The 453,454-nt window shown below is 59.7% G+C and carries 406 protein-coding genes, 5 tRNA genes, 11 pseudogenes and 2 riboswitches (2 of these 424 cut by a window edge); of the genes and pseudogenes, 204 read left to right on the top strand and 218 right to left on the bottom strand.

Annotated elements, in window-relative coordinates; all coding sequences use genetic code 11:
- A protein-coding gene (locus AC07ZE_RS18045; RefSeq protein WP_207266033.1) for a carboxymuconolactone decarboxylase family protein crosses the window boundary here: on the bottom strand, positions 1-384 show its 5' portion. Its footprint begins 135 nt before the window's first position; only the first 384 of its 519 coding nucleotides appear in the window; the start codon lies at positions 382-384; its stop codon lies beyond the left edge, outside the window.
- Positions 385-518: 134 nt separating this feature from the next.
- Between AC07ZE_RS18045 and AC07ZE_RS18040 the strand changes: the two genes are divergently transcribed.
- Both AC07ZE_RS18040 and AC07ZE_RS18035 read left to right on the top strand, forming a co-directional pair.
- Complete coding sequence (locus tag AC07ZE_RS18040) at positions 519-1,331, top strand: AraC family transcriptional regulator (protein ID WP_207266032.1); 813 nt, start codon at positions 519-521, stop codon at positions 1,329-1,331.
- A 6-nt stretch (positions 1,332-1,337) separates the two neighbouring features.
- Complete coding sequence (locus AC07ZE_RS18035) at positions 1,338-1,739, top strand: DUF488 domain-containing protein (RefSeq protein WP_207266031.1); 402 nt, start codon at positions 1,338-1,340, stop codon at positions 1,737-1,739.
- A 70-nt stretch (positions 1,740-1,809) separates the two neighbouring features.
- On the opposite strand, the gene AC07ZE_RS18030 is transcribed toward AC07ZE_RS18035, so the two are convergent.
- Positions 1,810-1,959 (bottom strand): hypothetical protein, encoded by a 150-nt coding sequence (locus AC07ZE_RS18030; protein ID WP_259331972.1) that lies wholly within the window; start codon positions 1,957-1,959, stop codon positions 1,810-1,812.
- A gap of 14 nt (positions 1,960-1,973) precedes the next feature.
- Here AC07ZE_RS18030 and AC07ZE_RS18025 point away from each other — a divergent pair, with 14 nt between their 5' ends.
- From AC07ZE_RS18025 to AC07ZE_RS18000, 6 genes are all read left to right on the top strand, one after another.
- The gene (locus AC07ZE_RS18025; protein ID WP_259331971.1) at positions 1,974-2,231 is read left to right on the top strand and encodes an AEC family transporter; all 258 of its coding nucleotides are present in this window, start codon (positions 1,974-1,976) and stop codon (positions 2,229-2,231) included.
- 426 nt (positions 2,232-2,657) lie between these two features.
- Positions 2,658-4,118: an MFS transporter gene (locus tag AC07ZE_RS18020; RefSeq protein ID WP_207266030.1), complete on the top strand. Its 1,461-nt coding sequence runs from the start codon at positions 2,658-2,660 to the stop codon at positions 4,116-4,118.
- 177 nt (positions 4,119-4,295) lie between these two features.
- The gene (locus tag AC07ZE_RS18015; RefSeq protein ID WP_207267847.1) at positions 4,296-5,489 is read left to right on the top strand and encodes an IS4 family transposase; all 1,194 of its coding nucleotides are present in this window, start codon (positions 4,296-4,298) and stop codon (positions 5,487-5,489) included.
- Positions 5,490-5,770: 281 nt separating this feature from the next.
- Positions 5,771-6,175 carry a DUF6632 domain-containing protein gene (locus AC07ZE_RS18010; protein WP_207266029.1) on the top strand — a complete coding sequence of 135 codons (405 nt, stop codon included), beginning with the start codon at positions 5,771-5,773 and terminating at the stop codon, positions 6,173-6,175.
- A 53-nt stretch (positions 6,176-6,228) separates the two neighbouring features.
- The gene (locus AC07ZE_RS18005) at positions 6,229-6,927 is read left to right on the top strand and encodes an ion channel (RefSeq protein ID WP_207266028.1); all 699 of its coding nucleotides are present in this window, start codon (positions 6,229-6,231) and stop codon (positions 6,925-6,927) included.
- Positions 6,928-7,172: 245 nt separating this feature from the next.
- On the top strand, positions 7,173-7,325 hold the full coding sequence (locus tag AC07ZE_RS18000) for a YHYH domain-containing protein (protein WP_494990431.1): 153 nt from the start codon (positions 7,173-7,175) through the stop codon (positions 7,323-7,325).
- A gap of 212 nt (positions 7,326-7,537) precedes the next feature.
- On the opposite strand, the gene AC07ZE_RS17995 is transcribed toward AC07ZE_RS18000, so the two are convergent.
- On the bottom strand, positions 7,538-8,437 hold the full coding sequence (locus AC07ZE_RS17995; RefSeq protein WP_207267846.1) for an AraC family transcriptional regulator: 900 nt from the start codon (positions 8,435-8,437) through the stop codon (positions 7,538-7,540).
- A 186-nt stretch (positions 8,438-8,623) separates the two neighbouring features.
- Between AC07ZE_RS17995 and AC07ZE_RS17990 the strand changes: the two genes are divergently transcribed.
- The 3 genes from AC07ZE_RS17990 (at position 8,624) to AC07ZE_RS17980 (ending at position 10,761) form a co-directional block, all read left to right on the top strand.
- Complete coding sequence (locus AC07ZE_RS17990; RefSeq protein ID WP_207266026.1) at positions 8,624-9,025, top strand: VOC family protein; 402 nt, start codon at positions 8,624-8,626, stop codon at positions 9,023-9,025.
- On the top strand, positions 9,022-9,999 hold the full coding sequence (locus tag AC07ZE_RS17985) for a saccharopine dehydrogenase family protein (RefSeq protein ID WP_207266025.1): 978 nt from the start codon (positions 9,022-9,024) through the stop codon (positions 9,997-9,999). The genes AC07ZE_RS17990 and AC07ZE_RS17985 overlap by 4 nt, the downstream gene beginning before the upstream one ends.
- A 405-nt stretch (positions 10,000-10,404) precedes the next feature.
- Positions 10,405-10,761: a DUF6124 family protein gene (locus AC07ZE_RS17980; protein ID WP_207266024.1), complete on the top strand. Its 357-nt coding sequence runs from the start codon at positions 10,405-10,407 to the stop codon at positions 10,759-10,761.
- Positions 10,762-10,869: 108 nt separating this feature from the next.
- On the opposite strand, the gene AC07ZE_RS17975 is transcribed toward AC07ZE_RS17980, so the two are convergent.
- A complete protein-coding gene (locus AC07ZE_RS17975; protein WP_207266023.1) occupies positions 10,870-12,258 on the bottom strand; it encodes an alpha/beta hydrolase in 1,389 nt (462 codons plus the stop codon).
- A 407-nt stretch (positions 12,259-12,665) separates the two neighbouring features.
- On the opposite strand from AC07ZE_RS17975, the gene AC07ZE_RS17970 reads away from it, so the two are divergent.
- Positions 12,666-13,211 (top strand): hypothetical protein, encoded by a 546-nt coding sequence (locus tag AC07ZE_RS17970; RefSeq protein WP_207266022.1) that lies wholly within the window; start codon positions 12,666-12,668, stop codon positions 13,209-13,211.
- Positions 13,212-13,428: 217 nt separating this feature from the next.
- Here the strand turns inward: AC07ZE_RS17970 and katG are convergent, their stop codons facing one another.
- The 7 genes and pseudogenes from katG to AC07ZE_RS17935 form a co-directional block, all read right to left on the bottom strand.
- Positions 13,429-15,696, bottom strand: coding sequence for a catalase/peroxidase HPI (katG, locus tag AC07ZE_RS17965; protein WP_207266021.1), 2,268 nt, complete (start codon positions 15,694-15,696; stop codon positions 13,429-13,431).
- Positions 15,697-16,013: 317 nt separating this feature from the next.
- Positions 16,014-16,361 (bottom strand): annotated as a pseudogene (locus AC07ZE_RS17960) (helix-turn-helix domain-containing protein); the annotation flags it as partial.
- Positions 16,362-16,474: 113 nt separating this feature from the next.
- Positions 16,475-16,975, bottom strand: a complete 501-nt coding sequence (locus AC07ZE_RS17955; RefSeq protein WP_207266019.1) for an outer membrane beta-barrel protein — start codon at positions 16,973-16,975, stop codon at positions 16,475-16,477.
- Between the two features lie 96 nt (positions 16,976-17,071).
- The gene (locus AC07ZE_RS17950) at positions 17,072-17,488 is read right to left on the bottom strand and encodes an ANTAR domain-containing protein (RefSeq protein WP_207266018.1); all 417 of its coding nucleotides are present in this window, start codon (positions 17,486-17,488) and stop codon (positions 17,072-17,074) included.
- Between the two features lie 235 nt (positions 17,489-17,723).
- Positions 17,724-18,206 carry a hypothetical protein gene (locus AC07ZE_RS17945; RefSeq protein WP_207266017.1) on the bottom strand — a complete coding sequence of 161 codons (483 nt, stop codon included), beginning with the start codon at positions 18,204-18,206 and terminating at the stop codon, positions 17,724-17,726.
- Positions 18,203-19,030 (bottom strand): winged helix-turn-helix domain-containing protein, encoded by an 828-nt coding sequence (locus tag AC07ZE_RS17940; RefSeq protein ID WP_207266016.1) that lies wholly within the window; start codon positions 19,028-19,030, stop codon positions 18,203-18,205. Before AC07ZE_RS17940 ends, AC07ZE_RS17945 begins: the two co-directional genes overlap by 4 nt.
- Before the next feature lie 120 nt (positions 19,031-19,150).
- Positions 19,151-19,876: a DUF3313 domain-containing protein gene (locus tag AC07ZE_RS17935; RefSeq protein ID WP_207266015.1), complete on the bottom strand. Its 726-nt coding sequence runs from the start codon at positions 19,874-19,876 to the stop codon at positions 19,151-19,153.
- 200 nt (positions 19,877-20,076) lie between these two features.
- Here AC07ZE_RS17935 and AC07ZE_RS17930 point away from each other — a divergent pair, with 200 nt between their 5' ends.
- On the top strand, positions 20,077-21,204 hold the full coding sequence (locus tag AC07ZE_RS17930; RefSeq protein WP_207266014.1) for a GGDEF domain-containing protein: 1,128 nt from the start codon (positions 20,077-20,079) through the stop codon (positions 21,202-21,204).
- 98 nt (positions 21,205-21,302) lie between these two features.
- On the opposite strand, the gene AC07ZE_RS17925 is transcribed toward AC07ZE_RS17930, so the two are convergent.
- The gene (locus AC07ZE_RS17925) at positions 21,303-22,559 is read right to left on the bottom strand and encodes an epoxide hydrolase family protein (protein ID WP_207266013.1); all 1,257 of its coding nucleotides are present in this window, start codon (positions 22,557-22,559) and stop codon (positions 21,303-21,305) included.
- Between the two features lie 154 nt (positions 22,560-22,713).
- Between AC07ZE_RS17925 and AC07ZE_RS17920 the strand changes: the two genes are divergently transcribed.
- Positions 22,714-23,121, top strand: coding sequence for an antitoxin Xre-like helix-turn-helix domain-containing protein (locus AC07ZE_RS17920; protein ID WP_095196210.1), 408 nt, complete (start codon positions 22,714-22,716; stop codon positions 23,119-23,121).
- Positions 23,115-23,807, top strand: a complete 693-nt coding sequence (locus AC07ZE_RS17915; protein WP_207266012.1) for an RES family NAD+ phosphorylase — start codon at positions 23,115-23,117, stop codon at positions 23,805-23,807. Before AC07ZE_RS17920 ends, AC07ZE_RS17915 begins: the two co-directional genes overlap by 7 nt.
- A gap of 2 nt (positions 23,808-23,809) precedes the next feature.
- Here the strand turns inward: AC07ZE_RS17915 and phnE are convergent, their stop codons facing one another.
- The 6 genes from phnE to AC07ZE_RS17885 form a co-directional block, all read right to left on the bottom strand.
- Positions 23,810-24,577 (bottom strand): phosphonate ABC transporter, permease protein PhnE, encoded by a 768-nt coding sequence (phnE, locus tag AC07ZE_RS17910; protein WP_207266011.1) that lies wholly within the window; start codon positions 24,575-24,577, stop codon positions 23,810-23,812.
- A complete protein-coding gene (locus AC07ZE_RS17905; protein WP_207266010.1) occupies positions 24,574-25,401 on the bottom strand; it encodes a PhnE/PtxC family ABC transporter permease in 828 nt (275 codons plus the stop codon). The genes phnE and AC07ZE_RS17905 overlap by 4 nt, the downstream gene beginning before the upstream one ends.
- Positions 25,395-26,192 carry a phosphonate ABC transporter ATP-binding protein gene (locus tag AC07ZE_RS17900; protein WP_207266009.1) on the bottom strand — a complete coding sequence of 266 codons (798 nt, stop codon included), beginning with the start codon at positions 26,190-26,192 and terminating at the stop codon, positions 25,395-25,397. Before AC07ZE_RS17900 ends, AC07ZE_RS17905 begins: the two co-directional genes overlap by 7 nt.
- Complete coding sequence (locus AC07ZE_RS17895) at positions 26,189-27,040, bottom strand: putative selenate ABC transporter substrate-binding protein (protein ID WP_207266008.1); 852 nt, start codon at positions 27,038-27,040, stop codon at positions 26,189-26,191. The genes AC07ZE_RS17900 and AC07ZE_RS17895 overlap by 4 nt, the downstream gene beginning before the upstream one ends.
- A 203-nt stretch (positions 27,041-27,243) precedes the next feature.
- On the bottom strand, positions 27,244-27,738 hold the full coding sequence (locus tag AC07ZE_RS17890; protein WP_207266007.1) for a PaaI family thioesterase: 495 nt from the start codon (positions 27,736-27,738) through the stop codon (positions 27,244-27,246).
- Positions 27,739-27,845: 107 nt separating this feature from the next.
- Positions 27,846-28,763 (bottom strand): LysR family transcriptional regulator, encoded by a 918-nt coding sequence (locus AC07ZE_RS17885; RefSeq protein ID WP_207266006.1) that lies wholly within the window; start codon positions 28,761-28,763, stop codon positions 27,846-27,848.
- Between the two features lie 157 nt (positions 28,764-28,920).
- On the opposite strand from AC07ZE_RS17885, the gene AC07ZE_RS17880 reads away from it, so the two are divergent.
- The 6 genes from AC07ZE_RS17880 (at position 28,921) to AC07ZE_RS17855 (ending at position 34,681) form a co-directional block, all read left to right on the top strand.
- Positions 28,921-29,679 (top strand): 5-oxoprolinase subunit PxpA, encoded by a 759-nt coding sequence (locus AC07ZE_RS17880; RefSeq protein WP_207266005.1) that lies wholly within the window; start codon positions 28,921-28,923, stop codon positions 29,677-29,679.
- Between the two features lie 93 nt (positions 29,680-29,772).
- On the top strand, positions 29,773-30,018 hold the full coding sequence (locus tag AC07ZE_RS17875; protein WP_095196089.1) for an acetyl-CoA carboxylase: 246 nt from the start codon (positions 29,773-29,775) through the stop codon (positions 30,016-30,018).
- Positions 30,019-30,033: 15 nt separating this feature from the next.
- Complete coding sequence (locus tag AC07ZE_RS17870) at positions 30,034-31,407, top strand: acetyl-CoA carboxylase biotin carboxylase subunit (RefSeq protein WP_207266004.1); 1,374 nt, start codon at positions 30,034-30,036, stop codon at positions 31,405-31,407.
- Positions 31,404-32,276 (top strand): 5-oxoprolinase subunit B family protein, encoded by an 873-nt coding sequence (locus tag AC07ZE_RS17865; RefSeq protein WP_095196091.1) that lies wholly within the window; start codon positions 31,404-31,406, stop codon positions 32,274-32,276. Before AC07ZE_RS17870 ends, AC07ZE_RS17865 begins: the two co-directional genes overlap by 4 nt.
- Positions 32,273-33,247, top strand: coding sequence for a 5-oxoprolinase subunit C family protein (locus tag AC07ZE_RS17860; RefSeq protein WP_207266003.1), 975 nt, complete (start codon positions 32,273-32,275; stop codon positions 33,245-33,247). The genes AC07ZE_RS17865 and AC07ZE_RS17860 overlap by 4 nt, the downstream gene beginning before the upstream one ends.
- A 111-nt stretch (positions 33,248-33,358) precedes the next feature.
- Entirely contained in the window at positions 33,359-34,681 is a 1,323-nt protein-coding gene (locus AC07ZE_RS17855) for a purine-cytosine permease family protein (protein ID WP_207266002.1), read from the top strand.
- 46 nt (positions 34,682-34,727) lie between these two features.
- Here AC07ZE_RS17855 and AC07ZE_RS17850 read toward each other — a convergent pair whose 3' ends face one another.
- On the bottom strand, positions 34,728-35,642 hold the full coding sequence (locus AC07ZE_RS17850) for a LysR family transcriptional regulator (protein WP_207266001.1): 915 nt from the start codon (positions 35,640-35,642) through the stop codon (positions 34,728-34,730).
- Between the two features lie 136 nt (positions 35,643-35,778).
- On the opposite strand from AC07ZE_RS17850, the gene AC07ZE_RS17845 reads away from it, so the two are divergent.
- Positions 35,779-37,092, top strand: coding sequence for an MFS transporter (locus AC07ZE_RS17845; protein ID WP_207266000.1), 1,314 nt, complete (start codon positions 35,779-35,781; stop codon positions 37,090-37,092).
- A gap of 69 nt (positions 37,093-37,161) precedes the next feature.
- On the top strand, positions 37,162-37,911 hold the full coding sequence (locus AC07ZE_RS17840; protein ID WP_207265999.1) for a creatininase family protein: 750 nt from the start codon (positions 37,162-37,164) through the stop codon (positions 37,909-37,911).
- A gap of 104 nt (positions 37,912-38,015) precedes the next feature.
- Here AC07ZE_RS17840 and AC07ZE_RS17835 read toward each other — a convergent pair.
- Positions 38,016-38,257, bottom strand: a pseudogene (locus AC07ZE_RS17835) (L,D-transpeptidase family protein); the annotation flags it as partial.
- Positions 38,258-38,445: 188 nt separating this feature from the next.
- On the opposite strand from AC07ZE_RS17835, the gene AC07ZE_RS17830 reads away from it, so the two are divergent.
- Positions 38,446-38,904 (top strand): metallophosphoesterase family protein, encoded by a 459-nt coding sequence (locus tag AC07ZE_RS17830; protein WP_207265998.1) that lies wholly within the window; start codon positions 38,446-38,448, stop codon positions 38,902-38,904.
- A gap of 17 nt (positions 38,905-38,921) precedes the next feature.
- Here AC07ZE_RS17830 and AC07ZE_RS17825 read toward each other — a convergent pair whose 3' ends face one another.
- From AC07ZE_RS17825 to AC07ZE_RS17815, 3 genes are all read right to left on the bottom strand, one after another.
- On the bottom strand, positions 38,922-39,218 hold the full coding sequence (locus tag AC07ZE_RS17825; protein ID WP_207265997.1) for a hypothetical protein: 297 nt from the start codon (positions 39,216-39,218) through the stop codon (positions 38,922-38,924).
- A gap of 166 nt (positions 39,219-39,384) precedes the next feature.
- Positions 39,385-41,124 (bottom strand): dipeptidase, encoded by a 1,740-nt coding sequence (locus tag AC07ZE_RS17820; RefSeq protein ID WP_207265996.1) that lies wholly within the window; start codon positions 41,122-41,124, stop codon positions 39,385-39,387.
- 229 nt (positions 41,125-41,353) lie between these two features.
- Entirely contained in the window at positions 41,354-42,565 is a 1,212-nt protein-coding gene (locus AC07ZE_RS17815; protein ID WP_095196117.1) for an MFS transporter, read from the bottom strand.
- A 115-nt stretch (positions 42,566-42,680) separates the two neighbouring features.
- Between AC07ZE_RS17815 and AC07ZE_RS17810 the strand changes: the two genes are divergently transcribed.
- Positions 42,681-43,454 (top strand): AraC family transcriptional regulator, encoded by a 774-nt coding sequence (locus AC07ZE_RS17810; protein ID WP_207265995.1) that lies wholly within the window; start codon positions 42,681-42,683, stop codon positions 43,452-43,454.
- Here the strand turns inward: AC07ZE_RS17810 and AC07ZE_RS17805 are convergent.
- Positions 43,447-44,223, bottom strand: a complete 777-nt coding sequence (locus AC07ZE_RS17805) for a metallophosphoesterase (protein ID WP_207265994.1) — start codon at positions 44,221-44,223, stop codon at positions 43,447-43,449. The two genes, AC07ZE_RS17810 and AC07ZE_RS17805, sit on opposite strands and share 8 nt — an antisense overlap.
- A gap of 264 nt (positions 44,224-44,487) precedes the next feature.
- Here AC07ZE_RS17805 and AC07ZE_RS17800 point away from each other — a divergent pair, with 264 nt between their 5' ends.
- From AC07ZE_RS17800 to msrA (AC07ZE_RS17785), 4 genes are read left to right on the top strand one after another with little or no spacing between them, the layout of a single operon-like run.
- Positions 44,488-46,551, top strand: a complete 2,064-nt coding sequence (locus AC07ZE_RS17800) for an ATP-binding cassette domain-containing protein (RefSeq protein WP_404940895.1) — start codon at positions 44,488-44,490, stop codon at positions 46,549-46,551.
- Between the two features lie 8 nt (positions 46,552-46,559).
- Complete coding sequence (locus AC07ZE_RS17795; RefSeq protein WP_404940871.1) at positions 46,560-47,609, top strand: ABC transporter substrate-binding protein; 1,050 nt, start codon at positions 46,560-46,562, stop codon at positions 47,607-47,609.
- Positions 47,606-48,532 (top strand): homocysteine S-methyltransferase family protein, encoded by a 927-nt coding sequence (locus AC07ZE_RS17790; protein WP_207265991.1) that lies wholly within the window; start codon positions 47,606-47,608, stop codon positions 48,530-48,532. The genes AC07ZE_RS17795 and AC07ZE_RS17790 overlap by 4 nt, the downstream gene beginning before the upstream one ends.
- Positions 48,529-48,996, top strand: a complete 468-nt coding sequence (gene msrA / locus AC07ZE_RS17785; protein WP_207265990.1) for a peptide-methionine (S)-S-oxide reductase MsrA — start codon at positions 48,529-48,531, stop codon at positions 48,994-48,996. The genes AC07ZE_RS17790 and msrA (AC07ZE_RS17785) overlap by 4 nt, the downstream gene beginning before the upstream one ends.
- A gap of 62 nt (positions 48,997-49,058) precedes the next feature.
- On the opposite strand, the gene lldD is transcribed toward msrA (AC07ZE_RS17785), so the two are convergent.
- Complete coding sequence (gene lldD, locus AC07ZE_RS17780; protein ID WP_207265989.1) at positions 49,059-50,201, bottom strand: FMN-dependent L-lactate dehydrogenase LldD; 1,143 nt, start codon at positions 50,199-50,201, stop codon at positions 49,059-49,061.
- A 166-nt stretch (positions 50,202-50,367) separates the two neighbouring features.
- On the opposite strand from lldD, the gene AC07ZE_RS17775 reads away from it, so the two are divergent.
- Complete coding sequence (locus AC07ZE_RS17775) at positions 50,368-50,499, top strand: carboxymuconolactone decarboxylase family protein (protein ID WP_259331970.1); 132 nt, start codon at positions 50,368-50,370, stop codon at positions 50,497-50,499.
- Between the two features lie 145 nt (positions 50,500-50,644).
- Here AC07ZE_RS17775 and AC07ZE_RS17770 read toward each other — a convergent pair whose 3' ends face one another.
- Both AC07ZE_RS17770 and AC07ZE_RS17765 read right to left on the bottom strand, forming a co-directional pair.
- Complete coding sequence (locus tag AC07ZE_RS17770) at positions 50,645-52,585, bottom strand: acyltransferase family protein (protein WP_207265988.1); 1,941 nt, start codon at positions 52,583-52,585, stop codon at positions 50,645-50,647.
- Between the two features lie 394 nt (positions 52,586-52,979).
- Entirely contained in the window at positions 52,980-53,864 is an 885-nt protein-coding gene (locus tag AC07ZE_RS17765; RefSeq protein ID WP_207265987.1) for a LysR substrate-binding domain-containing protein, read from the bottom strand.
- 157 nt (positions 53,865-54,021) lie between these two features.
- On the opposite strand from AC07ZE_RS17765, the gene ydiJ reads away from it, so the two are divergent.
- The gene (gene ydiJ / locus AC07ZE_RS17760) at positions 54,022-57,045 is read left to right on the top strand and encodes a D-2-hydroxyglutarate dehydrogenase YdiJ (protein WP_207265986.1); all 3,024 of its coding nucleotides are present in this window, start codon (positions 54,022-54,024) and stop codon (positions 57,043-57,045) included.
- A 70-nt stretch (positions 57,046-57,115) separates the two neighbouring features.
- On the opposite strand, the gene AC07ZE_RS17755 is transcribed toward ydiJ, so the two are convergent.
- A complete protein-coding gene (locus tag AC07ZE_RS17755) occupies positions 57,116-57,322 on the bottom strand; it encodes a hypothetical protein (protein WP_404940894.1) in 207 nt (68 codons plus the stop codon).
- A 181-nt stretch (positions 57,323-57,503) separates the two neighbouring features.
- Here AC07ZE_RS17755 and AC07ZE_RS17750 point away from each other — a divergent pair, with 181 nt between their 5' ends.
- Together AC07ZE_RS17750 and AC07ZE_RS17745 are read left to right on the top strand one after the other, a co-directional pair.
- Entirely contained in the window at positions 57,504-57,902 is a 399-nt protein-coding gene (locus tag AC07ZE_RS17750) for a hypothetical protein (RefSeq protein ID WP_259331968.1), read from the top strand.
- A gap of 218 nt (positions 57,903-58,120) precedes the next feature.
- Entirely contained in the window at positions 58,121-59,239 is a 1,119-nt protein-coding gene (locus AC07ZE_RS17745) for a carboxylate-amine ligase (RefSeq protein ID WP_207265985.1), read from the top strand.
- Positions 59,240-59,278: 39 nt separating this feature from the next.
- Here AC07ZE_RS17745 and AC07ZE_RS17740 read toward each other — a convergent pair whose 3' ends face one another.
- The gene (locus AC07ZE_RS17740) at positions 59,279-59,836 is read right to left on the bottom strand and encodes an ATP-dependent Clp protease proteolytic subunit (RefSeq protein ID WP_207265984.1); all 558 of its coding nucleotides are present in this window, start codon (positions 59,834-59,836) and stop codon (positions 59,279-59,281) included.
- A 318-nt stretch (positions 59,837-60,154) separates the two neighbouring features.
- Here AC07ZE_RS17740 and AC07ZE_RS17735 point away from each other — a divergent pair.
- The 6 genes and pseudogenes from AC07ZE_RS17735 to AC07ZE_RS17710 form a co-directional block, all read left to right on the top strand.
- A pseudogene (locus tag AC07ZE_RS17735) lies at positions 60,155-60,259 on the top strand (con-10 family general stress protein); the annotation flags it as partial.
- 232 nt (positions 60,260-60,491) lie between these two features.
- The gene (locus AC07ZE_RS17730; RefSeq protein WP_207265982.1) at positions 60,492-61,409 is read left to right on the top strand and encodes a DUF72 domain-containing protein; all 918 of its coding nucleotides are present in this window, start codon (positions 60,492-60,494) and stop codon (positions 61,407-61,409) included.
- Positions 61,387-61,563 (top strand): hypothetical protein, encoded by a 177-nt coding sequence (locus tag AC07ZE_RS17725; protein WP_207265981.1) that lies wholly within the window; start codon positions 61,387-61,389, stop codon positions 61,561-61,563. The genes AC07ZE_RS17730 and AC07ZE_RS17725 overlap by 23 nt, the downstream gene beginning before the upstream one ends.
- A 152-nt stretch (positions 61,564-61,715) precedes the next feature.
- Positions 61,716-62,231: a CinA family protein gene (locus AC07ZE_RS17720; protein ID WP_207265980.1), complete on the top strand. Its 516-nt coding sequence runs from the start codon at positions 61,716-61,718 to the stop codon at positions 62,229-62,231.
- 203 nt (positions 62,232-62,434) lie between these two features.
- On the top strand, positions 62,435-62,773 hold the full coding sequence (locus tag AC07ZE_RS17715) for a hypothetical protein (RefSeq protein WP_259331967.1): 339 nt from the start codon (positions 62,435-62,437) through the stop codon (positions 62,771-62,773).
- Positions 62,734-63,489 (top strand): cytochrome ubiquinol oxidase subunit I, encoded by a 756-nt coding sequence (locus AC07ZE_RS17710; protein ID WP_310650378.1) that lies wholly within the window; start codon positions 62,734-62,736, stop codon positions 63,487-63,489. The genes AC07ZE_RS17715 and AC07ZE_RS17710 overlap by 40 nt, the downstream gene beginning before the upstream one ends.
- Here the strand turns inward: AC07ZE_RS17710 and AC07ZE_RS17705 are convergent.
- A complete protein-coding gene (locus tag AC07ZE_RS17705; RefSeq protein ID WP_207265979.1) occupies positions 63,449-65,470 on the bottom strand; it encodes an alkyl/aryl-sulfatase in 2,022 nt (673 codons plus the stop codon). The two genes, AC07ZE_RS17710 and AC07ZE_RS17705, sit on opposite strands and share 41 nt — an antisense overlap.
- A 146-nt stretch (positions 65,471-65,616) precedes the next feature.
- On the opposite strand from AC07ZE_RS17705, the gene AC07ZE_RS17700 reads away from it, so the two are divergent.
- Positions 65,617-66,621, top strand: coding sequence for a LysR family transcriptional regulator (locus AC07ZE_RS17700; RefSeq protein WP_207265978.1), 1,005 nt, complete (start codon positions 65,617-65,619; stop codon positions 66,619-66,621).
- Here the strand turns inward: AC07ZE_RS17700 and AC07ZE_RS17695 are convergent.
- The 7 genes from AC07ZE_RS17695 to AC07ZE_RS17665 all read right to left on the bottom strand — a co-directional run bounded on the left by AC07ZE_RS17695 (position 66,615) and on the right by AC07ZE_RS17665 (position 73,420).
- Positions 66,615-68,006: an aldehyde dehydrogenase family protein gene (locus AC07ZE_RS17695; RefSeq protein ID WP_207265977.1), complete on the bottom strand. Its 1,392-nt coding sequence runs from the start codon at positions 68,004-68,006 to the stop codon at positions 66,615-66,617. The genes AC07ZE_RS17700 and AC07ZE_RS17695 overlap by 7 nt on opposite strands.
- 52 nt (positions 68,007-68,058) lie before the next feature.
- Complete coding sequence (locus tag AC07ZE_RS17690) at positions 68,059-68,874, bottom strand: HpcH/HpaI aldolase/citrate lyase family protein (protein WP_207265976.1); 816 nt, start codon at positions 68,872-68,874, stop codon at positions 68,059-68,061.
- Positions 68,871-69,713 (bottom strand): HTD2 family dehydratase, encoded by an 843-nt coding sequence (locus tag AC07ZE_RS17685; RefSeq protein ID WP_207265975.1) that lies wholly within the window; start codon positions 69,711-69,713, stop codon positions 68,871-68,873. Before AC07ZE_RS17685 ends, AC07ZE_RS17690 begins: the two co-directional genes overlap by 4 nt.
- A 79-nt stretch (positions 69,714-69,792) precedes the next feature.
- Positions 69,793-70,995 carry a CaiB/BaiF CoA transferase family protein gene (locus tag AC07ZE_RS17680; protein WP_207265974.1) on the bottom strand — a complete coding sequence of 401 codons (1,203 nt, stop codon included), beginning with the start codon at positions 70,993-70,995 and terminating at the stop codon, positions 69,793-69,795.
- 73 nt (positions 70,996-71,068) lie between these two features.
- A complete protein-coding gene (locus AC07ZE_RS17675; RefSeq protein ID WP_207265973.1) occupies positions 71,069-72,232 on the bottom strand; it encodes an acyl-CoA dehydrogenase family protein in 1,164 nt (387 codons plus the stop codon).
- 64 nt (positions 72,233-72,296) lie between these two features.
- Positions 72,297-72,893: a thiamine pyrophosphate-dependent enzyme gene (locus AC07ZE_RS17670; RefSeq protein ID WP_207265972.1), complete on the bottom strand. Its 597-nt coding sequence runs from the start codon at positions 72,891-72,893 to the stop codon at positions 72,297-72,299.
- Positions 72,881-73,420 carry a thiamine pyrophosphate-binding protein gene (locus tag AC07ZE_RS17665; protein ID WP_207265971.1) on the bottom strand — a complete coding sequence of 180 codons (540 nt, stop codon included), beginning with the start codon at positions 73,418-73,420 and terminating at the stop codon, positions 72,881-72,883. Before AC07ZE_RS17665 ends, AC07ZE_RS17670 begins: the two co-directional genes overlap by 13 nt.
- A 324-nt stretch (positions 73,421-73,744) precedes the next feature.
- Between AC07ZE_RS17665 and AC07ZE_RS17660 the strand changes: the two genes are divergently transcribed.
- A complete protein-coding gene (locus tag AC07ZE_RS17660) occupies positions 73,745-75,871 on the top strand; it encodes a TonB-dependent siderophore receptor (protein ID WP_207265970.1) in 2,127 nt (708 codons plus the stop codon).
- A 61-nt stretch (positions 75,872-75,932) separates the two neighbouring features.
- On the opposite strand, the gene AC07ZE_RS17655 is transcribed toward AC07ZE_RS17660, so the two are convergent.
- Positions 75,933-77,309 (bottom strand): MFS family transporter, encoded by a 1,377-nt coding sequence (locus AC07ZE_RS17655; protein ID WP_207265969.1) that lies wholly within the window; start codon positions 77,307-77,309, stop codon positions 75,933-75,935.
- A 513-nt stretch (positions 77,310-77,822) separates the two neighbouring features.
- Between AC07ZE_RS17655 and AC07ZE_RS17650 the strand changes: the two genes are divergently transcribed.
- Positions 77,823-78,746 (top strand): LysR family transcriptional regulator, encoded by a 924-nt coding sequence (locus AC07ZE_RS17650; RefSeq protein WP_207267843.1) that lies wholly within the window; start codon positions 77,823-77,825, stop codon positions 78,744-78,746.
- An 11-nt stretch (positions 78,747-78,757) separates the two neighbouring features.
- The gene (locus AC07ZE_RS17645) at positions 78,758-79,408 is read left to right on the top strand and encodes a DUF2459 domain-containing protein (protein WP_207265968.1); all 651 of its coding nucleotides are present in this window, start codon (positions 78,758-78,760) and stop codon (positions 79,406-79,408) included.
- Positions 79,409-79,450: 42 nt separating this feature from the next.
- Here AC07ZE_RS17645 and AC07ZE_RS17640 read toward each other — a convergent pair whose 3' ends face one another.
- The 7 genes from AC07ZE_RS17640 to AC07ZE_RS17610 form a co-directional block, all read right to left on the bottom strand.
- Positions 79,451-79,711 carry a hypothetical protein gene (locus tag AC07ZE_RS17640; protein ID WP_207265967.1) on the bottom strand — a complete coding sequence of 87 codons (261 nt, stop codon included), beginning with the start codon at positions 79,709-79,711 and terminating at the stop codon, positions 79,451-79,453.
- A 122-nt stretch (positions 79,712-79,833) separates the two neighbouring features.
- Entirely contained in the window at positions 79,834-80,508 is a 675-nt protein-coding gene (locus AC07ZE_RS17635; protein WP_207265966.1) for an NADPH-dependent F420 reductase, read from the bottom strand.
- 142 nt (positions 80,509-80,650) lie between these two features.
- The gene (locus AC07ZE_RS17630) at positions 80,651-81,664 is read right to left on the bottom strand and encodes a proline racemase family protein (RefSeq protein ID WP_207265965.1); all 1,014 of its coding nucleotides are present in this window, start codon (positions 81,662-81,664) and stop codon (positions 80,651-80,653) included.
- A 37-nt stretch (positions 81,665-81,701) separates the two neighbouring features.
- Entirely contained in the window at positions 81,702-82,490 is a 789-nt protein-coding gene (locus tag AC07ZE_RS17625; RefSeq protein WP_207265964.1) for an ABC transporter permease, read from the bottom strand.
- Positions 82,487-83,329 (bottom strand): ABC transporter permease, encoded by an 843-nt coding sequence (locus AC07ZE_RS17620; protein WP_207265963.1) that lies wholly within the window; start codon positions 83,327-83,329, stop codon positions 82,487-82,489. The genes AC07ZE_RS17625 and AC07ZE_RS17620 overlap by 4 nt, the downstream gene beginning before the upstream one ends.
- Positions 83,326-84,393 carry an ABC transporter ATP-binding protein gene (locus AC07ZE_RS17615; RefSeq protein ID WP_207265962.1) on the bottom strand — a complete coding sequence of 356 codons (1,068 nt, stop codon included), beginning with the start codon at positions 84,391-84,393 and terminating at the stop codon, positions 83,326-83,328. Before AC07ZE_RS17615 ends, AC07ZE_RS17620 begins: the two co-directional genes overlap by 4 nt.
- Positions 84,394-84,408: 15 nt before the next feature.
- Positions 84,409-85,458: an ABC transporter substrate-binding protein gene (locus tag AC07ZE_RS17610; protein WP_207265961.1), complete on the bottom strand. Its 1,050-nt coding sequence runs from the start codon at positions 85,456-85,458 to the stop codon at positions 84,409-84,411.
- A gap of 117 nt (positions 85,459-85,575) precedes the next feature.
- Here AC07ZE_RS17610 and AC07ZE_RS17605 point away from each other — a divergent pair, with 117 nt between their 5' ends.
- Positions 85,576-86,607 carry a GlxA family transcriptional regulator gene (locus AC07ZE_RS17605; protein WP_207265960.1) on the top strand — a complete coding sequence of 344 codons (1,032 nt, stop codon included), beginning with the start codon at positions 85,576-85,578 and terminating at the stop codon, positions 86,605-86,607.
- 188 nt (positions 86,608-86,795) lie between these two features.
- On the opposite strand, the gene AC07ZE_RS17600 is transcribed toward AC07ZE_RS17605, so the two are convergent.
- The 3 genes from AC07ZE_RS17600 to AC07ZE_RS17590 all read right to left on the bottom strand — a co-directional run bounded on the left by AC07ZE_RS17600 (position 86,796) and on the right by AC07ZE_RS17590 (position 91,362).
- The gene (locus AC07ZE_RS17600) at positions 86,796-88,247 is read right to left on the bottom strand and encodes a sensor histidine kinase (protein ID WP_207265959.1); all 1,452 of its coding nucleotides are present in this window, start codon (positions 88,245-88,247) and stop codon (positions 86,796-86,798) included.
- 724 nt (positions 88,248-88,971) lie between these two features.
- Complete coding sequence (locus tag AC07ZE_RS17595) at positions 88,972-89,370, bottom strand: hypothetical protein (RefSeq protein ID WP_207265958.1); 399 nt, start codon at positions 89,368-89,370, stop codon at positions 88,972-88,974.
- A 207-nt stretch (positions 89,371-89,577) separates the two neighbouring features.
- The gene (locus AC07ZE_RS17590; RefSeq protein WP_207265957.1) at positions 89,578-91,362 is read right to left on the bottom strand and encodes an IlvD/Edd family dehydratase; all 1,785 of its coding nucleotides are present in this window, start codon (positions 91,360-91,362) and stop codon (positions 89,578-89,580) included.
- Between the two features lie 281 nt (positions 91,363-91,643).
- Between AC07ZE_RS17590 and AC07ZE_RS17585 the strand changes: the two genes are divergently transcribed.
- Positions 91,644-92,681, top strand: a complete 1,038-nt coding sequence (locus AC07ZE_RS17585) for a LacI family DNA-binding transcriptional regulator (protein ID WP_207265956.1) — start codon at positions 91,644-91,646, stop codon at positions 92,679-92,681.
- Positions 92,682-92,865: 184 nt separating this feature from the next.
- Positions 92,866-94,218, top strand: a complete 1,353-nt coding sequence (locus AC07ZE_RS17580) for an MFS transporter (RefSeq protein WP_207265955.1) — start codon at positions 92,866-92,868, stop codon at positions 94,216-94,218.
- An 84-nt stretch (positions 94,219-94,302) separates the two neighbouring features.
- Here AC07ZE_RS17580 and AC07ZE_RS17575 read toward each other — a convergent pair whose 3' ends face one another.
- Positions 94,303-94,593 (bottom strand): hypothetical protein, encoded by a 291-nt coding sequence (locus tag AC07ZE_RS17575; protein ID WP_207265954.1) that lies wholly within the window; start codon positions 94,591-94,593, stop codon positions 94,303-94,305.
- 275 nt (positions 94,594-94,868) lie between these two features.
- Between AC07ZE_RS17575 and AC07ZE_RS17570 the strand changes: the two genes are divergently transcribed.
- Positions 94,869-95,672: an alpha/beta fold hydrolase gene (locus AC07ZE_RS17570; protein WP_207265953.1), complete on the top strand. Its 804-nt coding sequence runs from the start codon at positions 94,869-94,871 to the stop codon at positions 95,670-95,672.
- A gap of 42 nt (positions 95,673-95,714) precedes the next feature.
- On the opposite strand, the gene AC07ZE_RS17565 is transcribed toward AC07ZE_RS17570, so the two are convergent.
- From AC07ZE_RS17565 to AC07ZE_RS17555, 3 genes are all read right to left on the bottom strand, one after another.
- Entirely contained in the window at positions 95,715-96,455 is a 741-nt protein-coding gene (locus AC07ZE_RS17565; RefSeq protein WP_137805270.1) for a Mut7-C RNAse domain-containing protein, read from the bottom strand.
- Between the two features lie 8 nt (positions 96,456-96,463).
- Positions 96,464-97,372, bottom strand: a complete 909-nt coding sequence (locus AC07ZE_RS17560; RefSeq protein WP_207265952.1) for a universal stress protein — start codon at positions 97,370-97,372, stop codon at positions 96,464-96,466.
- Positions 97,373-97,521: 149 nt separating this feature from the next.
- Positions 97,522-98,826, bottom strand: coding sequence for an MFS transporter (locus tag AC07ZE_RS17555; RefSeq protein ID WP_207265951.1), 1,305 nt, complete (start codon positions 98,824-98,826; stop codon positions 97,522-97,524).
- Between the two features lie 151 nt (positions 98,827-98,977).
- On the opposite strand from AC07ZE_RS17555, the gene AC07ZE_RS17550 reads away from it, so the two are divergent.
- Positions 98,978-101,815 carry an AMP-binding protein gene (locus AC07ZE_RS17550; RefSeq protein WP_259331966.1) on the top strand — a complete coding sequence of 946 codons (2,838 nt, stop codon included), beginning with the start codon at positions 98,978-98,980 and terminating at the stop codon, positions 101,813-101,815.
- Here AC07ZE_RS17550 and AC07ZE_RS17545 read toward each other — a convergent pair.
- Positions 101,812-103,134: an L-fuconate dehydratase gene (locus tag AC07ZE_RS17545; protein WP_207265950.1), complete on the bottom strand. Its 1,323-nt coding sequence runs from the start codon at positions 103,132-103,134 to the stop codon at positions 101,812-101,814. The two genes, AC07ZE_RS17550 and AC07ZE_RS17545, sit on opposite strands and share 4 nt — an antisense overlap.
- A gap of 98 nt (positions 103,135-103,232) precedes the next feature.
- Here AC07ZE_RS17545 and AC07ZE_RS17540 point away from each other — a divergent pair, with 98 nt between their 5' ends.
- From AC07ZE_RS17540 to AC07ZE_RS17510, 7 genes are all read left to right on the top strand, one after another.
- The gene (locus AC07ZE_RS17540) at positions 103,233-104,162 is read left to right on the top strand and encodes a LysR family transcriptional regulator (protein WP_207265949.1); all 930 of its coding nucleotides are present in this window, start codon (positions 103,233-103,235) and stop codon (positions 104,160-104,162) included.
- Positions 104,163-104,330: 168 nt separating this feature from the next.
- A complete protein-coding gene (locus AC07ZE_RS17535; protein WP_207267841.1) occupies positions 104,331-105,293 on the top strand; it encodes a LysR family transcriptional regulator in 963 nt (320 codons plus the stop codon).
- A gap of 164 nt (positions 105,294-105,457) precedes the next feature.
- Entirely contained in the window at positions 105,458-107,005 is a 1,548-nt protein-coding gene (locus tag AC07ZE_RS17530) for a UxaA family hydrolase (protein WP_207265948.1), read from the top strand.
- Positions 107,006-107,041: 36 nt separating this feature from the next.
- Entirely contained in the window at positions 107,042-108,622 is a 1,581-nt protein-coding gene (locus AC07ZE_RS17525) for an aldehyde dehydrogenase (NADP(+)) (RefSeq protein WP_207265947.1), read from the top strand.
- Between the two features lie 16 nt (positions 108,623-108,638).
- Positions 108,639-109,697, top strand: a complete 1,059-nt coding sequence (locus AC07ZE_RS17520; RefSeq protein WP_207265946.1) for an Ldh family oxidoreductase — start codon at positions 108,639-108,641, stop codon at positions 109,695-109,697.
- Positions 109,698-109,723: 26 nt separating this feature from the next.
- The gene (locus AC07ZE_RS17515; protein WP_207265945.1) at positions 109,724-110,941 is read left to right on the top strand and encodes a fumarylacetoacetate hydrolase family protein; all 1,218 of its coding nucleotides are present in this window, start codon (positions 109,724-109,726) and stop codon (positions 110,939-110,941) included.
- 91 nt (positions 110,942-111,032) lie between these two features.
- Complete coding sequence (locus tag AC07ZE_RS17510) at positions 111,033-112,343, top strand: MFS transporter (protein WP_207265944.1); 1,311 nt, start codon at positions 111,033-111,035, stop codon at positions 112,341-112,343.
- A gap of 319 nt (positions 112,344-112,662) precedes the next feature.
- Here the strand turns inward: AC07ZE_RS17510 and AC07ZE_RS17505 are convergent, their stop codons facing one another.
- From AC07ZE_RS17505 to AC07ZE_RS17470, 8 genes are all read right to left on the bottom strand, one after another.
- A complete protein-coding gene (locus tag AC07ZE_RS17505; protein ID WP_207265943.1) occupies positions 112,663-113,649 on the bottom strand; it encodes a DKNYY domain-containing protein in 987 nt (328 codons plus the stop codon).
- Entirely contained in the window at positions 113,639-114,931 is a 1,293-nt protein-coding gene (locus AC07ZE_RS17500) for an SEL1-like repeat protein (RefSeq protein ID WP_207265942.1), read from the bottom strand. The genes AC07ZE_RS17505 and AC07ZE_RS17500 overlap by 11 nt, the downstream gene beginning before the upstream one ends.
- Positions 114,931-116,832 carry a phospholipase D-like domain-containing protein gene (locus tag AC07ZE_RS17495; RefSeq protein ID WP_207265941.1) on the bottom strand — a complete coding sequence of 634 codons (1,902 nt, stop codon included), beginning with the start codon at positions 116,830-116,832 and terminating at the stop codon, positions 114,931-114,933. The genes AC07ZE_RS17500 and AC07ZE_RS17495 overlap by 1 nt, the downstream gene beginning before the upstream one ends.
- The gene (locus AC07ZE_RS17490) at positions 116,829-117,032 is read right to left on the bottom strand and encodes a hypothetical protein (protein ID WP_207265940.1); all 204 of its coding nucleotides are present in this window, start codon (positions 117,030-117,032) and stop codon (positions 116,829-116,831) included. The genes AC07ZE_RS17495 and AC07ZE_RS17490 overlap by 4 nt, the downstream gene beginning before the upstream one ends.
- A 379-nt stretch (positions 117,033-117,411) precedes the next feature.
- Complete coding sequence (locus AC07ZE_RS17485) at positions 117,412-118,968, bottom strand: amino acid permease (RefSeq protein ID WP_207265939.1); 1,557 nt, start codon at positions 118,966-118,968, stop codon at positions 117,412-117,414.
- A gap of 134 nt (positions 118,969-119,102) precedes the next feature.
- Positions 119,103-120,263, bottom strand: a complete 1,161-nt coding sequence (locus AC07ZE_RS17480) for an iron-containing alcohol dehydrogenase (protein ID WP_207265938.1) — start codon at positions 120,261-120,263, stop codon at positions 119,103-119,105.
- Between the two features lie 3 nt (positions 120,264-120,266).
- Entirely contained in the window at positions 120,267-121,658 is a 1,392-nt protein-coding gene (locus tag AC07ZE_RS17475) for an aldehyde dehydrogenase family protein (protein WP_207265937.1), read from the bottom strand.
- A gap of 7 nt (positions 121,659-121,665) precedes the next feature.
- Positions 121,666-123,039, bottom strand: coding sequence for a glutamine synthetase family protein (locus AC07ZE_RS17470; RefSeq protein ID WP_207265936.1), 1,374 nt, complete (start codon positions 123,037-123,039; stop codon positions 121,666-121,668).
- 233 nt (positions 123,040-123,272) lie between these two features.
- Between AC07ZE_RS17470 and AC07ZE_RS17465 the strand changes: the two genes are divergently transcribed.
- On the top strand, positions 123,273-123,596 hold the full coding sequence (locus AC07ZE_RS17465; RefSeq protein WP_207265935.1) for a carboxymuconolactone decarboxylase family protein: 324 nt from the start codon (positions 123,273-123,275) through the stop codon (positions 123,594-123,596).
- A 6-nt stretch (positions 123,597-123,602) separates the two neighbouring features.
- On the opposite strand, the gene AC07ZE_RS17460 is transcribed toward AC07ZE_RS17465, so the two are convergent.
- The 3 genes from AC07ZE_RS17460 to AC07ZE_RS17450 are packed head-to-tail and all read right to left on the bottom strand — an operon-like array spanning position 123,603 to position 126,080.
- On the bottom strand, positions 123,603-124,106 hold the full coding sequence (locus AC07ZE_RS17460) for an HIT family protein (protein ID WP_207265934.1): 504 nt from the start codon (positions 124,104-124,106) through the stop codon (positions 123,603-123,605).
- A complete protein-coding gene (locus AC07ZE_RS17455) occupies positions 124,097-125,221 on the bottom strand; it encodes a sensor histidine kinase (RefSeq protein WP_207265933.1) in 1,125 nt (374 codons plus the stop codon). Before AC07ZE_RS17455 ends, AC07ZE_RS17460 begins: the two co-directional genes overlap by 10 nt.
- 40 nt (positions 125,222-125,261) lie before the next feature.
- Positions 125,262-126,080: an alpha/beta fold hydrolase gene (locus AC07ZE_RS17450; RefSeq protein ID WP_259332033.1), complete on the bottom strand. Its 819-nt coding sequence runs from the start codon at positions 126,078-126,080 to the stop codon at positions 125,262-125,264.
- 444 nt (positions 126,081-126,524) lie between these two features.
- On the opposite strand from AC07ZE_RS17450, the gene AC07ZE_RS17445 reads away from it, so the two are divergent.
- Both AC07ZE_RS17445 and AC07ZE_RS17440 read left to right on the top strand, forming a co-directional pair.
- On the top strand, positions 126,525-127,382 hold the full coding sequence (locus AC07ZE_RS17445; protein WP_207265931.1) for a hypothetical protein: 858 nt from the start codon (positions 126,525-126,527) through the stop codon (positions 127,380-127,382).
- A gap of 352 nt (positions 127,383-127,734) precedes the next feature.
- On the top strand, positions 127,735-129,036 hold the full coding sequence (locus AC07ZE_RS17440) for an Nramp family divalent metal transporter (RefSeq protein WP_259331965.1): 1,302 nt from the start codon (positions 127,735-127,737) through the stop codon (positions 129,034-129,036).
- 48 nt (positions 129,037-129,084) lie between these two features.
- On the opposite strand, the gene AC07ZE_RS17435 is transcribed toward AC07ZE_RS17440, so the two are convergent.
- Both AC07ZE_RS17435 and AC07ZE_RS17430 read right to left on the bottom strand, forming a co-directional pair.
- Positions 129,085-130,491: an aldehyde dehydrogenase family protein gene (locus tag AC07ZE_RS17435; RefSeq protein ID WP_207265929.1), complete on the bottom strand. Its 1,407-nt coding sequence runs from the start codon at positions 130,489-130,491 to the stop codon at positions 129,085-129,087.
- A gap of 288 nt (positions 130,492-130,779) precedes the next feature.
- Positions 130,780-131,844, bottom strand: coding sequence for an alpha/beta fold hydrolase (locus AC07ZE_RS17430; RefSeq protein WP_207265928.1), 1,065 nt, complete (start codon positions 131,842-131,844; stop codon positions 130,780-130,782).
- Positions 131,845-132,214: 370 nt separating this feature from the next.
- Here AC07ZE_RS17430 and AC07ZE_RS17425 point away from each other — a divergent pair, with 370 nt between their 5' ends.
- From AC07ZE_RS17425 to AC07ZE_RS17400, 6 genes and pseudogenes are all read left to right on the top strand, one after another.
- A complete protein-coding gene (locus AC07ZE_RS17425; protein ID WP_207265927.1) occupies positions 132,215-133,213 on the top strand; it encodes a bile acid:sodium symporter family protein in 999 nt (332 codons plus the stop codon).
- Positions 133,214-133,400: 187 nt separating this feature from the next.
- Positions 133,401-134,336: a Ppx/GppA phosphatase family protein gene (locus tag AC07ZE_RS17420; RefSeq protein WP_207265926.1), complete on the top strand. Its 936-nt coding sequence runs from the start codon at positions 133,401-133,403 to the stop codon at positions 134,334-134,336.
- A 54-nt stretch (positions 134,337-134,390) separates the two neighbouring features.
- A pseudogene (locus AC07ZE_RS17415) lies at positions 134,391-134,629 on the top strand (agmatine deiminase family protein); the annotation flags it as partial.
- A 75-nt stretch (positions 134,630-134,704) separates the two neighbouring features.
- Positions 134,705-135,085: a RidA family protein gene (locus tag AC07ZE_RS17410; RefSeq protein WP_207265925.1), complete on the top strand. Its 381-nt coding sequence runs from the start codon at positions 134,705-134,707 to the stop codon at positions 135,083-135,085.
- Positions 135,086-135,315: 230 nt separating this feature from the next.
- Positions 135,316-137,313 (top strand): peptidase U32 family protein, encoded by a 1,998-nt coding sequence (locus AC07ZE_RS17405; RefSeq protein ID WP_207265924.1) that lies wholly within the window; start codon positions 135,316-135,318, stop codon positions 137,311-137,313.
- Positions 137,314-137,519: 206 nt separating this feature from the next.
- A complete protein-coding gene (locus AC07ZE_RS17400) occupies positions 137,520-138,392 on the top strand; it encodes a mechanosensitive ion channel family protein (protein WP_207265923.1) in 873 nt (290 codons plus the stop codon).
- Between the two features lie 7 nt (positions 138,393-138,399).
- On the opposite strand, the gene AC07ZE_RS17395 is transcribed toward AC07ZE_RS17400, so the two are convergent.
- The gene (locus tag AC07ZE_RS17395; protein ID WP_207265922.1) at positions 138,400-138,804 is read right to left on the bottom strand and encodes a RidA family protein; all 405 of its coding nucleotides are present in this window, start codon (positions 138,802-138,804) and stop codon (positions 138,400-138,402) included.
- A 141-nt stretch (positions 138,805-138,945) separates the two neighbouring features.
- Here AC07ZE_RS17395 and AC07ZE_RS17390 point away from each other — a divergent pair, with 141 nt between their 5' ends.
- Positions 138,946-139,872, top strand: a complete 927-nt coding sequence (locus AC07ZE_RS17390; RefSeq protein ID WP_207265921.1) for a LysR family transcriptional regulator — start codon at positions 138,946-138,948, stop codon at positions 139,870-139,872.
- Here the strand turns inward: AC07ZE_RS17390 and AC07ZE_RS17385 are convergent.
- Together AC07ZE_RS17385 and AC07ZE_RS17380 are read right to left on the bottom strand one after the other, a co-directional pair.
- The gene (locus tag AC07ZE_RS17385) at positions 139,867-140,325 is read right to left on the bottom strand and encodes a short chain dehydrogenase (RefSeq protein WP_207265920.1); all 459 of its coding nucleotides are present in this window, start codon (positions 140,323-140,325) and stop codon (positions 139,867-139,869) included. The genes AC07ZE_RS17390 and AC07ZE_RS17385 overlap by 6 nt on opposite strands.
- 107 nt (positions 140,326-140,432) lie before the next feature.
- Positions 140,433-140,909: a PA2171 family ribosome-binding persister protein gene (locus AC07ZE_RS17380; protein ID WP_207265919.1), complete on the bottom strand. Its 477-nt coding sequence runs from the start codon at positions 140,907-140,909 to the stop codon at positions 140,433-140,435.
- A 350-nt stretch (positions 140,910-141,259) separates the two neighbouring features.
- Here AC07ZE_RS17380 and AC07ZE_RS17375 point away from each other — a divergent pair, with 350 nt between their 5' ends.
- The 3 genes from AC07ZE_RS17375 to AC07ZE_RS17365 are packed head-to-tail and all read left to right on the top strand — an operon-like array spanning position 141,260 to position 143,851.
- Positions 141,260-141,499, top strand: a complete 240-nt coding sequence (locus AC07ZE_RS17375; RefSeq protein ID WP_259331964.1) for a hypothetical protein — start codon at positions 141,260-141,262, stop codon at positions 141,497-141,499.
- Between the two features lie 12 nt (positions 141,500-141,511).
- Positions 141,512-142,891: an iron-containing redox enzyme family protein gene (locus AC07ZE_RS17370; RefSeq protein WP_207265918.1), complete on the top strand. Its 1,380-nt coding sequence runs from the start codon at positions 141,512-141,514 to the stop codon at positions 142,889-142,891.
- Between the two features lie 15 nt (positions 142,892-142,906).
- The gene (locus tag AC07ZE_RS17365) at positions 142,907-143,851 is read left to right on the top strand and encodes a N5-glutamine methyltransferase family protein (RefSeq protein WP_207265917.1); all 945 of its coding nucleotides are present in this window, start codon (positions 142,907-142,909) and stop codon (positions 143,849-143,851) included.
- A 132-nt stretch (positions 143,852-143,983) separates the two neighbouring features.
- Here the strand turns inward: AC07ZE_RS17365 and AC07ZE_RS17360 are convergent, their stop codons facing one another.
- Both AC07ZE_RS17360 and AC07ZE_RS17355 read right to left on the bottom strand, forming a co-directional pair.
- Positions 143,984-144,139, bottom strand: coding sequence for a hypothetical protein (locus AC07ZE_RS17360; protein WP_207265916.1), 156 nt, complete (start codon positions 144,137-144,139; stop codon positions 143,984-143,986).
- A 178-nt stretch (positions 144,140-144,317) separates the two neighbouring features.
- Positions 144,318-144,896: a hypothetical protein gene (locus tag AC07ZE_RS17355; RefSeq protein WP_310650392.1), complete on the bottom strand. Its 579-nt coding sequence runs from the start codon at positions 144,894-144,896 to the stop codon at positions 144,318-144,320.
- 203 nt (positions 144,897-145,099) lie between these two features.
- Here AC07ZE_RS17355 and AC07ZE_RS17350 point away from each other — a divergent pair, with 203 nt between their 5' ends.
- Positions 145,100-145,696 carry a hypothetical protein gene (locus AC07ZE_RS17350; protein ID WP_207265914.1) on the top strand — a complete coding sequence of 199 codons (597 nt, stop codon included), beginning with the start codon at positions 145,100-145,102 and terminating at the stop codon, positions 145,694-145,696.
- Positions 145,677-146,081 (top strand): DUF1801 domain-containing protein, encoded by a 405-nt coding sequence (locus AC07ZE_RS17345; protein WP_207265913.1) that lies wholly within the window; start codon positions 145,677-145,679, stop codon positions 146,079-146,081. Before AC07ZE_RS17350 ends, AC07ZE_RS17345 begins: the two co-directional genes overlap by 20 nt.
- Positions 146,082-146,174: 93 nt before the next feature.
- Here AC07ZE_RS17345 and msrA (AC07ZE_RS17340) read toward each other — a convergent pair whose 3' ends face one another.
- From msrA (AC07ZE_RS17340) to AC07ZE_RS17330, 3 genes are read right to left on the bottom strand one after another with little or no spacing between them, the layout of a single operon-like run.
- The gene (gene msrA, locus AC07ZE_RS17340; protein WP_137806405.1) at positions 146,175-146,681 is read right to left on the bottom strand and encodes a peptide-methionine (S)-S-oxide reductase MsrA; all 507 of its coding nucleotides are present in this window, start codon (positions 146,679-146,681) and stop codon (positions 146,175-146,177) included.
- 52 nt (positions 146,682-146,733) lie between these two features.
- Positions 146,734-147,222, bottom strand: a complete 489-nt coding sequence (locus tag AC07ZE_RS17335; protein WP_207265912.1) for a copper chaperone PCu(A)C — start codon at positions 147,220-147,222, stop codon at positions 146,734-146,736.
- Positions 147,222-147,827 (bottom strand): SCO family protein, encoded by a 606-nt coding sequence (locus tag AC07ZE_RS17330; protein WP_207265911.1) that lies wholly within the window; start codon positions 147,825-147,827, stop codon positions 147,222-147,224. Before AC07ZE_RS17330 ends, AC07ZE_RS17335 begins: the two co-directional genes overlap by 1 nt.
- Positions 147,828-148,067: 240 nt before the next feature.
- Between AC07ZE_RS17330 and AC07ZE_RS17325 the strand changes: the two genes are divergently transcribed.
- From AC07ZE_RS17325 to nirD, 3 genes are all read left to right on the top strand, one after another.
- Positions 148,068-148,268: a YbdD/YjiX family protein gene (locus AC07ZE_RS17325; protein ID WP_207265910.1), complete on the top strand. Its 201-nt coding sequence runs from the start codon at positions 148,068-148,070 to the stop codon at positions 148,266-148,268.
- Between the two features lie 514 nt (positions 148,269-148,782).
- Complete coding sequence (gene nirB / locus AC07ZE_RS17320) at positions 148,783-151,344, top strand: nitrite reductase large subunit NirB (RefSeq protein WP_207265909.1); 2,562 nt, start codon at positions 148,783-148,785, stop codon at positions 151,342-151,344.
- Positions 151,344-151,718, top strand: a complete 375-nt coding sequence (gene nirD, locus AC07ZE_RS17315) for a nitrite reductase small subunit NirD (protein ID WP_207265908.1) — start codon at positions 151,344-151,346, stop codon at positions 151,716-151,718. Before nirB ends, nirD begins: the two co-directional genes overlap by 1 nt.
- Positions 151,719-151,840: 122 nt before the next feature.
- Here the strand turns inward: nirD and AC07ZE_RS17310 are convergent, their stop codons facing one another.
- Complete coding sequence (locus AC07ZE_RS17310) at positions 151,841-152,272, bottom strand: nuclear transport factor 2 family protein (RefSeq protein ID WP_207265907.1); 432 nt, start codon at positions 152,270-152,272, stop codon at positions 151,841-151,843.
- Between the two features lie 172 nt (positions 152,273-152,444).
- Here AC07ZE_RS17310 and AC07ZE_RS17305 point away from each other — a divergent pair.
- Together AC07ZE_RS17305 and AC07ZE_RS17300 are read left to right on the top strand one after the other, a co-directional pair.
- Positions 152,445-153,263 (top strand): annotated as a pseudogene (locus AC07ZE_RS17305) (MCP four helix bundle domain-containing protein); the annotation flags it as partial.
- Positions 153,258-154,121, top strand: coding sequence for a methyl-accepting chemotaxis protein (locus tag AC07ZE_RS17300; protein WP_404940893.1), 864 nt, complete (start codon positions 153,258-153,260; stop codon positions 154,119-154,121). The pseudogene AC07ZE_RS17305 and the gene AC07ZE_RS17300, both read left to right, overlap by 6 nt.
- A 139-nt stretch (positions 154,122-154,260) precedes the next feature.
- Here the strand turns inward: AC07ZE_RS17300 and ilvD are convergent, their stop codons facing one another.
- Positions 154,261-155,943, bottom strand: coding sequence for a dihydroxy-acid dehydratase (ilvD, locus tag AC07ZE_RS17295; RefSeq protein WP_207265905.1), 1,683 nt, complete (start codon positions 155,941-155,943; stop codon positions 154,261-154,263).
- Positions 155,944-156,324: 381 nt separating this feature from the next.
- Between ilvD and mqo the strand changes: the two genes are divergently transcribed.
- The gene (gene mqo / locus AC07ZE_RS17290; protein WP_207265904.1) at positions 156,325-157,968 is read left to right on the top strand and encodes a malate dehydrogenase (quinone); all 1,644 of its coding nucleotides are present in this window, start codon (positions 156,325-156,327) and stop codon (positions 157,966-157,968) included.
- Positions 157,969-159,400: 1,432 nt separating this feature from the next.
- Positions 159,401-159,814, top strand: coding sequence for a VOC family protein (locus AC07ZE_RS17285; RefSeq protein ID WP_259331963.1), 414 nt, complete (start codon positions 159,401-159,403; stop codon positions 159,812-159,814).
- Between the two features lie 37 nt (positions 159,815-159,851).
- Here the strand turns inward: AC07ZE_RS17285 and AC07ZE_RS17280 are convergent, their stop codons facing one another.
- The 3 genes from AC07ZE_RS17280 to AC07ZE_RS17270 form a co-directional block, all read right to left on the bottom strand.
- Positions 159,852-160,238 (bottom strand): VOC family protein, encoded by a 387-nt coding sequence (locus tag AC07ZE_RS17280; RefSeq protein WP_207265903.1) that lies wholly within the window; start codon positions 160,236-160,238, stop codon positions 159,852-159,854.
- A gap of 84 nt (positions 160,239-160,322) precedes the next feature.
- Complete coding sequence (locus AC07ZE_RS17275; protein WP_207265902.1) at positions 160,323-160,745, bottom strand: MAPEG family protein; 423 nt, start codon at positions 160,743-160,745, stop codon at positions 160,323-160,325.
- A gap of 15 nt (positions 160,746-160,760) precedes the next feature.
- Positions 160,761-161,711 (bottom strand): diiron oxygenase, encoded by a 951-nt coding sequence (locus tag AC07ZE_RS17270; RefSeq protein WP_207265901.1) that lies wholly within the window; start codon positions 161,709-161,711, stop codon positions 160,761-160,763.
- Positions 161,712-161,902: 191 nt separating this feature from the next.
- On the opposite strand from AC07ZE_RS17270, the gene AC07ZE_RS17265 reads away from it, so the two are divergent.
- A complete protein-coding gene (locus AC07ZE_RS17265; protein WP_207265900.1) occupies positions 161,903-162,859 on the top strand; it encodes an AraC family transcriptional regulator in 957 nt (318 codons plus the stop codon).
- Positions 162,860-163,312: 453 nt separating this feature from the next.
- On the opposite strand, the gene chrA is transcribed toward AC07ZE_RS17265, so the two are convergent.
- The gene (chrA, locus tag AC07ZE_RS17260; protein WP_207265899.1) at positions 163,313-164,518 is read right to left on the bottom strand and encodes a chromate efflux transporter; all 1,206 of its coding nucleotides are present in this window, start codon (positions 164,516-164,518) and stop codon (positions 163,313-163,315) included.
- 144 nt (positions 164,519-164,662) lie between these two features.
- On the opposite strand from chrA, the gene AC07ZE_RS17255 reads away from it, so the two are divergent.
- The 4 genes from AC07ZE_RS17255 to arsJ are packed head-to-tail and all read left to right on the top strand — an operon-like array spanning position 164,663 to position 168,078.
- Positions 164,663-165,019 (top strand): metalloregulator ArsR/SmtB family transcription factor, encoded by a 357-nt coding sequence (locus tag AC07ZE_RS17255; RefSeq protein WP_207267838.1) that lies wholly within the window; start codon positions 164,663-164,665, stop codon positions 165,017-165,019.
- Between the two features lie 59 nt (positions 165,020-165,078).
- On the top strand, positions 165,079-165,795 hold the full coding sequence (gene arsH, locus AC07ZE_RS17250) for an arsenical resistance protein ArsH (protein WP_207265898.1): 717 nt from the start codon (positions 165,079-165,081) through the stop codon (positions 165,793-165,795).
- A gap of 51 nt (positions 165,796-165,846) precedes the next feature.
- Positions 165,847-166,851 (top strand): ArsJ-associated glyceraldehyde-3-phosphate dehydrogenase, encoded by a 1,005-nt coding sequence (locus AC07ZE_RS17245; protein WP_207265897.1) that lies wholly within the window; start codon positions 165,847-165,849, stop codon positions 166,849-166,851.
- A gap of 9 nt (positions 166,852-166,860) precedes the next feature.
- On the top strand, positions 166,861-168,078 hold the full coding sequence (arsJ, locus tag AC07ZE_RS17240) for an organoarsenical effux MFS transporter ArsJ (protein WP_207265896.1): 1,218 nt from the start codon (positions 166,861-166,863) through the stop codon (positions 168,076-168,078).
- Between the two features lie 30 nt (positions 168,079-168,108).
- Here the strand turns inward: arsJ and AC07ZE_RS17235 are convergent, their stop codons facing one another.
- On the bottom strand, positions 168,109-168,471 hold the full coding sequence (locus AC07ZE_RS17235; protein WP_207265895.1) for a type 1 fimbrial protein: 363 nt from the start codon (positions 168,469-168,471) through the stop codon (positions 168,109-168,111).
- A gap of 190 nt (positions 168,472-168,661) precedes the next feature.
- On the opposite strand from AC07ZE_RS17235, the gene AC07ZE_RS17230 reads away from it, so the two are divergent.
- Together AC07ZE_RS17230 and AC07ZE_RS17225 are read left to right on the top strand one after the other, a co-directional pair.
- Positions 168,662-169,573: a LysR family transcriptional regulator gene (locus AC07ZE_RS17230; RefSeq protein WP_207265894.1), complete on the top strand. Its 912-nt coding sequence runs from the start codon at positions 168,662-168,664 to the stop codon at positions 169,571-169,573.
- A gap of 105 nt (positions 169,574-169,678) precedes the next feature.
- Positions 169,679-170,701 (top strand): LLM class oxidoreductase, encoded by a 1,023-nt coding sequence (locus AC07ZE_RS17225; protein WP_207265893.1) that lies wholly within the window; start codon positions 169,679-169,681, stop codon positions 170,699-170,701.
- A gap of 30 nt (positions 170,702-170,731) precedes the next feature.
- Here AC07ZE_RS17225 and AC07ZE_RS17220 read toward each other — a convergent pair whose 3' ends face one another.
- Positions 170,732-171,910 (bottom strand): GGDEF domain-containing protein, encoded by a 1,179-nt coding sequence (locus AC07ZE_RS17220; protein WP_207265892.1) that lies wholly within the window; start codon positions 171,908-171,910, stop codon positions 170,732-170,734.
- 181 nt (positions 171,911-172,091) lie between these two features.
- On the opposite strand from AC07ZE_RS17220, the gene AC07ZE_RS17215 reads away from it, so the two are divergent.
- Positions 172,092-174,296: an OsmC domain/YcaO domain-containing protein gene (locus tag AC07ZE_RS17215; RefSeq protein WP_207265891.1), complete on the top strand. Its 2,205-nt coding sequence runs from the start codon at positions 172,092-172,094 to the stop codon at positions 174,294-174,296.
- A 149-nt stretch (positions 174,297-174,445) separates the two neighbouring features.
- Here the strand turns inward: AC07ZE_RS17215 and AC07ZE_RS17210 are convergent, their stop codons facing one another.
- Positions 174,446-175,783 carry an MFS transporter gene (locus tag AC07ZE_RS17210; protein WP_207265883.1) on the bottom strand — a complete coding sequence of 446 codons (1,338 nt, stop codon included), beginning with the start codon at positions 175,781-175,783 and terminating at the stop codon, positions 174,446-174,448.
- Between the two features lie 254 nt (positions 175,784-176,037).
- Here AC07ZE_RS17210 and AC07ZE_RS17205 point away from each other — a divergent pair, with 254 nt between their 5' ends.
- On the top strand, positions 176,038-176,964 hold the full coding sequence (locus AC07ZE_RS17205; RefSeq protein ID WP_207265881.1) for a Gfo/Idh/MocA family protein: 927 nt from the start codon (positions 176,038-176,040) through the stop codon (positions 176,962-176,964).
- A 20-nt stretch (positions 176,965-176,984) separates the two neighbouring features.
- Here the strand turns inward: AC07ZE_RS17205 and AC07ZE_RS17200 are convergent, their stop codons facing one another.
- Both AC07ZE_RS17200 and AC07ZE_RS17195 read right to left on the bottom strand, forming a co-directional pair.
- Entirely contained in the window at positions 176,985-177,203 is a 219-nt protein-coding gene (locus AC07ZE_RS17200) for a DUF4287 domain-containing protein (protein WP_207265879.1), read from the bottom strand.
- A gap of 133 nt (positions 177,204-177,336) precedes the next feature.
- The gene (locus tag AC07ZE_RS17195) at positions 177,337-177,762 is read right to left on the bottom strand and encodes a DUF2871 family protein (protein ID WP_207265872.1); all 426 of its coding nucleotides are present in this window, start codon (positions 177,760-177,762) and stop codon (positions 177,337-177,339) included.
- 165 nt (positions 177,763-177,927) lie between these two features.
- Between AC07ZE_RS17195 and AC07ZE_RS17190 the strand changes: the two genes are divergently transcribed.
- Positions 177,928-178,587 carry a TetR/AcrR family transcriptional regulator gene (locus tag AC07ZE_RS17190; RefSeq protein ID WP_207265870.1) on the top strand — a complete coding sequence of 220 codons (660 nt, stop codon included), beginning with the start codon at positions 177,928-177,930 and terminating at the stop codon, positions 178,585-178,587.
- Positions 178,588-178,594: 7 nt separating this feature from the next.
- On the opposite strand, the gene AC07ZE_RS17185 is transcribed toward AC07ZE_RS17190, so the two are convergent.
- Positions 178,595-179,512, bottom strand: coding sequence for a LysR family transcriptional regulator (locus AC07ZE_RS17185; protein WP_207265863.1), 918 nt, complete (start codon positions 179,510-179,512; stop codon positions 178,595-178,597).
- 121 nt (positions 179,513-179,633) lie between these two features.
- Between AC07ZE_RS17185 and AC07ZE_RS17180 the strand changes: the two genes are divergently transcribed.
- Together AC07ZE_RS17180 and AC07ZE_RS17175 are read left to right on the top strand one after the other, a co-directional pair.
- Complete coding sequence (locus AC07ZE_RS17180) at positions 179,634-180,377, top strand: SDR family oxidoreductase (RefSeq protein WP_207265862.1); 744 nt, start codon at positions 179,634-179,636, stop codon at positions 180,375-180,377.
- Between the two features lie 258 nt (positions 180,378-180,635).
- Complete coding sequence (locus AC07ZE_RS17175) at positions 180,636-181,028, top strand: GFA family protein (protein WP_207265861.1); 393 nt, start codon at positions 180,636-180,638, stop codon at positions 181,026-181,028.
- Between the two features lie 57 nt (positions 181,029-181,085).
- Here AC07ZE_RS17175 and AC07ZE_RS17170 read toward each other — a convergent pair whose 3' ends face one another.
- From AC07ZE_RS17170 to AC07ZE_RS17160, 3 genes are all read right to left on the bottom strand, one after another.
- Entirely contained in the window at positions 181,086-182,264 is a 1,179-nt protein-coding gene (locus AC07ZE_RS17170; RefSeq protein WP_207265860.1) for a trans-sulfuration enzyme family protein, read from the bottom strand.
- The gene (locus AC07ZE_RS17165; RefSeq protein WP_207265858.1) at positions 182,261-183,637 is read right to left on the bottom strand and encodes a pyridoxal-phosphate dependent enzyme; all 1,377 of its coding nucleotides are present in this window, start codon (positions 183,635-183,637) and stop codon (positions 182,261-182,263) included. The genes AC07ZE_RS17170 and AC07ZE_RS17165 overlap by 4 nt, the downstream gene beginning before the upstream one ends.
- A 193-nt stretch (positions 183,638-183,830) precedes the next feature.
- A complete protein-coding gene (locus AC07ZE_RS17160; protein WP_207265855.1) occupies positions 183,831-184,529 on the bottom strand; it encodes a glutathione S-transferase family protein in 699 nt (232 codons plus the stop codon).
- A 544-nt stretch (positions 184,530-185,073) separates the two neighbouring features.
- Here AC07ZE_RS17160 and AC07ZE_RS17155 point away from each other — a divergent pair.
- Entirely contained in the window at positions 185,074-186,399 is a 1,326-nt protein-coding gene (locus AC07ZE_RS17155; protein WP_207265853.1) for an OprD family porin, read from the top strand.
- A gap of 71 nt (positions 186,400-186,470) precedes the next feature.
- On the opposite strand, the gene AC07ZE_RS17150 is transcribed toward AC07ZE_RS17155, so the two are convergent.
- Positions 186,471-188,153: a sigma-54-dependent Fis family transcriptional regulator gene (locus tag AC07ZE_RS17150; RefSeq protein ID WP_207265852.1), complete on the bottom strand. Its 1,683-nt coding sequence runs from the start codon at positions 188,151-188,153 to the stop codon at positions 186,471-186,473.
- Positions 188,154-188,225: 72 nt separating this feature from the next.
- A complete protein-coding gene (locus AC07ZE_RS17145) occupies positions 188,226-188,378 on the bottom strand; it encodes a hypothetical protein (protein ID WP_207265850.1) in 153 nt (50 codons plus the stop codon).
- A 156-nt stretch (positions 188,379-188,534) separates the two neighbouring features.
- Here AC07ZE_RS17145 and AC07ZE_RS17140 point away from each other — a divergent pair, with 156 nt between their 5' ends.
- The 7 genes from AC07ZE_RS17140 to AC07ZE_RS17110 all read left to right on the top strand — a co-directional run bounded on the left by AC07ZE_RS17140 (position 188,535) and on the right by AC07ZE_RS17110 (position 194,290).
- Positions 188,535-188,789 (top strand): phenol hydroxylase subunit, encoded by a 255-nt coding sequence (locus AC07ZE_RS17140; protein WP_207265849.1) that lies wholly within the window; start codon positions 188,535-188,537, stop codon positions 188,787-188,789.
- Between the two features lie 42 nt (positions 188,790-188,831).
- On the top strand, positions 188,832-189,827 hold the full coding sequence (locus AC07ZE_RS17135; protein WP_207265848.1) for an aromatic/alkene monooxygenase hydroxylase subunit beta: 996 nt from the start codon (positions 188,832-188,834) through the stop codon (positions 189,825-189,827).
- Entirely contained in the window at positions 189,824-190,096 is a 273-nt protein-coding gene (locus tag AC07ZE_RS17130) for an MmoB/DmpM family protein (RefSeq protein WP_095195199.1), read from the top strand. Before AC07ZE_RS17135 ends, AC07ZE_RS17130 begins: the two co-directional genes overlap by 4 nt.
- Positions 190,097-190,143: 47 nt before the next feature.
- On the top strand, positions 190,144-191,676 hold the full coding sequence (locus AC07ZE_RS17125; RefSeq protein WP_207265847.1) for an aromatic/alkene/methane monooxygenase hydroxylase/oxygenase subunit alpha: 1,533 nt from the start codon (positions 190,144-190,146) through the stop codon (positions 191,674-191,676).
- A 136-nt stretch (positions 191,677-191,812) separates the two neighbouring features.
- Entirely contained in the window at positions 191,813-192,172 is a 360-nt protein-coding gene (locus AC07ZE_RS17120) for a phenol hydroxylase subunit P4 (protein WP_207265846.1), read from the top strand.
- 10 nt (positions 192,173-192,182) lie between these two features.
- Positions 192,183-193,244, top strand: a complete 1,062-nt coding sequence (locus AC07ZE_RS17115) for an NADH:ubiquinone reductase (Na(+)-transporting) subunit F (RefSeq protein WP_207265845.1) — start codon at positions 192,183-192,185, stop codon at positions 193,242-193,244.
- A 155-nt stretch (positions 193,245-193,399) separates the two neighbouring features.
- A complete protein-coding gene (locus AC07ZE_RS17110; RefSeq protein WP_207265844.1) occupies positions 193,400-194,290 on the top strand; it encodes a SphA family protein in 891 nt (296 codons plus the stop codon).
- Between the two features lie 131 nt (positions 194,291-194,421).
- Here AC07ZE_RS17110 and AC07ZE_RS17105 read toward each other — a convergent pair whose 3' ends face one another.
- Positions 194,422-196,134 (bottom strand): amidase, encoded by a 1,713-nt coding sequence (locus AC07ZE_RS17105; RefSeq protein ID WP_207265843.1) that lies wholly within the window; start codon positions 196,132-196,134, stop codon positions 194,422-194,424.
- Positions 196,135-196,468: 334 nt separating this feature from the next.
- On the opposite strand from AC07ZE_RS17105, the gene AC07ZE_RS17100 reads away from it, so the two are divergent.
- Positions 196,469-196,543, top strand: a tRNA-Gln gene (locus AC07ZE_RS17100).
- Positions 196,544-196,837: 294 nt separating this feature from the next.
- Positions 196,838-197,938 (top strand): polyamine ABC transporter substrate-binding protein, encoded by a 1,101-nt coding sequence (locus tag AC07ZE_RS17095; RefSeq protein WP_207265842.1) that lies wholly within the window; start codon positions 196,838-196,840, stop codon positions 197,936-197,938.
- 62 nt (positions 197,939-198,000) lie between these two features.
- Here AC07ZE_RS17095 and AC07ZE_RS17090 read toward each other — a convergent pair whose 3' ends face one another.
- The 4 genes from AC07ZE_RS17090 to AC07ZE_RS17075 form a co-directional block, all read right to left on the bottom strand.
- The gene (locus AC07ZE_RS17090; protein ID WP_175388882.1) at positions 198,001-198,459 is read right to left on the bottom strand and encodes a MarR family winged helix-turn-helix transcriptional regulator; all 459 of its coding nucleotides are present in this window, start codon (positions 198,457-198,459) and stop codon (positions 198,001-198,003) included.
- A gap of 152 nt (positions 198,460-198,611) precedes the next feature.
- Positions 198,612-199,064, bottom strand: coding sequence for an Ohr family peroxiredoxin (locus AC07ZE_RS17085; RefSeq protein WP_207265841.1), 453 nt, complete (start codon positions 199,062-199,064; stop codon positions 198,612-198,614).
- Positions 199,065-199,144: 80 nt separating this feature from the next.
- On the bottom strand, positions 199,145-199,597 hold the full coding sequence (locus tag AC07ZE_RS17080) for an Ohr family peroxiredoxin (protein ID WP_095195211.1): 453 nt from the start codon (positions 199,595-199,597) through the stop codon (positions 199,145-199,147).
- 202 nt (positions 199,598-199,799) lie between these two features.
- On the bottom strand, positions 199,800-200,756 hold the full coding sequence (locus AC07ZE_RS17075; RefSeq protein ID WP_207265839.1) for a LysR family transcriptional regulator: 957 nt from the start codon (positions 200,754-200,756) through the stop codon (positions 199,800-199,802).
- A gap of 99 nt (positions 200,757-200,855) precedes the next feature.
- Between AC07ZE_RS17075 and AC07ZE_RS17070 the strand changes: the two genes are divergently transcribed.
- The gene (locus AC07ZE_RS17070) at positions 200,856-201,605 is read left to right on the top strand and encodes an SDR family oxidoreductase (RefSeq protein WP_207265838.1); all 750 of its coding nucleotides are present in this window, start codon (positions 200,856-200,858) and stop codon (positions 201,603-201,605) included.
- Between the two features lie 8 nt (positions 201,606-201,613).
- On the opposite strand, the gene AC07ZE_RS17065 is transcribed toward AC07ZE_RS17070, so the two are convergent.
- From AC07ZE_RS17065 to AC07ZE_RS17055, 3 genes are read right to left on the bottom strand one after another with little or no spacing between them, the layout of a single operon-like run.
- Complete coding sequence (locus tag AC07ZE_RS17065) at positions 201,614-201,892, bottom strand: Rho-binding antiterminator (RefSeq protein WP_137805181.1); 279 nt, start codon at positions 201,890-201,892, stop codon at positions 201,614-201,616.
- A 4-nt stretch (positions 201,893-201,896) separates the two neighbouring features.
- On the bottom strand, positions 201,897-202,157 hold the full coding sequence (locus AC07ZE_RS17060; protein WP_137805294.1) for a DUF2024 family protein: 261 nt from the start codon (positions 202,155-202,157) through the stop codon (positions 201,897-201,899).
- Complete coding sequence (locus tag AC07ZE_RS17055) at positions 202,157-202,897, bottom strand: hypothetical protein (RefSeq protein WP_207265837.1); 741 nt, start codon at positions 202,895-202,897, stop codon at positions 202,157-202,159. The genes AC07ZE_RS17060 and AC07ZE_RS17055 overlap by 1 nt, the downstream gene beginning before the upstream one ends.
- Before the next feature lie 134 nt (positions 202,898-203,031).
- Between AC07ZE_RS17055 and AC07ZE_RS17050 the strand changes: the two genes are divergently transcribed.
- From AC07ZE_RS17050 to AC07ZE_RS17010, 9 genes and pseudogenes are all read left to right on the top strand, one after another.
- Positions 203,032-203,586: a MarR family winged helix-turn-helix transcriptional regulator gene (locus AC07ZE_RS17050; protein WP_404940870.1), complete on the top strand. Its 555-nt coding sequence runs from the start codon at positions 203,032-203,034 to the stop codon at positions 203,584-203,586.
- A gap of 218 nt (positions 203,587-203,804) precedes the next feature.
- On the top strand, positions 203,805-205,025 hold the full coding sequence (locus tag AC07ZE_RS17045; protein ID WP_207265835.1) for a helix-turn-helix domain-containing protein: 1,221 nt from the start codon (positions 203,805-203,807) through the stop codon (positions 205,023-205,025).
- A gap of 36 nt (positions 205,026-205,061) precedes the next feature.
- The gene (locus AC07ZE_RS17040; protein ID WP_207265834.1) at positions 205,062-205,694 is read left to right on the top strand and encodes a Vgb family protein; all 633 of its coding nucleotides are present in this window, start codon (positions 205,062-205,064) and stop codon (positions 205,692-205,694) included.
- A gap of 15 nt (positions 205,695-205,709) precedes the next feature.
- The gene (locus AC07ZE_RS17035; protein WP_404940869.1) at positions 205,710-208,397 is read left to right on the top strand and encodes a DUF637 domain-containing protein; all 2,688 of its coding nucleotides are present in this window, start codon (positions 205,710-205,712) and stop codon (positions 208,395-208,397) included.
- Positions 208,394-208,684: an immunity protein CdiI family protein gene (locus AC07ZE_RS17030; RefSeq protein ID WP_207265833.1), complete on the top strand. Its 291-nt coding sequence runs from the start codon at positions 208,394-208,396 to the stop codon at positions 208,682-208,684. Before AC07ZE_RS17035 ends, AC07ZE_RS17030 begins: the two co-directional genes overlap by 4 nt.
- Before the next feature lie 101 nt (positions 208,685-208,785).
- Positions 208,786-209,486 (top strand): annotated as a pseudogene (locus AC07ZE_RS17025) (transposase).
- Positions 209,487-209,502: 16 nt separating this feature from the next.
- Positions 209,503-209,892, top strand: a pseudogene (locus AC07ZE_RS17020) (NHL repeat-containing protein); the annotation flags it as partial.
- Positions 209,893-209,931: 39 nt separating this feature from the next.
- Positions 209,932-210,591 (top strand): hemagglutinin repeat-containing protein, encoded by a 660-nt coding sequence (locus AC07ZE_RS17015; RefSeq protein WP_207265832.1) that lies wholly within the window; start codon positions 209,932-209,934, stop codon positions 210,589-210,591.
- Positions 210,592-210,646: 55 nt separating this feature from the next.
- Complete coding sequence (locus AC07ZE_RS17010; protein ID WP_207265831.1) at positions 210,647-211,657, top strand: GlxA family transcriptional regulator; 1,011 nt, start codon at positions 210,647-210,649, stop codon at positions 211,655-211,657.
- Positions 211,658-211,752: 95 nt separating this feature from the next.
- Here AC07ZE_RS17010 and AC07ZE_RS17005 read toward each other — a convergent pair whose 3' ends face one another.
- The 5 genes from AC07ZE_RS17005 to AC07ZE_RS16985 form a co-directional block, all read right to left on the bottom strand.
- The gene (locus AC07ZE_RS17005) at positions 211,753-212,613 is read right to left on the bottom strand and encodes a CAP domain-containing protein (protein ID WP_207265830.1); all 861 of its coding nucleotides are present in this window, start codon (positions 212,611-212,613) and stop codon (positions 211,753-211,755) included.
- A 151-nt stretch (positions 212,614-212,764) separates the two neighbouring features.
- Complete coding sequence (locus AC07ZE_RS17000; RefSeq protein WP_207265829.1) at positions 212,765-213,409, bottom strand: helix-turn-helix transcriptional regulator; 645 nt, start codon at positions 213,407-213,409, stop codon at positions 212,765-212,767.
- A 19-nt stretch (positions 213,410-213,428) separates the two neighbouring features.
- Positions 213,429-214,058, bottom strand: coding sequence for a hypothetical protein (locus AC07ZE_RS16995; RefSeq protein ID WP_207265828.1), 630 nt, complete (start codon positions 214,056-214,058; stop codon positions 213,429-213,431).
- 223 nt (positions 214,059-214,281) lie between these two features.
- Positions 214,282-218,379: a bifunctional nitrate reductase/sulfite reductase flavoprotein subunit alpha gene (locus tag AC07ZE_RS16990; protein ID WP_207265827.1), complete on the bottom strand. Its 4,098-nt coding sequence runs from the start codon at positions 218,377-218,379 to the stop codon at positions 214,282-214,284.
- A 306-nt stretch (positions 218,380-218,685) separates the two neighbouring features.
- The gene (locus tag AC07ZE_RS16985; protein WP_207265826.1) at positions 218,686-219,588 is read right to left on the bottom strand and encodes a LysR family transcriptional regulator; all 903 of its coding nucleotides are present in this window, start codon (positions 219,586-219,588) and stop codon (positions 218,686-218,688) included.
- Positions 219,589-219,727: 139 nt separating this feature from the next.
- Between AC07ZE_RS16985 and AC07ZE_RS16980 the strand changes: the two genes are divergently transcribed.
- Positions 219,728-221,113 carry an MFS transporter gene (locus tag AC07ZE_RS16980; protein WP_207265825.1) on the top strand — a complete coding sequence of 462 codons (1,386 nt, stop codon included), beginning with the start codon at positions 219,728-219,730 and terminating at the stop codon, positions 221,111-221,113.
- A complete protein-coding gene (locus tag AC07ZE_RS16975) occupies positions 221,110-222,384 on the top strand; it encodes a glucarate dehydratase family protein (protein WP_207265824.1) in 1,275 nt (424 codons plus the stop codon). Before AC07ZE_RS16980 ends, AC07ZE_RS16975 begins: the two co-directional genes overlap by 4 nt.
- 150 nt (positions 222,385-222,534) lie before the next feature.
- Here the strand turns inward: AC07ZE_RS16975 and AC07ZE_RS16970 are convergent, their stop codons facing one another.
- The gene (locus AC07ZE_RS16970) at positions 222,535-223,320 is read right to left on the bottom strand and encodes an alpha/beta hydrolase (protein WP_207265823.1); all 786 of its coding nucleotides are present in this window, start codon (positions 223,318-223,320) and stop codon (positions 222,535-222,537) included.
- Positions 223,321-223,372: 52 nt separating this feature from the next.
- Between AC07ZE_RS16970 and AC07ZE_RS16965 the strand changes: the two genes are divergently transcribed.
- The 3 genes from AC07ZE_RS16965 (at position 223,373) to AC07ZE_RS16955 (ending at position 226,409) form a co-directional block, all read left to right on the top strand.
- Entirely contained in the window at positions 223,373-224,650 is a 1,278-nt protein-coding gene (locus AC07ZE_RS16965; protein WP_207265822.1) for an NTP/NDP exchange transporter, read from the top strand.
- Positions 224,647-225,591: an aldo/keto reductase gene (locus AC07ZE_RS16960; protein ID WP_207265821.1), complete on the top strand. Its 945-nt coding sequence runs from the start codon at positions 224,647-224,649 to the stop codon at positions 225,589-225,591. Before AC07ZE_RS16965 ends, AC07ZE_RS16960 begins: the two co-directional genes overlap by 4 nt.
- A gap of 164 nt (positions 225,592-225,755) precedes the next feature.
- Complete coding sequence (locus AC07ZE_RS16955) at positions 225,756-226,409, top strand: peroxiredoxin (RefSeq protein ID WP_207265820.1); 654 nt, start codon at positions 225,756-225,758, stop codon at positions 226,407-226,409.
- Between the two features lie 124 nt (positions 226,410-226,533).
- Here AC07ZE_RS16955 and yghX read toward each other — a convergent pair whose 3' ends face one another.
- The 6 genes from yghX to AC07ZE_RS16925 all read right to left on the bottom strand — a co-directional run bounded on the left by yghX (position 226,534) and on the right by AC07ZE_RS16925 (position 233,708).
- Positions 226,534-227,421 (bottom strand): YghX family hydrolase, encoded by an 888-nt coding sequence (yghX, locus tag AC07ZE_RS16950; protein WP_207265819.1) that lies wholly within the window; start codon positions 227,419-227,421, stop codon positions 226,534-226,536.
- A 55-nt stretch (positions 227,422-227,476) separates the two neighbouring features.
- On the bottom strand, positions 227,477-227,878 hold the full coding sequence (locus AC07ZE_RS16945; protein WP_207265818.1) for a heme-binding protein: 402 nt from the start codon (positions 227,876-227,878) through the stop codon (positions 227,477-227,479).
- Positions 227,879-227,897: 19 nt separating this feature from the next.
- The gene (glcF, locus tag AC07ZE_RS16940) at positions 227,898-229,115 is read right to left on the bottom strand and encodes a glycolate oxidase subunit GlcF (protein WP_207265817.1); all 1,218 of its coding nucleotides are present in this window, start codon (positions 229,113-229,115) and stop codon (positions 227,898-227,900) included.
- Positions 229,116-229,118: 3 nt separating this feature from the next.
- Positions 229,119-230,183 (bottom strand): glycolate oxidase subunit GlcE, encoded by a 1,065-nt coding sequence (gene glcE / locus AC07ZE_RS16935; protein ID WP_207265816.1) that lies wholly within the window; start codon positions 230,181-230,183, stop codon positions 229,119-229,121.
- Positions 230,183-231,682 (bottom strand): glycolate oxidase subunit GlcD, encoded by a 1,500-nt coding sequence (glcD, locus tag AC07ZE_RS16930; RefSeq protein WP_207265815.1) that lies wholly within the window; start codon positions 231,680-231,682, stop codon positions 230,183-230,185. The genes glcE and glcD overlap by 1 nt, the downstream gene beginning before the upstream one ends.
- Positions 231,683-231,944: 262 nt before the next feature.
- Complete coding sequence (locus tag AC07ZE_RS16925; protein ID WP_207265814.1) at positions 231,945-233,708, bottom strand: L-lactate permease; 1,764 nt, start codon at positions 233,706-233,708, stop codon at positions 231,945-231,947.
- 178 nt (positions 233,709-233,886) lie between these two features.
- On the opposite strand from AC07ZE_RS16925, the gene AC07ZE_RS16920 reads away from it, so the two are divergent.
- Positions 233,887-234,123 carry a hypothetical protein gene (locus tag AC07ZE_RS16920; RefSeq protein WP_095195250.1) on the top strand — a complete coding sequence of 79 codons (237 nt, stop codon included), beginning with the start codon at positions 233,887-233,889 and terminating at the stop codon, positions 234,121-234,123.
- A gap of 73 nt (positions 234,124-234,196) precedes the next feature.
- Here the strand turns inward: AC07ZE_RS16920 and AC07ZE_RS16915 are convergent, their stop codons facing one another.
- The 7 genes from AC07ZE_RS16915 to AC07ZE_RS16885 form a co-directional block, all read right to left on the bottom strand.
- A complete protein-coding gene (locus AC07ZE_RS16915) occupies positions 234,197-235,735 on the bottom strand; it encodes an APC family permease (RefSeq protein WP_207265813.1) in 1,539 nt (512 codons plus the stop codon).
- 90 nt (positions 235,736-235,825) lie between these two features.
- Positions 235,826-236,866 (bottom strand): heme-dependent oxidative N-demethylase family protein, encoded by a 1,041-nt coding sequence (locus AC07ZE_RS16910; RefSeq protein WP_207265812.1) that lies wholly within the window; start codon positions 236,864-236,866, stop codon positions 235,826-235,828.
- 19 nt (positions 236,867-236,885) lie between these two features.
- Positions 236,886-237,854, bottom strand: coding sequence for a PDR/VanB family oxidoreductase (locus tag AC07ZE_RS16905; RefSeq protein WP_207265811.1), 969 nt, complete (start codon positions 237,852-237,854; stop codon positions 236,886-236,888).
- Complete coding sequence (locus tag AC07ZE_RS16900) at positions 237,851-238,456, bottom strand: dimethylamine monooxygenase subunit DmmA family protein (protein WP_207265810.1); 606 nt, start codon at positions 238,454-238,456, stop codon at positions 237,851-237,853. Before AC07ZE_RS16900 ends, AC07ZE_RS16905 begins: the two co-directional genes overlap by 4 nt.
- 318 nt (positions 238,457-238,774) lie before the next feature.
- Positions 238,775-240,202, bottom strand: a complete 1,428-nt coding sequence (locus AC07ZE_RS16895) for a sigma-54 interaction domain-containing protein (protein ID WP_207265809.1) — start codon at positions 240,200-240,202, stop codon at positions 238,775-238,777.
- Positions 240,199-241,329 (bottom strand): PAS domain-containing protein, encoded by a 1,131-nt coding sequence (locus AC07ZE_RS16890; protein ID WP_207265807.1) that lies wholly within the window; start codon positions 241,327-241,329, stop codon positions 240,199-240,201. Before AC07ZE_RS16890 ends, AC07ZE_RS16895 begins: the two co-directional genes overlap by 4 nt.
- 648 nt (positions 241,330-241,977) lie before the next feature.
- Positions 241,978-242,397: an organic hydroperoxide resistance protein gene (locus tag AC07ZE_RS16885; protein WP_207265806.1), complete on the bottom strand. Its 420-nt coding sequence runs from the start codon at positions 242,395-242,397 to the stop codon at positions 241,978-241,980.
- A gap of 254 nt (positions 242,398-242,651) precedes the next feature.
- Between AC07ZE_RS16885 and AC07ZE_RS16880 the strand changes: the two genes are divergently transcribed.
- On the top strand, positions 242,652-243,086 hold the full coding sequence (locus AC07ZE_RS16880) for a GNAT family N-acetyltransferase (RefSeq protein ID WP_207265805.1): 435 nt from the start codon (positions 242,652-242,654) through the stop codon (positions 243,084-243,086).
- Between the two features lie 40 nt (positions 243,087-243,126).
- Here AC07ZE_RS16880 and AC07ZE_RS16875 read toward each other — a convergent pair whose 3' ends face one another.
- The 3 genes from AC07ZE_RS16875 to AC07ZE_RS16865 form a co-directional block, all read right to left on the bottom strand.
- Positions 243,127-246,063: a KAP family P-loop NTPase fold protein gene (locus AC07ZE_RS16875; RefSeq protein WP_207265804.1), complete on the bottom strand. Its 2,937-nt coding sequence runs from the start codon at positions 246,061-246,063 to the stop codon at positions 243,127-243,129.
- A 35-nt stretch (positions 246,064-246,098) separates the two neighbouring features.
- Positions 246,099-247,352, bottom strand: a complete 1,254-nt coding sequence (locus AC07ZE_RS16870; protein WP_207265803.1) for a patatin-like phospholipase family protein — start codon at positions 247,350-247,352, stop codon at positions 246,099-246,101.
- A 289-nt stretch (positions 247,353-247,641) separates the two neighbouring features.
- Positions 247,642-248,403: an alpha/beta hydrolase gene (locus tag AC07ZE_RS16865; protein WP_207265802.1), complete on the bottom strand. Its 762-nt coding sequence runs from the start codon at positions 248,401-248,403 to the stop codon at positions 247,642-247,644.
- A gap of 113 nt (positions 248,404-248,516) precedes the next feature.
- On the opposite strand from AC07ZE_RS16865, the gene AC07ZE_RS16860 reads away from it, so the two are divergent.
- Entirely contained in the window at positions 248,517-249,956 is a 1,440-nt protein-coding gene (locus tag AC07ZE_RS16860; protein ID WP_207265801.1) for an HD domain-containing phosphohydrolase, read from the top strand.
- 3 nt (positions 249,957-249,959) lie between these two features.
- On the opposite strand, the gene AC07ZE_RS16855 is transcribed toward AC07ZE_RS16860, so the two are convergent.
- The gene (locus tag AC07ZE_RS16855) at positions 249,960-250,469 is read right to left on the bottom strand and encodes an Lrp/AsnC family transcriptional regulator (RefSeq protein ID WP_207265800.1); all 510 of its coding nucleotides are present in this window, start codon (positions 250,467-250,469) and stop codon (positions 249,960-249,962) included.
- 165 nt (positions 250,470-250,634) lie between these two features.
- Between AC07ZE_RS16855 and AC07ZE_RS16850 the strand changes: the two genes are divergently transcribed.
- The 5 genes from AC07ZE_RS16850 (at position 250,635) to AC07ZE_RS16830 (ending at position 256,612) form a co-directional block, all read left to right on the top strand.
- A complete protein-coding gene (locus tag AC07ZE_RS16850) occupies positions 250,635-251,651 on the top strand; it encodes a 1-aminocyclopropane-1-carboxylate deaminase (protein ID WP_095195256.1) in 1,017 nt (338 codons plus the stop codon).
- 149 nt (positions 251,652-251,800) lie between these two features.
- Positions 251,801-252,265 (top strand): transketolase, encoded by a 465-nt coding sequence (locus AC07ZE_RS16845; RefSeq protein ID WP_207265799.1) that lies wholly within the window; start codon positions 251,801-251,803, stop codon positions 252,263-252,265.
- A gap of 59 nt (positions 252,266-252,324) precedes the next feature.
- Positions 252,325-252,621 (top strand): hypothetical protein, encoded by a 297-nt coding sequence (locus tag AC07ZE_RS16840; RefSeq protein WP_207265798.1) that lies wholly within the window; start codon positions 252,325-252,327, stop codon positions 252,619-252,621.
- A complete protein-coding gene (gene mdeB, locus AC07ZE_RS16835; RefSeq protein WP_207265797.1) occupies positions 252,618-255,317 on the top strand; it encodes an alpha-ketoglutarate dehydrogenase in 2,700 nt (899 codons plus the stop codon). Before AC07ZE_RS16840 ends, mdeB begins: the two co-directional genes overlap by 4 nt.
- A gap of 41 nt (positions 255,318-255,358) precedes the next feature.
- Complete coding sequence (locus tag AC07ZE_RS16830; protein WP_207265796.1) at positions 255,359-256,612, top strand: dihydrolipoyllysine-residue acetyltransferase; 1,254 nt, start codon at positions 255,359-255,361, stop codon at positions 256,610-256,612.
- A gap of 138 nt (positions 256,613-256,750) precedes the next feature.
- On the opposite strand, the gene AC07ZE_RS16825 is transcribed toward AC07ZE_RS16830, so the two are convergent.
- Positions 256,751-257,581: an alpha/beta fold hydrolase gene (locus tag AC07ZE_RS16825; RefSeq protein WP_207265795.1), complete on the bottom strand. Its 831-nt coding sequence runs from the start codon at positions 257,579-257,581 to the stop codon at positions 256,751-256,753.
- A 273-nt stretch (positions 257,582-257,854) separates the two neighbouring features.
- Between AC07ZE_RS16825 and AC07ZE_RS16820 the strand changes: the two genes are divergently transcribed.
- On the top strand, positions 257,855-259,714 hold the full coding sequence (locus tag AC07ZE_RS16820) for an ABC transporter ATP-binding protein (protein ID WP_207265794.1): 1,860 nt from the start codon (positions 257,855-257,857) through the stop codon (positions 259,712-259,714).
- Positions 259,715-259,759: 45 nt separating this feature from the next.
- On the opposite strand, the gene AC07ZE_RS16815 is transcribed toward AC07ZE_RS16820, so the two are convergent.
- Entirely contained in the window at positions 259,760-260,566 is an 807-nt protein-coding gene (locus AC07ZE_RS16815; RefSeq protein WP_207265793.1) for a lytic transglycosylase domain-containing protein, read from the bottom strand.
- A 275-nt stretch (positions 260,567-260,841) separates the two neighbouring features.
- Between AC07ZE_RS16815 and AC07ZE_RS16810 the strand changes: the two genes are divergently transcribed.
- The 6 genes and pseudogenes from AC07ZE_RS16810 (at position 260,842) to AC07ZE_RS16785 (ending at position 269,221) form a co-directional block, all read left to right on the top strand.
- Positions 260,842-261,183, top strand: coding sequence for a hypothetical protein (locus AC07ZE_RS16810; RefSeq protein ID WP_207265792.1), 342 nt, complete (start codon positions 260,842-260,844; stop codon positions 261,181-261,183).
- A 99-nt stretch (positions 261,184-261,282) separates the two neighbouring features.
- Positions 261,283-262,539 (top strand): TolC family protein, encoded by a 1,257-nt coding sequence (locus AC07ZE_RS16805; RefSeq protein ID WP_207265791.1) that lies wholly within the window; start codon positions 261,283-261,285, stop codon positions 262,537-262,539.
- Positions 262,536-264,020 (top strand): efflux RND transporter periplasmic adaptor subunit, encoded by a 1,485-nt coding sequence (locus tag AC07ZE_RS16800; RefSeq protein ID WP_207265790.1) that lies wholly within the window; start codon positions 262,536-262,538, stop codon positions 264,018-264,020. The genes AC07ZE_RS16805 and AC07ZE_RS16800 overlap by 4 nt, the downstream gene beginning before the upstream one ends.
- Positions 264,017-267,175, top strand: a complete 3,159-nt coding sequence (locus AC07ZE_RS16795; protein ID WP_207265789.1) for an efflux RND transporter permease subunit — start codon at positions 264,017-264,019, stop codon at positions 267,173-267,175. The genes AC07ZE_RS16800 and AC07ZE_RS16795 overlap by 4 nt, the downstream gene beginning before the upstream one ends.
- A pseudogene (locus AC07ZE_RS16790) lies at positions 267,172-267,303 on the top strand (copper-binding protein); the annotation flags it as partial. The gene AC07ZE_RS16795 and the pseudogene AC07ZE_RS16790, both read left to right, overlap by 4 nt.
- A 472-nt stretch (positions 267,304-267,775) precedes the next feature.
- Positions 267,776-269,221 (top strand): mechanosensitive ion channel family protein, encoded by a 1,446-nt coding sequence (locus AC07ZE_RS16785; protein WP_207265788.1) that lies wholly within the window; start codon positions 267,776-267,778, stop codon positions 269,219-269,221.
- A gap of 116 nt (positions 269,222-269,337) precedes the next feature.
- Here the strand turns inward: AC07ZE_RS16785 and AC07ZE_RS16780 are convergent, their stop codons facing one another.
- The 9 genes and pseudogenes from AC07ZE_RS16780 to AC07ZE_RS16740 form a co-directional block, all read right to left on the bottom strand.
- A complete protein-coding gene (locus AC07ZE_RS16780; protein ID WP_207265787.1) occupies positions 269,338-270,237 on the bottom strand; it encodes a DUF2950 domain-containing protein in 900 nt (299 codons plus the stop codon).
- 26 nt (positions 270,238-270,263) lie between these two features.
- Positions 270,264-271,727, bottom strand: a complete 1,464-nt coding sequence (locus tag AC07ZE_RS16775) for a DUF3300 domain-containing protein (protein ID WP_207265786.1) — start codon at positions 271,725-271,727, stop codon at positions 270,264-270,266.
- Positions 271,728-271,859: 132 nt separating this feature from the next.
- A complete protein-coding gene (locus AC07ZE_RS16770) occupies positions 271,860-272,534 on the bottom strand; it encodes a MarC family NAAT transporter (protein WP_207265785.1) in 675 nt (224 codons plus the stop codon).
- Between the two features lie 50 nt (positions 272,535-272,584).
- The gene (locus AC07ZE_RS16765; protein WP_207267910.1) at positions 272,585-272,731 is read right to left on the bottom strand and encodes a hypothetical protein; all 147 of its coding nucleotides are present in this window, start codon (positions 272,729-272,731) and stop codon (positions 272,585-272,587) included.
- Between the two features lie 237 nt (positions 272,732-272,968).
- Positions 272,969-274,102: a pyridoxal-phosphate-dependent aminotransferase family protein gene (locus AC07ZE_RS16760; protein WP_207265784.1), complete on the bottom strand. Its 1,134-nt coding sequence runs from the start codon at positions 274,100-274,102 to the stop codon at positions 272,969-272,971.
- A gap of 191 nt (positions 274,103-274,293) precedes the next feature.
- Positions 274,294-274,752, bottom strand: a complete 459-nt coding sequence (locus AC07ZE_RS16755; protein ID WP_207265783.1) for a hemerythrin domain-containing protein — start codon at positions 274,750-274,752, stop codon at positions 274,294-274,296.
- 656 nt (positions 274,753-275,408) lie between these two features.
- Positions 275,409-276,341: a universal stress protein gene (locus AC07ZE_RS16750; protein ID WP_207265782.1), complete on the bottom strand. Its 933-nt coding sequence runs from the start codon at positions 276,339-276,341 to the stop codon at positions 275,409-275,411.
- A 775-nt stretch (positions 276,342-277,116) separates the two neighbouring features.
- Positions 277,117-277,661, bottom strand: a pseudogene (locus AC07ZE_RS16745) (type 2 periplasmic-binding domain-containing protein).
- Positions 277,662-277,709: 48 nt separating this feature from the next.
- Positions 277,710-278,630 carry a universal stress protein gene (locus tag AC07ZE_RS16740; RefSeq protein ID WP_207265781.1) on the bottom strand — a complete coding sequence of 307 codons (921 nt, stop codon included), beginning with the start codon at positions 278,628-278,630 and terminating at the stop codon, positions 277,710-277,712.
- Between the two features lie 271 nt (positions 278,631-278,901).
- Between AC07ZE_RS16740 and AC07ZE_RS16735 the strand changes: the two genes are divergently transcribed.
- The 4 genes from AC07ZE_RS16735 to AC07ZE_RS16720 all read left to right on the top strand — a co-directional run bounded on the left by AC07ZE_RS16735 (position 278,902) and on the right by AC07ZE_RS16720 (position 282,567).
- Entirely contained in the window at positions 278,902-279,975 is a 1,074-nt protein-coding gene (locus tag AC07ZE_RS16735) for an NAD(P)-dependent alcohol dehydrogenase (protein WP_207265780.1), read from the top strand.
- Between the two features lie 40 nt (positions 279,976-280,015).
- On the top strand, positions 280,016-280,258 hold the full coding sequence (locus AC07ZE_RS16730; protein WP_207265779.1) for a hypothetical protein: 243 nt from the start codon (positions 280,016-280,018) through the stop codon (positions 280,256-280,258).
- 45 nt (positions 280,259-280,303) lie between these two features.
- Positions 280,304-281,542, top strand: a complete 1,239-nt coding sequence (locus AC07ZE_RS16725) for an MgtC/SapB family protein (RefSeq protein ID WP_207265778.1) — start codon at positions 280,304-280,306, stop codon at positions 281,540-281,542.
- A gap of 101 nt (positions 281,543-281,643) precedes the next feature.
- On the top strand, positions 281,644-282,567 hold the full coding sequence (locus tag AC07ZE_RS16720; protein ID WP_207265777.1) for a universal stress protein: 924 nt from the start codon (positions 281,644-281,646) through the stop codon (positions 282,565-282,567).
- Positions 282,568-282,621: 54 nt separating this feature from the next.
- Here the strand turns inward: AC07ZE_RS16720 and AC07ZE_RS16715 are convergent, their stop codons facing one another.
- Positions 282,622-283,185: a GNAT family N-acetyltransferase gene (locus AC07ZE_RS16715; RefSeq protein WP_207265776.1), complete on the bottom strand. Its 564-nt coding sequence runs from the start codon at positions 283,183-283,185 to the stop codon at positions 282,622-282,624.
- 224 nt (positions 283,186-283,409) lie between these two features.
- Here AC07ZE_RS16715 and AC07ZE_RS16710 point away from each other — a divergent pair, with 224 nt between their 5' ends.
- Positions 283,410-284,321 (top strand): universal stress protein, encoded by a 912-nt coding sequence (locus AC07ZE_RS16710; RefSeq protein WP_207265775.1) that lies wholly within the window; start codon positions 283,410-283,412, stop codon positions 284,319-284,321.
- On the opposite strand, the gene AC07ZE_RS16705 is transcribed toward AC07ZE_RS16710, so the two are convergent.
- Positions 284,311-285,294: a zinc-dependent alcohol dehydrogenase family protein gene (locus tag AC07ZE_RS16705; RefSeq protein WP_207265774.1), complete on the bottom strand. Its 984-nt coding sequence runs from the start codon at positions 285,292-285,294 to the stop codon at positions 284,311-284,313. The two genes, AC07ZE_RS16710 and AC07ZE_RS16705, sit on opposite strands and share 11 nt — an antisense overlap.
- Before the next feature lie 23 nt (positions 285,295-285,317).
- Complete coding sequence (gene fnr, locus AC07ZE_RS16700) at positions 285,318-286,061, bottom strand: fumarate/nitrate reduction transcriptional regulator Fnr (RefSeq protein ID WP_207265773.1); 744 nt, start codon at positions 286,059-286,061, stop codon at positions 285,318-285,320.
- Positions 286,062-286,311: 250 nt separating this feature from the next.
- Here fnr and AC07ZE_RS16695 point away from each other — a divergent pair, with 250 nt between their 5' ends.
- Together AC07ZE_RS16695 and AC07ZE_RS16690 are read left to right on the top strand one after the other, a co-directional pair.
- Positions 286,312-288,687: a phosphoketolase family protein gene (locus AC07ZE_RS16695; protein ID WP_207265772.1), complete on the top strand. Its 2,376-nt coding sequence runs from the start codon at positions 286,312-286,314 to the stop codon at positions 288,685-288,687.
- A gap of 50 nt (positions 288,688-288,737) precedes the next feature.
- On the top strand, positions 288,738-289,619 hold the full coding sequence (locus AC07ZE_RS16690) for a universal stress protein (protein WP_207265771.1): 882 nt from the start codon (positions 288,738-288,740) through the stop codon (positions 289,617-289,619).
- A 23-nt stretch (positions 289,620-289,642) separates the two neighbouring features.
- Here AC07ZE_RS16690 and ftsH read toward each other — a convergent pair whose 3' ends face one another.
- The gene (gene ftsH / locus AC07ZE_RS16685; RefSeq protein ID WP_207265770.1) at positions 289,643-291,448 is read right to left on the bottom strand and encodes an ATP-dependent zinc metalloprotease FtsH; all 1,806 of its coding nucleotides are present in this window, start codon (positions 291,446-291,448) and stop codon (positions 289,643-289,645) included.
- A 227-nt stretch (positions 291,449-291,675) separates the two neighbouring features.
- Between ftsH and AC07ZE_RS16680 the strand changes: the two genes are divergently transcribed.
- From AC07ZE_RS16680 to AC07ZE_RS16670, 3 genes are all read left to right on the top strand, one after another.
- Positions 291,676-291,930, top strand: a complete 255-nt coding sequence (locus AC07ZE_RS16680) for an Lpp/OprI family alanine-zipper lipoprotein (protein ID WP_207265769.1) — start codon at positions 291,676-291,678, stop codon at positions 291,928-291,930.
- 78 nt (positions 291,931-292,008) lie between these two features.
- A complete protein-coding gene (locus tag AC07ZE_RS16675; RefSeq protein WP_207265768.1) occupies positions 292,009-292,929 on the top strand; it encodes a universal stress protein in 921 nt (306 codons plus the stop codon).
- Between the two features lie 96 nt (positions 292,930-293,025).
- On the top strand, positions 293,026-294,414 hold the full coding sequence (locus AC07ZE_RS16670; protein WP_259331962.1) for an MBL fold metallo-hydrolase RNA specificity domain-containing protein: 1,389 nt from the start codon (positions 293,026-293,028) through the stop codon (positions 294,412-294,414).
- A gap of 60 nt (positions 294,415-294,474) precedes the next feature.
- Here AC07ZE_RS16670 and AC07ZE_RS16665 read toward each other — a convergent pair whose 3' ends face one another.
- Positions 294,475-294,711 (bottom strand): hypothetical protein, encoded by a 237-nt coding sequence (locus AC07ZE_RS16665; protein ID WP_207265766.1) that lies wholly within the window; start codon positions 294,709-294,711, stop codon positions 294,475-294,477.
- Between the two features lie 449 nt (positions 294,712-295,160).
- On the opposite strand from AC07ZE_RS16665, the gene AC07ZE_RS16660 reads away from it, so the two are divergent.
- On the top strand, positions 295,161-296,048 hold the full coding sequence (locus tag AC07ZE_RS16660; protein WP_207265765.1) for a universal stress protein: 888 nt from the start codon (positions 295,161-295,163) through the stop codon (positions 296,046-296,048).
- Between the two features lie 34 nt (positions 296,049-296,082).
- Here AC07ZE_RS16660 and AC07ZE_RS16655 read toward each other — a convergent pair whose 3' ends face one another.
- Positions 296,083-297,048, bottom strand: coding sequence for a ribose-phosphate diphosphokinase (locus AC07ZE_RS16655; protein ID WP_207265764.1), 966 nt, complete (start codon positions 297,046-297,048; stop codon positions 296,083-296,085).
- Between the two features lie 123 nt (positions 297,049-297,171).
- Positions 297,172-297,738, bottom strand: a complete 567-nt coding sequence (locus tag AC07ZE_RS16650) for a phosphoribosyltransferase family protein (protein ID WP_207265763.1) — start codon at positions 297,736-297,738, stop codon at positions 297,172-297,174.
- A gap of 303 nt (positions 297,739-298,041) precedes the next feature.
- Between AC07ZE_RS16650 and AC07ZE_RS16645 the strand changes: the two genes are divergently transcribed.
- From AC07ZE_RS16645 to AC07ZE_RS16635, 3 genes and pseudogenes are all read left to right on the top strand, one after another.
- Complete coding sequence (locus tag AC07ZE_RS16645) at positions 298,042-298,932, top strand: universal stress protein (protein ID WP_207265762.1); 891 nt, start codon at positions 298,042-298,044, stop codon at positions 298,930-298,932.
- 59 nt (positions 298,933-298,991) lie between these two features.
- A complete protein-coding gene (locus tag AC07ZE_RS16640) occupies positions 298,992-299,693 on the top strand; it encodes a phosphoribosyltransferase (protein ID WP_207265761.1) in 702 nt (233 codons plus the stop codon).
- A 28-nt stretch (positions 299,694-299,721) separates the two neighbouring features.
- Positions 299,722-299,838 (top strand): annotated as a pseudogene (locus tag AC07ZE_RS16635) (alpha/beta hydrolase); the annotation flags it as partial.
- Between the two features lie 9 nt (positions 299,839-299,847).
- On the opposite strand, the gene AC07ZE_RS16630 reads toward AC07ZE_RS16635, so the two are convergent.
- Positions 299,848-301,212 carry an erythromycin esterase family protein gene (locus tag AC07ZE_RS16630; RefSeq protein ID WP_207265760.1) on the bottom strand — a complete coding sequence of 455 codons (1,365 nt, stop codon included), beginning with the start codon at positions 301,210-301,212 and terminating at the stop codon, positions 299,848-299,850.
- A 261-nt stretch (positions 301,213-301,473) separates the two neighbouring features.
- Here AC07ZE_RS16630 and AC07ZE_RS16625 point away from each other — a divergent pair, with 261 nt between their 5' ends.
- Positions 301,474-302,016, top strand: coding sequence for a c-type cytochrome (locus tag AC07ZE_RS16625; protein WP_259331961.1), 543 nt, complete (start codon positions 301,474-301,476; stop codon positions 302,014-302,016).
- A 37-nt stretch (positions 302,017-302,053) separates the two neighbouring features.
- Here the strand turns inward: AC07ZE_RS16625 and AC07ZE_RS16620 are convergent, their stop codons facing one another.
- The 3 genes from AC07ZE_RS16620 to AC07ZE_RS16610 all read right to left on the bottom strand — a co-directional run bounded on the left by AC07ZE_RS16620 (position 302,054) and on the right by AC07ZE_RS16610 (position 303,904).
- The gene (locus AC07ZE_RS16620; RefSeq protein WP_207265758.1) at positions 302,054-302,557 is read right to left on the bottom strand and encodes a GNAT family N-acetyltransferase; all 504 of its coding nucleotides are present in this window, start codon (positions 302,555-302,557) and stop codon (positions 302,054-302,056) included.
- Between the two features lie 53 nt (positions 302,558-302,610).
- Positions 302,611-303,258 (bottom strand): BON domain-containing protein, encoded by a 648-nt coding sequence (locus tag AC07ZE_RS16615; protein ID WP_207265757.1) that lies wholly within the window; start codon positions 303,256-303,258, stop codon positions 302,611-302,613.
- 103 nt (positions 303,259-303,361) lie between these two features.
- Complete coding sequence (locus AC07ZE_RS16610; protein WP_207265756.1) at positions 303,362-303,904, bottom strand: Hsp20/alpha crystallin family protein; 543 nt, start codon at positions 303,902-303,904, stop codon at positions 303,362-303,364.
- Between the two features lie 337 nt (positions 303,905-304,241).
- Between AC07ZE_RS16610 and AC07ZE_RS16605 the strand changes: the two genes are divergently transcribed.
- Both AC07ZE_RS16605 and AC07ZE_RS16600 read left to right on the top strand, forming a co-directional pair.
- Entirely contained in the window at positions 304,242-306,524 is a 2,283-nt protein-coding gene (locus tag AC07ZE_RS16605; RefSeq protein WP_207265755.1) for a heavy metal translocating P-type ATPase, read from the top strand.
- Positions 306,525-306,721: 197 nt separating this feature from the next.
- Entirely contained in the window at positions 306,722-307,183 is a 462-nt protein-coding gene (locus tag AC07ZE_RS16600; protein WP_207265754.1) for a hypothetical protein, read from the top strand.
- A 96-nt stretch (positions 307,184-307,279) separates the two neighbouring features.
- On the opposite strand, the gene AC07ZE_RS16595 is transcribed toward AC07ZE_RS16600, so the two are convergent.
- From AC07ZE_RS16595 to AC07ZE_RS16570, 6 genes are all read right to left on the bottom strand, one after another.
- Positions 307,280-307,426 (bottom strand): hypothetical protein, encoded by a 147-nt coding sequence (locus AC07ZE_RS16595; RefSeq protein WP_207265753.1) that lies wholly within the window; start codon positions 307,424-307,426, stop codon positions 307,280-307,282.
- Positions 307,427-307,429: 3 nt separating this feature from the next.
- On the bottom strand, positions 307,430-307,681 hold the full coding sequence (locus AC07ZE_RS16590; RefSeq protein ID WP_207265752.1) for a DUF2933 domain-containing protein: 252 nt from the start codon (positions 307,679-307,681) through the stop codon (positions 307,430-307,432).
- Between the two features lie 109 nt (positions 307,682-307,790).
- Complete coding sequence (locus AC07ZE_RS16585) at positions 307,791-308,222, bottom strand: hypothetical protein (protein ID WP_207265751.1); 432 nt, start codon at positions 308,220-308,222, stop codon at positions 307,791-307,793.
- Between the two features lie 101 nt (positions 308,223-308,323).
- Positions 308,324-308,719: a hypothetical protein gene (locus AC07ZE_RS16580; protein WP_207265750.1), complete on the bottom strand. Its 396-nt coding sequence runs from the start codon at positions 308,717-308,719 to the stop codon at positions 308,324-308,326.
- Positions 308,720-309,061: 342 nt separating this feature from the next.
- The gene (locus tag AC07ZE_RS16575) at positions 309,062-309,955 is read right to left on the bottom strand and encodes a polysaccharide deacetylase family protein (RefSeq protein WP_207265749.1); all 894 of its coding nucleotides are present in this window, start codon (positions 309,953-309,955) and stop codon (positions 309,062-309,064) included.
- Positions 309,955-310,827: a GNAT family N-acetyltransferase gene (locus AC07ZE_RS16570; RefSeq protein ID WP_207265748.1), complete on the bottom strand. Its 873-nt coding sequence runs from the start codon at positions 310,825-310,827 to the stop codon at positions 309,955-309,957. Before AC07ZE_RS16570 ends, AC07ZE_RS16575 begins: the two co-directional genes overlap by 1 nt.
- Before the next feature lie 183 nt (positions 310,828-311,010).
- Here AC07ZE_RS16570 and AC07ZE_RS16565 point away from each other — a divergent pair, with 183 nt between their 5' ends.
- The 3 genes from AC07ZE_RS16565 (at position 311,011) to AC07ZE_RS16555 (ending at position 312,759) form a co-directional block, all read left to right on the top strand.
- Positions 311,011-311,313: an ArsR/SmtB family transcription factor gene (locus AC07ZE_RS16565; protein WP_207265747.1), complete on the top strand. Its 303-nt coding sequence runs from the start codon at positions 311,011-311,013 to the stop codon at positions 311,311-311,313.
- A 62-nt stretch (positions 311,314-311,375) separates the two neighbouring features.
- Positions 311,376-312,350, top strand: a complete 975-nt coding sequence (locus AC07ZE_RS16560) for a zinc-dependent alcohol dehydrogenase family protein (protein WP_207265746.1) — start codon at positions 311,376-311,378, stop codon at positions 312,348-312,350.
- Between the two features lie 40 nt (positions 312,351-312,390).
- Positions 312,391-312,759: an antibiotic biosynthesis monooxygenase family protein gene (locus AC07ZE_RS16555; protein WP_207265745.1), complete on the top strand. Its 369-nt coding sequence runs from the start codon at positions 312,391-312,393 to the stop codon at positions 312,757-312,759.
- A gap of 194 nt (positions 312,760-312,953) precedes the next feature.
- Here the strand turns inward: AC07ZE_RS16555 and AC07ZE_RS16550 are convergent, their stop codons facing one another.
- Positions 312,954-314,747 (bottom strand): alpha/beta fold hydrolase, encoded by a 1,794-nt coding sequence (locus AC07ZE_RS16550; RefSeq protein ID WP_207265744.1) that lies wholly within the window; start codon positions 314,745-314,747, stop codon positions 312,954-312,956.
- A 615-nt stretch (positions 314,748-315,362) separates the two neighbouring features.
- Between AC07ZE_RS16550 and AC07ZE_RS16545 the strand changes: the two genes are divergently transcribed.
- The 5 genes from AC07ZE_RS16545 to AC07ZE_RS16525 all read left to right on the top strand — a co-directional run bounded on the left by AC07ZE_RS16545 (position 315,363) and on the right by AC07ZE_RS16525 (position 321,375).
- A complete protein-coding gene (locus tag AC07ZE_RS16545; protein WP_207265743.1) occupies positions 315,363-316,613 on the top strand; it encodes an OprD family outer membrane porin in 1,251 nt (416 codons plus the stop codon).
- 143 nt (positions 316,614-316,756) lie between these two features.
- Entirely contained in the window at positions 316,757-318,115 is a 1,359-nt protein-coding gene (locus AC07ZE_RS16540) for a spinster family MFS transporter (protein WP_207265742.1), read from the top strand.
- Positions 318,116-318,200: 85 nt separating this feature from the next.
- Entirely contained in the window at positions 318,201-319,175 is a 975-nt protein-coding gene (locus tag AC07ZE_RS16535; protein WP_207265741.1) for an AraC family transcriptional regulator, read from the top strand.
- A gap of 95 nt (positions 319,176-319,270) precedes the next feature.
- Positions 319,271-320,377, top strand: a complete 1,107-nt coding sequence (locus AC07ZE_RS16530; protein WP_207265740.1) for an NAD/NADP-dependent octopine/nopaline dehydrogenase family protein — start codon at positions 319,271-319,273, stop codon at positions 320,375-320,377.
- Positions 320,377-321,375 (top strand): 3-hydroxybutyryl-CoA dehydrogenase, encoded by a 999-nt coding sequence (locus AC07ZE_RS16525; RefSeq protein WP_207265739.1) that lies wholly within the window; start codon positions 320,377-320,379, stop codon positions 321,373-321,375. Before AC07ZE_RS16530 ends, AC07ZE_RS16525 begins: the two co-directional genes overlap by 1 nt.
- A gap of 168 nt (positions 321,376-321,543) precedes the next feature.
- Here the strand turns inward: AC07ZE_RS16525 and AC07ZE_RS16520 are convergent, their stop codons facing one another.
- Complete coding sequence (locus AC07ZE_RS16520) at positions 321,544-322,821, bottom strand: peptidase MATCAP family protein (RefSeq protein ID WP_207265738.1); 1,278 nt, start codon at positions 322,819-322,821, stop codon at positions 321,544-321,546.
- Between the two features lie 273 nt (positions 322,822-323,094).
- Here AC07ZE_RS16520 and AC07ZE_RS16515 point away from each other — a divergent pair, with 273 nt between their 5' ends.
- From AC07ZE_RS16515 to AC07ZE_RS16505, 3 genes are all read left to right on the top strand, one after another.
- Positions 323,095-323,760 carry an RHS repeat-associated core domain-containing protein gene (locus tag AC07ZE_RS16515; RefSeq protein WP_207265737.1) on the top strand — a complete coding sequence of 222 codons (666 nt, stop codon included), beginning with the start codon at positions 323,095-323,097 and terminating at the stop codon, positions 323,758-323,760.
- Positions 323,761-323,861: 101 nt separating this feature from the next.
- A complete protein-coding gene (locus AC07ZE_RS16510) occupies positions 323,862-324,185 on the top strand; it encodes a hypothetical protein (RefSeq protein ID WP_207265736.1) in 324 nt (107 codons plus the stop codon).
- 290 nt (positions 324,186-324,475) lie between these two features.
- Entirely contained in the window at positions 324,476-325,057 is a 582-nt protein-coding gene (locus tag AC07ZE_RS16505) for a hypothetical protein (protein WP_207265735.1), read from the top strand.
- A gap of 113 nt (positions 325,058-325,170) precedes the next feature.
- On the opposite strand, the gene AC07ZE_RS16500 is transcribed toward AC07ZE_RS16505, so the two are convergent.
- Entirely contained in the window at positions 325,171-325,992 is an 822-nt protein-coding gene (locus AC07ZE_RS16500; protein ID WP_207267836.1) for a helix-turn-helix transcriptional regulator, read from the bottom strand.
- Between the two features lie 95 nt (positions 325,993-326,087).
- On the opposite strand from AC07ZE_RS16500, the gene AC07ZE_RS16495 reads away from it, so the two are divergent.
- Positions 326,088-327,044, top strand: a complete 957-nt coding sequence (locus AC07ZE_RS16495; protein ID WP_207265734.1) for a threonine dehydratase — start codon at positions 326,088-326,090, stop codon at positions 327,042-327,044.
- 22 nt (positions 327,045-327,066) lie between these two features.
- On the opposite strand, the gene AC07ZE_RS16490 is transcribed toward AC07ZE_RS16495, so the two are convergent.
- From AC07ZE_RS16490 to AC07ZE_RS16465, 6 genes are all read right to left on the bottom strand, one after another.
- The gene (locus AC07ZE_RS16490; protein WP_207265733.1) at positions 327,067-329,187 is read right to left on the bottom strand and encodes a TonB-dependent receptor family protein; all 2,121 of its coding nucleotides are present in this window, start codon (positions 329,185-329,187) and stop codon (positions 327,067-327,069) included.
- 147 nt (positions 329,188-329,334) lie between these two features.
- Positions 329,335-329,805 carry an Lrp/AsnC family transcriptional regulator gene (locus AC07ZE_RS16485; RefSeq protein ID WP_095195310.1) on the bottom strand — a complete coding sequence of 157 codons (471 nt, stop codon included), beginning with the start codon at positions 329,803-329,805 and terminating at the stop codon, positions 329,335-329,337.
- Between the two features lie 27 nt (positions 329,806-329,832).
- The gene (locus AC07ZE_RS16480) at positions 329,833-331,140 is read right to left on the bottom strand and encodes an NAD(P)/FAD-dependent oxidoreductase (protein ID WP_207265732.1); all 1,308 of its coding nucleotides are present in this window, start codon (positions 331,138-331,140) and stop codon (positions 329,833-329,835) included.
- Between the two features lie 89 nt (positions 331,141-331,229).
- Positions 331,230-332,069, bottom strand: coding sequence for a transporter substrate-binding domain-containing protein (locus tag AC07ZE_RS16475; protein ID WP_207265731.1), 840 nt, complete (start codon positions 332,067-332,069; stop codon positions 331,230-331,232).
- Positions 332,070-332,146: 77 nt separating this feature from the next.
- A complete protein-coding gene (locus AC07ZE_RS16470; RefSeq protein WP_207265730.1) occupies positions 332,147-332,917 on the bottom strand; it encodes an amino acid ABC transporter ATP-binding protein in 771 nt (256 codons plus the stop codon).
- A 15-nt stretch (positions 332,918-332,932) separates the two neighbouring features.
- Complete coding sequence (locus AC07ZE_RS16465; RefSeq protein WP_207265729.1) at positions 332,933-333,898, bottom strand: amino acid ABC transporter permease; 966 nt, start codon at positions 333,896-333,898, stop codon at positions 332,933-332,935.
- Positions 333,899-334,277: 379 nt separating this feature from the next.
- Between AC07ZE_RS16465 and AC07ZE_RS16460 the strand changes: the two genes are divergently transcribed.
- Positions 334,278-334,508 (top strand): hypothetical protein, encoded by a 231-nt coding sequence (locus AC07ZE_RS16460; protein WP_259331960.1) that lies wholly within the window; start codon positions 334,278-334,280, stop codon positions 334,506-334,508.
- A gap of 238 nt (positions 334,509-334,746) precedes the next feature.
- On the opposite strand, the gene AC07ZE_RS16455 is transcribed toward AC07ZE_RS16460, so the two are convergent.
- The 3 genes from AC07ZE_RS16455 to AC07ZE_RS16445 all read right to left on the bottom strand — a co-directional run bounded on the left by AC07ZE_RS16455 (position 334,747) and on the right by AC07ZE_RS16445 (position 336,784).
- A complete protein-coding gene (locus tag AC07ZE_RS16455; RefSeq protein ID WP_310650377.1) occupies positions 334,747-335,577 on the bottom strand; it encodes a type 1 glutamine amidotransferase domain-containing protein in 831 nt (276 codons plus the stop codon).
- Positions 335,578-335,837: 260 nt separating this feature from the next.
- On the bottom strand, positions 335,838-336,284 hold the full coding sequence (locus tag AC07ZE_RS16450) for a GNAT family N-acetyltransferase (protein ID WP_207265727.1): 447 nt from the start codon (positions 336,282-336,284) through the stop codon (positions 335,838-335,840).
- Positions 336,285-336,382: 98 nt separating this feature from the next.
- Positions 336,383-336,784 (bottom strand): GFA family protein, encoded by a 402-nt coding sequence (locus AC07ZE_RS16445; RefSeq protein WP_207265726.1) that lies wholly within the window; start codon positions 336,782-336,784, stop codon positions 336,383-336,385.
- A 271-nt stretch (positions 336,785-337,055) separates the two neighbouring features.
- Between AC07ZE_RS16445 and AC07ZE_RS16440 the strand changes: the two genes are divergently transcribed.
- On the top strand, positions 337,056-337,604 hold the full coding sequence (locus tag AC07ZE_RS16440; RefSeq protein ID WP_207265725.1) for a cytochrome b: 549 nt from the start codon (positions 337,056-337,058) through the stop codon (positions 337,602-337,604).
- Between the two features lie 183 nt (positions 337,605-337,787).
- On the opposite strand, the gene AC07ZE_RS16435 is transcribed toward AC07ZE_RS16440, so the two are convergent.
- Positions 337,788-338,708, bottom strand: a complete 921-nt coding sequence (locus AC07ZE_RS16435) for a LysR family transcriptional regulator (protein ID WP_310650376.1) — start codon at positions 338,706-338,708, stop codon at positions 337,788-337,790.
- Between the two features lie 111 nt (positions 338,709-338,819).
- Between AC07ZE_RS16435 and AC07ZE_RS16430 the strand changes: the two genes are divergently transcribed.
- Together AC07ZE_RS16430 and AC07ZE_RS16425 are read left to right on the top strand one after the other, a co-directional pair.
- Positions 338,820-339,929, top strand: coding sequence for an alkene reductase (locus tag AC07ZE_RS16430; protein ID WP_207265723.1), 1,110 nt, complete (start codon positions 338,820-338,822; stop codon positions 339,927-339,929).
- Entirely contained in the window at positions 339,926-340,936 is a 1,011-nt protein-coding gene (locus tag AC07ZE_RS16425; RefSeq protein WP_207265722.1) for a zinc-dependent alcohol dehydrogenase family protein, read from the top strand. Before AC07ZE_RS16430 ends, AC07ZE_RS16425 begins: the two co-directional genes overlap by 4 nt.
- Positions 340,937-341,189: 253 nt before the next feature.
- Here the strand turns inward: AC07ZE_RS16425 and AC07ZE_RS16420 are convergent.
- A tRNA-Ser gene (locus tag AC07ZE_RS16420) sits at positions 341,190-341,277 on the bottom strand.
- A gap of 123 nt (positions 341,278-341,400) precedes the next feature.
- Here AC07ZE_RS16420 and AC07ZE_RS16415 point away from each other — a divergent pair.
- Positions 341,401-342,072, top strand: a complete 672-nt coding sequence (locus tag AC07ZE_RS16415) for a Bax inhibitor-1/YccA family protein (protein ID WP_137805121.1) — start codon at positions 341,401-341,403, stop codon at positions 342,070-342,072.
- A gap of 65 nt (positions 342,073-342,137) precedes the next feature.
- On the opposite strand, the gene AC07ZE_RS16410 is transcribed toward AC07ZE_RS16415, so the two are convergent.
- Positions 342,138-342,575, bottom strand: coding sequence for an Lrp/AsnC family transcriptional regulator (locus AC07ZE_RS16410; protein ID WP_207265721.1), 438 nt, complete (start codon positions 342,573-342,575; stop codon positions 342,138-342,140).
- A gap of 137 nt (positions 342,576-342,712) precedes the next feature.
- Here AC07ZE_RS16410 and AC07ZE_RS16405 point away from each other — a divergent pair, with 137 nt between their 5' ends.
- Positions 342,713-343,606, top strand: a complete 894-nt coding sequence (locus tag AC07ZE_RS16405) for a DMT family transporter (RefSeq protein WP_207265720.1) — start codon at positions 342,713-342,715, stop codon at positions 343,604-343,606.
- A gap of 114 nt (positions 343,607-343,720) precedes the next feature.
- On the opposite strand, the gene AC07ZE_RS16400 is transcribed toward AC07ZE_RS16405, so the two are convergent.
- Positions 343,721-345,346, bottom strand: a complete 1,626-nt coding sequence (locus tag AC07ZE_RS16400) for an NADP-dependent glyceraldehyde-3-phosphate dehydrogenase (RefSeq protein ID WP_207265719.1) — start codon at positions 345,344-345,346, stop codon at positions 343,721-343,723.
- 302 nt (positions 345,347-345,648) lie between these two features.
- Here AC07ZE_RS16400 and AC07ZE_RS16395 point away from each other — a divergent pair, with 302 nt between their 5' ends.
- Both AC07ZE_RS16395 and AC07ZE_RS16390 read left to right on the top strand, forming a co-directional pair.
- Complete coding sequence (locus tag AC07ZE_RS16395) at positions 345,649-346,536, top strand: Dyp-type peroxidase (RefSeq protein ID WP_207265718.1); 888 nt, start codon at positions 345,649-345,651, stop codon at positions 346,534-346,536.
- Positions 346,537-346,544: 8 nt separating this feature from the next.
- Entirely contained in the window at positions 346,545-347,513 is a 969-nt protein-coding gene (locus AC07ZE_RS16390) for a Gfo/Idh/MocA family protein (RefSeq protein WP_207265717.1), read from the top strand.
- Positions 347,514-347,619: 106 nt separating this feature from the next.
- Here the strand turns inward: AC07ZE_RS16390 and AC07ZE_RS16385 are convergent, their stop codons facing one another.
- Both AC07ZE_RS16385 and AC07ZE_RS16380 read right to left on the bottom strand, forming a co-directional pair.
- Positions 347,620-348,357, bottom strand: a complete 738-nt coding sequence (locus AC07ZE_RS16385; protein ID WP_207265716.1) for a TorF family putative porin — start codon at positions 348,355-348,357, stop codon at positions 347,620-347,622.
- 119 nt (positions 348,358-348,476) lie between these two features.
- A complete protein-coding gene (locus AC07ZE_RS16380) occupies positions 348,477-350,219 on the bottom strand; it encodes an amidohydrolase (protein WP_207265715.1) in 1,743 nt (580 codons plus the stop codon).
- Positions 350,220-350,322: 103 nt separating this feature from the next.
- Between AC07ZE_RS16380 and AC07ZE_RS16375 the strand changes: the two genes are divergently transcribed.
- The 5 genes from AC07ZE_RS16375 (at position 350,323) to AC07ZE_RS16355 (ending at position 357,096) form a co-directional block, all read left to right on the top strand.
- On the top strand, positions 350,323-351,267 hold the full coding sequence (locus tag AC07ZE_RS16375) for a LysR family transcriptional regulator (protein WP_207265714.1): 945 nt from the start codon (positions 350,323-350,325) through the stop codon (positions 351,265-351,267).
- A 97-nt stretch (positions 351,268-351,364) separates the two neighbouring features.
- Positions 351,365-351,982, top strand: coding sequence for a transcriptional repressor LexA (gene lexA, locus AC07ZE_RS16370; RefSeq protein ID WP_207265713.1), 618 nt, complete (start codon positions 351,365-351,367; stop codon positions 351,980-351,982).
- Positions 351,982-352,599 (top strand): translesion DNA synthesis-associated protein ImuA, encoded by a 618-nt coding sequence (gene imuA, locus AC07ZE_RS16365; protein ID WP_137805112.1) that lies wholly within the window; start codon positions 351,982-351,984, stop codon positions 352,597-352,599. The genes lexA and imuA overlap by 1 nt, the downstream gene beginning before the upstream one ends.
- Positions 352,600-352,606: 7 nt before the next feature.
- Positions 352,607-354,022: a Y-family DNA polymerase gene (locus AC07ZE_RS16360; protein WP_207265712.1), complete on the top strand. Its 1,416-nt coding sequence runs from the start codon at positions 352,607-352,609 to the stop codon at positions 354,020-354,022.
- The gene (locus AC07ZE_RS16355) at positions 353,998-357,096 is read left to right on the top strand and encodes an error-prone DNA polymerase (RefSeq protein ID WP_207265711.1); all 3,099 of its coding nucleotides are present in this window, start codon (positions 353,998-354,000) and stop codon (positions 357,094-357,096) included. Before AC07ZE_RS16360 ends, AC07ZE_RS16355 begins: the two co-directional genes overlap by 25 nt.
- A gap of 122 nt (positions 357,097-357,218) precedes the next feature.
- Here the strand turns inward: AC07ZE_RS16355 and AC07ZE_RS16350 are convergent, their stop codons facing one another.
- The 7 genes from AC07ZE_RS16350 to AC07ZE_RS16320 form a co-directional block, all read right to left on the bottom strand.
- Positions 357,219-357,881 carry a flavin reductase family protein gene (locus AC07ZE_RS16350; protein ID WP_207265710.1) on the bottom strand — a complete coding sequence of 221 codons (663 nt, stop codon included), beginning with the start codon at positions 357,879-357,881 and terminating at the stop codon, positions 357,219-357,221.
- 12 nt (positions 357,882-357,893) lie between these two features.
- Positions 357,894-359,381, bottom strand: a complete 1,488-nt coding sequence (locus AC07ZE_RS16345) for an amidohydrolase family protein (protein WP_207265709.1) — start codon at positions 359,379-359,381, stop codon at positions 357,894-357,896.
- On the bottom strand, positions 359,378-360,574 hold the full coding sequence (locus AC07ZE_RS16340) for an amidohydrolase family protein (RefSeq protein WP_207265708.1): 1,197 nt from the start codon (positions 360,572-360,574) through the stop codon (positions 359,378-359,380). The genes AC07ZE_RS16345 and AC07ZE_RS16340 overlap by 4 nt, the downstream gene beginning before the upstream one ends.
- Positions 360,575-360,696: 122 nt before the next feature.
- A complete protein-coding gene (locus AC07ZE_RS16335) occupies positions 360,697-361,755 on the bottom strand; it encodes an extracellular solute-binding protein (RefSeq protein ID WP_207265707.1) in 1,059 nt (352 codons plus the stop codon).
- An 18-nt stretch (positions 361,756-361,773) separates the two neighbouring features.
- Complete coding sequence (locus AC07ZE_RS16330; RefSeq protein WP_207265706.1) at positions 361,774-362,562, bottom strand: ABC transporter permease; 789 nt, start codon at positions 362,560-362,562, stop codon at positions 361,774-361,776.
- Positions 362,559-363,476, bottom strand: a complete 918-nt coding sequence (locus tag AC07ZE_RS16325; RefSeq protein WP_207265705.1) for an ABC transporter permease — start codon at positions 363,474-363,476, stop codon at positions 362,559-362,561. Before AC07ZE_RS16325 ends, AC07ZE_RS16330 begins: the two co-directional genes overlap by 4 nt.
- Before the next feature lies 1 nt (position 363,477).
- Positions 363,478-364,560, bottom strand: coding sequence for an ABC transporter ATP-binding protein (locus AC07ZE_RS16320; RefSeq protein WP_095194660.1), 1,083 nt, complete (start codon positions 364,558-364,560; stop codon positions 363,478-363,480).
- Between the two features lie 140 nt (positions 364,561-364,700).
- Between AC07ZE_RS16320 and AC07ZE_RS16315 the strand changes: the two genes are divergently transcribed.
- The 4 genes from AC07ZE_RS16315 to AC07ZE_RS16300 all read left to right on the top strand — a co-directional run bounded on the left by AC07ZE_RS16315 (position 364,701) and on the right by AC07ZE_RS16300 (position 370,821).
- Complete coding sequence (locus AC07ZE_RS16315) at positions 364,701-365,390, top strand: GntR family transcriptional regulator (RefSeq protein WP_207265704.1); 690 nt, start codon at positions 364,701-364,703, stop codon at positions 365,388-365,390.
- Between the two features lie 215 nt (positions 365,391-365,605).
- Complete coding sequence (locus AC07ZE_RS16310; protein WP_207267834.1) at positions 365,606-367,669, top strand: hybrid sensor histidine kinase/response regulator; 2,064 nt, start codon at positions 365,606-365,608, stop codon at positions 367,667-367,669.
- 141 nt (positions 367,670-367,810) lie between these two features.
- On the top strand, positions 367,811-370,447 hold the full coding sequence (locus AC07ZE_RS16305; RefSeq protein WP_207265703.1) for an excinuclease ABC subunit UvrA: 2,637 nt from the start codon (positions 367,811-367,813) through the stop codon (positions 370,445-370,447).
- 185 nt (positions 370,448-370,632) lie between these two features.
- A complete protein-coding gene (locus AC07ZE_RS16300; protein WP_095194664.1) occupies positions 370,633-370,821 on the top strand; it encodes a hypothetical protein in 189 nt (62 codons plus the stop codon).
- 175 nt (positions 370,822-370,996) lie between these two features.
- On the opposite strand, the gene AC07ZE_RS16295 is transcribed toward AC07ZE_RS16300, so the two are convergent.
- The gene (locus tag AC07ZE_RS16295) at positions 370,997-371,518 is read right to left on the bottom strand and encodes a DUF4142 domain-containing protein (protein ID WP_207265702.1); all 522 of its coding nucleotides are present in this window, start codon (positions 371,516-371,518) and stop codon (positions 370,997-370,999) included.
- 208 nt (positions 371,519-371,726) lie between these two features.
- Between AC07ZE_RS16295 and AC07ZE_RS16290 the strand changes: the two genes are divergently transcribed.
- Positions 371,727-371,960 carry a DUF465 domain-containing protein gene (locus tag AC07ZE_RS16290; protein WP_008059225.1) on the top strand — a complete coding sequence of 78 codons (234 nt, stop codon included), beginning with the start codon at positions 371,727-371,729 and terminating at the stop codon, positions 371,958-371,960.
- Positions 371,961-372,151: 191 nt separating this feature from the next.
- On the opposite strand, the pseudogene AC07ZE_RS16285 reads toward AC07ZE_RS16290, so the two are convergent.
- The 6 genes and pseudogenes from AC07ZE_RS16285 to AC07ZE_RS16260 all read right to left on the bottom strand — a co-directional run bounded on the left by AC07ZE_RS16285 (position 372,152) and on the right by AC07ZE_RS16260 (position 378,664).
- A pseudogene (locus AC07ZE_RS16285) lies at positions 372,152-373,242 on the bottom strand (SMP-30/gluconolactonase/LRE family protein).
- Positions 373,239-374,384 (bottom strand): sterol desaturase/SRPBCC family protein, encoded by a 1,146-nt coding sequence (locus tag AC07ZE_RS16280; protein WP_207265701.1) that lies wholly within the window; start codon positions 374,382-374,384, stop codon positions 373,239-373,241. Before AC07ZE_RS16280 ends, AC07ZE_RS16285 begins: the two are co-directional and overlap by 4 nt.
- A 106-nt stretch (positions 374,385-374,490) precedes the next feature.
- Entirely contained in the window at positions 374,491-375,354 is an 864-nt protein-coding gene (locus AC07ZE_RS16275; protein ID WP_207265700.1) for a LysR family transcriptional regulator, read from the bottom strand.
- Between the two features lie 81 nt (positions 375,355-375,435).
- On the bottom strand, positions 375,436-377,280 hold the full coding sequence (locus AC07ZE_RS16270; RefSeq protein ID WP_207267833.1) for an amidohydrolase: 1,845 nt from the start codon (positions 377,278-377,280) through the stop codon (positions 375,436-375,438).
- Between the two features lie 294 nt (positions 377,281-377,574).
- The gene (locus AC07ZE_RS16265; RefSeq protein WP_008154977.1) at positions 377,575-377,889 is read right to left on the bottom strand and encodes an SCP2 sterol-binding domain-containing protein; all 315 of its coding nucleotides are present in this window, start codon (positions 377,887-377,889) and stop codon (positions 377,575-377,577) included.
- Between the two features lie 64 nt (positions 377,890-377,953).
- Positions 377,954-378,664 (bottom strand): histidine phosphatase family protein, encoded by a 711-nt coding sequence (locus AC07ZE_RS16260; protein ID WP_207265699.1) that lies wholly within the window; start codon positions 378,662-378,664, stop codon positions 377,954-377,956.
- 201 nt (positions 378,665-378,865) lie between these two features.
- Between AC07ZE_RS16260 and sohB the strand changes: the two genes are divergently transcribed.
- Positions 378,866-379,888 carry a protease SohB gene (sohB, locus tag AC07ZE_RS16255; protein ID WP_207265698.1) on the top strand — a complete coding sequence of 341 codons (1,023 nt, stop codon included), beginning with the start codon at positions 378,866-378,868 and terminating at the stop codon, positions 379,886-379,888.
- A 184-nt stretch (positions 379,889-380,072) separates the two neighbouring features.
- Positions 380,073-383,975, top strand: coding sequence for a dermonecrotic toxin domain-containing protein (locus tag AC07ZE_RS16250; RefSeq protein WP_207265697.1), 3,903 nt, complete (start codon positions 380,073-380,075; stop codon positions 383,973-383,975).
- Between the two features lie 49 nt (positions 383,976-384,024).
- On the opposite strand, the gene AC07ZE_RS16245 is transcribed toward AC07ZE_RS16250, so the two are convergent.
- Together AC07ZE_RS16245 and AC07ZE_RS16240 are read right to left on the bottom strand one after the other, a co-directional pair.
- Positions 384,025-384,519, bottom strand: a complete 495-nt coding sequence (locus AC07ZE_RS16245) for a DUF934 domain-containing protein (protein ID WP_095194673.1) — start codon at positions 384,517-384,519, stop codon at positions 384,025-384,027.
- Complete coding sequence (locus AC07ZE_RS16240) at positions 384,503-386,161, bottom strand: nitrite/sulfite reductase (protein WP_095194674.1); 1,659 nt, start codon at positions 386,159-386,161, stop codon at positions 384,503-384,505. Before AC07ZE_RS16240 ends, AC07ZE_RS16245 begins: the two co-directional genes overlap by 17 nt.
- A 523-nt stretch (positions 386,162-386,684) precedes the next feature.
- On the opposite strand from AC07ZE_RS16240, the gene AC07ZE_RS16235 reads away from it, so the two are divergent.
- Positions 386,685-387,770 carry an ABC transporter substrate-binding protein gene (locus AC07ZE_RS16235; protein WP_207265696.1) on the top strand — a complete coding sequence of 362 codons (1,086 nt, stop codon included), beginning with the start codon at positions 386,685-386,687 and terminating at the stop codon, positions 387,768-387,770.
- Here AC07ZE_RS16235 and AC07ZE_RS16230 read toward each other — a convergent pair.
- Positions 387,767-387,985 carry a DUF2970 domain-containing protein gene (locus AC07ZE_RS16230; protein WP_095194675.1) on the bottom strand — a complete coding sequence of 73 codons (219 nt, stop codon included), beginning with the start codon at positions 387,983-387,985 and terminating at the stop codon, positions 387,767-387,769. The genes AC07ZE_RS16235 and AC07ZE_RS16230 overlap by 4 nt on opposite strands.
- Positions 387,986-388,182: 197 nt before the next feature.
- The gene (gene metH / locus AC07ZE_RS16225; RefSeq protein ID WP_207265695.1) at positions 388,183-391,893 is read right to left on the bottom strand and encodes a methionine synthase; all 3,711 of its coding nucleotides are present in this window, start codon (positions 391,891-391,893) and stop codon (positions 388,183-388,185) included.
- A 155-nt stretch (positions 391,894-392,048) separates the two neighbouring features.
- Here metH and AC07ZE_RS16220 point away from each other — a divergent pair, with 155 nt between their 5' ends.
- Together AC07ZE_RS16220 and nfuA are read left to right on the top strand one after the other, a co-directional pair.
- Positions 392,049-394,346 carry a fatty acid cis/trans isomerase gene (locus AC07ZE_RS16220; RefSeq protein ID WP_207265694.1) on the top strand — a complete coding sequence of 766 codons (2,298 nt, stop codon included), beginning with the start codon at positions 392,049-392,051 and terminating at the stop codon, positions 394,344-394,346.
- A 201-nt stretch (positions 394,347-394,547) separates the two neighbouring features.
- Positions 394,548-395,132: a Fe-S biogenesis protein NfuA gene (gene nfuA, locus AC07ZE_RS16215; RefSeq protein ID WP_008059275.1), complete on the top strand. Its 585-nt coding sequence runs from the start codon at positions 394,548-394,550 to the stop codon at positions 395,130-395,132.
- Between the two features lie 147 nt (positions 395,133-395,279).
- Here the strand turns inward: nfuA and cobM are convergent, their stop codons facing one another.
- From cobM to AC07ZE_RS16195, 4 genes are all read right to left on the bottom strand, one after another.
- Entirely contained in the window at positions 395,280-396,026 is a 747-nt protein-coding gene (cobM, locus tag AC07ZE_RS16210) for a precorrin-4 C(11)-methyltransferase (protein ID WP_207265693.1), read from the bottom strand.
- 81 nt (positions 396,027-396,107) lie between these two features.
- Positions 396,108-396,521 carry a cobalamin biosynthesis protein gene (locus tag AC07ZE_RS16205; protein WP_207265692.1) on the bottom strand — a complete coding sequence of 138 codons (414 nt, stop codon included), beginning with the start codon at positions 396,519-396,521 and terminating at the stop codon, positions 396,108-396,110.
- Complete coding sequence (locus tag AC07ZE_RS16200) at positions 396,518-397,222, bottom strand: CbtA family protein (protein ID WP_207265691.1); 705 nt, start codon at positions 397,220-397,222, stop codon at positions 396,518-396,520. Before AC07ZE_RS16200 ends, AC07ZE_RS16205 begins: the two co-directional genes overlap by 4 nt.
- Positions 397,223-397,233: 11 nt before the next feature.
- Positions 397,234-397,428, bottom strand: a complete 195-nt coding sequence (locus AC07ZE_RS16195) for a CbtB domain-containing protein (protein WP_207265690.1) — start codon at positions 397,426-397,428, stop codon at positions 397,234-397,236.
- A gap of 120 nt (positions 397,429-397,548) precedes the next feature.
- A riboswitch (cobalamin riboswitch) is annotated at positions 397,549-397,774 on the bottom strand.
- Between the two features lie 176 nt (positions 397,775-397,950).
- A riboswitch (cobalamin riboswitch) is annotated at positions 397,951-398,162 on the top strand.
- A gap of 99 nt (positions 398,163-398,261) precedes the next feature.
- Between AC07ZE_RS16195 and cobW the strand changes: the two genes are divergently transcribed.
- From cobW to AC07ZE_RS16175, 4 genes are all read left to right on the top strand, one after another.
- Entirely contained in the window at positions 398,262-399,326 is a 1,065-nt protein-coding gene (gene cobW / locus AC07ZE_RS16190; RefSeq protein WP_207265689.1) for a cobalamin biosynthesis protein CobW, read from the top strand.
- Positions 399,327-399,329: 3 nt separating this feature from the next.
- Positions 399,330-403,172: a cobaltochelatase subunit CobN gene (cobN, locus tag AC07ZE_RS16185; RefSeq protein WP_207265688.1), complete on the top strand. Its 3,843-nt coding sequence runs from the start codon at positions 399,330-399,332 to the stop codon at positions 403,170-403,172.
- A 67-nt stretch (positions 403,173-403,239) separates the two neighbouring features.
- The gene (locus AC07ZE_RS16180; RefSeq protein WP_207265687.1) at positions 403,240-404,253 is read left to right on the top strand and encodes a magnesium chelatase ATPase subunit I; all 1,014 of its coding nucleotides are present in this window, start codon (positions 403,240-403,242) and stop codon (positions 404,251-404,253) included.
- A 119-nt stretch (positions 404,254-404,372) separates the two neighbouring features.
- Positions 404,373-404,918 (top strand): vWA domain-containing protein, encoded by a 546-nt coding sequence (locus AC07ZE_RS16175; RefSeq protein ID WP_207265686.1) that lies wholly within the window; start codon positions 404,373-404,375, stop codon positions 404,916-404,918.
- A 155-nt stretch (positions 404,919-405,073) separates the two neighbouring features.
- On the opposite strand, the gene AC07ZE_RS16170 is transcribed toward AC07ZE_RS16175, so the two are convergent.
- Complete coding sequence (locus AC07ZE_RS16170; RefSeq protein ID WP_207265685.1) at positions 405,074-406,618, bottom strand: MFS transporter; 1,545 nt, start codon at positions 406,616-406,618, stop codon at positions 405,074-405,076.
- A 103-nt stretch (positions 406,619-406,721) separates the two neighbouring features.
- Here AC07ZE_RS16170 and AC07ZE_RS16165 point away from each other — a divergent pair, with 103 nt between their 5' ends.
- From AC07ZE_RS16165 to AC07ZE_RS16120, 10 genes are all read left to right on the top strand, one after another.
- Entirely contained in the window at positions 406,722-407,588 is an 867-nt protein-coding gene (locus AC07ZE_RS16165; RefSeq protein WP_207265684.1) for a LysR family transcriptional regulator, read from the top strand.
- Between the two features lie 383 nt (positions 407,589-407,971).
- On the top strand, positions 407,972-409,531 hold the full coding sequence (locus AC07ZE_RS16160; RefSeq protein WP_207265683.1) for a TerC family protein: 1,560 nt from the start codon (positions 407,972-407,974) through the stop codon (positions 409,529-409,531).
- Positions 409,532-409,886: 355 nt separating this feature from the next.
- Positions 409,887-410,732 carry a transporter substrate-binding protein gene (locus tag AC07ZE_RS16155; protein WP_207265682.1) on the top strand — a complete coding sequence of 282 codons (846 nt, stop codon included), beginning with the start codon at positions 409,887-409,889 and terminating at the stop codon, positions 410,730-410,732.
- A gap of 49 nt (positions 410,733-410,781) precedes the next feature.
- Complete coding sequence (locus AC07ZE_RS16150; RefSeq protein WP_007941741.1) at positions 410,782-411,444, top strand: amino acid ABC transporter permease; 663 nt, start codon at positions 410,782-410,784, stop codon at positions 411,442-411,444.
- A gap of 8 nt (positions 411,445-411,452) precedes the next feature.
- Positions 411,453-412,115, top strand: a complete 663-nt coding sequence (locus tag AC07ZE_RS16145) for an amino acid ABC transporter permease (protein WP_095194698.1) — start codon at positions 411,453-411,455, stop codon at positions 412,113-412,115.
- The gene (locus AC07ZE_RS16140) at positions 412,112-412,906 is read left to right on the top strand and encodes an amino acid ABC transporter ATP-binding protein (RefSeq protein ID WP_095194699.1); all 795 of its coding nucleotides are present in this window, start codon (positions 412,112-412,114) and stop codon (positions 412,904-412,906) included. Before AC07ZE_RS16145 ends, AC07ZE_RS16140 begins: the two co-directional genes overlap by 4 nt.
- Before the next feature lie 30 nt (positions 412,907-412,936).
- Positions 412,937-413,326, top strand: a complete 390-nt coding sequence (locus AC07ZE_RS16135) for a RidA family protein (RefSeq protein ID WP_207265681.1) — start codon at positions 412,937-412,939, stop codon at positions 413,324-413,326.
- Between the two features lie 145 nt (positions 413,327-413,471).
- The gene (locus AC07ZE_RS16130) at positions 413,472-414,236 is read left to right on the top strand and encodes an IclR family transcriptional regulator (protein WP_095194701.1); all 765 of its coding nucleotides are present in this window, start codon (positions 413,472-413,474) and stop codon (positions 414,234-414,236) included.
- A gap of 39 nt (positions 414,237-414,275) precedes the next feature.
- Entirely contained in the window at positions 414,276-415,493 is a 1,218-nt protein-coding gene (locus AC07ZE_RS16125) for an amino acid deaminase (RefSeq protein ID WP_207265680.1), read from the top strand.
- 128 nt (positions 415,494-415,621) lie between these two features.
- Positions 415,622-416,554: a sugar kinase gene (locus AC07ZE_RS16120; RefSeq protein ID WP_207265679.1), complete on the top strand. Its 933-nt coding sequence runs from the start codon at positions 415,622-415,624 to the stop codon at positions 416,552-416,554.
- Positions 416,555-416,616: 62 nt separating this feature from the next.
- Here AC07ZE_RS16120 and AC07ZE_RS16115 read toward each other — a convergent pair whose 3' ends face one another.
- Both AC07ZE_RS16115 and AC07ZE_RS16110 read right to left on the bottom strand, forming a co-directional pair.
- A complete protein-coding gene (locus tag AC07ZE_RS16115; RefSeq protein ID WP_007898282.1) occupies positions 416,617-416,892 on the bottom strand; it encodes a peptidylprolyl isomerase in 276 nt (91 codons plus the stop codon).
- Between the two features lie 66 nt (positions 416,893-416,958).
- A complete protein-coding gene (locus AC07ZE_RS16110) occupies positions 416,959-419,496 on the bottom strand; it encodes a PAS domain-containing hybrid sensor histidine kinase/response regulator (RefSeq protein ID WP_207265678.1) in 2,538 nt (845 codons plus the stop codon).
- A gap of 108 nt (positions 419,497-419,604) precedes the next feature.
- On the opposite strand from AC07ZE_RS16110, the gene AC07ZE_RS16105 reads away from it, so the two are divergent.
- On the top strand, positions 419,605-420,696 hold the full coding sequence (locus AC07ZE_RS16105) for a PilT/PilU family type 4a pilus ATPase (protein ID WP_207265677.1): 1,092 nt from the start codon (positions 419,605-419,607) through the stop codon (positions 420,694-420,696).
- A gap of 113 nt (positions 420,697-420,809) precedes the next feature.
- Here AC07ZE_RS16105 and AC07ZE_RS16100 read toward each other — a convergent pair whose 3' ends face one another.
- From AC07ZE_RS16100 to AC07ZE_RS16050, 11 genes are all read right to left on the bottom strand, one after another.
- Positions 420,810-422,765 (bottom strand): acetoacetate--CoA ligase, encoded by a 1,956-nt coding sequence (locus AC07ZE_RS16100; protein ID WP_207265676.1) that lies wholly within the window; start codon positions 422,763-422,765, stop codon positions 420,810-420,812.
- Positions 422,766-422,885: 120 nt separating this feature from the next.
- Positions 422,886-423,659: a 3-hydroxybutyrate dehydrogenase gene (gene hbdH, locus AC07ZE_RS16095; protein ID WP_207265675.1), complete on the bottom strand. Its 774-nt coding sequence runs from the start codon at positions 423,657-423,659 to the stop codon at positions 422,886-422,888.
- 7 nt (positions 423,660-423,666) lie between these two features.
- Positions 423,667-425,058: a GntP family permease gene (locus AC07ZE_RS16090; protein ID WP_207265674.1), complete on the bottom strand. Its 1,392-nt coding sequence runs from the start codon at positions 425,056-425,058 to the stop codon at positions 423,667-423,669.
- Between the two features lie 290 nt (positions 425,059-425,348).
- The gene (locus tag AC07ZE_RS16085) at positions 425,349-426,764 is read right to left on the bottom strand and encodes a sigma-54 interaction domain-containing protein (protein WP_207265673.1); all 1,416 of its coding nucleotides are present in this window, start codon (positions 426,762-426,764) and stop codon (positions 425,349-425,351) included.
- 145 nt (positions 426,765-426,909) lie between these two features.
- Positions 426,910-428,487 carry an ABC transporter ATP-binding protein gene (locus tag AC07ZE_RS16080; protein WP_207265672.1) on the bottom strand — a complete coding sequence of 526 codons (1,578 nt, stop codon included), beginning with the start codon at positions 428,485-428,487 and terminating at the stop codon, positions 426,910-426,912.
- 16 nt (positions 428,488-428,503) lie between these two features.
- Positions 428,504-429,526, bottom strand: a complete 1,023-nt coding sequence (locus tag AC07ZE_RS16075; RefSeq protein WP_207265671.1) for an ABC transporter permease — start codon at positions 429,524-429,526, stop codon at positions 428,504-428,506.
- Entirely contained in the window at positions 429,526-430,587 is a 1,062-nt protein-coding gene (locus AC07ZE_RS16070; protein ID WP_095194712.1) for a microcin C ABC transporter permease YejB, read from the bottom strand. Before AC07ZE_RS16070 ends, AC07ZE_RS16075 begins: the two co-directional genes overlap by 1 nt.
- Complete coding sequence (locus AC07ZE_RS16065; RefSeq protein ID WP_207265670.1) at positions 430,587-432,455, bottom strand: extracellular solute-binding protein; 1,869 nt, start codon at positions 432,453-432,455, stop codon at positions 430,587-430,589. Before AC07ZE_RS16065 ends, AC07ZE_RS16070 begins: the two co-directional genes overlap by 1 nt.
- A 135-nt stretch (positions 432,456-432,590) precedes the next feature.
- Positions 432,591-432,872, bottom strand: coding sequence for a peptidylprolyl isomerase (locus tag AC07ZE_RS16060; RefSeq protein ID WP_207265669.1), 282 nt, complete (start codon positions 432,870-432,872; stop codon positions 432,591-432,593).
- A 196-nt stretch (positions 432,873-433,068) separates the two neighbouring features.
- On the bottom strand, positions 433,069-433,950 hold the full coding sequence (locus AC07ZE_RS16055) for an esterase/lipase family protein (protein ID WP_207265668.1): 882 nt from the start codon (positions 433,948-433,950) through the stop codon (positions 433,069-433,071).
- Between the two features lie 188 nt (positions 433,951-434,138).
- Positions 434,139-435,212, bottom strand: coding sequence for a 3-deoxy-7-phosphoheptulonate synthase (locus AC07ZE_RS16050; protein ID WP_207265667.1), 1,074 nt, complete (start codon positions 435,210-435,212; stop codon positions 434,139-434,141).
- 621 nt (positions 435,213-435,833) lie between these two features.
- Between AC07ZE_RS16050 and AC07ZE_RS16045 the strand changes: the two genes are divergently transcribed.
- The 6 genes from AC07ZE_RS16045 (at position 435,834) to AC07ZE_RS16020 (ending at position 439,724) form a co-directional block, all read left to right on the top strand.
- Positions 435,834-436,277 (top strand): GNAT family N-acetyltransferase, encoded by a 444-nt coding sequence (locus AC07ZE_RS16045; RefSeq protein WP_207267832.1) that lies wholly within the window; start codon positions 435,834-435,836, stop codon positions 436,275-436,277.
- A 127-nt stretch (positions 436,278-436,404) separates the two neighbouring features.
- A complete protein-coding gene (gene gacA, locus AC07ZE_RS16040; protein WP_008015884.1) occupies positions 436,405-437,046 on the top strand; it encodes a response regulator transcription factor GacA in 642 nt (213 codons plus the stop codon).
- Between the two features lie 2 nt (positions 437,047-437,048).
- Positions 437,049-438,872 (top strand): excinuclease ABC subunit UvrC, encoded by a 1,824-nt coding sequence (gene uvrC, locus AC07ZE_RS16035; RefSeq protein WP_095194718.1) that lies wholly within the window; start codon positions 437,049-437,051, stop codon positions 438,870-438,872.
- A 32-nt stretch (positions 438,873-438,904) separates the two neighbouring features.
- Positions 438,905-439,465 carry a CDP-diacylglycerol--glycerol-3-phosphate 3-phosphatidyltransferase gene (gene pgsA / locus AC07ZE_RS16030; protein ID WP_095194719.1) on the top strand — a complete coding sequence of 187 codons (561 nt, stop codon included), beginning with the start codon at positions 438,905-438,907 and terminating at the stop codon, positions 439,463-439,465.
- Between the two features lie 63 nt (positions 439,466-439,528).
- Positions 439,529-439,604, top strand: a tRNA-Gly gene (locus AC07ZE_RS16025).
- A gap of 46 nt (positions 439,605-439,650) precedes the next feature.
- Positions 439,651-439,724: transfer RNA gene (locus tag AC07ZE_RS16020), tRNA-Cys, on the top strand.
- Positions 439,725-439,955: 231 nt separating this feature from the next.
- On the opposite strand, the gene AC07ZE_RS16015 is transcribed toward AC07ZE_RS16020, so the two are convergent.
- Positions 439,956-444,101, bottom strand: coding sequence for a CheR family methyltransferase (locus tag AC07ZE_RS16015; RefSeq protein WP_207265666.1), 4,146 nt, complete (start codon positions 444,099-444,101; stop codon positions 439,956-439,958).
- Positions 444,102-444,556: 455 nt separating this feature from the next.
- Here AC07ZE_RS16015 and AC07ZE_RS16010 point away from each other — a divergent pair.
- Positions 444,557-444,643 (top strand) — tRNA-Leu (locus AC07ZE_RS16010).
- A gap of 83 nt (positions 444,644-444,726) precedes the next feature.
- On the opposite strand, the gene AC07ZE_RS16005 is transcribed toward AC07ZE_RS16010, so the two are convergent.
- The 4 genes from AC07ZE_RS16005 to AC07ZE_RS15990 all read right to left on the bottom strand — a co-directional run bounded on the left by AC07ZE_RS16005 (position 444,727) and on the right by AC07ZE_RS15990 (position 446,928).
- Positions 444,727-445,170, bottom strand: coding sequence for a hypothetical protein (locus AC07ZE_RS16005; protein WP_310650375.1), 444 nt, complete (start codon positions 445,168-445,170; stop codon positions 444,727-444,729).
- Positions 445,171-445,370: 200 nt separating this feature from the next.
- Positions 445,371-445,649, bottom strand: coding sequence for a hypothetical protein (locus tag AC07ZE_RS16000; RefSeq protein WP_207267830.1), 279 nt, complete (start codon positions 445,647-445,649; stop codon positions 445,371-445,373).
- Between the two features lie 139 nt (positions 445,650-445,788).
- Positions 445,789-445,989: a hypothetical protein gene (locus tag AC07ZE_RS15995; protein ID WP_095194721.1), complete on the bottom strand. Its 201-nt coding sequence runs from the start codon at positions 445,987-445,989 to the stop codon at positions 445,789-445,791.
- A gap of 102 nt (positions 445,990-446,091) precedes the next feature.
- The gene (locus AC07ZE_RS15990; protein WP_207265665.1) at positions 446,092-446,928 is read right to left on the bottom strand and encodes an NAD(P)H-binding protein; all 837 of its coding nucleotides are present in this window, start codon (positions 446,926-446,928) and stop codon (positions 446,092-446,094) included.
- 153 nt (positions 446,929-447,081) lie between these two features.
- On the opposite strand from AC07ZE_RS15990, the gene AC07ZE_RS15985 reads away from it, so the two are divergent.
- Complete coding sequence (locus AC07ZE_RS15985) at positions 447,082-447,789, top strand: TetR/AcrR family transcriptional regulator (RefSeq protein ID WP_219739406.1); 708 nt, start codon at positions 447,082-447,084, stop codon at positions 447,787-447,789.
- Here AC07ZE_RS15985 and AC07ZE_RS15980 read toward each other — a convergent pair.
- From AC07ZE_RS15980 to AC07ZE_RS15940, 9 genes are all read right to left on the bottom strand, one after another.
- Positions 447,782-448,207 carry a hypothetical protein gene (locus AC07ZE_RS15980; RefSeq protein WP_207265664.1) on the bottom strand — a complete coding sequence of 142 codons (426 nt, stop codon included), beginning with the start codon at positions 448,205-448,207 and terminating at the stop codon, positions 447,782-447,784. The two genes, AC07ZE_RS15985 and AC07ZE_RS15980, sit on opposite strands and share 8 nt — an antisense overlap.
- Positions 448,208-448,357: 150 nt before the next feature.
- Positions 448,358-448,642 carry a hypothetical protein gene (locus tag AC07ZE_RS15975; RefSeq protein ID WP_207265663.1) on the bottom strand — a complete coding sequence of 95 codons (285 nt, stop codon included), beginning with the start codon at positions 448,640-448,642 and terminating at the stop codon, positions 448,358-448,360.
- 208 nt (positions 448,643-448,850) lie between these two features.
- The gene (locus AC07ZE_RS15970; protein WP_008055683.1) at positions 448,851-449,081 is read right to left on the bottom strand and encodes a hypothetical protein; all 231 of its coding nucleotides are present in this window, start codon (positions 449,079-449,081) and stop codon (positions 448,851-448,853) included.
- 127 nt (positions 449,082-449,208) lie between these two features.
- Positions 449,209-449,430 carry a hypothetical protein gene (locus tag AC07ZE_RS15965; RefSeq protein ID WP_207265662.1) on the bottom strand — a complete coding sequence of 74 codons (222 nt, stop codon included), beginning with the start codon at positions 449,428-449,430 and terminating at the stop codon, positions 449,209-449,211.
- 72 nt (positions 449,431-449,502) lie between these two features.
- The gene (locus AC07ZE_RS15960) at positions 449,503-450,522 is read right to left on the bottom strand and encodes a DNA topoisomerase IB (RefSeq protein WP_207265661.1); all 1,020 of its coding nucleotides are present in this window, start codon (positions 450,520-450,522) and stop codon (positions 449,503-449,505) included.
- A 93-nt stretch (positions 450,523-450,615) separates the two neighbouring features.
- A complete protein-coding gene (modC, locus tag AC07ZE_RS15955; RefSeq protein ID WP_207265660.1) occupies positions 450,616-451,695 on the bottom strand; it encodes a molybdenum ABC transporter ATP-binding protein in 1,080 nt (359 codons plus the stop codon).
- Positions 451,696-451,698: 3 nt separating this feature from the next.
- Positions 451,699-452,379 carry a molybdate ABC transporter permease subunit gene (gene modB, locus AC07ZE_RS15950; protein ID WP_207265659.1) on the bottom strand — a complete coding sequence of 227 codons (681 nt, stop codon included), beginning with the start codon at positions 452,377-452,379 and terminating at the stop codon, positions 451,699-451,701.
- Positions 452,380-453,147: a molybdate ABC transporter substrate-binding protein gene (gene modA / locus AC07ZE_RS15945; protein ID WP_207265658.1), complete on the bottom strand. Its 768-nt coding sequence runs from the start codon at positions 453,145-453,147 to the stop codon at positions 452,380-452,382.
- A 147-nt stretch (positions 453,148-453,294) separates the two neighbouring features.
- Positions 453,295-453,454 carry the 3' end of an NAD(P)H-dependent flavin oxidoreductase gene (locus AC07ZE_RS15940; RefSeq protein ID WP_207265657.1) on the bottom strand. 905 nt of this gene lie beyond the right edge of the window, so 160 of the gene's 1,065 nt are visible here — the last part of the coding sequence; its start codon lies off the right edge, out of view; its stop codon occupies positions 453,295-453,297.

Genomic DNA, 453,454 nt, shown 5'->3' with positions numbered 1-453,454 from the left:
TATCTGTTCGCTGCTCAGGTGGCCACGGCTTTCAGTGATCTGCCGGGCAAGCAGGGCATAGGCGTCGAGCCGGCCTTCACGGGCGCTGCGGATTTCCTGGCTGGACAGCCCGGCCTTGCCGGCAAACAGCGTGTGCGCCGCCAGGCAGTAATCGCAGCCGTTGACCTGCGAGGTGGCGAGGGAGATCGCTTCTTTTTCGGTGGCGCTCAGGGAGGTCTTGCCCAGGGCCGCCGAGTTTTGCAGGTACGAGGCCAGCACTGCAGGCGCGTGGGCCAGCACCCGGAATACGTTGGGCAGGAAACCGATTTTCTTCTGCACGCCTTCCAGCAAGGGGCGGGTGGCGTCGGTGGTGTGTTCAAGGCTGACAGGGGCAATGCGGGTCATGGTGAATCTCCGTGATGTGAAGCGCGACAGGCGCTGGGTACGGAGTTCATGCTAGTGATTCGTGCTGGTTTATTGGATGCGAATCGTCGACGATATGCGACAGATCGTCCAGAACTGCCCTCGGGAGTCCGCCCATGGATCGCTTGTCCACCTTGCTTGCGCATTTCGGCGTCAACGCCGGCACCTTTCACAGCGGGATGTTTTGCGGCACGACGGCCTTCGACGGCAGCCAGGCATGCGGCCATGTGCATTTGTTGCAAGCCGGCGAGGTCGTGCTGAAACTGGCTGATGAGCGCGAGCTGCGCCTTACCGAACCGACACTGATCTTTTTCCCGCGACCGTACCGTCATCGCTTGTTCGCCACCGAAGCTTGCGGCACGCAACTGGTGTGCGCGTCGCTGAATTTCGATGGCGGCTCGGGCAATGCCCTGGCGGCGGCGTTGCCGGAGTACCTGGTGCTCAAGCTCGATGAAATCCCGACCCTGGCCGCCACCCTGCAATGGTTGTTCGCCGAGGCGTTTGAAGGCACCTGTGGCCGTGAAGCAGTGATGGACCGTTTGTTCGAACTGCTGGTGATTCAGTTGCTGCGCTACATCCTCAGCACGCGCAATCAGCAGCCGGGCATGATGGCCGGGCTGGCTGACCCGCGTCTGGCGCGGCCCTTGAGCCAGATGCACGAAGCGCCGGGCAAAGCCTGGAGCGTGGCTGAGCTGTCGGCATTGGCCAACATGTCCCGGGCCAGCTTCGCCGAGCACTTCAAGCGCGTCGTCGGCCAGGCACCGGTGGATTACCTGGTGAGCTGGCGCATCAGCCTGGCGCAGAAGCGCTTGCGCGAAGGCAAGCCTATTGCGTTGATTGCCGAAGAAGTGGGCTACGAAAGCCCGTCGGCACTGGCCCGGGCGTTTCGCCGTAAAACCGGGGTCAGTCCGCGAGAGTGGAGGGGGTGAGTGATCATGATCCAGTGCAAGCGTACCTGCGACCCTGCCGAGCCTGAAGACGGGCGAAGGATTCTGGTGGACCGTCTATGGCCGCAAGATTGCCCCAAGGAGCCTATGCCGTTCGATGCCTGGCTCCCTGACGTCGCGCCCTCGGCGGATGTACAACAAGCGTTCATCGCTGGGCGGCTGGATTTTGCCGGGTTCACCGCCGCTTATCGCCAGGAACTGGCGGCCCAGCCGGCGCATTGGTGGGCGCTTTTGCAGTACGGGCTATCAGCGCGTTTGACGCTGGTGTTCACGGCGGATGATCCACTGCAAAACCCTGCCGTCGTGCTCGCCCAATGGCTGGAGGATGAGCTTGATCGCTTTCAGGGTTCCAGTTCGCCGGTGTGTTATCGGGATGAGTTTGCGCAGTAGCGAAGAGGGCGACCCATACCGCGAAGAATCTCACGTGTTCTTTACTTGTAGAACAACAAGACAGCTAAAGTCAGTAGAACTTGATCTCATAGCCGAATCGTGAAGCCGCGCTGACGATGTGCTGCCCCATGATCTGACGCGCCGCCGCATTCCGGTCAGCGAGCGCCTGCACAAGCTCTTCATGCTCGCCGCGCGCGGCATGGGGAATATTGCTGAACACCGGGCCTCGGCGCCATGTTCGGATCGGGCAGCATCTATTCGGTGCTCGTGCTGAACCTCGTCGCGAGCCTGGTGATGATCCCGCTGACAACCATGTTGCTCACCCTCGCCGATGGAAAGGGCAGTGGCACCCAGGCCTTTGTGTCGAGCCTGTCGGGGGCGGTGCGCCGCCCACTGATGTGGGCGCCGGCCCTGGGCATTATCCTCTCCCTGCTGCAGGTCAAATTGAAGCCGCCACCTCCATTCTGGTCAGTACCGTGCTTTCGATCGTGACGTTCTCTGCTGCGATCTACCTGATTGATGGTGGGCTGGCCGCCTGAACATCCAACTGTGCGAGCGGGTTTGCCCGCGAAGGCGGCCTGACAGTCGACGTGATTTTGTCGGATGTACCCGGTCCCTTGTGGGAGCGAGCCTGCTCGCGAAGGCTTTGTGTCAGGCGACATGGCTTTTGATGGTGTACATATCCATTGCTGCGGTAACGGCTGATTGCGCCGGCAAGGACCAGTTTGAATATCCGGCCGGTGGCGTCTGCTATGCGTCGGTAATGGCAATGGATACATCGATGTGAGGGCTTGGTACTCAAGTATGAGTGAGGCGTTGCGTTGTAGAGCGCGTGCAATCGGGCAGTGGAATATTGAACTCCCGATGCAGGGGCCAACTCCTAATTCTCAAGGCACTGCACATGACCATGATGTGGCGATGACCCACCAACAGCTGCACAGCCGCCAGTCCGGCGCGCTATTCGAAACCGATCTTCCAGCACGCCTGGACCGCTTGCCGTGGGGGCGTTTTCACACTCGGCTGGTGTTCGCGCTGGGCATCACCTGGTTGCTCGACGGCCTGGAAGTGACCCTGGCCGGATCGGTGTCCGGCGCCCTGAAAAACAGCCCCGACCTGCGCATGAGCAACTTCGATATCGGCCTGGCCGGCGGCATCTACATCGCCGGCGCCGTACTCGGTGCCCTGGTGTTCGGCTGGCTGACCGACCGCCTGGGGCGGCGCAAGCTGTTCTTCATCACGTTATGGCTGTACGTAGGCGCCACGGCGGCCACGGCATTCTCCTTCAACCTGGAAAGCTTCCTGCTGTTCCGCTTCCTGACGGGCATGGGCATCGGCGGCGAATACACGGCGATCAATTCGACCATTCAGGAGTTCACCCCGATCCGCTATCGCGGCTGGGTCGACCTGACCATCAACGGCACATTCTGGCTGGGCGCCGCGCTTGGCGCCGGCGGGGCCATCGTCCTGCTGGACCCGCACGTGGTTGGCGGCGACCTCGGCTGGCGCCTGTGCTTCGGGATCGGTGCCGCGCTGGGCCTGTTGATTCTGGTGATGCGTATGTGGCTACCGGAAAGTCCTCGCTGGCTGCTGGTCCATGGTCGGCACAATGAGGCGCGACGCATCGTTGAAGGCATCGAAACGCGCCTGCGCAAACAGGGCCATCAACTGCCAGCCATGACCAGCCAACCCCTTTGCCTGCACGCGCGGGACCATACGCCGCTGGCGGAGATCTTCCATACCCTGTTCATCAGATTCCGTCGCAGGGCACTGGTGGGGCTGACCCTGCTGACCGCGCAGGCGTTCTTTTACAACGCGATCTTCTTCACCTATGCGCTGGTGCTCACCGATTTTTACCAAGTACCTGCCGAGCATGTCGGCTGGTACGTATTGCCCCTGGCGCTGGGCAACTTCTGCGGGCCGTTGATGCTGGGGCGCCTGTTCGACGTGATTGGCCGACGCGTAATGATCAGCTTCACCTATGCCACCTCCGCAATCTTGCTGGCGCTCACGGGCTACGCCTTCCAGCAGCATTGGCTGGACGTCACCCAGCAAGCCGCAGCCTGGATGGTGATCTTCTTTTTCGCGTCGGCAGCGGCCAGCTCGGCCTACCTGACCGTGGCAGAAACCTTCCCCCTGGAAATCCGCGCCTTGGCCATCGCCGTGTTTTACGCGTTCGGCACCGGCCTGGGCGGCATCATCGGGCCGACGCTGTTTGGCCAACTCATCCAGACCCAGCAGCGCAGCAGTCTGTTGGTGGGCTACCTGATAGGCGCTGTGCTGATGTGTATGGCGGCGGTGGTGCAAGCGGTGTGGGGCGTGGCGGCGGAGCGTCGAGGGTTGGAGGAGGTGGCCAGGCCTTTGTCGCAGGCGAGGGATTAAGCAGGGGACCCCGCCTGCAAAAGACACGCGGATCGGGAAATGGGAAAAGCGGGAAAAGGGGACGGATCCTGAGGGATCCCCGTTTTTTCCTACGAGAAATCAAGAAGTTGGGAATTGAAGAGACCTGCACGGGTCGGCAACTTGTATTGCACCACACAAAAACAAGATACCGATCCCATGCAGGCCATCCGATTCTTACACAGCGCGTTCGCTCAAGCACTTCCCACTGTCCATTCTCGTCGTCTAAAAACACTGATGTGTTGTGTCAGTTCGTTACTGCGCGGCCGTCGTCTAACGCTGACAGGAATTGGTCGATTCATGCCGGGCAAGGCTTATCCCAAACACGCCATCAAACGAGTGGACCGACTGCTCGGTAATCGTCATCTGCAAACAGAGCGCTCGTTGTTTTATTGGGTCATGTTGCGAGCCTTGCTGGGATCGCTGAAACATCCTTTGATCCTGGTCGACTGGTCACCAATTGACGCGGCGGGTGAGTTCTTTTTATTGCGCGCTGCGATCCCGTTGGCTGGGCGCTCGTTTCCTATTTACGAAAGCGTTCACGAGCGTGAAGGATGTCCGAAATATCAAAAGCGATTGCTGCAAACGTTGGCCGAAATACTCCCCAAAGACTGCGTTCCGATCCTTGTAGCCGATGCGGGTTTTCGACGACCCTGGATCAAGGCTGTCGAGGCGCAAGGCTGGTATTACGTGGCTCGGGTGCGCAATCGCGACCTCTACCGCTGCGACTCGAACACTTGGTTGCCAGTGAAAAATCTCTATGCTTTGGCGTCTTCTTCACCAAAGTCGTTGGGCCATATCGAGATGACCCAAAGTGCTCCGCATTTTATTCATTTGTACTGCGTCAGGCATCGCGCCAAGGGGCGAAAACATCAACGCGTCACCGGCTCAATCGCCAAAAACAAACTCAGCAGGCAATCGGCTAATCGTGAACGAGAGCCGTGGTTACTGGCCAGTAACCTGCCAGAGGAGCAATGGAATCCGTCGAAAATCGTGGCAATTTACAAACAACGGATGCAGATAGAAGAAGGCTTCCGGGATGTAAAAAGCGAGCACTACGGTGTTGGCGTAACTCGCCATCGAAGCCACTGTCCGCGCCGAATTGAAGTGCTGTTGCTGATCTCGGCATTGGCTAACTACATCATCTGTTTAACCGGATTGCAGGCCCGCGAAGCAGGTCATGAACATCGTTTTCAAAGCAATAGCCTTAAACGTCGGCGAGTGTTGTCGCTATGGCGATTGGGGTTGGAATACTGGCGCAGCGGACGCGGCTCAAAGTCTCGAAAAACCTTGGAGAGACTTGAGCACGCGTTGCGAGACGAAGTACATCAACAAGCACAGGCGCTGGGATAGGTTTGTGGGGATCCCTCAGGGACGGATCTATTTTTCAGAAAAATAAATCCGTCCCCTTGTTTGCCGTGGACGGGGCGATAGCAAATGAGTAGCTATGCTTGGTCTACTAGCGGAACTGATTGAGCAGATTGGGCTTTGCGTCCATGGCGTATAAACCCCTTAAGCGGTCACCCGACTGTCACAAGGCCCGGCAGAACAAGGAATGTTATCTACCAAGCCCGTTAAGGCGTTATCACCCCACTCGAGGTTTATTTGGAGTTAGGCCCAAAGAGGAGTCTGCCATGACCGTAGTCGATCGCCTCAGGTATTTGCGCGTCGTTCTCGTTTTGGCTGGCCTCGCGTGCCTTGCTCTCTACCCACTTATGTTGTTCTGGCCGTCCGGCTGGGCCTGGCACGTCGGTCACTCGGACTACCCGATGATGATCGTTGGCATCTACGCCACACTTGGCGTGTTCTTGATCCTGGCCGCACGTGACCCATCAGCCAATCTGAGCCTGATTTGGTTCACCGTGTGGTCCAGCGCCGTACACGGAGGAATCATGGCCGTACAGGCGGTCACCCAGCCGGAGCAAATGGGGCACTTGGCAGGTGACGTACCGGCGCTCTTCATCGTGGCGGTTGCCTTGGCTATCTTGACGCCCCGCTCGCCATTGGCCGCTCGGCCACGGACACCCAATGGGGCCTAAGCGCAGGTTTGATTGTCAGGATCGAGCTTTATTTCAGCCTCTGGGAAACCGGTATGAAAAATCCGCAACATAAGACCGAATCCGACGAGGATTTAGCTCAGTTGATAATAGGTCGAGGACCCTGCACCTATCTATTGCTGCTTTTACTCGGGTTGATCCTCCTGTTTCCCTTTCTTGAGGACGGTATATTTGCTCGCACGTTGCTCGGCATTCTGTTTTCAATCGTGCTGCTCGTGGGCGCTTTCGCCACCAGGCAGACTCGGCGGGGGGGCATTCTCAGACTGGGTCTGGCGTTGTTTGGAGTTGGCCTTCAATGGTCGGCATTGTGGGCTGAAAGTATCGCGCTTCTTTTCTTTGCCGGGATATTTTATGCGGCGTCTCTTGCCGTCTCGTTTAGCGGAGTGCTTCGCTATATTCTCAAGCGCGGGCCAATTACAGCCGACAAACTGCATGGCGCGCTTGCGGGTTACATCATGCTGGCCTTCGTTTGGTCCTTCGTCTATGCCCTGGTCGAGATATCCGCCGCTGGCTCATTCGGCCCTGACTTCCTCGACTTCAGACAGCCCGGCACTTTCTTCAAACTGATCTATTTCAGCCTCACGACGCTCACGACCACCGGTTACGGTGAGATTATCCCATTGACCAACCACGCCCGCTCACTTGTGATGGTCGAAGAATTTTCGGGCGTCTTTTACGTGGGTGTTGTAATCGCGCGGCTTGCCGGTATTTATCCGTCAAATCAGACTAAATGACTCTCGACTTGGCTAAGTCGCTAAATACAAAACGCCCGATGCGATGCATCGGGCGTTGGGGTGAAACGGGTGTAAACCTATTTCAGGACTAGACAAATTAATAACTCCGTCCCCTTTTCGGCGGTAACTCAGGAAGTAGGCACTCAGCCGTTCATCTAATGTTGGGTAGACAGTCAGGAAGTCGCTTGCCCAATGAAGGCAATTGGCCATACGCTGCGAAGCGTGAGATATCTCACGGATAAAAAATGAGCATGGAGCAAACCCTGATGAAACTGTCCGCCATTTTGATCGCCGCTTTACTTTCGATTACGTCCGTTACCGTCTTCGCGCACAGTGGCGGTACTGATTCAAAAGGTTGCCATCGCAACCATAAAACGAACGACTACCACTGCCACTAAACAGCAAGAGCACAGCTTGCGGCTGGGTGGCAAGCTGGCTTTCTCACCTGTGTGGAGGCCAGTTAAAGAAAAGGCTTTTTTGATGCGTTTCAGACTTTAAAGTCAAGGGCCGCTTTTGGCCGATCGTGCCCAGCCACAAACGGTGTAATCCGACCAAACGGACGCTCTTCGCCCGTTTTAAGAACACACACACAAACGCCCTCCCAAGCAACTCAACCACCCCTGGCTCCACTCCGAATCTCCCCAAGTATCCGAGCCGCATCCCTCGAAGGCGGCAATCCAAACACCCGCGCATAGTCTCGACTAAATTGCGTAGCGCTTTCATAACCGACTTCAAACGCCGCGCCAGTGACGCTTTTGGCATTGGCCAGCATCAGTGTCCGTGCCTGTAGCAGGCGAACCCGTTTTTGATACTGCAATGGACTCAGCGCGGTGACGGCTTTGAAGTGGCGGTGGAAGGCTGACACGCTCATTGACGCCAGTTGTGCCAATGCGTCCACCCGGATGGGTTCGGCAAAGTCCTGGCGAATGTGCGCAATGGCCAGGTTGACGCGGGCCATGGCGCTGTCGGGTGTCGCGATGTCGCGCAGCATCCAGCCGTGGGGGCCTTGCAGGACGCGGTACAGAATTTCTCGCTCGTAGACCGGCGCGAGGGCTGCGATTTCTTCGGGCTTGTTCATCAAACGCAGCAGTCGCACCCAGGCATCCATCAATTGCGGCGTGACAGCGGCCACCGAAAAGCCGGCTTCCTGTTCATGCTGTCCGAGCGGTTTGGGCAAGTCGGCCAGTAGCGTCGTCAGGGCAACCGGATCAAGTGTCAGGCTAACCGCCAGGTAAGGTTCGCCGCCTGCAGAGGGGTGAACCTGGCCGACCGCTGGCAGGTCGATGGACATGACGAAGTAAGTCGCCGGGTCATATCGAAGCGTGCGGTCGGCGATGGTCATGGATTTGCTGCCTTGCAGAATCAGGTTGATCATCGGTTCGTAAACGGCGGCCAGCAGGTGTTCAGGGATTTCACCCTGGACCATGGCGACGCGCGGAATACCCGTGTCCGTGCGGCGGTTTTCGGCGCGACACGCCAGGGCGCGAAGTTCTGTCAGTTGGGTTTTCATGGCGTTCATCTGAACTCACGCGGCGGCGGGCACGCAAGCAAAAAGCAGAAACAGGCAGGTTTCGAGCAGGAACGGCTGCGCTCGCTACGAGGCAGGTGGCTACTGTGGTGACTCACCTCAGTGACAGTGGAGCAGCGTATGAGCGGCTGCTTCATTCGAATCACTACCTGAAAGCGAGGCTCCTTCATGCTTGATCACATTTTTCTGTCGGTCAGTGACATCGACCGTTCCGTTCGTTTCTACACCGCGGCACTGACCCCGCTGGGCATCACCGCACGGCTCGATTACGACGGCAAGGACGGGCCGCCAGGGCATCCCGATCTGAAAGGTTTCGGTGCCCATGGACGGATGTTTTTCTGGTTGCGCGAAGGCGTGGTGGAGGGGCGGGCGGTGCATGTCGGCTTCGTGGCGAGCAGTCAGGCCGACGTCGACGCGGCCTATGCGGCGGCGCTGCAAAGTGGAGCTGTCGACAACGGTGCCCCGGGCGCACGTCTGCATTACGACCCCAACTACTACGCCGCTAATGTCCTCGACCCCGACGGCTACAGTCTCGAATTCGTCTACAAAAACTGGCAGCACACCCCATGAGCACATTAATGATTTACGGGGCGACGGGGTACACCGGTCGCATGGCGGGCGAGCATGCCAAGGGGCAGGGGCTGGACGTTGTCATTGCCGGGCGCAATGCCGAAAAACTGCAATCGCTCGCCGCGCAGCTGGATGTTCCTTATCGCGTGTTCAACCCTGATGCCCAGGCAACGAATGCGCTGGAGGGCATCGCGGTGCTGTTGAACTTCGCAGGGCCGTTCGCCCAGACGGCGGCCGCGTTGATGCAAGCGTGTATCAAGGCTGGCGTCGACTACCTGGACATCACGGCGGAGATCAACGTCTATCGGCAGGCGGAGCAACGGGGCGCCCAGGCCGCCGGGGCGGGGGTCATGTTACTGCCCGGTGTCGGCTGGGATGTGGTGCCCACGGATTGCCTGGCAATGCAGGTCGCCAGACGTGTGCAGGAACCGCATTCACTCAGGATCGCACTGCAGGTTGCAGGTTCCATGTCACGGGGATCGGCCCTCAGTGTCAGCGAAATCATGGATGCAGGCCTTCTGGCGCGGGTCGATGGACTGCTGGTTGCAACCCCCGACGCGCCGCCGCGGCACTTCGATTTTGGTGACGGCCCGGTGCTGTGCGCGCCGCTGTCGTTCGGTGACCTGGTGACCGCCTGGCACTCCACCGGCATACCCGACATTGCCATGTATGTGCATGTCAGCGGCGATGCGTTCCCGCACGGCGATTTGTCGCAACTGCCGGACGGTCCAAGCGTTGAACAACGCGAAGCGCATCGTGCCCGAGCGGTGGTGGAAGTCTCAGGCGCCAATGGCCGCGTGGCGCGCTCGATGATTGAAACCGTCAACGGCTACGCCTACACACCATTGGTGGCTGTTGAAGCCGCGCGGCGAGTGTTGGAGGGCGATCGTCGTCCGGGGTTCGAAACGCCTGGCCGGATATTCGGCAGCGGATTCGCCGAGACCATCGACGGAACCACCATCAGCGATGACTAGAGCGCTACAGCGCGAGCCAGGGCGCTCACCCGCCTTTTAAACATCTTCGAAAGCCGCGTGTTTAACGGGTCTTACGCTCATTTCCTGAAAGCTACAAAGCCTTGCGTCGTTGCCTACGGTTACGCCAGAATCCGCCGGCTTGTGCGCCTGGGGGGCGGCTTCTATTGTTTGCCGGTCGCTGAAAAACAGCGATCGGGTTTGGTAGCCCGTTTTTCGCATCCAGACGCACAGCGCTACCTATGCAGTCATTTTTTGGGACTGTGCTTTATATGGTGGCCATGCGTGGGGCTCGCTTGCGGGCGCCGGGTTCTGGTGCGACCGGTCTACCAACCTGCGTATGGCCACCACCCTTCGTTTGGTAGCGAGGGTGATGGCTCCTCATAGTTCGCATCAGAGGCTTCATCCATGTTCAAAGTAACGCCAAACCCCCCAGACACCGATCCCACATCCCCCTACGAACCCGACTCAAAAAAGCTCAACGACGCCGCCGAGCGCGCCCTCGATTTCCACTTCCACTCGACCGCCGACATCAAGGCCACCCCGCGTACACCCAGCACGCTGTTTACCGTGAACCCGGAAACAACCACCGAAACCCTGATGGTGTACCTGGTCGAGACACTGGCTTCGGTGGATGTGATGGTGCATCAGTTGGTGGACCATCTGGACGGTGGATCGCGCAATGCGCTGCTGGGGATTTCCAACAGCATCATGCTGGCGGAGATCACGGCCAATCGGGTGCTGGATCAGATTGATCCTCTGTAGCAGCTGTCGGGTGACGCGAGGCTGCGATCGCTGATTTTCATAGTCCCGGGAATCAATAGATCGCAGCCTTCGACAGCTACAGGGGGCGTTTGTTGAGCTATCGCGGGATTAGCCTTTATTCTGTTCCTTCATTTTTTTTTCTGCCTTCTCTGCCGCTGTGAAGTGGTGGTTGTAACAAAGGCTGAAGCTGAACCGGAGCTTGGATTCATCCAGGCATTGATCGAAACGAGACTCTCCGTTCGTGCGTTCGTAGATGGCCTTGCTGACAGCCGTGGACATGAACGCGATCACCGCAGGGTTGAAGATGTCGTTGTGGTTATCGATGAAGGAGTCTGCTGTATAGATGAAGTTTACCGGCTCATTTCTATAGCAGGGCATGCGCGGTACGTTGGGGTCGCCATTGCTGCCATCAGGTGTGCAGTAGCTTACGAGCTCCCAGTCGCCGAACTTCGTGTCCTCGAGTACCTTGGGCGTGGCCATCGCCTTGTTGACGACTGTCGAGGAGTCCAGGGCAGTGGGTTGGGCAGATGCTTGCTTAAGGTCAGGATCTTTGATCAATGCGGTGTGAAACAGGGTGTAGTTGCCGATGGCTGTGGTGTCCATCTTTTCTTCCCTGATCGAATAGGCCTGGCCGTTGTAGTTTCTGTTGAGGTCGACCTGGCTCCACGTCAAATTGACCCCCAGCCATTGTCCCGCCGGAAAAGCATAATGGGTGGCTTCGTCCCCCTCCGAACTGATGATGTAAAGTAGCGGCCGTGCACGCACTCCTGAGGCGCCTACTTTCAGGCTGTTCTCCTTGAGCAGCAGTCCCATGTTGGCTTCAATCGCGGGGTTCAGCATGATCACAGCATCGCCGAAAGCTTTTACCGGATGTCCATCCTGTTGATTCTGGAGTCGTTCGAGTAGCTGATCATGCAAAGCACTCAAGGCGATTGCGCCACCGAAACTGTGGCCGACGATGACTAGATAATTCGTTTCCTGGTTACGGTCGATTTGTTCCAACTGCGTGAGCAATTCGGTGACACCACCGCGGCCGACTTCCTCCGCCACCGACTTGCGGTCCCAATAGGTAATGTTCTCGCTCCCGAGTCCGTGCAGGGACAAACCACGCCAGCCAACATAGATGCCGACCAACTTGCGATCACCCAGTACGCCGGATTCGGACAGGTTGGCGAGCGCTTTGGTGAAACTGGTGACGTTTGGATCATCCTGTTCAGCGTTGTGTTTCCAACCGTGGATAAAGACCACCATGGCGAGTTTGCCGCTGGCGGAATACTTCTTCAGGCGTTCGAGCAGCTGTTGTGTTCTCGCCGGGGCGAAATCGTTGCCCCGCTCGCTGTACTCGACGAAGCCAATCTCGTAGTTAGGATGCTGCTCGTAGTAGCTGTTGCTGCAAGACTTGATAGTGCTGCATGTCGTCACTTTGTCGTCGCGAATCGGGGTGTTGCCAGTACAGGCGGTCAACAGGCACACGCCAAGAATAAGCAGGATCTTCATGATCATTCACCGTGTCAGGTCTATCCGTCGCATGTGAGCGCTCGGATACGGCACGGAGCGGACTCGCGATTAGTGGGGAGCGGACGATGGAAGACTGTCACGGAGGATGGGTAGCGAAGCGGCGCGCGGTGGAGACATTGGTTGGCGTGAATGACGGCATGATGAATGTCACTCCAGTGTAGGGTTGCCCTATAGGTCGGAAGGGACGGATCTATTTTGACCCGAGGAGAAAATAAATCCCTTTTAATTGATGACAAGATAGATGACTGTTGATTGTTTCTTATATCACTCCGCAATTATATAAATAGGGCGAAGTAATATAGAAGGATTTTCAGGTCGGACTTCCTCTGGCTTGGGGCCTTTAGTGCCTTGTCTCACCGGCAAGACACCCCTGCGGGCTGGCGTTGGTGACTAGTAAAAGTGGTGGACTTTATTTTGCCGACTATATTGATGTAGAAGCGTTAAATGGTCGGATGAATGCTTGCCGTCAGACTGATCTGGCGCCAAGACTTAAATGGGGTCGTAATGGTTTGCTAATCAGGAATACGGGAGTGATCATGGAACTGGCTGATGCAATTTCGTATCTTCGAAATACCACGGATCAGACGCATAAATTCTGGGCTTATTATCAGGCTGTAACAGGAGCAGTGGTTACCTTTGCTTGGTCAGTCAAACATCCATCAGCCGGATTGCTGTTTGGTCTGGTGTTGGGTTACTTGATGTTTTCATTGTTTAATTGTCGATTGGTCGCCTCGTCGCAGGCGGCAGCCGTAATAATTTGGAATTCAATACAAAGCTACAAGGGGCAATTGGCACAGACAGTGCCCACTCAGTTCTCAGCACTTTTGGATCTGAACAAGCCAGATAATACAAAGTTAGTGGTTGGTATGCATGTTGTAATAAGTGTATCCGCAGCGCTGGCAATTTTAGCCAAGATAGCAATGTTGAAGTGAGGTTAAAGCGGCAGTCCCGCTTCTCAATACAGAGTCTGCTCCCGTATCAGATTGTTCTGCCTGTTTCAGAGCAACGATTTATCGCTACTTCTTTTCACTTGCCTTGAGGTGACTGAACGACTTTCGCGAGCGAGTTCCTTGGGGTCGTCAGGTCCGAAAAATAAAATGACCACCCCGGCATTCAATGCCGAGGTGGCCAAGGGTCTTGCCTGCTACGTCACTTCACATCAAAGCGATCCAGATTCATCACCTTGGTCCACGCCGCCACAAAGTCCTTCACGAATTTCTCGTTGTTGTCGGCGCTGGCATAAAACTCCGCCAGCGCCCGCAACTGTGCGTTGGCGCCGAACACCAGATCCACACGGGTTGCAGTCCATTTCGGTTGACCGGTCTTGCGGTCGCGGCCTTCGAATTCTTCATTGGCCTCTGAGGTGGGTTTCCATTCCACGCCCATGTCCAGCAGGTTGGTGAAGAAGTCGTTGGTCAACGCTCCCTTGCGGGTGGTGAAGACGCCGTGGGCGGTTTGGCCGACGTTGGTGTCGAGCACGCGCAGGCCGCCGATGAGCGCGGTCATTTCTGGCGCCGTCAGCGTCAGTAATTGCGCCTTGTCGATCAACAAGTGCTCGGCCGATACCTTGTAACGGGTTTTCAGGTAGTTGCGGAAGCCGTCGGCGATGGGTTCGAGGAAGCCGAAAGACTCGACATCCGTCTGTTCCTGGCTCGCGTCCGTCCGCCCTGGCGTGAATGGCACCGTGACGGTTTGCCCGGCATTTTTCGCGGCTTGCTCGACGCCGGCACACCCGGCCAGCACGATCAGGTCCGCCAGCGAGATTTTCTTGCCCCCGGCGTTGAACGCCTTCTGGATGCCTTCGAGTTTTGCCAGCACGTTGGCCAGTTGATCAGGCTGGTTGGCTGGCCAGGACTTCTGCGGTTCCAGGCGCAGGCGCCCACCGTTGGCACCGCCGCGTTTGTCGGAGCCCCGGAAGCTGGAAGCCGCCGCCCAGGCGGTCGACACAAGCTGCGAAACGCTCAGGCCCGAGGCAAGGATCTTGCTCTTGAGCGCGGCGACGTCACTGTCGTTGACCAGCGGATGATCAACCGCTGGGATCGGGTCTTGCCACAGCAGTTCTTCGTTGGGCATTTCCGGGCCGAGGTAACGCGAGAGCGGCCCCATGTCACGGTGGATCAGCTTGTACCAGGCGCGGGCAAAGGCGTCGGCCAGTTGGTCCGGGTTCTGCAGGAAGCGCCGGGCGATCGGCTCGTAAATCGGGTCGAAGCGCAGAGCCAGGTCCGAGGTGAGCATGGTCGGATCACGACGTTTGGAGGGATCGAATGCGTCCGGAATAATGCCGGCGCCAGCACCGTTCTTGGGTTTCCACTGGTGCGCGCCTGCCGGGCTCTTGGTCAGCTCCCATTCGAAGCCGAACAGGTTTTCCAGGTAGTTGTTGCTCCATTTGGTCGGTGTAGTGGTCCAGGTGACCTCCAGGCCACTGGTGATGGTGTCCGGACCCTTACCGGTGCCGAAGCTGTTTTTCCAGCCCAGGCCTTGTTGTTCCAGGCCGGCGGCTTCCGGTTCGGCCCCGACATTGTCGGCGGGCCCGGCGCCATGGGTTTTGCCAAAAGCGTGGCCACCGGCGATCAGCGCCACGGTTTCTTCGTCGTTCATCGCCATGCGGCCGAAGGTTTCGCGGATGTCCAAGGCCGACTTGATGGGGTCCGGTTCGCCTTCAGGGCCTTCCGGGTTGACATAGATAAGCCCCATTTGCACCGCAGCGAGCGGAGTTTCCAGGTTGCGGCCGTGTTCAGTACGGCTGTCCTCGTTTCGTCCCGGCTCGGCCACCAGCGGTACATCACCCGGTTCCTGCACGGTTTTGTTGTCATTGTCGCGGTCACTGGCGTAGCGGGTGTCACCGCCCAGCCATTTGCTTTCCGAGCCCCAGTACACGTCTTCGTCCGGTTCCCAGACGTCCGGACGGCCACCGGAGAAGCCAAAGGTCTTGAAGCCCATGGACTCCAGCGCGACGTTGCCGGTAAGTACGATCAGGTCGGCCCAGGAAATGTTGCGGCCGTACTTCTGCTTGATCGGCCACAGCAACCGGCGGGCCTTGTCGAGGCTGACGTTATCCGGCCAGCTGTTGAGCGGCGCGAAGCGTTGTTGGCCGGAGCCTGCGCCACCACGGCCGTCACCGGTACGGTAGGTGCCGGCGGCGTGCCAGGCCATGCGGATGAATAGTGGACCGTAGTGGCCGAAGTCGGCGGGCCACCATTCCTGCGAGTCGGTCATCAGTGCGGTCAGGTCTCTTTTGACCGCCGCGAAATCCAGCTTTTTATAGGCTTCGGCATAGTTGAAGTCCTTGCCCATGGGGTCGGACAGGGGCGAGTGCTGGTGCAGGATGTTCAGGTTGAGTTGGTTCGGCCACCAATCGCGGTTCCTTGTGCCACCACCGGCGGCGTGGTTGAACGGGCATTTCGATTCATTTGCCATGTGTGAGCTACCCTCGGTCGAGTTCATTCAGCTACCCGGCCCGATGCGGGCCTGGAATAGAAGCGAGCGAAATCAATGACTCAGGTTGCCGGACCCGCATTTCGATCCGTTGATCGTTGTGGTGACGACCCTCACTACGCCTGGTCAGTTTCCGACTCATTCTTATCTTCACATCAGGTCTGTGCCGGCCAGACTACGCCGACGCTAAATAAAGGTAGACCCGTAAAGGCAAGTCAGCTAATAGCGCGAGTATTAGTCGATGATAGGCGCAATCTCTTAGGGGGCTGCGAGGCAAATGGCGCGGTTGCTCAATATGCTTATGGCTTGGCAACATTGCGCCGAAACGTCTCCGACGGCGGTTCCCCGTAGGCTTGCTGGTAATCCTGGGAGAAACGACCCAGGTGCTGGAAATTCCAATGCATGGCAATTTCGGTGACGGTTGGCCAGGTTTTCTTGATCAGGTCTCGCCGGGCATTCGCCAGCCTCAGGTTCTTGGCGTAGGCCATCGGCGAAATGCCGAATGCCTCGAAAAAGCCCAGGTGCAAGGTGCGATTGGTAGTTTCAAGTTGTTCTACCAATGTGTTCATGTTGAGCGAAACATTCAGGTTTTCATGAATGTATTCGATGGCTTTAACCGCGATCTTTTGTCTTTCTGGTATGTGGCGGGCACCAAGGGTTTTAACCGATTTTACAAAGGTCATGAAATTCAACATTAAAGCGATTGAAAGATTGCCTGAGATTTAAGGAGCGATCGAGCGGACCGCTCCCGACAGATGATTTACCAGAGAAAATAGGCTGATGCGGATGTCTGGTTTAATTCGATCTTGCCCACTTCCAGTACCTCGTATTCGGCGCGCAGTCCGACATTACGGAATACATTCAGCTCGACCCCGGCCCCGTAAGTCAGATCAACCCCGGTATCATCATCTGTGGCATTTCCGTCAGCATCCCAGGCGTGAGCGCCGACGCTGCCAAACACACGAACACGTTGTCCGATGGGGAAGCCAATATGGGTCGCGATCTGCGCCGACTTGCCTTCGAACTTAATATTCTCGTTGTTGAAGTTCCCCAAATCGACGACTGCACCTTCGAAGGCAAAGTAGTCATTCATGCGATAACCCGTATAAACCTTATATCCCGTCTCTTCATCGCTCAGGGTCTTTTTATCGGTCTCGATGCTGGAAACGCCGGCACCCACATAGAGTCCTTTGTCATCCGCCATTGCCTTGAAAGAAAGCAAGGAGGCGAACGAGATGATTGCAATGTTTTTGAGCAGCATGGAGGTGCTTCCTTAAGCAGGTTTTCCAAATGGTCAGCGTGTGGATTTTTCAGCGGCGGTGACGTTAATCACAGTCAAAAATTGGTATTTTCAAGGTCACGCGGGCGCTTTGGCCGTGGTTTTCAAGCAGGCCGGTTTATCAATGAAATTCATGACCTGGTGGATGGAAGCTTTGTCCGGGGGGCCGGACAAGGTGAAATTCATCGCTGACATCGAGCAATCAACGAAGGGCGAGAAGTGCAAGCTCGCGTCCTGATAAATAAGTGAGTGCCTGATGTCCGGGTAGCCGCGAATACCCTGATCAAGTATTGGGCCAGCACGCTTTAATATCGCTTTATTGATGATCAGCAGATCAAATGTGCACAGAGCACTGTCGATGATGACCAACAGTTCATGTAGCGAGCTCAGCGGAGCGACGCGGTGATAGCCGAGACTGGCGAGATTCTTTTCGATATTCATCCGCGTGGAATGATCCTCATCGACCAGCAAGATGCGCAACCATGGGTTGGCCATGAATCACTGTTCCTTTTGTTTATCGAGTAATGGTTGCAGGCGCAATCAATAATCCAGTATCCATCCCAGTGCCAGTCCACTGGTGTATGCAAGAACGGCGAACACGATTTTATGCCTGAGTGGCAATTTGTTCAGCGGAAGGTTAAGCACGCTCGACTCCAGAAGTAACGGGTGCGAGGATTTTGAAGAGCGTTCGATTTAATACAAATCAATGATTATTATTTTTTGCTTGTGTCTAATGATTCAAACAGCGCAAGCGAGTGAGCTCATGAATATAAAAGCACACCGATTTGTCATTCGCAGAGGGTAGAAACTGATAGTTAAGAATGGCGCCTTCCTGAAAAACATACTGGCGCTTGAAGAAAAGATCCGGACTCTTGTCTATAGCGAACAACTCGTCATCCTGGCTGAGCTTGACGTTTGTGATTTTCACCTGGATACGGTCTTTGCTCGCCCGGGTCACTTCTGCGGAAAGTGTGGCATTGCGAATTTTTCCATTCATGCTTTCCAGTACCGAGTGGGTAAATCGGCCGTGCCCGAGGGTGAGGTATTCCTCTGTGTTGAGCTGGCTATGGTCGGCGAGCCACAGTCGGGTTGTGGTGTGGTAACTGGCATTTTCTTTATAGGGCGACGGCGACCAGGCCAGTGCAACCAGACAGAGCAGGTTGATGGCTCCCAGTGCTATCCACTGGATGATTGATGGCTTCGGCAACGTCATAGGGCCGCTTCCAGGCATTGGCGAATCAACGGTGCGAGTTCTTTTTGTTCACTGTCTGACTGCAGATTGGCTGTGCTGAGGTCGGCGCGGATGCAGGAAATGGAATAACTGGATTTGACGTGGTTGATCCAGACTTCACCGCTGAGGTGTGGTGGCAATGATTGAGCTTGCCGGGCGGAACTGTCCCTGAGCGATTGGGCAACAGCAACACTGTCGCCCAGTGCATGCAGGGTTATCTGGTTCTGCCGGGTGCTGGAGACCTCGATGCTCGGCGTGTCGAAAGAGAAGTCGAAGCGGGAGAGGGTGAACGTGCACATCAAGAAGGTCAGGGCATAACCCGCCAGCAAGATTTTTGCAGCATTGCTCAACGTGTCCGGTTTTGTCCCGGGCAGGGGATGCTCAGCCCGATGCGTTGGATCATGTTCTTCGGTGAAGGGTACAACGGGCGATTCTGGTTGATCCAAGGGCAAATGCGAGTCGGCTGTTTCACTGATCACATAGTGGCGATTGAAGCAATAGCCTCGTCGAGGAATGGTCATCAGGATCTCATGGTCCCGACTGTCATTGAGTATGTTTCTAAGGGAAAAAACCGCCTGATTCAGGCTACCTGATGCGACGATGCGATCATTCCAGGTGTATTCAATGATCTCGTCACGGGTTTTGGTGACACCGGGCTCCATCAGGAGCAATTCCAGCAATCGCGCCTCGGCTCGCGCCAGCGGGGAGTTCTGAACATCGCCATGGGGTGTCGTAATGGACAACGTTGCGCTCTGCGGATCGAACACAGCCGTCGCACCATTTTTCAACTTGAAGGCGTAGTTCATGGACATCCTCTGTTAAAGGGGCTCGCGCAGAGTATAGGAACGATTTTGATGGGCCACGGATCGGGTCTGGTTCAATCGCCGACTCAAGACAGTCCATCGTCTTGAAGTGGCGCCAGGGTCTCAGTTGGCGGCAAATGCCTGGTCCGCGCGTTCGCGCAATTGCCTGGCCCAGGCATCGAGGGCCGGGAAGGTGTCTTCGATTCTGGTTTTATCCGACGGCGAGATTTCATTGCCTGTGGTGGCGCTGACGGACTGCGCTAACAGCTCCTCGGTCTTGCCATCTCTGAGTTCGCTTTCAAAAAAGATCCGCAGGCTCTCATCCCGTGTGCCGGTCAGTTGCATGACGCCTGCGACAATGAATCCTACTGGCAGGTATTCGGGAATGGACAGATCCCGTGGGGTGCGCTCGGTGCCGGTGATCGCCGTGCGCAATCGAAGGGTATTGGGTTCGGGGCGGGCGATGACATCGTAGCCGCTGGTCAGTAGCTCAAGGAGGAGGGCCTGGTGCAGATACTTCAACATCGTGGCGGTATCGGTGGGCTGTTCCGTGACCAGTTCAATGTCTTTGCCCACGTAGTAAAAGCGCGGCGGTTCAAGGTAGATGCGCTTTTGGTAGTCCTTTTTTATATCCAGTGCCGGTTTGACCCAGTATTCGCTATCGGGCCATTTCGGATCCTTCGAAAGGTGGCTGTAGTCTTCGAGGAATCCGGTGTGTCGTGTCTCGGGAGCGGGCATTGTTGTGCAACCCGTCAAGGCAGTAAGAAACACTAGAGGAATCAGGAAGTTGGCGCGCATCTGCAAGTTACCGTTTGATTTTGACGCGGCGATGATGCTCAGTGGTGTCACGCTGCGCTATCCGATAACTGCAAGCCACGGGCAGGTAGACGCTTATTGCCGACGGTTTATGTAAGGGGATATAACCGGTCATCAAACGCTCTCCTGAGGGGGCGAGCCGCCCGGAGCCGACTCGCTCCCACAATTTGCCGTCGCCCCTGAGCGATGTGCCACAATGGTTAACGTTACCGCAGCATTATCAGGCGAACTCAATGGATGGCCTTGGATTTCGGCAAGAGCAGGAACGCTTCATCGCCCAGCAGGTGCGTACAGACCGATTGCAACAGCTGTTTCGGCAGTCGGTTTCAGCCGTTTTTGGTAGTTTCCTGGCAATGGCCATGCTCTGCTGGCTGTGCTGGGAGCGTTTTGATCATGTCGTCGTCGCCTGGTGGGTGGCCCTGCTGACGGCCTCGACGCTGGTGCGCATCACGATGTTCGTGGTGTATTTCCATAGCCCGGAAGCGGCGCGCACGCCGCAACGCTGGGAGCGCATTTATCTGGTCACCCTGGTGCTGTCCGCCAGTATCTGGGGCGGTGGTGCGCTGGCCGTGATGCCGGCCGACGACCTGTTGGCTCAGGCGCTGGTGATGTTGTTTACCGTCGGCATGTCGGTCAGTGCGGTGTCCTGTTATTCGGCCTATCGCTACATGACGGTGGTCTCCATCGCGCTGGTGTTGTTGCCCTGTACGTTTTGGCTGTTGTTGCAGTCGACGACCCTTCAGGTCGGCATGGGCCTGGCCGTTCTGGTGTTCGCCTCCTTTGTGTGCAGCGCGACGCGCAAGCTCTCCGATGCCCTGGAAACGGCCTTCCGGTTAACCCGGGAAATGGAGCTGGCGCACAGCATTTCCACCCGTGCCGCACAGACAGATGAGTTGACGGGCCTGAAGAACCGCCGGGCGTTCTTCGAGCATGCCCAGCGGCTCTATAACCATTGCCAGAACTACCAGTTGCCGCTGTGTGCGGTGATGCTGGACATGGATCACTTCAAACACATCAACGACACCTACGGGCATCAGGTCGGCGATCAGGTGCTGCGGCAGATGGGCGTGGTCATCTGCCGGTCATTTCGCGAAACCGATGTTTATGGCCGGTTGGGCGGGGAGGAGTTTGCCGTGTTGCTGCCGGACACGTCCCTTGAAGCCGCGCAGAACATCGCCGAGCAACTGGTGCATTCCATTGCCGGGCTGATGACCGGGCCGGTGCACTGCATCACGGCCAGCGTCGGGGTGGCGTCCATGGATTCCAGTGACAAGGACCTGCACAGTTTGATGAGCAACGCCGACAAGGCGCTGTATCGGGCCAAGGCTCGGGGGCGCAATCAGGTGGTGGTGTCCGAGTAGGAGCGAGCTTGCTCGCGAAGGCGGCCTGAGAGCCCAGGGTGTACTTCGACCCTGTGGGAGTGAGCAGGCTCGCTCCCACAGTGGATTTTTGCCGACTTTCAACGCAACGACCGAAATGCCGTGCGCAGTTCCTCGGTAAACAGCTGTGGCTGTTCCCAGGCTGCGAAATGGCCTCCCTTTTCTGCCTGGCGAAAGTAGATCAGGTTTTTGTAGGCGCGTCGGGCCCAGCTTTCCGGTGGGCAGTAAACATCGCCCGGGAATACCGTGATCGCCACCGGCAATGAGATTTCGCTGGTCTTCTGGGCGCTGGAGGACAGTGGGCTGCGGCCTTTGTTTTCCCAGTACAGCCGGGCGGACGAAGCGCCGCTGTTGGTCAGCCAGTAGAGGCTGATGTCGTCCAGCACCTGATCCCGGGATGGCGACTGTTGCGCGTCAGTGCCATAGGTCCATTGCGAGAAACCCGGATGCACCAGCAGAAACGCGGCGAGGGCGACCGGGGAGTCCGTCACGCCGTAGCCGATTGTCTGCGGTCGGGCCGCCATCATGGCGCTGTACGCCAGGTTGCCCTGTTTGATCAGGGTGGCCACGGCCTCGTAGGTCGCGCGTTCCTGCGGATCAAAACTCGCCGGTGCCGGACCCGCCACCGCCAGCGCGGCACCCGCTTCGGGCGGTATCGTCGCCGGCAAATTCAAATGAATGCCACGCAACCCCGCTGGCGCCTGGCGCGCCATGGCACCGGTGATGGGTCCGCCCCAGTCGCCGCCTTGAGCGACGTACTGCGGGTAACCGAGGCGTTGCATCAGCTGCGCCCAGACCTGCGCAATGCGATCCGGGTCCCAGCCGGTGCCGCCGGGTTTACCGGAAAAGCCGTAGCCGGGAATGGAGGGAATCACCAGGTCGAAGGCATCACTCGCCTTGCCGCCATGGGCGAGCGGGTTGGAGAGTGGACCGATGACCTGGATGAATTCGAACACCGAGCCCGGCCAGCCGTGGGTCATGATCATCGGCAGCGCGTTGGGCGTCGGCGAGCGCACCCAGATGAAATGGATGTCGACGCCATCAATGGTCGTGACGAATTGCGGTAAGGCGTTGAGTTGTGCTTCGGCCTTGCGCCAGTCGTAATCGGTGCCCCAATAGCGCATCAGGGGTTGCAACTGTGCCAGTGGCGCACCCTGGGATGCATCGCCGACGGTCTCCTTGTCCGGCCAGCGGGTGGCTGCGATGCGCTGGCGCAGGTCGACCAGGACCTTTTCTTCAATGCCGACCTTGAAAGGGCGGACGCTGTCATCGGCTGAAGCCATGTTGAAGAGGGCGCAAACGCAAAGGGCAAGGGCAGCCGCGAATTCGTGTTTCATCTTCATTACCTCAGCCGAGGGGCGCGAAGCGATCCTTGGTAGTGAGCATGGCATGGGGGCGAAATATGGCCTGTACCGCTGGTCGAAGCGTTGTTGATCTACAGATTCAAAATAACTATGTTTGAGTCTATGGATTAACAAGGAGATGTTGGACATGCCAGTTGCCCTTCAGGCGCAGCAGGGGTTTACCAAGAACCAATGTGTGACCGGGCTGCGCGCCGCTGTCGGCATCCTCGAAAAATGGGCGGCCTCCAGCGAGCAGGCCTGTCGCATCCTGCGCATTTCGCGCAGTACCTACACTCGCGCCAGGCAGCGCGATCCCGACTGGGCCGTGGCCCTGGACGCGGACCAGATGCAACGCATCAGTTTTGTGCTGAACATCCACGCCACCCTCCGCCTGATCTTCGATAACCCCGAAAACGTCTACGGTTTTGCGTCGATGGCCAATGACAATGAATTTTTCAACGGCCGGACACCGCTGGAGATCATGGCCCAAGGGGACATGATTTCGCTGTACGAGACGTTTCGACGGATCGACGCGCTACGGGGCGCGCAATGGTGAGGCTGAACCGGCTGCCGGTGTTCGCCGGTGAGTCGGTGCAAGCCTATCGACTGGTCAATTCGAAGTTTCCGCCGATTGCGATGTTTGATGACGTGGCCGATGCCGACGAGTTCGAGGTGTTGTACGAGATTCAGGCGCTGACCAATCCGCGGTTGAAAAACGAGGTCGGGCAACTTGAGCTGATCGCCCGCAGTGAGATTCCGTTCGGTATTCCCGGCTGTTCGTATGCCACCGCGCCCTTTACCCACGTCAACCCGGCGGGGTCGCGATTCAGCGATGGCAGCTTTGGCGTGTTGTACCTGGCCGACAGCATGGAAACGGCGCTGGCCGAGGTGCAGTATCATCAAACGCGGTACTGGTCCAACGTGCGCAACCTCAACTATGAGCGCTTTGTTTTTCGGGGGCTGTCCTGCGCTTTCGTGGACAAGGCGATGAAAGATGCAACGGCCATTTCGATCTCGGATCCGATCTACGATCCGGACGATTACACCGACTCCCATCACTTCGGCAAAGCCATCCGCAAGGACGGATGTCCCGGGCTGCGTTATCACTCCGTTCGCAGGCCAGGCAGCCATTGCTGGGCATTGATGACCCCAAGGGCGGTTCTGTCGATTGTCCAGAGCGCCCATTACGAGATGATCTGGAACCGGCAGATCACCAGCGTCAACCAGATCAGCGAAGCCTGAAGTCAGGCCTTGACCCAGCGCTGGCGACTCCAGCTGCTCAGCGAATCGACGGCGAGCACCAGCAACAGCATGGTCAGAATCACGGTGCTGGCCTGGGCTTCCTGGAACAGGCTGAGACTGACATACAGCATCTGCCCCAGGCCGCCGGCACCGACAAAGCCGAGCACACTGGCCATGCGGATATTGTTTTCCCAGCGGTACAGGATATAGGCCAGCAGCTGGGGCAACAGGTTGGGCAGGGTGCCGTAACAGAATGCCCACACGGCATTGCTGCCTTGCAGACGTATCGCTTCGGCAGGTTGCGGTGGGGTGTTCTCCAGCGCTTCGGCAAACAAGCGGCCAAGCACCCCGGTGGTGTGCAGGGCCAGTGCCAGGGTGCCGGCGTTCGGGCCCAGGCCGGCGGCCAGCACCATCAGCGCGGCCCAGACCAGTTCCGGAATCGCCCGCAGGGCGTTGAGTACCAGGCGCGATGCGCTCTTGAGCGGCCAGCCGAACCGACCCGCCGCCGGCAGCGCCAGGAACAGCCCGAACACCGCTGCGAGCAACGTGCCGAGGGCGGACATGGCGAGGGTTTCCAACACGCCACGACCAATGGCCTGCAGGTGGGCCGGGCTCAGGTCCGGGCTGAGAAAACGCTGCGCATAGGCGCCCATCTGCTTGATGTTGTCACTGCCACCCAGCGCACCGAGGTCGATGCCCAGATAGCTGAACGAGGTCACCACCGCGACGCCGATGCACAGCAGCAAGGTCAGATTGATCAGGCGATTCATTCCAGCCTCCAGCGCAACAGGCGGCTGAGTTGATCGGCCAGCAGCACCAGCACCAGGAAGGTCAGCAACAGACTGGCCACTTCACCGCCGGCGAACATGCGCAGCGACAGGTCCATTTGCTGGCCCAGGCCGCCGGCTCCGACGAAGCCCATCACCACAGAGGCGCGGATGGCGCATTCCCAGCGGTACACCGTGTACGACAGCAGCTCCGCCGCGACATTGGGCAGGATGCCGTAGCAAAACGAGGCGAGCCGACCGCTGCCCGCTTGCAGCAACGCGTGGGCCGGACGCTGGTCCACCGACTCGAAAATCTCCGCGTAGACCTTGCCCAGCATGCCGCTGTAGGTGATGGCGATGGCCAGGACCCCGGCGGTCGGACCCAGGCCGACGGCGCGCACGAACAGCAAGGTCCAGACGATTTCCGGCACGCTGCGCAGGAAGATCAGCAAGCCTCGCACCGGCCAGCGCAGCAAGTGGCCGAGTTCACTTGGGCGGCCGGCGCGGGAGGCCGCCGACAGCGACAGGGCACGACTGGCCAGCAGGCTGGCGGGCACTGCCAGCAGCAACGCCAGGGTCATGCCGGCCGTGGCGATGGCCAGGGTTTGCAAGGTGGCTTGCCACAATAGCTGGAGGAATTCTTCGCCATAGGCGGGGGGCCAGAAGGTCGAGACGAAACGCCCCATTTCGCTCTGGCTGTCAGTCGCCAGCAGCACCCCCAGATCCAGTTCGCTGAAGCGGATGCCGGGCCACAACAAGGCAAACGCCAGCAAGCTGAGCAGCAGGCGAGGGCGGGTAGCGGGGTCTCGGGAATCGCGCGTCAGCATCGGGGAATCTGCACGCTCAAGGGGGGCGGGGGCACCGGTGGCGATTGCAGTTGCTCGTTGGCGTAGAGCTTGTCGAGCAGCTCGTGGTCGACGGCGCTGGCCGGCAGGTCGAACAGGATTTGTCCGCAACGCAGGCCGATGATCCGTGGAAAGTGCGCCAGGGCCAGTTCCACCGCATGCAGGCTGGCGACCAAGGTGACGTGGTGCTCCCGGGCATGGCGACAGAGCACCGACAGCGTGTGCCCGGCCAGCACCGGGTCCATGGCCGACACCGGCTCATCGGCCAGCAACACCTCGGGGGCTTGATACAGCACGCGGGCAACGCCGACACGCTGGAGCTGGCCTCCGGACAGTTGCTGGCATTGCGCAAACAGCTTGTCACCGAGGTCCAGCCGGGCCAGTGCCGCCCGTGCGCCGGGAATGTCCACAGGGTGCAGCAGGTTCAGCAGGCTCCTGCCCAGGCCCCACTGCCCCAGCTTGCCGGCCAGCACCGCCGTGACGACGCGCTGGCGTGGAGGCAGGGGCGGTGATTGATGCACCAGGCCGATACGGGCGCGCAGGCGCTGGCGCTGGCGGGCCGACAGCTGCCACGCGTGTTCGCCCAGCACTTGCAACTCACCGCTGCCCGGAGGCAAAGCGGTGGCCAACAGATTGAGCAGGCTCGACTTGCCTGCGCCGGACGGGCCGATGATGGCCACCTGTTCGCCCGCACCGATGTGCAGGTCCACGCCACGCAGCGCCTGGACGCCGTTGGCGTGGGTCAGGGTGATCCCGGTCAATTGCATGGTCATTTGAGCAGGTCGGCGGCGCGTGCGGCTTCCTCGATGCCCTTGTAGTTCTCGGGGTTGGTTTCGATGAAGCGGCTGGCGGCTTGCAGGTCCAGGATCTCCTTGTCTGCAGGCTTCGCCGGATCGAGCGCCAGGAACGCAGCCTTGATCTTGCTGGCGAGCGCCGGGTCGAGGGTGCCACGCACGGTCCAGTTGTAGTCGAAGTAGGCCGGGGTGGTGGCAAACACCTTGACCTTGTCAGTGTCGACTTTGCCGGCGGCGACCAGTTTTTCCCACACGCTGGCGTTCAGGACCCCGGCGTCGACCTTGCCGGCCTGCACCCAGGCGACTGTCGCGTCATGGGCGCCGGAATAGCCCACGCGACTGAAGTAGGTTTCCGGCTTGATGCCGTCCTTGAGCATGAAGTAACGCGGCATCAGACTGCCCGACGTGGACGACACCGAACCGAAGGCGAAGGACTTGCCCTTGAGATCGGCCAGGGACTTGATGTTCGGGTCGGCGCTGATGAATTTGCTGGTGAACTTCGCGTCCTGTTCGCGCTGCACCAATGGAATCGCATTGCCGGTTTTCAGCCGCGCCTGTACGAAGGTGAAACCGCCGAGCCAGGCCAGGTCGATGCGGTCGGTGGCCAGCGCCTCGACCACGGCCGGGTAGTCGCTCACCGGCATGAACTCGACCTTCATACCCAGTTGCTGCTCCAGGTAGGCGCCCAACGGCTTGAATTTGCGCAGCAGTTCGGTCGGCGCCTCATCGGGAATGGCGCTGACTTTCAGGGTGTCCGCGGCTTGCGCGAGCACGCTGCAAACCGACAGGGTCAAGCCGATGGCCAATGCCAGGGTACGCTTGAGCATGGAAGATCTCCGTTTCTTTTACGCTGGGTTTTCGGTGCGCAGGGTACAGGGTTATTGAGGCGAAGGCGCATTGAGAGGTTAGCCGAAATGGATCGGGTGGATGGGGACCTCAAATTGAGAGGGGGGCGTACACCCCAACAACCAACGCGAGGCGGCCCGACAGCCGACCTGACTTTTGCAGATACACCACAATCCCTTGTGGGTTATCGACCATGTGCCGCATCCGCCAGTTGTTCGGTATCAACCCGGACAAACACCGAATCACCCACCGCCGTGAGCACGTCCCCGGCGTAGACCTCGCAGATGACACGGGTCTTGCGCCCGACATCACCTTCCACTTTTGCCTTCAGGGTCAGCGGCACGCCCATGGGTGTCGGTTTGATGAACTTGATGCCCAGGTTGCCGGTGACGCAGTTGATGCGGGGCAGGCTGGCGACTTCGCGTTGTTCCGCACGGTAGTGCCAGGCCATCGCCGTCCAGTTGGAATGACAGTCGACCAGCATCGCGATCAAGCCGCCGTACACCAGATCCGGCCAGCCGCAGTACATCGCATCCGGTACATGCTCGGCCACGACGTGCTCGCCGTCTTCATGCCAGTAGCTCTTGATGTGCAGTCCGTGGGGATTGCGGCCGCCGCAACCGTAGCAAACGCCATCCGGCGCGGCGGAGTCTTGCAGGGAGGTGTCGAGAGTGGACATGCCTTGATCATCCTTAAAAAATGGAAAGCCAATCGGCCGATGCATTGAACACTGAAACTCTTGTGGGAGCGAGCCTGCTCGCTCCCACAGTCTTTTTCCCCTTGCCTTCACCGCCGCGCCGAATGCTGCTGCGGTGCCAGAAACGCATCGTGGAAGTAATTGCGCAACGCCTGCATCGCCGGGCTGAATTCGTGCTCGCGATGCCAGGCCAGGCCGACGCTCATGGGGGTGACCTTGTCGGTGATGGTCACGGTTTCGATGCGTTTGCCTTCCAGCGACCAGGGGCGGTGCACCAGGTCCGAGAGGATCGCCACGCCGCTGCCGTTGGCGACCATGCTGCGCACCGCCTCCACGGAGCTGGTGCGGACCCTGACGTTGGGCTGCTGATGAGCGTGTTCCCAGTAGCGCATGGCGCTTTGTTCGGCTTCGTCGACGGTGAGCAGGATGTAGGGTTCCTTGGCCACATCGGCCAGGCTGACGGCCGAGCGTTCGCACAGCGGATGGTGGCTGGGCAGCCACAGCCGGCGTTCGGAGTTGAAAAGGGTTTCCGAGACGATGTCCGGGTGCGTGAGGTTCGCGGTGAGCACCACCGCCATGTCGAACCGACCTTCCAGCAGGCCTTGTTCGATGGCTTGGCGTTCCTGTTCGTGGACTTCGATCGCCACGTCAGGGTGCCAGTGCTCCAGTCGCTGCAGATGGTGCGGCAGGAAGTAACCGATCACCGTGTAGCTGGCGGCGAGGCGCAATAGCCCGCTGGCGCGAACGTCGGGCAGCGGGCTGTTCAGGGCATCGTCGACGCTGCGCAAGATCACGTAGGCCCGATTGAGAAAGTGCCGCCCGGCATCGGTCAGGCTCATGCCTTGGGCTGAGCGCTGGAACAGCAGGGTGCCAAGCATGCCTTCCAGCTCCTTGATCGCCGTGGTCACCGCCGATTGGGAAATGTTCAGATGGATCGCGGCTTGCGATATCTGCCCGATCTCGGCGGTGGCGACGAAATAGCGGACCTGGCGCAGGGTCAGTGACATGAACACTCCGGTTGACGGGCTTTTTGTCTTTCAGGGGTTTGTGTTTTTGAGCTATCTGTTTTTCAGAAGATGACCTATCTGATAATAGATCTTCCCAAGGGGTTGGCTGGAATTTAACGTGGTCTGCATGAAGTCACAAGCGTCAGGAGCAAGCGTCATGCAGGCAGTAGATTTCAACTCGGACATGGGTGAAGGTTTCGGCCCATGGACCATCGGCGATGGCGTCGACAATGAGCTGATGGGCTTTATCAGCACTGCCAACATCGCCACCGGTTTCCATGCCGGCGATCCCGGCACCATGCGGCGCACCGTCGAGCAGGCCAAGCGCATGGGCGTGGCCATCGGCGCGCATCCGGGATTTCGCGACCTGGTCGGCTTCGGCCGCCGGCACATCAACGCACCGGCCCAGGAGCTGGTGGACGACATGCTGTATCAGTTGGGGGCGCTGCGCGAACTCGCCCGGGTTCAAGGCGTCGCCCTGCAACACATCAAGCCCCATGGCGCGCTGTACATGCACCTGGCCCGGGACGAGGAAGCCGCGCGTTTACTGGTGGAAAACCTCCAGCGCCTGGAACCTGAACTGCTGTTGTATTGCATGCCCAATTCGGTGATCTGGCGCGTCGCCCGGGAACTTGGCCAGCCAGTGATCCGTGAATTCTACGCCGACCGCGAATACGACCTCAGCGGTTCCATCGTGTTTACCCGCAATGTGCGTGCGTACGATCCGACCCAGGTCGCGGCGCGGGTGCTGCGTGCCTGTCAGCAAGGCGTGGTGCGTACCGTCGAAGGCGAAGACCTGGCGATCGAATTCGATTCCATCTGTTTGCACAGTGATACACCGGGTGCCCTGGCGCTGGTCGAAGCCACGCGTAAAGCGCTCGACGACGCGGGAATCAAGGTTCGCGCACCGCGCTGATCAGAACGAAACACCCGGCGCAGAGATGCCAGGGTTTGTACACGATTCATCTTTTTTGCCTGCCTTTCTACAACTATTCCAAGAGGAACAGACATGGCCGAACACACCATCATTACCCCGTTGCCCGGGACCTTCTATCGCAAAGCCACACCGGAATCGGCGAACTACGTCGAGGAGGGCGCAGAGGTCAGCGCCGACACCGTGATCGGCCTGATCGAAGTCATGAAGCAGTTTTCCGAACTGACCGCCGGGACGGCCGGTCGCCTGAGTGCGTTTGTGGTGGAAGACGGTGATCCGGTGGAGCCGGGTCAGGTCATCGCAACACTCGACGGCCATTGAGAGTAGGGCGCGATCATGACTCAAGCTATTGGTAAATTGCTGATCGCCAACCGTGGCGAAATTGCCGTGCGGATCATCCGTGCCGCCAAAGCACTGGGAATCCCCACCGTTGCGGCATGCAGCGAGGCGGACGTCGACTCCCAGGCCGCGCGCCTGGCCGACGAGGTACACATCCTCGGCCCGGCCCGCGCGGATAAAAGCTATCTGAACGTCGAGGCATTGCTCGGCGCCTTGAAAACTACCGGTGCCAATGCGGTCCACCCCGGTTACGGCTTTCTGTCGGAGAACGCGGATTTTGCCGAAGCGGTCCTCGCCGCCGGCGCTATTTTCGTCGGGCCGAGCCCCGAGACGATCCGGCGCATGGGCGACAAAGCCGAAGCCCGGCGCACCGCGCAAGCGGCGGGTGTGCCAGTGGTGCCCGGTTCCCCCGGTGAGCTGTTCGACGTCGAGTCGGCGCTCAAGGCGGCCGAGTCCGTTGGCTTTCCGCTGCTGATCAAGGCTTCGGCCGGTGGCGGTGGACGTGGCATCCGCCTGGCGGAAAACGCGCAACAACTGAGTGAAGAGTTCCCCCGTTCCCAGCGCGAAGCCCAGGCGGCATTCGGCAATGGCGCGGTGTACCTGGAACGCTTCATCGGCAAGGCCCGGCACATCGAAGTGCAGGTGTTGGGCGACGGTAAGCACGCGGTGCATTTGTTTGAACGCGAGTGTTCGCTGCAACGTCGTCGGCAGAAAATCTTTGAAGAAGCGCCGTCGCCGGTTCTCAACCCGCAACAGCGCGAAACGCTGTGCGCCAGTGCCGTACGCTTGACCGCAGCCCTGGGCTACAAGGGCGCCGGCACTCTGGAATATCTGTACGACGATGCCACCGGCGAGTTTTTCTTTATCGAGATGAACACGCGGATTCAGGTGGAACATCCGGTCAGCGAACTGATCACCGGCATCGATCTGGTGCAGGCCATGCTGCGTATTGCCGGTGGCGAGCCGCTGGGGTTGCAGCAAAGCGATATCCAGCTCAATGGTGCCGCGCTGCAGATGCGCCTGAATGCCGAAGACCCGGCGCGGGATTTCTTCCCAAGCCCCGGTCTGGTCGAATCGCTGATCTGGCCGCAAGGCGAGGGCGTGCGGGTCGATACTCACCTGTATCAAGGCTACCGGGTGCCGCCTTACTATGACTCGTTGCTGGCCAAGCTGATTGTTCACGGTCGGGATCGCGACGAAGCCTTGGCCCGTGCGCGCCTTGCAGTGGAGCAGACCACGCTCACCGGCATGGCCAGCACCCTGTCGTTGCACGCTGAACTGCTGGAACAACCCTGGCTGCACAGCGCCGACTTCCACACCGGCACCCTGGAAACCTGGCTGGCCGCGCGCCGCAGCGGAGGTGAGGCATGAGCAATCCAATCCGCTACAGCTTTGGCGCCGATGAACATCTGTTTGCCGAAGTCAGCGACAGCATGTCCCTTGAAGCGTTCTTCAAGGGCATGGCCGTGACCCGTGCGGTGGAGCGACTGGCACTGGATGGCGTACTCGATGTGTGCCTGGCCAATGCCTCGTTCCAGATCCGTTTCGACCCGGACCGCATCGCGCCGTCCGACCTGCTCGAAGCGGTGAAAGGCGCAGAAGCCGAGGCGGTTGCCGAGCGCACCTTGCAGACCCGGATCATCGAAATTCCGGTGCTGTACAACGATCCCTGGACCCATGAAACCCTGATGCGTTTTCGTGACCGCCATCAGGATCCGAGCGCCACGGACCTGGAATACGCCGCACGGATCAACGGCCTGGCGGACGTCGAGGCGTTCATCGCCGCCCACAGTGGTGCGCCGTGGTTTGTCTCGATGGTCGGCTTTGTTGCCGGCCTGCCGTTCATGTTCCAGATGGTCGAGCGCGAGCGTCAGTTGCAGGTGCCCAAGTACCTGCGACCGCGCACTGACACGCCTAAATTGACCCTCGGTCATGGGGGTTGCTTCGGCTGCATCTACTCGGTGCGCGGTGCCGGTGGTTATCAGATGTTCGGCGTCACGCCGGCGCCGATCTACGACCCGCAGCAAAACCTGGCGTACCTGAAAGAGCACATGGTGTTCTTCCGTCCGGGTGACATCGTGCAGTTCAAGCCGATGGACCGGGAGGCCTATGACCAGGCCGTGGCCGAGGTCGAAGCCGGGCGCTTCGATCTGCGGATTCGTCCGGTGGAATTCTCGCTGGATGCGTTTCTCGCCGACCCGATCGGCTATCCCAAGTCGCTGCAGGAGGTGCTGGCATGATCAAGGTACTCAAACCCGGTCTCGCCACCTCGGTACAGGACCTGGGCCGTGAAGGGTATTACCACCTGGGCATTCCGCCTTCCGGCGCACTGGATCAATACGCCCTGAGCGCGGCCAACCAACTGGTGGGCAACCCGGCCAATTCGGCGGCGCTGGAATGCACTTTGTTGGGGCCGGAACTGGCGTTCCAGCAAGACGCGTTGGTGGCGGTGTGCGGTGCGCACATGACACCAAAGGTCGATGGTGTGGACATGCATCTCGACACCGCCTTCACAGTCAAGGCCGGGCAAGTGCTGCGCTTCGATTTTCCCAAGGCGGGTGCCCGCGCTTACCTGGCGGTGGCCGGCGGCATCGATGTGCCGATGGTGCTCGGCAGTCGTTCCACTTATGCCCTGGGCGCACTCGGTGGTTTTCAGGGGCGCCGCCTGATTGCCGGAGACGAATTGCCGGTGGGCATCGCCAGCGGCAAGGGCCGCGCCGGGGCCAGCCTGCCCATGGCGTTGCGCCAGTCCCTGGGGGGCGAAATCACCCTGCGCGTGGTGCCGGGGCTGTACTACGACCGTTTGACCCCAGCGGCGGCGGACAGCTTTTTCGCCGAGGCCTGGACCGTCGGCTCGGAGGCGGACCGCATCGGTTATCGCTTCAAGGGCGGCAGCCCGCTGAGCTTTCAGCCCCGTGAGCAGCCGTTCGGTGCCGGTTCCGATCCATCGAACATCGTCGACAGTTGCTACCCGATCGGCTCGATCCAGGTGCCCGCCGGGCTCGAACCCATCGTGCTGCACCGCGATGCGGTATCCGGTGGCGGCTACGCGATGATCGGCACAGTGATCAGCGCCGACCTCGACCTGATCGGCCAGATGCAACCCAACCAGAAGGCCCGCTTCGTCGCGGTGACCTTGGAACAAGCGCTGGAAGCACGACGTTCCTACAAGAAGAAACTCAGCTGCCTGAGCAAGCTGTTCCCTTCCTGATTCTGCCCGCCGCACTGCGCGGGTCATGCCAAACGGTGAGCCAACGCCGCACTTCGGTGCGGTGACGGCTGCCCGCGCTTCAACCTTTGACTGGTTCTGGAGTTCACGCACATGGCTGCTTTATCGCAATCGAGTCAAACCGGGCAAGACCCGGCCAATCATCCCGTCCCCACTGGCGCGCGCATGGGCCGACTGTCGCTGACCATGGCCTGGTGGGCGGTGTGCAGCGCGATGTTCTACATCGTGGTCGGCGCTTCCCTGGCGTTGTCCTATGGCGCGCGCAATGCGCTGATCGGGATGGTGCTGTCGGTGATCAGCTACGGGCTGGTCAACACCGTGCTCAGTCGCTTTGCGATCCGCAGCGGCTTGTCGGTGGCGTTGTTTTCACGGCTGTTGTTCGGCAGCACCGGCGCCTGCCTGGCGACCTTGATCTTCTTCTCGACGGCGATCTACTACGCCGTGTTCGAAGGCTCGGTGATCGCCGTGGCGCTCAATCACCTGTACCCGGAACTGGTCTATCCGCTGGCCGCATTGCTGGTGGTGCTCTACAGCGTGCCGATGATCCTGGGCAGCGTGCAGCACTGGCTGGACAAGCTCAACGGCGTGTTGCTGCCGGTGTATCTGGGTGGCTTGCTGGTGGCGGTGGGGTTGTCGATCAGCCGTTACGGCTACCAGCCGCAATGGCTGGATTTCGGCCCGGCTACCCCCAGCGCCTTCGGCTGGTGGGACTGCTTCGTCGCCTACATGGGCGTGTGGATTCTGATGCTGTTCACCTTCGACTACGCCCGTTTCGGCAAGGCCGAGGACGCTGAATATCACGGCCGCTGGAACTTCGGCATGCCGTTCTACGCGGTGACGTTTTTGCTCAACGGCGCGGCGGGCATCTACCTGGTCAGCAGCATTCCCCACGAAGGCGCGCTCAACGAAGTGTCGGTGGTGATGGCGATTCTGCAGTTGATGGGCCTGTGGGGATTGCTGTTCGTCTGGGCCACACAAACCCGGATCAACACCGCCAATTACTACCTGGCCACCTTGAACATGCAGGCGTTCTTCGCGCGCTTCGGCTTACGGGGTTCGTACCTGATGTGGGCGCTGGCGGTCGGTGTGATTGTCTACGGCCTGATGCTGGCGGATGTGTTTGCGTACTTGCTCAAGGCGTTGGCCTATCAGGGCATTTTCGTGGTGGCCTGGGTTGGCGTGGCCTTGGCGCAGATCGTTTACGGGCGCTATGACGCCGCGGCGCTGGAGCGGGTGGCCGCGTTCAATCCAGTGGGCCTGACAGCATGGTTTGGTGCGACGGCGCTGGGGCTGGCATTGATGTTTGCCGGCAGCGACCTGAGCAGTTTTTCCGCGCCGGCGACGGTGATTGTGGCGTTTGCCTTGCAGGCGGGCTTGTCCCGTCGTAGCCGCTTGCAAGTGGGGTTGGCGCAGTAAACAAGCGTGTTGGCACCTGATTCGTTCAGGTGCCGCATTGCGTTTGTCAAACAGGCGAGAACATCGGCAGGCGCTTGAGCATCCAGTTGAGCAACTCCTGAGCCGGGGCCGCCAGCGGTCGGCCGGATTTCACCAGCAGTTTCGCCTCAACCCCAAGAAACAGCGGATGGTCTACCGCAATGGCTGCCAGGCTGCCCTGGGCGATTTCTCTGTAGGCGGCGAACTCTCCAAGCAACGAGGCGAAGTCCCCGGCGGCAACCAGACGCTTGAGTGCTGCCAGGGAGTTGCTGACCAACACCGGGCGGATCTCGATCTTTTCCGCATACTCGAGCATTTCTATTGCCTGGCCGATGCCGAAGGTGGTGGGCGTCAACACCAACGGGCAGTCGAGAATGTCCGCGACCGTTGCCGGCCCCCCTCGCAATGCCAACGGGTGATCGGGGCGAACCAGCAGCATCACCGGCTGCGATGAAGTTGCGCGAAAGTCGATGTGCGCGTGCAGGGGCGGGTTGTAGGCAAGGCCGATGTGCGCACGGTTTTCGGCGACTTCGTGGAGTACGTCGACGACCGGCAGTGTGTCCAGCGTGACATTGAGTTTCGGGTACGCCTTGCAGAAGGGCGCGAGTACGTTGTCAACCAACGCATCGACATAACCCTCGCTGATGACCACCCGCACATGGCCTTGCTGCAGGCCCTTGATTGCTTGCAACTGGTCTTCGAGCTTCTCCTGATGGGATCGATAACCGCGCCAGAACTCCAGCAAGTGCGCGGCAGCTTCGGTCGGCTGCACACCCCGCGCCTGGCGTTCGAACAGTGTCGCCCCCAGTTCCTCTTCCAGCAGCTTGATCTGGCGCGTAATCACCGATGGCGACGTGTTGATGCTGTCTGCCGCACCACGAATCGAGCCGTGGACCAGCACTTCGTGAAAATACCTCAGGCGTTGTTGGTTTATTTCGCGCATGGCTGACGTCTCTCCGTTATTTCAGCGTTGCTCGTAGAGCAACGATACGCGAACTTAGTTGCTCTTGCTGGGTTTTGGCTGTGGGGGCAACATCCCTGGCACGACCGTAGATCAACAAGAAGAACCGGAGACGTGCATGTCAACCCTCGACACCTCGGCAAGAAGCAGGGCCCTGGCGGCCCTGTACCGCAAGCTCAATTGGCGGCTGCTGCCGCTGCTGTTCATCTGCTATGTGTTCGCGTATCTGGATCGGATTAATGTCGGCTTTGCCAAACTGCAGATGCAGAGTGATCTCGGGCTTTCCGACGCAGCTTATGGCGCGGGCGCGGGCATCTTCTTCCTGGGATATGTGTTGTTTGAACTGCCAAGCAACCTGATGCTGCCACGGGTGGGCGCGCGCAAGACCTTCAGCCGCATCCTGGTGTTGTGGGGCATCACCTCGGCTTGCATGCTCTTTGTACGCGACGTGCCGACCTTCTACATGATGCGATTTCTGCTGGGTGTGTTCGAAGCGGGTTTTGCCCCGGGCATGATCTATTACCTGTCGTGCTGGTACGGCCCGACTCGGATGGCCCGCGCCATCGCCATCGTATTTATCGCCGGCCCCGTAGGCGGCATTATCGGTGGCCCGCTGTCCGCGTGGCTGATCACCACGTTGGCCGGTGTGGGCGGCATGACCGGGTGGCAGTGGATGTTTCTGCTTGAAGGCCTTCCTTGCGTGTTCCTCGGCATCCTTGCGTACTTCGTGCTTGCCAATCGACCGTCGGAAGCCAGTTGGCTGAATGCCGAGGAAAAGCATCTGCTGGAGGCTGAACTGGGGACATCGACGAGCCAGGTCCATTCGTTCCGGGCCGTGCTGCGCGACCCGAAAACCTACATCCTGGCGTCGGCCTACTTCTGCATCATCTTTTCGATCTACGCCATGAGCTTCTGGCTGCCGGCCATTCTCAAGGCCCAAGGGGTCAATGACACCATGCAGTTGGGTTGGTACGCCGCCATTCCCTACATAGGCGCCGCCATTGGCATGTACCTGATTGGTCGCCGTTCCGACCGGCTCGGAGAGCGCCGCTACCACTGCGCGGTACCGGCGGGCATCGCCGCCTTGTGCCTGCTGATGTTCCCTTTTGCACAAGGGCATGTCCTGGTGTCGCTGGCGCTGCTGACCGGGGCGACAGCGACGATCTTCATGGCGTATACCGTGTTCTGGGCCATGCCCTCGGAACACATCAAGGGCGAGGCGGCGGCGGGAGGCATTGCCTTCATCAACACCATCGGCCTGTGCGGCGGCTTCTGGGGGCCGGCGGTCATTGGTTGGGCAAAAACCGCCACCGGAGACATGAACCTCGGCATCGTCGTCGTCGGCTGCGCCTCCCTGTGCGCGGTACTTATCATCACGCTGAACAGGTCACTATCGACTGCACGCATCGCGCCTCAATACAGCGCAGGCTGATCAGTCACCTTGAACCCTGAAATCGAACCGTCGAGTTCTGCAAGCAACCCCCCAAAGGAGAGCACTTCCATGCTTCTACATCTGTCGACCTGGGCCGAGATCGGCCAGTTTCTTGAACGCAGCCGCACCATCGTGATTCCCATCGGTTCGAATGAACAGCACGGCCCGACCGGCCTGTTGGGCACTGATTGGATGTGTCCGCAAATCATTGCCCACGAAGCTCAGAGCCAGGCCGATATCCTGATCGCGCCGACCTTCAACATCGGCATGGCGCAACACCATCTCGGCTTCCCGGGCACCATTTCATTGCGCCCTTCAACCTTCATCGCCGCCATTGGCGACTGGGTGCGATCGCTGGCCGCGCACGGCTTTGAAAAGATCCTGTTTCTCAATGGCCACGGCGGCAACGTTGCATCGATTGAAGCGGCATTCTCGGAGCTTTACGCCGAAGCGAGTTTCGCCCGACGCCCAGCGGGGTTCGCGCTGAAGCTGTGCAACTGGTGGGATCTGGAAGGGGTCAATGAGCTTGCCAAGCAACAGTTCCCGACGGGGCACGGTGTGCATGCAACGCCTTCGGAAATCGCCGTCACCCAGTGGGCCTATCCTGACTCGATCAAGTCGGCGGGCTATTCGCCGCAGATCGCTAACTGGGGGCCCATCCGCGAAGCCCAGGATTTCCGCGCACGCCATCCGGACGGGCGCATGGGCTCGGACCCGGCGCAGGCGACAGCGGAAAAAGGCCGGGCATTGGTGATGATGGCCGCTCAGGGCCTGGTGCAAGAGGTGGAGGCCTTCAGCCGGGAATCGATCCCGGGCTGAAGGCTTGATCAGATCATCCGGACCCATTGCGAGCGCCCGTCCCAGGGCGCTCTTTGTCAGTCGGTGGTCAAAGCATGATCTCAGTTACCGAGCCTTTGGCTTTAATTGATAATTCGCACAGTCGTACCTGCCGGTACGCTTGAAAAGAACTCTTCGATATCGTGGTTGTACATGCGAAAGCAACCATGACTGGTACGTGTGCCGATGCCGAATTTCTTGTTTGAACCATGGATAAGGTAGGTCGACTGCCCCAAACGTATTTTATAGGGGCCAAGGGGATTGTCTGGCCCGGGGGGACACGGCTCGGCAATGGATCCCCGTCCGCCGCATGCTGGGTTCGTGAAGAGCACGATACTCAGTGATCACTACTCAGAGGGCAAACGCATAATGTTCATGGTGTCTAGTTGAAAAACGAATCAATCCAGGGCGCTGAGCCTTCATTGCCATCGCCTAAGGGAGAGTCCCACGAAGGGGAAGAATTCGGCTGTTCATGTATTCTGAGATCACATTCTTGGGCAAGGTCTGGGGTTCTGCATGAAAGTCGGCGTGATCTCCGATACCCACGGTGTGCTCCGTGCCGAAGCCCTTGCCGCTCTGGCGGGTTGTGAACGGATCATCCACGCCGGCGACATCGGCAAACCGCAAATCCTCGATCAACTGGCCGCCATTGCCGCGCTGCATGTGGTGCGCGGGAACAATGATCTGCAGGCTGCATGGGCTGGGCATCTGGCCGACCACCAACGCTTCGACCTCAACGGATGGCCGACCCTGCTGGTTCATGACATGGCGGATGTCCCGGCGTTGCTGGAGACGGGCACCCGGCTGGTGATCACCGGTCATTCCCATAAGCCCTGCGTGGAATGGCGCGGCGAACGGCTCTACCTTAATCCGGGCAGCGCGGGTCCGCGGCGATTCAAATTGCCGGTGACACTGGCGTTGCTCGAAGTGCATGAACACACAATCGAGCCGCGCCTGCTTTCGCTGCTGGAATGAGCTTCTCCACGTCACTATCAGTTTCTGCACTCCGCCAATACCACTTGGCAGGTATCGGGCGTACCGCCGGATCGGCCGGCATAGCGTATGCAGTTGTTCAGGGACTTTTGCCGGGCGATGCTCAAGGTGACGCCCCACGCCAGGCCACCTTCGCCAACCGTGGGCAGGGCTTTTGCGTAGCAGTTGGAGCCTATGCTCGGGCTCGCATATTGAGGGGGAGGCTTGTCTGCGCATCCCGCTATCAGCGCCAGGTTGATCGCGAGCAGGGAAGGCAGGACCCATGACGAGCATTGACGCGCTGTTATTCCGGTCATCCCGTTTCCCCCGGAGCAAGAGGCTGGAGACGTATTGCTGATCGTGTTCTGTTCAGATTAGTCGCTGTTGCGTCTGTCCTTGGGTCGGTTTGGCGGAATCAAGTCCGTACTTATACCGTGACAGGCCCAAACCAGTGGACCCGCCAGTACGGCGGGTCCGAAGGGATCAGAGTTTCGGCAACTGCCCGATGCGTCCCATCATCTCGGTTACGATCTGCAGGTCCAGCAGGAACTGCTCTGTGGTCTTGAACTCGTTGTCGTTGTGGCCGGTGTATTTGACGTCGGGCATGGCCAGGCCGAATTGCACACCGTTGGGCAGTTCATGCACCGAGGTGGCCCCGGCGGAGGTGCCGAACTTGTGTTCCATGCCGAGGTTTTCGCTGGCCACGGCGAGCAGGGCCTTGACCCATTCGCCTTCGGGGTTGCGATACATCGGTTCGGCGATCGAGTAGTCGAAGGTCGGCGCGATGTGAGTTTTCTTGCTCCAGGCGTCCAGCTTTGTGGCGATTTGCGATTTGAGCGTTTCCGGCGACTTGCCCTTCGGCACGCGCAGGTTGACCGCGAGTTTGAAGGCTTTGTCATCCATCCCGACATAAGTCAGGGAGGTGGTCAGCGGGCCCATGAATTCATCGGAAAAACCGACGCCCAGTTTGCCTCCCAGGTAATCCAGCCCCCAGTTGTCGGCGGCGTAGCGGGCGGCGTCAGTGATCGCGTTCTGTTTGAGTGCGACCTTGCCGTCGAGGCCATTGATGAAGTCCAGCATCCTGGCCACCGGGTTGACGCCGGACTCGGGCTCGGAGGAGTGGGCGGAAACGCCGGTGACCGTCAGTTTGACGTCCTTGCCGTCGACCTTGGCGTCTACGGTGAAGTTGCCGCCATTGCGCCTGGCGTAATCGGCACCGGCCTTTTGCAGGCTGGCGGCGAGTTCGGCGGGCTTGTCAGTCACCAGGGTGACGACCGAAGTCGACGGAATCTGGTTGGTGGCCAAGCCGCCGGTCATCGAGGTGAGTTCTGCGCCCTGGCCTTGCGCAGTATGCCGGGCAAAGCTGGCCATGACGGTGCCGTAGCCTTTCTCGGCGATCACCACCGGGTAGCCGCCGTCCAGCGCCAGGTTGTAGTTGGGGGTCGGGTTGCGTTCGAAGTAGTACGGGATGGCATCGCCCGTGGTTTCCTCGGTGGTGTCGACCAGCAGTTTGAAGTTCCGGGCCAACGGCAGCTTTTCTTCCTTAATGATCTTCATGGCGTAGAGCGACACGACGATACCGTTCTTGTCATCCTCGGTGCCCCGGCCATACAGGCGGTCGCCGACCAGGGTGACTTTGAACGGATCAAGTTTGGTGCCGTCCTGCAGCACCCAGTTCTGCGGCGTTACAGGCACCACATCGGCATGGGCGTGAATGCCGACCACTTCATCGCCAGTGCCTTCGAGGGAAATTTCATAGACGCGGTTGTCGATGTTGCGAAAGTTCAGGTTAAACGCCTGGGCCAGGCCCTTGATCTTGTCGGCGATCTTGATGAACTCGGGGTTTTCGTGTTGGGCCACGCCGTCCACGCGGAACGTCGGGATGGCCACCAGCTCGCGCAGGGTCTCGGTGGCGGCGTTGCCGTATTTCACCCGCGCATAAAGCCCCAGCAGGCGATGGATTTCGTTTTGCTGCTCGGGGGAAAGCGTCTTGTTGTCGAGGAAGGCATTGATGGCCGGACCGATGTCGCTGGTTTTGGCAACGTCGCTCTTGGTCAGGCGCTGCAGGAACTGCCTGAAATCCGTGACCGATGCATCGCTGAAGGACTTTAGGATGATCGCGCTCTGTTGCGCGGTGATGTTGGCGTGCGCAGTGGTGGTGAACGACGACAGGCTGGCGAGCATCAGGGTGGCCGCAGCCAGGTGCTTGAGTGAAAAATCCATTGTTGGGGGCATTCCTTTGCAGGCGGGTTGTAGGAAATATCTGATCGATTAATCAGAAACATTTCGAAACTACCACCAAGAGTGTGTGAAGCGGGAGTCCTTGATGTTGGATCTGTCGCACAAAAATGCGAATGCGGCGCAGAAACGAAAAAACTGCGAGCAATGCGTTTATCCAGCAGGTACGCGTCATCGTTGACGACCATCGCGGGCAAGCTCGCTCCTACAGGTTTCAAACACCTTTGGTCGACGGCAACAAAATCGTCAAAACCCCCAACAACGGCAAATACGAACAAAGCGCATACACATACTCAATGCCGTGAATATCCGCCAAATGCCCCAGCAACGCAGCGCCAATACCGCCAAAGCCGAACATCAGTCCGAAGAAAACGCCGGCGATCATGCCGACGTTGCCCGGTACCAGTTCCTGGGCGAAGACCACGATGGCGGAGAATGCCGAGGCGAGGATGAAGCCGATGACCATGCTCAGCACGCCGGTCCAGAACAGGTCGACGTAGGGCAGGGCCAGGGTGAAGGGGGCGGCGCCGAGGATGGAAAACCAGATCACCTTCTTGCGTCCGATCCTGTCGCCGATGGGGCCGCCGAAGAACGTACCCGCAGCAACAGAACCGAGAAACAGGAACAGGTACAGCTGAGAGCTGGCGACTGACAGGTCGAATTTTTCGATCAGGTAGAAGGTGAAGTAGCTGGTGAAACTGGCCATGTAGAAGTACTTGGAGAACACCAGCAGCGCCAGCACCGCCAGGGCGAAGGTCACCCGTTGCTTCGAAAGGCCATGGGTGGCTTTGCTGCCTTGCTTGAGCTTGAACAGGTTCAGATGACTGCGATACCAGCGACTGAGGCCAAACAGGATCAGGATGGCAAACACTGCGAACAAGCCGAACCAGGCCACATTACCCTGACCGTAAGGAATGATGATCGCCGCCGCCAGCAAGGGGCCGAAGGCGCTGCCGGCGTTGCCACCGACCTGGAAGGTCGACTGTGCCAGGCCGAAGCGACCGCCCGAAGCCAGACGCGCCACCCGTGAGGTTTCCGGGTGAAAGGTCGAGGAACCAATGCCCACCAGCGCCGAGGCCACAAGAATCGCCGGGAAGCTGCCAACAAAGGCCAGCATCAGGATGCCGATCAGGGTGCAGACCATCCCGGCGGGCAGCAGCCAGGGTTTGGGGTGCCGGTCGGTGTGGTAACCGACCCAGGGTTGCAGCAGCGAAGCGGTGAGCTGGAAGGTCAATGTGATCAGGCCTACCTGGGTAAAGGTCAGGCCGTAGTTGGCCTTGAGCATCGGGTAGATCGAAGGCAACACGGCCTGAATCAGGTCATTGATCAGGTGCGCCAACGCGCAGGCACCGATCACGCGCATGACCAGGGGGCTGGTCTGGCCGGCCACCGAGGCGGTGGCGCAAGGGGTCGTCATTGAGGACATCGCACATCATCCAGGCTGGGAAAGAGGGGCATTGCGGAAACCTGGCGCTATGCTAGATTTCGCGAAATTGCCTGTCTCGCGCAATTCGGGCGGCTACTTTCGCAAAAGAGGCATCATGGTCAAATCGCTGGAAACATTTCTGGTCGAAATGGACGAAGTCGCCTGGGCGGTCTGCACCAGTGCGACCGATTACCCGGAAGACTGGATCATCGAACCTCACAGCCACGCCAAGCACCAGTTGATCTACGCCATCGAGGGCGTGATGGTCGTGCATTCGGGGCTGAGCCAATGGACGGTTCCACCGAGCCGAGGGATCTGGATGCCCAGCGGGCATGTGCACTCGATTCGCTGCGTCGGCCCATTGAAGATGCGCAGCGTCTTCGTGCGGCCGGATCAATTTCCCGAGCTGCCGGACGAAACCCGGGCCGTGAGCATTTCCGCGCTGCTGAGCGAGTTGATCAAGACCTCGGTGACCATCGCGGCACCCATGGACGAGGATTCGCGTGAAGCCAGGATCATGCGTTTGATCGTGGACGAACTCACCCTCCTGCCGACCTTGCCCCTGCACCTGCCGCAACCGGCGGATGAACGAATCCAGGCGATCTGTTCGGCCCTGCAACAGGACCCGGGGGATGGATCGACGCTGGCGGACTGGAGCGCTCGGCTGCGCCTGGATGCGAAGACCATCCAGCGCCTGTTTCACAAGGACACCGGCATGACCTTCGGCCAGTGGCGCCAACAGGCTCGCTTGTTGTTGGCGCTGGAGCGTATTGCGGTCGGCGAGAAGATCATCGACGTGGCGGGCGCCTTGGGCTACGACAGCCCCAGCGCGTTTACCACCATGTTCAAAAAGCAGTTCGGGACGACGCCGAGTCATTTTTTCAGGTGAGTGATGGGCCCAGCTCAATCACCAATGCATCGTCGAATGCGGGGTTCTCGTTCACACCATTTTTCGCATAGCCCCGGGGGTTGCACACCACGCGGGTATTGCCCACCCGATAGTCAAAACTGCCATGGGTATGCCCATGCAACCACAGCGCCGGCTGCCATTTTCTGATCCGTTCTTCGAGGTCCGAAACGAAACTCGGGTTGATCGGCGAACCGGCAAACATCGGGCTGATGCTCGACCGGGTCGGTGCGAAATGAGAGATCACCACCGTCGGCGTCGTACTGTCCCGGGCGAAGCAGTCGTCCAGCCAGGCGACGGTCTGCAGAAAAATAAGCTGGGAAACCGCCGGGGTGAACAGGTCCGGAAAGTCCGGCGAAATTTTGATATGGCTGAAGTCGCGAATGAGCTGCGTCGCCAGATCGATACTCTGGGTCCGAGCCTGCGCATCGTCGAACAGTCGGTAGTCCGACCACAGGGTGCAGCCCAGGAAACGCACGCCGTCCTGGACATATTCCGAGCGTTCCAGCACCTGTATCCCAGTGCCTTGGGACAAGCTGTTCAGCTGTTCGTAGGTCGAGATCAGGTCACTGCCATAGAACTCGTGATTGCCGGCCACGTACAGGATCGGAGCCGGGCAGGTTCTGGCCCACTCAATAGCCCTGGCCGGCCGGGCAATGTCCCCTGCCAGCACGACGATATCGGCATCCACGTCGGGAAACGGTATGGCGTTGACGGACAAGTGGATATCGGACAGCAAGGCGATGCGCATGGATCAATTCCCTCTGTGTTGAATGTCGGCCCCTCGGCCAACTGTATCTCGCCCATCGACGCAGGTCTGCATTCGATGCCCCCGGCATGACGCTTGCCAAGCCTAATCTAATTCCAAAAAGATATTTATTTACATTTTTTAAGATCGATTAGCTTTATACGTTCTTGAGAGCGCTACGTTTACCACCTGGTGCTTGACCGATTTTCTACCTTGGGCCGGGGAGCTCCTGTGACCACCATTCAAACGTCTTTGTCGACTGCACGCATTGAGTCCTTTCAAAGATTTTCGCCACCGTCCGACAGCCCCGCCGATGACAGTGATGTCGTACTCGAACTGCGCGACGTCACCAAGGCCTATCTGCGCAAAGGCGCGCCGGTCGCGCCCGCGGTCAGCAACGTCAGCCTGAAGGTGCGTCGCGGTGAAGTGCTGTGCCTGATGGGCACGTCCGGCAGCGGCAAGTCGACGTTACTGCGACACATCAACCGCTTGATCGAGCCCAGCAGTGGCGAGGTCTTGATCGACGGACAAGCCATCAGCGGCTTGAGCAACCAGGCCCTGCGTGCCCTCAGGTCGCGACGTATCGGCATGGTGTTTCAGCATTTCGGCCTGCTGCCCCATCGCACGGTTCTGGACAACGTGGCGCTGCCACTGGAGCTGCGCGGCGAACCCGAGTCCGTGCGCCATGCGGCGGCCATCGAACAGTTGCAGGCGGTAGGCCTGGACGGTTGGGGCGAGCATTACCCTCATGAACTGTCCGGTGGCATGCAGCAGCGTGTGGGGTTTGCCCGGGCGCTGGTGACCAAACCCGATATCCTGCTGATGGACGAGCCGTTCAGCGCGCTGGACCCGACCATCCGCCGCGATCTGCAAAGTCACTTTCTTGCCCTGGCCCGTGAGCGCGGAATCAGCACTTTGCTGGTCACGCACGATCCGGCGGAAGCCATACGCCTGGCCGACCGTATTGCCGTGCTGCGCCAAGGCCGGCTGGTGCAGTTGGGCACGCCCGAACAATTGCTCGAGCAACCCGCCGATGCCGAAGTCGCAGACTTTTTCCGCGACTGCACGCCAACGCCATCGGCGCTGCAACGTCCGGACAGCATTCGCACCCCGACGCCCCAACGCCAACCCCGTCAGTCATCTGCCAATCACGGATTTCTCCACTGGCAAGCGCTGTTGCTGGGGCCGGCAGCCCTGGCGGCGCGGGGTAGGGGCGGGTTGTTCTGGTTGACGTTCGTCGCCGAACTCGCCGCATTGGCGGTTGCGGGCCAAGGCCTGGCCAGCGCGTCATGGCTTGCAGTGCTTGCGGCCGTGTCCGTGTTCGGTGCCAGCCGCTTCAGCGCGATCTCGCTCAGCCGCCAAACTGCGCGGCAGACGACGGGCTGGGGGCTGCCTTTGGCATTGCTGCTGGTCAGTCAGGCCCTGGTGATCTGGCGCGTCATCACCCCCGATACCCCCCATGCATTGCTGCAGTTCCCGGAAAACCGCCAATGGCTGTTGCTGACGGCGGAGAGTATCGATCAATTCATCGGTTGGTCCCAGGTGACCTTCGAAGGCGCGTTCGTCGGCGTGATCGTTGCCGTGCGCACCGTCATCGAAGGCATTGAAAATCTGCTCGGCTGGCTGCCCTGGCCGGTGTCGGCGCTGGCCGTGGTGTTCCTCGCCTGGCGCTCGGCCGGCCTGGCACTGGCGCTGACCAGCGGCGTTGCATTGTTGTACATCGGCCTGTTCGGCTTCTGGGAACACACCATCGCTACCTTGGCGCTGGTAGGTTCTTCGGTGTTGATCGCCCTGGTCATCGGCGTGCCGACCGGCATCCTGCTGGCGAAGCGGCCGCTGGTGCGGCGCCTGTTCACACCCTTGCTGGATGTCATGCAGACATTGCCGACCTTCGTGTACCTGATTCCCGCCGTGGCGTTCTTCTCTGTCGGCAAGACCCCGGCCGTAATCGCCACGGTGATTTTCGCCCTGGCGCCGATGATCCGCCTGACTTCGCTGGGTCTCCAGGAAGTGCCCAAGGATGCGGTCGAGGCGGCGGTCGCCCACGGTGCCAGCCCTTGGCAAACCCTGGTCAAGGTGCAACTGCCACTGGCACGTCGCTCGCTGCTGCTGGGGATCAACCAGACCATCGTCATGAGCCTGTCGATGGTGGTGGTCGCTGCGCTGATCGGCGCCGGCGGCCTGGGGTATGACGTCATGACGGCGCTGCGCAATATCAAGGGCGGCGAGGGCATGCTTGCCGGCGTGGCCATCGTGCTGTGCGCGCTGATACCGGATCGAATCATTCAATCGAGCTTGCGCAAGCAAGATCACCTGCACAACCCACAGTGAGACTTATCGTGAACACACATTTTTCTCGTACGCTTGGTGCGGCCGCGTTGCTGGCCTCTTTAATTCTCCCGGCAACCGCCATGGCCAAGGACAAAATCGTCATCGGCGAGCAGAACTGGACGGGCGCCATCGCCATTCAACACATCTTGGGCGAGGTGATCAAAACCCGGCTCGATGGCGACGTCTCGTACCTGGCCGGGGATGTCCCGGTGCTGTTCAGTGCCGCCGCCAAAGGCGATGGCTCGGTCGACGTGCTGACCGATATCTGGCTGCCGAATCAGTCGGCGGCCTGGGCCAAATACGTCACGGGCGGCAGCACGTCGCTGGTTCCAAACGTTCAACCCTATGCCGGAGAGCAAGGGTTTTATATCCCGGGCTATCTGCAGGACAAGTACGGGGTCAAGTCCATCTATGACCTGAAGAAACCGGAAGTCGCCAAGCTTTTCGAACCCTTGGGTGGCGGCAAGGCGCAGTTACTGGTCGGGCCTGCGGGCTGGGAGTCGACCTACATCGGCCAGATCAAGGCCAAGGATTACGGTTTCGCCGATAAATTCGAGTCGGTGTCCACGGAAGCCTCGGTGACTTACGCCAAACTGGCCACGGCCTACAAGGCACAACGCGGCGTGGTGTTCTATGCCTACACCCCGGACTGGATCTTCTCGGCCTTTGACCTGCGTCGTCTGGAAGAACCGGCGTTCGATGGCTATGCCCAGGACAACAAAAAAGGCGATCCGCTGTACAAGGCCGACGGTTGCTGGAAATTCATCAGCCCGACAGTCGATCCGGACTGGTTGAACAAGAGCCGGATCACCTGCGCCTTCCCGGATGCCAAGGTGTATGTGCTGGCCTCTGCGGCCCTGCAAAAACGCGCGCCGAAGATCGCCGATTTCTTGCATAACTTTGCCATTGCACCGGCGCAGCTCAATGACCTGATCCTGAAGATCGAAAAGGAAAAACAACCGGCTGACGTCGCTGCCAAGGCGTGGGTCCAGGCGAACGGCGCCACCGTGGATCAATGGCTGGCCGCCTCGGCGCCGAAAGTGAGTGCAGCGCAATGAGTGACCTCTCCTTGCGCTTGCTCGACGGCGGCATGGGACGCGAATTGCAGCGCATCGGCGCGCCATTTCGACAGCCTGAATGGTCAGCGCTCGCGCTGATCGAGGCGCCGGAATTTGTGCTCCAGGCGCATCAGGCATTTGTGGATGCCGGTTCCCGAATCATTACAACAAACAGCTACGCGGTGGTGCCTTTCCACATCGGCGAAGAGCGCTTTGCCAAGCAGGGGCGAACGCTTGCCGACCGGGCAGGGCGTCTGGCCCGTCAGGCGGCGGCTGTCGGACGTGAACCGGTCACCGTGGCCGGTTCGCTGCCTCCGGCGCTAGGGTCGTATCGACCGGATCTCTTTGATCACCAACGCTCGGTGGCGATCCATCGCGAGCTTATTGCCGGGTTGCAGGCTCACGTGGATGCCTGGCTGGCGGAAACCCAAAGTTCCATCGCTGAAGTGCGGGCGGTGGTCGAGGCGCTCGATTTCGATATGGAAACCAAACCGCTGTGGGTGTCCTTCACGCTGCTGGATGAAACGGGCGAGCCGCCTCGGTTGCGTTCCGGCGAACCGGTTGCCGAGGCGGTGCGTGTGGCAGTCGAACTGGGGGCAACGGCGGTGCTGTTCAATTGCAGTCAGCCGGAAGTCATGGCGGCGGCACTTGCCGAGGCTCGCGAGGTTATTGAACGTCTCGGCCAAGCGATCGAGCTGGGGGTTTACGCCAATGCCTTCCCGCCGGTCAGCACCGAGGCCAAAGCCAATAGCACCTTGCTGGAGATTCGTCGTGACCTGGGTCCTGAAGCCTACCTGCACTGGTCGCGGTCGTGGGTCGCCGCCGGAGCCAGTATCGTTGGCGGATGCTGCGGCATCGGGCCTGAACATATCGCACAGTTGCACTTGCATCTGCTGCCACAACAGGAGGATGTCCGCGCATGACGGATTTTCAGCTGGACGCGGTTGTTGAACAGGCGACATTTGGCGCCGGTTGTTTCTGGGGCGCTGAAGCGTCATTTCGGGCATTGCCGGGGGTGCAGGATACGCGGGTCGGGTTCGCACGACCGGCCAGTGGCGAGCCGGTGTCGATCGAAGTGGTGCAGGTTGATTTCGATGCGCGGGTGATTGCTTACAGTCGCCTGATCGAGCATTTCTGGACGCTGCATGATCCGACTTCGGTTGATCGGCAGGGCGCTGATGTCGGGGTGAAATATCGGTCGGCATTGTTTTTCAGTTCTGCCGAGCAAGAGCAGTTGGCGTGGGCCGCCAGGCGGGCGCTGGAGGCTTCGGGGCGATTGGCCAAGCCGGTGGCCACGGTGATTGTGCCGCTGGGTGAGTTTGAACTGGCGGGTGAGGAGCAGCAGCGTTATCTGGAGAAGCATGGGGGGAGTGCCTGTTCGATCTGATTGTGCAGCGGGTCAAAAACCACCAATACCTGTAGGGGCGCTCACCTGACGCAACAGACCAGTCACCGAACCGACCGCACCAAAATCGATTCGTCGATCTGATCAATGGACGTCACCCCGGTCAGCGTCATCGCCACACGCATCTCCTTGGCAAAAATATCCAGCATGTTTTCCACCCCGCGCTGGCCATCGGCGGCCAGCGCGTAAGCCATCGAACGTCCCAGCAAAACCCCTTTCGCCCCCAGGGCCAACATGCGAACGACATCCAGCCCCGAGCGGATGCCCGAGTCGACGAGCACGCTCAGATCGTTGCCTATCGCCTGCATGATCGGTGGCAAGGCGTTGGCGGTGGAGAGCACGCCGTCGAGCTGGCGGCCGCCATGGTTCGAAACGACAATCCCGTCAGCACCGAAACTCACCGCATCACGGGCATCCTGGGGATCGAGAATGCCTTTGATGATCATCGGGCCTTTCCAGAATTCACGAATCCATTCCAGGTCGCTCCAGCTGATCGACGGGTCGAAATTGTTGGACAGCCAGCCTATGTAGTCCTCAAGCGTGACGGCTTTGCCCAGGTACCTGGAGATGTTCCCCAGGTCGTGTGGGCGCCCCATCACGCCGACGTTGAAGGCCCAGTCGGGGCGGGTCATGGCCTGGAGCATGCGACGCGACGAGGCGTAAGGACCGGACATGCCCGAGTGGGCATCCCTGTACCGGGCGCCGGGGGTGGGCATGTCGACGGTGAACACCAGGTTCTGCACCCCGGCGGCTTGCGCACGCTCCAGGGCGTTGCGCATGAAGCCGCGATCTTTGAGTACATACAGCTGAAACCAGATCGGCTGTTGAGCGTTTGCCGTGACTTCCTCGATCGAACACACCGACACGGTCGACAGGCACAGCGGGATGCCTTTGTTTTGCGCCGCCTTGACCGCCTGCACCTCGCCACGACGGGCAAACATCCCGGTCAGCCCTACCGGCGCCAGCACGATGGGCATCGCCAGTTTTTGGTTGAAGAGTGTGGTGTCCAGGCTCAGGCTTTCGACATTTTTCAGGATGCGCTGGCGCAGGCTGACGTCACTCAAGTCGGCGCTATTGGCCCTCAACGTATGCTCTGCATAAGCGCCTCCGTCGATGTAGTCGAACAAAAAACGGGGGAGTTTGCGGCGTGCCGCTTCGCGGTAGTCCGATGCAGAAGAGATGATCATAGTGTGCAAGGCCTTGATCTGATGAGTGAGGGCTGAGCCGTCGAGTCCAGGCGTCAGGTTAGCGTATGCGAGCTGTGTTGCGCTCGTTTCAAACCCGCTCCTTCGTACTCTTTTTGCTACCTCGATCACTGGGCCGGCAATATCGCTCGATGATCTCGAACAGTCGATGGGCTACACGGATGCGAATGTCATGGAGATTGTCGCGCTGGTGGCCATGTACTCCCTGACGAGCTTTTTCAATAACGTGTTCGATCCCGAGAAGGATTTCCCTGCCGTTACGCCGGCTGGTTCGATCTGATCTCTATCCGCTCGCATCGACCCTCTATGGGAGGGGGCTGTCATTGGAATATCACACCAAAGCCTGGATGCTCCCGCCAAGCGTGGCGGGAGCATCCAGGCTGTTGGCGTGGTCGAGAACTCCAGAAGAGCGAAATGTCCTGCCTCTAAAGGTGAACGGAGGCATCAAGCGTGGTGACGGCATTACCGGGAGTGGGCGCCGGGTCATGCAGCAACGAATAGCCTCGGTCCAGTAACGTGCGACCGATAAAGCGCGATCCCACTTCATTGAGGTGCGAATCATCCAGGTACAGCAATTGACCCCGGATAATCGGGCTGCAAACGCCTGCCGTACAGATCACTTGATTGGGGTCGATAAAGCGCACCTGCGGGAACTTCACCTTTATGTCGGCCCAATAGGGCGCTGCGGTACTTTGGGTGACTGTGCAACTGTGGTCGGTATCGAACATCAAATGGCGGATCGGGCAACTGGCGGCTTTTTCGATGTGTTGATTCCTCAAAATGACGATGACCTGGTCGCTGTGCTCCACCGCCCGTTTGATACTGGCTTCGACGATGTCCTTGGCGATCGCGTCCCTGGGCCAGATCGCCGCCAGTACCACATAGCGGTAATGGTTCTGCTCGATCAGGTTGAACGCCCGTTCGTTGCGTTTTGCACAATGCTCGGCATAGGTTGCGGACATGTCGACGGTGTAGCCGATGATCGGCGGACACGAGTCCATGGTGTAGTCCATGATCGAGAGGTTATCCGGCTTGGCCAGCAGATCGACCATGCCGGTGAAGTGATTGGCAAACGAATCACCGATCATGATCCCGTCCAGTTGTTCCTTTTCAGCTCCCAGGCGACAGCTGTCATCGGGTTCTGTTTTGTACAGCGCATTGGTCACGTGGCAGCCCTTGCGGATCTCGCTCGGCTTCTGCAGGGTCATGGCTTCCAGTCGCGAAACATCAGGGCTGAACCGATGCGTAAAGCCGTTGAATTGCACACTCAGCACCGCCAGCGTGGCCAGGCCCAATGCCGGAAGGGCGAATCGACGGTAGAAGACCCGGGAAAAATTCCAGGTGGCTCCGCTGCGGCGAAAGGGCACCTCGACATAACGCCAGGATAGCCACGCGAGGGTGATCGAGACCGCGATCAGCATCGCCCCCACAGGCAGATCGATGGGAATTTCCAGGTAACTCAGGTAGGCAATCAACGGCCAGTGCCACAAATACAGCGAATAGGAAATCAAGCCGATGAACACCATGGGCCGGCTGGTGAGCAAGCGCGAGCGCGTGTTGCCGCTTCCGGCCAGGATCAGCAACGCGGCACCCAGGCACGGGATCAGCGCGTTGATCCCGGGGAAGGTCGAGTTGGCGTTCAGGGCAAACAGTGAAAAACCGATCAGCAGCAAACCCGCCAGAGCCAGGCCATGGGCGGTCAGCTTTGCGATGACGCGCGGTTGATGCAGATAGATCGCCAGCGCCCCGCCCAGCATCAATTCGAAAAAGCGCGTAGGCAGCAGATAGTAGGCGGCCGTCGCAAAGACCCCGGTCGCGTATTCCGACGCGCCGACCGCTGCCACCACGCCTAGGGCCACGATCGGCAGCACGTAACGCGGCGCCAGACGATAGAGCACCACAATGAACAGCGGCCACAGCAAGTAAAACTGTTCTTCGATACCCAGCGACCAGGTATGCAGCAGGGGCGCTTCACTGGCGTCAGCGGCGAAGTAATTACCGTATTTGACCCAGATGTAGACGTTCGAAACGCCCAACAGAGAGAGCAGCGTGCTGATGTTGAGCCGGATCAGGTCGACCGGAGAAAGGATAAATGCCCCGACGATCGCCGTCGCCACCAACACCGTGACCAATGCAGGCACGATGCGATTGATTCGCCTCTGATAAAAACCCTTCACTGAGAAGGTGTTGCGCTTGACCTCGGAATACACCTGGGAAGTGATCAAGAACCCGGAGATGACAAAGAAGATGTCCACGCCGACGAAACCGCCTGGCAGCAGGTTGGTGTTGAGGTGGTGCAGCAGTACCGCTATCACCGCCACAGCCCGCAGTCCATCAATGTCAGAGCGGTACTTGCCTTGAGCCATGAGCCTGTCCATCCCAGAATTGTCCGTGTACGGATGTCCGCCCATGACCGCGATTGTCAATATTTGGACACTTTCCGCCTTATCTATCACTTGTAGTTGGGAAATTGACGGTTGGCAAAATTAATAGGAAATAACGGCGCCGGTTCACGGGGTGTCCCAAGCATTTGAAACACTGGCAGGTGTGTTGACGGCGACAACAGAATTTCGCCAAGCCACCACAACCCCCAGCATCGGTCAGATGATTCCCATGGTGGGGGCGCGAGTGGCCTTCAGACATTTTCCCCGCTTGTGAGAACTATGCTCTCTCTGCCAGTTGGTTTCCGGAACCATAGTCAGCGTGTTCCGGGTTGAAAGTGGTAGGCGGGCTCCCACAGATTCAGATCAGCGGCATCGATCAGATCTGTTCCAGCAACCAGGTACGGAATGCGATGAGTGATGGCAGCCTTTCGTTACGTGGCGGATACGTCAGGTAGTAACTGCGCTGACTGGCGAAGGGCTGGCCGAGGCTGATCAGTTCTGCGTTGGCCAGCTCGTCGGCGACCAGGATACGCGGTACCAGGCCGATGCCGATGCCGGCCCTCACGGCCTGGATCAAGTGCGAGGTGAGTTCGAAGCTCGGCCCCAGCCGCATCATTCGATGGGGCAGGCTGTGGTGGCTGAACCACTCGCCCCAGACGTTGGCGTTATTCGCGACGTTGAGCAGCGTCTGTGTGCCAATGCGCTCCGGTGTCCAGGTGTCATGGGCCGCCGCCGCTTGTGCAGACATGATCACCATCAATTCTTCGGTGTGCAGGCGATGGCTGATCAGGCCCGGCATGTCGGCGTTGCCGACGACAATCGCGGCATCGATGCCGCTGGTCTCGAAGTCGATGGCGTCGATCCGGGAATTGATGTGCACCAGCATCCCGGGATGGGTTTTGTAGAAGTCGTGAAGGCGTGGCAATAACCACTTCGAGCCGAACGTTGGCAAGGTGGCCAGGCGCAAGGTTCCGCTTCCCGACTGATAAGCCATCGCTTGTAACGTGGCGCTGCGGATGCGTCCGAGCGCTTCGCTCAGTTCCCGCTGATAAAGGCGGCCGACATCGGTCAACTGCACCTGCCGGCCTTCGCGGCGAAACAACGTCAGGCCCAGTTGCTGCTCCAGCGCCTGGACCTGTCGGCTGACCGCGCTTTGAGTCAGCGAGAGTTCCACCGCGGCGCGTGTGTAGCTTTCATGGCGAGCGGCGGCTTCAAACGCCAGCAGCAATGACATGGAAGGGGTGAGGTGGCGGTAATTCATTCGTAAAAGTCATCGATAGCGGCAAGATTATCCGTTTGTCCGGCGCCGGAGCCTGCAGGATCATTGGAACACTGACAACCTGAGGCTGACCGATTAATGCCCGGGCGACAAGTGTTTTGATTTTTCCGTGATTCGACCGACAAGAGACCATCCCGAGATGATCGCCCAGCTGCCCACCGCTGCACCCGCGCCACAATACCCGGAATTTCTTCAAGCCCTGCGGGCCAGCGGCTTTCGCGGTCAGCTCAGTACTGATTACGCCACCCGGACCGTGCTGGCGACCGACAACTCGATTTACCAGCGCCTGCCGCAAGCAGCGGTATTCCCCCAAGACGCAGACGACATCGTGCGCATCGCCACCTTGATGGCCGAGCAGCGCTTTCGCCAGATCAAACTGACCCCGCGGGGCGGCGGCACCGGCACCAATGGCCAGTCATTGACCGACGGCATCGTGGTCGACTTGTCGCGGCACATGAACGCCATTCTGGAAATCAACGTCGTCGAGCGTTGGGTGCGGGTGCAGGCGGGGGTGGTCAAGGACCAGCTCAATGCCGCGCTCAAGCCCCATGGGCTGTTCTTCGCCCCGGAACTGTCGACCTCCAACCGGGCCACCGTTGGCGGCATGATCAACACGGACGCCAGCGGGCAGGGCAGTTGCACCTATGGCAAGACTCGCGATCATGTGCTGGAACTGCACAGCGTATTGCTCGGTGGCGAGCGCCTGCACACCCAGCCGCTGACCGACGCTCAGCTTGATACGGCCTGCGCGCAACCCGGCCGCATCGGCGAGGTGTATCGCACAGCGCGGCAGATTCAGGAAACCCAGGCCAAATTGATCGAGTCCGTGTTCCCCAAGCTCAATCGCTGCCTGACCGGTTACGACCTGGCTCACCTGCGCGACGAGCAGGGGCGTTTCAACCTCAATAGCGTGTTGTGCGGTGCGGAGGGTTCGCTGGGCTACATCGTCGAGGCCAAGCTCAACGTACTGCCGATCCCCAAGTATTCGGTGTTGGTGAACGTGCGCTACAGCAGCTTCATGGATGCGCTGCGCGACGCCAACGCGTTGCTGGCGCACAAGCCGTTGTCCATCGAAACCGTGGACTCCAAAGTGCTGATGCTGGCGATGAAAGACATCGTCTGGCACAGCGTCGCCGAGTATTTTCCCGCTGACGCCGAGCGCCCGACACTGGGCATCAATCTGGTGGAGTTCAGCGGGGAAGACACCGCGCAAGTGAACGCACGTGTGGCCGAGTTCGTGGCGCATCTGCAGGCGGACACGAGCATCGAGCGGTTGGGCCATACGCTGGCGGAAGGTGCCGCAGCAGTGACCCGCGTCTACGCCATGCGTAAACGGTCAGTCGGGCTGCTGGGCAACGTCGAAGGCGAGATTCGCCCGCAGCCTTTCGTTGAAGACACCGCGGTGCCGCCGGAGCGGTTGGCCGACTACATCACCGAGTTCCGCGCACTGCTGGACAGCCACGGCCTGGCTTATGGCATGTTCGGTCATGTCGATGCCGGTGTGTTGCATGTGCGCCCGGCGCTGGACATGAAAGACCCGGCCCAGGCGGCGCTGGTCAAACCGATTTCCGATGCCGTGGCCGAACTGACACGGCGCTATGGCGGCTTGCTGTGGGGCGAACACGGCAAGGGTTTGCGCTCCGAATATGTCCCGGAATTTTTCGGTGAACTGTACCCGGCGTTGCAATCGCTCAAGGGCGCGTTTGATCCCCACAATCAGCTCAACCCCGGCAAAATCTGTGCCCCGCCGGATGCCCCCCAAGGCCTGCTCAAGGTCAACGAAGTGATGCTGCGCGGTGATCTGGATCGGCAAATCGATGAGCGCGTCTGGCAAAGCTTCGGCAGCGCCGTGCACTGCAACGGTAACGGTGCTTGCTACAACTACGACCCCGACGATGCGATGTGCCCGTCCTGGAAAGCCACCCGTGAACGCCAGCATTCGCCGAAGGGCAGGGCCTCCTTGATTCGCGAGTGGTTGCGCCTGCAAGGTGCGGCCAATATTGATGTGCTGGAAGCGGTCGCAGGCCAATGGTCGTGGCTGCGCGGGTTGCCGAAGCGATTGCGCAATAATCTTGCGCGTTCACGGGGGGAGGAGGATTTTTCCCATGAGGTCTACGACGCCATGGCGGGTTGCCTGGCGTGTAAATCCTGTGCGGGGCAGTGTCCGGTCAAGGTCAACGTGCCGGAATTCCGTTCGCGTTTTCTGCAGCTGTATCACGGTCGCTACCAGCGCCCGGTACGCGACTACCTGATCGGCTCGCTGGAATTCACCCTGCCGTACGTGGCGTACGCACCGAGGCTGTACAACGCGGTGATGGGCTCGAAATGGATAAGTCGCTTGCTCGAACGGCATGTCGGTATGCTCGACAGCCCACTGATCAGCCGCTACAACCTGCAAGCCACCTTGGCCGGATGCAAGGTGGGCATCGCCAGTGTCGCGGCGCTGCGTGAGTTGACCCCGCAACAACGTTCACGCAGCGTGGTGCTGGTGCAGGACGCGTTCACCCGCTACTTCGAGACCCCCTTGCTGGCGTCCTTCATCCAGTTGGCGCACCGGCTGGGCTACCGCGTATTCCTGGCGCCTTTCAGTGTCAATGGTAAACCCTTGCATGTGCACGGCTTCCTCGGTGCATTCGCCAAGGCGGCGATTCGCAACGCCCATCAGCTCAAGGCCCTGGCAGACTGCGGTGTGCCGCTGGTGGGCCTGGACCCGGCCATGACGCTGGTCTACCGTCAGGAATACCTGAAAGTACCGGGGCTCAATGATTGCCCGAAGGTCTTGCTGCCGCAGGAGTGGCTGTTTGATGTGCTGCCGGAAAAGCCGCAGCCTGTTGCGCAGACGTTTCGTTTGCTGGCGCACTGCACCGAAAAGACCAATGTCCCGGCCAGTACTTCACAGTGGGAAAAACTGTTTTCCCGGTGTGGACTCAAGCTGGTGACCGAGGCGACCGGCTGTTGTGGCATGTCGGGTACCTACGGCCACGAAGCGCGCAATCAGGACACCTCGCGAATCATCTTCGAGCAGTCATGGGCCGGCAAGCTGGATAAACAGGGGGAGGCGTTGGCGACCGGGTACTCTTGCCGCAGCCAGGTCAAGCGCATGGCTGACAGGCAACTGCGTCACCCACTGGACGTGCTGCTGGAACATGCGCTGTCGTTGTAAGGGCATGTTGTTTACTCAAGACTCGGGGGGGTATCCGTTTCACCCGCAACGGCTGCTTATGGTTGCCTTCCTACGTCTGGTCCTTCCGGTTTTTTTTGAATCCCCGAAGATTCATGACGCAGAGGCAGATCTGCAGGACGATCAGGGCATACGCTTGTGCGTAGGCCCCCCAAACCACCCACAAGATGTTGCTCAGGATGAAGCAGATGAATCCTGCCATTCTTCTGCGGGGGCGTTGTGACCCGATCAGCCACGCAGCGAGTACCGTTACCAGCATCGCAGGCCATTGAATCCAGTCAACGTAGGCCAAGGGGAGCACCTCTTGGAAATCGCGATCTTCAACAGCTGGACGTGAGATGCACTTTCCCCGGCGTGTCCGATCACAAGTGTGCGCGAAACAGAAATGTGTGCAGGCTGCCATAGCGGCAAGAATAGTCGACTGGCGCGGGATTTTTTCCATGTGGCAGATACGACCTGTTTGCACTGAAAGCGTCAGCGCCCCGAACTTTCTCTGGTTGATTCAGGTCGACAAATTTCCAGCCTCATCCGTGTGCCCCCTGCCTGACGTCGAGGCATCTCGACTGCCGAAGCGTGGCGGTTCAAAAACAAAAATGGTGATAGCGATGAATTGTCTTATCTGTGTCGGCGTGGCGGAGCGCATTAATTGTCACGGCCCGTGGGAGGAGAGGGATTGTCCCGATTGTGGTCGCTATCGGGTTTCCGACGAGCTCCTGTTGACCTTGATGGACCAGGGCCAGATCTTCGATGTCGGCAAAACCAGAGACTGGCTGCAAAGCCGACGCAAAGGCGGTGTTACCCCTTCAATTGAAATTCATGAGGCCTTGTTGCTGCCCTAGCACTTGCCCAGCTCGAGCGAGGTTCGCCAGCTCTGATGGGGGGAGCACCTCTGGTCGGCGGTCATGAACGTGTGTCGAGTTCTGCAGATCCATTCGAAAACACCTGGGAATTTGCGTGCAGGGCAGGCGAGTCCCATCAACCGGTTGATTCACGCAAGGCGCCATTTGAAGCGTCATTGCGCTCGATGGATCCGGATGCCGTTTAGGGAATGGAAACAATGAACCGCCAGCTGAAGTTTGGTATTGAAGAGGAATATTTCATTACCGATCGAGTCACTCGACAAATGCCTGGGACGCTTGCCCACGCGGTGAGTGCCAAATGCAAAACCGAACTGGGCCAAAGTTTCGCGTACGAGATGTTCCAGGCGCAGATCGAAGTGGCGTCGCCTGTTTTCACCGACTTGGCGCAGGCAGCGGATTTTCTCGCTAACGCTCGAGGTACATTGAAGCATGCTCTCCAGTCTTTTGACTTGGGGTTGCTGTGTGCCGGCAGTCATCCCTTGGCGGACTGGCGTATTCAGCACCCCACAGATCAGGATCACTTTCAGCAGCTGTTCAGCGATTTTCAACACGTAGCTCGACGCAGTCTGCTTTCGGGTCTGCACGTGCATGTGGAAATTGCGCATCACCTGGATCGAATTCAGGTCATGAACGAGGTGCTTGCGTGGACACCGATGCTATTGGCCTTGAGCAGCTCCTCTCCATTTTGGGACGGTTGCGATAGCGGATTTGCCAGTTATCGGCAGACAGCCTGTGATGAATGGCCCCGGATGGGCATTCCGGAATTCTTTGAAGATGAACTGGCGTATGAAGCCTACGTTGGTTTTTTGGTTTCAACCGGTTCGATGAGAACCCCAAGTGATTGCTGGTGGGGGGTACGGCCTTCGGCAAGGTTTCCGACACTGGAATTGCGAATGACGGACGCCTGTCCGCGTTTGGATGATGTTTTGACTATTGCCTGTTTTTTCCGATTGATGATTGCCTACGCTATCGAGCAACCTCATCCGGGAGCGACTTACTCGCAGCAATCGCGGTGGATACTGATGGAAAATCGCTGGAGAGCAAAAAGGTCCGGTATCCATGCATCGTTTCTCGTTGAGGGGTACGAGCGGCCTTTCACGATTGATCAATGGCTTTTCCTGGTAGAGCAAATCCTGGGAGAGACCGCTCGATCACTGGGCGTCGAGGACATTTTTTCCCGGGTTCGGCGAATGATCCACTCCGGTACCAGCGCAGACCGGCAACGTTCTGTCTATGAAAGTGCCACCGGTAGGGGCTTGAGTGCCCAGGCAGCACTCTCACAAGTGGTTGATCAGTTGTTGCTGGAAACAGCGTGAGTACCATACTGATCGCGGGGTTCCGAGCTTGTAGACGCGTCAACCGCCACTGACTTTCCAGTGTTTGACATCATCGGCAAATACCATCTGCTTCATCTCATGGGCAATGCCGTAGGCCAGGGATTCGTGTGCGGCGATGACTTTCTCCTCTGCGGACAGGCAATGGAAAATATCGAGCTTGGTCACGGCGTCAGCCGTTTCGAGCATGAAGATTTGCACATAGCGTGCAAGATCATTGTCGAGGCTGGACAGGTATTCCCGCAGTCGTTGATGGTCGACGGATTTCTGGCTGAAGTACCAGTTCATCGGGTGAATCAGAAACCTGGCATGGGGCGAAGTGATGCGTCGACCTGCCGCCAGAAACATGATGATCCCCATCGATTCGATATTGCCGGCGTTAATGGCGCAAAGCGGTACTGGCAAGGACTTGAGGAACGTGTAGAGCGTGAAGCCAAAATTAGTGCTCCCGCCACAGGTGGACAGATTCAGGAGCAGTGAGGTAGCGCCCTGGTCGATAGCTTCGAGGCAGCAATCCCTGAAGCGTTCAGTGGTTGCCTGATCGATCTGGCAGTGAAAATGCACGATGTGTTCTGTCATCGACTGACCTCCTGAGTGTGATGCCTGGAGGGCTTCCTGCAAGGTATTTCAGTTTAGTAAACATTGATCATTGAATCTGAAAATCCGGCATACGGTGCCTCTGTAGGAGGACTTGCCGTCAGTCGAATGAGTGGATTTTCGATGGAACCAATCCTCTGAATCCATTCGTCGCGAGCTTGCTGTTTGCGTTCAAACTTTCGATTTACGGCGTCCTCCGAATTAGACGAGCCCATGCTCGTGCTAACGATGTAGAGGTGAACGGAAATGGCCAATACAGGAAACAACAACCCAGGCGGCTTCTCCGACCGGGACAAAACTTCGCAAGCCGGCAAGAAAGGTGGAGAAGACACGGGCGGAAATTTTGCCAACGATCCACAACGAGCTTCCGAAGCGGGCCAAAAAGGCGGTCAGGCTTCGGGCGGTCAACAGTCGCGCGATACGGATCGCATGACCGGAGCCGGACAAGGTACCCATCGCGCAGGTGAGTTTTCCGACGATGACGAAAATATGTCCAAACCGGGCCAAAAAGGTGGTCAGGCTTCAGGCGCACGGCAACCCAATGATCCTGATCGTATGAGCAGCGGTGGACAAGGAGGTGGTCGTGGTACCCAAGTCACCGATGACCGTAACAAGACTTCTGACATGGGAAGCAAGGATGAGCAAGGCGGCGGCGGAGGACGCCGATCCTGAGGAAGTGACTCCAATCAAGCCCCGATTTCTTCTCGGGGCTCGATTTGAGGTTGCCAGGTGTACTCATGTCAAACGCCGGCAGGGTGATGGATTGAACCGTCAAGGAATCTTCGTTGGGTGCGCAGGTTGGAGCGTTGGGGGTGAACACGCAGCATCATTTCCCAACCAGGGTACCCATTTGCAGCGCTACGCCTCGCATTTCAATTGCGTCGAAATCAATAGCTCATTCTATCGCCCGCATCGTCGACAGACTTACACGCGTTGGGCCGAATCTGTGCCTGAAGCATTTCGCTTTAGCGTGAAAGTGCCCAAGCGGATCACCCACCAATTGCGATTGACGAACTGTGAACGTCCGTTGGAAGAGTTTATCGGTCAATGCACCGGGCTGGGCGAGCACTTGGGGTGCCTGCTCGTTCAACTACCCCCTTCGATGGCCTTTGATGTAACGGTTGCCGAAGGCTTTTTCAGAATCCTGAAAGAGCAATACAGCGGGCCGGTGATAGTGGAACCCCGGCACGAATCGTGGGCTGATGCCACGTCCTTGCTGATGACTCGGCAGGTGTCGCAGGCGGCAGTCGATCCGTCCCGATTGAGCACCGACGCGTCACCAGGCGGTGCACTGGGTGTGCAGTATTGGCGGCTGCATGGTTCCCCACGCATTTACTACAGCGCTTATGGCCGGTCATTCCTGGAAGGGTTCGCCAGTCAACTGCAAGCGGCGGCCGCTGAAGGTGCGACGGTGTGGTGCATTTTTGATAACACTGCCAGCGGCGCGGCATTGCGCAATGCGTTGGATCTGTCGGCCTTGCTTACTCAAAAGGCAGACCGGGTAGTGAGCCCTCCACCAGGGAGAATGAGCCATGAGCCGCTTGGCAATCGTTGAAAACCTGCTGAACGATTTTGCCGCCCGACCCGTGATTTCGGTTCCGCACAACGCGCCGCACCAGGTGATGCTGGACCTCATTCGCAGCGGATACACAACGCTGCCCTTGCCCGGGCAAGGCCGCACGCTTGATCGACCGAGTCGGCATCGGTGAATGCCCTTTGGATGTCGACCGGCGCGGGCAGTCTTTGGTTGCAACGACTGCATGGAAACATGCCTGTAGCAACGACAGGCGCCGTTGACGAAATTCACGGAATGAACCGGTACTGCAAGGGTCAATGCCTAAGACTCTTGCGGACAATCGCCATGTCTATCGCCGCCGACACTGTTCAGTACCTGCGCAAACATTCACTGCTGCTGACAACAGCGGAATCCTGCACGGCAGGAAAAATCATCACGCTGCTTTCTGAGGTGGAGGGCAGTGGAGAGCTGATCGAGAGCGGATACGTTGTGTATTCGCCCGAGGCAAAGCAGCGGCTGCTGAGAGTCAGTCCCGACACCATCGAAACCTTCAATCTGACCAGTTGTGAAGTCGCACAAGAAATGGCGTTGGGTGCTTTACACGACAGCGCCGCCAATGTCGCCCTGGCGACGACCGGCATCCTGGGACCCGAGGATGTCGACGGCATACCTGCCGGCACCATCTGTTTTGCCTGGGCCTATCAGACCGGGTCGGGGCTGAGTGTATTCAGCCGCAAGCATCGATTCTTGGGGTCGCGCTGTCAGGTGCAGCGTTCAGCGGCAGATCATTCATTGCAGTTGCTCCCGCACTTTCATCAACGTGCGCTGGCCGGCGAGCGGGGACAGGCGCGCCATGACTGACAATGCTCGCAAGTCCGATCTCCAAAGCCGCGATTACCCCATTCGTGAGGATATGGTGTATCAGGTCAAAGTCTGGCGATTCGAACGATGGGGCTGGTATGGATTGATACTGGTGATGTTGCTGGCATTGGCGGGTCTTTTTTCGCGCGGGCCTTTGAGCGTTCGCGAGGTCCATGGCAACGACGCAAAGATCAGTGTCGAATATGAAAGGTTCAACCAGCAATGGCTCCTCCAACGCCATGAAAATCAGCGTCGTGGGCTTCCCGGATTCCACGGCAGAGTTGGAGCTGTTCGGCGATCTCATGGACGGTTTCAGTATCGAGACAATGCTGCCTGAACCCGTACGTGCCAGCAGTGTCGGGCAAGGTCTCAAGCTGTGGCTGCAAACCGATGCCCAAGGTCGGGCCAGTGTTTATCTGACGTTGCGTGGTGACGGGCTGGGATTGTTCGGCACGCGTATGCCGCACGCGCGCAGTTTGCGATCACCATCAGTTTTCATATCGTGCTGGCCGCACTCACTATCGGGCTGGCCAATTTTCTGATGGTGCTTGAGGGTCTCTGGCTGTGGCAGGGCCGAAAAATCTACCTGGATGTTTACCTTTACTGGCTCAAGGTGTTCGCCCTGTTGCGCCAGCCGCAGAACCCGCGAGCACGCCTGCAATTCTCCATGGCGCTATGGATGATAGTCGTGCTGTCACCTCTGCAAATCCTGCTGGGTGACCTGCAGGGTCAACACAGCCTCAAGTTTCAGCCACAAAAGGTGGCCGCCATCGAAGGTTCGTGGACGCGTCCGGCTGACGGTGAGGGGGAACCGCTGCGCCTGTTTGCCATTCCCGATATGGCCGAGCGACGCAATCACCGGGAAGTGGCGATTCCGCGCATCGGTTCTTTGTACCTGCGGCACGACATGAGCGGCACCATCGCCGCGCTGGATGAGTTCCCTGCCGAGGACATCCCGCCAGTGCCGGCGGTGTTTTTCGCATTTCGTTTCATGGTCGGTTTGGGTCTGTTGATGCTGGGGCAGGGGCTCACCAGTCTGGTGTTGCGATGGCGACAGCGATTGCACTCAACGCGGTGGATGCTGCGCAGCTGTGTGCTGATGGCCCGGCTGGATTGCTCGCGATGCTCGCCGCTGCACGTGGGGATCGTTGGGCGCGTCCAAGCCGCAGACGCGCCAGGTTGCCGGTCCATTGGCAGAGTTAACCGCGCAATTGGCGTTACTGCTTCGTACCCGGCAGAAGTTCAAAGTCCGGGGTGAACGGGGTCATGGCGGCCATCAGCCGGGCGAACGGTTTGCGATCGCCTTCAAAGGTCGCCTTGCCTTGCGCGACGAGCTGATCGAGGCTGGTCTGCTTCGCCATCACGCCTTCAAGCGCCGAGCGATCAAGGGTGAGGGTCAGATCGGCGTTTTTTGCCTGCTGGCCCTTGAGACTGGTCAGCGTTGAATTGCTCAGCTCCACCACGAATTGTTCACCATTGTCTGGCGTCTTGAGGTTCAGGATGAAGTGCAAGTCCGCAACCTTGCTGCCGTCCAGGGCGATGCCGAGGTATTCGAGCCACAACTCTGTGCTCATGGCGCGGATCGTGTCGGGGCCGCCGGTTTTTGGCGGCAGGCCTTTGGGCATGCCGTGGCGCAACTCATAGGCAGCCGCAAGGAAGCTATTGCGTACGCCGGCACTTTCCTTCTGATAGCCCACCTGCTCATAGACATCCGCCAGCAGGTCCTTGGCCTGGCTGTTTTGCGGCTCGGCATACACCAGCTTATTGAGAATTTCATAAGCCTCGCGGTATTTGCCCTGATCGAACAAGGCTTTGCCCTTGGCCATGATCTTTGCTGCGCCGCCCATCATTTCGACGTACAGCGGCGCCGAATCCTTCGGTGACAGCGGCATCAGCGTGGCCGGGTTGGCATCCCAATAACCCAGGTATCGGTTGATCACCGCGCGGCTGTTGTGTTCTTCCGAACCGTGATAGCTATGCGTCGCCCAGTTCTTCTTCAAGCTCTCGGGCAACTTGTAGACATTCTGGATCTCATTGATGGTGACGCCCTGGTTCGCCGCGTGCAGGACGGCGTTATTCAGATTGGCATAGGCATCGCGCTGCGCGCGCATCACTTCCTGGATCCGTTCATTGCCCCAGCGCGGCCAATTGTGCGCGGCGAGCATCACATCAGCCTGCTGGCCGTAGCGATACAGGGCGTTGTTGATGTGCTTTGACCACACCAGCGGATCACGAACCAAAGCACCGCGCAGAGTGTAGATGTTGTGGATGGTGCCGGTGATGTTCTCGGCAGCCCAGAACGCTTTGAATTGCGGGAACCAGGTATTCATTTCCGACGGTGCTTCGGTGCCAGGTGTGTTCTGGAACTCCATTTGTACCCCGTCGATTGTCAGGCTTTCGAAATCCTTTTCGATGTAGCGATTGGGTTCGATCAGGCCCATGTTGCCGGCGGCGGCGTTTTTTCCGATAGCCATGTCGACATGACCGTAGGGACTGCGCGGCAAAAGCAGGCCGTATTGAAAGAACGCGCGTCGGGTCATGGCATTGCCGGCGTAAACGTTTTCAGCGACCGCATGCTCCATGAAACCCACGGGGGCGATCAGCGCGACCTGGCCGCTGCGCACGTCCGCTTCCTCGATGACGCCACGGACACCGCCAAAGTGGTCTGCGTGGGAGTGAGAAATCACCACGGCCACTACCGGGCGCTTGCCCAGTTTTTCATTGATGAACTCCAGCGCCGCCCGGGCGGTTTCCTTTGAGGTCAGGGTGTCGAAAACTATCCAGCCGGTTTCGCCCTTGATGAACGTGATATTGGCCAGGTCAAAGCCGCGTATCTGATAGATCCTGTCCGGGACCACCTCGTACAGACCATAGGCCATGTTGAGCAAGGCTTGGCGCTGCAGCGACGGATTGACCGTGTCGAAGTCCTTGCCGTCCAGCAGGAAGTTGTAGCTGCCCATATTCCAGGCGACGTTCCCCGCTTCGGCCATGATCTTGTTGTAGGGCGGTGCTGCGATGAAGCCTTTTTTGGCTTCTTCAAAATCGCGCTTGTCTGCAAAAGGAAGCGTTTCGCGCACACCTTTCTGATATTCAATGGTGTACGTCGACGGCGATTTTCCTTTGTGATCGAAATGCTCGATCGCGGCCGGCACGGCAGTTGTCTGAGTAGCAAAAAGGGTAGGGCTGAAGCCCGTAGACAGTGCGATGGCCAGGGCGCAACTGAGGGTCTTGTTATTCATGAAGTGGTCCTTTGCCAGGAGTGTCGATGCCGTTGATGGCACGGGCTTGTTCTTGCTTGTCTTGACCCGCCCGGCAAGGAATAGCATATTCATTTGATTACGAAAAATTCCGTTTTATTCGATTTCGATAACATAAAGGTTATGGCATGACCCCGCGCCGCTTACGCCAGTTTCTGGCATTGATTGAACATGCCCATTTTGGTCATGCAGCCAAAGCGTTGGGCGTTTCGCAACCAGCGCTCAGTAAAAGTATTCAGCTGCTGGAGCAGGAGCTCGGCGTCACGCTGTTCGATCGACGCACCGACGGCGTGACCCTGACGGCGTTTGGTCAAGTGCTGCAGAGAAAGAGCCAGCGCTTATTGATGGCCGAAGAGGACCTTCGGCGGGACATTGCTCTGCTGGCGGTGGGCGACATCGGCACACTCAAGGTGGCATTGGGGCCGTACCCCAGTGTCATCAGCGGCTATCCAGCCATTGCCCGGTTACACGCCCGACATCCGCACCTGAATGTGACGGCCCATGTCGCCGGATGGCGAGAGGTTGCGCACCAGGTCGCCAGTGGCGTGGTGGATCTGGGGATCGCTGAAATCAGCGCCTTGCAAGGTGTTGAAGAATTCAATTGTGAGCTATTGGGTGAACATCAGGGGCGACTGTTTTGCCGGCCCGGCCATCCGCTGCTTTCGCAACGCTCTTTGAATCGAGCGCAAACACTCGATTATCCTTGGGTGGCGTCGCGTATTCCGTTCCGCCTGGCCGGCGTTTTACTGCCCGCGACATTAGGCCGCGCCGGCGCCTATGACACAGTGACTGGGGATTTCGTACCTGCGATCGAGATTGACGTCCCCATGCAGATTGTTCAATTCGTGGCGAACAGCAATGCATTGGCGGTGGGTACTTTGTCGGCCTTCGAGCGGGAGCTGCTGGCGGGTGAAATCGTACCGCTGCCGCTCCACGATCAGGCGTCGTACACCCGTTACGGTTTTATCTCTCTCAAAGAGCGTTCACTGCCTCCCGCCGTGGAGGCTTTCATGCGCGAAGTGCGGGTGGTGGAAGAGGACGTTGCCCGGCGCGAACATGAGCTGGCCGACTTGATGATGAAGTCGCGCAAAGGGGGGCCGGTTTCTGCAAGGAACCAGCCTCTCTGTCAGTGACGGTCCAGCCAGACGGTCTGCGCATTGCAGAATTCGCGCACACCAAAATGCGATAGCTCTCGACCAAACCCGCTTTTTTTCACACCCCCGAAAGTCACACGTGGATCGGTAGCGCAGTAACCGTTGATGAATACACCGCCGGTTTCCAGTCTACCGGCCATTTGCTGGGCGAGTTCAACGTTGCCAGTGTAAATGGTGGAAGCCAGGCCGAATTCGCTGTCATTGGCCAGTTCCAGCGCATGGGTCGCATCGCGTGCGGTGATGATCGATGCGACCGGGCCAAACAGTTCCTGTTTGAACGAAGTCATTTGATCGGTGACGTTCGCCAGGATCGTGGGCTCGTAGAAATTGCCGCAACCTTCAGCCATCTTCCCGCCCAACAACAGCGTCGCGCCTTCTTCCAGCGTGTTGCGCACCTGTTGATCGAGTTCATCTCGCAAATCAAAGCGCGCCATCGGCCCAATGTACGTTTCGGGGGACAGCGGATCGCCGACGCTCAGTTGGCGCGTGGCTTCGACGAATTTGCGCGTGAATTGCTCTACAACGCCTTGCTCGACGATCAGGCGTTTGGCGGCGGCGCAGACTTGCCCGGTGTTCTGATATCGGCCGATCACCGCGGCCTTCACAGCGGCGTCGAGGTCTGCATCATCAAGGACAATGAACGGGTCTGAACCGCCCAGTTCCAGCACGCATTTTTTCAGTGCGGCACCCGCCTGTGCACCGATGGCCATACCGGCCCTGACGCTACCGGTGAGGGTGACCGCGGCGATGCGTGGATCTGCGATCGCCTTTGAAACGCCGTCTGGCGTGACATTGATGACTTCGAATGCACCTTCGGGAAAGCCGGCTTGCTTGAAGGCTTCGAGAAGCAAATACGCGCACCCCATCACATTGGGGGCATGTTTGAGCACGTAAGTGTTACCGGCGATCAACGCTGGAATGGCACCGCGCAGCACCTGCCAGATCGGGAAGTTCCACGGCATCACCGCGAGAATCGGCCCCAGTGGACGATATTCTATGCGCGCTTTGCCACCCTCAACCAAGGTCGGCTCGGCCGTCAGCATGGCCGGTCCGTGTTCGGCGTACCACTCGCAGAGTTGCGCGCATTTCTCCATTTCACCGCGTGCCTGGGTGATCGGCTTGCCCATTTCCAGAGTGATCCTGTTCGCCGTGACTGCGGCGTTTTCACGCAAGGTCCTGGCCAGAGCGATCAACAGTTGCGAACGTTGCGCAATGGGCACATGGCGCCAGACGTGGAACCCGGCTGCAGCTCGCGACAGTAACGCTTGCAGTGCCGAATCGGACTCGAACGGGTAGGAGGCGATCTGCTCACCGTTGGCGGGATTGATCGAGATGGCATGGGTGAGGCTGGATACGTGGGTCATGACACCGTCCTGCGTGATAGGGAAATATTGCTCGAAGCCAAAGAGCCGGAGTTCAGGTCGCGCGCGCCAGGAGGGTTTGAGCACGACCAATGACCGGTGCATCGACCATTTGCCCATCGAGGACGAAGACACCTTCACCCGTACTCGCGGCATCCATAATGCGTTGCGCCCAATGCAGCTCCTCAAGACTGGGCTTCAGTGCTTGATGGATGATGGCTACCTGGCTCGGGTGAATGCACAGCGCACCGCCAAAACCCATGTCGCGAGCAAATTGAATGGCGCAGTGCAAACCGGCACTGTCCTGTATGGAAGGAAACACACCGTCCAGCGCAGGCGCGAGGCCGGCAACCCGGGTCGCCAGCAGAACCGCATAGCGGGCATGGCTGAGGATCTCTTCGGCAGCCCGGCTGCCAGTGGTCAGGTTCAGATCCAGGCCCAGATCGAGGCTGCCGAACGACAAGCGCTCGACCCCCTTTGCCTGGGCAACGTCGCGGATCTGCGCCAGGCCCCTGGCACTCTCGATGATGGGCCAGACCGGTTTACCGGTATCGGCGGCAGTGAGCACTTGCGCCGCGCTTTCGGTTTTGGGCAGCAGCACGCCGATCACTCCGGCATGCCGTCGGCACAGCGCCAGATCCGCAGCCTGTGCCCGGTGTTCCGGGGCGTTCACGCGCACCAGCACCCGGGCATCCGGATGTTCACCCAAGAAGTGGTTGAGGTTATCCCTGGCCTGTTCCTTGAGGTTTTCCTGCACGGCATCTTCCAGGTCGACAATCACCCGGTCCGCACCCGTGGCGATGGCTTTGGGGATACGCTCCGGACGAGTCGCCGGTACGAACAGCGCAGAGCGAACGATGGTTGAATTCATGGTGTTTCTCCCTCACTGAACCGGACTTCGCCAAGCTGTGCAATACCGTCCTGATTGCCCGCCCAGACCTGCGCCTTGCCGCTGTCGATCAATCGTCCGCCCACCTCGAAAGGTTGAGGCGAAATCAAGGGACGGACACCACGAAAGGTGAAGTGCTCCAGGCGCGCTTTCGGATGTGCCTTGGTAAAAGCTCGCAAGTTGAGGGTCGCGATCAATGGACCATGCACCACCAGCCCCGGATAACCTTCGGCCTCGGTGACGTAGGGCCAGTCGTAGTGAATTCGATGGCCATTGAAGGTGACCGCGGAGTAGCGAAACAGCAGGGTCGGGGAGGGCTCGACCCGCGCCTGCCATTGGCTTTGCGGCGGCGCTTCGGTGCTGTTCAATTTAGGCGGGGTGGGCTCTCGATAGACGATGTCCTGTTCGTCTTGCAGAACGCGCTGGCCGTCCTGGAAGTACTCATGGCGAACCGTGACAAACAGCAAGGAGCCAGAACGACCGTGCTTTTCTTCGACGTTGAGAATGGTGGAGACACAGGTCACGTCAGCTTCCACCTTCAACGGTTGGTAAAAATCGATTCGGCTGCCCGCCCACATGCGATTGCGATTGTGGGCAGGAGGCAGGAATCCCCCGAGCGCCGGGTGACCGTCCGGACCCAATTCGTCGGCAGTGACCGATTCCTGAAAAAACGCCCAGTGCCACAAAGGCGGCAGCGGTTCTCCGGGTTGTGGTGCCGGCTCGCCCAACGTCGCGGCAATGCGTTTGACCAGGGTGAAACTGATCCGGTCCTGGCGTTCCTGGCGGCGTCCAATCCAGGCTGAAAAATCGGAATTGCTCATAGTCATCGCTCCCGTCGGTCAGTGATCAGGCCAGGGCGGCCATTTCTGGAATCCACTCTGAAGTCATTGATGGGTGCCGTCAGATAGCGCCCGCAGCACGCATTGCTTCGATGCGCCCTGCGGACAATCCCAGTTCTCTGAGTACCTGATCGGTGTGTTGGCCAAGGCCTGGCACGGCGTCCATTCGCGGCTCGAAAGCGCTGTTGCTGCCCGGTGGTATGAGGCTTGGCACGGTTCCGGTAGACGTCTCGACTTCCCGCCAGCGGTTACGAGCCTTGAGTTGCGGATGATTCCACACCCCTTGCATGTCGTTGACCCGGGCGTTGGCAATTTGCGCGTGATCCAATCGATCGATCACCGCATCGAAGTCCAGGGCAGCGAAGGACTCGACGATCAAGTCCCGCAGTGCATGACGGTTTTCGACGCGTTTGAAATTGGCAGAAAATCGCTCGTCCCTGGCCAGCTCAGGGGTCAACAGCACGTGCTCGCAGAACAGCTGCCATTCGCGTTCGTTCTGTAGGCCGAGCATCACGGTAGTGCCGTCGCCGATGGGGAAGGGGCCGTAAGGGTAAATCGTGGCATGGGCGGCGCCGGCACGAGGGGGGGGCGGCGCGCCCTCGTAGGCGTAGTACATCGGATAGTTCATCCACTCGACCAGGCTTTCGAGCATCGAAACATCGATGTGGCTGCCTTCGCCGGTGCGCCCGCGCAACAGCAGCGCGGACAGGATGCCGGTGTAGGCGTACATGCCGGCGGCTATGTCAGCGATCGAGCACCCGGCCTTGGCCATTTCTGATTCGCCCGAGCCACCGGTCACCGAGAGAAAACCGCCTTCGCTCTGAATCAACAGATCGTAGGCTTTCTTTTTTTCATAGGGACCGCCCATACCGTAGCCTGAAATGTCGCACACGATCAGCTGTGGAAAGCGCTGATGCAGCGCGTCGAACGACAGGCCCATCCGTGCAGCCGCACCGGGTGCCAGGTTTTGCACAAGCACATCGGCAGTGGCCAACAGACTGTCCAGGACGTCGGTGGCGGGCGCCTGTTTCAAGTCGAGGGTCAGGCTTTCTTTCGAACGATTGGTCCAGACGAAATGCGAGGCCAGGCCGTTGACGCGTTGATCGTAGCCTCGGGCAAAATCGCCGACACCCGGGCGTTCGACTTTGATCACCCGGGCGCCGAGATCGGCCAGCTGCCGAGTACAGAACGGGGCGGCGATGGCGTGCTCAAGACTGATCACGGTGATGCCGTCCAGGGGACGAATGTCATTGGGCTGGCTCATGATTGTGATCTCTTTTGTCATGGCTTCCCGGTGCGTCGACCGAAGCCGCCGCACCGGACTTTGCAGTGAACACTCAGAAGGAACGCGGCAGCTCGAGCAGGTGTTCGGCGACGTACGACAGGATCAGGTTGGTGGAGATGGGCGCCACCTGATACAGCCGGGTTTCGCGGAATTTGCGCTCAACGTCGTACTCACAGGCAAAACCAAATCCACCGTGTGTTTGCAAGCAGGCATTGGCCGCTTCCCAGGACGCTTTCGCCGCCAGGTACTTGGCCATGTTGGCGCTGGCGCCGGCGTTGATGCCGCTGTCGTACTCTTCGCAGGCACGCCAGCGCATCAGGTCAGCCGCTTCGATCTCGATGTGCGCTTCGGCAATCGGAAACTGCACACCCTGGTTCTGCCCGATGGGGCGGCCGAACACCACGCGATCACGGGCATAGGCGGCGGACTTTTCGATGAACCAGCGACCATCACCGATGCATTCGGCGGCGATCAGCGTGCGCTCGGCATTCAGGCCATCGAGGATGTAGCGAAAGCCTTTGCCTTCCTCGCCAATCAAGCTGTCCGCCGGAATTTCCAGGTTGTCGAAGAACAGCTCATTGGTCTCGTGATTGACCATGTTGGCGATCGGTTGCACGGTCAGGCCGTTGCCGATGGCTTCACGCAGATCCACCAGGAAAATCGACATGCCTTCGGATTTTTTCGTCACCTCGGCCAGTGGCGTGGTGCGAGCCAGCAGGATCATCAGGTCGGAATGCTGGATGCGCGAGATCCACACCTTTTGGCCGTTGATCACGTATTTGTCGCCGCGCTTGATGGCGGTGGTCTTGATCTTGGTGGTGTCGGTGCCGGTGGTGGGCTCGGTCACGCCCATCGATTGCAGGCGCAACTCACCGCTGGCCAGTTTCGGCAGGTAATAGCTTTTCTGCGCCTCGCTACCGTTACGCAACAGGGTGAACATGTTGTACATCTGCCCGTGCACGGTGCCTGAGTTTCCGCCGCAACGGTTGACCTCTTCGAGGATCACCGAGGCTTCAGCCAGCCCCAGGCCGGAGCCACCGTATTCGGTGGGGATCATCGCCGCCAGCCAGCCAGCGTCGGTCAGGGCTTTGACAAAGGTTTCCGGGAAGCCTTTTTCTTCGTCGATCCTGCGCCAGTAGGTGGCATCGAATTCAGCGCACAGGGCGCGTACGCCCTCGCGGATGGCATTGAGTTCTTCAGAATGGCGGTCAGTCATTATTATTTTCCTCGACGTGTCACGCACGGCATCGCCCTGCGTGACGACGTCCGGCCAGGGGTGATCAGATCGGGTTGAAACCCAATGCGGCGCGAAAGCGATTCTTGATGCAGTGGCCGTCACGTGGCGGCAGCACCCGTGGCGGGTTCTCGGCCTTGATCTTGATCGTCGCCAGCTTCACGCCGTCGCGAGTGGCGAAGCGCTCGCGCAGGTTGTGTACGCCGTCCATGTCACGGATTTCATCGGTCCAGCTGAAACCACAGGTCTTGGCGACCTGGTCCAGAGCAATGCCGAAGCCCGCGTGGCTGACTTGCATGCCGGTTTCACCGAAATGACCGTTATCGAGCACGGCTATGGTCAGGTTGGCGGGTTTTTGCAGTGCCACCGTGGCCAGCGCACCCAACCCCATCAGCAACTCGCCGTCACCCGTGACGACCACGACCGACTTGTCCGGTTGAGCATTGGCCAGGCCCAAACCAACAGTGATGGCACTGCCCATGGCGGCCCAGAGGTAGTAGTTCAAGTCATTGTCACCGGCGGCCATGACGTCATAGGACGCCGAGCCCAGCCCGGTCACGACCAGCACATCCTTGCGGTCGGCCAGCAAGGTCTTGACCACTTCACGGCGGCACAAGCTGTGGTTTGCGCTTACTTGACCCATTTCTTTTCTCCAATCAGGCGCTGACCGAGCAGCAGGGCAGTGGATGAGTCACCGTTGAACGCCATCGTGGCGGCACCGTGCAGCAGCGGCGCGACGTCTTCAGGGACGTCCGCGCGCCAGGTCATGACCTTCATCAGATTCAGCGAGGCTTCGGTGGCCTGGCCCATCGGGTTTTGCCAGGCGTTGAACTCGGCCCAATCACCGCGCATGGTGACCACCATCAACAGCGGAAAACCGGCACAGACTTGCAAGGCGAGGGTATTGATGCAGTTACCGACCCCGCTGGATTGCATCAACAGGGCGCCGCGTTCACCGCCCAACCAGGCACCTGCCAGGTAGCCGATGCCTTCTTCTTCGGTGGTGAGGACGACGGCCTTGATGTCGGGGTCGGCATACGACATGCGAATCGCTGCCGAATGGCCGGCATCCGGTACGAAGACCACGTGTTTGACGTTGTGGGCCTTGAGCACGCGGAACACGTCCTCTTGCCAATCCTGTCCCACGGGTTGTCCAGCTTCTGTTGACATGCCCATCTCCCAAGCAGTGCTGCTTTTGTGTTTTGACACATTCTGGGAGTGCTGGAGGTTTACGACGACTACCGTTTTTGTCTTTGAGATATGCCCATTTTGTATGGCTTGGCCGAGGTTTCGCCGGCAAACGGTCGGCTTCGATAGCCACGTTGTATGGGAACGGGCGGCTCAATTCAGATTGCAGCCGCCACCGGGGCGAGAGAAAAAAAGTTCAAAGACAAATGAGAATACGTATCAAAAACTAAGCGTGCGGTATACCATGCGGCACAAATTTCTGGCAGTTATGCCTCCCCATTTGGCTTATTCGTAAAGGTTTTACCCATGCGTCGAACTCTGCTTTCAATCTGTGTCGTGCAGGCTTTTTCCCCATTGTCATGGGCTGAACAAGCACCTGCGCACACGCAGAGTCTGGAGTTGCAAGCCACCGACATCGTCGGTACGTCGGAATATGAAACGGCTCAGGGACCCGTGAAGGGCTACCGGGCAACTCGCTCTGCCAGCGCCACGCGAACCGACACCTCGATTCATGAAACGCCGCAGTCCATCAGCGTAGTGACCAGGGATGTGGTCGAGGACATTGCCGCCACTCGCCTTCAGGACGCGCTCGACTATGCGGGTGGGGTAGGACGGGCCAACAACTTCGGCGGGCAGGGACTGACCACCTTCACGGTGCGTGGATTTACCACCGGCGAGTTTTACCGCAATGGTTTTCCGATCAATCGCGGTTATCCGAACATGCCCGACGCAAACACCATCGAGCGGCTGGAAGTGCTGCGCGGCCCCGCGACGACACTGTATGGCCGGGGTGATCCTGGTGGCACGTTCAATGTCGTCTCCAAGCAGCCGCTGACGCAGCGCACGGTCACGGTGGGCAGTCAGTTCAATGACCAGGGCATGAAACGCGGCACGCTGGATGCCTCCGGCCCGCTCGACGAAGAGGGGCGTCTGGCGTATCGCTTGAACGTGGTGGGCGAGGGTGGCGATATCTTTCGCGATCATGTTGAAACCGAACGCTACGGCGTGACGCCGGTTTTGTCCTGGCAAGTCACTGATGACACCAAAGTGATCTTCGAAGGTGATTTCATGCGTAATAATCACCCGCTGGATCGGGGTGTGACGCGCTATCCGAATCAGATTGGCACTGCGTCGCGTGACACGTTCTTCGGTGAAAAAGACGTCGGCAAATTGCACAACGACAACAACATGGCCCAGCTGCGGTTCGAACACTTCCTGAACGACAACTGGACACTGGGCGGTGGTTTCCAGTGGCTGGATGGCACCTTGCAGGGCAATGCCGTTGAAGCCAATGGCGTCGCTGCCGACGGGCGCACCCTGGGCCGCAACTTCAACTATCGCAAACTGGAGTGGACGGACAAGGACACGCAACTGAACCTCACCGGGCATTTCTCCACCGGTGGCTTCGATCACACCTTGTTGACGGGTATCGAATACGAGGATTACGACTACAACTCCATCATCCAGCGCTCCAGTGGTGCGGTCAGTGCCTACCCGATCGATATTTTCGACCCGGTGTATGGCCAGCCTCGTCCGGCGTTGACCCGCACGCCGACCCACGACAAGGAAAACCTCAAGACCTACGCGGCCTTCGTCCAGGATCAGGTGGCGTTGACCGAACGCTTGAAAGTCTTGGCGGGCGCCCGTTTCGAGCGATTCGAGCATGACTATGAAACCTTTGTGCCGGGTGGCAGAAGCTGGGAAGCGAGCGACAATGCGGTGACGCCGCGTCTCGGCGTGCTGTATGACCTGACCGATACCGTGGCGGTGTATGCCGATACCGCGCGCTCATTCAAACCCAATTCCGGGGCCAGCCGTCAGGGTGGCGGCTTTGATCCGGAAAAGGGCAAGTCCTATGAGATGGGTATCAAGTGGGAGGCACTGGATCGGCAGTTGAGTGTTGACGCAGCGATCTACCAGATTGAAAAGCGCAACGTCCTGACCACCGACCCCGTGGATTCCACGTTCAGCGTGGCGGCTGGCGAGGTCCGCAGCCGTGGCTTTGATCTGAACGTGGCAGGCAACGTCACCCCAGAGTGGCGGGTGATTGGCGGCTATGCCTATGTCGACGCCGAGGTCACCCAGGACAACGTCATCCAGTCGGGCACCCGGCTGATGAACATTCCGAAAAACAGTTTCAGCCTGCTCAACGTTTACGAATTCCAGGACGGCCATCTGAAAGGGCTGGGGTTGGGCGTGGGGGGTAAATACGTCGATGAGCGAGCGGGCCAGACTGCCAACACGGCGTTTTCCATGGGCAGTTATACCGTCGTCGATCTGCTGGGCTTCTACAAGGTCAATGACAAGCTCAGGCTCAATCTCGATGTGAAGAACGTGTTCGATCGTGACTACGAGGAGGGAGCCTTCGGTAATGTCTATGCCTACCCGGGTGCGCCGAGAACTGTCCAGGTCGGGTTTTCCTATACCCTGTAATAGCAAAAGGGCCCATGAATCATCATGGGCCCTTTGCGTTCAGCTATTGATACTCAACCAATCAGACTCTTGCAGCCTGCGCCCCGGCACATCCCTTCAAGCCGGTGCGCTCTTCCACCTCGCCGGAGCCACTGATGTAGCCATACCGTGACAGGTTCGGCATGAGAATCGCGGCGATGAAGGTCACAGTCACGACCGCTGCGACGTAAAAGAAAAAATACTCCTCGATGCCCTGTGACCGTAGTGACAATGCCACGTATTCAGCAGTGCCGCCGAAAGCCGCATTGCCCACGGCATACGGAAATCCCACACCCAATGCACGTACCGCTGGCGGGAACAGTTCAGCTTTGACGATACCGGCAATCGGTGTGTAGAGCGACGCAATCGCAAGGCCGCCGAACACCAGCAGGAACGCCATGAACGGATTGCTGACCGACTGCAGTGAATAGAGCAGGGGGATCACCAGCAACATGGCCAACCCGGAGAACATCAGCATGTGTGCCTTGATCCCGATACGGTCGGCGAGCAAGCCGAAGAGCGGCTGGCAGAACATGAAACCGACCAGTGCCGCGGTCATGATGAAACTCACCGTTTCCGGGCTGATCCCTGCCGAGATCACCAGGAATTTCTGCATGTACGTGGTGAAGGTATAGAAGTACAGCGACCCGCCGATGGTGAACGCCACCACCAGGGCGACGGCACGTTTGTGCTTGAACATGCCGCGCAAGGAGCCGGCATCTTTGCGGTTCATGTCTTTCTTGTTGGCGGTTTCATGCATGGCACGACGCAGATACACCACCACAATCGAACTCAGGGCGCCGATGAAGAAAGGAATCCTCCAGCCCCATTCGCGCAACTCATCGCCCGTCAGGGTTTGCTGAAGAATGACCACGGTCATCAAGGCCAGCAACTGACCGGCAATGATGGTGAAGTATTGGAACGACCCATAAAAGCAGCGGCGGCCGGGTGTCGCGATTTCACTGATGTAGGTGGCACCGGTGCCGTACTCCGCACCGACAGACAGCCCTTGAATCAATCGGGCGATCACGAGCATCACGGGTGCAGCGACGCCGATCGTCTCGTAAGTCGGCATGACCGCGATCAGCAGTGAACCGGCGCACATCATGAACACCGAGATAATCATCGAGACCTTGCGACCGCGAGTATCGGCAATCCAGCCGAAAATCCAGCCACCGAGGGGACGCATGAAAAAGCCCACGGCGAAAACGCCGGCGGTGGCGAGCAGTTGGCTGGTGGTGTCGCCCTTGGGGAAAAACGAAGCGGCGAAATAGATGGCGGTGTAGGCGTAAATGAAGAAGTCATACCATTCCACCAGGTTGCCCGAACAGGCACCCATGATGGCTTTGACGCGATTGGGGCTTTTCGCCGCAGGGTCTTCGGCGATGTGGTCGTTGGGGTCTGTGAGGGATCTGGACATGGTGTTCACCCTTTATTCAAGGCGAGGCGATACGAAGAGCACATCTGGGTGCTGCGACGTTGCTGGCTCGATGGGTTGATGTGCTTAACGCAGGAATGTGAACCCGTCGATGACCTGGTCATCCGAGGTGAGGGCGCTGGGAGGGTGCGCTTGAGACGTCGACACTTTGAGGTCTGAAAAAATCGGACAAGCCGGGTAGAGAGACGCATTGCAGAACATGGCGCAAGCCCTCGTATCTTATTCTTGTAGTGAGTCGTTCGCTCTGGGCGACGACGTTGATTGCAAGCTACCGCAGACTGCCGAGGGTAATAAGCCGTGGGTCAGCCTAACTGATATACCAAAATTTTATAGCTCGCCCCGCCACTCCGGCCCGCTCGGGGTTGCCACGCGCTCATAAGGCCTCGGACCGCATGACCCGTGGCTTGCAGCTGAGTCTTGAGTGCGCAAATGCGTTTACACTCACTTTACCCTTCGACGCATATCGCGCCGAGCCCGACTCTGACTGGCCTGGTAATGGATGTCGTTCAACTCAAGACCCTGATTCACGTTGCCGAACTGGGCAGTCTCAGCAAGGCCTCCGATCGGTTGCACATTGCGCAACCAGCCCTCAGTCGACAGATCCGATTGCTGGAGAAAGAGCTCGGCACCTATCTGTTTGACCGACACGGTCGGGGCATGGAAATCACCGATGCCGGTCGAGAGGTACTGGCGCACGCCACCCGAATCATGGAAGAAATGGAGTCCATTCGAAGCTCCGTGGTGGGGGGGAAGTCTTCTTTTCGCGGGACAGTCGTTATCGGCACCACACCGACGGTGGCGGAAATTGTCACGGTCCCATTGGTGCGCAAAATCAAGGAAGCGCATCCCAATCTCGCCATCCGGTTCTCTTCGGCTTTCAGCGGGTATCTGCTGGACTGGGTTCAGCGCGGTGAGCTGGAACTGGCCATTTCCTACGACCCGCAACCCCTGCACACCCTGCGAATTCTGCCGGTGATGATGGAAAACCTGCTGCTGGTCGGTCCCGCCAGTGCCAACCTGCGCATCGATACGCCAGTGTCCTTCGAGTCCTTGGCCGAGCAGCCACTCGTACTGCCCAGCGCGCGCCACAGCCTTCGTGCGATCCTGGACGACTGTGCCCGGGAAGTCGGGATCAAGCTCAAGACCAGTGTTGAAGCGGACTCTTTCGGGGCGATGATCGATCTGGTTCGCAACGGCTTCGGCTTGACCGCGCTGCCCCTGGCGTCGATCTATGCGCAAGTCGAATCCGGCGTGCTATCGGCAGCCCCTTTGGTCGATCCGGTTCCCATGCGCAAACTGGTCCAGGTGTTTCCCGCCGACAGGCGGGTCAGCCCCGCGGCGAAATTCGTCGGTGAGGCATTCATCGAGATCGCGGCCGATCTGGTCAGTCGCAAGATCTGGGCCGGGCACATGCTCTGAGAACCTTGTGCATGCGCCCTGTCGTGCTGGTCCTGATCCTGTCGCTGTTCGGCTGCGCTACCGCGCCCGACCCGCCGAGGGGCGAGGACGGCGATTGGCGGTCTTTCTATGTCGTGAATCATGGCCTGCATACCGGGTTGGTGATTGCGCGCCCTGATCTGCTTCAGGTACTTCCCGCACTGGCCGAAGCGTTCGGCGATGGTGACTTCGTTGAACTCGGCTGGGGTGACGAGGATTTCTACCGAGCCCCACAGGCCACCTTGGGCCTCGCCCTGCGGGCTTTGTTCGGCTCGACGGGCACCGTGCTGCATGGGGTCAGGATTGACGGCGACCCCAAACGGCGTTTCGCCGCAAGCGAGGTCATCGAGGTGCGGGTGAGGGAGGACGGTTACCGGCGACTGCTCGCGTTCGTGGCCGGGACCTTCACCCACTCGGCGACTGGCACCCTGGCGGCTCTCGGGCCTGGCCTGTATGGAGAGAGCCGGTTCTATCAGGCCGAGGGTAGCTATTCGCTGTCCTATACCTGCAATACCTGGGTCGCACAAGCGCTGGCCGCGAGCAGTTGCGCCATGTCGCCTGCAACGGTGATTACGGCGGGGAGTGTCATGTCGCAGTTACGCCGGGCGACAGCGGGTGGTGCGACCTGCATGGCCAACCGGTAGCCTGCGTTGAAGTTTCTCAGACAGCAGTGATCGTCGTACGCATTATTTTATTTGGGTTCCGGGCACGAACAATTTGCTGGGGTCATCGACCTCCTTCAGGTCGACCAGGGCTCGGCAAACGCAATGCGAGAATTGTTTCTGCAACGTATCGGGGTCTTTCCAGGCTATTTGCGATGCCTGCAAATGTTGTCCCTCGGGGGATTTGTAACAGACACAATTGTCCAGACGGGTGATGCCGTCATTTGTGCTCTGACACGCCGTGGTCAGCAAACAGATCGCGATGAGCGTGACGATGCGTTTCATGGGCTCCCCTCCGAGTCTGATGTGAAGGGCGATAGAGGCAAAATGCAATCTGCTCGATAAGCCCGACAATAGAAGGAAGCTTAGCTGTCATTTTCCAGCGCTCAATAATTCGGCGATGCTCGCTAAAGACCCAGCTTGCGCTTGAGTTCGGCCTCGCTCCAAAGGCCGCTGAGCGGGCCGCCCGGCAGACCTTCATGGGCTCGCGCCAACGGGAACAGCACCGGCACGAAACCGGCGTCGCGCACCAGGCGGGTGCCCATTTCCCGGGCATGGGCATCGTCAGCGAAAACCGGAATTGCCTTGTTTTGGCCGGACTGGTCTTTCATGGCGGCGTAGCCTACGGCGTTGAAAGCCCGCGCCAGGTGCACCCCGGGCAGATACTGCTGGTCTGCCAGGGCGACGCCTGTCTCCAGTGCCTTGCGCCCGACGTCACCGTCGCGGCCGCTGAACGGGTTGCTGGTGCTGAACAGTACCTTGCCGTCGAGCTTGCCTTTGAGCTGTTCGGACAGCACCGGCATTGCGCCGTAGGGAACGCTCAACACGATCACATCACCCCATGTCGCGGCGTCGCTTACCGAGCCCGCCCGCGCGTTGGGACCGGCGGCGTTGACCAGACCTGTCAGCGCCTCGGGGTGGCGAGAGGAAAACATCACGGCGTGCCCGGCTTTTGCCCATAGGGTGCCCAGCGTACCGCCGACTTTGCCGGCGCCGATCACGCTGATCTTGAGGGTTTGCGCCATGGCCTGGCTGGTGCACAACACCATGGTGGCAAAGATCAAAAAGAGGATTCTGGACATACGCTGCGCTCCTGTGTGGGAAGGCGATCCTGTATCCACCGTAGTAGAGGCTGCGGATAAACGAAAGGTGCGCAGGGTGCCGCTCATGCCAAACGCCCGGTGGAGGCCAGGCATTTGGTTTTCAGAGGTTCGCCCGAGGGTGTCAGTTGACGACAAAGCCCGCCCCGACCGGGTCATTGCGCTCGATCACCCAGCGCGAAGTGCCCAGGATGCTGGCCGTGCCCTTGACGGTCGGCCGCACTGCGCGGGTGCCGTTGAGGTCGACTTCGCCCAGCAGGCAGCCTTCGAAGGTGCCGCTGCCCAACAGGCCTTCGGACAGAATGGGCTGGTTCAGGCCCAGTTTTCCCCGGGCTTCGAACATGGCCATCATCGCGCTGGTGCCTGTGCCACCGGGGGAGCGGTCGAGCTGGCCGGCGCTGAAGACGTGGACATTTTTGTAGAACGCGCCTTCGATGGTCGCCGGGTGCCAGAAGGTGATGAAGTTGAGGTCGTTGATATGGGCCTCGGTGGGGTGCTGAATCTTCAACTGCTTGTTGATCTGGTCACGGGCCAGCAGGCCAAGGCGCGACAGTTCGCTGCCGTTGTCGGGGCTGATGCGCAAGTCACAATGGGTCAGGTCGACGATGCCGAAGTAGTTGCCGCCCCAGACCAGATCCGCCTTGAGGTCGCCATAGCCCGGCAGATGGATCGGGATGTCCTGGGCGGCAACGTAGGCCGGCACGTTTTCGAAACGGGTCCAGAGCACAGTGTCACCTTCCGACGCCACCTCGGCCACGACCAGGCCGGCGGTGGTTTCAAAGCGGATTCTGGTGATGCCGTTTTCACCGCGCGGCACAAGGCCCAGGGCGACCATGGCCATGCTCACGGCGATGGTACCGTGGCCGCACATGTGCGAGTACACGCTGCCATCCATGTAGATCAACCCGGCGTCGAACTCACCGCTTGAAGGCGGAGTGAGGAAAACCCCGAACATGTCCTTGTGTCCGCGCGGTTCCTGCATCAGCGCCTTGCGCAGCCAGTCGTAGTTCTGCTCGAGAAAGGCACGCTTGGCCAGGATGCTGGAGCCGGCGGGGTAGGGAATGCCGCTGTGGACGATGCACAGTGGTTCGCCTTCGGTATGGGTGTAGATGACATCGAACGTGTCTTGCATGCGCATGACGGAACTCCTGGCTTACGGGATGTATGAGAGAGGGTTATTTGCGTTCTGACAAAAGGTCGAGACCGATGCACAGGTCCAGAATGATCACGGCGACAACGACGACGATGATGGTGGCCCCGGAGGCGGCGGCAATGGTCGGGTCGACGGTGTACTGCACGTAGTTGAAGAGCTTGACCGGTATGGTGTTGAGGTCCGGCGTGGTGTTGAAGATCGACAGCTCCACGTTGATCCATGACGAGATGAAGGCAAAGATCGACCCGGTCACCAGTCCCGGCCGGATCTGGGGCAGCACCACCAGGAAGAACGTGGCCCAGGGTGTGCCACCCAAATCGCTCGACGCTTCTTCCAGGGCGCGTTGCTCGGGCGTCAGCATCGACAGTACCGAACGCAGGACGAAAGGCGAGATGATGATGGTGTGGCCGATCAGCAACGCCAGGAAGCTGCGGGTCAACCCGAAGTAGCCGCCGAACTGCAAGAGCGCCGCGCCGAGCACGATGTGCGGAAACACCAGTGGCGAAGTCAGGGCGGCGAGGATCGTGCCTTTGCCGGGGAAGTCGTAGCGGGCCATCGCCAGGGCCGCCGGCACGCTGAGCAGCACCGCGACACAGGTAGCGACCAGGGCCAGTATGGTGCTGGTGGCAAAGGACGCGACATAGCTTGGGTCGCTGAGCATTTTGGCGTACCAGTCCAGCGTCCAGCCTTGGGGCGGGAAGGCCAGGAATGAGGTGGCGGTCACGGAGACGCCGAGAATGACGATCAGGGGCAGCAGCAGGTAGCCCAGCACGGCCCAGGCCACCAGCCTGACCAACAGTTGAGTGATCATGGGTTGTTCCCCCGGATATTCCCGACACGCCCGGCAAGCCCGACCATTACCAGGGTAAAGATCAGCAGCACGACGCTCAGCGCCCCGCCATAGTTGAAGTCGAAGACCGAACTGTATTGCTGGAAGATCAGCATCGAGAGCACGGAAATCCGTCCTCCGGAGAGCAGCGCCGGGGTGACGTAGGCGCTTGCCGCCAGTGTGAACACCATGATCGAGCCGGAAATGATGCCGGGCATGGTCAGTGGCAGCACCACATGGAAAAACGTGGCGCGGGGGCTGGCACCCAGGTCACCGGACGCCTGTTCGCAGGCCGGGTCGACTTGGGCCAGGGCATTGCCGGCCGCGAGCACAATGAACGGCAGCAGGATGTACACCATGCCGATCAGGATCCCGAGTTCGGTGCCCAGGAAACGTACCGGCGTATCGATCAGGCCGGTCTCCAGCAGGCTCTGGTTGACCAGGCCCTTGCGCCCCAGCAGAACCATCCAGCCGAACGAGCGGACGATGTTGCTGGTGAACATCGGCACGACTAACAGGATGACGCAGGCTCGGCGCCAGGCACGCCATTTCACGACGCGCACCAGATACCAGGCCAGCGGATAACCGAGTAACAACGAGGTCAGGGTGGTCAGCGCGGCGATACGGAACGTCACCAGAATCACATCCCAGTGGTACTGGTCGCCCAGCACCCGGATGTAGTGATCCAGGGTGAAGGTCTGATCCGCGCTCTGGGTCAGGCTGGCGAAGATCACAACCGCAAAAGGCGCAAGAAAGAACGCCGTGAAAAACGCCAGGGCGGCCAAGAGCATCAACCACGGAGCGAGCGCCGTGCGTTTCATACCGGCTCTCCGATCAGGTGCAGATGCTCGGGATGGAAGCCCAGGCGCACGGCGCTGCCGGCGATCAGGTCGGCCCGAGGCAAGCCCATGGTGCGCGCCACGATGGGCTGCCCGTCGATCACGGAGTGGACCAGGGTGTGGCTGCCGACGCTGACGACATCGGTCACAGTGCCGTGGATTTCATGGCAACCGAAAACTTGTGGAGCTGATGCATCAAGCACCTGCACATGCTCGGGGCGCAGCACGGCCACTCCGCGCGGCAGCAGGTTTTTTTCAATGCGTGAGATCGGTTCATGCCGGATCGCCAGGCGAATCTCGCCGCTATCGCTGGCCTGATAGCTGATCAGGTTGGCCTCGCCGATGAAGTCCGCGACAAAACGCGAAGCGGGTTTACTGTAAATCTCGCTGCTGGTCCCGACCTGTTCGATGCGTCCGGCATTCATCACCACGATGCGGTCGGCGATGGTCATCGCCTCTTCCTGATCGTGGGTGACGAAAATGAACGCAATGCCCAGTTTGGCCTGCAGATGCTTGAGCTCAAGCTGCATGCGCTTGCGCAGTTTCATGTCCAGCGCCGAGAGCGGCTCGTCGAGCAGCAGCAGTTTCGGTTGGTTGACGATGGCGCGAGCCAGCGCCACGCGCTGCTGCTGTCCACCGGACATGCCGCGCGGATAACGGTCTTCCAGGTCTTGGAGGCCGACCATCGCCAATGCCTCTCGGGCCTTGAGCCGTGCTTCGGTACGATTGACACCCTGGCGCCGCGGTCCGTAGGCGACGTTTTCCAGGACGGTCATGTGCGGAAACAGCGCGTAGTTCTGGAACACGGTATTGAGTGGCCGACGGTAAGGCGGCAAACGACTCACATCCTGGCCGTCGATGGCGATGCTGCCGGAATCGGGTTGCATGAAACCGGCGATCGAACGCAACAAGGTGGTCTTGCCACAACCGCTGGGGCCGAGCAGGACGATGAACTCGCCTTGCTCGATGTCCAGGTGAATGTTGTCCAGCGCCTGGAACGGCCCGAAGTTTTTACAGACGCTGTCGATGCTCAACAAAACTGACATTGCAGACCTCTTGAGCTAGTTGGCGGTGACTTTGCGGTTCCAGTCGTTGGTAACGCTGGCGCGTTGCGCGTTGATCTGGCTCCAGTCGAACAGCCGCAGACTATCGATCGAACCGCCCACACCCCATGGCAGCTTGCGGGCGACGTCTTGCGCCACCTCGACACCCTTGACCGCCGGACCCAGGTACAGCTTGCCGGCCAGGCAGGATGCGGCTTCCCTGGTCAGCGCGGTGTTGATGAACTGCTCGCCGGCCTTGCTGTTTTTCGCGCCCTTGATCAGGTGCAGGCGTGCGTCGGTAGCCCAGGCGCCTTCCTTGGGAATGGTGAAACCTATGGGGGCGCCCTTGTCGATCAGGTCCCAGGCACCCACATTGAAATGCGCGCCGATGATGGCTTCGCCGCTCTGGAAGGCATTGGTGGCGGCACCCGAGCTGTCGAAGAACAGTGCGGTGTCCAGCGCGCCCAGCTTGGTGTAGACCTGCTCCAGGTTGGCGCGGTCGATACCCCAGACGTCCGCCATGAAAAACACGAACGGCACTCCGGAAGAGTTGGCGGGCGAGGGCAGGGCGATGGCGCCGGCATAATCAGGCTTCCATAGATCTTTCCAGCTGGCGGGCGCCTCTTTGATTTCCTTGGTGTTGTACGTCAGGCCAAGGGAGTAGAAGCCGCTGCTGACGGCGAAGGTATGGCCATCTTTGGTGTATACGGCTTTTTCCTGCACGTTCTTGAGGTTCGTAATGGCCGCGGGATCAAGATCGGCGACGACGCCGGCGGCATAGGCCATTTCACTGATGCCACCGTCCATCCAGGCCACATCAATGGTCGGGCTGGACTTCTGTTGCTGGAGTTTGGCCAGGGTGGTGGTCGAGGTGCCGACCTCCGGTGCAACGGCGATGCCGGTCGCTTGCGTGAAAGGTTCTGCAACACATTTGAGGAAGGCCTCCCCCCAGTTACCGCCATACAACGCAACGGTCAGCTTTTGCTGTTCAGCCAGGGCGGCCTGTGAGGATATGCAGCCGGTAACTAAAAGAGCGACGGTGATTTGCTTACCTGTCTTCAGTTTCATCGTGTGTCCTCTGGGGCGTTGTTGGACTTTTTCCCCTGGCCTGCATCTTGCTCGTATCGTTGAGGCGAGCGCTTGCACTTCAGGGTCTTAAAGTTGAATAGTTAGGTCATGCCAAAAATGACTCAGATACATCGCGATTGCCATCTGCCTGACTCCCCCGGAGCCGGGGTGGGAAACCGTCCGCAGCTGTCAGTGGGGCTGGTCCTGCTGGATCAATTCACGCTGGCGGCGTTTTCCGGATTTATCGATGTGCTGCGCTTGTCCGCTGACCTGGGGGGCGGTAGCCGGCAGATCCATACGGCGTGGCGTGTGATGAGCGTCGACGGTTTGCCGCGAACCTCCAGCGCCGGGATCGCCCTGGAGGTGTCCGGAGGCCTGGCGCAAGAGCTGGACGCGTTCGATTACGTGGCCATCTGCGGTGGCAACGACTATCTCAATACCCATCTGCCGGTCCATTTCCGCGACTGGCTGCAGCGCGTAGCGAAGAGTCGCACGCGGTTGCTGGGCATCTGCACAGGCACGTTCGCCCTGGCGCAGGCGGGTGTGGTCGGTAGTCGGTCGGTGTGCGTGCACTGGAATGTGCTGGATGCGTTTCGAGCGCGTTTTCCCAAGACCCCGGCGGCGGTGGACCATCTGTTCATCGATGAGGGCGATCTGATCACCTGCGCCGGCTCGACGGCAGCCATCGACCTGGGTTTGTACCTGGTGGCCCGGCACTGCGGGCGGGAAAAAGCCCAGCAGGCGGTGCGGCACATGATGCTGCAGGGTATTCGCCAGGGACGTCAGCCCCAGGCGCACTTCTACGCCAACCTGGCAGACATCAAGGATGAACGCGTGCGGCAGGCCGCGCACTATATCGAGCAACGCATGGACAGCCTGCCGACCCTGGATGCCATCGCGCGCTATGTCGGGCTCGGACGACGCCAACTGACACGGGCATTCCAGCAGTCACTGGGGCTTTCACCCATGGAGTTCCAGCGCTCGTTGCGGGTCGAGTACGGAGGCTGGCTGCTGGTGAACAGCCAGAGCAGCATCACCCAGATCGCCATGGACTGTGGCTTCTCCGACGGCGCTCATTTCTCCCGCGAGTTTCGTGCACGGTTTGGCGTCTGTCCGCGGGAGTACCAGCGCCTGGAGCGGGCAGAGTGATTGCGTGCCCATCACCCTCGATCCAGGAACGGCCATCTGACAACCCCGCATCGCTCAACTACGTTGCGTTCTGAAACCCTGTCTCAACCTGTGGCGTAAGGAACTGACACATGCGCAGCAGCAGGTTGCCTGCTTTGTTAGAGCACGGGGAGGTACGACAGCGTTGAATCGCGGTATTTTCCGGATGGTCAGTGCAATGCGCTGGATCTTCTATCCAGAGCCCTGAAGCTCAATTGCACGGCTGTACCCCGTTGTTCCTGGCTTGTCAGGCTCGCCTCTCCGCCAAAACTCTGCATGATCTGCTTCACCATGGTCAGCCCTATACCCAGCCGGCCTTGCCGGGTGGTGTAGAAGGATTTGAATGCCATCATTTCTTGTTGCCGAGACGTTCCATCCCCGGTGTCCGCAATGGTGAGATGCAACCATTGATGGGCTTGGTCCACGTTGGCCTGGAAGGTTAACCGGCCGCCTGCCGGCATCGCCTCTATGGCATTGGCGACGACACACTTGAGAATCTGCGAAAGCAGCAGCGGATTACTGATGATCCTCGGCGTCGGTTCATTGTTGAACTCCACCTGGATTCTTGATTGAGCCAGCTGCTGGCTGAAGCCGTTAAGTGTGGCCTGCACCATCGCCATCGGCTCCACCAGTTCGACCTCGCCACGGATCGGGCTCAAACACAGCAGCAATTCATGCACCCACCGCGACATCCGATCCACCTGACTGACGATGTCGTCGATGTTCTTCCTCGCAGGCTGGCCGTCCATGTCTCTGGCCAATTCTGCGCTTGAGCGAATGCAGGCCAAGGGATTGCGAAGGCTGTGGGCGACCGCCGTGGACATTTCGACCAAGCCGCCGTAGGTCTTGTTGGCAACAACCTGGTCTTCTTGCAAGGCCAGCGCAATCGATGCGCGTCGGGCTATCCAATAAACCCCGAAGTAAAACAGCAGGCCGCCCATCGTCGACAGCCAGATGATCCAGTGCCCACGCTTGAGGCTTGCAATCAGGTCGAGCGGCTCCCGATAAACTTCAACCACCGCCTGGATGTTCCCGCTGTCATCCACAATAGGGATGTAGCTCTCGATGAAGAACATTTGGGGGGCGCGAAAAAATTTCTGTTCTTTGCGGTCTTTATCCACCTCATTGTACTGGGTGGTAACCCGGTCTTTGGCTTTGAATGTCTCTTCAAGCTCGTCATTCAAGATTTGCTTTCCAACCAGATGCGGATTGGTCGACCAGACCACTGTGCGATGGGGTGAGTAGATAGAGATCAGGAGGGCATCGGGAATACGCGAAAGGTACTCCAGGAGCTCGGACCTTACAGGTTGTCTGTCCGTTGACAGTGATTCCACTTGCAGGCGTTGCGTAGCCTCTGCGATCTGTATGCCGGCCAATCCGTGATGGCGAATCTCACCTTTGGCGACGGTTTGGATGAGCTGCGCGAACATCAGGGCATCGCGTTCCAGGCTTTCGGTGACCAGGAACCTGATTGACACGGAACCGAGCCCAAAAGCAATGACGCCAATCAGAAGAAAACTGACAACCGAAAACCACCGCATGAGATTGAATTGCCGGGTGGGGGCAATCGAGTCAGCCGTTCTTCGGCGTAAGCGTCTGAACAATGCGGCAGTGGCTTGCATAGGATTGCCCCAGGTGTGCTGCTGATCTTGTTGTCGCAGCTTCAACCGCTAACGGTGCGTTGTTGTACCCGAAGCATTCTCTATGCCAGATGTTTAACGACAATTGAGGTTGTGGCGCATAGACCGGGCGTTTGAGCGGCGCGGTGCGATTTCAGGCCTGTCCGAAAGTACGGCAGGCTGTTGCGGGAAACGGGTAGCAGGCCCCGTTTGTGGGGAATTCGGAACCTCGCGAAAGGCGCGCGCTCAATGCCTGTCATACATCGATCTGCAACTCCAGGTCGCCATTTTCCAGCGTTCGCGCCTGAGCGACCGTGCCAGTCACACCGTCTTGAGGAACGCTTGCGGGCTACAAAGCGCAGGCCTCGCACGCTCATAAATAAAAGGAGCGATTGAGCCGGGTTGTGGTCGATTCAAATAGCGAGGCAAGAAAAATGCTATCGCATTGCGATCCTTCAGGCAGAGAGGTGAATACCTTGAACAGCATCATTTACATCATCGGGTTGGTCGTGGTCATTGCAGTCGTCCTGTCGTTCCTGGGATTTGCATAGGCGCGGCAGTATCTTCTTGGCTGGTTGCATTGATCTGACTGGCATTCCTGTCGATCCCTGGTTCATAAGGGGCGAGCGAGCCGCCCGCCCTTGGCCAGGTTGCCGGTCAGACGTCACTTGGCAAGCGCGCTGAACCAGCCTGCGATGCACTCGCGCACCAGGCGCGTGGCGTTGCGCTAGCGACGATAGTAGCGATGACCGTGATCGTAGCGGTGGCGCATGGCTCGATCATGGTGGCGCTCCCAATCACGACGGCGTTCAGCTTCCCGTCGGGCTTGCTCTCTACGCCATTGATCTCGACGCCAATCGTCTCGGCGCCAATCGTCCCGACGATCGTGCCAACGACCGTCATGCCAGTATCGGTCGTCATGGGCAAGCAACGGGCCCGACGGGTTGTCGGCCTTGCTGCTCAGGGTTGGCCAAGGGTTGCCGGCGGCCTGGGCAGGCGCCTGAACAGCTGTGACTTCCGTTGTGAAGGCAGGGGTTGAGGTCTTCATCTGTGTGGCTGATGCCGAGCCCAATGCCGCGAACGCGAACAGGCCGAAGAGCACCATCCGTGGGTCAAGGATTTTCATGAGCGAAAACAACCTCTGATTGACAATTGGGCGTGTGGCCATCCTGCTGCGCAAAGCCCGCGAAGTCGCGCTTATCGGTCGGATGTGCCTACCCACATAGACCGATAAATAGAGAAAAGTTCTAGGGGTCGCCGTTTAAATAGCCGACGACCTCAGCGATAGATTTGCGTTCATCTCATGGAAAAAAAAAGCCACGCAAATGCCGAATCAGTGGGAATGACGCGGATTGCCGCTGCGCGCGATGACCCGCAAGTGCAAGGTCGCAGGCTCCAGGCAACCCCCCGTCGATAGTTGGCCAACCTGCTGTCGGTAGATTTCCTGCCAAGGGGTTTGCGAGGCCGGGATAAAGGGTTTGAATGCCGCCTGGCGACGGGCGATTTCGCTCTCGTCCACCAGCAGATCCACTCGGCGGGCATTGAGGTCAACGCGAAGCCGGTCATTGGTTTTCAGCAATCCAATCCCACCCCCCACAGCGGCTTCAGGGGACATGTTGAGAATCGACGGACTCGCCGAGGTGCCGCTTTGGCGTCCATCGCCCAGACAGGGGAGGGAATCAATGCCTCGTTTGATCAATTCTGCCGGTGGTGCCATGTTGACTACTTCAGCGCTACCCGGATAACCCACGGTGCCGCAGCCTCGAATGACCAGAATGCAGCGCTCATCGATGTCCAGAGCAGGATCGTTGATTCGAGCGTGATAATCCTCAGGGCCTTCGAAAACGATGGCTCTGGCTTCGAAACTGTTTGGCGCGCCAGGTTCGGACAGGTAGGTTTTCCGGAAGGCTTCGCCCACCACCGACATCTTCATGATGGCGCTGTCGAAAAAATTACCGCTCAGCACGATGAACCCTGCCCGTTGGATCAAGGGGTCCTCATAGGCGTGGATGACATCGGTATCGCTGGCGGCGGTATTGCTGACGATCTCACCAATCGTCTTGCCGCCGACCGTGGCGCAATCTTCATGCAGCCGTCCGGCTTTCTTCAGTTCGTGCATGACGGCAGGGACACCGCCAGCGCGGTGGAAACCTTCACCGAGGTATTTGCCGGCGGGCATGCAATTGACCAGCAGGGGGACGTCTTCACCGATGCGCTGCCAGTCTTCCAGGCTCAGATCTATCCCGGTGTGCCGCGCGATGGCGATGAGATGCGGCGGGCAATTGGTCGAGGCGCCCAGGGCAGAGGCCACTGCAATGGCATTCTCGAACGCTGCGCGCGTCATGATTTGGGAAGGGCGAATGTCTTGGCGAACCATGTCGACGATACGTTTACCGGTGGCATAGGCCATCTGCCCGCGTTCGCGGTAGGCCGCCGGAATGCTCGCGCAACCGGGCAGGGACATGCCCAGCGCTTCGGCCAGCGCGTTCATCGACAACGCTGTGCCCATGGTGTTGCAGTGACCAATCGACGGAGAGGCGGCCGTGGTCATTTCCATGAAACCTTCGTAATCGATTTCGCCACTGGCGAGCAAGTTACGCGCATGCCACAGCACCGTGCCGGAGCCAATCAACTGGCCCTTGTGGTGCCCATCCAGCATCGGCCCCCCAGACAGTACGATTGCCGGGATATCGACCGTCGCCGCCGCCATGAGGCAGGCGGGAGTTGTTTTGTCGCAGCCGGTGGTCAGCACCACGCCATCTAGCGGGTATCCATGAAGAATCTCGACCAGGCCCAAGTACGCCAGGTTGCGATCCAGGGCTGCAGTGGGGCGACGGGTTTGCTCCGCCATCGGGTGCACGGGGAACTCCATGGGAATGCCTCCCGCGTCGCGAATGCCTGCTTTGGTGCGTTGCGACAGTTCCAGGTGATGCCGGTTGCACGGAGCAAGGTCGCTACCCGTTTGGGCGATGCCGATGATCGGGCGGCCAGATTGCAGCTCCTCGCGTGTCATGCCGTAGTTCATGAAGCGTTCGACGTAGAGCGCGGTCATGTCCGCATGACTTGGATCGTCGAACCATTGTTGACTTCGCAGGGGCAGAGGAGCGTTTCCAGGCATGGGTTTTTTCTCTTGTCAGAAGGCTATCAACGGAAGATTGAACAACGCTGCAGGGGGCAAAATCAGGTTTGACCGAGCCTTTGCCGTGTGTTCGCAGGAATTGATGTTACCGGTAACATTTTTTTTGTAAAGGCCCCCGATCGATGTCGAATGGACGAAGGTCAACCCGCAAACGAGCAGAGGTATGCCCGTTTGCACGCATGTATAATCAGCAACAATCAGCATTAGCGGCGGTGTTTGAATGATCCGCCCGGCCATTTTTTCAGGAAAACAGGACGTCGATGAGTCACGAGGATTTAGGCAAAATCACCACGCCGCCGCGGATGGCAGACGTCGCCAAACTGGCAGGCGTGTCGAAGATGACGGTTTCCCGGGTCTTGGCCGGTCGCGATGTTTCAGAGCGCACGCAGCAGCGTGTCCAGGCAGCGATCGAAAGCCTCGGGTACCTGCCCGATGCCACGGCCGGAACCCTGTCAACCGGGCGCTCGGAATTCATCGTGGCTCTGGTGCCATCCCTGGCCAGTTCCAACTTTGCCGATACCGTGCGCGGCTTGAATGATGCCGTGAGCGAACATGGCCTGTGCCTGTTGTTGGGCGACACGGATTATCACTTGGAACAGGAGGCGTTGCTGGTACGCACGCTGTTGCGCCATCGACCGGTAGGGGTGATGTTGACAGGCAGTGCGCACCTGGACGAAACCCGCAAACTGCTGCGCCACGCCCAGGTTCCCGTGGTCGAGACGTGGGACATTCCGGCTGACCCTATCGAGCAATCGGTTGGATTTTGCAACGTATCCGCCGCTGCCGCTTTGTACGGGCACCTGCATCAGCAAGGCTATCGGCGAATTGGCTACATCGGCGGCGCTTCGGTTCTCGATCACCGTGGGCAGCAGCGTCAACAAGGTTATCTTCAGGCTGTCGCGGCGTTGGGGGCAGGGGAGCCCAGGGTGTTGGAGTATGGCGAATCACCCATCACGATGAGTCATGGCGGGGAGTCGGTGAAGCGCTTGCTGCAAAAGTGGCCGGATACGGAGGCGGTCATGTGCGTGAGTGACCTGTCGGCATTCGGGGCGATCATGGAATGCCATCGCCAGGGACGACGAGTGCCCGCGGATATTGCGATCGCCGGATTCGGTGATTTCGAGGTATCACGCTATTGCACTCCGACCATCACCACCGTCTCGGTAGATCCCTATGGAATCGGCCGGCGCGCGGGGCAATTGCTGGTGGCCAGTGCCGCTGCGCAGCGCCTTGGACTTCCACGTCCTCGGGAACGCGACGTCGTCGAATTCAAAATCCTGGCGCGTGAAAGCACTTAGAAATTTTTAAGCGGGCTGGCTTGCTTTGCTCCGAAACTAATTGCTAAATTAAAAATGTTACCGGTAACAGGGCAACTTGCAGATTCCTTTTCTCCGTCCGGACAGGCCTGGTCAGTCCGAGGTACTCAAGGTCGCAAGCCAAAACAAAAACAATCGGCATGACAACATGCCTTGAGGTCAACACATGGAATCAGTATCTCAGCGCTCTCTTGAAGGAGAGGGCTCGGCGGAGCTTACCTCCGAGGATCGTATCTACCGTAAGGTCATTCTGCGCATACTGCCGATCCTGCTGTTTTGCTACATGGCGGCATACCTGGATCGGGTCAATATCGGCTTTGCCAAGCTCGACATGCTCAACGATTTGCAATTCAGCAATACCGTCTACGCGCTCGGCGCGAGCATTTTCTTCTGGGGCTATTTCCTCTTCGAAGTGCCCAGCAACCTGTTCCTCCATCGCTTTGGAGCGCGTCTCTGGATCGCGCGTATCATGATTTCCTGGAGCATTGTCTCCATGGCTGTAGCGTTTACCGTGCCACTGGCCAAGTTCTTCCATATTGAATCGCAAACCATGTTTTACGTGCTGCGCTTCCTGCTGGGGATCTGCGAAGCCGGTTTCTTCCCAGGCGTGATTTTGTACCTCAACTACTGGTTCCCGACCCATCGGCAGAGCCGGGTCATGGCAGGCTTTTTGATGGCCATGCCGATCAGCCTGACGTTGGGGGGGATTCTCTCTGGCTGGTTGATGAGTGCCATGCAGGGGGTCAACGGTATGGCCGGTTGGCAGTGGATGCTGATCATCGAAGGTATTCCGTCGCTGATCATGGCCGTGGTGGTGGTGACGTTGCTGGTCGATAAAATCGACAACGCCAAATGGCTGACGACTGCTGAAAAAAACATGCTCAAAAACAACCTCGACCAGGACAACAAGAGCAAGGCCTCCAGCCTTCGAGATGTGATTTTCAACGGTCGGGTGTGGCTGTTGGTGCTGATCCTGCTGACGTTCAACACGGGTTTTTACGGACTGGCGTTCTGGATGCCGACGATCATCAAAGCGACGGGTATCTCCAACACCCTGCACATCGGTTTGCTGACGGCGATACCTTACGCCACCGCCATCGTGGCCATGACGCTCAACGCCTGGCACTCCAATAAAACCGGTGAACGCCGATTGCACGCTGCAATCCCGGCGTTCATTGGCGGGATCGGTCTGATTTGCAGCGCCATATTTGCCCATAACCTGCCAGTGTCCATTTTCTTCCTGAGCGTATCCGCGTCGGGTTTGCTGAGCCTGATGCCGATTTTCTGGACATTGCCGGGTACTGTGTTGTCCGGTGTGGCAGCAGCGGCGGGGATTGGCATGATCAACGCAATCGGCAACCTCTCGGGGTTCACCGGGTCCATGATTACGGCCACTGCCGAGACACTGACGGGCGACATGAACAACGGCACCTATGTCCTGGGTGGTTGCCTGCTCGTGAGCTGTGTGCTGATCCTGCTGATTCCAAAAACGATGCTCTCCAAAGACATCAAGGCCTGACAATCGGTCGACTGCCTCGATCCTGTTCCATGAACAGGATCGAGGCCTGATGACTGCAGTCGTGAACTCAATCCCGAGGACGCGCTATTTGATCTGCACAATGACCGGTCCTTCCGTCACGATCGGCGGGTTCGCTCGGATGTTAGCTGCATTTTTCTGAATCCACTCACGTGCGACTTTCAAGCTCGCATCGCTGCCGGCCTTGTCCGTGCAAACCGTTATCGACGTACCACCATCACCCGTATTGAGCAGGGTGTAGCTGACCAGGCCCGGCACTGTCCGCAGGGCAGCTTCGACGTCGTTCCCGCGCTCTTCCAACAGCTCGAAAAGCTGTTTTGCACCAGTACCCAGATAGGTTCTTATCACCGCGTACATAGTCGTCTCCTTTGGGAGCACTGCCTTGATGCCGGTCCAGGACCACTGATGGCCGGTATCACTCAGGTTTCAGTTCGTCCCGATTTATTAAGCTTAGCCACAGGCCGGCGACTAGCGAAATGCAACGACCATTGGCTGCGTTCGGTCGATGGCTGCTGGATTTACACCGGTTGTGCTCGTACCGGACGCGCGCCAGACTGCGTGCTGATCGCTGTCCTCGCGACCGCAGCACTTCGTTTTCTCTTATCCGCTTGAATGATCAGCTGAGGATTCCAATGTCATCGTTTGTCTGTACCGAGTCGCTTTGGATCGATACGCCCCTCGGGCGGCTGTTTACTCGACGCTGGTTTCCGGCGGGCGTGGAACACAGCCAGGCAAAACCGCCGATCATTCTTTTTCATGATTCCCTTGGATGCATCCAATTGTGGCGCGACTTTCCTGAACGACTTTGTCAGATCACAGGGCGGGAGGTGATTGCCTATGACCGGCTCGGCTTCGGGCAGTCGGACCCGTACCCGGATCATTTGCCCATGGATTTCATCCGCGACGAAGCCACGCGTTTCTTCGCCCTGGTCAGGGCTCAATTGCCATTCGATCGGTTTGTCGCCATGGGCCATAGTGTGGGCGGCGCGATGGCTACGTGCTGCGCCGCCCTGTACCCGCAGAGCTGCGTTGCATTGATCACCGTCTCGGCACAAGCGTTCGTTGAAGAGCAGACGCTGCGCGGTATTCGAGACGCCAAGGCACAGTTCGAGGCGCCGGGGCAAAGGGGGCGCCTTGAAAAATATCATGGTGATAAAGCGCCCTGGGTGCTGTCGGCCTGGACGCAGACCTGGTTGTCGCAGGCCTTTAGCGGCTGGACGATTGAAGACACCGTTGATTCGATTCACTGCCCACTGCTGGCGATTCATGGTGAGCACGACGAGTACGGATCGGTGCAGCATCCCATGCGCATCGCCAGGCTTACGACGGCGCCCGGGGAATACCTGATACTGGAGAATTGCCATCATGTCCCCCATCGAGAGGCCCCCGATGCGGTGCTGGATGCGGTCGGCCGACTCCTTCAAATCAGCCACTGATGAATGCTACACCTGACCAATTATTCGACCCGCCGCGCTGCGCTATCGGTCCAGCAAAGGTGCCAGCAGGGCACACATGCCGCGCCAGTGCGAACCCTCCCAGTAAATCCGTTGGCAGCCGTCGCAGCGCAGGAAGTGTGAATAAAGGGCGCCAACCCGTGGCGGCACCAGCGGCCGGGCCAGTTCCGGGCTTATTTCGTGCAGCGGCAGGTTGCAATGAAGGCACAGGCTGAAGGGCCGCGCGCTGCGCGCCAGGTCGAGGCGCTCGTACAATTCGCGCAGTTGCAGCGACGGTTTGAGGGCATGTACGTAACAGCCGTGGCTGATGATGCGTCGCTTGAGCAGTTCGCGGTCGCGGGTCAACACGATGCGTCCTTGCTGCGCAGCGATCTCGGCGATCTCGCCATCCTCGAAGCCATTGTCGTAGAGGGTGTCGAAGCCGCTCATGCGCAGCAGGCTGGCCAGCCCGCCAAGGTGCGCATCAGCGACGAAGCGCAGCACCCGTAGCGGTTGCGCACGAACCTTGAGCTGCGGGCTGATGTCCAGCGTTTCGAACTTGGGATACACCGCCAGCCGGTCGTCGTCGAAGATTACCCGCCCGAAGCCCACCGACTCGCCGTTGAGCAGCACCAGTTCGACCTCCGTGTGCGGTACTCCGAGCGCCTCGATCATGTGCTTGACCGTCGCCCCTTGCGCGCACTCGCAGGTGAAGGACTGCCGCCGCCGTTCGGGCGGCAGGAAATCGTTGAGCTCCTCGTAGAAGCGGAAAGTTGCACTTGTCATGCTTCAGGCTATCCCAACTGATCGATTTGCCCCTTTATTGCCAGGACATTGCAGGGCACCTTGTACAGCACGTGCTCTGTTGTACTGCCAAGCAGCTTATGCAGGCCTTTTCGATGGGTATCTCCCATGATGAATACATCGGCCCGGCTGTGGGCTGCGAAGTCGGACATCACTTTGGCTGGCGACCCTTCAATGAAGTGTTGTCGTTCAGAGGGTACGTGGCAGCTGTCAGCCAGGGTATTGAAGGACTTGTGCAGTGCCCGACGCACGTCGGCGCTGAAGCCTGGCATCGTCACCGCACCGGCGCCGGCGTCGGAGATATGTGTTTGCGATGGATCAAAGGCGTGCAGCAGGTGCAGCTCTGCGTTGCATTGCGATGCCATCCTCTTCGCCGCCAGGATGATGCGATCGTTGAGGTCAGTGATTTGATGCTCTGGGTGAGACAGATCCACTGCTGCCACGACCACCCGTGGCAGTGGACACCTGACTTCGCTGACCAGATGAACAGCAACCGGGCAATCGCGTACCAGATGCCAGTCCAGAGGGGTGACGAATACGCGTTTGAGTGTTGATTCGTGGTGTACGTCCTTGATCACCAGGTCCGGTTGCAAGTCCTTCACGTGCTGAAGGATTTCCTTCAGCACGTCCCGAGCCAATACCACTTCGGTGGTCACCGTAACGCCATTGCCGCGTATCAGCTGGGCTTCATCCTGCAGCCACTTCTGGTTCTCTTGCTGACAGATCTCGCGAAATTTCTTGTTTCCACTCATCAATCCCAAGATGTCGGCGTCTTCGATGAATACCGCGATATGCAGCACTGCGCCAGTGGCTTTGGCCAGTGCGACGGCCCGCTCCAGCGCCGGCGTGTGGCGCATGGCAGGACCGGCAATCAGAAAGAGGCGTTGATATTGGCTCATGTCGCACCTCCAGCATTGTGGGTTGTCTGTTGGTTCTCTTGTTCGCCACGCTATGGGCAGCGCCTGGCACCTCATTTCCCCGGATCTTCACCACCAATATACGCCTGCATTCAGTGAACGCGCGTGGGACGTCGCCCTGACAGCCGCTCTCACTGTTCGAGACGCTCTGAATCGCTGACAGCGGCCTGTCGTCCGCGCTCGAGGTCGACGCCGGCCAGGATCAGCAGGCCGATCAAGAAATAGCTGCCGGTCATCAGCATGGCCAGACGGTGATCGCCGCCGGACAGCCAACTGGTCAGGCCGTACGTCATGGGACCGAGGATGGCCGACAGTTTGACCGCCAGCCCCCAGAGGCCGAAAAACTCCGCCAGCCGCGTCGGTGGCGCGAGCAGACCGACGATCGCCCGTCCAGCCGATTGGCTGGCGCCCATGCACAGACCGGCGAGGTTCGCCGCCAGCCAGAACAGCCCGGGACCGTGCGCCACCCAGACCAGACCGACCATGCCGAGCCAGCCCAGCAGGGTCAGCGCCAGCGTGGCGCGATGGCCGAGGCGATCCTGCAGCCAACCGAACAGTACGGCACCGACGGAGGCCGTGATATTCACCACGAAGATCAGCAGCAACGTGTCCTGGGTACTGAAGCCCATGACCTGATTGGCGTAGATGGCCGCCAGGGTGATCACCGCCGAGATGCCGGCCTGGTAGCAGACGGTGCAGGCAAGAAAGCGCAGCAAGTCGCGATAGTGCTCGGCTTCACGCAGCGTCTGCGCGAAGCGCGCCAACGCCGCTTGCGCGATAGGCCTGTCGCTGCGGCCTGGCTGCGGCTGGCTGCGTTCGCGCAAGAACAGGAAGGTCGGTACGCTGGCCAAGGCGAACAAGACCGCCGTGATCAGCATGCACACCGGCACGAACTGCGCCGCCGTCTGGCCCTGCGCCTGGGCCCAGCTGACAAAGGCCAGGCAGGCACCCAGGCTGACCAGGCCGCCGATATAGCCCAACCCCCAGCCCCAGCCGGACACCTTGCCCAAGGCATCCGCACGGGCGAGTTGGGGCAGGAAGGCCGCAATCAGATTCTCGCCGCTGCCGAAGCAGAAGTTCGATAGCACGATGAACAGGATCGCCACACCGAGTTCTCCCGGTCCGGCCAGCGCCAGTCCAGCGGTAAAGGCGACGCAACCGATCGTGCTGAACAGCAGCAGGCGTTTCTTGCAGGCGAAGGCGTCGGCGTAGGCACCGATCAGCGGCGCGGTCAGGATGATCAGGACATAGGAGAGGGCGGTGGCGCTGGTCCAGGCCAGCGTACCCCAGGCTTCGCCCTTGGCGACCACCGCGACAAAGTAGGCATTGAACACGGCGGTGATCACGACAGTCGTGTAGCCGGAGTTGGCGAAATCGAACATCGCCCAGGCCCAGATTTCTCGGCGTGTCACTCCGGGGGCAAGGCTGGCTGACATGGCGGTCTCTCTGCAGGCGCTGGGTCCTTAAAGCCTAGCTGCAATGCAGGCGCGCGGCAGTCCATGACGACATTCCCAGTCGCCGCGATCGGCGCATAATGGTCGTGGGTAAGGATTTACACACCGAGTGTCCTGTCATGAGGGGCCGTCGATGTCTCGTCCGCTTCCGGAAACCCGCACCGCGCCCCGTTTCGATGGGGACGCGCAAAAGCTGCTCGAAATTGTCCGACGCACCGTGGTCGAGCTGCGCCCGCAAGCGGCGCAAGATTTGCAAATCACCTTGCACAGCGTGCTGGATCGGGACCTGGGCCTGGACAGTCTGGCTCGGGTCGAACTCTGGTCACGCATCGAGCACGCGTTCGGTGTGCGCCTGCCGGAAAACCTGTTCGCCTCGGCGGACACCCCCCAAGACATACTGCGCGTGCTGCACAGCAGACAGGGCGCCGAGGTCGTCAGTCCATTGCCCTCCAGCGACTCCTGCGAAACCCTGGCGACCACCGGGCAGACGCCGGACACCGCGCGGACCTTGATCGAGGTACTGGAGTGGCATGTGCGCCATCAGCCGCAGCATCTGCACGTGCGCCTGCTCGGTGAAGGGGACCAACAGGAAAAAATCAGCTACGGCGCCTTGCACCAGGGCGCCCTGGCCGTTGCCGCAGGGCTGCAACGCAGTGGCTTGCACGCCGGTCAGACTGTGGCCCTGATGCTGCCCACCAGCCGTGATTTTCTCCATGGTTTTTTCGGCATCCTGTTGGCCGGTGGGGTGCCGGTGCCCATCTACCCACCGCTGCGTCTGTCGCAGATCGAGGATCACTTGCGCCGCCAGGCCGGCATCCTGTGTAACGCCGAGGCCAAAGTGCTGATCACCGTGACGCAAGCGAAGCTGCTGGCCCGGCTGCTCCTGCCGCAGGTCCCGAGCCTGACCCGCATTGCCAGCGTGGCCGATCTGACGGAGGAGGGTGGCGAGTGCATCACTCCGCCGCGAGGAGCGGATGACATCGCGTTCCTGCAGTACACCTCGGGCAGCACTGGCCAGCCCAAGGGTGTGATGGTCAGCCACGCCAACCTGCTGGCCAATCTGCGCGCCATGGGCAGGACGCTGAAGGTGGGACCGCAGGACGTGTTCGTCAGCTGGCTGCCCATGTACCACGACATGGGGTTGATCGGTGCCTGGCTGGGCAGCCTGTATTACGGCTACCCCTTGGTGTTGATGTCGCCGCTGGCGTTCCTGGCCCGGCCGGCGCGTTGGCTTTGGGCCATTGACCGTTACCGCGGCACGATGTCGGCAGCGCCCAACTTTGCCTACGAACTGTGCTTGAACAAGCTGGCTGACGACGACCTCGAGGGCCTGGACCTGAGCAGTTGGCGCCTGGCCTTCAACGGTGCCGAACCGGTCAACCCGCAGACCCTGCAGCGCTTCGCCGAACGTTTCGCTCGCTACGGCCTGGCACCCACTGCGCTGACACCCGTCTATGGGTTGGCTGAGGCTACGTTGGGCGTGGCGTTTCCTCCCTTGGGCCGGGGGCCGCTGATCGACCGGGTACAACGAGACGCGTTCCAGGCCCGAGGCAATGCATTGCCCGCCGAAGCGGACACTGGCGCGACGTTATGTTTTGTTTCCAGCGGCCGGCCGTTGCCGGATCACCAGATTCGCATCGTCGATGGGCGTGGGGTCGAACTCCCCGAGCGCAGCGAAGGTCACCTGCAATTCAGTGGACCGTCCACCACCCGTGGCTACTACCGTAACCCCGAAGAAACCCGCCGGGTGCTGCGCGATGGCTGGATGGACTCGCTCGATTTTGCCTACATGGCCGGCGGTGAGGTCTACCTGACCGGCCGCGCCAAGGACCTGATCATTCGTGCCGGACGCAACATCTACCCCTACGATGTCGAAGCGGCGGTGGGCAATTTGCCGGGGCTGCGCAAAGGCTGCATCGCGGTGTTCGGCAGTCCTGACCCGGCCACCGGTACCGAGCGCCTGGTGGTGTTGGCCGAAAGCCTCGAAAAGGAAGCGGCTGCCCGGCAACAGTTGCAGCAGGAGGTCAACCGCATCGTGGTCGACCTCACCGGTGTGTCGCCCGACGATATCGTTCTGGCGCCACCGCATAGCGTTCTAAAGACCTCCAGCGGGAAGATTCGCCGTGCGGCCAGTCGCGAACTGTATGAGCGCGGCGAAGTGGGGCGGCCGCACCTGGCCGTGTGGCGCCAGCTGCTGCGCCTGGTGGTGCAGGGCATATGCGCCCGTTTCGGCCGCAGCTGGCGGACCTGCCGCGCGGCACTGTATGCCGCTTACATCTGGGTACTGTTCTGGCTGGTCACACCATTGACCTGGCTGGGCGTCGCGATCCTGCCGCGCCAGCGTTGGTGCCGCCGCTTTACCCATGTGGCCGCTCGGCTGTTCGTGCGCCTGGCGGGAGTGCCGTTCAGTGTCTCGGGGCTGGAGCATCTGCCTGTATCCGGGGCGAGCGTGCTGGCCGCCAACCATGCCAGCTACCTCGACGGCGTCATCCTCAGCGCGGCCCTGGCGCCGCAGTTCAGCTTCGTGGCCAAGCGCGAATTGGCTGACCAGTGGATCGCCGGCCTGTTCCTGCGCAAGCTCGGTGCCTGCTTCGTCGAACGTTTCGATTTGCAGCGCAGCGCCGCGGACACCGAGTCCCTGGCCGAGGTACTGCAAGCCGGCCAGCCGCTGGTGTTTTTCCCCGAGGGAACCTTCACCCGCGAGCCAGGCTTGCGAACGTTCCACATGGGCGCGTTCGTGCTCGCCGCCCGTGCCGGCGTGCCGCTGGTACCGGTCGCCATTGGCGGCACGCGCAAGGTGTTGCGCGACGGTCAATGGTTCCCGCGCCACGGTGCAATCCACGTCGACATCGGTCCCCCGCTCTTGGCGCAAGGACCGGACTGGGTGGACGCTATCAAGTTGCGGGATGCGACGATAGCGGCGCTGCTGGAACACCTGGATGAATCGGAGCGCGCCCAGCGCGACGGTTAGGCGACGACTTGGCTGCGTACGTCTACCCACACCGGTCCGTCGGGAAACGAGTAACGGTCCAGGGTCTCAGCGCTCATTTCGACGCTGTAGCCCGGACGTTGCGGCGGCAAGTAACGGCCGCGACGGATCACCACCGGGTCGAGGAAATGCTCGTGCAGGTGGTCGACGTATTCGAGTACCCGATTGTGCAGCGAAGCCGAGACGGCGATGTAGTCGAACAGGGCGATGTGCTGCACGTACTCGCACAAACCGACACCTCCGCCATGGGGGCAGACCGGCACGTCGAATTTAGCCGCCATCAGCAGCACGATCAGCACTTCGTTGAGGCCACCCAGGCGTGCCGCGTCCAACTGGCAGAAGTCCAGCGCGCCGGCCTGGAACATCTGCTTGAACATCACCCGGTTATGGCAATGCTCGCCGGTGGCCACGCCGATCGGGGCGATGCGCTGGCGGATGCTGGCATGGCCGAGGATGTCGTCGGGGCTGGTCGGCTCTTCGATCCACAGGGGGGCGAACGCTGCCAGGCGGCGCATGTTGGCGACGGCTTCTTCGACGTCCCAGACCTGATTGGCATCCATCATCAGGGTGCGTTCCCAGCCGATTTCTTCGCGCAGGATCATGGCGCGGCGAATGTCGTCTTCCAGGTTGGCGCCGATTTTCTGCTTGATGTGGGTCCAGCCATCCGCGACCGCTTCACGGGCCAGTTGACGCATTTTTTCTTCGCTGTAGCCCAACCAGCCCGGCGCGGTGGTGTAGCCGGGGTAACCCTCGCGCAGCATCTGCGCCTCGCGTTGCGCCTTGCCCGGCACCTGGCGGCGCAGCAGGGCGATGGCTTCCTCGGGAGTGAGCACGTCAGTGACGTAGCTGAAGTCCAGGCAGCGCACCAATTGTTCCGGCGTCATGTCGGCCAGCAGCTTCCACACCGGCTTGCCTTCGTGTTTGGCCCACAGGTCCCAGACGGCGTTGACGATGGCCGCAGTGGCCAGGTGGATCACGCCTTTTTCCGGTCCCAGCCAGCGCAATTGGCTGTCACCCACGGTGATGTCGTGCCAGAAGGCGCCCATGTCGGCGACGATCTCTTCCAGGGTCAGGCCGACCACCATCGGTGCCAGCGATTGCACAGCAGCCACGCAGATCTCGTTGCCGCGGCCGATGGTGAAGGTCAGGCCGTGGCCTTCCAGGGTCGGGGTGTCGGTGTGCAGCACGACATAGGACGCGGAGTAATCCGGCGCGCTGTTCATCGCATCGGAGCCGTCCAGAGACAGGGACGTGGGGAAGCGAATGTCGCGCACGCTCAAGTGAGTGATTCGAATGCTCATGGACTCTTGTTCTCGGTGAACCGTTGGAGACTTGACTGTAGGTCGCCGAGCGATACAGGCATAATCGCGATTCCCTAAGAAGGTATATCGGATTTGATATGTCTCAGACCCACAACCGCGGCACCCTGAAAATTTCCAGCCGGCAGATCACCTTGCTCAATGCCCTGGGTGAGTTCGGCAACCTGCGGCGGGCAGCCACGGCGATGCACACCACGCAACCGGCCGCCAGCCTGCTGTTGCAACAACTGGAAGAGCGTCTTGGCGTGCGCCTGTTCGAGCGCTTGCCACGGGGCATGCAGCCGACGCTGTATGGTGAGGTGATGATTCGTTACGCCCAGGGCGCGTTGCATGAGTTCGAGCATGCCCAGGCACAGATCGCCGAACTGGCGCGCGGGGCCATGGGCCTGGTACGGGTCGGCAGCGTGATGGGACCGGTGCCCCGGCTGCTGACCACGGCGGTGCTGGCGTACAAGCGCGATCACCCCAAGGTGCGGATTTCCATTGAGGTTGGGACCAGCGATACCTTGCTGCCGGCTTTGCTGCGCGGTGATCTCGATGTGGTGCTGGGGCGCCTGCCGGACCAGAGCGACAGCCAGGACCTGGACATCGAGCTGTTCGACAACGGCGAGCAGATGCGCGTGATCGGCCGGGCTGGCCATCCGTTGGCGGGTGCCTCGTCATTGCAGTTGGCCGACCTGGTCACCTTGACCTGGATCCTGCACCCCATCGGCAGCCCCATGCGCCGCCGGGTGGAAAGTGCCCTGCAAGCCGGCGGCATGGTTCAGTCGCTGGACATCGTCGAAACCGCTTCGATCCTGGCGACCACGGCGATGCTTGAAGCATCGGACATGATCGCGGTGGTGCCCAATGACGTGGCCGAGCATTACGCAGGCTACGGGATGGTTGCGATCCTGCCGGTCGAACTACCGATTTCGATGGTCAACATTGGTCTACTGACCTTGCGTTCGCGGCCGCGGTCGGTGGCGTTGGAGGGGCTGTTGCGGTATTTGCGTGGGCAGTCGTTTTGAATGGTCGGGCTGTATCGTCACCGTTTTTGATGTTTGGGTTGTTCTGCGTGGCGGGTGGCTTTTTGCTACATATCCGTTACCGAAGCAACGGATATGTACACTGTCAAAGCACTGGCAAGCCAGCTCCAGATCATGCACCCCCACCACAAGAAGAGGCACTACACCCCAATGCCGTCGGACATTACCCATTCCAGCTTCTGCAACTGGGTGCGCTTCAAGCACCTGGTGCTGATCGACACCCTGGCACGCACGCGCAACATGCACGCCACCGCCCTGCAGATGAACCTCAGCCAGCCCGCCTTGAGCAAGATGCTGCGTGACCTGGAGGAGCAATTCGGTTTTGCCCTGTTCCAGCGCCTGCCGCGCAGCATGCCGCCTACGGAGCTTGGCGAGTACGTGGTGCGTTATGCGCAGGGGGCGCTGGCCGATTCGCACACGTTCGTCGATCAGGTCAATCGGTTGCGCAAGGGCGGCCATGGCTTTCTCAAGGTGGGCGGGATATTTGCGGCAACCTCGGTGGTGCTGCCCCAGGCCATTGCCGCGATCAAGGCGCGCAGTCCGTTGTTGTCGATTGAAGTGGTAGAGCAGTCCAGCGATCACCTGCTGGACATGCTTGAACAAAAAAAGCTCGATCTGATAATCGGCCGTTTTACCGAAGAGCGTTACCGCCAGGTCTTCGACTTCCAGCCGCTGGAGCCTGAGCCCTTCAGCCTGGTGGTCAACAGCCGCCACCCGCTGAACGCGCTGGACAGTACGCCACTCGAGGCGCTGGGCCATTGGCCGTGGGTGTTGTACCCGGTGGGCACGCCGATTCGCGATCGCCTGGAACTGGCATTCAAGGCCGCCGGCATCGCATCGCCGGCAGACAGCGTCGATACCATCTCGATGCAGATGTTCCTGCAACTGCTGCAATCGGGGCCGATGATCGCGATGTTGCCAAGGTCCATGGTGGCGGCGCAGTTGGACAGCGGTCAGCTCAAGGAGCTGCAGAGCCCGCTGCGCCTGGCGGCGCTGGAATACGGCATCATCACCCGCAAGGACGAGCCCCTGACCGGTTCGGCCCTGGAGTTCGCCGGGATCCTGCTCGATTTCGCGCGCCAGCGCCGGGAGGAGGGTGTGGCGAACGATTGATTAAAACCACTCGATAAGCCAATTCGATAACGCCAGGTTATCGATTGATCGGATCATCTCATTGGGAATGTTGACGTTGGCTCCCTACAGTTGGCGCAGATTCGCCCTTCACGCAACGGGCGACGCCATAACAAGAAGTCAGCCGTACTGCCCTGTGAGGTCCCATGCAACTGATTGCCAGAACCCGGACCGGCGACCCTGCCGTGATCCGTCTCAACCCCCTGGACAACGTAGTGATTGCACGGCAGGCCCTGCCTGAAGGCCTGAGCCTGGAAGCCGAGGCGATCACTGTGCGCCAGCCGATTCCTTCCGGGCACAAAGTCGCGACCCAACGCGTGGAGCAGGGCCAGCCCCTGCGTCGTTATGGACAAATCATCGGTTTTGCCTCCCGACCCATCGAAGCCGGCGATCACGTGCATGTGCACAATGTGGAGATGGGCGACTTTGCCCGTGACTACGCCTTCGGCGTCGATGCCCACGCCATGCCGAGTACCGAAGCCGTGTTCCAGGGCATCGTGCGTGCCGATGGCCGCGTCGCGACCCGCAACTACGTCGGCATTCTCACCTCGGTGAACTGCTCGGCGACCGTGGCTCGCGCCGTGGCCGATCACTTTCGCCGGGATATCCATCCCGAGGCGCTGGCGGCCTTCCCGAACATCGATGGTGTGGTGGCGCTGACCCACGGCGCAGGCTGCGCAGTGGACCCCAGCGGTGAGGCCCTGGGCCTGCTGCGCCGCACACTCGGCGGCTACGCCGTACACCCTAATTTCGCTGCGGTGCTGATCATCGGCCTGGGCTGTGAAACCAACCAGATCGAAAGCCTGCTCGAGACCCAGGGGCTGCAGGCCGGTGATCAGTTGCGTGCCTTCACCATCCAGGGCGTTGGCGGCACGTCGAAAACCATCGCCAGTGGCATCGAGCAGGTCAAGGCGTTGCTGCCCCAGGCCAACCAGGTCACGCGCGAGCCGGTCAGCGCGCGGCATTTGATCGTGGGTTTGCAATGCGGCGGCTCGGACGGTTACTCGGGCATCACCGCCAACCCGGCGCTGGGCAATGCCGTTGATCGCCTGGTGGCCGCCGGTGGCACCGCGATCCTCTCGGAAACCCCGGAAATCTATGGCGCGGAGCATTTGCTGACGCGCCGTGCGGTGAGTCGCGAGGTGGGGGAAAAACTCATCGCGCGCATTCACTGGTGGGAAGACTACTGCCAGCGCATGAACGCTGAGCTGAACAACAATCCTTCGGCCGGCAACAAGGCCGGCGGCCTGACCACCATCCTCGAGAAATCCCTGGGCGCGGTGGCCAAGGCCGGTTCCAGCAACCTGGTGGATGTGTACCAGTACGCCGAAGCGGTTCGGGCCAAGGGCCTGGTGTTCATGGATACCCCAGGCTACGACCCGGTCTCGGCCACAGGGCAAGTGGCCGGCGGCGCCAACCTGATTGCCTTCACCACCGGCCGGGGCTCGGCCTACGGCTGCGCGCCGGCGCCTTCGATCAAGTTGGCGACCAACAACCGGGTGTTCGAACACCAGGAAGAAGACATGGACGTGAACTGCGGCGGCATCGCCGACGGTTCCACCAGCATTGAAGAGCGCGGTGCCTACATTTTCGAACAGATGCTGCGCATCGCCTCTGGCGAGCGCAGCAAGAGCGAACAACACGGTTACGGGCAGAACGAGTTCGTGCCCTGGCAGATCGGTGCCGTGACCTGATTGACAGCCCTGCAACCTTCATAAGGCGATTAATACATGCAAGTTTCCGGACACAACTTTGTCGCGGGCCAGCGCAGTGCGCTGGGCGACACCCTGGTTTACAGCGTCGACGCCCATACCGGCGAACGCCTGCCGGGCGCATTCCATCAGGCCACTTTGGCTGAGGTCGATGCGGCAGTGGCGGCTGCCAGTACCGCATTCCCGCTGTTTCGCAATCTGCCGGCGGTACGTCGGGCGCAATTTCTTGAAGCCATCGCCGACGAACTCGATGGCCTGGGCGAAGATTTCATTGCCTTGACCTGCCGGGAAACGGCGTTGCCGAGCGCGCGGATTCAGGGGGAACGCGGTCGCACCAGTGGCCAGATGCGTCTTTTTGCCCAAGTGCTGCGTCGTGGTGATTTCTACGGTGCGCGCATCGACCAGGCCCTGGCGGATCGCATGCCTTTGCCACGCCCGGACTTGCGCCAATACCGCATCGGTGTCGGCCCGGTGGCAGTGTTCGGGGCCAGCAACTTCCCGTTGGCATTCTCCACCGCCGGTGGTGACACCGCTGCCGCGCTGGCCGCCGGTTGCCCGGTGGTGTTCAAGGCCCATAGCGGTCACATGGCCACGGCAGAGCGGGTGGCCGAAGCGCTGATCCGCGCCGCCGAGCGCACCGGCATGCCGGCAGGCGTATTCAACATGATCTTCGGTGCCGGTGTCGGGGAGGCGCTGGTCAAGCACCCGGGCATCCAGGCGGTGGGCTTTACCGGTTCGCTCAAGGGCGGCCGTGCCCTGTGCGACATGGCGGCAGCCAGGCCGCAACCGATCCCGGTGTTTGCCGAGATGTCGAGCATCAACCCGGTGCTGGTCTTGCCACAGGCGCTGGCCAATCGCGGCGAGCAAATGGCCAAGGAGCTGACCGCATCGGTGGTACAGGGCTGTGGTCAGTTCTGTACCAACCCTGGTTTGGTGTTGGGTATTCGCTCGCCGGCATTCAGCCGCTTCATTGAACGCCTGACCGGACACATGGCCGAGCAGGCACCGCAGACCATGCTCAATGCCGGCACCTTGAACAGCTATGGCAACGGCTTGCAGGCCTTGCTGGCTCACCCGCGCATCAAGCATTTGAGTGGCCTGTCGCAAAAGGGCAATCAGGCGCAACCGCAACTGTTCGAAGCCGATATCAGCCTATTGCTGGAACAGGATGAACGGCTGCAGGAAGAGGTCTTTGGCCCTTGCACCGTGGTGGTTCAGGCGGCGGACGAAGCTGAGTTGTTGCGCGCTGTCGGCGCCTTGCGCGGTCAGCTCACGGCCACGCTGCTGGCCGACGAAAACGACCTGGCCGTTTTCGGTCAACTGTTCGGGGCGCTGGAAGTGAAAGTCGGCCGCGTGCTGCTCAACGGTTACCCGACCGGTGTCGAGGTGTGCGATGCCATGGTCCACGGCGGCCCATACCCGGCCACGTCAGATGCGCGCGGCACGTCGGTCGGTACCCTGGCGATCGATCGCTTCCTGCGTCCGGTGTGCTACCAGAACGTGCCCGATGCGTTGTTGCCCGATGCCTTGAAGAACGCCAACCCACTGGGCATACAGCGCCTGGTTGATGGCAAGCACAGCACAGCCGCATTGAATTGATCACGGAGCAGCAAGCATGACGCAATCCCAACGCTTCGACGTCCCGACAATCACCACATTCGTCGAGCAACTGTTCGAAAAAGCCGGGGCCGATGCCGAGGTCGCCCGGGTGGTGACCCGGGTACTGCTCGAAGGTGAACTGCTGGGTCATCGTACCCACGGCCTCAATCTGGTGAGCCGCTATATCGGCGGCATGCTCACAGGACAGGTCAAGGCCCGTGCCGGGATGCTCGAACAGGTTTCCGATAGCGGCATTTCGTCTCTGTTTGACGGCCACTATGTGCTCGGCCCTTATTGTGTCAGCCGTGCGCTGGATAGCGCGGCGCATGGTGCCACGCAGCAGGGCATCGGTATCGCCGTGGTGCGCCGAGCTTCGCACATCGGTTGTCTGGCCGCTTATCTGAAGCCCTTCACGGATCGTGGCCTGGTGGCCATGGTGTATTCCTCGGACCCATCGGCGGGGCTGGTGTGCGCCCACGGCGGAATCGATCCGATCTACACGCCTAACCCGATTGCCGCCGGCATCCCGACCCGGGGCGAGCCGATCTTGCTGGACGTGAGCATGTCCACCGTTACCCTGGGCCTGGTCGGACAATGCCGCGATGCGGGCAGCACACTGCCGCACCCGGTGCTGATGAGCAATGAGGGCCGATTGAGCAACGACCCGGCCGACTTCTTCACCACGCCGCCGGGCAGCATCCTGCCTCTGGGCGGCCAGGCCTTCGGACACAAGGGTTTTGCCCTGGCGATTCTGGTCGAGGCGCTGACCTCGGGCCTGGCCGGCCACGGGCGCAAGGATGCCCCGGACCAATGGGGCGCTTCGGCCACGGCCGTGGTGATTGACCCACGGTTCTTCGGCGGACTGGAGGCCTTCACTGACGAAAGCTCGTTCCTGAGCAAATTGATCCTGGCGAGCCGACCGGTCGACCCCGAGCGCCCGGTGCGCCTGCCTGGCCAGGCCGGCCTGAAGCTGCGTGAGCAGGCCCTGCGCGAAGGCGTGAGCCTGGCGCACAAGGTGGTCGATGAGCTCAACAAGACTGCCGGGCAGTTGCAATTGCCAGCCCTTTCGCAATGACCGATAACGACAACAAGAGTGCAGACATGACCAACGAATCGAAAACCCAGGCACCCCTGCAACTGAGTAAAAATGCCGCCGTATTCAACAACGGCAGTTGGGTCGGACGCGTCTGGCTGCCCGGCCAGGGGCCTGCCGTGGTGCTGGTCAAAGACGGTGCCGCGCACGATATCAGCGCCCATGTGGCGACGGTATCGGCCCTGCTTGAACTGGCTGACCCGGTGGCGTACTTGCGTGCCTTGCCCTTGGCCGAGGCCTTGATCGAATTGCCGGCGTTGCTCGACAACAGCGACCCGAGCCTGCGCGATGAAACCCGCCCATGGTTGCTGGCGCCGATCGACCTGCAGGCGGTCAAGGCCGCTGGCGTGACCTTCGCCACCAGTCTGCTGGAGCGTGTGGTCGAAGAGCAGGCCAAGGGCGATCCGGCCAAGGCCGACGCGATCCGCGACACCCTTGCCAGCCGCATTGGTGCCGACCTGTCGCAGATCGTCCCGGGCTCGGCCCAGGCCGAAGCCTTGCGCAAGGTGCTGGTGGAGCAGGGCCTGTGGTCGCAGTATCTGGAAGTGGGCATCGGCCCTGACGCCGAAATCTTCACCAAGGCGCAGCCGCTGTCGGCGGTCGGCCACGGTGCCGACATTGGCATTCACCCCAAGTCGAGCTGGAACAACCCGGAGCCGGAAGTGGTGCTGGCGGTGTCGAGCAACGGCACTATTCAAGGCGCCATGCTCGGCAATGACGTCAACCTGCGTGACTTCGAAGGGCGCAGCGCCTTGCTGCTGTCCAAGGCCAAGGACAACAACGCCTCTACCTCACTGGGGCCGTTGCTGCGTCTGTTCGATGAGACCTTCGGTCTGGATGATGTGCGTAACGCAGAAGTGAATTTGCGCGTCGAAGGCCAGGACGGTTTCATCCTCGATGGCCGCAGTTCGATGAGCCAGATCAGCCGCGACCCGGCTGACCTGGTCCAGCAGACGCTCAATGAAAACCATCAATATCCCGACGGCCTGGTGCTGTTTCTCGGTACCCTGTTCGCCCCCAAGCAGGATCGCGACCAGCCGGGCAGCGGTTTCACCCACAAGCTGGGTGATGTGGTGGCGATCAGCAACCCGCAGTTGGGTACCTTGTGCAACCGCGTGACCACCAGCGACCTGGCGCCACAATGGGACTTCGGCCTGCGCTCGCTGATCCACAGCCTGAGCCGACGCGGTCTGCTCGAGGCGGCAGTGACGGCGCGCCAGCCCTGATGTTTGGTTAACCCCAGGGATGAGCGTGGCACCGGTAGAAGGATCGCTCCGGCATTGAAACCGCTGCAATAACAATAATAAAGGCCACCAGATGAACAAACTGAAGAAGTACCAAAGCATCACCGTTGTCTTCCTGCTATTGATCGGCATCGTCAATTACCTGGACCGTAGTGCGCTGTCGATCGCCAACACCTCGATCCAGAAGGACATGATGATCAGCCCTTCGCAGATGGGCATTCTGTTGTCGGCGTTTTCCATCGCCTACGCCTTTGCGCAACTGCCGATGGGTCTGATCATCGACCGCCTGGGCAGCAAAATCGCCCTGGGTGCTTCGTTGCTGGCCTGGTCGGTGGCGCAGTCGGCCTTCGGCATGGTCAACAGCTTCGCCGGCTTCATGGGCCTGCGCGTGCTGCTGGGGATTGGCGAGGCGCCGATGTTCCCCTCGGCGGCCAAGGCCCTGTCCGAATGGTTCGATGCCAACGAGCGCGGAACGCCGACCGGGATCGTCTGGTCGTCGACCTGCCTGGGCCCATGCCTGGCGCCGCCCTTGTTGACCCTGTTCATGGTTAATTTCGGCTGGCGCGGGATGTTCATCATCACCGGCGTCATCGGCATCGTCCTGGCCCTGTGCTGGTTGACCTTCTACAAGAGCAAGGCGCAATACCTGGCCGAACTCGCGGCTGAAGGCAAACCGTTGCCGACCGAGAACAAACCGCAAGTGGCCACCTCACAGGCGCCGAAAGTTTCTTACTTTGCCGGCTGGCTCGACCTGTTCAAGCACCGCAGCACCTGGGGCGCGGTCCTGGGCTTCATGGGCGTGATCTACATGTTGTGGCTGCACCTGACCTGGCTGCCCGGCTACTTCGAGCGCGAGCACGGCATGAACCTGTACAAGACCGCGTGGCTGGTGTCGCTGGCCTATGGCTTCGGCGCGGTGGGCACCATTGTCGCCGGGCGCTTCTGCGACATGCTGGTACGCCGTGGCATGAGCATCCTGGCCAGCCGCAAATTCGGCGTGATCACCGGCCTGGTGCTGGCGGCGCTGTTCACCTTGCCGCTGTCGTATGTCACCGGCCTGACCGGTTGCATCATCCTGCTGTGCCTGGCGCTGTTCAGCATCAACATGGCCAGCGCCACGGCCTGGATGATCGTCAACACCATCGTCGACAGCCGCCGGGTCGCCTCGTTCGGTTCGATCCAGAACTTCGGCGGCTACATCGCCGGTTCCGTCGCACCGATCGTCACCGGCTTCAGCATCCAGTACTCGGGTTCGTTCAACACCGCGTTCATGATCAGTGCGGTGGTGGCGCTGTGCTCGGCCCTGGCGTACTTCCTGCTGCTCAACGCGCCGATTGGCAGTGCCGAGCCTGCGCCTGAACACATCGTGGGTGTGACTGAGTAAGGGATGTACTAACACCTGTAGGAGCGAGCTCTGCTCGCGATGGACGTCAACGATAACGCGTGCAGTCTGAATGAACGCAGTTGTCCAGCGTTTTTCGCGAGCAAGCTTCGCTCCTATACTTACCGTTGCCCATCCGGCCGAGTAAGCCTTACACCGCCCTCAATTCTTTCGATGAAGTTCCCATAAGGATGAGCCTCAATAAATTTTCCTTCGTCGTCTAATAGAATAATGCTTTCACCCTCGACTTCGGGCCCTGGTGAGTTTGGGAGAAAGTCAATCGTTACATCGTCTTTTTTTCTTACTCGTTTTATTGCTAATTTTAATTGCCAGTATTGGCGGTTCCATTAGTGTGTCGTTGCTCATCTTTGGATGTTGCTTTGTGCGTATAGGTTTTCTCTAAATTATTGAAATGCTCATAATAATCGACATTCATGGCGTTAAAGTCTCTATGGTTTGGGCTAAGCTCGTAGAATGCCTCTTTTGTATGAAGATAGTTTTTATACCTCGTTGAAAACGAAAACATATCTGGCGATACCATGTTGGGGAACCGAATAATGTCGTCCTCACGAAGAAGAATAATATCACTTCCAATCCATCCAAGTATCCCGTGGGGGAGTCTGTCACCCCTGGTATATTCAAAGTCTTTATTGCAACTGAGGCCGTTTCCCGGACAGCGAACTGGGGTGAATGCACGAAACTGGCTCAACTCAATATTTTCAGTTGGTTTCCCGCTTAAAAATTGCGATTGTCCACTTTGCGATACGTTAAATCTGCTCCATATTTCTTTACTTCCAAACGGAAATACGACCGAAAAATCCTTTGGGTCGGCGCCATCAATTTTTATATTTTGGAAATAGACCGCATTTTCATCTTTTGCGTAGTTCGACAGCTGTTTTTGTTTCCAATCAGCATGCTCCGTGCTGCTACGTTCTAATGGTTGAAATTCGTTTGAAAATTTAGCGGTTCTTTTAAGTTGACGCTCTTCAATATGGCGAACATTATTTACCCCTGATCTAATGCACTTCCACGAAGTGAGGTTGTGAAAGAATGCCCCCATACCAGAAAGGCAGGGTCGCTCCTCGTAATCACGTGTTGTCATCCAATAGACTTGCCCTCTCTTAACAACGTAGTTGCTCGAAACAGACAGTAGATTGCGAGTGCATTTTCCCGGCTTTCCATCGGTTATTTCGCGGCAGATTTTCATATCCGCGGTTTCCTGTTTCGGCTTTGGCCGGGTGAGCGAAGATGCATCACACCCGATCAGCAATGTGCTCAATCCGACGATCAAACAATATTCAGGCTTCACCCAGCAGCCTCCATTCAATGTTTTCTTCCTCGACAGTTATTCGATCGGCGAGCAGGAATCGGCTGTGACGGTGCTGAACGTTGAGGGTGGGCATGATTTCGCCCTTTGCAAAACGCCGGGACTCGAGATTTCGCAAGCTCGAAAAGGGTTGGCCAGCGATACAGTTCGCCTGCCAGTAACCGGTATGCGTACAGGCTTGGCCGCTGAAGCAGATCGGTCTTTTGAGGTAGTCGATCTCTATAAATGCCGAGGAGCCCGGCATGGGCCTTCCGGTGGCAGGCTCGAGGCGTTTGGCCTTGGCCAGTTGATGAATCAGCGCTTCGCCGGGTTTTTCGGGTGGCATGTTGGCCTGGCGTTCTTCGAGCCATTGCAGCTTGCCGTCCCAGGCGGGGAGTTTGGCGGGCGGTAACGGGACGATCTCGTTGATTTCGGGGACTTTGGGATTGGCGTAGGAGTAGCCCGAAAGGTATTTCCAGATTTTTTCGTAGCGATCGGCTCGTTCGAGGTCTTCCTGCTGACCCAGGTAGTACAGCCGATCATCCGGCTTCGGTCCACGGAAGCCATGGCTCAAAAAAGAAGCCGAGGTGCTGTCGCCGGCCGCTACTCCAAGCTGGAAGGCTTCAACGGCTTCCTGATACTGCCCATCTGTCGAATGATCTATACCTAGTGCTCCGGCAGCGTCACCATTTCCTTGTTCAGCAGCGCAACGGCGCATTTGCCGGGCAATATCCGGGGCAATGTTGATCGGCGCCAACTTGTCGGCGACATAGGCTTGAGCGAGGGCACTACCTTCATCAGCGGCTTTTCGGTAATAACGCAGGGCCATTAATCGATCCTGCTGCAACCCAGCCGCGCCGTGCTCCAGGAAGATGCCGACAAAGTAATATCCCGACGCTACCCCCGCATCAATCAGTTGCTCACTCATGCGCAAATGCTCTTCACCACGGACCTTGAAAGTACCGCGCATCGCTCCGTTCTGCAGGTTGATATTGGCCTTGTAATGGCCATTCTCACTGGCGATGCGATACAGGCGCTCAATTTGCCCATCAACTGCTTCGTCTTGCTTGAGTTGGTTGTTCTTTTGTAGCCAGCGTGCGTACTGGAACAACACATCGGTCTCGGTGGATGGAGCGGGAATCTGCTCGTGCGCACAGTTGAAGGCCATCTTGGCCTTGACTTCATTTAAAGGGTTCAAGGGCGTTTCCTTGGTCGTATTGGAAGAAGGATTACTAGTATCGCAAGCGACCAGCACCAAGCAGGACAGCAGCAAGATCCAACGCATCAGTCGAGGTCCGACAGCTTTGATTCGCCGTAATAGAACTCCACGAGGGGGGCGTATGGAGTCATCTGTTTTAATTGAAGGTCTTTGTTTCGCTTGATGATGTCTTCCCAGGCTTCAAACGCTTTTTCCGGATCATCCTGCGCCCCCATCCCATTCGTATGCATCTCCCACAACCGCCGCCGCAACGCCTGCGTCACACTCGCCCACTCATGGGCGATATTCAGTTCGCTATCCACCTGCATGCTGCGGGTGTTGATGTTGGCCGAGCCGTGGGTGGTGAACACATCGTCGACGATCATCAATTTGGAGTGGATGTACACGTCCATCCATTTTTTGCCTGCGGGCGAGTCGGGAGCGACCAGCGAGCACACATGGACCTTGAGCCCGGGGAACTCCCTGGTAGCCAAAACTTCTTTTTCAATTTCTGCGATTTGGTTGTTCAGACTGCGTTGGCGCCAAGCGTTGGACCAGGCTTTGCGCCGCTGATCTTCCCTGGCCCTGTCGCTGAGATCGGTTGCGCCCAATGCGTCGGTGAGGTTGGTCAGCATGACCAGGGCGTGCGCCTCCAGGCGTTCGCTAAGGCTGAGTTCCTGTACGGCTGCCTCGGTTTTTGCCTGTTCGATACGCCGTAACCTGGTGATTTTCGGCATGGTTTCACCGCGCCCGAGGCTTTCGAGCATGCGTTGGGTGTTCACGGTGCCGGAGCCAATGCCACCGTCACTGGCATTGGTGACGACGAACAGATGCAAGTTGCCATGGATGGCGGGGTCACGACCGGCCTTGGTCTGGCCGGCGGCGACCGCCTTGATCAGTTCGGCCAGGGGTGGCCAGCGAAAGTACTGGTTCTCGATGTAGATGAACTGGGTCGCGTTGTTGGCGGCTTGCAGGTAAAGCTGTTCGATGTCACGTATGCCTTCCTGGGCTTGGGTGCGCAGGATTTGCGCGATTTGTCGGGAGGCCTGCGGGACACATTGAAGTTGCGGTCCCACCTGCATGGCCTGGCGCGGGGCGAGCAGATCCTCGCCGGTTTCCTTGCGCCAGGCACTGGCGAAGTTGTGGTGCAGGTGTTCCAGGATCGGCCCACTGACGCGACTGGAAATGTCCTGGCGCGGGGTGTCGCCACGCGGTCCGCGATTGGGTGCCGGTTTGCCATCTTTGCCGCGCTTCAGTGCCGTATGAGCATCTGTATCCCAGTACTCGTCGAGCATGTTGTGGCCCATGACGAAACCGACGGCGCGGTCCGCCAACTCATAGTCGACGAGCACTGTTTTTTGATGATGAGTCGCTGTCGCCGTGAGGATGAATTGCGTACTGGCGCTGATCTGCGGGTCATGGCTTTTGTACATTGCCTGATAGGCGACTTCGGCCCTTTCAAACAAACTGAAACCGCGACTGACGAACACTGGCGTCCCGCGAGCGGCCTGAAGCGCGGCGGCCATGTTGTCAGCCGTCGCATAGTTGGCAAACCAGTAACGGTCATAGGCGTATTGGTCGTCCGTGGAGGGTTGCAACTCTCGATCGTAGTATCGGAACGGGCCTTTGCCGGGCAGGTTGGCTTCTCCGGCCTTGCCTGCGGTGTTGTATGGCATCTCCCACCCCAGTATCCGAACCTTGACGCCTTCGCGAGCCTTGGCCAACAGCAGTTCACCGATGCACGGCGATATGCCGTCGCGGATGAAGTACATCGACGGCTGGAAGCCCCAGCAAATGATGTCGACAGAGGTTTTGGCATTCACAATGGCCTCATGTACCGCACGGAATGCTTCTTCGCCGTTGATCAACGGTTCATAAGTCGCCATGGCGGGCGGATACTCGGTGTCCTGCACGTACCAGGGCGGGGTACAAGTCACCTCTTGAGTATGCTGCAGTGCGACTGGCACCACTATTTCGTATTGGCTCATGGCGTTTTCCCTTGCTGATCATTGATTCCTTGCAGCACCGCGTCGTACAACGCCCGGTGATCGGTATGCGAATTGGGTTGATTCACTTCTGCTTTGGTTTTTGAGCGGTGGTTATGAAAGCCACGATTGGCCAAGCAGGCCTGTTCGGAATTGCGATATTCGGTGGGCACCGGAATCTGATAGCTCACACCGTTGGCCATCAACAATCGGTAGCCCCGCGTGACTTGAAAGCTCGATAAGCTCTCAAGAAGCAGACGTGAATGAATATAAGAAATGTCCGAGGTTGGTGTGGGATGCGTCCTAGTGTCCTAGGGGGATGGCTATAGGATTTCTTACTGTCTCACCGAAGGTGGGAGGTAGCGCGACTTTTACGGGGGGGAACCTCGGCAGGCTCGATCGATCCGCTTAAGTAGAAGATCAAAAGCATTGCTGACTTGGGCAGCCCTTGCAGGAAAACACACCCGTTTGGGGAGGTGAAGCTTGCCCGCGAAGATGGGCGGTCGGGCGCATCCTTTGACTGGGACTGCCGTCTTCGCAAGCAAGTTTCGCTTCTTACAGCGCCTGGAAAGTGGAGTCGCCTTAAGAGCGCTTCTCCAAAGCCGCCTCGGCCGCCGCAATCTCCGCCTGGCGTTTGACGATCACATCACCCACTGGCGGCCCTTGGAATCTGCGGGCCTCAAACCCGAACCAGACAATGGCCGTCAGCACCAGGAACCCGATGGTGATGTACAACGCCCAATCGTTCGGTGGCTGGATGCCGATCACGAAGATGATCACCATCGACAACACCGAGAGCAGGGCAAACACCGTGTACCAGAAGCGGCCCATGTTCCAGGGGCCCATGGTCGGCCATTTCGAGTTGCCGTAGGCAAACAGGCCCAGCACGATGGGAATGACGAACGAGAAGAACAGGAAGATCACCGTGCAGGACACCACGATGGTGTAGACCGGCGTTTCACCAATCGAGATCACGGAAGAACCCCAGACGAACAACACCGCCAGCGTGGCGCCGGTCCAGATGGCGGCGACCGGGCTGCGGAAGGTTGGCGAAACCGAGGCCAATGCCTTGGAACACGGCAGGCCGCCATCGCGGGAAAACGCGAAGATCATGCGTGAAACCGAGGTCACAGTGGCCAGGCCGCAGAGCACTTGCGAGATGAAAATCGCCACGAACAACGCATCTTTGAGCAACGGGTTCACCTGGGTGTTCATGGCCCAGAAAAACACACTCCAGCCTTGCTTGGCCGCTTCGTCCATGCTCGGCAGCATCAGCACGAAGGCGCTGAGCATGACCCAGCCGAACAGCAGCGACCAGACCACCGACATGACCATTCCGCGTGGCACTGACATGGCGGCGTTGCGGGTTTCCTCGGACGTGTGCGCGGAGGCGTCGTAGCCGGTGATGGTGTAGATTGGCAGCAACAGACCGAGCATAAAGACCCAGGCGTTGGACACCTCTGGCCAGACACCGCCGCCTGCGGCTCCAGAATAGTTGCCGAAGGTCACCAGGCGGGAGAATTCGTAACTGGGGGCCGAGATCAGGCAGACGATGGTCAGCGCCAGGGCCGTGGCGAAGATCAGATAGCCGGAGAAGTCGGTGAGTTTCGCGGTCAGGCCGATCCCCAGGTGGTTACACAGGGCCTGGAGACCGGTGAGGATCGCCAGGAAAATCACCCGTGTCGTGGTGGTGTCTTCCATGCCCAGCGCCGGCCCGAAGGCACCGAAAAAGAAGTAATAGGTGCCGACGTTGATCGCACCGAGCACTGTGACCAGCCCCAGCAGGTTGAACCAGGCCGTGAGCCAGCCGGTGAAGCGGTTGCCGAGGATCGAACCCCAGTGATACAGGCCGCCAGCGGTGGGGTAGGCTGAAGAAATCTGCGCCATGGCCAGGGCGAACACTCCGGAAATCAGGCAACCAATTGGCCAGCCGATGCCGATCGAGGCACCACCCGCGCCCGAGGTACCCTGGGCGAGGGAGTTGATGCCGCCGGAGAGGATGCAGATGATCGAAAAGGAAATCGCAAAGTTGGAGAAAACGCCCATTCGTCGCGAGAGCTGCTGGGCATAGCCCATGCTGTGCAGCACTTTGACGTCATCGTCGTGCGCGTCGGTGCCGGGCTGGCTTGCTGGGTTCATTGTCGTGTGCCCCTTCAGGTTTTGATACGCATCCACCCGGAACGCCGGACGGCCTGGTCTTCAACCCCTTGTCGTACTGCTCCTGTTTCCCACCGGTGAAACCTGCCCATTCGACCCTGGACAGTCGACTGCTCCTACAGACGGCCGTGATACGCCGCTTCGAAAATTTCTGCCACGCCGGCCCGGGTCAGCGGCAGCGGGTTGCCACCGGCGGACGGATCGACAATCGCCATGTCGGCGATCAGGTCTGCCTGCTTGTCATCCACCCCCAGTTCAAACAGCGTATGCGGCACGGCGATGTCCTTGCGCAGTTTGAGGACAAAGGCCAGGAAGCTGTCGAAGCCCGGGGAGGGCAGATGCAAGTAAGCCGCCAGGCGCGTGATGCGTTCCTCGATGGCCGGGCGATTGAATTTCAGGACATAGGGCATCAGGGTGGCGTTGGTCATGCCGTGGTGGGTGTCGTACAGCGCGCCGATCGGATGTGCCAGGGCGTGCATGCCGCCCAGGCCTTTCTGGAAAGCGGTGGCGCCCATCGCCGCGGCGGCGAGCATCTGCCCGCGCGCATCGAGGTCGGACGGGGTGTGCACCGCGCGCACCAGTGCATTGGCCACCAGGCGCATGCCTTCTACCGCGATGCCATCGGCCATGGGATGAAAACCGGGGGCACAGTACGATTCCAGGCAGTGCGATAACGCGTCCATGCCGGTTCCAGCGGTGACTTTTGCCGGCATGCCGACGGTCAGGGCCGGGTCGCTGATGACCACCCGTGGCATCATTTTCGGGTGGAAGATGATGCGTTTGGTGTGGGTGCGATCGTCGATGATCACCGCCGCGCGGCCCACTTCAGAGCCGGTGCCGGCGGTGGTCGGCACTGCGATGACCGGAGCGATGCGGCTTTCATCGGCACGGGTCCAGTAGTCGCCGATGTCCTCGAAATCCCACACCGGCCGGGTCTGCCCGCTCATGAACGCAATGAGCTTGCCCATGTCCAGGCCACTGCCGCCGCCAAAGGCCACCACACCGTCATGGTTGCCCGCGCGCCAGGCCTCGAGCCCGCCGGCCAGGTTGGCTTCGACCGGGTTGGGCTTGAGGTCGCAAAACAGCGCGGCGCCCAGCCCCGCGTTGCGCAAGGCATCCAGTGCCGCGGTGGTGATCGGTGCCCGCGCCAGGCCGCTGTCGGTCACCAGCAGCGGTCGCTGGATACCCTGGCTGCGACAGACCTCGGCCAGTTCGCTGATGCGGCCGACACCGAAGCGAATGCTCGTGGGGTAGTTCCAGTTTCCAGTCAGGCTCATGGCTCAAATCTCGTGGCGCAAATGGAAGGATTTGGCTCGGGTCAGGTGTTCATAGCCCAGGCGCGACAGCGTCACGCCGCGCCCGCTGTTCTTCACGCCGGTCCAGGCCAGGGCCGGATCGAGGTAATCGCAGCGGTTCATGAACACGGTGCCGGTTTCGATCTCGTTGCCCAGGCGTTCGGCGGCGGCGAGGTCCTGGGTCCAGATCGAGGCACTGAGCCCGAACTCACTGTCATTCATCAAGGCGATGGCTTGGTCATCGCTGGTCACCGGCATGATGCCGACCACCGGGCCGAAGCTTTCATCACGCATGACTGACATTTGATGGGTCACGTCGACCAATACTTGGGGTGCGAGGTAGGCGCTGCCCGGTACATCAGCGGCAAAGTCTTGTGGACCGATCAGTGCCTTGGCGCCCTGGCTCAGTGCGGCGGCGATCTGGTCGCGGACAAAATCAGCAGCCTGCGGATTCACCAGCGGACCGAGGGTGGTGGCTTCGTCCAGCGGATTGCCCAGTACGTACTGGCGGGTGAGGGCGGCGAAACGCTCGACAAACGCCGGGTAGAGGCCTTGATCGACATAGATGCGCTCCACGGCGCAGCAGCTCTGCCCGGAGTTGAAGAAGCTGCCGTCCACCAGGTTTTCCACCGCGTGGTCGAGGTTGGCATCGGCGCGAACGTAAGCCGGATCCTTGCCGCCGAGTTCCAGGCCCATGCCGAGAAAACGTCCGGCGGCAGCGCTTTCCATGGTTCTGCCGCCGCCCACCGAACCGGTGAAATTCACCTGCTGGACGCGAGCAGAAGCAATGATCCTGCCCGTCTGCTCATGGTCGAGTACCAGGTTCTGGAACAGCCCTTCAGGCAGATTGGCGCGGCGAAAGGCTTCGGCGAAACGTTCGCCCACCAGCAGCGTTTGCGAAGCGTGCTTGAGGATGACGCTGTTGCCGGCCAGCAACGCCGGAATGATCGTGTTGACGGCAGTCAGATAGGGGTAATTCCACGGGGCGATCACCAGCACCGTGCCCAGCGGTTCGCGTTTGACATACCGGCGAAAACCGTAGATGGGCGAGGGTTCGACGGTGGCCAATGCCTCAGGCGCAATGGCGATCATGTGCCGCGCACGCTCGTCAAAACCACGCAGTTCACCGGTACCATAGCGCACCGGGCGGCCCATCTGCCAAGCCAGTTCCGGGGCTATTTCATCTTTCATGACCAGCATCGCGTCCACTGCGGCATTGCAAAAAGCCGCGCGTTCGCCCAGTGGCCGGCGTTTCCATTGCGCCTGGGCGGTTGCGGCCGCATCCAGTGCCTTGTCGAGCTGGGCCGCATCGGCGCAGGGGCGTTCGGCGTAGACCCGGCCATCGACCGGTGAGATGAGTTGAATCGTCGAGGTCATGGTGTTCTCAGTAGCGCTCGAAGCCGCGCTGCAGTTCCCAGTCGGTGATCCGCCGGTCGTACTCTTTCTGTTCCCACTCGGCGGTGTGCACGTAGTGGTCGATGACTTCATCACCGAACGCCTCGCGCAACATGCTCGAACCCTTGAGCGCCGCGCAGGCATCACGCAGGGTCTTGGACACTTCGGGCAAGTGCTCGTCGACGTAGGCATCGCCCTCGTAAGGCGGGTCGAGGCTGAGCTTTTCGTCGATCCCCGCCAGCCCCGCGGCGATCAGCGCGGCGAAGGCCAGATAGGGGTTGAGGTCGGCGCCGCCAATGCGGCATTCAATGCGGATCGACTTGCTTTCTTCGGCGCACAAACGGAAGCCGGCGGTGCGGTTGTCGCGGCTCCACACCGCGCGGGTCGGGGCGAAGGTGCCGGCCTGAAAGCGTTTGTAGGAGTTGATGTAGGGCGCGAGAAAACAGGTGATGTCGTTGGCGTACTTGAGCTGTCCGGCCACCCAGGAACGCATGAGTTTCGACATGCCGAACTCGGCCTTGGCGTCGAAAAACAGCGGCTTTTTCGCGTTTTTGTCCCACAGCGAATTGTGGATATGGCTGCTGGAACCGGCGGCGTCGTAACGCCACTTGGCCATGAAGGTGATCGCCTTGCCTTGCAGTTGAGCGATCTCCTTGCAGGCGTGCTTGATGATGACGTGGTTGTCGGCCATGGTCATGGCGTCGGCGTAGCGAATGTTGATCTCTTCCTGGCCCGGCCCCCATTCGCCCTTGGAGTTCTCCACCGGGATGCCGCTGGCCTGAAGATGCTTGCGGATCGCCCGCAGCACCGGCTCTTCGCGGGTGGTCTGCAGGATGTTGTAGTCCTCGATGTAGTGGCCGGCGGTTTTCGGCTTGTGGTAATTGCGCTTGTGAATGGCCTCGTAACTCTCGTCGAACAGGTAGAACTCCAGTTCCGAGGCGAACATGCCGGTGTAGCCACGCTCACGCAGGCGCTCGACCTGTTTTTTCAGGATCGCGCGCGGGCTGTGGGGCAAGTCCCGGCGATGGTGATGGTCGAGCACATCGCACAGTACCAGGGCCGTGCATTCAAGCCAGGGCACCTTGCGCAAGGTGCGCATGTCGGGTTTGAGGACAAAGTCACCGTAGCCCTTGCTCCAGCTGGCGGCGGCGTAGCCCGGCACCGGTTCCATGTCGATGTCGTCGGCCAACAGGTAATTGCAGCAGTGGGTTTCTTCATGGCCGCTGTCGATGAAAAACTCGACCTGGAATCGCTTGCCGACCAATCGTCCCTGCATGTCGACCATGCACACCAGGACTGTATCGATTTCGCCAGAAGCGGCGGCACGCTTGAGTTCGTCAAAACTGAGGAAAGGCTCGGGCATCACGGCAAGTCCTGCGCAATTTGTGTGGGCCTGTCTGAAATAGCTGTTGCAGACGCTCTCCAGAACCACCCAAAACCTGCAGATGCGAGCATCGTGAGCAATAAGCTGCACTAAGCTTAGCCTACTGTCGCTTTTCGCAAGTTTTCGCGCATCGAGGCTTTGCGGGTCGGGCAGAACGGGACCGGGAAAGTGCCCATGGGCGCCGGCCGGTGCAGGCGCGCGGAGGAAAGAAGATGGCGAAGAAAAGAACGTACAAAACCTACGGAAACCTCAAAGGTCAGTACCCGAATTATCTGGACGCGGTGGAGGCCCTGGGGACGGCGGTACGTCATGCCGGGCCCTTGAAGGAGAAGATGGTCCAGTTGATCCAGCTCGGCGCCGCGGCGGCCATTCGCTCCGAAGGCGCCGTGCACAGCCATACCCGACGGGCACTGGAGGCCGGTGCCACGCCGCAGCAGATCCGTCACGCACTGATCTCGCTGACCAGCACCATCGGTTTCCCGACGGTGGTGGCGGCGATCAGTTGGGCGGACGATGTGATGGGGGAGGGGCTGTAACGACCTTCAGCAGGTGATTGGATTCTCCTGCCTGAACGCCACCCGCAACTGCTCGATAATATGCTCGATCGAAGGCCCCTGAATGCTGGGCGGCTCCGGGCTCTCGCCAAATTCGCGCCAGATGAACAGGGTCAATTCCGCACCATCGGTCAGGGTATGGGCGTCGACACCCGCGCCGAAGTTCTTCAGCACCCGGTAACGCTCATCCTGGCAGAACAGATCCTCGACCCAGTGATACACCGGGATGAAGTGGAAATGGATGGGGAAGCGTGGGTCATGACCGAATCGACTGATATAGAGCCACTTCGGTTGCAGCTCCGATTGCATGGTTTTCTGGACTCGGGCCAGCAGAATCCCCATCTCGCCCAGTGCGTTGTCAGGAAGATCGGACAATGAACGGACAGGGTGCCTCGTCCCCAGCACCAGATAGCCAGGGAGCTTGGACGACATGTGATGATTGAGTATCCAGTGAGCGGTTTCATGGATGATGAAGCGTGGTGCTATGTCCATCGTTGGGTGTCCGTTGTCAAAGCGGGTAGGGAGAATGAGAAAGTCGCGCCGCCGTTTGGCTGACTGTCTGCCCAGATGCGTCCACCATGCAACTCTATTATCGAGCGGCAGATGGATAAACCGATTCCCATACCCTCTTCTTTGGTCGTGAAAAACGCATCAAACAGCAGCGCAAGGTGTTTTTGGTCAATCCCTGGGCCGTTATCGTGCACCTCCACCACCGCAAGACTCTCTTTCGCATGAATGCGCACGTGCAGCTCCCTGGGCAAATCCTTGCGGCCAATCATGGCCTGCAGGCTGTTCATGATCAGGTTGATTACCACCTGCTGGAGCTGGATTCGATCGCCCGACACCTTGGGCGAACAGCTTTCGACCTTGCGCGACAATAGCACCTGATGGCTCTGGATTTCCCGGTCAAGCAGGGCAAGTGAGTCTGCTACTACCGATTCTAGATCCAGTTCTTCGTAGTGCGAATCGCTTTTGCGGGTAAGGTCGCGAATTCGCCTGATGACCTCGCTCGCCCGGCGTGCATTGCTGGCTGCCCGGTGAATGGCGGCACGGGCTTCATCGAGGTCGGGTAACGGGCGATCGAGCCAGCGGTGGGCCGCTTCGGCACTGGAGGTGATTGCGGCCAGCGGCTGATTCACCTCGTGGGCAATGGAGGCTGCCATCTCGCCCAGAGTGGTATTTCGGCTGATGTGCGCCAGTTCGATCTGCGCGCGATGCAACTGTGCTTCGACATCATGGGTATGGGCTAACAAGCTCAATTGTTCCTGTAATGCATCACTGGTACGCCGGTTCTTCAAGGCCAGCCAGGTCGCCATGCCGATCGCCGTCAAGCTGACCAGGCAACGCGCCATGGCGGTGCTGAATGGATGGTCGAGGTGGGACAGGAAGAAGCCTGCCAGTGTCAGTGCGCCGCAAGTCAGTGCAACCCGGCGCAACCCGTCAATGGAGCATGAGCCCATGGCAATCATGATGACCAGGACGTACAGGACCGCCACCGCGATATCCAGTTCTGTGAGGGTGTCGACGACGAAAATCGCCAGCGTGGTTGCCCACAGTCCCAGGCACCTGGCGTTGGAACGCAAGGCGCCGGACAGGGCGTTCACCATGATCCGGCACCTGCGATTGGGTCGCGTCGCAATAACAAGGTCAACCCTTGATGAACGCCAGAAGGTCGCGGTTAATGACCTCGGCATGGGTGGTGCACATGCCGTGGGGCAGGCCGGGATAGGTTTTCAGCGTGCCATGCTTGAGCAGCTTGATCGACAAGTGTGCCGAGTCGGCAACCGGTACGATCTGGTCGTCTTCGCCGTGCAGCACCAGGGTCGGCACGTCGATGTTCTTCAGGTCATCGGTGAAGTCGGTTTCCGAGAAGGCTTTGATGCAGTCGTACTGCGCCTTGATCCCACCGTTCATGCCCTGGCGCCACCAGTTGTCGATGACGGCTTCGGAGACATGGGCGTTGGTGCGATTGAAGCCATAGAACGGCCCGGTGGGAAAATCCCGGTAAAACTGTGCGCGATTGTCGGCCACGGCTTTTCGCAAACCGTCGAAGACTTCCAAAGGCAAGCCTCCCGGATTGTTCGCGGTACGCAGCATGATCGGCGGCACGGCCCCGATCAACACCGCTTTGGCTACGCGACCACGGCCATGTTTGGCCACATAACGGGCCACTTCACCGCCACCGGTGGAGTGGCCGATATGCACGGCATTCCTGATGTCGAGGTACGCCATCAGCTCGGCGACGTCGGCGGCGTAGGTGTCCATTTCGTTGCCGCTGTCGGTTTGGGTCGAGCGACCGTGACCACGGCGATCATGGGCGATGACGCGGAAGCCCTGGCTGAGGAAAAACAGCATTTGCGTATCCCAGTCGTCGCTGGACAGCGGCCAGCCATGGTGGAATACGATCGGCTGTCCGCTGCCCCAATCCTTGTAGAAAATTCGCGTGCCGTCCTTGACTGTGATCATTCCCGAGCCTTTGCCCTTGCCGTTGGTCTTGCCAACCGCAGGCGTTGCCGCAGGTGCCTGCTGTGCTGCCAGCGCCGGGACCGTCACGGCCAGTGCCGCGGCTACCATGGCACCGCTGGTCATCAAGGCGCGACGGGTGGTTCCGCTTGTCTCATCAGTCATTTTTTCAATACTCATGTGCGTGCTGTGGTTAACGCTTGGCGCGGTCCAGGGCGCTCAGTCCGGCGACGGCACCGATTCCCTTGTCGCGGGGAATTTATGGACAAAGACGTGCGCTGACCACCAGACATGGGTGCATGCCATTAACGCTTTGGTATAGGCGCGAGACAGAGACTCCTTGTGGTAGCCGGCTCGCTCCCGCAGACGATGGTTTATTTACAGGGCCAACGTCAGTAGATTAGGCGGCGGTTTGCCGACCACCCAGCCTCACAACAAGGAAGAATCATGAACGTCAACTCATCCTCGTCCTCATCCAGCGCCTTGATCGCCGCCTATTCCTCTGCCGCCAACGCCAGGGTTGCCGATGGCAGGGGCAATATCGCCGACAGCGATCAGTCGGCGGACAAAACGCAGAATGATGATTCGGTGAGTTTGTCCGGCACGGCCACCGATTACAGTGATTCGATCGCCAGCAACGCACCGTATTTTCCGGTGCGGCCGGGGATGAACGCCGACGCGCTTATCCTGGGTGTCGCTAAACCCGGGGCGATTTCCAGTTCCAGGGACAAGACCTTTGCCGATGTTGCCATCGATGCCCGCAAGCGCATGGATGAAAAATACGCGTTGATGAAGGACAGCGGTAAGCCCTACGACAACAGCATTCAGGATCGCAATGCGCTGATGGGCGATCTGGATCGACGTTCGCTGTACGCCGTCGCCACCAACGAAGGCGGAAAGTTCACCAAGGAAGAGCAGACCGCGGCACAAGACCTGATGCGCCAGCAGGCGCAACTCGCCACCGGTTATTACGTCGGGCCGGAAGATCAAAAGAAGAACTGGCGAGATCCGTTCGCCAACGACCCGGTCGGCCGCGCCAAGGCGGCGCTGAACTTCCTGGACAACATGAGCCCCGAAGAAAAATCGACGCCGCAATGGTTGTCCCAGCGCGCAACCATCCAGACCGCACTGGACCAGGCCACCGCTGTCGACCCGGTGGAACTGGCGAAGAAAAAACAGCTGTACTTCCCGATCCTGGCCGAGATTCTGCAGAACGGCACCAGTTGGTTCGACAAGAAAGAGCCGGACGAAAACAAGTCCAGTGAGTTGCTGAACAGGCTTCAGGCGGTGGTTCAATCCGCGTAGGAGCAATGTTTGACTCCAGGCGGCATCCCGACGATGGGCATGAACGATAACGCATTAAATACCTGGAGCGAGCGCTGCTCGCGATGGTCGTCAACGATAACGCGTGCTGCCTGAATGACCGCGTTGTCCGGACGTTTTTCGCGAGCAGGGCTCGCTACCACAGGTATGCAACACGCCGGTCAGTCAGGGAAGGAGGGGTGACCGGGGCCGGCGATCCTCGCGATGCCGAAGTAACCGCCCCCTCAGCTTGAAACATTTTTAAATACTTCAGCTTATTTTTAGTTGTACGACGTCGTATCAATTATGGTCGACTGCGCCGGTTCTCAAAAATACAATAATGGAGATACCGTCTATGACCAGCGTCCCATCCGCTGTTCCCCAATCCGCGGCACCCACGCAAAGCCGTCTCGCCCGAACACTCAAGCTGCTTGGCCCGGGCATCATTGCCGTACTGTCCTGGCTGGGTGCAGGTGACCTGATCACGTCATCGGTAGCCGGAGCCAATTACGGCTACGCGATGATGTGGGTGCTGGCGGTCTCTCTGCTCTTGAGGTATTTGATCGTCAACATCATTGCCCGCTTCCAGCTGTGCAATAACCAGGGCATGACGATCCTGCAAGGCTATGCCCAGCTCCATCCGTTTTTTGCCTGGTTCATGCTCGGTTATGCCTTGCTGATGGGGCACTTGATGAACGCCTACATGATCAAGGGCGCGGGTGAGTCCCTGGCCATGTTGCTGAAGGTCGACTATCCATTGCTCTGTTCCGTGGCGGTGGTGCTGGCGGTCTGGTTGCTGGTCGGTCGCAATATCTATTCCATGATCGAAGGCGTCATGAAGGTGTTGCTGGCGATCATGACGCTGGCGTTTATTGCCCTGGCCGTGATGTCCGGTCCCGATGTCGTCGGCATCGTCAAAGGCACCATCGGTTTCAGCATTCCGCCCGATGAAGGTGTGCATGGTGCACTGCTGGTCGCGGTGTCGGTTATCGGCGCGGTTGCCGGTTCGATCGCCAACTTTGTTCACCCCTACGTCATGCGTCAAAAAGGTTGGGTCGGGCCTGAACACAAGCGCATTCAGCGTAACGACCTGCTGTTTGCGGTGTTCGTCGGGATCGTCATCAACCTGGCCATCTGGATCGTTGGCGCGGAGATCCTGCGACCGAACGGCATTGAAGTCAAAACCCTGGGCGACCTGGGCAAAGCGCTGGAAATCTTCTTCGGCCCGATCGGTTGGTATGTCTTTTTCATCGGCGTATTCGCGACCCTGTTCGCCAGTATTTCGGGCAAGACCACAGCCTTCCCGATGCTCATTACCGATGCGTTGCAACACGTCAGCCCCAAGCGCCGCGAACGTTACGGCAAAGAGTTCCACCATGACCCGATGCACAAGTGGTTCATGCTGTTCATTCTGGTGACGCCACTGATCTGGTCACTTCCGGGCATGCCGGATTTCGTGACGCTGACCATCGGTGTGAGTGCACTGAACATCATCGGCTTGCCGGTGATCTCCCTGGGGCTGCTGATCATGTCCAACCAGAAGTCATTGCTCGGCAAGCAATATCGCAACAACCTGTTTGAGAACATCGCACTGCTTTTCGCCACGGGCCTGGCGCTGTGGGTCGCGTTCCAATTGGGCGTCGATCTGTTCGCCTGACATCCGTCTGCCTGTTCAACCACCGCGGTGTTCGATCACCGCGGTGCTTCAACTCCGCACAGCCCGAGAGCGCCAGACCATCATCTTCTCGACCTGCATGTCCTTCATGGTGTGCGCAATCCCGCCCACGCCATGCCCGGACAGACCCGCCCCGGCGAACGGCATCCAGTCGACGCGGAACGTGGTGCTTTCGTTGACCATCACCGCCGTGGCATTCAGGTCCTGGTAGCACTGCATGGCGGTGTCCAGGTTTTGTGTGAATACCGCGGCCTGGAAGGCATAGGGCAGGGCATTGGCCAACCGGATCGCCTCTGCCAGGTCATCAAAGGCATACACCGCCACCACCGGGCCGAACACTTCCTTTTGCATCACGCTCGAATTGATGGACGGATTGAGCAGCACGGTAGGTGCATAGCAGTTGTTGCCCAATGCGCGACCTCCCGAGATGAGGCGGGCGCCACTGGCGACCGCTTCATTGACCCACTGGCCCACGCGGTTCATTTCCCGTTCAGTGATCAATGGACCGACATCGGTATACGGATCGGTCGGATCACCGACCACCATGGCGTCGCCCAACTGGCCCAGGCGCTCGGCGACCTGCTCGGCGATGCTGCTGTGGCAGAACACCCGTTGCACGCTCACACAGACTTGGCCGGCATGGAAGAAACCACCGCGGGCGATGCGTGGCAGTGCGTCTTCAAGATCGGCATCCGCCGCCAGCACCACCGGCGCCGCGCCACCGTGCTCCAGCGCGCAGCGGGTACCCGGTGCCAGGGTCGAGCGCAACATCCAGCCCACCGCCGCCGAGCCGATGAAACTGAAGAAGCCCACCCGTGGGTCGGACACCAGTTTGCCGGTAATGGCGTTGTCGGTCGGCAGCACCATCTGCGCCCAACCCTGGGGCAGACCCGCCTCGATCAGGATATCGACCAGGACCCTGCAACTGAGCGGAGTGTTGGTTGCCGGCTTGACGATCACCGGTGCGCCGACGGCGATGGCCGGTATCACTTGGTGCACGATCAGGTTGAACGGATGGTTGAACGCGGAGACGGCCACGACCACGCCGATCGGCTCGAATTGGGTGAACGCCACACGGTTCGCCGAAGCGGCGTTCAGGCCCATGGGGATCACGTGGCCGCTCTCGGTACGCAAAACTTCGATGCTGTTGAGGATGCCATCGATGCCGCGTTCGACTTCGGCGATTGAGTCCTTCAGCGGCTTGCCGCCTTCGCTGGCCGCTTGAGTGGCAATCTTGATTTTGCGTTCGCCGATCAACTCGGCCGCACGATGCAGGATTTCAATGCGACGCGGTTTGGACAACCACTGGCTGCGATCGCAGAAGAGGCCGTGGGCGACAGTCAACGCCTGCTCGACATCGACGCCTGTGGAAATCGCCACATGACCGATCACCGCGCCGTTATAAGGGGCGTGCACAGCCAGGGTTTGTTCAGACATGGGATTTACCTCGAATCTTACATTGACGGATTGCCGTTTCAGCGAGCCTTGGGACGTCAACGGATCGCAGCCTGCGGCAAGGCCTACAGGATCGGTTTGCACACGCAAAGTGTAGGAGCTGCCACAGGCTGCGATCTTTCGATCTGCCCAAGTGCTTGCCAGACATGGCGTCAAGGTAGTGCCGAGTGGGTGTTTGGAAAACTGAATAATTCAGAAGCTTTTATTCATTTTTGGAGAAGAACTCCCGGAATCCCCCGTAGGCGACTCCAGGAGCAGCAGGCGATGACCTTAAAGGTTATCGGCGTCGATGATCGCCTTGGCAAAGGCTTGCGGATCTTCTTGCGGCAGGTTGTGACCGATGCCGCCGGTGATCAGCCGGTATTCGTACTTGCCGGTGAAACGCTGGCGGTAGTCCTCGGCTTTCGGATGCGGTGCGCCGTTGGCGTCGCCTTCCATGGTGATGGTCGGCACGCTGATGGACGGGGCCTTGGCCAGTTTCTGTTCCAGCGGGTCATATTTCGTTTCGCCCGGCACCATGCCCAGGCGCCAGCGGTAGTTGTAGATCGTGATGTCGACGTGATCGGGGTTGTCCAGGGCGGCGGCGCTGCGATTGAACGTGGCGTCATCGAACGCCCATTGCGGCGAAGCCAACTGCCAGATCAACTTGGCAAACTCATGGGTATTCTTTTCATAACCGGCACGACCGCGCTCGGTGGCGAAGTAGAACTGGTACCACCACTGCAATTCAGCTTTGGGCGGCAAGGGATTCTTGCCGGCGGCCTGGTTGCCGATCAGGTAGCCGCTGACCGAAACCAGCGCCTTCACTCGCTCAGGCCAGAGCGCCGAAACGATACCCGCCGTACGCGCACCCCAGTCGTAGCCGCCGAGTACGGCTTGTTTGATTTTCAAAGCGTCCATGAAATCGATGACATCGCTGGCCAGAGCGGCGGGTTGGCCATTGCGAAGGGTTTTGTCGGACAGGAAATGCGTATCGCCATACCCCCGTGCATACGGCATCAGTACCCGGTAACCCTTCGCCGCGAGCAAGGGCGCGACCTCGTCATAGCTGTGAATGTCGTAAGGCCAGCCGTGCAGAAGAATGACCACCGGGCCATTGGCCGGGCCGGTTTCGGCATACGCCACGCTCAACAAGCCGGCATTGATGTGTTTGAGCGGGCCGAACGGGGTGTCGGCGGTGGTTGACGCACTGACGGGGGCAGGTGCTGCGGTGGCAGGGGTATTGGCCTGAGCGTTGACGGCTCCCAGTACACCCAATGTCAGAGCAAGAACGGTGGAACCCACCAGATGGCGGCGATTTCTGTCGGCGTGTTTGTTCAACAAATGCACGTTCATGGTGGAACTCCTTTTTAAATGTAGGTCGGGCAGGGGAGGCCGTGGTTCACATTTAAGTGCAGGCAGGTATCCGGGCTATTTCAGAAACGCGTGCGGGTGAAGCGTTTTGTATCGCGGGGAAGTGTAGATACATTTCGATACAAGGCGGGGAAGGTTGTGGGAGCGAGCCTGCTCGCGATTAACGTCCAGGCAACGCGATCATCCAGGCTGCCCGCATTATCGTTGACGTCCATCGCGAGCAGAGCTCGCTCCTGCAGAGGAATGGCGGGTTTGTCCGTTAGGCGCTATCTACTGGCTTACTAGCGTTAGCCGGCAACCATGTGGCGGAGTAGAGTCGAGGCCACACCCCTGGCAACCCCGGATGATCCCGATGACTCGCCCTCGCTTCCTGCCCGACAACTTCACCCTGACCTTGATCGGCGTGGTACTTCTCGCCAGTTTGCTGCCCGCCAGCGGGCAGGTGGCGGTGGGCTTTGGCTGGCTGACCAACGTCGCCATCGCGCTGCTGTTTTTCCTGCATGGCGCCAAGCTGTCCCGCGAATCGATCATTGCCGGTGCCGGCCACTGGCGCTTGCATCTGCTGGTGTTCAGCCTGACCTTCTTGCTGTTCCCGCTGATCGGGCTGGCGCTCAAGCCGGTGCTGTCACCGATGATCGGCGCCGACCTGTACATGGGTATGCTCTATCTCTGCGCGCTGCCCGCCACGGTGCAGTCGGCGATTGCCTTCACGTCCCTGGCCCGGGGCAACGTGCCGGCGGCGATTTGTAGCGCGGCAGCCTCCAGTCTGTTCGGGATTTTTCTCACGCCGTTGCTGGTGACCCTGCTGCTGAATGTGCACGGCGAAGGCGGCTCGACCCTCGATGCCATCGTGAAAATCAGCGTGCAGTTGTTGCTGCCGTTCATTGCCGGGCAGATCGCGCGACGCTGGATCGGCGCCTGGGTGGGGCGCAACAAGAACTGGCTGAAGTTCGTTGACCAGGGTTCGATTCTGCTGGTGGTCTACGGTGCGTTCAGCGAAGCGGTGAACGAAGGCATCTGGCACCAGATTCCGTTGCGGGACCTGGCGGGGCTGGTGGTCGCCTGCTGCGTGGTACTGGGGTTGGTCCTGGTGGCCTCCACCGTGCTGGGCAAACTCTTTGGCTTCAATCAGGAAGACCGCATCACCATTCTGTTCTGCGGTTCGAAGAAAAGCCTGGCCACTGGCGTGCCGATGTCCCAGGTACTGTTCGCCGGCAGCACCATCGGCGTGTTGATCCTGCCGCTGATGCTGTTCCATCAGATTCAGTTGATGGTGTGTGCAGTGTTGGCGCAGCGCTATGCAAAACGCCAGGAAACCGTGGCGCAATTGATGGGGCAGGTTGACCCTTGATCTTGACAGTGGGTTAACGCTCAATCCCAATGTTTTATATGACGACAAGGTGACAAACAGGCGATAGCGAAATTAATCCAGCTGTCATCGTGATGTCACCTACCCCATGGCAGGATCGTCGCAAACCACCCTGAGCGACCGGTGCAACGCCGTTCGCGGGCCGATGCACCTGCCAGGAATCTCTCCCATGAAAGGTGACGCCTCCCTGTTTGCGGCCATTGACCTGGGCTCCAATGCGTTTCGCCTGATGATTGGCCAGTCGGTCAAACGCAACCAACAACTCATGATTCAGGAAGTGAAAACCCTGCGAGAGCCCGTACGTTTGGCCGAGGGGTTTCAAGGCGGGGCACTGGACGAATTGGCGCTGGATCGGGGATGGCAGGCGTTGGCGCGCTTCGGCAAGAAATTGCGCGGATTCGAAGCCGGGCGAGTGCGGGCGGTGGCGACCAGCGCCGTGCGTGAAGCCGACAATGCTCAATTATTCCTGGTCAGTGCGGAACGCCACCTGGGTTTTTGCATCGATGTCATCTCCGGCCAGGAAGAAGCGCATCTGGTCTACGCCGGTGTTGCCCATACGATTCCGTGTCAGCAGAGCATGCGCCTGGTGGTGGATATTGGCGGGGGATCCACCGAGTTGATTCTGGGGCGCGGCGCCCGGCCCCTGGTCACGGAGAGCATTGCCATTGGCAGCGGCACCTGGGGGGCGCGCTATTTTGCGGGCGGCGGTATTACCGCCCAGGCGCTGCTCGAAGCCGAGCGCATCGCCATGCTTGAGTTTGAAAAGGTAGCCCGCCGTTATCGCACCCAGGGCTGGCAGCAGACCATCGGCTCCTCAGGCACGGCGCGCCTGCTGGCCAAAATACTCAATGCCAACGGGCTCAATGACTTCGGCCAGCGCGGCATTACCTACAGCGGCCTGCTGCGATTGTCGCTGCGTCTGCTGGAAGTCGGGCATGTCAAAAAGCTGCGGCTGGCAGGCCTGCAACCCCATCGCCTGAGCATCCTGCCGGGTGGATTGGTGCTGATGCTGGCGGCGTTCAAGGTCTTCGGCATTTCCCACATGACACCTTCGGAACCGGGGTTGCGGTTCGGTGTGCTGCACGGCCTGATGTCCCGGCACTGAAGCTCATCAAAAACGCCAAGATCTGTGGGGGCGAGCAGGCTCGCTTGAATGTTTAGACTTGAAGGGGTGGGCGAGGGCTGTGGCATCGAAATGGACGGTCATGGCACCGGGATCATGACCGAAAGCAGCTGGATCAATGCCAACCGCAATCCCGACTGGAGCAAGGCCGAGGTCGAGCAAGAGCTGAAGGGCCGTTTGGCTTGAGCAAAATCATCTGGCTGCCGGGTATCAAGGGCTCCACATCGACGCCATCGCGGCCGGTGGCGGTGGCACTCACTGCGTCACCAGCCATCAGCCATTGGTTTAGCGATGGGGGCGGGGGCCTCTGGTAAACTGCGCCCCTTTACCTCCTCAAACAAGAGAGCCTCATGGCTAACCAAGACATCACCTTCACCCCCGATCCTGACCAGGACTCCATTTCCTCCGACGTCGCCGCGTTCAACGGTATCCTGATGTCCACCCAGATCCCGACCCGCGCCGACGGCGGCCTGGAACTGGGCGACATCACCCTGCAGAGCGAATGCACCCTGCAAGCGCTCAAGGTCGCGCTGGAGCGTGCGGGCAGTTCCATGGATCGCGTCATGCACCTGACCATCTACCTCACCGACATGGCCGACCGCGCCGCCTTCAACGAAGTCTACAAACGCTACTTCGCCAAGCCATGGCCGGTGCGCGCCGCCGTTGGCGTGGCCGCCCTGGCGGTCGAAGGCATGAAGGTGGAAGTCGTCGCCATGGCGGCCAAGGCCTGACTCACACACAAAACCCTGTGGGAGCGGGCTTGATCGCGAAAGCGATGTGTCAGTCGACACCAACATTGACTGATACGCCGCTTTCGCGAGCAAGCCCGCTCCCACATTTGATCTGTGTCGTTCTGCAGATAGTCATTCATCCGGCACCACCCGGCAGCACACGGATGCCCATCAGGCATTTCGCCGCTACAATGCGCACCTCGACCGTGACAGCCTGACTAAAAAAAACTATGTCCTTGCCCAAGCATCACCTGGAATTGCTCAGCCCCGCCCGCGACGTAGCCATCGCCCGCGAGGCCATCCTGCATGGCGCCGACGCCGTGTACCTCGGCGGCCCGAGCTTCGGCGCGCGCCACAACGCCTGCAACGAAGTGAGCGATATCGCCAGCCTGGTGGAGTTCGCCCATCGCTACCACGCCCGGGTGTTCACCACCATCAACACCATCCTGCACGACAACGAACTGGAGCCGGCCCGCAAGCTGATCCATGAGTTATATGATGCCGGTGTCGATGCGTTGATCGTCCAGGATCTGGGTGTGATGGAACTCGACATTCCGCCGATCGAGCTGCACGCCAGCACCCAGACCGACATCCGCACCCTGGCGCGGGCGAAGTTCCTCGACCAGGCCGGTTTCTCGCAACTGGTTCTGGCCCGCGAGCTGAACCTGCAGGAAATCCGCGCCATCGCTGACGAGACCGACGCGGCGATCGAATTTTTCATCCATGGCGCGCTGTGCGTGGCGTTCTCCGGTCAGTGCAACATTTCCCACGCGCAGACTGGCCGCAGTGCTAACCGTGGCGACTGCTCCCAGGCCTGCCGACTGCCTTACACCCTCAAGGACGAGAAGGGCGGTGTGATCGCCTATGAGAAGCACCTGCTGTCGATGAAGGACAACAACCAGAGCGCCAACATCCGCGCCCTGGTTGAAGCCGGCGTGCGTTCGTTCAAGATCGAAGGACGCTACAAGGACCTGGGCTATGTGAAGAACATCACCGCCTATTACCGTCAGCGCCTGGACGAGGTCCTCGAAGATCGCCCGGACCTGGCCCGTGCTTCCAGTGGCCGCACCGCGCACTTCTTTGTGCCCGACCCGGACAAGACCTTCCACCGTGGCAGTACCGACTACTTCGTCAGCGAACGCAAGATCGACATCGGCGCCTTCGACTCGCCGACCTTCACCGGCCTGCCGGTGGGCGTGGTGGAAAAAGTCGGCAAGCGCGACCTGATCGTGGTCACCCAAGAGCCGCTGTCCAACGGCGATGGCCTCAATGTGCTGGTCAAGCGCGAGGTCGTGGGCTGGCGAACCAACATCGCCGAACCGAAAGGCGAGTTTGAAGAGGACGGCGAAAAGCGCTATCGCTACCGCGTCGAGCCCAACGAGATGCCTAAGGGGCTGCACCAACTGCGCCCGAATCATCCTCTGAATCGCAACCTGGACCATAACTGGCAGCAAGCCCTGCAAAAGACCTCTGCCGAACGCCGCATCGGCGTGGCCTGGGTTGCACGCCTGGACGAGCAGCGTCTGCAACTGACGGTCACCAGTGAGGAGGGCGTTAGCGCCAGTGTCGCTCTGGACGGCCCGTTCGGCCTGGCCAACAAGCCGGAGCAGGCACTGGAGCAATTGCGTGACCTGCTGGGTCAGTTGGGCACCACCCAATACCATGCCACCGACATCAAGCTCGATGCGCCCCAAGCGTTCTTCATTCCTAACTCACAGCTCAAGTCGCTGCGCCGGGAAGTGATCGAAGCGCTGACTGCGGCACGCATCAAGGCTCACCCACGGGGTGGCCGCAAGGCCGAAACCAATCCTCCGCCGGTGTACCCGGAATCGCACCTGTCGTTCCTGGCCAACGTCTACAATCAGAAGGCCCGGGATTTCTATCACCGTCACGGGGTCAAGCTGATCGACGCGGCCTACGAGGCGCACGAGGAACCGGGCGAAGTGCCGGTGATGATCACCAAGCACTGCCTGCGTTTCTCCTTCAACCTGTGCCCGAAACAAGCCAAGGGCGTCACCGGCGTGCGCACCAAAGTGGCGCCGATGCAACTGATTCACGGCGATGAAGTGCTGACGCTGAAGTTCGACTGCAAACCCTGCGAGATGCACGTGATCGGCAAGATGAAGGGCCACATCCTTGATTTGCCGCAACCGGGCAGCGTTCAGCCGGTCGTTGGCTACATCAGCCCGGACGACCTGCTCAAGACCATCCCCCGCGCCCCGCACTAAGGGCACAAAACCTGTGGGAGCGAGCCTGCTCGCGAAGAGGGCGGTACATTCAACATTAATGTGACTGCCCCACCGCTTTCGCGAGCCGGCTCCCACAAGGGACGTTTGTCGAACCCGAAATCCGGCGGAAAACTCTCCTGCACTGGCAGCCCGCCCCGGCTGTGCTAGCGTTTTGAGGTTGCCCCTCATCTGCGAGAGCCACTGCCATGGACGAAACTATCGTTAACGTAACCACCGAGAAATTCAACGCGCTCATTGCCGTGGTGCAGGCTTATGGCGTGGCTTTCGCGGTCAAGATGCTGACCGCCATTGCCTTTTGGATCGTCGGCCGCTGGCTGATCGGCTTTGCCGTCGGCATGGTGCAGAAAGCCTTGGGCAAGCAGAAGGTCGACCCGACCGTGTTGCGCTATGTCGGTTCGGCCATCACCGTGACGCTGAATATCATCCTGGTGATCGCCATCCTCGGTTACCTCGGCATGCAGACCACCACCTTCGCCGCGCTGCTGGCTGCCGTCGGCCTGGCGATCGGCATGGCCTGGTCGGGGCTGCTGGCAAACCTGGCGGCCGGTGCCTTCATCATTGTGCTGCGTCCGTTCAAGGTCGGTGACTTCATCTCGGCGGGTGGGGTTGTCGGCACCGTCACCGAGATCGGTCTGTTCGCGACCGCGATCAACACCCCGGACAACGTGCTGACCCTGGTCGGCAACAACAAGATCTTCAGCGACAACATCCAGAACTTCACCCACAACACGTTCCGTCGCGTCGAACTCAAGGCGCAGCTGTCCGGTGCCGCCGACTGGAAAGCGGCGGCGGCCTTGCTGAAGGAGAAAATCGCCGCCATCCCCAACGTGCTGGAAACGCCTGCGGTCGACGTGGAAATACTCGAATTCAACCTGGTCGGGCCGGTATTGGCGGTGCGTCCGTACTGCCACAACGAGCACTATTGGCAGGTGTATTTCGACACCAACCGCATCATCAAGGATGCCCTCGGTGAGGCCGGTTTCCCGGCACCGATGCCGGCACAGACCGTGATCTTTCAGCAGGGCGCCGCGTTGCCTGGCGGGTTGGCCAAGGAGTGACCGCCGCTCAGCTTCCCGTGGTTTCGGGAAGCCTGGCGATCACCTTGATCTCGAACTGGAAGCCATAGAGCCAGGTGACGCCGACGGCGGTCAACGTCGGGTGTGGCGCCTGGCCCCAGAACTCGGGTACCACCTTCCAGATCGTCTCGAACCTTGTTTGCGGATCGACGATGAAGACGGTGATGTCTACCACATCGTCGAAGCGGCAACCGGCAGCGCCCAGAATCCCATTCAGGTTGTTGAACGCTTGCCGGACCTGGGTCTCCAGATCCGGTTCGGGCGAGCCGTCCTCGCGACTGCCCACTTGCCCCGAAACGAACAAAAAGCCATTGGAACGGATCGCCGGCGAGTAGCGATTGCGCTCATACAGCGCCTGGCGCCCGGGTGGAAAAACAACATCACGCTTTGTCATACAGACCTCCATCAGCGGATCAAAACCGATCCGCGGTTAACGATGGACGGACTGTAGGTCCACGGGCTTGCTGGATAAACGCGCAACTGCAACTATCACTGTTTGTAAAAACCAAACAATCCGCTAGCTATTGGGGCAGGTATGGACCGTTTCGATGCGATGCAGGCATTTGCCCGGGTGGTGGAGGCGGGCAGCTTCACCAAGGCTGCCGAAACCCTGCACATGAGCAAGACCAGCGTGACGCAATTGGTGCAGCAACTGGAGGCACGCTTGCGCGTGAAATTACTCAATCGTACCACGCGCAAGGTCAACGTCACTGCCGATGGCGCGGTCTATTACGAGCGCGTGGTGCGTCTGTTGGCCGACCTGGACGATGCCGAGACCAGCCTGTCGGGTGCCTCCACGGTGCCCAGGGGCCGACTGCGCGTGGATGTGCCCAGCCCGCTGGCGAGCATGATCCTGGTCCCGGCACTGCCGGATTTTCACGCCCGATACCCCGACCTTCAGATCGACATGGGCGTCAGTGACCGCATCGTCGATCTGATTGATGAGAACGTCGATTGCGTAGTGCGCGGCGGCGAGCTGAGCGATCAGTCGCTGATGGCAAGGCGGGTGGGTGACTTGCAGCTGGGGGTGTTTGCGGCGCCGAGTTATCTGGAACGAGTGGGTAAACCCCTGCATCCACGGGAACTGGAAGATTCCGATCATCGTATCGTCGGCTTCCTGTGGGCGCGTACCGGCCGGGCATTGCCATACGCCATGCGCAATGACAGTGAGAGCGTACAGATCAGAGGTCGCTACGTGCTGGCCGTCGACGATGGCAATGCGTACATCGCGGCAGGCCTGGCCGGGATGGGGGTTCTCTGGTTGCCCGACTACATGTCCAGGCCCCATCGGGCACGTGGCGAACTGGTGCCCCTGTTCGAAGACTGGCGCCTCGATCCCATGCCGATCTACGTGGCCTTTCCCCCCAACCGGCATATCAGCCGCAAGGTACGCGTGTTCATCGATTGGGTCGCCGAACTGATGGCTCAACATGCGCCGATCGCCGACCCGAGAGGTTCATGAGCCTGATGCCGATGTCCGGTGATTACGGTTTCGCCCTCGAACACGATTGATCGCCAGCAGGCAACCGCCAATCAATAACGCTGCGGCGGCCACCAGCAGCGGGGAAGGGCGTTGCAGATACCGCTGGACAGGACGGCCATCGATCACTGGCATGGGAAGCTCTGCCTGGGCGCGCAATGGCTCTTCGCTCAATGCCAGGCGCGCGCCATCGGCCAGGGTCAAGGTCAGGTCTTCGATGGTGCCGGCAACCCGACCGGGGAACACCGGTTCGCCTGTCGGGTCGAGTTGGTCGTACAGAAACTGCTGACCTTCGAGCCACCCGACGGCGGTCAGTAATTCGGGTTCCAGGTAGTACTTTCCGTCGAGAAAAAAACCCGGAAAATGATGGGCACGCTCGACGCTTTCGACGATATAACGCTCACCCGGTTTCATGCCGGTTGATGGAGCAATCATGGTGAAGTCCTCCGTCCTGCGGGTGATAAATCAAGAAGCCCGCCATGAAGATAGCGGGCTTCAGGTTTGCAGAAACTGACGCGCCGGAGTGAACAGCGTTGTCACGGTCAGGCTGCGATGTTGCCACCGTTCAGTTCTTTCTTATAGGACGCTTTCATCGTCTCCATCTGCTTGCCCAACTCCTCAAGTTGCGCTTTGCCCAAGAGCTTCCTGGCTTCGGGGAACATCTCTTTTTCCTCTTCTTCGATGTGATGTTCAAGCAGCTCCTTGACCACTTTTGCGCGTCCGGAAAATTCGACGCTGGCGGGATCGGTCATCTTGAGATCCGGCATGACCAGCGAGTCGACCGTGCGGTGTTCTTCCTTGGCCTCGTAGTACATTTTTTCCTGTTCTTTACCGCCGGCTTTTTTGTAGGCCGGGTAGAGAATCTCTTCTTCGAGCCTGGTATGGATCGTGATCTCCATCTCTAGTTTTGCAATCAACTCGGCGCGTTTTTTTACCGCGCGTTCAGTTGAATCTTCCAACTGGGTCAGGATGCCTTTCACTCGTTCATGGTCGGCTTTGAGCATGTCAATGGCGTTCATTATCTTGCCTCACTGTCACGGGAAGTGTTGGGCCGGTCTATGCCGGCACCCCTGGTTTCCAAACATAGGCAGCATTGACTGTGCCAATCTAAACGTGGGCGTAAATCCCTTTGTAATCAGTGAGTTGTTTTTCATGGTGGTTGAGCCGCGCCATGCAGGCTGCACGAATGGCGCTATGCGCGCATTGCAAATAGCGGGTATTGGATCACTGGAAAAAAGACAGCTCGGGGCAGCGGGCGAGCCATGAAACGTTGATTGATGCCGCTCGTCAATTCGAATGCACGCCTGCGCCCCAGTCTCTTCAAACCTGTACGGCCCGGAGTTTCCGGACCTTTTTTGTAGAGGTGGGTATGGCTACCGATTTGACTTCCAGGGACAACATGCAGCGCCAGGATCAGGTGCAGGATTGCGTTCCCTCCAAGCCCGAGCCCGATTCACCGTCGCTCAATCCCGACGACCCGGGCAAATACGATCCGCTGACCACGCCTGATCCCGCTACCGTCCAACGCCCGGAAGACTGGGATGATTCGGCGGGGAGGGAGTTGCCGGAGGCTGATGAGCAAACCCCGCTGTCAGACGATAGACGCTAGAAGGAGCGGGTCATGACCGTATTCAATGCCTTGACCGGCTTTCCCTCGCCGCTTGTGGGGGCCGGAACCAGCGGCGTGCGCGAACTGTATGGCGTGCTGTACTGCAATGCTCCACACGCTCAAGAGCAGGCCGAAGCGTTTATGCGGCAGCAGCTGGCCCGCGCCGCCCAACTCCCTTGCGATTTGCCCGACACACCGCAAAACCTGACAGCCTGGGCCGAACGGCATGTCGCCGACGTCGCTCGCGACTACGCCGGCTACCTCGCCGAGCGCCAGCAGGGAGCGGGGCGCCGTTATTTTCAGAACAAGGCCCACGCCTTGTATTTCCTGCAACGGGTCGCACCGACCAAAGAAGTCGACGGTGCCTGGCTGGAGGGGGTATTGGAACACTGGCAGGATTACCGCTTCGATGGGCTGCTGACCACCTACCTTGAAGAATTGGGCAAGGGTGATCCCCGGCAGAACCATGTGTCGATCTATCGCACACTGTTGGCCGAACAGGGCTGTGACGATCAGCAAGGCCTGGATGACGAGCACTTTGTGCAAGGTGCGATTCAACTGGCGCTGGGCCGTTGCAGCGCCGCCTTCATGCCGGAGGTGATCGGCTACAACCTGGGTTACGAACAATTACCCTTGCACCTGTTGATCAGCGCCTATGAACTGCGGGAATTGGGTATCGACCCGTACTACTTCACGTTGCATGTGACCATCGACAACGTCAGCAGCGGCCATGGACGCAAGGCGGTCCGGTCGCTGCTGGAACTGTTGCCGCTGGAGGAGGGCAGGAACGAGTTCTATCAACGCGTGACCCTGGGCTATCGCCTCAACGATCTGGGCCTGGGGTCGACTGCGATCATTAAAGCCTTCGAGCTGGAGCGCGAAGTGATCGCCATGCTTGAACGCAAGCGTGGCTTCGGTCAGCACATGCATTCCGATTACTGCAAGGTCGAAGGGCAAACCATCAACCAGTGGTTGTCGTCGCCTGGTCATATCGAGGATTTTCTCGCAGCCCTGCAGCGCAAGGGTTGGATCAAGCGTCATCGGCCGCCGCAGGAAAGTCGATTCTGGCAATTGATCGAGGGCAGTACGGCGGCGATGTTCGGCGTGTTCGATGGTTACGAAAAGCAGTTGATCCACGCCTGGATCGCCGGTGATTGGCAAGATCCCAAACGGCAGCCGGCGTCGCTGCGGAATCTCAGCAGCAATGCCGAAGCAAGTGCAGGCACGGTGGATGATCCGGAACTCAAGGCGGTACAGGCCAGCCTGCATCACCAGTCGCCGCGCCAGGAACTTGAATCACTGATTCCCTGGCTATTGGCACAACGGCACCATCGCCCGGCGGGGTTGTTCGCCACCCGGCGCTTCATCGAACTGCGTTCGCGGTTACGCTGACTCAAGGAGTGTTGAATGTCAGTACAACAAATCGCCGATCGCGCGCTACTGGCGTTGGGCAGGCGGCTGATCGCCGAGGGCTATCGTTTCATCACGCCGACCCCATTGACCCACGAAAGATTCCTCCAGCGCTTTGCCACCCCGTTGGCGAGGGACCTGCGCGATGCCTTCGGTTGGTCGATGCCGTTCGATCACACACTGTTACCGGCGGATGAACTTATTGCGCTGGAACAGGCGGGCATCGTCGAACCGCAGGGTTATCTCTGGCGTAGCACTGTGCGTTGGTCGAGCCTCGGCGGATTGCTGTTCGCTCACTCGGCATACCCCACCACGCACGCCGACTCGATATTTTTCGGACCCGACAGCTACCGCTTCGCGCAGATGATTGAAGCCCATCTGCAACAGCATTTCGAGCCGATCCGGCGAGTGGTGGATATTGGTTGCGGTGCCGGTGTCGGTGCACTGATCGTCGCCCGCGCCCGACATGACGCCCAGGTACTGGCCGTGGACATCAATCCACGGGCATTGCGGCTGTCGGCGGTCAATGCCGAGCTGGCCGGAGTCTCCAATGTCACCGTCTACCACAGCGATATCCTGAGCAGTGTCGAAGGACAATTCGACCTGATCATTGCCAATCCGCCCTATATGAATGACAGCCAGCATCGCGCCTATCGCCACGGCGGCGGGGCATTGGGGGAGGGACTGTCGTTGCGCATCGTGCGCGAGTCGTTGCCGCGCCTGGACAAGGCGGGCAGCCTGGTGCTGTACACCGGCGTGGCGATGGTCGACGGCCAGGATCCGTTCCTGGAAGCCGTCCTGCCGGAGTTGGCCGGCGAGACATTTGGCTGGACTTATCGCGAGCTGGATCCTGATGTGTTCGGGGAGGAACTGCTCAAGCCCGGTTATGAGCGGGTTGAGCGCATTGCGGTCGTGGCGCTCATTGTCACCCGTCGAAACTGACAGAGGCCCCAACTCTATGTGCAACCCAATGTGGGAGCGAGCCTGCTCGCGAAGGCGATGGCATGTCCACACTATAAGTGTCTGACACTGCGCCTTCGCGAACAGGCTCGCTCCCACAAGGTGGTTACCGTTTCAATTACCATCCGCCACCTTGCGTTCGATCTCGTCGATTTTGCGTTGTAGCTCATCTGCTTCCGGCTCTTCGGAAGGGGTGGCGGGCATGGGCTCATCCGCGCTTTCTCCGTCACGGTCCTCGTTATCGCGGTTAATACGATCATCATCGTTCATGGCATTGGCCTCCAGTGTCTACCCATTGGATAGAGCACCATGACGCGAGTTCGAGTTTTTTGCCGGTCAGCGTCTGAGCCTCAGGACAGCACGCAGTGCCAGACAGACGCCAGCATCACCGCTGCCTGGGTGGGTGGAGCCGGTTTTGCGATGGCGCGCTCGCTCTCCATCGTCCTGATCAAAGCGTGGTGTAGCCGAAATAAACAAGTGCGATGACCGCAGCGATGGAGAAAGCGCGCAAGGCCTTCGTCGTCGAGCGATTCGAGCGCAAAGGGCTTGCGGATCGTTGCATGTGCGCGCCCAGACTCATGGTAGGGACAATAAAACCGTCCATGCTTGCCCTGTAGGTATGGCGCAAACCAATGATCAGAAACAGGATGATCAGGCCAAGGGCCAGTGCGCGGGAAAGTGTCGGATGAACCAGGGGCTCGTGAGTGTCTTCCGCGCAGGCAACACTGTCGACTTCGACGATGGAGATCCGTCCATCATCCATTGACGCCAGCTTGGTACCTTTTAGGGTATTCGCCTGCTGATCGAGGTCCAGCGCCTGATACTTCCACAGCGTTGCCGAGCCTTCCCGACAATAGGTGAAAGCGCCAGGGTTGGCGGCGGCGATGATGCACGCGTCGTTGATGCCGTGTTTTTTCAAGGTTTCCGTGGCTACCCTGGTGAAGTCCAGTTCAAGGACTGGAATGACTCCGTTGGCATACGCACCGGCGGAAACCAGCAGGCCTCCCAAGAGGCAAAGGATTGTCATGTTCAAGGTTGTATTTCCTTGTTTTTGTCGGCCTGCTGACGGAGCCGGTAATCGCCGCCTCGTTGTTGATGAAGTCTAGATCGTCAATGAGCGTTTGATGATTGAAAATGCGCAGTATTCACACTCATTTGCGAACGACCGGTGGAGTGGCAAACAGCGTTTACCTGTGCCTTACTCGGTGATTAAACCGGGGAGGGTTTGGAATGCGACGCAGAGGCGCACAGTTCTGGCTATGGCTCAATAAACGCTTACCCGTCAAAACCTACGAAGACGTGTTGAACGACGGTCGGCAGATCGAAGTGCAGGCGCGTATCACGCTGGAGGGGATGACCCAGGTTTTTATCGGGATCTACGACGCCAGTGGTGGCGCCCTGTTCGAAGCCTTTTCGGATCGCGGTTTGCGCGAACCGCTCGCGTCGGCATTGAAGTGGGGAGCACGGCGGGCCCGGGAACTCGTGCTGGAGACCGAGCCATTCGTGGCCCCCCACCGGGCGCAACTGACATTGAGCCCGTTGATCATTGACGAAGCGGTACTGGCCCTGCGGCGGATGGAGATGACTGACAGTGAGCGCCTGAAAATCAAGGCCAGCGATGCCCAGGCTGAATATCACGCGGCCCATTCGGCCATGCTCGAACTGATGCGCTCGACGACCTCGGTCGACCCACTGGTCTGGTCCGAATACCGCGAGCGGCTGCGACAGGCTATCGACCGCAGGGTCTGGGTCCAGCGCGGCTACCTGCCTTCAACAACCTCGTCACGCGTCAAGGACAACGGCCCTCATGAAAAAGGAAATCACTGACTCACCGCAAGAGACGGGCTCTGCGTCCGAGCGGATCGACGCGAAAATCCGCGAACTGAACGATTGGCGCGGCCAGACGCTGGCGCGGGTCCGGGCGTTGGTCAAGCAGGCCGACCCCGGAGTGGTCGAGGAAGTGAAGTGGCGCGGGGTACCGGTGTGGTCGCACGGCGGGATTATCTGCACCGGCGAGACCTACAAGAGCGCGGTGAAGATGACCTTCGCCAGGGGGGCCGCGCTGGACGATCCTTCAAAGCTGTTCAACGCCAGCCTGGAAGGCAACACACGACGCGCGATTGATCTGCATGAAGGTGACATCATCAATGAAGCCGCCCTGAAGGCGCTGATTCGCGCCGCCGTGGCGCTCAATACCGCCAGGCGCAAATAACCCGGCAACTGTGGCGCTCAATTCGTGAACGCGCCAATGAACGGGCGACGTAACCCCTGAAGGAGCGAGCTCGCTCCTGCAGGGGGCCAACCATCAGCGGCGTTTCGGCAGCGTCCAGTTTGGCCGGATGAAGTGGCAGGTATAGCCGCTGGGGTAATGTTCCAGATAGTCCTGATGCTCAGGCTCCGCTTCCCAGAACGGCCCGGCGGGCTCGATCTCGGTGACGACCTTGCCGGGCCAGAGGCCGGAGGCTTCGACATCGGCAACGGTATCTTCAGCGATTTGCCGCTGTTCATCGCTCAGGTAATAGAGTGCCGAGCGGTAACTCGTACCCAGGTCATTACCCTGGCGATTTTTGGTGGTCGGGTCGTGGATCTGGAAGAAAAATTCGAGAATCTGGCGATAGCTGATCTGCTGTGGGTCGAAGACGACTTCGATCGCTTCGGCGTGGGTGCCATGATTGCGGTAGGTCGCATTGGGCACATCGCCGCCCGAATAGCCGACTCGTGTGGCCAGCACGCCCGGGTAGCGTCGGAGCAGATCCTGCATGCCCCAGAAACAGCCGCCGGCGAGGATGGCGGTTTCAGTGTTTGTCGTCATGGTGCGCACCTCATATCAGTGACTGGCCTCGTTGATCGAGGCCGTCAGACCCTCATTGCATTTTGCTGTGATCCATTTTGCTGTGATCCATCGCGCCGAGGGAACGGGCCTGGGCCTCGACCTTGATTGTCTCTTTCTCGCCCTTGGCGTTTTCCACGGTCAGGGTCAGGGGCACTTTGCTGCCTTCTGCCACCTGGGCGGTCAAGTCCATCAACATGATGTGATAGCCATTGGGATCCAGGCTCACCGGTTCGCCTGCCCGTAACGCGACGGATTCGACCTGCCCCATGCGCATCACATCGTCTTTCATGCTCATCTGGTGGATTTGCACCGTCTTGGCGATTGGTGACTGCACATTGAGCAACTTGCTGTCCGTGTCAGCCTGCAGGGTCATGAAGGCGCCGGTCGAATGCTGGCCGGCCACCGTGGCGCGAACCCAGGCGTCGTTCACCCGGGTTTGCGCGGACACTTGCCAGGCCATGCCGATCAGGGAAAGGCCAAGCACCAGTTGTTTCAAGCGTTTTGAGTACAGCGAAGTCATCAGCAGACCTCCATGACGGTGAGCAGGTCTTCTGCGCACTCTTGAGCGGTAAGGGACGCGGACAGGCCCAGGCGCAAATTGCCTCGGGAGTCGAACACGAAGCTGGTCGCGGTGTGGGACAGGGTGTAGGTATCGCCGCTCGGAACCTTCTCGAAGAATACGCCGAACTCCTTGGCGGTGGCGGCGGTTTCTTCCAGCGTGCCGTGCAGTGCCTCGAAACTCGGATCGAAGGCCTTGACGTATTTGTCGAGCATTTCGGGCGTGTCGCGCTCGGGGTCCAGGGTGATGAAGATCACTTGCAGGCGTTCGCCATCGCGGCCCATCAGTTTCTTCGCCTGGGCCGCGCGGGCCAGGGTCGTCGGGCAGACGGCCGGGCATTGGGTGAAACCGAAAAAGATCATCGGCATCAGGCCCTGGTAGCTGCCCAGCATCCGGGTCTCGCCCTGGGCGTCCTTGAGCTTGAAGGAACGTCCCATGATCTTGTCGCTCAGATCCTTGCCGTACTTGAACGACAGCTTGCTGCTGTCATCGCAGCCGGCGAGCAGGCCAAGGCTCAGCAGGCCCATGCCGCGCAGGACAGTGCGACGGGTATACAACGTACTCATGGAAAAAAGCTTCCTGTGTAGCAACCGGGAAAACACAGTGCCTGACGGGTCAGACGAAAAAAGCGCAGGGATGTTAACAAACTGTTGCCCTGTGGCGCTTAATCGATCGCCCGCCGGTCCTGCGCCAAAAGGTCGCGGCCCCGGGGCTACATGAAGATACAAATGCCCTGCGCACGGACACATTGCGGATACATCGGCGCGGTTACATGGGGCTATCCAATCCCCATAGAGAGCATTGCCATGTTCCATAAACTGAAGCAGGTCGCCCGGTTCTTCCGCCAAAGCGCACAGTCAATGGTGGGTGTTCCCGATTACGATAATTACGTAGCGCTCATGGCGGTCAAATCCCCGGGCGAGCCAGTCATGACTTACGAGGCATTTTTCCGTGAGCGCCAGGAAGCACGGTTTGGCCGAGGCAAGTGCAATACGCGGTGCTGCTGAACGCGGAAGTTGCCAACCAGCCATTTGATAGATGCCACAAACACCGATAATTCTGTGGCGAGGGAGCAAGCGCCCTCGCCACAAAAGAATATCAATGAAGGTTTTATCGTTTGTGCTGACTGCGGCATGCACTTTTATAAAGCGCCAAGCCTGCCAGCGTGCACCAGCGCGTAGCGGTTTGTTGATCCATCTTCCCTACGGCCACGCCCGGCCAATTGAATACGATTCGCCTTGAAACCCGCCTGAACCGCCGTCTCCCGACCATTTCTCCAGCCCCGATATTCGACTGGCACAAACCCTGCATTAACCCTCTCAAGCCCCTCTGCATAGATGGGCAGCCCGCTCGGTCAACGACGATCGATCAACCGCACAGGTCGTGGGCAATATCGGTGGATCAGGCATGGCCGTCTGGTTTCAACACCGCAAAAGAACAGGCAAAGACGCCTGGAACCGCAAGGTTTCAGGCGTTTTTTTTTGCTTTTTGAACCGTGATGGGCTTGGGCAGGTGTCGTTTATGAATTCCAATGTAGCCACTTTGAACAAACTGCAAACGCTGGTCGTGATCGGTAATGGCATGGTCGGGCATCATTGTGTCGAGCAGTTGATCGAGCGCGGCGCTCTGGGGCGCTATCGCTTGCACGTCTTCAGCGAGGAGCCGATGCGTGCTTACGACCGTGTGCATCTGTCCGAGTACTTTACCGGTCGTGATGCCGAGTCGCTGGCGCTGAGTGACGCCTCGCTGTACGAGACGCCCGGCGTCACATTGCACCTGGGGGTACCGGTACTGGAAATCGACCGCGCAGGGCGTCAGGTGATCACCGCCCAGGGTTGCGTGCCATACGACAAACTGGTCCTGGCCACCGGCTCTTATCCGTTCGTGCCGCCGATTGACGGCGCCGAAGGCCATTCGCGGCTGGTGTATCGCACCCTGGAAGACCTCGACGCCATCCGTGCCGCGGCAGCCAATGCCCGCCGTGGTGTGGTGGTCGGCGGTGGCCTGCTCGGTCTGGAAGCGGCCAATGCCCTGAAAAGCCTGGGCCTGGAAGCTCATGTAGTGGAATTCGCGCCACGCCTGATGCCGGTGCAACTGGACGATCTGGGTGGTTTGGCGCTCAAGGCGCAGATCGAACGGCTGGGCGTCGGCGTGCATTTGTCCCGCGCCACGCAATCGATAAGTGCGGGCGAGGACTATCGCTATCGCATGAATTTTGCCAACGATGAATTTCTGGAAACCGACCTGGTGGTGTTCTCCGCCGGTATCCGTGCCCAGGATGCGTTGGCCCGCCAGTGTGCGCTGGAGGTCGGCCCGCGCGGTGGCGTGGTGATCGACGACACCTGCCTGAGTTGCGACCCGAACATCTACGCCATCGGCGAGTGTGCTTCATGGAACGGCAGCCTGTTCGGCCTGGTTGCCCCCGGCTACCAGATGGCGCGCAGCGTTGCCGCGCGGCTGTGTGACGACGTCGCCGAGCCGTTCCAGGGCGCCGACATGTCGACCAAGCTCAAACTGCTGGGTGTCGATGTCGGCTCCATCGGCGATGCTCACGCCAACACGCCGGGCGCGCGCAGTTATCAGTTCATCGACGAGACGACCGCCAGCTATCGCCGTCTGGTGGTGGACGCCAGCGGCAAGCAGGTACTCGGTGCGGTGCTGATCGGCGACAACAGCTATTACGACACGCTGCTGCAATACATGCAGAACGCGATTGCCTTGCCATCCGAACCGGCCGCTTTGATCCTGCCATCGTCCGAAGGCGCGCCGACCCTCGGCGCGAGCGCCTTGCCTGATTCGGCGACGATCTGTTCATGCCACAACGTGACCAAGGGCGCGATCTGCTCGGCCATCGACGGCGGCTGCAGCGATCTGGGCGAACTCAAGTCGCAGACCAAGGCGTGTACCGGTTGCGGTGGTTGCGCCGGCCTGCTCAAGCAAGTCTTCGAACATGAACTGATCGCCCGTGGCGTCAGTGTCGACAAGAGCCTGTGCGAGCATTTCGCCTACACCCGTCAGGAGTTGTATGCGCTGGTGCGGGTGGAAGGGGTCATTACGTTCGAAGAACTGCTGGCCAAACATGGCCGTGGCCACACCGGTTGCGATGTGTGCAAGCCGGCGGTGGGTTCAATCCTGGCGTCGTGCTGGAACCAGCCGATCATGGATCCGTCGCTGGTGCCGTTGCAGGACACCAACGATACCTTCATGGCCAACATGCAGAAAAACGGTACCTACTCGGTCGTGCCGCGCATTCCCGGTGGCGAGATCACTGCCGACAAGCTGATCGCCATCGGTGTGGTGGCGAAGAAATACGACCTCTATACCAAAATCACCGGCGGCCAGCGGATTGACCTGTTCGGCGCCCAGTTGCATCAATTACCGGACATCTGGGGCGAGTTGATTGAAGCGGGCTTCGAAACCGGGCACGCCTACGGAAAATCAACCCGTACGGTCAAATCCTGCGTCGGCAGCACCTGGTGCCGCTATGGTGTGCAGGACAGCGTGCAAATGGCGCTGACCATCGAAGACCGCTACAAGGGCCTGCGCTCGCCGCACAAACTCAAGTTCGCGGTGTCCGGTTGCACCCGTGAATGCGCCGAGGCGCAAAGCAAGGACGTCGGCGTCATCGCCACCGAGAAAGGCTGGAACCTTTACATTGCCGGCAACGGCGGCATGCGTCCGCGTCACGCCGAACTGTTCGCCACCGATCTGGATGACGCGACGCTGATCCGCTACATCGACCGCTTCCTGATGTTCTACATCCGCACCGCCGACAAGCTGCAGCGCACTTCGGTGTGGCGCGAAAGCCTGGAGGGTGGCCTGGACTACCTCAAGGACGTGATCATCCACGACAGCCTGGGCCTGGGCGCCGAGCTCGAGTCGCAGATGCAGCTGGTGGTCAACCGTTACGAATGCGAGTGGGCCAACGCCCTCAAGGACCCGGAAAAACTCAAGCGCTTCCGCACCTTCGTCAACGATAAACGCCCGGACCCGGACATTCACTTTGTCCAGGAACGCGGTCAACGGCGCCCGATCATGGCCGCCGAACTCAACCTGATCCCTGTTACCGAGGAGAGCGCCTGATGACTCATTCCAATACCCAACGCGTTGAAGCCGGCTCGTCTGCCCACTGGCAATCGGTGTGCAGCCAGCAGGACCTGGTGAACGACTCGGGCGTAGTGGTGTGGCTGGACGGCGCGCAAGTGGCGTTGTTTTATCTGCCGGGCATCGAGGGCAAAAACCTCTACGCCATCGACAATCACGACCCGCAATCGGGGGCCAATGTCATCGGTCGTGGGCTGGTCGGCAGCATCAAGGGCGACCTGGTGGTGGCATCGCCTATCTACAAACAGCATTTCCGCCTGGAAGACGGCACTTGCCTGGAATACCCGCAACAGCGTCTGCGGGTCTGGCCGGTGCGGTTGAACGAGGGGAGGGTGGAAGTGGGCATCGCCTGATTTCCCCTGTGGGAGCGAGCCTGCTCGCGGAGAGGGCATCAGATTCAACATCTTCGTTGACTGACACACCGCTTTCGCGAGCAGGGGGGGCCGTCCAGTGCAATCTGACAGTTAAACCAACATCAGAATTTAAACGCTTGTCTTCCTACCAGTAGCCATTTCCCGTGCTGCTTCTGCCAGATCTGAAAGTTTTCGATTTCCGTCGGAACCACTTCGGTACCTTTTAGGGCCTGGGCCGAGAAGTGGTGGCGGACCAGCGCGACATCACCGGAAACGGTGATGGTCTGGTTCTGCATTTCAAGGGTCTTGAACGCGCTTTTGCCAGTTTCGATGTCGGCGATGAACGCCTGTTTGTCCTGGATCTTGCCGCTGGAATGCCCGTAGGTCAGGTTCTCGGCGGTCAGCGCCCGAAGTTGCGCGATGTCCTTGTGCAGCATGGCGTTGGTCAGGTGGTCGACGGCTTGCGCGACGTCCTTGTCGCTCGACGAGGCCGCCGCTGCCACGTAGCCGCTGAACAGGCAGAGAAAACCGATCAGCACTTTGACTTTCTTCATGGGTGTTTCCTTGTTGTTGTAGGTCGTCGTACAACCTAGCAGGTTTCTTCTGAAATGGAAGATGGGGGCAGCGATGGGTGGAGGACGGTGACCTACCGCATGTCGACAAAACCGCAAAACCCGGGCTCCGGCGGTCAACTACCGCTCGGGGCAGTCGATAACCTCTTCAGCAATGGGCGTTCTTCAGAGGATGAAGCCACCCAAACGACAAACGTGCGAAAAGAGGAACCACAGAGTGTCCATAAAACTGCGTTTACTGTTGCTGATCGCTACTGGCGTGCTCACTGCGCTGATCATGGGCATGGTCAGTTACCTGGGAAATGGCCAGATGGCGCAAGCGGTGCAGGACAATGACGTCGGCATGAAGGCGCTGAGCAATCACCTCGAAGCCGACATGATGCATGACGCCCTGCGCGCCGACGTGCTGTCGGCGATGCTGGTGGGGCTGGGCAAAAGCACCAGCAGCAAGGCCGAGGTGCGCAGCTCGATCGAGGAACACACCGCGCATTTTCGGGAAATGCTCGGCGAGAACCTCAAGCTGCCGGTCAACGACACCCTGAAAGCCGCGTTGAACCAGATCAAGCCCAGCCTCGACACCTACATCAGCGCCGCTGAGCGCATCGTCGGCCTGGCCCTGGAAAACCCCGACGCCGCGCAAAAGGAACTGGCCGCCTTCAACAGCGCGTTCAGCCAACTGGAAGACCAGATGGCAGCTCTCAGTGAGCTGATTGAAAACAACACGCAACAGACCAGCGAAGGCACGCGCGAAGCCATCAGCAACGCCAATGTCGCCCTCGGCACTGTGCTGATCGTCAGTCTGTTGTTGCTGCTGGCCCAGGGGCGCTGGGTGATTCTGAGCATCATGGGGCCGCTGCGCACCGCCAGCCGCATCGCCGACAGCATCGCCCATGGCAACCTGAGCGAGCCGATTGTCGAGCCAAAGCGCCAGGACGAGGCCAGTCAGCTGATTCGCAGCCTGGCCACCATGCAGCGGGATTTGCGCGGCATGATCGAAGTGGTGCGCAGCAACGCCCATGGCGTCAGCGGCATGAGCGAGCTATTGAGTAACGGTTGCCACGAAGTCGCCGGCAGCAGCCAGCAACAAAGCACCGCGGCCAGCACCATGGCCGCGGCCGCCAGCGAAATGACCGCGAGCATCGAGGAGATCACCCGGCATGCCGAGCGCGCGCTGAACATGGCCAATCAGGCCGAGGCATTGGCTAAGGACGGCGGACGGGTGATCCATCAGGTGGTCAATGACATGGACGGTATCGCCCGTTCGGCGCAGCAGTCGGCGCAGGTGATCCGTACGCTGGACAAGGAGTCCGAAGCGATTTTCAGCATTATCCAAGTGATCAAGGGCATCGCCGATCAGACCAACCTGTTGGCACTGAACGCGGCCATCGAAGCGGCTCGCGCCGGTGAACAGGGGCGCGGTTTTGCCGTGGTCGCCGACGAGGTGCGCAGCCTCGCCGGACGCACCAGTGCCTCCACCCAGGAAATCGCCGCCATGGTCTCGCGCATCCAGCAAAGCACCCGCGAGGCGGTCATCAGCATGGAAGAGGGCGTGGCCCAGGTCGACAAGGGCATGGCCGTGACCGCCGATGTCGAGCGCGCCATCCGCGAAATCCTCGAGGCCACGCTCAACACCACGCAACTGGTCAATGACATCAGCCGGACCATTGGCGAGCAGAGCCTGGCCAGCAATGAAATCGCTCATCAGGTGGAGATGATTGCCGGGATGTCCGAAGGCAACAGCAAGGTGATCGGGCAGACGGCTTCGACGACGGATGAGTTGTCGTCGTTGGCGGGTAAGTTGTCGCAGTCGGTGGATCGATTTCGCCTCTGATACATCCTTTCATTTTGTGCTGCCCTTCAGGGCCTCTTCGCGAGCAAGCCCGCTCCCACATGGGTCTTGTGTACACCAAGCCAATGTGGGAGCGGGCTTGCCCGCGAAGAGGCCAGTTCAGCCCAGGCAGGACTTGAAATCAAAGATACTTATCCGTCACAGCCCCCTCCGAGGCACTGGACACCGTCTTCGCATACTTCGCCAGCACCCCGCGCTTGTACTTCGATTCCGGCCGCACCCAACGGGTTTTGCGCCTGGCCAATTCAGCATCCGGCACATCCACCGTAATCTGCCGGGTTTCGGCATCGATGGTGATCCTGTCGCCATCCTCGATCAACGCGATTGGCCCGCCCTCAAAGGCTTCCGGCGTGATATGCCCCACCACGAACCCATGGGAGCCACCGGAAAAGCGGCCGTCGGTGATCAGCGCCACGTCTTTGCCCAGGCCCTTGCCCATCACCGCCGAGGTCGGCGAGAGCATTTCGCGCATGCCCGGCCCGCCCTTGGGTCCTTCGTAGCGAATCACGATCACATCGCCCGCTTTCACTTCGCCGTTGAGAATGCCGGCCAGCGCGCCTTCCTCGCCGTGGTAAACCCGCGCCGTGCCTTCAAAGCGCAGGCCCTCCTTGCCGGTGATCTTGGCCACCGCGCCGGTAGGCGAGAGATTGCCGCGCAGGATCACCAGGTGCGAGTCCTTCTTGATCGGCTGGTCGAAGGGCAGGATCACGTCCTGGCCGACGGGGTAGTCGGGCACGTTTTCCAGGTTCTCCGCGAGGGTCTTGCCGGTGACGGTCATGACGTCGCCGTGCAGCATGCCGGCGGCGAGCATGCGCTTCATCAAGGGCTGGATGCCGCCAATCGCGACCAGTTCGCTCATCATGTATTTGCCGCTGGGGCGCAGGTCGGCCACCACCGGTGACACCTTGCCCAGCTCGACGAAGTCATCCAGGGTGAGGTCGACATCCACCGCGTGGGCCATGGCCAGCAGATGCAGCACGGCATTGGTGGAGCCGGCGAGGGCAATCACCACGCGGATCGCGTTTTCGAAGGCCTTGCGGGTCATGATGTCCCGCGGTTTGAGATCGAGCTTGAGCAGCTCCATGACCTGCTGCCCGGCGCGGAAACTGTCCGAAGCCTTGTCGCTGCCCACGGCATCCTGGGAGCTGGAACCGGGCAGGCTCATGCCCAGCGCTTCGATGGCCGACGCCATGGTGTTGGCCGTGTACATACCGCCGCAGGAGCCAGGGCCGGGGATTGCCACTTCCTCGATCTGCTTGACCTGGATCTCGCTGATGTCGCCGCGCGCATGCTGGCCCACGGCTTCGAACACGGAAATGATGTCAGTGTGGCCGGCCCCCGGGCGGATGGTGCCGCCGTAAACGAAGATTGACGGTCGATTGAGTCGCGCCATGCCGATCAGGCAGCCCGGCATGTTTTTGTCGCAACCGCCTACGGTCACCAGCCCGTCGAAGCCTTCGCAACCGGCCACCGTCTCGATGGAATCGGCAATCACCTCCCGCGATACCAGTGAATACTTCATGCCTTCGGTGCCGTTGGCGATGCCGTCGGAAATAGTGATGGTGTTGAAAATCACCCCCTTGGCACCGGCGGCATTCGCGCCTTTTTCGGCTTCGATCGCCAGCTTGTCGATGTGCATGTTGCACGGCGTGACCATCGCCCAGGTCGAAGCGATGCCGATCTGCGGCTTGGTGAAGTCGTCGTCGGTAAAGCCCACGGCACGCAGCATGGACCGGGCCGGTGCGGCTTCGACGCCATCGACCACTTCTGAGGAATACTTGCGCAGATCGTCTTTATCGCTCATGGCTTGCCCTCATACGTTGATCCGGAAACCTGAATCAGTATAGAGCGCCAGGCGCGGCTGCCCGGACTATCCGGTCGTGAACAGACGCGCGGGTTTGCCATGTCGTGATATTCTTCGCCCCAACTTGGTTTGACCTATTCAGTTTGCGTGTCCTCCAGATGCGCCAACGGAATCACTGTCGCTCAAGTAGCTGAAGCCAAAAAAGATAAGAAGTCAGTTCAGTAGGGACATATAACTTGGGGTCGATGCAGTCAGTCGGCCTTGTGTGCCCACCCGGCGATCCTTATGTGCAAGCCCCGCGACAGCCAGCCTGTCTGTCGCCAACACGGGGCCTGGTACGGGGATGGCGGGGCGGATGGCGTTTTATCATAGGTGCTACAGATGTTTAAGAAAGTGAACACAGCCCTGCTGGGGTTGGCGTTGTCGTTGGGGATTACGACAGCCCAGGCGGAAGAAGCCAAGAAAGTCGATGTGCTGCTCATTGGCGGCGGCATCATGAGCGCGACCCTCGGTGTGTGGCTCAATGAGCTGGAACCCGGCACTTCGATGCAGATGATCGAGCGCCTCGACGGCGTCGCCCTGGAAAGCTCCAACGGCTGGAACAACGCCGGTACCGGCCACTCCGCGCTGGCCGAGCTGAACTACACCCCGGAAGACGAGAACGGCAAGGTTTCGATCCCGAAGGCCGTTGAAATCAACGAAGCCTTCCAGATCTCCCGTCAGTTCTGGGCCTGGCAGGTTCGCCAGGGCGTGCTGAAGAACCCGCGTTCGTTCATCAATGCCACACCGCACATGAGCTTTGTGTGGGGTGACGACAACATCAAGTTCCTGAAAAAGCGCTACGAAGCCCTGCAAGCGAGCCCGCTGTTCGCCGGTATGCAGTACTCCGAAGACCCGGCTGTGATCAAGAAGTGGGTTCCGCTGATGATGGAAGGGCGTGACCCGAACCAGAAAATAGCGGCCACCTGGAGCCCGCTCGGCACCGACATGAACTTCGGCGAAATCACTCGCCAGTTCGTGGCTCACCTGCAAACCACGCCGAAATTCGACTTGAAACTGTCCAGCGAAGTGCAGGACATCACCAGGAACGCAGACGGCAGCTGGCGCGTCAGCTACAAAAACCTCAAAGACGGCAGCAAAACCGAAACCGACGCCAAGTTCGTGTTCATCGGCGCCGGCGGCGGTGCCCTGCACCTGCTGCAGAAGTCCGGCATTCCTGAAGCCCGGGAATACGCAGGCTTCCCGGTGGGTGGCTCGTTCCTCGTGACCGAAAACCCAAGCATTGCCGAGCAACACCTGGCTAAGGCCTACGGCAAAGCCTCGGTTGGCGCACCGCCGATGTCGGTTCCACACCTGGACACCCGCGTGCTGGATGGCAAGCGCGTGATCCTGTTTGGCCCATTCGCCACCTTCAGCACCAAGTTCCTGAAGGAAGGTTCGTATCTGGACCTGCTGACCACCACCACCACGCACAACGTGTGGCCGATGACCAAGGTCGGCATCAAGGAATACCCGCTGGTGGAGTACCTTGCCGGTCAGCTGATGCTGTCTGACGAAGACCGCCTCAACGCCCTGAAGGAATACTTCCCGAACGCCAAGGCCGAAGACTGGCGCCTGTGGCAAGCAGGCCAGCGCGTGCAGATCATCAAGCGTGACGAAGCCGCCGGTGGCGTGCTGAAGCTGGGCACCGAAATCGTCGCTTCGGCGGACGGTTCGATTGCCGGTCTGCTGGGCGCATCCCCAGGCGCATCGACTGCTGCACCGATCATGCTGACCGTGATCCAGAAAGTGTTCAAAGACAAGGTCGCAACCCCGGCCTGGCAGGAAAAACTGCACCAGATCGTGCCGAGCTATGGCACCCAGCTCAACAGCGATCCGGTGAAAGTGGCAGAAGAGTGGGCCTACACCTCCAAGGTCCTGGAACTGCCTGCGCCGCCGGTAGTTGGTCAGGTGGCTGTTCCGGCTGTTCCGGCTGAAAAGGCCAAGCCTGTGAAAGAGAGTGCTGCGACTGATATGGCGCTGTAATCCGGTTGTCCCGCCATCGCGGCTGGACTGACTGAACCGTAGAAAAGGAAGCCCGTTGAACCGGTGAGGTCAGCGGGCTTTTTCGTTGGTGGGATATTTGGTTTTTCATGAGCTCACCGGTAACGGTGGGAGCTGGCTTGTCGGCGAAGGCGATACCTGATCCCTTGTGGGAGCGAGCCTGCTCGCGAAGGCTTTGTGTCAGGCGACATCGTTTTTGATGGAGTACATATCCATTCCTGCGGTAACGGCCACTGGCGGTTTCGCCCTTACGGCGACTCACTTTTTTTCAAACGCCAAAAAAAGTAAGCAAAAAAGGCTCGCCCTGAGCGTCCGGCCCCTCGCTTAGGCTCGGCGTTCCTTCGCTCCGGCATTCATCCGGGGGCATCGCCCTCCGGTTGGCTTCGCTGGCACCTGCATGCAATGGGTTCGACTGCGTCGAACGGCGCTGCGCGCCAGTCCCCGGATGAACACCTCCACTCAGCCTCCCGAGGGGCGGGCAGATCAAAAGCAAGCGAGGCGAGCTGACACTCGACCTGCTTTGACAGGTGCACCCCATTCCCTGTGAGAGCTGGCTTGTCGGGTCGCCGCATCGCAGCGAAGGCGGCCTGGCAGCCGACCAGATTCTCGCGGGTTTACCCAATCGAACTGTGGGAGCGAGCCTGCTCGCGAAGGCTTTGTGTCAGGCGACATCGTTTTTGATGGAGTACATTTCCATTCCTGCGGTAACGGCCACTGGCGGTTTCGCCCTTACGGCGACTCACTTTTTTTCAAACGCCAAAAAAAGTAAGCAAAAAAGGCTCGCCCTGAGCGTCCGGCCCCTCGCTTAGGCTCGGCGTTCCTTCGCTCCGGCATTCATCCGGGGGCATCGCCCTCCGGTTGGCTTCGCTGGCACCTGCATGCAATGGGTTCGACTGCGTCGAACGGCGCTGCGCGCCAGTCCCCGGATGAACACCTCCACTCAGCCTCCCGAGGGGCGGGCAGATCAAAAGCAAGCGAGGCGAGCTGACACTCGACCTGTCTGCTGTTCGCATTCCCCTGTGGGAGCGCGGCTTGCCCGCGATGACGGTCTGACAGCCGACCAATCCAGAATGTTCTCAATCTTTGTGGGAGCGAGCCTGCTCGCGAAGGCTGTGTCTCAGGCGACCCGACAAGCCAGCTCCCACAGGGAATCGGGTACATCCGCGGGTTTTTTCATGCTCAGCTCCCATCTGATCCGTATTTTCCAGCGCTTTCTGCCTCTGTAATGCACTCAGTTTGCCCCGCACAATAACGGCCAGTTCAGCTGCTTTTGCAGCGGTGCACCGCAAACTCAACGTGTAGGGGGCCTCATGGGCAAGATGGCGATTTTTCTGGGTGGCTTTCTGGTGGTGACTATTTTGATTGGTGTGCTGGCGACGATTTCGCCGGTGTGAGTGATTGAAAGCTGGCTATATTGACCCGTATTGATTTCGCCTTCGTGCACTCACTGCTTGAGGTCAGCATGCCTTTAACACTTTTGCTGCGTTGCAACGATCTGGACAGCACTCGCCAGTATTACCACGATGTTTTGGACTTCACGGTCATCGAGTCGGCGCAGTCGACACTCATCGTGACGCGAGAGGATTGCCGGATTACGTTCACTGAGCAGAACCTGTGGAACAGTCCCGTTGCGTGTTCGGGCACGATCTATTGTGCGATCAAACAGGTGGATCGCTACTTCGACTTTGTGAAGGGCAAGGCCGACATTGCATGGCCGCTGCAGGACATGCCGTATGGATCGCGAGAGTTTGGGGTGCGTGATTGCAATGGTTATTTTCTTGCGTTTGCGCAGCTTGCGGCGGTTGGCCAGGAAGACGTGTCTCCGTAGTCTGGTTCTTTACGAAAGGCCTGCCAAACACCACAGGTCAATGCTTTTGGACGATCTGGATCAGGTTGCCGCAGGTGTCGTCGAACACAGCAGTGGTCACCGGTCCCATGGCTGTCGGCGGTTGGGTAAAGCGGACCCCGGCGGCACAGAGCCGGGCGTACTCGGCCTGGATGTCTTCGACCCCGAAGGACGTGAAGGGTATACCGTCCTGTTTCACCGCTGATTTGAACGGTTTCGCCGCCGGATGGGCGTCGGGTTCCAGCAGCAGTTCAACCCCGTCGGGATCGCCGGGTGAGGTGAGGGTCAGCCAGCGAAACGCGCCCATCGGGATGTCATGCTTGAGTTCAAAACCGAGTACGTCCCGGTAGAAGGCCAGCGCCCTGGCCTGGTCGTCGACCATTACACTGGTTATCACGATCTTCATGGGGCTGTTCTCCCGGGTGAAACGGCTGCAATGACTGCCGTCCAAGATAATAGTGTGCTTGTCCCATGTCACCGGATGATGTGTTCACGCACCATAAAACGCGGCTATCCCCATGAGCGCGAAAAAACAGACCAGTTGAACGCAATAGAAGGCAAACCGAACCGCCACGAACCTGTCGGTTTGCACATGGGATACGTGGACCAGAGACTGGCACACGCGAGCGATCAGAACGATTACGGATAAAAGGTTCACTGCCAGGCTGTCGATACCGAGGGCTGAAATCACGAACACGATGGCGCCGAAGACTGGCAGGTTTTCCACGCAGTTCGCGTGCGCTCTTGTTCCGCGTCGATACCAATCCTCGCCTTCGGGCTGATCGCTTCGGAAAGAGCCAATCGGAACATTCGAGAACAGGATTCTGACCCAGCGATACACCCCGACAGTTGCCACCAACAACAGCAAAGTCCAGGCCGCAAATCCAAGCAACATCCACATCGGTATCGTCATGGCTGCCTTCCTCGATCAATTCATGATGGGGGCCAGTGCGGTCTGAATCCTCGACATCTGTGCGGGGGTTGTCATGCCCGCAAGCAGCCGGCCGAAGTGTGGATGCTGCACACCCGAGATGATGTATTGCCAGCGGTAGGCACCCAGCACGCAGGCTCTGATTTGCGCTGCCTCATCGACCCCGAACGACGGTGAAACATTGCGCATGAAGTAGTCGGCATCGGATGCCGCTTGGGTTTGCAGAATCGTGTCGACGGCGGCCACCAGCGCGATCAGATCATTCACGGCCTGGTCGCGCTCGGCGGGCGAGCATTTCGCGTGCTCCGCCTTCCACTCCAGTTCATCGATGACGACGTGCCGACTTTCATCCTTCCAGTGAAACTTGAAGACATCCTTGAAGAGGGGGCACAAGTCCTCGCGCGGGGCGATGCTTTGCGAGTAGTGCGTCTGCACAAACAGCTCGATGTGACAGGTCAGCGCCAGCACCGACCAGGTACTGCCCGCCAGCACAGCGCGCGCCACATCGTTTGGATCGGCAACTTGACGGTATCCCGCTGGCAGCTGTGCAGCCATCATTGTTTCCATGCGCCGGAACAGCTCTTGATGCTTGATCTCGTCGTTGGAAAAGCGCACCAGCGCTTCGAGCGCGAGCTGATCGTCAAACACATGGGCCCGACCCTGATCGAGCATTTTGGCACTGATAAAACGCTCGACCAGGCCAAAGATGTACGCATAAGTGCGGCCCTGGATCTGGCTGAGCAAGCGCGCCTCGTCTGTGGTGAGAAAAGTCAGGCGGTCGACCCGCGATAGTCCGTCGGGCAGGAATTTGCGCGTGAAATCGAAGCTGCGGTCCTGTAGCAAATCGCGATCGATCTGCCATTCCGCTTTTTTCGATGATCTGACAAGTTGAGCATAACGGGCGGCGTTGCCCGAATCTGAGCCGGGTATGTTGACGACGGTGTTCATGTCGATCTCCTGCTTCCCTGGTCGAGTTGGGATTACGGTTGACGTCGGAGCCAGTGACTCTGAATGAACCATCCGGGGATCGTCTCGATCACTGAGTCCGCGTTGGTGCTAATCTAGGCCTCGCCGTTCAGGCGGCGAATGCCCGGGACGCCTGATTACATGCTCCGGACTCCGGAAAGGAGGGCTGGCCAGTGTTGGATGCGCTTTCTGATGTCTTGCGTGTGATCCGGCTGTCTGGAGGGGTCTTTCTCGAGGCGGAATTCACGGCACCCTGGTGCATCAGCGGAAGACTCTCTGCGGACGATTGCAAACCGTTCCTGGCGGCGCCTCGACATGTCATTGCCTCGCATTTTGTCGCGGCCGGGCACATGCGATTACGAATCGACGGTGGCGCTACCCTGGACGTGGGGGCAGGCGAACTCATTCTGCTTCCTCACAATGACGCCCATTCCTTTGGCAGCGACCTGAGCATTGCGCCCATGTCGGCGCGTGAAGTCATTCAGCCGCCAGAAGCCGGCGGCATTTCACGAATCAAATATGGCGGGGGCGGCGAGGCGACGCAGCTGTTGTGCGGATTCCTCGGCTCAGAAACACCTTTCAGTCCGTTGCTTTCGTCGCTGCCATCCTTATTGAAACTGAACGTACGCGCGACGGCTTCGGGCCCCTGGATTGAAAGCTCATTCCGTTTCGCCGTCAGTGAGATCGCAGCGGGACGCGTCGGTTCGGCAACGATCATCGCCAAGCTGTCCGAATTGCTGTTCGTCGAAGCTGTCATCCAGTATGTCGCCAGCCTCCCCGATGAACGGCGCGGGTGGCTGGCGGGTTTGCGCGATCCGCATATCGGGCGCGCCTTGGCACTGCTCCATGCTCGTCCAACCGAGAACTGGACGGCAGAAGCCCTGGCACTGGAAGTGGGCCTGTCGCGCTCGGTGTTCGCGGAGCGATTCACGGCATTGGTCGGGCAGCCACCGATGCAATACCTGACGCTCTGGCGTATGCACGTGGCGGCCCAACACCTGCGCGAAGGTCGCGGCAACGTGGCGCAAATCGGCTTTGCGGTGGGCTACGAATCCGAAGCCGCGTTCAGTCGCGCATTCAAGCGGCAGTTCGGCGCATCGCCTGGCACTTGGCGTAGACAATCAGGGTGACAGCGTCTTATCCGTGCCGTGCTGTTTTTGATGTGATTGGGGGACCTTGAAGGTCAGCTCAACACACTGGCCTTTCTTTGCACCACCTTGAAACTCAATTGCACGGAGGTTCCCTGTTGTTCGTGGTGGGTCAGGCCGGCTTCTCCGCCAAAAATTTCCATGATCTGTTTCACCATGATCAGCCCGATGCTCAACCTGCCTTGCCGCGTGGTGTAGAACGATTTGAACGCGAAAACCAACGCAGGAGATTGGGCTGCCTGGTGGGCGCAATCGAGTCGCTCGCTCCCGACTGCAGGCGCTTGAGCAATGTTGTTATGGCCTGCATGGGGAGGGGCCCTTTGTGTGCTGCTTGTCCCGATGTAGCAGCGTGCACCACTCACCGAAGCCTAGATGATTACCGGTGAAATCGTGCATTTTGCTTGAACGAAATGGGTTCGAGATGATATCTCCCCCTCACCACGCAACACTCAACAACCATCCCGCGACACCGCTGCCAATGACGACCAGCCAGGGTGGGAGTTTCCAGAACATCAGCGCCACCCATGCGACAAGAGCCAGGCCGACGTCTTGCGCCTGCAAAATGGCACTCGTCCAGACAGGCCGATAGAGCGCGGCCAACAGCAGACCGACCACCGCCGCATTCACGCCGACCAGCGCAGCCTGCGCGCGCAGGCTTTGGCGTAACCGTTCCCAGAAGGGCAAGGCGCCCATGATCAACAGAAAGGACGGGGCGAAAATCGCCAGCAGGCAGAGGAGGCCACCGATCCAGCCGGACGGGGCGTGGTTCATCGATGCACCAAGGAACGCCGCGAACGTGAACAACGGACCTGGCACAGCCTGCGCGGCGCCATACCCTGCCAGGAAGACCTCATTGTTGACCCAGCCGGAGGGCACGACCTCGGCTTGCAGCAATGGCAGAACCACGTGACCGCCACCGAAGACCAGCGATCCGGAGCGGTAGAAAGCATCTGTCATGGCCAGGGTTTGATTGGGCAGCAACTGGGTCAAGAGCGGCAGACCCGCCAGCAATACGAAAAACAGTGACAGCCAGATGGCTCCCGCCCGATGGCTGATGGTGATCGGGAGCGGATCGTGCCCGTCACGCGGCTTGGGTTTGAACAGCACAAGACCGGCAACGCCGGCGGCGACAATCACGCTGACCTGGCCCCAGGCGGACGGTTCAAGCAGGGCGATGCAAGCCGCAATGGTCATGAGGGTGACGCTCGTCACGCCCGTGCACAGGTTTCGTGCCATGCCCCACACCGCTTGGGCGACCACGGCGACGGCCACCACTTTGAGGCCGTGCAGAGCGCCGGACGGGATGACGCTGCCGTAGTGGGCAATGCCCAGTGCAAACAAGATCAAAATAACCGCCGAAGGCAGCGTGAAACCGGCCCAGGCCGCCAGCGCGCCGCCGTAACCCGCCCGGGACAAGCCCAGTGCGATACCGACCTGGCTGCTCGCCGGCCCCGGCAGGAATTGGCACAGCGCTACCAGATCCGCATAACTGCGGTCGCTCAGCCAGTTGCGTCGCGTGACGAACTCATCGCGGAAATAACCCAGATGCGCGATGGGCCCACCGAAGGAGGTCAATCCCAGGCGCAGAAAAATCAGAAACACCGACCAGGCGCTGCGGTGTTCGCCCTGAGGGTTGGCCATGGAGTCGCTTCCCTGTTCAAACAACAATGGATCGAGATATTAATCGACCGAAGACGCTTTAACTTATATGCGAAAAACCATATATTCGGCAAATCGCATATGAAATGAGATTTCAAGATGACCAGCAGCGTCCTTGAGAACGCCATCACTGACTCTCTGACACCGATCACTGTTTTCAAATGCCTGGCTGACGACACTCGGGTGCGCACGATGCTGCTCATCACCCGCGAAGGAGAGCTGTGTGTTTGCGAGTTGACCTGCGCCTTGAACCAGAGTCAGCCAAAAATTTCCAGGCACCTGGCACAACTGCGAACGTGTGGGCTGTTGGCGGATCGTCGGCAAGGCCAATGGGTCTATTACCGATTGCACCCCAACATGCCTGATTGGGTTCATCAGCTGCTGAGCACCGTGCTCGAAAGCAACCAGCATTGGTTAGGTCCTGATGCCAAACGCCTCGCTGAGATGGGCGACCGTCCTGAACGGTCGCTCGCCTGCTGTTAAAGCAGGATCCCTTGATTTCGCCTTGGACCACAAGAACGCCGCTGCACAGGACAAAGACCATGTTTGATGACCCTCTCCCCCTACTCGAAACCGAACTGGTCGATCTTCCATCGACAGACAAACTCGGCATCGAAATGACCTCCATCCACAAACCGCGCATTTTGCTTCTGTACGGATCGACCCGTGAGCGCTCTTTCAGCCGTCTGCTGGTCGAGGAAGCCGCTCGACTGCTGGAGCACTTCGGCGCCGAGGCGCGGGTTTTCAATCCGTCGGGTTTACCGCTGCCAGATGACGCTCCTGACGATCATCCACGCGTGAAGGAACTGCGCGACTTGGTGTTGTGGTCCGAGGGTCAGGTCTGGTGCTCTCCAGAGCGTCATGGCGCCATGAGCGCCGTCTTCAAGGCGCAGATCGACTGGGTACCACTGGCCATGGGCGCCGTCCGCCCCACCCAGGGCAAAACCCTGGCCGTCATGCAGGTGTGCGGTGGTTCGCAGTCGTTCAACGTGGTCAATCAACTACGAGTGCTGGGACGCTGGATGCGCATGTTCACCATCCCCAACCAATCCTCCGTGCCGAAGGCCTATATGGAATTCGACGATAACGGCCGGATGAAACCCTCTGCGTTCTACGACCGTGTCGTTGATGTGATGGAAGAGTTGGTGAAATTCACACTGCTGCTTCGCGACCGTCAGGACTATCTGGTCGACCGTTATTCCGAGCGCAAGGAATCGGCGCAAGAACTCATGAAGCGTGTCAATCAGCGCTCCATCTGAGGATTTTTCACCTTGTCAAAACACCTCGGTTCCGACACAGAGCACAACAACATGACTATCAAAATTGGCATCAACGGTTTCGGTCGGATCGGTCGCCTCGCTCTGCGAGCGGCCTGGAACTGGCCAGAGTTTGAATTCGTGCAGATCAACGATCCGGCGGGCGATGCGGTCACCCATGCGCACCTGATCAACTTCGACTCTGTGCACGGTCGCTGGCACAACGAAGCCAGCGCGGAAAACGATCATGTGGTGATCGGCGGCAAGCGCATCAAAGTGACCGCGAACAAGGCAATTGTCGACACTGACTGGTCGGGTTGCGATCTGGTGATCGAGGCCAGCGGCAAGATGAAAACCGTGGCGGTGTTGCAGGCCTACCTGGATCAGGGCGTCAAACGTGTGGTGGTCTGCGCCCCCGTGAAGGAAAAAGGCGCGTTGAACGTCGTCATGGGCGTCAATCATCAACTGTTCAAACCGGCTGAACATCGCATCGTCACGGCGGCTTCGTGCACCACCAACTGCCTGGCGCCAGTAGTGAAGGTCATCCACGAGAAGCTGGGCATTCGCCACGGCTCGATCACCACTATCCACGACCTGACCAACACCCAAAGCATTCTCGATCAACCGCACAAGGACCTGCGCCGTGCGCGCGCTTCGGGCATGAGCCTGATTCCCACCAGCACCGGTTCGGCCACTGCTATTGCCGAAATTTTTCCGGAGCTGCGCGGGCGCTTGAATGGTCATGCGGTGCGCGTGCCGCTGGCCAACGCTTCGCTGACGGACTGTGTCTTTGAAGTCGAACGCGCCACCACGGTCGAGGAGGTCAATCAATTCCTCAAGGACGCTTCCGAGCATGAACTCAAGGACATCCTCGGTTTCGAGGAGCGCCCGCTGGTGTCCATCGATTACCGCACGGACCCGCGCTCATCGATCATCGATGCGTTGTCGACCATGGTGGTCAACGGTACCCAGGTCAAACTCTATGCCTGGTACGACAACGAATGGGGCTATGCCAACCGCACCGTCGAACTGGCCAGAATGGTCGCAGGGGCAGTCTGAGGAGCGGTCATGACAGCGTTGCCAGCCCTCGCGCCGTCAGTGCGCCAGTACCTGCTCGTCACGGGCAACTACTGGGCCTTTACCCTCACCGACGGCGCCTTGCGCATGTTGGTGGTATTGCACTTTCACGGGCTGGGCTACAGCCCGCTGCAAATTGCGGCGCTGTTTCTGTTCTACGAATTCTTTGGTGTGATTACCAATCTGCTGGGTGGCTACCTTGGGGCCCGGTTGGGGTTGAACCGGACCATGAACATCGGGTTGGGCATGCAGGTCGCGGCGTTGCTGATGCTGACGGTTCCCGTCGCCTGGCTAACCATCCCCTGGGTGATGGGCGCTCAGGCGCTGTCGGGGATTGCCAAAGACCTGAACAAGATGAGCGCCAAAAGCTCCATCAAGCTTCTGGTTCCTGAAGGGCAGCAGGGCACGCTTTACCGGTGGGTGGCGATCCTCACGGGGTCAAAGAACGCACTCAAGGGGGTCGGCTTCTTTCTCGGTGGGGCCTTGCTGGCGTTGATCGGTTTCAGGGGGGCGTTGCTGGTGATGGCCGGTGTCCTGGCGCTGATCTGGATCAGCAGCCTGATCCTGCTGAAGAAAGACCTGGGCAAGGCCAAGGCCAAGCCCAGATTTCGCGACATCCTGTCCAAGAGTCGGGCGATCAATGTCCTTTCTGCGGCACGGATGTTCCTGTTCGGTGCCCGTGATGTCTGGTTCGTGGTGGCCTTGCCGGTGTACCTCAGCAGCGTCTTCGGCTGGGACTTCTGGGAGGTCGGCGGCTTTCTGGCGGCCTGGGTGATTGGCTACGGTATCGTTCAGTCTTTTGCGCCCAACATCACCGGAAAGAAACGAGGGCACGTCCCCGACGGCCGTTCGGCATTTCTGTGGGCACTGGCACTGGCGGGCGTGCCGGCGGCCATTGCCCTTGGGCTGGACAGCGAATCGTCACAGCACATGGTATTGCTGGGCGGGTTGATGATCTTTGGTGCGCTGTTCGCGGTGAATTCGTCGCTGCACAGCTACCTCATCGTGTCCTACGCCAAGGAAGACGGCGTCTCGCTGGACGTGGGTTTTTACTACATGTCGAACGCCTTGGGGCGACTGATCGGGACCGTGCTTTCCGGCGGGGTTTATCAGGTCTATGGGCTGGGGCCGTGTTTATGGATCTCCAGCGCATTCGTGTTGCTTGCAGCGTTGATCTCCATTGCATTGCCCCGTCACGCCATGCACTGATCCAGAGTCGGGGCATTCGGTAGCGGTTGCTCAGGGCAGGGTCATTGTCATCAGGTAGTTCCCGGACCGAACCGGTGCGCCAGTGCCGTCCACCAACGTGTAGCGCTGATCGTAATAGCGAGCTTGACCGCTGTCGGCGAGCAGCTTGACCGTGACCTGGGCGGGAGCACTGTGTGGGTCAATGTTGCGCACATTGATAACCGTGGCTCGGCCTAGCGCAGGGCAGGTGTTCAGCTCGACGGTGGCCTGAGTACTCAGGCCGGAACTGCAACTGCCTTCGACGATGGCGCCGTCGAACCGGATCGTGCCCGGGGCGGCGAGTGTGGCCGCCCAACATGCACCGCTCAGTGTGAAAACAACGCTGATGGCGACAGGCAGATGCTTGATCTTCATGGCTCACGCTCCTTTGTAATGTAAGGACTACGTCGTCACTCATGGCGGGAACTTGAGGCCTCGGGATGCCCGGCACACTGGCGGGTTTCCTGATGAGCTGAAGTTTTTACCCTTGAGTCACTGGCAAACACTACTCTTTGAAGGCTACAAGTCCCGCGACCCCTGGGTCTTTCCTGGAGTCTAGCCAACAATGGAAGCCAACCGATTCGCAGACATTACCGCGTTTGTCGGGGCCGTGAAGAGCGGAAGCTTTACTGCGGCAGCGGCCTCACTCGGCTTGACCCGATCCGCGGTGGGTAAAAGCATCGTTCGCCTGGAGGTGCGGATGGGCACACGGCTGCTCAATCGCACGACGCGCAAACTGAGCCTGACGGACGAGGGGCAGGTTGCGTATGAACGCTGGCGGCAGATACTCGAGGACCTTGATGAGGTGGACGCGACCATGGCTTTGCGCCGTGGGCGGCCGACCGGCACCTTTAAACTCACGGCCCCGTTGTCCTTTGGTCAGCGTCATGTCCTGCCGATCCTTGATGTTTATTTGAAGCAGTGGCCTGAGTTGCGCGCGGACGTGTGGTTTACCGATCGCTTTGTCGATCTGGTCGAAGAGGGGGTCGATGTCGCCATACGCATTGGTGTGCCCAAAGACGACTCACAATTATTGACCCGCACCGTCGGTTGGCAGCAATTCGCGACCTGTGCCTCGCCGTCCTATCTGGCCCGCTGCGGTGTACCGCAGACGCCCGCTGAATTGACGGGGCATGACACCATCGCGTTCACCAGTGGCGAGCGGACTGGCGTCTGGCGTTATCAAACACCGGCCGGCCTGCATCTGCACGAACAGCCGGGGCGGCTGAACATCGACAGTTCCGAAGCCATGCGGGAAGCGGCGCTGGCCGGTATCGGCCTGATTCATCTGCCGACCTACATTACCGGCAACGACCTGCGCGAAGGTGCGTTAGTGGAGGTGCTTAAACCCTTCCGTGCGCCGCCCGACCCCATAAGAATCGTCTACCCGAGCAAGCGGCACCTGTCCCCGCGCGTGCGCACGTTCATCGATCTGCTGGTTGAGCGTTGGGCACCCGGGGTGCCTTGGGAAACATGACGGCATTGGGGACTGTGCGGACCCGGTAACGGTCGCCGGCAGCGGTTTATCCAGGCTGTGGATTCAATGAGCATGCAGTCATCGTCACTCAACGGGACTGCCATCATGACTTTTGCCACACACGTTGCGCCGCAAGCCCAACCTGCCATCTTGCCGACCCCTCATCCTTCACTTGAGCGTCACCCTGGTTTTCAGCGGCTGTTTCAACCGCAGGCGCTCACAGTCGGGTTGATTTTGCCCCTGGAAACCCATGCCGGCCGACCCGCCCCGACCATGCGTGGTCACGTGGAAATGGCACAGCGCGCCGAAGCGCTGGGCTTTGGTGCGCTGTGGATGCGGGACATTCCTTTCTATGATCCAGGTTATGGCGATGTGGCGCAGATCTTCGAGCCGCTGGTTTATATCGGGTACCTGGCCGCCGCCACGCGCAGCATTGTCCTGGGAACCACGGGCATCGTACTGCCTACCCGCGAGCCGATGTACCTGGCCAAGCAGGCGACGTCCCTGGATCAACTCAGCGAAGGTCGGCTGGTACTCGGGCTGTCTTCGGGGGATCGATACAGTGACTACCCGATGCTGGGCATTGATTATGAAAGTCGTGGCGATCGCTACCGTGATGCCTTTTCCGTGTTTCGCACCCTGATCGAGCAGAGCTTTCCGCGGTTGCGCTCCGAGCGCTTCGGCGGTTCCCCCGCAGCCCTGGATCTGGTGCCGAAAGCGCCGTACGGACGCGTTCCCTCGATTGCTGTCGGTCAGGCCCAGCAGAGTATCGAATGGTTGGCGCAACACCTTGATGGCTATCTGGCCGGCGTGCAGAGCCCGGAGCGGTTGGCGTCATTGAGTGAGAGCTGGCACGGCCTGGTGCAAGAGGCCGAGGGCCGGAACGCCTTCAAACCGTTGGGGCTGGGCGGGTATCTCGACCTCAGCGACAACCCGGACCAGCCATTCCAGCGCATCCAGGGTGGCTTCCGGGCGGGGCGCAACGGTCTGCGCAATTACCTGGAGCAAGCGCAAGCGGCCGGTGTCTCGCATATTGCGCTCAACCCCAAGGTCAGCCGTCAACCCTATGGCGAAATCCTCGAAGAACTCGGCGAATACGTCCTGCCGCACTTCCCGTCACATGCGTGAAATCGCGGATGACTGCCTGCAAACAGCCCATCAACCTGCCTGCAGCGGTTCTTGCCTGGCCAGGGTCCGATCGACCAGTCGCATGCTGTCGCGTCCGCCCCGCTTGGATTCATAGAGTGCCGCGTCGCCTTGCTCGATCAAGGCCGCCAGGCTGGTGGGGGGATGGTCGTAGAGGTTGGCGCCGATGCTGAGGGTCACCGCTTCGGGGGTGGCGAATGCCTGAGAGGCGGTGGTATGGAATTGGTCACGCAGGGTGTTGCCCAGTTCCACGACGCGTTCGCTCGAAGCGTGACTGAGCAAGATGACGAACTCGTCACCACCCAGCCGGGCCGCGAGCGCGCCTTCGGGCAGTACCGAACGGATCATCTCGCTCAGCGTCACGAGCAGTCGGTCCCCCGCAGTGTGGCCGTACAAGTCGTTGACCAGTTTGAAGTTGTCGATGTCGATCAGCAGCAAGGCACCCGGTCGGACGGTCGAGACTTGCGCCAACAGGCGCGGTGCCCGCACTTCCAGGGCGCGGCGGTTGTACAGGGCGGTCAATGGATCCCGCTCGGCCAACTGTGAGATGCGTTTCTCCCGCTGATAGCGCTCGGTGCCGGTCATCGACAGGGCGATCAACATGATCGCCATCACGCCCTCGACCAGCGAAATCTGAATGATTTCGCCACGCAAGGAGGCCAGATCGATGAGGGTGCCCGGTACCACTGCCGTCAGTGCCTTGATGACATAGAAAAGGCCGTGGACCAACATCACGTAACGCAGTTGTACCGCCCCCACGCTCAGCGACTTGCCATGGGGGCGCAGCAGAAAGCTGGCCCTGAGCGACAGCAGGGCGACGAGCAGCGAATTGGCCACCAGCATGATCTTCGACCAGGAGGGCTCGTCCGGCAGTAACAGCAGCGCAAGCCAGGATACGAAAACCAGGTACCAGGCGCGGGACAGGCGCTTTTTCGTGAAGCGCGCAACGCCCAGCAGGAAAAACCAGTGGGCCACCACCAGCAGGCCATTGGCGAACCAGATGCCGATCAGCAGCAGGCCGCTCATGCGCAGCAAGGCCAGTGTCGAGCCCACTGTAATCGTCGCAAAGCCGGTGCTCCAGAACAGCAGCGAAGGTTCACGAATGCTGCGCCACTCGATCGCCAGGTACAGCGCCGCGGCGGCTGCGAGGGCGGTGGAGATTGCCAGCATTGTGGGTGGGTCGAGCGCCATGTCTTTACTGCCTGTCTGATTCTGGGTGAAAAGGCAGGATTGTAGCGTTTGGACGGCTTTTTCGCTGACGGCGTCGTCGGGCACCCCCAAACCCCGGTTTTTCGCTGAAAGGACAATACATCCGCCGGAAAACCCGGATAATGGCGGCCAATTTGTTAGCTCGCTATTCTGGTAATCCCGCATGGAAATCAAGGTCAACTTTCTCGACAACCTTCGACTTGAAGCCAAGTTCGATGACTTCACCGTGGTGGCCGATCAACCAATCCGCTACAAGGGCGATGGTTCGGCACCGGGTCCATTCGACTACTTTCTGGCTTCGTCGGCCTTGTGTGCGGCCTACTTTGTGAAGTTGTACTGCGAAACCCGCAACATCCCCACGGATAACATCCGCCTGTCGCAGAACAATATTGTTGATCCGGAAAACCGCTACAACCAGATTTTCAAGATCCAGGTCGAGTTGCCGGCGGATATCTCCGACAAGGACCGCCAAGGCATTTTGCGCTCCATTGACCGTTGTACGGTGAAGAAGGTGGTGCAAGCCGGACCTGAGTTTGTGATCGAGGAAGTGGAAAATCTCGATGCCGATGCCCAGGCGCTGCTGATGCCCCATTCGGTGTCGGAGGCGGGCACTTACATCGTGGGCAAGGACCTGCCGCTGGAGCAGACCATCGCCAATATGTCGGGCATTCTGGCCGGCCTGGGCATGAAGATTGAAATCGCTTCGTGGCGCAATATCGTGCCCAATGTCTGGTCGCTGCACATCCGCGATGCACACTCGCCGATGTGTTTCACCAACGGCAAGGGCGCGACCAAGGAAGCCGCGCTGGCGTCGGCACTGGGCGAATTTATCGAGCGACTCAATTGCAATTTCTTCTACAACGATCAGTTCTGGGGCGAAGAGATCGCCAATGCACCGTTCGTGCATTATCCGGACGAGCGTTGGTTCCAGCCCGGCCGTAAAGATGAATTGCCGGCTGAGATTCTCGATGCGTATTGCCTCAAGATCTACAACCGCGATGGCGAGCTGCGCGGCTCGCATCTGTTCGATACCAACTCCGGCAACGAAGAGCGCGGCATTGTTTCGCTGCCGTTCGTACGCCAGTCGGATGGCGAGGTGGTGTACTTCCCGTCCAACCTGATCGAAAACCTGTACCTCAGCAATGGCATGAGTGCCGGCAACACGCTGGCCGAAGCCCAGGTGCAATGCCTGTCGGAAATCTTCGAGCGCGCGGTGAAACGCGAAATCATCGAAGGTGAATTCGCACTGCCGGATGTGCCCGCTGAAGTGCTGGCGAAATACCCCGATATCCTGGCCGGTATCCAGGCACTGGAAGCCCAGGGTTTTCCGGTGCTGGTGAAGGATGCGTCCCTGGGCGGTGAGTTCCCGGTGATGTGCGTCACCTTGATGAACCCGCGTACCGGCGGCGTGTTTGCCTCGTTCGGCGCGCACCCAAGCCTTGAAGTCGCGCTGGAACGCAGCCTGACGGAACTGCTGCAAGGCCGCAGTTTCGAAGGTCTCAACGATTTGCCTCAGCCCACCTTCGAAGGCCATGCAGTCACCGAGCCGAATAACTTCGTCGAGCACTTTATCGACTCCAGCGGTGTGGTGTCGTGGCGCTTCTTCAGCTCCCGGTCGGATTACGAATTTGTGGAGTGGGACTTCTCGGGGCAGGGTGAAAACTCCAACGCCGAGGAAGCCGCGACCTTGTTCGGCATTCTCGAAAACATGGGCAAGGAAGTGTACATGGCGGTGTACGAGCATATCGGCGCAACCGCCTGCCGCATCCTGGTACCGGACTACTCCGAGATTTACCCGATCGACGATCTGATCTGGGATAACACCAACAAAGCGTTGTTCTTCCGTGCCGATATCCTGAATCTGCACAGCCTGGATGAGAACGGACTCAAGTCCCTGGTCGAACGCCTGGTGGAAAGCGAGCTGGATGATTACACCGACATCACCACCTTGATCGGCATCGAATTCGACGACAATACCGCCTGGGGTCAGCTGACGATCCTGGAGCTGAAGTTGTTGATCTGGCTCGCCTTGCAGCAATACGAAGAGGCGAAAGAGGCGGTGGAGATGTTCCTGCAGTACAACGACAACACGGTCGAGCGCGGGCTGTTTTACCAGGCCGTGAATGGGGTGTTGGAGATGGAGCTGGACGAGGACCTGGAACTGGCGGACTACGAAGCCAATTTCCGCCGCATGTTTGGCAACGAACGTATGGATGCCGCGATCGGTTCGGTGAACGGCAGCGTGCGTTTCTTCGGCTTGACGCCGACAAGCATGAAACTGGAAGGGCTCGACAGGCACCTGCGCCTGATCGACAGTTATAAAAAACTGCACACGGCACGGGCCAATGTGGCGGCTTTATCCCGTTGAAACAGCGCTAACAAAAAAAGCACCTCAGGTGCTTTTTTTGTGTTTGGCGGCCGGTCTTTTGTCTTGATTCATCCGCAGGCCGAGTAGGGTGCTGTGCGGTGGTTCGTCGGCAGACCTGTCGGTCAATCAACCGCGACTCATGATTTCTCTCAGGCCACGGCGTTCACACTTGCGGCTTTTTCTTGCGTCGGGATGTCGTGCAGGGAAATCCTTGAGGTCTCCGGTAATGCCAGGCCACCTGCCAGCGCCAGCAACGCGATCGCGATCAGATAGAACGCCGGCGACAGGTTGCTGCCGGTGGTGCTGATCAGCCAGGTAGCCACCAGCGGCGCGGTGCCGCCGAAGAGGGTGTACGCCATGTTGTAGGTGATGGCGGACGCGGTGTATCGAGTCCGGGTGGGGAAAGTTTCCGAGAGCAAGGCCGCAGTCACCACGCCACACAACACGGCGCCAATCGCCAGGAGCATAACGCCGATGATGGACGCTGCGAACGAGCCGGAACTGGCCATCAGGAACGATGGATACACGGCCACGATCAATAGCGCGCAAGCGGTCATCACCGTCATTCGACGCCCCACCCGGTCCGAATACAGGCCTGCCAATGGACAAATCGCGGCGGCAAACAGCAATGCGATCAGCGACACCAGTAATGCGGTGGCTCGACTCAGACCGCCAGCCACTTGCAGGTAGGTGGCGAAATAGGTAGTGAACATATAGAACGACAACGCCGTCAGTGACACAAATGCGCCCAGGCAGCCAATTGCCGCACCATGGTTGCGCAAGGTTTCCTTGAGCGGAGAGTGTGCAACGGCATGTTCCTGAGTGACCGCCTGGAAAGCCGGTGTCTCATTCAGCTTCCAGCGCAGGTAAAGGCCAACCAGACCCAGTGGCGCAGCAATCAGGAACGGCAGGCGCCAACCCCAGCTGCCCATCGCTTCGGTTGATAATGATGCCTCAAGGGCGTAGGCCACCACGGCTGCCGCGGCGAAGGCGGAAAATGTCGACACTGGAATGAAACTGCCATACCAGGCCCGTCTATCATTCGGCGCATGCTCCATAAGGTAGGCACAGGCGCCTGCGTATTCTCCACCGGCGGAAAACCCTTGAGCGCAACGGATCAGGGATAGCAGGATCGGGGCGGTGACGCCGATGGCGGCGTAAGTCGGCAAAAGGCCGATCAAGGTCGTGGCACCGGCCATCAGCAGAATCGTCATCGCGAGGGTCCGTTTACGGCCGATCCTGTCACCCAGCATGCCAAAGAAAATCCCGCCAAGAGGCCGGAACGCGAAGGCTACGGCGAACACCGCAAAGGTTTTGAGCAAGGCGGCACTGGGATCGCCACTGGGGAAAAATTGTTGGGCGATGGTCGTGGCCAAAAAGCCATACACGGCGAAGTCGAACCACTCGACGAAATTGCCGATGGCGGCCGCGACAATCACTTTTTTCAGGGTATTCGGGCTGACCTGCTGTGTCGTTGCGCTCGTCATGCTGGACCTCGACATTCCGTGTGTGAGATTTCGATTATCGGGCCTGTCTGCGAAGCGGTTCACTTCAAAAGTGTCATCCGCATAGTCAGTACCGACTCATGTCATTGAATCAAAGCATGATCCGCGCCAAGCCGATCACGGCGCTCGTGCCCACGTAACAGATCGAACCCGAGCACGTAAGCAATGACTTCCCCGCGATACAGACGTAATCTGGCCACGCGCTTTCCACTACAAGAAAAAAACAGGAGTCATTGATGCAACCGATCCGTCTCGGTCTGGTGGGCTATGGCAAAATTGCCCGGGATCAACACGTTCCAGCGATCAATGCCAACCCGGCGTTCCAGTTGGTGTCTGTCGCCACGCAAGGGCCGCCCTGCGCCGCGGTGGAGAATTTTCATTCCCTGGGCGAGCTGCTCGAAAACGGCCCGCACGTCGATGCGATTGCGTTTTGCACACCGCCGCAAGGACGTTTTGCCCTGGTGCAACAGGCACTCGCTGCTGGCAAACACGTGTTGGTAGAAAAGCCGCCGTGCGCCACGCTGGGTGAAGCAATGGCGTTGGTGACCCAGGCTGAGGTGCAAGGCGTCAGCGGTTTGTTCGCCTGGCATTCACGCTACGCTCCCGGCATCGAAGCCGCCCGGGACTGGTTGGCCACCCGCACCCCGCGCAGCGTACAGATCGACTGGAAGGAAGACGTGCGCAAGTGGCACCCCGGCCAGGCATGGATCTGGCAACCTGGCGGCCTGGGTGTCTTCGATCCCGGCATCAATGCCTTATCGATTGCAACCCATCTGCTGAAACTGCCGCTGTTTGTCGAGTCTGCCGAGCTGCGAGTACCCGGTAACTGCCAGTCGCCGATTGCCGCTTCCGTTAAAATGTCTGACGCGCGCCACCTTGATGTCCGCGCGGAGTTCGATTTCGACCACGGTCATGAGGAGCTCTGGAGCATCGAGATACGCTGCGCCGAAGGCATCCTGCGACTGGACAACGGGGGCGCACTGTTGAGTATTGACGGCGTGCACCAAGCCGTGTCGACCGAAGGCGAGTACGCCGCGGTCTATCGACATTTTCAACAGTTGATTGGCAACAAGGCCAGCGACCTGGACCTCCAGCCGCTACGACTGGTGGCCGACAGCTTTTTTGTCGGCAGTCGGACGCTTGTTGAGCCGTTCTACGATTAGTGGCGGTCGGGCCATGCATGTCAGTCGCTTTTGGCACCCGCCAAATGGTACGCAACCAAAGCATTGGCATGACCATGGCCCATGCCATGCTCGGATTTGAGCAAGGCCACCATGTCCATATGCTTCTTGCCACTGACGGTGTTGAGTAAATTCAGCCAGTGTGAAATGGGCTGCCCGTACTTTTTCTCAATCGAGGGAAAGTACGACGCTGGCCCTTTTACTTTCTGCTCTTCGGTCATGCTGCAATCTCCATATTTTGCTTCGAAAGCAGTATAGGCGAGGTTGGCTATTTGCCATTCCTGGGACCACTTCACAGCTTAAGGGCCCAGGATTGGCAACCTGTTGCTCAGTGCCGAGCGAATGCAGGGTGGGTCATGAGAGGCGTGATTGCCCCGTCGCGCTGCCCAGGTACCCGGCTGCTGCACCGATGCGCGAGAACACCAGCCATACAAAAAGCAGCACACTGCAACCAATGAGAATCGAGGCGATGGCAATCAAGGGTTCGACTGACGGGAAGCCCTTGAGGCGCAGCGTCAGTGCGCCGAGCATTACCGGGACGCCGACGTTGTACATCCAGAATTGTGCGGCAGCCGCGCGCCCTTCGGTGATGGACGGGTGCACTGCGCAGATGAGTCCGAACAGGGCCATCGACACCCATCCCAACAGATTGATATGGGCATGTACCGCGAAGAGGGAGTGGTCGCCGGAAGCGCCCATCGCCACACCCAGCAGCACGCCAATGGCAAAGTAGAGGGCAGCGAGCCGAAACCAGGTCCGCGAACGGGGATTGTGATTCATGGCATTCACCTCATGCGCCCTGAGGCGCGCTCAGTTGCTGAAAAATGATGTGAAGTCGTCAAGCCCGGCGCAGTGGTTGTGCCGTGCTTGCCACATGTCTATCATGAGACTCAAGTTCTATTGTGAGACTCAAGTCTCATTACAAGACGGAGTATCATTTATTCCATGTCCAGCCATAAGTCAAGCCCGTCGGACCCGAACGGCGATTCCCCAGGTCGCGCCAACCAGCGCAATCGTACGCGCCAGGCGCTTATCGAGGCGGCCGTCGAACTGCGCGACGAGGGCCTTAACCCTACCGTTGCCCAAGTGGCCGAACGCGCGAGGGTGTCGCGTGCCACGGCGTATCGCTACTTTCCCTCGCCTGAGGCGTTGATCAGCGAGACGGCGGCCGATCGTGACATGCAGCCGCTGGAGCGCTTCTGGCGTCCGGGAGACGATCCGGTAAAGGGCATTGGCGTGGCGGCGAACGCCTTGAATACACTGTTGATCGACGACGAGATTGGCCTGCATGTGATGGAGCGCTCGTTCATGACGGTGTGGCTCGAAAACGAGTCCCACGACGCACCCCTGCGGCCCGGGCGGCGCATGAGCTACATTGAGCCGATTGTCGATTCGCTGAAGGATCAGCTCACACCCCGGGCGCGCAAACGCCTGAAGCAGGCGCTGTCGATCGTCATGGGCACCGAGGCGTTGATTGCCGTGCGCGATATCAGTGGCGCGAGTGTCGAAGAGTCACTCGACGCCACGGCCTGGGCGGCGCGGGCGCTGGTTCGTCAGGCGCTGGCGGAGGATGAACAGGCGCGGCGCAAGCGCGGCAAGCCGTAGCGCTCGCTCAGCGTTTGCTCTGCGGGAAGATATCCGGATTGGAGAAACTGTTGACCAAATGGTCGTACACCAGTCTGACTCGGGGCGCCACCGGCCCTGACTGCGGGCGATACATGATCAGTTCGGTCGGTGCCGGAGCCTCCTGTTGCATGACCTCGACCAGCCGGCCTTCAGACAGATACGGCTGCGCCAGATAGCCGGGCATTTGCCCGAAGGCGAGCCCCGCCAGAACAATTTCACGTTCGGTTTCGGGATCGTCGCAAGTAAAGGCCGGGGACACGGGCAGGAACGCCTGTCCTTCGGCCAGCACCCACGGCCAGGGGCGACCGTTGTTGCGATCCATCAGCATCGACAGGGGCAGGCGTTTCAATTCCTCGATGCTGCCGGGGTGTTGAACGGCGTCGAGGAGTGATGGTGCTGCCACAATTTTCAGGTCGACACGGGCAACCGTTCTGGCGATGTAGCGCCGATCCCGTACGGTACCGATACGAATGCCGATGTCTATCTTGCTGGCCACCGCGTCGGTGAGCTGATCATCAAGGCTCAAGTCGATGCTCAGGCTGGGGTTTTCCCGTATCAGCGGTTTCAGGTATTCGATCACATATAGCTTGCCGATGGCGTGGGGAGCCGTGATGCCGACGCGGCCGACAATGCCTTTTTCCTGGTGTTTGCTGTTGGCGAGAAACAACTGATCGACACGCTCCAGGGTTTCCTGCGCCTGGAGGGCCAGTTCGGCGCCAAACGCGGTCACGTGGACCTGTCGGGTGCTGCGATGAAACAAGGGCTCGCCGAACGTGCGTTCCAGCTCCTTGATTGCCCGGGTCACGGTCTGTGGAGAGGTGCCGAGACGAATGGCGGCATCGCGAAAAGTCAGCGACTGCGTCGCCACCGAAAAGATGCGAATCAGCTCCATGCGGTTGAGCATTGCTGTCAACTCCTGTTCCAGAAAGTGGAATTCTCAAATCCGAACTCTTCCATTTTCTGATAGATAAAACCAGCGCAGACTGAATCCATCAACCCAGGCAAGCCTCAACAGGAGCGCGAACATGAGTAAAAACATCCAGGGCAAAGTGGTCGTCATCACCGGTGCAAGCAGCGGTCTGGGCGAAGCAACGGCTCGTCATCTGGCAGCACTCGGCGCACAGGTGGTACTTGGCGCTCGTCGCCAGGATCGTCTGGACGCGATTGTCCGTGACATCACCGCCGCTGGCGGACAGGCGATCGCCCATCCCATCGATGTGACCCGTCAAGAGGACTTGACCGCGCTGGTCGCCAAGGCTGTCGAAGCGTTCGGTCGCATCGATGTCATGATCAACAACGCGGGGCTGATGGCGATCTCGCCAATCGCGGAGCGGCGTGTCGATGAGTGGGATCGCATGATCGACATCAACATCAAGGGCGTGCTGTATGGCATCGCGGCAGCGTTACCGCTGTTCGAGAAACAGGCCAGCGGGCACTTCATCAACATTTCCTCGGTCGCCGGCATCAAGGTGTTCAGCCCCGGTGGATCGGTCTACAGCGGCACCAAATTCGCTGTACGTGCCATTTCCGAGGGCCTGCGTCACGAAGTGGGCGGCAATATCCGCACGACCACTATCGAGCCGGGCGCGGTCGATTCCGAACTCAAGTTCGGCAGCGGCCACCAGCCAAGCGCCGAGGTGGTGGGCGAGTTCTACAAGAAGGCCATACCAGCGGCTTCGGTTGCACGGGCCATTGCCTACGCGATCGAACAGCCGGCGGATGTCGACATCAACGAGATCGTCCTGCGTCCTGCTTCGCAAGACTTCTGATTGATGCGTTGCGCCGTTTGCGCCCTTGCCGAAAGGCCAGGGCGCTTTTGTTATGCAATGACGCACGCGGCGTTTTCCTCCGACCTCGACTTGCCGTTTTCATGCGGCTCACCGCCAGCGAGACCTTGGCAATTATCAAACTGCTATTTTTACTATCGATAATTGGCCGATCGCAAAACGGTCGAGCCATAGCTCGCGGCCAACTGACGGACTTCGTTGTCAAACCTTGCGACCCGTCGTTCGAAGAGGAGATGCACCATGGAACGATTCACCGGCGGTTGCCTGTGCGGCAACGTGCGGATCGTGGCGTCGGGACGGCCGTACCGGGTCGGTCTTTGTCACTGTCTCGACTGCCGCAAGCACCATGGCGCACTGTTTCACGCCTCCGCGATTTTCCCTGAGAATGCGGTGACCATCGAGGGTGAAACCCGGGACTATGCCGGGCGGTTTTTCTGTCCGCGCTGCGGCTCATCGGTTTTCAATCGCACCGACGATGAAATCGAAGTGAACCTGGGGGCCCTCGATGTGCCCGATCAACTGACGCCCACCTACGAAATCTGGACCGTACGCCGCGAAGCGTGGTTGCCGGCGTTTCCCTTCGATAGACATTACGAGCGCGATCGCTTGTCCACGGGGCGTCTTGAGGAGTAACCCGCCGCCGTGCCCCATCGGCACGGCGGTGGACGTTCGCGGTCTGTCCTTGAACCGTCAGATCCGCGCCAGCGCCTGAGCCAGATCCGCCCGCAGGTCTTCGACATCCTCGACCCCCACGGACAGCCGCACCAGCGCATCGCCGATACCCAGTTGTGCGCGTGTGTCGGCGGGGATGGTGGCGTGGGTCATGATGGCCGGGTGTTCGATCAGGCTTTCGACGCCACCCAGGCTCTCGGCGAGGGCGAAGATCTGCACGTTTTCCAGGAAACGTTTTGAGCCGGCAAGGTCGGTGTTCAGGTCCAGGGAGATCATCCCGCCGAAGCCGCGCATTTGCCTGCGCGCCAGTTCGTGTTGGGGGTGCGAGGGCAGGCCCGGGTAGTAGACGCGCGCCACCTGTGGCTGACGTTCCAGCCATTGCGCCAGTTCCAGCGCATTGCTGCAGTGGCGTTCCATGCGCAGTGCCAGGGTTTTCACGCCGCGCAGGGTGAGGAAGGCGTCGAACGGCCCGGCGATGGCGCCTACCGCGTTTTGCAGGAAGCCCAGGCGCTCGGCCAGTTCGGCGTTCTGGCCGACCACGGCGATCCCGCCGATCACGTCGGAGTGGCCGTTGAGGTATTTGGTCGTCGAGTGCAGCACGATGTCAAAGCCCAGTTCCAGCGGACGCTGGATGTATGGGCTGGCAAAGGTGTTGTCGGCCACGCAGATGATGCCGCGGTCGCGGCAGGTGCGGGCGATGGCGGCGAGGTCGGTGAGGCGTAGCAGGGGGTTGCTCGGCGTCTCGACCATCACCATGCGCGTGTCGTCCTGCAACGCCGCTTCGAAGGCGCCCGGCTTGGTCAGGTCGACGTAGCTGAAACGGTGTCCGGCGCTGCGCTGGCGCACCTTGTCGAACAGGCGGAACGTGCCGCCGTACAGATCATTGCCGGAGACGATGTGCGAGCCGGCATCGAGCAGTTCGAGCACGGCGGAGATCGTCGCCAGCCCCGAGGCGAAAGCGAACCCCCGGGTGCCACCTTCGAGATCGGCCACGCAGCGCTCCAGCGCAAAGCGTGTCGGGTTGTGCGAGCGCCCGTAGTCGAAGCCCTTGTGTACGCCGGGACTTTCTTGCAGATAGGTGGAGTTGGCATAGATCGGCGGCATCAGCGCCCCGGTGGTCGGGTCAGGCGTCTGTCCTGCGTGGATCACCCGGGTGGCGAAGCCGCGTGTTGCGGCGTTTTTATCGTGCTGACTCATGCAAGGGTTCTCCGTAAATGATTGAGCATGTCGACCCGGGTAATCAGGCCGTGAAAACCCGAGGCGTCGGCGATGATCGCCACCAGCCCGCGATCGAGGACCTCTTGCAGTTGCGCCCGGCTGGCCTCGGGAGGCAGGGTCTGCAGTTTGTCGGTCATGGCGCTGGTCACGGTCATGCGAAAGTGCGCCTCGCCGTTCTGCACGTTCAGCAGAATGTCGGACTCGTCGATCACCCCCACCAGTTGCTTACCGCCCACCAGCACCGGCAGTTGCGAGACATCCGCCAGGCGCATGCGCTGGAACGCGGTGAGCAGGGTGTCGTCCGGCCCGACGCTGATCACCCGGCCATCCTCGAAACGCCGCGCGATCAGGTCGCGCAGGTCGCCGTAGAGTTTGCCTTGCAGCAGGCCCTGATCGGACATCCACTGATCGTTGTAGACCTTCGACAGGTAACGGGTGCCAGTGTCGCAGACGAAGCTGACGACCCGTTTCGGTTCGGTTTGCTCGCGGCAATAGCGCAGCGCCGCCGCCAGCAAGGTGCCGGTCGACGAACCGCCGAGAATGCCTTCGGCGCGCAGCAATTGGCGGGCGTGATCGAAGCTTTCCTCGTCGCTGATGGAGTAGGCGTGACGCACGCTGGACAGGTCGGCAATCGACGGAATGAAATCTTCGCCAATGCCTTCCACCGCCCAGGAACCGGGCGTACCGAGGGTGCCACTGCGGCTGTATTCGGCCATTACCGAACCCACCGGATCGGCGAGCACCATCTCCAGGTCCGGTTGCACGCGGCTGAAGAACCGGGTCAACCCGGTCAAGGTGCCCGCCGAACCTACCCCGACGACAATCGCGTCCACATCATGCTGGGTCTGCGCCCAGATCTCCGGCGCGGTGCTGCATTCATGGGCCAGCGGGTTGGCCGGGTTGTTGAATTGATCGGCGAAGAAGGCGTCGGGAATTTCCGCGGCCAACCGTCCGGCAACGTCCTGGTAGTAATCGGGGTGGCCCTTGCCGACATCGGAGCGGGTGATGTGCACCTCGGCGCCCATGGCCTTGAGGTGCAGGACCTTTTCGGTGGACATCTTGTCCGGTACCACCAGCACCACCCGGTAGCCTTTGGCCCGACCGACCAGCGCCAGGCCCAGGCCGGTGTTGCCGGCGGTGGCTTCGACGATGGTGCCGCCGGGCTTGAGGCGGCCATCGCGCTCGGCGGCGTCGATCATCGCCAGGCCGATGCGGTCCTTGATCGACCCGCCGGGGTTTTGTGATTCGAGCTTGAGAAACAGAGTACAGGGACCGGTATCGAAACGGCTGACACGCACCAGCGGCGTGTTGCCGATCAGTTCGAGCACGGCAGGGCGGGAGTCGTTTGGCATGTCGTCACCTCGCTGCTTGGATCCTCGGTGGGTTGCCATAATCGCTCGGCGAGTCATCGCACGGGCTACGGCAATAACGCTTCGTCTGGACCATAGGCCGGGATCGCCACACGCGCAACCGGCCCGGCGAAACTCCCCCCGATATTGGGGGATTTCGCTGTGATTGGCCGGATTTATGGGGAGTGCCGTGGGTCTATCGAGCGTTATCTTCATCGGTTTTGGACCGTGGCTGACTGAACCGCTTCGGTATGGCGTCGACAAACGGATAGTAAGAAAACCACGGCCTGGCTTCGTCAATGACCCGTTGGAACGATGGTCTTTGTGTCAAACGCTCAAAGTAACCGGCCACGTGCGGGCAGTCGTCGGGGAAGGGCACCAGGGTGCTGGCATAGAACAGGGCCGGGGCTGCGGAGCAATCGGCCAGGCTGAAGTCCGGGCTGGCCACCCAGGTTCGGGCGTGCAACTGGCGCTCGAGCATGCCGTAGGCGGTCAACAGGGTGGCGCGTTGTTTCGTCAGGTCGCCCTGGGTGGCGTACAAACGATCGGCGACGATCTGTTGCAGCGGCGCCTGGACGTAGTGGTCGAAAAAACGATCCCACAGCCGTACCTGCAAGGCAGTGTCCCAATCGTCGGGAATCAGCTGATGCAGGCCGGCATACAACTGGTCCAGATATTCGATGATGACACTCGATTCCGGCACGTTGCGCTGGCGGTCGTGGTCGCGGATCACCGGGAATTTCCCAATCGGCCAGAGGGCTTCGAGTTCCGCGCGGTCGGTTGCGCTGGACAGGTCGATGATGCGTTTTTCGAATTCGATACCGTGTTCGTAGAGCGCGATCAGGACCTTGTGGCAGAACGATGAGAGGGGGTGGTAGTACAGAGTCAGGGGCATCTTGCTGCTCCTCGGTACGGGGGTGGGATGCAGTATTGACCATCGCTTGCCTGGACGCGATGTCGGGTTTTTCCTGCGCAAGTTGAATGAAAACCTGTGGGGTGGATTTTCAAATGTGACGGTTGTTCGTACCTCTGCGCGACAAGCCTTGTCCCTTCGCGAAAACTACTTTCATCTTGTTTGATTATCGTGGTTTGAAATGTTTTAAGAGTTTCACGAATTTTGGCGCGATGCTTTCAGGGGGTGGGGGTGGGGGTGGGTGTTCGCCGATTCATTGTGGGAGCGAGCCTGCTCGCGAAGGCGATGTGACCGTCAAAAAGTCTTCGACTGAAACTCCGTCTTCGCGAGCAGGCTCGCTCCCACAGGGGATTGCGGACAAACCTGTAATCAGGTTGGCTGTCAGGCCGCCTCGCGCTGGCTTTTCCAGCCGCTAGAAAACAAAAAGCCATGACACCCATGTTCATCCATCGGGCGCGGGATCTTGCGCGCCCGAATTAGCAACGAAACACCCAAATAACGATAAGAAATCACTCAGGAGCCCTGTATGTTCAACCGAGCAATCCCCACCGCCATTGTGCTGGCCACAGGCTCCCTGTGCGCCCAGGCTGCGGACAACAACGCCCACGGTTTTCTCGAAGACAGCAAAGCCACACTGTCGATGCGCACCTTGTATTTCAACAGCGACAACCGCGACGGCACGGCAGCCCCTTCGAAAACCGAAGAAACCGCCCAGGGTTTTGTGCTGCGCTATGAATCCGGATTCACCCAGGGCACGGTCGGTTTCGGCCTCGATGCCCAAGCGCTGTTGGGCGTGACGCTCGACAGCGGCAAGGGGCGCCACGTCGGCAGCGGCATGATCCCGTCCGATGGCGACGATGCTGCCGACACCTGGAGCAGTTTCGGCCCGACCGCAAAAATGCGCCTCGGCAAAACCGAGTTGCGCTATGGCACGCTGCTGCCAAAACTGCCGATCCTGATCTCCAACGATGCCCGTGTGTTGCCGCAATCGTTCACCGGTACCCAGATCACCTCCAAAGACATTGATGGGCTGACGCTGACCAGCGGCTTGCTGGAGCAGGCTGTGGGGCGTGCCTCGACCGATCGCACCGGGCTGTCGGTCGCCGGCGCCACCCGGGACAGCAACAAGTTCTACTTCGCCGGTGGCGACTACGAGGTCACCAAGACCCTCAAGGCCCAGTACTACTTCGCGCAGCTGGAGGATTTCTACAACCAGAACTTCTTCGGCCTGACTCACCTGCTGCCGATCGACAGCGCCAGTTCGATCACCACCGACCTGCGCTACTTCCGCACCACCTCGAGCGGTGCCAACAGTTCGGCCGCGGGCCGGGCGCAAGGCTATCGGGTGTCGGGTTACACCGAAAACAACGACGGTGAGATCGACAACAACACCTGGGCCGCGATGATCACGTATGCCAATGGCGGGCACGCGGTGGCGCTGGGGTATCAACAGGTTGGCGATGGCAGCAACTTCGTCCAGCCCAACCAGGGCAGTCTGCCGGACAAAGGCGCCGGTGGCGGCAGCGTCTATCTGCCCACCGACCGCATGATCCAGAGCTTCACCCGCGCGGGCGAACAGACTCGTTTCGGCCAGTACACCTACGACTTCGCGGCGCTGGGCGTGCCGGGGCTGAAAGCGTCGATCGTGTATCTGAAGGGCACCGGCATCAAGACGCAGGACGCCGGGGACCAATCCGAGTGGGAGCGCGACATGACCCTGGACTATGTGATTCAGTCGGGCGCGTTCAAGAACGTCGGCTTCTCGTTGCGCAATGGCCAGTCGAACACCGATGCCGGTCGTGATGTTGATCAGAGCCGCTTCATCGTCAACTACGCGATCCCGTTGTTGTAACCCCTGATCAGCACAAAACCTGTGGCAAGGGAGCAAGCTCCCTTGCCACAGGCGTCGTTCGTTCAGTTTCCTCAACCGGGCGATTTCTTCAGGCGATAGGCCAGCGCCGGACGCGTCATGCCCAGCAAACGTGCCGCTTCCGAGACGTTTTGCTGGCTGCGCTCCATGGCCGCGTGAATCAGCGCATCTTCCACCGAGTCCAGTGCGATACCGCTGTCGATGATTTTGTCGACCCAGTCCTGGCTGCGCGCAGTCGCTGTCTTGACCAGCCGCCCGTCACTGGCCAGGCCAATGCTTTCAGCCAGTTGCGGTGAATGCGGGAAGAGGGCATCGACCGTGATGCTCTGGTTCTCGTCGGTGATGATCACGCCCCGTTCCATCAGGTTTTCCAACTCGCGGATGTTGCCGGGCCAGTCGTGGTTCAGGCACACCTGAAGGGCACGGTCAGACAGACCCAGGGTCTTTTTCCGGTAGCTGGCATGGAGTTTTTCCAGGAAGTGTTCGATCAACAGCGGGATGTCTTCGCGACGATCGCGCAAGGCCGGAATACGCACCGGGAATACGTTCAGGCGATAGAACAGATCGGCGCGGAAACGCCCTTGCTTGACCGCTTCTTCGAGGTCCTCGTGGGTCGCGGTGATGACCCGCACATCGACCTTGCGTGTCTGTGAATCACCAACCCGTTCCAATTCCTGTTCCTGCAATACGCGCAGCAGCGTGGCTTGCGCGCGTGGGGTCAATTCGACGATTTCATCGAGAAACAGCGTGCCGCCATTGGCCCGCTCGAAACGGCCCATGCGTGACTGTTGGGCGCCGGTGTAGGCGCCTTTTTCCACGCCGAACAACTCGGCTTCGATCAGGTCCGGCGGGATGGCGGCGCAGTTCAGTGCGATGAACGGCCCGCCGGCGCGTTCACTGCGCAAATGCAGGCTGCGGGCGATGACCTCCTTGCCGACACCAGTCTCGCCCAGCAGCAACACCGACGCCTTGCCCAGGGCCACCTTGTCGATCAGCGCGCAGGTGCGGCGGTAGATCGCCGACTGGCCGATACCGTAGAACTTGCCGGCCTCGATCTGCAGGCGCTGGCGCATGTTCGCCACTTGCACCTGCAACGCTTGCAGTTCATCGATGATCGGGTCGCTCTGGAAGTAACGCATGATCTCTTCGGCATCGTCCCACTGCTCGGCCGGCTTGCCGATGATCCGGCAATGGGCATCGCCGCAACCGCGGCAGGTGACCTCCTTGTAGATGATTTGCCGGCCGACGAAAAACGAGCTGTAGCTGATGGCGTAACCGAGCAGCATCCAGCACACCGGCTGCTCGGAATGAAGGTTTTCGGTCCGGCAGTTTTCCACTTCGAAGGAATCCTGCCACTCGATCTCGGCGTAGAACTGACCGTTGGCCAGATCGATGTCGATGGTCTGCGGGATGACATTGACCATGCCCTTGAGCGAGTGCAGTTGCGGACCGGTGAAGAACATTTCCAGGTCGCTGCCCTGGGGCCGCAACTTGCGCGCCAGTTCGGCGTCCTTGAGCCCGGATTGATAGCCCAGGCGCAGGAAAAATCCCTTGGCGCGCTCGACGCCGAGCATCTCGATCAACTCGCGTCTGCACGACGCCATCATCGAAACCTGGATCAACAGCATGCGTTGCTCGTTCAGCCAGATCTTGCCCTCGCTCCCGTGAAAGCGAACCTGGTCGCTCAGGTCCTTGAGTGACGGCGGATGTTGGGAAGCCTTGTACGTGGTGATCATTCCGTGCGCCCCTGGGCTTGTAGTTATTGGGGGTGACGCGTTCCGCTCAGGCCATGGCGGTTTTTTTACGCATCAATAGCGACCGTTTTTTTTCAGGCAAGGCAAGGTCGCTTTTTCTTTTTCTAAGCGGCCTGAAAGCGAGTGAAAAGTCAATCGCCGCGTGATTGATTCATTTGCTCGAAAGCGCTTGGGACGATTGAGCAAATGATCAATTTGCCGGTTCACGGGAGGGGCTCTTCACCGGGCAGTGATTGTTCGTGGGCGTCGCGCTTTATAAGTAACTATATGTTTTATAAAGAATAAAAAATCAATTCGAACGATTTTCCCGCACTGGCACCCTTGTTGCTCCGTACCCCGAACATAACAAGGGAGTACCCGAGCATGAGCCAACCTGGCTGCACTTTCGATCAGATGCCGCGCTACATCCGCGTACGCAGCGGGCCTGATGACACCTTCGTCGAATTCGATTTCGCCATCGGCTTTCCCGATCTGTTTGTCGAGCTGGTGCTGCCGCGTCAGGCGTTCCGCCAGTTCTGCGAAAACAACCGCGTGCAGCACATGGATGCGCAAATGTCCGAAGCCCTCGACGCCGATGCGCGCAAGTGGCGCTACGGCGAAACCCGCGACGCTGACTAGCCATCCATTGCTAAAAAAACAATAACCACAGGAGTCCACTCCATGAGTGTCGAGATCAAGACGACCACCGTCGAGACGATCCGCAACACCTTCAGCCACACCCGTCGCCGGTTTGGCGACAAGGTAGCCAGCCGTTATCAGGAAGCCAGTTTCGACCTGGAATCGGCGACCAATTTCCATTACCGGCCGCTGTGGCAGCCGGACAAGCTGCTCAACGATGCCACCCGCACCGCGGTGGTCATGGCCGACTGGTACGCCGTCAGCGACCCCCGCCAGTACTACTACGGCGCCTACGTCCAGGCCCGGGCCAAGATGCAGGAAAACGCCGAGCACGATTACGCCTTCTGCGAAAAACGCGACATGCTCGCCGGCCTGTCCAGCGCCAACATCCAGCTGATCAGCAAGCTGCTGTTGCCCCTGCGTCACGCCGAGATGGGCGCGAACATGAACAACAGCAACATCGCCGCCGATGGCTTCGGTACCAGCGTGACGCAGATGCACATGTTCCAGGCCATGGACCGTCTGGGCATCGCCCAGTACCTGTCGCGGATCGGCCTGATGCTCGATGACGGCGACGTCCTGCTGCTGGCCCAGGCCAAGCAGCAGTGGCTCAACGATCCGGCGTGGCAGGGCATGCGCCGCTACGTCGAAGACACCCTGGTGGTGCGTGACTGGTTCGAATTGACCGTGGCGCAGAACCTGGTCAGCGATGGCCTGGTTTACCCATTGCTGTTCCACAAACTCGACGAACAACTGACGGCCAATGGCGCCGGGCAGGTCGGCATGCTCACCGAATTCATGCGCCTGTGGTTCGCCGAAAGCCAGCGCTGGGTCGATGCGCTGCTCAAGACGGTGATCAACGAAAGCCCGGCCAACAAGGACCTGGTCCAGGGCTGGATCGATCACTGGAGCCAACGCTCGGTCAATGCACTGCAACTGTTGGCCGGGCTCGGTCTCGATGAGTCGGCGCTGGATTGCGTGTGCACCGAGTTCAGCGCTCGCCTGAAAAAACTCGGCCTCACAGGAGCCCGCCCATGACTTCCCTGGTTTACATGAACCTGCAGGACACCGACTACGCACGCTCGATCGTCGACGCCATCGTGCAGGACAACCCCCACGCCCAGATCCAGCACCAGCCTTCGATGATCCGCATCGAGGCCGAGGGCCGCCTGGACATTCGGCGCGACACGGTGGAACAGCTCACCGGCAGCCCCTGGGATATCCAGGAAATGCTGATGTACGTGATCACCCTCGGCGGCAACGTCGTGGAAGAAGACGACAGCTTTTCCCTGTACTGGAACAGCTGATCACGCCTGCAGCCATTGATCCATAACAAGAATTCGGGAGCGCCATCATGGCCGTGAAAAAACGCCTCAATGCCAAAGAAAAATACCGCTGCATGACCCGTGACCTGGACTGGGAGCCGAGTTACCAAACCCATGAGGACATCTACCCTCACGAGCGCTTCGAGGGGATCAAGATCACCGACTGGGACAAGTGGGAAGACCCCTTCCGCCTGACCATGGACACGTACTGGAAATACCAGGCCGAGAAAGAAAAAAAGCTCTACGCGATCTTCGATGCGTTCTCGCAGAACAACGGCCATACCACGCTGTCGGACGCCCGTTATGTCAACGCGCTAAAGCTGTTTCTGTCCGGTGTCACGCCGCTGGAGTACCAGGCCTATCAAGGCTTCGCCCGGGTCGGCCGGCAGTTCAGCGGCGCCGGCGCGCGCATCGCCTGCCAGATGCAGGCCATCGACGAGCTGCGCCATGTGCAGACCCAGATCCACGCCATGAGTCACTACAACAAACACTTCAATGGCCTGCATGATTTTGCCCACATGCACGACCGGGTGTGGTTTCTCTCGGTGCCCAAGTCTTTCTTTGAAGATGCGCGCACCGCCGGCCCGTTCGAATTCCTCACGGCGATTTCGTTTTCGTTCGAGTACGTGCTGACCAACCTGTTGTTCGTGCCCTTCATGTCCGGCGCGGCATTCAATGGCGACATGGCGACGGTTACCTTCGGTTTCTCCGCGCAATCGGACGAAGCCCGGCACATGACCCTGGGCCTGGAGGTGATCAAATTCCTGCTGGAGCAGCACGAAGATAACGTGCCGATCATCCAGCGCTGGATCGACAAGTGGTTCTGGCGCGGTTACCGCCTGCTGACGCTGGTGGGGATGATGATGGACTACATGCTGCCGAACAAAGTCATGTCCTGGTCCGAAGCCTGGGGCGTGTATTTCGAAGAGGCCGGCGGTGCGCTGTTCAAGGACCTGGAACGCTACGGCATCCGTCCGCCCAAGCATGTCGAAGAGGCGAACATCGGCAAGGACCACGTCAGCCACCAGGCCTGGTCGATCTTTTACCAGTACAGCCAGGCGACCAACTTCCACACCTGGATGCCGACTGACGAAGAGCTGGATTGGCTGTCCTCCAAATATCCAGACACCTTCGACAAGATCTACCGCCCACGCTTCGAGCACTGGCGGGCGCTGCAAGAGAAGGGCGAACGCTTCTACAACCCGACCCTGCCGATGCTTTGCCAGATCTGCCAGATCCCGCTGGCGTTCGGCGAACCGGATGACCCGACCACGTTGAGCCATCGCAGCGCCAAGCACGAAGGCGAGCGCTATCACTTCTGCTCCCAGGGCTGCTGCGACATCTTCGAATACGAGCCAACCAAGTACATCCAGGCCTGGTTGCCGGTGCACCAGATCCTGCAGGGCAACTGCGGTGGCGGCGATGTCGAGTCGGTGGTGCGCGACTACTACAACATCAACCCAGGTCAGGACAACCTCGAATACCTGGATTCCACCGAGCATCGGCGCTGGCAGGACTGGCACCCCAACGATCGCAATAGCGCGCCGGCCAAGGCCGGCTGACTCAAACGAGATCCACTGTGGGAGCGAACCTGCTCGCGCAGGGGCCATGTCGGTCGACATGCGTGTCGGATGACACACCGCATTCGCGAGCAGGCTCGCTCCCACATTCAACCTCACAACAATAAGGAAAAAGATCATGCCCGTGACAGCCATCGGCGCCTACAACGCCCAACCCCTGGATCGCCAGGAGCATTTCCACGGCTTGCAACTGGTGTACCTGTGCTGGGAAAAACACCTGATGTTCTGTGCCCCGTTTACCTTTCCGTTGCCACCGGCAATGCCGTTCGGCGACTTCATCGAACAGGTGGTCAAGCCCTCGATCGCCCGGCACCCGGACGCGCCACAGGTTGATTTCAGCCAGGCACTGTGGCGCCTCAACGACCAGCCGTTCACCCCGGACAACGCGGCGAGCCTGATCGGCAACGGCATCGACCACAAGAGTCTGCTGCACCTCGACACCCCTGGCTTGAACGGCATTGCCGGCAGCTTCAACTGAGGACACGGCCATGAGTTACCAAGTCACGATCGAACCCACTGGCGAACAGATTGAAGTGGAAGAGGGGCAGACCATCCTCCAGGCCGCATTGCGCCAAGGCGTGTGGCTGCCGTTTGCCTGCGGCCATGGCACGTGCGCCACCTGCAAGGTTCAGGTACTGGAAGGCGAAGCGGACCTGGGCGCGGCGTCGTCCTTTGCGTTGATGGACATGGAGCGCGATGAGGGCAAAGTGTTGGCGTGCTGTGCAATCCCGCAAAGCGACATGGTGATCGAGGCCGATATCGATGCGGACCCGGATTTCCTCGGGCATCCGGTCGAGGACTATCGCGCGGTGGTCAGCGCGCTGGTGGACCTGTCACCCACCATCAAGGGCGTGCACCTCAAGCTCGATCGGCCCATGGCGTTCCAGGCCGGTCAGTACATCAACCTGCAACTGCCGGGGATCGAAGGCACCCGGGCGTTCTCGATGGCCAATCCACCAAGTCGTGCCGATGAAGTCGAACTGCATGTGCGACGGGTCGAAGGCGGGCTGGCCACCGGCAAGATTCACGATGAGTTGAAGGTCGGCGATACGGTGGACCTGTCCGGACCGTACGGGCAGTTTTTCGTCCGCACTTCGCAAGGTGGCGACTTGATTTTCATTGCCGGCGGCTCCGGGTTGTCGAGCCCGCAGTCGATGATCCTCGACCTGCTGGAAGCCGGCGATACCCGCCAGATCGTGCTGTTCCAGGGCGCGCGCAACCGCGCCGAACTGTACAACTGCGAACTGTTCGAGGCACTGGCCCGGGATCACGCCAATTTCACCTATGTGCCGGCGCTCAGCCAGGCGGTCGAGGATCCTGAATGGACGGGGTTCAAGGGCTATGTGCACGACGCCGCCCGGCATCATTTCGACGGTCGCTTCAGCCACCGCAAGGCCTACCTGTGCGGGCCGCCGGTGATGATTGATTCAGCCATTACCTGCCTGATGCAGGGCCGGCTGTTCGAACGCGACATCTTCATGGAGCGGTTCTACAGCGCCGCCGATGGAGGCGAACCAACCCAGCGTTCGGCACTGTTCAAAAGAATCTGAGTACATACAAACCTGAGACCTACACAGCTTCCCTGTGGGAGCGAGCCTGCTCGCGAAGAGGCCGGCACATCCAACACCAGTGTCGCCGTCCAGTACGCATTCGCGAGCAGGCTTGCTCCCACAGGAGCCAATAACAACAATAAAGGTTGAACTGCATGACTCGCACAACAACAAAACTGATCGTGACCGCTGCACTGACCGCCTTGCCTCTGGCAGCCCACGCCACCGAAGGCGGCGGCACTTCCTACCCGTTGGGTGCGGAAAACTACCTGTCCGGTGCGATGCCGCCGCCGGGTTTCTACGGGCAACTGTTCGTCACTCACTATGAAGCCGACAACCTGCGTGGCAACGACGGTCGCAAACTCCCGGTGGATTTTCGTGTACGCGCCAATGCCATCACCCCGCGGCTGATCTGGGTCAGCGACTACACCTTGTTTGGCGCCAGCGTGGCGCTGCACGCGATCGTGCCGCTGGTGGATCTCAAGGTTGAGCTCAACGGCCAGTCGCAAAGCAAACAAGGCTTGGGCGATGTGATCTTCGGCCCGGCGCTGGGCTTTCACCACAGCGAAAAATTCCACAGCATCCTCGCCCTGGACATGATCGCCCCGACCGGTCGCTACGACCGTGGCGACCTGGCCAACACCGGGCGCAATTACTGGGTCATCGAACCGGTCTACGCCATGTCGTACATCGACCCGAACGGGCTCAACCTCGATGCCAAGATCATGTATGACTTCAACCGCGAAAACCCGGCGACCGACTACCGTTCGGGGCAGGAGTTTCATGTCGACTATGCCGCCGGCTGGGGGCTGGGCAACGGTTGGGTTCTGGGCGTCGGCGGCTACTACTATCGACAGGTCACCGACGACCGCCAGAACGGCGAGACGATTGACAATAACAAGGGGCGCTCGCTGGCCATCGGGCCGTCGATCAAATACACCAGCAAGGCGGGGTGGATTGTCACGGGGAAATGGGAGCAGGAAACCGGCGTGCGTAACCGGGCGCAGGGCAATGCGTACTGGATGAAGCTGACCGTGCCGTTTTGAGAATGCAGTCCACGACTGTGTGATCACTGCAGAACCTGTGGGAGCGAGCCTGCTCGCGAAAGCGGCGTATCAGACACATCAATATTGGATGTGCCGACGCCTTCGCGAGCAGGCTCGCTCCCACAGGTTATTTATTTGCCGGCAGACAGCGGCGGGGTGCGCGGCGGAATCTGGCGTTTGCTGCCGGTCGATTCGAATGCCGCCGCAAAGCGCAGCAGTGCCGAGTCGTCATAGGCCCGGCCGGCAAAGGTCAGCCCGACCGGCATGCCGATGTCCGGCATGACGCCCATGGGCACGGTCACCGTGGGCACGCCCAGGTGGCGGATCGCGAGATTGCCGTTGGCCACCCAGACACCGTTGCTCCAGGCGATATCCGCGGACGCCGGATTGACATCGGCATCTGCCGGGGCGATGTCGGCCACCGTCGGGAACAGTACTGCGTCCAGGCCCAGCCGATCCATCCACTGCTCGAGATCGATCTTGCGGGTCTTTTCAAGACCGCGCAGCCCGTCAGGCACTGTGCTGATCCGGTCCCACGGGGTAATACCGCGTTCGGCCATCTTCACGTACTCGTCCATACCGGCCGCCAGGTCGCCTTCGCGGTTGGGCAGGGTTCCCGGGTCGTGAGGGAAAATCAGCGGACCGTCGACGTCCACCAAGCGATTCAACTTCGGATCGCCGTTGGCTTGCAGGAAATCATCGAAGGCCCAGGCCGTCAGGTCCCACAATTCATGGTGCAGAAACTCCTTGGACACGATCCCGCGGTTGAACACGGTCGGCGCGCCAGGACGATCGCCCTCGCAGTTGGATACCAGCGGGAAATCCACTTCGAGCACTTCAGCCCCGGCGGCTTCCAGGGCCTGGCGTGCGGCTTGCCAAAGGCCGATCACCGAATCACGGGTGTTGATGCGCTGCCCAGTGGGGCCGCCGATACCTGGCGCTTCGCTCGTGCCCGCTTCAGGGTCGGCGTTGATGTACATCTTAGGCACACCGAAGCGCTTGCCAGCTAGGGAATCGGACTTCACGGCCAGTTCCTGATAGGAAGCGGGGCGTACCGAAGCAACGCTCGGAATCGGCACCCAGGGTTGCAGGCGCCACAGGTCGCCGCGGGTATCCGGGTCCTCGGCCACCACCACGTCGAGGATTTCTAGCAGGTCGGCCATGGTCCTGGCGAACGGAACGACCACGTCCATGGTCGGCGTCAACGGCCAGTTGCCACGTACCGAGATCACCCCGCGCGACGGCGTGTAGGCGCACAAACCGTTGTTCGACGCCGGGCCGCGACCGCTCGACCAGGTTTCTTCCGCCAGGCCGAAGGCGGCGAAACTGGCGGCGGTGGCAGTGCCGGCACCGTTCGACGAACCCGAAGCGAACGGGGCGGTGAGGTAGGCCGCGTTGTACGGGCTCTCGGCACGACCGTAGACCCCACGCTGCATGCCGCCATTGGCCATCGGCGGCATGTTGGTCTTGCCCAGGCAGATCGCCCCGGCGCCGCGCAGACGTTCGATGGTGAATGCATCGCGGTGGGCAATCAGGTCCTTGAAGGCGGGGCTGCCTGAAGCGGCGGTCAAGCCTTTGACCAGGTAACTGTCCTTGGCCGTGTAAGGAATGCCGTCGAGCGGACCCAGTGTCTGGCCCTTGGCCCGACGGGCATCGGACGCCTGCGCTTCCTTGAGTGCATCCGGGTTGCGCACTACCACGGCATTGAGCGCGGTCGGGGTAGCGGGACCGTCGTAGGCGTCGATGCGGGCGAGGTAAGCCTGGACCAGCTCGACAGCCGTGGTTTGACCTGACTCGAGTGCAGTACGCAATTGGGCAATGGAAACTTCGGTGACTTCGATCATGCGGTTACCACCGGCTGCTGATAGGGAATTCGGTGAGTGTTTGCCTCACGGGGAAACTTGACCACAGGGACATCACTTCTCTGAAAAGGGTTTTCAAGACGGTACGGGTTGCACAGCCTTACGCGGCGGCATCGGGATTTCAACCCTTGGCGGTCTATTTTGCACCAAGCCGTAGCGGACCCGATTAACAAGTAGCTGTTTTAAAAGAAAAATTGTGATCGATGGGGCTTCCCAGTTGAAGTAAAAGTTGGTAAATTTCCGCGCATTCCAGCACAGCCCGTTAAACAGGCGGTGAATCAGGAATCGAGTGCCAGGCACTCATCGCGGTATCTGCAGGGGCGTCGCCAAGCGGTAAGGCAGCAGGTTTTGATCCTGCCATGCGTTGGTTCGAATCCAGCCGCCCCTGCCATCTTCAAGAAACGCCAGTTCCGACAGGGACTGGCGTTTTTTTATGCCCGCGGATTATCCCCCAGATGCGGACCTGATCCATCCGGACACGGATAATGGCCATTTCGATCTCCTTTTGGCCTGCCTCACGCTGTGAACCGTCCAGGCTGTCAGCAAGAATCGACGGGCCGCTGACTCAGCAGCACCAGCTGAATCCATAACCAGAATCTTGATCATCTTTGCCCTTGGCTATTCTTCAGGCCGCTGCCGTTTACGAAAAACAAAAACCAACGAGCTGACATTGGGGAACTGATCCATGGAAACCATGAAACGCATCCTGGGCGCCACGGTTTGTGGGCTGACGCTGCTGGCCAGCGCGGTACACGCCGAACAGCGCGAGTTGAGGGTTTATAACTGGGCAGATTACATCCTGCCGTCCGTACCCAAGGACTTCGCCGAGAAGACCGGCATCAAAGTGACCTGGGACACTTTCGACACCAACGAGTCGCTGGAAGCCAAGCTGCTGACCGGCAACTCCGGATACGACTTGGTGGTGCCATCGAACCAGTTCATCGAAACTCAGATCAAGGCCGGCGTGTTCCAGAAACTCGACAAGTCGAAGCTGCCCAACTGGCAGCATCAGGACCCGGCACTGCTCAAGCTGCTCGACGCCAACGACCCCGGCAACCAGTACGGCGTGCCTTACATGTACGGCACCGTGCTGATCGGCTTCAACCCGGCCAAGGTCAAGGCGGCGCTGGGCGAGAATGCGCCGGTGGATAGCTGGGATCTGGTGTTCAAGCCGGAAAACATGCAGAAGCTCAAGGCCTGTGGCGTGGCCATGCTCGACTCGCCTTCGGAAATCCTGCCGTTGGCCCTGCATTACCTGGGGCTGGACCCGAACAGCCAGAAACCGGACGACTACGAAAAAGCCAAGGCGCTGATGCTGAAGGTTCGCCCCTACGTCACCTACTTCAACTCCGCCAAGTACATGACCGACATCGCCAACGGTGATATTTGCGTGGCCATTGGTTACTCCGGCAGCTTCTACCAGTTCGGCAACCGCGCCAAAGAAGCGGGCAACGGCGTGGTGGTCGACTGGCGCTTGCCGAAGGAGGGTGCACCGATCTGGTTTGACACCTTCGCCATTCCCAAAAGCGCGAAAAACGTTGAAGAAGCCCACGAGTTTCTCAACACTTTGCTCGACCCGAAAGTCATTGCGCCGATCAGCGACTTCCTCGGTTACCCGAATGCCAACAAGGATTCGCTGGCACTGATCAATAAGGAAATCACCGGCAACCCGAACCTGACGCCGACCCCCGAGGCGCTGAAAACCCTGTATGTCGTGCAGCCGTTGCCGCAGAAGATGGAGCGGGTGCGTACGCGGGTCTGGACGGCGATCAAGTCCGATAAATAACGTTTGAACTCAATCTAACCCCTGTGGGAGCGAGCAGGCTCGCTCCCACAGTCGTTCAATTGTTATTTATCGGCATTCGTCGTGCGAATCAGGTTGTTGCGCAACGCCACGATCGCCTGCTGCATCTGCACGAAGTCATCCGGATCAAGACCGGTTTGCGGGAAGCCGTCTTCGGTGAGTTCCGAGCGCAGGTTTCGACCTTCCTTCGTCAGGCTGATGCGCACCTGGCGTTCATCTTCCGGATCGCGCTGGCGTAGCAGATACCCCATTGCCTCAAGCTTTTTCAGGATCGGCGTCAGGGTGTTGGATTCGAGAAACAGCTTTTCACCGAGGCTGCCAACGGTCTGGTTGTCTTCCTCCCATAGCGCAACCAGGGTGATGTATTGCGTGTAGGTCAGGCCGAGCCGTTCGAGCATCGGCTTGTAGGCCTTGCCGAAGGCCAGGTTGGTGGAATAGACCGCAAAACACAGGAAGTCGGAGAGCTTGAGATCCAGGGCGGATGGCTTGTCGGTGGTTTTCATGGGTGATCTCTTTGGCCGATCTTGACAGGCTGAAACTATACGTCGGATGCGATGGTGTCGGAAGTGCTCGAACCCGTCGGTCGCCTCAAGCCGTGTAAAGGCCGACGGCCGGTTCACCAGGGAAACGCCTGGCAAACCGACCGTAGGGTGCGCTACGCGGTGACGACATTCAGGGTGACGTCGATGTTGCCGCGGGTTGCCTTGGAATACGGGCAGATGGCGTCCGCCTTGTGCGCCAGTTCGGTGGCGACAACATGGTCCAGGCCAGGTGCACGCAAGGTCAGGCGAGCCTGGAGGAAGTACTCCGCACCGGTCTGGCCCAGATCGACTTCGATATCGACCGCCAGATCCGCCGGCAGTGTCACTTTCGCTTGCTGGGCGGCCAGACCCACGGCGGCGATGTAGCAGGCCGACCATGCGCCGGCGAACAGTTGCTCGGCTTTCGGGTGCGGCTGGACGCCGTTGAACACGTGTGCCGGAGTGGTGCTGCCGGGCGACGAAAGTTCGATGTCGAGGCTGCCGTTATGGCCGCGCGAGGTGGTGCCGGTGCGGCTGTGGGTGGTGTGGGTTTTGCCGCTGGCCAGTACTTTTTCGATCTTGCTCATGATGATTCCCTCGGGTTTACAGTCTGTAATGTTCGCATGCGCTTGTATCGTATGCGATATTAATATTGCAGCAAAAATATTTACGCCGTGATTACGTTCAGGGCAACGTCGATATTGCCGCGTGTTGCTTTGGAGTAAGGGCAGATGGAATCGGCGATGTGCGCCAGCTCGGTCGCGACATCCTGCGCCAGCCCCGGTACACGCAGGGTCAGTCGGGCCTGAAGGAAGTAGGCCGGACCCGTCTGGCCCAGGTCGACTTCGATGTCGACGGCCAGATCAGCTGGCAAGACGATGTTGCGTTCCTGGGCCACCAGACCGACCGCTGCGGTGTAGCAGGCCGACCAGGCACCGGCGAACAGTTGCTCGGCTTTCGGGTGTGGCTGGGTGGCGGCGAACACGTGATCCGGCTTGGCGGAACCGGGCGACGACAGCTCGATGTCGAGGTTGCCGTTGTGGCCACGCAAGGTGTTGTCAGCGCTGCTGAGGGTGGTGTGGGTCTTGCCGGTGGCCAGGACTTTTTCGATCTTGCTCATGGTTGAATCCTCGTGGGTACAATCAGGTTTGATTTAGTGTCGTGTGCGTTTAGATCGCATCCGATGGAAATGATATTCCCGCAGAACCCAATCGACGTCAAGGGGTATTTTTCCATCTTGGCGACGAATGGTCGGAGGCGGATGCGTAACGGCCTTTCAGCGATCCAAATGTGGGAGCGAGCCTGCTCGCGAACGCGGCAGGTCAGTCAATGGGGAGCTTGGAGGTGATGGCCTCTTCGCAAGCAGGCTCGCTCCCACAGGTAATCGGGGAACCCAACCGCTGCAACTCCTGCTGCACAAAATCCGCAAACAGCTTGATCCGGATCGGCGTCAGCGTGCCAAAGGCATGCAGCGAATGAATCGCCCGGGTTGGCAGCGGGTGATCGGCCAGTACTTGTATCAAGGCACCTGAATCCAGGTCTTGCTGCACCGTGCATTTCATCAGGTAGGCCACCCCCATGCCGCCGAGTACCGCGGCGCGCAGGCCGAACCCCGAGTCCAGGCCAATGCGGCCACGCGGGACCAGGGTTTCACCGTTGGCAAAAACGATGGGCAGGGTCTGGCCGTTCAACTGATAGCGCACGAAGGGCAGGGCACGCAGCGCTTCGATAGAGGTCGGGTTACTCCATTCATCGATGAACGCCGGAGAGGCCACCAGTGCCATGTCGAGTTGGGCGAGGGTGCGGCTTTTCAAGTCGCTGTCGGCGAGGGGGCCGACGCGGAAAATCACGTCGTAACCTTCGCGAATGAGTTCCACACGGTGATCGAGCAACGTCAGGTCCAGCTCCAGGTCGGGGTGATCGGCGAGGAACACCGAGCTGATCCGCGGCATCAGCAATCGCCCGAGCTCACTGGGCATGCTGACCCGCAGGTGACCGCGCGCATCGCCGCTGTCCCGCAGGGCGTCGGCGGAGTCATCGATGGCTTGCAGCAGCGGCGCGACGCGCTCGAAAAAGGCCCTGCCCTCGGGCGTCAGGCTGAGCATTCGCGTGGAGCGGCGGAACAGCTTGGCCTTGAGCTCCGTCTCCAACCGGGCAATGCTTTTGGAGATGGCCGAAGGTGTGGTCCCGGCGTTGCGTGCGGCGGCGCTGAACGAGCCGGCTTCGACAGCGCGGACGAAGGCTATCAGGCTGGCGGATTGACTCAACAGACTCGACATCTTGTGACTCCGCAGCACAACAGATGTGCCTTTTGCTGGACTGGTTGGCTGGATGCGCGCGCCATGATACTGCGCTTCTTCAACAAGCGGAGTCAGCAGATGCAACGTCTTCAAGGTAAGGTCGCGGTGATCACCGGCGGCAACAGCGGTATCGGTTTGGCCTCGGCGTGCCTGTTTGCCAAAGAGGGCGCGCAAGTGATTGTCACGGCCCGACGGCAAGCGGTACTGGACGACGCCGTTCGCCAGATCGGTCATGGCGCCATCGGCATCAAGGGCGATGTCGCCAGTCTTGTGCATCATGCCGAGGTGGCCGCGCAAGTCCGCGAGCGATTCGGGGCGCTGGATATCTACATGGCCAACGCCGGGGTCGTCACCTCGACGCCTTCGCAGCAGGTCACGCCAGAACAGTTCGACGCGCAATTCAACATCAATACCCGTGGCGTGTTTTTCGGTGTGCAGTCGATCGTGCCGTTGTTGCGTGACGGTGGCAGCATCATTTTGACCAGCTCGCTGGCTGCGACAAAAGTGTTCGAGGGGCACGCTGTGTATGCGGGGTCCAAAGCGGCCATCGCGGCGTTTGCACGCAATTGGGCGCTGGAACTGCGAGCGCGGCGGATACGCGTCAACGTGCTGAGCCCGGGCCCGGTCGATACGGCGATCATCGGCAAACTGGGGGTTTCAGAGGAACAGCGTCCAGGCTTCATGCAGATGCTGGCGGACATGATTCCCGCCGGTCGCGTGGGTGAGGCCGATGAGTTGGCGCAAGCGGCGCTCTACTTGGCGTCCAGCGACAGCTCATACGTCAACGGCATCGAGTTGCACGTGGACGGTGGCATGTCGCTGGTCTGAGATCGTAGCTAGAAGGTGCAGACCGCATCCGAAAAAACCACTCGCCCGAATTGCGCATTGGCGTCCAGCGGTGTGATGGCCAGCAGTTGGTCCAGGCGGACCTCCTGCTGGCCGTCAGCCGTTTCCAGGCAGAGAAATTCTTCCTTGCTGCTGGCGGTTCGGGTGGTCAGCGCCTTGGCTTGCAAGCGCGCGCCGTCCTTCAATTCCACATCCAGTCGGTAACCGCGCAGACAGGCGATTTCCAGATAGTCATGCAGGTCGCAGTTCAAGGGCTGATAGGTGTTCATGGCTTTACTCCCGGCAACCTTGCAGCTTGAGAATGAAGTAACCCTGCTCGGCGATCGCCGCGGCCACTTCTGGATTGGACGGTTCGACGTGGCAGAACTGGCAGCGGTCCTGGGCAATATCCTGATCCTGAACGCCTTGTTCATCAAGGAAACGACGCGCATAGGTTTTCGCCAGTTCGGGATTGTTATCCTCGATCAACACATCGAAGTGCAGGTAGCGGCCGTCTTTGGTGCGTACGTGGGTATCGAAGACCTTGATGCTCATCATTTGCTCTCCTTCAGTTTCCAGGTGCCCGGCAGCGACAGATCGCCCGAGGCAATGTCATAGACGCTGCTGACGCACAGCAACGGGTTGTGCAGATCGGCATTGACCTTCAGTGCAGCGGTGACGCCGTCATAATTGAAGCTTTCCGGGAACCCGACCGCCGCCAGCGGCACCCGGATTTTCGCCGCGTTTTTCTCGATGCTCAGGTCGTAGCCGGGGGAGTCGATGTAAAGGGGCGCACCCGGCCAGGTCGCTGGCAATTTGGGCTTGGCATCCTTGGGAATGTCGCGGACTTTCAAACCGCCAGGCCCGCAGCTTTCATCCTTGGTCAGCACCACCCAGTGGGCGTGCCAGAGACCGCCATCGTTGTCTTTCTTCCCGTCCTTGTTTTCATCCAGTTGCGGGGTGTCGTCGAAGTCCGGGTGCGAGGTCAGCGCCAGGGCGAGGATGCCGGACTTGGCTTCGAAGCCGACGGCGGAACTGTCGAGGCTGGTCGGCCAGACATAGCTGTACACCTCGGCGCCGGCGAACGAGCCTTTGGCGGTCGGCACGCGACTGCCGGCCTTGCCGTCGACCAGTTGCTCGAACACCAGGTCGTTACCTTCCTTGGAGACGCGGGTATTGACCAGGTCGAACGCTGCGTCGGTCTTGCCTTTGTCGCTTTGGATGCCTTGCGAGTCATGGGCCCAGGCTTGTGACGCCAGCAGGGCGCCAAGGCTCAATGCCAGTGCGGTTTTCATGGGTGCCTCCCTTTCAAAATGGGTGGAATAACTGTTTCGAATCGACACCATAAAGCCTACGGCAAGGGATGCTTTTGTCAATATGGTTTTTATCCGATACTATTTATCAACATTTTTAATCAGGAATGACCCCCGTGTTGTTTGATCTGCTGGAAAGGTTGTCGAGCCTGACGCGCGTCTGGTTTCGCGAGCACCCGCTACTGACGGACCTGCAGCCGATTCAGTTGAGTGCGCTGATGTACCTGGGCCGCTGCAATCGCTACTCCGATACACCCTTGGCGGTGACCGAATATCTGGGGCTGACCAAAGGCACGGTGTCGCAATCGCTCAAGGCCCTGGAAAGCAAAGGTCTGCTGATCAAACGGCCGGATGCTCGGGACAAACGAAGCGTACACCTGATGCTGACGCCGCCGGCCCAGGCGTTGCTGGACGCCGTGACGCCACCGGATTTTCTGGTCGCCGCCGCCGGGCGCATGGGGGCTGATGCGCGGGTGCTGGAGGGGTTGTTGCTGGAGCTGCTGCGCAATATTCAACAGGGGGAAGACGTGCCGGGCTTCGGGTTGTGCCGAACCTGCCGTTTCCATCAGACCGTGGCGGGCGGGGCGTTTTGTGGATTGACCCAGGAGCCGCTGGAGCCACGGGAAATCGAACTGATTTGTCGGGAGCATCAGGTTCCCGATCCGGCATAAGCAGGGAGGATTTCCGCTGTTTTCAATGGCCTCTTCGCAGGCAAGCCCGCTCCCACAGGTTATGTGTCGACCGCAAAATTTGTGAACGGCAAAAAAACTGGAGCGGGGCTCGTCGGATCGCCGCACCGCCGCGAAGGCGTCAGTACTGGCACAGAAAGTCTGAGATAGACTCACAACGACTATCCGACGCTGGAGCGCCCTCGCATGGCAGAACCGCAATGGACTCGCTGATCACCGCCGCCGCCCAGGCGCTGGCCACCGGTGATCCCCTCGGCGCGCTCGACCGGATTGCCTTGCGCGAAGACGCTCCCGCACTGGCGCTACGCGGGATCGCCATGGCGCAACTGGGGGATCTGGTGCGGGCCAAGGTGTTGGTGCGCCGGGCCGCGCGGGCGTTCGGACCGCAAGAAGCGGTAGCCCGGGCGCGGTGCGTTGTCGCCGAGGCGGAAATCGCATTGGCTTCCCGGGACCTTGGCTGGCCCGTGAAAGCACTCGACGCCGCGCGGCTCACGCTGGAGGCTCATGGCGATTGGGTCAACGCGGCCCATGCGCGCTATCTGGATATCCGCCGCCTGGTGCTCATCGGGCAACTGGATGAGGCACAGGAAAAACTCACCCGACTTGACCCCGCCACCCTGCCGCCAGCCCTGCGAGCCACCCATGAACTGGTGACGGCGGGGATCGCCATGCGCCACCTGCACTCACACACGGCGCGTGCGGCCCTCGTCAGGGCTGAACTCGCCGCCCGGCAATCCGCCATCCCCGCGCTGGAGGCGGAAGTCGCCAGTGCCGTTCGGCTGCTCGACAGTCCCGCCGCACGCTGGCTGGCCCAGGGTGAAGAGCGAACGTTGTTGCTTGACGAAGTAGAAGCGGTGCTCGCCTCGACATCGCTGGTGGTGGATGCCTGTCGATACGTTGTGCGTGGCGCCGGCATGTCGGTGTCGTTATCGACGCGGCCGATCCTGTTCACCCTTGCGCGAACACTGGCCGAAGCCTGGCCTGGCGATGTGTCTCGGCAAACACTCATCGCCCGAGCCTTTCGCCTGAAGCTCAGCGATGAATCCCATCGCGCCCGGTTGCGGGTCGAAATCGGTCGACTGCGTGCAGCGCTCAAACCCTTGGCCGGTGTGATTGCCACCAAACGCGGCTTTGCACTGGTCCCACAGGTTTCAGCCGACGTTGTGCTGCTCACACCACCGGTTGAGGAAAAACATGCAGCGCTGTTCGCCTTGCTCAACGACGGTGAAGCATGGTCGAGCTCGGCGCTGTCGCTGGCGTTGGGTATCAGTCAGCGCACTGCGCAGCGCATGCTCGATACATTGGCAGAGGCGGGCAAGGTGCAGTCGTTCGGACAGGGGCGGGCACGACGCTGGCTGACCCCACCGATACCGGGTTTCGCGACGACCTTGTTACTCCCGGTTCCGCTGCCCGGTGGCTAGGATGAACGCCACCAACCCCTTTCGAGGAACCGTGAAATGAAACAGTCAGCAGCCGAAATTCTCCGCGAGTATGGCCCCTTTGAAGGCGTCGAAACCGTGCACGGCCTCACCTGGGACGGGCAACAGGTATGGTTCGCCGCCACCGACAAGCTCCAGGCCCTGGACCCCGACAGCGGCCGCACATTGCGCTCGATCGACGTCGCCGCCCACGCCGGCACCGCCTTCGATGGCAAGCATCTGTACCAGATCGCCTTGGACCGTATCCAGAAAATCGACCCCCAGACCGGCCGCGTACTCTCCACCATCCCGGCCCCCGGTGGTGGCAACGATTCGGGCCTGACCTGGGCCGAAGGCACGCTCTGGGTCGGGCAGTACCGCGAACGCAAAATCCACCAGATCGATCCCGAGAATGGCGCGATCCTGCGCACCCTCGAATCCAATCGCTTTGTCACCGGTGTGACCTGGGTCGAGGGCGCGCTGTGGCATGGCACATGGGAAGGGGATGAAGGCGAACTGCGCCGGATCGATTCGCAAACCGGCGAGGTGCTGCAGAGCCTGAAGATGCCGGCCGGTATCGGCGTTTCGGGGCTTGAGTCCGACGGTGGCGAGCGGTTTTTCTGTGGCGGTGGCAACAGTGGGCGGGTGAGGGTGGTGCGTCGTCCCTCATAACGCGCCTGGCGGTGGTTGCTCACCGACCTCAAGCAATTCATGAGCTCGGATGTCATCAACGAGCGAACCGTCACCACCGCTGACTTCAGCAACAAAGGCTACACCCAGCAACGTGACTACCTGGACAGCGCCGCGCGGATTGAAGCAGCCAACGACCTGACCATTGGCGCGGGCAGGAACGTGCTGAACACGGGCGGCGTCATCACCAGCGGTCGTGATACCGACATCGAAGCCGGGCGCGACATCAACATCGTCTCCGCTGAACAGCAAAGCAGCGACACCGGAGGCAAACAGAAAAGTTCGGTCACCCAGTTCGGCTCAAGCATCAACGCCGGGCGCGACATCACCATGAGCGCTGGCCGCGACATGAACATCGTGGCCAGCGGTATCACAGCCAAACGCAACATAGACCTGGCGGTGGAGGGCGACATGACCATCGCCTCCGGCGCCGACGAAACCCATTCCTACTACAAGACCAAGAAAGTCACGGCCCAGGAAGACCACGTCAAACAAATCGCCAGCACCATCACGGCTGGCGGCAACGTCGCGATGAGCGCGGGCAACGACATGGCGGTCATCTCCAGCCGCATCACGGCGGGTGACGAGGCCTACCTGGTCGCGGGCAACAACCTCGAACTGTTGGCCGCTCAAGACACGGACTATTCGCTGTACGACAAAAAGAAAAAAGGCAGCTTCGGCCAAAAGGAAACCCGACGGGATGAAGTCACGAAAGTGACTCATGTCGGAAGCGAGATCACCTCCGGCGGCGATTTGACGCTGGTCAGCGGCGGGGATCAGCGCTATCAGGTGGCCAAGCTCAACAGTGGTGGGGACCTGACACTGGACAGTGGTGGCAGCATTACTTTTGAAGCGGTGAAGGACCTGCATCAGGAGAGTCACGAGAAGAGCAGCAATAGCCTCGCGTGGACCAGTGCCAAGGGTAAGGGCAATACCGATGAGACTTTGCGTCAGAGTCAGCTTGTGGCGCAGGGCGAGTTGGCAATCAAGGCAGTCGATGGTCTGAAGATCGACATCAAACAGATCGACGAGAAGTCGGTGAGCCAGACTATCGACAGCATGGTGCAAGCTGATCCGAGCCTAGCCTGGTTGAAAGAAGCCGAGGCTCGCGGAGATGTCGATTGGCGCATTGTGCAGGAGGTCCATGACAGCTTCAAATACAGTCACTCGGGGCTCGGCGCGGGTGCTGTATTGGCGATCATGATCGTTGTAGCTGCCTTGACGGCCGGAGCAGCAAGCGCAGCACTAGGCTCTGCAGCAGGAGCCACGGCAGGTTCTGGTACTGCCATGGCCGCTGCCGGCACCTCCGCTGCCGGGGCTGCGACCGCCGCTGGGTGGGGAAACGTCGCGCTGACGGCGGTGGCGACGTCGGCCGCCGGTGGTGCCACCGTCAGTACGATCAATAACAGGGGCAATCTTGGGGCCGTCATCAAAGACGTGACCTCCAGTGACGCGCTAAAAGGTTACGCCATTACGGGCATCACGGCGGGCATGACCGCTGGCTACTTCGATGACTGGACCGGCACCACGACCGACTCTGTCACTGGAAAAATAACCTCAAATCTCAGCACCTGGAAAGGGATTGGTCAGTTCGCGGCCAGCCAAGGGTTGCAAAACAGCACGTCAACGGCGTTGAGTAAGATCATGGGCCAGGGCGGTGACCTGGGCGATGCACTGCAAAGTACGTTGTTTAATACGTTGGCGGCTGCGAGCTTCCATGCGGTAGGAGATTATGTTTCGGGCGCCGACGGCAGTCTTCAGAAGATCATGGTTCACGCCATGGTGGGTGGCCTGTTGGCTCAAATCAGCGGCGGGGACTTCAAGACAGGTGCGCTGGCTGCGGGAGCGAATGAAGCACTGGTAGTGCAGCTCAATACGTTCGTGCAAGGCAATTCGAATCTACTCAGCATGAGTTCGCAATTGGTGGGGTTGCTTGCCGCCGCCACACAAAGCAATGCGGACAGTGACAGCCTGAAGACCGGCGCATGGGTGGCGCAGAACGGTACCCAGTACAACTTCGGCGACCACCTGCCTCCGGGGTTAACCGAATATGGGCAAGCGGCAACTACCCTAGTTGAGTACATGCAAAACCAAGGGGCTTCAGCTGAAGAGGTTGATCAGGTCGCCCGAGCGCTGGCGCAAGGTCAAGGGTTTGATGGCGTCCAGCCGGCGAATGAGTTCGTCAAGGCGTGGGGCGAGTTCATGGCTGGAGAACTCTCAGGCTTGGGGTTAGCCGCTATACTCGGAAAGGCGGGTTCGTGGTTTGCAAAAGGTGAGGCTGCTAGCTCCAGCGCAAAAGGAGTATCCGGTTCGACTCTGACGAGGGACGAATTGATCACAAGCTTGCCTGTAGGTACAAAGATCACACCAGAAAATGTTGTTGATATCCGTAGGTTGCCAGATGGCCGGACTGTCTGGCTGGAAAAAGGCACTGATGCCGCTGGGTTGCAGCACATCTTCAAGCGACACGAAGTCGATTTTTTCAATAAAGGGATTTCACGTGATGACATTCCAAATGTTGTAATGAATGCCCTTGAACGTGGGCAAATTATTGGGACCAATGGTTCGGCGAATGTTTATCGGATCACATACAATGGTGTTGAGCAAAATATTGCGGTTGGAGTAGGCTCAAATGGCTTCGTAGTTCGTGCTAATCCGGTCAGTTCTTGGAAACCATTACCATGATTAAGTTAAGACTAACTAATGAGTATTTGGCGGGGCCAATATTCTGTCCAGATACGGATAGAATGGGGCACGTCGATATTGAAGATTTGCCACTTTCTCAAAAGCTTAAGTCCAAAATAATTGAGTGGGACAGTGAGTATCAAGCGACATTCAACAGCGACTATCCACCCGATTCAGGTTTTATCACGCCTGAGGCAGAGCTTCGACACATTGCCGAAGGTGAAAAACTGGCTAAACTGATACAACAAGAACTCGAGAAGAACTATACGGTTGAATATTGCCGATAACGAAAATGGTGCTAGCGAAGGGAGGCAAGGACGGAAAAGGGGACATATTTATTTTTTCTTCTTTGCTACGCTGAAGGCTTCCATGGAAGGAGGAGTCAGATATGCCCAGAATGGGACGTGTCGTATTACCGAACCATCCGCACCATGTGGTGCAGCGTGGCCATAATCGCCAGGTGGTATTTGCTTCGCGGAGGACTATCAGCGCTATCTCGCGGATCTGCGCGAACTCAAGGATGTATTTGGCGTAAATCTCTATGCCTATTGTTTGATGACCAATCATGTTCATCTGCTGCTTGCTCCAGGCGACTCGATCGCTGGGTTGGGGCAACTGATGAAGACCCTGGCAGCACGTGCGACGCGTTATCGCAATCGGCTGGAAGGGCGTTCAGGCAACCTGTGGGAAAGCCGATACAAGTCAAGTGTCGTGCAGTCGGAGTCCTATTTACTTGCTTGTTGTCGTTACATTGAATTGAATCCTGTACGTGCTCGGATGGTGTCCGATGCTGCGGATTACCTGTGGTCCAGCTATCGGAGCCGGGTCGGTGAAGTACCTGATAGCCATTGGCTGGATATTGACCCTTGCTTTGCTGATCTGGGTAACACATTGGTGGAGCAGTGTCGTCAATACGAGGTGTTCATGCGCCAAGCTATTCCAGCTGATGAGATCAGACTGATTCGCGATGCTTTACAGCGCGGTCAGTTGACGGGGACGAGCCGTTTCTTGGAAGAGGTAGAGCGAATTGTAGGTGTACGAATAGAGCAACGTGGGCGGGGCCGACCAAGGCGTGGATTGGTAAAATAAATCTGTCCCCTTTTCCCAGACCGGCCGCGTACTCTCCACCATCCCGGCCCCCGGTGGTGGCAACGATTCGGGCCTGACCTGGGCCGAAGGCACGCTCTGGGTCGGGCAGTACCGCGAACGCAAAATCCACCAGATCGATCCCGAGAATGGCGCGATCCTGCGCACCCTCGAATCCAATCGCTTTGTCACTGGGGTGACCTGGGTCGAGGGCGCGCTGTGGCATGGCACATGGGAAGGGGATGAAGGCGAACTGCGCCGGATCGATTCGCAAACCGGCGAGGTGCTGCAGAGCCTGAAGATGCCGGCCGGTATCGGCGTTTCGGGGCTTGAGTCCGACGGTGGCGAGCGGTTTTTCTGTGGCGGTGGCAACAGTGGGCGGGTGAGGGTGGTGCGTCGTCCCTCATAACGCGCCTGGCGGTGGTTGCTCACCGACCTCAAGCAATTCATGAGCTCGGATGTCATCAACGAGCGAACCGTCACCACCGCTGACTTCAGCAACAAAGGCAACACCCAGCAACGTGACTACCTGGACAGCGCCGCGCGGATTGAAGCGGCCAACGACCTGACCATTGGCGCGGGCAGGGACGTGCTGAACACGGGCGGCGTCATCACCAGCGGTCGTGATACCGACATCGAAGCCGGGCGCGACATCAACATCGTCTCCGCTGAACAGCAAAGCAGCGACACCGGAGGCAAACAGAAAAGTTCGGTCACCCAGTTCGGCTCAAGCATCAACGCCGGGCGCGACATCACCATGAGCGCTGGCCGCGACATGAATATCGTCGCCAGCGAGATCACCGCCAAACGCAACATCGACCTGGCGGTGGAGGGCGACATGACCATCGCCTCCGGTGCCGATGAAAGCCATTCCTACTACAAGACCAAAAAAGTCACGGCCCAGGAAGACCACGTCAAACAAATCGCCAGCACCATCACGGCTGGCGGCAATGTCGCGATGAGCGCGGGCAACGACATGGCGGTCAATTATTTTTTTGCGGGGAGCAAAAGCTCCGTCTTCAATATCCCGTTGAAACCGAGGGCCTCCACTTGCCCATGGCGGTCAATTTGCGTAAATAAGGCATGCGTTTTCTTTAGTCGGGAGTGACAGCTATCAAGGCGTTAAATCACAGGTTCGTCATCACGACGAAGCGAGGCGTGCATTGGTAGAACGACGTCAGTTCAGCGGTGGCATGAAGGGAAAGAACCTGCGCTACCTCAACGAGCACGAAGGTCAGTCAGTGCGTGCCAAGGCAGGTTTCCTGCTGCTTGAGCATTTTTCGTTACCGGCGTTTACCCAGGCGCTCGATACGGTCATCACCGCCAATCTGCTGCGGCCTGATTTGTTTTCAACGAAAACCTTTGGCTTGACTGAAGGGGAAGTGATCAGCGATCTGGGGTTGGTGATTCGACCTGATGCCTGCCTGAGCCATGCCGAGATTCAGGCGCTGGATTTGCTGGTGGTATGTGGTGGCTACCGCACTGAGCTTAAAGCTGACGAGGCGTTGATCAGCCTGCTGCATGGCGCATCGGAATTGGGCGTTACTCTGGCCGGGGTATGGAATGGCGCGTGGTTTCTCGGCCGAGCCGGTTTGCTGGACGGCTATCGCTGTGCGATTCACCCCGAGCATCGCCCGGCACTTGCGGAGATCGCCAAGCTGACCCAGGTCACTAGCGAAGCCTATGTGGTGGACCGCGACCGCCTGACCGCCTCCAGTCCAAACGGCACGTTCTACATGGCGCTGGAATGGATCAGGGGATTGCACGATAAGGCGTTGACCGACGGCATCGAGGATATCCTGGCGTTCGAGGCGTCGCGTTACCGGCGGATAAAGCCTTCGCTGAATGCCTCGGTCTGTGGTCCGTTGCGCGAGGTGGTCAACCTGATGGACGCCAACCTCGAAGAGCCGCTGGAGATGGAGGCCCTCTGTGAATACGCGGGCCGCTCCCGGCGTCAGATCGAGCGCCTGTTCAAGGAACAGTTGGGCACTACGCCGCAGCGCTATTACATGGACTTGCGGATCACTGAGGCGCGGCGCTTGTTGCAGCACACTTCGCTGAGCATCGTTGAAGTGTCGGTGGCTTGTGGTTTCGTTTCGCCCAGCCACTTCAGCAAGTGCTACAGCTCGTATTTCGGTTATCGGCCGTCGAAGGAAACACGGTTGGTCAAGTGAACCGAAGAATCAAACAATCGCAGCCTCGTTTCACTCGACAGCTCCTGCATTGCAATTTATGCCCCGCAGGCTGCGATCCTTCGATCTCACTTCCCTCAAGGGGCCCCAAACATCATCGTCCAATAAACCCCCTGATCACTGCGCGCTTGCGTTGCGACGCCTGCACCGACCTGGGTAAACACCGGATTCATCAAATTGGCGCAATGTCCCGGGCTGGCCAGCCACCCGGCCATCGCCTTGCTCGGTGAGCCTTGACCCGCCGCGATATTTTCCCCGATCTGCCGACCACGAAAACCGGCGGCCCGCGCCCGGTCAGTGGCGGTGTCACCATCAGGATCGCGGTGGGAGAAATAATTGCCGTAGGCCATCGCCTTGCTATGCCCTTGGGCCGCTGCGCCGAGGCTGGCGTTCCAGGCCAATGGCCGGGCGGCGGCGAAGCGCTGGCGACCACACAGACGCGGTTTGGCCCGGGCGGCGTTGACCTGTGCCAGCAAGGTTTTGCCGACGCTGCGCGTATCGCCCATCTGGCTGTCCAGCACTGGCCGCGCCAGCACCACTTGCCACTCACCGCGGCTGCGGCTGACCCCGACATCCGTGTATTGGCTGTCGAGCAAGGCGGAGCAGTGGTCACTCTGCATCAGGTCGAACGCCTCTTCGGCATCTCGCGCACCCACCACCCGGATGCTGCGCACCGATACCGCCTGGTACCCGGAATCTTTCAATCTTTCCCGCAAGCCGCCGCCATAACCTATCGGCAACGCCAGGCTGGATTTCAGCGCCAGTGGCGACAAGCGTTGAGTGGGGCGGCGTTCGCAGCCCTGGGGATGGGCACGGTAGTCATTGATGGCTACCACCAGATCTCGCTCCGCACCGGCGTGGGCGGGGCTGGCGATCAACGGAAGAGAGGTCAGCAGGCACAGCGAAGTGAAGCGCAAGGCGAGGGCGGTTTGGCGCATGGGGCGGACAGCTCTGATGAGATGACGACGGTTGGGAGGATGAATCGCGGGTTTAGACTGGCGCCCCGAAACAAGTTCAAGGCGCAGGAGGGGAAATTTACAGGGACGCTCTTATGTCCGACGGACGTAGCACAAAAGGGCATTTCTCCTGTCAGCGGGAATGGGGTTCAACCGCCTGCACAGAGTTGGTCGGCCGCAGTTTGAAGCGGCAGACATGACCGCCACGGACCATGCATTCGGTGTGCTCGACCTCACCGCCGCCCAACGTACCGATCAGGGCCAGATCCAGTTCGCAGACCACTGGATGGGCCGCGGCCAGGCGATGGAACACGCAGTTGTGTGCGACGATTTGCGCGTCACCGGATGAGCGAAAGAACACTTCGGCTTCATACCCCGCCTGATTCATGTGCTCTACGATCTTCACTTCATCGACGACTTGCCGTTCGCGGTCCCGGGCCAGTTTTCGACCCAGGTTGCGCATCAGCGTCGCCAGGGCCTCGGGGCCGATGATCTCGGCCACTTCATCAATCAGCGCGCTGGCCAGCAACTGATACTGGCGAGGGAATTGCTCCCTGGCGTGGTCGGTGAGCCGATACAACTGCTCCGGCCGCCGCCCCGTCGGCCGGGTTTCACCGCGCAGCACCAGGCCGTCACGTTCCAGCGCTGCCAGGTGTTGGCGAATCGCCGTGCGCGTGACCGCCAGATGCTCGGCCAACTCGTCAATGCTCATGCCGCCCGCTTGGTGCAGCAACGCATTGAGCAAGTCCTGCTGTGTCCGGCCCAGTCCTTCCAGCATGGTGTGCCCTCGCGCGGTGTCAGAACTTGTCCGGGAATTGCTTGACCAGTGCCGCGGTCAACGCATCCGCCAGCGCCAGGATGTGCGTGCGCATCATCTGCCAGGTCTTTGCTTCGCCTGCGTAGTCGTGGGCGGCGAACTCATCGATCTGCGCAATGTGGTGGCCGCCGTGTGCCGACAGCAAGTTCACCAACGTGGCTTCGGGCAAGTTGGGGTTGGCACCCGCCAGAAAAGCCGCAATTGCCTTGGCATTGCTGGTTAACTCCGTAACGGCGGTTTGCTTACCTTTTGTGTTCTTGGCAACTGTTGCGTCGCTGTAGTGTTTCACCGCGCCCCAATGGCCTGCAAGCAACTTCAGCAGTTGATCGGCGGCCGGTTGGCCATAGAGCGGGGCGATGCTGTTGGCGATTTTTTTGGCGTTGTCGACCACTTGATCGGCGGCGACTTTGGCTTGTTTCTGGTCGGCTGACTGATTGGCCTGCGCGTAGGTTCTGATCCAGAAAATATGCTCGACCCAAAGGTCGCGCAAGGCCAGGCGCATGGTCAGCGCAGCGCTGTCAGTCGCGGCGGGGGAGGCAGCCGGAGTCTGGCTCCAGACCGGTTGTGCGCAGAAGGCCAGGAGGATCAGAGCCAGGATCTTGATATTCATGACGGCACCCTCGTGTAGTGGGAACGTACGACAGTATCAATATAGGCATAAAAATATGTTTTTATTGCCGGGCGCCGAAATCCCGGATCAACGGTCGTGAGTGCACTCACATAAATGTGGGAGCGAGCCTGCTCGCGAAAGCGGCCTATCAGTCAACAATGAGGTCGACTGACACTCCTTCTTCGCGAGCAGGCTCGCTCCCACAGGTTTATCGGCAAACCAGTCAGTAAACATCCCGCAGATAACGCTTCTGTTCGCTCAACTGGCGCCAGTAATCCGCAGCGCCTTCGGTGCACAATCCGCCATGGTCCTGGGCAATCCGGCGCAAGGCCTGGTCGACATCCCTGGCCATGCAACCGGCATCCCCGCAGATGTACAGCTGCGCGCCTTCCTGCAACCAGCGCCACAGTTCGGCACCCTGTTCGCGGAGGCGGTCCTGCACGTAGATCTTCTGTGCCTGGTCACGGGAAAAGGCCAGGCTGAGTTCAGTCAGCAGGCCATCACGCTGCATGCCTTGCAGTTCATCACGGTAGTAAAAATCGCTGGCGGCGTGCTGCTCACCGAAAAACAGCCAATTCTTGCCCTGGTCGCCCCGGGCGCGACGTTCTTGCAGGAAGGCGCGAAACGGTGCGACGCCGGTGCCGGGGCCGATCATGATCATGGGCACGTCACCATCGGCGGGGGCACGGAAGTGTTTCGACGGCTGCACGAAGACAGGGACGGTGCTGTCTGCGGCGCGATCGGCAAGAAAGGTCGAGGACACGCCCTTGCGCTTGCCGTAGCGCACGGCGGCCACCGTGAGATGGACTTCCTGCGGGTGCGCCTTGGGGCTGGAGGAGATGGAATACAGTCGCGGTTGCAGACGCTTGAGCGTGCCCAGCAACTCACTGGCGGAGCAGTCGACCGGAAACGCCTGCAACACGTCTGCCAGTTGTCGACCCCACAGCCAGTCTTTCAACTCAGCCTTGCGCTCGCTGGCCAGCAGCTGTTTCAACGCCGGATTGCGACTGCGCTCGGCGATGAACGCCAGGGTGTCGCTGTTGGGCCGGGCGATTTCAAAATGTTCGGTCAATGCCTGATGCAACGGCAGTTCACCGACCTTGTCGACGTGAACGGTGGTGTCGGCGCCCAGCCGCGTCAGTTCCAGCATCTCGCCGACCAGTTCCGGGCAGTTGCGCGGCAACACGCCCAAGGCATCGCCCGCTTCGTAGTGCAGTCCGGAATCGGCCAGTGCCAGGGAAAACATGCGAGTTTCCTTGTTGGCGCTTTGCTGGTTCAGGTGCAGGTTGCTCAGTAAGCGGGAGGCATAGGGTTTGGCCTTGCACGGTGCGGTGACAGGGCTGGCGACAGCAACCGGTGCCGGATTGATCGTTACCGGTTGCAGGGTTTTCAGAAGGTCGGCCAGCCACTGCTCCGCGCGGGCCTCGAACTCGGTGTCGCAATCGACCCGTTCCAGCAGTCGCGTGGCGCCCAGTTCCTGGAGACGCTGATCGAGTTTCCTGCCGTGTTGGCAAAACTGGTCATAGTTGGGATCTCCCAAGGCCAGTACCGCGAAACGCAGGGACTGAAGGCGTGTCTCGGCACGGCTCAAGCTGTGCCAGAAACCTTCGCCATTGTCCGGCGGATCGCCGTCGCCGAAGGTGCTGCTGATCACGGCCAGGTTCTGAGTGCTGGCCAGTTTGCTGGCGGGAAAGTCGGCCATCGCGCTCAGCTCGACGGCGATGCCGGCGTCGCGCAAACGGCTGGCGAAGCGCTCGGCCAAGGCTTCGGCATTGCCCGTTTGCGAAGCCCATAGCAGCGTCACTGCGGGCATGCTCGCGGATAGCAACTCAGTGCTATCGCTCAGTGCTTGAATGGCTGTATCGGCCCGGCTGAACAAGCCGCCCAACACGCCATCGAGCCATAACCGGGTGTCGGTGGCCAGGGGGGCGTTGGCTGGCAGGACAGGTACGCCACCGGTCTGCCGACCCTCAGTGGATTGCAGGCCACTGACAAAACCGGCGAGGTAAAGGCGTTCGTGTTCATTGAGCTTCGGTGAGGGCAGGCGACTGACACCGGCGATATCGGCAAATGCCTCGATGCTCGACATGGCGAGTTCCTCTGGCAAAGGGCAAACGGGGAGAAGTTCGTCGGCAGGCGCAGGCACTTCGAGGAACTGGTGCTCGATCAGTTCGACCCGTTGCAGGGCGACTGCGCAGAATTTGAATTCGGGCTGCAGCGAAATCGGATCGACCGCATCCTGGGTGACGGCATTGATCGCCAGGTTTTCACCGAACACATCGTTCCAGTGAAACGGCGCAAAACAATTGCCCTCACGCACCCGGTCGGTCACCACCGCCGGCAGTACGGCGCGGCCACGCACGGAGCGCACTTCGACATGATCCTTGTCGCGAATGCCGAAGCGGGCGGCATCTTGCGGATGGATCTCGACGAAGGGGCCGGGATTGAGCTTGTTCAGGGTCGCGACCTTGCCGGTCTTGGTCAGGGTGTGCCACTGATGCTGCAAGCGTCCGGTGTTGAGGACAAAGGGAAAGTGTTCATCGGGCATTTCCGCCGGTGGCATGTGTGGACGGGCCAGGAAGATCCCTTTGCCGCGTTCGGTGGCGAAGACAATGGCCGGCCGGCTGCCATCGGCTTCGACCTTGAGCTGTTGGCTCACGCCATTGTTGAGGTAGCGAATCGGATGGCGGTCCTCGCTGTCGTTTTCCGCGCAGGGCCATTGCAGCGGTTTATCCCGAAGACGCGCATGACTGGCCCCGCGAATGTCATAGCCGGTCTTGGGGTTCCAGGCGCGTTTGATCTCTTCAAACACCTCGGCGGCCGAAGTGTAGGTAAACGCCTCGGCGAAGCCCATTGCGCATGCTACCCGAGCGATGATCTGCCAGTCGGCCAATGCTTCGCCGGGCGGCTCCACGGCTTGCTGCATCAGCGTCAGGTTGCGTTCGGAGTTGATCATCACCCCTTCGGCCTCGGCCCAGAGCGCGCCGGGCAGGAGGATGTCGGCGTAACGGTTGGTCTCGGTGTCGAGGTAGGCGTCCTGGGTGATGACCAGTTCGGCGGCTTGCAGGCCTTCAATCACTGTGCGGCGGTTGGGCACCGATGCCACCGGGTTGGTGCAGATGATCCAGCAAGCCTTGATCCGGCCCTCAGCCATTTGCTCGAACATGTCCACGGTGCCACCACCGACGTTGCAGGGCAGGCTGTCACGGGGAATGCTCCACAAGTCCTCGATGAACGCCCGGTCCGCCTCGACCAGTACCGAACGCTGACCCGGCAGGCCCGGCCCCATGTAGCCCATTTCCCGGCCACCCATGGCATTGGGTTGGCCAGTCAGGGAAAACGGCCCGCTGCCGGGCCGGCAGATCGCGCCGGTGGCCAGGTGCAGGTTGCACAGGGCATTGGTGTTCCAGGTGCCGTGGGTGCTTTGGTTCAGGCCCATGGTCCAGCAGCTCATCCAATCAGCCGCTTGGCCGATCCACTCGGCCGCTTGACGAATGTCCGCCTCGGCAAGGCCAGTGATCGCTGCGACCTTGTCCGGCGGGTAGTCGTCGAGGAATTGCGGCATGACTTCCCAGCCTTCGGTGAACGTGGCGATGAAGTCCGGGTCGGTGTAGCCGTTTTTTACCAGCAGATGCAGCAAGCCATTGAGCAAGGCCAGGTCAGTGCCGGGGCGGATTTGCAGAAACAGGCCGGCCTTGTCCGCCGTGGCGTTGCGCCGGGGATCGACCACGATCAGTTTGGCCCCGGCCTTGACCCGGTCCATCATGCGCAGGAACAGAATCGGGTGGCAGTCGGCCATGTTGGCGCCGATCACAAAGAACAGATCCGCCTTGTCGAAGTCCTCGTAGGAGCCGGGTGGCCCGTCGGAACCAAGCGAGAGTTTGTAGCCGCTCCCCGCGCTGGCCATGCACAGGCGCGAGTTGGATTCGATGTTGTTGGTACGGACAAAGCCCTTGGCCAGTTTGTTGATCAGGTACTGAGCTTCCAGTGACATCTGCCCCGAGACATAGAAGGCCAAGGCATCGGGTCCATGGCTCTGGAGAATGCCGCGCAACCTGCTGGCCGTTTCGCTGATCGCCTGATCCATGGCGACCCGCGCCGGTTCCTGATTGCGCGCCTGGCGCAGATAGGCGTTTTCCATCCGGCCCGATTCGGCAATCGCCTGTCCGCAGGTCGTACCCTTGGTGCAGAGCCGACCAAAATTGGTCGGATGGGTCTTGTCGCCTGCGACCTTGACCACCCGATTGCCTTCGACCTGCATGACGATGCCGCAACCCACACCACAGAAGGGACATACGCTGCGTACGGTTTTGTCTGCCATCCTCGAAACCCTGCCAACACCTGATCAATTCAGAAACGCAAAAGGCGCCATGCGGCCCTCCGTCGGAACGGGGGCTACACGGCGCCTTTGTCGTATAGGTGCAATCTGCGTTGACTGCGTATCAGGTGGTTGCAAAGGGCGGGCCAGAACCCTCAAGGCCACGCTGTAAAGGCTTTTGAGGCTGTCAGCAGTGATGGAGCAACCGTTGGATGCACTTTTTTATTGCGATGTTCAGGCTCGATGCACCAGCGGATGGCGAGTCTGCAATCCCTATGGGAGCGAGCAGGCTCACTCCCACAGGGCGGGCTACGATCCCCACCCCTCACGCACCGCCCGCCGAATCCCTTCCAGCAGCATCGCGAACGCCGGGTTGTCGTTGTTTTCGCGCCAGATCAGATGCAGCTCGCTTTGCACCCCTTCGCCCAGGTCGATATCGCGAAACACCACGTTCTTGAACACCACGCTGGTGGCGCAACGGGGCACCAGGGCCAGGCCCATGGCGGCGTTGACCAGGGCAAGGATGGTCAGGGACGACCCCAGCCACTGAACGTAATCCGGCGCAACGCGGGCCGAGCGCAGCATACCGGTCAGCAGCTCGTTGAACGGTGGGTAGGCGGCGTGGGAGTACATCAGGAACGGCTGGCCGTCGAGGTCCTTGACCGACACGCTGGCGGCCGTGGCCAGTGGATGAATGCTCGGTACCGCCAGTACAAAGGGTTCGCGCACCAGGCATTCGGTGGAATAACCAGGCTCCAGCAATGGCGCGCGGGCGATGCCCAGGTCAATGCGACGGGCGCGCAGGGCTTCGTGTTGCTGGTAGGTGTTCATTTCCGACAGGTCGATTTTGACGTGGGGCTGCGTCAGTCGCGCCTCGGCAATGACCTTGGGCAGGAACTCGTACACCGCGCTGCCGACGAAGCTGATATTGACCGAGCCAATATCGCCCTCAGCAAAACGCCGGGCGGTCACCGCGGCTTGCTGGGCGCGCTCCAGCAGATTCTGTGCCTCGATGAAGAACGCACGGCCGGCAGCGGTGAGGGCGACGCTGCGGGTACTGCGGGTGAACAGCTCGACCCCCAGGTGATGCTCCAGCAACTGAATCTGCCGGCTCAGCGGCGGTTGGGTCATGTTCAGCCGTTCGGCGGCGCGGCGGAAATTCAGTTCGGTGGCGACGGTGGTAAAGCAGCGCAGTTGCGTCAGTTCGAACATTGATCTAATCCAGGTATCAATCGAATGCCAAGTTAGATTAGACGGGATCAATGCGGGCGTCCATCATCGGCCCAGGCCTACACCCCTTAAAGCTATCCCTACAGCTACCCCTACAAAAAAAATGATCGGGAGTCGCCCCTTGAATACCCACCAGAGTCCACCCGACCCGAACGTGCTCGCCCGCGCGGCCGCCAAGGTCAAGCGCCACATCCTGCCGCTGTTCGTGATCATGTTCATCGTCAACTACATCGACCGGGTCAACATCGGCTTCGTACGCAGCCACCTGGAAACCGACCTGGGCATTGGTGCTGCCGCCTATGGCCTGGGTGCCGGGCTGTTTTTCATTGGCTACGCAATCTTCGAAGTACCGTCCAATCTTCTGCTGCAGCGCTACGGCGCCCGCGCCTGGCTGACGCGGATCATGTTCACCTGGGGCGCCGCCGCGATGGCGATGGCCTTCGTGCAGGGTGAAACCAGCTTCTATGTGCTGCGCTTTATCCTCGGCGCCGCTGAAGCCGGCTTCTTTCCCGGCATCATTTACTACTTCACCCAATGGCTGCCATCGACCGAACGCGGCAAAGCCATGGCGATTTTTCTCAGCGGCTCGGCCATCGCTTCGGTGATTTCCGGCCCGGTGTCCGGCGCGCTGCTGCACATCGAGGGCTTGAGCCTGCACGGCTGGCAGTGGATGTTCCTGATCGAGGGCTTTGCCTCCATCGCCCTCTGCGGTTTTGTCTGGTTCTGGCTGCAATCCCATCCACGGGAAGCCAAGTGGCTCAGCGCGGAAGAAAAGAGCGCACTGATCACGGCCATTGATCTGGAGCAGCAGGCCCGCGATGCCACGCATACGGTCAAACCGTCGATGTTCAAGTTGCTGGCCGACAAACAGATCGCGCTGTTCTGTTTCATCTACTTCTCCATCGCCCTGACCATTTACGGCGCCACGTTCTGGCTGCCGAGCATGATCAAGAAGATGGGCAACCTCGGTGACTTCCAGGTCGGCCTGTTCAACTCGATTCCGTGGATCATCTCCATCGTCGCGATGTACGGCTTCGCCGCCATGGCCAGCAAATGGAAATACCAGCAGGCCTGGGTTGCGGTGACGCTGGTGATCGCCTCGTTCGGCATGTTCATGTCCACCACCGGTGGCCCGGTCTTCGCTTTCGTCGCCATCTGTTTTGCCGCGATCGGCTTCAAGGCGGCCTCGGCATTGTTCTGGCCGATCCCGCAAGGCTATCTGGACGCGCGCATCGCCGCGGCGGTGATCGCCCTGATCAACTCCATCGGCAACCTCGGCGGGTTCGTCGCTCCGACCGCGTTCGGCATCCTGGAGCAGACCACCGGTTCCATCGAGGGCGGCCTGTATGGTCTGGCCGCTACATCACTGGTCGCGGCGGTGGTGATCTTCTTCGCCCGCACCGCACCGCGCGGCAACATCCTGAGCTCGCCGGCCGAAGACGCCACCGCAAAAAAGCCGGTCAGTCATCCAGCCCTGAAATCTGATCCAACGGGAGCAGCCTCTTGAAAATCACACGCGTCACCGTCACCCCCATCGCCTTCCGTGATCCGCCGTTGCTCAACGCCAGCGGCATTCATGAACCCTTCGCGCTGCGCTCGATCATCGAGATCGAAAGCGACAATGGCTACATCGGCCTGGGTGAAAGCTACGGCGACGCGCCTGCACTGGCGATCCAGCAGCAATTGCAAAGCCAACTGATCGGCCTGGACCCGTTCAACCTCAATCAACTGCGCGCAATCGTCCAGGCCACGGTGGCGGCGAACAAACCGGCGAGCCTTGCCGGTGCAGAGTTGGCACCGGGGTCACACGCCAGCAAAGCGGTGAGCAATGCCTACTCGGCGTTTGAAGTGGCGTTTCTGGACCTGCAGGCACACTCCCTGAACGTGCCCTTGGTGGACTTGCTGGGCGGGGCGATCCGCGACGAGATTCCATTCAGCGCCTATCTGTTCTTCAAGTACGCGCAGCACGTCGATTCACCCTACAAGCCCGACAGTTGGGGCGAGGCGCTGAACGAGGAGCAGATCGTTGCCCAGGCGCGTCGGATGATCGAGGCCTATGGCTTCAAGAGCATCAAACTCAAGGCCGGCACGCTGCCGCCGGAGCATGAAGTGTCGTGCATCAAGGCCTTGAAAAAGGCGTTTCCCGGCTATCCGCTGCGCATCGACCCGAACGGTAACTGGTCGCTGGAAACCTCGATCCGCATGGCCGAACTGCTCGGTGACGACCTGCAGTATTACGAAGACCCGACGCCGGGCCTGGATGGCATGGCCGAGCTGCACAAACGCACCGGCCTGCCGCTGGCGACCAACATGGTGGTCACCGACTTCGATGAGTTCCGCCGCAGCGTGGCGCAGAACAGCGTGCAGATCGTCCTCGCCGACCACCACTACTGGGGCGGCCTGCGCGACACCCAGGCACTGGCGAAGATGTGCGAGACCTTCGGGCTAGGCGTGTCCATGCATTCGAACTCGCACCTGGGCATCAGCCTGATGGCCATGGCCCATGTCGCCGCCTCGGTGCCGAACCTCGATTACGCCTGCGACACCCACTACCCGTGGCAGGAACCGGATGAAGAAGTGATCAAGGGCGGCAAGCTGCCGATCGTCGATGGCTGCGTGAAGATCACCCGGGCACCGGGGTTGGGCCTGGAACTGGATCACGATCAGTTGGGCAAGCTGCATGATCAGTACCTGACGTGCGGGATTCGCCAGCGCGATGATGTGAAGCAGATGCAGCGTTACAAACCGGAGTGGAAGGCGGTCAAGCCTCGGTTCTGATTGCAGGGTTTTGATGGGCATGTAGCAACCTTTGGTCCGGGAAGCGTGGTCGCGCTTGCCCGGACTTTTTTTGCGTCCTGTATTTTGCGGATGTACCTCGACCCTGTGGGAGCGGGCTTGCTCGCGAAAGCTTGACCGTGAACAGAGTATCTACAGGTCTCCCAGCGCTTTTAGGTATTCAGGGCTGTCGCTGATGGAGTTGTGCCCGGTGCCCGCAATCACCTGCAGCGTCGCCACACCCTCAGGAAAATGGCTGAAGAGCCGCCGGGTACTGGCAGCGGGAATCACTTCATCATGCTCGGCAGCGATCAGCCGTGTCGGTATCGTGATGTGTTCGGCATAGCGCCAGGACTCGAATTTATCCTGCAGCAGCCACTGCACCGGAAACCAGCGGAACTGGCGGACAGCGAGCTCCTCCAGGCTGTTGTAAGGCGTGATCAATATCAATTTCGTCGCCGGGCGAGCACTGGCCAGGCGAATGGCCACGCCCGAACCCAGGCTGCGCCCGACCACGATAACCTGCGGGTGGTCGGCGTAGACCTTGTCGAACAAGGCCATGGCGTCGCGGGCAATGGCTTCTTCGGAAGGCGTGCCACTGCTGCCGCCGTAGCCCCGGTAATGCATGAAATACAGGGCATGCTCAGCAAAGGCCTGGGCGAATTCCGGCAGGCTGCGCGAGACGTCCTCGGCGTTGCCACCGAAGTAAATCAGCGCTTTGGGACCCACGTGCGGCCTGATCGAGACCAGCACTTTCGCGTCGTCGACGGGCAAGGTGAGCAGCGGCGCGGCTGAGTCGACGGCGCGAGGTTGCGGGTAGTAGATGAGCGCGCGCTGAAACACGAACAGCGCAGCGCAAAGCGCCAGGTACAACGCTGCGAGGATGACGACGAGTACCATCAGGGTCCGGGACATTCGGCTAACGTTAGTGGGCGGCATTGACGGCTCCGGGGTGCTGTCAGAGTGTAGCTGGCGGTAAAGGAGGGCACCGATGCCCAGGATGCCTCAATGGCTCGATGTACGGCCATCCGAACGATCGGCCCTGTGGCTGGGGTTCGCTTTCCATTTCTGCGTGCTCGCCAGCTATTATCTGGTGCGACCGTTGCGCGATGCGCTGGGGCTCGAAGGCGGAGCCGACAAGTTGCAGTGGCTGTTCACCGCCACTTTTGTGGCCATGTTGCTGATGGTGCCCGTGTTCGGCGCGCTGGCGTCGCGCCTGCCGGCCACGCGGTTCGTGCCGCTGATCTACCGGGTGATCGCCGTGTCGATGCTGGTGTTTGGCCTGCTGATCGCCAACCGCGTCGCGCCGGTGACGGTCGGGCGGGTGTTTTTTGTCTGGATCAGCCTCTACAACCTGTTCATCGTCTCGATTTTCTGGAGCGTGCTGGTCGACCGCTTTTCCAGTGAGCAAGGGCGGCGACTGTTCGGTTGCATCGCGGCGGGCGGCACCCTCGGCACCTTTGTCGGGCCGTTGCTGGCGGCGACCATGGCCACTCGACTGGGGCCGATGGCCTTGACCTTCGCGGCGGCGCTGTTGCTGGAAATCGCCGTGCGTTGCTATCGGGCACTGCTGTCGCGCACGCAGTCGCAGTCCGGCAATCGGCTAATCGACGAACGGCGCATGGGTGGCAGCATGCTTGCCGGTATCACCCTGATTCTGCGCTCTCCCTACCTGTTAGGGCTGGTGCTGTTCATGCTGCTGCACACCAGTGCGGCGACCTTCTTGTATTTCGAGCAGGGACGGATTGTCGCTGGCAGCTACGCTGATACTGGCAGCAGGACGCAATTCTTCGCCGTCGTCGATCTGATCGTGTCGGCGCTGACCTTGACGTTCCAGCTGCTACTGACGGCGCCATTGATCCGTCTGGTAGGCATTGGCGGGGCGTTGGTTGCCTTGCCGATGGCGACGATCGTGGCATTCGCCGCCATGGCGCTGGCACCGGTGCCGACCACCGTGGCGCTGGCCCAGGGCCTGCGCCGCGCGGTGGAGTTCGCCATCGTGCGCCCGGCGCGGGAGGTGTTGTGGACGGTGGTGAGCCGCGAGGAGAAGTACAAGGCCAAGAATGTGATCGAGACCCTGGTCTATCGCGGTGGCGATGCCGCCAGTGGCTGGTTGTCCGCGGGTTTGACGGCGCTGGGCACGGGGTTCGGTCTGGTGGCAGTGGTGATCGTGCCATTTGCCGGGTTGTGGGGCTGGTTGTGCCTGTGGCTGGCCAGGCAGCAGGCGCGACGCGCCGCACCTGCACCACGGGAGAGGGACATGTCATGAGCCATGCGGACGGTTTCACCCGCAGGAAACTACTCACGCTGGCTGCCGGTGCTTCGGCGGTCTTCACGCTCGGTCCGGCAGTTGCGCAAACCGTGCTGTCGACGGGAACAGGAGGCAAAACCATGCAGACCCGCGCCATTCCTTCCAGCAACGAGCCACTGCCCATCGTCGGATTGGGCACCTATCGCGGGTTTGATGTCTCGCCCCAGGATCAGGCCTACAGGCAATTGCCCGGGGTGCTTCGTGCGTTGTTCGAGAAGGGTGGAACGGTGATCGACAGCTCGCCGATGTACGGTCGCGCCGAAGAAAACACGGGCGAACTGCTGTCGATCCACGAACCGCGCTCGCCGGCGTTTCTGGCGACCAAGGTGTGGACCCGGGGCCGCGAGGAAGGCATCGCACAGATGGAGCAGTCGTTCAAGCTGTTGCAGACTGACCGTATCGACTTGATGCAGATCCACAATCTGCTGGACTGGCAAACCCATCTGCCGACCTTGCGGCAATGGAAGGAACAAGGGCGCATCCGCTACATCGGCATCACCCATTACACCTCGTCGGCTTATGAAGAAGTGGAAGCGGTGCTCAGGGCCGAGCCGCTGGACTTCCTGCAAATCAACTATGCCCTGGACGATCGCGGTGTCGAGAAGCGCCTCCTGCCGCTGTGCCGCGAGCGGGGCGTGGCGGTGATCTGCAACCGACCGTTCGGTGGCGGCGGGCTGATCGGCCGCTTGCAAGGCAAACCGCTACCCGGTTGGGCCGCACAAGTCGGGGTCAAGAGCTGGCCGCAACTGGCACTCAAATTCATCCTGTCGCATTCGGCGGTGACCTGCGTCATTCCCGGCACCGGCAACCCGCGCTACATGACGGAAAACGCCGGCGCGGGCTTCGGTCCGATGCTCACCGATGCCCAGCGTTATCAGTTGATTGCGCTGGTGGAGTAGGGGATGCCCACTTAAGGGAGAACACAGGTAAGTGGCATACATACATTTGTGGCGAGGGGATTCATTGGCTTGAACATCTAATCAGGGCTTCAAAAAAGCTCTCCTATACTGTCCGCGTTGACTGGCTCGATCCCCCAACGACCATTACTGCAAGGAGATCAATCATGGCAATCCGTATTGGCGACGAAGCACCGGATTTCACCGCTGAAACCACCGAAGGCAAGATCAACTTTCACGAGTGGATCGGCGACAAGTGGGCCATCCTGTTTTCCCATCCCAAGGACTTTACCCCTGTCTGCACCACCGAGCTGGGTTACCTGGCCAAGCTCAAGCCTGAGTTCGACAAACGCAATACCAAGATCCTCGGGCTGAGCATCGACCCGGTCAGCGATCACGAAAAGTGGGTCGGTGACATTGAGGAGACCCAGGGCAATGCCGTCAACTATCCGCTGATCGGCGATGAAAACCTGGTGGTAGCCAAGCTCTACGACATGATTCACCCCAATGCCAGCGGCGGTTCACGCACGGCCGTGGACAACGCCACGGTGCGTTCGGTATTCATTGTCGGCCCGGACAAGAAGATCAAGGCGATGCTGATTTACCCGATGAGCGCCGGGCGCAATTTCGATGAAGTGCTGCGGTTGCTCGATTCGCTGCAACTCAATGCCAAGCACACCGTGGCGACCCCGGTGAACTGGCGTCCGGGGGAAGATGTGATCATCCCGACGTCGGTGTCCGACGAGGATGCGAAGAAGAAATACCCGGATGGCTTCAAGACCCTCAAGCCTTACTTGCGGACGGTCGCACAGCCGAAATAACCGTCAACTTCAAATCGCCTTCGCGAGCAGGCTCGCTCCCACAGCGGTTCTTTGTCGGACACACATTCAGCGTCCACTGAAGATCCGCTGTGGGAGCGAGACCGCTCGCGAAGAGGTCCTCCAGTTACACCAGATATTTTCTAAACCACCCCAACGTCCGTTCCCACGCCAGTTTCGCCGCCGCCTCGTCATAACGCGGCGTGGAGTCATTGTGAAAGCCATGGTTGGCGCCCGGGTAGATATGCGCTTCATACGTCTTGCCCCCGGCCTTCAACGCCTGCTCATAAGCGGGCCAGCCTTCGTTGATCCGCGTATCCAGTTCACCGTAATGCAGCATCACCGGTGCCTTGATCCGCGGGACATCCTTGGCCTCCGGCTGGCGGCCATAAAACGACACCGCGGCACCCAACTCCGGATAGGCCACCGCCGCCGCATTGGTGACGCCACCGCCGTAGCAGAAACCGGTAATGCCGACCTTGCCGCTGCCGGCGTCGTCTTTCATCAGCCATTCCACGGCGGCGAAAAAGTCGTTCATGAGCTTTTCCGGATCGATTTTGGCCTGCAGTTCCTTGCCCTTCTCATCGTTGCCGGGATAACCCCCGACCGAGCTCAGCCCGTCGGGGGCCAGGGCGATGAAACCGGCCTTGCCCAGTCGCCGGGCGACATCCTCGATGTAAGGATTCAGGCCGCGGTTTTCATGCACGACCACCACCGACGCGACTTTGCCGCTGGCCTTGGCCGGGCGCACGAGGTAGCCACGAACCTGTCCGTGACCCTTGGGGGAAGGGTAGGTGATGTACTCGGCGATAATGTCCGGGTCGGTGAACTCGACTTGCTCGGCCAGGGCGTAGTTCGGGCTCAGGGACGCCAGCAGCGCACTGGCCGTCAGACCGCCAAACGTAAACAGCGCCGCCCGGTCGAGAAACTCGCGCCGGTTGATCAGGCCATGGGCGTAGTAGTCGTAGAGTTCCAGCAACTCGGGGGCAAAGTCTTTCGCAGTGAGACGGGGCATCTGTGCGCTTCCTCTTCTTCGACTGGTTGAATGCAGCCCCCTGTGGGAGCGGTGTTTATTTCACAGACTGCGCCCCGGCTTTCGCCACCTGTGCATCCTGCTCGGCCTTGACCCCGGACACCCCGACCGCGCCGATCACCTGCCCGTCGACGATGATCGGCACGCCGCCTTCCAGCGAAGTCAGCAACGGCGCCGACAAAAAGGCCGTGCGTCCCCCATTGACCATGTCTTCATAGCCCTTGGATTCGCGGCGGCCCAGGGCGGAAGTCCGTGCCTTTTCGGTCGCGATGTAGGCGCTGATGGGCGCGGCGCCGTCAAGGCGTTCGAGGGCCAGGGGATGGCCGCCGTCATCGACGACCACGATGGTCACCGGCCATTGGTTGGTTTGCGCTTCAGTCCGCGCCGCAGCGAGGATCTGGCCGATTTCGGTCTGGCTCAACACGGCTTTGCTTTTCATGAGCATCTCCAGGGTTCGGTTATGGCAAGGCGGCCTCGACCACTTCGATCCAGTGCCTCACCGGCGTGCGGCCCGCGCCGTCGAGGTGGGACTGACAGCCGATATTGGCGGTGACAATGACCTCAGGGTAGCCGCTTTCCAACGCATTCATCTTGTTGTCGCGCAGTTGTCGGGACAGTTCCGGCTGGGTCAGCGAATAGGTGCCCGCCGAGCCGCAGCACAGGTGGCCGTCGGGCACGAACGTGAGGTTGAAGCCCAGGCGTTCGAGCACGGCTTCAACGGCGCCACCGAGTTTTTGCGCGTGCTGCAGGGTGCAGGGGCAATGAAAGGCCAGGCGCTGTGCGCTGTGGATGCCGAGCTTTTCCAGCGGCTCGTCACGCAACACCTCCACCAGATCCCTGGCCAGCGCGCTGACCCTCCTGGCCTTATCGGCATAGGCCGGATCGCGTTCGAGCAAATGGCCATAGTCCTTGATAAAGGCGCCGCAACCGCTGGCGGTCTGCACGATCGCCTCGGCGCCTTGTTCAATGCTTGGCCACCACGCGTCGATGTTGTGGCGGGCGCGGTCAAGACCGGCCGCCTGGGCGTCCAGGTGATAATCCACGGCGCCGCAGCAACCGGCCTCGCGGCTTGGGGTGACGCTGATGCCGAGTCGATCCAGCACCCTGGCTGCAGCGGCGTTGGTATTGGGCGACAGGCCCGGCTGTACGCAACCTTCGAGCATCAGTACCTGCCGCGCATGACGCGGGGTGGGGCGTGGTTTGGCCGGTGCCGCGCTACGCGGCAATTTGCTTTGCAGGGCGTCGGGCAGCAATGCGCGGAACACCTGGCCGCTGTTGACCAGGCTTTTGAACAGATCCGGACGCGGCACGACGGTGCGCAAACCCTCACGCAACAAACGCTGGCCGATCGGACGTGGCACCGCCGCATCGACCACTGCGCGGCCGATGTCCAGCAGGTTGTGGTAGTCGACGCCCGAAGGGCAGGTGGTTTCGCAGTTTCGGCACGACAGGCAGCGGTCCAGGTGTTGCTGGGTCTTTTGCGTGACCTCGTTGCCTTCCAGCACCTGCTTGATCAGGTAGATGCGACCGCGCGGGCCATCCAGTTCATCGCCGAGCAATTGATAGGTCGGGCAGGTGGCGTTGCAGAAACCGCAGTGCACGCAAGTGCGCAGGATGCTGTCGGCTTCTTCGGCACGGGGGAGTCGGCGGGCTTTTTCGCTCAAGGTGGTCTGCATGATTCAAAGCTCCGCGTACAGGCGACCGGGATTGAATATGCCCCGGGGATCGAGTTGCTGCTTCAGGCTCTGGTGGTAGCGCATCAGGGCAGCGGGCAACGGCTGGAACGGGCTGCCGATCAGGCCATGGCTGTAGCACGTCACATGTCCGCCGACTTCTTCGACGACTTTGCGAATGAAAGACGCTTGGGCGTCGCACTTCAGCCAGCGCTGGGCGCCGCCCCAGTCGATCAGTTGCCGGCCGGGGAGGGACAGCTTTGGCGTGTTGTTGGGCAACGACAGACGCCAGAGTGGCTGGTCTTCGTCGAAGAAGCTCAAGCGCTGTTCGTTGAGATCGGCCCAATAAGAATCCGCCAGCAACTCGCCACCCAAACGGTCATGGGCCGCCGCGACCGAGCCTTCGCCACCCTCGAGCCGCAGATGCAGGCGCTCACCGTCATGGCACGCGGCGCTGATCGGCAAGGGTTGTTGACCCCATTGCGCGAGATTCAACAGGGCGCGCTCGCTGTTCATTTCCAGGCTGATGCTCAAGGCTCGGCGGGGCTTGGGCAAGACTTTGAGCGAGACTTCCGTGATCAGGCCCAACGTACCGTAACTGCCGGCCATCAACCGCGACAGGTCATAGCCGGCGACGTTCTTCATCACCTCGCCGCCGAAACGCAGATGCTTGCCGAGGCCTGTGATCACCCGTGTGCCCAGAACGAAATCCCTGACCGAACCTGACCACGGGCGTCGTGGCCCCGACAGCCCGCAGGCAATCATGCCGCCGACGGTGGCGCCGTCACCGAAAGAAGGCGGTTCGCAGGGCAGCATCTGGTGCGCGGCGTCCAGCACTTGCTTCAGTTCCGCCAGTGGCGTGCCGCAGCGCGCGGTAATCACCAGCTCGGTCGGGTCATAGCTGACGATGCCCCGGTGGGAACGGGTGTCGAGTATCTCGCCAGCACCGATGCGCCCCAGGAATGCCTTGCTGTTGGAGCCTTGTATGCGTAATGGCGTGACGTTATCCAGCGCCTGGTTGATCTGCTCCAGCAGTGCGTTGCTGTCATCGTTACCACCTGTACCGTACATCAGAAACGCTCCAGGTCAGGGAAGGGCAGTTGCCCGGCATGAATGTGCATCGCGCCGAATTCGGCGCAGCGGTGCAGGGTCGGAATGTTCTTGCCGGGGTTGAGCAGGCCGCTCGGATCAAATGCCGCCTTGATCCCATGGAACAGCGTCAGCTCATCGCTGTTGAACTGCGCGCACATCTGATTGATCTTCTCGCGGCCCACGCCGTGTTCCCCGGTGATGCTGCCGCCGACCTTCACACACAACTCCAGTATTTTGCCGCCCAGGTTTTCGGCGCGCTCAAGTTCCCCCGGCGTATTGGCATCGAACAGAATCAGCGGATGCATGTTGCCGTCACCGGCGTGGAACACGTTGGCCACCCGCAGGTCATATTCGGCCGACAGTTGGGCGATGGCTTTCAGAACACCAGGCAACTCGCGCCGGGGGATGGTGCCATCCATGCAGTAATAGTCCGGTGACAAGCGGCCCACTGCCGGAAAAGCATTCTTGCGCCCGGCCCAGAAACGCACGCGCTCGGCCTCGTCCTTGGCCAGGCGCACTTCGGTGGCACCGGCCTGCTCGAGCACCTGACGCACACGTTCGCAGTCATCGTGAACATCGGCTTCGACGCCATCGAGCTCACAGAGCAGAATGGCCTCGGCGTCGACCGGATAACCGGCGTGGATAAAATCCTCGGCGGCGCGGATGGCCAGGTTGTCCATCATCTCAAGGCCTCCGGGGATGATGCCGGCGGCAATGATGTCGCCGACGGCCCGGCCAGCCTTTTCCACGGAATCGAACGCCGCCAGCAGCACCTTGGCGGTCTGTGGTTTGGGTAGCAGTTTGACCGTCACTTCGGTGATCACCCCGAGCATGCCTTCGGAACCGGTGAACAGCGCGAGCAGGTCCAGGCCCGGCGAATCGAGGGCGTTCGAGCCCAGGCTCAGGTATTCGCCGTCGACGGTGAGGATCTCGACCCTGAGCACGTTGTGGACGGTCAGGCCGTACTTGAGGCAATGCACCCCGCCTGCGTTTTCAGCGACGTTGCCGCCTATTGAACAGGCAATTTGTGATGAGGGGTCCGGCGCGTAGTAGAGGCCGTACTGCGCGGCGGCCTGGGAAATCGCCAGGTTGCGCACCCCCGGCTGGACCCGCGCCGTGCGGGCAGCGGGGTCGATGTGCAGAATCTGGTTGAAGCGCGCCATCACCAGCAGCACGCCTTTTTCCAGGGGCAAGGCGCCGCCGGACAAACCGGTGCCGGCCCCCCGGGCTACCACCGGCACCTGCATTTCATGGCAGAGCCTGAGCACGCCCTGAACCTGCGCGATGTCGCGTGGCAGCACCACCAGCATCGGTGTGGTGCGGTAGGCCGAGAGACCGTCGCATTCGTACGGCTTGAGTTCTTCCTGCTGATGCAGGATTTCCAGCTCGGGCATCCGCGTTTGCAGGGCTTGCAATAGCGCGTTTCTGTCGACGTCAGGCAGGGCGCCGTCAACGCGTTCATCGTAAAGAATGTTCATCGGCGATCGACACTCGTTTTGTCGTGATGTGAGGTCTGTTTCCGGAAACCAGTGGCTGTCCATGCCTTGTTTGTGTGCGCGAAAAGGCTTTCTACTCAATAAGTTTCGCTTGGAACTGCGGATGCGCAAGGTTCTATGGAAATCACTGTGGGAGCGGGCTTGCTCGCGAAAGCGGTGTATCAGTCACATGGATACTGAATGTGCCGACGCTTTCGCGAGTAAGCCCGCTCCCACAGTTGAACAGTGTCGCGTACCTATCGGCTCAATGCCCACCCACCACCATAAGGCTGAACGGCGACACATAAGCCTGCAACGTCACCAGGCCACCGACCAGGATCGCCAGAATGATCGAGTGGAAGAACACATAACGCAGGATTTCCCCTTCATGCCCGTACCAGCGGGTGGCGGTGGAGGCGACCACAATGGATTGGGCGTCGACCATCTTGCCCATGACCCCGCCGGAGCTGTTGGCGGCGGCCATCAACACCGGGCTGAGTCCCAATTGCTCGGCGGTGACTTTCTGCAGCCCACCGAACAACACGTTGGAGGCCGTGTCCGAGCCGGTCAGGGCCACGCCAAGCCAGCCGAGCAGGGTGCCGAACATCGGGTAGAAAATCCCCGTCGCGGCAAACGCCAGGCCCATGGTCGCGTCCAGCCCCGAGTAGCGTGTGAGGAAGCCGAGGGCGAGCATGGCGACAATGGTGATTAACGAATAGCGCACGACCCAGAGGGTTCGCAGGTATTGGTGGATCAATTGCGGAATGGAATAGCCCATCAGCAAACCGCCGAGGATGGCCGATAGCAGGATGCCGGTGCCGGTGCTGGTGAACCAGGTGAATTTGTAGATCGCTTCCTCCGTTTTTGCCGTAGGTACTACCGGCGGCACCTTCTCGATCTGTTGGTGAATGCTGCTGAAGGTCACGGTCGGGGCGAAGATCGGGTTGGCTTCGCGCAGCGGTTTACCCTGGGGGTCAAGCTTGGCCGAATGGGTGACCGGATCGATCGCCGGGCGGGTGTCGAACATGTTCTTGAAGCTCTGGGTGCCCCAGGCAAACACGAAGACGGTGAGGATGATCCAGGGCATCCAGGCGCGCATGACCGCAGGTTTGGCCTCGTTGGCAAAGGCTGCGCTGGCAACGGGTTGTTCATCATGTTCTTCGGCTATTTTCGAGTCGTCGACCCGCCCGGACAGCGCTGCGGAGGTGTGTACGGTGGCCGGTTTCCAGACCTTGAGGAAACCGGTCAGGCAAGCCATGGAAATCAGCGCCGCGATCACGTCCACCAGCATCGGCCCGTGATAGTTGGAAACGATGAACTGCGGGATGGCGAAACTGACCCCGGTGACGATGATCGCCGGCCAGATTTCCACCATCTTGCGCCAACCGGCGAACGCCCAGATCAACCAGAACGGGACGATTACCGAGAAGAACGGCAGTTGCCGGCCAACCATCATCGACAGTTCCATCTCATCCAGTCCGGTGACCTTGGCCAGGGTGATGATCGGCGTACCCAATGCGCCGAATGCCACCGGCGCGGTGTTGGCGATCAATGCCAGGCCCGAGGCGGCCAGTGGTGAAAAGCCCAGCCCGATCAGGATCGCCCCGGTCACCGCCACCGGTGTGCCAAAGCCGGCGGCGCCCTCGAAAAAGGCGCCGAAGCAGAAGGCGATCAACAGCAGTTGCAGGCGACGATCGTCGGTGATGCGTGCCAGGGAGTCCTGCAGCACTTTGAACGAGCCGTTCTCGGTGGTCAGTCGGTGCAAAAAGATGATGTTCAGCACAATCCAGCCGATCGGCAAAAGACCGTTGGCCGCGCCGTACAGCGCCGCGGAGCCGGCCATGTTGGCGGGCATGCCGAAGGCGAAGATGGCGATCACCAGCGCCGAGGCCAGGGCGAGCAATGCCGCCAGATGCGCCTTGACATGGAAGAACGCCAGGGCAGCGAGCATTACCACCACGGGGATGGCGGCCATCAAGGTTGAGATGAGCGGGTTGTTGAACGGATCGTAGATTTGCTGCCAGACCATGTTCCACCTCTGCTTCTTATTGTTGGAAATGCAGACCCCTTGGGGGGAGGTGGCTTGTAGTATAGGTGGCATTACGCCGCTGTCAGGTGGAGGCTCCAGTACCGGCAATCAGCGCATTTCAGTGGCTGAGCTAGCATTGCCAATAGGGTCTGAATCCAGCAAGGGGAGGAAAACCGCAATGACTGAGCGACATCTGGAACACAAGGAGACGCTGTCGAACGGATGCAGCATCAGGGTCAAAGCCGAAATATTGAAAGACGGTTCGTTGGGCATGTTCATCGGGGTCTACTGGCCCGACGGCTCGGTCATCGATGAGAACCATGATCCCAAGCCCCATATGCTGGACATGGAAGCGGCGATGGATTGGGGGATTGATATTGCCAAGGGGATTGGCAATAGCCAGCGGACTTTGTGAACCGGCACGGTTGAATGTGGGAGCGAGCAGTTGCTCCCACATTAGATATCGTTCCGACAGTGAACCTGAGTGGTCAGATAGCGGGTCTGTTTACCGAAGTCCCGGAACGCTTGGCAGGCTTGGCCACAGGCTTGGAAAACTTCCATGCATCCCCCGCCGGTGCCGTGCCCTTGTCGTACGGCTTGCCCAGTAACATGTAGACCAGACCCGCGCCCATCACCACCAGGGTGGTCAGGATCATCGAGTAGTTGATGTACCAGGGAGCATCCGGCGAACGCGGCCAGACCATGTTGACGATGGCGCATACGCCATAGATCAGCGCAGCCAGGTTGACCCACAGGCCCCAGGCACCGAGGGTAAACTGGCCGTTCGGGCGCCAGCCCTTGGCGCGGGCGATCAGCGCAGCGACCACAATCAACTGGAAGGCCACGTAGATACCAATCGCGGCGAAGCCGACGATGGTCGCCACGGCATCGGCCATGAACATGCCCAGGCAAACAATCGCCGCCGGTACCAGACCGCTCACCAACAGTGCGAACGACGGCACATGGTTGGCCGACAGGCGCTTGAACAGCGAGCTGCCGACGATCATTTCGTCACGGGCGTAAGCGAACAGCAATCGGCTGGCAGCCGCTTGCAGGCTCAGCACGCAGGAAATGAAGGAGACCATCACCACCGCCATTACCAGGCGCGAACCCACCGGACCGAACGCGTTGGCGAGAATAGTGGCCACCGGGTCGGTGTCTTCGCCGGCCAACACCTTGGCCATGTCCGGCACCGAAAGGATCAATGCCAGGCAAGCGAACATCGCCGCCGCACCACCGATGTAAATGGTCATGCGCATGGCTTTGGGAATGCGCTTGCCCGGGTTCGGAGTTTCTTCGGCGACATCGCCGCAGGCTTCGAAACCGTAGTACTGGAACAGTCCGGCCAGCGACGCAGCAAGGAATGCCGGCAGATAGGAGCCGTTTACCTCGAGGTTGAAGGTATCGAACAGCACGCTGATCGGCTGATGGCGTTCAAAGACCAGCAGGTAGCCGCCGACCAGAATCGCTCCGACCAGCTCGCACAGAAAGCCGAACATCGCCACCCGCGCCAGCAGTTTGGTGCCGACCAGGTTCAAGGCGGTGGACAGCAGGATGATCGCCAGGGCGATGTAGATATTGGCTTCGGGGCCTGGGTTGAAGCCCATCATGATCGCCAGGTACGGGCCGGCACCCACCGCGACGCCGGCGATGGTGGCGCACAGGGCCCAGGCATACACCCAGCCGACCATCCACGCCCAACGCTTGCCCACCAGTCGGCGGGCCCAAGGGTAGACACCCCCGGAAATCGGGAACTGCGAAACCACTTCACCGAAAATCAGGCACACCAGCATCTGCCCGGCGCCGATCAGCAGGTAAGACCAGAACATCGGCGGGCCGCCGGCGGCCAGGCACAGGCCGAACAACGTGTAAACGCCGACGACCGGCGACAGGTAAGTAAAGCCCAGGGAAAAGTTCTCCCACAGGCTCATGCTGCGATTGAAATCCGAGCTGTAGCCCAGGGCGCGGAGTTGTTCCGCATCCTGATCGGCACTGGCGCTTGCACGCGTGTTGGATGAGCCACTCATGTTATTTCCTCTTTATCAAATGGCAGTGGTTGGGTACTGACGGGTTGGTGTGGCGAGCAAGCTTGCTCGCCACAGAAGAGCTATCGGGAATCAAGCCTGTTTTTGGGTTTCGCTATCGCGCCCGTCGTCGTACTGCGACAGCCACTCCACCGCTGCATCGCGATAACGGCTGAACCCCTTGTAATCCACCAGTTGCTGATTCAAGTCCCGCAGCACGCGGTGCATGCGCCGCGCCCAGGCCGGGTTGGTGGCGATGTCTTCGAGGCTGAGCAGGTAGGTGCGGATCGGGAAAACAATGGCGTTGCTGCGCGGCAGGCGGTGCAGTGGCTGCAATTCGATGCGCAGGTACACCAGCTTGCCAGCGTTCTCTGCGGTGACGATGGTGCGGTCCGGTGCCCATTCCGGCAGGCTCTCGGCCGAGACTTCGAGGCGCGGGTTGACCGTCAGTGACCAGTTCAGGCGACGTACCGGATGGCCGGTGCGCAGGCGCAGCAGGAACTTCAGCGCGCGGTCGAGCATGCCGATTTCCTTCACCAGCGGCACCGGGCCGTGGAACTCTTCCCAGCTCATGCCGAGGTTGAAACGCAGCGAATAGTCGGCGCGCTGAGTGGCAATGCCGGCGCCCCAGTACAGCGTGCCGTCGCGTTCTTCCTGCAAGACCCAGTCGCCCTGGGCCTGGCGCGTCACGTACTCCATTGGCTCATAGGGCAGCGTCGCCGGGTCGCCGAAGGTGAAGTGATCGTCGATGTCCAGCAAGCGGTTGGTCCAGTGCCATTGGCGCCCGTCACGCTCCAGGCTGAAATACTGCGGATAGTCCCGGGCGTAGGACTCCATGATCAGCTCCAGCAGGTCCCACTGCGCCTCCATCATGTGCGGCGCCGAGACGTAGTGCATGCCCGGATCTTTCTCCAGGGTGATGGCGCGGTCGCGACATTCGCTGATGTAGTGCTCGTCGATATCGAACGCGGCGCGGAACGCTCCATCACCCACCGAGACATGGGGCTCGAGGTTCATCGAGTACATGTAGTCGTCATCAGGGAACGGGAAGGGCGCGCGGGCGATGGTTTGCGGGCTATTGGCGAAGGTGTAGTCGTCGCGGTAGGTTTCGTCGGGATTGAATTTGATATTCATGGTTTTTGTTTTCCGTCGATCAGAGGTCGATGACCAGGCGATTGCACTTGGCGCGGGATACGCAGGGCATGATTTTCTTGCGGGCGATTTTGTCCTCGTCGGACAGCCAGTCATCGCTGTGCAGCAGTTCACCGTCGAGTTCCAGCACCTCGGTTTCGCAGTGACCACAGGCGCCGCCGCGGCACAGGTAAGGCATGCTGTAGCCAGCGGCTTCCACGGCTTCGAGCATGGTCTGGTCGGGTGAAACCTCGATCGTCGCGCCGCTGCGGCCGAGGGTGAAACTGAACGCTTCACCGCCGCTGCTTTGTTCCAGGAAACGCTCGAAGTGGACATGGCTGTCGGTCCAGCCCAGGTCGCGGGCACAGGCCAGGGTGGCGTCGATCATGCTGTCCGGGCCGCAGGCATAGACGTGGCTGCCAAGCGGCCGATCCGCGAGGATTCGGGCGATGTCCATCCGCGCTTCGATGCCCTTGCGATACAGGTGAACCTGCTCGCCGTAGGTGGCCTGCAACTCTTTACCCAATTGCGCATGTTCTTCGCCGCGCACCGCGTAATGCAGCTCGAAAGGCACCTTGCTCAGGCGCAACTCTTCCAGTTGCGAAATCACCGGGGTGATGCCGACGCCGCCGGCGATGAACAGATGCAGGCGCGCCTGTTTGATCAGCGGGAACAGGTTCACGGGGGGCGTGACTTCAATCAGGTCGCCCTCGTTGACGGTGTCATGCAGCGCCATCGAGCCGCCGCGACCGCTGTCCACCCGGCGTACGGCAATCTGGTAACTGCTGGTGTCGTAGGGCGAGCTCAGCAGGGAGTAAGGGTTGCGCAATGTGTTGCTGGCGTTGGCGATCAGCACCACCACGTGACTGCCACCGGAGAAGGCAGGCAGGTGTGCACCGGTCGGCGAGACCAGGGTGAAGCGCTTGATTTGCGGGGTCACCGCTTCGATGCGGGCCACCCGCAGATTCAACGTCCCATTGTTCTGACTCATGTGTCGAGCTCCTCGGCTGGGGGCAATTCGCCCGGTACTTCGGCGTCAGCCTTGACCGCCTGAAACGCCGCCAGGCGCCGGGAATAGTGGTCGCGTACCACCAGCGTCAGGCCGCAGCCGGGGCAGTCGTAGACGCGTTGGGTGACGTTTTCGGTGTAGGTATCGCAGTGCACGCACCACACCCGGCGCACCAGGGTGCCGGAGTGTTCACGCAGGACTTCGTCGCGGTTGAGGTCGAAGTGCGTGGCCACTTGCATGGCGGTGCCGAGGAAGCTTTCGGAACCGGCGAGGTAGAGGCGGGTGCCCATGCGGGCATCGGCCAGCCGCCTCTTGAGCGCGTCAATCAACGCCTGATTGGTCGGCAATACCTGCAACGGCAGGCCAGGGTGTTCCTGTTGCAATTGCGCGTGGAAATCCTGGCCGGAAAAGGACTCTTGGGAGTACAGCAAGGTGATGGGCCGATCCAGTCCTGCCAGTTCACTCAATAGGCGCAACATTGCACGACCGCCACTGCCTTGCCCGGCAACGATGTGTTGTCTGCCGCCCGGTAGCGGTTGCAACCGGTCATAGACCGGCCGGCTTTTGATCCCGGTGATCAACATTTTTATTATTTCTCCTGGCTAGCGAGTCCCACGATGGTGGGTTGCCGATAGCAGGAGCATAGGGCGTGCCAAGTTTATAAAATATTGATTTATAAGGATTTATTGTTATTGATGAAGTGCATTGCAGGCAAAAGTAACTAGATGTGTATGCGTTTTCGCAGCGGTTGGAGCCACAGTTACCCTGTGGGCGGGAGCCGGCTCCGGGCGGCGTTGCGACGAAAGCGGTGGGTCAGTGAGTATGGATGATGGATGTGATGGACTCTTCGCGGGCAGGCTTGCTCCCACAGAAACATGCCTGGTTGAAGAGGGGGGAGGGCTTCAGTCCCGTTGCAGTTTGCGAATCAACGTCCCGATATCAATACCCAGATGCTGCGCCGCCTTGCGCTTGCTGCCACACAGCTCCACGGCCTGGAGAATGACTTGGCGTTCGAACTGTTGAACCTGGAGCTTGAGGTTCTGTTGCGGATCGTCATTCTCCGCAACCGCCGCATAAAAGGGCTCTTCAGAGCGCATCGGCTTCAGCAGTTCGGCCGGCAGATGGTGTTCCTGGGCTTCATCATCGGCGAGGACCGCCAGGCGTTCGAAGATATTCACCAACTCGCGAACGTTCCCCGGAAAGTCGTAGCTCATCAGGCGTTTGCGGCAGCCGGCCGACAGGCTCAGTGACGGCTCGCGGTCACCGTTGATGCGGCTCAGCAGAATGTCGATGAGAAACGGCAAGTCGTCCCGGTGCTGGCGCAGCGGCGGGATTTCCACCGGCAACACGGCAAGACGGTAGTAAAGGTCGGCACGAAAGCCGCCGGTACTCACAAGGTGACGCAGGTCTTTATTGGTGGCGGCGATCACCTGCACCTGCACGGTTTTGCTCAAGGGCGAGCCGACCGACTGGATGGTGCTGTCTTCGAGAAACTTCAAAAGTTTGGCCTGGACATGCAGAGGGATCTCGCCGATTTCGTCGAGGAACAACGTCCCGCCGGAGGCCGCCTCGATATAGCCTTGCTTGCCGCCCTGCAAGGCACCGGTGAACGCCCCGCGCTCGTAGCCGAACATCTCCGATTCGAACAGGCTCTCCGGGATGCTCCCGCAATTGACGTGAATGAACGGCCGATCACCCCAGCCGGCCGCCCGGTGAATATGCCGCGCGATGGCAGTCTTGCCGACGCCGGGCTCGCCCAACAGCAACAACCGTGCGCGCCGACGAAAGGCACGCACGCCGGTATCGGCGATGCTCGACAGCTGCGGTGACAGGTGCAGCGCATTGTCCTGGGGATCGCGCAGGCCTTGCGGTTCCGCCGGCCGGCTACCGAGCGAGGCTCGACGCTGTGGCTGGCTGCCGTCGAAGTCCTTCTGGGTCAACATGCGGAACGGTTTTTCGTAGGCGCCGGTGGGGATGGCGTGGGTGCTGCTCAGCAGGACCCGACCTTCCCGCGAGCGGGTCAGCGCGCTGTTGCCGCCACGGTTCAATGCGGCCAGCAAGTCGTCATAGTTCAAGGCCGAGCGCTGGAAAAAATCACTTTCGGACAAGCCTACGGCCTGTTGCTTGGACAGGCGGTTGACGCGCTCGGCGGCCAGATTGAGAAAGCGTATCCGGCCTTCGCCGTCCGTCACGATCAACGCTTCGCTGAAACTGTCGAGCAAGGCGTGCAGCGCCGGAGTTTCCAGCAGGGCGCCCAGTACTTCGCTACTGACGTTCACCGAAGAGCGCATGCCCATCTGTAACCCAGGTGGCAGGGTGCTGTCTTTCATGGGTGCAACTCTTGGGCGCGGCGTACGCCCTGGCTTTGACGGAACACCGCGACCCGCCAGGCCACGCCCTCACGAATCAGGATCCGCGAGCAATGCACATTGAAGTGGCGCTCGCGTCCACCCAGGTCGGGCAGCGGCAGGCTCTGCCAGGTGCGTTCGGGCAGGGCATTGTCCAGCAGCAGGCGGGCGATGCCGGCACCGCGGGTGATGCCGAAGGTTTCTTCGAACGCGGCGTTGCGCCATTGCGGTTGCAGCTGTTCATCGATCACCAGCACCGCGTCGGGTACTGCGTCGAACACGCGGCGCAGGGCATCGATGCGCTGCTCGGCGTCGTGCTGCATGCGCAACTCCTGGCTGACATCGCGAATACTGCCCCACATCCGCAGCAACTGGCCGTTGACGATGGTAGCCCGCACATCGTTTTCCACGTAGGCCGGCGAGCCGTCATGGCGGCGATCCACCGAGAGGGCGCAGTCGACGCTGAAACCGGCCTCGATCAACCGTCGCACGAACGCTTCGTTGGCCGGGCTGCGTGGCCAGTACAGGCGCACCGGTTGCTGATTGAAGTCGACATCCGACGGCATCTCGTAGACCTCGGCCATGGCGCGGTTGCACAGGCGCCAATGGGAGTCGTTCTCGAACACCTGGCGGACGATTTCATCCGGGGAGTTGTTGATGTCCACCGCCTCGGCAAACTCTATGCACCAGTAGGCGACCTTGGCGCTCTGTAACATCTGGCTCATCACTTCGTTGGCGTTGTGCATTTCCCGCAGCCGATGGCCCAGCGCACCCAGAGGGATTTTCAGCAGGTGCAGACGCGCCGGTTGCACCGCGCGCCATTCCAGCAATCCGCTGGCGACCACCTGCAACAGACCGCCATTGTGGCGTATCAGGGTCAATTCCAGGCTGTGGACCTGTTCGTCGGCAGGTGGATTGGCGAACAGCGATCGCAGGATACGTACTGAGTCGACGCTGAAGACGCGCTCGATCGGCTGGTTCAGCAGTTCTTCGGGTGCGTAACCCAATTGATCGCTCAGGCTGGCAGACAGGCTGAGCAGTTGCCCGTCGGCACTCAGGGTACTGGCAAGGGGCTGGGCTTTGGTGGCCAGCAGATTCAGGATATCCATCGAAGGGGCGGCTCGATTCAACTAATGGGTAATCTGGACACGGCATTTCGCATGCCAACTCAAAAGCCCGCGAACAGCCAGCCAATGCAGGAATGACAAACGTTCCGTGCTGCGATCCTGCAGCGAAATGTGCATTTTTACAGCGCTTGAGCCGAGATTAGTGCGCTTGCGTCACCGCCGGGCAGCAATCCGATGAGTGACGCGGTCTGTGGCGAGGATCGCCACGGTAATCCCCGCCTTGACTGGCCGGATGTGGCGATAGCATTTTTCCTTCCTGAGGCATTTGCCACAAAATCAAAACGGTCTAAAAATGCCGTTGCTCACGACGAGGGCTTTGCTACTCTTGAACTTGTAGGTGAAAACGCAGACTGATGCGCAAGCGGATAGCGAGGACGCGTGGGGCGCGCTCCGAAGGGTACACGGTTAGAAAGATCTCCGCGCTGAGATCCAGCCCTTATGCCGTGTGAAGCAGGACAGCGCATTGCTGTACCTGTGAGAGTCCTGATAAACCTCGTAAGCCAGAGACCAGCACTGGCCACCTACTAAAACCTCCCAGAGCCCGCCTTGTGCGGGCTTTTTAATGCCTGTCGGACATTGGATGCGGCTTTTTGTGGGAGCGAGCAGCGCTCGCTCCTAAAGGTTTGGTGGTCAGATCAGGTTGATCGTCACATCGATGTTGCCACGGGTCGCCTTGGAGTACGGGCAGGTCTGGTGCGCGGTGTCCACCAGGGTGCGGGCCAGCACAGGGTCCACGCCCGGCAGGCTGACATTCAGGCGCGCCTGGAGAAAAAACGCGGTGTCGGTCTTGCCCAGATCGATTTCGGTGGCGACGCTGGCGTCCGCCGGCAAGCTCACCTTCAACGCCGCCGCGGCCTTGCCCATGGCGCCGATGAAACAGGCCGACCAGCCAGCGCCGAGCAGTTGTTCCGGGTTGGTGCCGCTGTCGGAAGAGCCTATCGGGGAAAGCTTGACGTTCAGACGGCCATCGTCGCTGCGGGACTCACCTTGGCGGCCGCCGGTGGTGACGGTCTTGCCGGTGTACAGCACGGTTTCGATTTGATTGATCATGGGGGCTCCTGAAGGATTTCGGTGTTTAGGCCTTGATGTCGCTCGATTGATCGAAGAACACCTGAAGAGCGACCCGCGCACTCTTTCACCCTGATGTACGCCGTGTGTGTCTTGAACCGGCGGTTGTGTATCGCTGTGTAGCTTTGCCGGTCCGACATACACAGCGATACAAACCATCTGATTGCGTAACGTCACACAATAAGCGTGCGGCTTTTGCTAGCCTGCGTCCTCCGTTATTCAACAGGCGCTACCCTATGTTCAATCTCCGTGTCATGACCCTGGACGATTACGATGCCGTCCTCGAACTCATGCGCAAAACGCCGGGCATCTCCCTGCGCGATGCCGACTCCCGCGAGTCGACTGCGCGTTATCTGCAACGCAATCCCGGCATGAGTTTCGTGGCTGAAATCGGCGGCTTGTTGAGTGGCTGCGTGATGTGCGGGCATGACGGTCGCCGAGGTTACCTGCAGCATGTGCTGGTTCTGCCGGAGCATCGCCGGCAAGGCATCGCCCGCGCCCTGGTCGAGCGATGCCTGTGGAGTCTCGAACAACAGGGCATCGTCAAATGTCACCTGGATGTATTCAAGACCAACGAAGCCGCCGCCCGCTATTGGCAACGTCAGGGGTGGCAGTTGCGGGAGGATATTGACCGGTATTCGTTGATCCGTTCGGGGAACGCAAATGCATGACGCAGGTTCAGCCGCGATGGAAAGTCTCCATTAGCCGGAATCACCAGAACCCGCGAGCGGCCCCGTTGGACAGACGTTTTCTTTCGCCCAACAAGTACTCGTCTCGAAAAAACTCAAAGAGTTTGACGTCACATGCCCAGTCATCGTCGGACTCAACGGGAACTTTCAAGTCGTTCTTCAATGATTCGCGCCATTCCATTGAAGTATTGGAAGATGATGCAAGTCTCTCCATTAATAGTAACCGTCGGACAACGAGCGGTTGTGCACGCTGCTCTGCTGTCCAATGCGCCTCATCGGCTCCCCACTGCAACCAGCGGAGCATGTCCGGCCAACGCAGTGTGATTGCGATCCATCGCGCATATTGATCTCGGTCGGGGGAACGCCACTGGTGGTCGGCTTGACGTCGCGCAGCACGCAAACTGAGGTAAAAGCGTACGAGATTGACCATGCGTTTTATCTCGCGGGGATTTGCGGAATATCTTGCGGCAGATCGGATAATTGCACCGACATCGCGACTCACCACAAAGTCGGAAGACGGGGACAAAATGTTTGCTGGATACAGCCGATCTTCAATGATGGGCCTTTCGAAATCGTCTATAACTGGCTCAACCTTCTTATCCTCCTTGATAATTTCCTCCAGCACTGGCGCCCGGTTACCCCTGTTGTCCTCATCCGCCGGCGTTGGCCTTTCGATCGGCGTCTCGGAGGAACCGACCAGCCAGTCGACGTATCCCTTGAATTGATCAGGGTTACTGGGTGGGATTGTGAATGGCAGTTGGATGAACTTATCCATGAAACGCCATCCCAATGGCACTGCGCGCTCATATCTGGGAAGCTGCTCGCGCACATCTTTGTGCGCCTTTTCGAGCGCGGCGGCGACCATTTGCGGATCCATGCCGATAACGAACATGCATCGATAGGCGTCGCTCGCCAATAACATACTCACGCCTTCCACGACACTGGCTATCTTGCTCGGAGTGCAGCGATCCAGATCATCAATGAAGATGACAATAGGTTCGTTGATGGACTCGGCATCCTTGCGTTTACATTCCGAGTGGCTCGACTTCGGTACAACGGAAAGCACCCGCCTCAGATCAGCGTGTATTTGATGAAGTTCACCTATGGCTTTTCCATAATCTGGTACGCGGATGTAATCGGCGAGGCTGAAAGTTGCCGGTTCCTCTCGGGTTTTGCTGCGACTTGTGAAATACGTGATTGCCAAACCTATCCAAAGTGAACATTGCGTCACTACGGCAGCAGGGAGGCCCCATCCCATCCAGGACGCTGGCTGGTCGGTCAGTGCTGGCGCCACTACATCAACGCCCACCATGGCAAGCGTTGCGGCACAACCCGCTAATAGGTATGCGCGAACGCGAGACCACCAAATTGAGATAACGCGATCATACAGGCGCTTGCGGATGATCCCGTCGTCGATGCGTGCCAATTGCAGCTTGAAAAGAAATTTCTCGCGCTCCAGAAGTGGTAGCCGCTCCGCCACTTGAGACACGATGGCATCAACCATACCCGCCCAGACCTGCTCGGTCGTGTCGTATTGCCAGGCATTGAACCAGATAGTCCACAGTCTTTGCTTTCCATCCGCCCTGGGGGATGAATCAGACTTGATGGAGAAGTCATCCTTGCCATCCAATAGACGCAAAACAGATCCAAGCTGGAGTCGAGGAACTTTGGCGGACCCGATGGCCGGTTTGTGTTTTTCCCGGTCGCTGCGCGGGTCGAGATTTTCGCGGATCAACTGCATGAGCGATGATTTTCCAGCACCCCACGGAGCCTGAATGCTGATGCTTAATGGCGGGGGTGTTTGGGCATGGGTAAGAAAGTCGCAAATCGCCTTCGCGTATATGTCATGGCCGAGTTGATTGCCACCTGTCGCCACGTCATTGTTGAACCATGTATCGACTTGGCCGATTTGTGCGTTCCAGTATTCTGCAAGCAATGTTTGCGCTGCGACGCCCATCGCACCAAGAGCCTGGTTGTCCTTCGCTTCTGCATGGTTCAGAAGTGCTTGTATAAGATGATCAATTCCAATAATCGACTTTGATGTTCCGCCGGCACGTTGATGTGCATCCTGAACGATTTCAGTCGCATCGCCAGTCAATTCAAGTAGGTCCGGGAATTGGCCGGGGTCGGGTGGCTGAATTCCTTCGGATACTGCTTCGCTGAAATAACGAGCTTCTACCATCTCGTAGTTGTTGCCTGCCAGGTAGCGAATGGCCGTAGAAAAATAATCGGCTGCGCGATCGTCTTTCAGCGTTGGAGGTGCTGCCATGTGTTGGCTTTCTGCCAGTGCAAAAATCATGAGTGTCGGTGACAACCCAGTTACTTTTTCTGTGTAGCGGCGAGCCAGAAAACTGGCCCACTCTATTACCGCGGCAACGTATTGAGTGTTGAGCAATGCTTGTAGGGCCGGATCGCCGGTTACCACAATCGCCCCTCTCGAGGCGTCGATATTTATTGCTTCGTGCAATGAATCGTATTGGGTGGCTGACAACTCAGGGGGCAGAGAAATTACGGCGCTCGCTTGCTGTCGCCTGATAAGAGCACTGTTTCGAAGCGCTTCATGGATGAGCAAGAAGCTCTCACCAAATGAAAGGCCACCTGCACCTGTGCCTAACAGGGGAATCCATATACTCCGAACATCTTTCAATATCGGATCGACCAATGCATTGGCAAGGTAGGTCCGAATAGCATCAGCAGGTGCCAAATTACCGATCGTCACAATGAAGCAGATCTTTCCTTTGTCGGTCTCTTGCACGCAATGCCCCGGCTTGAGCATCCTGCTCCCGGGTATTTCTACCGGCAAATCCATTTGCTCCAAGATCAGTGAATTAAGCTCACCGGGTACACCACTACGGTTCGTCGGCAGAAACACAACGTCAGCGTCAATCAATGCATCGCTGCGCACCGAGATCAATGGCGATACCTGAACATCAAATGGCCGCTTTATTGCGTCCTTCATTAATCGTCGCCCCTGGCAAAAAACTAGCCAAAAATTTAAGCACCCGCTTTGGCTTCCTCAGTAGTGAATTTGCGCAGGGCCTTGTAGCCGGCCCAGTCAAAACTTTTCAGGAATTCGGCCGCGCAGTGGGCACCTTCGAGAAAAAGTTTTATTTTGTTTTGATCTGACATATTGAAGTCGAGCCAGTTGAAGCCTTGCGCGGGAATCCAGGTAACCAGTTTGTTGTAGTCCGGGTTGCGGTGAATGAAGTCAAAGTCGAGCGTATGCCGCGCAGCATTGAAAATGGTAGCGAATAGATCCAAAGGACCGTCAATGACTCTCAGGCGTTTGTCCATTTCGAGCTTGACGCCAAAGGTCGGAGCACTGGGTATTTTTTTAGTGTTGTGAAATACATCAATCGGGAAGTTCGACATGATGCCGCCGTCAATGAAAAGAGCCTCACTCGGAAGCCGGCCTTCTTCCACAATGCGGTAACTGGCTAAAGTGTCCCAGCGTTTTTCTGCCTCTGGCCCCTTGGGAATGCGAGTAACTTTCATGGGATGGAAAAAGTAAGGGATCGACATCGAGGCCCTGGCGAACAGCGCAGGATTAATCTTATCTACGTCCTTCCAATAGAGCTCTGCCATGCGAGGGAACTCGACTTTGGTTTCTGTTGTGACGTCCGCGGCGATGATTGCGAGGCGGAAAAAATCCTTGGCAGGTTTTTCGAAGCCTTCGTTGGACCTGAGTCGTAACCCGTCAGGCACGGTTTGCATCCGTTTCCTTAAACCGGCCAGGTCGACAATGCCCTCTCTTTTCAGGAGTTGACTCAGCCATTCAGTGAAGGCATTACCTGGATTCAATCCCAGATTACTTTGCAGGTTATCGATGACCTGCGCCGCCTTGAAGGCAAGCTTGAAATTACCCGCGCCATTTACCCAGCTCTCGATCAAGTCCCGGGCGTCGGAGTCACCGTCCACGAAGTCGAAGAAGTTCTTGTTCGCCAACTCCATTAGCAACTTCTCGCCTTTTGGTTGCCCCGGTTCAGCCAGAGCAGCCACTAACAGGGCGTTGATCGAGCCTGCCGAAGTGCCGCCTACGCCCAAAAACCGTATTCCCAATTGCTCCAGCACATAGGTGTATCCCACCAACGCTATGCCTAGCATTCCCCCGCCTTCCATCACCAGGTCGACATACTGATTTCCTTGCGCATCGACAATGTCGCTGAACTCCTTGCCTTTACAGGCTGTCTTTGCGTTTCTCAGGATTTTCAGTAGATCTTCATTGTTTTTGAAGTCGTTGAGATTCATGTTGGCCTCAATGTACGAGAGGGCTGAGGAAACTGTGCAGCGTCAGTGAGATGCAATCTAGTCTTCAGTTTCTTTAGTGCAAGGAGGATTGATTGGATAATTAAGTTTCAGTTAGGCTGATTTGGAGTAGCCGACTTGTTTTTTATTGCGGCTATATTTTGAAGTAGTAGAAAGTGCCATCGTACCAGGGCTGTAGTTGTTATCAGCCGGACAGCAAGCCGCTCATGTACAGCCTGTTGAGATCCCGAAGACGCACGCGCACTCGCCGTGCGTCTTTTCGTTCGTGGCGTTATTGCGCCTTGTGCACCGCCTGGATGATGACCTTGGCCACGTCCGACGGGCGCGATTGCTGGGGCACGTGACTGGTTTCAAGTTCGGTCACTTGTGCGCCGATTTTCTTCGCGAATGCACGCTGCAGGTCGGGTTGGATCATGTGATCTTCCCGCGCTACGACGTACCACGACGGTTTGCCTTTCCAGGCCGCGACGCTGGTTTTGTCGTCAAAGGCCGACGCGCGGATCGGTCCCTGGGTGGCGGCCATGATGGCGGTCTGCTCGGCAGGGAGATCCTGGGCAAATTCTGTCGCCATGCCCTGTGGCGTCATGTAGAGAAAGCCGTTCTTGTCGGCAGCAATGTCCTTCACCCCCGACGGCGCCGGGTAGTCCTTGCCCAGGTCCTTGCTGGCCTGGCCCGCATCCGGCGCAAAGGCGGCGACGTACACCAGGCCACGAACCTTCTTGTCGGTTCCCGCCTGACTGATTACCGTACCGCCCCAGGAGTGCCCGACCAGCACCACGTTGTTGTCCTGATTGTTCAACACGCGCTGGGTCGCCGCCACGTCGTCAGCCAGCGAGGTCAACGGGTTCTGCACCACGGTGACCTTGATGCCTTCGGCCTGCAGCAACGGAACGACCTTGGCCCAGTCGGATCCGTCGGCGAAGGCGCCGTGGACGATGACCACCGAGGGTTGCGTGGTGGCGGCATGGCTGGCAACGGTAAACAGCGAAGCGGTCATGGCGAGGGCGAGGGCAAGCGACTTGGGTTTGAACATGATCAGAACTCCTGTGGTTGGTGAGGTCCAGTTTCAGCAATACCCGGATGTTCAGGTATCGGTCGTTTATCCGAGGCGAGCGATAAATTTTCAGCAATGGCAGGGAGAGCACCATGTCGGACCGTGACTGTATCGAGCTGGAAGGCGCCATTCTTGCGTTGTCCATGGTGGGCGACCTGAGCATGGGGCAGCCTTTTGACCAGTCACGTCGCACGGCGCGCCTGGCCGGGTGGTTGGCGCAAACGTGCAATGGCGCCGGCGATCATCAGGAGGTGGCGCGGCAGGTAGCGCTGCTGCGCTGGTCGGGGTGTACCGCCAACGCCGAGGGCTTCACGCGCCTGCTGGGCGATGATGTGGGCGGGCGCAACGCGATGCTCAGTCACACCCTCAACGCTGCCGGCCAACGGGCAATGCGCAAGTCCACGCCCCTGGCGCAAATCCATTGCGAAGTGTCTGGCGACATCGCCCGCACGCTGGGCTTGAATGCCGCGGCCGAACACGGCTTGCGCCATGTATTCGAACAATACGATGGCGAAGGCAAGCCCCTTGGCCTGCGACACCCCGAGGTGCCGGAGGTGGTGTATCAGGTGCTGCTGGCCGGTGATCTGGAGATCCTGTCCCGCGTCCATGGTCTGGAGGCTGCGTTGGAATGGATCGCCACCCAAGGCGATCGTCGCTATCCGGCTTCCCTGGCCCGCGAGCTTTCGCGTCATGCCGAAGACTGGTTGCAGCAGCTGCGCACGCCACACGTGCCTTCATCGACTTCGCCGGAAACTGGCGGGACGGTGTCGCTGACCCTGGTCGGCGATGTCATCGATCTCAAGCTGCCATGGCTGGCGGGTTACTCGCGGCGATCGGCGGAGCTGGTGCGGGAAGCCGCCCGGCTGTTGGGGCTGGCGCAGCCATCGGTCGACGCATTGGGCCAGGCGGCGCTGATCCACGGCATCGGCCGGGCGGCGGTGCCCAACCGGATCTGGAACACACCGGGCACGCTGCTTGAAGGCGATCTTGAGCAAGTGCGGCTGGTGCCTTACTGGACGTTGCGCGCCAGCAGTCAGGTGGCCGAACTGACGGTGCCGGGGCAATTGGCTGCCCACGCTTACGAACGTCTCGACGGCAGCGGCTACTTTCGCAGCCTGAGCGGGGAAACCTTGCAAACCGAACATTGCCTGCTGGCGGCAGCCTTGGCCTGGCAGGCGCTGTGCTCCGATCGACCGTGGCGACCGGCCTTCAGTGCGCAAGCGGCGCAGCAGCTGTTGCTCGACGAAGCGACGCAGGGGCGTTTCGATGCGCGCGCGTGTCAGGCGGTCATCGCCGCCGCCCGTGGCGAGACGAGCGTTGCGCCCGGCAAGGCGAACGGTGGCCCGCTGTCCGAGCGCGAGACGCAAATCCTGCAGCGCATCAGCCTGGGCGCCAGCAACAAAGAGGTGGCGCGTCAGCTTGGCATCAGCCCGAGCACGGTGCGCACCCATGTCGAGAGCGTGTTCCGCAAACTGCAATGCACCACCCGCGCGGCGGCAACGCTCAAGGCGCTGACGCTGGGCCTGATCTAAGTCTCAGAGGGGGATTTGCGGCGTTGACAGCACCTGGCGCAGCCCCATGAATGAGCGGATCTGCCGGACACCCGGCAAGTACAGCAATTGTTCCGCATGCAGCCGGTTGAAGCTCTGGCTGTCCTTGGTCCGCAATAACATGAAGTAGTCGAATTCGCCGGTCACCACATGGCACTCCATGCAGCCGGAGACTTTTTGCGCGGCAGCCTCGAAAGCCGCAAACGATTCCGGCGTGGAGCGGTCCAGCACCACGCCGATCAACACCACCATTCCCGCGTCCAGCGCTTCGGGGTCAAGCAGGGCGACGATGCCCCTGATCAGGCCCGCCTGCTTGAGCCGTTCGACGCGGCGCAGACAGGCTGGCGGACTCAATTTCACCTTTTCCGCCAGCGCCACATTGGAAATGGACGCGTCGCGTTGCAGTGCCTTGAGGATCGCGCGGTCGGTGCGGTCAAGTTGTGCGGGCTCCGCGGCTTTGTCGCTTGATTTCTTATGGTTGTTTGTTGCGTTCATGATTGACTACACGCAATAAAGAGTTATTCAGGTTTGTCCGATGAAAATAATGCTTCTATTAATGGCCTAAACTTGCAACACATATTTTCAGGTTTTTTCTTAAGATTGATTCATCGAAGCCGCCGTGTAAGCGCTTGGATATCTCACTCTTTAAGGATTGGCGCCATGAACCTGAATCGTTTTAAACGTTATCCGTTGACCTTCGGTCCATCCCCCATCACCCCCTTGAAACGCCTCAGCGAACACTTGGGCGGCAAGGTGCAGCTGTATGCCAAGCGTGAAGACTGCAACAGTGGCCTGGCCTTTGGCGGGAACAAAACGCGCAAGCTGGAATACCTGATTCCCGAAGCCATCGATCAAGGCTGCGACACCTTGGTGTCGATCGGCGGTATCCAGTCGAACCAGACCCGTCAGGTCGCCGCCGTGGCCGCCCACCTGGGCATGAAGTGTGTGCTGGTGCAGGAAAACTGGGTGAATTATTCCGACGCGGTGTACGACCGCGTCGGCAATATCGAGATGTCGCGGATCATGGGCGCGGACGTACGGCTTGACGCGGCAGGCTTCGACATCGGCATTCGGCCCAGTTGGGAGAAGGCCATGAGCGATGTGCGGGAGCGGGGCGGCAAACCGTTTCCGATTCCGGCGGGTTGTTCCGAGCATCCCTATGGCGGCCTCGGGTTCGTCGGTTTCGCCGAGGAAGTGCGGCAACAGGAGAAGGAACTGGGTTTCAAATTCGACTACATCGTCGTCTGCTCGGTGACCGGCAGTACCCAGGCCGGGATGGTCGTCGGTTTCGCGGCGGACGGTCGCTCGAAAAACGTGATCGGTGTCGACGCGTCGGCCAAGCCGGAACAGACCAAGGCACAAATCCTGCGCATCGCCCGGCACACCGCCGAGCTGGTGGAGCTGGGGCGTGAAATCACCGAAGAGGACGTGGTGCTCGATACGCGCTTCGCCTATCCGGAATATGGCCTGCCCAACGAAGGGACACTGGAAGCGATTCGACTGTGCGGACGCCTCGAAGGGGTGTTGACGGATCCGGTGTACGAGGGCAAGTCGATGCACGGGATGATTGAAATGGTGCGTCGTGGCGAATTCCCGGACGGCTCCAAAGTGCTTTACGCCCACCTGGGCGGAGTACCGGCGCTGAACGCCTACAGCTTCCTGTTTCGTAACGGCTGAGTGTGATGCCGGTTAGAAGCTGAAAAAACTGTGGGAGCGAGCCTGCTCGCGAAAGCGGTGGGTCAGTCACCCAAGAGGGTGAGTGTGATGGCCCTTTCGCGAGCAGGCTCGCTCCCACAGGGATTGTGGTCATTACCGGGAGTTCCACCATGCACGCAATTTCGCAGTCCGCAGTCTGGGTCAAAGAACCTTCGGTGGATGCCGGCGTCGTCATCGTGACCAGCGCCGCGTTGCCCAAACACATGATCGACAAGCTGCACGTGGCCATCGATGACTGGGACCAGGTGGCCTATCTGGTTATCAAGCACCCCCGGGAATTGATGCTTGACTGGTTGCAAGCCGGGTCCGGCGCCACGGAGTCGCACCCGAACACCATGTGCGATGCCAGCCAGCTGCTGCGTTGCGTCTCCAAGGAGAGTTTCTTGCTGGATGTCGAAGTCAGCCCGCTACCTGGCCTTACCTGGCTGGGATCGGTCTGCGGCCACAAGCTGCGTGTCTTCGAACCGGGAAAAGCAGCGTCATCCGACGCGGCGATGGATCAACAGGTGGAGGCCATTTTATCGGTCACCCGGACGCTGGCCAAAAGCGTATTGCAGGAGCGCTGCTTCACTTAACGAAAGTCTTCGCCCGTTCAACGGCCGACTCAATCATTCAAACAACAAAGGCAACGCCTATGAGCCAAACTGCCGACTGTCGTCATCAATCCCTGAAGTGGATGCGCGAGCCTTCCAGTGGCACGCGAATCGTGGTCATCGTGTCCGGACTCGATAGCGATCATATTGACCTGATGCATCAGGGTTTCAGCTGTTTCGACAACATCGCGCTGATCCACGTCGATACGGCGAACGCCGGGCCTGACAAGCGTGTTGAAGGGCTCATCGATGCGGTGGATCACGTCAAAAGCCTGGCCCGTACGAGCCCGACGCCCCCTCTTGAAGCGCTTCCCGACCTGTGCAGGAGTTGCCCATGAACCCGTCCGATATTCATGCCCAATTGCCGGGTCAGTCAGCCGAAGATCTCCAGGAAATCGCCGAATGGCGCGAGGCCTTGCTGTCCGTCATCGCCCATGGCGGCACGGCCCAGGCCAGGCAGATCCTCGACATGCTGGTGACGGTAGCGAGCCGTTCCGACATCGGCTGGCGGCCCAGCCACGGCACGCCTTATGTCAACACCATCAGTGTCGAACACCAGCCCGTATTTCCAGGGGACCTGGCCATCGAGGAACGTCTGGCTTCGATCATGCGCTGGAACGCCTTGGCCATGGTGGCCAGGGCCAATCACGCCTATGGCGAATTGGGCGGACACATCGCCAGCTATGCCAGCGCCGCGGATTTGTTCGAAGTGGGCTTCAACCATTTCTTCAAGGCTCGCACCGAAAACAGTGGCGGTGACCTGGTGTTCTATCAGCCACACTCGGCGCCGGGCGTGTATGCCCGGGCGTTCCTCGAAGGACGCCTCGACGAGCGGGACCTGCAGCACTACCGCCAGGAAATCGGTGCGCGCACGAACGGCGCACGGGGCTTGTCGAGTTACCCGCACCCCTGGTTGATGCCGGACTTCTGGCAGTTTCCGACCGGGTCCATGGGCATCGGTCCGATCAGCTCGATCTACCAGGCGCGCTTCATGCGTTATCTGGAGCACCGGGGCCTGCAGGACACCACGGGCAGGACCGTATGGGGCGTATTCGGCGACGGTGAAATGGACGAGCCGGAAAGCATGTCGGCGCTGACCCTGGCCGCGCGGGAAGGCCTGGACAATCTGGTGTGGGTGGTCAATTGCAACCTGCAACGACTGGACGGGCCGGTGCGCGGCAACGGCCGGATCATCGACGAGCTGGAGGCCCTGTTCGGCGGGGCCGGCTGGAACGTGATCAAACTGGTCTGGGGTTCCGATTGGGACGGCTTGTTTGCGCGGGATGCGGATGGCGCGCTGGTCAAGGCGTTGTCCAGCACCGTCGATGGGCAGTTCCAGACGTTCGCGGCGAAAGACGGGCGCTTCAACCGCGAACAGTTCTTCGGCCAGAATGAAGCCTTGGCGCACCTGGCCCAAGGCCTGACCGACGAGCAGATCGACCGCCTCAAGCGCGGTGGTCATGACGTGGTGAAGATCTTCGCCGCTTATCAGAGCGCACTGCTCGAAGGGCGCAAACCCACGGTCATCCTGGCGCAGACGAAGAAGGGTTTCGGCATGGGGGATGCGGGGCAGGGCCGGATGACCGTGCACCAGCAAAAGAAACTCGACAAGGATGCGTTGATCGCGTTCCGCAACCGATTCAACCTGCCGTTGACCGATGAGCAGGCCGCCGACTTGAGTTTCTTCAAGCCCGACGCAGACAGTGCCGAAATGCGCTATCTGCATGAGCGTCGCCGGGCATTGGGTGGGTACATGCCTGCACGGCCCACCGCTTGCGAACCGTTGGCCGTACCCGGCATCGACAGCTATGGCGCCTTTGCCATTGCCGCTGAAGGCAAGGAAATGTCCACCACCATGGCCTTCGTGCGCATGCTCAGCGGTTTGCTGCGGGACAAACAGCTGGGGCCGCGCATCGTGCCGATCGTGGCGGACGAAGCACGCACGTTCGGCATGGCCAGCCTGTTCAAGCAGATTGGCATCTATTCCAGCGTCGGCCAGCGCTATGAGCCGGAAGACATCGGCTCGATCCTGAGTTATCGGGAAGCCCTGGACGGGCAGATTCTGGAGGAGGGCATCAGCGAGGCGGGGGCGATCAGTTCCTGGGTGGCCGCCGCGACCAGTTACTCGGTGCATGGCCTGCCGATGTTGCCGTTCTACATCTACTACTCGATGTTCGGCTTCCAGCGCATCGGCGACCTGATCTGGGCGGCAGCGGATCAACGGGCCCGCGGCTTCCTGCTCGGCGCCACCGCAGGACGCACGACGCTGGGCGGCGAAGGCCTGCAACACCAGGACGGCAACAGCCACCTGATGGCGTCGATGGTCCCCAACTGCCGCGCCTACGACCCTGCATTCGCCGGCGAATTCGCGGTGATCCTGGACCACGGCATGCGCCAGATGCTGGAGCGTCAGGTGGACGAGTTCTATTACGTCACCCTGATGAACGAAAACTACCCGCAGCCCAACCTGCCTGAAGGTGTCGAACAGGCGATCATCAAAGGCATGTACCTGTTTGCCCGGCATGAATTCGAGGATGCCCGTGGCCGCGTGCAGTTGCTGGGTTCGGGCGCCATCTTGCGTGAAGTCATCGCCGCCGCCGAATTGCTGGCCAGCGACTGGAACATCGACAGCCAGGTGTGGAGTGTCACCAGCTTCACCGAGCTGGCACGCGATGCCCGGGAGGTCGAACGCTGGAACCGCCTTCATCCAGGCCAACCGGCACGGCTCAGCCATCTTCAGGCGTCGCTCAACGACCCGGCCCCGATCATTGCCTGCACCGACTACGTGCGCGCCTTGCCCCAGTTGATCGCCAGTTATCTCGATGCCCGGTACACGGTGCTCGGCACTGACGGCTTCGGCCGCAGCGATACCCGCAGCCGGCTGCGCACGTTCTTTGAAGTGGATCGCCATCAGATCGTCTTGAGCGCGTTGACGGCCCTGGTTAACGAGGGCCGACTCGATGCCGGTGTCTGTGCCGAGGCCATTGCCCGATATGCCATCGAGGTTGACGGCGTGGCGCCCTGGGACGCCTGACGCCAGGCTTCGGACCGAATCGATTTTTTTCGAGAATACTTATGAAGAATGTGCATGAAGTTCGTCTGCCCGACATCGGCGATGCCAGGGATGTGGGTGTCGTAGAAATCCTGGTCAGGGCCGGCGATGCGGTGGTCGAAGGGCAACCCCTGATCATCGTCGAGACCGACAAGGCGTCGATGGAAATTCCATCAACCCACGGGGGGGTGTTGCAGTCATTGGCGGTCCAGCTGGACGACAAGGTCAGCGAAGGCTCGCCGATTGCCCGTATCGAGGTGGCTCGGCCAGCGTCGCCGCCGGTGCAAGCGTCGGTTCAACCACCGCCAGTTGCCCAATCTGTTGTGATTCACGCACAGCCTGCGCCTGTCGCTTCAGTGCATCCCATTGCCTCAAGGCCAGACTTGCCCCTGGCGTCGCCTTCGGTGCGCAAGTTTTCTCGAGAGCTGGGGGTTTCGCTGCAAAGCGTTCAAGGGACAGGGCGGCGTCAGCGCATCACCAAGGATGACGTCGTGGCCCATGTCAAAGGTGCGCTGAAGGCGGTGCCTCCCACGGTTTCACCCCTGGGTGATTGGCTGCCGTGGCCGGCGGTGGATTTTGCCAAGTACGGGCCGGTGGAAAGCAGGCCGCTGTCGCGGATCAGGAAAATCAGCGGAGCCAACCTGCATCGCAATTGGGTGATGATGCCTCACGTCACCAACCACGACGACGCCGATATCACGCAGCTCGAACAATTCCGCCAGCAAGTGAACAAGGACAACGCCCGGCTCGGGGTGAAAGTGACGTTGCTGGCGTTGCTGATGAAAGCCTGCGCGGCGGCGCTCAAGCAGTTTCCCGAGTTCAACGCCAGCCTCGACGGCGACGACCTGATCCTCAAAGGTTACGTCCACATCGGCTTCGCCGCTGACACGCCCCAAGGCCTGGTGGTCCCAGTGATCCGGGATGTCGATCAAAAAGGCGTCCTGGCGATTGCCCGGGAAATGTCGGAACTGGCGGCCAAGGCCCGGGCGGGCAAGTTGAGCGTTGCCGAGATGAGTGGCGGGTGCTTCTCGATTTCATCGTTGGGCGGTATTGGCGGGACGTACTTCACACCAATCATCAATGCACCGGAAGTGGCCATACTGGGCGTCGGCAAAAGTGTCGAAAGACTGGCACTGGATAGGGGCGAAGTGGTTGCGCGTAACATCCTGCCCTTGAGCCTGAGCTGGGATCACCGCGTCATCGATGGTGCGGCAGCGGGGCGGTTCAATGCCTATTTGACGGCGGTTCTGGCGGATTATCGGCGGTTGGTTTTATAGCCGGGAGCGGGTTGCTTTGGCCAAAAGCGAGCATTCTGTCAGCGCAGCTTTTGGGCATCTAGCCGAGCCTGAAACGCGTCGATTGAGTGACTTCGCAGAAAGCAGGGGCAGGATTTTATCTGCCCCCCCCCCTGTTGCCTAACCTCGCAGGAAAGCGAGCAAATCAGCGTTGATAGTATCGGCGTTTGTCGTGGGCATTCCGTGTGGGTAGCCCGAGTAGGTTTTCAGCGTGCTGTTTGGCAAGAGTCTGGCCGACAAGAGCCCGGAGTTTTCATAAGGCACGATCTGATCATCATCACCATGCATTACCAGCACGGGGATCGTGATGCTCTTCAGATCGTCGGTAAAGTCGGTTTGGGAAAAGGCCACGATCCCGTCGTAATGAGCCTTTGCACAGCCCATCATGCCCTGGCGCCACCAATTCAGGATGATGCCCTCGGACGGTTTTGCACCCGGGCGGTTATAACCGTAGAAAGGCCCCGCCGGAACGTCGTGGTAGAACTGTGCGCGGTTGGCCTTCAGCTGTGCCTGCAAGTCATCGAAAACCGACTTTGGCAAACCGCCCGGATTGCCTGGGGTCTGGACCATCAGCGGTGGCACGGCGCTGATTATCGCCGCCTTCGACACCCGTTCCTGGCCGTGGCGCGCAATGTAATGGATGACTTCACCGCCGCCGGTGGAGTGGCCCACATGGACTGCACCCTGCACGCCAAGATGGTTGACCACGGCCGCGACGTCATCAGCATAGTGATCCATGTCGTGCCCATCCCAGACCTGACTGGATCGCCCGTGGCCACGTCGGTCGTGTGCAACCACCCGGTAGCCGTTCGCCAGGAAAAACAGCATTTGCGCATCCCAGTCGTCCGCGCTGAGCGGCCATCCGTGATGAAAAAAGATCACTTGGGCATCGCGTGGCCCCCAGTCTTTGTAAAAGATCTCAACACCGTCCTGCGTAGTGACATAACTCATGTTCGCATCTCCTGTGTGGTAGGGAGGCCATGACCAAAAGCACTCGACCTGCGCCGTTCGGCTGCCCGGTAACGTTAGGTTTAAAGTCAACTTCAAGGTCGACGGGTTTTTTGGGTGGACTATGAGAACAGGCGAACTGGCGAAAATCAGCGGACTGGCGCCTTCACGTATCCCCGTTCCGGCTTTTCGCCTGGCACTGCCAAGATTGGCAAAAACCTCAAAGCAACCATTCAATGGCAGAATCACCTCAACGTGATTGTTTTGGAGAACACCATGCTTCGTGCGTTTGAACGAAGACTCGACCCCTTTCCTCCCGACGAGGTACCACCGCCACCCGAAGGCCTGGCTCGTTTCCTGTGGGCCTGTACGCGGGGCGCTCGCGGTTACATTCTGGTGTTTGCGCTGCTCAGTGCCGGCGTGTCGATTTACGAAGCCTGGTTGTTTTCGTTCCTCGGCCAGGTCGTGGACCTGCTCTCGACCTGGCAGGCAGGCGGCGAAGCGGCTGAGCAGGAACGCCGCGTGTTGTGGGGCATGGGCATCGTCATGGTGGCCAGTGTCGGGCTGGTGGCGTTGCGTACCATGGTGCAACACCAGATATTGGCGATTAACTTGCCGTTGCGGCTGCGCTGGGACTTCCATCGCCTGATGCTGCGGCAAAGCCTTTCGTTTTTTTCCGATGAGTTTTCCGGCCGGGTCACGACCAAGGTGATGCAGACAGCGCTGGCGGTGCGCGACCTGCTGTTCACCCTGATCGAGATCGCACCCGGGATCGGGGTGTATTTCATTGCGATCATCGCGCTGGCCGGCGGCTTCGCTTTGAAACTGATGCTGCCTTTCGTTGCCTGGGTCGTGTTGTTCGGGCTGGCCATGGGGTACTTCGTGCCTCGCTTGGGGAAAGTCGGGCAGGAACAGGCCAATGCGCGGTCGATGATGACCGGGCGTATCTCGGACGCCTACACCAACATCACGACGGTGAAGCTGTTCTCCCATTCCAATCGTGAAGCGCACTTCGCGCGTGCGGCGATGGAGGATTTCAAGCAGACCGGTTTTCGCCAGATGCGCCTGGTCAGCCAGTTCGAAATCGTCAACCAGGCGTTGGTGGTGGCGTTGATCATGGCCGCCGGTGGCTATGCGCTGTGGCTATGGCACCAGGGACAGGTCGGCGCGGGTGCCGTGGCGGCCATCACCGCCATGGCGTTGCGTATCAATGGCATGTCGCACTGGATCATGTGGCAAATGACCTCGCTGTTCGAGAGCATCGGCACCGTGCAGGATGGCATGGAGACCCTTACCCGCGGGCCAAAGGTGAAGGATGCGCCGGACGCGGGCGTGCTGGTGACCTCCGGTGGTGCGGTCACCTTCGATAAGGTGAGCTTCAATTACAACGGCGAACGCCAGGTGCTCGATGGCCTGAGCCTGAGCATCCGTGCGGGCGAAAAAATCGGCCTGGTGGGCCGCTCGGGCGCCGGCAAGTCCACGCTGATCAACTTGCTGCTGCGCTTTTACGACGTCGACAGCGGGGAGATTCGCATCGACGGCCAAAACATCGCACACGTGACACAAGACAGCCTGCGCGGCGCCATTGGCATGGTCACCCAGGATACCTCCTTGCTGCACCGTTCCATTCGCGACAACATCGCCTACGGCCGTCCCGATGCGACTGACGCGCAAATCCGCAACGCCGCGGCCAATGCCCAGGCCGATGAGTTCATCAGCCAACTGAGCGACCGCCAGGGCCATACCGGCTACGACACCCTGGTGGGTGAGCGCGGCATCAAGCTGTCGGGCGGCCAGCGCCAACGCGTCGCGATTGCCCGGGTGATGCTCAAGAACGCCCCGATCCTGCTGCTCGACGAGGCCACCAGCGCGCTGGACTCGGAAGTCGAAGTGGCCATTCAGGAAAGCCTCGATGAAATGATGCAGGGCAAGACCGTGATCGCCATCGCCCATCGGTTGTCCACGATTGCGGCCATGGACCGACTCATCGTCATGGATGACGGCCGCATCATCGAACAGGGCACCCACGCCGAATTGCTGGCAAAAAACGGCGTCTATGCGCGGCTGTGGCAGCATCAAAGCGGCGGGTTCCTGGGGGAGGATCAGGGCGTGGTCGAGGCGATGGACCAGGCGTGAGCGTGATGGGTGTATTAATTATTCCGGGTGACGCGCCCTGCAGTATCAGCGATGGTTGCGATAGCGTTCGGTCAAGGACTGCACGCGGTTGACGTAGGATTGCGTCTCGGCGTAAGGAGGTACCCCGTTGTATTCGGCCACGGACGCTTCGCCGGCGTTGTAACCTGCCAACGCCAGCATCTGGTTGCCGTTGAAGCGCTTGAGCAGCCAGGCCAGGTAGCGCACGCCGCCACGAATGTTCTGTCGTGCGTCGAACGGATCGTCCACGGCGAAGCGCTCGGCGGTGGCGGGCATCAACTGCATCAGCCCTTGGGCGCCTGCTTCGGAAATGGCGTTGGGGCGAAACGCCGATTCGGCATGAATCACTGCGCGGACCAGCGCCCGGTCGACGCCATAAAGACCCGAAGCGGCTTCGATCTCCCGCCGATAGGATTGAGTGTCCAGGCGCAGCGAGGCGACCTTGAAATCCTTCGGCGCCATGCACAGATAGCAGCCCTTGATGTAATAGAGCTCAAGGACATCGACCCGTGCGGAGATCCCGACAGGGCGTCGGCTTACATATTGACGAATCCCCCTGTGGATGAAGGTATACACCCGAATCCGCACCGCGCCTGGGTCGTCGTCTCGCACAAGCCGTGGCAAGGCCAATGCGTTGGTGCCGACACCGGCGTCCGCCATGCCATTGAGGCGAGTGCAGCGGGCGCTGCTAATGGCTTGGCTGGTGTAGCTGATGGTTCCGTCCCTGGCGTGGCACTTGAACATGGCGCTGGCGCACAGTGGAGCGGCCAGCAAGGCCAGCTCGATGCAGCCAAGAAGGCTCTTGCGAGCCCATCGCCATGCTCTGGAACTCATCACATCGCTCCGCGCCGCAGGCGCCGAACAGGCTTGGGGCGCCTGGCCCCGGCGCTGCCTTTGGAGTGCGGGTGCCCGCTTTTTGTTCTGATAGTTATACCCCTTGTAGCCGGCCTTGGAACTTGCGTTGACGTACGGGCTGCCGGGTGCCGGAAACGTTATTTCACGTCGGTAATGTTGGCTTAACTCAGAATGAGTTTTATCGCCTTTGGCAGGCCTGTTGGGTCGATTGTTTTCAATTGTAAGAGCCATTTACAGCTACTACACTCCAGCCCATGAAACGCTATCTGCGGTTTTGCATCATCTTCTTGATCAGCCTGGCGCTTCCCCTCAACGGGATGGCGGGCGTCCAGGCACCGACGGAACCTTGCCCAATGAAGGCCATGGGCATGGCGATGATGGACGACATGGGCATGGACTGCTGCAACGATATGAAAAGCCCTTCCGAGCACGGCAAGCCTTGCAAGCCGGGCCAGGAATGCAAGACAGGCGGGATGCTGCAAGTCTCGATCTTCAAGCCTCCCGTAACCTTGTTCAGCCCGGTAGCGATTTCCTTTTTCAGCGATTCTTTACCCCTACAGACCCCATCCGGGGTATGGCGACCGCCTCGCGTTTGATTCCTGTCCCACATTGAGCCGCATTCCGCGTTAGCGGGATGGACTAGCTGCGCGCATGCCTTTTGGCGCGTGCAGTGGATGATCACAGGAAACATAAACATGAACTCCAAGTGCTATTGCACAGGTTGGTCACGCGTGGCCGGTCTGGTGGCAAGCGTGCTGGCATCGCCGAGCTTCGCTGCCGCATTGACACTCGATGAAGCGTTGCGGTTGGCCGAAAACAATGCGCCGTCGCTGACCGCACAAGACGCCAAAATTCAGGCTGCCAGCAGTGCAGCCATTCCCGCCGGTGAACTGCCTGACCCCAAGCTAGTGCTGGGGGTGCAGAACTATCCCATTGGCGGTCCGGATCGCTGGAGCGTCGATCAGGACTTCATGACCATGCAAATGGTCGGCGTCAGGCAGGAGATGCCCAACAGCGACAAGCGCAAAGCACGGATTGAGGTTGCCGATGCGGCCGTGGATCGCGCCGCTGCGGAGCGTCGAGTCGAGCGCCTGAAGGTGCGCCAGTCCACGGCGTTGGCCTGGATCAGTAGCTACTCGGTGGAGCGCAAAGATGCGCTGTTCCAGGACTTCTACAAAGAAAATCGTCTGCTGACCGATACCGTCCGGGCCCGGATTGCCGGTGGTCGAGCTCAACCCGCTGATGCGGTGACACCCCAGCAGGAAGCGGCTCAACTGGCCGAGCAACAGGACGATCTGATTCTCCAGAGAGCACAGGCCCGGGCGGCGCTCAAACGCTGGATTGGCTCCGCCGCCAATGACAAGCCGGTTGGCAGTTTGCCTGAATGGCCAGTCGATACCTCTAGCTACTCCCATAAACTGCAACACCATCCCGAGTTGGCCGCGTTTGCGCCCATGACCCGCGAAGCGCAGGCCAAGGTTCGTGAAGCCGTGTCGCAGAAGCAGTCAGACTGGAGCTGGGAAGTGGATTACCAGCGCCGTGGCCGTGAGTTCGGCGATATGGTCAGCGTGCAGTTTTCCTGGGATTTACCGCTTTTTCCTGACGCTCGCCAAAATCCCAATATCGCAGCCAAACAGGCTGAACTCCGCCAGCTTGAGGCCGAGCGTGAAGCGCTGTCACGTGAGCGTACCCAGCAACTGGAAAACGAACTGGCTGACTATGAGCGCCTGAATCGTGCCGTGCGCCGCAACCAGGAAAGCCTGTTGCCGCTGGCTAAGGAAAAGGTCGAACTCAGCATGGCCAGTTATCGCTCGGGCAAAGGCGATTTGAACGCCGTTGTTGCCGCCCGACGAGAACTCATCGAGGCCCGCCTCAAACAGATCGATGTGCAAGAGCAGCGAGCGCTGACCGGTGCGCGGTTGTATTTTGCTTATGGGGAGTCCAGCCAATGATCCTTAAAAAGTGGAACGGGGCATGGCTGGTAGGCGTCTCGCTGGCATTGGGTGTTGCCGGTGGTTACTGGTTCGCTCACCAAGGCATGAGCGGAACACCCAATACCGCCCGGGAGCAGAGCCTCAAATCACCGGGCGAACGCCAAGCACTGTATTGGTACGACCCCATGTACCCGCAGCAAAAGTTCGATAAGCCGGGTAAGTCTCCCTTCATGGATATGCAACTGGTCCCCCAATACGCCAGCGGCGCAGGGGATCGTTCGAGCATCAGCATCGATCCGGGTGTGACCCAGAATCTCGGACTGCGTTTTGCAACGGTCACCCGTGGGATCGTTGATTCCACCCTCGAAGTGACAGGTGTCTTGGGATTCAACGAACGTGATGTCGCTGTGATTCAGGCACGCACCTCTGGTTTTGTGGAGCGGGTCTATGCCCATGCGCCCGGTGATGTGCTCAAAGCCAACGCGGCGTTGGCGGATATTCTGGTACCGGAATGGGCCGCTGCTCAGACTGAGTTCCTTGCCCTGAAGCGCAACGGTGATGCTGATTTGTTGGCCGCCGCCCGCCAACGACTGCGGCTCACAGGTATGCCGACAGCACTGATTACTCAGGTAGAGCGTGGCGGCAAGGTTCAGCCGTACCTGACGCTGACCAGCCCCATTGCCGGTGTGCTGCAAGAATTGAACGTCCGGTCGGGCATGACCGTGGCGACTGGCGATACTTTGGCACGCGTCAATGGCTTGAGCAGTGTCTGGCTAGCCGTGGCCGTTCCAGAATCGGATGGCGGATCGATTAGCGTGGGACAGGCAGTCGAAGCGCGTCTGCCAGCTTTCCCAGGGACAATACTCAACGGCAAGGTCAGCGCGATTTTGCCCGAGACCAATCCGGACAGCCGCACGCTTCGCGTACGTGTCGAGTTACCCAATACGGACGGGCGCCTCAGACCGGGTTTGACGGCACAGGTGCGCCTGAATCGTTCGTCCGGGCAGAGTGTGTTGTGGGTGCCGAGCGAGGCGGTGATTCGCACGGGCCGACGTGCCTTGGTGATGCTCGCCGAAGACGCCGGCCGCTTCCGCCCTGTTGAAGTGCAACTTGGGCAGGAGAGTGATGGCAAGTCGGCAATATTGAAAGGTCTGGAAGAAGGTCAGAAGGTGGTTGCGTCTGGTCAGTTCCTGCTCGACTCGGAGGCCAGTCTAAAGGGCATTGTTGCAAGCTTGGAGGAAGAGTCACCACCCGGCGCAGCAGCCTCCAGCTTTCATGAAGCGGATGGGCAGATCGTTGAGATCAACGATAAAGAAGTCACGCTCGCTCATGGCCCTTTCAAGACACTCGGCATGCCTGGCATGACGATGACGTTTCCACTGGCCAATCCGACGCTGATGCAGGGACTGAAAGCGGGTGACAAGGTTCGTATCGCGGTGAGTCAGTCCGATGATGGTTTGCGTGTTGAGCGCCTGGATAAATCGGGGAGCCAGCCATGATTGCTGCCCTCATTCGTTGGTCAGTGGCCAACCGATTCCTGGTGCTACTGGCGACTCTGTTTGTTACGGCCTGGGGCATCTGGTCGGTGCAAAGCACACCCATTGATGCACTGCCGGATCTCTCGGATGTTCAGGTGATCATTCGCACCCCTTATTCGGGACAAGCGCCGCAGATTGTCGAGAACCAGGTGACCTATCCGTTGGCCACCACCATGCTCTCGGTACCGGGCGCCAAGACGGTGCGTGGCTATTCCTTCTTCGGCGACAGCTTCGTTTACGTGCTGTTTGAAGACGGCACTGACTTGTACTGGGCTCGCTCGCGGGTGTTGGAGTACCTGAGCCAAATACAAGGTCGCTTGCCGGCCAGCGCCAAGCCGGCGCTGGGGCCGGATGCGACGGGGGTGGGCTGGATCTATCAGTACGCACTGGTGGATCGCAGTGGCGGACATGATCTGGCGCAGCTACGCGCACTTCAGGACTGGTTCCTCAAGTTCGAACTCAAGACCCTGCCCAACGTAGCGGAGGTGGCCACGGTGGGGGGCATGGTCAAGCAATATCAGGTGCAGCTTGATCCGCTCAAACTGGCCAGCCTCGGTATCACTCAGGCTGAGGTAACGGAGGCTATCGGCAAGGCCAATCAGGAAACCGGTGGTGCCGTGCTGGAGATGGCAGAGACCGAGTTCATCGTGCGGGCTTCCGGCTACCTGAAGACGCTTAATGACTTTCGGGCGATCCCTCTCAAGCTGGCTTCGGGAGGCGTGCCGATAACCCTTGGCGATGTCGCCACCCTTCAGTTGGGGCCGGAGATGCGGCGGGGCATCACTGAACTCGACGGCGAAGGCGAGACGGTCGGCGGCGTGGTGATTTTGCGCAGCGGCAAGAACGCTCGCCAGACCATTGCAGCGGTCAAGACCAAGCTCGATGAACTGAAAAGCAGTTTGCCGGCTGGAGTGGAAATCGTCACCACCTACGACCGCAGCAAGCTGATCGACCGCGCCGTGGAAAACCTCAGCCACAAGCTCATCGAAGAGTTCATCGTTGTCGCGCTGGTCTGCGGGATCTTTCTCTGGCACCTGCGCTCATCGCTGGTGGCGATCATCTCCCTGCCGGTTGGTGTGTTGATTGCCTTCATCGTTATGCGCTATCAGGGAATCAACGCCAACATCATGTCCTTGGGCGGGATTGCCATCGCCATCGGCGCCATGGTCGATGCCGCCGTGGTGATGATCGAGAACGCCCATAAGAAGATCGAGGCCTGGCATTCGGCCAATCCTGGGGAGGAACTGAAGGGGGAGCGTCATTGGCATGTGATGACCGAAGCAGCGGCGGAGGTTGGCCCGGCGCTATTTTTCTGCTTGTTGATCATCACCTTGTCGTTCATTCCAGTGTTCACCCTCGAAGCGCAGGAAGGGCGACTGTTTGGCCCGTTGGCTTTCACCAAAACCTACGCCATGGCCGCAGCGGCGGGATTGTCAGTGACCCTGGTGCCCGTGCTGATGGGTTACTGGATTCGGGGGCGAATCCCCAGTGAACAACTGAACCCGTTGAACCGGTGGTTGATTCGCATCTATCAGCCGGCCCTGGACGCAGTCTTGCGTCGACCAAAGATCACGCTGCTGGCGGCGTTCCTGGTTTTTGTCAGTGCGCTATGGCCAATGTCTCGTTTGGGTGGCGAGTTTCTCCCGCCGCTGGACGAGGGTGATCTGCTCTACATGCCTTCGGCTTTGCCGGGCTTGTCGGCGCAGAAAGCGGCGCAACTGCTGCAACAGACTGACCGTCTGATCAAGACCGTGCCCGAGGTCGAACACGTCTTCGGTAAAGCGGGGCGCGCTGAAACCGCCACCGACCCCGCACCGCTGGAAATGTTCGAAACCACCATCCAGTTCAAGCCACATGAGCAATGGCGTGCAGGCATGACCCAGGAAAAACTGGTGGAAGAACTGGATCGAGTGGTGCGAGTCCCTGGGCTGACCAATATCTGGATACCACCGATACGCAACCGTATCGACATGCTGGCTACGGGTATCAAGAGTCCTATCGGCGTGAAAGTTGCCGGCACCAACCTGACGCAGATCGATACCGCTACTCAGGCAGTCGAGCGTGTGGCCAAGGGCGTGGCCGGCGTCAGTTCGGCTCTGGCCGAGCGGCTGACCGGTGGCCGCTACATTGATGTGGATATTGACCGCAAGGCCGCTGCTCGCTACGGACTGAATATCGCCGACGTGCAGTCCATCGTGGCCGGTGCTATCGGGGGTGAGAATGTCGGGGAAACCATCGAAGGGCTCGCGCGCTTCCCGATCAACGTGCGTTACCCACGGGAATGGCGTGACTCGGTCGGTGCCCTGGAGCAATTACCCATCTATACCCCGTCAGGCAGTCAGATCACTTTGGGCACAGTGGCGACGGTCAAGGTGAACGATGGTCCACCAATGCTCAAAAGTGAAAACGCGAGGCCCTCAGGTTGGGTGTACATCGATGTGCGAGGTCGGGATATTGCTTCGGTGGTCAGTGATTTACGTCGGGGCATCAATGAGCAGGTCAAGTTGCAGCCCGGCATGAGCCTGAGTTACTCGGGACAGTTCGAGTTTCTCGAAAGGGCCAACGCAAGACTCAAGCTGGTAGTTCCTGCCACGCTGTTGATCATCTTCGTGTTGCTCTACCTGACGTTCGCCCGCTTCGATGAGGCCCTACTGATCATGGCCACTCTGCCATTCGCACTGACGGGCGGAGCATGGTTCCTCTATCTGCTGGGGTTCAACCTGTCGGTCGCCACCGGGGTCGGCTTCATTGCCTTGGCCGGTGTTTCTGCCGAATTTGGCGTGATCATGCTGCTGTACCTGAAGAACGCCTGGGCCGAGCGTGAGGATCTCGGCGACGACACCGAGCGTGGACTGGTTGCGGCGATTCGCGAGGGCGCCGTGCAGCGCGTTCGCCCCAAGGCCATGACCGTGGCCGTCATCATTGCCGGACTGTTGCCCATCTTGCTGGGAAGTGGCACCGGCAGTGAAGTGATGAGCCGCATTGCCGCGCCCATGGTGGGCGGCATGATCACGGCTCCCTTGCTTTCCCTGTTTGTCATTCCGGCAGCCTATCGTTTGATGCGTCGTCGGCACCTCAAAGCTGAACCCGTCCACGGTCAAGGAAAATCCGTATGAAACTGATGCAGATTGCAGTTGCCAGTACCGCATTTACGCTTTCACGTTCTGCCCACTCGGAGGACATGCCGGGTATGAAAATGGACGGTAGGGAGGGCATGCAAATGGAGCAGGAAATAAACCAGGCTCACTTATACCGTCACTCAGTCAGAACATGCAGTCTTCGCCTGCCCACAGCAGCCAATGAGCCGAATCGAGAAAAACTCGGATATTGACGTTGATGCTCAAGTCAATACACGCAGAATGCCGCCGAGGAGTTGGCTTTTTTTACAAGCGACCGAGGCTGCCTTGGGTTTGGCGTTGCACTGTTTTTTCATAGTCGCGGGCCCTGGTCCGAGCTCCGTCTTTACAGACGAGGAATCGGTGTAACACAAAAAAGCGGTCACTGAAGTCCAGCGACCGCTGTCACTTTCAAGCAGGCAACGTAAGCGAAACAAGCTATACGAGATAGGGGGTATGAAACATCCCGATCGCCGGGACCTATCGGATTGCCGATTGGCAGCCATACTTCTGCATCAACGGCACCGTTCCCGGGGTTGCCACGGTGGTACGCCGAATGAATGCGACCTTCCGGTCATTGAACTGCGCTGGAGGTGCTTAATGCTGTCCTTGCTCTCTGAACGTCCATTGATCTGGGGCCTGGCCTTGATCCTGATCGATATGGTGATGTGGCGTGTGGTCGGTTCCCATCGGTACAACTGGAAAGTACTCGCGCGCTTGGTCATTTTTTCGTTGTACAGCGTGCTGTTGTTCCATGAAGGCTTGAGCCCATGGGAGCCGGCGCCCTCGATCGATGACGCGCCGCTGCAATTTGCGCACACGGTATTGCAGATTATCTGGTGGCTGTTCGGGGCGCGTACTCTCACGGTGATGATCGGCGCCGTGATGATGTATCGGGTAGGGCACGCCGGGCGGTTACTCCAGGACTTGCTCGGCGCGGTGATCTTCCTGGTCGCGGTGATCGCCGCGCTGGCTTATGTGCTCAACCTGCCGGTCAAGGGGGTTCTGGCGACGTCCGGGGCCTTGGCGATCATTGTCGGTCTGGCCCTGCAAAGCACCCTCAGTGACGTCTTTTCTGGAATCGTCCTGAACACCACCAAGCCCTATAAAATCGATGACTGGATCGCCATCGACGGCACCGAAGGCCGGGTGACCGACATCGATTGGCGTGCCACGTTCCTGCAAACCTCCCAAGGCAGCATGATCGTGATTCCGAATTCGATGGCGGCCAAGGCCAAGATCACCAACTTCAGTCGGCCCAGCGATATGTTCGGTGTTTCGATCAGTTTGTTGATCAGCCCGCATGTGCGTCCAAACAAGGTCTTCGATGCCCTTGAGCGGGCAGCCCAAGGCTGCCGCATTCTGTTGACCAAACCCGCTCCCAAGGTCACGATAAAAAGTACCGGTGGCAATGGCGTAGAATACGAAGTCAGCGGCTTTGTGCTGTCGATGGATCAGAAGCGTACGGTGCGCAATCAAATGTACGATCTGGCGTACCGGCATTTGCTGGCGGCCGGTATCAGCTGGATATCGACCATTGAACATAGTGAGCCTGCGCGTCTGTCGCGAGCCAGAGCCTTGCTGGACAACACCAGCATTTTCTCGACCAACTTGAGCGAGGAAGACAAGGACCACGTCAGCCAGAACATGACCCTGCAGTCCTTTCCCCCTGGCGAAGTCATTCTGGCGGGTGGGCAGGTCAGCTCGCAGTTGTACATCATTGAGTCCGGCGTGGTGACGGTGGCGTTGTTTCGTGGAGGCGTCAAATTCGAAGCCGGGCGCATGGGGCCGGGGGAGGTGATCGGCGAAGGCGGGATCGTCTCGGGAACAGCGCTGCCGGCGGAGTTCGCCGCGCTGACTTTTTGCAATCTGTATCGGATCGAACGGGATTATCTCCAGCCGTGCGTGGAGGCTCGTCACGAGATGTGTCAAGCGATGAAGGCGTTGCTGGATTTCCGCTTGCAGATAGCACATACGATGACTCAGGAAGAGCCGAAGGCCATCGAGAAAAAAGGTTTCCTGCAGTGGCTGCGCAGCCGGGTGTGATCGGTCATCAGGCATCGAAAAGGGGATTTATTTTTCTATCACTGTCCGCTTTTGGCTGTGGATTCAACCTGTCGAGCTGAGCGGTGAAACATGTCTTTGATTACCCGCCAGCGCCATCAACGCAAATCCTGCGGCTCCTGATCTTCGGTGACCTCCTGCCAGCTGTCATCGGGATCAAACCGTTTCATCGACTGTGCGAGTTTATAACCCTCGGGTCCCAGGTCTTTCTCAAACACCTGGCCCTCATGGCTGATCATGAAACTCATCACTCCGGTGTCATCGTATTTCGCCGGCCAGGCAATGAGGGCAAAGCCACGGCTCATCTTGTCGCCGATGAGGTAGCTGTAGGCGCCGCCAGGTGCCGAGGGACCTTGTCCGTCGAGGATTCGGAAGTGGTAACCATGCCAGTCTTCATCGGCGATGGCTTTGCCGAACAGCGGCCCCAACGGGCTGATTTGACCGCTGTCATCGTCCGCCCAATAAAGTCCGTCGTGCTTGCCGGGAGTGCTGAAGATTTTCTGCGCATATTCCAGGGCACCGTCCCCGTCACGGTCCACTGACGCATAGTCCATCTGGGCGTCGTGATAGGTCAGCACCGATTGCACCGCGGCCAGTTCGTTGCTGCCGATTCGCCGCGTACGGATTTCGGCGCTACCGGCCTTCATGTCGAAGCGCCAACCCTTTTCGGCTTTTACCAAAGGTATTGGCAGCGTCCAGTGGTCACTGCCGACCGACAGGACAGCTTTTCGCTCACTGGTTTTTTCGATGGCATGTTGCTCGCGGTAAAGCTTTAAAAACGCATCCACGTCACTGCGCTGGACGCCACCTCGCGGGATGTAACTGCGCCAGTCTTCACCCAGCAGCTGTGTCAGGCGTTCCTGATCGGCGTGTTTCGTGCCCAGTGCTTCGACGAACGCCTGGGCCGCCTTTTCCGGGGTTGGAAATGCCTGCTGTGCCGTAGCCACGCATGACCATGCCAGGCTGCCGATCATCAGGATACGAGGTAGCAAGCCCATGAATGCTTTCTCTTGAGGATGGTTTTTCAACGCCGGCCCCCCCCTCGTTGGCGCATGGGAGGACTGGATGGCCTGCTGATCTGATGACCGGCGGATCGCGCAGCACTGGGGCGCGTGGCGGATGCCTGGCTAGTACGGCCACGCAAGGCCTGGGCGTTCGATCGGGACGGCGAGCGTGCGCCGGCGAATGCGTTATTGCGGGCGCTGCCGGCACTGGCGGTCGGGCGCTTTTGCGTTCCCTGGCGCGCCTGGGATTCCTGGCGGCGCTGAGCGGTCTGGGCGGTCTGTTGTCTGGGTTGCTGATTTTCCCGGATGTTTCTACCCGTGCCTTGGCCTCTGTCAGACGCCTTCGGTCTGTCTGCACCGGCCTGCATGCGATTACCGACCGAGGGTTCGGACTGCGCTCTGCGCGTTTGATCTCGGGCCTGGCGATTGCTGGTGGCCGGTCGTTCGATACCGTGTCTGTCCATTGAACTGCGGGCATTTTCTCGGGCCTGGGCGCGTTGGGCATTGTCCCCGCGAAATGCCTGACGTTGATTGGCACCGTCCAGTTGTCGGCCGTACTGCTGACGGCTCCTGCTGTCTCGATAGGGAACGCCATCGCGGTGAATGGAGTTGTGCTGCCACTTGTTCTGGTTCCTGTTGATCTGGGTGTTGCGATTGATGTTGTTGTAGCGGTCGACATCGATGTCGATGTCGTTGTTGTCCCAGTCACAGTCACCCCACAACGAGGCGACGATCGCCACGCCGGTCCCGAACGCCAGCCCGGCCATCAAGGCCGATCCGGGGTAATACGCGGGAGGCGGTGGATAGTAGACGGGTGGAGAAGCAGGGTAGGCCCAGGTGCCATAGGTCGTGGTCGGATTGTAAGTGGGGACGTACACCACCTGCGGGTCGGCAGGCTCGATGACGATGGTGGTGGAGCTGCTGGCCGGGGCCTGGGCCGCTGGTGCTGGTGCGGGGGCAGGGGCCGCCTGAACCGTCACGTTCTGGTATTGGTTGCTCTGCAGGTTGCCTGCTGCCTGCGCCTGATGACGCAAGCGTTGCACGCCGTCCATGACATCGTCGGGTTGCGCCAGAAAGGCATCGCCCAGGCGCTGCACCCAGACGGGGTCTTGTCCGAGCGTCGCCAGGACCTGCGGGAATGCGACCAGCGCCTGTACGCTGGGGTCCCAGGTCTGGCTCGATACCTGTTTGACCGCGTCATCGCCCTTGGCGTCCGGATGGGCCTTGGACCAGGTGACTGCCTCGGCGATTTCCCCGGGGTAGGTGCTGGCCATCAGCACCTGTGCCAACAGTGGGTCCGGGTAGAGCGCAATGGGCGCCAGCATCTGGTCCAATTGCTCCTGGGTAAACACCACATCTTTGGACGGTGCCGTCAGGGGCGCTGTATCGGCAGCGTTGGCGGGTCCCTGCGGCGTCTGCGCCAGGCAGGAAAAACCCGTTAAAACCAATACAACAGACACTGTGTAAAGTAGAGAAGTGCGCATCGCCCCACCTCATGTGGTCAGGCAGGCTTGAGAAGGCTGGATCAATGTCGGGGAATGAAAGCAGCCGACCTCGATGACAAAAATAAGGGTAGCAGAGACCTACGTTTTAGCCGCCGTAGACTGGAAATTGATCTACTGAGGGCGCGATAGCTGAAAGTTGTTGTCAATGATGGTTTGCACGATTTCCACCGAGCCGTTTATGGCGAACTGAGCCCCCATGCATACGAGTAGAAAGCCCATCAGGCGTGATATCGCATCAATGCCTGACTCCCCTGTTATTTTCATGATTAATCCTGAACTGCGCAGGCAGACCCAGAGAATCATCGCCGTAAACAAGAAGATCAATGGTGGCGCGGTCAGTAGCACCCAGGCTGGAAATAACGTGCTGTGTTTTATGGTCGCCGAAGCGCTGATAATCATTGCGATGGTTCCAGGCCCGGCCGTACTGGGCATGGCCAGCGGAATGAAAGCGAAACTGGCTTGTTCCGTTGGGTTGTTCGCGGTAGCAGACGCCTGGACCGGCGGCGGGAAGAGCATCTTCAAGCCCATTATGATGAGAATGCCACCGCCTGCCATTCGCAAGCCCGGAATGGATATGTTGAAAGCGTCCATCACAAACTCACCGATGTAATAGGTCAGTGCCATGATGAGAAAAACATAGAACGAAGTTTCAAGCGCCTGTCTGTTTTTTTCTTTTTGGGTAAGGCCTTTGCTCAGGGCGATGAATAAAGCCACTGTGGTAGGTGGATTGGTCAGTGGCAGTAACGCCAGTAAGCCAAGCGCGATTGCATTCAACAAATCTGTCATATCGAAGCGTCCGCAGCAGCCTTCTTCAAGGCCTTTGCTTGTCAGGCACCTTAACGCGAGGTTTTGATCTTCATGACCTCGGTGTAGATGGCATTGATTGTCTGACCCACCTGGAGCTTCTTCATTCGGGCCGTAAAGCCGACCGCGGCCATGATCGAGGCAATGGCAACAACGACAAGGGAGGGGATCGGTTTCATGGGCCTGTTTTTCTTTTGTTGGCAGGTAGAACAGCGCTATGGATTACCGGTGGGAACGTTTTGCGCACAGGTCATAGCATAGACATTGATTGCCGGGCTTTCCCTTATGGTTCTGACAAGACGTCCGGGCGACCAGCGTCATAGTGTCGAAGATCAGCGCCCTGGGCCGGCAGTGCCCAGGGCAGGATGCCTCATGGAATTGGAAAGTCCGGTATGTGCGGCGGGCAAGATGAAGGCTTAACTAACCATCACCTCGTCCAGTGCCTGCTCGAGGGTGCTGACCGTGCGCTCGATATTGTGCAGCTTTTCGAGTCCGAACAGACCGATGCGGAAAGTCTGGAAGTCGGCCGGTTCGTCACATTGCAACGGCACTCCGGCGGCGATTTGCAGACCGTGGCTGGCAAATTTCTTGCCGCTCTTGATGTCGGCATCATCGGTGTAGCTCACCACTACGCCAGGGGCCTGAAAGCCGGCTGCGGCCACGCTTTTGATGCCTTTGCCGGTTAACATTGCGCGTACCCGATCGCCCAAAGCCTGTTGTTCGTCACGGACCTTGTCGAAGCCGTAGGCTTGCGTCTCTTTCATCACGTCGTTAAACCGCGCGAGGGAATCGCTGGGCATGGTCGCATGGTAGGCATGTCCGCCCTGTTCGTAGGCCTGCATGATCTGAAGCCACTTTTTCAGGTCGCAGGCGAAGCTGCTGCTCTGCGTCTGTTCGATGCGCTCGAGGGCCAAGGAACTGAGCATCACCAGGGCGCAGCAAGGGGAGGCGCTCCAGCCTTTCTGTGGTGCGCTGATCAGCAGGTCGACGGCGCATTTGTGCATATCAACCCAAAGCGTGCCTGAGGCGATGCAGTCCAGCACGAACAGGCCACCCACTGCATGCACGGCGTCGCCGACGGCCCGCAGGTACTCGTCGGGCAGGAGAATCCCTGATGAGGTTTCAACGTGGGGGGCGAAGACAATCTGCGGCTTGTGCGCCGCAATGGCTGCCAGCACTTCGTCCAGCGGGGGAGGGGCGTAGGCGGCCTGGCGACCCGTGTCGACCGGTCGGGCTTTGAGCACCGTAGTGGCCGCCGGGATGTTGCCCATCTCGAGGATCTGGCTCCAGCGATAACTGAACCAGCCGTTGCGTATCACCAGGCATTGCTGGTCGGTGGCAAACTGTCGCGCCACCGCTTCCATGCCGAATGTGCCGCTGCCCGGGACCACCGCAACAGCCTGGGCGTTGTAGACCTGTTTCAGGGTCCTGGAAATGTTCCTCATCACGCCTTGAAATGACTGCGACATATGGTTGAGCGAGCGGTCGGTGTAGACCACTGAGTACTCGACCAGCCCTTCGGGATCGACACTGGGATATAGCTGTGACATAGGTGACTCCTTCGACAGAGATCTCAGTGGTATCGACCCTGCCCTAAGGCTTGGCAAAAGACAAGATTGCTCGGGATGGAATGACGACTTCTGTCGAGCGGCCGGCATCATCAGGTCGATTACCGGACGTATTGGTGAGATCGAGCATTAAGTAGTAGCCAAATCTTGAAGTAAGACGGTGAGCGTTCCGATTAATGCCACTGACGCTTTATTTCCTGCCACTGGATGTCTGACAGCCACTTATCTGCCGCCGGAAAGAAAATGTTCTCCTCAGCATCCATATGATCGTAATATTTCGTGATGAAGTCATCGATAGCGTCAGCGATTACTCTCGTCTCCTGAGTTGAGTTCTCCAACATCTTGAGCTGTCCAGCAATGCGCTCAAATGCTTGATGATCTCGCTCGATATCTTTGACCCGTTGGTGGATCGGTGCCTTGGTCGCTAGCAAGGCCCACCGAATAAGCTCTTCATTTTCATGGTGGTGTCTCTCTGCATCACCATGCAAGGCTTCCAGCAGCTTAAACAACAGCTTGCAGTCATCGGCACTCGCGGATTCATGCCTCATCCTCTCCAGCAATCCTTTGATCTGAGTAATTTTGAGAGCTACCTCATGATGATAGGTGTGCAGTTTTTTCAGCAAGACGTTCATGTAAAATCCTCACTAATACACCAATAAACCACAGACTAAATATTATTAAACACCAACCTCCAAGGATAGCCAGATATATCAATTACCCTCATCACTAATACCTACAACCCAAGCACTCACTGGCGCGCATTTAACTTTTTTATTATAGTCTGGCGCACAACTCTCGCCCCAACAAATTTTCCGCCCTTGGATGAATTTGAAATATCAAGTGAATGCTCATATGCGCTATGCGAGCTACTTGAGACGCTTGCTGGAGTCGTTCAGTCAACCAAGTGTTCCCGTCGCGGCGGTCTACCCAGTCGGTAATTGCTCATCGATAACTGTTCGAGCTTTTACTGACTGGGTAGGGACGTGTGTGCCAAGCGCGCGCATGACGAAATGCGCCTCCAACGCGATCGGATTGGACTGCCGTTATCTCCAATCGAGCCGCGCGTGGATGTCTGCAAATGTCCACTTTTGGCCGATAGGTGCGTGTTGCGAAGGGCTTCATTCGACCCAAAAGTGCGAAAATCACAAGTGCCAACGAAACACGTGGCAATTCATCCAACGGGCATGACTGACCTGATGTGCCATGCCATGCCATGCCATGCCATGCCAAGGCAAGGCAAGGCAAGGCAAGGCAAGGCAAGGCAGATGGTCGGGTGCATGACTAACGCCTAAGTATGTAGCCGATGGTTATGGTGGCTATACGGCCAAGAGGATGTCGCAGTATCCTCCAGTGCACCGTGTGATGGGGCAGCCAGTTCCTCCAGATGGTTAATGACGTCGTCCGGTTTGAGCACCAATACGTCGCTGTCCAGGGTGTCTAAAATCATCTCGGCGGTGTTGCCGATCAATGCGCCGGATAGTCCGGTACGGGCCACGCTGCCGATCACCGTGAGCACGGCTTCGAGCTTGCGTGCGATGTGCGGGATCAGCACATCGGCAGGACCTTCTTCGATATGCAGGCGGTCGTCGCTGACGTCGAATTCGGCCTGGAATGTCTTGCACAGTTCGCGATACAGCCCCTGAATGCTTTCTTTGAGTTGGAACTTAGAGTCGGCCGCCGACAGCATGGGATAGGGATGAGCGCTCAACATATGCAGGGTGCCGCCGGCCAGTGCGGCGATGTCATAGCCGTGGCTGACGATGCCGGAATGCAGGACGCGATGCTCCATGTCACTGCTGCCAGCATCTATTGCCACGAGGATGGTGCCACCGACCCACGGCTTTGCGGATTTCACGATAAGCACCGGACTGGGGCAGTATCGCAGTATCTTCCAGTCCTCTGGGGTGAGCAGGGCCTTCATCAGCGGGGTGTCAGGCAGGTGCTGCTTGATCACCAGGCCGCAGCCCTCCGCTTGCTGGGTGGCGATGATGGTCTTGTGTGAACTCCCATGCCATGCCTGCTGGGTGCTGACGCTAAAACCCTCCGCTACCAGGACGCCTTGCATGTCGTTCAAGTAGGAGCAGTGCTGCTGTCCCTTGTCACAGGCCAGCAGATGCAGGTGCGACTGGGTCGCGCTGGCAATCATTCTGGCTCTATTCAGTGTCAGGTCGTTGGACTGCTGCGAGTCCACCACCACCAAGGTATTGCGAATGGTGTGCATGAGCGTCTTCCTGTGCAGGAGTGCAGTTTTTATGTTGGGCGGCGGCACGGCGTTCTAGACGTATGCCGTTTCGGGGTGTACGCGTTAGGCCACCCCTTATCCGCCCGTCAACCGAAAGCTCACTTACCGACATCATGCACGCGACAGCTAAAATCGAATGCCTGCCGGCCCAGCCCAATTGTTGACGCTTGATTCGAGTTGGCAGTAATTACTGAATCGGCTGCTGATCACTCATGCAACTGCGCAAGTTAAGCATTGGCGCTGTTCTACCATTGCATCTATATTGAGTTGTAACGCGGCCGGTACACTTCGTTCCGACTAAATTGCGTTCTTCCTGATGGTTGCGCTACTGGTAAAGACGCGTGTGAACCTCGACCGCGTTCAGTTCCAAGCCTGCGCCTATCCGCCCGCGCCTTTATTACGCGCAGATGGATACCTCCGACCTTGGTGGAATAAATCGAGTTGATCTTTTGCAGGCGTTTTTTTCCGCTCAACTCGGTTGCCAAGTATGACGAATATTCAGCTTAAGGCTTAGTTAGTTGGTCGGTTGAGTTAGTTGATTTTCACCTAAGAGCTCCCTGAATCGACCCTGTTCGATCTGACGGAAATGCGCTGTTAGGCTGGTTGGACGGCTGAAGCATGTCCGGTATAAGCACAATTTGAATGTGCCTGAATGACAGTTCTGGCCGATAGCGGTTGGGTGATGGTTCTTTTACATGGATATTTCAAGGTCGAAATCGTCCTTTATAGTTTCTATCCGGTTATCCAATCGTCCTCAAAGTAGGGCATAAGGCCTGAACAGCATCCGGGATGTATCGCTGACGCCCCCTAAGTGTTTATCGTATGCCTGCTCAATCTGACCCGTTCGGTACATTTACTTAGTGCCCTATCGATCAGCAGTCGGAAGTTTTCATGGTTTCGATCGACCATCATTGAGGTCGTTGAATACTCAACAATACGGTCGAGAAGTACAAGTTTTCCGGTGGCGTATTTGTCAGCGAGCTCATGTTTGAGCATCGTGCGTTCGGCAAAAAAATCTGCGTTGCCTTCGGCGACACGCTGAAGACCCACGCCAGTGTCTTGCACCGGGACGAGCGTGGCGACGACTCTTAACGATCGCATCTGGCAGAGATCGATTACATATCCACTGGCTTTACCAGCTACCTGGGTACCAAGCGGTGCGAAGTCAGGTACATACCCGAGAGCCACGGAGTGACTGTTGCGCACCCGTTCAACGGTATCGGCTTCCGCGACAGCGGGTATCAGGGAAAGCAGGCAGGCAAGAAGCAGGTCGATGGCCTTGCTCGATTTTGCCCTCATTGCTCACTTTCCCGTCACGGGTTTCTTTTGATGGGCAACGGTCCAGCTTCACATTATTTCTGGCGAAACCACCCACACGCTGCATGGCATCTTGTATAGCAGATGTTCCACGGTGCTGCCGACCAATCGCTCCATGGCACCGTGACCAACGCGTCCCATGACAATGACATCAGTGTCATAAGCCCTGGCATAGCTGGAAAGCACCTTGGCCGGATTGCCCATGATCATGTGCTGGTGCTCCGGTGTAATCCCGTTGCGCTCCGAAAGCTCGCGGAACGCGTCAGCCTGCGCATCGAAAAGTGTCTTGGCTTTGCTCGAAGAAAAAAATGCCGAACCATTACTGAAGCCAAATTCATCTGCGCTGATGGATGAGAGGTCATGGGCGTAGATCACGTCGAGCTCGGCGTTGCAGGTAATGGCCAGTTTCGACGCCTCGTGCAAGATCCTGTCGTTGAAGCCTTCATATTGGTCATCACGATGAAAAGGGTCGACGGCGGCGACGATTTTACGCGGCAAAGCGTGGTGCATATGGCTGACAAAATGCAGCGGTACCGGGCATTCGCGCAGCAGATGGATATCCAGTGGAGTAAACATCAGGCGCGACAGCAGGGATTCGTGCTCCAGTGCCTTGATCACAACAGCCATCTGCTGTTCTTTCAGATGAATGAGGATTTCTTGCAACGGCCGCTCCACCCACACCACTTCAGTGGTGACGTGAACCCCGATTTTACGCAACGGTCTGGCCTGGTCTTCAAGCCATTGGCGATGACGCTCGACATAGCCCAGCCGCATCTGTTCCAGCGCTTGTTCGTTGACCATTCCAGCCGTCGCAAGCCCTTCGAGGTAATCGAACGCCACGATGTGCAGTGCCGCATCCGAAGCCTTGGCCAGCGCGGCAGCCCGGTCAAAGGCAGGGCTGTTTTCCATCAACGGTGAAACGATCAGCATGAAACGTGATTGATCAGACATGACAGATCTCCGGTAGGTATTCGCGCAATGGGCTGCACCCATGACTGGGGCGTTGGGCAGTAACGCCTTGCTCTTATCCTGCAACTGGCCGGAACGGCGGGTTTGATCTGTATCAACTGAGAGGGGGAAGGACGCTGTCGGCCGACGTGCGGTTGCCCAAGGTTCGTCCAGTGACGAAATAGTTGACCATTATCAATCCTTCGTTCGCCACGCTGGCGCAGTCTTTGGGTTCGTGCTGAACGTTGGCTTACGTGACAAAGGAGGGCACACAATGGCAATCATGAAAGCGGCTGTGTTCGTCGAACGAAACCGGATCGTGCTGGAAGACAAGCCCATCCCTGAAGTCGGGCCGCTGGATGCATTGATCCGGATCACCACCACGACCATTTGTGGCACCGACGTACACATCCTGCGCGGTGAGTATCCAGTAGCCAAAGGCCTGACCGTGGGTCACGAGCCGGTGGGCATCATTGAGCGGCTGGGTTCACAGGTGCGAGGTTTTGTCGAAGGCCAGCGGGTGATTGCCGGTGCTATCACGCCCAGCGGACAGAGTTATGCCTGCCTGTGTGGTTGCGGCTCACAGGACGGTCCGGACACCCGTCATGGTTTCCGTGCCATCGGGGGCTGGAAGTTTGGCAACACTATCGACGGCTGCCAGGCCGAGTACGTGCTGGTACCGGATGCCATTGCCAATTTGTGCCCGATTCCCGACGGGCTCAGTGACGAGCAGGTGTTGATGTGCCCGGACATCATGTCCACCGGGTTTTCCGGGGCAGAGCGCGGCGAAGTGACCATTGGCGATACGGTTGCCGTGTTTGCCCTTGGGCCAATAGGCCTCTGCGCGGTGGCGGGTGCACGACTTAAAGGCGCGACGACGATTATTGGCGTCGATGCCGTGGCTGAGCGAATGGACGTCGCGCGACAATTGGGCGCAACCCATGTCGTCAACTTCAAGGACGGTAACGTGGTCGAGCAGATCATGGCCCTGACCGACGGTCGGGGTGTCGATGTGTCTATTGAGGCACTGGGAACTCAGGGGACATTCGAATCCGCACTGCGGGTACTGCGTCCGGGTGGTCGACTGTCCAGCCTCGGCGTTTACTCCAGCGATCTGCATATTCCCCTCGACGCCTTCGCCGCAGGGTTGGGCGACTACAGCATCGTCACCACACTGTGCCCCGGTGGAAAAGAGCGCATGCGTCGCTTGATGGCGGTGGTGCAGGGCGGTGGTGTGGACCTGTCGCCGCTGGTGACTCACCGCTTCAAACTTGATGATATCGAGGCGGCTTATGAGTTGTTTGCTCACCAACGGGACGGCGTAATGAAGGTCGCCATTACGCCCTGACGGTAGGCGGGACGAATCTCGATGTCGAACGGAGGTATCTATGATCATTGATATCACGCAGAAACCGACTAGCCATTGCTGGGTCGTGCGCATGGATGCTTTGGAAGTGAACTTCAATAGCCTGGGCCAGGCACAGGCTTTCGTTGGCCAACTCAAGGCACGTATCGATGCACCGCATGCCTGGCCCATACCCTCTGGTTCGGCAGCCTTTGCCAGACCGATGTCCGCTCCTCGAACGGCAAGCCCCAAGGGCGAAGAGGTTCGCGCCGACCTCGTGGAGTAATGCGTTGGGTCGGCATCGGACGAGGCTCAGGCGGATGACAGCCCAATGAACGAAACCTTCGGGATGGCGGGTGCAGCGGCTGCGCTGGGGATTGGCATGCTCATCGGCCTTGAGCGCGAACGACACAAGGGACAGGAGGAGACCCGTGCTTGTGCCGGTTTGCGGACGTATGCGATCACGGCATTGTTGGGTTATGTGGCGATGCAGCTCGGTGGCAACCTGCTGATCAGCATCGTCGCGATCATTCTGGGGGTGCTGGTCACCGTAGCGTACTGGCGCAGCCTGGGCGATGACCCCGGTGTGACCAGTGAAGTGGCGTTGCTCAGTGTCTTGGTGCTGGGAGGGCTGTGTGGTTCGAGGCCTGCGCTGGCGATTGCCATCGGCGTAGCGATCGCGGGGCTACTGGCCTATCGACAGAAGCTGCACTACTTCGCCCGCAGTCAATTGACCGATGCCGAGCTGGGTGACGGCCTGATCCTGTTGACTGCCGCGCTGGTCGTGCTTCCCCTGGCGCCGGACCGCTTTATCGGCCCCTACGGTGGCATCAATTTGCGCACCATTTGCACCCTGACGGTTTTGCTGATGGCAGTGGGGGCGATTGGGCATATTGCTGTTCGTACGCTCGGTCCCCGTTATGGTTATGCCATCAGCGCCATTGCCTCCGGGTTTGCCTCCAGTACAGTGACGATCGCCGTCATGGGTCATCTCGTCGCACGGCAGCTCGACAACATGAAGGTCCTGAGCGCGGCCGCGATCCTGTCGAACATGGCCACCTTCTTTCAGGTGGCGATGATCCTGGGGGCGGTTGACGCCGGCTTGCTGCGCCACATGTGGGGGCCTCTGATTGCCGGCGCCGTCGCGGCTGCGCTATATGGCGCGTGTCTAATGTTCCCCAGGCAGGCCACCGACGCCAACCAGCCAATCAAGGTCGGCGGTGCGTTCAACCTCAAACTGGCCCTGATCGTCACGTTGGCCATGACCGCAATCACCTTTGTTTCGTCCATGATGCTCAGCCATTTCGGTCAGGTGGGGGTCATGTTGACGGCCACGTTCGCCGGTCTTGCGGATGTGCATGCCTCGACGGCGTCGGTTGCCACGCTGGCCAAATCCGGTCAGTTGCCGTTCGATGCCATTGTCGGCCCTGTGCTGATTGCAATCAGCAGCAACTCCATCAGCAAGTGCGTGGTGGCGTGGGTCAGCGGTGGACGACGGTTCGCCGCCTACGTGATTCCGGGCCAGGTGTTGCTGACGCTGGCGATGTGGGCGGGCATGGGGGTGTCCTGACAGACATCGCGCGGGTAACTGACAAAAATCAAGTGGTCAGAACACTGAGCAATCAATCTGTAGCTCTACTGGATTGAAATGGCGCGTGCCGAGGTTCCCCCATGTCACAGACTCAACGCTTACTCTTGATCGCTCCCTCCGCCATGACCCGTACCCCGGCGTTCGACCGTGCCGCGGCCTTGGCGCTGGCGATGCATTTGCCATTGCACATCGTGGCGTTCGACTATTCACAGGCCCTGGCGGTAGCCGGACTGTTCGACCCGGAACAGTTCGACCGGGCACGGGCCGGCTATCTGCAAACCCATCGGCAATGGCTCGCGGAACAGGCCGGCTTGATCAGCAAGCATGGCGTCGAGGTCACCAGCGAGGTGGTATGGGTACAGGATCCTTATGCCGAGATCCTGAACTTCATCAACGAGATGCCGCTGACGCTGATCATCAAGGACGCCCAGGAAGAATCGGCGTTGAAACGGGTGTTTTTCACGCCGCTGGATTGGCAGCTGCTGCGTGATTGTCCGGTGCCGGTGCATCTGGTGACCACGCCTCTGAACCCCCGTCCGCGCAACATACTGGCCATCATCGATTTGTCGCGTGATGGAGATCAGGCCCCTGTGTTCAATGACCAGATTATCGACGCCGCGGCGAAACTGGCGGCTGTCTGCGAGGCCAGCCTGGAACTGCTGCATGTGTATGACTGGACGGTTGTATACGCTCAGGACATGGGCTTTGGCGCCTTACCGCTGGCCACCGGCCTCTATGAAATGTTGGGAACGGCTCAGCATGACGCGTTTGCGGCCATCGCTGAACGCCATGGCGTACCTGCGGAGCGTCGTCACTTTTACGAGGGGGCACCTGTGCCGCGCATTTGTGAGTTCGTCTCGGACCACAATACCGATGTCATCGTCATGGGTACTGTGCAGCACAAGGGTTTGAGAAAGCTTCTTGGGACCACGGCTGAGCAACTCTTGCATCGGGCGCCATGCAGTGTGCTGGCGATTAAACCGGGACGAATGCTGCAATCCTGAGGGCTGGATCGCCCCGCGATGGACCGTTGGCCGGAACATCGCGGGGACGATGGTTTACAGGTTAAGGCGATGGATGACCTGGCGGGAGTCGTCGGGATCGTTGTGCGTTTCGAAACCCAATGCCTTGGCCAGGTCGCGCATGGGGGTATTGCTGGCCGCGTCCACGGAATACATCTGGCGATAACCATTGTGGCGGGCGGCCTTGATCAAATGCTCCATCAGCCGTGTGCCCAGGCCCAGATGCGTCCATTCATCGGCAACCGTGACCGCGCATTCGCATTCATGTGCGCCGGTGGCTGCGTAGCGACTGATACCGATCTCGATCAGTTGACCATTGTCGTGGACCAGGGCGATGTAGGCCACGCGCTGTTTATTGTCGGTGTCCATCAATTGGTTGAGCATTGCCGTACCCGGCTCATTGATCTGTGCGAGAAACCGCATGTGCCGGGATTCGGGAGACAGTCGTTTGATGAAGGCATATTCACGGTCGCGATCCTTTTCGGCCAGGGGCCGGATCAGCACGTGGCGGCCGTCCCTGAGCGCTTCGACCCAGTGTTGGCCGTCGACGGCGGCGTAGGCGGCCGCGGCCCGATCATTGTGGTCTTTGACAGTGAGCATGGGGTATTCCTCCGGTGCGTTATTGCAGGGTGAAGGGCGGTAAAGACAACCGTGTTTGACTCCTTTGTACGCTGCTGTCCGCACTGGAATTTGATCTGGATCAGAGACCGGCGTCAGCTCCGTCAATTCACGCGTGTTTGATGTAAATCAACTCGCATGAGGGCTCAGAGCGCAGTGTTATAGCGTGCCGGCACGTGAAGACCGGGGTCGAACGGAGGTGTGTGATGAGTCAATATCAACGGTTGCTGTTGATCGTCGATCAAAGCTTGCAGCAGTCTCCCGCCATGCAGCGTGCCGTCGCGCTGGCCAAGGCCGCCGGCGCCATCCTGGATGTACGGGCCTTTGTCGAACCGGCACCCGTGGTGCATTTGTGGGACGAAAAGGTCGACGACGCCGAGCAACAGCGCTATTTGCGTCGCTACCGCCGCTGGGAGGCCGAAGAGCTCGACCGGCTCAGCGACCTGGATCTGGAGGTGACGGTCAAGGCCGTCTTCACCACCCATGCGCTGCTGGACATTTTGCGGACGGTCGAAGATCTCAAGCCCGATATGTTGATCAAGGATGTCACCCTTGAACCTGTGCTCAAGCGCGTGTTCATTACCCCACTCGATTGTCACTTGTTGCGTGAATGCCCGATACCCATGCACTTGGTCAACCACGTCCGCTACAGCTTGCCTCACCGGATCGTGGCGGCAGTGGACCCGTTCGATCCGGCCACGCAAATCAGCGGCTTGAATGACACCATCATCCAGACCGCCAATGCCCTGGCCCTGCAATGTGATGCGCCGTTGCACCTGCTCTACGCCTATGACTTGACGCCTGTCTTCAACAGCGATGCGCCACTGGCCGGGGGTGGGTGGGGCGTGGACCTCATCGAGGAGCTGCGCCAGTCCTTGCACCAGGCGTTTGTGACATTGGCCGAGCGCTACGGTGTGCCGCCTGAACGACGTCATTTCGTCATGGGGTTGCCGGTACCGGTGATCAGTGGATTCGTCGAGGAATATTTGGCCGACGTGGTGGTCATGGGCGCTGTGCATCGGGTGGGAATCGACCGGCTGATCGGCAGCAATACCGAGCGGGCGCTGTACTCGGTGCCGGGGAGTATTCTGGCGGTCAGGCAGCGCGTCAGGGAATAAGCACGATCGCGCCATTGAACTGCCCGGTCCGCAGCCGTTCCAGTGCCACGTTGGCATCGTCGAGGGCAAAGCGGGTAACGTCGCAGTGGACAGGCGTATGCTGCAACGTCTCGAAAAACGCTGTGCCATCGGCGCGGGTCAGGTTGGCCACCGATCGAACGCTGCGTTCACCCCACAACAGCCGATAAGGAAAGGCTGGAATGTCACTCATGTGAATGCCGGCGCAAATCACGCAGCCGCCCTTGACGGTGACGGCCAGGGCCAGCGGTACCAGCGCACCGACCGGAGCGAAAATCAGACTGGCATCGAGCAGGTGCGGCGGAGGCTGATCCGAAGGCCCGGCCCATTCGGCCCCCAGTGATCGGGCATACGCCTGACCCTCGCTGTCGTCTGGACGGGTGAAGGCATACACCTTCTGTCCGCGCCCGCGGGCGACCTGGATGGCCAAATGTGCCGCCGCGCCAAAACCGTAAAGACCCAGATGGTGAGCGTCCTTGGCCATTTGCAGGGCCCGAAAGCCAATCAGGCCGGCACACAGCAGTGGAGCCGCCTGGGTGTCGGACAGTGCCTCGGGAATCGGAAAGCAGAACCGCGCGTCAGCCAGGGTGTAGTCGGCATAACCGCCGTCCAGATGACAGCCGGTGAACCGGGCCTTGTCGCAAAGATTCTCTCGGCCCGAGCGGCAGAACACGCAGTGGCCACAGGTCCAGCCCAGCCAGGGCACGCCCACCCGGCGACCCATCCATTCGGACGCGACGTCGGCACCGACGGCTGAGACTTCGCCGACAATTTCATGCCCCGGCACCCGTGGCAGCCGCGCTTGGGGCAATTCGCCATCCACCAGGTGCAGATCGGTGCGGCACACGCCGCAGGCCAGGACTTTGATCAACAGTTGCTGTGAGCCTGGCGTGGGAATGGGGCGCTCTTGCAATTGTAACGGCTGGCCGGGGCGATGCAGGACCATGGCACGCATGAAGACACTCCAGACGGCAGGTGTCACCTCAGGTGACGATGGCAGCCCACGATCAGTTGCTTGAGCCCATCCATGTTCTGGATGTTGACGTCGCGACCGGTTATTTCCACCAAACCTTGGTCACGCAGGTGGGCGATGCCCCGACAGACGGTTTCGAGGCGCAAACCCAGGTAGGAGCCGATTTCCTCCCGACGCATTTTGAGCACGAAGTTGCGGGACGAATAACCGCGGGAGTTCAAGCGTTGCGACATATTCAGCAGGAACGCGGCCAGGCGTTCATCCGAGTTCATGTTGCCCAGCATCATCAGCATGTCGTGATCGCGAACGATCTCCCGGCTGAGGATCTTGTTCAGGTTGTGCTGCAATGAAGGCAGCTCTCGGGCCAGTTTTTCCAGATGAGCAAAATGGATGGGGCAGACCTCGCTGTCCTCCAGGGCAACCGCATCGCAGGTGTGTTGATCCGTACTGATGGCGTCCAGGCCGAGCATTTCACCCGAAATCTGGAACCCGGTCACTTGCTCGCGACCATCGATCGAAAGCACGCTGGTCTTGAATGAACCCAGGCGGACGGCATAAAGCGATCGTAATGGGTCGCCTGCGCGGTAGAGTGCCGAGCCTTTTTTGACCTTGAGCCGTTGCATGATCAGTGTGTCCAGGCGCTCGATTTCGACACCGGTCAAGCCTAGCGGCAGACACAACTCCAACACGCTGCAGCTGGAACACGCCGTTTTGAGGTGTTGATCGCGATACGATCGAGTTTCTGTCACGTGGAAGCCCTCCATATCAGCTTATTGAGCATAGTTTCTAGATTGCCATGGACGCGGGGAAAAGAGACATAAACCCGCGCGATTCGACGAGTGGATCCTGAACCGGATGTGTTTCAGATAAGTATCAGGGCGGATTTGAATTGCCTGCTGGCCGCCGCCTTGAAACTTGAGGTAAATCAAGTTGCAACTCTTCCAGACTTACAAAATCAACCCTATTGATCGGTGAGTTGGACACGGGTGGAGAATTGCGATGAGCGACGTTCTGAGTGCCGAGCAACTGGAAGGGCTGGATGCCTATTGGCGGGCATCCAATTATCTGGCGGTCGGGCAGATCTACCTCAAGGACAACCCGTTGCTGAGAGAGCCGCTGAGCCTGGCGCATATCAAGCCACGGTTATTGGGCCATTGGGGCACGACGCCGGGATTGAACCTGATCTACACGCACCTCAATCGGCTGATCAATCAGCACGATCTGAACATGCTGTTCATTGCCGGCCCCGGTCATGGCGGACCGGCGGTGGTGGCGCAGACCTATCTGGAAGGCACTTATACCGAATGCTATCCCTCGGTGGAGCGCAATGTTAATGGCCTGGTTCGCCTTTTCCGGCAGTTTTCCTGGCCGTATGGCATTTCCAGCCATGTGTCGGCGCAAATTCCGGGGTCGATTCATGAAGGTGGCGAGCTGGGCTACAGCCTGGCCCATGCCTACGGTGCCGCGTTCGATAACCCCGACTTGATCGTCGCGTGTGTGATCGGTGATGGCGAGGCCGAAACAGGTACGCTGGCGGCCAGTTGGCACTCCAACAAGTTCCTCAACCCCGCGCGTGACGGTGCGGTGCTGCCCATCTTGCATCTGAACGGCTACAAAATCGCCAACCCCACGGTGCTCTCCAGAATCAGCGAGGACGAACTGTCGGCGCTGATGTATGGCTACGGCTACGATCCGTACTTCGTCGAGGGCGATGACCCCATGGCGGTGCATCAGGCGCTGGCCAGAACCCTGGCTACGATGCTGCTCAAAATTGCCGAGATTCAGCGTGTCGCGCGCCAGTATCCGCAGAGTGGGCCAACGGAGCGCCAACTGTGGCCGATGCTGGTACTTCGCACGCCCAAGGGCTGGACCGGGCCGAAGTTCGTCGACGGTCATCGGGTTGAAGGCACTTGGCGGGCGCATCAAGTCCCTTTGGCCGATTTCCACCAACCACTGCACCTGAGTCAACTTGAGGAATGGCTCAACAGTTACCGTCCTGATGAATTGTTCGATGCCAATGGCGCCTTGCTGCCCGAACTGGCCGCCCTGGCACCTACCGGGCATCGGCGCATGAGCGCCAATCCCCGTGCCAATGGCGGTTTGCTGTTGCGCCCTCTGGATTTGCCGCGCTTCACCGACTATGCCGTCAAATGCGACATCCCCGGTACTGTGCGTGCCGAAGCGACTCGGGTCATGGGCACCTACCTGCGCGATGTCATGAAGAACAACCTGAGCGCCAGCAACTTTCGGTTGTTCGGCCCGGATGAAACCGCCTCGAACCGCCTCGACGCTGTTTATGAGGTGAGCGCCAAGACGTGGATCGACCCGCTAGAGCCTGAAGATCTCAATCTGGCGGCCGATGGCCGGGTGATGGAGATCCTCAGTGAACAGGTTTGCGAGGGTTGGCTGGAAGGGTATTTGCTGACGGGACGCCATGGTTTTCTGTCCTGTTACGAGGCCTTTATCCATATCGTCGATTCGATGGTCAACCAGCATGCCAAATGGCTGAAGACCGCCGCCGAAGTGCCGTGGCGCAAGCCGCTCGCTTCGCTCAATTTTCTGCTGACGTCCCATGTCTGGCGGCAAGACCATAACGGGTTCTCCCACCAGGACCCGGGCTTCATCGATCTGGTGGCTAACAAGAAGTCGGACCTGGTGCGCATTTACCTGCCACCCGATGCCAATTGCTTGCTGTCGGTGGCTGACCATTGCCTCAAAAGCCGCGACTACATCAACGTCATCGTCGCTGGTAAACAACCGGAATGGCAGTGGCTGGATATCGACGCTGCCCTGCGTCATTGCCAGGCAGGTATCGGTCGATGGGACTGGGCCTGCCGCGAGGATGACGACCCGGATGTGGTGATGGCCTGCGCCGGTGACGTGCCGACCCTGGAGACGCTGGCCGCCGTGACCCTGTTGCGCGAGTACGTACCGGACTTGCGGGTGAGGGTGATCAACGTTGTCGACTTGATGGTGCTTCAGCCATCCTTTCAGCACCCCCATGGTTTGCCGGACATGGCTTTCAACGAACTGTTTACCGTCGACAAGCCGGTAATCTTCGCCTTCCATGGCTATCCCGCGCTGATTCATCGATTGATTTACAAACGCACCAATCATGAGCATTTTCACGTGCGCGGCTTCATTGAAGAGGGCGCCACCACGACGCCGTTCGACATGGCGGTGATCAACAACATGGATCGTTATCGACTGGCGTTGGACGTCATCGAACGGGTGCCCCGGTTGCATGATCAGTTGCAAGTCGCGCGTTCGCGCTATTGGTCGACCATGGAAAAACACAAGCTCTACCTCATCGAGCATGGACAGGACATGCCCGAAGTACTGAACTGGCAATGGACGCCGGGAGCGGGCCGCTGAGTCCAGGGGCGGCGGTTGCATTGAATCGTTATCCGAGGGGGAGGCCAGTCATGAGCCAGTATCAGCGGTTGTTAGTGATGATCAACCCGGCCCTGCGCCAGGCTTCGTCAATCAATCATGCAGCCGCGCTGGCCAGGGCCAGTGGCGCGAGTTTGCACATTGCGGCGTTGATTGCACCGGTCAAAGGCCTGTCGATGTTTGACGAAGGCGATCGCAAACGGGTTCGCAAGCACTACCTGCAGAACCAGCGCGACTGGCTCGAGACCCAGGCGCAAACTCTGCGCGGCAGAGGGATCGAAGTGACCACCGAGGTGGCTTGGACCGATGACCTGGGACAAGACATCATCGATCACGTGACGGACATGCAACCCGACCTGCTGATCAAGCAAATTCAGCACGAATCAAAACTGAAGCGGGCATTTTTCACCGCGTTTGACTGGTACTTGCTGCGCCACTGCCCGGTACCGGTTTATCTGGTGGGCGGTAGCAGCTTCGTGTTGCCACGCAAGGTTGTGGCAGCGGTCGAAGTATCGGAATTCGATACCGACAACGCGTTGAACGACCTGATCATCAAACAGGCACGCAGCCTTGCCATGCAATGCAATGCCGAACTGCACTTGCTGTACGCCTGTGATATCCCGGCCGCGTATCTGGCGGACTTCGGCAACCTCACACTCGCGGAACTCACCCAGTCGCTTCGCAAGGATCTGGAAAAATCTTTCCTGCGGCTGGCGGGTCGGTATGGCGTGCCCTCTGAGCTGCGACATCTCATTGAGGGGCATCCGGTCAGGGTATTGAGTGAGTTCGCCCACGAACATCAAGTGGATGTCATTGTGATGGGCAAAACCCAGTCCCATGCAATGGGCAAGCTTTTGGGCAGCACGACCGAGCACATCCTGTACCAGGTGCCCTGTTGTGTGCTGGCGGTCTAGACCCTGTTGCGCCCTGGTGACACTCAAGTGCGATACGGTACGAGCGCTGGAAAGTCTTCGGGGGTCAGGGTTTCTTTCTCAAGCAACAGATGTGCGCCGGCGTCCAGATCGGCCCGGCGACTCTCCAGCAAAGCCCTGGCCCGCCCATAGGCTTCATCGAGCAGGGCACGTATGCACAGGTCGACTTCCCTGGCGGTCTGTTCCGAGTAGTCTTTCTCACCAGGCCCCGGCATGCGTTCGCCCAGGTAAGTCATGTTTTGTCGCTCCAGCACGGACTGACCGAGCTCGGTGCTCATGCCAAACCGGGTGATCAATTGGCGCGCGATATCCGTCGCGTGGGCCAGGTCATCGGCAGCGCCGGTGGAAATCTGGCCATAGGCGAGGAATTCGGCAGCGCGTCCGGCCATCAGGACGACGATTCGATCCTTGAGCATTTGGCAACTGATCAGGAAGTGATCTTCAGTCGGACGCTGCAGGGTATAGCCCAGCGAACCAATGGCACGGGGCACGATGGAGACTTTGTGCACCGGATCCATGGCCGGCAGACTGCTGGCGGCCAGGGCATGCCCCATTTCGTGATACGCCACCACCTGGCGCTCTTCGGGGCGTAGCACACTGCTCTTGCGTTCAATCCCGGCGACGATACGCTCTACAGCGGCCGTGAAATCATCGAGGCTGACCGCTTCGGCCCCACGACGGGTGGCGACGATGGCTGCTTCATTGACCAGATTGGCCAGGTCAGCGCCGGTGAAACCCGTGGTGATGTCGGCGATAGGGTCGGCATTGAGGGCAGGTTCCGTGGTGATTTTGTGCAGGTGAACCTTGAGGATCGCTTGACGACCTTTTCGGTCGGGGCGGTCGATCAACACCTGCCGGTCGATTCGACCGGCCCGAAGCAGCGCCGGGTCCAGAATCTCTGGCCGGTTGGTCGCGGCGAGCAGCACCACCCCCTCACGGGGATCGAATCCGTCCAGCTCTGACAGTAGCTGGTTGAGCGTTTGCTCCTTTTCGTCATTGCCGCCAAATGCACCGACGCCGCGCATTTTGCCCAGTGCATCCAGTTCGTCGATGAAAATGATGCAAGGTGCCGCCTGCCGCGCCTGTTCGAACAGGTCATGCACTCGGGCGGCTCCCACCCCCACGAACATTTCGACAAACTCGGACCCCGATATCGAAAAAAAAGGCACACCGGCTTCACCGGCGATGGCTTTGGCCACCAGGGTCTTGCCGGTTCCCGGAGGGCCAACCAACAAGGTGCCCTTGGGTATGTGCGCCCCCAGGCGTGAGTATTTGGCTTTGTCCTTGAGGAAAGAGACGATTTCCACCAGTTCGGCCTTGGCCTCATCGATGCCCGCGACATCGGCAAAGGTCACGCCGGTTTCGCGCTGCACAAACACCTTGGCCCGGGACTTGCCGATGCTCATCAACCCACCGACACCTTGTTTTTCCGCCAGCCCGCGAAACAGGAAATGCCAGATCACCATGATCAGGACAAAAGGCAGGAGCACGCCCAGCAGGCCATTAAGCACCGTGTTTTCGTTGACCCCGGTGAAGCCGACGCCCGAACGACCCAGCTCAGCCGCCAGCGCCGGATCCACCCGCGCCGTGGAAAACTGCTGATGCCCATTGATGGGTTCTTGCAGCTTGCCGCTGATCTGATCCTTCTCGACCCGTAAATCGCTGACCTTCTGCTCGTTGAGCAGTTGCACAAACTGACTGTACGGAATGCTTTGCACGGCATTGCGTTCGAAAAACAGTAGTTGAACCAGGGTCAGCACTACAAACGCAATCGCGAAGTAAGACAGGTTCCATTGGTGATTTTTTTTCATGGACGTGGCTCTGGGTCGTGGCGCCGACCAGGGGCGAACGATGATTGCCGGTCACTGTGTTTCTACGCCTGGGCGCAGGAAAATCGTTGAGGTAAATCAACAATCTCCCGATGAGCACGCAAGGGACGTACGGCCACCGATTTAGTTGATAAAAGTCAGTGCCACCAACGGATACCGCCAGATACTTGAACCACTGCATTTGCAGTGCACACGCCGAGGCGAAGATCATGAACAAGTGCTTGTCCATTGCATTGCTTGGTATTTTGCTGGCGGTGACGGCCGGTTGCAGTCATCAGCAGGCCCAGGCAATCGACGCACGCCTGGAAAATGCCGAAAACAATGCCGCCACGGCACGGCTCAGGGCCGATGAGGCGTACATAAAAGCCGAGCTGGCAGAGGCCGCGGCCGCACAGGCGCAAACTGCAGCCGATCAAGCAAATGAACGCCTGAAGCGGATGCTGGAGAAGGCAAGTCGCAAATGACAAGCGATAGCCTCAATCCCCCAGGCAGGAGATTAGAGTTGCAATCATTCAGGTAAACGTTTCAGGGAGAGGCACGCGATGCTCAAACTCAAACGCATTCTATTGATAGCCCCTGGCGAAATGACCCTTACTCCGGCATTTGAACGTGCGTATGCACTGGCCTGTGCAACGGGTGCGTTTTTGCATATTGTCGCGTTCGATTATGTCCCGGCTCTGGCGGTGGCGGGCCTGCTTGACCATGATGCAATGGCCCAGGCGCGGGAGGGGTATTTACAGGTGCATCGGCAGTGGCTGGAACAGCAAGCCCGCTTTAAACGTTGCATCGGCCTGCAGGTGACGACTGAAGTGGTTTGGGCCCGATCGAGCGTGACGCACGTGCTTGAGTACGTGAATGACTTTTATCCGGATCTTGTGATCAAGGACACTCATTACGTGCCGGCCCTCGACCGGGCCTTTCATCGCCCCCTGGACTGGCATTTGCTGCACGAATGTCCGGCGCACTTGCACCTGGTGACCAGCGCCGCAAACCCCAAGCCGTTGAAAATTCTCGCGACCATCGATCTGTCCCATTTGGAAGAACTGACCCAGGGGGTGAATGAGCGAATACTCGACCTTGCTTCCACGCTGGCGGCCAGTTGCGGTGCCGCGCTGCACCTGCTCAATGTCAGTCGTTGGTCAGTGATGAACGATGCGTCCAGAAGCGTGCCGACAGGCAGTCTGACCGACAGTTTGAGGGACGCGATTGAGGATGCCCAGCAGGAAGCCTTCGATGTACTTGCCGAACGCTATTGCATCCAGGCTTCATGCCGACATTCATTGGCCGGCACCCCCCATAAGGTTATCGGCCTTTTTGCTCAACAAAATGCCTTTGACATGGTGGTGTTGGGGACGAGGTATCCCGATGGGAAAAACGGGTTTATCGGCAGTACCGTCGAGAGTGTGTTGAACCGGGCACCGTGCAGTTTGATGATCGTAAAACCTTCGCCTGCACCTGATTGAAAGGACACTGTCGAGCTTGCAGTTGATAAAAATCAACTGGCCTTGCGCCAAAAGGCGCCATCAATAGCGCTCCCCTGAATGATCAAGGAAACGGCCATGCGAATCACATTTCTGGGTGCCGCGGGCACGGTCACGGGCAGCAAGTACTTGCTGGAGCATCGTGACCAACATGTGCTGATCGATTGCGGTCTGTTCCAGGGCTATAAGCAACTGCGATTGCACAACCGCGACCCGTTCCAGCTTCCGGTCAGCGACCTGGAGGCGATTGTGCTGACCCATGCCCATCTTGATCACAGCGGCTATCTGCCCGTACTGGTGCGCAATGGTTATCGCGGCCCGGTTTATGCCACGCCGGCGACTTGTGAGCTGGTGAAAATCCTGCTGCTGGACAGTGGCCGGTTGCAGGAAGAAGAGGCTGAGTTCGCCAACCGGCATGGCTTTTCAAAACACAGCCCGGCGCTGCCGCTTTACACCGAGCAAGATGCCGAGCACGCCCTGAAACTGTTGCGGCCAGTGGAGTTGCACCACAAGGTTAATATTGTCTCGGACATGGCCATCGAGTTTCGATGCGCCGGGCATATCCTGGGTGCGGCAACGGTGCAAGTGAGCGCCAATGGCATGGACCTGGTGTTTTCCGGGGATCTGGGGCGGCCCGACGACCCTTTGATGTTCGCTCCGGAAACCGTCGAGCAGGCGGACTACCTGCTGGTGGAGTCGACTTACGGTGACCGTAAGCATCCAGTCGAGTCGCCACAGGAGCAATTGGCTCAGGTCATCACCCGTACCGCGCTGCGCCGAGGCATTACGCTGGTGCCGTCGTTCGCGGTGGGACGTGCCCAGCTGTTGATGTATCACCTGTATCAGTTGAAACGAAAAGGGGCGATTCCCGATATTCCCATCTACCTGAACAGCCCGATGGCCACTGATGTCACGTGTCTGTATCAGCGATTTCGCAGCGAGCACAGATTGTCCCTGGAGGACTGCGAAGGTATGTGCCATGTGGCGCAATTCGTGCGAACCGTACAGGACTCCAGAGCACTCGATCAGCAACGCACCCCGGCGGTGATTATCGCCGCCAGCGGCATGGCGACCGGAGGGCGGGTGGTCCATCACCTCAAGGCGCTGGCCCCCAATCCGGTCAATACGCTGCTGATGCCGGGTTTTCAGGCCGGTGGCACCCGTGGGGCACAAATCATTGCCGGCAGTCCATCCGTTCGCATCCATGGCAGGGACGTGCCGATAAACGCTGAGGTGGTACCGATGCAAACCCTGTCGGCGCATGCTGACGCCGATGAAATCATGCAGTGGTTGCGTGGGTTCAAGCGAGCACCCAAACACACATTTGTGGTGCATGGCGAACCAAACGCATCGGATGTGCTGCGCCGTCGTATCAGCCTGGAACTTGGGTGGTCGGTTTCGGTACCGGAGTATCGCGACAGCGTCGACCTCAGCCAAATCAACTCCCCTGAAAACTCGCTACGCTGACAAAAAAAACAGCCCCCGGCCAGTGTCGAGACGGGGGCTGATCGGCCAGCAATCGAGTCATTATCGTTCCTTCGTATCCTGGGTGCATAACCATTGCCGCAAGGCTTGTTGGTACTTCTCTTCCGCGCGTCTTTTCGCTTCGGAAAACTCATGAATGGACAACGTTGAAACAGGCTCGCGCAACATGGCGTAGGCTCGCTCGTTCAACCGGTCGGCCTCGAAGAACAGCTCGGCGCAAGCGTTGATCGTTGGCCGATGGGTGGGCTGTTCGGTTGTTTGCGTGTCGATGTTCTCCATTATTTTTCCCTCTGAAAGCACAGAAGTGACTATCCGGTCTTCTGGCATTCTTCAAAATGGGGCATTGAACCTATCCTGGCCTGGTACTGCTCATCCCGATTCCGCATGCGCTCACCGGCGTGCTCGGCCTTTTTCCTTTTTTCGCTATACGCCGGGATGACAAGGTCTATTTGGACTCGATTTCGAGCGGTGCGGATTGACCTGGGTCAATGCGTAATCATGTGTCGACAGTCGCTCGTCGCGCTGAAAAAGGTCGGCGTTGAAGGGGGGGCAGCGTTGAACCTTAGAGCGCGTCGATGCAGGCGATGCGCCGACCTTTGGGCTGTGTGGAAAAGGGAAGTCCCGGCCCGTTTGATATTTATCAACGCCAGCGACATTGCGCCGGCGCAGTCTGATTCAACGCGGGGTGCTGAATCCGGCGTTGAGCCCCATCTGTCTGGAGTCGAATCATGAGCCAGTATCGACGGTTGTTACTCATCATCCACCTTGCCCTGGGCCATTCTCCGGCCATCAGCCATGCAGCAGCGCTGGCCCGGGCCAGCGGCGCGAGTTTGCATATCGCCGCCCTGGTTCCATCGTTGAACTTGTTGTCGCTGCTCGAAAATGGCGACCGGGAAAAGGCAAGGGAGCGCTACCTGCAGGACCATCGCGATTGGCTCAAGGATCAGGAAAAACTGCTGCGCGGCAGAGGGGTCGACGTGACCACCGAGGTGGCCTGGGTTGATGACATGAGGCAAGACATTCTGGATTACGTCGCAGAATTGCAGCCCGACCTGTTGATCAAGGAAATTCAACATGAATCGGCGCTCAAGCGCGCACTCTTTACCCCGCTGGATTGGCGCTTGCTGCGCCAGTGTCCGGTACCGGTTTATCTGGTGGGCGGCTCCGGTCACGCCTTGCCCCGCAAGGTGGTGGCGGCCGTCGACGCGTCGGCTGGCGAGTCTGAACACAGCGAACTCAATGATCGCATCATCCAACAGGCCTCCAGCCTGGCCATACAGTGTGACGCCGAGTTGCACCTGCTCTATGCCCACGACCTTTCAGAGGACTATCTGGAAGAGTTGAGCGATAGCTTCAAACTGTCAGCGCTGAGCAAAGGGGTGCGCAAAGAGTTGGAAAAGTCGTTTCTGGCATTGGCCAGCCGGTACGGTGTTCCCGCCGACCGCCGGCATTTCGTTTTGGGTCACCCCGTCACGGCACTCAGTGAATTTGCCAGCGAGCATCATGTGGACGTGATTGTGATGGGTAGAGCCCAGTACCAGGGCCTGGAGCACCCTTTGGGCAGTACGACCGAACATATCCTGTATCAGGTGCCCTGCAGTGTACTGGCGGTCTAGAGAGGTCCCGGCCGCACATTGGCACGGGCAAAGCTCAGACATGATCAAAGGCGCCACTTTCCGCCAGCAAGGTGGCGATCAGGGCCGTGCTGTCGAGTACCTGCAGGTGACGCGTGACACAGTCTGGCGGCAGGCGAAACGGCGGCACGGAATCAGTGATCGCAATGTGTTCAAAAAGAGGCGGGTCGAACAGCCGACTGCCTGCGGTAAACAAACCGTGGGTGGCGGCTGCGAACAGTCGGACGGCACCGGCCTTTTGGCAGGCGAGGCCGGCATGGGTCAGCGTTTCACCCGTGCTGATCAGGTCGTCGAAAACGATGGCTGTCTTGCCTGAGACTTCGCCGATCAAGAGAGTACCCGTCAGCGTGGCATGATTGCGGTGCTTTTCCATCAAGGCACTGCCGACCGAACGTCCCAGTTGCCGTTCCAGGGCCTGACGAAACTGCTCGGCGCGCTTGGTTCCCCCTGAGTCCGGGGAAACGGCAACCACTTCGGCATCGCCGACGAGCCCGGCGAAATGCCCGGCGAACAGTTCGCTGCACTGCAGATTCCAGGCCGGAATGCGAAAGGCATTGTCGAACGCTGCCGGATTATGCACGTCCAGGGCGATCAGGCGATCCACGCCACTGGCTTCAAAAAAGGCGGCGACATAACGTGTAATGGTCGGGTCCTGAGGCTGGTTTCGGCGATCCTTGCGTCCGTAGCACAAGTAGGGAGCCACCACTTGCACACGACGAGCGTCGGCATCCTTGAGTGCGCCGCAGAAGAACAGCAGGCGACACAGCTTATCGTTCGCGCTCTGCTGACCCTCCCCATACAAGGAGTGGAACACCACCACGTCACGACCGCTGACCGGGTCCAGCGGTCGGCATTTATGTTCGCCGTCTTCATAGTCGCGCTCTTCATGGCGCGCCAGTTGACAGCCAAGCCGCTGAGCGACGCGACTTGCATAACATTCAGTGCCCTTGAGGGCAAAAAGAAGCGGGGGCCGGGTCAGCATGCATGGGCTCCTTGGAGGCCGGATTTGAAATGCGCCTCACCTGAAATGCCACGTATCCATCATCTATACCGCATTGCCGCGATAGAGCCTGAGTGACGGGACGACCCTCGAACGGTCGCTGGGTCAGCGAGCGGCCCCATGACGAACAACGTCAATGCAAAACTCCGTTTCGTAGGGCGGTACGTTGCATTCGACGATGTCACCGGCCGCCACTTGCAGATGCACCCCGACAATGTCGGCATGAATCGGCTGTTGGCAAACATGGCGGTCGACCAATACCGCAGTGTAGACCCGACGCGCTCCGAGTTGTGCCAGATACGCGCAAGTGCGCAGGAGTGAATGGCCTTCGTAAAGCACGTCATCGACCACCAGAAGGGTGGTGTTGGCAAGGTCCAATTCACCCAAAAGCGGATTCTCGGTTAATTGCGTGTGCGCGTGCAGCACCTGGAGGTCATCGGCATAGCGCTTGACCTTGAGGGGGTAGAGGGGCAGTTCCGGCTGGCCGGTCTGGTGTGAAAGATGCTGGCGCAAGCGCTCAGCCAGCGGCTCGCCACGGCGCTGGATGCCAATCAATGCGGCTTGGCTGGGTGGCAGCAGCGCCGCGACCTGTCGTGCCATCGCCTGTAGCACGTCTTCGAGTTCATCGCTGTCGTACAAGCGCAACCGCTGACTTGGCAACACGGTCGACATAGCAACCTCCTGTGAGCCCTGTGCACTGCACCCCGTGCGAGTGCGGTTTGGTCAAGGTAACCCCATTGACCCTGGCTCGATTGATCTTGATCAACCACGATGAAATGAAATACGGAGCTACCCAGAGACCGGCAGATGCCGGGTCATCGGGCGGTCTTGCGCGGGCACTTGATATAAATCAACGCCAGGGCGGTCTCAACGGAGGACGCTAAACTGGAAACGCCGGTGTCTGTTACGCAAAGAGACATCAACTGTTCCCGTCGAGGGTAGCTGAAGGCACCAAGCCCCATCTGGAGTCGGATCATGAGCCAATATCAACGCTTATTACTGATCATCAACCCGGCCCTGCGCCTCTCGCAGGCTATCAACCACGCGGCGGCCCTGGCCAAGGCCAGTGGTGCGAGTTTGCATATTGCCGCCTTGATTCCGTCGTGGAAGCTGTTGTCGCTGCTCGAAGAGGGCGACCGGGACAAGGCTCGCGAGTGCTTCCTGCAGGACCATCGCGATTGGTTGAAGGACCAGGCGAAAAACCTGCGCGGCAGGGGGATCGAGGTGACGACGGAGGTGACCTGGGTCGATGACATTCAGCAAGACATTCTTGATCACGTCACGGAAATGCAGCCCGATTTGTTAATCAAGCAAGTGCAGCACGAGCCGGTGCTCAAGCGTGCGTTCTTCACGCCACTGGACTGGCGCTTGCTGCGCCATTGCCCGATCCCGGTTTATCTGGTGGGTGAAGGCGGGCTTGCCTTGCCGCGCAAGGTGGTGGCAGCCGTTGACGTTACCAATACGGAGCCAGAGGGCAGCGAGCTCAATGAGCGGATCATCAAACAGGCGTCTGGTCTGGCCTTGCAGTGCCAGGCCGAATTGCATTTGCTGTTTGCCTGCGACATTTCGTCGGTCTATCTGGGCGACGTGGGCGGTGGTGGCTTGACGCTTGCGGACCTTGGCAGTCAGTTGCGCGAGGAACTGGAAAAATCGTTCCTCGACCTGGCTGATCAATACGGTGTGCCCGCCGACCGCTGGCATTTCATTGAAGGGCACCCTGTTTCGGTGCTGAGTGAGTTCGCCCATGCGCACAGTGTGGATGTGATCGTGATGGGACGAATCCAGTCTCGTGGCCTGGACAAGCTCCTGGGCAGCACGACCGAACACATCCTGTATCAGGCTCCTTGCAGTATTTTGGCGGTCTAGAGCGAACAGGGCCCTGATATGACGAAACGACAGGTGTAATGGCCTGAGGAGGATTCACCATGGATCAGAGTCCCTCACTGCAAACGACCTTGCAGAATCGGACGGCGGCCGGTCGAAGTCTCGTGGAGCCGTTGCACAAATATGCCCACAGACCCGACGTCCTCGTCCTCGCTTTGCCCCGTGGCGGTGTTCCGGTTGCCTATGAAATCGCCACGGCGCTGGGTGTTCGTCTTGACCTGTTGCTGGTCCGCAAACTCGGCGTTCCCTCCCATCCGGAGTTCGCCATGGGGGCCATTGCCAGCGGTGGCATTCAGGTACTCAATGACGACGCGCTGCAGGCGCATCCGATAGATCGAGCCAGTTTCCAGGCGGTGCTCGCACGGGAAACACGGGAGTTGGCGCGTCGTGAACAGGTCTATCGGGGATCCCGGCCACCGACGCAAATCAAGGGGCAGGTGGTGATCCTCATCGACGACGGTCTGGCGACGGGGGCCTCGATGATGGCGGCGGTTCGCGCGGTACGTGCACAGGCGCCGGCACGTATCGTCGTTGCGGTACCGGTCGCGCCCCTGGAAACGGTTGAGGCACTGCGTGGCGAAGTAGATGAGGTCATTTGTCCGCTGACGCCTGAGTGGATGATCTCGATCGGTTACTGGTACAGGGACTTTACCCAGACCTCGGATGAAGCGGTTATCGATCTCTTGCAGCGAGCCTGGCAGCGAGAGTCTTCGGCCGGCGAGAGCGTTGGAGACACTCAATGATTGAAACGCGCTCTCGAAGGCTGGACTTGCGCCCACCTTACAGATCGTTGGAGCCCTGGATCCGGTGGTCATCAATCTGAATCGCCAAAGCAGCCATGCCTTGCGCTGTGTTCAACACCTGGAAATCGTGCCAGGCGCCACGCACCACTGATCCTCACACGCCAAACGGATAGGTTTCATCTTCCGGCTCCAATGCCTGGCTTTTTGGCAAGGGCAGCGCGGTGACGGGTTTCGTTTGCTCAATCCAGATCATGGCGTCGAATTGATCCGCCAGCATCGCTTCGAAGTAGTGACTGCCTCGCTCGCTTTCGGGCCGGTAGATCACACCGATAGCCCGTTCCAGCAAGGACATGGACAGGGCTGCACGCAATTCTTTTCGCTGCGGGTCCCGCCAGTCGGTCAACGACGCCGGGACGCCAGCCTTGAGAAACTGGTGTTCCCAGCTGTCCGGCCGGGAGGGGCGCACGTCCTTGATCAACATCTCGGCGTCCCAGTCATCGGCGGCGGCCACCTGACCGCGGTCGGTGGCCATGCCGATCAGTACCACATCGCGCCCAAAGGCGCTGCGGCACAGTTGACCGATATTGAATTGTCCTTTCCAGCCCATTTCCGTGGCGGCTGCATTGCCGATATGGGAATTGTGGGCCCAGACCACGGCCTTGGCTTGCGGCCCCCGGTGTTCAAGCAGCGCGCGCAATGTATCGAACATGTGCCGGTCACGCAGGTTCCAGGACGTCGTCGAGCCTCGATAAATCGCCCGGTAGTACTGCTCCGCTGCCATCACTACCCGTGCGTTTTGCGTTGCATTGAAGAAGGCTTCGTCGTCGCGGATGAGCCCGGCCAATTGTTCAGCCAGCATGGCATTGAGCTGCTCGATCACGGGTTGTTCACAGGGCATGACACCACCACGTTCGACGAAGTGGCCGTACAGCGCCGGATCATCCTGCCACGGCGTCAAACAGCCATAGCGCCGCCGGGCTTCATGGGCCAGAGGCGGGTCGACCCGGTCCAGGTACGCCAGCACTTCATGAATGGAATTGCGCAAGCTGTAGACGTCCAGGCCGCGGAATTCAATGCGCCGCTCAGGTTCCTGTTGGTGGTTGTACTGATGCAGCCAATGAGTGAATGCCTTCACTTCGCTGTTGCGCCACATCCAGGTCGGGAAACGGCTGAAAATGTGGCGCTTCCACGCGGTATGCGCCAACCCGCGGACGTACTGGTCGACATGGCCGGCGTCCGGCCAGTCTGCTTCGACCGCCACGATATTGAACCCGTGCCGCTCGATCAGCCTTTGGGTAATCGCTGCCCGGGTTCGATAAAAGTCGCGGGTTCCATGGCTCGCCTCGCCGATCATCACGACGCGCGCATCGGCGTAGCGATCGAACATCTGGGCAAAAGCGGGGGCGTCCGGTTCCGGCAGTGGTTCAGCGTATCGACGCAGCAGGGGGGCTATGTCAGCCGTGGGAGGTTGACGTTGCTGACCGTAGAGTTTTTCCAGCAATTTGTGCGGTGAGTTCATGAAGGTTATCCCCCGTATGGAAGGATTGCAGCCTGCTTGATTATTCCTACACCGCGATGCAGCCGATTGATTGAGCTTTATCAATAAAAAGTGCATCCCACGAGGGAAAATAATAATCAGGTGAATCGCGGGGTAGAGGTCATGAACGTATTGGGTGTGCAGAGCGCCGACAGCCGGTCATCTCTTGTTCTTGGCCTGTGCATCGCTACGATCATGGGCTGTTCTCGTACGAGCGAGGACGCCGCGCACACGACCTCACCCATGTCCGCGATTGCCATGGCGGACAGCGTTTGCTCGCTGTGCCACGGGCTCACGGGGGAGTCTGTCTCACCGTTGTTTCCAAAGTTGGCTGGTCAGCAAAAAGAGTACTTGAAGCTGCAGTTGACCGACTTCAAGAAGCACGCGCGCAGCGATGAAACCGGCACACGGTACATGTGGGGGTTTACTCATTTGACGCAGACCCAGATCAGTGAACTGGCTGACTATTTTTCCAGCCAGAGCGCCATGAAGGCTGAGGCCGATCAGCCTGATGTGCGCGGTGAACTGATCTTTCGCGATGGCTTGCCGCAGGCAGGCGTCGCGCCGTGCAGCGCTTGCCACGGTGCGGATGGCCGGGGCAATGGTCAGGTTCCGCGAGTGGCGGGGCAGCACGCACGTTACATGAGTGATCAGATCAAGGTTCTCCAGCAGACCGAGCAACGTCCCCGTGACACCCCGATGAAACAACAGCTCAGGCATGCGCTGTCTGATGCGGATGCCGAATCTGTCGCGCGCTACATGGCGACACTTGGGGCCAGGGAATAATCGGCATCAAGGCCATACCGGCGTTTACCAGGGTTTTTTACAGGTACAGGCAGTGTGTGACCTGACGCGGATCGAAGGGGTCTTCATGGGCTTCAAAACCCAGGGATCTGGCCAGATCGCGCAGGGACGCGTTGCTGGAGGGGGCGACCGAAAACATGAGGTGAACCTGGTTTTTGCGGGCCGCGTCGATCAAGTGCTCCATCAATAGCGTTCCTACACCCAGGCGTTTCCAGTCATCGGCGACGGCTAACAGGCATTCGAATTTATGTTCACCGGCGGCGACATAACGGCTGACGCCAATTTCGATCAATTGGCCCTTGTCGTGAACCATTGCAATGTAAGCCATGCCTTTGCCGGATTCGCTCTGCGCCAGAAAGCGCATGTACCGGGACTTTGGAGCCAAACGCCGGATGAAGGAGGATTCGCGCTCACGATCCTTTTGCGCCAAGGGCCGGATCAACACAGGCCGACCATCCCTGAGCGTGTCGATCCAGTGATGCCTGTCGACTCTGGAACAGGCCTCTCGATGTACAGTGAGCATCAGGGGTTCCTCCATCCGGCTGGTCATCGAGACGTCCCCGAGCAATGACTCACTCAGGCAATCAACAAGTGGTCCTCCACCTTGGACACGCCCGGCACCGACCAGGCCGCACGCTCGGCGATCTGACGCTCGCGCCAAAAATGCACTTTACCTTCAAGTTTCACAACACCGCCTTCAACCTTTATACGTATCCCTTTCGCGTCGACTTCGGCATTGCGTTTGAGGGCCTCTTCGATGCGATGCTGGATATCGGTTACGTCTACGCGGGGACGGATGGTGAGGCGATTGTTTACGCCGACGACGCCGGACAATTTGCGTACAGCACGCTCGGCGGTTTCTTTCTGGTATTGCCAATCCACCTGGCCTTCGAGGGTGATCCATCCATTCTGCACGATGATCTTGATGTCGCCTTCCGGCGCATCGGAACTCCAGGAGAGGATATTCAAGGCGCGGTTCGCGATGGTGTCGTCGGCCGTGCCCGCGCCTTTATCCAGTCTGACCTGGATTTCTTCAGCCACGGCGCGCACGCCCTTGATGGCTTTGACCGCACGTTCGGCGCTGATTTTCTGAGCGTAATTCTTAACATGGCCGGAAAGTGTGACAACGCCGTTTTCCACGCTCACGCCAATGTGGGCGGCGTCTACGTCAGGTTGAAATTCAAGCTCTTCCAAAATGGTTTTGCGTAAGTTCAAGTCGCTCATGATTGCACCCGGGTCTGATGTACTGGAGTACAAGGGCCGTGGTCCAGGGACCGAAGAACAGACCCCCGGCCGGTTTCCCGGCAGGGGGCAGGTACGCCGGCGGTCAATCGGCCTTGATCGGCACGACCTTGTCCGCCTTCATCGCTTCGGGCTTTTTCGGCAACGAGATGCTCAGCACGCCTTTGCTGAAACTCGCTTCGATCTTTTCGGCATCGACCCCTTTGGGCAGGCTGAACGCCCGTTCGAAGGAACCATAGTGACGCTCGCTAAGGTAGTAGCCCTTGCTTTTTTCTTCCTTGTCCTCTTTCTTTTCCCCCTTGATGATCAGGTTGCCGTTGGACAGTTTGAGCTCGATGTTCTTTTGATCCATGCCGGGGAGTTCGGCGGTGATTTCGAAGCTCTTGTCTTTCTCGGTGATGTCCACGGCAGGCAGGCCATGGCCGATCAGTTCGCGCCGCCAGAAGGGTTCGATATCAAACAACCCCCGGCTGAAGGGTGATAACCCTGAACCGCGATTGAACTCGTCGAACAGGTGATCGACCTGTTGCCGCAGTTTTTCCAGGGGCCGCCAAACGTCTGAGGTCGCTGGATGCTGGCTTGATTTGTTTTCGGTCTGGATCGGCATTTTTTTCACGGAATTGCTCATTTTTCACCACTCCTCTTGGGTAAAGGGCAGGCTGCAAACATCCCGTCAACGAGTCCACCCTGAAAAAACAGCCAGGCGCTGACCTTTCAAAGCCAGCGTCATTCACCGAACGCTGACTCTAATTTCTACGGAAACACCCTCGGGTCGCTTGATCTAAATCAGAAAGAGGACAAACACCTTTTTGTCCACATACAGTCATCACCGCTGCACCGTCCAAGGCCTGGACGTAGCAACCAAAACGGACACGAGAGACATTCGAGTCCTAAGCTTTAACTCAATGGGCGGCAGGTGTTTTCACCGCGAGGACCGCGAATCGCCCTGTGAGGAACTCACCTTCATGCTCGGTAAATGGCTGGACCCCATGCTGCTACTGTTCAGCGCCCTGATGCTGCTGACGGGGGGCGTAGCGCACATTTCGCAGAGACCGGACTGGGCATCGATGTGCTGGGCTGCAGGAAGCCTGCTGATGGCCGTGGTGCTGCTGATTGAGATCGTCAGGCGCCTGGCCCGGCGCGAGGCCGGTGTGGACATGATCGCGCTGTTGTCGATCACCGCCGCCCTGGCCTTTGCGCAGACGTTGGTAGCCGCGGTGATTGCCCTGATGCTCGCCAGCGGACGTACGCTGGAGTTTTTTACCAGCCAACGCGCCGAACGTGAGCTTCGCGCACTCATCGACCGGGCACCGCGATTTGCCTGGTTGCAGGAAGACGGTGGATTGCGCGAGATTCCGGTAGAACAGATCCAGCCCAATCAAACATTGCTGGTGCGCCTGGGGGAGGTGGTGCCGGTCGACGGGCGCTTGGTGAGTCCCACCGCCGAACTGGATGAATCGGCTCTGAGCGGCGAATCATTGCCCGTCACTCGCCGAGCAGGTGAGCCACTGCTCAGTGGGGTTTCCAACGTCGGAATGCCCATTCTGCTGACCGCCACCCGAACGGCCGCGCAGAGCACCTATGCCGCCATCGTGCGGCTGGCCGAGGAGGCGAGGCGTTCACGGGCGCCTTTCGTGCGTTTGGCCGACCGTTATGCGTTGTTCTTCATCCCGTTGACCTTGCTGATTGCCGCAACGGCCTGGCAACTGAGTGGCGATCCCTTGCGAGCGCTGGCGGTACTGGTGGTGGCCACGCCGTGTCCGTTGATTCTGGCGGTACCGATTTCCATCATGTCAGGTATTTCCAGGGCGGCGCGGCGCGGGATTCTGATCAAGGACGGCGCGACCCTGGAGGCGTTGGCTGGCATCAAGCAGGTGTTTCTCGACAAGACCGGAACATTGACCAGCGGTCATGCCCGTCTGCAGTCGATAGAGGTCAATGGATTGGCCGATCCCCAGCGTTTGCTTGGCCTGGCCGCTTCACTGGCGCAGGCCTCGACGCACCCCATCTCCCAGGCCATTGTTGAGGCAGCGCATCAGCGTCAATTGCTTCTCAGCATCCCTCAGCAGGTGGAAGAGAGTCCAGGCTCTGGTCTTTGTGGGGTGGTCGATGGCAAGCGGGTGCGTTTCGGCACGTTGTCTTTTGCTCATGCAGACGCACCTGCGTCCGAGTGGGCCGCAACCATGTTGCGCCACATGGATTACCTGGCGTGCAGTGGAAGCTTCATTGAAGTGGATGGGACACTTGCCGGTTTGCTGGTGTTCTCGGACAACGTGCGTCGAGAAACACCACAAACGCTGCGCCGGCTGCGCAGCAGGGGCATCGAGAGGATCGTCATGCTCACTGGGGATCGGCTTGAAACCGCCGAGATGGTTGCGCTGTCTGCCGGGATTGACGAACTGCGTGCGGGATTGATCCCCGAGGATAAAGTTCGAGCGGTACAGGAAGGTTGTTTGCGCGCCAGTACCTTGATGGTCGGCGATGGTATCAACGATGCTCCCGCGTTGGCGGCGGCCAACGTCGGCGTGGCGATGGGGGCCAGTGGTGCCACGGCTTCTGCGCAAGCTGCGGGCGTGGTGCTGCTGGTCGATCGTCTCGATCGTCTGGTGGAGGCACTGGACATTGCCCGGGCAACCCACCACATCGCCCGCCAGGGTGTGCTGGTCGGCATGGGGATGTCATTGCTGGCCATGGTGGTGGCGGCCCTCGGTTACCTGCCACCGCTTATCGGTGCCATTGTGCAAGAGGGCATCGATGTGGCGATCATCATTAACGCCTTGCGTGCATTGGGACCGCTGCGGGGGGCGAGCCAACAAGGGCTTGCTGCGCAACAGATTGATCACCTGCAGGACGAGCACCAGGCGCTGTCTTCAGTGCTCAGCGAACTGCACCAGCTGGCCAATGATTTTGCCCGACGTCCACTGGCACAGGCACAGACGGATTTGCAGGCGCTGGTCAATAAGCTGCAAACAACACTGGCGCGCCATGAATGTGAAGATGAAAACACACTGTATCCGCAACTGACGCGAAGCATGCCAGGTGAGGACCCCATGTTGGCCATGAGCCACGCTCACCGGGAGATCTTTCGCCTGATTCATCTGCTGGTGCGCATGAGCCGTGACTTCAGTGTCGCCCCCGAAACCGCTTCAGCGGATGAGATTCAGCATCAGCTGATTCGGCTGGATACGCTCGTGCGATTGCACTTTGATCAGGAAGAGGAGCTGTTCCGTTATCTGGATTGGCGGTAAATGCTTGCGTGCGGCACAGCGCAATTGGCGCGCCGTTCCATTGGGGGCAAGTCTGCCACTTGGTGCCTTTGCCAGGCGGGTCATTGCTTTCTGGTGGTGTTCTTGGCGCAGGTGTTGTTGCAGGCTGGTTGATCTAAGTCAAACGGCATCTTGTTGTTGGTTCCATGCTCTTGTCACACAGGCGTGAGGGGCTTGCCATGAACATCAACAAGCTGATTGGGATTCACATTGTGCAAGGTTGGTGGCGGGACAGGGCTGCCACGCTCGGAAACCTGCGCCGACCGGGCAAAAGGTCCTGGAAACGTGAAGCAATCTTGCTGCTATCGATCTCGCTGGCGTTGACGGCGTGTTATTTCACGGCATATCACTTTGCTTCTCATGCGTTGAGAGAGTTGGTGAACGCGTGCTCCGCGCGCTTCGAGATCGAGCTTGAGAATGCCGATATAGAGCCTCCCATGGCGGCCTTGCCGCAGTCTTTATGCGAATGTTTGGCGCGTACGTTCCTCGACAAAAACGGAGTTGTGCGGCTCGCGTTGGTCGACAGCCGATTGCTAGACCCGCTAGCTCTTGAGCCTGTAACGGATGAGGATGGGGAAGCCTGTATCAACGCTCTGTGGGAGTCTGGCCCCGGACTGGCCAAGCGCTTGACTCTTGAGTGACAGGGGTAAATCGTCGGCTTGTCGCACTGACCCGGAGCCAGGGGCAGACTATGAAGGCACCGTTATTGAAACGCCCGTCAGCCTTGGCTCCTCAGATCAGCCGAGCAGAGTCGGCGCAGCGATAGTCATCACGACAATCACAAAGTAACCGGCAATCACATCTGCCAGGCGTTGCATCGGCACTTTTGAGCGTTGTGCCTGAAGTCCTTGAGGGGGCTCCTGGTGATGCTCGGGGCCGTGCATGCGCTATTTCCTGTCCGCATCCTTTACGAAGTCTGAGGTCTGTGTGTGTTGACGGTGACCACCGTGGTGGTGACCGAAAACATGCATCAGCGGGCATAACAGCAAAATCAAATACGGAAGCAGTCCCAGCATATGGCCGTAATGTTCTCTGGCCAGATAGAACAACGCGATTACCAGTAACATGCCCAGCACTATGCCGGTTTTGCTCCGCCATAAGGGTGGAGAGGTGTTAGCGGGATGTGATGAATTCACCATGGCTCTGTACTCCTTTGGGAGTGCTATCTGGTCATACGTTCATCCAGGTCCAATGTTCGGCGGTTTCATCCTGCAAAGGCTGGCTGAGAGGAAACCGCCGTTGCATTCGTCACTTCTTCATTGGCATGTCCATCATCGATGACTGCTGATCCATCATTTTCATCATCATCCCCATCCCCATCATTCCATTTCCCATGCCGTCTTTGGAGCCAGACATCCCCATCCCGGAGCCCATGCCCATACAACCCGCAGCCGCATGCTGCTTACTCAGCATGGCCATGCTTTCCTTCATCGTCTTCATGCCCTCCTGCATCGCTGCTTGTCGCTCTTCCGGGGTTTTCGCAGCAGCGGCTTTGTCATGGGCCGCTTGCATTTTCTGCAATTGCTCGCTCATCGCTTTGTTCATTGCCGGCTCGGACAGTGTGCTGGCAGCCGTTGCGCTTGCAGGTGCATCGGCTGGGTGATGCTCATCTTCGGCATTCGCCATGAAGACGCTGCTGGCCAAGATTGCGGCAATCGCTAATTTCATTTGTGTTTGCATGTTGAACTCCAGGTGCTCGGAAACAAGTTGGAATAATCGAGCCGCGCCCAATCGACGCAGTGACGCAGCACCGAAACGGCGTGGCGGCGCTCAAAGGCGGATTAATCATTGAAGCGAACGAATAACAGGCGGGCTGGAGGCCCCAAGGGTGCGGGGCGCCTCAGTGCAAGTGCAGCGAAGGCGACGGGCTGAGTGAGGGTAAGCAGCAGAATCGCGGGTAACAGCAAAGCAAGCGCCGAACCGGTGAGGTCTACTATCGGGATCTTCGATGCGGGGCTGATCGCCTTCACTGCATCTTCACAATACTTAAGGCAGCCACTGGCGTGCAGGGCATGGTCATCTGATTGTTGCAGTGTAGAGAGCGAGGTGTGCGTTGCAGTCAGATTGTGCTCCGGCTGCACCAAGCAGCCGTGAAATGCCGTCACGATCACAGCCAACACCCACGCACCGAGGGTGAGTCGCAATAGATTGCGATAGTGCTGACGGAACCAGTACATGACGTGCTCCACAGGCTTGTTAGCCCCTATTTATTGCAGTTTAGCCTCCCAGGCAGCCGATGATTTGACTTCGATCAAACAAGTGAACTCCATCCTGGCGAGCCAAAAGGACTTTGCCATCCCAATGCGCGTATTCTCGGTTGAATGGCGAGACGCTTTCATAGCCAGCGGCATAGGCAATGGAGGTTGCATCCAGTGTGTCGAACAGGTTTTTGAATCGAGCGCAAGTGCGTCCGGGGGAAACGTCACCTCGGCGATACTCGAGCAGGAGCAGAATGCCTGATGCAGAACGGGGGATGTTGATACGCCGGCGCGGCTCAGGTCGTTCCTGACCCTTGCCGCTCAGGCGGGGAATTGGGCTATCCAGTGCCGGGCAATTTCTTCGCGTCGACAGATCCACACCGCGTCGTGGCCTTGCACGTAATCGAGAAAGCGCGCCAGCGCCATCGCACGACCAGGATGGCCACTGATCCGCCCATGCAGGCCGACGCTCATCATCTTCGGGTGTTGCGCGCCTTCCTGCCACAGCAGGTCGAAAGCATCCTTGAGCAGCCCGAAGAAGTCTTCACCGCAGGCGAAACCGTTCGGCAGCAGATAGCGGGCGTCGTTGTTGACCAGTGTGTAAGGGATCACCAGGTGAGCGGGCGAGCCTGGGAGCCAATAGGGCAGATCATCGTTATAGGCGTCCGAGCTATAGAGAACCCCACCTTCCTCACGTAACAGGCGTCGGGTGTTCTGGCTGACCCTTCCGGTGTACCAACCTACGGGGCGTTTACCGCAGATTTGCTCGATTACGTCGAGGGTGAGGCGGATATGGCGCCGCTCCTGGTCTTCAGGCATGTCGCGATAGTCCAGCCAACGGTAGCCATGCCCGGCAATCTCGTGCCCGGCAGTGCAGAGTGCGTGGCCAATCGCCGGGGTGAGTTCCAGTGCCCGGCCGACGGCGAAGGCGGTCAGCGGCAGGCCTCGGGCGCTGAACAGCTCCAGAATGCGCCACACACCTGCGCGCGATCCGTATTCGTACATGCCCTCGACGCTCAAGTCCGATTCCCCCACACGCGGCGGGCGGCCCGGTAGCTCGTGAAGCCAGGCCTCCGATTGTGCATCGCCATTCTGGATGCATGACTCCGCGCCTTCTTCGATGTTGAGTACGAACTGGACCGCGACACGCGCTTCACCGGGCCATCGCGGGTGGGGTGGGCGGCCGCCATAACCGATGAGGTCGCGAGCGGACATTAGCCCAGCTCGAAGGTCGTGACGCCGAACACGCGTTCGTGCGCGATCGCCGGGGGAGGGCCGAGGTACATGCGTGCGCAGCCGAACACCTCGATCATGCCCTGTTGGCGCACGAGCGTCATGGCGGCGGGGTTATTTTCCGGGGCATCGAGAAACAACGGGCCGTCCTGCGCAAATTCCGCCAGGCGCGCGTAGAGGGCAGTGGCTGCCAGGGCGTCATCGGCGAACAAGGGGCCGATTTTGTAGCCTTCCCGGCAGCGCCTTACTACGCCATAGCCGCTTAGCCTGCCATCGCGCTGGCAACCCACGGCGAGTGCGTCGGCTTGGGTTATCCACCCGCTCAGAAAGGTTGCGCGCGCGGCGGGGAAGCAGGTGCGGTCGTAATCGACAACCTGATCGAACGGGAAGGTGGCCAACGGGACGATGTCCTGGTCGTCTACCGGCGAGATCGCCGGGCGTTTAGCGGCATTGGCACGAAAACGCATGTTGCGATGGGAGAAGACGAAGCCACCCTTGGCGTAGTAGTCCTGCATCGCAAAGACGCCGTCCATGCCGATGCTTGCGCCTGGGCGCAGGCGGGCGAGGAGTCGCTCGCGGCGCGCGTGCCAGAGGGTATTGCCCAGGCCTTGACCGCGATATTCAGGCCGGACGATGAAAAAACCCATGAAACCGAATTCGCCATCGTAGGAGGTGATGGCACCGCCGCCGATCAATTCACCGCCCCGGGACGCCGCGATGAAGGCAGCAGGGTCCGTCGCCCAGAACAGCTCGGCGTCGTGAAAACCGGGATTCCAACCCTCACGGGCAGCCCAATCAACGAGCTCGTCCAGCTCGAGACGGGTCATGTTGCGTATGACCAACTGATCCGACACCGCACAGTTCTCCTCAGTCACTGATCGAGCGTGGGCTCCATCCTCACTCTGAACCCTTTCGGTATAGCTTGAACCTGAGTATTGATCCAGATCGGCACCCCATCTGCAGAACATGGGAAATGAGGGCGTCAGTCAGATACCTTCTCGTATTGACATATCGATAAATCTCGATATTATCGGCTCATGGAATTACTCGAAATATTCAAAGCCCTCTCAAATCCTACACGCCTTGAAATCCTGAAAGGCTTGAAGGACCCCGTTAAGAACTTCCCTGCGCAGGATGAGGGTGATGTTCTGACGGTGGGGGTCTGCGTCAGCAGTATTCAAGAAGGTATCGGGCTGTCGCAGTCAACGGTGTCTGGTTATCTTGCAACTCTGCAACGAGTGGGTTTGGTCGAAGTCAGGCGCATCGGTCAGTGGACCTACTACAAGCGCAATGAAGCAACTATCAGTGCGCTTGCCGAGATCATAGGGAAAGATCTGTAATTTTTTTACCGTATGATATCGAAATATCCCGATATCCCTTTATATCGATACGAGGATTTACCATGAAAGCGATGTTGCTTAAATCATTTGGCGGCCCGCAATCGTTCGAACTGTGCGACGTGCCCAAGCCAGTGCCGCGTGCCGGACAAGTCCTGGTGCGGGTACACGCAACCTCCATCAATCCCTTGGATTATCAGGTTCGACGTGGCGATTATCCCGACCTGGTGCAACTGCCGGCCATTACCGGACACGACGTGTCAGGCGTTGTCGAAGAAGTTGGGCCGGGTGTGACGAGCTTCGCTCCGGGAGACGAAGTCTGGTACACCCCGCAAATATTCGATGGGCCAGGCAGTTATGCCGAATACCACGTGGCGGCCGAAAGCATTATCGGGAAGAAGCCGCCATCACTCAGCCATCTTGAGGCGGCAAGCCTGACCCTGGTTGGCGGGACGGTGTGGGAAGCACTGACCGTGCGCGCAGCGCTCAGAGTGGGGGAAAGCATTCTGATACACGGTGGCGCAGGAGGCGTAGGTCATGTAGCGATCCAGTTGGCAAAAGCCATTGGCGCGCGGGTGTTCACGACCGTGCGCGAAGCCAACTTTGAGTTCGCACGAAGCATGGGTGCCGATGTGGTCATCGACTACCAAAAAGAGGATTACGTTGACGCCATCAATCGGGAAACGGAGGGTCGCGGAGTCGATGTGGTGTTCGACACCATCGGCGGCAACACTTTGTCGCGCAGCCCTGATGTGCTCGCTCAACTTGGCCGCGTGGTCTCGATTGTGGACATTGCCCAGCCGCAAAACCTCGTTCAGGCCTGGGGCAAGAACGCGAGTTATCAATTCGTTTTCACAAGGCAGAACCGCGGCAAGCTGGATGAGTTGAGCGCGTTGGTAGAGCGCGGTCAGCTACGCCCGCACGTTGGCGCCGTCTATTCGCTTGCCGACATTGCGCTTGCCCATGCCCGGCTGGAAAGTCCCAACAACGGCATTCAAGGAAAAATAGTGATTGCAGTTGAGCCATCGCTCATCTCGTAAGTTCGTACTTTTAATCGTTTAGTCATATCAGAGGAACGCCATGATTTATGAAATCGCTCTGCTCCCTGTCCACAAAGAACGCATTGAAATGTTCAGAAGTGCATTTGCCGAGGTCGCTCCTTTGCTCACCCGCGCAAAGGGTTACGGCGGCCACTTGCTCGCGCAAGGGATTGAAACCCCCCAGCTATTCAACCTGATAGTGCGCTGGGCTTCACTAGAGGATCACACGCCGGGCTTCGAAGAGAGTGAAGACCATCGGGTATTCATGATGGGCTTGGAGGAATATTTTTCGGAAGAACCGAAGGTCTACCATATTGAAGGGGCGGCTTTTTCTGCTGGCGAACAGGCTGATTCGAACAGCACCGTCAGCATCGGTAATGCTGGAGCCCATAAAGGTTTGTGGCTTTAAAGCAATTGGCCTGTTGTCGGAAATATGAAAAAAGTGGATGACCATCGCGAGCAAGTATTGGTCCTGCAAAGGCTCGTGTTGAACCTGTGGGAGCGAGCCTGCTCGCGAAGAATGTCCGAGCAACGCGTTCATTCAGACAGCCCGCGTTATCGTTGACGTCCTTCGCGAGCAAGCTCGCTCCCACCGGGGCAGCCTCAACGCTCCATGACATAGGTGCCAGGTGCGGGGCAGAGGGGCGGGTACTTGCGCGAGCCGAGTTTTTTCGGTGCCGGCAGGCTGTCGCCCGAGCGCTGCCCGATCCATTCGCGCCAATGCGGCCACCAGCTGCCTTGCTGGCGCTCCCCGGCGTTCTGCAGCCAGGCCTGCGGGGTCTCGGCGGCGGCAGGTGCCGCGTAGTAGAACGACTTGGGGTTGCCCGGCGGGTTCACCAGGCTCTGCAGGTGGCCGGCGTTGGACAGCACGTACGTTGTGTCCTCGCCAAACAGGCGGGCGGTGCCGTAGCAGCCCTGCCAGGGGGTGATGTGGTCGGTGGTGCCGCCAATCACATAGGCACCCACTTTCACCTGGGTCATGTCGATCGATTCACCGGCAATTTCCAGGGTGCCCGGGTTGCTGTAGGGGTTGTGCTGGATCAGGTCGAGGTAGTCCGCGTGCAGTTGGGCGGGTAGCCGTGTGGTGTCGTTGTTCCAGGCCAGGATGTCGAAGGCCGGCGGCTTATTGCCCAGCAGGTAGTTGTTGACCCAGTAATTCCAGATCAGGTCGTTGGGCCGCATCCAGGCGAACATGCGAGCCATGCCCTGACCGCTCAGCACACCCTTGCGCCGGGAGCTGGCCTTGGCCGCGCGCAGGGCGGACGGGGTGGTGAACAATCCCAGGGTGGTGTCGTCCAGCGCCGAGGGCATGTCGAGTACGCACACGGCCCAGCTGGTGTTGGCCACCTTGTGACCTTCGCCACGGGCCGCCAGCCAGCCCAGGTAGGCCGCCAGGGTGATGCCGCCCGAGCAGGAGCCCCACATGTTCACATCCGGGCTGGCGGTGATCCTGCGCGCCACGTCCACCGCCTGGTCGAGACACAGCGCGTAATCGGACAAGCCCCAGTCGCGATGCTCGCGGGTGGGATTGCGCCAGCTGATGACGAAGAGGTTCACGCCGCTGTCCTGAATCCACTTGATCAGGCTTTTCTCCGGCGACAGGTCGATGGCGTAGTACTTGTTGATTTGCGGCGGCGACATCACCAAGGGGCGGGCAAAGACCTTTTCGGTGGTGGGCGCAAACTGCAGCAGCTCGAACATCTCGTTGCGAAACACCACTTCGCCCTTGGCCGTGGCGATGTTTTCCCCCACGGTGAACGGCGTGCTGTCGACCTGTCTCGGGAGCCCACGGTTGGTCAGCATGTCCTCGCCGAATTGGCGCATGCCCCTGGCCAGGCTCATGCCGCCGGTGTCCACCAGCTTGCGCAACGCCGCCGGATTGGTCAGCGGAGAGTTGCTCGGTGCCATTGCGTCGGCCAGGAGCGCGGCCACGAACCGGGCCCGGCTCTTTTCCAGCGGGGCAAGGTCGGTGGACTCGATGAAGCGTGTCAGCTCACTTTGGCCGGCCAGGTAGCTCTGTAGCAAGGCTCGCAGGAAGGCGTTGGATTGCCAGGCCGGATCGGCGAAGCGTTTGTCCTTCGGGTCCGGGGCGATGCTGGAGTTGCCGCCGACGATGCCGCGCAGCGTCTTCAGGTAACCCCCCAGATGCGCACCCGCCTTGAGCGGCGACTTGCCCACGGCCTTGAACAGGTAGCCGGCCGAGCTGGCCAGGTCCGCCGCGCGCACGCTGACCAGCGGATTGCCTGCCAGGGTCTGGTTGGCGGCCGTGCCGATCAGCTCTTGCTGCCGGGGGGTGTCCGGGAGGTCGTCATCCTTGCGAGCGCGCCGCTTTCGGCCGGTCGCCGGAGGGCGCTGGGTGGGGGTTGCGGTCTCGGTCGTTCGGGTGGATCTGCTCATGGCGGCTCTCGTGATTCCGGGCGCTGTGTTGTTTTGCTCCGACTCTAGGGCAGCAACGGCTGCGGCCACCTCGCATTGCACGACAGCGAGTTTTCATTTCATGACAAAGGCAATCGTGGGCGGACAAATGACAGTGCTCGGACGGCCCGAAACAGGCTGCGCAATTGGAGAGTCGCCTGCGCAATCGGGGAGGTTGGCAGGCGGTGCAGTCGCTAGTTTAGGGGCCATCCAACTTACGAGACCTTGCGACCGGAAGGGCCGGCCCACACAGGCTTGCCCTCTGCGCTTTTGGGTCGACTAAGGGAAACCTTTAGCCGGGTTGAAGTTTTCCCCCCAATGGATGCGGTTCTTCTCGATACCGGCGCGGCCTCTACTGACTTACCTTGGTCAGGCAAGAGGCGTGTCGTCTGTTCCCTTGAGCCCGCCTGGCGTTCTTACCCCAATAACAACAATAGGCCTGACAATGCTCGAATCGACCGTCCTTTATGTCCCTCATGCAATTCGCCTTCCTGCGTTAGAGGGTTCGGTGTTCGGCTGCCGGCATTTTTAGTTTTTAGTTTGAACCTGCTCCTATAAATACAGTGCCCCAGGCACATACAGATGTGGAGAAGTCAGATGTATGAGGTAAAACAATCTTGCCGCGGGCTCGGTATGGCCGGTGTATTGGGAATGATCTGTTCGCCATTGACGGCACAGGCCGATGTCATTGATGACAGTCACTTCAAAGTGGACACGCGCAACTTCTACTTGCACCGTAACTACACCAATACCCATGCACCGGACTCTGAAGTGCACAGTTGGTCTCAGGGGTTCGATGCGCAGTTTACTTCCGGCTACACCGACACAGCCCTGGCCATCGGTCTTGATGTGGATGCGCAGTACGCCGTGCGCCTGGACTCGTCGGGCAATGACGGCTCGCTGCCGTATAGCGTCAGCGATCGGCAGACGGCCGATGACTACAGTCGCGCCGGTGCAACCCTCAAGATGCGCTACAGCAAGACCGAGTTGAAGGTGGGTGACCTTCGCCCACAACTGCCGGTGGCGTTCGATGACACCAGTCGGCAACTGGATACGATCTATCAAGGGGCCGTGGTCGAGTCCAGGGAAGTCGATGGGTTGACAATGACCGGTGGCCGGTTCTGGTCGGCCGTGACACGGGAATCTTCAAACCACGAGAAGCTGTACAAGTTCGGCTCCACCGACAATCTCGACAGTGACGGCCTCGACTTTGGCGGTGCGACCTACGACATCAGCAAAAACCTGCAAGCCAGTTATTTCTACGGGGTGCTGCACGATATTTATCAGCAGCATTATTTTGGCCTGATGCATATGGCTGACTTGGGTAATGGCTACAAACTGAAAACCGACTTGCGCTACTTCAATAACAATGAAGATGGCAATGCTTTAAACGGTGAGATCGACAACCGTTCCTACGGTGCCTTGTTCACCTTGCTCAAAGGCGCCCACATGTTTGGCCTCAGTTACCAGCGCATGCTCGGTGACAGCGTATTCCCGACGATGAACGGTTATATACCGCAACCTTACCTGGTGCACTGGTCGTCCCTGGGGTTTGTCCGTCCGGATGAAAGGTCCTGGGGGGCGCGCTACAGCTATGACTTTGCCGGGATGGGCGTGCCGGGGCTCAAGCTCTACACCCGCTACATCAAGGGTACCCATTGGGACCGTGGCGCCAACCTGAGCGACAACCAGGAAAGCGAACGCTTTCTGGGGCTCAGCTACGTGGTGCAGAGCGGGGCGCTGCAAGGCTTGGGGCTGGACCTGCGTAACATCGACGTGAAACAGAAGTACGGCTACGACTACAACGAATTCCGTTTCGCCACGACCTACACCTGGAAGTTCTGGTAAACCCACCCGACGTTTGACCCCATAACAATAAGAGGCCTGACCATGCGTGAACCCTTTGTCCTTTGCATCTGCCCCGCAACTTTCCAGTCGTTGTTCAGCGCACCGCTACGCGCATGAGCGGATTCCAAGAGGAGCAAACACTAGTGAATATCCAGGTCGATAACGCGGTCCTGCAGCAGCAGAAGAAAACTTACATCTATGAGTGGTACGTGGTCGGCCTGTGCATGATCGCCTACATCTTTTCCTTTGTGGATCGGCAGATCCTGGCGTTGATGATCGAGCCGATCAAAGCCGACCTGCAGATCAGTGACACCCAGTTCAGCCTGCTGCACGGGTTGGCCTTTTCGTTGTTCTACGCCTTCATGGGGATGCCCATCGCTTATCTGGCCGATCGCTTCTCAAGGCCGAAGATCATCGCCGTCGGTGTCGTGTTCTGGAGCCTGGCGACGGCTGCCTGCGGCCTGAGCAAGAACTTCCTGCACATGTTCCTCGCCCGCATTGGCGTCGGCGTCGGTGAGGCGGCCCTGTCGCCCTCGGCCTACTCGATGTTCAGCGACATGTTTCCCAAGGAAAAACTCGGCCGCGCAGTGGGCATCTACTCGATCGGCTCGTTTGTCGGTGGTGGCCTGGCTTTCCTGGTCGGCGGTTATGTGATCGCGATGCTCAAGGACATGAACACCATCGAGGTCGCCTTCCTCGGCGCGATGAAGGCCTGGCAGCTGGCGTTCTTCATTGTCGGTCTGCCCGGTATCGTGGTCGGCCTGTTGATTTGGCTCACCGTGCGTGACCCGGCGCGCAAAGGCCTGCAGGTCGATGCCCAGGGGCGGGCCAGAAAGGTCGCGTTGGGCGATGGCTTTCGCTTCCTGGGTCGTCACCGTGCCACCTTCACCTGCCATTACCTGGGCTTTTCGTTCTACGCCATGGTCTTGTTCTGCATGATGAGCTGGAGCCCGGCGCTGTATATCCGCAAGTTCGGTCTGACGCCGGTAGAGGCGGGCTACATGCTGGGCACCGTGCTGTTGCTGGCCAACACCGCCGGGGTGCTGTTCGGTGGCTGGCTCACCGACTACCTGGCCAAGCAAGGCCATCAGGACGCCGCCATGCGCACTGGTGTCATCGGTGCCCTGGGCATGGTGGTGCCCGCCGTGCTGTTCCCCCAAGTGGATCAACTGTGGCTGTCAGTGACGCTGTTGGTGCCGGCGATGTTCTTCGCCTCGTTCCCGATGCCGGCGTCCACGGCGGCGATGCAGATCCTCGCGCCGAACCAGGTGCGCGCTCAGGTCTCGGCAGTGTTCCTGTTGATCAGCAATCTGCTGGGCCTGGGTCTGGGGACCACGCTGGTGGCGCTGTTGACCGACCGCTACTTCGGATCGCCCGCGGCGGTGGGGTCGTCGATGTCGCTGGTGATCGCCGGCGCGTCGGCATTGACCGTGCTGCTGCTCTGGCGCGGTTGCTACCGTTTCCGCGAAAGCTATGCCCGAGAGTACCCGACCCTGGCTTGATTGGTCATAGTCCACGATCGGCGCGCGGGCCTCGCTCCTTTTGAAGGGAGCGGGGCCTGTGTGCTCCGGATCAGGAGAACCCCTGATGTTGAATGACGTACACCTGCTCGAACGGCACAGCCTGCTCAGCTCGGCCGATTACCGCGAGATCAAGGACAAGGTCAGCCACTACCTGTGCCCGCACCGTTTCAATGTGCTGCGTGACGAGCCGATCCATACCCGGCTCAACGGCGTATTCTTCGGTGATTCGGCGCTGCTCGACCTGCGCTATGGCGCGCCGGTGGAGATCACCATCGACGACATTGCCGATCAGTACCTGTTTCGCATTACCTTGCAGGGGCAGTGCGAGGTGGCCCACGGGCGGCGTAGCGCGGCAATGCAGTCGGGCTACCTGAGCGTTTCCTCGCCGTTCGCGCAAAGCCGCATCGTCACCGATGGGCAGTGCCGCAACCTGATCCTGCGCGTCGACCGTGATGCTCTGGAAACTCAACTGCAACACCTGCTCGGCCGCAGTCTGCGGCAGTCGGTGATCTTTGATGTGAGCGTCGACCACCTGGGCGCCGGCGTCGTCAGCCTCTATCACACCCTGGACTACATCTGTCGGCTTTACGGCAGCGGGGTGGACGGTTCGCGCCTGGCCGGCGGCCTGTCCGAATACCTGATGCAACTGCTGCTCACTCAATTGCCGCACAACTATTCGGCGGATCTTTTGATCGATACGCGCGCACCGCTGCCACACCACGTGAAAAAGGCCCGTGACTACATTGAGGAGCACCTTGACGAGCCCATCAGCCTGACGACCTTGAGCGGACTGTGTGGTGTCTCGGTGCGCACCTTGCAGAATGGCTTCAACCAGTTCCTCCAGCAGGCGCCGGTCGAATACATCCGCGACCGTCGTCTGGCGGTGATCCACGAGTCGCTCAAGCACGGCAGGGCCGGTGAAACCGTTACCGATATCCTGTTGCGTCACGGCATCAACAGTTTCGGGCATTTCTCCAGCGCCTATCGGCAACGCTATGGTTGTTTGCCGTCGGACACCCTGCGCCGACGCAAGCATTGAGACGGCTGCGCAATCCGTCAGTTGGCTGCGCAATCGGAGGCGTCTGTGGCGGTGCGGCTCGATAGCATCGAGTCTCTTACAAGAGGAGCATCTCCATGAAAATTACCGTGCTGGGTGGTGGACACGGCTGTTACGCCGCTGCTGTCGAAATGGCTGAAAAAGGGCACCCGACCCGACTGTGGCGTCGAGACAGCGCCGCGCTCAAAGCGCTGCTGGCCATCGGCAGCCTGACCATCAAGGACTATCAGGGCACCCGCACGTTGTCCGTGGGGCAGGAGGGCGACAACCTGTCGTTTACCGACGATCTGGCCGAAGCCCTGGGCGACGCGCAACTGGTCATCATCCCGCTGCCATCGACCTCCCACGAAGACCTGGCCAGACACGTAGCGCCGCACCTTCGCGACGGTCAGGTGGTGTTCCTGCCACCGGGCACCTTCGGCAGTTTCGTATTCGCCAAGGCCATGGCCGATGCGGGCAACCAGAGCAAGGTTGCCTTCGCTGAAACCGGGACGCTGCCCTACCTGGTCCGCAAACACGGCGCCAGCGACCTGGTGATCAGCGGTTACGCCACCCGCCTGCCGACCGGTGTGTTCCCCAGCAACCTGTCCGAACACGCTTTCGCGGTACTGCGTGAAGCCTACCCGAGCGTCGAGCCCGTCGAAGACGCCCTCAGCGGTGCGTTGATGAACGCAGGCCCCATCATTCACCCGCCGCTGATCATGATGAACGCAGGTCCCCTGGAGCATTTCGAGACCTGGGACATTCACAACGAAGGCACCCAACCGTCGATTCGTCGTGTGACCAACCAGCTCGATGCCGAACGCATGGCTGTGCGCGAAGCGCTGACTTACGGTGCGCCGCACTTTCCCCTGGCCGACCACTACAACACCACCGAAGGCGATGAGTGGATGTACGGTCGCGGTGCCCATGGCAAGCTGACCGACAGCGGTGACTGGCGCGAAGACATCGACCTGCAGAAACATCGCTACATGCTCGAAGACACCCGTCTGGGCCTGTCATTCCTGGTGTCCGTCGGTCGCTGGGCCGGTGTGCCGACCCCAGTGGCGCAGGGCTTGCTGAGCATCGCCGCGGTTGTCGCCGGTCGTGATCTCTACGCCGAAGGCCGCACGCTGGAGAACCTGGGTCTGGCCGAGCTCGACCGGGTGCAAATGACCAAGCTTCTCACCAGAGGTTTCAACTGATGAACGCCGCGCTGCCCAAAGTCAGCGTGGTCGGTGCCGGCCGGATGGGCGAGGGCATAGCCTTGGCGTTCATCCATGCGGGCCTGCCGGTCACCCTCATCGACATCAAGGATCGCCCCGAGGAAGAGCGGCACGGCTATTTCGAGCGTGTGCGAAACAACATCCGCAGCGAACTTCAGACGCTGGCAGCCCTTGGCGTGCTTGAGCCGGAACAGGCGGACATCGCGATAGCGCGTTTGACGCTGCAAAGCAGATCCCAGGCCGCAGAGGCATTGCGCCTGTGTGACCTGGTGTTCGAAGCGGTGCCGGAGATCATCGCGGTCAAGCAAGAGACCTTTGCCTGGGTCAGCGAGCATGTCCCGGCATCGACCATCATCGCGTCGACCACCTCGACGTTCCTGGTCACCGAGTTGAGCGAAATGGTCAGCACGCCTGCGCGCTTCGTCAATGCGCACTGGCTCAATCCCGCGTACCTGATGCCGCTGGTGGAAATCAGCCGCAGCCAAGACTCCTGCCCGCAGGTGGTCGAACGACTGCTGCAACTGCTCAAACGGATCGGCAAGGTGCCGGTGGTGTGCAACCCGGTGGCGGGCTACATCGTGCCGCGCATCCAGGCATTGGTCATGAACGAAGCCGCGCGGATGGTGGAAGAGGGCGTGGCCAGCGCAGCAGATATCGATACTGCGGTGCGTGTCGGCTTCGGGTTGCGCTTCTCGGTGCTGGGCCTGCTTGAGTTCATCGATTGGGGCGGCGGCGACATTTTGTACTACGCCTCGCGCTACCTCAGTGGCGCACTGTCACCGCGCTTCGAATCGCCACAGGTGATCGCCGACAACATGAAAAACGGCCGCAACGGATTGCGCGATGGCCAGGGCTTCTACGACTACCGCGACCTGGACGTGGAAGCCTACAAGCAGCAGCGTCTTGGCGACTTTGTCCGCAAACTGGAGCTGTCGGGATTGACGCCGGCATTCGATGGCGCCTTGAGGCAGGCGTGAACGGGTAGCTGCAGGACCTGCGCAAAACCTGTGGGGGCGAGCCTGCTCGCGAAAGACGTCCAGACAACGCAGTCACCCGGACAGCCCACAGGTTTCGCACAGGTCCCTGTGGGGGCGTGCCTGCTCGCGAAAAACGTCCAGCCAGCACGATCACCCAGACAGCCCACATCACCCCAGCGCACTGGCATCGCTTTCATGCTCATCCGCAAAGGCCATGAACACGTCCAGATCCAGCACATCCAGATTGATGCGGGCGATAAAGGCGGAGAAGGCCAGGTTGGCGGCAAGCAGACGCAAGTCAGAAGCCCAAGGGGGAACATAGGTGGGCCCCTTAAGCCAGCCGCACTCAAACAGCGGCGCAAGGCGCACCGTATCCCCCAGGCTAAGTCGACCGGCAAACAAATGCCCCACCAAATCGGGCCGGTTATCACGAATCGCAATGCGCAACAGGGTGTGGACGCCAAGCATCCCCGTCAGGTAAGCAGCATCCTTGGTAAACGCCGACCCCCCACGCAGGTCGGCGCCACGGAAAATCCGTTGCGTCGAGCGGAACGACTCCTCCTGCGACTGCCCACCCGCCAAAAAGCCTTCAAACACCTGGATGAAGTCGGCACCATCCAGCGCCTGCTGCACCGCCAGCACCCGCAGCGCCAGGCGCCGCAGGCGGTTGATGTCCATGCTCCCCGTAAACAGCTCGGCCAGGGTGGCAATACCCTCCTGCGTCTGGGTAGTGCGCGGCGCCCCCAGGCCCAGGCTTTTGAGGTTGGGTTGCAGCGCACCGTTTTGCGCCGTGGCCACATGCACGAAAGCCTCGTGCTGCAACAACTGATGCTTGTCCAGTTCCGAAAACAGCGCACTGGCCCGCAAACGAATACGGCTCGCCCCGGCGATGGCCTTGGCGGCGAGGGTCGCATCAAGTACCACCTCGATCTGCCCCTCACCGAAGAACCGGTCCAGCTCCGGTTGCATCCACGCGGCGAAGGCCTGCGCCGGAATATCCGCCCGGGTCGGCGGAATCCGCGCACCGCCCAGCAAGGCGTCGGTGGTCTTCAAAAAGAAACGCGCCGCATCCAGCATGCTCAGCTTCTGATTCGTGTAGTAGAAGTCCGGTCGGCGGTACAACGCTGACGAATAATGAGTAAAAGCCGGCGTACCAATAGCACCGAGCATGCGTCCGGCGGTGGCATAGCTGCGAGCGGTCATGGCGAGAAAATTGCCGGCCGGATGGCCTGGGTCGCAATGGGTGATGAAGTCTTCCAGGGCGGCAATATCGGCGGTGTGATCGCGGGGCTGGAGTTCGACTTTGGGCAGCTGTGCACGCCCGGCGCGCCAGTTTTTCAGGAAGGCTTCTTCGATGCCCTCGGGCCAGCTCAAGGCGTCCAGTACGCGAATCTTGCGGGTCAGAGTGGGTAGGGTGGCGTCGAGGTCGGAGAGGGAGGGGGGCATCGGAGGGGCCTTGGTGGACAAGGGGTGATTGTGGAAGCTTAGACGTTGGCAGTGGGGGGAGGGGGCGTCAGGCTATTGAGGAAAAATGGGGACGCCCATTTCCCGTACCGAGCTTACGACTGCTGCGCAGCCGCGCGGGAGCAAGCTCCTCGCCACAGGTATTCAGACATTCAGGGGGGACAGCGACCGAACCTATCAGTTCTGCTAGTAGCCTCCCCCTGCACTACCACCGATACTGAGCACCAGCATTCCGTTCCTGTGGAATACTCACTCATGCCATCACCGCGCGAAATCCTGCTCCGCCGATATCGCTACGACGCACTCGACCGGCTGACTGCCAATGCTTCACCGAACGAGCCCGAGCACCAACGTTTCTACTGCAAAAGCCGCTTGGCCACCGAGATACAGGGTGCGGTGCGATACTCCTTCATTCAGGATGACAACCTATTGCTGGCGCAACAGCAGGACGATGGGAATACACGCAGCACCACGCTATTGATAACCGACCAACAACGCTCGGTGTTGGATACGCTCAAGCCCAATCAACCGAGACAATCCATGGCCTATTCGCCTTATGGCCATCATTCGTATTCAAGCGGATTACTCAGCTTGCTCACCTTCAACGGTGAACGGCCAGACCCAGTAACAGGGTGTTATTTGTTGGGAAATGGCCATCGGACGTTTAACCCTCTGCTTATGCGATTTATCAGTCCGGATGATTTAAGTCCGCTTGGCAAAGGAGGCATTAATGCGTATGGATATTGCTTGGGGGATCCAATAAACAAAAGCGATCCGAGTGGGCGCGTTACAGTTCAAGCTTTTGCTCATGCATTCAAGACGAGGATGACGAATATAAAAGCTGGAGGTTTAGATCGTCGTATACGCCCAGGAATATCCACAGGGAGCGCCATGCGCGCACGGGATAAATATTTAAAATAGATGACAAAATTGCACGATATAATAAAAAATCTCAAGAAGATTATGCCCTTAACTCCTTTAATCGTGAGTTCAGGGAGCCGCATAATCTGCAGGCGCATGCAATGGATAATATTACTCTGAATAAAACACCGTACCCAAAAGAGGGATACCCGTCTCGCCTAAAAAAAGCCATTAGTCATAGGCGGTCCGCCCAGAAATTTATACTTGACAAGCTTGCGCGCACTCAAAAAGGAAGTGATGTAATTAGTTCGCTGCATGATTTTATAGTGGCGGAAAAGTATATAAGGCCCAGCCGTACCTCAATCTCTAAAAAAGCCCTTCAATTGGCCGAAGATATTTACGAAAAAATATTTACCATACGAAGCCCTAAGGAAATGGAGCTTTTAGAGCGCCGAGAGGCACTTGTAAATCAGTACTTTCTTTGATTTGTGGCAAAGGAGGCGCTAGGCGATTTGAAATAAGAAAGCTGAGTGTTATGCGTTCAATCGTTGAGAGATTTTTTATATGGATCCCACTGCGCATTGTTTAGTTAAGAGAGCGCAGTTTTGCGTTAAGTGGGTCGTTTGCTGGGTGTGATCGACGGAGAATGATCCGGAAGCGGACGTTCGGTGAGGTCTGCTTTGGCCAAAAGGCTGACCTTGCAGATCAGCTGCCAGAGGACCACTTTTCCACTGCTATGCTGATGAGATCTGTTTCTACACTAGAGACAAGTAGCATGGCAGCACAGGGCGAGCATTCCAGGTTCATCTTAAAGGCCATGACCTGTTCGGCCGGCATTTTCCTTGTCGCCGGGGCTGCCATGACGCTGCTGGACACTCACCTTGACCTGACGTTGTTGGCGGATACCACGAGCAGGCTGCTACGTTTTCGGGATTGGCTTTTGCTGGAAACGCCAATGCCGAACTGGTCGCTGCTGATGATTATCGCGATTTTAATCAGCACGCTATCTGCGGCGATTTGCTACGCCCGCATCACCGATGGAACCTACAGCGAATTGCACGAAATAGAGCGCAAAGTTTATAAAAAGAACAACCCTCAGTTTCCTCAGTTGACCGATGACCAGACGCTACTGATGGAAGCTTTGGCCTATCATGCGAACTTCAGGAAAATTGCGAATTTGAACTCGATTTGCAAGCTTGTCTCCCTCAGTACATTGGAAGTTGAAGCCGGTCTGAAGCAACTGCAAGCCAAACGACTCGTGAGGCAAAAAGTCACAAGGGGTACGTTCGGTGCCACCATTTTTGAACTTACCTTGGCAGGCAAGGATTATGCGTTGGAGCGATTTGACCTTACGTAACTGGATGGCCAAAAGAGGTTCGTCAGTAAGACGGATAAAGAGGCCTTGTAGGAGCGAGCCTGCTCGCGAAAAAAGTCGGGTTAACGCGGACGTCCAGGCGGACCGCGTGGGCTCTACCCGAATTTCGAGCCGCCACGCAGTTGCACCGGACTGACGCCCAGCCGTTGCCTGAAGGTGGTTGCCATGTGCGCCTGGGAGTTGAAGCCGCAGGCGTGGGCGATTTGCGCCAGGGTGGCTGTCGAGTCGCGCATCAGGGCTCGAGCCTTGGCGACGCGGCGGTCAATCAGGTAGCTGTGCGGGCTTTTGCCCGTTGCGTGTTTGAATGCGCGCATGAAGTAGCCTTCGGACAATCCCAGTAACCCTGCCATTGCCGGTATACCCAGCGGGCCGTCGAGGCCAGCGTCGATGAACTCATCGAGCAGGCGCATCCGGCTGCCGGTGATCGAGCCTTGGGGCGTCGCCGACCAGGTTTCTTTGCCCGTCGCCCGTTCAGCCAATGCCAGTGCCCAGGCCTCCCAATCGTCCTCCACCGAGGCCCGCAACAGCGCGGCGCGCATGCGTAACGCGAGGGTAACGGCCTGCGGATCAATGCGATTGTTGAAGGCGCGATCCCCTGTCAACGGAGCACCGTCGGTGCGCATGACTCGCAGGTATTCACCGCCCTTGGCTGATTCGGATAACACGTCGCAGCCGGCGGGAACGAATGCCAGGCCGTTGGGCAGGGCATCGAAAGGCTGCACTCGATCGCTGCCGATGGCGTGCAGGCCTCGCTGGCTGTCGAAGGCAAAACCGATCGCCGCCTGGGTCGCGACATAGCGGGTTGCGTAGGCGGCGCCGGGCAGCAATTCGATCGCCCAGGGGCCTGCCTCGATGCGACGGACCGGTTCAGAGGGCAGCGGGGGCAGCAGGCGGCTTCGATGGTTCATGCACACCATAGTAGTGAAGAGGGCACGCAAAAGTCAGGTCAGTTTTTTGAAAGCCGGGGTGATGCGCTCCTGTCTAGACTGGGCAAAACCTCAGGGGATGCCCCATGCACACACTGACCCGCGACGATATCGAACAAGCTGCCCGCCACGTTTACCAAGTGATGCCTGCCACCGCCCAATACCCTTGGCCCTTGCTGGCCGAACGGCTGGGTTGCACGGTGTGGGTCAAGCATGAGAATCACACGCCTACCGGCGCCTTCAAGGTGCGCGGCGGCATTACCTTCATGCACTGGCTCAAACGCGCGCAACCAGAGGCGAAGGGCATTGTGACCGCCACCCGAGGCAATCATGGCCAGAGCCTGGCGCTGGCCGCCAGCGCGCTGGGGTTGCGGGCGTTGATTGTGGTGCCGCAAGGTAATTCGGTGGAAAAGAACAATGCCATGCGTGGCTTTGGCGGCGAAGTGGTGGAGTTTGGCCGCGATTTCGATGAGGCCCGTGAAGAGGCCGCGCGGCTGGCGCAAGTACATGGGCTTTATCTGGTGCCGCCGTTCCACACCGAGCTGGTCAAGGGTGTGGCCACCTATGCGCTCGAGCTGTTCGAGGCGGCGCCGGATCTGCACACCGTCTACGTGCCCATTGGTTGTGGGTCGGGGATTTGCGCGGTGATCGCCGCCCGCGATGCTTTGGGTCTGAATACCGAGGTCGTAGGGGTGGTTTCCACGGAGGCTGAGGCCGCAAAGCTGTCCTTTGAGGCTGGAGCCCTATGCGAAACCGCTTCGGCGAATACTTTTGCCGATGGCCTGGCCGTGCGCAAGCCGATTCCCGAAGCGTTTGCCATCTACGGGGCGGCTGCGGCGCGGATCGTATCGGTCAGCGAAGAGCAAATTGCCGAGGCCATGCGCGTCTATTACACCGATACCCACAACCTCGCTGAAGGCGCCGGCGCGGCGGCCCTGGCAGCGCTGATTCAGGAGCGTGAAAGCATGGCCGGTCGAACGGTGGGTGTGATCCTGTCCGGCGGGAATATCGACCGATCGGTGTATGCGACAGTGATTGCGTGAGTGTCAGAGGCTGTACGAGCCCTCAGAGCAGGCTCCACGACACTCCGACGTACACCCCGAGACCCTCGCCCGGCGTGGAGCGTGCCGCATCCAGCCCTTTGTCGTCGTAGCCGGGCGTGACGGTGGCGGCGTAGTGCTTGTTCGTCAGGTTGCGCATGTCCAGCCAGGTCTGCCAGTCGCCCTTGGGCGCGTTGTAGCCCAGGGTTGCACCGAACAGCGCGTAGGGGTCGGCGTAATAGCTGTTGGCGTAATCCACTGCCACCTTGGACACTAACTGCGTGTTGAGCGCGGCGAAAAAGCCCAGGGGCCAGTCGTAGCGCAGTTCGCCCTGGTAGTAGTGCATCGGCAGGCCCGGCAGGCGGTTGTCGCCGAAGCGGTCGTCGTCGCGGTAGTGGAAATCACTGAAGGTATAGCTCTGGCGCAGGCTCAATTGGCCGCCACCGTCCCGCGACCACAGGCTGCTCTGCAGGCTGGCTTCCACGCCCTGGTGCACGGTGGGGCTGGCGTTGAGTTCATAGGGGGTGGTGGCGTTGGCATCCGGCAGTACCGACAGCAGTTCGTGGCGCACTTGGGCGTAGTACCAGGAAAGGCTCCACTGGCCCACCACGCTGTCACCGCGTCCACCCAGTTCCAGTGTGGTTGCAGTCTGGTTTTGCAGTTCGATCGGATCACGCTGCGTACCGGTAGCAGGGCCGCTGCCGGCCGGGAAACGCTGATTGGCGCTGTAGATCAGTGACCACGGGTGCGGCCCTTCGACCGAACGGCTGAGATTGCCGAACAGTTGCAAGTCGGGTGTCACCTGATATCGCAGGCCCAGGCGTGGCGCGTAGTCCCAGTCGTTGAGGCTGGTCTTGCCACCGCCCTCGGGGTAAGTCACAGCGCTTTCACGGCGTGTGTAAATGGCGGCGAGGCCGGTGGTCAGCCACAGGTCCTCGGCGATCTCCAGGTCATTGCCAGCATGCAGGACCGTGTCTGAACCCTGGTAGGTGAAATTGCGCATGGGCGTGCCCGGCGCGTAGCTGGCAGTGTTGCCGCCGGGGATTCGCACCCGTTCGCTGGCGCCGGCATTGGGCAGGTGCTTGGTCACGCGCAAACCCAGGGTGCTTTGGCTTTCCAGGCCCCAGAGGGTGTCGCGGCGCTTGTAGTCGAAGGTGCCGCTGACATCGGTGTACGCCACTTTCAGCCGGTTGGGACCCTCGCGCAAGTCCATCGGATAGTCGTGGTAGACAAGGCCGGTCTGGATGCTCGAATCGTCATCGAGATAGAACGTTGTCTTGTTGCCGATAAAGGTACTGCCCGGCTGGTCACGGCTGTCATCGCGCGCCACATAGGCGGGGTTGGCCGCCCGTGGGTCGTGTTCGATGGCGTGCTTGGTCACCCGGCCTGCGAGGTCGTTGTCGGTCTGGCGGTGGCGCAGGTAAAAGCGTGTTTGCAGGTTCGGGTTGAAGCGATAACCGAAATTGGCGATGACGCCCTGACTCTCACTGGCCGTGTGGTCCTGGTAGCCATCGGAACGCGCATCGGTCATGGCCACGTAGTAGTCGAAGTCACCCAGCACCTGCCCGGAACTGACCTGGCGCTGCTGATAACCATGGCTGCCCATCGCGTAGCGCACTTGCAACTTGGGTGCGTCGTAGCCGGTGTGACTGACGTAATCGATGGCCCCGCCCAGGGCCAGGGCGCCACGGTCGAAACCGTTGGCGCCGCGCAGCACTTCCACATGGTCGAGCCACAGCGGCTCCAGCAATTCGTAGGGTGTGCCGCCAGGGCCGGTGAGTGGCAGGCCATCAAGCATCGTATATAGCCCCGAAGCGTGGGCGCCCGGGGCACGGTTGATCCCCGATCCACGGATCGAGATCTTCACCCCTTCGTTGCCCGCAGACTGGGCATACACCCCGGGCTGATAAGCCAGCACATCCTGGTTACTGGCCACCCGACCCTGTAGGGTACGGCGCATGTCCACCACATTGGTGCCGCCGGGCACCTGGGCCAGACGGGCCTCGGCATCCTCGACCGACGCGTCTTCGCCACTGCCGTCTTCAGCCCCGATCAGTACTTGTCCAAGCTCCAGGCCCTGGGCCATGGCCGGACAGACAAGGGCCAGGCCCAGCAAGGCAGCGGGCAGGGAATTGGGCGAGGGCATTGAGAGAACTCCAGACGTACAGGAACGGGCAGTGAAGAACTGCGACGTAAGGAGGAACGAAGGAAACACATGGGGATTTTGTTTTTTGGCCAGGTAAGCGGGTATCACCTGGCCAGTGATGGGGTTTTACGGTGTCAGGGGCAGGGCTTACACCGTCAGTTTCCGACTGAATTTGGTTTCCATCACAATGTGGGACGCGGTGTGCGCCACCCCCTTGATCATGTTGATCCTGGTGAGTTCGGCGTTGAGTTCGCTCAGGGTCGGCGTGGCGAGATGAATGATGAAATCCGATTCACCCGAGACGGCATACACAGCCTGCACAGCATCCATCTTGCGAAGAGAGGTCATGACATCGGTATAACTCTTGTTAGTGCAGGAGGTCATGGTGAAACAATTGATGGTCTGCTGGAGCCTGTTCTGGTCGATACGCACGCTATACCCGGTGATGACGCCAGCCTTTTCCAGTCGGGCGATCCGCTCCTGCACCGAAGACCGTGAGACTTCGAGCTTGCGTGCCAATGAAGCTGTGGGTTCGCGTGCGTTGTCCTGCAGCAGGCCAAGCAATTGCCTGTCCTTGTCAGTCAGGTTAAACAACGGACCGGGATTCTGCGCTTGCATGAACACTTCCTTGACCTCGCTGGGATTTCAGTTTTTTTGAGTCGCCCTGCGTTGTGAACGCGTTTCTTGAAACATATCCATCATCTTCAGGCCGGCGTATACGGTTTGCGCCGCAGCCGGGCCGAGAGGGCCGCCATTCCATTCCAGACCGTAGGCATCGAACAGACGGTAGCGATCAGTCTCGCCGCAAATGGCTTCTGCAATGACGCGTGCGCCAATGGGGGCGGTGTTCATACCATGGCCACCAAATGATGTACACGCCCATAGCCCCTTTCCGAGCGGACCGATGTGAGGCATTTTGTGCCGCGCATAGCCCATCAAGCCGGACCAGGCTTTATCGATCTTGATGCCCCGCAACTGCGGGTATACGTCGAGAATGTCTTCGGTCAGCAGTTGCCCCAGGCGTTTTTCATCCTGCAGGTTGCGGGTGGTGATACGGCCGCCCCAGAGCAGGCGGTCACCGTCGACGATTCGGTAATAGTCCGAGGCTCGGCGATTGTCGCCCACGGCATCGGTGGTGCCTACCGCATTGGCCAGACGCTCGCCCAAATGTTCGGTCAGTACCGCATAGGTTGCGATTGGCAGGAAGGCGCGCCGTAATTTCCCGAACTCAGGGCCGCCATAACCGCCGCAGCAATACACCACGTTCGCGCAATCGACAGTGCCCCGGTCGGTGATGACGCGATGTCGTCCATCGCGGCTCTCAACCCGGACCATGGGTGACTGTTCATGGATCTTGCCGCCGATGCACTCGATGAGCCGGGCCAGGCCCAGGCAATAGTTCAGCGGGTGGAAGTGAAATCCGTGATTATCGCGCAGCGCCTGGAAGTACCTGTCGGTCTTGAGCTTTTCGCGCACGGCGCTGCGATCCAGGTAGTCGAGGTGGAAGTCGAAGTCCGTCGCCATCCTGTCGCGCAGGCGCTTGAGGTTATCGCCATCCTCGTAGCGGACCACGCTCAATTTTCCAGGCGTTGGCGCGCAACCCGGCAACTGATGACGGGCGATCATGTCGCGAACGGTGTCGACGCCTTCGAGCGACAGTTTGAACAGCGCGGCGGCTGTCGGTTTTCCGCAGCGTCGCTCGATGGAAGACAAGCCTTCGGACCAGCCCTGGAGGACAAAGCCGCCGTTACGGCCGGACGCTCCCCAGGCAACACGCCCGGCGTCGAGCAGCACCACGGACCGTCCTCGCGATAACAGTTCCCAGGCTGTGCTCAGTCCCGCCAGGCCTGCGCCGATGATGCAGACATCGGCCTGGACGTTGCCTGACAACGGCGCGCGCTCAGTCGTGTCGTGCATCGTGGCGGTGTAGTAATTGTTGTTATAGGTGTACATGAAGTCCGTGGTCCTTTTTCGCGCGCAGACAGGCAGCGCGCCGCGTCGGGAACGGGCGCCTGCCATGCAATGGATGTAGTGCGCCGGGATTATTGAATGGCGGTCAGATCAGCGCCGTACCACTTCTCGGACAGTTGCTTGAGCGTGCCGTCGGCTTTCATCTCTGCAACGGTTTTGGTCAGGGCGCTATTGAACGCTTCGTCGCCCTTATCCACGGCGATGGCCAGCGGTTCGTAGTAAGCGGGTTTGCCCTCCACCCGGACGATGGGATAACCATTCTTGACGGCCGCGACGACGGTTGGCAGTGCGGACAAGGTGGCGTTCAGTCGAACCCCGTTGCCCATGCGCAGATCATCCAGAGGACCCATGCTGTCGCCGTACGTCTTCACCTCGCCCGGCGTGACGTCGTAGGTGAACGCTGGTACATCGGCCGCGTCGATCTTGAGCCGACGATTGATGTAGTCCTCCGACGTCGTGCCTGCTTCGACGCCGATGATCTTGTCGTTCAGATCCGCTGCCTTGGCTCCTGCTGCATCTTTGTGCACGGCGAATACATAGGGCGTGTAGTAGTAGATAGCGGGGAAGTCGAGGACTCGGGCGCGCTCGGTGGTTGGTGTCATCGAACCCACCGACAGGTCCCAGCGATTGGACCAGCGTCCCGCAGTGATGATCCCGTATTCGGGGGTCACGAAGTCGACCTTGCTACCCAGGCGTCGGCCGATTTCGGTGGCCACATCGATATCAAAACCTTGCAGCTTGTTGTCCGGACCCAGGAACGATTGCGGTGGCCAGTTGGCGGCGGTGGCCACTTTGATCACCTTGGTTTCATGGATGCGGTCGAGGGTCGAGCCCGCCCAGGCGGCGCCTGTGCCGAGCGTGACGGCGGTGGTGACAGCGGCTGCGGTGAACAAGCGAGTGATCGAGATCATGAGTAAGCCTCCAGGTATCTTGTGTGCAGTTTTTTTGTTGTTTTTGTCGATGACTTCAGAAGGTACGGTGATGCTTCTCAGTGGCTGAGAATCTGTGACAGAAATTCCCGAGCGCGTTCATGCTGCGGGTTCTCGAAAAACTCATTGGGTTTGGCTTGCTCGATGATGCAGCCCTGATCCATGAAGATGATTCGGTCGGCAACCCGTCGGGCGAACCCCATCTCGTGGGTGACGCACACCATCGTGATACCGTCCTGGGCCAACTCACCCATCACGTCCAGCACTTCCTTGACCATTTCGGGGTCAAGCGCCGAGGTGGGTTCGTCGAACAGCATGATGCGTGGACGCATGCACAGGGCGCGGGCGATTGCCACGCGCTGCTGTTGGCCGCCGGAGAGTTGGCTGGGGTATTTATCCGCCTGGTTGCCGATCCGCACGCGATCAAGGTATTCACAGGCCAGTGCGCGAGCCTCTGATTCACTCAGCTTGCTCACCAGGCGCGGCCCCAGCATGAGGTTCTCCAGCACCGTCATGTGCGGGAACAGGTTGAACTGCTGGAAGACCATGCCGACCTGACGGCGGATGCTGGCCACGCAGGCGGCATTGCGAGTCAACTCGATGCCGTCGATGAACACTTGGCCTTTCTGGAAGTCTTCCAGCAGGTTCAGGCAACGAATCAACGTCGACTTGCCTGAACCCGACGGACCGCAGACGACCACGATTTCGCCGCTGGTAATGTGCAAGTCGATGCCTTTGAGTACATGAAATTCGCCATACCATTTGTGCATCTCATGAATCGAAATGGCGGGGTACGGAGCAGGGGCTGCTGAAGTTGACGACGGGTTCATCGTAATGCTCCTGATTCAGCGGTGGGCACGATTGAAGTGCTTTTCCAGACGCGACTGAACGGTTTCCAGCACGATCGACAACAGCCAATACAGCACGGCTGCGGTGATGAGCATTTCCAGGTGCCGGAATTCGGCGCGTCCTTGGGTTCGTGCCAGGAACATCAGCTCCCAGACCCCGATTACCGAAACCAGCGAACTGTCCTTGAGCATCGAGATGAACTGGTTGCCCGTCGGCGGAATGATCAGGCGCATGGACTGCGGGAGAATGACCCGAGTCATCGTTTGAAAGGGATTCAGGCCAATCGCCCGGGATGCTTCCCACTGACCCCGCGAGATACTGCTGATCCCCGCTCGGAAGATCTCCGTCATGTAGGCGCCATAGCAGAGCGAGAGTGCCAGTATCCCTGCCGGAACTGCACCGACCACGTAGCCGAGTTGAGGGATGCCCAGGTAAATGAGATAGATCTGGATGAGCAGCGGAACGCCGCGGAAAAATGAGGTGTAGAAGCTGGCGATGGCAATGGCGAAACCGTTGGAAGATAAACGGGCGGTCGCTCCCAGCAGTGCCAGGACAAAGGCGATGGCAATGGAAATCGCGGACACGTAGACGGTGGTGAAAACCCCTTGGGTAATCATGAAGCCGACTTTGGTCGCGATGAAACTGTAGGAAAGATTGAAGGTGTCGAAGAATAAAAGGAACAGCACCAGCAATTCGCACCAGACCGTAATGATCTGCGCCCGCAAGGGAAACCGGCCAAGGATGAACAGATTCAGTACAACGGTGATGGTGAATGTGCCCCCGACCGCGATGTCACGCGCCAGCGGTGCTTTCAAGTCAAGAACGATTGGCCCCATCAGATTGGAAAGACGGCTTTCACCCACACCGCAGACAAGCGTGATGACGAAAATGACAGTGGCGACCGCCCCCATGAACACGGCGCTGTCAGTCATGCGCGCCTTGACGATATGGTCTTTGTACATGGCTTACGTACCTCGGGGTGTAGCCCCTTTGTTGTTGTAAGTCCATTATGAGTGTGCGAAATGCCGGGCGGGACCCTGCAAAATGTTGGATTTGTCAGTTTGTGCACGCATATCGGTGGGTCGCATCCCTGCATCTGTGCGTAACTCTGGGCACTCTGGCCATGAGGACTTTTCGGATGCAGCCCAAACGCTGGAGAGTAGGGCCCTGGACGTTATCGAACGATCAAGGGCGCAGTTCTTGTCGGTTTGATTGCTCGCTTCTCTGTATTTCCCAAAGGAATCATTGAGTTACTAAATGGTCATACCCACGGTTACGTTGTTCGAATGACATTGCCGAGCAACCACACCGTTTCATGCCCCCGACCTTTAGGACACTCAAATGAATCGCGCAGTCATGATGATCCTGGCCATTTCAAGCACTCTCTTGCTGGGAGGCTGTGGCCATCACTGGGATGACGGAGAAAGGCACGGCCGATACCACGATCATGATCATCGCCGCGGATATGACCAGAGAGATGACGACGATCAGGGTTATGACCGTCGATACGATCGTCGCGATTATGATCGCGATCACCGCCGTTATCGTGATCGTGACGACAGAGACGACTGACACCTGCAGCGTCTTTCAATCGCGAACCCCGGAAACGACAAAGCCCTGAATAATCAGGGCTTTGTCGTATTTAGATGGCAGTGGCGATGGGATTTGAACTCATGGACTTGATACAGTCGACGGATTTTTAATCCAGTGGATTAATCATTATATTTCAATAGGTTGGGTTGTACTCAACTCCGCAAGGGAGTGGCCCGCAGCGCCTACGGCCCGGCTTGCCCGCAATGGTCGCCCAGGATTACTTCAGTTTCGCCACCATGGCCACGGCGACTGCCTTGGCCGACTGTGGGTTCTGGCCGGAAATGACTTCGCGGTCTTCGATCACGTTCTCGCTCCATGGCTTGGCTTCGGAGAAGTTGGCACCGGCTGCCGTCAGGCCATCTTGCGGGAACAGCTTCATATGGCCGCCGCCGAGGAACCCTTTAGCCTGCTCCTCTTCCGCGTCGGTGAAGGCGGTGACTTTGTAGCCCTTGTAAATCCAATTGGCTGGCGCTGCCGGCTGTTTACCCGATTCCAGCGCGGAGACAAAACCGTGCGCGTCCGGGATCGCCGACAACATGGCTATGGTGCCATGGCAGGTAAAGCCGGTGACCTTGCCTTTTTCATGGAAGTTGGTCAGCAGTTGACCCAGTTGCTTGTCCTTCAGCAGATCCTGCATCGGAATATGGCCGCCAGGCACGAATACGGCATCGAACTTGTCGTAGCCGATTTTCTGAACTTGCGCAAAGCTGATTGCTGGCGAGTTGCTCTTCGAGGTCAGCTTCAGCGTGTCCAGCAGCGCGAGACTTTCCTGGCGGGCCTTTTCATCGCCGCCCCAGAAGCTCACATCATTGGATTTCTGGTCTGCAGTTGGCGCCTTGCCGCTCGGGGTGGCAAATACGACGGTTTGACCCGCCGCGATGAAGGTCTGCACCGGTTGCATTAATTCGTTGAGGAAGAAACCTGTTTGCATGACCTTGCCGTCTTTCAGGTCCAGTTGAGCCTGATCGGACAGTACAACCAATACCGTGCCGGCGTTGGCATAGTTAGCGGCAGCGGCAAGCAGGGCGGCAATCATGGTTTTTTTCACGCGATTCTCCAGTAGCAATGGTTTGATGGAGCCATCTTATTACTAGAACAAAACGCGATAGAGTCCCTGAATTGATTTTCACTTATTACATTGAGTAATCAATGGTTGGCACAGCTGTCCCTGAAGTTCTTGGCCCGATTATTGGCCGATAACTGCCGCTCACGAACGACCGCGTTCGGTCAAAAGCAGTCGGTCACAGGAGACAGCTATCGACCCATTGCAGACGTTCCAGACAGGTTGCTGTTGGCCGATAGACTGAATCAGGTGTCGCCTAGCAGCATGATATGAGTAGCATGGACATCCTCTGTTCGCATGAAACCGCAGTGCAGGTAAAACGCATTTCCTTCGGACGTATCGGTGGAAAGACGCACGTTCTGAAAGCGAAGAATGGCATGTGCAACTAGCGCTTTTACTAGCGTTTGACCCACGTGTTGCCCCCTTGAAGAAGCTGCGACGTAAACGCGTCGCAGCCTTGCCGTATTAGTCTCGCCATATGGATCAACTGAAAGGCCTCCGATGCCTATCAGCTGCTGGTTGAAATACGCCGCCATAAGGCATTCTCCGGGTGCATCGAAACGATTCGCTCCGGAGTGCCAGTCGGCAATCAGCCGAGTGAGAAACCTGAAACCCTCTCCAACTGCCTCTTTTTCCAAGATTAGAATCTGTGGCGGCAGGTGCGTGATCTGATGAATCTCGACTTGTTTCATGCATCCTCCTTGATTCGGTGTGTAACCGTTTTGGCTGGTCGAGGATCTTCGTGTGCACTCTATGAGAGATGCAAGTGGCAGTTATCGACCCATTGCGGTCAATCGATCTGAGGCGATGAGTTGGATGGCGTATACCAGTGAACTCTGGAGGCGACATAAACATGTTTTTGCTTCTGAGGCGTGAAGGGGGTGTCGAGTGTGCCCAGTGCTATCGAAACCCAATCGGAAAATTCACCTTGAAAACGTGACCAGAACAAAGTCGAACCACACTGCGCGCAGAACTCGCGTTGCACAGAATCTGAAGAAGAATACTTAGTGATGTGCCCGGCGCCGTTGAGTATCCGTAATGCGCTACGGGGCACGCTACCATACGAAGCGAATGCTGCACCGTGACCTTTACGGCATTGACTACAGTGACAATGACTCACTGCTTTTGGCGTAGTCAGTAGCTCATAACAGATTGCTGAGCAAAGGCAGCTTCCCTGGTAGATCTCTGTCATGCGTTTGTCCCTGTCGCTGGAAAAGGCACCAGCTTAATCACCTGAATCTGATCAGTCGAACGTCCGCTCCTGGCCGGTTTCTGCCTGTCGCCACGGGCAGAAACGACCCATTGCTTACCCTCTCTTTTGAAGGTGGGAAAGCTTGGCAGCCGGGGGCTTCTGTGTGGAGTGTATCGAGCTGTTCGATGTTTATAAGCAGTAATTATCATTTTTTTTCGATAGGTTATCGAGGCAATAATCCATCCACGATTGAACTGAAAAGGCTAACGGGATGGCAAAAGCAGAGAGTTACACCAGTACTGCAAAGTGGCTGCATTGGGGGATGGCGTTGCTCTGGATCGGTGCCTGGTTCATTGGAATTCTGGCCACTCACTGGCGTGATGAGTTCAATGCGCATCATGAGCTGACATTCCTGCACAAAGCGATGGCGAGTACGCTGCTGTTTTTGATCGTCGTGCGTATCGCATGGCGGCTTACTCACCCCGCGCCGGCATTGCCCGCGGCGATGAGCCCGTTAATGAAGCGGGGGGCTTTCTTTGGTCATTTGATGCTTTACGCAATTGCGCTAATCGGCCTGCCACTCTCTGGCTGGTATTGGAGCTCTGTGGCAGATAAACCCATCCTCGTGGCCGGGCTTTTTCAGTTACCGCCTATGGTCGGTCCTGACCAATCGCTTTATGACTTGGCAAAATCGATTCATACCTATGTTGCTTGGCTATGCGGAGCCTTGGTGGGAGGACACGCCCTCGTGGCGCTCACGCATCACTTCGTTGAAAAAGATGAGGTGTTGAAAAGCATGCTGCCTGGTCCTAACTCGTAAGCGAGTCCAAGGAATAGAGTCACAGCGAATAGAGGCCAGATTTTTATCCCCTCTCAAGCGACTGGTTCTGGCCGATTACTGCCGGTCCTCACAACCAAAAAGCCACCAAAAGCAGATCTTGGATTTCTTGTCCTCCAGCGCTACGCCCCATTGGCTGAGCGATCATTTCCCGGTAAAGAACCATCAATAACTCTGCGAACGTTGATGCCGAGAAGGTATAACCATGCCCCGCTCAAACAGGACAGTACTGGCATATTCCGTAAACGCACTAACAGCCCGGGGAATGTGCCGCCTGCTGGGAAATACAAAATAGACGCCTGCCGCATGGCTATATCCGGGCAAAACCTCTTGCAATTCGCCTCGCTTCAGATAGGCCAGCGTGGTCAGAGATGGCACCAGCGCTATACCCAGATTCGCCAGCGCAGCACCTAACTGAGCCTGCTGCGTGTTCACCTGAAAGCGGCTGTTGACGGGCACTTCGACCGTGCCATCCGGACCACGCAACCGCCATGTGACCGGAGTGCTGCCCATCGACGGCAGCGTGATGCATTCATGTCGGGTCAGATCCTGCGGACTGATCGGTGTTCCATGGGTGGACAAGTAGTCAGGGCTGGCAACCATACGCCACTCAATCCAGCCGATTTCCTTTGCCACCAGCATTGGCTCCACCATTTTTCCGGACCTGACGGCGACATCAATCCCGTCAGCAAGCAAGTCTGCGCGAGCATCGCTCAGCACAAACTCCACTCGCACGGCGGGATGTCTGGCCATGAAGTCGGCAATCGACTCCATGGGAAACCAGTTCAAGAAGTCCACGCCGGCTGCCACGCGAACACGGCCGCTCGGTTGTTTGCTGCTGTCTATCAGATCCTGGGCAGACTGGTTCAGTGCATCGATCTGCTCTGCACACTGTGCAAAAAAGGCCTGGCCGGCATCTGTCAGTGCCAAACGGCGCGTTGAGCGCTGCAGCAAGCGTACGCCGACGCTACGTTCCAGCGCTTGCAGACGACGGCTGCCAGTGCTGGGCGGAATACCCAACCGTCGCCCGGCCTCTGCAAAGCTACCCGCACGTACCACGTGAACGAACAGGGCAATGTCATTCAAGTCCAAAGATCAATTATCCCAAAAATGCACGAGTACATGTCATTACTTCATCTTTTTCCATAGTAACTCCCGACCTACCATTGCGCGCACCTTTTACACAGGAAGCCTGTAATGACCCTCTCTCTGCATCAACCGGCGCGGCTCGGCGAACTGTCTTTGAAGAACCGCATCATCATGGCGCCGATGACACGCAGCCGGGCAACTGAAGCCAACACCCCCAACGCGTTGATGGCCGAGTATTACTCGCAGCGCGCAGCCGCGGGACTGATCATCGCTGAAGGCACCTCCCCCTCACCGAACGGCCTGGGCTACACGCGGATGCCAGCCTTATTCAATAGCGCCCATGTGCAAGGCTGGAAGCAGGTCACCAGCGCTGTGCATGCCAAGGGGGGCAAGATCGTGCTTCAGCTAATGCACGCCGGCCGTATGGCGCATGTCGCCAATTTGCCCATCGGTGCAGAAGTGCTTGGCCCTGGCGCGGAGCACGCGCCCGGTGACATCCATACTGACGCACATGGCATGCAGGTCCCCTCCACGCCACGCGCAATGAGTGTCAGCGACATTCAGCTGGCCATCGCGGAATTTGCGCGCGCCGCGAGCCTCGCCATTGAAGCCGGTTTTGACGGTGTGGAGCTGCATGCCGGCGGCGGTTATCTGCTTGATGCCTTTTTCAATGCAACCATCAATCAACGCACTGATGCATACGGCGCCAGTTCGTCCGCGCGCAACCGTTTCATTCTGGAAGTAGTCCAGGCGGTGGTGGCCGCAATCGGCGCAGCGCGTGTAGGCATCCGCTTCATGCCCCACAGTGGAGCGAACGGTGCATTCAACTTTGCTGAAATGGACGCGCAATATGTCGAGCTCGCTCGGCAACTTTCCAACTTCGGCCTCATGTACCTGCACCTGGTGAACTTCGAGTCGATGGGGTTGCCGCCGCTGCCCGTCGGCCTGCGTGACGCCATGCGCAACGCTTTCAAAGGTCCGCTCGTATTGGCAGGCGGTTTCGACCAAGCCAGTGCTGTAAGCGCACTGGAAAGAGGTGACGCCGATTTTCTTGCCTTCGGCCGGCCATTCCTGGCCAATCCGGATCTGGTCAATCGTTTGCAAGCCGGAGCCCCTTTGAATAGCGCCGACTTCGCGACGTTTTATTCACACGGATCGCAAGGTTATACCGACTACCCAACTCTGGCCGAACAAGACGCCGAAGAGGTTCAAGCATGAAGACGTCTCAAACTTATCGGCTGACCGCGCCAAGCCTGGAATCGCTTCAACTGTTTACCGAGACCGTGCCCACCATCGGTTCGTATGAAGTATTGGTCCGGATGCGCGCCGCATCACTCAACTACAAGGACAGTTTCTACCTGGCTGGCGCACAGGGTATTCAGTTGCCTCGCCCCACCGTGCCGCTATCCGACGGTGCTGGCGAAGTCGTAGCGGTGGGTGAACGGGTAAATCGTTTCGCAGTGGGCGATAGCGTGGCAGGTAACTTTGTGCAGGACTGGCTGTATGGCCCCTTGGGCGATCACGCCGCACATTCGAGCACGACGCTTGGTCATGGAATTGACGGCACGCTGACGGAATATCGAGTATTCAATCAGGAAGGATTGGTGGCACTGCCCCGGAATTTGTCTTACGAAGAAGGTGCCACGCTGCCTTGCGCTGCGGTGACAGCCTGGAATGCCGTGCGAGAGATTCGTCCTGCGCAAACAGTGCTGATTCTGGGCACCGGCGGCGTGGCCCTGTTTGCCTTGCAATTTGCCAAAGCGCTTGGCGCCCGAACCATTGTCACGTCTTCCAGCGACACCAAGCTGGCTCGCGCCGCTGCAGCCGGGGCAGATCATTTGATCAATTATCAAGGCGATCCGGACTGGTCTAAAAAAGCACGCGAGCTGACCGACGGGAAAGGTGTTGATCACGTAATCGAAACCGTTGGTCCTGAAACGCTGGAACGCTCCATACTCGCCACTCGGCGTGACGGTACGGTGCATTTGGTTGGCTTGATTAATCCGATCGGGAAGATTGACCCAATGCTTATTCTTGGCGGTACAGTCACTGTACGCGGCGTGCGTGTCGGTTCACGGCAATTGTTCGAGGAGATGAATACCTTCATAGAACGAAAAGAAATCCACCCGCTGATAGGACACCGCTTTCACTTTGGCAATGCCAGGGATGCCTTCGCCCAGCAACTCAAGGGGCCAGAGTTTGGAAAGATCGTAATCACCTTCTGATGTGGAGATGGTCGGCCGGAAGCCGTCGCTTATCAGTGACCGCCTCTGGCCGAAACCTGCCTATGAAGACGGCCATATCCCCTGAGTATCGAGGTCGAATCAACTAAATTTAAGGGGGACGCACCAGCGTCGAAGGGGCAGGGTTGCGGAAATGACCGAAAAGATGCGGAAACGATCCGCAAAGCTCGAAGCAGAAATCTCAAACCTCAGAAACGACAAAGCCCTGAATAATCAGGGCTTTGTCGTATGAAGATGGCGGAGGCGATGGGATTCGAACTCATGGACCTGTTACAGTCGACGGTTTTCAAGACCGTTGCCTTAAACCACTCGGCCACACCTCCGTTTGCGTTGCGGGCGCCATAATACCTGAATGAAACACACTGTCAAACTCTCTGCATAGCTTGTTACAGAGCGTCTGTTATGATCTTTGCGACTGAACGTTACAAACCAACAGGAGTGTCGCCATGCGCGAACAGGATTACGCAGTTAATAACAGCTTGCAGGCTGAGCAGCTAGAGGTTAGCCGCGTCCTGCGCAACACATACGGCTTGCTGGCACTGACGCTCGCCTTCAGCGGTGTGATGGCCTATGTTGCCCAGCAGATGCGTGTCGGCTACCCGAACATTTTCGTGGTGCTGATCGGCTTTTATGGCCTTTTCTTCCTCACCAACAAACTCCGTGATTCCGCCTGGGGCCTGGTGTCGGCATTTGCCCTGACCGGTTTCATGGGTTTCCTGCTCGGCCCGATCCTCAACCGTTACCTGGGCATGCAGGGCGGCGCTGAAGTGGTCAGCTCGGCCTTTGCCATGACGGCACTGGTGTTCGGTGGTCTGTCGGCCTACGTGCTGATCTCCCGCAAGGACATGAGCTTCCTCAGTGGCTTCATCACTGCGGGTTTCTTCGTGTTGCTGGGTGCAGTGGTTGCCAGCTTCTTCTTCCAGATCAGCGGTCTGCAACTGGCGATCAGCGCAGGTTTCGTGCTGTTCTCCTCGGTCTGCATTCTGTTCCAGACCAGCGCCATCATTCACGGCGGCGAGCGTAACTACATCATGGCGACCATCAGCCTGTATGTATCGATCTACAACCTGTTCGTCAGCCTGTTGCAGCTGTTCGGCATCATGAGCCGTGATGACTGATTGTCAGCGTTAAGCAAAAAACCCGCTTCGGCGGGTTTTTTCTTGTCTGCGATTTGATGAGGAAACTACGCCATCGGCGGCAGCCGGCGTTTGACCGGGGTTTTCTTGACGATTGCGGTGTTGGTTTCGGCGTGGGTGTTGAGGCGATCGAGCAGGGTGTCCAGTTGTTCCATCGAGCGCACGTGCAGGCGTGCGATGAAGCAGTCGTCTCCGGTCACCTTGTCGCACTCGGTGAATTCGGGAATGGCCATGATCTGCCGTTCGACTTCCTGCAACTGACCCGGCAACGGGCGAACGCGTACGATGGCCTGGAGTTGATAACCAAAGCATTTCGGGTCGATTTCAACGGTGTAACCCTTGAGCACGCCACGTTCTTCGAGGCGACGCAGGCGTTCGGCCACGCTGGGTGAGGACAGGCCGCTGAGGTGTGCCAGGGCCTTGAGCGAGCGTCGCGAGTCTTCCATCAATGCGCTGATCAGCACTTGGTCGATGTCATCGGTCATGGCGAAAAACCTCAATTAGGCAATTATTCGAAACCACCTTTATAAAAAAGGCAGATTCCGAGTTTAGCCTGATTTTTGCGCTGGAGAATCGCCTCGGCCGATTGGCATACTTTGCCCACTCACAGAGGAGTCTGGAAATGGACAAAACAATACGTCGCGGCTCGTTCGAAATGACCGCCGCCATGCTGATCTCCGGGACCATCGGCTGGTTTGTGCTGGTGTCCGGGCAACCGGTGCTGGACGTGGTGTTCTGGCGCTGCCTGTTCGGGGCCGGTGCGCTGCTATTGATTTGCGCGGCATTCGGCTTCCTGCGCCCCGGTATCCTGACCCGCACCACGTTCCTGTTGGCGGTGCTCAGCGGCGTGGCGATCGTCGGCAACTGGGTGTTGTTAACCGCTTCCTATTCCCGCGCCTCGATTGCCATCGGCACCGCGGTGTACAACGTGCAACCGTTCATGCTGGTGGGCCTGGCCGCGGTCTTCCTCAACGAGAAAATTACGCTGCAGAAGCTGGCATGGCTGGGTGTTTCGTTTCTCGGAATGCTGGCCATCGTCAGTGCACATGGCGGGGAGGGCGAGAGCGGTAACGAGTATCTGATAGGTATCGTTCTGGCTTTGGGTGCTGCGTTTCTCTACGCGATCGCCGCGTTGATCATCAAGCGCCTGACCGGTACGCCGCCGCATCTGATCGCGTTGGTTCAGGTCAGCACCGGTGTGTTGCTGCTCGCACCATTCGCGCACTTCTCGGCCCTGCCGCAGGAGGCAAGCGCCTGGGGCAGCCTGGTCACCCTGGGTATCGTGCACACCGGCGTGATGTACGTGCTGCTGTACGGCGCGATCCAGAAACTGCCGACGGCACTGACCGGCGCACTGTCGTTCATCTATCCGATCGCGGCGATCTTCGTCGACTGGTTTGCCTTCGGCCATCGCCTGGAACCGCTGCAATGGATCGGGGTTGCCGCGATTCTGCTGGCCGCCGCCGGCATGCAGCAGGGTTGGAGTTTGAAGTTTCGGCGTACGGTTACCCCGTAAACCGCTTGGATGTTCCAGTGCGACGCAGTGCAGACGATAGCGCCGGTCCGGTCCAGCTATGGACGCAGTACCGGCGCAGCAGCGATGGCAGGGTGGTGCTGAGGTTCGAGCTCCTCAGAAAATGTAATCAGTGGTCAAAAAGCTCGAACTGCGTCCGCTGATGATCTCGCTGATGAGGTCCTTGTTGGTCTCCTGAAACTTGGTCGCCACCAACGTACGGATCGAAAACACCCGCAACGCGTCATGCACCGACAATGTTCCCTCGGCGGAATTTTTGCGGCCATTGAATGGGTAGGTGTCCGGGCCGCGCTGGCACTGGGCATTGAGATTGATGCGCCCGACCTGGTTGGCGAAGGTGTCCACCAGGCGGCCGACAGCGACCGGATTGGTGCCGAAGATGCTCAATTGCTGGCCGAAGTCCGACTCCAGAACGTAATCGATCACCGTGTCCAGATGACGGTACGGCACGATCGGCACCACCGGGCCAAACTGTTCTTCCTGGTAGACGCGCATCTGTGGCGTCACCGGGTACAGCACCGCCGGGTAGAAGAACGATGCGCGGGCCTCGCCGCCATGGGGGTTCACCACTTTCGCGCCTTTACCGATGGCATCGGCCACCAGCGCGTGCAGGTAATCGACCTTGCTCGACTCCGGCAGGGGCGTCAGGGCCACGCCGCTGTCCCATGGCATGCCGGGTTTTAGCGAGGCCAGTTTGGCGTTGAATTTCTCGATAAAGGCATCGACCACGTCTTCGTGGACGAAAAGGATTTTAAGCGCGGTGCAGCGCTGGCCGTTGAACGACAGGGCGCCGGTGAGCGCTTCGTTCACGGCATTATCCAGATCCACCTCCGGCAGGACGATGCCAGGGTTCTTCGCGTCCAGCCCCAGCGCCGCGCGCAGGCGGTGAGGGCGCGGATGCAGTTTCTTCAAGTCACTGGCGGCCTTGTTGGTGCCGATAAACGCAAAGATATCGACCTTGCCGCTGGCCATCAGTGCGCTGACGGTCTCGCGACCGCTGCCGTAGATCACGTTGATCACCCCGGCCGGGAAGCTGTCGCGGAACGCTTCCAGCAGCGGGCGAATCAGCAGCACGCCGAGCTTGGCCGGTTTGAACACCACGGTGTTGCCCATGATCAACGCCGGAATCAACGTGGTGAAGGTCTCATTCAACGGATAGTTGTAAGGCCCCATGCACAACGCCACGCCCATCGGTACGCGGCGGATCTGGCCGAGGGTGTCCTGCTCCAGTTCGAAGCGGCTGGAACGGCGGTCAAGCTCTTTCAGGGCGTTGATGGTGTCGACGATGTAGTCGCAGGTGCGGTCGAATTCTTTTTCCGAGTCCTTTAGGTTTTTGCCGATTTCCCACATCAGCAGCTTGACGACGGCCTCGCGCTGTTCACGCATGCGCCCCAGGAAGGTTTCGACATGCTGGATGCGCTCGGCCACGCGCATGGTCGGCCACAGACCCTGGCCGCGATCGTAGGCACGGACCGCCGCGTCGAGGGCGGTCAGTGCGGTGTCGGCATCCAGCAGCGGCGTGCTGCCGAGGATGACCTGTTCGTCACCCGATGCGGTGCTCAGGTACACCGGGCTGCGCACTGTGGCGAGGGCGCCCGGCCAGGTTTTCAGGGCGCCGTCGACCAGGTATTCACGTTGTTCGATCTGGCCGCCCAGGCGGTATTTTTCCGGAATGCTGGTGGCCTCGGGAAACAGGTTGCCAAGCAGATCTGCTGTGCTCATGTCGCTACCCCGTGTGAGTTGGCGAGGCAGGCCCTCTGTGGGAGCGAGCCTGCTCGCGAAGGTCGTGAACGATAACGCGTAAAATCAGGTGCACCGTGGCGTTAATGAGTTTTTCGCGAGCGAGCTCGCTCCTACAGTGAGTCAAACCAGCGGCAATGGGCAGAATAGAGGGGTTGAGGGTCTGGATCTTGTGTCACAAGCGTAGACTGCTTTGCGCGCTTCTTGAAACGCGACTTTTGACCTCAGTCCACACAACGACGGGTGCTGCGGTTAAACTTCGCGTTCTTTCTAAAGGAGTTCACATGAGTCACTACCAGCCGGGCATTCTCGCCACCCCTGTTCCGCCTCACGCCCGCCATATGTTCTTCGCCCTCGAATCCGCTGCCGATCTGCCGGCCGCGCTCGACAAGTTGGTGCACCTGGTGGACGGCACGTCGGCTGTGATCGGTTTTGGTGAGTCCCTGGTCAAGGCCCTGGACGGCAACATAGAAGGGCTGCGCGCGTTCCCGGCGATGAGCGGCGTGGGCGTGGATAACCCGTCGACCCAACACGCGCTGTGGTGCTGGTTGCACGGTACCGACCGTGGCGAATTGCTCAATCGCAGCCACGTTTTTGCCGCCGCATTGGCGCCGGCCCTGCGCCTGGTGCAGGTGACCGAAGGTTTCCGCCACCGCGACGGCCATGACCTGACCGGCTACGAAGATGGCACCGAGAACCCTCGCGACGAAGCGGCCGCGGCTGCGGCGCTGGTGGGCGAGGGCGCTGAAGGCACGGTTGGCGGCAGCTTCGCCGCGATCCAGCAGTGGCAGCATGATCTCAAGCGTTTCCACGCAATGCCGTCCCACGAAACGGACGACATCATGGGCCGGCGCTTGAGCGACAACGAGGAACTCGATGACGCGCCGATCTCTGCCCACGTCAAACGTACCGCCCAGGAAAGCTTCGCCCCTGAGGCATTCGTGGTCCGCCGTTCGATGCCATGGATCGAAGACGATCGCGCCGGCCTGATGTTCCTGGCCTTCGGTTTCTCCCTCGACGCCTTCGAAGTCCAGCTGCGACGCATGAGCGGTCTGGAAGATGGCATCACCGACGGTCTGTACCGTATCAGCCGGCCGATCACGGGTGGCTACTACTGGTGCCCGCCACTGAAAGACGGCCGCCTGGATCTGCGCGCCTTGCGCATCGGCTGAGCATGACGATGAACGTGGTGCGTTGGGGCATGATCGGTTGCGGCAGCGTTGCCGAGCGCAAGAGCGGACCGGCCTTTTACAAGGCACCCGGTTCGGCGCTGGTGGCGGTGATGGGGCGGCGTCTGGAAGCGGTCAGCGATTACGCCGCGCGTCACGGCATCGTCCGGATCTACACCGACGTTGATGGGTTGATCAACGATCCCGAAGTCGACGCGGTGTACATTGCCACGCCCCCCGACAGCCATCACGCTTACGCCCTGAAGGTGGCCGCCGTGGGCAAGCATTGCTGTGTCGAAAAACCGATGGCGCTGAACGCCGGGCAAAGCCGTGAGATGCAAAAGGTTTTTGCCGATGCCGGCCTGCACCTGTTTGTTTCTTACTACCGGCGTTCGTTGCCGCGCTTCCAGCAGGTGCGGCAGTGGCTGGAGGACGGGCGCATCGGCGAGGTTCGGCACCTGAGCTGGACGTTGACCAAAGCCCCGTCGCCGGCCGATCTTGGCGGTACGGATAACTGGCGCACCGATCCTTCGATTGCCGGCGGCGGTTATTTCGCTGACCTCGCCAGCCATGGCTTCGACCTGTTCCAGTACCTGCTGGGCGATATCGTAGAGGTCACCGGGTTCACGGCGCGGCAGGCGGGTTTGTATGCCGCCGAGGATGCCGTCAGCGCCAGCTGGCGGTTTGCCGGGGGAGCGCTGGGCATGGGCTGCTGGAACTTCGTGGCGGATCGGCGTGAGGATCGGGTCGAGGTGATCGGCAGCAAAGGCCGGATCCGCTTTTCGGTGTTCGACGAACAGCCGGTAGAGCTTGAGACCGATGAGCATCTCAGCCTGACCATCGAGCATCATGAGCATATCCAGTGGCATCACGTGTTGGGCATGAATGCTCATATTCGTGGCGAAGCCCGGCATCCGGCGCTGGCCGCAGAGGCGCTGAAAACCGATTGGGTCATGGACCAGATCCTCAAGCGCCACTAAACCTGTGGGAGTGAGCCTGCTCGCGAAAGCGGTGTGTCAGACAAATTAATGTCGAATGTGCTGCCGCTTTCGCGAGCAGGCTCGTTCCACAGGGTGTTAGTGGTGGTCAGAAAGACTTGCTGGCACTCGCCACCACAGTCGCACTGCACACATCATCAAACCCCCAGTTGCTGGTGCACTGGCTCTTCGACAGATCGGTGTCGATGTAACTCAGCCCCAGCATCACACCGGCCAGTTCATGGGTCAGCTTGACTTCCCATTCGCGGTACGAATCCTCGGCCTTGCCCGAACGCGAATACAGGTGCGGGTCCTTGAAATCCATCATGCCGTAGCGCAGTTTCAAGCCAATGTCGTGGGGCAATTCGGTCTCGTAACCGACATAGCTGTAGAGCGAATTCTGCTTGCTGTCGATGCCCGGTGCATCGGCGGAGTAGTAGGCTGCGAGTTTTACGCCATGGACGCTGAGAATGCCGTAGACCTCACTCTGGTTGAACTGGCTCTCCCTCGGGTATGTGTATTTGAGATAGCCGGCATCAAGACTGACCTCGTCAGTGGCCTGCCACAGCCAACCGGCGTAGTAGTCGATTTCCTGGCGGGTTTTCAGGCCGCCGCCATAGTTGACGTTGGAACTCCAGGCGCCCAGGTACAGGCCACTGCTGTGTGCCAGGGTCATGCCGCCTTGCAGGGCCGGGTCATTTTGGGTCTGGGAGATGCCGCGGGTGCGATAGTCGCTGGCCAGGGTCACGTCGAGCAGTAGGGCGAAGTCATCGTTCAAGGGTACGGCCTGGCTGCTCAAGGGCAGCAAGCTCAAGGTCCCGAGGGCGAGCAGGATGGAGGCTTTCATGGGGTGTTTCCCGTTATTGTGATTGTTATGGGCAGGGCTGTTGTGGAAGTACGGCAGGCAAAGCTGCGCCGGGCCTCGTGTCGAAACGCGAGGCAGGGCGGCGGATGGGTGGATTTTTCTTAGAGGGTAGCGGCGTAGACCTGGCGACCGGCGAACCAGGTCTGCAGCACTTGGGTATCGTGCAGGGCCTTGTTGTCGACGCTGAACACGTCACGGTCGAGCACGATGAAATCCGCTTGCTTGCCGGCACTCAACGAGCCGATCTGTTGGTCCAGGCCAATGGTCCGGGCGGCATTAAGGGTGTAGGCGTAGAACATGGTTTCGCGGTCAAGACGTTCATCGGCGTTGAGCACCCCCAGCGGACCGTCACGGGTGATGGCCTGGGCCATGGCATTCCACGGGTTGGGCGAGGACACCGGCCAGTCGCTGGCCCCGGCGATGGTCGCGCCCTGCTTGAGCAGCGAGTGCGCCGGGTACTGGTAACGGAAGGCCAGGGCGCTGACGTAAGGTTTGATCATGTCCGTGGTGTAGTCGTCGGCGCTGGCCCAGAGCAATTGCATCGAGGCGATGACGTCGAGCGGCTTGAAGCGGGCGAATTCTTTCGGGTTGACCATCTGCAGGTGGGTGATGGAGTGGGTGACGCCGCTCTGGCGGTCCTTGCGCGCCTGTTCGATACCGTTCAATGACTCGCGCACCGCTCGGTCGCCGATGGCATGAATGTGCACCCGCCAGCCCCGTTGATCGATGGCGCTGACCAATTCGCCAAAACGCTTCGGATCGATCAACAGTTCGCCCTGTTTGTGCGAGTTGCTGTAAGGGTCGATCATCGCTGCACTCTGCGCCGGGTATTCGATCACGCCGTCGGCGAAGATCTTGATGCCCGGCAAGGTCAGGTTGGGGACGTCCTGAAACTGCTGTCGGACTTTGTCGAGCGTATCGAGATCGGCCGGTACGCTTTTCGGATTGGCCACCAGCAGCGCGGCGACGTGGGCGGTCATGCCGCCGCTTTGCGAAAGTGCCTTGTACACCGGCAGCACGCCGACGGTTTTCTCCGTGGGCTTGAGGGCGAACACCGGCTCACCCGGCGCGGCGTTGGTGGCGGGGTCCATCCACGCGGTGATGCCGAGGCTGTTGTTGTAGCTCACCGCGGTTTGCGCTGCCTTGAGCATGTCGGCGGCGCTCGGTGCCGGCATTTTCGAGGCAACCCGGTCCCAACCGGCGTCCACCAGAAACCCGTTGGGATTGCCGTCCTTCAGCTTGCCAATGGTGCCGTCTTCAGCCGCCGGCAAAGACTTGATCAGCGCGGCATCGACACCGGCGCGCTTGAGCATCACGTCGTTGGCCCAAGCCGTGTGGTGGTCGCTGCCGGTGAAGACGACGGGCACGCTGGCCCATTCACCGCTGTTGAATGTCTTGCCCAAGGCTTCGGATTGCGCCCAGTAGGCCGAGCTCATGCCGGCCACGCTGAGTACATCGCCGTGCCGGGCCTTGCCATCGTCACGCCAGGCACGCAAGCGTTTTTCCAGCTCATTGAGGTCGACCACCTCGTCTTCCATGTTCGCCGAGACCCTTTCCAGGCCACCGAAAATGGCGTGAGAGTGGCTGTCGATCAAGCCGGGCATCAGGGTCTTGCCGCCCAGGTCGATGACCCGGGTTCCGGCCTCGATCAACGCCTTGATCTGTGCATCGCTGCCGACCTGCAACACTTTGCCGTCCTGCACCGCCAAGGCCTGAACCTGGGGATGGCTGCGGTCTGCGGTGAAGATCTTGCCATTGAAAACCACCAGATCAGCCGCCGCCATGGCTTCCAGCGAGGCAAAACTCACGGCAGCCATCAATAGATTCGGGATGAATCTTTTCATTGAATGTTTCCTTGTTATTGCGTCTGATGGCCAGATTAGTGGCTTGCTGCGCCCGGCAGAACGCCTCGCTCATGAAAAACGTTTTTGCCTGAATGGAAAAAATATGGACAAGTTGGGTGCGCTGAAAATGTTCGTGGTCACGGCGCAACTGGGCAGTTTCAGTCGCGCTGCCGAACAATTGGGGAAAACACCGTCGGCCCTGACCAAAGCGGTCAATCACCTGGAGGCGGAACTGGGTACGCGTTTGTTCGAGCGCAGTACCCGGCGGATTTCGTTGACGGAAGCGGGGCGGCTCTATCTGGATACCGCACGTCAGGTCTTGCAGCGGCTGGACGAGGCCGGCGAGGAAATCGAGCAGTTGCAACACGGTCTGCGCGGCAGCTTGAAAATCACCGCGCCGCTGGCCTATGGGCAGGCATTTCTCGATCAGGTGTGTGGCGGCTTTCTTGAGCTATACCCGCAGATCAACCTGCAAGTGGACCTGTGCGATGACTTCGTCAATCTGTTGGAAAGCGGCTACGACCTGGCCTTGCGCGAAGGCCATGACGACTTGCCGGGGCTGATCGCCCGTGTGGTCGGCAGCAATCGCCTGGCGCTGTGTGGCAGTCCCGAGTACCTCGCGCGCAAGGGGCTGCCGGTCACCCCGCAGACCCTCGATGAGCACGAATGGTTGCTGTACCGCCATCCGTTGCTCAGCCGCGAGTTCTGGTGGGCCGAGCGCGACGGCCAGCGCCTGAGTTTGCCTCAGCCCCGGTCGCCACGCTTGCGCAGCGACAATTACGATTTGCTGTTGGCCAATGCGTTGGCCGGGCGCGGCTTGCTGCACACTCCGTTGTGGAGTGCCGCGCCGTATCTGGCCGACGGGCGACTGGTGCGGGTGATGGCCGACTATGACATCGACCCGGACACCTTTGGTCCTTACATCCTGGCGGTGTACCCCAGCCATCGTCGGGCCACGGCCAAGGTGCAGGCATTTATCGATTACATCGAAGGGTTTCTGGCGTCCCGGGGTTTGGGTTTGGCCACGGGTTTGCGTACAGGCGCGTGACCCGCTCCCACAAGTGATTCAGGTTGCCCGCGGATTCTGCACAGCTCCTACACACAGCGTCAGCGGTACTTGTAAGAAAAATCGCAAAAGAGTACAAATGTACTCCATGACGACATTAACTCCCCGCCGTACCGCCATCCTGACCTTCATCCGCGAGCGTATCGCCGAGCACGGTCAGTCCCCGAGCCTCGCCGAGATCAGCGAGGCGTTCGGTTTTGCCTCCCGCAGCGTGGCGCGCAAGCATGTGCTGGCGCTCACCGAAGCCGGGTTTATCGAAGTCAACCCGCACCAGGCCCGGGGCATTCGATTGCTCGGGCAACCCCCGCGCCCCGAGCTGCTGGACATCCCGGTACTCGGTCGGGTGGCGGCGGGTGCGCCGATCGGGGCCGATGCCGAAGTCCATAGCCGATTGCTGCTCGACCCGGCGATGTTCTCCCGCACGCCGGACTACATGCTGCGGGTTCGCGGCGACTCGATGATCGAGGACGGCATTCTCGACGGGGACCTGGTGGGCGTGCACCGCAACCCCGAGGCGCTCAACGGCCAGATCGTCGTGGCGCGGCTCGACGGCGAAGTCACCATCAAGCGTTTTGAGCGGGTCGGCGACCGGGTGCGCCTGTTGCCGCGCAACCCGGCCTATCAGCCGATCATCGTCGAGGCCGACCGGGACCTGGCCATCGAAGGGGTGTTCTGCGGTCTGGTGAGGCAAGGCTGATGGGGGCCGTCGTCGCGCTGGATACGCTGTTCAATGGCGGCCAGGTCTGGAAGGGCCGGCCTGCGCCGCCGGCCGCCAGCCCGCAACCCACCGGCCATGCCGCGCTGGATGCGGCGCTGCCCACGGGTGGCTGGCCGGAAGCGGCATTGACCGAGATCCTTCTGGCCGGGCAGGGCGTGGGCGAGTTGCAACTGGTGTGGCCGGCGCTGGCGCGGCTGTCGGCGGCGGGCGAACGCATTGTGCTGGTGGCACCGCCTTACGTGCCGTACCCCCAGGCCTGGCAGAACGCCGGGGTCGATCTGCGCCAATTGTCGATCATCCAGGCCAGCGAGCGCGACGCGTTGTGGGCGGCGGAACAATGCCTGCGTTCGGGCAGTTGCGGTGCGGTGCTGTGCTGGCCGCACAAGGCCGACGACCGCGCCTTGCGCCGTTTGCAGGTGGCGGCGGAAACCGGCCAGACCCTGGCCTTCGCCTATCGCTCGCTCAGCGAAGCGGTCAACCCCTCGCCAGCGGCCCTGCGCATCGCCATCGATGCCAGGCCTGCGCAATTGCGCGTGCTCAAGTGCCGGGGCGGTCTGGCCCGCTCGGCGCCGATTGCCTTCCCCGTGGGGCATTGAGGTTGCCATGCGCTGGGTCTGCATTTTGTTCCCGCAACTGGCGCTGGACGCGGTACTGCGTCAGCGCGCCGATCCCGATGAGCCGCTGGCGCTGCTGACTGGCCCGGCCCAGCGCCGGGTGCTGCAAGCGGTCAACGGCCCCGCGCGAGCCCTTGGCCTGCGTCCCGGTCAGTCCATGAGCGCCGCCCAGGCCTTGAGCAAGAGCTTCGCCACGGCCGAGTACGATGTCGCCGACATCGAGCACTGGCAGCAGTTTCTGGCTGCCTGGGCCTATCGGTTCAGTTCGCAAGTCAGCGTGCATTACCCGCGGGCGCTGGTGTTTGAAATCGAATCCAGCCTGGGCCTGTTCGGTGCCTGGCCACAATTGGAGGCGCGCTTGCGCAGGGAACTCGGCGAGCTGGGCTTTCGTCACCGCATTGTCGCCGCGCCCAACCCGGTGGCGGCGCGGATGCTGGCCAACGCTTATGACGGCCTGGTGGTGCCCGACGAGCAAGCCTTGCAGCATCACCTGGGGCAATTGCCCGTCGACCGCATCGGTCTGGAGGCCAGCGTGGCCACGGCGTTGTCGCGCATGGGCTTGCGCACCTTGAGTCAGGTGCAGGCGTTGCCTCGGCAGAGCCTGGCCCGGCGTTTCGAGGCCCAGGTGCTCAAGCATCTGGACACCTTGCGCGGGTTGCGGCGGCTGGCGCTGGCGTTCTATCTGCCGCCGGATCGCTTCGATGTGCGCATCGAGCTCAATTTCGATGTGCAATCCCATCAGGCCCTGCTGTTTCCGTTACGCCGCCTGACCGGCGATCTGTCGGCGTTCCTGTGTGGACGGGATAGCGGTGTGCAGCGCTTCGACCTGCACCTGGAACATGCGGGGCTGCCGGACACCCTGGTCAAGGTCGGCCTGCTCAGTGCCGAGCGCGACCCGGCGATGCTCTTCGAACTGGCCCGGGGGCGGCTGGAGCAGGTTCAGGTCGAGGCGCCGGTGCGTGGGTTTCGCCTGTGCGCCGAAGACCTGCCGACCTTCGTGCCGCAGTTTCAGGAACTGTTCGACGACCGCCCGCAGCAGTCCTTGCCCTGGGAGCAACTGCGCGAACGCCTGCGTGCACGGCTGGGGGATGATGCCGTGCACGGCCTGCGTTTTCAGGCCGATCACCGACCCGAATGCGCATGGCAGGCCAGTGCTGACAGTCAGCCCGGCGCGCGCTTCCCGACCGTGAGGCGCCCCGGTTGGCTGCTCACTGAACCGCTGGCGGTGCACCAAGGCTCCGCGCGCATCCTCATGGGACCGGAGCGCATCGAGTCCGGTTGGTGGGACGGCGACGACGTGCGTCGTGATTATTACCTGATCGAAACCCGTGCCGGCCAGCAAGGCTGGGCGTATCGAGCGGTCGGTGAGGACGGGCCGCTGTGGCTGCAAGGGTGGTTCGCATGAGCGCCGGGTATGCCGAACTGCACTGCCTGTCGAGCTTCAGTTTCCAGCGCGGTGCCTCCAGTGCCCTTGAACTGTTTCAACGGGCAAAAAAGCAGGGCTACCAGGCACTGGCGATCACCGATGAATGCACCCTGGCCGGTATCGTCCGCGCCTGGCAAGCGGCGAAGTCCGTTGAACTGCCATTGATCATCGGCAGCGAAATCCGCATCGAGAGCGGCCCGAAACTGGTGCTGCTGGTGGAGAACCTCGAGGGTTACCAGACCCTGTGCCGACTGATTACCCGCGCCCGCCGCCGTACGCAGAAAGGTCAGTACCAAATCCTGCGGGATGACTTCAGCGAGCCACTGCCGGGGCTGCTGGCGTTGTGGGTGCCGGACGCGGTGGATGACTTCGAGCAGGGTCGCTGGCTGAAACAGGTTTTTGCCGAGGGCCTGTGGCTGGCGGTGCAGTTGCATCGCGGTCAGGACGACACCCGACGCTTGGGCGATCTGCTGACCCTGGCCAGGGAACTGCGGATTCCCGCCGTGGCGAGCGGCGATGTGCACATGCACGCCCGAGGGCGCCGTGCCTTGCAGGACACCATGACTGCGATCCGTCATCACCTGCCGGTAGCCGATGCCGGGTTGCGCCTGCACCCCAACGGCGAACGGCATCTGCGCAGTCTCGACATCCTGCGCGAACTCTATCCGCCGGCCTTGCTCGAAGAAACGCAGGTCATTGCCCGGCGCTGCACGTTCGACCTCGGCCAGTTGCGTTATCAGTATCCCCGGGAGCTGGTGCCTGACGGGCACTCGGCCACCTCCTGGCTGCGTCATTTGACCGAACAGGGCATTGCCTGGCGCTGGCCGAAAGGTCCGCAAGCCAAGGTCCTCAAGCAGATCGACAAGGAACTGGAGCTGATCGCCGAGCTGGGCTACGAAAGCTACTTCCTGACGGTCCACGACATCGTCCGCTTCGCCCGTGAACAACAGATTCTTTGCCAGGGACGCGGCTCTGCGGCCAACTCGGCGGTGTGTTTTGCCCTGGGCATCACTGAAATCGATCCGGATCGCACCACGCTGCTGTTCGAGCGTTTTCTCTCCAAAGAGCGCAACGAGCCGCCGGACATCGACGTCGATTTCGAACATGAACGGCGCGAGGAAGTCTTGCAGTACGTGTTTCAGCGTTATGGCCGGGCCCGGGCTGCGCTGACCGCCGTGGTCAGCACCTATCATGCGGCCGGCGCAGTGCGCGACGTGGCCAAGGCGCTGGGCCTGCCGCCGGACCAGATCAATGCGTTGGCCGATTGTTGCGGTCACTGGAGCGACGAAACCCCGCCCGTGGAGCGTTTGCTCGAGGGCGGATTCGACCCTGAAAGCCCGGTGCTGCGCCGGGTGCTCAGCCTCACGGGGCAATTGATCGGTTTCCCCCGGCACCTGTCCCAGCACCCCGGTGGCTTCGTGATTTCCGAGCAACCCCTGGACAGCCTGGTGCCGGTGGAAAACGCGGCCATGGCCGAGCGCACCATCATTCAGTGGGACAAGGACGACCTCGATGCAGTCGGCCTGCTCAAGGTCGATATTCTCGCCTTGGGCATGCTCAGCGCCATCCGTCGCTGCCTCGACCTGTTGCGCAGGCATCGTCACCTGGACCTGAGCCTGGCGACGATCCCGTCCGAAGACGCGGCCACTTACGAAATGATCGGCCGCGCCGACACCATCGGCGTGTTCCAGATCGAATCTCGCGCGCAGATGTCGATGCTGCCCAGGCTCAAGCCGGTGAATTTCTACGACCTGGTGATCGAAGTCGCGATTGTGCGGCCGGGACCGATTCAGGGGGGCATGGTCCATCCGTACCTGCGGCGGCGAAACAAGGAAGAACCCGAGGTTTATCCGTCGCCGGAACTCAAAGTGGTGCTGGAACGCACCCTGGGCGTCCCCCTGTTCCAGGAGCAGGTGATGCAGATCGCCATCGTCGCCGCTGACTACAGCCCCGGCGAAGCCGATCAGTTGCGCCGCTCCATGGCAGCCTGGAAACGTCATGGCGGGCTCGAACCGCACAAGGATCGGCTGGCCGCCGGCATGAAGAAAAACGGCTACACCGCCGAATTCGCCGCGCAGATCTTCGAACAGATCAAGGGGTTCGGCAGTTACGGTTTTCCCGAATCCCACGCCGCCAGTTTTGCCTTGCTGACCTACGCCAGTTGCTGGTTGAAATGCCACGAACCGGCCGCCTTTGCCTGTGCGCTGATCAACAGTTGGCCCATGGGCTTCTACAGCCCGGACCAGATCCTGCAGGACGCACGGCGCCATCATTTGCAGATCCGCCCGGTGGACGTGCGGGCCAGCGACTGGGATTGCAGCCTGGAACCGATTGCCGGCGCACAACCGGCAATTCGCATGGGCTTGCGGATGATCAAGGGTTTTCGCGAGGACGATGCCCGGCGTATCGAAGCGGCGCGGTCCAGGGGCGCCTTTGCCGACATCGCCGACCTTGGCGAGCGAGCGCGACTCGATGCCCGAGCCCAGGAGCAACTGGCCGATGCCGGTGCGTTGCGCGGTCTGGCCGGTGATCGCCATCGGGCGCGCTGGGAAGTGGCGGGGGTGCAGAAACAGCTCGGTCTGTTCGCAGGTTTGCCCAGCCAGGAGGAGGGGGCGGTGGCGCTGCCCAAACCCACGGTCGGCGAGGACTTGCAGGCCGATTACAACAGTCTCGGCACCACTCTCGGGCCGCATCCGCTGGCCTTGCTGCGCGGTGAATTGAAAGCCCGGCGTTGCCGCAGCTCGAAGGAACTGCTGGACGTCGAACATGGCCGGCCGGTGAGCATCGCCGGGCTGGTTACCGGTCGGCAACGGCCGGCCACCGCCAGTGGCGTGACCTTCGTCACTCTGGAAGACGAATTCGGCAACGTCAACGTGGTGGTCTGGCGCGACCTGGCCGAGCGGCAACGCAAGGTGCTGGTCGGCTCGCAGTTGCTCAAGGTTGATGGGCGTTGGGAAAGGGAGGGCGAGGTGCGGCATCTGATTGCCGGGCGCTTGAGTGATTTGAGCCCACTGCTGGACGGCATCACCGTGCGCAGCCGGGATTTTCATTGACCCCCGCAATCAGTGAGGGAGCGAGCCTGCTCGCGAAGGGGCCGGCACATTCAGCATTGATGTCAACTGACAGACCGCCTTCGCGAGCAGGCTCGCTCCCACAGGTATTGTGCAACCGCGGATTATTTACCCACCGGCCAAAACCGCTCCCCACCCCCCGGTGCATCCGTCCACGCCTGCAACGACCGGGTGGGCAAATCGAAATAATCCCGGGTACGCGCATAGCCATGGCCACCCATGCGCCCAATCGCATCGAGCCCCAGTTGATCGATGTACAGGGTTTTCGGGTCGATCAGTTCGTCCCGCACATGGGCCATCAGCACTTCACCCAAGATGATCTCCCGCGACTGGCCGATGGACAGCGCCATCATTCGCCGGCATTCCAGTGCCACCGGGGCTTCGCCGATGCGCGGGCATTTGACCGTAGTGCCGGGAATGGCGGTGAGGCCGGCGGCGGTCAGCTCGTCGAAACCGGGGGCGAAGGGCACGGCGCAGACGTTCATGGCTTCCACCAGGGCATCGCTGACGATGTTGACGGTGAATTGCTGGTTGAGCTGGATGTTGCGCGTGGTGTCCTTGGGGCTCTGATCACCGTAGTTCTCCACGCCCAACGCGAGGATCGGCGGATCGGCCGAGAGCGCATTGAAAAAGCTGAACGGCGCGGCATTGACGCGACCTTCGCCGTCGACCGTGGTGACCAGGGCAATAGGTCGTGGTACCACGCTGCCGATCAGAATCTTGTACTTGTCCCGTGGGCTCAGTTGGCTGAAGTCGAAGCTTTGCATGGGCAGCATTCTCTAAGGAAGTGGATCAATGGCGCTCAGTGGCGCCTGTGCGCTGTAGTCGTCGGCGAAGGGGATGGCCGGTTGGAACAGGGTTTTCCAGTCCGGTTGGCCGAAGGCCCGGTCGCTGTGACTGCGCATCAGTTTTTCGAATTGTCGTTGGGCCTGGCGCTGCAGGGCGGGGTAGTCGACTCCGTTGACCTGACCGTCCTGCATCACACAGCGGCCGTCGATCCAACTGGCGATGCAGTCGTCACCGCGCCCGGCCAACACCAGGTTTTTCAGTGGATCGAACAGCGGCCCCAGGTGCAGGCCGCGCAGGTTGAACACGGTGATGTCGGCCTTTGTTCCCGGCGCCAGTCGCCCAAGGTCATCGCGGCCCAGGGCCCTGGCGCCACCGAGGGTGGCGGCGTTGTACAGATCGAGCGTGCTGGTCAACGTGTTGCCGCCCTCCATCAGTCGCGCGATGTTCAAGCCCTGGCGCATGTTGTCCAGCAAATCCGCCGGCCAGGTGTCGGTGCCCAGGGCGAGGTTGACGCCCTTGGCCCGATAGCGACCGAAAGAGTCCAATGCCTCGCCGTCCCGGGCGAACACCACCGGGCAATGCACCAGGCTGGCACCACCGTCCACCACCCTTTGCAGGTCATCATCGCCACGGGTGTAGATGCCGTGGGGCAGCAGGCTGCGCGGGGTCAGCAGGTCAAGTTGCTGCAACCAGCCCAACGGTGACGCACCGCGCAAATGCTCGACCATCGCCACTTCGCCAAGGCCCTGGCAACAATGCAGACGCATCGGCGCATTGAGTTCCCGGCTCAGTGCAGCGGTGCGCTGCAACAGCGCCGGAGTGCAGGTCTGGATGCGGTCCGGCAGCAGTGCACCGCGGATCAGGCCCTCATTCGTGCCGTCGAAATCCTTGAAAAACCGTTGCGCCGCGTCGAGTCCGGCCATGCCCCGGGCTTCGTCCCAGTGGTGGGCCAGCGTGCCGTCAGCCTGCCAGTAACTCATGCCGCTCATGTAGCAGGGGCCGAGGTAAGTGCGCAGCCCCAGCTCGGTGGCCACACCGGCCACCGCCGCAAATTCGTCGTAGCTTTCCGCCCACTGACGGTAGTACATCGAGGTAATCGGCATGGCCGTGGTGATGCCGTTGCGGATCAGCTGCGTGAAGGCGTAGCGGTACTTGAAGGCTTCTTCGTCCGGGCTGTAGCTTTCCCGTGGTCCTCGCGCCAGATACTGCGCCGACCACATCCGGCCCATGTCGCGCTCGTCGCCGTTGTCCAGGGTCAACACCGTGGAATCGAGATCGCCCAAAGCATCGAGGTCAATGAACCCGGGGCCGATCAACGCGTTGCCGTAGTCGATCCACTGATCCACCGGTCCCGGATAATCGCGGCCGACGAACACGATGTGCGAGCCTTCGAACACCACCTCACCGTTGCGCCAGAGAACATGTTGCATGCCGTCGAAGCCGACCACGCAGCTGCTTTTGAGGCCGATGCGCTTCACAAACGGCTGTCCTGCAAACGGCCACCCGAAGCAATCAACCGCCCGCCGCGATAGACCTGACGCAGGGGGCGCGACACCACGGCTTCACCCAGGGTCTGTACCGGCATCAGCAAAAAGTCCGCAGGCCGACCGATCTCCACGCCATATCCATCACAGCCCAGTGCCCGCGCACCATTCACGGTCGCTGCGTCGAATGCCGCTGCCAGTTCCTCGTCCTTGTTCAAGTCAAAACGGAACGCCAGCAACATCGCCCGCTCCAACATGTCGCCGTTGCCCATGGGCGACCAGGCATCACGGATGCCATCCGAACCCAGGCACACATTCACCCCGGCTTCGCGCAAGGCGAGGAATGGAGGTACCGCACAATCGGCCGGCGCCGAACTCATCAACGAAATCCCCAGTGCCGCCAGACGTTCGGCCACCGGTTTGACCTGGTTCCACGGCAGCATGCCCAGGCAGTAGGCGTGGCTGATCATCACCCGGTCCTGAAGCCCGAAGCGCTCGGTGTAGTCGGCGATCAGTTTGATCTGCCACAGGCCCAACTCGCCCTTGTCGTGCAGGTGAATGTCGACGCCACGGTCGTACTCGCTGGCCAGTTTGAACACGAAGTCCAGTTGCGCGATGGGGTCGTTGTCGATACCGCAGGGGTCGAGGCCGCCGACGTTCTCCACCCCCAATGCCATGGCTTCGCGCATCAGTTCGGCGGTGCCGGGGCGACTGATCAGGCCGGTTTGCGGGAAGACCACCAGTTGCAGGTCGATCAAGTCGCGGTATTTTTCACGTAACTGCTGCATGGCCTCGACATGGCGCAGGCCGAATTCCGGGTCGATGTCGACGTGGCAGCGCAGGGTCAGCGAACCACGGGCGATGCAGTTCTCCAGCAGGGCACCGGCCCGTTGTGCAATGGGGGCTTGGACTTCGCGCAGTACACGACGCTCGTTAGCGATGTAGTCCTTGAGGGTCGGACCGGCACTGTTCGGACGCCAGGGCTGGCCCCAGAGGGTTTTGTCCAGGTGCACGTGGCTTTCCACCAGGGCTGCGGTGAGCAATTGGTTCTGGCCGTCCATGTCGGTGGCGAGCAGTTCGCTGGTCGAGGCCGGGCGACGCTGGGTAAAGCGGCCGTTTTCGATCAGCAGGTCTTCGGCGGCGGCGCCGTAGGGGCGCACGTTGCGTAGCCAGCGGGGGTGGGTCATTGCATACCTCAAATTTTATGTTGTCAGGACGGGCCTCTTCGCGAGCAGGCTCGCTCCCACAGGGGAATGCATTTCAAATGTGGGAGCGAGCCTGCTCGCGAAGGCCGCGACTGGGTTTCAGATCAGCCCTTGAGCTTCGCCCAGATCCGGTCCTGCAGTTCCCGCGCCTTGTTGCTGCATTCCTTTTCAGGACGCAGGCGCGAGGCGAATTCGTCGGGCATGTTGATGGCATCCATGACCCGCCACTTGGCATCGATCAACTTGTCGCTCTGGATGCCGTTGGCGTAGGCGATGGCGTTGGACACGGCCGCCGCGTTTTCCGGTTTCATCATCCAGTCGATGAAGATCCTGGCGTTGCCGGGGTGCGGTGCGCTTTTGGGTACGGCGAAGTTGTCCTGGAACATCGCCAGGCCTTCTTTCGGATACACGTACTTGATGGTGCTCTTCTGCAAGGTGGCCCGCGCTGTAGAACCGTTCCAGTTCTGCATCATGATCACCTCGCCGGAGGCCATGCGGTCGACGGTGTTGTCCGAGCTGTACATCTTCAGGAACGGCTTCTGTTTTTGCAGCAGTTCCAGGATGCGTTTGGCGTCCTGCGGGTTTTCCGTGCATTCGTCGACGTTCAGGTAATGGCTGGCGGCGTTGATCACGCTGCTGGACGTGTCAAGGGCGGCGAGTTGGCCTTGCAGTTCCTTGCGCGGCTCGAAGAACTCTTTCCACGAGTCATCGAGCTTGCCGCCAGGCACCCGCGCGCTGTCATAGGAGAACCCGGTGGTGCCCCACAGGTACGGTGCCGAGAACTTGCGGCCGGGGTCGAAGCTCGGGTCGCGGAACGCCGGCTTCACGTACTGGAAGTTGGGCAGGGTCGGCGCGTCGATTTCCAGCAGCAGGTTCTGGTTGATCAGGGTGCGCATGATCGACTGCGACGGTACGATCACGTCATAGGCGGCACCACCGGCCTGCAACTTGGCCAGCAGGGTTTCGTTGCTGTCGTAGCCGTCCATGGTGACCTTGATGCCGGTCTCCTTTTCGAACTTGGCCAGCAGGTCGACCGGGTAGTAATCGGTCCAGTTGTAGAAGAACAGTTGCTTGGGTTCGGCGGCCTGGGCGCTGAAGGTGGTGAAGCAACTCAGGGCCAGGCCGGTGACGGCGAAACACATATTCTTGATGTTCTTTTTCATGAGTGAAACGCTCCAGGATTATTGGTTTTTACCGCGCTGTCCCAGCCAGAAGGCCAGCACCACCAGCACGATGGAAATCACCAGCATCAGGGTCGAGATCGCATTGATCTCCGGCGTTACGCCGGCCTTGATCGCCGAGAAGATGTACACCGGCAGGGTCGTGGAACCGGGGCCGGCGACGAAGAAGGTCATGATGAAATCGTCGAGGCTGACCACGAACGCCAGCACCGAACCGGACAGCACCGCCGGCCACAACAGCGGCAGCGTCACCCGCCGGAACACCTGCCACGGATTGGCGTACAGATCGTTCGCCGCTTCCAGCAGACTCTTGTCCAGGTCATTGAGCCGCGCGCGGATCGGCAGGTAGGCGAAGGGAATGCAAAAGCCGATATGGGCGACGATCACCGTCAGCAAACCGAGCTTGATCCCCAGCGCCATGAACAACAGCAGGGTGGCGACGGCAGTGACGATTTCCGGCAGGATCAGCGGCAGGTTGATCCCGCCTTCGACCATCTTCTGCCCGTAGAACGGCCGGTAAGTCGCCAGAGCCGCGAGCAAGGCAATCGCCGTGGCGCACACTGTGGCGATGCCGGCGACGATGATCGAGTTCAGCGCGGCGGTCTGGATCGACGGGTTGGCCAGGATGCGTCCATACCAGTCGAACGAAAACTCGGTCCATACCGTTGCCGAGCGGTTGGCGTTGAAGCTGTAGGCGATCAGCACGAAGATCGGCAGGTACAGGTAGGCCAGGATCAGCAGGCTGACTTCCCGGGTCATCGGCAGTTTTTTCAGGTGCAGGGCGATCATGCGGTGGCTCCCCGACGAATTGTTTTGGCGGCGCTGCGGCTGTAGAGGGCGTACAGCACCAGGGACAGCAGCAGAATCCCCAGCAACAGGAACGACAGAGAGCTGCCCAGCGGCCAGTTGCGCGCGGTGCCGAACTGTTGCTGGATCAGATTGCCGATCATCAGGGTCTTGCCGCCGCCGAGAATGGCCGGCGTGATGAAGGCGCCGAGGCTGGGCACGAATACCAGCAGGGAACCGGCAATCACGCCCGGCATCGACAGCGGCAGAATGATCCGCCGCAGCGCATGCCAGCGGTTGGCGCCCAGGTCATAGGCCGCTTCCACCAGACGCCAGTCGAGTTTTTCCAGTGTTGAGTAGATCGGCAGAATCATGAACGGCAGGAAGCTGTAGACCAGCCCGACGCTGACGGCGAAGTCGTTGTAGAGCAGGGTGATGCCGCCGGCATTGGGGAACAGCGCATTGAGGCTCTGGGCGACCCAGCCCTGTTCGCGCAGGATGATCAGCCATGCGTAATTGCGGATCAGCAGGTTGGTCCAGAAGGGGATGGTGATCAGCAGTACCATCAGGTTGCGTCGACGGGGTGTCAGGCTCGACATCCACAGCGCCACCGGAAAGCCGAACAGGAAACACAGCACGGTGGTGCCACCGGCCTGGAACACCGAGCGCAACAGTACCTGGGCGTAGACCCAATTGAGCTCAAGCTCACCGTCGAATCCTTCCTGGAAAAACAACTGCACGTAGCTTTGCAATTGCCAGTCGGCCTGCCAGTCGACGCCACCATAGACGTTGCGCGGCAGCAGGCTGATGTAGCCCATGATGCCCAGTGGAATGGCGATCAGGGCCAGCAGGGTCAGAACCACCGGGCTGAGCAGCAGCGCACGGTTGAGGGCGGGAGAAGTGCTGCTGACGCTCATCTCAGGCCTCCATCAACAGGCAGGCGTGGGGCGGCAGGTTGACCGCCACGCGGTCACCGACGCCACGGCTGCGGTTCAGGCCTTCGTTGTTTTCACGCAGCATGACCTTGATGTCGTTGTTCAAGCGGCACTGGTAGAGGGTTGCGGTGCCGACGTACAGCACGGCCTCGATCACCCCACGCAGGTGGTGTGGTTGCGCCGGGTCCACCAGTTGCGAACGCTCCGGGCGGAACGCCAGTTGCACCTTGCCGTCGATGCCTTGGGCCGGGCAGGGGATTTCCACCGGCATGCCGCTGGGCACGAAGAGGTGTTCGTTGTTTTGCCCGCGTTTGAGGTGCCCGGGCAGGAAGTTGATGTCACCAATGAACTGGGCGACGAATTGATGCTGCGGCCGTTCGTAGATGTCGTTGGGCGTACCGATCTGCAGGATCTTGCCGGCGGACATCACGGCAATGCGATCGGACAGGGTCAGGGCTTCTTCCTGATCGTGGGTGACAAAAATGAAGGTGATGCCCGCTTCCTTTTGCACACGTTTGAGCTCGACCTGCATTTCCTTGCGCAGCTTGAGGTCGAGCGCCGACAGTGGTTCGTCGAGCAGCAGCACTTTGGGTTTCGGCGCCAAGGCCCGGGCCAGAGCCACCCGTTGCTGCTGGCCACCGGACAGTTCTGCCGGTTTGCGTCGGGCCAAGTGCTGCATTTGCACCAGCGCCAGCATTTCATCGACCCGCTGCGGGATCAGCTTGCGATCAAGACCCTGCATCTCGAGGCCGAAGGCGATATTCTGCGCAACACTCATGTGCGGAAACAGCGCGTAACTCTGGAACACTGTGTTGACCCGCCGCTTGAACGGCGGCAAGTCGTTGACCGGTTCGCCGGCGAGGCGGATTTCACCGTCGCTGACGTGCTCGAAGCCGGCGATGGTGCGCAGCAGGGTGGTTTTGCCACAGCCGGAGGGGCCAAGCAGGGTGAAGAACTCGTTGTCGGCGATATCGACCGATACATGATCGAGGGCCGGTGCCAAGCCGGGATCGTCGGAATATCGCTTGGAGACGTTACGCACTTCAATTGCAACTGGATGACCCATAATGGTGCATTCCTCTAATTATTGTATGCAAAATCTGGATGCAATTTAGAAATACCCGGATTAACCTGCTCATGCAACCCCCTTTTTCAAGGCTGTTCATTCGCCTGGGGCCGGTTGCGTAGCGCTCAAGGAGTCATCGAATGGCGGAAAAAAAACTGGAGACCACGGTCGACCGCGTCTATCAAGGGGTTTACGAGGCGATCAGCAAACGCACCCTGCGGCCTGGCATGAAGCTCGGCGAGGCCTCGCTGGCTGAACTTTTCAATGTCAGCCGCACGTCGGTTCGTGCCGCGCTCAAGCAACTGGAGGCCGATGGCCTGGTCACCACCGAGCCCAATAAAGGTGCGTCGGTCTCGTTGCCCAGCGACGAAGAGATCCGCTCTTTGTTCGAAACCCGGCGTCTGATCGAGATCGGCATCGTCAGTGAGTTGTGCCGTCGGCGCGACACCGCCGTGACCCAGGACTTGCGCGATCACCTGTTGCTGGAAGACGAAGCGCACCAAAGTGGCGACCATGAGCGGTTGATTCATCTGCTTGGTGAGTTCCACATCAAACTCGCTCGCAGCTTGAACAATCCGGTGTTGCTGGACTGGTTCCAGAAACTGATTTCCCGGGCTTCGCTGTACGCCGCTGCCCTGGATGACGACAGCCACGAAGCCTGTCGCGACGACGAACATTTGCGATTGATCGAGTACATCGAAGCGGGCAACCAGAGTGCAGCGATCGAGCTGACCTGCATGCACCTCAATGGCATCGAGAAGGCAATTCTCGACGTGGCCGCCACGCTGAAAACCAGCTACAACCCGCTCAAGCATTTGATTGAGGTGTAGCGCATCACTTGATCCGGGCTTGTAACCTGTGGGAGCGAGCAGGCTCGCTCCCACAGGCATCTCTGCTTGCCATGGAGCCCGCGAGAATCAGCTATACCTCTATGAAACCATTGGCATCCGCGATGCTCGAAACAAACGGGTGCAGTCACCGGATACAGAGCCAGCCAATGCAGTTTCTAGACGATAGCCACGGGTGTGCCGGCTGGAGCGGCGAAATGGCCGGGCGCATTCGTGCGTTCGATTGGAGCCACACCGAGCTTGGCGCCATCGATACCTGGCCAAGGAGCCTGAACAGCACGGTACAGCTGATGCTCGCCTCGCCGCTGCCGATGGTGATGCTTTGGGGGCGGCCCGGCTACATGATCTATAACGACGCCTATTCGACATTTGCCGGCGGGCGCCATCCCTACCTGTTGGGTTCGCCGGTGGAGCTGGGCTGGCCGGAAGTGGCCGATTTCAACCGGCATGTGGTCGATACCTGCCTCGCTGGCGGCACGTTGTCCTACCGCAACAAAGTGCTGGTGCTGCTGCGCGACGGGGTCCCCGAAGACGTCTGGCTGGATCTGTATTACAGCCCGGTCGCCAACGATGACGGCTGTCCCGCCGGCGTCATGGCAATGGTGGTCGAAACCACCGAATTCGTGATTTCCGAACGCCTGCGTCAGGCCGCCGAAAATGCCTATCGCGCCGACAACGAACGGGTGCGCCTGGCACTCAATGCCGGGGCTTTGCTCGGCTCGTTTGTCTGGGACATCAAGGCTGACGTACTGAGCGGCGATGAACGCTTTGCCCGCACCTTTTCCTATCCTGCCGGGCAACCCCTGGACAACCTGCCCCAGGACATCGCCGAAGCGCACATCCATCCTGATGATCGCAGCTGGGTTCAGGAGCAAGTCAAACAGTCCATGAAAACCGCCGCACCCTTTAACGCCGAATACCGGGTGCTGCGCCCCGATGGCACTTATTTGTGGGTACTCGCCAGCGGTTGTTGCGAGTTTGATGAACAGGGTGAGCCGTTTCGTTTCCCAGGGGTGTTGATCGACATCCATGAACGCAAGACGGCCGAAGAATCCTTGCTCAAGTTCACCCGTAATCTGGAGCAGCGCGTCGCTGACGAAGTCGAAGCGCGTCTGGCGGCGGAAGAGCAACTGCGTCAGTCACAGAAGCTCGAAGCCATTGGCGGCTTGACCGGTGGCGTGGCCCACGATTTCAACAACCTGTTGCAAGTGATCGCCGGCAACCTGCACTTGCTGGCGCGTCATGAGCCCGACAATGCCAACGTGCAACGCCGTGTGGCGGCATCGATTGCTGCCGTGGAGCGTGGCGCCAAACTGTCTTCGCAATTACTCGCCTTCGCACGGCGCCAGCCGCTGTCCCCGGCGATTTGCACGCCGCAGCAAATTTTCGACGGCCTGGGCGAGCTGTTGCAGCGTGCCCTGGGGGAAACCCTCCAGATCCATATGAGCGCTGCCGAAGATCCCTGGGCGGTGTTTGTCGATCGCAATCAACTGGAAAACACCATCCTCAATCTGGCGATCAATGCCCGGGACGCGATGAAGGGTGAGGGGATCATTGAGTTGAGTGCCGACAACATCACCCTCGACCGCGCGTTCTGCGCGGGTAAAGGTATCGTCGCCGGCGACTATGTGCGTGTGACGGTGGCCGACACCGGCTCCGGCATGCCGCCGCAAGTGCTGGCACAGGCCTTCGAACCGTTTTTCACCACCAAGCCCGACGGCCAGGGCACGGGGCTGGGCCTGAGCATGGTATTCGGGTTCGTCAAGCAGAGCGGTGGGCATGTCGAGATGTCCAGCACCGTCGGGGAGGGCACCCGGGTGCAGCTGTATTTCCCGCGCAGCCTGCGTACAGCGGACAGTGAGGTAGCAGTCCTTGATATTGCGCAACGGGGTGGGCACGAACGGATTCTGGTAGTCGAGGACAATGAAGCCGTGCGCACTTCGACGGTGGAGTTGTTGCGCGAAGAGGGTTATCAGGTGCTGACGGCACCCAACGCCGACGTCGCCATGCAGATGTTGCTGGAGGGCGTGGTGGTGGACCTGATCTTCACCGACGTGGTCATGCCCGGCCTGATCAAGAGTTCTGACCTGGCGGCGTGGGCGAAAGTGCAGAACCCACCTTTGGCTGTGCTGTTCACGTCCGGTCACACCCGTGACATTATCTCGCGCAACCACCAACTCAGCCCCGACACCCATTTGCTGAGCAAGCCCTATAGCCCGCAAGCGCTGACCCGGATGATCCGCACCGTCCTCAATGGCTAAGAAAAACCATTGTGGGAGCGAGCCTGCTCGCGAAAGCGGAGTGTCAGGCAACATCCATGTTGAATGACAGATCGCCTTCGCGAGCAGGCTCGCTCCCACAAGGGAATGGTGTTTTTTCAGTAATTTAAGTAAGGCGACCCGATGACTTCAACGCGCACCTCAACTCCCCCCTCAGGCATGGTCAGGGTGCGCGGCGCCCGGGAACACAATCTCAAGAACATCGATGTCGATATCCCCCGCGATGCCCTGGTGGTGTTCACCGGGGTGTCGGGTTCGGGGAAATCTTCCCTGGCGTTTTCGACCCTGTACGCCGAGGCGCAACGCCGTTATTTCGAATCCGTGGCGCCTTATGCGCGGCGCCTGATCGATCAGGTCGGGGTGCCGGATGTCGATTCCATCGAAGGCTTGCCACCGGCAGTGGCTTTGCAGCAACAACGTGGCACGCCCAGTACGCGTTCTTCGGTGGGCAGCGTCACGACCCTGTCGAGCCTGATCCGCATGCTGTATTCGCGTGCCGGCAGTTATCCGGCGGGGCAGCCGATGCTGTACGCCGAAGACTTTTCGCCGAACACACCCCAGGGCGCATGCGCCGAATGCCATGGCTTGGGCCGGGTGTATGAAGTCACCGAGGCGTTGATGGTACCGGACCCGAGCCTGACCATTCGCCAGCGTGCGGTCGCTTCCTGGCCATTGGCCTGGCAGGGCCAGAACCTGCGGGACATCCTCGTGACCATGGGCTACGACGTTGATATCCCTTGGCGCGACCTGCCGAAAAAACAGCGCGACTGGATTCTGTTCACCGAAGAAACCCCGACGGTGCCGGTGTATGCCGGGCTCACCCCGCAAGAAACCCGGGCCGCCCTCAAGCGCAAAATGGAGCCGAGTTACCAAGGTACCTTCACCGGCGCGCGCCGCTACATCCTGCACACCTTCACCCATTCGCAAAGTGCGCTGATGAAGAAGCGCGTCTCGCAATTCATGCTCGGCAGCCCTTGCCCGTTGTGCGACGGCAAACGCCTCAAGCGCGAGGCCTTGTCGGTGACCTTCGCCGGCTACGACATCGGCGAGTTATCGCAGATGCCATTGCTGCAAGTGGCCGACGTACTCAGGCCGGTGGCAGCCGAGCAGTATCTGCAGGAGGGCGAGGAGGCGGGTGAGGTGCTGACCCACCGCCAGACCCGCGAAGCCCGCGAACAGCGCGTCGCCCACGGCGCCAGTGGTCACGCCAATGCGCCGGATGTACGGCACACGCCGAACCTGTCGGTGGAAAAACGCCTGGCCGCGCAACGGATCGCCCAGGACCTGCTGGAAAGGGTCAGCACATTGACTGACCTCGGCCTCGGTTACCTGGCGTTGGAGCGCAGCACCCCGACACTGTCGTCCGGCGAATTGCAGCGCCTGCGCCTGGCAACGCAGTTGGGTTCGCAGCTGTTTGGTGTGATCTACGTGCTGGACGAACCATCGGCCGGCTTGCACCCGGCCGATGGCGAGGCGTTGTTCGAGGCCCTGCAACGCTTGAAAGCCGCCGGCAACACCTTGTTCGTGGTCGAACACGACCTGGAAACCATGCGCCGCGCCGACTGGTTGATCGATGTCGGCCCGGCGGCGGGCGAGCATGGTGGCCGGGTGCTTTACAGCGGCGTGCCCATGGGGCTGGCCGATGTCATTGACTCACAAACCCGCGCTTATCTGTTCGCCGAGCACATCGTCAAATCCCGAGCCTTGCGCAAGCCAAGCGATTGGCTGCGTCTGGAAGGCATCACCCGCAATAACCTGAACAACCTCGACGTCGAGTTCCCGTTGGGGTGTTTTACCGCGGTGACCGGGGTTTCAGGTTCGGGCAAATCGAGCCTGGTCAGCCAGGCCTTGCTGGAACTGGTCGGTGCGCACCTCGGTCGCCCGACCACTGACAGCGACTCGCAAGAGCCGAGCCTGGAAGACGATGCCCCGCAAGTCAGCGGTGGCCAGGTCACGGCGGGACTGGCGTCGATCAAGCGTCTGGTGCAAGTCGACCAGAAACCCATCGGCCGCACCCCGCGTTCCAACCTGGCGACCTATACAGGGCTGTTCGACAACGTGCGCAAGCTCTACGCCGCCACGCCCGAGGCCCAGGCCGCGGGTTATGACGCCGGGCAGTTTTCCTTCAACGTCGCCAAGGGCCGCTGCCCGACCTGCGAAGGCGAGGGTTTTGTCAGCGTCGAGTTGCTGTTCATGCCCAGCGTCTATGCGCCGTGCCCGACCTGCCAGGGCGCCCGCTACAACCCCGAAACCCTGGCAATCACTTGGCAGGGCCGCAATATCGCCCAGGTGCTGCAACTGACCGTGGACCAAGCGGTCGAGGTATTCACCGAGCAAGCAGCCGTGCGTCGTTCGTTGGAAGTACTGCGCGATATCGGCCTGGGTTACCTGCGTCTCGGCCAACCGGCGACGGAGCTGTCCGGCGGCGAAGCCCAGCGCATCAAGCTGGCCACCGAGCTGCAGCGCAATCAGCGCGGGGCGACGCTGTACGTGCTCGATGAACCCACCACCGGGCTGCACCCGCGGGACGTCGATCGCTTGCTTGAACAGTTGAACAACTTGGTGGAGGCGGGGCACACGGTGATCGTTGTCGAACATGAAATGCGCGTGGTGGCGCAAAGTGACTGGGTGATTGATATCGGACCCGGGGCTGGGGATCAGGGGGGCAAGATTGTCGTGGCGGGCACACCGCAGAAAGTGGCCAAGAGCAAAAAGAGTCGGACGGCGCCGTTCCTTGCCAGGACTTTGGGCTTGGCTTGAATGGGCGGTGAATCTGCGGGCCTCTTCGTCGGATCGCCGCCCGGAGCCGGCTCCCACAATGGGTCTTTGGCGTTCACAATTGTTCTGTGGGAGGCTGATGAAGGGAACGTTGACCGCGTCGTGACTTCGAAACTACAAGGCCCGAGTGTTTCGGCCGCGTACTTGCAGTGATGAACGAGGTTCTTATGAAAGAGAAAAATCTTGGCGAACCCCCGCAAAGCACCCCGGAGCCACAGAGCGGTGATACGGCGGTTGACCAGAAAAACCGCCATACCGATAACGACAATGAATTCAGTCCGGGCTTCAAGCCCAACCCGGATCGACCCAAGCCCAGCGATGACACGGATGCCGATATCGACACGGATGGTGGCTAGGTGGCGGACATAAAACTGGCAGGCAGACACAAAATATGTGGCGAGGGAGCTTGCTCCCGCTTGAGTGCGCAGCACTCACAAAAATCGCACTGAGATCGCAAAGGTTGTCAGGTTTTTGGGGCTGCTGCGCAGCCCAGCGCGAGCAAGCTCGCTCGCCACAAGGATCACAGCTCCATTATTTGCTCGGATGGGAAGCCTGGAGTTTTTTCGCCATATCCAGATGTTTTTCGAGCCCCGGCAACATTTTCTGCGCAAAGCCTTTCAGCTCGGTAGCGCCTTTGGTTCTGTCATCCGTCACCGTGTTGGCTTGCTTCTCGAACAGCTCAATGGCTTCTTCGTGGGCCTTGACCTGATTGTTGGCATACGCCGCATCGAAAGATTCGTCACGCATATCGAGGATTTTTTCCTTGGCCTGCTTCACCAGCGTTGTGTCATCCGGTACTTCGATGTCATTTTTTTTTGCGATGGTCGCCAGTTCATCGTTGGCCTTGCCATGATCGGTGATCATCATGCTGGCGAATTCTTTGATGTCAGCCGATTGGCTTTTTTCCAGCGCCAGGCGGCTGGTTTCGATTTCAGCGATGCCACCAGCAGCGGCCTTGTCGACAAAGTCGTTGGAGGTCGCTGCGAATGCAGTGCCGATGCTGGTGCTCAAGGCAACGGCCAGAGCAAGGTGGCGCAAGTTGAATCCGTCCATAGGTGCTTCTCCACACAAGTGATCGAGGTGATCGTTAACCTGTGGAGGTTGGCGCCCGGGCAAAGGTTTTATCGTTTTTGATACAGGGCGACGAACGGACACCGCTGGTCAGACAGATGGTCGACAGAACCGGCCAACCAAGGCCATTCTGATAGTTGGCGAACGCAATCAGTCGCGTTTGCTACCGATTAACAAACGGAGGTGTTCCATGCCGGTGCCCCACGACCTTTTTCAGGATCTGAAACGCACAAAGGAAGAAATCCAGAAGAAACGCGCCGAGGATCCGTTACTGGATTCACTGATCAACAAGTATTCCCAGGCGGATAAAGCTGTGGTGGAGGCAGAGGAAGCCAAATCCAGCGATGACGCGGTGACCAAGCTCAAGGCGAAGCGCTTGGAGGTCAAGGACAAGATCGTCAAACAACTCCAGTCGTCGTCCTGATTCAGCGTAATGAGTCACCGACGACCGGTGATTGAACCGTTGGAACGGCGATTAAAACCGGCACCTCGAGTGTTCAGAGTCCGAACATCGGGCTCCATGCGAGGTGCCACATGAAACAAATTTCCCCGCGAAAAAAACACCGACAGTCCCTGTGGGAGCGAGCAGGCTCGCTTCCACATTTTTGATCCTCGCTATTTCTCCAAGGCGGTACTCAATGGCAGCCGCACCATGTTCTTGGCCTTCAGCGAGCCGAAATACAACCACTCCCCATACTCACGCACCGTGGTAACCGGCGAGTAATTGCCGCTGCTGCCGTCCTGCAAATTGGCGATCACCTTGCCGTCGATGTCCAGGCCCAGGGCAAACGCGCGTTTCTCTACCGGTTTGGGAAGGACCTTCAGGGCCCGCACGATCATCTTGCGCACGAACGGATGCGGCGCTGTGGCATCGAGCAGCGCGTTACGCGGTGCATACAACGCCACCCAGAAACGGTCGCGGCCATTGAATGCCAGGTTGTCCGGCAGCCCCGGCAGGTTGTCGATGAACAGATCGTGGGTGCCGGCCTTGGGGCCGCTCAGCCAGTAACGGCTGATGCGATAGGCACCGGTTTCGTTAACCAGCACAAAGGCGTCGTCCGGCCCCAGGGTGACGCCATTGGCAAACTCCAGCTTGTCCAGCAATACCGTGGTCTTGCCTGTCTGGAAGTCATAACGCAACAAGCGTCCGTCGCCACCGTGCTCGATGATGGCCTCGCCGTCTTCGCCGTAGCCGAAGCGGCTGGAGGCGTCACTGAAATAGGCGTAGTGCCCGGACTTATCGATGGCCACGTCATCGGTGAAACCGAAGGGCATGCCGGCGGCTGTCGTGGTCATTGCCACCAGGCGACCCTGGGCATCCAGCGACAGTAAGCCCTTGACCGCGTCGGCGATCACCAGCAAACCATTGGGGTGCCGAGCCAGGCCCAGGGGCCGGCCACCGGTATCGGCCAGGACTTTGGTGACCTTGCCGTCGAGACTGGTGCGGACAGCCGACCGTCATGTAAGCCGGTGATCAGCGCATCGCCTTCCAGCAGCAGCGCCTCCGGGCCGTCGATGTTCGCGGCGCCGACCCGCTCCATGCCCTTGAGACGTTGATTATCGGCATAGACGCCGCTGGTGAGAGACGGCGCGGGCTGCGGCGTCCAGGCCACCGGTTGCACTTGGGTCGGCATCAGTAGCAGGAACGCGCCGATGGCAATGATCACCAGCAACAGGCAGTGGTGAAATCTGATCCGTTGCCTCACGCGTTGACTCCTGACGGCGCCAGGTGTTTTTGCGCCATTTCGCGCAGTGCCAGCATTGACGCCGCCGACTCGCGATCGATCCTGCGCCTGAGCAGCAGTTTGTTGGCGATAAGCATACCCAGGCCGCTGAACCGATACTCAAGCGTGCGGATAAACCGCGTGCCGTCGCCCTTGGCCTCACACTCATACGTCAGAATCAACGACAGACCGTGGTCGCCCTGAGCCTGGGCAATCCAGCGTCGCCCCGGCAGGTACTCGTCCACCACCCAGCTCAGATGCCCGTCACGCCCGCCGGCCCGGATGTCCTCTTCGAACCGCGCACCGGCATGCAGGGGGCCTCGTTGTCCGTTGATCTTGAGCGACGACGGATGCCACTCCGGCCAACGGGTCACGGTGCTGGCGTAGGCGAGTACGTCGATGGGGTTTCCAGCAATCTCGATCTGATGCTTCATGCGGGTCATGGGCGTTCTCGTCGGGTACGGGGTGGCCTGCTCCGGCTCCCAGTAGAGGGTGCCGAACAGATAATCCATCAGCGGGAAAACGATGTTGAAATTGCGCTCCTGCATCATTTCGCGGCGGTGATGCAATTCGTGCAGGCGCCGCATCTGGCGGATCCACGGCAGGCGCGTCAACGGATTGTGCGGCGGCAGGTGTTCGCAGGCGTGAAACACCTCATAGGCCAGGTAGCCGAGGACCAGACAGCCCGCCACCAGCCCGGCGGCGTTGGCATCGAACTGCTTGAGCAGCCACCAGACCGGCAAGGCGATGACCAGGGTGTGCAAGACGATCAACCAGGCCGGAAACAGAATGACCCGCCAGTCGCAGGCGCTGTCGTAGGTCATGTACCCGGGGGCGAAAAAACTGTGATGGTCGCCGGCATGGCGAGAGTAAAACATGCGCGCGAAGGCTTTTTTGTGATGGCCCAGGTGCCGATGCACCAGGTACACCCCCAGGTTGAAAAACAACAAGGTCAGCGGCACTGCCAGCCACGCCAGCGGTTGCACCTGGTGCACGGTGCTCCAGAATGCGGCAATGGCCACAATGCCGAACAGCAGAACGAAGGCGCCATGCAGCCACGGGTTGTAGAGCGGATGAATGTTGGCGCGGTAACGGCTGCGGAATGCTTCGGTGGTCTGCCTCACTGCAATCACCTGTCGTTATTGTTATCTCCAGCAGATTAGTCGATCCCGGCGTTTTGGTTGGATGAACCTTGAGGACACAACAGCCATGATCCGGTGCAAACCGGACTCAGGTCAGCGGGTTCCAGCGTTGCGACCAGTCGTCATCGATTTTGATGACTTCGCGCAGCAGATCGAAGGCCCGTTGCAGGGTTTCCGAATCGCGGTCGCGGGAGTAGACCAGGTACGTCGGGTAACTGAACTCCGGAGCCTTGGGCACTTGCTCCAGCACGCCGCTTTCCAGATAACTCTGCACGACGCGGGTGCGGAAGTAGCCGCTGCCGCCGTTTTCGAGGATGTACTGCAAGGCCAGCGGGCCAAGGTTGAAGCTCAGCGCCGCCTTGGCTTTTTCCGGCAGGGCGGCATCGTGCTGGCGACGGAAATCCTGGCCCCAATCGATGTACACATAGGGATCGGGGCGTCCGGGCTGGCGTACGAGGATGAGTTTTTCTTCCAGAATCTGCTCGACTTGCAGACGCGGCCAGTATTCGGGCTGATAGACCAGTGCCGCATCGAGCACCCCGAGCTCCAGTTGGCGCAGCAGATTTTCACCGTCGCGGATCTCCATGCGCAGCGCATGGCTGGGAATTTTTTCCCGCAGTTCGCCGGCCCAACTGAGCATCAACGGATTGCACAGACTGACCTCGCCACCGATGTGCAGCACGTCGTGGTATCCCTCGGGCAGCGGCAGATCCCGGCGCGCGGCTTCCCAGGTTTCCACCAGTTGATTGGCGTACACCACGAAGGCTTCGCCGTTGGGTGTCAGGCGCGCCCCGGCACGATTGCGCACAAACAGGGTGCTGCCCAGCTGGCTTTCGAGTTTCTGAACCCGCGCGGTGATCGCGGTCTGAGTGACATGAAGTTTCTCGGCGGCCGCGGCGAGGCTGCCGTGGCGGACGATTTCCAGAAAGGTGCGGGCGAGATCGATGTCCATGGGGGGGCCGGTGCGAGAGGTGCCCGCATTGTAAGGGCACTCAGTACCTGTGGCGAGCTTGCTCGCCACAGGTACTGAGATCTAAAACGCAAAGCACGAACAGCCAAACGCTCCCCAGAATCCTTGAAAGTCACTGACCGGCACATTCGATAATCGCGCCCGCTCATGACGGTGCGAATGCACCGCACAGGCCCCGACGCATTGATGAACCTGTGCCGTCAGTGGCGCTGCTCTCCAGTGCCCCGGCACCTTGGCCACCGGCGACCACTCCGGCACCACCGGGATCGGCGGCGGCCCGAGTTTTTCGAACTCGGCGCTGCCGTAGACGATCTTGCCGTCGACGATGGTCAGTACCGCTTCGATATCCTTGATCCCGTTGTCCTCGATGTGGAAGTAGTCCGCCGACAGTGCAATCAGATCCGCCAGTTGCCCGACCTTGATCTGGCCTTTCTTGCCCTGCTCGGAGGAGAACCAGGCGCTGCCGTGGGTGAAGATTTCCAATGCGGTATCGCGGCTCAAACCTTGCGGGTGCAGTTCCAGTCCGCCAACGGTGCGCCCGCTGACCAGCCAGTACAGTGAAGTCCAGGGGTTGTAACTCGACACCCGTGTAGCGTCGGTGCCGGCGCCCACCGGCACGCCTTCAGCCAGCATGCGGGCAATCGGCGGGGTGTGTTCGGCGGCCTTGGCGCCGTAGCGCTCGACGAAATATTCGCCCTGGAAGGCCATGCGATCCTGAATCGCGATGCCACCGCCCAGGGCTCTGACCCGCTCGATGTTGCGAGGGGAGATGGTTTCGGCATGGTCGAAAAACCAGGGCAGGCCATCGAAGGGGATGTCGCGATTGACCTTCTCGAACACGTCGAGCATGCGGCTGATGGATTCGTTGTAAGTCGCGTGCAAGCGAAATGGCCAGCGTTGCTCCACCAAATGGCGCACCACTGGTTCCAGGTCCTGTTCCATGCCGGACGGCAGGTCCGGGCGCGGTTCAAGGAAGTCTTCGAAGTCGGCGGCGGAGAACACCAGCATTTCCCCGGCACCGTTGTGGCGCAGGAAGTCATCGCCCTGATGCAACTTGACGCTGCCGGTCCAGTTGCGGAAATCCGCCAGTTCTTCCTTGGGTTTCTGGGTGAACAGGTTGTAGGCAATGCGCACTGTGAGCTGTTGGTCCTGGGCCAGTTGCTGGATGACTTGATAGTCGTCGGGGTAGTTCTGGTAGCCGCCGCCGGCATCGATCGCACTGGTGACCCCCAGGCGATTGAGTTCGCGCATGAACTGGCGCGTCGAGTTGACCTGGTGCTCCAGCGGCAGCTTCGGCCCCTTGGCCAGGGTCGAGTAGAGAATCATCGCATTGGGGCGGGCGATCAGCAGGCCGGTGGGGTCGCCATTGGCATCGCGCTGGATTTCGCCGCCGGGCGGGTTCGGCGTGTCGCGGGTATAGCCCACCACCTTCAAGGCTGCGCGGTTGAGCAGGGCGCGGTCGTAGAGGTGCAGGATAAACACCGGTGTGTCGGGGGCGGCCTTGTTCAGTTCGTCAAGGGTGGGCAGGCGTTTCTCGGCGAACTGGAACTCGTTCCAGCCACCGACCACTCGCACCCATTGCGGTGTCGGAGTACGGTCGGCCTGCTCCTTGAGCATGCGCAGTGCATCGGCCAGGGATGGAACGCCTTCCCAACGCAGTTCGAGATTGTAATTGAGGCCACCACGGATCAGGTGCAAGTGCGAGTCGTTGAGGCCGGGAATCACCGTGCGTCCGTGCAGGTCGATGACTTGCGTAGCAGGTCCTTGCAGGGCCATGGCCTGGGCATCGCTGCCCACCACCACGAAACGCCCGTCCTTGATCGCGACGGCACTGGCCTGGGGTTTCTTGCGGTCGACGGTGTGCAAGCGTCCGTTGTACAGGATGAGGTCGGCAGGCGTTTCCGGCATCGTTTTACTGCCTGCGAACAGCGGACTGATCCAGGCACCGATGGCGCCCGCGGACAGACCTTGCAGTACGTGGCGGCGGTTGAAACCGTTGTGGTCGTCAGGTGGGCTCATGCCGGTGCTCTCCGCAACTTGAGTCGAGGCCAAAACAGCCGCTGGCTGACCCAGGCGGCCAGAAGGAATATAGACGGCAAATCCGGGGCGGGCCGTTTTGCCGCACCGAAAACGACGAATCCCGCCACAAGGGGCGGGATTCGTGTGCAGCCAGCGAGACTCCTGAAGCAGGGAGTCGCGGTGTTAGGCCGGGAACAGTTCGGACAGTTTCATGGCCAGCATCATGTCGCCTTCAGCGCGCAATTTGCCGCCCATGAACGCTTGCATGCCATCGGTTTCGCCGCTGACGATGCCTTCCAGGGTTTCGCCGTCCATCACCAGGGTCACCTGGGCGTCCGGGTTTTCGCCTTCTTGCAGCTCGCAGGTGCTGTCCTTGACGATCAGCGAGAAGTTCTTGGTGTCGTCGATGCGGAAACCGAAGACCAGGTCCAGACCGGCAGCAGCGGCTGGGTTGAACTTGGCTTTCATTGCTTGTACGGCATCTGCTACGGAGGTCATGGTTTGATCCTTTTTCTGGTAATAAGAGCTGGGTGATTACAGCCAGGGTCACAATAGTCCGGACTCAGCGAAACGTGATGAGTTCCGGGGCCTTCAGCAGTTGCAGGTGCGCATGACTGTTGAAGGAAGCCAGGGCCACCTCGCGACCACGGAACTTCAGGTGGTTGAGCGAGGTGTTGACGATTTGCCAATTCAATTCAAAGGCCTGCCTGGCAGGCATTTGCGTGATGAGGTGGAGCAGGGCGGTGATGGTGCCGCCGGAGGTGAACACTGCGATTTTCTGGGTGTTGTCGGCACTTTCGAGGATTCTGTGCAGACCGGCCCGAACCCGCTCGACAAAACCCAGCCAGCTTTCCAGCTCCGGCGTGTCGTAGGTGCCGGTGAGCCAGCGTTCGATGATCAAGGCGAAGATGCGCTGGAACTCGGCGCGGTTTTGCGCGGCGTTGCGCAGGATGTTCAGGGCTTCGGGTTCGTCCGGCAACATCGCCGGCAACAGCGCGCGGATCACCGCGTCGGCGTCGAACTCGTTGAACGCCGAATCGGTTTCCAGGATCGGTACCGGCAGGCCCACGGCGGCGAATTGTTCAAGCGCGCTGCTGGCCGTATGTTGCTGGCGGCGCAAGTCGCCCGCCAGGCAGCGATCGAAGCTGATACCGAGCTCGGCCAGGTGCTGGCCGAGTATTTGTGCCTGGCGAACACCGATGGGCGACAGGACGTCGTAGTCGTCTGCACCAAAGGAGGCCTGGCCATGTCGAATCAAATAGATGCTGCCCACGTCCGCGTCGTCCCGGTACGTTGAAGGTTTGGCGAGGTTATGAGGATGACGGTGAGCTGTCAATGAAAAAACATACGCTTGTTTGAAATGCCTGTTACAGGCCTGTTGCCAGAGGTTTCACGGCTGGCCGCAAGGCCGGCGCATGGGTATGCTGAAGGTATCCCGCGCGCTTTCATGCCGCGCATCGTCTAAGGAGTCCCTGTGGAGTTTTTGTCCGAGTACGCCGTTTTTCTGGCCAAGACCGTGACCCTGGTGATCGCCATCCTGGTGGTCCTGGCCAGTTTCGCGGCCTTGCGCAGCAAAGGTCGACGCAAGTCGGCCGGCCAGCTGCAGGTCAGCAAGCTCAATGATTTCTACAAAGGGCTGCGCGAGCGCCTGGAGCAAACCTTGCTCGACAAGGACCAGCTCAAGGCCTTGCGCAAGTCCGAGGCTAAAACCGAAAAGAAGCAGAAGAAAAAGCCTGAAGCCAAACCCCGGGTGTTCGTGCTGGATTTCGACGGCGACATCAAGGCTTCGGCCACCGAGAGCCTGCGTCACGAAATCACCGCGCTACTGACCCTGGCCACACCCAAGGATGAAGTGGTGCTACGCCTGGAAAGCGGTGGCGGTATGGTCCACAGCTACGGCCTGGCCTCCTCGCAACTGGCGCGTATCCGGCAGGCCGGCATCCCGTTGACCGTGTGCATCGACAAGGTCGCGGCCAGCGGCGGTTACATGATGGCGTGCATCGGCGAGAAGATCATCAGCGCCCCGTTCGCAATCCTCGGTTCAATCGGAGTGGTTGCACAACTACCCAACGTCAACCGCCTGCTGAAGAAGCACGATATCGACTTCGAAGTACTGACCGCCGGTGAATACAAGCGCACCTTGACAGTGTTTGGTGAAAATACCGAGAAGGGCCGGGAGAAATTCCAGCAAGACCTGGACATTACCCATCAACTGTTCAAGAACTTCGTTTCCCGCTACCGCCCGCAACTGGCCATTGACGAAGTGGCTACCGGGGAAATCTGGCTGGGTGTCGCGGCGCTGGACAAGCAACTGGTGGATGAACTCAAGACCAGCGACGAATACCTGGCCGAACGCGCCAAACAGTCGGAGCTTTATCACTTGCATTACGCCGAACGTAAAAGCCTGCAGGAACGCATCGGCATGGCGGCCAGCGGTTCAGTGGACCGCGTGGTGTTGAACTGGTGGAGCCGATTGACCCAGCAGCGTTTCTGGTAACACACGAATCATCATCGTTGTAACAATAAAAAACCGTGGACATTGCCACGGTTTTTTTTTGCCCGGACTACCCTTTTGCATCTGGAAACGGAGAACTTTCCTAAAGATGCTGTTGATCACTCCCACGTTGCAGAACGCCCAAATTGGTTAGGGTGAACCTCCTCAATCTGCAATGGACTGCAAAATGAACGAGTTTTCTGACAAGCACATCTCTCATCCACATCCACCATCATCTCTGCCCATGCGCGAGGAACTGAAAACCGCCGTGGATACCGCGCTTCCACAAACCCCAGCCCAGTTTGGCGAACAGATGATCAGGGAAAAGTGGGGACATGACCTCGAACCGCAGACAGCTTTGCTGGTTACCCTTGATTACGATTACAACGGCCATCCCGAACAGAACGGTGTACACCAAGGGCAAGTGGCGAGTTCGCGAACGCTGGTACAAACACTGATTTCCAATTACCAGACCGTTGGCGACGGGCGTTTTGGTGAAACGGCATTCGGCCTGTATACGCCGCCTGACGTCGGGCCACCGGTTCGAATCGTCGAAAATGTCGACGCATTCGCCTATCACGGTAGCGGCAATCACGATACGTATGAAGGCATTTATCGTCACACGGTTCCGCAGTCTTATGGACCGCAGACGCAGATCAGGCTGCGCCCCGCTGACTTCAAGAAATGGGTCTGGGAACTGGATTTCAAAACGTTGTATCAGGCCTATATCGATAAGGCCTGGCCCTCCGAAGAGGTGCTCGGGGCGGCCACGCCTTATGCTCTCAGAACCTCGACCAAGGCCGCGTTTGTCATGACGGCCTGGCTGCAGCGGCATGAAAACAGTCTGTCGGCGAAAGGTTTGGAATTGGCCTTGCATGCTGCCGGTTTGCCGCCGGATCAGGCGTGGCCAACGTTGACGCTGCAGCCGTTGCAAGCGCCGACGCGCATGCCCCCGGATGTCGAGGCAAGCCGTCTGAAGCTCTATCGGTACACGGCGACGGATATCTGGTGTTTCCGTGATCGATCCAGCGACCGGGTAATTGTGTATATCCCGGGCAACTCCTCGCCGATCCACGAGTTTTCCGGTAGAAACCAACTGCGCCATTGGATTGTCGATCAGGGGCGGTCGTCCGAAACCAGGCAAGCGCTGGCATCGCACTTTGCCGATGAAGATCGCAGCGACGGGACGTTTCATGCCGGTGTACTGACGGCGCTGGACGGCATGGCGCAATTTCCGGCGCAGCATCATCTGACCCGAGAGGCCGGCTTCTTCAACAATGATGGTTACTGGAATCCTGCTGACTACATCGATCTGGATGTTCAACCCTCGCCAACCGATCCCTTTGCCCAACTGGTGTTGACCATGAAGCAGGCCGCCCAGGCCAGTGTCGAAACCATCCGCGACGATGCGCAGGTCAACCGCGACAACCTGAGTGCCGTGGTCGAGCCCATCGTCCAATGGGTCAACCAGTTTGGTCCGTTGGCGTTGTTCGTACCGGGTGGTGAAGGGTTGTTGGCCCTTGCCGGACTCATCGATGCCGGTTACGGCCTGGATCAAGCCATCAACGGTGATACGGCCGACAAGCGTTCGCAAGGTGTCACTCGCACACTGTTTGGCGTGCTCAATGCGTTGCCGCTGGTCGCAGAGGCTACGTCGATCAGCCACCGAGGGGCAGAGGAGGTGCCCTTCGCCAAGGCAGGGGAAGGTCGTCAAGAGTCCTCGAAGCCTCTGGAGGCAGGACCGGATTACGGGCCGGACATCAACGCAACGCCCGCCTTGCCGTTGCCGACGCGTATCGATCTCTTGCGTGGAGTGGGTGTCCCGGCAGGTACATTCAGTGACGAAGTGCTGGCACAGATTGGCAGGGTCAGCGCAGTCGACAATGACATGCTGCGCCTGATGCAGGCAGGTCGCGCGCCGACCCCGCTGCTGGCCGATACCATCGACCGTTTCAGGATCGATCAGGAAGTCACGGCACTGAACGATCCATCGTCCGCGCAGGCTGAATTCAACCGCCGATATCAGGCGCTCCAGCAGTCGGAACACCCGTGGGTCCAGCTGTTTCAACGGACATACCCCGATCTGCCCAAGGCTGCCGTCGAGCAAATACTGGATCGTTATGGTGTCGACTTCAAGGCGCCTCCCGACCCCGTCCAGGCCAAGGACCTGTTCAAGCGACTGGACGACAAGGCGAACCAATACCAGGAGCATGTGCGTATCAATCGGGCTTTTGAAGGTCTCTATCTGCGGTCAGTCAAAAACCCTGAATCGGACACACTGGCGTTGCACTCTCTGGCAAATCTGCCTGGATGGCCGAAAGGGTTGCGATTAGACGTACGCGACAGTTCGATTGGCGGTCGGATTCTGGATCGCACGGGGCCGCTCGACACACCTGATTACCGGACCTTGATCAAGTCGGGTGCGGGCTACAGGTTCGATGGCCTGTCGACTCAACCTGCTGCGGCTACAAATATTTATGAAGCTGTCGCCGATGTGCTGACCAAGGACGAGCATAGGGCATTGGGGCTCACATCCAGTGATCCGGCAGCTGACTTGAAACTGAAAATCAGTGACCAGCTCTTATCCCGCTCTGAATGGCTCCTTGGTCGGTCCAGAATGAGCTCAGGATTGCCCTTCGAGGCGCAGGGATTGAGAGGGGGAGGTCATCCGGCTACACCTCAAGGGGAGGCCCTGACGCATGAAGCAATGAGATTGCAGCTCAAGGAGATTCATCCCGAATTCTCCAACGAGGAAACTGATGCGTTCCTGCAGTCGCTGGGGAACGGGGCCCAGGCTTACATCTACGCCTCAAGACAGCAACTGCTGCAACTGTATACGGACGTGGAGGCCTGGATTGATCAAGTCGCGCTCGATACCGACGGTATGGACATCGACTTCCTGAATGCCGAGGGTCCGGAGGCGCAGGGCATGACGGCCATGCAAATCGAGCAAGAAAACCTCAGGCGGTTGGAGGAAGTAATAGCGTATGAGCGCGAAACACGCGCCGAGCTGGCGGAGGAGCTGATAGCAATCTTGCAGAAAAGAGTGCCGCAGGGCAATTCTCACTACTCCGGAAATCATGTCGATGGCTTCGCGATGGACATGCACAATGAAGACTTTCATCGATTACCGGCACTCAATGTCCGGTTCAATGACGTGGTTGAGTTGGACTTGAAAAACTTTCACTTGGTCGAACGCGATAGTTTGAATGGTTATTTAGAGTGCTTTCCGCGTTTGCGCGTTTTGAATCTGGAAGGCACAGACCTGCGATTGCCCAACATTGATGGGGAGCTGGAAAGTGCATTGCCGTCGACAATCCCACAGTTACAGCATCTCACTTCTTTGAACCTGCGCTCTACCCGGTTGACCTTTCGGGAGGATACTTCGGCGCAATTAAGTTCGTTGGTTAATCTGCAAACACTGGATTTGAGCGACAATCCATTGGGCGTCCCTCCCGTTGTTTTGGAAATGAACCAGTTGCGATCTCTGAATTTGAGAAATACCGGCATCACGAGGTGCCCGGTCGGGATCATGGATCAGCCCTACCTGACAACCCTGGATTTAAGCGATAACCGGATTCAAAGAGTTCCGCAGGCAGTCCTGAATCAGGCCGTCGCCAGGGATCGCGTACTGTTGTGGCACAACCCCTTGACCGATGAGGACACTTTGCAGAGGCTGGTCGCGCATCGGGAAAGAACGGGCTTGAACCTGTGGTTGGACGCGCCGGGTAACGACTATTTAGGTCCGACACCCTGGTTGCAGGGCATCGAAGAAGGGCAGCGCAACGCAAGGATACAAGTCTGGCAACGATTGGCCCTGAATCCAGGCGGCAGGCGGTTCCTGGGGGCCATGAGTCCGTTGGCCCTGACCCCGGATTACCGGGTGAACTATCTGGATCTTCAGGCACGGGTCTGGCGACTGTTGAGTGACGCCGATGCGTCGCAGGAGTCGTGGGCGCGAATAGCCCGGGATGTACCGATGCCGGGAGGCGCTTTCGATAACCCGATTGCAGTGCTCACGGCATTGGAGGAACGGGCCAGGCTTTATAACGACTGGGTGGCGATGGGGCGGCCATTTCCGATCGAATAACTCTGGACGATAAAGCCCTGGCTCCATGCGGAGACAGGGCTTTATTTTTTCAGCGACGACGGAACAGCGGCAACGGTTCGTCGGTGGCGGCCTGATAGGTCACCGAGAAGTCCTTGAGACCTTCAAGGGCTTCGTACGGGTCTTTATCGGGGCGAATGGCAAAGGCATCGAAGCCGCAGCGGTGCATGTAGAACAACTGGTCGCGCAGCACATCGCCAATCGCCCGAAGTTCGCCTTTGAAACCATAACGGTCACGCAGCAGGCGGGCGTTGGAGTAGTTGCGGCCATCGGTGAAGGCCGGGAAGTTCAAGGCGATGACCTGGAAGCTTGCCACGTCTTCACCGATTTCCTCGGCTTCTTCATCGGCATCCAGCCACACGCCCAGGCCGCCGTCGCGGGCCAGGAGCATACGGCTGTGTTCGCGCCACAGTTGCAGCGGAACGATGTAATCGTCGCAGTTGGTGATTTCGTCGATGTTGAAATCCTTGGGCAGCAAGTGCCAGGTTTCGTCGACGACTTCGTTGTTCTTAATGATTCGCTGCATAGACGCGTTCCTTGAAGAGGTCGATGCCGATACGCTGATAGGTGTCGATGAAACGCTCGTCTTCGGTACGTTGTTCGATGTACACGTCGATCAGCTTCTCGATCACGTCAGGCATATCGTCCTGTGCGAAGGACGGGCCGAGGATCTTGCCCAGGCTGGCGTCACGGCTGGCGCTGCCACCGAGGGACACCTGGTAGAACTCTTCGCCTTTCTTGTCCACCCCGAGGATGCCGATGTGGCCGACGTGGTGGTGACCACAGGCGTTCATGCAACCGGAGATGTTCAGGTCCAGTTCGCCGATGTCGAACAGGTAGTCCAGGTCGTCAAAACGGCGCTGGATCGATTCGGCGATCGGGATCGACTTGGCGTTGGCCAGGGAGCAGAAGTCGCCGCCCGGGCAGCAGATGATGTCGGTCAGCAGGCCGATGTTCGGCGTGGCGAAACCGTTCTCGCGCAGCTCGCCCCACAGAGTGAACAGCTTGTCCTGCTCGACGTCGGCCAGGATGATGTTCTGTTCGTGGGAGGTGCGCAATTCACCAAAGCTGTAGCGGTCGGCCAGATCGGCGACAGCGTCGAGCTGCTTGTCGGTGATGTCGCCCGGCGCAACGCCGGTCGGCTTCAGGGACAGGGTCACGGCCACATAACCGGGCTTCTTGTGGGCCAGGGTGTTGCGGGTGCGCCAGCGGGCGAAGCCCGGGTGTTCCTTGTCGAGCTCGGCCAGGGCGGCGCTCTGGTTGTCCAGGGCCTTGTAGTCCGGGTCGACGAAGTGTCTGGCAACGCGCTGTACTTCGGCTTCGGTCAGCGTGGTCTGGCCACCGCGCAGGTGTTCCATTTCCGCATCGACTTTCTGGGCGAAGACTTCAGGGGTCAGCGCTTTTACCAGGATCTTGATACGTGCCTTGTACTTGTTGTCACGACGGCCATAGCGGTTGTAGACCCGCAGGATCGCGTCGAGGTAGCTCAACAGGTCTTGCCACGGCAGGAACTCGTTGATGAACGCGCCCACTACCGGGGTACGGCCCAGGCCACCGCCAACCAGCACGCGGAAACCCAGTTCGCCCGCGGCGTTATGCACTGGCTCAAGGCCAATGTCATGGACTTCGATGGCGGCACGGTCCGAGGTCGACCCGTTGACGGCGATCTTGAACTTGCGCGGCAGGTAAGCGAATTCCGGGTGGAAAGTCGTCCATTGACGAACAATCTCGCACCAAGGACGCGGATCGATCAACTCATCGGCTGCGACGCCAGCGAACTGGTCGGTGGTGACGTTGCGCAGGCAGTTGCCGCTGGTCTGGATCGCGTGCATCTGCACCGTGGCCAGTTCAGCCAGGATGTCCGGAATGTCTTCCACCGCCGGCCAGTTGAACTGCACGTTCTGCCGGGTGCTGATGTGGGCATAGCCCTTGTCGTAGTCGCGGGCGATTTTGGCCATCATTCGCATCTGGCGCGAAGTCAATTGGCCGTAAGGCACCGCCACACGCAGCATAGGTGCGAAGCGCTGGATATAAAGCCCGTTCTGCAGGCGCAGGGGGCGGAATTCTTCTTCGCTCAGCTCGCCTGCCAGATAGCGTCGGGTCTGATCACGGAACTGCTTGACGCGGTCCTCGATGATCCGCTGATCGTACTCGTCGTATACGTACATATAAGTCCTGTTCTCAGGCTTGGGTCGCTCGGATACAGCTGCGTTTTTGTGCTTGCCGGAACCCGATAGATCCTCTGCAATTCTGCGCGCACGGCCGCGCACTCCCTACGGAGCCGGGGCAAGATACCAGTTTGCAGTTATGCGCAAAAGTGATGTTTGAGTATATGTAAAGAACCAAATCGCCTAACGAGATCGGTTGTCATTTAACCCACATTTGTCGTGCGGGCAATCATCGTCTTAACTGTGGTCGAGTCTTTATGCAATCACCGATAAAACCGACAAGAGGCGATGCAATGAGCAACCCAACCAAAGCAAGGAAAAGCGATAGCACGGTCGATGCCTGGGCGATTCTGTTCCTGATCATTCTGGTCGTCGGCACGGCGGTATTTTGGGTCAGTCATCAATAAACGACCCCGTCCGGGCCTCGTTCCGACGATTGTCGGACAAAAACCGGAATAAACGCCGTTTTGCGGGCGTTCGCTGGCTATAATGCGCTGCGAATTTCCGGGGGCTCGGACGACCAATGTTGAAGTTGCTGTATGGCGTATTGCTGGCGCTGACTATGGTCGTGGGACCTTGCGCTCAGGCAGCGTCGGTGCTGTTCCTCAATCCGGGAACCACCAGGGAAGCGTTCTGGGTCAGTTACTCGCAATTCATGCACGCCGCCGCTCAGGATCTGGGCATGGATTTGCGTATCGTGTACTCCGACCGCAACGCCGATATCACCCTCGCGCAAGCGCGTGAAGCGCTGCAGGGGCCACGCCGGCCCGACTATCTGGTGTTCGTCAATGAACAATACATCGCGCCCGAAATCCTGCGCCTGGCCCATGGCAGCGGGGTGAAGCTGTTCATCGTCAACAATGCCCTGACCCCGGACCAGATGCGCTTGCTTGGTGCCCGACCCGACAAATACCCCGGCTGGGTGGGTAGCCTGGTGCCCAACGACGAGGAGGGCGGCTACCTGATGCTCAAGGAACTGATCCGCTTGCACCCTGCGGTGGCTCCCGGTCAGTACATTGATCTGCTGGCCTTCTCCGGACTGAAAATCACGCCATCGGCGCAGTTGCGCGAAAAGGGCATGCGCCGGGCGCTGGCCGAACACCCAGAGGTGCGTCTGCGCCAGCTGGTGTACGGTGGCTGGACCCGGGAACGGGCCTATGAACAGGCCAAGGTATTGTTCAGGCGCTATCCGCAGACATCGCTGGTCTGGTCGGCCAATGACGAAATGGGCTTTGGTGTGATGCGCGCCTTTGAGGAGTCGGGCGGCAAACCTGGCAAGGATGCGTTGTTCGGTACGATCAACAACTCGCCTGCGGCCTTGCAGGCCTTGCTTGACAACCGCTTGAGCGTGTTGCTGGGTGGGCACTTCAGCCTGGGGGGCTGGGCGCTGGTGCAATTGCATGACTACGACGAGGGCATCGATATCAGCCAGTACGGTGGTCGTGATCGGCAGATTCCGTTGTTACAGTTGATTGACCGGGCACAAGCCAAGCGTCTGCTGGCCATGGCCGCCGCGCAGGATTACGGCGTGGATTTTCACAAGCTTTCGGCCAAGGGGCGACCGACGTCCTGGCGCTACCCGTTCAGCCTGCAAACCCTGATGCACTAAATCTTTGCCAGATGCACCACCAGTTGCACGATGCCGTAGAGCGTCAATGCGAACACGGTCGTGAACAAAATCCCCAGAATCACGAAATGACTGGGCTTGCCGTGGGTGAAGTCCCGCGCGCGATTCTTCCCGCTCTGTACCCCGAACGCCGCAGCCATGACGCTGTGCAGCATCTGCCAGAAGGTCGGCGGCTTGTTGTCGACTGGATCGTCCATAAACCCCTCGTCACGTGTGTGTGATAAGTAAGCATAGACAATTAAGGCAAACACAAAACAAATGTGGGAGCGGGCTTGCTCGCGAATACGGTTTTTCATTCAACATAGATGTTGACTGATCTACCGCCTTCGCGAGCAAGCCCGCTCCCACATTAGGTCTGTGTTGACCACATTACTGTGGCCAACACAACGCAGGGTTAGTCGTCGTAACCCAGGTTCGGCGCCAGCCAGCGCTCGGTCACACTCAACTCCTGGCCTTTACGCGACGTGTAGCTCTGCACCTGGTCCTTGTCGATCTTGCCCACGGCAAAGTACTGCGCTTGCGGGTGGGCGAAGTACCAGCCGCTGACTGCCGCCGCCGGGAACATCGCATAGTGCTCGGTGAGGAACACACCGCTGCGGCCGGCACGCATTTCGGCCGCCTCGGGGTCGAGCAAGGCGAACAGGGTGGCTTTCTCGGTGTGATCCGGGCACGCCGGGTAGCCCGGGGCAGGGCGGATACCGGTGTATTGCTCTTTGATCAGCGCCTCGTTGTCGAGGGTTTCGTCCTTGGCGTAACCCCAGTATTCCTTACGCACCTGCTGGTGCAGCCACTCGGCGCAGGCTTCGGCCAGGCGGTCGGCCAGGGCCTTGACCATGATCGAGTTGTAGTCGTCGCCGGCGTCCTGATAGGCCTTGGCCACTTCTTCGGCGCCGATGCCGGCGGTGGTGATGAAACCGCCCACATAGTCAGTGATTTCACTGTCCTTCGGTGCGACAAAGTCCGCCAGGGAGAAGTTCGGCTTGCCGTCGGTCTTGATGATCTGCTGGCGCAGGTGATGCAGCTTGGCCAACGGCTTGCCGTCATCGCCATAGAGTTCGATATCATCGTCGCGCACCTGATTGGCCGGCCAGAAGCCGAATACCGCGCGGGCGCTGATCAGCTTTTCGTCGATCAGTTTGGCGAGCATTTCCTGGGCATCGGCGTACAGCGCAGTGGCGGCCTCACCGACCACTTCGTCCTGGAGGATGCGCGGGAACTTGCCGGCCAGGTCCCAGGAGATAAAGAACGGCGTCCAGTCGATGTATTCGGCCAAGACCTTAAGGTCGATGTTGTCCAGCACCCTGGTGCCGGTGAACGTCGGCTTGACCGGGGTGTAGGTGCTCCAGTCGAACTGCGGCTTTTTCGCAATCGACGCGGCGTAGCTCAGGCGTTCGGTGCGGGCGCTGCGGTTGGCGGTGCGCTCGCGGACTTCGATGTATTCCTCGCGGGTCCTCTCGACGAAACCGGCCTTCAGCTCCTTGGACAGCAGCTGCGTGGCCACGCCCACGGCGCGGGAAGCGTCGGTGACGTACACCACGGCATCGTTGCTGTACTTGGGTTCGATCTTCACCGCCGTGTGCGCCTTGGAGGTGGTGGCGCCACCGATCATCAGCGGCAGGTGGAAATCCTGGCGCTGCATCTCGCGCGCTACGTGCACCATTTCGTCCAGCGACGGCGTGATCAAGCCAGACAGGCCAATGATGTCGCACTTCTGCTCCTTGGCGACCTGGAGAATTTTCTCCGCCGGGACCATCACGCCAAGGTCGACGATGTCGTAGCCGTTACAGCCCAGTACCACGCCGACAATGTTCTTGCCGATGTCGTGCACGTCACCCTTCACGGTGGCCATGAGGATCTTGCCCTTGGCTTCCGGCTTGTCACCTTTTTCCAGTTCGATGAACGGGATCAGGTGGGCCACGGCCTGTTTCATCACACGGGCGGATTTCACCACCTGTGGCAGGAACATTTTGCCGGCGCCGAACAGGTCGCCGACGATGTTCATGCCTGACATCAACGGGCCTTCGATCACTTCGATCGGGCGGGCGAAGGACTGACGGGACTCTTCGGTGTCTTCGACGATGTGGGTGGTGATGCCTTTGACCAGCGCGTGCTCCAGGCGCTTGTTGACGTCCCAGTTGCGCCACTCTTCGGTTTCGGCTTCCTTGACGCTACCGTCGCCCTTGTACTTGTCGGCGATGGCGAGGAGGGCGTCGGTGCCTTCCGGGGTGCGGTTGAGAATCACGTCTTCCACGGCGTCGCGCAGTTCCACCGGGATCTGGTCGTAGATCTCCAGCTGGCCGGCGTTGACGATACCCATGGTCAGGCCGGCGCGGATCGCATACAGCAGGAACACCGAGTGGATTGCCTCGCGCACCGGGTTGTTGCCCCGGAACGAGAACGACACGTTGGACACGCCGCCCGACGTCAGGGCGTACGGCAGCTCGTCGCGGATGTAGGCACAGGCGTTGATGAAGTCCACGGCATAGTTGTTGTGTTCTTCGATACCGGTGGCTACGGCAAAGATGTTCGGGTCGAAGATGATGTCTTCCGGCGGGAAGCCGACTTCGTTGACCAGAATGTCGTAGGAGCGCTTGCAAATCTCTTTCTTGCGCGCTTCGGTATCGGCCTGGCCGGCTTCGTCGAACGCCATCACTACCACGGCGGCACCGTAGCGCTTGCACAGCTTGGCGTGATGGATGAACTGCTCGACACCTTCCTTCATGCTGATCGAGTTGACGATGCCCTTGCCCTGGATGCACTTGAGGCCGGCCTCGATCACTTCCCATTTGGAGGAGTCGATCATGATCGGTACGCGGGAGATGTCCGGTTCACCGGCAATCAGATTGAGGAAGGTCACCATGGCCTTCTTCGAATCGAGCATCCCTTCGTCCATGTTGATGTCGATCACCTGAGCACCGGCCTCGACTTGTTGCAGGGCAACTTCCAGGGCTTCGGTGTAGTTGTCTTCACGGATCAGGCGGGCGAACTTGGCGGAACCGGTAATGTTGGTGCGCTCGCCGACGTTGACGAACAGCGAGTTGCGATCAATGGTGAACGGTTCCAGGCCCGAGAGGCGGCAGGCCTTGGCGATCTCGGGGATTTCCCGCGGCGCATAACCGGCCACGGCCTTGGCGATGGCTTCAATGTGACCCGGGGTGGTGCCACAGCAGCCGCCGACGATGTTCAAAAAGCCGCTTTGCGCGAATTCTTCGATGACCTTGGCCGTTTGCGACGGCAGTTCGTCGTACTCGCCGAACTCGTTCGGCAGGCCGGCGTTCGGGTGCGCGGAAACGTGGGTATTGGCCTTGTTCGACAACTCTTCCAGGTACGGCCGCAATTCACTGGCGCCCAAGGCGCAGTTCAAACCGACCGAGATCGGCCTGGCGTGGGCCACGGAGTTCCAGAACGCTTCGGTGGTCTGTCCGGACAAGGTGCGGCCGGAGGCGTCGGTGATGGTGCCGGAGATCATGATCGGCAATTCGATGCCCAGCTCCTCGAACACGCCTTGCACGGCAAAGATCGCGGCCTTGGCGTTGAGGGTGTCGAAAATGGTTTCGATCAGAATCAGGTCGGCGCCGCCTTCGATCAGGCCTTTGGTGGCCTCGGTGTAGTTCTCCACCAGTTCATCGAAGGTCACGTTGCGGTAGCCGGGATTGTTTACGTCCGGGGACAGCGAGCAGGTACGGCTGGTCGGGCCGAGGACGCCGGCGACGAAGCGCGGCTTGTCCGGGTTCTCGAGGGTTTTCTCATCGGCGACCTTGCGCGCCAGGCGAGCGCCTTCTACGTTCAGTTCGTAGGCCAGTTCTTCCATGCCGTAATCGGCCATGGAAATGCGGGTGGCGTTGAAGGTGTTGGTTTCCAGGATGTCAGCACCGGCATCCAGGTAGGCTTTTTCGATGCCGCCGATCACGTCCGGGCGCGTCAACACCAACAGGTCGTTGTTGCCTTTGACATCGCTCGGCCAGTCAGCGAAGCGTTTGCCACGGTAATCCTGTTCTTCGAGCTTATAGCTCTGGATCATCGTACCCATGCCGCCATCGAGAATCAGGATGCGCTCTTTGAGGGCGTGCTTGAGAGCTTGAAGGCGAACACTGCGATCGGACATTGGGACTACTCGAAAAGACCATGACTAAGGGCCGGGATCATAGCAAACCTGCGCGCTTTTAGAGCATGTTCGGGTTTTGCATGAATATCGCTCATGTTGAAGGGGGCGGCGGACCGGTAGAATCGCGGCGTTTTTCAAGGATCGGGATCAGGGACATGTGGTATCGCGTCGTCATCAGCAGTGTGTTGCTGTTTTCAAGCTGGGGCGCCGTGGCGCAAGACCCGGTTATTTCTTCTTCTATTTCCTACAGCCGCGACATTCAACCGATCTTCACTGAAAAGTGCGTGGCCTGCCATGCCTGCTATGACTCCCCCTGTCAACTCAATCTGGGCAGTGGCGAAGGTGCCGCCCGCGGCGCAAACAAATCCCCGGTCTATGACGGCGACCGCAGTCAGGCCGCGGCACCGACCCGGTTATTTTATGACGCCTTCGGCAAACGCGCCTGGCAGCAAAAGGGCTTCTACTCGGTGCTCGATGCTCAGGGCAGCCAGGCGGCATTGATGGCGCGCATGCTCGAACTGGGTCACCGGACGCCGCTGCAACCCAATGCCAAACTGCCACAAGACATCGCCCTGGGCCTCAACCGCGACAATATGTGCGCCATGCCGGCGGAGTTCGACGGCTACGCCAGTTCCCATCCGAATCAGGGCATGCCGCTGGCAGTCGCCGGGCTCTCCGATCAGCAGTACCAGACCCTGCAGCGCTGGCTGGCGTCCGGTGCGCCCATCGATGAGCAGGGCCTGGTGCCCAGCGCCCGGGAAGCGTTGCAGGTGGTGCAGTGGGAAAACCTGCTCAACGCCCCCGGCGCCCGTCAAAGTCTGGTGGGGCGCTGGTTGTTCGAGCACTGGTTTCTCGCGCACCTTTACTTCAAGGACGGTGAGCCGGGGCATTTCTTCCAGTGGGTGCGCTCGCGCACGCCGACCGGCCAGCCCATCGACCTGATCAATACCCGTCGCCCGAACGACGATCCGGGCACCCAGTTTTATTACCGCTTGTGGCCGGTTCAGGGTGTGATCGTGCACAAGACCCACATCACGTATCCGCTGAGCGCGGCGAAAATGGCCCGGGTCAAAAGCCTGTTCTACAACGGCAACTGGCAGGCCAGCGCCTTGCCGGGCTATGGGCCGGAAAGTCGGGCCAATCCGTTTGCCACGTTCGAGGCAATCCCGGCCCAGGCGCGTTATCAATTCATGCTCGATAACGCCGAGTATTTCGTGCGCACGTTTATTCGCGGCCCGGTTTGCCGGGGGCAAATCGCCACGGACGTGATCCGCGATAACTTTTGGGCGCTGTTCCAGGCGCCCGAGCACGACCTTTATATCACTGACCCGAATTACCGCGGCCAGGCCACGCCGTTGCTGGCGATGCCGGGGCAGAACGACGATGTCGGCAGTGTCCTGAGCCTGTGGCACGACTACCGCGACAAGCGCAACGAGTACGAGGCCTTGCGCCGCGACAGCTACGCCGACCTGCCGGCACCCAGCTGGTCGACCTTGTGGGCCGGCAACGACAATGCACTGTTGAGTATCTTCCGGCACTTCGACAGTGCCGCGGTGACCAAGGGCCTTATCGGCGATGTGCCGCAAACGATATGGCTGTTCGACTTCCCGCTGCTGGAACGTACCTATTATCAGTTGGCGGTGAATTTCGATGTGTTCGGCAACGTCTCCCATCAAGCACAGACACGCCTGTACTTCGACCTGATCCGCAATGGCGCCGAGCAAAACTTCCTGCGCCTGATGCCCGCCGATTCGCGCGATGGCTACCTCGACGACTGGTATCAGAGCAGCGGAAAATTCAAGATGTGGATGGACTACGAGTCCATCGACAACGACAAGCCGACCGCGCTGAAGCTCGATGAAAAAGACACGAAACGCGACTTCGCCATGCAGTTGCTGGCGCGCTATGGCGAACTTGATGCCAGGCCGGATCCGATCAACCGCTGCGACGGTGCCTACTGTTCGCGCCCGAACATCGACCTGGACTTGCAGAGCGCTGAACAGGCCTTGAGTCGTCTGGCGTCACGCCCGGCGGCTGGGCTCAAGGTCATCGATCAATTGCCGGAAGCGACAATGCTGCGCGTCGAAACCGCAAACGGCCAGCGTGTGGTGTACAGCCTGCTGCGCAACCGCGCGCACAGTAACGTGGCGTTTCTGCTCGGCGAGTCGCTGCGTTATCAGCCAGGGCTGGATACCGTGACCATTTTCCCGGGAGTACTCAGCAGTTATCCGAACTTCATGTTCAACATTTCCGCCGGGGAGGTCCCGGCATTTGTGGATGCGATGGAAAACGCCAAGGATGCCGACCGTTTCGAGAAAATCGTCGAGCGTTGGGGGATTCGGCGCAGCCATCCGCAGTTCTGGTTTTACTTTCATGACTTGAGCCGCTACATCCACGAGACCGAGCCGGTGGAAGAGGGCGTGCTGGACATGAATCGCTACGAAAACCTGTAATCAACCGCTGATCCCTTGTGGGAGCGAGCCTGCTCGCGAAGACGGAGTGCCAGTCGCCATCATTGTTGTCTGACACACCGCTTTCGCGAGCAGGCTCGCTCCCACAGGGGATTTGTGGCGAAACTTTCCTGACAAAAATACTAGGACTTTGTCCAGCGCGATGATTGGCGTAAACTGCGCCCAAGCCTGCGAGGAGTTTCCATGACCGCTATTACCATCACCGACGCCGCCCACGATTACCTGGCTGATCTGCTCTCCAAGCAGAACACCCCGGGCATCGGCATCCGCGTTTTCATCACCCAGCCTGGCACCCAGTACGCCGAAACCTGCATTGCCTACTGCAAGCCGGGCGAAGAAAAACCCGAAGACACCGCACTGGGGCTCAAAAGCTTCACGGCTTACATCGATCACTTCAGCGAAGCCTTTCTGGATGACGCGGTCGTCGACTACGCCACCGACCGCATGGGCGGCCAGCTGACCATCAAGGCGCCCAACGCCAAAGTACCGATGGTCAATGCCGACAGCCCGATCAACGAGCGTATCAACTACTACCTGCAAACCGAGATCAACCCGGGGCTGGCCAGCCACGGCGGTCAGGTCAGCCTGATCGATGTGGTCGAAGACGGCATCGCCGTTCTGCAGTTCGGCGGTGGTTGCCAGGGCTGCGGCCAGGCCGACGTGACCTTGAAGGAAGGCATCGAGCGCACCTTGCTCGAGCGCATCCCCGAGCTCAAGGGCGTGCGTGACGTCACTGACCACACGCAGAAAGAAAACGCCTACTACTAAGGTAAGGTGTTCACTGCAAATACAAAAAACGGCGCCCCGTGAGCGCCGTTTTTTTATGGGTGAAATTCACTGACGCCTTCGCGAGCAAGCCCGCGCCCGCAGTTGATCGCATTCCAATGTGGGAGCGGGCCTGCTCGCGAAGAGGGCTTATGGGCGATACAAATGCGCATGCCCGGCGCGATACAGCGACGACTCGCTGAAATGATCACTCCCCAATACTCGCCCCACCAGAATCAACGCCGTGCGCCGAAACCCCTTGGCGGCAACCTTCCCGGCAATATTCCCGAGCGTCCCCACCACCCAATCCTGATCCGGCCAGGTCGCCCGGTGTATGACCGCTATCGGGCAATCCGCGCCGTAATGCGGCAACAACTCGGCAAGGATCTTCTCCAGATGATTGACCCCCAAGTGGATCGCCATGGTCGCCCCATGCTGTGCCAGGCTGCCCAGTTCTTCGCCCACCGGCATGGCGGTTTTGTCGGCATAGCGGGTCAGGATCACGCTTTGTGATACGTCCGGCAACGTCAGCTCTGCGCCCAGTAACGCTGCGCAAGCCGCCGTCGCGGTGACGCCGGGGATGATTTCAAAGGGAATGTCGAACTCACGCAAGTGGCGAATCTGTTCGCCGATGGCGCCATACAGGCTCGGATCGCCAGAATGTACCCGGGCTACGTCCTGACCGTTGTTATGGGCGGTCCTGATCAGGTCGATGATCTGTTCCAGGTGCAATTCGGCGCTGTTGATCACCCTCTGCGCGTGATGACCTTCAAGCACGGCGGTGGGTACCAGCGAGCCGGCATAGATGATGACCGGGCAACTGCGAATCAGCCGCTGGCCTTTGACGGTGATGAGTTCCGGATCACCGGGACCTGCGCCTATGAAGTAGACGGTCATCGTCGGCTCCTGTGAAAAAAGGGGATCGGCAAAGCTTCAGATGAAGATTGCTCATGATTGAAGGCGCGATTATCGGGGATTTTAGGCAGCGCCGGCCAATGCCAGCGTGGCCTGGGCATATTTTTGTCGCGGAATCAGCAGTTTTGCCGGTGCATTGGCCAGTTGTTCGGCCATGGCCAGGGCGGCACTTTCCGCCACGCCATAGCAACCGGTGCGCTCGAAGGCGATCTGCGAATGGTGGCTGAGTTGCAGTTGATAAGCCGCCAGCTGTTCGCTGCTGAAATACATCACCTGCAAGCCAAGTTGCTCGGCCAGTTCGATCAGTGCTGGCTCGTCGCGCTTCAAGTCGATGCTGGCCAGGGCCTTGATCTGATGAAGTTCGATCTGGTTGGCCTGCAGCGCCTGATCGAGCAGCGCACGCAGCGTACTGACGGGGCAGCCGCGCTGGCAGCCCAGGCCGACCACCAGGGTCGGCGCAGCGCCGGTATCAATCATGCGTGGTATTGGCCATCGCTTTTGCGGCGGAACAGCCAGGCGCTGATCAGGCCCAGGGCCAGCCAGAACGCGACGTTGGTCAGTTGCGAAGCGATTTTGAACTGAGTCTCCAGTGCTTGCGGGGCGAGCATCGAGTGCACATCCGGTTGCGGTGCGCCAATCACATGGGGCACGGCAAGGATCGCCACGCCGAGGGCTTTCATCAGCCAGTGGCGGCTGAACGCGATCAGGGCGATGCCGACAGCTGTGGAGGCGGCGGTGAGGATCCACCATAGCTGCCGTTGTGCCAGATCGGCGGCCGCCGTGCCCGGCAATTCAGGCGGCAGGCCGAGGGTCGGCGCCAGCACGAAGGTGGCGTAACCTGCCAGCCCCCAGAGCAGGCCCTGGGACGTTTTGGTCGGCGCGCGCAGGGTGTAGAGACCGGCGAGCATCAGGGCGAAACCGACCGCCACCACCAGATTGCCACCTGTGGTCGACAGCACGCGCTGCCAGCCGTCCTCCGGCTCCCAGGCTTCGCCGTCGTGAGTGTGGGCGGTGACGCCAGCAGCGTGTTCATGCACTTCAACGGCCGCGGGTTCGGATTTTTCGTAAGTCTCGGCCTGCAAAATCAGCGGGGAAACCCAAAGGCTTTGCAGCAGCGTCAGCAACAGGGCGGCCAGCAACCCGGTGAAACCTGCGGTTTGCGCAATACGCTTGATCATGTCTGCAGGTCTCAATGGCACGGGAATGCGGCGCTGTGACGGGTATCGTGAGCGGCGTTGTGGACCGCTTCGATGTGCGAGAAACCGGCGAAATACACAAGGCTGGCGCCGAGGATCGACGCGAGTACGGCGGCGGTCAGGCGTTGGCTCAGGGTTGTGGTGCTACTGGCGGTGGTGCTGTGGTCGGTGCTGCTGATGATCGACATGGCATTTCCCTCTGTTCTGTCAGCGGGGAATCAAAAGCGCATGCAAGATCCCGCGCACGAGCGAGCGCAGGGATTCGAACAGCGCCCGCCCACCGCGGGTTTGTCATTCAGTGATGTTTGGGTCACTTTGTGTTGCGGGCCGGTCTCCGGGCTCACGAGGGGCGCAGGCTTTCGCCTTGACCTGCAAGCATCACCTTCCCATGCCTCATCGGCACAGTGGATCTGACGCTTCGCTCGTTTACCGTTGCGGGGGCAGCACCGGACTGACATGGCTTTAGAGTAAAGCACATGATTCACCGGTTTCCCGTTTCACCCTGTGAAGGGCACCCGTAACAAGACGTGTAGGAGAGCATGGGCAAGGGTGGGGCGTCAATTGGCAGAGGTTCTCATCTTGAAACCGAGGTGAATTCTTCGCGAGCAGGCTCGCTCCAACAGGTGACCGCATTCCAATGTGGGAGCAAGTCTGCTGACGAAGGCGCCGGTGCGGGTGTTACAAGACATTGACCCGCCCTCCTACCATGCGTAGCCTTGCGCTTTCGAGGTTCTTCGGCGTTTGCCGAAGCTAAGAAGGGAACGCGGTCGATGCCGCGGCTGCCCCCGCAACTGTGAACGGTGATGTTCGCTGCCACGCCACTGCACGCTCATGTCCTGAGCCCGCGGGAAGGCGCAGCGAACGCCAGTCCAATGATTGGCACACCGTCAGCCAGGAGACCTGCCTCGATACAGATTCTCACTACAACCGGGCGGGGTGATCCGGTGGCGAACGCTTCCGGCACGCCTGCGCGTTGCCGGTTCTCGTCCCGTATGCCCGCCACCTTGCCAAAGGGCATCCGATGAAAACACTGGCCAAACTCCCCGTCACCATCGTTACCGGCTTCCTCGGCTCGGGCAAAACCACTTTGCTGCGGCACATGCTCGACAATGCCCAGGGCCGCCGCATCGCGGTGATCGTCAACGAGTTCGGCGAGCTGGGCATCGACGGCGAAATCCTCAAGCAATGTTCGATCGGTTGCACCGAAGAAGAAGCGGTTGGCCGGGTCTATGAACTGGCCAACGGTTGCCTGTGCTGCACCGTCCAGGAAGAGTTCTTCCCGGTGATGCGCGAACTGGTTGCCCGTCGCGGCGATCTCGATCACATCCTCATCGAAACGTCGGGTCTGGCCCTGCCTAAACCGCTGGTCCAGGCTTTCCAGTGGCCGGAAATCCGCAGCGCCTGCACCGTTGACGCAGTGATTACCGTGGTCGACAGCCCGGCGGTGGCCGCCGGGACTTTTGCCGCGTTCCCCGATCAGGTCGACGCCCAGCGCAAACTCGACCCGAACCTGGACCACGAATCGCCATTGCACGAACTGTTCGCCGACCAGTTGTCCAGCGCCGACCTGGTGATCCTCAACAAGGCCGACCTGATCAACCCCGAAGACCTGGCCCGCGTGCGCCTGGAAGTTGCCGAGGAACTGCCGCCGGCGGTGAAAGTCATCGAAGCCAGCAACGGTCGTCTGCCGCTGGACGTGCTGATCGGTCTCGGTGCAGGTTCCGAAGAGCACATTGACAGCCGTCACAGCCATCACGACCACCATCATGAAGGCGAAGAAGACGATCATGATCACGATGCTTTCGATTCCATTTCCATCGAATTGCCACAGGCTGACGAAAGCCTGCTGATGGATGCGCTGACCCAACTGGTGGTCCGGCACGGCATCCTGCGGGTCAAGGGCTTCGCTGCGATCCCGAACAAACCGATGCGCCTGCTCATCCAGGGCGTGGGCACCCGTTTCGACAAGCACTTCGACCGTCAGTGGGGCGCTGAAGAAACGCGTATCACCCGGCTGGTGCTGATCGGCCAGGCGTTGGACGCTGCATTGCTCGAAGCGCAATTGCGCGCCGCGCTAAGCGTGTAAGCCATGCACCTGCTCAGGACCCAGCCCGGCGGATTCGTCTCGGATGACAACATTGCCGACCTTGGACAAACCCCCGCCGAGCTGGTGATCCTGTGCAGCGGCGACTCCAGCCTGGCGCTGCTCGCCGAGGCCGCGCAGCAGTTGCCCGAGGATTACCCGAGCGTGCGTCTGGCCAATCCGATGCAGGTACAGAATCACGCCTCGGTCGATCTTTACGTCGATGAAGTACTGCGCCATGCCAAAGTTATTCTGATCTCGCTGCACGGCGGCATCGCCTATTGGCGTTACGGCATCGAGCGTCTGGTGGAGTTGTCGCAAAATGGTGTGCAACTGATTCTGGTCCCGGGCGATGACCGTCCGGACCCGGAACTCAGCGACCTGAGTACCGTGCCGCCTGAAGACCGCGACCGGCTCTGGCACTTCCTGCGCCAGGGTGGCATGGCCAATGCCCTGGACTTGTTTCGCTGTCTGGGCAATCGCTGGCTGGGTCGCGATTACCCATGGTCCGAGCCGCAAACCTTGCCGCGCACGGCGATTTACCACCCGCAAACAAGCCCCGCGACGCTGCAGGATTGGCAAGCTGACTGGCAGGCCGATCTGCCCGTAGCGGCGGTGCTGTTCTATCGCTCGCACCTGCAAGCGGCGAACACCGCTTTCATCGATGTGTTCTGCCAGCGTTTGCAAGCGGCGGGGCTGAACCCGCTGCCGATTGCACTGGCCAGTTTGAAAGAGCCCGGTTGCCTCTCGGTGGTCGAGGACTGGCTGGATGAAGTCGAGGCGGGGGTGATTCTCAACACCACTGGTTTCGCGCAATCGAGCCCCGAAGCGCCGCACCTGCGACCGTTTCGCCGCAACATCCCAGTGATTCAGGCCATTTGTGCCCAGGACAACGAGCCGGGCTGGCGCGCCAGCGAGCAGGGCCTCGGACCCCGGGATCTGGCGATGCACATCGCGCTGCCGGAACTGGACGGACGCATCATCAGCCGACCGATCAGTTTCAAGGATCTGGCCTGGCGCAGTGAGCGCAGTCAGTCCGACGTGGTCTGCTATCGGCCACAACCCGAGCGCATGGACTTTGTCGCCGAACTGGCGCGGCGCTGGATCGATCTGGCGCGTCTGCCTAATGCGGAAAAACGCGTGGCGCTGATCCTCGCCAATTACCCGACCCGAGATGGACGTATCGGCAATGGTGTGGGCCTGGATACCCCGGCTGCGGCGTTGAATATCCTGCGAGCGCTTCATCAAGAAGGTTATCCGCTGCCGGCCGAATTGCCGGACAGTGGTACTGCGCTGATCCAGCAATTGCTCGGCGGCGTCAGCAACGATCTGGAAACAATCGACCAACGTCCGTGCCAGCAAAGTCTGGCCATGGACGAATACCTGACAATGTTCAACGCACTGCCTGAAGTCAATCGCCTGGCGGTGCAAGAGCGTTGGGGGGCGCCGGAAAGCGACCCTATGTGCCGGGACGATCGAATGATGATCGCCGGGTTGCGTTTCGGCCTGACCTTCGTCGGTATTCAACCGGCGCGGGGTTATCAGGTCGATCCGAGTGCGGTGTATCACGACCCGGACCTGGTGCCGCCCCACGGCTATCTCGCGTTCTATTTCTGGTTGCGCAACACCTACGGCGCCCATGGCGTGATCCACGTCGGCAAGCACGGCAACCTCGAATGGTTGCCGGGCAAAGGCGTCGGCCTTTCGCAAAGCTGCTGGCCGGACGCGCTGCTCGGGCCGTTGCCGAACATCTATCCATTCATCGTCAACGATCCGGGCGAGGGCGCCCAGGCCAAGCGCCGCACCCAGGCGGTGATCATTGACCACTTGATGCCGCCGCTGACCCGCGCCGAAACCTACGGACCGCTGCGCAACCTGGAGCTGCTGGCCGACGAGTATTACGAAGCACAACTGCTCGACCCGCGCCGCGCCCGTGAGTTGCAACGGGACATCCTGCAACTGGTGCGCGAGACTCACATCGACCGTGAACTGCAGCTTGAAGAGCAGCTGGACAGCGACGCCGATGCGGCGATCTGGCTGCCGCGGCTGGACACTTACCTGTGCGACTTGAAAGAGTCGCAGATCCGCGATGGATTGCACGTTTTCGGCGAATCACCGGCCGGGCGTCTGCGCATTGACACCTTGCTTGCGCTGCTGCGTATTCCCCGGGGCGATGGGCGCGGGGCGCAATCGAGTCTGTTGCGGGCGTTGGCCAAGGCCTTTGAACTTGGGTTCGATCCGTTGGACTGTGCGTTGGCCGAGCCTTGGAGTGGACCGCGTCCAGTGGGATTGCTGACGCTCAACAATGAAGTCTGGCGTACGGCAGGCGATACCCGCGAACGTCTCGAGCTGTTCGCCACAAAATTGATCTCGCAGGTGGTGAATGCCCCCTGTGGGAGCCAGCCGGCTGGCGATCGAGTATCAGCCACATTGATGTCGACTGACACTCCATCGCCAGCAGGCTGGCACCCACAGGAAGCGGGTTGGTCTGAGGTGCAAGCCATCCTCGACAACCTGCGCGAAGTGGTCGCACCACGTCTGGACGCCTGCGGCCCGGCAGAAATGCGCGGTTTGCTCGATGCCCTCAGCGGTCGTTTCGTGCCCGCCGGCCCCAGCGGCGCACCGAGTCGCGGGCGCCTGGATGTGCTGCCGACCGGACGTAATTTTTACTCGGTAGATGTGCGCAACCTGCCGACCACTACCGCATGGCGCATCGGTTTCCAATCGGCCAACCTGATTCTTGAGCGCCACTTGCAAGACCACGGCGATCATTTGCGCCAGCTCGGTCTGTCGGTATGGGGCACCGCTACCATGCGCACCGGCGGCGATGACATCGCCCAGGCCATGGCGCTGATGGGGGTGCGTCCTGTCTGGGCCACTGGCAGTCAGCGGGTCGATGACTTCGAGATTCTGCCGTTGAGCCTGCTTGATCGGCCACGGGTGGATGTGACGTTGCGCGTGTCCGGTTTCTTTCGCGACGCCTTCGCCAACCTCATCCGCTTGTTCGACGCCGCGGTGCAGGCCGTCGCCGCGCTGGATGAGCCGGACGATCTCAACCCCTTGGCGGCCAAAGTGCGCGCCGAACATGAAGCGTTATTGCAAGCGGGCCTTGATGAAGATGCCGCGCGGCGTCAGGCCGGCTGGCGTATTTTTGGGGCCAAACCCGGTGCCTATGGGGCCGGGGTGCAGGGCGCCATCGATGGTCGCCTGTGGCAGAGCCGCGAGGATCTGGCCGAGGTGTATTTGAACTGGGGCGCTTATGCCTACGGCGGTTCAGACGAAGGCACAGCGGCCCGAGATCAGTTCGCCCAGCGTCTGAGCCAGGTGCAAGCGGTGCTGCAAAACCAGGACAACCGTGAGCACGACCTGCTCGACTCCAATGACTATTACCAGTTCCAGGGCGGCATGCTGGCCGCCGTGGAAAGCCTCAGTGGCGAAGTGGCGGCCAGTTATCACGGTGATCACAGTCAACCGGACCTGCCGAAGATCCGCACGCTGAAGGAAGAACTGAACCGAGTTATCCGCTCACGGGCGGCCAATCCGAAGTGGCTGGAGGGCGTCAAGCGTCACGGCTATAAAGGCGCATTCGAAATGGCGGCGACGGTCGATAACCTGTTTGCCTTCGACGCCACCACCCGATTGATCGACGATCATCAGTATGCGTTGCTGGCCGATGCCTATCTGCTCGACCCAGGCACCCGGGATTTCGTGCGCGAACACAACCCCCATGCCTTGCGCGATATGACCGAGCGCATGCTCGAAGCACAGCAGCGGGGGATGTGGAAGGAACCGGGTGAGTATCGCGAGGCCCTGGAAAACTTGTTGTTGGATATAGAAGAAGACAGTTAAAACACCGCATCCCCTTGTGGGAGATAAAGGTGGCTGTGAAATTACCGACCATGAACGAGTATTGAAGATGACCGACACCCCGCATTTCCCCCTCTCTGCCGTGGTCGGCGCCGATGACTTGAAACTCGCGCTGTACCTGACCGCCATCGACCCGAAGATCGGCGGCGTGCTGATCGAAGGCCCCCGCGGCATGGCCAAATCGACCCTGGCCCGAGGCCTGGCGGACCTGCTCGCCAGCGGTCAGTTCGTCACCTTGCCGCTGGGTGCCACTGAAGAGCGCCTGGTCGGTACCCTCGACTTGGATGCTGCCCTGAGCGAAGGGCGCGCACAATTTTCCCCCGGCGTGTTGGCCAAGGCTGATGGCGGCGTACTTTACGTCGATGAAGTCAATCTGCTGCCCGATCACCTGGTCGATCTGCTGCTCGACGTCGCCGCCAGCGGCACCAATCTGGTCGAGCGCGACGGTCTCTCCCACCGGCATTCGGCGAAGTTCGTGCTGATCGGCACCATGAACCCGGAGGAGGGTGAGTTGCGCCCGCAACTGCTCGATCGCTTTGGTTTGAACGTTGCCCTCAGCGGTCATACCGCACCCACCGAGCGCGGCCAGATCATCCGTCGACGACTGGATTTCGATAACGATCCCCAAGGTTTTTGTGCCGAGTGGGAAAGCCGGCAGCAAGCCTTGCGCGCGCGTTGCCAGCAGGCGCGTAGCGCATTGACGAAGATTCCCCTCGACGATGCAGCGCTGGAGCAGATTACCGAGCGCTGCTTTGCCGCTGGTGTCGATGGCCTGCGCGCCGACCTGGTCTGGCTGCGTGCGGCGCGCGCGCACGCCGCGTGGCGTGGGGCGAGTGCCATTGCCGAGGAAGATATCGACGCCGTCGCCGAGTTTGCCTTGCGCCATCGCCGTCGCGAGCACACGCCTGCGGCATCACAACCCAACCAGTCTCCATCCAGCCACGATCGATCAAGGCAAAGGGCCAACCCGAGCGAAGGGCAGGGGCAATGGGGTGAAATGCCCGCCCAGGCACTGGCGACGGGTGCCCGACGTGAAGTGCCGAGCTGGCCAAAAAAGCCCTAGGCATTCGCCCTCGATTTGATGCGGGGGCGAATGCCAGACCCCGCGCCGGACGACTGGACAACGGCAAGCAGGGTAAGCGTCACGCTGCTCGAAGCGGTTCGGTCAATTGGCCCGGCACATTGCTCAACGGCCGGCCTCGTCAGCATTCCGATCTGGTTTTTCAACTGCGAACCCGCTCGCCCCATGAGCTGTGGCTGGTGATCGTCGATGCGTCGGCTTCGACCCGTCGTCATCAAGCGCTAAGTGATGCAAAGGGGCTGCTGGCGCAACTGTTCGACGACGCCTACCGCCAACGCGCGCGCCTGGCGTTGCTGACAGCCAGTGGTTCGTTGCCGAAGTGGCAGGTGCAAGGTTTGAAAGCCTCCAGCGGTTTACGCCACTGGCTCGATGGGCTTGGCGCGGGTGGCGGCACGCCGTTGCTGGCGGCGTTGGGGGAGGCGGGGCACTGGCTGGCTGCGCGGCAGAAGCGTTTTCCGGCGGAGCAGCAGCGGTTGCTGTTGGTGACTGATGGTCGGTTGAAGGACTGGCCGGCATTGCCCGCACTCGATTGTCCGGGGCTGGTAATCGACATTGAACGTGGACCGATTCGCCTTGGGCGTAGCAGGGTACTGGCGACGCAACTGCAGTCCGAATATCGGCATATCGATGAGCTGATACCAGGCTGAGTTCTTTGTTGCCTGTGCAGGCCTAATCGCCAGCAGGCTGACTCTCACAGTGATTCGGGTGAGACACAGCATTCATAAACGCCGTTTTCCCCTGTGGGAGCCAGCCTGCTGACGAAGAGGGCTGCACATTCAAAGATGAAAGCGCCAGGTACGCGTCATTCAGGTACCAGCACTGTCCGGGGCGCAGGGATCGGATTGCGCATCAGCGTGCCGACCACCAGCGCGGCCAGTAATCCTGCCAGTCCAGCGACCCACAGCAACAGGCTGAAGCCGCCGACAAACGCCAGGTGCGCCAGCGGCTCGACCACCGACCGTGCGGCTTGTGGCAACAGGCTCATGGCCGCCGGCATGTCACCGGCCACCACCCGTGAGGCGACGCCCTGAGTGTGTTCCAGCCACTGCCCGCCCTGTGCCGACAGGTTGTCGTGCAGCAACTGTTCGCTATGGCCCGACAGCAAGGCGCCATAGACCCCGATTGCCAGCATCACTGCACTGAAACGCATGGTGGTGCTCATGCCCGACGCCATGCCGGTGCGCTCCCGGGGTACGCAAGCCATGATATTTTTCTGCGTGTCGCCATTGAGCAACCCGGCACCGGCACCGGTCACGGCAATCGCCAGGGCGAAGGGCAGGTAGCCGCCGCTGTTGACCGCCCAGGCGCTGAGCAGGTTGCCGCAACCCACCAGCGTCAGCCCGAGCGCCATCATGTTTGCCGGGTGAACACGTCCCGCCAGCCGTGCGCCGATGCGCGGGAAGATCAACATGGTCACGGCAAACGGCAGCATGCCCAGTCCAGCGGAAATGGCAGTAAAGCCCAGGCCGTTCTGCAAGTAGAACGGCAGCATGGTCATCATTACCTGGGCACACGCGGCGTAGGAGAACATGCCGAGCAAGGCGCCGATGAAGCGCGGGTACCTGAACAGTTGCAAGTCGATCATCGGTCGCTGTTGCACGCGTTCGATCACCACGAACAAGCCCAGCAACAGGGCACCGCCCACCAGGCGTGCATAGGTCACGGGGTTATTCCACCCGATCCGGTTGGCTTCGATCAGCCCCCAGATCAGGCACAACAGACTGGCACTGAAGGCGAGGCTGCCCCAAGGGTCGAGGCGGGCGGCCTGGGCATCGCGGGATTCCGGCACTGCGCGCCAGACCATGTACATGAGGAGCAGGCCGACCGGCAGGTTGAGGTAGAAAATCCAGCGCCAGCCGACGAATTCAGTGATCAACCCGCCCAAGGTCGGCGCCGCCGTCATGGCCACGCCCATGCAACCGCCCCAGAACGCCCAGGCCTTGGCCCGTTCCACTTCATCGTGGAAGGTGTGGCCGATGGAGGCCAGCGCAGAGGTCAGCAGCAGCGCGGCACCGACGCCCTTGATCGCTCGTGCGATATCCAGAAACAGTGCGCTCGGCGCCGCACCGCAACCCAGCGAGGCCAGGATGAAGATAGCCAGCCCCCACATCAGGGTTTTCTGCCGGCCAAAGCGGTCGGCCAGGCTGCCGGCGGGCAGCAGCAAGGCGGCAAAGGCCAGCATGTAGGCACTGACCACCCATTCGATATCAGCGAAATTCGCCTTTAGATCCCGAGCGATGCTGGGCAAGGTAACGGCGACGATATTAGTGTCCAGCACAATCAGCGAACACACGGCTGAGGCGGTGAGCAATGTCAGACGCGGGCTTACCTTGGGTTTGACGGACATGGCAGACGTTCTCTACTGTGAGGTGATGTGCAGCTTATCGCTGGCTGGCAGTCTATTTGTTAGGCGCGCATCATCACTTCATTACCTTTGAGCTAACGCACCGATGGACATCCGCCACTTCCGCTACTTCCTCGCCGTCGCCCGGCAGCGCAACTTCACCCGTGCCGCCGAGCAATTGGGCATTGCGCCGCCGACCTTGACCCGGCAGATCCAGGACATGGAAGCGGAACTGGGCGCGCGCCTGTTTCTGCGCCAGGCGCGGGATGTCAGCCTGACCGAGGCCGGCGCGGCGCTGGTGATCGAGGCCGAGGCCACGGTGCGCCAGTTCGAGTCGGCCCAACGCAACGCCCAACGCGCCGGTCGTGGCGATATCGGCCACATCGAACTGGGTTATGTGGCCTCGGCGGTGTATTCCGGGGCGCTGCAAAAGCAGGTTCAGGCATTTGCCGGCCAATACCCGGATGTCAGCCTCAACGTTCGGGAAAGCCCCATGGCCAGCCTGCCGAATATGATCCTTGAGGGGCGCTTCGATTTGGGTTACATCCGCTGCCCGCTGGCGTTGCCCGAGGGGATCGAGAGTGTTCGTTTGACTGATGAAGGTTTTGTTCTGGCGCTGCCGGCGGACTCGTGGCTAAACCGCTTGCCGGAGATCAATTCGGCACACCTGCAAAATGAAAACTTCATCCTCCCGGAGCAAGTCGTCGGTACGTTGCAGGTCGCCAGTCAAGGTGGTTTCGTGCCGAAACTGGGGGCGCAGCCGGGTGGCTTGGTGGCGGTGATTGCCCTGGTGTCCCTGGGCCAGGGCGTGGCGGTGGTGCCGGAGTCGGTGGTCGGGCATGTCAGTTTGCCGAATGTGGTTTATCGGCAGATCAAGGATTGCAATGTGACGTCTTGGCTGGCGTTGATTCATCGGCGGTTTGAGAAGTCTGCGGCGGTGAACAGGTACATCGAGCGTGTGAAAAAAGGCTAGGAGCAAAAGCTTCGCGAGCAAGCCTGCTCCCACAGTGGGTCTGTGTCGTTCACAAATCCTGTGGGAGCGAGCCTGCTCGCGAAGACGACCTTCAGAGCAACCGGGTTTTGGATTTGCTACAGATCTTGAAATGATTTCCGGCTGTAGGAATTGTCACTATCACCTGTACGATTCAAGGACTTTTTCCTTTCAGGACTTGCATGAACACCCTCACGGAGCCCCCCAGTAATCCTTCCTCCTCGCGCCAACGCGCGATCTCGACGCATGTGAAATACCCGGTCTTCAGGCCTCCGATTACCCCCGACATTGCAGCTCCACGGCCCCTGCGCCGCGCCTTGCCGTGCCCGGCATTCTGAATTCACTGAAGAGATCGAGACATTTTTATGGAATGGTTAGCCGACCCCACCGCATGGCTGGGCTTGTTGACGCTGATTGTGCTGGAGCTGGTGCTCGGCATCGACAACCTGGTGTTTATCGCCATCCTCGCGGACAAGTTGCCGCCGGAGCAGCGCGACCGTGCGCGCTTGATCGGTTTGTCCCTGGCGTTGTTGATGCGCCTGGGCCTGCTGGCCAGTATTTCCTGGCTGGTGACCCTGACCCAGCCACTGTTCGAGGTGTTCGACAAGAGCTTCTCCGGGCGTGACCTGATCATGCTGTTCGGCGGTGTGTTCCTGTTGTTCAAAGCCACCATGGAGCTGCATGAGCGCCTTGAAGGCCATGTTGGCCAGCGTTCATCCAGCACGACCTACGCACTGTTCTGGCCGATCGTGGCGCAGATCGTGGTGCTGGATGCGGTGTTCTCCCTCGACGCGGTGATTACTGCGGTGGGCATGGTCGATGAGCTGGCGGTGATGATGATCGCGGTGATCATTTCCATCGGCCTGATGATCGTCGCCAGCAAGCCGCTGACCCGTTTCGTCAACGCGCACCCGACAGTGATCATGCTGTGCCTGGGCTTCCTGATGATGATCGGCTTTGCGCTGACCGCCGAAGGTCTGGGCTTCCACATTCCGAAGGGCTATCTGTATGCGGCCATCGGTTTCTCGATCCTGATCGAGGTGTTCAACCAGATCGCCCGGGCACGGCGCAAGCGCTCGATGCAGGGCCTGCGACCGATGCGCGAACGCACTGCCCATGCGGTGATGCGTTTGCTCGGCGGACGCAAGCTTGCAGTGGAAGAGGTGGGTGAAGAGATTGCCGACATGCTGGACGACGGCGAGACACAGAGCGAGGAACTCTTCGATCGTCGTGAGCGGGTGATGATCAGTGGTGTGCTGCAACTGGCCGAGCGACCGATCCGCACCCTGATGACTGTGCGTGCCGACGTCGATCACATTGATCTGGCCGATAATGCCGAGGCGATTCGCATGCGGTTGATGCATTCGTCGTATTCGCGTCTGCCGTTGATTCGCGACGGTGCGGTGGATGAACCGTTGGGCTTCGTGCACAAGAAGGAGCTACTGAAGGAGTTCCTGGCCGGCAATCAACCCGACCTTGCACACCTGGCACGCCAGACCATCAATTTGCTGGACAGCTATTCGATCCTCAATGCCCTGGAGCAGATGCGCAAGGCGTCGACCCACATCGCGTTCGTGGTCAATGAATTCGGCGATTTCGTTGGCGTGTTGACCATGACCGACATTCTCGAATCGATTGCCGGCGAGCTGCCGGACGCCAGCGAAATCGAAGGGCCGGACGTGGTCGAGGAGAAGGGCGGGTTCCTGGTCAGCGGCGCCTTGAACCTGGCGCGGGTGCGTCAGCGCACCGGGTTTGCAGCAGAACCGACCGAGGACTATCAGACCCTGGCCGGGCTGGTAGTGAGCTTGCTGGATCGCTTGCCGATCAAAGGTGACAGCCATGAGTGGGAAGGATGGCGGGTGACGGTGATGTCGGTGCAAGAGCGACGGGTCACGCGGGTATTCCTGGCGCGTATTGGCGAGTGATGTGTCGTCTGGCGTGACGCCCCCAGGCTATTCAGGCTGCGCTTTCACGAGGTGCCCGACAGGAAACGGGTCAACCTCGTGCTCACCGTTATCCCCGGGCGAAACCTTCGATTGAGTAGCCCCCTCGCACCAAATGTGAACCTGCTACCCGCTGAAAGTAGCCAATGGTAGCGCTCTCGTGGCCGTGCCTTGCGTAGCACCGTCTGGTGTTTTTTTCGCATCCCTCTGATTCATAACACTTTCCAATATGCACAAGACGCCACTCTTTTCCTGTGGCACACTTTCTGCTGTCTATTCCGCTGTTACATACTAGGTTCCGGTATAGCGGAATAAACATCATCCTGGAGTGCTTGCCATGCGTCGACCTTCCTTGTTCAAAACGTGTGTTTTTTTATTTGCAGCCTCTGCTGCTGCCATGGGCGTGGCCCAGGCGGCGGACAGTAAGCTCGATAGCGTCCTGGCCCGCGGCAAACTGATTGTGGGCACCGGCAGTACCAATGCGCCGTGGCACTTCCAAGGGGCGGATGGCAAGTTGCAGGGCTTCGATATCGATATCGCGCGCATGGTGGCCAAGGGGCTGTTCAACGATCCGAGCAAGGTCGAGTTTGTGGTGCAATCGTCCGATGCACGGATTCCCAACCTGCTGACCGACAAGGTCGACATGAGCTGCCAATTCATCACCGTGACCGCCAGCCGTGCCCAGCAGGTAGCGTTCACCCTGCCGTACTACCGCGAAGGCGTCGGTTTGCTGTTGCCGGCCAACAGCAAGTACAAGGAAATCGACGACATGCAGGCCGCGGGTGACAGCGTCACCGTGGCAGTGCTGCAAAACGTGTATGCCGAAGAACTGGTGCATCAGGCGTTGCCCAAGGCCAAGGTCGATCAGTACGACAGCGTGGATCTGATGTATCAGGCGGTGAACTCGGGACGCGCCGACGCGGCGGCCACCGATCAGTCGTCGGTCAAATACCTGATGGTGCAGAACGCAGGGCGCTATCGCAGCCCGGCCTACGCCTGGAGCCCACAGACCTACGCCTGCGCGGTCAAGCGTGGCGATCAGGACTGGCTGAACTTCGTCAACACCGCCCTGCATGAAGCCATGACCGGCGTGGAGTTCCCGACTTACGCGGCATCGTTCAAACAGTGGTTCGGTGTCGATCTGCCATCGCCGAAAATCGGTTTCCCCGTCGAATTCCAATGATCCTGTGAGAGCGGGGCGGTGAATCGCCCCGCTCAAGGTACTGCCGACCATGAACTATCAGTTGAACTTTGCCGCCGTGTGGCGCGATTTCGACACCTTGCTGGCGGGGCTCGGTCTGGGCCTCGAACTGGCGCTGGTGTCGATCGCCATCGGCTGCGTGATCGGCCTGCTGATGGCGTTTGCTTTGCTGTCGAAGCACCGCGCGCTGCGGGTGCTGGCTTCGGTGTATGTCACGGTGATCCGTAACACGCCGATTCTGGTGTTGATTCTGTTGATCTATTTCGCCTTGCCGAGCCTGGGCATTCGCCTGGACAAGATTCCTTCGTTCATCATCACCCTGTCGCTGTATGCCGGGGCGTACCTGACCGAAGTGTTCCGCGGCGGCCTGCTGAGCATTCCCAAGGGCCAGCGCGAAGCCGGCCTGGCGATTGGCCTGGGCGAGTGGCAGGTCAAGGCTTACGTCACTGTGCCGGTGATGTTGCGCAACGTGTTGCCGGCCTTGTCGAACAACTTCATTTCGCTGTTCAAGGACACCTCGCTGGCGGCGGCGATTGCCGTGCCGGAGCTGACCTATTACGCGCGCAAGATCAATGTCGAGAGCTACCGGGTGATTGAAACCTGGCTGGTGACCACGGCGCTGTATGTGGCGGCCTGTTACCTCATTGCCATGATGCTGCGATACCTCGAACAGCGTCTGGCGATCCGCCGATAGGAGGCCCCATGTACGAATCCCCCAGTTGGTTGCATGAGTTGTGGGTTGCACGGGAACCCTTGTGGCAAGGCTTCTTGACCAGTGTGCAGGTGTCGGCGCTGGCGATTTTGCTCGGCACGGTGCTCGGTGTTTTCGCCGGATTGGTGCTGACCTACGGCAAGTTCTGGATGCGTGCACCGTTTCGTTTTTACGTCGATGTGATTCGCGGCACGCCGGTGTTTGTGCTGGTGCTGGCCTGCTTCTATATGGCGCCGGCGCTGGGCTGGCAGATCAGCGCGTTCCAGGCGGGTGCCTTGGGGCTGACGCTGTTTTGCGGCTCCCACGTCGCCGAGATCGTGCGCGGCGCGTTGCAGGCACTGCCGCGCGGGCAGATGGAAGCGAGCAAGGCCATCGGCCTGACCTTCTATCAGGCGCTCGGTTACGTGCTGCTGCCCCAGGCGCTGCGGCAGATCCTGCCGACCTGGGTCAACTCGTCCACCGAGATCGTCAAGGCGTCCACGCTGCTGTCGGTGATCGGCGTGGCCGAGCTGCTGCTCAGCACCCAACAGATCATCGCCCGGACCTTCATGACCCTGGAGTTCTACCTGTTCGCCGGGTTTCTGTTCTTCGTCATCAACTACGGCATCGAATTACTCGGCCGGCACATTGAAAAGCGGGTGGCCTTGCCATGACTCAGACTCCAATCAACCCACAAAACGGCCAACCTTTGCTGGACATTCGTGGCCTGCACAAGCAATACGGCCCGCTCGAAGTGCTCAAGGGCGTGGACCTGACCATGCAGCGCGGCAACGTCGTGACGCTGATCGGTTCCAGCGGTTCGGGCAAGACCACGCTGCTGCGTTGCGTGAACATGCTCGAGGAGTTCCAGGGCGGGCAGATCCTGCTCGACGGCGAATCCATCGGCTATGACGAGATCAACGGCAAACGCATCCGCCACCCGGAAAAAGTCATCGCCCGCCATCGCGCCATGACCGGCATGGCGTTCCAGCAGTTCAACCTGTTCCCGCACCTCACCGCATTGCAAAACGTCACCCTGGGCTTGCTCAAGGTGAAAAAGCTGCACAAGGACGAAGCCGTGGCCCTGGCGGAAAAATGGCTGGAGCGGGTCGGCCTGCTGGAGCGCCGCGATCACTACCCCGGTCAGTTGTCCGGTGGCCAGCAGCAACGCGTGGCGATCGCCCGGGCGATTGCGATGAACCCGAGCCTGATGCTGTTCGACGAAGTCACCTCGGCCCTGGACCCGGAACTGGTCAGCGAAGTGCTCAATGTGATCAAGGGCCTGGCGGATGACGGCATGACCATGCTGCTGGTGACCCACGAAATGCGCTTTGCCTTTGAAGTCTCGGACAAGATCGTTTTCATGAATCAGGGGCGCATCGAAGAGCAGGGACCGCCCAAGGAACTGTTCGAGCGCCCGCAATCGCCACGACTGGCGGAATTTCTCAAAAGCACGCGTTTTTGAGTTTTGAATTTTCAATCAGGAGAAACACTCATGAGCATCACTCGTTACGGCACCGGCAGCAGCGCCGCTGGCGGTACGCCTCGTCCTTTCGCCCGCGCCGTTGAAGCCGATGGCTGGCTGCACGTCTCCGGCCAGGTGCCGGCGTTGGATGGCGAGATCATTGTGGGTGGCATCGTCGAGCAGACCCACCAGACCATGAAGAATCTGATCGCGATACTCGAAGAGGCCGGTTATGGCCTGGAAGATGTGGTGCGTGCCGGGGTGTGGCTGGACGATCCGCGGGATTTCACCAGTTTCAACAAGGTCTTCGCCGAGTACTTCAAGCCCGAACACGCCCCGGCCCGGGCCTGTGTGCAGGCGAGCATGATGGTCGACTGCAAGGTTGAGATCGACTGCATCGCGTACAAGAAAAAGGCCTGAACCGAGGTGGCTTCATCGCCAGCAGGCTGGCTCCCACAGGGGAACGCATTCCAAAGGTGGGAGCCAGCCTGCTGGCGATGGCGGCCTGACTGTCGTCGCAACACTCGCGGTAAACTCCCGGCGAATTTAGATGGAAACCACTGATATGACCGAAGACACCATCAAGCGCCGGGCGCGCGGTCTGGACCGGGCGTTCGATATCCTCGATTTCCTCAAGGAGATCGGCCAGCCCCTGCGCCCGAACGAAATCGCCAGCGGCATCGGCAGCCCAAAATCCACGGTTTATGAACTGGTTGCCTCGCTGCTGGAACGACGGATCCTGGAGCCGGTCGGCAAGGACGGCCACGTGTACCTCGGCCGTCAGCTGTACTTCCTCGGCCAGGCGCATTTGCGCCATTTCGACCTGACCCGCGAGGCCGATCACGCCTTGCAGGACATCGTCAGCCAGACCCGTGAAACCGCGCAGATGTGCCTGCTCAACGGGCGCAAGTACACCGTGGCGCTGATGAAGGAGGGGGAGCGGCATTTCCGCATTTCCTCGGACATCGGCGAGAACGCGCCGATCCCCTGGACTGCGTCCGGGCGCCTGTTGCTGGCGCACCTGAGTGACCAGGAAATCGTCGACCTGATCGACCACGACGACTTTATCCTGCCCAACGGCGATCGCCTGGAGCTTGCGCAGTTTCTGAAGGAAATCCGTCAGGCCGGTATCGACGGCTTTTTCTCTTTCGACAGCGTGGCCGACACCTTTACCCATTGCTTCGCCGCCCCGGTCAAAGACCCGAACGGCGTGGCCATTTGCACCCTGTGCATCGTCGCGCCGCGCGCCGATGCCAAGACTCATTACAACGACTACCGCCGGGTTCTGATCGAAAGCGCGAACAGCCTGGCCCGTCGTATCAACGAATAACAGCGGCTGCCTGCAGCCGCGAATGTGAGGAATTCGACCATGCCTGTTGCCCCCCATAATCCCGTCGTGGAAAAGGGCTTTGCCCAGCCCGGCGCCAACCTGGTCCGTGACGTCAGCCTGCCGGCCCTGGTGCTGCATCGCGACGCGCTGGAACACAACATTCGCTGGATGCAGGACTTTGTCAGCAACAGCGGCGCGGAGCTGGCGCCCCACGGCAAGACCAGCATGACCCCGGCGCTGTTTCGCCGGCAACTGGACGCCGGCGCCTGGGGCATTACTCTGGCCAGCGCCACGCAAACCCGTGCGGCCTATGCCCATGGCGTACGTCGGGTGCTGATGGCCAACCAACTGGTGGGCACGCCGAACATGGCATTGATCGCCGATCTGCTGGCCGATCCGACATTCGACTTCTATTGCATGGTCGATCACCCGGACAACGTCGCTGATCTCGGTGCGTATTTCGCGAGCCGTGGCGCGCGTTTGAACGTGATGATCGAGTACGGCGTGGTGGGCGGTCGTTGTGGTTGCCGCAGCGAGCAGGAAGTTCTCGAACTGGCCAAGGCCATCGCCGCGCAACCGGCGCTGGCCCTGACCGGCATCGAAGGCTACGAAGGGGTGATTCACGGTGATCACGCCGTGAGGGGTATCCGTGCGTTCGCCGGTTCCCTGGTTCGCCTGGCCGTGCAGTTGCAAGACAGCGGCGCGTTTGCCATCGCCAAACCGATCATCACGGCGTCGGGCTCGGCCTGGTATGACTTGATTGCCGAGGAGTTCGAGGCACAGAACGCCGCCGGGCGTTTCCTCAGTGTGCTGCGTCCGGGCAGTTATGTAGCCCATGACCATGGCATCTATAAGGAAGCGCAATGCTGTGTGCTGGACCGCCGCAGTGACCTGCACGAAGGTCTGCGTCCGGCACTGGAGGTCTGGGCTCACGTGCAGTCGTTGCCGGAACCGGGTTTCGCCGTGATCGCCCTGGGCAAGCGCGACGTGGCCTACGACGCCGGTTTGCCGGTGCCGTTGCTGCGTTACAAGGCTGGCGTGGTACCGGCTAAAGGTGACGATGTCGGTGCCTGCAAAGTGACGGCGGTGATGGACCAGCATGCGTTCATGACCGTGGCGCCGGGGGTTGAATTGCGGGTGGGCGACATCATTTCGTTCGGCACTTCGCACCCGTGCCTGACGTTCGACAAGTGGCGCACGGGGTGTCTGGTGGATGAGCAGTTGAACGTCATCGAGACCATGGAAACCTGTTTCTAAGTCCGGAACCGAGGTGCTGCCTTCGCGAGCAGGCTCGCTCCCACAATGGAATGCGTTTCCCTGTGGGAGCGAGTCTGCTCGCGAAGACGGCCGCCCAGACAACACCGAAGCACCAGAGACCCCACATCATGAACACCATCAACACCCTCGGCCCCAACACCCCGCGCATCGCCCTGATCGGCGAGTGCATGATCGAGTTGCAGCATCGCGCCGACGGTAGCCTGCAACAGAGCTTCGGCGGCGACACCTTGAACACGGCGGTCTACCTGTCCCGCGAGCTGGGCACGGCCGGCAGCGTGGATTACGTCACCGCCCTGGGCGATGACAGTTTCAGCGATGCCATGTGCCAGGGCTGGGCCGCGGAAAACATCGGCCTGGACATGGTCCAGCGCTTGCCCGGCCGTTTGCCCGGTCTGTACTGCATCCAGACCGACGCTGCCGGCGAACGGCGTTTTCTCTACTGGCGCAATGAAGCTGCGGTGCGCGATTGTTTCACCACCCCAGCCGCCGCGCCGATCCTGGCGGCGTTGCCGGACTACGACGTGCTGTATTTCAGCGGCATCACCCTGGCGGTATTGGGCGTGCAGGGTCGGGAAAAACTGCTGCAAACGCTGATCGAGGCCCGGCAGCGCGATGCACGGATCGTCTTCGACAACAACTACCGGCCACGCCTGTGGGCTTCGGTCGAAGAGGCGCGGGCGGCTTATCGCAGCGTGCTGCCCTATGTCGACCTGGCGCTGCTGACCGTGGATGACGAACAGGCGCTGTTCCATTTCGCCGATTGCGCAGCGGTGTTTGCCGCGTATGAGCAGATCGGCACACCTGAGGTGGTGCTCAAGCGCGGCGCCGAGGCCTGTCTGATTCGTTGTGATGGCCAGTCATTCGAAGTGCCGGCGCAGAAGGTCGAGCGCGTGGTGGATACCACGGCGGCGGGGGATTCGTTCAGCGCGGCGTATCTGGCCAGTCGACTCAAGGGTGGCAGCCCGGCGGAGGCTGCCGAGGCGGGGCATCGGTTGGCGAGTCGTGTGATTCAGGTGCCGGGGGCGTTGATACCGAGATAAGCGGTGAATGGCCGCTGGCTGGGCCATCGGCTCGCTCGCGAAGGGGCCATAAAGCCAACCCATCAATCCCGGTAAAACACCTGCACCAGGTGATACCCGAACTTGCTCTTGATCGGGCCATGCACCACCCGCAGCGGCTTCTTGAAAATCACCGCGTCAATCACCCCGACCATCTGTCCCGGACGTACTTCACCCAGATCGCCGCCGCGTTTGCCAGACGGGCAGGTGGAGTACTTCTTGGCCAGCACGTCAAACGCTTCACCCTTGGCGATGCGTTGTTTGAGCTGCTCGGCTTCTTCCGAGGTTTTCACCAGAATATGGCGGGCTTGAGCTTTCATAGGGCGATTACCTTGCAACGGTGATGGCAATGGTGACGACAACGGGGCGCGCGATTATGCCCTAACTCACTCGGGATGGCCGATCATCGTGCGAATCTTGTTGGCCAACAGATCAATGGAGAACGGTTTGGCCACCATGTCCATGCCGTCCTCGAGGAAGCCCTGGCGTTCGGCCGCCATTTGCGCATAGCCGGTCATGAACAGCACTTTCAGGTCCGGGCGATGTTGACGGGCAATCTCTGCCAACTGCCGGCCATTCATCCCCGGCAGGCCGACATCGGTGACCAGCAGGTCGACCCGCAAATCGGATTCGAGCAAGGGCAGGGCGGTCTTCGCGTCTTCGGCTTCGTGGGCCTTATAGCCAAGCTCCTTGAGCAGGTCGAGTACCAGCATGCGCACCGCCGGATCATCCTCCACCAGGACCACGGTTTCCCCGGCAATGGCCGGTGGCGCTTCGCCGATGTCCGGCGACGGAGCGTCTTGCGCTTGCACCGCATGCAAGCGCGGCAGGTACAGGCGCACGTTGGTGCCCTGTCCGGGCATGCTGAACAGACTCACATGGCCGCCCGACTGCTGGGCGAATCCGTAGATCATCGATAGTCCCAGCCCGGTGCCCTGGCCGATGGGTTTGGTGGTGAAGAACGGGTCGAACGCCTTGGCCAATACTTTGGGCGTCATGCCGGTGCCGTTGTCGCTGACCGCGATCATCAGGTAATCGCCGGCCTTGACCGGTTCCAGAATATTGATGTCGCTGCTGTCGAGGTAGACATTGGCGGTTTCGATACGCAGTTCACCGCCATCGGGCATGGCGTCCCTGGCGTTGATGACCAGGTTGAGCAGGGCGTTTTCCAGTTGGCTGACATCGGTGCTGACCGGCCAGGCGTCTTCGGCCAGTTGCAATTTGAGCTGGATGTGGTCGCCCTTGGTGCGGCGCAGCAGATCTTCCAGGGAATGGATCAGATCGTTGGCGTTCAGCGGCTTGCGATCCAGTGACTGGCGCCTGGAGAACGCCAGCAAACGGTGGGTCAGGGCGGCGGCCCGTTTCGCCGAGGACACGGCGGTTTCGGCGAAACGGGCAATGTCCTCGGTCCGCCCATCGGCGATGTAGCGTTGCATGAGGTCGAGGCTGCCGATGATGCCGGTGAGCATGTTGTTGAAGTCATGGGCGATGCCACCGGTGAGCTGGCCGACGGCTTCCATTTTCTGCGCATGGCGCAAAGCGTCTTCGGCGCGTTCGCGCTCGAACATCTCGTTTTGCAGGCGCTGGTTGGTTTCGGCCAGTTGCTGGGTACGGGCGGCAACTCGTTCTTCGAGGGTTTCGTTGAGGTTGCGCAGCGCTTCTTCGGTGTTTTTACGCTCGGTTTCGTCGATCACGAAAATGTAAAAGCCGTTCACCGCACCGTCCGCGCCGTGACGCGGCAAATAATTCATCAGGGCATGGCGGATGCTGCCGTCACGGTGCGGTGCGTCGATGCTGAAACAGCAGGGCTTGCCGGTCAGTGCCTGGGCAATATGCTCGGCGCGCAAGGCGTAGGCCTCATCGCCCAATACCTCGCGAATGGTCCTGCCGTAAAGCTCCTGGGGCGTCAGACCGTACCAGTCCAGATAAGCGGAATTGTTCAGGCGAAAGCGTTCCTCGCGGTCGACGTAGCTGATCAGGATCGGCATGGCGTTGATGATCAGCTGCAGCTCGGTCTGACTCTGGCGCAGGGCCTGCTCGGTGTTTTTGCGCTCGGTCAGGTCCAGTGCGGCGCCGAGAAAGCGGATCGGCCGGCCATGGTGGTCCTTGTAGCAACGCCCGCGGGCGAACACCCAGCGCAACTGGCCGTCGGGTTGTAACAGTCGATATTCCTCGGCGTACTCAGTGCCATGGGTAATGCAGTGTTTGATGCTGCGGGCGATCAGGGCGCGGTCTTCGGGGTGCACGCCGTGCAGGTAGGCGCTGATTGGCAATTGCCCGGCCATGGCGGGATCGATGCCATGCAGTTGGGCGAAATGGGCATCGGCGATGAAACGGTCTTCACTGATATCCCAGTCCCAGGTCCCCACGGCGTCGGTCGCGGCGAGGGCCAGTTGCAGGCGCTCTTCGGTTTCCTGCTGTGCCTTGAGGCTGGCGGCCGAGCGTTGTTCCAGTTCCAGGGCGATGCGTCGACGTTCGTTGGTTTCGATGGCGGTGACCAGAATTCCGGCGACCTGGGTGTTCTCGTCGCGGATCGGACTGTAGGTCAGGTCGAGCCAGAAATCGGAATCCTTGCCATCGCGCTGCAGGGTGAAGCGTTGTTCGCTGTAGGTCCGCACCTGACCTTGTAGGACGGCACTGTAAATCGGGTCAGTAAAGTCTTGGAGTTCTGGCCAGATCTGGTGCGTCGGCTGTCCGAAAGCATGCGGATGCTTGCTGCCGGCGAGCAGGGCGAAGCCGTCGTTGTAGATTTGCGTCAGTTGCGGCCCCCAAAGCAACAGCATCGGCATCGGCGAATGGATCACGATGTCCACGGCGGTGCGCAGGCTTTGCGGCCAGGTACTGGCCTCGCCCAGCGGTGTGCTTGCCCAATCCAGTCGGGCAATCAAGGCCTGGGCATCGCTGCCGGTTGGTGATGCATTCATCAAGGTGTCCTGCGTTCAAGTCGGTATGGCGGTGTCTACTATGCTTGCTGCGTACTGACCCGTGCGGGTCATTTCTGTCAATTGAATGCTTCGCGGATGCTTTTTGCCATGGAAATCGATGCGTTGTTAAAACGCCTGGCCAGCCAGGATGGCTCTGATCTTTATCTATCCACCGGTGCACCACCGAATGCACGGTTCGACGGTGTCCTGACTCCCTTGGCGGACCCGTCGTTCAAACCGGGGGAGATTGCGGCGATTGCCGCGTCCATCATGGACGCCGAACAGCGTCTGGAGTTCGACCGCGAACTGGAAATGAACCTGGCAATCTCCCGAACGGGCGTCGGACGCTTTCGGATCAATATCTTCAAGGAGCGCAACGACGTGTCAATGGTGGTGCGCAACGTCAAGCTGGACATACCGCGGTTCGAAGACCTCAAATTGCCATCGGTGCTGCTGGAAACGGTGATGCTCAAACAAGGCCTGATGTTGTTCGTCGGCGCCACCGACTCGGGCAAGTCCATGTCGCTGGCGGCCTTGATCGATTACCGCAACCGACACAGCCGTGGCCACATCGTTACTATCGAAGACCCGATCGAATACATCCACCGGCACCAACAATCGATCATCAACCAGCGTGAGGTCGGCGTCGACACCCGCAGCTTCCAATGCGCGTTGAAGAACACCCTGCGTCAGGCACCGGACGTTGTGCTGATCGGCGAAATCCGCGACCGCGAAACCATGGAGCACGCGCTGGCCTTTGCCGACACCGGGCATCTGGTGATCTCCACCTTACACGCTCACAACGCCCACCAGGCGCTCGACCGCATCGTCAATTTCTTCCCCGACGAGCGCCGGGGGCAATTGCTCCATGATCTGGGCAACAACCTCAAGGCCTGCGTGTCCCAACGCCTGGTGCGCAGCCGCGATGGGCAAAGGCGGGTGGCGGTGGAGGTGATGCTGGGGACGCCGACCATTGGCGATTTGATCCGGCGCAATCAGTTTTCCGAGCTCAAGGGCGTGATGGAAAAATCAGCGGCACTGGGAATGCAGACGTTCGACGGGGCGTTGTTCGAGTTGGTTGCAGAAGGGGGGGTTGAAGAGGAAGAAGCGTTGAAACATGCGGATTCAGTGAACAACCTTCGTTTGCGGCTGAAACTTCACGCCGAAGTCTCGCCGGGTGACTGGGGCCTGGTGGACTGACACATCCCCCCTGTGGGAGCGAGCCTGCTCGCGAAGGCGTCGTGTCAGTCACATTCATTCCATCTGGCACACCGCATTCGCGAGCAGGCTTGCTCCCACAGTGGATCTCAACTTCAACTCTGGAGTTCGGTACGATCCCGAAATTGCTCCAACGCTTCGGGATTGGCCAGCGCATCGGTGTTTTTCACCTTCTGCCCATGCACCACATTGCGCACCGCCAGTTCGACGATTTTGCCGCTGATGGTCCGTGGGATGTCCGTGACCGCGACGATCTTCGCCGGCACATGGCGCGGCGTGGTATTGGCGCGGATGACCTGGCGGATCTGTTGCTGCAACGCTTCATCCAGTACCACGCCGTCGCGCAGGCGTACGAACAGCACCACCCGCACGTCATCCTGCCATTGCTGACCGATGGCCACGCTGTCGAGCACCTGCGGGACTTTTTCCACCTGGCGGTAGATTTCCGCCGTGCCGATGCGCACGCCGCCGGGGTTGAGCACCGCGTCGGAGCGTCCGTGGATCATCATCGCGCCATGGGGCAGCTGTTCCGCATAATCGCCCTGGGCCCAGACCCCGGGAAACTGACTGAAATACGAGGCCCGCAGTTTCTCGCCGTCGGGGTCGTGCCACAGGCCGATGGGTATCGCCGGAAAATGCCGGGTGCACACCAACTCACCTTTTTCACCCATGACGGGCTGACCCTCGTCGTTCCAGACTTCGACGGCCATGCCCAGGCTCTTGCCCTGTATTTCGCCGCGACGCACCGGTTGCCACGGATTGCCATTCACAAAACACGAAACGATGTCGGTGCCGCCGGACATCGAAGCCAGGCACACATCCGCCTTGAGGTCGCGGTAGACGTAGTCATAGCTCTGGGGCGACAGCGCCGAACCGGTACAGAGCAGGGTTTTCAGGCTGCTCAGGTCATGGCTTTGCATGGGCTTGATACCGTTGCTTTCAAGCGTCGCCAGGTACTTGGGGCTGGTGCCGAAGACACTGATGCGCTCGTCGTCAATCAAGTCGATCAAGCGTTCGGGGGCGGGGTGAAAGGGCGAACCATCGTACAACACCACAGCGCTGCCTACCGCGAGCGCCGAGACCAGCCAGTTCCACATCATCCAGCCGCAGGTGGTGTAGTAGAACAAACGTTCGCCAGGGCCGAGATCGCAATGCAGGCCGTGTTCCTTGACGTGCTGCAGCAGTACGCCGCCAGTGCTGTGGATGATGCACTTGGGCACGCCGGTGGTGCCGCTGGAGTAGAGGATGTACAGCGGATGGTCGAAAGGCACGGCAACGAAGTCCGGCTCGCCGCCGGGGAAGTAGAAATCGTCCCATAACGTGACGTTGGCCCGGGTGCGGAAGTCTTCGATGTGCGCATCGGGGCGTGCGTAAGGCACGATGATCAACTGCCGCAACGACGGCAGACGTTCGAGGATTTCGTTGACCTTGACTGTCTGATCGATGTCTTTGCCGGCGTAACGGTAGCCGGCGCAGGTGAGCAGCACTTTCGGCTCGATCTGGCCGAAACGGTCGATTACCCCTTGTGTGCCGAAGTCCGGCGAAGAACAGGACCAGATCGCGCCGAGGCTGGTGGTGGCAAGCATGGCCACCAGGGTTTGCCAGGTGTTGGGCATGCACGCGGCGACCCGGTCGCCAACACCCACTCCCGCCGCGATCAAACCGTTCTGGAAGCCGGCGACGTGCTCTGCCAGTTCAGCCCAGGTCAAGTGTTCGCGCTGACCGTTTTCCGCCACGGCCACCACCGCAATGGCATCGTCGCGGCGTCGCAGCAAGTGCTCGGCGAAGTTCAAGGTCGCACCGGGAAACCATTGGGCACTGGGCATTTGCGCGCCTTCCACCAACACCGCGTCGGGTTGCTGATGGAAGCGGATATCGAAGAAGTCGACGATGGCCTGCCAAAAGTCCTCGCGCTGATCGATGGACCATTGGTGCAGGGCAGGGTAGTCGTCGATGTGCAGGTGGTGCCGCGCAATGATGAAGCGCCGGAAGGCCTCCATGCGGGTCTTGGCGATGCGTTCGGGGCTGGGTTGCCAGAGGATGTCGGACATGATTTGCCTCTTCTTCTATCTGCAGATCCATTCGCGAGCAGGCTCGCTCCCACAAGGGACCGCATTTCAATGTGGGAGCGAGCCTGCTCCCGAAGAACGATAACGCGGTCTAACGTCAGATCACTGCGCCAACCACCCACCATCAACATTCCACGCCGCGCCCCGCACTTGGTTGCCGGCTTCGCTGCACAGGAACAGCACCAGCTCGCCAAGCTGCGGCGGGGTCACGAATTCCAGCGACGGTTGTTTCTCCGCCAGCAGATCATGCTGGGCCCGTTGCGGATCAATGCCGGTCGCGGCGCGATCATCGATCTGCTTCTGTACCAGCGGCGTCAGCACCCAACCCGGGCAGATCGCGTTGCAGGTCACGTTGCTGGTAGCGGTTTCAAGGGCGACCACTTTGGTCAGCCCGATCACGCCGTGCTTGGCCGCCACATAAGCGGCCTTGCCTGTCGAACCGACCAGGCCATGCACCGAGGCGATGTTGATCACCCGGCCCCAGCCCTTGGCGCGCATGCCCGGCAAGCTCAGGCGGGTACTGTGAAACACGGATGACAGGTTGATCGCAATGATCGAATCCCAGCGTTCCACCGGAAACTCGTCTACGGGCGCTACATGCTGGATGCCGGCGTTGTTGACCAGAATGTCGACACCGCCGAATTCACGCTCGGCGTAGGCGATCATGTCGGCGATCTGCGCCGGGTCGCTGACGTCGGCCGGGTGATGGCCGACCTTGCCACCGAATTGCTCGACTTCAGCGATGACGTTGGACGCATCCCCGAAACCGTTGAGGATCAGGTTGGCGCCGGCCTTGGCCAGGCTCAGGGCGATGCCCAGGCCGATGCCGCTGGTGGAGCCGGTAACCAGTGCGGTCTTGCCCGAAAGAGTCGTCATGAATACCTCACACAATGCCAGTGGCGTAGAAAGTGCCGATCACCACGAAAACCGCCAGTGTCTTGATCAGCGTAATACAGAAAATGTCTTTGTAAGCTTCGCGGTGGGTCAGGCCGGTGACCGCCAGCAAGGTAATCACCGCGCCGTTGTGCGGCAGGGTGTCCATGCCGCCGCTGGCCATCGAGGCCACCCGGTGCAGCACTTCCAGCGGAATATTGGCGGCGTGGGCGGCGCTGATGAACTGCTCGGACATCGCCGCCAGGGCGATGCTCATGCCACCCGATGCGGAACCGGTGATGCCGGCCAGCAAGGTGACGGTGATCGCTTCATTGACCAGCGGATCGGGAATGTTCTTGAGCCAGTCGGCCAACACCAGGAAGCCCGGCAGGGATGCGATCACCGCGCCGAAACCGTATTCCGAGGCCGTGTTCATCGCTGCCAGCAAGGCACCGCTGACTGCACTTTTGCTGCCTTCGGCCAGTTTGCGGCTGATCGCCTTGTAGCCGAACAGCAGCACCATGATGATGCCCACCAGCAGCGCAGCCTGTACTGCCCAGATCGCGGTGAGTTTGGCGATCTCGGTGGTGACCGGGGCGGCCATGCCCGGCAGCGCCAGGCTGTGGGTCTTGCCGTACCACTGTGGAATCCACTGGGTGAACAGCAGGTTCATGATGCCCACGGCCAGTAGCGGCGAGAGGGCGATCCACGGGTTGGGCAGTTTGATGTCGGCGGCGGTTTCCGGCTCGTTGCGCAGGTCGCTGCCATAGCCTTCACCCGTGCGCTGGGCCTTGTTGCGCTGACGCTGGAGAAACAGCATGCCGGCGCAGAACACGAAGATCGTGCCGATCACACCCAGCCACGGTGCTGCCCAGGCCGTGGTGTTGAAGAAGGTGCTGGGGATGATGTTCTGGATCTGCGGGGTGCCGGGCAGGGCATCCATGGTGAACGAGAACGCGCCGAGGGCGATCGTCGCCGGGATCAGGCGCTTGGGAATATTGCTCTGGCGGAACATTTCAGCGGCGAATGGATAAACCGCAAACACCACCACGAACAGCGACACGCCACCGTAGGTAAGCAAGGCGCAAACCAATACGATCACCAGCATTGCCTGACGGGTGCCAAGCAAGCGAATGGCGGCGGCGACGATTGAGCGCGAGAAACCCGACAGCTCAATCAGCTTGCCGAATACCGCACCGAGCAGGAACACCGGAAAGTACAGTTTGATGAAACCGACCATTTTCTCCATGAACACGCCGGTGAAGGCCGGTGCAACGGCCGAAGGGTCGGTCAGCAGGACGGCGCCGAGGGCGGCGATCGGGGCAAAAAGGATAACGCTGTAGCCACGGTAAGCAGCCAGCATCAGCAGCGCGAGGGCTGCCAAGGCAATGATCACACTCATGGTGTGTCTCCTGGGATTGTTATTTTTGTAGGGGTGAAACGTTGTAGGAGACAGCAGTAGCGAGTTTCGTGCCAGATGATTAACTTATTGAAATATAAGGATATATTTGTCTGTTTGGAGTCAAATTCAATGGGTTTGTCTCTGTTTGGAGACTTTCGCTGTCAAGCCTGGCCCTTTCGCGGGCAGGCCCGCTCCCCCAGGTTCAGCGAATAGTCTGGAAACACGCAGTCACTGTGGGAGCGGGCTTGCCCGCGAAGAGGCTATATCTACTTATAGAGATATATGTCTCCTTACTGAGACTCCGCAATCCCCAAAGCCACCATCTTTTTGTACAACGTCGACCGCCCCAACCCCAACCGCGCCGCCGCCTCAATCACCTTACCCCCACATTGCGCCAGAGTGGTTTCGATCAATTGCCTGTCAAACCGCTCCCGCGCCGCATTGAAAGTCTCGTACTCAACAGGTTCGAGGGTCAGCGGCACCACCCGTTGAACCGGGGTGAACGTGCCGATCGCCGCACGGATATCCGCTGCCGTGAGCCGCAGGTCATCACTGAGCAACGCTGCCCGCTCCAGCACGTTGCGCAGCTCGCGAATGTTTCCCGGCCAGGCGTGCTGCCCCAACAGTTCCAGCGCTTCGCTGTTCAGTTCGTGCTGGCTGCGCAACTCTTCAAGGATCGCTTCGCTGAGGGCGGGCAGGTCGTCGAGGCGGTCGCGCAGCGGCGGTACCTGGATGGGCAGGACATTGAGGCGGTAATACAGATCGGCGCGAAACTCGCCGCGTTTAATCGCGGCTTCCAGGTCAGTAGAGGTCGCGGCGATCACCCGTACATCACTCTGGATCACGTCGTTGGAACCGACTGGTTCGAATTCCTTCTCCTGCAGTACTCGCAGCAGTTTGCTTTGCAGTGGCAATGGCATGTCACCGATTTCATCGAGGAACAATGTGCCGCCCTGGGCGATTTGCAACTTGCCGGCGCGGCCCTTGCGGTCGGCACCGGTAAAGGCGCCAGGGGCGGTACCGAAGAACTCGGCTTCCAGGAGCGATTCGGGGATGGCCGCGCTGTTTATGCTGACAAACGCCTTGTGCGCGCGCGGCGAGGCATTGTGGATCGCCTGGGCCAGCAATTCCTTGCCGGTTCCGGTTTCGCCGAGCAGCAACACCGGCGATTCGGTGCTGGCGCTGCGGCGGGCACGGCGTTTGACTTCGAGGCTGGCGGCACTGGTGCCAATGAAGTGGGCGAAGTTGTATTTGGTCTGCCGTGCTCGAAGCAGCGAGCGAGTCGACGCCAGCTCTGCCTGCATGCTCATGTAGCGCTTGAGCATCGGCGACAGGCTGTGCAGTTCGTCGAACAGGGCAAAGCCAATGGCGCCGATCACTTCGCCGGCGTCGTCGTGAATCGGCAGGCGCATCACCACCAGCGGCTCCTTGGGTGTGTCCTGCATATCGAGCAGAATCGGCCGACCGGTGCGCACCACCTCGCGCAACAGACTGCCGGGGATCACGCTTTCACAGGCCTTGCCGATGGCACCCTCGGCCGATTGCAGGCCAAAACGCCGGGCGTAGCGCTCGTTCATCCAGACGATGTTGGCATCGCGGTCGACGATCACCGTGCCTTCACTCGACTGCTCGATGATCTCGAACAACGAACGGATCGCCAGCAGGCAGACGCGCTGGTAGTCCTTGAGGCTTTCGTTGGTGTTCATGGGAGCTGATCCTGATTAAATGTTGCCTTTGCCGGCCTCTTCGCGAGCAGGTTCGCTACCACAGGGGATCTGCGCGTTTCACAATCCCTTGTGGGAGCGAGCCTGCTCGCGAAGGCCGCGACCCGGTCAAAAGCCTGTCACGCAATTATGCCTGTCCCGGATGCGCCGCCGCCAACAGCTCCTTGGTGTACGGATGCTGCGGCGAACCAAACACATCATGGCTGGCGCCGCTTTCCACCACCTTGCCGTCCTTGATCACGATCATGTCGTGGGCCAGGGCGCGCACCACCGACAGGTCATGGCTGATGAACAGATACGTCAGGCCATGTTTTTCCTGAAGCTGGCGGAGCAGGGCGACCACTTGTTTTTGCACGGTGCGGTCCAGTGCCGAAGTCGGTTCGTCCAGCAGAATCAGCGCCGGTTTCAAGACCAGCGCCCGGGCGATGGCGATGCGTTGGCGCTGGCCGCCGGAAAACTCATGGGGATAGCGATGGCGGCTTTGCGGGTCGAGGCCGACCTCCTGCAAGGCCCGAATCACCTCGGCGTTGCATTGCTCGACGCTCAACTGGCTATGCACTTCCAGGCCTTCGCTGATGATCTGCGCCACGGACATCCGTGGGCTGAGGCTGCCAAACGGGTCCTGGAACACCACCTGCATTTGCTTGCGCCACGGCCGCAACTGTTTCTGCGTCAGGCCGTCCAGGGCCTCGCCCTGGAAGCGAATGCCGCCTTCGGAGTCGAGCAGGCGCAGAATCGCCTGGCCCAGTGTGGATTTGCCGGAGCCGGATTCGCCGACAATGCCCAGGGTCTTGCCGCGCTGAACATTGAGGCTGATACCGTCCACGGCGTTCAAGTAAGTCTTGCGCCGGAACAACCCGCCACTCACCGCAAACTGCACCCGTAGATTATTGACCTCAAGCACGTTTTCACGCTCTTCAAGGGGCAGCGCTTCGCCTTCCGGTTCGGCATTGAGCAGCACGCAGCTGTAGGGGTGTTTTGGTTCGGTGAAAATGGTTTCGCAGCTGGCCTGCTCGACGATTTCCCCGGCCTTCATCACACAGACGCGCTGGGCAATGCTGCGTACCAGGTTGAGATCGTGGCTGATCAGCAGCAGCGACATGCCGAGCCGCCGCTGCAAGGATTTGAGCAACAACAGAATCTTGCGTTGTACGGTGACGTCCAGTGCGGTGGTGGGTTCATCGGCGATCAACAGCTCCGGCTCGCAGGCCAGGGCCATGGCGATCATTACCCGTTGGCGTTGGCCGCCGGACAATTGGTGGGGGTAAGCCTTGAGCCGTTCCTTGGGTTTCTGGATCCCCACCAGGTGCAGCAACTCAAGAATCCGCGCCTGCGCTTCGTTGCCCGCCATGCCTTTGTGCACCAGCAAGGTTTCGCCGATCTGCTTTTCGATGCTGTGCAACGGATTCAGGGAGGTCATCGGCTCCTGGAAAATCATGGCGATGCGGTTGCCACGCAATTGACGCAAGCTTTTGGCGTCTGCGCCCACAATCTCCTGGCCGCGATAACGGATGCTGCCTGTGGTTTGAGTCCCGCATTCGGGCAGCAATTGCAGGATCGAGTGGGCAGTCACCGACTTGCCCGAACCCGATTCGCCCACCAAAGCCAGGCATTCGCCGGGGCGGATGTCCAGGCACAGATTGCGCACCACGGTCTGGCCGCTGAAGGCCACGCTGAGGTCACGGATTTCGATCAGGTTACTCATATCAACAGTCCGCCTCTCAAGATCGGGGGTCAAACGCGTCGCGCAAGGCTTCGCCGATGAACACCAACAAGGAAAGAATCAACGCCAGGGTAAAAAACGCCGTCAGCCCCAGCCACGGTGCTTGCAGGTTCTGCTTGCCCTGGCCGATCAGTTCGCCCAGGGAGGCACTGCCGGCCGGCATGCCGAAACCGAGGAAGTCCAGCGCCGTGAGGGTCGAGATGGCCCCGGTCAGAATGAACGGCAGGTAGCTCAAGGTCGCGTTCATGGCGTTGGGCAGAATATGCCGCACGATAACTTTGCGATCGGTCAGGCCCAAGGCCCGGGCGGCCTTGACGTACTCCAGGTTGCGCCCGCGCAGGAACTCGGCACGCACCACGTCCACCAGTGCCAGCCAGGAAAACAGCGCCATGATTCCCAGCAACCACCAGAAATTCGGTTCGACAAACCCCGACAGAATGATCAGCAGGTACAGCACCGGCAACCCGGACCAGACCTCTTGCAGGCGCTGGCCGAGCAAGTCGACCCAGCCACCGTAATAGCCTTGCAGGGCGCCGGCAGCAATGCCGATCAGTGCGCTGACAAAGGTCAGCATCAGGGCAAACAGAATCGATACCCGGGCGCCGAAAATCACCCGGGCCAAGACGTCCCGCGCCTGATCGTCGGTGCCCAGCCAGTTCACGTTTGAGGGTGGGCTGGGCGCGGGTTTGTTCAGGTCGTAGTTCGGAGTGTCGTCACTGAAAGGGATGGGCGGAAACAACAGCCAGCCACCGTCCTTCTTGATCAGGTTTTGCACGTAGTCGCTGCGGTAATCGGCCTGGAACGGCAACTGCCCGCCAAACTCCTGTTCGGTGTAGCGCTTGAGGGCCGGAAAATACAACGAACCTTGATAGCTGACGATCAGCGGCTTGTCGTTGGCGATCAACTCGCCACCCAGGGTCAACAGGAACAGGCCGACAAACAGCCACAGCGACCACCAGCCGCGACGGTTTTTCTTGAAGCGTTCGAAACGACGACGGCCCAGCGGTGAAAGCTTGAGCATCAGGCATTCCTCGCGGCGAAGTCGATGCGCGGGTCGACCAGGGTGTAGCACAGGTCGCCCACCAGTTTTATCAAGAGGCCGAACAGGGTGAAGATGAACAGCGAGCCGAACACCACCGGATAGTCCCGTGAAACTGCGGCCTCGTAGCTCATGCGACCCAGGCCATCGAGGGAGAAGATCACTTCGATCAGCAAGGAACCGGCAAAAAACACGCTGATGAAGGCCTGCGGAATCCCCGACACCACCAGCAGCATGGCATTGCGGAACACATGGCCATACAGCACCCGGCGCTCACTCAAGCCTTTGGCGCGGGCCGTGACCACGTATTGCCGGGTGATTTCATTGAGGAACGAGTTCTTGGTCAAGATGGTCAAGGTGGCAAAACCACCGATCACCAGCGCCGTCACCGGCAGTACCAGGTGCCAGAAGTAGTCGGCAATTTTGCCCAGGGTCGACAGCGACTCGAAATTGTCCGACACCAGCCCGCGTACCGGGAACCAGTTCAGGGAAGTGCCGCCGGCGAACACCACGATCAGGAACATCGCAAAGAGAAACGCCGGCATCGCGTAGCCGATAATGATCGCCGTACTGCTCCAGATATCGAAATGACTGCCATGATGCACCGCTTTGCGGATGCCCAATGGAATCGATACCAGGTAGGTGATCAGCGTCGCCCAGAGCCCGAGGGAAATGGTCACCGGCATCTTCTGCAGGATCAGGTCGGTGACCGTGGCGCCGCGGAAGAAGCTCTTGCCGAAGTCCAGGCGCGCGTAGCTGGTGAGCATCAGCCAGAGCCGTTCATGGGCCGGTTTGTCGAAGCCGTACTGTTTTTCGATGTCTTTGATCAGTTGTGGATCGAGGCCGCGACTGGCCCGGGAAGTGCCACTCATGGATTCGCCGGAACCGCCGCCGACACCGGCCCCGCCAATGCCTTGCAGATGGGCGATGGCCTGTTCCACCGGTCCGCCCGGGGCGGCCTGGACGATCACGAAGTTGACCAGAAGAATGATCACCAGCGTCGGAATGATCAGCAGCAAGCGCCGCAGTATGTAAGCCCACATCAATGCGGTCCTCCGGGGCTGCCACGGCGAATGCGCTCGGCGGTCATCTGCTGGTTGGTCAGCGGCGTGGTGCTGACTTCCCACCAGCTCTCGATGGCCTCGTCATTGCTGGCCTGCACGTTGGGGATGCCGAAGCGATTCCACCACACAGTGGACGTTCCCGGCGGGTAATAGTTGGGAATCCAGTAGTAGTTCCATTGCAGCACCCGGTCCAGCGCATGGGCGTAGCGCAACATGTCGGCCTTGTTGTCGGCGCGCACCAGCCCGTTGATCAGGGTGTCCACTGCCGGGTTCTTCAGGACCATGTAGTTGTTGGAACCGGGGTCGGTGGCCGCGGCGGAGCCGAAATAGTTGAACAATTCGCCCCCCGGTGAAGTGGTGACCGGGTAACCGGTGACAATCATGTCGTAGTCTCGGCTCATCAGGCGATTGACGTACTGTGACGCGTCGATGCGACGGATGTTCAGGTCGATGCCGATCTGCTTCAGCGTACGTTTGTACGGCAGGAGCAAGCGGTCCATGCCGTTCTGGCTGACCAGGAACGTGAAGCTCAGTGGTCCACCGTCGGCGTTGACCAGTTGATCACCTTTGGGTTTCCAACCGGCCTGTTCGAGCAGGTCCAGCGCTTGTAGCTGTTTATCGCGAATCAAGCCGCTGCCATCGGTTTTCGGGGCTTCGAACACCTTGGTAAAGACTTCGTCCGGGATCTGCCCGCGCAGCGGTTCGAGAATGGCCAGTTCACCGGCATCCGGCAGTTGCCGTGCGGCAAGTTCGGTGTTGGAAAAGAAGCTCTGCTGACGGATGTACAGATTGCGCATCATCTGCCGGTTGCTCCATTCGAAATCCCAGAGCATGACCAGCGCCTGGCGCACCCGGCGATCCTGGAACATCGGCTTTTGCAAGTTGAACACGAAGCCCTGGCTCGGTTGTGGGGCTTGTGTGGCCAGGTGGGCTTTTTGCAGGCGACCGTCGCTCAGGGCGGGGCCTTCATAGCCGATGGAATAACCGGTGGCGGAAAATTCGCGGTTGTAGTCGTAGGCGCCGCCACGCAGCACCTGGCGGGCAACGTCGGTATCGCCAAAGTACTCGATACTGAAATGATCGAAATTGTAGAGGCCGCGACTGACCGGCAAGTCCTTGCCCCACCAGTCGGCGTTACGCTCAAAGGTGATGCTGCGTCCGGAGTCGACCTTGCCCACCCTGTACGGGCCGCTGCCCAGCGGGGCCTCGTAACCGCCGCCACCGGCGAAATCGCGGGTTTTCCACCAGTGTTCGGGAAATACCGGCAGGGTGGCGATGTCCAGGGGCAGGGTGCGGTTTTCGTTGTTCTTGAAATCGAAACGCACGGTCAGCGGCGATTCCACTTCGACGCCTTTGACGTCGGCGAACTGCGTGCGATAGCGCAGGCTGCCCTGGGTCATCAACAGATCGAAAGTGTAGCGCACGTCCTCGGCCGTGATGGGTTTGCCATCGGCAAAGCGTGCCTTGGGGTTGAGGTAGAAGCGCAGCGACAGCCCGTCATCGGAGCGTTCCATTTTCTGCGCCACCAGGCCATACACGGTGTAAGGCTCGTCCAGCGAGCGCTGGGCCAGGGGGGAGTAGAGCAGGCCATCGATCTGCGTGACACCGATGCCTTTGTCAATGTACGGCAACACATGGTCGAAGTGACCGATTTCGATCGCCGAACGACGCATGGTGCCACCCTTGGGGGCCTGCGGATTGGTGTAGGCGAAGTGACTGAAACCGGCAGGGTATTTGGCCGGTTCGCCGTAAACGGTCAACGCATGTTGCGGTGCGGCGTTCACACCGGCGGCGCCCAACAACAGGGCCACGGCAGTGAATAACACAGTAGGGAAAGCCAGTCGCATTGTCAGCCTTAGAGCCGGGTGGTCGTTAACGACAATTTGTACGCTAGCGGCGCGTCCCTCGCCAGCCGAATTACGTACCTGAAACACGGCGGCCCACCAATAGGCGGGCCGCAGTGAAGGAAAACCAGGCGTCGATCAGTCCTGACGGCTGGTCACTTCCAGCAGGTGGTAGCCGAACTGGGTCTTGACCGGGCCTTGCACGACGTTGAGCGGTGCGCTGAAGACCACGGTGTCGAACTCCTTGACCATCTGGCCCGGGCCGAACGAGCCCAGGTCACCGCCCTGGCGGCTGGAAGGGCAAGTGGAGTTGGCTTTGGCGATTTCGGCGAAATCTGCGCCAGCCTCGATCTGGGCCTTGAGTTCGTTGCACTTGGCTTCGCTGGCAACGAGGATGTGGCGGGCAGTGGCTCTAGCCATGGGGAAATACTCCTTTCAATGTTCGGTAAAATGAGCAGCCTACCGGATTCAGCGCACTATTTCTCCTGCGGGAGCGAGCCTGCTCGCGAAAAAGGCTCGGGCAACGCGGACCTTCAGACAACGCGTTATCGTTGACGTCCATCGTCGGGGCGCCGCCCAGAGCAAGCTCCACTCTTACAATTGACCCGTTTGGCGATCAAAGTCCGGCTTTTTTCAGGCGTTCAGCGTGCTGCACGTAGAGCTCGATCGGGTCGATGTGTTTCGCGAGGGGCAAGCCTGTTTGGCGCAGCGTGCCCAGGTGATCCAGTGGATAGTCGGAGCGAATGACGGTCCCCAGATGGGAGCTGTAGCGGCCGACCATGCCATCGTTCTGCCCGGCTTCATTTATGAAATACCGGGAAAAGGCCCGCATAAATCCGTGGAATGGATCAAGTGAGTTCAAACCACCCTCCAGAAGCTTTCCCGACAAGATGCCGCTCCAGGAATAATAATGGACACCGTTGACCTTTGCGCAACCCTTGCCACCCCAGGTTTTCGGCAGGCCCTGGGGAAACTTGTCGTTGAATGCGCCTACGCCCTCCGTGGTCAGGGCGTTGAGTGCGGCGATAGCGTCTTGCGGCAGGCCGCGCTTGCCACTGAGTAATGACAAGAAGTCAGCGAACAGGGTCGCGACCGTGTCGGCTATCTGCTCAGGCAGGCTTGCGGGCGTAAGCGCCTGGCGCAGGAAATCGGCCAGTTCGGAACCGTGATTGGGGCCGCTGACCGACGTCACCGAAGCAACCGACTGCGGTGCAACCGCTGCTGCGTAACGTGCGGCCAGTGCGCCCTGGCTGTGACCGATCAGGTTGACTTTGCTTGCACCAGTGCCTTCCAGCACCCGTATGATTTGCGCCAGCAGCTGTTCGCCCCGTGCTTCGTTGCTGTGGGTGGCCGACAGGTGCGGTACGAATACCCGCGTTCCAACGTTTCTGAGGGCCTGTTTGATGTCATGGAAGAGCTCGAAGGTGCCGATCCGGTCGAATCCGAAGAGCCCATGAACCAGTAGGATCGGGTAATGAGTGTCTGCATTCCTTTGCATGTTTTTGTCCTTTTTCAGCGGTCAGGGGGAGGAGCCTTGCGCCTCACTCTAAAACACTCGGACGTCGACGCGATGTATGAAAAGGACGCGCTCAGCTGGCGAAAACGGAATAGGGGGGCACCGAAAAGACGGGGTGGATAAGGTGCCAGTCGGAACCCCTATCCACCCTTTGAGCCTGCCGTGCGCTCTTAATCACGCTGTGCGCGAAGCCGGCCTGCCGCTTGACGCAACAGCTGTTCCGTCCCGCTCCAGCCCAGGCAACCGTCCGTTACCGACACGCCGTATTTCAGCGACGGGCTCAGCGGCTGGCAACCCTCGAACAAATGGCTCTCGATCATCATGCCGATCAGCGAGCGGTCACCCTGCAAACGTTGTTCAAGCACGTCATTGAACACCGCCGGCTGACGCAGCGGATCCTTGCCGCTATTGGCGTGGCTGCAGTCGACCATGATCCGCGCCGGAATCTTCAGTCGGGTCAAGTCGCCGTGCACCTTGGCCACGCTCACGCGGTCGTAGTTAGGTCCGTGATGACCGCCGCGCAGTACCAGATGGGTGTCCGCATTGCCCGGGGTCTGGATGATCGCGGGGTGTCCCTGGCTGTCGACACCGAAATGGCGATGCGGGTGGGCGGCTGAGCGCATGGCATCGCTGGCCACCGCGACACCGCCGTCGGTGCCGTTTTTGAAGCCTACCGGGATGCTCAGGCCGCTGGCCATCTCGCGATGGATCTGCGATTCGGTGGTGCGGGCGCCAATGGCTACCCAGCTGAGCAAGTCATCGAAATAGCCGGCGGCCATGGGTTGCAGCAGTTCAGTCGCCACCGGCAAGCCCAGCAGGAGCATTTCGCGCATCAACTGGCGGGACAGGGTCAGGCCGCCAGCCATGTCGTCGCTGCCATCCAGGTGCGGATCGTAGGCCAAGCCTTTCCAGCCAACTGTGGTGCGGGGTTTTTCGACGTAAGCGCGCATCACCAGCAGCATTTCGTCACTGACTTCGTCAGCCAGTCGAGCCAGATTGCCGGCGTATTCGAGGGCGGATTTGGGGTCGTGAATCGAGCAGGGGCCGACAATGACCAGCAGGCGGGAGTCTTCACCGTTGAGGATCGCGCGAACGGCCTGGCGGTGGGCCGCGACTTGCTGGGTCAGCGCATTGGTGAGCGGCAGTTGCTGTTTGAGTTGCAACGAACTGGGCAGACGCAGGGTCAGCGCTTCATTGGCAGGGCTCAAGGTGGACAGCGGCAGAGCGGAGACGGACGAGTTCATATTCAGGTTTCCTGGGCAGGCAGCGGGTTCGTTCCCGCGCGCTTGGCCCTATTGGGGTGTTCGACAATTGGCCGGATTGGCTGCGTGTGTGTGCTTGCCACCTGTGGGTGACCGATCGGAGGCGGCAGGCTGTCCCGAGCGGCGGGTGGTAAATCGCCAGGCGGTAAAACTGTCGTAACGGTAATAAGTGGCGTAGTTCATGTGCTTGATCCTCTGAATGTCTGGTGTGTCGCTAAAAATTGTTAAGGGCTGAAAAAACAAAACCCCCGATCGGGAAGCCGACCGGGGGTTGAGAATTCTCTGGTGGCGACCCGTTTGAAGTGGGCGCCGTGTGGGTATCAGGCGCGCCAGTGGCTAAACCAATACCCAAAATAAAAGCTGACCGGAGCACAAACATCGTTCGCCCGGGCAGTCGCAACCGAGCGCGGGGCGCTGGCGGTATGGAGCTGTGAGAGGGCATTGAACATGGTCTGTCTCCGATGGATGCGCCGAGCTTACAAGAGCCCGGCACGAGTATTCAATCAGAAAATGCTATCGGGCATGAATGGCGTTTTCTATTGCTTGAGCACCCCGGCGGTTGTGACACACTTCCTGCTCCCGCAAACCGGCAATCGAGGCGTGATGAAATTTGAATGGCGTGCTGCAACTGACCGCGATCTTGAATTTGCCCGTGAACTGACCTGCAGCAATATGCTGCGTTATTACATTGAGCATGATCTGCTGTGGCAGGATGAGGCATTCGATGTCGCTTGGGCAGGTCGCGACAATCGTTTGATCATGCGCGGCGAGCACAGGGTGGGTTACGTCAGCCTGAGTCGAGACGCCAAGGCACTCTACATCCGCGAATTGCAGATCGCCGAGGGGTTTCGCCGGCTAGGCGCTGGATCCTGGGCGATCGATCAGGTTTTTGCCTTGGCTGGCCACGAACGGCGCCCGGCATTGCGCTTGACGGTTTTTGAAAACAACCCGGCGCGTGCGTTATACGAAAGAAAGGGATTACAAGTGGTGGGTACGGACGAGTGTTTTCTGAGAATGCAACGCGACGTCGAAGGTCCGCATCGCTGAAACACGCTTGGCACCGGGCTTACAAGATACGTTGAAACTTTTTATCTGACGCTTTCCGCTAGGTCTGCCAGAAGCTTTTTTGCTAAGGTGTCGACAACTCAATAAGACCATATCGCGAGGTGTCTGCTTGATTAGGGTGCTAGTGGTCGATGACCATGATCTCGTTCGTACAGGCATTACACGAATGCTGGCTGACATCGATGGCCTGCAGGTGGTCGGCCAGGCTGAATCGGGGGAAGAGTCCCTGCTCAAGGCTCGTGAGCTGAAACCCGATGTGGTCTTGATGGACGTCAAGATGCCCGGTATTGGCGGTCTTGAAGCCACTCGCAAATTGTTGCGCAGTCACCCGGACATCAAAGTCGTCGCGGTGACTGTCTGTGAGGAAGATCCGTTTCCTACACGTTTGTTGCAGGCCGGTGCCGCGGGTTACTTGACCAAAGGCGCGGGTTTACCGGAAATGGTCCAGGCCATCCGCCTGGTGTTCGCCGGGCAGCGCTACATCAGTCCGCAAATCGCCCAGCAACTGGCGATCAAATCGTTTCAGCCGACCAACGATTCGCCCTTCGATGCCTTGTCCGAGCGGGAGATCCAGATTGCGTTGATGATCGTCGGTTGCCAGAAGGTCCAGATCATTTCCGACAAGCTGTGCCTGTCGCCAAAAACCGTGAACACCTACCGTTACCGCATTTTCGAAAAGCTTTCGATCAGCAGTGATGTCGAGTTGACGCTGCTGGCGGTTCGTCACGGCATGGTTGATGCCAGCCTCTGAAAATGACTGATACCTTTGATCCAAGTGCCTTTCTGTCGACCGTCAGTGGGCGCCCCGGTGTGTACCGCATGTTCGACAGCGATGCGCGCCTGCTGTATGTCGGCAAGGCCAAGAATCTCAAGAATCGCCTGTCGAGCTACTTCCGAAAAACCGGCCTGGCGCCTAAGACAGCCGCGCTGGTGGCGCGTATCGCCCAGGTCGAAACGACCATCACGGCCAACGAAACCGAGGCGTTGCTGCTTGAGCAGACGCTGATCAAGGAATGGCGTCCGCCGTACAACATCCTGCTGCGGGACGACAAGTCCTACCCTTACGTATTTCTTTCCGATGGCCAATTCCCCCGTCTGAGCATCCATCGTGGGGCGAAGAAGGCCAAGGGCAAGTATTTCGGACCTTATCCCAGCGCCGGTGCGATTCGCGAAAGCCTGAGCCTGCTGCAAAAGACGTTTTTCGTTCGCCAGTGCGAAGACAGCTATTACAAGAATCGCACGCGACCTTGTCTTCAATACCAGATCAAACGCTGCAAGGCGCCTTGTGTCGGTCTGGTCGAGCCTGAAGTGTATGCCGAGGACGTCCGGCACTCGGTGATGTTTCTTGAAGGTCGCAGCAATGCGCTGACCGATGAGTTATCAACGGCCATGGAAGAGGCAGCGATCAACCTGGAGTTCGAGCGCGCCGCCGAGTTGCGCGACCAGATTTCGCTGCTGCGGCGGGTGCAGGACCAGCAGAGCATGGAAGGTGGGACCGGTGATGTCGACGTGATCGCGGCGTTCGTCAATCCCGGCGGCGCCTGCGTGCATTTGATCAGCGTGCGTGGCGGGCGGGTGCTGGGAAGTAAGAACTTCTTCCCGCAAGTCGGTATTGAAGAGGACGTTTGCGAAGTCATGGCAGCATTTCTTGGCCAGTACTTCATCAGCAGCCCTGAACGCGACTTGCCCAGCGAGTTGATCGTAAACGTAGTTCACGAGGACTTTCCGACCCTGATTGCGGCCATCGAAGAGCTGCGTGGTCGCGAGCTGACCATCAGTCACCGGGTTCGCGGTACGCGAGCACGCTGGCAGCAACTGGCGGTGACCAACGCGGAGCAGGCCTTGGGCGCACGTCTGGCGAACCGCCAGCACATCACGGCGCGCTTCGACGCGCTGGCAGACGTATTGAAGCTGGACGAGCCACCTCAGCGACTTGAGTGCTATGACATCAGTCACTCCAGCGGTGAAGCGACCGTGGCGTCTTGTGTGGTGTTCGGTCCCGAAGGCCCGATCAAGTCCGACTACCGTCGCTACAACATCGAAGGCGTAACGGCCGGGGACGACTACGCCGCCATGCACCAGGCATTGACGCGCCGCTTCAGCAAGCTGAAGGACGGGGAGGGCAAGCTGCCGGACATCCTGCTGGTGGACGGCGGCAAGGGCCAGCTGTCCATGGCCCGCGACGTGCTCAATGAGCTGGCGGTGCCGGATCTGATCCTTCTCGGCGTGGCCAAGGGAGCGACGCGCAAGGCCGGCTTCGAAACCCTGTACCTTAATGACGCCGCCCATGAATTCACCTTGCGCGGTGACTCCCCCGCGCTGCATTTGATCCAGCAGATTCGTGACGAAGCTCACCGCTTCGCCATTACCGGGCACCGTGCCCGACGCGGAAAAACCCGTCGAACGTCTACGCTTGAGGGCGTTGCCGGTGTCGGACCGACACGTCGACGTGATTTGTTGAAACATTTTGGTGGATTGCAGGAGCTGTCTCGTGCCAGCATCGAAGAGATCGCCAAAGCACCCGGGATCAGTAAAAAGCTCGCAGAGTTGATTTATGCAAATCTGCACAGCGAGTAGAATGCCCCCTCACCTCGTAGCCAGTTGTGCCGATGAATATCCCTAATCTGATTACCGTTCTACGCGTCCTGCTCATACCGATCTTCATTTTACTGTTTTACCTGCCTTACCAATGGAGCTACCTGGCGTCAGCCTCGGTCTTCGCATTTGCCGCTGCCACGGACTGGCTGGACGGGTATCTGGCCCGCCGCCTGGAGCAAAGTACGCCGTTCGGGGCTTTCCTCGATCCCGTTGCCGACAAGTTGATGGTTGCCGTTGCACTGGTATTGCTGGTGCAGGAACACGGCAATCTGTGGCTCACGCTGCCGGCTGCCGTGATCATCGGTCGCGAGATCGTGGTGTCCGCCCTGCGTGAGTGGATGGCCGAACTCGGCGCGCGTGCCCATGTGGCCGTGTCGAACCTGGGCAAATGGAAAACCGCCGCGCAGATGCTGGCGCTGGTGATCCTGCTGGCCAATCCGTCGCACTTCAGCTTCTGGGTGGCGTTGGGTTATGCCTTGCTGATGGTGTCTGCCGGCCTGACGTTATGGTCCATGGTCCAGTACTTGCGGGCTGCCTGGCCGCATCTGAAGACCGACGTTGAAAAGAAATAAAACTTTTTTGAATCAAAGGGTTGACGGGGCTTCTGGATTCTATAGAATGCGCCACACCAAGACGCGGGAATAGCTCAGTTGGTAGAGCACGACCTTGCCAAGGTCGGGGTCGCGAGTTCGAGTCTCGTTTCCCGCTCCAAGTTTGTACGCATTTGATGTCGCGCTACTGACAGCAAATGTTTTGAGGCCGAGTAGCAAAATGGTTATGCAGCGGATTGCAAATCCGCCTACGCCGGTTCGATTCCGACCTCGGCCTCCACTATAAACAACCCCGTAGATCGATGATCTACGGGGTTTTTTATTGTCCGCAGGAAACTGCATTGGCAACTCATACATGCGTGTATGTTCGTACGCATTCCCTCTGTAGAAGCAAGGCTGCTCGCGATAGCAGGGTGTCAGGCAACGATGAGGTCGACTGATACTTCACATTCGCGAGCAGGCTCGCTTGTATGTTCAGACTTGAAGGGGTGGGGACTTTCCACCGCATCCCTCAATAAGGCCGAGCGCTGCAAGCCTCGTCAATGATGTCGATGAAGTCATCATGGGAAACCGGTTTGATCACGTGGTAGTTGAATCCGGACTGCCTGGCTTTTCTCTGGTCATTGTTGTTCGTATAGCCTGTAAGGGCGATAGCTGGTGTGTGCTTCAGTTGGGAAAACTGTCGGATGGCCTGGATGAATTGATGGCCATCCATGGCAGGCATACCGATGTCGGAAATGATGACGTCATAGTTACTGTCCTTCGCGGCTTTAAGAGCTTGCAACGGATCATTAAAAGCCTCCACATGGGCGTCTTCCATTTCCAGCAGCATCTGCAGAACTTCCGTGACGTCTCGGGAGTCGTCCACCAGCAGGACTTTCTGGCCGACCAGGCGTCCCTGTTCTGCGACTGCCGGTTGCTCGCTAGGTTGCTGCGAGGGCTGGGAAAGCGGTAGCCGGATGGTAAAGGTGCAGCCTCGGCCAATCCCTTCGGACGTGACATTCACCGAGCCACCGTGAGCTTCCACCAGTTGCCGCACCAGCGATAGACCAATGCCCAGGCCTTCACGCAGATGGCTGGCGTGCTGGTTGTCCGCCTGGCTGAAGAGGTCAAACACCTTGTTCAGGTTGTCCTGTTCCAGCCCAACGCCGCTGTCGATGACGTCCAGCTGGGCCATGTCCTCGACGCGATGGGCGATCAATTCGACACGACCATCCTTGGGCGTAAACTTCAATGCGTTATTCACCAGGTTCCAGACGATCTGTTCCAGGCGCGTGCTGTCGGCATCGACCACCAGGGCAGGCTCGGGCGGTTGCGGTACCTGCAGCGTGACCTCGCACGGATGCTGATCATTGATCACCACGGTGTAGATATCCTGGAGAATGCGGCCAAGATCCACCGCCTGTTTTTTCAACTTGAGTTTCCCGGTTCGCACCCGGGCGACGTCCAGCAGGTCGTCGATGATCCGCGCCTGACTCGAAACGGCATCGCAGATGGTGTTCACGGCTTTCATGGCCGGCCCGACGGTTTTGGTAATGGGCAGGCGGCGCAGCAGTTCGGCATTGAGCTGAATGAGATTGAGCGGGTGCTTGAGCTCGTGAGACATCACTGCAAAGAACTCATCCTTGAGGTGGCTACTGGTTTGGGTTTCGGCAAGTTTCTGGCTTTGCTCGTCATGCATGCGCTTATGACCGGTCAGGTCACGGGCAATTTTGACGTAACCCTCCAGATTCTCTCCCTTGAGCAACGTGACTTCACCGCTGCAATAAAAGCGGCTGCCGTCCTTGCGCAGGTGCCAGCGTTCGTCTTCGCCGCGTCCTTGCTCGCGGGCCGCGTTCAACTCCAGCGCAGGTACGCCGGCGGCACGATCCTCGGGCGAGAAGATAAGGTCGTAGTAGGCGCCGAGTACTTCGGCTTTGGTGTAGCCAAATATCAGTTCGGCGCCGGTGTTCCAGTCGGTAATCACGCCATGCTCATCCAGAATGATGATGGCGAAATCGTGAGTGCTTTCGGCGACCAGGCGCATGCGTTCTTCATTCAGGCGCAACTCATCTTCCGCCGTGCGACGCTTGGTGATGTCTATAAAGGTCAGTACCGTGCCGTCGATATGATCTTCGCTGGAGCGGTAAGGCAGCAAGCGAGCGATATACCAGCGCTGGTCGTTGCTGCTGACCTCGCGTTCGATCATGTTCAGCGATTCGAAGACGGTCGCGGCGTCCTCGGCCATTTCTGGATATTCGAGGCGATGGGTGATGTCCAGCAATGAGCGACCGGTGTCGACCGGCAACATGCTGAAGATGTCCGTGGCCCGCGGGGTAAACCAGCGGATGCGCATGTTGCGATCGACGAACACTGTGGCTATGTCGGTAGAAGCAATCAGGTTGGTGAGGTAGTCATTGATCTTGTCGGTTTCTTCAACCTTGGTCTTGAGTTCGTAGTTGACCGTCAAAAGCTCTTCGTTGATTGACTGCAGCTCTTCCTTGCTGGTTTCCAGTTCTTCGGTGGCCGAGCGCAGCTCTTCGTTGATGGCCTGCATTTCCTCGTTCGAGGCCTTGAGTTCTTCGCTGGAGACTTCCGATTGCTCGATCGTTTCCTGCAAGTGCAGTTTGGTGCGCTGCAGCTCATGCTCAAGGGTCATCAGCATCTGGTTTTCAGTCTGATTGGCGGCGACATCCCCCAGGTCTTGAGGGTCGACACTGCGCTCCTCGAAAGTCACCAGCACATAGTCGGTGTCTGTTTTTTCATCGTTGAACGGGTGTGCCGTCAGGTCGATCAGGTAGTTATTCTGATCACGCTCGAAACGGACTTTGCGGGAGGTGACCGGCACCCCCGCCTGATTCGCCTGGAATAAAGTGGTGCGTATCTCCAGGCGCAGATCCGGGTGAGCCAACGTCAGCAGATTGCGGGATATCTCGCCGGCCACGTAGCGCAGGTAGCGCCCGGCGCCTTCGCTCATGTGCAGGATGTTGGCATTGGTATCGACAACGATGCTCGGCGGGGCAGCCTTTTCCAGCGCTCGCAGATGGATATCGGCGTAAGAGACTTTGCGCGGCACCGTCGTTTCAACGGGGTTGGCGGCGACAGCGGTACGCGCGTAACCACCCCGAGGCATGGCCGGAGCCCGCCGGACGCTGGTCGAAACGCTTTTGGCGCGGAAGATACGGTTGCGCTTGTCCACTGGGGTAAACAGGTCCAGGCAGCCATCAGCAGTCTCGGAGGTTCCCAGAAACAAATAGCCACCGGGCCTCAAGGCAAAGTGGAACATTTGCATAATGTCGCGCTGCACTTCACGGTCGAGGTAGATCAGCAGGTTTCGGCAAACGATCAGATCGATTTGTGAGAAAGGCGGATCCAGCAAGAGGCTGTGTTTGGCGAACAGCACTTTTTCGCGGATTTCCTTGCGCACGCGATAGTGCTGGTTTTCCCGCGTGAAGTACTGGCGCATACGTGAAGAGGGGACGTCGGTCACGATCGCTTCGGGATAGACGCCGGCACGGCCAAAGGCGATGGCACGATCATCGATGTCGGTAGCGAAGATCTGCAACTTGGCAGGGTTGGCCTCAAGCGTCAGCTGATCGCTAAACAGGATGGCCAGGCTGTAGGCTTCTTCGCCCGTCGAGCAGCCGGCTGACCAGACACGGATTTCTTCTCGATACGGCAGGGTTTCTCTTAGCGAAGTGACCAGGCTCGGAATGACATCACGTTCCAGTGCCTCGAACGCATCGCGGTCGCGGAAGAAATTGGTGACACCGATCAGCATGTCGCCCAGCAATGCCTTGGTTTCTTCCGGGTGGGTTTGCAGGTATTGGTAGTAGGCAGCCAAATCCGGTTGAGCGGTCACTTGCAGGCGGCGTTCAATACGACGCAGTACCGTTGCACGCTTGTAGTGTTTGAAGTCGTGGCCAGTCCCCACGCGCAATTGCTGCAAAATGTCTTGTAGCAGTTGTTCGGCGAGCGCGGCGTCGCGTTCGGTAGACGGTGGCAGGGCCTTGAATTCCGGGTCATTGGCGGTCGGCAGGGTGATGGCTTGCGAGTTGTGCCAAAGCTCCAGCAATTTTTGCGGCATCTCCACGACAGGCAGCACCAGATCGACCATTTGCGTGTCGATGGCTGCCCGCGGCATGCCGTCGAACTCGGCATCTTCCGGAGCCTGGACCAGCGTAATCCCCCCTTGCTCCTTGATCCGCGACAGACCGACCGCGCCATCGGAGCCGGTGCCCGAGAGCACCACACAAAAGGCCCGCTCCTTGTGTACATCCGCCAGGTCGCGGAAGAACAGGTCAATGGCAATGTGTGATCCAGGTGGGCGATCTGAGGATGTCACCGACAGATAACCATCGTTCATCGTCAGGTCATGGGCCGGAGAGATGACGTACACCGTGTTTTTTTCAATACCAATCGTGTCAGTCACTTGGCGGACCGGCATTTGGGTGACGTCCTGGATAATCCGGTCTGCGATGCTTTCGTGATCAGGCGATAGATGAAGAATGACGACAAAGGCCATGCCGCTGTCAGCGGGCATGTGTTCAAAAAACGACTTGAGCGCTTGCAGTCCGCCAGCGGAGGCACCGATCCCGACCACGGCAAATGGAAGAGTGCTGGGTGTCAACTCCTTGCGCTGTGGTGCATTGGGTGAGCGCTTCGCGGAAGACTTCATTCATATGGCCTTAAAAGGCTTCGACAATGGCCTGCCGACGCCAATTCAAACGGGTTAGAGATAATGAAAAGGATAATGCGGCAGGCGTTGCATTGCGAAATATCGTCGCTACCAACGCCCATGATAGTTAAAGTATAGGCGTAGGCCAGTGTCGCAATTTCACTGAAAAGTGGCGACGATACCTGTGTTCGGCGAGGACTTGTTTCTTGACGGGGTGGGGAAGTGTAAGCGCCAGGCTATTGAAATACCGGGATTTGTCGATGGATTGCAAAGTCTCCCGGGTGCCGGTTTAGTACCGACTTTGTCGATCACTGCAAGAAAACTTCGTAGGTCCATGATTTGCGAAGTTTTTTATTTTTGGAATCAGCAAGATTTAGTCTTGAAAATCGCACTTCCGACCTTGCTTCACCGGGACGGGATGTATATATTTCCCCCCTCTGATTCACCGCGCTACCGCCCGAATGGCGAAACTGGTAGACGCATGGGACTTAAAATCCCCCGCTCGTAAGGGCGTGCCGGTTCGATTCCGGCTTCGGGCACCATCTAAAATCAAGGGTTTGCGAGCGAAAGCTAATGCAAACCCTTGTTTGTTTCCGGGCCGCAATTTTCAGATGCAGCCCGTACCTCATTCACACGCCGCACTGACCGCCTTCTCGGCGCGCTGGATTTCCAGCTTCACGTCAGTCGTAATCCGCTGTTCCTTGAGCTGTTGCCCGAGAAAGGGTTGGTCGCCTCGGGATTTAACTTCCGCATCCGTTGCGGCAACCTGCGCCTGGACTGTGGCGGAGTGCTCCGTGATGACAGCTTCCACTTCCTCTTTGGTGTTGGCGGTATCCAGCGCGGTGATGAGTTTGCCCACCTCGGCTTTTTCCGCTTCGGCATAGCCTTCGACCGACAAACCGGTTGCCATGGCGCGTGCTTCGATCTGTACGGTCTTGAGATGCTCTTGTGCAACCTTGCACAGTGCTTCCTGTCGCCGAGACTTGCTGGCTTCCCACGTGCTCACCCCGTAAGTCACGGCAGCCAAGAGGGTTACGACGACAGTAGTGCCAATCAATTTGCCTTTCACGTTTACGAACCCTCAAAAGGCATTGGAAAAAGGAGTGATCGTTCGATTTTGCTCAAGAGAGAAAAGACTAGCTCAGGATGCGCGGAGAAGGTGGCTCAGTAAATCGCAGACAAGGCAAAACTCCCTACTACAGGCGTGCAGAAGTCAGGGAAGCATTATAGGGCGGGTCGGGTGGTGAGAGTACCCGGCCATGCCAGTCGCTACTTCCCTTGGTTTTCCCCGTCTTCCTTCGAGTTATTCGAGGACTGCGCTCCTTTTTCCAGGGCTTGCGAATCGGCACCGGAATTTGAGCCTGCTGCTTCCTCGCCAATTTTATCGGCCTTTTCTTCGTTGGACTCAGCGCCCTGAGGCTGGTTGAGTCCGGGAATCGCAGCAGGGGGAACAGCGGATCCCTGCTTTGTCGTTTCGCCAGCCAGCGCAAAAAGCGAGCAGCTCGACATCAGACCCGCCAACGTGAGCGCAGCCATTTTTCTGTTGATTATTTGAGTCTTCCAGGCAGAGGGGTGTACAGCGTTGGAAGAGCGGCGAGGGCAAAGGTGCTGAGCGCCTGACGAGCGGAAAACAGGAAGCCCGGTGTTAAACCGGGCTTTTGGCATATGTGCTTCTACTACGTTCGACTCAACCGCCAGTGCCAGGTTCTGTCTTGCGTCGATCGCTGCCGTTAGGATTGCCGCTATTTATCAGCCTCCTTTCCAGCAGAATATTTTGCAGCGCCTCGCGGTCTGACGGGGCCAGTTGATGTTCTCGCTCCTTGAGTTCGAGCAGGATCGGGCTGGACCACTGGCGATAGGTTTGTTCCGCACTACGAATGGATGACATTGTTCCTCCTTATCAGGCTCCTGCCAATAAAGGCATCGCAGTTCGACACGAAGGTGACCCTAGTCGAGGAAGCTGATTGTCGCCAATGCAGTACGTCGGCGCTCAACCCTGATGGTTCCAGATCCCCGTCTCAGCGGTGCGCTGGACATAATCGGAAAAGTCTCGCGCCGGCCGTCCCAGTGCCCGTTGCACGCCATCGGTAACGGGCGTGTTGCGACCGTCGAGTACCGTGGTGAACAGATACAACACCAGATCGATCAACTCAGCCGGCAACTGTTCCTGCTCCAGTGCCTGGCGATAGGCGTCCGGCCGCACGGCGACGAAACCGATATCGCGATCTGTCGCCCGGGCGATCTCGGCGACGGCGTCGGCGAAGGTCAGTGCTCTTGGTCCGGTCAACTCATAGAGCTGGCCGCAATGCTCGGACTGTGTCAATGCGGCGGCCGCGATCTCGGCGATGTCTTCCACGTCGACAAATGGTTCGGCGATGTCACCGACGGGCAAAGCCAGTTCGCCTTGCAGAATGGGATCGAGAAAGTGCGCTTCGCTGAAGTTCTGGCAGAACCAGCTGGCACGCAGGATGGTCCAGTCGACGCCACTGTCCTGTACCACGCGTTCTGCCTGTTGCGCTTCAAGCTCACCGCGACCCGACAACAACACCAGTTTGCCGACACCGCTATTTACAGCCTGGGCCGTGAACGCCTGGACCGTTTCCAGGGCGCCGGGCATCGCGAGGTCCGGTTGAAAGGAGATGTACGCGGCTTGAACGCCCTCAAGGGCAGCCGCCCAGGTCGAACGGTTTTCCCAGTCAAAGGGCGGGGTGGCGCCACGGGAGCCTAATCGCACGGGCTGTCCGGCCGCTGCGAGTCGCTGGGCAATGCGTCGTCCAGTCTTGCCCGTGGCGCCGAGAATCAGAATGGTTGGCTGATTGTTGTTCATCGCGTTCATCTCCCTTGATAATGTGAGTAATGCTCACGTTCTGAAAGATGATAGACCCTCATGTTTTGGCGTCAATCGCTGGAAGGTACAGCCCGACGTACGGCCATCGCCTATTGGGCGCACCGGTGTGTGATGCTAAGGTGAGTCAATGTCATGTTTATTGAGCGGAATGCGACCGTGCGCAAGAAGTCCAGCGAGGCGCTCGAACAGCCTCTTCCAGAGCCGATTCGACGCAGTCCCACGCAGCAACGCAGCCGCGAGCGACAGGAACGTATCCTCGCCGTGGCTACGCAATTGATCGCGGACAAGGGCAGCGATCAGCTCAAGATGAGCGAGATTGCCGAGCGTTCCGAGATCAGCATCGGCTCCCTTTATCAGTACTTCCCCGACAAAAGCTCGATCATTCGCACGTTGGCCGAACGCTACAACGCCGAAAGCCGTCGTTGCATCGAGGATGCATTGGGCGCAGTCGTGGATGTGCCCGGGCTGCAAGCAGCCTATTCGGACTTGCTCGATCAGTATTGCCAAATCATGTTGGCAACCCCGGCGATGCGGGACATCTGGTCTGGCATGCAGGCCGACAAACATCTGTTGGCGCTGGAGCTGGCGGAGAGTCGCGTTGCCGGTGGTTTATTGGCCGAGGCGATGCTGCGGGTCTATCCGCACAGCGATCCTCGGCAGGTTCGAGAATCGGCGTTTCTGATCTGGCATCTGGGTGAGGCGACCATGCGCCTGGCGATCTCCTGCGCGCCTGAGGAAGGACGGGGATTGGTCGAGGCCTTCAAGCGCATGACATTGCGCGAGATCCTGCAGCCAGCTTGCAGGAATACAACGTCTGCAAAGCCCGATCCGGCTATTTGACTTTCCAGCTGCCACCGCCGGTTTCACAATCGATCTTCGATTGCGCCAGGTATTCCGCGTTGTAGTAATACGTAGCGACCTGGGCATCGGCGGGAATATTCAGCGACTTGCTGTCTTTGTCTTTGCTGGTGGACTGGGGATTGGCCAGAGACTCCGGGGTCAATTTTCCCACGCACGTGGCCTTGTATTGATCGCCGCACCGGGCGACTTTTTTCTTGCTGCTGGTGAGCATTTCCTTGCTCTCGTTGCTGCATGACCAATCGATAGCATCCACCGGCATATTTTCATACTCATAGCAGGTGTGGGACTCGATCACCGGGACGGCAGGACTCTGGGAGCGGGTGATGACATCACAACCCTGTGCCATGGTCAGGCTGGGGCACAGGCTGGCGATCAGAAGCAGAAGTCTACTGTTCATGCCGATTTCCTCACCAATGACGTCCTGCGCATCGGTGCGCGGACCTAAAGATTTGGCAAAGCAATGAGCATGCTCGTTCAATCCTTTTTCCTGTTCCCACGTCTCGGACGGTCGGGTCGAATCGACTCGACCGTCGAAGTCGTCGGTCAGTCATACGAAAGGTTGGCCGGTAAAGCCACGGGGCAGTCTTTGCAGCCCGGGCAGGGCGGTCAGGCGCTCGGTCCAGCTCTGGCGCCAGTCGGTTACGGTTTGGGTGGCTTTGGTTTTGCGCGCAGCGCGTCGGGCTGCGTTGCGCTGGGCTTTTCGCGCCTCTTTGTACACGTCGGTATTTCGGCAGCTTCTGCATTTGACCCGGTTGAGTTCACGGGTCGAGATAAGGTTGTTGCCTTTGTGACCGCAGGCCAGATGCCCGCTGACTTTGAAGTGAGTAACCATCGGAACGTCTCCTCGTGACGTGTGATCGTTGGACCCCGCGCGAGTGGTGACGTTCGTTGCCTGCCTTGGCACAAAAAAATCCCAGCGCCTGGCTGGGTTCGGGGAGGAAGCACGCAATGATCGGGCAGGCATACACGCGGTGACGAGAACGTCGCCGATCATGCCTGCATTGTCAGCCCGTATCTTCGCATCGACTGTCCGGATCGACTCATCTGAACCGTGGCAGCGGTGGGTCGACCGGTTTGAGCGACGACAAGGTGTTGCGGATCAGCGGCGTATCCTTTTCGATGTCGTTCAGGCGATCGCGAATCCTCAGGGCAGTCGGATGTCCGCCTTGATGATCGACCCAATCGGCGATTTCCTTGCATGCCGCGGCCAGACGAACCTGACGGGAATCAAGCAGGGTAAGCAGGGTGGTGATGGACTCTTTTTCGGACATGGGAAACACCTCCGTTGAAGACACCTGGCAGCACAGTAAAAAGCCCGCTGGGAGCGAGCTTTCTACCGATGGGGCCGATCCTTCGGCTCATTTCAGTATAGACCCGTAAATGGCCCGCAAAGACTCTTCAGCCTTGTCGGACCGTGACTCGTGATCTGGCATTCAGCTGGCGGCAGACGCGTTGGGCGTCTTCTTCAAGATCGTAGCCGTCACCGATGAAACCGTTGGTGCGGGTATCGTTGACGCGGTACCAGACAGCGGCATCGGGAGGTGGGTGACCAGTTTCTCCGGCCCGGCGGCCATGAATGATGATCTTGTTGCAACGCTTGACGACGAATATGTCTTCCATGGCTTCACCGCAGCTGATTCGTGTACAGATCAACTATAGAAGTCATTTGTAATCGTGCAAAAAATAGGCGGGTCAATTCGTCGGTTCAGATGCCAGTTTCTCCAGCAACATCGCCAAGCCGACTTCTTCGGCGCGCAAGCCTTTGCGGGTTCTCGGCCGTGGCAATTCGGCGAGGGCACCCAGCAGAAAACTCTCGAGCACCGCCGGATGGATGTAGCACTTGCGGCACACCGCCGGGGTATTGCCCAACTGTCTGGCTACGTTTTTCACCGTCTCTACCACATGCCGTTTCGCCTCCGATTCCGGCTGCCACTGCAATTTGCGCAAAACCGCCAGCGCCAGGGCACTGCCGGCCCAGGTGCGGTAGTCTTTGGCGGTGAAGTCGGCACCGGTCAGGGTTTGCAGGTAGCTGTTGACGTCATTGGACGTGATGGTGTGCCGCTCACCGTTTTCATCGAGGTATTGAAAGAGGTTTTGCCCCGGAATGTCCTGGCAACGCTTGATGATCCGCGCCAGGCGCCGATCCTTTACGGTGATTTGATGTTCGACGCCGCTCTTGCCTCGAAACTGGAACAGGATCGCGCTGCCGTTGATTTCCACATGCCGACTGCGCAAGGTGGTCAGGCCATAGGAGCGATTGTCCCGTGCATATTGAGTATTGCCGACACGGATCAGCGTGGCATCGAGCAAGGTGATAATGGTGGCCATGACCTTGTCGCGACTGAAGCCCGGCGCGGCCAATAACGCTTCCAGCTGCTTGCGCAGTTTGGGCAGGGCCAGGCCGAATTCCCGCAGGCGTGAGTACTTGTCGGTGTCACGCACTTCGCGCCAGCGCGGGTGATAGCGGTACTGCTTGCGACCGCGCGCATCGCGACCGGTAGCTTGCAGATGGCCCCGAGGGTCGGTGCAGATCCATACATCGGTGTAGGCCGGCGGCACCGCGAGGGAGTTGATGCGCTGAATCTCGTCCGGATCGGTAATGCGCTGACCAGCCGGATCGAAGTAGCAGAACTTGCCGCGCAGTTTCCGGCGTGTGATACCGGGCTGGGTGTCATCGACGTAATGCAAATCAGGCGGCAGCGCATCGGGCATGGCGATTGTCCTGGGCTCGGAATCCGGGGGCGTTACAGCCATTGACCTCACGCTACCGCAGTCGTGCCCGCGCGTTTACCCGGATTGCTACGCCTATGCCAGAACGGCCACGGCCTTGATCTGCGCCCAGAGCTGCTGACCCGGATGCACGTTCAGTTGGTCGCGGGAGTAGCGCGTGATGCGCGCCAGCAGTGGCGTGCCCGACGCATCCAGGCGCACGAGTACGTGGGCGGCGTTGTCGGCACCCAGTTCACTGACTACGGTGACCGGCAGGCGATTGAGGATGCTGCTGTGTTCGGCACTGTGCAGGCTAAGGCTCACGTCCCGCGCCTGTACCTTGCAGCGCAACGCCTGGCCCGCCGCCATCGGCGTGTGTGCCACGCGAATGTGCGAGTCTGTGCCGGGCAGTTGCAGGGTCAGCAACTGATAGTGGGCGTCATAGGCGCTGACACACCCCTCGATCACCACGCCGGCGTCATCGCCCAGCGCCAGCGGCAAGTCGAGGCGGGCCAGGGTCTGACCGATAGGTCCGCTGGCCAGCGCCTTGCCATCGCTGAGCAACACTATGTGGTCGGCCAGACGCGCCACCTCATCCTGGGAATGACTGACATACAACACCGGGATGTCCAGTTCATCGTGGAGCCGTTGCAGGTAAGGCAGGATTTCACCTTTGCGTCGGGCATCCAGCGCCGCCAGCGGTTCATCCATCAACAACAGTTTCGGGCTGGTGAGCAGCGCGCGGGCGATGCCGATGCGTTGTCGTTCACCTCCTGACAGGTGTTGCGGATGGCGATCGAGCAGGTGGCCGATCCCGAGCAATTCGGTCGCGTGGGCCATGTCGACGCGGCGCTGGTGTTTCGGGATGCGTTTGAGGCCGAATTCCAGATTGGCCAGCACCGACAAATGCGGAAACAGACTGGCTTCCTGAAACACGTAACCCAACGCACGCTTGTGCGGTGCGACAAAAAGCTTCTTGTCGCTGTCCTGCCAGACTTCATCGTTGACCTGGATAAAACCCCGATCGGCGCGTTCCAGGCCTGCAATGCAACGCAGGCAGGTGGTCTTGCCCGAACCGGAATGACCATAAAGGGCCGTAACGCCGCGGCCAGGCAGCTGCAAATCAACATCCAGGGCGAACCCCGGGTAGCTCAACTTCAGGCGCGTTTTAATCATCGATCAGCTCCAGCCCGCTTTGGTTTTTCGGCTGGAGTACAACGCCAGCAGGACCGCAAAGGAGAACACCAGCATCGCCGCGGCAAGCCAATGGGCCTGGGCGTATTCCCCGGCCTCGACGTGATCGTAGATCTGCACCGAGACCACGCGGGTTTTGTCGGGAATGTTGCCGCCAATCATCAGCACCACGCCGAACTCGCCCACGGTATGGGCAAAACCCAAGATGGCCGCCGTGATGAAGCCGGGGCGGGCCAGGGGCACAGTTACACTGAAAAAGGTGTCCCAGGGATTGGCGCGCAAGGTGGCGGCCACTTCCAGTGGGCGAGTGCCCATGGCGGAAAAGGCGTTTTGCAGCGGCTGGACCACGAACGGCATCGAGTACAGTACCGAGCCGATGACCAACCCGGCAAAACTGAAGGTGAGGGTGCCAAGCCCCAGTGATTGGGTGAAATGGCCGACGAACCCGTTCGGGCCGAGCGCCAGCAACAGATAAAAACCGATCACCGTGGGCGGCAGTACCAGGGGCAGGGCAACAATCGCCCCGACCGGAGCGCGTAACCAGGATTGAGTGCGCGAGAGCCACAACGCCAGCGGAGTGCCGATCACCAAGAGGATGACGGTCGTCAGGGACGCCAGCTTCAGGGTCAGCCAGATAGCGGAAAAATCGGCACTCGTGAGCGTCATTTAGAGTTGGTAACCGTAGGATTTGATGACAGCAGCGGCTTTCGGACCCTTGAGGTAGTCAACCAGCGCCTTGGCGGCCGGATTGTCCTTGCCTTTGTTGAGAATCACCGCGTCTTGATTGATCGGGTCATGCAGGTCGGCCGGAACGATCCAGGCCGAGCCGCTGGTGACTTTGCCGTCTTTGTAGATTTGCGACAAGGCCACGAAGCCCAACTCGGCGTTGCCAGTGGACACGAACTGGTAGGCCTGGGTGATGTTCTGGCCTTCAACGATCTTGTCCTTGAGCTTGTCGCTCAGACCTTGTTTGGCCAATACCTGAGTGGCTGCCAGGCCATAAGGCGCGGTTTTCGGGTTGGCGATGGACAGATGCCTGTAGAGGTTGTCGCTCAGGACTTTGCCTTTGGCATCGACATAGCCTTCCTTGGCCGACCACAGCGCCAGGGTGCCAACGGCGTAGGTGAAGCGCGAACCCTTGACGGTGTCACCTTCGTTTTCCAGTTTTTCCGGGGTGGTGTCGTCCGCCGACAGAAACACTTCGAACGGCGCGCCATTCTTGATCTGGGTGTAGAACTGACCGGTTGCACCGAATGAAGTCACCAGTGTGTGGCCGGTGTCTTTTTCGAAATCGGCGGCGATCGCCTGAAGCGGCGCAGTGAAGTTAGCGGCCACGGCCACCTGCACTTCAGCGGCCTGGGCAGCGCCGAGGGTAAATGCAGCGAGTAGGGTTGCCAGGCAAGTCGGGGCAAAACGTGAGGCACGCAGGGTCATGAAACGGCTCCGTTACAGGCGAATATTGCAAGGGGGAGTAATCGCTATGTATTTAAATATATAGCGAAATGCCTGTGAACGGAACTTGGCTGATCTGGAGTAAGAAACCTCTTAACCAGATTGTGCTTTTGTGGTGATGGAGCTTGTTCAGCGGCGAAGTAGTTTCGCCAAGCCTTCCTCGGCCAGCCGACGGGTCAGTTCAGCGGTCGTTGACTCAACCCCCAGGGTGAACGCCTGACCGGCCCAGAGGTTGCTGAAGTCCGCTTCACCCTTGGCACGCAACGGCATCAGCGCGCCACCGGCCAGC

It is taken from the genome of Pseudomonas sp. GW101-3H06 (assembly GCF_059424605.1).
The sequence above is the reverse complement of the archived record's forward strand: the minus strand, read 5'-3'. Positions and strand labels throughout refer to the sequence as shown.

What these genes read in the sequence shown, in the direction of transcription:
- AC07ZE_RS18040 (WP_207266032.1), top strand. Translation starts at nt 519, where the DNA reads ATGGATCGCTTGTCCACCTTGCTTGCGCATTTCGGCGTCAACGCCGGC.
- AC07ZE_RS18035 (WP_207266031.1), top strand. Translation starts at nt 1,338, where the DNA reads ATGATCCAGTGCAAGCGTACCTGCGACCCTGCCGAGCCTGAAGACGGG.
- AC07ZE_RS18025 (WP_259331971.1), top strand. Translation starts at nt 1,974, where the DNA reads ATGTTCGGATCGGGCAGCATCTATTCGGTGCTCGTGCTGAACCTCGTC.
- AC07ZE_RS18020 (WP_207266030.1), top strand. Translation starts at nt 2,658, where the DNA reads ATGACCCACCAACAGCTGCACAGCCGCCAGTCCGGCGCGCTATTCGAA.
- AC07ZE_RS18015 (WP_207267847.1), top strand. Translation starts at nt 4,296, where the DNA reads ATGCAGGCCATCCGATTCTTACACAGCGCGTTCGCTCAAGCACTTCCC.
- AC07ZE_RS18010 (WP_207266029.1), top strand. Translation starts at nt 5,771, where the DNA reads ATGACCGTAGTCGATCGCCTCAGGTATTTGCGCGTCGTTCTCGTTTTG.
- AC07ZE_RS18005 (WP_207266028.1), top strand. Translation starts at nt 6,229, where the DNA reads ATGAAAAATCCGCAACATAAGACCGAATCCGACGAGGATTTAGCTCAG.
- AC07ZE_RS18000 (WP_494990431.1), top strand. Translation starts at nt 7,173, where the DNA reads ATGAGCATGGAGCAAACCCTGATGAAACTGTCCGCCATTTTGATCGCC.
- AC07ZE_RS17995 (WP_207267846.1), bottom strand. Translation starts at nt 8,437, where the DNA reads ATGAAAACCCAACTGACAGAACTTCGCGCCCTGGCGTGTCGCGCCGAA.
- AC07ZE_RS17990 (WP_207266026.1), top strand. Translation starts at nt 8,624, where the DNA reads ATGCTTGATCACATTTTTCTGTCGGTCAGTGACATCGACCGTTCCGTT.
- AC07ZE_RS17985 (WP_207266025.1), top strand. Translation starts at nt 9,022, where the DNA reads ATGAGCACATTAATGATTTACGGGGCGACGGGGTACACCGGTCGCATG.
- AC07ZE_RS17980 (WP_207266024.1), top strand. Translation starts at nt 10,405, where the DNA reads ATGTTCAAAGTAACGCCAAACCCCCCAGACACCGATCCCACATCCCCC.
- AC07ZE_RS17975 (WP_207266023.1), bottom strand. Translation starts at nt 12,258, where the DNA reads ATGAAGATCCTGCTTATTCTTGGCGTGTGCCTGTTGACCGCCTGTACT.
- katG (WP_207266021.1), bottom strand. Translation starts at nt 15,696, where the DNA reads ATGGCAAATGAATCGAAATGCCCGTTCAACCACGCCGCCGGTGGTGGC.
- AC07ZE_RS17955 (WP_207266019.1), bottom strand. Translation starts at nt 16,975, where the DNA reads ATGCTGCTCAAAAACATTGCAATCATCTCGTTCGCCTCCTTGCTTTCT.
- AC07ZE_RS17950 (WP_207266018.1), bottom strand. Translation starts at nt 17,488, where the DNA reads ATGGCCAACCCATGGTTGCGCATCTTGCTGGTCGATGAGGATCATTCC.
- AC07ZE_RS17945 (WP_207266017.1), bottom strand. Translation starts at nt 18,206, where the DNA reads ATGACGTTGCCGAAGCCATCAATCATCCAGTGGATAGCACTGGGAGCC.
- AC07ZE_RS17940 (WP_207266016.1), bottom strand. Translation starts at nt 19,030, where the DNA reads ATGAACTACGCCTTCAAGTTGAAAAATGGTGCGACGGCTGTGTTCGAT.
- AC07ZE_RS17930 (WP_207266014.1), top strand. Translation starts at nt 20,077, where the DNA reads ATGGATGGCCTTGGATTTCGGCAAGAGCAGGAACGCTTCATCGCCCAG.
- AC07ZE_RS17925 (WP_207266013.1), bottom strand. Translation starts at nt 22,559, where the DNA reads ATGAAACACGAATTCGCGGCTGCCCTTGCCCTTTGCGTTTGCGCCCTC.
- AC07ZE_RS17920 (WP_095196210.1), top strand. Translation starts at nt 22,714, where the DNA reads ATGCCAGTTGCCCTTCAGGCGCAGCAGGGGTTTACCAAGAACCAATGT.
- AC07ZE_RS17915 (WP_207266012.1), top strand. Translation starts at nt 23,115, where the DNA reads ATGGTGAGGCTGAACCGGCTGCCGGTGTTCGCCGGTGAGTCGGTGCAA.
- phnE (WP_207266011.1), bottom strand. Translation starts at nt 24,577, where the DNA reads ATGAATCGCCTGATCAATCTGACCTTGCTGCTGTGCATCGGCGTCGCG.
- AC07ZE_RS17905 (WP_207266010.1), bottom strand. Translation starts at nt 25,401, where the DNA reads ATGCTGACGCGCGATTCCCGAGACCCCGCTACCCGCCCTCGCCTGCTG.
- AC07ZE_RS17900 (WP_207266009.1), bottom strand. Translation starts at nt 26,192, where the DNA reads ATGACCATGCAATTGACCGGGATCACCCTGACCCACGCCAACGGCGTC.
- AC07ZE_RS17895 (WP_207266008.1), bottom strand. Translation starts at nt 27,040, where the DNA reads ATGCTCAAGCGTACCCTGGCATTGGCCATCGGCTTGACCCTGTCGGTT.
- AC07ZE_RS17890 (WP_207266007.1), bottom strand. Translation starts at nt 27,738, where the DNA reads ATGTCCACTCTCGACACCTCCCTGCAAGACTCCGCCGCGCCGGATGGC.
- AC07ZE_RS17885 (WP_207266006.1), bottom strand. Translation starts at nt 28,763, where the DNA reads ATGTCACTGACCCTGCGCCAGGTCCGCTATTTCGTCGCCACCGCCGAG.
- AC07ZE_RS17880 (WP_207266005.1), top strand. Translation starts at nt 28,921, where the DNA reads ATGCAGGCAGTAGATTTCAACTCGGACATGGGTGAAGGTTTCGGCCCA.
- AC07ZE_RS17875 (WP_095196089.1), top strand. Translation starts at nt 29,773, where the DNA reads ATGGCCGAACACACCATCATTACCCCGTTGCCCGGGACCTTCTATCGC.
- AC07ZE_RS17870 (WP_207266004.1), top strand. Translation starts at nt 30,034, where the DNA reads ATGACTCAAGCTATTGGTAAATTGCTGATCGCCAACCGTGGCGAAATT.
- AC07ZE_RS17865 (WP_095196091.1), top strand. Translation starts at nt 31,404, where the DNA reads ATGAGCAATCCAATCCGCTACAGCTTTGGCGCCGATGAACATCTGTTT.
- AC07ZE_RS17860 (WP_207266003.1), top strand. Translation starts at nt 32,273, where the DNA reads ATGATCAAGGTACTCAAACCCGGTCTCGCCACCTCGGTACAGGACCTG.
- AC07ZE_RS17855 (WP_207266002.1), top strand. Translation starts at nt 33,359, where the DNA reads ATGGCTGCTTTATCGCAATCGAGTCAAACCGGGCAAGACCCGGCCAAT.
- AC07ZE_RS17850 (WP_207266001.1), bottom strand. Translation starts at nt 35,642, where the DNA reads ATGCGCGAAATAAACCAACAACGCCTGAGGTATTTTCACGAAGTGCTG.
- AC07ZE_RS17845 (WP_207266000.1), top strand. Translation starts at nt 35,779, where the DNA reads ATGTCAACCCTCGACACCTCGGCAAGAAGCAGGGCCCTGGCGGCCCTG.
- AC07ZE_RS17840 (WP_207265999.1), top strand. Translation starts at nt 37,162, where the DNA reads ATGCTTCTACATCTGTCGACCTGGGCCGAGATCGGCCAGTTTCTTGAA.
- AC07ZE_RS17830 (WP_207265998.1), top strand. Translation starts at nt 38,446, where the DNA reads ATGAAAGTCGGCGTGATCTCCGATACCCACGGTGTGCTCCGTGCCGAA.
- AC07ZE_RS17825 (WP_207265997.1), bottom strand. Translation starts at nt 39,218, where the DNA reads ATGACCGGAATAACAGCGCGTCAATGCTCGTCATGGGTCCTGCCTTCC.
- AC07ZE_RS17820 (WP_207265996.1), bottom strand. Translation starts at nt 41,124, where the DNA reads ATGGATTTTTCACTCAAGCACCTGGCTGCGGCCACCCTGATGCTCGCC.
- AC07ZE_RS17815 (WP_095196117.1), bottom strand. Translation starts at nt 42,565, where the DNA reads ATGTCCTCAATGACGACCCCTTGCGCCACCGCCTCGGTGGCCGGCCAG.
- AC07ZE_RS17810 (WP_207265995.1), top strand. Translation starts at nt 42,681, where the DNA reads ATGGTCAAATCGCTGGAAACATTTCTGGTCGAAATGGACGAAGTCGCC.
- AC07ZE_RS17805 (WP_207265994.1), bottom strand. Translation starts at nt 44,223, where the DNA reads ATGCGCATCGCCTTGCTGTCCGATATCCACTTGTCCGTCAACGCCATA.
- AC07ZE_RS17790 (WP_207265991.1), top strand. Translation starts at nt 47,606, where the DNA reads ATGAGTGACCTCTCCTTGCGCTTGCTCGACGGCGGCATGGGACGCGAA.
- msrA (WP_207265990.1), top strand. Translation starts at nt 48,529, where the DNA reads ATGACGGATTTTCAGCTGGACGCGGTTGTTGAACAGGCGACATTTGGC.
- lldD (WP_207265989.1), bottom strand. Translation starts at nt 50,201, where the DNA reads ATGATCATCTCTTCTGCATCGGACTACCGCGAAGCGGCACGCCGCAAA.
- AC07ZE_RS17775 (WP_259331970.1), top strand. Translation starts at nt 50,368, where the DNA reads ATGGGCTACACGGATGCGAATGTCATGGAGATTGTCGCGCTGGTGGCC.
- AC07ZE_RS17770 (WP_207265988.1), bottom strand. Translation starts at nt 52,585, where the DNA reads ATGGCTCAAGGCAAGTACCGCTCTGACATTGATGGACTGCGGGCTGTG.
- AC07ZE_RS17765 (WP_207265987.1), bottom strand. Translation starts at nt 53,864, where the DNA reads ATGAATTACCGCCACCTCACCCCTTCCATGTCATTGCTGCTGGCGTTT.
- ydiJ (WP_207265986.1), top strand. Translation starts at nt 54,022, where the DNA reads ATGATCGCCCAGCTGCCCACCGCTGCACCCGCGCCACAATACCCGGAA.
- AC07ZE_RS17755 (WP_404940894.1), bottom strand. Translation starts at nt 57,322, where the DNA reads ATGCTGGTAACGGTACTCGCTGCGTGGCTGATCGGGTCACAACGCCCC.
- AC07ZE_RS17750 (WP_259331968.1), top strand. Translation starts at nt 57,504, where the DNA reads ATGTGGCAGATACGACCTGTTTGCACTGAAAGCGTCAGCGCCCCGAAC.
- AC07ZE_RS17745 (WP_207265985.1), top strand. Translation starts at nt 58,121, where the DNA reads ATGAACCGCCAGCTGAAGTTTGGTATTGAAGAGGAATATTTCATTACC.
- AC07ZE_RS17740 (WP_207265984.1), bottom strand. Translation starts at nt 59,836, where the DNA reads ATGACAGAACACATCGTGCATTTTCACTGCCAGATCGATCAGGCAACC.
- AC07ZE_RS17730 (WP_207265982.1), top strand. Translation starts at nt 60,492, where the DNA reads ATGAGCAAGGCGGCGGCGGAGGACGCCGATCCTGAGGAAGTGACTCCA.
- AC07ZE_RS17725 (WP_207265981.1), top strand. Translation starts at nt 61,387, where the DNA reads ATGAGCCGCTTGGCAATCGTTGAAAACCTGCTGAACGATTTTGCCGCC.
- AC07ZE_RS17720 (WP_207265980.1), top strand. Translation starts at nt 61,716, where the DNA reads ATGTCTATCGCCGCCGACACTGTTCAGTACCTGCGCAAACATTCACTG.
- AC07ZE_RS17715 (WP_259331967.1), top strand. Translation starts at nt 62,435, where the DNA reads ATGAAAGGTTCAACCAGCAATGGCTCCTCCAACGCCATGAAAATCAGC.
- AC07ZE_RS17705 (WP_207265979.1), bottom strand. Translation starts at nt 65,470, where the DNA reads ATGAATAACAAGACCCTCAGTTGCGCCCTGGCCATCGCACTGTCTACG.
- AC07ZE_RS17700 (WP_207265978.1), top strand. Translation starts at nt 65,617, where the DNA reads ATGACCCCGCGCCGCTTACGCCAGTTTCTGGCATTGATTGAACATGCC.
- AC07ZE_RS17695 (WP_207265977.1), bottom strand. Translation starts at nt 68,006, where the DNA reads ATGACCCACGTATCCAGCCTCACCCATGCCATCTCGATCAATCCCGCC.
- AC07ZE_RS17690 (WP_207265976.1), bottom strand. Translation starts at nt 68,874, where the DNA reads ATGAATTCAACCATCGTTCGCTCTGCGCTGTTCGTACCGGCGACTCGT.
- AC07ZE_RS17685 (WP_207265975.1), bottom strand. Translation starts at nt 69,713, where the DNA reads ATGAGCAATTCCGATTTTTCAGCCTGGATTGGACGCCGCCAGGAACGC.
- AC07ZE_RS17680 (WP_207265974.1), bottom strand. Translation starts at nt 70,995, where the DNA reads ATGAGCCAGCCCAATGACATTCGTCCCCTGGACGGCATCACCGTGATC.
- AC07ZE_RS17675 (WP_207265973.1), bottom strand. Translation starts at nt 72,232, where the DNA reads ATGACTGACCGCCATTCTGAAGAACTCAATGCCATCCGCGAGGGCGTA.
- AC07ZE_RS17670 (WP_207265972.1), bottom strand. Translation starts at nt 72,893, where the DNA reads ATGGGTCAAGTAAGCGCAAACCACAGCTTGTGCCGCCGTGAAGTGGTC.
- AC07ZE_RS17665 (WP_207265971.1), bottom strand. Translation starts at nt 73,420, where the DNA reads ATGTCAACAGAAGCTGGACAACCCGTGGGACAGGATTGGCAAGAGGAC.
- AC07ZE_RS17660 (WP_207265970.1), top strand. Translation starts at nt 73,745, where the DNA reads ATGCGTCGAACTCTGCTTTCAATCTGTGTCGTGCAGGCTTTTTCCCCA.
- AC07ZE_RS17655 (WP_207265969.1), bottom strand. Translation starts at nt 77,309, where the DNA reads ATGTCCAGATCCCTCACAGACCCCAACGACCACATCGCCGAAGACCCT.
- AC07ZE_RS17650 (WP_207267843.1), top strand. Translation starts at nt 77,823, where the DNA reads ATGGATGTCGTTCAACTCAAGACCCTGATTCACGTTGCCGAACTGGGC.
- AC07ZE_RS17645 (WP_207265968.1), top strand. Translation starts at nt 78,758, where the DNA reads ATGCGCCCTGTCGTGCTGGTCCTGATCCTGTCGCTGTTCGGCTGCGCT.
- AC07ZE_RS17640 (WP_207265967.1), bottom strand. Translation starts at nt 79,711, where the DNA reads ATGAAACGCATCGTCACGCTCATCGCGATCTGTTTGCTGACCACGGCG.
- AC07ZE_RS17635 (WP_207265966.1), bottom strand. Translation starts at nt 80,508, where the DNA reads ATGTCCAGAATCCTCTTTTTGATCTTTGCCACCATGGTGTTGTGCACC.
- AC07ZE_RS17630 (WP_207265965.1), bottom strand. Translation starts at nt 81,664, where the DNA reads ATGCGCATGCAAGACACGTTCGATGTCATCTACACCCATACCGAAGGC.
- AC07ZE_RS17625 (WP_207265964.1), bottom strand. Translation starts at nt 82,490, where the DNA reads ATGATCACTCAACTGTTGGTCAGGCTGGTGGCCTGGGCCGTGCTGGGC.
- AC07ZE_RS17620 (WP_207265963.1), bottom strand. Translation starts at nt 83,329, where the DNA reads ATGAAACGCACGGCGCTCGCTCCGTGGTTGATGCTCTTGGCCGCCCTG.
- AC07ZE_RS17615 (WP_207265962.1), bottom strand. Translation starts at nt 84,393, where the DNA reads ATGTCAGTTTTGTTGAGCATCGACAGCGTCTGTAAAAACTTCGGGCCG.
- AC07ZE_RS17610 (WP_207265961.1), bottom strand. Translation starts at nt 85,458, where the DNA reads ATGAAACTGAAGACAGGTAAGCAAATCACCGTCGCTCTTTTAGTTACC.
- AC07ZE_RS17605 (WP_207265960.1), top strand. Translation starts at nt 85,576, where the DNA reads ATGACTCAGATACATCGCGATTGCCATCTGCCTGACTCCCCCGGAGCC.
- AC07ZE_RS17600 (WP_207265959.1), bottom strand. Translation starts at nt 88,247, where the DNA reads ATGCAAGCCACTGCCGCATTGTTCAGACGCTTACGCCGAAGAACGGCT.
- AC07ZE_RS17595 (WP_207265958.1), bottom strand. Translation starts at nt 89,370, where the DNA reads ATGAAAATCCTTGACCCACGGATGGTGCTCTTCGGCCTGTTCGCGTTC.
- AC07ZE_RS17590 (WP_207265957.1), bottom strand. Translation starts at nt 91,362, where the DNA reads ATGCCTGGAAACGCTCCTCTGCCCCTGCGAAGTCAACAATGGTTCGAC.
- AC07ZE_RS17585 (WP_207265956.1), top strand. Translation starts at nt 91,644, where the DNA reads ATGAGTCACGAGGATTTAGGCAAAATCACCACGCCGCCGCGGATGGCA.
- AC07ZE_RS17580 (WP_207265955.1), top strand. Translation starts at nt 92,866, where the DNA reads ATGGAATCAGTATCTCAGCGCTCTCTTGAAGGAGAGGGCTCGGCGGAG.
- AC07ZE_RS17575 (WP_207265954.1), bottom strand. Translation starts at nt 94,593, where the DNA reads ATGTACGCGGTGATAAGAACCTATCTGGGTACTGGTGCAAAACAGCTT.
- AC07ZE_RS17570 (WP_207265953.1), top strand. Translation starts at nt 94,869, where the DNA reads ATGTCATCGTTTGTCTGTACCGAGTCGCTTTGGATCGATACGCCCCTC.
- AC07ZE_RS17565 (WP_137805270.1), bottom strand. Translation starts at nt 96,455, where the DNA reads ATGACAAGTGCAACTTTCCGCTTCTACGAGGAGCTCAACGATTTCCTG.
- AC07ZE_RS17560 (WP_207265952.1), bottom strand. Translation starts at nt 97,372, where the DNA reads ATGAGCCAATATCAACGCCTCTTTCTGATTGCCGGTCCTGCCATGCGC.
- AC07ZE_RS17555 (WP_207265951.1), bottom strand. Translation starts at nt 98,826, where the DNA reads ATGTCAGCCAGCCTTGCCCCCGGAGTGACACGCCGAGAAATCTGGGCC.
- AC07ZE_RS17550 (WP_259331966.1), top strand. Translation starts at nt 98,978, where the DNA reads ATGTCTCGTCCGCTTCCGGAAACCCGCACCGCGCCCCGTTTCGATGGG.
- AC07ZE_RS17545 (WP_207265950.1), bottom strand. Translation starts at nt 103,134, where the DNA reads ATGAGCATTCGAATCACTCACTTGAGCGTGCGCGACATTCGCTTCCCC.
- AC07ZE_RS17540 (WP_207265949.1), top strand. Translation starts at nt 103,233, where the DNA reads ATGTCTCAGACCCACAACCGCGGCACCCTGAAAATTTCCAGCCGGCAG.
- AC07ZE_RS17535 (WP_207267841.1), top strand. Translation starts at nt 104,331, where the DNA reads ATGCCGTCGGACATTACCCATTCCAGCTTCTGCAACTGGGTGCGCTTC.
- AC07ZE_RS17530 (WP_207265948.1), top strand. Translation starts at nt 105,458, where the DNA reads ATGCAACTGATTGCCAGAACCCGGACCGGCGACCCTGCCGTGATCCGT.
- AC07ZE_RS17525 (WP_207265947.1), top strand. Translation starts at nt 107,042, where the DNA reads ATGCAAGTTTCCGGACACAACTTTGTCGCGGGCCAGCGCAGTGCGCTG.
- AC07ZE_RS17520 (WP_207265946.1), top strand. Translation starts at nt 108,639, where the DNA reads ATGACGCAATCCCAACGCTTCGACGTCCCGACAATCACCACATTCGTC.
- AC07ZE_RS17515 (WP_207265945.1), top strand. Translation starts at nt 109,724, where the DNA reads ATGACCAACGAATCGAAAACCCAGGCACCCCTGCAACTGAGTAAAAAT.
- AC07ZE_RS17510 (WP_207265944.1), top strand. Translation starts at nt 111,033, where the DNA reads ATGAACAAACTGAAGAAGTACCAAAGCATCACCGTTGTCTTCCTGCTA.
- AC07ZE_RS17500 (WP_207265942.1), bottom strand. Translation starts at nt 114,931, where the DNA reads ATGCGTTGGATCTTGCTGCTGTCCTGCTTGGTGCTGGTCGCTTGCGAT.
- AC07ZE_RS17495 (WP_207265941.1), bottom strand. Translation starts at nt 116,832, where the DNA reads ATGAGCCAATACGAAATAGTGGTGCCAGTCGCACTGCAGCATACTCAA.
- AC07ZE_RS17490 (WP_207265940.1), bottom strand. Translation starts at nt 117,032, where the DNA reads ATGGCCAACGGTGTGAGCTATCAGATTCCGGTGCCCACCGAATATCGC.
- AC07ZE_RS17485 (WP_207265939.1), bottom strand. Translation starts at nt 118,968, where the DNA reads ATGAACCCAGCAAGCCAGCCCGGCACCGACGCGCACGACGATGACGTC.
- AC07ZE_RS17480 (WP_207265938.1), bottom strand. Translation starts at nt 120,263, where the DNA reads ATGAGCCTGACTGGAAACTGGAACTACCCCACGAGCATTCGCTTCGGT.
- AC07ZE_RS17475 (WP_207265937.1), bottom strand. Translation starts at nt 121,658, where the DNA reads ATGACCTCGACGATTCAACTCATCTCACCGGTCGATGGCCGGGTCTAC.
- AC07ZE_RS17470 (WP_207265936.1), bottom strand. Translation starts at nt 123,039, where the DNA reads ATGCCCGAGCCTTTCCTCAGTTTTGACGAACTCAAGCGTGCCGCCGCT.
- AC07ZE_RS17465 (WP_207265935.1), top strand. Translation starts at nt 123,273, where the DNA reads ATGGCGAAGAAAAGAACGTACAAAACCTACGGAAACCTCAAAGGTCAG.
- AC07ZE_RS17460 (WP_207265934.1), bottom strand. Translation starts at nt 124,106, where the DNA reads ATGGACATAGCACCACGCTTCATCATCCATGAAACCGCTCACTGGATA.
- AC07ZE_RS17455 (WP_207265933.1), bottom strand. Translation starts at nt 125,221, where the DNA reads ATGGTGAACGCCCTGTCCGGCGCCTTGCGTTCCAACGCCAGGTGCCTG.
- AC07ZE_RS17450 (WP_259332033.1), bottom strand. Translation starts at nt 126,080, where the DNA reads ATGATCACAGTCAAGGACGGCACGCGAATTTTCTACAAGGATTGGGGC.
- AC07ZE_RS17445 (WP_207265931.1), top strand. Translation starts at nt 126,525, where the DNA reads ATGAACGTCAACTCATCCTCGTCCTCATCCAGCGCCTTGATCGCCGCC.
- AC07ZE_RS17440 (WP_259331965.1), top strand. Translation starts at nt 127,735, where the DNA reads ATGACCAGCGTCCCATCCGCTGTTCCCCAATCCGCGGCACCCACGCAA.
- AC07ZE_RS17435 (WP_207265929.1), bottom strand. Translation starts at nt 130,491, where the DNA reads ATGTCTGAACAAACCCTGGCTGTGCACGCCCCTTATAACGGCGCGGTG.
- AC07ZE_RS17430 (WP_207265928.1), bottom strand. Translation starts at nt 131,844, where the DNA reads ATGAACGTGCATTTGTTGAACAAACACGCCGACAGAAATCGCCGCCAT.
- AC07ZE_RS17425 (WP_207265927.1), top strand. Translation starts at nt 132,215, where the DNA reads ATGACTCGCCCTCGCTTCCTGCCCGACAACTTCACCCTGACCTTGATC.
- AC07ZE_RS17420 (WP_207265926.1), top strand. Translation starts at nt 133,401, where the DNA reads ATGAAAGGTGACGCCTCCCTGTTTGCGGCCATTGACCTGGGCTCCAAT.
- AC07ZE_RS17410 (WP_207265925.1), top strand. Translation starts at nt 134,705, where the DNA reads ATGGCTAACCAAGACATCACCTTCACCCCCGATCCTGACCAGGACTCC.
- AC07ZE_RS17405 (WP_207265924.1), top strand. Translation starts at nt 135,316, where the DNA reads ATGTCCTTGCCCAAGCATCACCTGGAATTGCTCAGCCCCGCCCGCGAC.
- AC07ZE_RS17400 (WP_207265923.1), top strand. Translation starts at nt 137,520, where the DNA reads ATGGACGAAACTATCGTTAACGTAACCACCGAGAAATTCAACGCGCTC.
- AC07ZE_RS17395 (WP_207265922.1), bottom strand. Translation starts at nt 138,804, where the DNA reads ATGACAAAGCGTGATGTTGTTTTTCCACCCGGGCGCCAGGCGCTGTAT.
- AC07ZE_RS17390 (WP_207265921.1), top strand. Translation starts at nt 138,946, where the DNA reads ATGGACCGTTTCGATGCGATGCAGGCATTTGCCCGGGTGGTGGAGGCG.
- AC07ZE_RS17385 (WP_207265920.1), bottom strand. Translation starts at nt 140,325, where the DNA reads ATGATTGCTCCATCAACCGGCATGAAACCGGGTGAGCGTTATATCGTC.
- AC07ZE_RS17380 (WP_207265919.1), bottom strand. Translation starts at nt 140,909, where the DNA reads ATGAACGCCATTGACATGCTCAAAGCCGACCATGAACGAGTGAAAGGC.
- AC07ZE_RS17375 (WP_259331964.1), top strand. Translation starts at nt 141,260, where the DNA reads ATGGCTACCGATTTGACTTCCAGGGACAACATGCAGCGCCAGGATCAG.
- AC07ZE_RS17370 (WP_207265918.1), top strand. Translation starts at nt 141,512, where the DNA reads ATGACCGTATTCAATGCCTTGACCGGCTTTCCCTCGCCGCTTGTGGGG.
- AC07ZE_RS17365 (WP_207265917.1), top strand. Translation starts at nt 142,907, where the DNA reads ATGTCAGTACAACAAATCGCCGATCGCGCGCTACTGGCGTTGGGCAGG.
- AC07ZE_RS17360 (WP_207265916.1), bottom strand. Translation starts at nt 144,139, where the DNA reads ATGAACGATGATGATCGTATTAACCGCGATAACGAGGACCGTGACGGA.
- AC07ZE_RS17355 (WP_310650392.1), bottom strand. Translation starts at nt 144,896, where the DNA reads ATGACAATCCTTTGCCTCTTGGGAGGCCTGCTGGTTTCCGCCGGTGCG.
- AC07ZE_RS17350 (WP_207265914.1), top strand. Translation starts at nt 145,100, where the DNA reads ATGCGACGCAGAGGCGCACAGTTCTGGCTATGGCTCAATAAACGCTTA.
- AC07ZE_RS17345 (WP_207265913.1), top strand. Translation starts at nt 145,677, where the DNA reads ATGAAAAAGGAAATCACTGACTCACCGCAAGAGACGGGCTCTGCGTCC.
- msrA (WP_137806405.1), bottom strand. Translation starts at nt 146,681, where the DNA reads ATGACGACAAACACTGAAACCGCCATCCTCGCCGGCGGCTGTTTCTGG.
- AC07ZE_RS17335 (WP_207265912.1), bottom strand. Translation starts at nt 147,222, where the DNA reads ATGACTTCGCTGTACTCAAAACGCTTGAAACAACTGGTGCTTGGCCTT.
- AC07ZE_RS17330 (WP_207265911.1), bottom strand. Translation starts at nt 147,827, where the DNA reads ATGAGTACGTTGTATACCCGTCGCACTGTCCTGCGCGGCATGGGCCTG.
- AC07ZE_RS17325 (WP_207265910.1), top strand. Translation starts at nt 148,068, where the DNA reads ATGTTCCATAAACTGAAGCAGGTCGCCCGGTTCTTCCGCCAAAGCGCA.
- nirB (WP_207265909.1), top strand. Translation starts at nt 148,783, where the DNA reads ATGAATTCCAATGTAGCCACTTTGAACAAACTGCAAACGCTGGTCGTG.
- nirD (WP_207265908.1), top strand. Translation starts at nt 151,344, where the DNA reads ATGACTCATTCCAATACCCAACGCGTTGAAGCCGGCTCGTCTGCCCAC.
- AC07ZE_RS17310 (WP_207265907.1), bottom strand. Translation starts at nt 152,272, where the DNA reads ATGAAGAAAGTCAAAGTGCTGATCGGTTTTCTCTGCCTGTTCAGCGGC.
- AC07ZE_RS17300 (WP_404940893.1), top strand. Translation starts at nt 153,258, where the DNA reads ATGCAGCGGGATTTGCGCGGCATGATCGAAGTGGTGCGCAGCAACGCC.
- ilvD (WP_207265905.1), bottom strand. Translation starts at nt 155,943, where the DNA reads ATGAGCGATAAAGACGATCTGCGCAAGTATTCCTCAGAAGTGGTCGAT.
- mqo (WP_207265904.1), top strand. Translation starts at nt 156,325, where the DNA reads ATGTTTAAGAAAGTGAACACAGCCCTGCTGGGGTTGGCGTTGTCGTTG.
- AC07ZE_RS17280 (WP_207265903.1), bottom strand. Translation starts at nt 160,238, where the DNA reads ATGAAGATCGTGATAACCAGTGTAATGGTCGACGACCAGGCCAGGGCG.
- AC07ZE_RS17275 (WP_207265902.1), bottom strand. Translation starts at nt 160,745, where the DNA reads ATGACGATACCGATGTGGATGTTGCTTGGATTTGCGGCCTGGACTTTG.
- AC07ZE_RS17270 (WP_207265901.1), bottom strand. Translation starts at nt 161,711, where the DNA reads ATGAACACCGTCGTCAACATACCCGGCTCAGATTCGGGCAACGCCGCC.
- chrA (WP_207265899.1), bottom strand. Translation starts at nt 164,518, where the DNA reads ATGGCCAACCCTCAGGGCGAACACCGCAGCGCCTGGTCGGTGTTTCTG.
- arsH (WP_207265898.1), top strand. Translation starts at nt 165,079, where the DNA reads ATGTTTGATGACCCTCTCCCCCTACTCGAAACCGAACTGGTCGATCTT.
- AC07ZE_RS17245 (WP_207265897.1), top strand. Translation starts at nt 165,847, where the DNA reads ATGACTATCAAAATTGGCATCAACGGTTTCGGTCGGATCGGTCGCCTC.
- arsJ (WP_207265896.1), top strand. Translation starts at nt 166,861, where the DNA reads ATGACAGCGTTGCCAGCCCTCGCGCCGTCAGTGCGCCAGTACCTGCTC.
- AC07ZE_RS17235 (WP_207265895.1), bottom strand. Translation starts at nt 168,471, where the DNA reads ATGAAGATCAAGCATCTGCCTGTCGCCATCAGCGTTGTTTTCACACTG.
- AC07ZE_RS17230 (WP_207265894.1), top strand. Translation starts at nt 168,662, where the DNA reads ATGGAAGCCAACCGATTCGCAGACATTACCGCGTTTGTCGGGGCCGTG.
- AC07ZE_RS17225 (WP_207265893.1), top strand. Translation starts at nt 169,679, where the DNA reads ATGACTTTTGCCACACACGTTGCGCCGCAAGCCCAACCTGCCATCTTG.
- AC07ZE_RS17220 (WP_207265892.1), bottom strand. Translation starts at nt 171,910, where the DNA reads ATGGCGCTCGACCCACCCACAATGCTGGCAATCTCCACCGCCCTCGCA.
- AC07ZE_RS17215 (WP_207265891.1), top strand. Translation starts at nt 172,092, where the DNA reads ATGGAAATCAAGGTCAACTTTCTCGACAACCTTCGACTTGAAGCCAAG.
- AC07ZE_RS17210 (WP_207265883.1), bottom strand. Translation starts at nt 175,783, where the DNA reads ATGACGAGCGCAACGACACAGCAGGTCAGCCCGAATACCCTGAAAAAA.
- AC07ZE_RS17205 (WP_207265881.1), top strand. Translation starts at nt 176,038, where the DNA reads ATGCAACCGATCCGTCTCGGTCTGGTGGGCTATGGCAAAATTGCCCGG.
- AC07ZE_RS17200 (WP_207265879.1), bottom strand. Translation starts at nt 177,203, where the DNA reads ATGACCGAAGAGCAGAAAGTAAAAGGGCCAGCGTCGTACTTTCCCTCG.
- AC07ZE_RS17195 (WP_207265872.1), bottom strand. Translation starts at nt 177,762, where the DNA reads ATGAATCACAATCCCCGTTCGCGGACCTGGTTTCGGCTCGCTGCCCTC.
- AC07ZE_RS17190 (WP_207265870.1), top strand. Translation starts at nt 177,928, where the DNA reads ATGTCCAGCCATAAGTCAAGCCCGTCGGACCCGAACGGCGATTCCCCA.
- AC07ZE_RS17185 (WP_207265863.1), bottom strand. Translation starts at nt 179,512, where the DNA reads ATGCTCAACCGCATGGAGCTGATTCGCATCTTTTCGGTGGCGACGCAG.
- AC07ZE_RS17180 (WP_207265862.1), top strand. Translation starts at nt 179,634, where the DNA reads ATGAGTAAAAACATCCAGGGCAAAGTGGTCGTCATCACCGGTGCAAGC.
- AC07ZE_RS17175 (WP_207265861.1), top strand. Translation starts at nt 180,636, where the DNA reads ATGGAACGATTCACCGGCGGTTGCCTGTGCGGCAACGTGCGGATCGTG.
- AC07ZE_RS17170 (WP_207265860.1), bottom strand. Translation starts at nt 182,264, where the DNA reads ATGAGTCAGCACGATAAAAACGCCGCAACACGCGGCTTCGCCACCCGG.
- AC07ZE_RS17165 (WP_207265858.1), bottom strand. Translation starts at nt 183,637, where the DNA reads ATGCCAAACGACTCCCGCCCTGCCGTGCTCGAACTGATCGGCAACACG.
- AC07ZE_RS17160 (WP_207265855.1), bottom strand. Translation starts at nt 184,529, where the DNA reads ATGCCCCTGACTCTGTACTACCACCCCCTCTCATCGTTCTGCCACAAG.
- AC07ZE_RS17155 (WP_207265853.1), top strand. Translation starts at nt 185,074, where the DNA reads ATGTTCAACCGAGCAATCCCCACCGCCATTGTGCTGGCCACAGGCTCC.
- AC07ZE_RS17150 (WP_207265852.1), bottom strand. Translation starts at nt 188,153, where the DNA reads ATGATCACCACGTACAAGGCTTCCCAACATCCGCCGTCACTCAAGGAC.
- AC07ZE_RS17140 (WP_207265849.1), top strand. Translation starts at nt 188,535, where the DNA reads ATGAGCCAACCTGGCTGCACTTTCGATCAGATGCCGCGCTACATCCGC.
- AC07ZE_RS17135 (WP_207265848.1), top strand. Translation starts at nt 188,832, where the DNA reads ATGAGTGTCGAGATCAAGACGACCACCGTCGAGACGATCCGCAACACC.
- AC07ZE_RS17130 (WP_095195199.1), top strand. Translation starts at nt 189,824, where the DNA reads ATGACTTCCCTGGTTTACATGAACCTGCAGGACACCGACTACGCACGC.
- AC07ZE_RS17125 (WP_207265847.1), top strand. Translation starts at nt 190,144, where the DNA reads ATGGCCGTGAAAAAACGCCTCAATGCCAAAGAAAAATACCGCTGCATG.
- AC07ZE_RS17120 (WP_207265846.1), top strand. Translation starts at nt 191,813, where the DNA reads ATGCCCGTGACAGCCATCGGCGCCTACAACGCCCAACCCCTGGATCGC.
- AC07ZE_RS17115 (WP_207265845.1), top strand. Translation starts at nt 192,183, where the DNA reads ATGAGTTACCAAGTCACGATCGAACCCACTGGCGAACAGATTGAAGTG.
- AC07ZE_RS17110 (WP_207265844.1), top strand. Translation starts at nt 193,400, where the DNA reads ATGACTCGCACAACAACAAAACTGATCGTGACCGCTGCACTGACCGCC.
- AC07ZE_RS17105 (WP_207265843.1), bottom strand. Translation starts at nt 196,134, where the DNA reads ATGATCGAAGTCACCGAAGTTTCCATTGCCCAATTGCGTACTGCACTC.
- AC07ZE_RS17095 (WP_207265842.1), top strand. Translation starts at nt 196,838, where the DNA reads ATGGAAACCATGAAACGCATCCTGGGCGCCACGGTTTGTGGGCTGACG.
- AC07ZE_RS17090 (WP_175388882.1), bottom strand. Translation starts at nt 198,459, where the DNA reads ATGAAAACCACCGACAAGCCATCCGCCCTGGATCTCAAGCTCTCCGAC.
- AC07ZE_RS17085 (WP_207265841.1), bottom strand. Translation starts at nt 199,064, where the DNA reads ATGAGCAAGATCGAAAAAGTACTGGCCAGCGGCAAAACCCACACCACC.
- AC07ZE_RS17080 (WP_095195211.1), bottom strand. Translation starts at nt 199,597, where the DNA reads ATGAGCAAGATCGAAAAAGTCCTGGCCACCGGCAAGACCCACACCACC.
- AC07ZE_RS17075 (WP_207265839.1), bottom strand. Translation starts at nt 200,756, where the DNA reads ATGTCGAGTCTGTTGAGTCAATCCGCCAGCCTGATAGCCTTCGTCCGC.
- AC07ZE_RS17070 (WP_207265838.1), top strand. Translation starts at nt 200,856, where the DNA reads ATGCAACGTCTTCAAGGTAAGGTCGCGGTGATCACCGGCGGCAACAGC.
- AC07ZE_RS17065 (WP_137805181.1), bottom strand. Translation starts at nt 201,892, where the DNA reads ATGAACACCTATCAGCCCTTGAACTGCGACCTGCATGACTATCTGGAA.
- AC07ZE_RS17060 (WP_137805294.1), bottom strand. Translation starts at nt 202,157, where the DNA reads ATGAGCATCAAGGTCTTCGATACCCACGTACGCACCAAAGACGGCCGC.
- AC07ZE_RS17055 (WP_207265837.1), bottom strand. Translation starts at nt 202,897, where the DNA reads ATGAAAACCGCACTGGCATTGAGCCTTGGCGCCCTGCTGGCGTCACAA.
- AC07ZE_RS17045 (WP_207265835.1), top strand. Translation starts at nt 203,805, where the DNA reads ATGGACTCGCTGATCACCGCCGCCGCCCAGGCGCTGGCCACCGGTGAT.
- AC07ZE_RS17040 (WP_207265834.1), top strand. Translation starts at nt 205,062, where the DNA reads ATGAAACAGTCAGCAGCCGAAATTCTCCGCGAGTATGGCCCCTTTGAA.
- AC07ZE_RS17030 (WP_207265833.1), top strand. Translation starts at nt 208,394, where the DNA reads ATGATTAAGTTAAGACTAACTAATGAGTATTTGGCGGGGCCAATATTC.
- AC07ZE_RS17015 (WP_207265832.1), top strand. Translation starts at nt 209,932, where the DNA reads ATGAGCTCGGATGTCATCAACGAGCGAACCGTCACCACCGCTGACTTC.
- AC07ZE_RS17005 (WP_207265830.1), bottom strand. Translation starts at nt 212,613, where the DNA reads ATGCGCCAAACCGCCCTCGCCTTGCGCTTCACTTCGCTGTGCCTGCTG.
- AC07ZE_RS17000 (WP_207265829.1), bottom strand. Translation starts at nt 213,409, where the DNA reads ATGCTGGAAGGACTGGGCCGGACACAGCAGGACTTGCTCAATGCGTTG.
- AC07ZE_RS16995 (WP_207265828.1), bottom strand. Translation starts at nt 214,058, where the DNA reads ATGAATATCAAGATCCTGGCTCTGATCCTCCTGGCCTTCTGCGCACAA.
- AC07ZE_RS16990 (WP_207265827.1), bottom strand. Translation starts at nt 218,379, where the DNA reads ATGGCAGACAAAACCGTACGCAGCGTATGTCCCTTCTGTGGTGTGGGT.
- AC07ZE_RS16985 (WP_207265826.1), bottom strand. Translation starts at nt 219,588, where the DNA reads ATGTTCGAACTGACGCAACTGCGCTGCTTTACCACCGTCGCCACCGAA.
- AC07ZE_RS16970 (WP_207265823.1), bottom strand. Translation starts at nt 223,320, where the DNA reads ATGCCGCCCACTAACGTTAGCCGAATGTCCCGGACCCTGATGGTACTC.
- AC07ZE_RS16965 (WP_207265822.1), top strand. Translation starts at nt 223,373, where the DNA reads ATGCCCAGGATGCCTCAATGGCTCGATGTACGGCCATCCGAACGATCG.
- AC07ZE_RS16960 (WP_207265821.1), top strand. Translation starts at nt 224,647, where the DNA reads ATGAGCCATGCGGACGGTTTCACCCGCAGGAAACTACTCACGCTGGCT.
- AC07ZE_RS16955 (WP_207265820.1), top strand. Translation starts at nt 225,756, where the DNA reads ATGGCAATCCGTATTGGCGACGAAGCACCGGATTTCACCGCTGAAACC.
- yghX (WP_207265819.1), bottom strand. Translation starts at nt 227,421, where the DNA reads ATGCCCCGTCTCACTGCGAAAGACTTTGCCCCCGAGTTGCTGGAACTC.
- AC07ZE_RS16945 (WP_207265818.1), bottom strand. Translation starts at nt 227,878, where the DNA reads ATGAAAAGCAAAGCCGTGTTGAGCCAGACCGAAATCGGCCAGATCCTC.
- glcF (WP_207265817.1), bottom strand. Translation starts at nt 229,115, where the DNA reads ATGCAGACCACCTTGAGCGAAAAAGCCCGCCGACTCCCCCGTGCCGAA.
- glcE (WP_207265816.1), bottom strand. Translation starts at nt 230,183, where the DNA reads ATGTACGGTACAGGTGGTAACGATGACAGCAACGCACTGCTGGAGCAG.
- glcD (WP_207265815.1), bottom strand. Translation starts at nt 231,682, where the DNA reads ATGAACATTCTTTACGATGAACGCGTTGACGGCGCCCTGCCTGACGTC.
- AC07ZE_RS16925 (WP_207265814.1), bottom strand. Translation starts at nt 233,708, where the DNA reads ATGGTCTGGCAGCAAATCTACGATCCGTTCAACAACCCGCTCATCTCA.
- AC07ZE_RS16920 (WP_095195250.1), top strand. Translation starts at nt 233,887, where the DNA reads ATGACTGAGCGACATCTGGAACACAAGGAGACGCTGTCGAACGGATGC.
- AC07ZE_RS16915 (WP_207265813.1), bottom strand. Translation starts at nt 235,735, where the DNA reads ATGAGTGGCTCATCCAACACGCGTGCAAGCGCCAGTGCCGATCAGGAT.
- AC07ZE_RS16910 (WP_207265812.1), bottom strand. Translation starts at nt 236,866, where the DNA reads ATGAATATCAAATTCAATCCCGACGAAACCTACCGCGACGACTACACC.
- AC07ZE_RS16905 (WP_207265811.1), bottom strand. Translation starts at nt 237,854, where the DNA reads ATGAGTCAGAACAATGGGACGTTGAATCTGCGGGTGGCCCGCATCGAA.
- AC07ZE_RS16900 (WP_207265810.1), bottom strand. Translation starts at nt 238,456, where the DNA reads ATGTTGATCACCGGGATCAAAAGCCGGCCGGTCTATGACCGGTTGCAA.
- AC07ZE_RS16895 (WP_207265809.1), bottom strand. Translation starts at nt 240,202, where the DNA reads ATGAAAGACAGCACCCTGCCACCTGGGTTACAGATGGGCATGCGCTCT.
- AC07ZE_RS16890 (WP_207265807.1), bottom strand. Translation starts at nt 241,329, where the DNA reads ATGGATATCCTGAATCTGCTGGCCACCAAAGCCCAGCCCCTTGCCAGT.
- AC07ZE_RS16885 (WP_207265806.1), bottom strand. Translation starts at nt 242,397, where the DNA reads ATGATCAATCAAATCGAAACCGTGCTGTACACCGGCAAGACCGTCACC.
- AC07ZE_RS16880 (WP_207265805.1), top strand. Translation starts at nt 242,652, where the DNA reads ATGTTCAATCTCCGTGTCATGACCCTGGACGATTACGATGCCGTCCTC.
- AC07ZE_RS16875 (WP_207265804.1), bottom strand. Translation starts at nt 246,063, where the DNA reads ATGAAGGACGCAATAAAGCGGCCATTTGATGTTCAGGTATCGCCATTG.
- AC07ZE_RS16870 (WP_207265803.1), bottom strand. Translation starts at nt 247,352, where the DNA reads ATGAATCTCAACGACTTCAAAAACAATGAAGATCTACTGAAAATCCTG.
- AC07ZE_RS16865 (WP_207265802.1), bottom strand. Translation starts at nt 248,403, where the DNA reads ATGTTCAAACCCAAGTCGCTTGCCCTCGCCCTCGCCATGACCGCTTCG.
- AC07ZE_RS16860 (WP_207265801.1), top strand. Translation starts at nt 248,517, where the DNA reads ATGTCGGACCGTGACTGTATCGAGCTGGAAGGCGCCATTCTTGCGTTG.
- AC07ZE_RS16855 (WP_207265800.1), bottom strand. Translation starts at nt 250,469, where the DNA reads ATGAACGCAACAAACAACCATAAGAAATCAAGCGACAAAGCCGCGGAG.
- AC07ZE_RS16850 (WP_095195256.1), top strand. Translation starts at nt 250,635, where the DNA reads ATGAACCTGAATCGTTTTAAACGTTATCCGTTGACCTTCGGTCCATCC.
- AC07ZE_RS16845 (WP_207265799.1), top strand. Translation starts at nt 251,801, where the DNA reads ATGCACGCAATTTCGCAGTCCGCAGTCTGGGTCAAAGAACCTTCGGTG.
- AC07ZE_RS16840 (WP_207265798.1), top strand. Translation starts at nt 252,325, where the DNA reads ATGAGCCAAACTGCCGACTGTCGTCATCAATCCCTGAAGTGGATGCGC.
- mdeB (WP_207265797.1), top strand. Translation starts at nt 252,618, where the DNA reads ATGAACCCGTCCGATATTCATGCCCAATTGCCGGGTCAGTCAGCCGAA.
- AC07ZE_RS16830 (WP_207265796.1), top strand. Translation starts at nt 255,359, where the DNA reads ATGAAGAATGTGCATGAAGTTCGTCTGCCCGACATCGGCGATGCCAGG.
- AC07ZE_RS16825 (WP_207265795.1), bottom strand. Translation starts at nt 257,581, where the DNA reads ATGAGTTATGTCACTACGCAGGACGGTGTTGAGATCTTTTACAAAGAC.
- AC07ZE_RS16820 (WP_207265794.1), top strand. Translation starts at nt 257,855, where the DNA reads ATGCTTCGTGCGTTTGAACGAAGACTCGACCCCTTTCCTCCCGACGAG.
- AC07ZE_RS16815 (WP_207265793.1), bottom strand. Translation starts at nt 260,566, where the DNA reads ATGAGTTCCAGAGCATGGCGATGGGCTCGCAAGAGCCTTCTTGGCTGC.
- AC07ZE_RS16810 (WP_207265792.1), top strand. Translation starts at nt 260,842, where the DNA reads ATGAAACGCTATCTGCGGTTTTGCATCATCTTCTTGATCAGCCTGGCG.
- AC07ZE_RS16805 (WP_207265791.1), top strand. Translation starts at nt 261,283, where the DNA reads ATGAACTCCAAGTGCTATTGCACAGGTTGGTCACGCGTGGCCGGTCTG.
- AC07ZE_RS16800 (WP_207265790.1), top strand. Translation starts at nt 262,536, where the DNA reads ATGATCCTTAAAAAGTGGAACGGGGCATGGCTGGTAGGCGTCTCGCTG.
- AC07ZE_RS16795 (WP_207265789.1), top strand. Translation starts at nt 264,017, where the DNA reads ATGATTGCTGCCCTCATTCGTTGGTCAGTGGCCAACCGATTCCTGGTG.
- AC07ZE_RS16785 (WP_207265788.1), top strand. Translation starts at nt 267,776, where the DNA reads ATGCTGTCCTTGCTCTCTGAACGTCCATTGATCTGGGGCCTGGCCTTG.
- AC07ZE_RS16780 (WP_207265787.1), bottom strand. Translation starts at nt 270,237, where the DNA reads ATGGGCTTGCTACCTCGTATCCTGATGATCGGCAGCCTGGCATGGTCA.
- AC07ZE_RS16775 (WP_207265786.1), bottom strand. Translation starts at nt 271,727, where the DNA reads ATGCGCACTTCTCTACTTTACACAGTGTCTGTTGTATTGGTTTTAACG.
- AC07ZE_RS16770 (WP_207265785.1), bottom strand. Translation starts at nt 272,534, where the DNA reads ATGACAGATTTGTTGAATGCAATCGCGCTTGGCTTACTGGCGTTACTG.
- AC07ZE_RS16765 (WP_207267910.1), bottom strand. Translation starts at nt 272,731, where the DNA reads ATGAAACCGATCCCCTCCCTTGTCGTTGTTGCCATTGCCTCGATCATG.
- AC07ZE_RS16760 (WP_207265784.1), bottom strand. Translation starts at nt 274,102, where the DNA reads ATGTCACAGCTATATCCCAGTGTCGATCCCGAAGGGCTGGTCGAGTAC.
- AC07ZE_RS16755 (WP_207265783.1), bottom strand. Translation starts at nt 274,752, where the DNA reads ATGAACGTCTTGCTGAAAAAACTGCACACCTATCATCATGAGGTAGCT.
- AC07ZE_RS16750 (WP_207265782.1), bottom strand. Translation starts at nt 276,341, where the DNA reads ATGCACACCATTCGCAATACCTTGGTGGTGGTGGACTCGCAGCAGTCC.
- AC07ZE_RS16740 (WP_207265781.1), bottom strand. Translation starts at nt 278,630, where the DNA reads ATGTCTGATCAATCACGTTTCATGCTGATCGTTTCACCGTTGATGGAA.
- AC07ZE_RS16735 (WP_207265780.1), top strand. Translation starts at nt 278,902, where the DNA reads ATGGCAATCATGAAAGCGGCTGTGTTCGTCGAACGAAACCGGATCGTG.
- AC07ZE_RS16730 (WP_207265779.1), top strand. Translation starts at nt 280,016, where the DNA reads ATGATCATTGATATCACGCAGAAACCGACTAGCCATTGCTGGGTCGTG.
- AC07ZE_RS16725 (WP_207265778.1), top strand. Translation starts at nt 280,304, where the DNA reads ATGAACGAAACCTTCGGGATGGCGGGTGCAGCGGCTGCGCTGGGGATT.
- AC07ZE_RS16720 (WP_207265777.1), top strand. Translation starts at nt 281,644, where the DNA reads ATGTCACAGACTCAACGCTTACTCTTGATCGCTCCCTCCGCCATGACC.
- AC07ZE_RS16715 (WP_207265776.1), bottom strand. Translation starts at nt 283,185, where the DNA reads ATGCTCACTGTCAAAGACCACAATGATCGGGCCGCGGCCGCCTACGCC.
- AC07ZE_RS16710 (WP_207265775.1), top strand. Translation starts at nt 283,410, where the DNA reads ATGAGTCAATATCAACGGTTGCTGTTGATCGTCGATCAAAGCTTGCAG.
- AC07ZE_RS16705 (WP_207265774.1), bottom strand. Translation starts at nt 285,294, where the DNA reads ATGCGTGCCATGGTCCTGCATCGCCCCGGCCAGCCGTTACAATTGCAA.
- AC07ZE_RS16695 (WP_207265772.1), top strand. Translation starts at nt 286,312, where the DNA reads ATGAGCGACGTTCTGAGTGCCGAGCAACTGGAAGGGCTGGATGCCTAT.
- AC07ZE_RS16690 (WP_207265771.1), top strand. Translation starts at nt 288,738, where the DNA reads ATGAGCCAGTATCAGCGGTTGTTAGTGATGATCAACCCGGCCCTGCGC.
- ftsH (WP_207265770.1), bottom strand. Translation starts at nt 291,448, where the DNA reads ATGAAAAAAAATCACCAATGGAACCTGTCTTACTTCGCGATTGCGTTT.
- AC07ZE_RS16680 (WP_207265769.1), top strand. Translation starts at nt 291,676, where the DNA reads ATGAACAAGTGCTTGTCCATTGCATTGCTTGGTATTTTGCTGGCGGTG.
- AC07ZE_RS16675 (WP_207265768.1), top strand. Translation starts at nt 292,009, where the DNA reads ATGCTCAAACTCAAACGCATTCTATTGATAGCCCCTGGCGAAATGACC.
- AC07ZE_RS16670 (WP_259331962.1), top strand. Translation starts at nt 293,026, where the DNA reads ATGCGAATCACATTTCTGGGTGCCGCGGGCACGGTCACGGGCAGCAAG.
- AC07ZE_RS16665 (WP_207265766.1), bottom strand. Translation starts at nt 294,711, where the DNA reads ATGGAGAACATCGACACGCAAACAACCGAACAGCCCACCCATCGGCCA.
- AC07ZE_RS16660 (WP_207265765.1), top strand. Translation starts at nt 295,161, where the DNA reads ATGAGCCAGTATCGACGGTTGTTACTCATCATCCACCTTGCCCTGGGC.
- AC07ZE_RS16655 (WP_207265764.1), bottom strand. Translation starts at nt 297,048, where the DNA reads ATGCTGACCCGGCCCCCGCTTCTTTTTGCCCTCAAGGGCACTGAATGT.
- AC07ZE_RS16650 (WP_207265763.1), bottom strand. Translation starts at nt 297,738, where the DNA reads ATGTCGACCGTGTTGCCAAGTCAGCGGTTGCGCTTGTACGACAGCGAT.
- AC07ZE_RS16645 (WP_207265762.1), top strand. Translation starts at nt 298,042, where the DNA reads ATGAGCCAATATCAACGCTTATTACTGATCATCAACCCGGCCCTGCGC.
- AC07ZE_RS16640 (WP_207265761.1), top strand. Translation starts at nt 298,992, where the DNA reads ATGGATCAGAGTCCCTCACTGCAAACGACCTTGCAGAATCGGACGGCG.
- AC07ZE_RS16630 (WP_207265760.1), bottom strand. Translation starts at nt 301,212, where the DNA reads ATGAACTCACCGCACAAATTGCTGGAAAAACTCTACGGTCAGCAACGT.
- AC07ZE_RS16625 (WP_259331961.1), top strand. Translation starts at nt 301,474, where the DNA reads ATGTCCGCGATTGCCATGGCGGACAGCGTTTGCTCGCTGTGCCACGGG.
- AC07ZE_RS16620 (WP_207265758.1), bottom strand. Translation starts at nt 302,557, where the DNA reads ATGCTCACTGTACATCGAGAGGCCTGTTCCAGAGTCGACAGGCATCAC.
- AC07ZE_RS16615 (WP_207265757.1), bottom strand. Translation starts at nt 303,258, where the DNA reads ATGAGCGACTTGAACTTACGCAAAACCATTTTGGAAGAGCTTGAATTT.
- AC07ZE_RS16610 (WP_207265756.1), bottom strand. Translation starts at nt 303,904, where the DNA reads ATGAGCAATTCCGTGAAAAAAATGCCGATCCAGACCGAAAACAAATCA.
- AC07ZE_RS16605 (WP_207265755.1), top strand. Translation starts at nt 304,242, where the DNA reads ATGCTCGGTAAATGGCTGGACCCCATGCTGCTACTGTTCAGCGCCCTG.
- AC07ZE_RS16600 (WP_207265754.1), top strand. Translation starts at nt 306,722, where the DNA reads ATGAACATCAACAAGCTGATTGGGATTCACATTGTGCAAGGTTGGTGG.
- AC07ZE_RS16595 (WP_207265753.1), bottom strand. Translation starts at nt 307,426, where the DNA reads ATGCACGGCCCCGAGCATCACCAGGAGCCCCCTCAAGGACTTCAGGCA.
- AC07ZE_RS16590 (WP_207265752.1), bottom strand. Translation starts at nt 307,681, where the DNA reads ATGGTGAATTCATCACATCCCGCTAACACCTCTCCACCCTTATGGCGG.
- AC07ZE_RS16585 (WP_207265751.1), bottom strand. Translation starts at nt 308,222, where the DNA reads ATGCAAACACAAATGAAATTAGCGATTGCCGCAATCTTGGCCAGCAGC.
- AC07ZE_RS16580 (WP_207265750.1), bottom strand. Translation starts at nt 308,719, where the DNA reads ATGTACTGGTTCCGTCAGCACTATCGCAATCTATTGCGACTCACCCTC.
- AC07ZE_RS16575 (WP_207265749.1), bottom strand. Translation starts at nt 309,955, where the DNA reads ATGTCCGCTCGCGACCTCATCGGTTATGGCGGCCGCCCACCCCACCCG.
- AC07ZE_RS16565 (WP_207265747.1), top strand. Translation starts at nt 311,011, where the DNA reads ATGGAATTACTCGAAATATTCAAAGCCCTCTCAAATCCTACACGCCTT.
- AC07ZE_RS16560 (WP_207265746.1), top strand. Translation starts at nt 311,376, where the DNA reads ATGAAAGCGATGTTGCTTAAATCATTTGGCGGCCCGCAATCGTTCGAA.
- AC07ZE_RS16555 (WP_207265745.1), top strand. Translation starts at nt 312,391, where the DNA reads ATGATTTATGAAATCGCTCTGCTCCCTGTCCACAAAGAACGCATTGAA.
- AC07ZE_RS16550 (WP_207265744.1), bottom strand. Translation starts at nt 314,747, where the DNA reads ATGAGCAGATCCACCCGAACGACCGAGACCGCAACCCCCACCCAGCGC.
- AC07ZE_RS16545 (WP_207265743.1), top strand. Translation starts at nt 315,363, where the DNA reads ATGTATGAGGTAAAACAATCTTGCCGCGGGCTCGGTATGGCCGGTGTA.
- AC07ZE_RS16535 (WP_207265741.1), top strand. Translation starts at nt 318,201, where the DNA reads ATGTTGAATGACGTACACCTGCTCGAACGGCACAGCCTGCTCAGCTCG.
- AC07ZE_RS16530 (WP_207265740.1), top strand. Translation starts at nt 319,271, where the DNA reads ATGAAAATTACCGTGCTGGGTGGTGGACACGGCTGTTACGCCGCTGCT.
- AC07ZE_RS16525 (WP_207265739.1), top strand. Translation starts at nt 320,377, where the DNA reads ATGAACGCCGCGCTGCCCAAAGTCAGCGTGGTCGGTGCCGGCCGGATG.
- AC07ZE_RS16520 (WP_207265738.1), bottom strand. Translation starts at nt 322,821, where the DNA reads ATGCCCCCCTCCCTCTCCGACCTCGACGCCACCCTACCCACTCTGACC.
- AC07ZE_RS16515 (WP_207265737.1), top strand. Translation starts at nt 323,095, where the DNA reads ATGCCATCACCGCGCGAAATCCTGCTCCGCCGATATCGCTACGACGCA.
- AC07ZE_RS16510 (WP_207265736.1), top strand. Translation starts at nt 323,862, where the DNA reads ATGGATAATATTACTCTGAATAAAACACCGTACCCAAAAGAGGGATAC.
- AC07ZE_RS16505 (WP_207265735.1), top strand. Translation starts at nt 324,476, where the DNA reads ATGGCAGCACAGGGCGAGCATTCCAGGTTCATCTTAAAGGCCATGACC.
- AC07ZE_RS16500 (WP_207267836.1), bottom strand. Translation starts at nt 325,992, where the DNA reads ATGGTGTGCATGAACCATCGAAGCCGCCTGCTGCCCCCGCTGCCCTCT.
- AC07ZE_RS16495 (WP_207265734.1), top strand. Translation starts at nt 326,088, where the DNA reads ATGCACACACTGACCCGCGACGATATCGAACAAGCTGCCCGCCACGTT.
- AC07ZE_RS16490 (WP_207265733.1), bottom strand. Translation starts at nt 329,187, where the DNA reads ATGCCCTCGCCCAATTCCCTGCCCGCTGCCTTGCTGGGCCTGGCCCTT.
- AC07ZE_RS16485 (WP_095195310.1), bottom strand. Translation starts at nt 329,805, where the DNA reads ATGCAAGCGCAGAATCCCGGTCCGTTGTTTAACCTGACTGACAAGGAC.
- AC07ZE_RS16480 (WP_207265732.1), bottom strand. Translation starts at nt 331,140, where the DNA reads ATGTACACCTATAACAACAATTACTACACCGCCACGATGCACGACACG.
- AC07ZE_RS16475 (WP_207265731.1), bottom strand. Translation starts at nt 332,069, where the DNA reads ATGATCTCGATCACTCGCTTGTTCACCGCAGCCGCTGTCACCACCGCC.
- AC07ZE_RS16470 (WP_207265730.1), bottom strand. Translation starts at nt 332,917, where the DNA reads ATGAACCCGTCGTCAACTTCAGCAGCCCCTGCTCCGTACCCCGCCATT.
- AC07ZE_RS16465 (WP_207265729.1), bottom strand. Translation starts at nt 333,898, where the DNA reads ATGTACAAAGACCATATCGTCAAGGCGCGCATGACTGACAGCGCCGTG.
- AC07ZE_RS16460 (WP_259331960.1), top strand. Translation starts at nt 334,278, where the DNA reads ATGAATCGCGCAGTCATGATGATCCTGGCCATTTCAAGCACTCTCTTG.
- AC07ZE_RS16450 (WP_207265727.1), bottom strand. Translation starts at nt 336,284, where the DNA reads ATGAAACAAGTCGAGATTCATCAGATCACGCACCTGCCGCCACAGATT.
- AC07ZE_RS16445 (WP_207265726.1), bottom strand. Translation starts at nt 336,784, where the DNA reads ATGACAGAGATCTACCAGGGAAGCTGCCTTTGCTCAGCAATCTGTTAT.
- AC07ZE_RS16440 (WP_207265725.1), top strand. Translation starts at nt 337,056, where the DNA reads ATGGCAAAAGCAGAGAGTTACACCAGTACTGCAAAGTGGCTGCATTGG.
- AC07ZE_RS16430 (WP_207265723.1), top strand. Translation starts at nt 338,820, where the DNA reads ATGACCCTCTCTCTGCATCAACCGGCGCGGCTCGGCGAACTGTCTTTG.
- AC07ZE_RS16425 (WP_207265722.1), top strand. Translation starts at nt 339,926, where the DNA reads ATGAAGACGTCTCAAACTTATCGGCTGACCGCGCCAAGCCTGGAATCG.
- AC07ZE_RS16415 (WP_137805121.1), top strand. Translation starts at nt 341,401, where the DNA reads ATGCGCGAACAGGATTACGCAGTTAATAACAGCTTGCAGGCTGAGCAG.
- AC07ZE_RS16410 (WP_207265721.1), bottom strand. Translation starts at nt 342,575, where the DNA reads ATGACCGATGACATCGACCAAGTGCTGATCAGCGCATTGATGGAAGAC.
- AC07ZE_RS16405 (WP_207265720.1), top strand. Translation starts at nt 342,713, where the DNA reads ATGGACAAAACAATACGTCGCGGCTCGTTCGAAATGACCGCCGCCATG.
- AC07ZE_RS16400 (WP_207265719.1), bottom strand. Translation starts at nt 345,346, where the DNA reads ATGAGCACAGCAGATCTGCTTGGCAACCTGTTTCCCGAGGCCACCAGC.
- AC07ZE_RS16395 (WP_207265718.1), top strand. Translation starts at nt 345,649, where the DNA reads ATGAGTCACTACCAGCCGGGCATTCTCGCCACCCCTGTTCCGCCTCAC.
- AC07ZE_RS16390 (WP_207265717.1), top strand. Translation starts at nt 346,545, where the DNA reads ATGAACGTGGTGCGTTGGGGCATGATCGGTTGCGGCAGCGTTGCCGAG.
- AC07ZE_RS16385 (WP_207265716.1), bottom strand. Translation starts at nt 348,357, where the DNA reads ATGAAAGCCTCCATCCTGCTCGCCCTCGGGACCTTGAGCTTGCTGCCC.
- AC07ZE_RS16380 (WP_207265715.1), bottom strand. Translation starts at nt 350,219, where the DNA reads ATGAAAAGATTCATCCCGAATCTATTGATGGCTGCCGTGAGTTTTGCC.
- AC07ZE_RS16375 (WP_207265714.1), top strand. Translation starts at nt 350,323, where the DNA reads ATGGACAAGTTGGGTGCGCTGAAAATGTTCGTGGTCACGGCGCAACTG.
- lexA (WP_207265713.1), top strand. Translation starts at nt 351,365, where the DNA reads ATGTACTCCATGACGACATTAACTCCCCGCCGTACCGCCATCCTGACC.
- imuA (WP_137805112.1), top strand. Translation starts at nt 351,982, where the DNA reads ATGGGGGCCGTCGTCGCGCTGGATACGCTGTTCAATGGCGGCCAGGTC.
- AC07ZE_RS16360 (WP_207265712.1), top strand. Translation starts at nt 352,607, where the DNA reads ATGCGCTGGGTCTGCATTTTGTTCCCGCAACTGGCGCTGGACGCGGTA.
- AC07ZE_RS16350 (WP_207265710.1), bottom strand. Translation starts at nt 357,881, where the DNA reads ATGCAAAGCTTCGACTTCAGCCAACTGAGCCCACGGGACAAGTACAAG.
- AC07ZE_RS16340 (WP_207265708.1), bottom strand. Translation starts at nt 360,574, where the DNA reads ATGACCCACCCCCGCTGGCTACGCAACGTGCGCCCCTACGGCGCCGCC.
- AC07ZE_RS16335 (WP_207265707.1), bottom strand. Translation starts at nt 361,755, where the DNA reads ATGAAAAAGAACATCAAGAATATGTGTTTCGCCGTCACCGGCCTGGCC.
- AC07ZE_RS16330 (WP_207265706.1), bottom strand. Translation starts at nt 362,562, where the DNA reads ATGATCGCCCTGCACCTGAAAAAACTGCCGATGACCCGGGAAGTCAGC.
- AC07ZE_RS16325 (WP_207265705.1), bottom strand. Translation starts at nt 363,476, where the DNA reads ATGAGCGTCAGCAGCACTTCTCCCGCCCTCAACCGTGCGCTGCTGCTC.
- AC07ZE_RS16320 (WP_095194660.1), bottom strand. Translation starts at nt 364,560, where the DNA reads ATGGGTCATCCAGTTGCAATTGAAGTGCGTAACGTCTCCAAGCGATAT.
- AC07ZE_RS16315 (WP_207265704.1), top strand. Translation starts at nt 364,701, where the DNA reads ATGGCGGAAAAAAAACTGGAGACCACGGTCGACCGCGTCTATCAAGGG.
- AC07ZE_RS16310 (WP_207267834.1), top strand. Translation starts at nt 365,606, where the DNA reads ATGGCCGGGCGCATTCGTGCGTTCGATTGGAGCCACACCGAGCTTGGC.
- AC07ZE_RS16305 (WP_207265703.1), top strand. Translation starts at nt 367,811, where the DNA reads ATGACTTCAACGCGCACCTCAACTCCCCCCTCAGGCATGGTCAGGGTG.
- AC07ZE_RS16300 (WP_095194664.1), top strand. Translation starts at nt 370,633, where the DNA reads ATGAAAGAGAAAAATCTTGGCGAACCCCCGCAAAGCACCCCGGAGCCA.
- AC07ZE_RS16295 (WP_207265702.1), bottom strand. Translation starts at nt 371,518, where the DNA reads ATGGACGGATTCAACTTGCGCCACCTTGCTCTGGCCGTTGCCTTGAGC.
- AC07ZE_RS16290 (WP_008059225.1), top strand. Translation starts at nt 371,727, where the DNA reads ATGCCGGTGCCCCACGACCTTTTTCAGGATCTGAAACGCACAAAGGAA.
- AC07ZE_RS16275 (WP_207265700.1), bottom strand. Translation starts at nt 375,354, where the DNA reads ATGGACATCGATCTCGCCCGCACCTTTCTGGAAATCGTCCGCCACGGC.
- AC07ZE_RS16270 (WP_207267833.1), bottom strand. Translation starts at nt 377,280, where the DNA reads ATGCCGGAAACGCCTGCCGACCTCATCCTGTACAACGGACGCTTGCAC.
- AC07ZE_RS16265 (WP_008154977.1), bottom strand. Translation starts at nt 377,889, where the DNA reads ATGACCTCCGTAGCAGATGCCGTACAAGCAATGAAAGCCAAGTTCAAC.
- AC07ZE_RS16250 (WP_207265697.1), top strand. Translation starts at nt 380,073, where the DNA reads ATGAACGAGTTTTCTGACAAGCACATCTCTCATCCACATCCACCATCA.
- AC07ZE_RS16245 (WP_095194673.1), bottom strand. Translation starts at nt 384,519, where the DNA reads ATGCAGCGAATCATTAAGAACAACGAAGTCGTCGACGAAACCTGGCAC.
- AC07ZE_RS16240 (WP_095194674.1), bottom strand. Translation starts at nt 386,161, where the DNA reads ATGTACGTATACGACGAGTACGATCAGCGGATCATCGAGGACCGCGTC.
- AC07ZE_RS16235 (WP_207265696.1), top strand. Translation starts at nt 386,685, where the DNA reads ATGTTGAAGTTGCTGTATGGCGTATTGCTGGCGCTGACTATGGTCGTG.
- AC07ZE_RS16230 (WP_095194675.1), bottom strand. Translation starts at nt 387,985, where the DNA reads ATGGACGATCCAGTCGACAACAAGCCGCCGACCTTCTGGCAGATGCTG.
- metH (WP_207265695.1), bottom strand. Translation starts at nt 391,893, where the DNA reads ATGTCCGATCGCAGTGTTCGCCTTCAAGCTCTCAAGCACGCCCTCAAA.
- AC07ZE_RS16220 (WP_207265694.1), top strand. Translation starts at nt 392,049, where the DNA reads ATGTGGTATCGCGTCGTCATCAGCAGTGTGTTGCTGTTTTCAAGCTGG.
- nfuA (WP_008059275.1), top strand. Translation starts at nt 394,548, where the DNA reads ATGACCGCTATTACCATCACCGACGCCGCCCACGATTACCTGGCTGAT.
- cobM (WP_207265693.1), bottom strand. Translation starts at nt 396,026, where the DNA reads ATGACCGTCTACTTCATAGGCGCAGGTCCCGGTGATCCGGAACTCATC.
- AC07ZE_RS16205 (WP_207265692.1), bottom strand. Translation starts at nt 396,521, where the DNA reads ATGATTGATACCGGCGCTGCGCCGACCCTGGTGGTCGGCCTGGGCTGC.
- AC07ZE_RS16200 (WP_207265691.1), bottom strand. Translation starts at nt 397,222, where the DNA reads ATGATCAAGCGTATTGCGCAAACCGCAGGTTTCACCGGGTTGCTGGCC.
- AC07ZE_RS16195 (WP_207265690.1), bottom strand. Translation starts at nt 397,428, where the DNA reads ATGTCGATCATCAGCAGCACCGACCACAGCACCACCGCCAGTAGCACC.
- cobW (WP_207265689.1), top strand. Translation starts at nt 398,262, where the DNA reads ATGAAAACACTGGCCAAACTCCCCGTCACCATCGTTACCGGCTTCCTC.
- cobN (WP_207265688.1), top strand. Translation starts at nt 399,330, where the DNA reads ATGCACCTGCTCAGGACCCAGCCCGGCGGATTCGTCTCGGATGACAAC.
- AC07ZE_RS16180 (WP_207265687.1), top strand. Translation starts at nt 403,240, where the DNA reads ATGACCGACACCCCGCATTTCCCCCTCTCTGCCGTGGTCGGCGCCGAT.
- AC07ZE_RS16170 (WP_207265685.1), bottom strand. Translation starts at nt 406,618, where the DNA reads ATGTCCGTCAAACCCAAGGTAAGCCCGCGTCTGACATTGCTCACCGCC.
- AC07ZE_RS16165 (WP_207265684.1), top strand. Translation starts at nt 406,722, where the DNA reads ATGGACATCCGCCACTTCCGCTACTTCCTCGCCGTCGCCCGGCAGCGC.
- AC07ZE_RS16160 (WP_207265683.1), top strand. Translation starts at nt 407,972, where the DNA reads ATGGAATGGTTAGCCGACCCCACCGCATGGCTGGGCTTGTTGACGCTG.
- AC07ZE_RS16155 (WP_207265682.1), top strand. Translation starts at nt 409,887, where the DNA reads ATGCGTCGACCTTCCTTGTTCAAAACGTGTGTTTTTTTATTTGCAGCC.
- AC07ZE_RS16150 (WP_007941741.1), top strand. Translation starts at nt 410,782, where the DNA reads ATGAACTATCAGTTGAACTTTGCCGCCGTGTGGCGCGATTTCGACACC.
- AC07ZE_RS16145 (WP_095194698.1), top strand. Translation starts at nt 411,453, where the DNA reads ATGTACGAATCCCCCAGTTGGTTGCATGAGTTGTGGGTTGCACGGGAA.
- AC07ZE_RS16140 (WP_095194699.1), top strand. Translation starts at nt 412,112, where the DNA reads ATGACTCAGACTCCAATCAACCCACAAAACGGCCAACCTTTGCTGGAC.
- AC07ZE_RS16135 (WP_207265681.1), top strand. Translation starts at nt 412,937, where the DNA reads ATGAGCATCACTCGTTACGGCACCGGCAGCAGCGCCGCTGGCGGTACG.
- AC07ZE_RS16130 (WP_095194701.1), top strand. Translation starts at nt 413,472, where the DNA reads ATGACCGAAGACACCATCAAGCGCCGGGCGCGCGGTCTGGACCGGGCG.
- AC07ZE_RS16125 (WP_207265680.1), top strand. Translation starts at nt 414,276, where the DNA reads ATGCCTGTTGCCCCCCATAATCCCGTCGTGGAAAAGGGCTTTGCCCAG.
- AC07ZE_RS16120 (WP_207265679.1), top strand. Translation starts at nt 415,622, where the DNA reads ATGAACACCATCAACACCCTCGGCCCCAACACCCCGCGCATCGCCCTG.
- AC07ZE_RS16115 (WP_007898282.1), bottom strand. Translation starts at nt 416,892, where the DNA reads ATGAAAGCTCAAGCCCGCCATATTCTGGTGAAAACCTCGGAAGAAGCC.
- AC07ZE_RS16110 (WP_207265678.1), bottom strand. Translation starts at nt 419,496, where the DNA reads ATGAATGCATCACCAACCGGCAGCGATGCCCAGGCCTTGATTGCCCGA.
- AC07ZE_RS16105 (WP_207265677.1), top strand. Translation starts at nt 419,605, where the DNA reads ATGGAAATCGATGCGTTGTTAAAACGCCTGGCCAGCCAGGATGGCTCT.
- AC07ZE_RS16100 (WP_207265676.1), bottom strand. Translation starts at nt 422,765, where the DNA reads ATGTCCGACATCCTCTGGCAACCCAGCCCCGAACGCATCGCCAAGACC.
- hbdH (WP_207265675.1), bottom strand. Translation starts at nt 423,659, where the DNA reads ATGACGACTCTTTCGGGCAAGACCGCACTGGTTACCGGCTCCACCAGC.
- AC07ZE_RS16090 (WP_207265674.1), bottom strand. Translation starts at nt 425,058, where the DNA reads ATGAGTGTGATCATTGCCTTGGCAGCCCTCGCGCTGCTGATGCTGGCT.
- AC07ZE_RS16085 (WP_207265673.1), bottom strand. Translation starts at nt 426,764, where the DNA reads ATGAACACCAACGAAAGCCTCAAGGACTACCAGCGCGTCTGCCTGCTG.
- AC07ZE_RS16080 (WP_207265672.1), bottom strand. Translation starts at nt 428,487, where the DNA reads ATGAGTAACCTGATCGAAATCCGTGACCTCAGCGTGGCCTTCAGCGGC.
- AC07ZE_RS16075 (WP_207265671.1), bottom strand. Translation starts at nt 429,526, where the DNA reads ATGCTCAAGCTTTCACCGCTGGGCCGTCGTCGTTTCGAACGCTTCAAG.
- AC07ZE_RS16070 (WP_095194712.1), bottom strand. Translation starts at nt 430,587, where the DNA reads ATGTGGGCTTACATACTGCGGCGCTTGCTGCTGATCATTCCGACGCTG.
- AC07ZE_RS16065 (WP_207265670.1), bottom strand. Translation starts at nt 432,455, where the DNA reads ATGCGACTGGCTTTCCCTACTGTGTTATTCACTGCCGTGGCCCTGTTG.
- AC07ZE_RS16060 (WP_207265669.1), bottom strand. Translation starts at nt 432,872, where the DNA reads ATGGCTAGAGCCACTGCCCGCCACATCCTCGTTGCCAGCGAAGCCAAG.
- AC07ZE_RS16055 (WP_207265668.1), bottom strand. Translation starts at nt 433,950, where the DNA reads ATGCAAAGGAATGCAGACACTCATTACCCGATCCTACTGGTTCATGGG.
- AC07ZE_RS16050 (WP_207265667.1), bottom strand. Translation starts at nt 435,212, where the DNA reads ATGAACTCGTCCGTCTCCGCTCTGCCGCTGTCCACCTTGAGCCCTGCC.
- AC07ZE_RS16045 (WP_207267832.1), top strand. Translation starts at nt 435,834, where the DNA reads ATGAAATTTGAATGGCGTGCTGCAACTGACCGCGATCTTGAATTTGCC.
- uvrC (WP_095194718.1), top strand. Translation starts at nt 437,049, where the DNA reads ATGACTGATACCTTTGATCCAAGTGCCTTTCTGTCGACCGTCAGTGGG.
- pgsA (WP_095194719.1), top strand. Translation starts at nt 438,905, where the DNA reads ATGAATATCCCTAATCTGATTACCGTTCTACGCGTCCTGCTCATACCG.
- AC07ZE_RS16015 (WP_207265666.1), bottom strand. Translation starts at nt 444,101, where the DNA reads ATGAAGTCTTCCGCGAAGCGCTCACCCAATGCACCACAGCGCAAGGAG.
- AC07ZE_RS15995 (WP_095194721.1), bottom strand. Translation starts at nt 445,989, where the DNA reads ATGTCATCCATTCGTAGTGCGGAACAAACCTATCGCCAGTGGTCCAGC.
- AC07ZE_RS15990 (WP_207265665.1), bottom strand. Translation starts at nt 446,928, where the DNA reads ATGAACAACAATCAGCCAACCATTCTGATTCTCGGCGCCACGGGCAAG.
- AC07ZE_RS15985 (WP_219739406.1), top strand. Translation starts at nt 447,082, where the DNA reads ATGTTTATTGAGCGGAATGCGACCGTGCGCAAGAAGTCCAGCGAGGCG.
- AC07ZE_RS15980 (WP_207265664.1), bottom strand. Translation starts at nt 448,207, where the DNA reads ATGAACAGTAGACTTCTGCTTCTGATCGCCAGCCTGTGCCCCAGCCTG.
- AC07ZE_RS15975 (WP_207265663.1), bottom strand. Translation starts at nt 448,642, where the DNA reads ATGGTTACTCACTTCAAAGTCAGCGGGCATCTGGCCTGCGGTCACAAA.
- AC07ZE_RS15970 (WP_008055683.1), bottom strand. Translation starts at nt 449,081, where the DNA reads ATGTCCGAAAAAGAGTCCATCACCACCCTGCTTACCCTGCTTGATTCC.
- AC07ZE_RS15965 (WP_207265662.1), bottom strand. Translation starts at nt 449,430, where the DNA reads ATGGAAGACATATTCGTCGTCAAGCGTTGCAACAAGATCATCATTCAT.
- AC07ZE_RS15960 (WP_207265661.1), bottom strand. Translation starts at nt 450,522, where the DNA reads ATGCCCGATGCGCTGCCGCCTGATTTGCATTACGTCGATGACACCCAG.
- modC (WP_207265660.1), bottom strand. Translation starts at nt 451,695, where the DNA reads ATGATTAAAACGCGCCTGAAGTTGAGCTACCCGGGGTTCGCCCTGGAT.
- modB (WP_207265659.1), bottom strand. Translation starts at nt 452,379, where the DNA reads ATGACGCTCACGAGTGCCGATTTTTCCGCTATCTGGCTGACCCTGAAG.
- modA (WP_207265658.1), bottom strand. Translation starts at nt 453,147, where the DNA reads ATGACCCTGCGTGCCTCACGTTTTGCCCCGACTTGCCTGGCAACCCTA.